Origin of the sequence: Inquilinus ginsengisoli (assembly GCF_031453975.1) — a bacterium.
Classification (GTDB): domain Bacteria; phylum Pseudomonadota; class Alphaproteobacteria; order DSM-16000; family Inquilinaceae; genus Inquilinus; species Inquilinus ginsengisoli_A.
Map to the genome: position 1 here is coordinate 111953 of NZ_JAVDPW010000002.1, position 451945 is coordinate 563897.

424 protein-coding genes, 4 tRNA genes, 2 other RNA genes, 1 pseudogene and 1 riboswitch (2 of these 432 cut by a window edge) are annotated in these 451945 nt (G+C 68.9%); of the genes and pseudogenes, 204 read left to right on the forward strand and 227 right to left on the reverse strand.

The window, feature by feature from the left end:
• Positions 1–398, forward strand: the 3' portion of a protein-coding gene (locus E9232_RS04335) for a GFA family protein (protein ID WP_309792360.1). It extends 103 nt beyond the left edge of the window; the window shows 398 of its 501 coding nt (coding positions 104–501); its start codon lies off the left edge, out of view; it ends in the stop codon at positions 396–398.
• An 18-nt stretch (positions 399–416) separates the two neighbouring features.
• Here E9232_RS04335 and E9232_RS04340 read toward each other — a convergent pair whose 3' ends face one another.
• Positions 417–1307, reverse strand: a complete 891-nt coding sequence (locus tag E9232_RS04340) for a polysaccharide deacetylase family protein (RefSeq protein WP_309792362.1) — start codon at positions 1305–1307, stop codon at positions 417–419.
• A gap of 152 nt (positions 1308–1459) precedes the next feature.
• On the opposite strand from E9232_RS04340, the gene E9232_RS04345 reads away from it, so the two are divergent.
• Positions 1460–2341 (forward strand): LysR family transcriptional regulator, encoded by an 882-nt coding sequence (locus E9232_RS04345; RefSeq protein ID WP_309792363.1) that lies wholly within the window; start codon positions 1460–1462, stop codon positions 2339–2341.
• A gap of 9 nt (positions 2342–2350) precedes the next feature.
• Here the strand turns inward: E9232_RS04345 and E9232_RS04350 are convergent, their stop codons facing one another.
• A complete protein-coding gene (locus tag E9232_RS04350) occupies positions 2351–3382 on the reverse strand; it encodes a hypothetical protein (protein ID WP_309792364.1) in 1032 nt (343 codons plus the stop codon).
• A gap of 157 nt (positions 3383–3539) precedes the next feature.
• Entirely contained in the window at positions 3540–4409 is an 870-nt protein-coding gene (locus E9232_RS04355; RefSeq protein ID WP_309792365.1) for a LysR substrate-binding domain-containing protein, read from the reverse strand.
• Between the two features lie 96 nt (positions 4410–4505).
• Between E9232_RS04355 and E9232_RS04360 the strand changes: the two genes are divergently transcribed.
• The gene (locus tag E9232_RS04360; RefSeq protein ID WP_309792366.1) at positions 4506–5477 is read left to right on the forward strand and encodes a quinone oxidoreductase family protein; all 972 of its coding nucleotides are present in this window, start codon (positions 4506–4508) and stop codon (positions 5475–5477) included.
• Between the two features lie 57 nt (positions 5478–5534).
• On the opposite strand, the gene E9232_RS04365 is transcribed toward E9232_RS04360, so the two are convergent.
• Complete coding sequence (locus tag E9232_RS04365) at positions 5535–6545, reverse strand: 2-hydroxyacid dehydrogenase (protein ID WP_309792367.1); 1011 nt, start codon at positions 6543–6545, stop codon at positions 5535–5537.
• A gap of 64 nt (positions 6546–6609) precedes the next feature.
• On the reverse strand, positions 6610–7530 hold the full coding sequence (locus tag E9232_RS04370) for an alpha/beta fold hydrolase (protein ID WP_309792368.1): 921 nt from the start codon (positions 7528–7530) through the stop codon (positions 6610–6612).
• A gap of 97 nt (positions 7531–7627) precedes the next feature.
• On the opposite strand from E9232_RS04370, the gene E9232_RS04375 reads away from it, so the two are divergent.
• On the forward strand, positions 7628–8179 hold the full coding sequence (locus E9232_RS04375) for a winged helix-turn-helix transcriptional regulator (RefSeq protein WP_309792369.1): 552 nt from the start codon (positions 7628–7630) through the stop codon (positions 8177–8179).
• An 18-nt stretch (positions 8180–8197) separates the two neighbouring features.
• Here E9232_RS04375 and E9232_RS04380 read toward each other — a convergent pair whose 3' ends face one another.
• The 4 genes from E9232_RS04380 to E9232_RS04395 form a co-directional block, all read right to left on the reverse strand.
• On the reverse strand, positions 8198–8614 hold the full coding sequence (locus E9232_RS04380) for a GFA family protein (protein ID WP_309792371.1): 417 nt from the start codon (positions 8612–8614) through the stop codon (positions 8198–8200).
• Positions 8611–9132, reverse strand: a complete 522-nt coding sequence (locus tag E9232_RS04385) for an SRPBCC family protein (protein WP_309792372.1) — start codon at positions 9130–9132, stop codon at positions 8611–8613. Before E9232_RS04385 ends, E9232_RS04380 begins: the two co-directional genes overlap by 4 nt.
• A 41-nt stretch (positions 9133–9173) precedes the next feature.
• Positions 9174–9959: a DUF899 domain-containing protein gene (locus E9232_RS04390; RefSeq protein ID WP_309792373.1), complete on the reverse strand. Its 786-nt coding sequence runs from the start codon at positions 9957–9959 to the stop codon at positions 9174–9176.
• A gap of 97 nt (positions 9960–10056) precedes the next feature.
• Positions 10057–10329: a hypothetical protein gene (locus E9232_RS04395; RefSeq protein ID WP_309792375.1), complete on the reverse strand. Its 273-nt coding sequence runs from the start codon at positions 10327–10329 to the stop codon at positions 10057–10059.
• Between the two features lie 106 nt (positions 10330–10435).
• On the opposite strand from E9232_RS04395, the gene E9232_RS04400 reads away from it, so the two are divergent.
• Together E9232_RS04400 and E9232_RS04405 are read left to right on the forward strand one after the other, a co-directional pair.
• Positions 10436–11656, forward strand: coding sequence for a helix-turn-helix domain-containing protein (locus tag E9232_RS04400; protein ID WP_309792376.1), 1221 nt, complete (start codon positions 10436–10438; stop codon positions 11654–11656).
• Between the two features lie 31 nt (positions 11657–11687).
• Positions 11688–12320 carry a Vgb family protein gene (locus E9232_RS04405; protein ID WP_309792377.1) on the forward strand — a complete coding sequence of 211 codons (633 nt, stop codon included), beginning with the start codon at positions 11688–11690 and terminating at the stop codon, positions 12318–12320.
• A gap of 100 nt (positions 12321–12420) precedes the next feature.
• Here E9232_RS04405 and E9232_RS04410 read toward each other — a convergent pair whose 3' ends face one another.
• The 18 genes from E9232_RS04410 to E9232_RS04495 form a co-directional block, all read right to left on the reverse strand.
• Positions 12421–13224 carry an ABC transporter permease gene (locus E9232_RS04410; RefSeq protein ID WP_309792378.1) on the reverse strand — a complete coding sequence of 268 codons (804 nt, stop codon included), beginning with the start codon at positions 13222–13224 and terminating at the stop codon, positions 12421–12423.
• A gap of 4 nt (positions 13225–13228) precedes the next feature.
• The gene (locus E9232_RS04415; RefSeq protein WP_309792379.1) at positions 13229–13987 is read right to left on the reverse strand and encodes an ABC transporter permease; all 759 of its coding nucleotides are present in this window, start codon (positions 13985–13987) and stop codon (positions 13229–13231) included.
• Between the two features lie 78 nt (positions 13988–14065).
• The gene (locus E9232_RS04420; RefSeq protein ID WP_309792380.1) at positions 14066–15058 is read right to left on the reverse strand and encodes an ABC transporter ATP-binding protein; all 993 of its coding nucleotides are present in this window, start codon (positions 15056–15058) and stop codon (positions 14066–14068) included.
• Positions 15059–15199: 141 nt separating this feature from the next.
• On the reverse strand, positions 15200–15664 hold the full coding sequence (locus tag E9232_RS04425; RefSeq protein WP_309792381.1) for a carboxymuconolactone decarboxylase family protein: 465 nt from the start codon (positions 15662–15664) through the stop codon (positions 15200–15202).
• Positions 15661–16086, reverse strand: a complete 426-nt coding sequence (locus E9232_RS04430) for a hypothetical protein (protein ID WP_309792382.1) — start codon at positions 16084–16086, stop codon at positions 15661–15663. Before E9232_RS04430 ends, E9232_RS04425 begins: the two co-directional genes overlap by 4 nt.
• A gap of 31 nt (positions 16087–16117) precedes the next feature.
• On the reverse strand, positions 16118–16882 hold the full coding sequence (locus E9232_RS04435; protein WP_309792383.1) for an SDR family oxidoreductase: 765 nt from the start codon (positions 16880–16882) through the stop codon (positions 16118–16120).
• Positions 16883–17067: 185 nt separating this feature from the next.
• Positions 17068–18774 (reverse strand): PAS domain-containing sensor histidine kinase, encoded by a 1707-nt coding sequence (locus E9232_RS04440; protein ID WP_309792384.1) that lies wholly within the window; start codon positions 18772–18774, stop codon positions 17068–17070.
• A gap of 1 nt (position 18775) precedes the next feature.
• The gene (locus E9232_RS04445) at positions 18776–19207 is read right to left on the reverse strand and encodes a response regulator transcription factor (RefSeq protein WP_309792386.1); all 432 of its coding nucleotides are present in this window, start codon (positions 19205–19207) and stop codon (positions 18776–18778) included.
• 59 nt (positions 19208–19266) lie between these two features.
• On the reverse strand, positions 19267–19914 hold the full coding sequence (locus tag E9232_RS04450; RefSeq protein ID WP_309792387.1) for a response regulator transcription factor: 648 nt from the start codon (positions 19912–19914) through the stop codon (positions 19267–19269).
• Between the two features lie 134 nt (positions 19915–20048).
• Entirely contained in the window at positions 20049–21551 is a 1503-nt protein-coding gene (locus E9232_RS04455) for a cyclic nucleotide-binding domain-containing protein (protein ID WP_309792388.1), read from the reverse strand.
• Between the two features lie 221 nt (positions 21552–21772).
• Positions 21773–23062, reverse strand: a complete 1290-nt coding sequence (locus tag E9232_RS04460) for an ABC transporter substrate-binding protein (RefSeq protein WP_309792389.1) — start codon at positions 23060–23062, stop codon at positions 21773–21775.
• Positions 23063–23090: 28 nt separating this feature from the next.
• Positions 23091–23924 (reverse strand): carbohydrate ABC transporter permease, encoded by an 834-nt coding sequence (locus E9232_RS04465; protein ID WP_309792390.1) that lies wholly within the window; start codon positions 23922–23924, stop codon positions 23091–23093.
• Positions 23914–24807 (reverse strand): carbohydrate ABC transporter permease, encoded by an 894-nt coding sequence (locus tag E9232_RS04470; RefSeq protein ID WP_309792391.1) that lies wholly within the window; start codon positions 24805–24807, stop codon positions 23914–23916. Before E9232_RS04470 ends, E9232_RS04465 begins: the two co-directional genes overlap by 11 nt.
• 106 nt (positions 24808–24913) lie before the next feature.
• On the reverse strand, positions 24914–25774 hold the full coding sequence (locus tag E9232_RS04475) for a TauD/TfdA dioxygenase family protein (protein WP_309792392.1): 861 nt from the start codon (positions 25772–25774) through the stop codon (positions 24914–24916).
• A gap of 110 nt (positions 25775–25884) precedes the next feature.
• A complete protein-coding gene (locus tag E9232_RS04480; protein ID WP_309792393.1) occupies positions 25885–26550 on the reverse strand; it encodes a TetR/AcrR family transcriptional regulator in 666 nt (221 codons plus the stop codon).
• A gap of 102 nt (positions 26551–26652) precedes the next feature.
• Positions 26653–26946 carry an RraA family protein gene (locus tag E9232_RS04485; RefSeq protein ID WP_309792394.1) on the reverse strand — a complete coding sequence of 98 codons (294 nt, stop codon included), beginning with the start codon at positions 26944–26946 and terminating at the stop codon, positions 26653–26655.
• Positions 26947–27199: 253 nt separating this feature from the next.
• The gene (locus tag E9232_RS04490; protein WP_309792395.1) at positions 27200–27460 is read right to left on the reverse strand and encodes a hypothetical protein; all 261 of its coding nucleotides are present in this window, start codon (positions 27458–27460) and stop codon (positions 27200–27202) included.
• Complete coding sequence (locus E9232_RS04495; RefSeq protein WP_309793148.1) at positions 27453–27896, reverse strand: amidohydrolase family protein; 444 nt, start codon at positions 27894–27896, stop codon at positions 27453–27455. Before E9232_RS04495 ends, E9232_RS04490 begins: the two co-directional genes overlap by 8 nt.
• 67 nt (positions 27897–27963) lie before the next feature.
• On the opposite strand from E9232_RS04495, the gene E9232_RS04500 reads away from it, so the two are divergent.
• The 5 genes from E9232_RS04500 (at position 27964) to E9232_RS04520 (ending at position 33551) form a co-directional block, all read left to right on the forward strand.
• A complete protein-coding gene (locus tag E9232_RS04500) occupies positions 27964–29175 on the forward strand; it encodes a LysR family transcriptional regulator (protein ID WP_309792397.1) in 1212 nt (403 codons plus the stop codon).
• A gap of 166 nt (positions 29176–29341) precedes the next feature.
• The gene (locus tag E9232_RS04505) at positions 29342–30283 is read left to right on the forward strand and encodes an ABC transporter permease (protein WP_309792398.1); all 942 of its coding nucleotides are present in this window, start codon (positions 29342–29344) and stop codon (positions 30281–30283) included.
• Complete coding sequence (locus E9232_RS04510; protein ID WP_309792399.1) at positions 30280–31152, forward strand: ABC transporter permease; 873 nt, start codon at positions 30280–30282, stop codon at positions 31150–31152. The genes E9232_RS04505 and E9232_RS04510 overlap by 4 nt, the downstream gene beginning before the upstream one ends.
• Before the next feature lie 4 nt (positions 31153–31156).
• Positions 31157–31924 carry a glycerophosphodiester phosphodiesterase gene (locus E9232_RS04515; protein ID WP_309792400.1) on the forward strand — a complete coding sequence of 256 codons (768 nt, stop codon included), beginning with the start codon at positions 31157–31159 and terminating at the stop codon, positions 31922–31924.
• A 106-nt stretch (positions 31925–32030) separates the two neighbouring features.
• Complete coding sequence (locus E9232_RS04520) at positions 32031–33551, forward strand: ABC transporter substrate-binding protein (RefSeq protein ID WP_309792401.1); 1521 nt, start codon at positions 32031–32033, stop codon at positions 33549–33551.
• 200 nt (positions 33552–33751) lie between these two features.
• Here the strand turns inward: E9232_RS04520 and E9232_RS04525 are convergent, their stop codons facing one another.
• From E9232_RS04525 to E9232_RS04575, 11 genes are all read right to left on the reverse strand, one after another.
• On the reverse strand, positions 33752–35215 hold the full coding sequence (locus tag E9232_RS04525; protein ID WP_309792402.1) for an alkaline phosphatase family protein: 1464 nt from the start codon (positions 35213–35215) through the stop codon (positions 33752–33754).
• A gap of 44 nt (positions 35216–35259) precedes the next feature.
• Positions 35260–36240, reverse strand: coding sequence for an ABC transporter ATP-binding protein (locus E9232_RS04530; protein ID WP_309792403.1), 981 nt, complete (start codon positions 36238–36240; stop codon positions 35260–35262).
• Entirely contained in the window at positions 36237–37334 is a 1098-nt protein-coding gene (locus E9232_RS04535) for an ABC transporter ATP-binding protein (RefSeq protein WP_309792404.1), read from the reverse strand. Before E9232_RS04535 ends, E9232_RS04530 begins: the two co-directional genes overlap by 4 nt.
• A 113-nt stretch (positions 37335–37447) precedes the next feature.
• Positions 37448–39106 carry a serine hydrolase domain-containing protein gene (locus E9232_RS04540; RefSeq protein WP_309792405.1) on the reverse strand — a complete coding sequence of 553 codons (1659 nt, stop codon included), beginning with the start codon at positions 39104–39106 and terminating at the stop codon, positions 37448–37450.
• A 14-nt stretch (positions 39107–39120) separates the two neighbouring features.
• The gene (locus E9232_RS04545) at positions 39121–39993 is read right to left on the reverse strand and encodes an ABC transporter permease (RefSeq protein ID WP_309792406.1); all 873 of its coding nucleotides are present in this window, start codon (positions 39991–39993) and stop codon (positions 39121–39123) included.
• A complete protein-coding gene (locus tag E9232_RS04550; protein WP_309792407.1) occupies positions 39990–41027 on the reverse strand; it encodes an ABC transporter permease in 1038 nt (345 codons plus the stop codon). The genes E9232_RS04545 and E9232_RS04550 overlap by 4 nt, the downstream gene beginning before the upstream one ends.
• 72 nt (positions 41028–41099) lie before the next feature.
• The gene (locus E9232_RS04555) at positions 41100–43031 is read right to left on the reverse strand and encodes an ABC transporter substrate-binding protein (RefSeq protein ID WP_309792408.1); all 1932 of its coding nucleotides are present in this window, start codon (positions 43029–43031) and stop codon (positions 41100–41102) included.
• Positions 43032–43201: 170 nt separating this feature from the next.
• Positions 43202–44128, reverse strand: coding sequence for an ABC transporter ATP-binding protein (locus E9232_RS04560; RefSeq protein WP_309792409.1), 927 nt, complete (start codon positions 44126–44128; stop codon positions 43202–43204).
• On the reverse strand, positions 44125–45048 hold the full coding sequence (locus E9232_RS04565) for an ABC transporter ATP-binding protein (protein ID WP_309792410.1): 924 nt from the start codon (positions 45046–45048) through the stop codon (positions 44125–44127). The genes E9232_RS04560 and E9232_RS04565 overlap by 4 nt, the downstream gene beginning before the upstream one ends.
• Positions 45049–45473: 425 nt before the next feature.
• Positions 45474–46394, reverse strand: a complete 921-nt coding sequence (locus tag E9232_RS04570; RefSeq protein ID WP_309792411.1) for a hypothetical protein — start codon at positions 46392–46394, stop codon at positions 45474–45476.
• A 392-nt stretch (positions 46395–46786) separates the two neighbouring features.
• Positions 46787–47488, reverse strand: a complete 702-nt coding sequence (locus E9232_RS04575; RefSeq protein WP_309792413.1) for an alpha/beta fold hydrolase — start codon at positions 47486–47488, stop codon at positions 46787–46789.
• Positions 47489–47696: 208 nt separating this feature from the next.
• On the opposite strand from E9232_RS04575, the gene E9232_RS04580 reads away from it, so the two are divergent.
• Entirely contained in the window at positions 47697–48611 is a 915-nt protein-coding gene (locus E9232_RS04580; RefSeq protein WP_309792414.1) for a LysR family transcriptional regulator, read from the forward strand.
• Positions 48612–48680: 69 nt separating this feature from the next.
• On the forward strand, positions 48681–49241 hold the full coding sequence (locus E9232_RS04585; RefSeq protein ID WP_309792416.1) for a YdeI/OmpD-associated family protein: 561 nt from the start codon (positions 48681–48683) through the stop codon (positions 49239–49241).
• Between the two features lie 154 nt (positions 49242–49395).
• On the opposite strand, the gene E9232_RS04590 is transcribed toward E9232_RS04585, so the two are convergent.
• From E9232_RS04590 to E9232_RS04605, 4 genes are all read right to left on the reverse strand, one after another.
• On the reverse strand, positions 49396–50220 hold the full coding sequence (locus E9232_RS04590) for an ABC transporter substrate-binding protein (protein ID WP_309792417.1): 825 nt from the start codon (positions 50218–50220) through the stop codon (positions 49396–49398).
• Positions 50221–50291: 71 nt separating this feature from the next.
• The gene (locus E9232_RS04595) at positions 50292–51002 is read right to left on the reverse strand and encodes an ATP-binding cassette domain-containing protein (protein WP_309792418.1); all 711 of its coding nucleotides are present in this window, start codon (positions 51000–51002) and stop codon (positions 50292–50294) included.
• Entirely contained in the window at positions 50999–51712 is a 714-nt protein-coding gene (locus E9232_RS04600; RefSeq protein ID WP_309792419.1) for an ABC transporter permease, read from the reverse strand. The genes E9232_RS04595 and E9232_RS04600 overlap by 4 nt, the downstream gene beginning before the upstream one ends.
• A gap of 128 nt (positions 51713–51840) precedes the next feature.
• Complete coding sequence (locus tag E9232_RS04605; protein WP_309792420.1) at positions 51841–52731, reverse strand: LysR family transcriptional regulator; 891 nt, start codon at positions 52729–52731, stop codon at positions 51841–51843.
• A 320-nt stretch (positions 52732–53051) separates the two neighbouring features.
• On the opposite strand from E9232_RS04605, the gene leuC reads away from it, so the two are divergent.
• The 7 genes from leuC to E9232_RS04640 all read left to right on the forward strand — a co-directional run bounded on the left by leuC (position 53052) and on the right by E9232_RS04640 (position 59791).
• A complete protein-coding gene (leuC, locus tag E9232_RS04610) occupies positions 53052–54449 on the forward strand; it encodes a 3-isopropylmalate dehydratase large subunit (RefSeq protein ID WP_309793149.1) in 1398 nt (465 codons plus the stop codon).
• A gap of 2 nt (positions 54450–54451) precedes the next feature.
• Entirely contained in the window at positions 54452–55051 is a 600-nt protein-coding gene (leuD, locus tag E9232_RS04615) for a 3-isopropylmalate dehydratase small subunit (protein WP_309792421.1), read from the forward strand.
• A 74-nt stretch (positions 55052–55125) separates the two neighbouring features.
• Positions 55126–56178 (forward strand): 3-isopropylmalate dehydrogenase, encoded by a 1053-nt coding sequence (gene leuB, locus E9232_RS04620; RefSeq protein ID WP_309793150.1) that lies wholly within the window; start codon positions 55126–55128, stop codon positions 56176–56178.
• Positions 56179–56288: 110 nt separating this feature from the next.
• Complete coding sequence (locus tag E9232_RS04625; protein WP_309792422.1) at positions 56289–57311, forward strand: ABC transporter substrate-binding protein; 1023 nt, start codon at positions 56289–56291, stop codon at positions 57309–57311.
• Positions 57308–58162: an ABC transporter ATP-binding protein gene (locus E9232_RS04630; RefSeq protein ID WP_309792423.1), complete on the forward strand. Its 855-nt coding sequence runs from the start codon at positions 57308–57310 to the stop codon at positions 58160–58162. The genes E9232_RS04625 and E9232_RS04630 overlap by 4 nt, the downstream gene beginning before the upstream one ends.
• Positions 58143–58949: an ABC transporter permease gene (locus E9232_RS04635; RefSeq protein ID WP_309792424.1), complete on the forward strand. Its 807-nt coding sequence runs from the start codon at positions 58143–58145 to the stop codon at positions 58947–58949. The genes E9232_RS04630 and E9232_RS04635 overlap by 20 nt, the downstream gene beginning before the upstream one ends.
• 74 nt (positions 58950–59023) lie before the next feature.
• The gene (locus tag E9232_RS04640) at positions 59024–59791 is read left to right on the forward strand and encodes an SDR family NAD(P)-dependent oxidoreductase (protein ID WP_309792425.1); all 768 of its coding nucleotides are present in this window, start codon (positions 59024–59026) and stop codon (positions 59789–59791) included.
• 66 nt (positions 59792–59857) lie between these two features.
• Here E9232_RS04640 and E9232_RS04645 read toward each other — a convergent pair whose 3' ends face one another.
• The 5 genes from E9232_RS04645 to E9232_RS04665 form a co-directional block, all read right to left on the reverse strand.
• On the reverse strand, positions 59858–61240 hold the full coding sequence (locus tag E9232_RS04645; RefSeq protein WP_309792426.1) for a DHA2 family efflux MFS transporter permease subunit: 1383 nt from the start codon (positions 61238–61240) through the stop codon (positions 59858–59860).
• Between the two features lie 145 nt (positions 61241–61385).
• Positions 61386–62543: a galactonate dehydratase gene (gene dgoD, locus E9232_RS04650; RefSeq protein WP_309792427.1), complete on the reverse strand. Its 1158-nt coding sequence runs from the start codon at positions 62541–62543 to the stop codon at positions 61386–61388.
• 33 nt (positions 62544–62576) lie between these two features.
• Positions 62577–63662, reverse strand: a complete 1086-nt coding sequence (locus E9232_RS04655; protein ID WP_309792428.1) for an ABC transporter ATP-binding protein — start codon at positions 63660–63662, stop codon at positions 62577–62579.
• A 29-nt stretch (positions 63663–63691) separates the two neighbouring features.
• Positions 63692–65437 carry an ABC transporter permease gene (locus tag E9232_RS04660; protein WP_309792429.1) on the reverse strand — a complete coding sequence of 582 codons (1746 nt, stop codon included), beginning with the start codon at positions 65435–65437 and terminating at the stop codon, positions 63692–63694.
• 8 nt (positions 65438–65445) lie between these two features.
• Positions 65446–66597, reverse strand: a complete 1152-nt coding sequence (locus E9232_RS04665) for an ABC transporter substrate-binding protein (RefSeq protein ID WP_309792430.1) — start codon at positions 66595–66597, stop codon at positions 65446–65448.
• 170 nt (positions 66598–66767) lie between these two features.
• On the opposite strand from E9232_RS04665, the gene E9232_RS04670 reads away from it, so the two are divergent.
• Positions 66768–67469: a GntR family transcriptional regulator gene (locus tag E9232_RS04670; RefSeq protein ID WP_309792431.1), complete on the forward strand. Its 702-nt coding sequence runs from the start codon at positions 66768–66770 to the stop codon at positions 67467–67469.
• A gap of 5 nt (positions 67470–67474) precedes the next feature.
• On the opposite strand, the gene E9232_RS04675 is transcribed toward E9232_RS04670, so the two are convergent.
• On the reverse strand, positions 67475–68644 hold the full coding sequence (locus E9232_RS04675) for a mandelate racemase/muconate lactonizing enzyme family protein (protein ID WP_309792432.1): 1170 nt from the start codon (positions 68642–68644) through the stop codon (positions 67475–67477).
• Positions 68645–68768: 124 nt separating this feature from the next.
• Here E9232_RS04675 and E9232_RS04680 point away from each other — a divergent pair, with 124 nt between their 5' ends.
• Positions 68769–69686: a LysR family transcriptional regulator gene (locus E9232_RS04680; RefSeq protein WP_309792433.1), complete on the forward strand. Its 918-nt coding sequence runs from the start codon at positions 68769–68771 to the stop codon at positions 69684–69686.
• Positions 69687–70119: 433 nt separating this feature from the next.
• On the opposite strand, the gene E9232_RS04685 is transcribed toward E9232_RS04680, so the two are convergent.
• The 6 genes from E9232_RS04685 to E9232_RS04710 form a co-directional block, all read right to left on the reverse strand.
• The gene (locus tag E9232_RS04685) at positions 70120–71247 is read right to left on the reverse strand and encodes a mandelate racemase/muconate lactonizing enzyme family protein (protein WP_309792434.1); all 1128 of its coding nucleotides are present in this window, start codon (positions 71245–71247) and stop codon (positions 70120–70122) included.
• Between the two features lie 24 nt (positions 71248–71271).
• Complete coding sequence (locus tag E9232_RS04690; protein ID WP_309792435.1) at positions 71272–72435, reverse strand: mandelate racemase/muconate lactonizing enzyme family protein; 1164 nt, start codon at positions 72433–72435, stop codon at positions 71272–71274.
• A 9-nt stretch (positions 72436–72444) separates the two neighbouring features.
• A complete protein-coding gene (locus tag E9232_RS04695) occupies positions 72445–73536 on the reverse strand; it encodes an ABC transporter ATP-binding protein (RefSeq protein ID WP_309792436.1) in 1092 nt (363 codons plus the stop codon).
• Positions 73537–73549: 13 nt separating this feature from the next.
• Positions 73550–75304, reverse strand: a complete 1755-nt coding sequence (locus E9232_RS04700; RefSeq protein WP_309792437.1) for an ABC transporter permease — start codon at positions 75302–75304, stop codon at positions 73550–73552.
• A gap of 19 nt (positions 75305–75323) precedes the next feature.
• Positions 75324–76454, reverse strand: a complete 1131-nt coding sequence (locus E9232_RS04705) for an ABC transporter substrate-binding protein (RefSeq protein ID WP_309792439.1) — start codon at positions 76452–76454, stop codon at positions 75324–75326.
• A gap of 290 nt (positions 76455–76744) precedes the next feature.
• The gene (locus E9232_RS04710; RefSeq protein ID WP_309792440.1) at positions 76745–77641 is read right to left on the reverse strand and encodes a LysR family transcriptional regulator; all 897 of its coding nucleotides are present in this window, start codon (positions 77639–77641) and stop codon (positions 76745–76747) included.
• A 271-nt stretch (positions 77642–77912) separates the two neighbouring features.
• On the opposite strand from E9232_RS04710, the gene E9232_RS04715 reads away from it, so the two are divergent.
• From E9232_RS04715 to E9232_RS04735, 5 genes are all read left to right on the forward strand, one after another.
• Complete coding sequence (locus E9232_RS04715) at positions 77913–78647, forward strand: SDR family NAD(P)-dependent oxidoreductase (protein WP_309792441.1); 735 nt, start codon at positions 77913–77915, stop codon at positions 78645–78647.
• A gap of 48 nt (positions 78648–78695) precedes the next feature.
• Positions 78696–79448 (forward strand): SDR family NAD(P)-dependent oxidoreductase, encoded by a 753-nt coding sequence (locus E9232_RS04720; protein ID WP_309792442.1) that lies wholly within the window; start codon positions 78696–78698, stop codon positions 79446–79448.
• A gap of 31 nt (positions 79449–79479) precedes the next feature.
• Positions 79480–80079 carry an NADPH-dependent F420 reductase gene (locus E9232_RS04725; RefSeq protein WP_309792443.1) on the forward strand — a complete coding sequence of 200 codons (600 nt, stop codon included), beginning with the start codon at positions 79480–79482 and terminating at the stop codon, positions 80077–80079.
• 84 nt (positions 80080–80163) lie between these two features.
• Positions 80164–80577 (forward strand): nuclear transport factor 2 family protein, encoded by a 414-nt coding sequence (locus tag E9232_RS04730; protein WP_309792444.1) that lies wholly within the window; start codon positions 80164–80166, stop codon positions 80575–80577.
• 108 nt (positions 80578–80685) lie between these two features.
• Complete coding sequence (locus E9232_RS04735) at positions 80686–81318, forward strand: class I SAM-dependent methyltransferase (protein ID WP_309792445.1); 633 nt, start codon at positions 80686–80688, stop codon at positions 81316–81318.
• A 218-nt stretch (positions 81319–81536) separates the two neighbouring features.
• Here E9232_RS04735 and E9232_RS04740 read toward each other — a convergent pair whose 3' ends face one another.
• Both E9232_RS04740 and E9232_RS04745 read right to left on the reverse strand, forming a co-directional pair.
• Positions 81537–82409 (reverse strand): NmrA family NAD(P)-binding protein, encoded by an 873-nt coding sequence (locus E9232_RS04740; protein ID WP_309792446.1) that lies wholly within the window; start codon positions 82407–82409, stop codon positions 81537–81539.
• Positions 82410–82454: 45 nt separating this feature from the next.
• The gene (locus tag E9232_RS04745) at positions 82455–82877 is read right to left on the reverse strand and encodes a DoxX family protein (protein WP_309792447.1); all 423 of its coding nucleotides are present in this window, start codon (positions 82875–82877) and stop codon (positions 82455–82457) included.
• A 123-nt stretch (positions 82878–83000) separates the two neighbouring features.
• Between E9232_RS04745 and E9232_RS04750 the strand changes: the two genes are divergently transcribed.
• Positions 83001–83906, forward strand: coding sequence for a LysR substrate-binding domain-containing protein (locus E9232_RS04750; RefSeq protein ID WP_309792448.1), 906 nt, complete (start codon positions 83001–83003; stop codon positions 83904–83906).
• Positions 83907–84224: 318 nt separating this feature from the next.
• Here the strand turns inward: E9232_RS04750 and E9232_RS04755 are convergent.
• Positions 84225–84320 (reverse strand): annotated as a pseudogene (locus tag E9232_RS04755) (GMP synthase (glutamine-hydrolyzing)); the annotation flags it as partial.
• 109 nt (positions 84321–84429) lie between these two features.
• On the opposite strand from E9232_RS04755, the gene E9232_RS04760 reads away from it, so the two are divergent.
• Positions 84430–85092, forward strand: coding sequence for a hypothetical protein (locus tag E9232_RS04760; RefSeq protein ID WP_309792450.1), 663 nt, complete (start codon positions 84430–84432; stop codon positions 85090–85092).
• Here the strand turns inward: E9232_RS04760 and E9232_RS35780 are convergent.
• The 6 genes from E9232_RS35780 to E9232_RS04785 form a co-directional block, all read right to left on the reverse strand.
• A complete protein-coding gene (locus E9232_RS35780) occupies positions 85009–85467 on the reverse strand; it encodes a transglycosylase domain-containing protein (RefSeq protein ID WP_374710602.1) in 459 nt (152 codons plus the stop codon). The two genes, E9232_RS04760 and E9232_RS35780, sit on opposite strands and share 84 nt — an antisense overlap.
• A 186-nt stretch (positions 85468–85653) precedes the next feature.
• Entirely contained in the window at positions 85654–87228 is a 1575-nt protein-coding gene (gene guaA / locus E9232_RS04765; protein WP_309792451.1) for a glutamine-hydrolyzing GMP synthase, read from the reverse strand.
• 115 nt (positions 87229–87343) lie between these two features.
• The gene (locus E9232_RS04770) at positions 87344–87640 is read right to left on the reverse strand and encodes a DUF1294 domain-containing protein (protein ID WP_309792452.1); all 297 of its coding nucleotides are present in this window, start codon (positions 87638–87640) and stop codon (positions 87344–87346) included.
• A 6-nt stretch (positions 87641–87646) separates the two neighbouring features.
• A complete protein-coding gene (locus tag E9232_RS04775) occupies positions 87647–88168 on the reverse strand; it encodes a GNAT family N-acetyltransferase (RefSeq protein ID WP_309792453.1) in 522 nt (173 codons plus the stop codon).
• Positions 88165–89511 carry an RsmB/NOP family class I SAM-dependent RNA methyltransferase gene (locus E9232_RS04780; RefSeq protein ID WP_309792455.1) on the reverse strand — a complete coding sequence of 449 codons (1347 nt, stop codon included), beginning with the start codon at positions 89509–89511 and terminating at the stop codon, positions 88165–88167. Before E9232_RS04780 ends, E9232_RS04775 begins: the two co-directional genes overlap by 4 nt.
• Positions 89512–89702: 191 nt before the next feature.
• Positions 89703–90026 carry a hypothetical protein gene (locus E9232_RS04785; RefSeq protein WP_309792456.1) on the reverse strand — a complete coding sequence of 108 codons (324 nt, stop codon included), beginning with the start codon at positions 90024–90026 and terminating at the stop codon, positions 89703–89705.
• 376 nt (positions 90027–90402) lie between these two features.
• On the opposite strand from E9232_RS04785, the gene E9232_RS04790 reads away from it, so the two are divergent.
• From E9232_RS04790 to E9232_RS04810, 5 genes are all read left to right on the forward strand, one after another.
• Positions 90403–90478 (forward strand) — tRNA-Thr (locus E9232_RS04790).
• 312 nt (positions 90479–90790) lie between these two features.
• The gene (locus E9232_RS04795) at positions 90791–91135 is read left to right on the forward strand and encodes a hypothetical protein (protein ID WP_309792457.1); all 345 of its coding nucleotides are present in this window, start codon (positions 90791–90793) and stop codon (positions 91133–91135) included.
• 14 nt (positions 91136–91149) lie between these two features.
• Positions 91150–91389 carry a hypothetical protein gene (locus E9232_RS04800; RefSeq protein ID WP_309792458.1) on the forward strand — a complete coding sequence of 80 codons (240 nt, stop codon included), beginning with the start codon at positions 91150–91152 and terminating at the stop codon, positions 91387–91389.
• Positions 91386–92519 carry a radical SAM/SPASM domain-containing protein gene (locus tag E9232_RS04805; protein ID WP_309792459.1) on the forward strand — a complete coding sequence of 378 codons (1134 nt, stop codon included), beginning with the start codon at positions 91386–91388 and terminating at the stop codon, positions 92517–92519. The genes E9232_RS04800 and E9232_RS04805 overlap by 4 nt, the downstream gene beginning before the upstream one ends.
• A 7-nt stretch (positions 92520–92526) precedes the next feature.
• A complete protein-coding gene (locus tag E9232_RS04810) occupies positions 92527–93783 on the forward strand; it encodes a glycosyltransferase (protein WP_309792460.1) in 1257 nt (418 codons plus the stop codon).
• Positions 93784–93826: 43 nt separating this feature from the next.
• On the opposite strand, the gene E9232_RS04815 is transcribed toward E9232_RS04810, so the two are convergent.
• On the reverse strand, positions 93827–94018 hold the full coding sequence (locus tag E9232_RS04815) for a hypothetical protein (RefSeq protein WP_309792461.1): 192 nt from the start codon (positions 94016–94018) through the stop codon (positions 93827–93829).
• Between the two features lie 173 nt (positions 94019–94191).
• On the opposite strand from E9232_RS04815, the gene E9232_RS04820 reads away from it, so the two are divergent.
• Complete coding sequence (locus tag E9232_RS04820) at positions 94192–94524, forward strand: hypothetical protein (protein ID WP_309792462.1); 333 nt, start codon at positions 94192–94194, stop codon at positions 94522–94524.
• A gap of 3 nt (positions 94525–94527) precedes the next feature.
• Here E9232_RS04820 and E9232_RS04825 read toward each other — a convergent pair whose 3' ends face one another.
• From E9232_RS04825 to E9232_RS04835, 3 genes are all read right to left on the reverse strand, one after another.
• On the reverse strand, positions 94528–96045 hold the full coding sequence (locus E9232_RS04825; protein WP_309792463.1) for a malonate--CoA ligase: 1518 nt from the start codon (positions 96043–96045) through the stop codon (positions 94528–94530).
• A gap of 13 nt (positions 96046–96058) precedes the next feature.
• On the reverse strand, positions 96059–97375 hold the full coding sequence (locus E9232_RS04830) for a malonyl-CoA decarboxylase (protein ID WP_309792464.1): 1317 nt from the start codon (positions 97373–97375) through the stop codon (positions 96059–96061).
• Positions 97376–97458: 83 nt separating this feature from the next.
• Complete coding sequence (locus E9232_RS04835) at positions 97459–98388, reverse strand: esterase-like activity of phytase family protein (protein WP_309792465.1); 930 nt, start codon at positions 98386–98388, stop codon at positions 97459–97461.
• A gap of 167 nt (positions 98389–98555) precedes the next feature.
• Here E9232_RS04835 and E9232_RS04840 point away from each other — a divergent pair, with 167 nt between their 5' ends.
• The 3 genes from E9232_RS04840 (at position 98556) to E9232_RS04850 (ending at position 103194) form a co-directional block, all read left to right on the forward strand.
• Positions 98556–99254, forward strand: coding sequence for a DUF6134 family protein (locus E9232_RS04840; RefSeq protein ID WP_309792466.1), 699 nt, complete (start codon positions 98556–98558; stop codon positions 99252–99254).
• Positions 99255–99260: 6 nt separating this feature from the next.
• A complete protein-coding gene (locus E9232_RS04845) occupies positions 99261–100022 on the forward strand; it encodes an SDR family NAD(P)-dependent oxidoreductase (RefSeq protein ID WP_309792467.1) in 762 nt (253 codons plus the stop codon).
• Positions 100023–100134: 112 nt separating this feature from the next.
• The gene (locus E9232_RS04850) at positions 100135–103194 is read left to right on the forward strand and encodes a beta strand repeat-containing protein (protein ID WP_309792468.1); all 3060 of its coding nucleotides are present in this window, start codon (positions 100135–100137) and stop codon (positions 103192–103194) included.
• Between the two features lie 31 nt (positions 103195–103225).
• On the opposite strand, the gene E9232_RS04855 is transcribed toward E9232_RS04850, so the two are convergent.
• The 7 genes from E9232_RS04855 to hutI form a co-directional block, all read right to left on the reverse strand.
• Positions 103226–104560, reverse strand: coding sequence for an MFS transporter (locus E9232_RS04855; RefSeq protein WP_309792469.1), 1335 nt, complete (start codon positions 104558–104560; stop codon positions 103226–103228).
• A 12-nt stretch (positions 104561–104572) separates the two neighbouring features.
• Positions 104573–105808: a class I SAM-dependent methyltransferase gene (locus E9232_RS04860; RefSeq protein ID WP_309792470.1), complete on the reverse strand. Its 1236-nt coding sequence runs from the start codon at positions 105806–105808 to the stop codon at positions 104573–104575.
• Positions 105809–105820: 12 nt separating this feature from the next.
• Entirely contained in the window at positions 105821–106603 is a 783-nt protein-coding gene (locus E9232_RS04865; RefSeq protein WP_309792471.1) for a DUF1365 domain-containing protein, read from the reverse strand.
• Positions 106600–107913, reverse strand: coding sequence for an NAD(P)/FAD-dependent oxidoreductase (locus E9232_RS04870; protein WP_309792472.1), 1314 nt, complete (start codon positions 107911–107913; stop codon positions 106600–106602). Before E9232_RS04870 ends, E9232_RS04865 begins: the two co-directional genes overlap by 4 nt.
• Before the next feature lie 170 nt (positions 107914–108083).
• Complete coding sequence (locus E9232_RS04875; protein WP_309792473.1) at positions 108084–110849, reverse strand: SLBB domain-containing protein; 2766 nt, start codon at positions 110847–110849, stop codon at positions 108084–108086.
• 118 nt (positions 110850–110967) lie between these two features.
• A complete protein-coding gene (locus tag E9232_RS04880) occupies positions 110968–111531 on the reverse strand; it encodes a lytic transglycosylase domain-containing protein (RefSeq protein WP_309792474.1) in 564 nt (187 codons plus the stop codon).
• 81 nt (positions 111532–111612) lie between these two features.
• Positions 111613–112824, reverse strand: a complete 1212-nt coding sequence (hutI, locus tag E9232_RS04885; RefSeq protein ID WP_309792475.1) for an imidazolonepropionase — start codon at positions 112822–112824, stop codon at positions 111613–111615.
• A 120-nt stretch (positions 112825–112944) separates the two neighbouring features.
• Here hutI and E9232_RS04890 point away from each other — a divergent pair, with 120 nt between their 5' ends.
• Complete coding sequence (locus E9232_RS04890; protein WP_309792476.1) at positions 112945–114234, forward strand: Fic family protein; 1290 nt, start codon at positions 112945–112947, stop codon at positions 114232–114234.
• Complete coding sequence (locus tag E9232_RS04895; protein WP_309792477.1) at positions 114231–115607, forward strand: formimidoylglutamate deiminase; 1377 nt, start codon at positions 114231–114233, stop codon at positions 115605–115607. The genes E9232_RS04890 and E9232_RS04895 overlap by 4 nt, the downstream gene beginning before the upstream one ends.
• Before the next feature lie 151 nt (positions 115608–115758).
• Here E9232_RS04895 and E9232_RS04900 read toward each other — a convergent pair whose 3' ends face one another.
• A complete protein-coding gene (locus E9232_RS04900) occupies positions 115759–116739 on the reverse strand; it encodes a LysM peptidoglycan-binding domain-containing protein (protein WP_309792478.1) in 981 nt (326 codons plus the stop codon).
• A gap of 589 nt (positions 116740–117328) precedes the next feature.
• Here E9232_RS04900 and E9232_RS04905 point away from each other — a divergent pair.
• Positions 117329–117913, forward strand: a complete 585-nt coding sequence (locus tag E9232_RS04905) for an LOG family protein (protein ID WP_309792479.1) — start codon at positions 117329–117331, stop codon at positions 117911–117913.
• Between the two features lie 75 nt (positions 117914–117988).
• Positions 117989–119203: an NADP-dependent isocitrate dehydrogenase gene (locus E9232_RS04910; RefSeq protein ID WP_309792480.1), complete on the forward strand. Its 1215-nt coding sequence runs from the start codon at positions 117989–117991 to the stop codon at positions 119201–119203.
• A gap of 73 nt (positions 119204–119276) precedes the next feature.
• Here E9232_RS04910 and E9232_RS04915 read toward each other — a convergent pair whose 3' ends face one another.
• The 6 genes from E9232_RS04915 to E9232_RS04940 all read right to left on the reverse strand — a co-directional run bounded on the left by E9232_RS04915 (position 119277) and on the right by E9232_RS04940 (position 127695).
• The gene (locus E9232_RS04915; RefSeq protein ID WP_309792481.1) at positions 119277–119813 is read right to left on the reverse strand and encodes a hypothetical protein; all 537 of its coding nucleotides are present in this window, start codon (positions 119811–119813) and stop codon (positions 119277–119279) included.
• Positions 119814–119893: 80 nt separating this feature from the next.
• Positions 119894–120346, reverse strand: a complete 453-nt coding sequence (locus E9232_RS04920) for a GcrA family cell cycle regulator (RefSeq protein ID WP_309792482.1) — start codon at positions 120344–120346, stop codon at positions 119894–119896.
• A 115-nt stretch (positions 120347–120461) separates the two neighbouring features.
• Positions 120462–123113, reverse strand: coding sequence for an alanine--tRNA ligase (gene alaS, locus E9232_RS04925; RefSeq protein ID WP_309792484.1), 2652 nt, complete (start codon positions 123111–123113; stop codon positions 120462–120464).
• Positions 123114–123510: 397 nt separating this feature from the next.
• The gene (locus tag E9232_RS04930; RefSeq protein ID WP_309792485.1) at positions 123511–124386 is read right to left on the reverse strand and encodes a hypothetical protein; all 876 of its coding nucleotides are present in this window, start codon (positions 124384–124386) and stop codon (positions 123511–123513) included.
• 414 nt (positions 124387–124800) lie between these two features.
• Positions 124801–125832: a cupin domain-containing protein gene (locus E9232_RS04935; protein ID WP_309792486.1), complete on the reverse strand. Its 1032-nt coding sequence runs from the start codon at positions 125830–125832 to the stop codon at positions 124801–124803.
• 201 nt (positions 125833–126033) lie between these two features.
• A complete protein-coding gene (locus E9232_RS04940; protein ID WP_309792487.1) occupies positions 126034–127695 on the reverse strand; it encodes an NAD+ synthase in 1662 nt (553 codons plus the stop codon).
• A 335-nt stretch (positions 127696–128030) separates the two neighbouring features.
• Between E9232_RS04940 and E9232_RS04945 the strand changes: the two genes are divergently transcribed.
• Positions 128031–130691, forward strand: a complete 2661-nt coding sequence (locus tag E9232_RS04945; protein WP_309792488.1) for an ATP-binding protein — start codon at positions 128031–128033, stop codon at positions 130689–130691.
• Positions 130692–130809: 118 nt separating this feature from the next.
• The gene (locus E9232_RS04950; RefSeq protein ID WP_309792489.1) at positions 130810–131559 is read left to right on the forward strand and encodes a helix-turn-helix transcriptional regulator; all 750 of its coding nucleotides are present in this window, start codon (positions 130810–130812) and stop codon (positions 131557–131559) included.
• On the opposite strand, the gene E9232_RS04955 is transcribed toward E9232_RS04950, so the two are convergent.
• The gene (locus tag E9232_RS04955; protein WP_309792490.1) at positions 131549–132382 is read right to left on the reverse strand and encodes an AraC family transcriptional regulator; all 834 of its coding nucleotides are present in this window, start codon (positions 132380–132382) and stop codon (positions 131549–131551) included. The genes E9232_RS04950 and E9232_RS04955 overlap by 11 nt on opposite strands.
• Positions 132383–132580: 198 nt before the next feature.
• On the opposite strand from E9232_RS04955, the gene E9232_RS04960 reads away from it, so the two are divergent.
• Entirely contained in the window at positions 132581–133282 is a 702-nt protein-coding gene (locus E9232_RS04960; protein WP_309792491.1) for a haloacid dehalogenase type II, read from the forward strand.
• Between the two features lie 34 nt (positions 133283–133316).
• A complete protein-coding gene (locus E9232_RS04965; protein ID WP_309792492.1) occupies positions 133317–134105 on the forward strand; it encodes an aldolase in 789 nt (262 codons plus the stop codon).
• Positions 134106–134150: 45 nt separating this feature from the next.
• Here E9232_RS04965 and E9232_RS04970 read toward each other — a convergent pair whose 3' ends face one another.
• Positions 134151–134957 (reverse strand): hypothetical protein, encoded by an 807-nt coding sequence (locus E9232_RS04970; RefSeq protein WP_309792493.1) that lies wholly within the window; start codon positions 134955–134957, stop codon positions 134151–134153.
• A gap of 190 nt (positions 134958–135147) precedes the next feature.
• On the opposite strand from E9232_RS04970, the gene E9232_RS04975 reads away from it, so the two are divergent.
• Entirely contained in the window at positions 135148–135696 is a 549-nt protein-coding gene (locus tag E9232_RS04975; protein WP_309792494.1) for an RNA polymerase sigma factor, read from the forward strand.
• Positions 135693–136358: an RT0821/Lpp0805 family surface protein gene (locus E9232_RS04980; protein ID WP_309792495.1), complete on the forward strand. Its 666-nt coding sequence runs from the start codon at positions 135693–135695 to the stop codon at positions 136356–136358. Before E9232_RS04975 ends, E9232_RS04980 begins: the two co-directional genes overlap by 4 nt.
• Before the next feature lie 95 nt (positions 136359–136453).
• Here the strand turns inward: E9232_RS04980 and E9232_RS04985 are convergent, their stop codons facing one another.
• Entirely contained in the window at positions 136454–137233 is a 780-nt protein-coding gene (locus E9232_RS04985; RefSeq protein WP_309792496.1) for a GNAT family N-acetyltransferase, read from the reverse strand.
• A 58-nt stretch (positions 137234–137291) separates the two neighbouring features.
• Entirely contained in the window at positions 137292–138908 is a 1617-nt protein-coding gene (locus tag E9232_RS04990) for an OpgD/OpgG family glucan biosynthesis protein (protein WP_309792497.1), read from the reverse strand.
• A 265-nt stretch (positions 138909–139173) separates the two neighbouring features.
• Between E9232_RS04990 and E9232_RS04995 the strand changes: the two genes are divergently transcribed.
• The 3 genes from E9232_RS04995 to E9232_RS05005 all read left to right on the forward strand — a co-directional run bounded on the left by E9232_RS04995 (position 139174) and on the right by E9232_RS05005 (position 141652).
• Positions 139174–139662 (forward strand): class I SAM-dependent methyltransferase, encoded by a 489-nt coding sequence (locus E9232_RS04995; RefSeq protein ID WP_309792498.1) that lies wholly within the window; start codon positions 139174–139176, stop codon positions 139660–139662.
• A 146-nt stretch (positions 139663–139808) separates the two neighbouring features.
• Positions 139809–140855, forward strand: coding sequence for a bile acid:sodium symporter family protein (locus tag E9232_RS05000; protein WP_309792499.1), 1047 nt, complete (start codon positions 139809–139811; stop codon positions 140853–140855).
• Positions 140856–140932: 77 nt separating this feature from the next.
• Positions 140933–141652 carry a nicotinamidase gene (locus tag E9232_RS05005; RefSeq protein WP_309792500.1) on the forward strand — a complete coding sequence of 240 codons (720 nt, stop codon included), beginning with the start codon at positions 140933–140935 and terminating at the stop codon, positions 141650–141652.
• Positions 141653–141784: 132 nt separating this feature from the next.
• Here E9232_RS05005 and E9232_RS05010 read toward each other — a convergent pair whose 3' ends face one another.
• Entirely contained in the window at positions 141785–142492 is a 708-nt protein-coding gene (locus E9232_RS05010) for an SDR family oxidoreductase (protein ID WP_309792501.1), read from the reverse strand.
• Between the two features lie 93 nt (positions 142493–142585).
• Between E9232_RS05010 and gcvA (E9232_RS05015) the strand changes: the two genes are divergently transcribed.
• Positions 142586–143473 (forward strand): transcriptional regulator GcvA, encoded by an 888-nt coding sequence (gene gcvA / locus E9232_RS05015; protein WP_309792502.1) that lies wholly within the window; start codon positions 142586–142588, stop codon positions 143471–143473.
• A 32-nt stretch (positions 143474–143505) separates the two neighbouring features.
• On the opposite strand, the gene E9232_RS05020 is transcribed toward gcvA (E9232_RS05015), so the two are convergent.
• From E9232_RS05020 to E9232_RS05035, 4 genes are all read right to left on the reverse strand, one after another.
• Positions 143506–148074 carry a hypothetical protein gene (locus tag E9232_RS05020; RefSeq protein ID WP_309792503.1) on the reverse strand — a complete coding sequence of 1523 codons (4569 nt, stop codon included), beginning with the start codon at positions 148072–148074 and terminating at the stop codon, positions 143506–143508.
• 372 nt (positions 148075–148446) lie between these two features.
• Positions 148447–149022, reverse strand: a complete 576-nt coding sequence (locus E9232_RS05025; RefSeq protein ID WP_309792504.1) for a flavin reductase family protein — start codon at positions 149020–149022, stop codon at positions 148447–148449.
• 66 nt (positions 149023–149088) lie between these two features.
• The gene (gene mtgA, locus E9232_RS05030) at positions 149089–149859 is read right to left on the reverse strand and encodes a monofunctional biosynthetic peptidoglycan transglycosylase (RefSeq protein ID WP_309792505.1); all 771 of its coding nucleotides are present in this window, start codon (positions 149857–149859) and stop codon (positions 149089–149091) included.
• Position 149860: 1 nt separating this feature from the next.
• A complete protein-coding gene (locus tag E9232_RS05035) occupies positions 149861–151003 on the reverse strand; it encodes a pyridoxal phosphate-dependent aminotransferase (protein WP_309792506.1) in 1143 nt (380 codons plus the stop codon).
• 111 nt (positions 151004–151114) lie between these two features.
• Between E9232_RS05035 and E9232_RS05040 the strand changes: the two genes are divergently transcribed.
• Complete coding sequence (locus E9232_RS05040; RefSeq protein ID WP_309792507.1) at positions 151115–152452, forward strand: M48 family metalloprotease; 1338 nt, start codon at positions 151115–151117, stop codon at positions 152450–152452.
• Positions 152453–152568: 116 nt separating this feature from the next.
• Positions 152569–153339 (forward strand): DsbA family protein, encoded by a 771-nt coding sequence (locus E9232_RS05045; protein ID WP_309792508.1) that lies wholly within the window; start codon positions 152569–152571, stop codon positions 153337–153339.
• 25 nt (positions 153340–153364) lie between these two features.
• On the opposite strand, the gene E9232_RS05050 is transcribed toward E9232_RS05045, so the two are convergent.
• The 3 genes from E9232_RS05050 to E9232_RS05060 form a co-directional block, all read right to left on the reverse strand.
• A complete protein-coding gene (locus E9232_RS05050; RefSeq protein ID WP_309792511.1) occupies positions 153365–153541 on the reverse strand; it encodes a hypothetical protein in 177 nt (58 codons plus the stop codon).
• Between the two features lie 68 nt (positions 153542–153609).
• Positions 153610–154188 carry a TetR/AcrR family transcriptional regulator gene (locus E9232_RS05055; RefSeq protein ID WP_309792512.1) on the reverse strand — a complete coding sequence of 193 codons (579 nt, stop codon included), beginning with the start codon at positions 154186–154188 and terminating at the stop codon, positions 153610–153612.
• A gap of 86 nt (positions 154189–154274) precedes the next feature.
• Entirely contained in the window at positions 154275–155333 is a 1059-nt protein-coding gene (locus E9232_RS05060) for an ABC transporter ATP-binding protein (protein WP_309792513.1), read from the reverse strand.
• A gap of 284 nt (positions 155334–155617) precedes the next feature.
• Here E9232_RS05060 and E9232_RS05065 point away from each other — a divergent pair, with 284 nt between their 5' ends.
• A complete protein-coding gene (locus tag E9232_RS05065) occupies positions 155618–156421 on the forward strand; it encodes an alpha/beta hydrolase (protein WP_309792514.1) in 804 nt (267 codons plus the stop codon).
• Between the two features lie 103 nt (positions 156422–156524).
• On the opposite strand, the gene denD is transcribed toward E9232_RS05065, so the two are convergent.
• Together denD and E9232_RS05075 are read right to left on the reverse strand one after the other, a co-directional pair.
• Complete coding sequence (denD, locus tag E9232_RS05070; protein ID WP_309792515.1) at positions 156525–157523, reverse strand: D-erythronate dehydrogenase; 999 nt, start codon at positions 157521–157523, stop codon at positions 156525–156527.
• Positions 157524–157660: 137 nt separating this feature from the next.
• On the reverse strand, positions 157661–159220 hold the full coding sequence (locus E9232_RS05075) for an amino acid permease (protein WP_309792516.1): 1560 nt from the start codon (positions 159218–159220) through the stop codon (positions 157661–157663).
• Between the two features lie 276 nt (positions 159221–159496).
• Here E9232_RS05075 and E9232_RS05080 point away from each other — a divergent pair, with 276 nt between their 5' ends.
• The 6 genes from E9232_RS05080 to E9232_RS05105 all read left to right on the forward strand — a co-directional run bounded on the left by E9232_RS05080 (position 159497) and on the right by E9232_RS05105 (position 165423).
• Positions 159497–160879, forward strand: a complete 1383-nt coding sequence (locus E9232_RS05080; RefSeq protein ID WP_309792517.1) for a glutamine synthetase family protein — start codon at positions 159497–159499, stop codon at positions 160877–160879.
• Positions 160880–161008: 129 nt separating this feature from the next.
• Complete coding sequence (locus tag E9232_RS05085; protein WP_309792518.1) at positions 161009–161785, forward strand: SDR family oxidoreductase; 777 nt, start codon at positions 161009–161011, stop codon at positions 161783–161785.
• Positions 161785–162690 (forward strand): DMT family transporter, encoded by a 906-nt coding sequence (locus E9232_RS05090; RefSeq protein WP_309792519.1) that lies wholly within the window; start codon positions 161785–161787, stop codon positions 162688–162690. Before E9232_RS05085 ends, E9232_RS05090 begins: the two co-directional genes overlap by 1 nt.
• Before the next feature lie 89 nt (positions 162691–162779).
• Positions 162780–163298 (forward strand): redox-sensitive transcriptional activator SoxR, encoded by a 519-nt coding sequence (gene soxR / locus E9232_RS05095; protein WP_309792520.1) that lies wholly within the window; start codon positions 162780–162782, stop codon positions 163296–163298.
• A gap of 110 nt (positions 163299–163408) precedes the next feature.
• Positions 163409–164743 (forward strand): epoxide hydrolase family protein, encoded by a 1335-nt coding sequence (locus E9232_RS05100; RefSeq protein ID WP_309792521.1) that lies wholly within the window; start codon positions 163409–163411, stop codon positions 164741–164743.
• A 68-nt stretch (positions 164744–164811) separates the two neighbouring features.
• Positions 164812–165423 (forward strand): VOC family protein, encoded by a 612-nt coding sequence (locus tag E9232_RS05105; RefSeq protein ID WP_309792523.1) that lies wholly within the window; start codon positions 164812–164814, stop codon positions 165421–165423.
• 102 nt (positions 165424–165525) lie between these two features.
• Here E9232_RS05105 and E9232_RS05110 read toward each other — a convergent pair whose 3' ends face one another.
• Positions 165526–167970 (reverse strand): GcvT family protein, encoded by a 2445-nt coding sequence (locus E9232_RS05110; RefSeq protein WP_309792524.1) that lies wholly within the window; start codon positions 167968–167970, stop codon positions 165526–165528.
• A 4-nt stretch (positions 167971–167974) separates the two neighbouring features.
• Positions 167975–168838, reverse strand: a complete 864-nt coding sequence (locus E9232_RS05115; RefSeq protein ID WP_309792525.1) for a phosphotransferase — start codon at positions 168836–168838, stop codon at positions 167975–167977.
• 237 nt (positions 168839–169075) lie between these two features.
• Between E9232_RS05115 and E9232_RS05120 the strand changes: the two genes are divergently transcribed.
• Positions 169076–169846, forward strand: coding sequence for a DeoR/GlpR family DNA-binding transcription regulator (locus tag E9232_RS05120; RefSeq protein ID WP_309792526.1), 771 nt, complete (start codon positions 169076–169078; stop codon positions 169844–169846).
• On the opposite strand, the gene E9232_RS05125 is transcribed toward E9232_RS05120, so the two are convergent.
• A complete protein-coding gene (locus E9232_RS05125) occupies positions 169843–170445 on the reverse strand; it encodes a TetR/AcrR family transcriptional regulator (RefSeq protein WP_309792527.1) in 603 nt (200 codons plus the stop codon). The two genes, E9232_RS05120 and E9232_RS05125, sit on opposite strands and share 4 nt — an antisense overlap.
• Before the next feature lie 80 nt (positions 170446–170525).
• On the opposite strand from E9232_RS05125, the gene E9232_RS05130 reads away from it, so the two are divergent.
• The 3 genes from E9232_RS05130 to E9232_RS05140 all read left to right on the forward strand — a co-directional run bounded on the left by E9232_RS05130 (position 170526) and on the right by E9232_RS05140 (position 172197).
• The gene (locus E9232_RS05130; protein ID WP_309792528.1) at positions 170526–171443 is read left to right on the forward strand and encodes an alpha/beta fold hydrolase; all 918 of its coding nucleotides are present in this window, start codon (positions 170526–170528) and stop codon (positions 171441–171443) included.
• Between the two features lie 108 nt (positions 171444–171551).
• Positions 171552–172040 (forward strand): AAA family ATPase, encoded by a 489-nt coding sequence (locus E9232_RS05135; RefSeq protein WP_309792529.1) that lies wholly within the window; start codon positions 171552–171554, stop codon positions 172038–172040.
• A 13-nt stretch (positions 172041–172053) separates the two neighbouring features.
• Complete coding sequence (locus tag E9232_RS05140; RefSeq protein WP_309792530.1) at positions 172054–172197, forward strand: hypothetical protein; 144 nt, start codon at positions 172054–172056, stop codon at positions 172195–172197.
• A 6-nt stretch (positions 172198–172203) separates the two neighbouring features.
• Here E9232_RS05140 and hisN read toward each other — a convergent pair whose 3' ends face one another.
• A complete protein-coding gene (hisN, locus tag E9232_RS05145) occupies positions 172204–172980 on the reverse strand; it encodes a histidinol-phosphatase (protein WP_309792531.1) in 777 nt (258 codons plus the stop codon).
• 220 nt (positions 172981–173200) lie between these two features.
• On the opposite strand from hisN, the gene E9232_RS05150 reads away from it, so the two are divergent.
• The 4 genes from E9232_RS05150 to E9232_RS05165 all read left to right on the forward strand — a co-directional run bounded on the left by E9232_RS05150 (position 173201) and on the right by E9232_RS05165 (position 180630).
• Positions 173201–174583, forward strand: coding sequence for an aldehyde dehydrogenase family protein (locus tag E9232_RS05150; RefSeq protein ID WP_309792532.1), 1383 nt, complete (start codon positions 173201–173203; stop codon positions 174581–174583).
• Positions 174584–174733: 150 nt separating this feature from the next.
• Entirely contained in the window at positions 174734–175891 is a 1158-nt protein-coding gene (locus E9232_RS05155; protein ID WP_309792533.1) for an iron-containing alcohol dehydrogenase, read from the forward strand.
• Between the two features lie 310 nt (positions 175892–176201).
• Positions 176202–177461 (forward strand): efflux RND transporter periplasmic adaptor subunit, encoded by a 1260-nt coding sequence (locus E9232_RS05160; protein WP_309792534.1) that lies wholly within the window; start codon positions 176202–176204, stop codon positions 177459–177461.
• Positions 177462–177483: 22 nt separating this feature from the next.
• Positions 177484–180630: an efflux RND transporter permease subunit gene (locus E9232_RS05165; protein WP_309792535.1), complete on the forward strand. Its 3147-nt coding sequence runs from the start codon at positions 177484–177486 to the stop codon at positions 180628–180630.
• 3 nt (positions 180631–180633) lie between these two features.
• On the opposite strand, the gene E9232_RS05170 is transcribed toward E9232_RS05165, so the two are convergent.
• On the reverse strand, positions 180634–182136 hold the full coding sequence (locus tag E9232_RS05170; RefSeq protein ID WP_309792536.1) for a M81 family metallopeptidase: 1503 nt from the start codon (positions 182134–182136) through the stop codon (positions 180634–180636).
• A gap of 111 nt (positions 182137–182247) precedes the next feature.
• On the opposite strand from E9232_RS05170, the gene E9232_RS05175 reads away from it, so the two are divergent.
• The 6 genes from E9232_RS05175 to E9232_RS05200 all read left to right on the forward strand — a co-directional run bounded on the left by E9232_RS05175 (position 182248) and on the right by E9232_RS05200 (position 188616).
• Positions 182248–183576: a YbiU family protein gene (locus E9232_RS05175; protein ID WP_309792537.1), complete on the forward strand. Its 1329-nt coding sequence runs from the start codon at positions 182248–182250 to the stop codon at positions 183574–183576.
• A gap of 49 nt (positions 183577–183625) precedes the next feature.
• Positions 183626–184213: a methyltransferase domain-containing protein gene (locus E9232_RS05180; protein WP_309792538.1), complete on the forward strand. Its 588-nt coding sequence runs from the start codon at positions 183626–183628 to the stop codon at positions 184211–184213.
• A gap of 254 nt (positions 184214–184467) precedes the next feature.
• Positions 184468–184644 carry a hypothetical protein gene (locus tag E9232_RS05185; protein WP_309792539.1) on the forward strand — a complete coding sequence of 59 codons (177 nt, stop codon included), beginning with the start codon at positions 184468–184470 and terminating at the stop codon, positions 184642–184644.
• A gap of 130 nt (positions 184645–184774) precedes the next feature.
• Complete coding sequence (locus E9232_RS05190) at positions 184775–186040, forward strand: efflux RND transporter periplasmic adaptor subunit (RefSeq protein WP_309792540.1); 1266 nt, start codon at positions 184775–184777, stop codon at positions 186038–186040.
• Positions 186041–186045: 5 nt separating this feature from the next.
• Positions 186046–188004, forward strand: a complete 1959-nt coding sequence (locus E9232_RS05195; RefSeq protein ID WP_309792541.1) for a MacB family efflux pump subunit — start codon at positions 186046–186048, stop codon at positions 188002–188004.
• A 99-nt stretch (positions 188005–188103) separates the two neighbouring features.
• The gene (locus E9232_RS05200) at positions 188104–188616 is read left to right on the forward strand and encodes a DUF1643 domain-containing protein (RefSeq protein WP_309792542.1); all 513 of its coding nucleotides are present in this window, start codon (positions 188104–188106) and stop codon (positions 188614–188616) included.
• Here the strand turns inward: E9232_RS05200 and E9232_RS05205 are convergent.
• Positions 188606–189586, reverse strand: coding sequence for a quinone oxidoreductase family protein (locus E9232_RS05205; RefSeq protein ID WP_309792543.1), 981 nt, complete (start codon positions 189584–189586; stop codon positions 188606–188608). The two genes, E9232_RS05200 and E9232_RS05205, sit on opposite strands and share 11 nt — an antisense overlap.
• Positions 189587–189615: 29 nt before the next feature.
• Positions 189616–190530, reverse strand: coding sequence for an alpha/beta fold hydrolase (locus E9232_RS05210; protein ID WP_309792544.1), 915 nt, complete (start codon positions 190528–190530; stop codon positions 189616–189618).
• A gap of 134 nt (positions 190531–190664) precedes the next feature.
• On the opposite strand from E9232_RS05210, the gene E9232_RS05215 reads away from it, so the two are divergent.
• Both E9232_RS05215 and E9232_RS05220 read left to right on the forward strand, forming a co-directional pair.
• A complete protein-coding gene (locus E9232_RS05215) occupies positions 190665–191633 on the forward strand; it encodes a GlxA family transcriptional regulator (RefSeq protein ID WP_309792545.1) in 969 nt (322 codons plus the stop codon).
• A gap of 132 nt (positions 191634–191765) precedes the next feature.
• Positions 191766–192188, forward strand: a complete 423-nt coding sequence (locus E9232_RS05220; protein ID WP_309792546.1) for a hypothetical protein — start codon at positions 191766–191768, stop codon at positions 192186–192188.
• Positions 192189–192383: 195 nt separating this feature from the next.
• Here E9232_RS05220 and E9232_RS05225 read toward each other — a convergent pair.
• From E9232_RS05225 to E9232_RS05250, 6 genes are all read right to left on the reverse strand, one after another.
• Positions 192384–192459 (reverse strand) — tRNA-Lys (locus E9232_RS05225).
• 67 nt (positions 192460–192526) lie between these two features.
• Entirely contained in the window at positions 192527–194386 is a 1860-nt protein-coding gene (gene mrdA, locus E9232_RS05230) for a penicillin-binding protein 2 (RefSeq protein WP_309792547.1), read from the reverse strand.
• A 3-nt stretch (positions 194387–194389) separates the two neighbouring features.
• Positions 194390–194908, reverse strand: a complete 519-nt coding sequence (mreD, locus tag E9232_RS05235) for a rod shape-determining protein MreD (protein ID WP_309792548.1) — start codon at positions 194906–194908, stop codon at positions 194390–194392.
• On the reverse strand, positions 194905–195774 hold the full coding sequence (gene mreC, locus E9232_RS05240) for a rod shape-determining protein MreC (RefSeq protein WP_309792549.1): 870 nt from the start codon (positions 195772–195774) through the stop codon (positions 194905–194907). Before mreC ends, mreD begins: the two co-directional genes overlap by 4 nt.
• Before the next feature lie 85 nt (positions 195775–195859).
• Complete coding sequence (locus tag E9232_RS05245; RefSeq protein WP_309792550.1) at positions 195860–196897, reverse strand: rod shape-determining protein; 1038 nt, start codon at positions 196895–196897, stop codon at positions 195860–195862.
• 150 nt (positions 196898–197047) lie between these two features.
• Positions 197048–198616 (reverse strand): glycosyltransferase family protein, encoded by a 1569-nt coding sequence (locus E9232_RS05250; protein WP_309792551.1) that lies wholly within the window; start codon positions 198614–198616, stop codon positions 197048–197050.
• Positions 198617–198813: 197 nt separating this feature from the next.
• Between E9232_RS05250 and E9232_RS05255 the strand changes: the two genes are divergently transcribed.
• The 6 genes from E9232_RS05255 to E9232_RS05280 all read left to right on the forward strand — a co-directional run bounded on the left by E9232_RS05255 (position 198814) and on the right by E9232_RS05280 (position 202507).
• Positions 198814–199377 (forward strand): sigma-70 family RNA polymerase sigma factor, encoded by a 564-nt coding sequence (locus E9232_RS05255; RefSeq protein ID WP_309792553.1) that lies wholly within the window; start codon positions 198814–198816, stop codon positions 199375–199377.
• Positions 199378–199382: 5 nt separating this feature from the next.
• Positions 199383–200138 carry an anti-sigma factor family protein gene (locus tag E9232_RS05260; RefSeq protein ID WP_309792554.1) on the forward strand — a complete coding sequence of 252 codons (756 nt, stop codon included), beginning with the start codon at positions 199383–199385 and terminating at the stop codon, positions 200136–200138.
• A gap of 46 nt (positions 200139–200184) precedes the next feature.
• Positions 200185–200901, forward strand: coding sequence for a Bax inhibitor-1/YccA family protein (locus tag E9232_RS05265; protein WP_374710594.1), 717 nt, complete (start codon positions 200185–200187; stop codon positions 200899–200901).
• A 3-nt stretch (positions 200902–200904) separates the two neighbouring features.
• Positions 200905–201501 carry a DUF2076 domain-containing protein gene (locus tag E9232_RS05270; protein ID WP_309792555.1) on the forward strand — a complete coding sequence of 199 codons (597 nt, stop codon included), beginning with the start codon at positions 200905–200907 and terminating at the stop codon, positions 201499–201501.
• A gap of 63 nt (positions 201502–201564) precedes the next feature.
• On the forward strand, positions 201565–202233 hold the full coding sequence (locus E9232_RS05275; protein ID WP_309792556.1) for a DedA family protein: 669 nt from the start codon (positions 201565–201567) through the stop codon (positions 202231–202233).
• Positions 202234–202249: 16 nt separating this feature from the next.
• The gene (locus tag E9232_RS05280) at positions 202250–202507 is read left to right on the forward strand and encodes a hypothetical protein (protein WP_309792557.1); all 258 of its coding nucleotides are present in this window, start codon (positions 202250–202252) and stop codon (positions 202505–202507) included.
• 39 nt (positions 202508–202546) lie between these two features.
• On the opposite strand, the gene E9232_RS05285 is transcribed toward E9232_RS05280, so the two are convergent.
• The 11 genes from E9232_RS05285 to miaA all read right to left on the reverse strand — a co-directional run bounded on the left by E9232_RS05285 (position 202547) and on the right by miaA (position 211408).
• Entirely contained in the window at positions 202547–202804 is a 258-nt protein-coding gene (locus E9232_RS05285; protein WP_309792558.1) for a hypothetical protein, read from the reverse strand.
• Positions 202805–202879: 75 nt separating this feature from the next.
• Complete coding sequence (locus E9232_RS05290; RefSeq protein ID WP_309792559.1) at positions 202880–203347, reverse strand: GNAT family N-acetyltransferase; 468 nt, start codon at positions 203345–203347, stop codon at positions 202880–202882.
• On the reverse strand, positions 203344–204321 hold the full coding sequence (locus E9232_RS05295) for a DUF4189 domain-containing protein (RefSeq protein ID WP_309792560.1): 978 nt from the start codon (positions 204319–204321) through the stop codon (positions 203344–203346). The genes E9232_RS05290 and E9232_RS05295 overlap by 4 nt, the downstream gene beginning before the upstream one ends.
• A 196-nt stretch (positions 204322–204517) precedes the next feature.
• Complete coding sequence (locus tag E9232_RS05300; RefSeq protein WP_309792561.1) at positions 204518–204721, reverse strand: DUF1127 domain-containing protein; 204 nt, start codon at positions 204719–204721, stop codon at positions 204518–204520.
• A gap of 10 nt (positions 204722–204731) precedes the next feature.
• A complete protein-coding gene (locus E9232_RS05305; protein ID WP_309792562.1) occupies positions 204732–205595 on the reverse strand; it encodes an alpha/beta fold hydrolase in 864 nt (287 codons plus the stop codon).
• A 4-nt stretch (positions 205596–205599) separates the two neighbouring features.
• The gene (locus E9232_RS05310) at positions 205600–205749 is read right to left on the reverse strand and encodes a hypothetical protein (protein WP_309792563.1); all 150 of its coding nucleotides are present in this window, start codon (positions 205747–205749) and stop codon (positions 205600–205602) included.
• A gap of 97 nt (positions 205750–205846) precedes the next feature.
• Positions 205847–206692 carry a helix-turn-helix domain-containing protein gene (locus tag E9232_RS05315; protein WP_309792564.1) on the reverse strand — a complete coding sequence of 282 codons (846 nt, stop codon included), beginning with the start codon at positions 206690–206692 and terminating at the stop codon, positions 205847–205849.
• A gap of 137 nt (positions 206693–206829) precedes the next feature.
• A complete protein-coding gene (gene ilvC, locus E9232_RS05320; RefSeq protein WP_309792565.1) occupies positions 206830–207849 on the reverse strand; it encodes a ketol-acid reductoisomerase in 1020 nt (339 codons plus the stop codon).
• 89 nt (positions 207850–207938) lie between these two features.
• Complete coding sequence (ilvN, locus tag E9232_RS05325; protein ID WP_309792566.1) at positions 207939–208463, reverse strand: acetolactate synthase small subunit; 525 nt, start codon at positions 208461–208463, stop codon at positions 207939–207941.
• Between the two features lie 90 nt (positions 208464–208553).
• Positions 208554–210326 (reverse strand): acetolactate synthase 3 large subunit, encoded by a 1773-nt coding sequence (locus E9232_RS05330; protein WP_309792567.1) that lies wholly within the window; start codon positions 210324–210326, stop codon positions 208554–208556.
• Between the two features lie 116 nt (positions 210327–210442).
• A complete protein-coding gene (miaA, locus tag E9232_RS05335; RefSeq protein WP_309792568.1) occupies positions 210443–211408 on the reverse strand; it encodes a tRNA (adenosine(37)-N6)-dimethylallyltransferase MiaA in 966 nt (321 codons plus the stop codon).
• Between the two features lie 87 nt (positions 211409–211495).
• Between miaA and serB the strand changes: the two genes are divergently transcribed.
• A complete protein-coding gene (serB, locus tag E9232_RS05340) occupies positions 211496–212395 on the forward strand; it encodes a phosphoserine phosphatase SerB (protein WP_309792569.1) in 900 nt (299 codons plus the stop codon).
• 2 nt (positions 212396–212397) lie between these two features.
• Positions 212398–213936 carry a murein biosynthesis integral membrane protein MurJ gene (murJ, locus tag E9232_RS05345; RefSeq protein ID WP_309792570.1) on the forward strand — a complete coding sequence of 513 codons (1539 nt, stop codon included), beginning with the start codon at positions 212398–212400 and terminating at the stop codon, positions 213934–213936.
• Between the two features lie 206 nt (positions 213937–214142).
• Here murJ and E9232_RS05350 read toward each other — a convergent pair whose 3' ends face one another.
• The 3 genes from E9232_RS05350 to hflK form a co-directional block, all read right to left on the reverse strand.
• Positions 214143–215675, reverse strand: a complete 1533-nt coding sequence (locus tag E9232_RS05350) for a DegQ family serine endoprotease (RefSeq protein WP_374710603.1) — start codon at positions 215673–215675, stop codon at positions 214143–214145.
• Between the two features lie 105 nt (positions 215676–215780).
• A complete protein-coding gene (hflC, locus tag E9232_RS05355) occupies positions 215781–216782 on the reverse strand; it encodes a protease modulator HflC (RefSeq protein WP_309792573.1) in 1002 nt (333 codons plus the stop codon).
• Position 216783: 1 nt separating this feature from the next.
• Positions 216784–217929, reverse strand: coding sequence for an FtsH protease activity modulator HflK (hflK, locus tag E9232_RS05360; RefSeq protein WP_309792574.1), 1146 nt, complete (start codon positions 217927–217929; stop codon positions 216784–216786).
• Between the two features lie 114 nt (positions 217930–218043).
• On the opposite strand from hflK, the gene apbC reads away from it, so the two are divergent.
• The 5 genes from apbC to E9232_RS05385 all read left to right on the forward strand — a co-directional run bounded on the left by apbC (position 218044) and on the right by E9232_RS05385 (position 223385).
• Positions 218044–219204 (forward strand): iron-sulfur cluster carrier protein ApbC, encoded by a 1161-nt coding sequence (gene apbC, locus E9232_RS05365; protein WP_309792575.1) that lies wholly within the window; start codon positions 218044–218046, stop codon positions 219202–219204.
• 102 nt (positions 219205–219306) lie between these two features.
• On the forward strand, positions 219307–219639 hold the full coding sequence (locus tag E9232_RS05370) for a hypothetical protein (protein WP_309792576.1): 333 nt from the start codon (positions 219307–219309) through the stop codon (positions 219637–219639).
• 103 nt (positions 219640–219742) lie between these two features.
• The gene (locus E9232_RS05375) at positions 219743–222370 is read left to right on the forward strand and encodes a S8 family serine peptidase (protein ID WP_309792578.1); all 2628 of its coding nucleotides are present in this window, start codon (positions 219743–219745) and stop codon (positions 222368–222370) included.
• A 9-nt stretch (positions 222371–222379) separates the two neighbouring features.
• Positions 222380–222731: a transfer-messenger RNA gene (gene ssrA / locus E9232_RS05380) on the forward strand.
• Positions 222732–222863: 132 nt separating this feature from the next.
• Positions 222864–223385 carry an SspB family protein gene (locus E9232_RS05385; RefSeq protein WP_309792579.1) on the forward strand — a complete coding sequence of 174 codons (522 nt, stop codon included), beginning with the start codon at positions 222864–222866 and terminating at the stop codon, positions 223383–223385.
• A gap of 112 nt (positions 223386–223497) precedes the next feature.
• On the opposite strand, the gene E9232_RS05390 is transcribed toward E9232_RS05385, so the two are convergent.
• Positions 223498–224190, reverse strand: coding sequence for a COQ9 family protein (locus tag E9232_RS05390; protein ID WP_309792580.1), 693 nt, complete (start codon positions 224188–224190; stop codon positions 223498–223500).
• A 9-nt stretch (positions 224191–224199) separates the two neighbouring features.
• Positions 224200–224733, reverse strand: a complete 534-nt coding sequence (def, locus tag E9232_RS05395) for a peptide deformylase (protein ID WP_309792581.1) — start codon at positions 224731–224733, stop codon at positions 224200–224202.
• Positions 224734–225050: 317 nt separating this feature from the next.
• Here def and ald point away from each other — a divergent pair, with 317 nt between their 5' ends.
• On the forward strand, positions 225051–226172 hold the full coding sequence (gene ald / locus E9232_RS05400) for an alanine dehydrogenase (protein WP_309792582.1): 1122 nt from the start codon (positions 225051–225053) through the stop codon (positions 226170–226172).
• 61 nt (positions 226173–226233) lie between these two features.
• Here ald and E9232_RS05405 read toward each other — a convergent pair whose 3' ends face one another.
• The 8 genes from E9232_RS05405 to E9232_RS05440 all read right to left on the reverse strand — a co-directional run bounded on the left by E9232_RS05405 (position 226234) and on the right by E9232_RS05440 (position 234541).
• Positions 226234–227445: an aminotransferase class V-fold PLP-dependent enzyme gene (locus E9232_RS05405; RefSeq protein WP_309792585.1), complete on the reverse strand. Its 1212-nt coding sequence runs from the start codon at positions 227443–227445 to the stop codon at positions 226234–226236.
• Between the two features lie 12 nt (positions 227446–227457).
• Positions 227458–227925, reverse strand: a complete 468-nt coding sequence (locus E9232_RS05410; protein WP_309792586.1) for a RidA family protein — start codon at positions 227923–227925, stop codon at positions 227458–227460.
• A gap of 2 nt (positions 227926–227927) precedes the next feature.
• Positions 227928–228935 (reverse strand): ABC transporter ATP-binding protein, encoded by a 1008-nt coding sequence (locus E9232_RS05415; RefSeq protein WP_309792587.1) that lies wholly within the window; start codon positions 228933–228935, stop codon positions 227928–227930.
• Positions 228932–229945 carry an ABC transporter ATP-binding protein gene (locus E9232_RS05420; protein ID WP_309792588.1) on the reverse strand — a complete coding sequence of 338 codons (1014 nt, stop codon included), beginning with the start codon at positions 229943–229945 and terminating at the stop codon, positions 228932–228934. The genes E9232_RS05415 and E9232_RS05420 overlap by 4 nt, the downstream gene beginning before the upstream one ends.
• Entirely contained in the window at positions 229942–231102 is a 1161-nt protein-coding gene (locus E9232_RS05425; protein WP_309792589.1) for an amidohydrolase/deacetylase family metallohydrolase, read from the reverse strand. The genes E9232_RS05420 and E9232_RS05425 overlap by 4 nt, the downstream gene beginning before the upstream one ends.
• Complete coding sequence (locus E9232_RS05430) at positions 231102–231971, reverse strand: ABC transporter permease (RefSeq protein ID WP_309792590.1); 870 nt, start codon at positions 231969–231971, stop codon at positions 231102–231104. Before E9232_RS05430 ends, E9232_RS05425 begins: the two co-directional genes overlap by 1 nt.
• On the reverse strand, positions 231971–232912 hold the full coding sequence (locus tag E9232_RS05435) for an ABC transporter permease (RefSeq protein ID WP_309792591.1): 942 nt from the start codon (positions 232910–232912) through the stop codon (positions 231971–231973). The genes E9232_RS05430 and E9232_RS05435 overlap by 1 nt, the downstream gene beginning before the upstream one ends.
• A 105-nt stretch (positions 232913–233017) precedes the next feature.
• Positions 233018–234541, reverse strand: a complete 1524-nt coding sequence (locus E9232_RS05440) for an ABC transporter substrate-binding protein (RefSeq protein ID WP_309792592.1) — start codon at positions 234539–234541, stop codon at positions 233018–233020.
• Positions 234542–234769: 228 nt separating this feature from the next.
• On the opposite strand from E9232_RS05440, the gene E9232_RS05445 reads away from it, so the two are divergent.
• On the forward strand, positions 234770–235567 hold the full coding sequence (locus E9232_RS05445) for an IclR family transcriptional regulator (RefSeq protein WP_309792593.1): 798 nt from the start codon (positions 234770–234772) through the stop codon (positions 235565–235567).
• A 9-nt stretch (positions 235568–235576) separates the two neighbouring features.
• Here the strand turns inward: E9232_RS05445 and E9232_RS05450 are convergent, their stop codons facing one another.
• Positions 235577–235813: a hypothetical protein gene (locus E9232_RS05450; RefSeq protein ID WP_309792594.1), complete on the reverse strand. Its 237-nt coding sequence runs from the start codon at positions 235811–235813 to the stop codon at positions 235577–235579.
• A 502-nt stretch (positions 235814–236315) separates the two neighbouring features.
• Here E9232_RS05450 and E9232_RS05455 point away from each other — a divergent pair.
• A complete protein-coding gene (locus tag E9232_RS05455) occupies positions 236316–238355 on the forward strand; it encodes a calcium-binding protein (RefSeq protein ID WP_309792596.1) in 2040 nt (679 codons plus the stop codon).
• Positions 238356–238515: 160 nt separating this feature from the next.
• Entirely contained in the window at positions 238516–239247 is a 732-nt protein-coding gene (locus tag E9232_RS05460) for a trypsin-like serine peptidase (protein WP_309792597.1), read from the forward strand.
• A 40-nt stretch (positions 239248–239287) separates the two neighbouring features.
• On the opposite strand, the gene E9232_RS05465 is transcribed toward E9232_RS05460, so the two are convergent.
• The 3 genes from E9232_RS05465 to E9232_RS05475 form a co-directional block, all read right to left on the reverse strand.
• The gene (locus E9232_RS05465; RefSeq protein ID WP_309792598.1) at positions 239288–239530 is read right to left on the reverse strand and encodes a hypothetical protein; all 243 of its coding nucleotides are present in this window, start codon (positions 239528–239530) and stop codon (positions 239288–239290) included.
• A gap of 299 nt (positions 239531–239829) precedes the next feature.
• Positions 239830–240684 (reverse strand): NAD-dependent epimerase/dehydratase family protein, encoded by an 855-nt coding sequence (locus tag E9232_RS05470; RefSeq protein ID WP_309792599.1) that lies wholly within the window; start codon positions 240682–240684, stop codon positions 239830–239832.
• Positions 240685–240728: 44 nt separating this feature from the next.
• Positions 240729–241448 carry a glutathione S-transferase gene (locus E9232_RS05475; protein WP_309792600.1) on the reverse strand — a complete coding sequence of 240 codons (720 nt, stop codon included), beginning with the start codon at positions 241446–241448 and terminating at the stop codon, positions 240729–240731.
• 293 nt (positions 241449–241741) lie between these two features.
• Here E9232_RS05475 and E9232_RS05480 point away from each other — a divergent pair, with 293 nt between their 5' ends.
• Together E9232_RS05480 and E9232_RS05485 are read left to right on the forward strand one after the other, a co-directional pair.
• Positions 241742–243469 (forward strand): peroxidase family protein, encoded by a 1728-nt coding sequence (locus E9232_RS05480; RefSeq protein ID WP_309792601.1) that lies wholly within the window; start codon positions 241742–241744, stop codon positions 243467–243469.
• Between the two features lie 59 nt (positions 243470–243528).
• Positions 243529–243924: a hypothetical protein gene (locus tag E9232_RS05485; protein WP_309792602.1), complete on the forward strand. Its 396-nt coding sequence runs from the start codon at positions 243529–243531 to the stop codon at positions 243922–243924.
• On the opposite strand, the gene E9232_RS05490 is transcribed toward E9232_RS05485, so the two are convergent.
• A complete protein-coding gene (locus E9232_RS05490; RefSeq protein WP_309792603.1) occupies positions 243886–245970 on the reverse strand; it encodes an AfsR/SARP family transcriptional regulator in 2085 nt (694 codons plus the stop codon). The genes E9232_RS05485 and E9232_RS05490 overlap by 39 nt on opposite strands.
• A gap of 225 nt (positions 245971–246195) precedes the next feature.
• Positions 246196–247134 carry a DMT family transporter gene (locus tag E9232_RS05495; RefSeq protein ID WP_309792604.1) on the reverse strand — a complete coding sequence of 313 codons (939 nt, stop codon included), beginning with the start codon at positions 247132–247134 and terminating at the stop codon, positions 246196–246198.
• Between the two features lie 153 nt (positions 247135–247287).
• Between E9232_RS05495 and E9232_RS05500 the strand changes: the two genes are divergently transcribed.
• The gene (locus E9232_RS05500) at positions 247288–248628 is read left to right on the forward strand and encodes a YcaO-like family protein (RefSeq protein ID WP_309792605.1); all 1341 of its coding nucleotides are present in this window, start codon (positions 247288–247290) and stop codon (positions 248626–248628) included.
• Between the two features lie 43 nt (positions 248629–248671).
• Here the strand turns inward: E9232_RS05500 and E9232_RS05505 are convergent, their stop codons facing one another.
• Complete coding sequence (locus E9232_RS05505; protein WP_309792606.1) at positions 248672–251851, reverse strand: UvrD-helicase domain-containing protein; 3180 nt, start codon at positions 251849–251851, stop codon at positions 248672–248674.
• A 106-nt stretch (positions 251852–251957) separates the two neighbouring features.
• Positions 251958–252830: a sigma-70 family RNA polymerase sigma factor gene (locus E9232_RS05510; RefSeq protein WP_309792607.1), complete on the reverse strand. Its 873-nt coding sequence runs from the start codon at positions 252828–252830 to the stop codon at positions 251958–251960.
• A gap of 136 nt (positions 252831–252966) precedes the next feature.
• On the opposite strand from E9232_RS05510, the gene E9232_RS05515 reads away from it, so the two are divergent.
• Complete coding sequence (locus E9232_RS05515) at positions 252967–253320, forward strand: hypothetical protein (protein ID WP_309792609.1); 354 nt, start codon at positions 252967–252969, stop codon at positions 253318–253320.
• 7 nt (positions 253321–253327) lie between these two features.
• Here the strand turns inward: E9232_RS05515 and E9232_RS05520 are convergent, their stop codons facing one another.
• Entirely contained in the window at positions 253328–254122 is a 795-nt protein-coding gene (locus tag E9232_RS05520; RefSeq protein ID WP_309792610.1) for a helix-turn-helix domain-containing protein, read from the reverse strand.
• A gap of 183 nt (positions 254123–254305) precedes the next feature.
• Here E9232_RS05520 and E9232_RS05525 point away from each other — a divergent pair, with 183 nt between their 5' ends.
• The gene (locus tag E9232_RS05525) at positions 254306–256564 is read left to right on the forward strand and encodes a marine proteobacterial sortase target protein (protein ID WP_309792611.1); all 2259 of its coding nucleotides are present in this window, start codon (positions 254306–254308) and stop codon (positions 256562–256564) included.
• A complete protein-coding gene (locus E9232_RS05530) occupies positions 256561–257250 on the forward strand; it encodes a class GN sortase (RefSeq protein ID WP_309792612.1) in 690 nt (229 codons plus the stop codon). The genes E9232_RS05525 and E9232_RS05530 overlap by 4 nt, the downstream gene beginning before the upstream one ends.
• Here E9232_RS05530 and E9232_RS05535 read toward each other — a convergent pair.
• From E9232_RS05535 to E9232_RS05560, 6 genes are all read right to left on the reverse strand, one after another.
• On the reverse strand, positions 257231–257956 hold the full coding sequence (locus tag E9232_RS05535) for a DUF72 domain-containing protein (RefSeq protein ID WP_309792613.1): 726 nt from the start codon (positions 257954–257956) through the stop codon (positions 257231–257233). The genes E9232_RS05530 and E9232_RS05535 overlap by 20 nt on opposite strands.
• Positions 257957–257994: 38 nt before the next feature.
• Entirely contained in the window at positions 257995–258513 is a 519-nt protein-coding gene (locus E9232_RS05540; RefSeq protein ID WP_309792614.1) for a MarR family winged helix-turn-helix transcriptional regulator, read from the reverse strand.
• Positions 258510–260108 (reverse strand): indolepyruvate oxidoreductase subunit beta family protein, encoded by a 1599-nt coding sequence (locus E9232_RS05545; protein WP_309792615.1) that lies wholly within the window; start codon positions 260106–260108, stop codon positions 258510–258512. Before E9232_RS05545 ends, E9232_RS05540 begins: the two co-directional genes overlap by 4 nt.
• Complete coding sequence (locus E9232_RS05550) at positions 260105–262258, reverse strand: thiamine pyrophosphate-dependent enzyme (RefSeq protein ID WP_309792616.1); 2154 nt, start codon at positions 262256–262258, stop codon at positions 260105–260107. Before E9232_RS05550 ends, E9232_RS05545 begins: the two co-directional genes overlap by 4 nt.
• 320 nt (positions 262259–262578) lie before the next feature.
• Entirely contained in the window at positions 262579–264933 is a 2355-nt protein-coding gene (locus tag E9232_RS05555) for an oxidoreductase (protein ID WP_309792617.1), read from the reverse strand.
• A 127-nt stretch (positions 264934–265060) separates the two neighbouring features.
• Positions 265061–265687 carry a glutathione S-transferase family protein gene (locus E9232_RS05560; protein ID WP_309792618.1) on the reverse strand — a complete coding sequence of 209 codons (627 nt, stop codon included), beginning with the start codon at positions 265685–265687 and terminating at the stop codon, positions 265061–265063.
• On the opposite strand from E9232_RS05560, the gene E9232_RS05565 reads away from it, so the two are divergent.
• The 15 genes from E9232_RS05565 to E9232_RS05630 all read left to right on the forward strand — a co-directional run bounded on the left by E9232_RS05565 (position 265686) and on the right by E9232_RS05630 (position 277069).
• On the forward strand, positions 265686–266075 hold the full coding sequence (locus E9232_RS05565) for a YciI family protein (RefSeq protein WP_309792619.1): 390 nt from the start codon (positions 265686–265688) through the stop codon (positions 266073–266075). The genes E9232_RS05560 and E9232_RS05565 overlap by 2 nt on opposite strands.
• Positions 266076–266394: 319 nt before the next feature.
• Positions 266395–267669, forward strand: coding sequence for a tyrosine-type recombinase/integrase (locus E9232_RS05570; protein WP_309792620.1), 1275 nt, complete (start codon positions 266395–266397; stop codon positions 267667–267669).
• Between the two features lie 22 nt (positions 267670–267691).
• Positions 267692–267865: a helix-turn-helix transcriptional regulator gene (locus E9232_RS35785; protein ID WP_374710595.1), complete on the forward strand. Its 174-nt coding sequence runs from the start codon at positions 267692–267694 to the stop codon at positions 267863–267865.
• A gap of 282 nt (positions 267866–268147) precedes the next feature.
• Positions 268148–268402: a hypothetical protein gene (locus tag E9232_RS05575; RefSeq protein WP_309792621.1), complete on the forward strand. Its 255-nt coding sequence runs from the start codon at positions 268148–268150 to the stop codon at positions 268400–268402.
• A complete protein-coding gene (locus E9232_RS05580) occupies positions 268383–268796 on the forward strand; it encodes a hypothetical protein (RefSeq protein WP_309792622.1) in 414 nt (137 codons plus the stop codon). Before E9232_RS05575 ends, E9232_RS05580 begins: the two co-directional genes overlap by 20 nt.
• Positions 268793–269017 carry a hypothetical protein gene (locus tag E9232_RS05585; protein ID WP_309792623.1) on the forward strand — a complete coding sequence of 75 codons (225 nt, stop codon included), beginning with the start codon at positions 268793–268795 and terminating at the stop codon, positions 269015–269017. The genes E9232_RS05580 and E9232_RS05585 overlap by 4 nt, the downstream gene beginning before the upstream one ends.
• Positions 269014–269211, forward strand: a complete 198-nt coding sequence (locus E9232_RS05590) for a hypothetical protein (protein WP_309792624.1) — start codon at positions 269014–269016, stop codon at positions 269209–269211. The genes E9232_RS05585 and E9232_RS05590 overlap by 4 nt, the downstream gene beginning before the upstream one ends.
• Positions 269208–269402 carry a hypothetical protein gene (locus E9232_RS05595; RefSeq protein ID WP_309792625.1) on the forward strand — a complete coding sequence of 65 codons (195 nt, stop codon included), beginning with the start codon at positions 269208–269210 and terminating at the stop codon, positions 269400–269402. Before E9232_RS05590 ends, E9232_RS05595 begins: the two co-directional genes overlap by 4 nt.
• A complete protein-coding gene (locus E9232_RS05600; protein ID WP_309792626.1) occupies positions 269399–269734 on the forward strand; it encodes a hypothetical protein in 336 nt (111 codons plus the stop codon). The genes E9232_RS05595 and E9232_RS05600 overlap by 4 nt, the downstream gene beginning before the upstream one ends.
• 85 nt (positions 269735–269819) lie before the next feature.
• A complete protein-coding gene (locus E9232_RS05605; protein WP_309792628.1) occupies positions 269820–270389 on the forward strand; it encodes a hypothetical protein in 570 nt (189 codons plus the stop codon).
• On the forward strand, positions 270386–271573 hold the full coding sequence (locus tag E9232_RS05610) for a helicase RepA family protein (RefSeq protein WP_309792629.1): 1188 nt from the start codon (positions 270386–270388) through the stop codon (positions 271571–271573). The genes E9232_RS05605 and E9232_RS05610 overlap by 4 nt, the downstream gene beginning before the upstream one ends.
• 328 nt (positions 271574–271901) lie before the next feature.
• Positions 271902–272027 (forward strand): hypothetical protein, encoded by a 126-nt coding sequence (locus E9232_RS05615; RefSeq protein WP_309792630.1) that lies wholly within the window; start codon positions 271902–271904, stop codon positions 272025–272027.
• A 9-nt stretch (positions 272028–272036) separates the two neighbouring features.
• A complete protein-coding gene (locus E9232_RS05620) occupies positions 272037–272801 on the forward strand; it encodes a hypothetical protein (protein ID WP_309792632.1) in 765 nt (254 codons plus the stop codon).
• A gap of 890 nt (positions 272802–273691) precedes the next feature.
• On the forward strand, positions 273692–276556 hold the full coding sequence (locus E9232_RS05625) for a hypothetical protein (RefSeq protein WP_309792633.1): 2865 nt from the start codon (positions 273692–273694) through the stop codon (positions 276554–276556).
• 66 nt (positions 276557–276622) lie between these two features.
• Positions 276623–277069, forward strand: coding sequence for a hypothetical protein (locus E9232_RS05630; RefSeq protein WP_309792634.1), 447 nt, complete (start codon positions 276623–276625; stop codon positions 277067–277069).
• Between the two features lie 178 nt (positions 277070–277247).
• Here the strand turns inward: E9232_RS05630 and E9232_RS05635 are convergent, their stop codons facing one another.
• On the reverse strand, positions 277248–277844 hold the full coding sequence (locus E9232_RS05635; RefSeq protein ID WP_309792635.1) for a hypothetical protein: 597 nt from the start codon (positions 277842–277844) through the stop codon (positions 277248–277250).
• A 1467-nt stretch (positions 277845–279311) separates the two neighbouring features.
• Here E9232_RS05635 and E9232_RS05640 point away from each other — a divergent pair.
• Entirely contained in the window at positions 279312–279998 is a 687-nt protein-coding gene (locus E9232_RS05640) for a recombinase RecT (RefSeq protein ID WP_309792636.1), read from the forward strand.
• 114 nt (positions 279999–280112) lie between these two features.
• On the opposite strand, the gene E9232_RS05645 is transcribed toward E9232_RS05640, so the two are convergent.
• The 3 genes from E9232_RS05645 to E9232_RS05655 all read right to left on the reverse strand — a co-directional run bounded on the left by E9232_RS05645 (position 280113) and on the right by E9232_RS05655 (position 281423).
• Positions 280113–280694, reverse strand: a complete 582-nt coding sequence (locus E9232_RS05645; RefSeq protein WP_309792637.1) for a hypothetical protein — start codon at positions 280692–280694, stop codon at positions 280113–280115.
• 33 nt (positions 280695–280727) lie between these two features.
• Complete coding sequence (locus E9232_RS05650) at positions 280728–281237, reverse strand: hypothetical protein (protein ID WP_309792638.1); 510 nt, start codon at positions 281235–281237, stop codon at positions 280728–280730.
• A gap of 109 nt (positions 281238–281346) precedes the next feature.
• A tRNA-Arg gene (locus E9232_RS05655) sits at positions 281347–281423 on the reverse strand.
• 212 nt (positions 281424–281635) lie between these two features.
• Between E9232_RS05655 and E9232_RS05660 the strand changes: the two genes are divergently transcribed.
• The 4 genes from E9232_RS05660 (at position 281636) to E9232_RS05675 (ending at position 284968) form a co-directional block, all read left to right on the forward strand.
• Positions 281636–282073, forward strand: coding sequence for a DUF4864 domain-containing protein (locus E9232_RS05660; RefSeq protein WP_309792639.1), 438 nt, complete (start codon positions 281636–281638; stop codon positions 282071–282073).
• Between the two features lie 86 nt (positions 282074–282159).
• Positions 282160–283002, forward strand: coding sequence for a 2,3,4,5-tetrahydropyridine-2,6-dicarboxylate N-succinyltransferase (gene dapD, locus E9232_RS05665; protein WP_309792640.1), 843 nt, complete (start codon positions 282160–282162; stop codon positions 283000–283002).
• A 202-nt stretch (positions 283003–283204) separates the two neighbouring features.
• Positions 283205–284383: a succinyl-diaminopimelate desuccinylase gene (gene dapE, locus E9232_RS05670; RefSeq protein ID WP_309792641.1), complete on the forward strand. Its 1179-nt coding sequence runs from the start codon at positions 283205–283207 to the stop codon at positions 284381–284383.
• 3 nt (positions 284384–284386) lie between these two features.
• Entirely contained in the window at positions 284387–284968 is a 582-nt protein-coding gene (locus tag E9232_RS05675) for a hypothetical protein (protein WP_309792643.1), read from the forward strand.
• On the opposite strand, the gene truA is transcribed toward E9232_RS05675, so the two are convergent.
• From truA to E9232_RS05720, 9 genes are all read right to left on the reverse strand, one after another.
• Positions 284953–285699, reverse strand: a complete 747-nt coding sequence (truA, locus tag E9232_RS05680; RefSeq protein WP_309792644.1) for a tRNA pseudouridine(38-40) synthase TruA — start codon at positions 285697–285699, stop codon at positions 284953–284955. The genes E9232_RS05675 and truA overlap by 16 nt on opposite strands.
• A gap of 8 nt (positions 285700–285707) precedes the next feature.
• Positions 285708–286631, reverse strand: a complete 924-nt coding sequence (gene fmt, locus E9232_RS05685) for a methionyl-tRNA formyltransferase (RefSeq protein ID WP_374710596.1) — start codon at positions 286629–286631, stop codon at positions 285708–285710.
• A 139-nt stretch (positions 286632–286770) separates the two neighbouring features.
• Positions 286771–287094: a YbaB/EbfC family nucleoid-associated protein gene (locus E9232_RS05690; RefSeq protein WP_309792645.1), complete on the reverse strand. Its 324-nt coding sequence runs from the start codon at positions 287092–287094 to the stop codon at positions 286771–286773.
• Positions 287091–288926: a DNA polymerase III subunit gamma/tau gene (locus E9232_RS05695; RefSeq protein ID WP_309792646.1), complete on the reverse strand. Its 1836-nt coding sequence runs from the start codon at positions 288924–288926 to the stop codon at positions 287091–287093. Before E9232_RS05695 ends, E9232_RS05690 begins: the two co-directional genes overlap by 4 nt.
• Before the next feature lie 88 nt (positions 288927–289014).
• Positions 289015–289107, reverse strand: an RNA gene (gene ffs / locus E9232_RS05700) — signal recognition particle sRNA small type.
• A 68-nt stretch (positions 289108–289175) separates the two neighbouring features.
• A complete protein-coding gene (locus tag E9232_RS05705) occupies positions 289176–289961 on the reverse strand; it encodes an IclR family transcriptional regulator (RefSeq protein ID WP_309792647.1) in 786 nt (261 codons plus the stop codon).
• Between the two features lie 23 nt (positions 289962–289984).
• On the reverse strand, positions 289985–290707 hold the full coding sequence (locus tag E9232_RS05710) for an SDR family NAD(P)-dependent oxidoreductase (protein WP_309792649.1): 723 nt from the start codon (positions 290705–290707) through the stop codon (positions 289985–289987).
• The gene (locus tag E9232_RS05715; RefSeq protein ID WP_309792650.1) at positions 290704–292005 is read right to left on the reverse strand and encodes an MFS transporter; all 1302 of its coding nucleotides are present in this window, start codon (positions 292003–292005) and stop codon (positions 290704–290706) included. The genes E9232_RS05710 and E9232_RS05715 overlap by 4 nt, the downstream gene beginning before the upstream one ends.
• Positions 292006–292054: 49 nt before the next feature.
• A complete protein-coding gene (locus E9232_RS05720) occupies positions 292055–292576 on the reverse strand; it encodes a 2,4'-dihydroxyacetophenone dioxygenase family protein (RefSeq protein ID WP_309792651.1) in 522 nt (173 codons plus the stop codon).
• 261 nt (positions 292577–292837) lie between these two features.
• Between E9232_RS05720 and E9232_RS05725 the strand changes: the two genes are divergently transcribed.
• The 9 genes from E9232_RS05725 to E9232_RS05765 all read left to right on the forward strand — a co-directional run bounded on the left by E9232_RS05725 (position 292838) and on the right by E9232_RS05765 (position 301337).
• Positions 292838–293551: a GntR family transcriptional regulator gene (locus tag E9232_RS05725; RefSeq protein WP_309792652.1), complete on the forward strand. Its 714-nt coding sequence runs from the start codon at positions 292838–292840 to the stop codon at positions 293549–293551.
• Positions 293551–294414, forward strand: a complete 864-nt coding sequence (locus tag E9232_RS05730) for an ABC transporter permease (RefSeq protein WP_309792653.1) — start codon at positions 293551–293553, stop codon at positions 294412–294414. Before E9232_RS05725 ends, E9232_RS05730 begins: the two co-directional genes overlap by 1 nt.
• Positions 294411–295253, forward strand: coding sequence for an ABC transporter permease (locus E9232_RS05735; protein WP_309792654.1), 843 nt, complete (start codon positions 294411–294413; stop codon positions 295251–295253). Before E9232_RS05730 ends, E9232_RS05735 begins: the two co-directional genes overlap by 4 nt.
• Before the next feature lie 52 nt (positions 295254–295305).
• Positions 295306–296352: an ABC transporter substrate-binding protein gene (locus E9232_RS05740; protein ID WP_309792655.1), complete on the forward strand. Its 1047-nt coding sequence runs from the start codon at positions 295306–295308 to the stop codon at positions 296350–296352.
• A 2-nt stretch (positions 296353–296354) separates the two neighbouring features.
• On the forward strand, positions 296355–297464 hold the full coding sequence (locus tag E9232_RS05745) for an ABC transporter ATP-binding protein (protein ID WP_309793153.1): 1110 nt from the start codon (positions 296355–296357) through the stop codon (positions 297462–297464).
• A gap of 38 nt (positions 297465–297502) precedes the next feature.
• Positions 297503–298198 (forward strand): RraA family protein, encoded by a 696-nt coding sequence (locus E9232_RS05750; RefSeq protein WP_309792656.1) that lies wholly within the window; start codon positions 297503–297505, stop codon positions 298196–298198.
• The gene (locus tag E9232_RS05755) at positions 298191–298919 is read left to right on the forward strand and encodes an HpcH/HpaI aldolase family protein (RefSeq protein ID WP_309792657.1); all 729 of its coding nucleotides are present in this window, start codon (positions 298191–298193) and stop codon (positions 298917–298919) included. Before E9232_RS05750 ends, E9232_RS05755 begins: the two co-directional genes overlap by 8 nt.
• Positions 298920–298933: 14 nt before the next feature.
• Complete coding sequence (locus E9232_RS05760) at positions 298934–300541, forward strand: 5-guanidino-2-oxopentanoate decarboxylase (RefSeq protein ID WP_309792658.1); 1608 nt, start codon at positions 298934–298936, stop codon at positions 300539–300541.
• A 196-nt stretch (positions 300542–300737) separates the two neighbouring features.
• Positions 300738–301337: a cation efflux transmembrane domain-containing protein gene (locus E9232_RS05765; protein WP_309792659.1), complete on the forward strand. Its 600-nt coding sequence runs from the start codon at positions 300738–300740 to the stop codon at positions 301335–301337.
• 102 nt (positions 301338–301439) lie between these two features.
• On the opposite strand, the gene E9232_RS05770 is transcribed toward E9232_RS05765, so the two are convergent.
• The 4 genes from E9232_RS05770 to E9232_RS05785 all read right to left on the reverse strand — a co-directional run bounded on the left by E9232_RS05770 (position 301440) and on the right by E9232_RS05785 (position 307346).
• Positions 301440–304571: an efflux RND transporter permease subunit gene (locus E9232_RS05770; protein ID WP_309792660.1), complete on the reverse strand. Its 3132-nt coding sequence runs from the start codon at positions 304569–304571 to the stop codon at positions 301440–301442.
• The gene (locus E9232_RS05775) at positions 304568–305686 is read right to left on the reverse strand and encodes an efflux RND transporter periplasmic adaptor subunit (protein WP_309792661.1); all 1119 of its coding nucleotides are present in this window, start codon (positions 305684–305686) and stop codon (positions 304568–304570) included. The genes E9232_RS05770 and E9232_RS05775 overlap by 4 nt, the downstream gene beginning before the upstream one ends.
• Before the next feature lie 113 nt (positions 305687–305799).
• Positions 305800–306327, reverse strand: a complete 528-nt coding sequence (locus E9232_RS05780; RefSeq protein WP_309792662.1) for a MarR family winged helix-turn-helix transcriptional regulator — start codon at positions 306325–306327, stop codon at positions 305800–305802.
• Between the two features lie 161 nt (positions 306328–306488).
• Complete coding sequence (locus E9232_RS05785; protein ID WP_309792663.1) at positions 306489–307346, reverse strand: response regulator transcription factor; 858 nt, start codon at positions 307344–307346, stop codon at positions 306489–306491.
• 816 nt (positions 307347–308162) lie between these two features.
• On the opposite strand from E9232_RS05785, the gene E9232_RS05790 reads away from it, so the two are divergent.
• Positions 308163–309116, forward strand: a complete 954-nt coding sequence (locus tag E9232_RS05790) for an alpha/beta hydrolase (protein WP_309792664.1) — start codon at positions 308163–308165, stop codon at positions 309114–309116.
• Between the two features lie 201 nt (positions 309117–309317).
• Complete coding sequence (locus E9232_RS05795; RefSeq protein ID WP_309792666.1) at positions 309318–310016, forward strand: response regulator transcription factor; 699 nt, start codon at positions 309318–309320, stop codon at positions 310014–310016.
• 89 nt (positions 310017–310105) lie between these two features.
• Here E9232_RS05795 and E9232_RS05800 read toward each other — a convergent pair whose 3' ends face one another.
• The 3 genes from E9232_RS05800 to E9232_RS05810 form a co-directional block, all read right to left on the reverse strand.
• Positions 310106–311011 (reverse strand): carbohydrate ABC transporter permease, encoded by a 906-nt coding sequence (locus tag E9232_RS05800; RefSeq protein ID WP_309792667.1) that lies wholly within the window; start codon positions 311009–311011, stop codon positions 310106–310108.
• 19 nt (positions 311012–311030) lie between these two features.
• Positions 311031–312017, reverse strand: coding sequence for a carbohydrate ABC transporter permease (locus tag E9232_RS05805; protein ID WP_309792668.1), 987 nt, complete (start codon positions 312015–312017; stop codon positions 311031–311033).
• A 100-nt stretch (positions 312018–312117) separates the two neighbouring features.
• Positions 312118–313407 carry an ABC transporter substrate-binding protein gene (locus tag E9232_RS05810; RefSeq protein WP_309792669.1) on the reverse strand — a complete coding sequence of 430 codons (1290 nt, stop codon included), beginning with the start codon at positions 313405–313407 and terminating at the stop codon, positions 312118–312120.
• Between the two features lie 303 nt (positions 313408–313710).
• Between E9232_RS05810 and E9232_RS05815 the strand changes: the two genes are divergently transcribed.
• Positions 313711–316581 (forward strand): ATP-binding protein, encoded by a 2871-nt coding sequence (locus E9232_RS05815; RefSeq protein ID WP_309792670.1) that lies wholly within the window; start codon positions 313711–313713, stop codon positions 316579–316581.
• A gap of 23 nt (positions 316582–316604) precedes the next feature.
• On the opposite strand, the gene E9232_RS05820 is transcribed toward E9232_RS05815, so the two are convergent.
• The 4 genes from E9232_RS05820 to E9232_RS05835 all read right to left on the reverse strand — a co-directional run bounded on the left by E9232_RS05820 (position 316605) and on the right by E9232_RS05835 (position 319360).
• Positions 316605–317327, reverse strand: a complete 723-nt coding sequence (locus E9232_RS05820; RefSeq protein WP_309792672.1) for an SDR family NAD(P)-dependent oxidoreductase — start codon at positions 317325–317327, stop codon at positions 316605–316607.
• A 1-nt stretch (position 317328) separates the two neighbouring features.
• Complete coding sequence (locus tag E9232_RS05825) at positions 317329–317835, reverse strand: VOC family protein (RefSeq protein ID WP_309792673.1); 507 nt, start codon at positions 317833–317835, stop codon at positions 317329–317331.
• Between the two features lie 111 nt (positions 317836–317946).
• Positions 317947–318411, reverse strand: a complete 465-nt coding sequence (locus tag E9232_RS05830; RefSeq protein ID WP_309792674.1) for a hypothetical protein — start codon at positions 318409–318411, stop codon at positions 317947–317949.
• A 109-nt stretch (positions 318412–318520) separates the two neighbouring features.
• The gene (locus E9232_RS05835) at positions 318521–319360 is read right to left on the reverse strand and encodes an enoyl-CoA hydratase/isomerase family protein (RefSeq protein WP_309792675.1); all 840 of its coding nucleotides are present in this window, start codon (positions 319358–319360) and stop codon (positions 318521–318523) included.
• A 355-nt stretch (positions 319361–319715) separates the two neighbouring features.
• Here E9232_RS05835 and E9232_RS05840 point away from each other — a divergent pair, with 355 nt between their 5' ends.
• The 5 genes from E9232_RS05840 to tehA all read left to right on the forward strand — a co-directional run bounded on the left by E9232_RS05840 (position 319716) and on the right by tehA (position 324363).
• Entirely contained in the window at positions 319716–320945 is a 1230-nt protein-coding gene (locus E9232_RS05840) for an epoxide hydrolase family protein (RefSeq protein WP_309792676.1), read from the forward strand.
• Positions 320946–320983: 38 nt separating this feature from the next.
• Positions 320984–321709, forward strand: a complete 726-nt coding sequence (locus E9232_RS05845) for an SDR family NAD(P)-dependent oxidoreductase (protein WP_309792677.1) — start codon at positions 320984–320986, stop codon at positions 321707–321709.
• 11 nt (positions 321710–321720) lie between these two features.
• Entirely contained in the window at positions 321721–322191 is a 471-nt protein-coding gene (locus E9232_RS05850; RefSeq protein ID WP_309792678.1) for a RidA family protein, read from the forward strand.
• Positions 322192–322217: 26 nt separating this feature from the next.
• A complete protein-coding gene (locus E9232_RS05855; protein ID WP_309792679.1) occupies positions 322218–323120 on the forward strand; it encodes an alpha/beta fold hydrolase in 903 nt (300 codons plus the stop codon).
• A gap of 241 nt (positions 323121–323361) precedes the next feature.
• Positions 323362–324363 (forward strand): dicarboxylate transporter/tellurite-resistance protein TehA, encoded by a 1002-nt coding sequence (tehA, locus tag E9232_RS05860; RefSeq protein ID WP_309792680.1) that lies wholly within the window; start codon positions 323362–323364, stop codon positions 324361–324363.
• A 26-nt stretch (positions 324364–324389) separates the two neighbouring features.
• Here tehA and E9232_RS05865 read toward each other — a convergent pair whose 3' ends face one another.
• Together E9232_RS05865 and E9232_RS05870 are read right to left on the reverse strand one after the other, a co-directional pair.
• Complete coding sequence (locus tag E9232_RS05865) at positions 324390–325526, reverse strand: MFS transporter (protein WP_309792681.1); 1137 nt, start codon at positions 325524–325526, stop codon at positions 324390–324392.
• A gap of 123 nt (positions 325527–325649) precedes the next feature.
• Positions 325650–325877, reverse strand: a complete 228-nt coding sequence (locus E9232_RS05870; protein ID WP_309792682.1) for a DUF1127 domain-containing protein — start codon at positions 325875–325877, stop codon at positions 325650–325652.
• A gap of 137 nt (positions 325878–326014) precedes the next feature.
• Here E9232_RS05870 and E9232_RS05875 point away from each other — a divergent pair, with 137 nt between their 5' ends.
• Complete coding sequence (locus E9232_RS05875) at positions 326015–327523, forward strand: winged helix-turn-helix domain-containing tetratricopeptide repeat protein (protein WP_309792684.1); 1509 nt, start codon at positions 326015–326017, stop codon at positions 327521–327523.
• A gap of 15 nt (positions 327524–327538) precedes the next feature.
• Here E9232_RS05875 and E9232_RS05880 read toward each other — a convergent pair whose 3' ends face one another.
• The 6 genes from E9232_RS05880 to E9232_RS05905 form a co-directional block, all read right to left on the reverse strand.
• On the reverse strand, positions 327539–328924 hold the full coding sequence (locus tag E9232_RS05880) for an amidase (RefSeq protein ID WP_309792685.1): 1386 nt from the start codon (positions 328922–328924) through the stop codon (positions 327539–327541).
• Between the two features lie 159 nt (positions 328925–329083).
• On the reverse strand, positions 329084–331639 hold the full coding sequence (locus tag E9232_RS05885) for a hypothetical protein (RefSeq protein WP_309792686.1): 2556 nt from the start codon (positions 331637–331639) through the stop codon (positions 329084–329086).
• Between the two features lie 29 nt (positions 331640–331668).
• Positions 331669–333735 (reverse strand): calcium-binding protein, encoded by a 2067-nt coding sequence (locus tag E9232_RS05890; RefSeq protein WP_309792687.1) that lies wholly within the window; start codon positions 333733–333735, stop codon positions 331669–331671.
• A gap of 198 nt (positions 333736–333933) precedes the next feature.
• The gene (locus tag E9232_RS05895) at positions 333934–335442 is read right to left on the reverse strand and encodes a tripartite tricarboxylate transporter permease (RefSeq protein WP_309792688.1); all 1509 of its coding nucleotides are present in this window, start codon (positions 335440–335442) and stop codon (positions 333934–333936) included.
• Positions 335443–335445: 3 nt separating this feature from the next.
• On the reverse strand, positions 335446–335907 hold the full coding sequence (locus E9232_RS05900; RefSeq protein WP_309792689.1) for a tripartite tricarboxylate transporter TctB family protein: 462 nt from the start codon (positions 335905–335907) through the stop codon (positions 335446–335448).
• 57 nt (positions 335908–335964) lie between these two features.
• Positions 335965–336939: a tripartite tricarboxylate transporter substrate binding protein BugD gene (locus E9232_RS05905; RefSeq protein ID WP_309792690.1), complete on the reverse strand. Its 975-nt coding sequence runs from the start codon at positions 336937–336939 to the stop codon at positions 335965–335967.
• 91 nt (positions 336940–337030) lie between these two features.
• Between E9232_RS05905 and nudC the strand changes: the two genes are divergently transcribed.
• Positions 337031–337996 carry an NAD(+) diphosphatase gene (nudC, locus tag E9232_RS05910; RefSeq protein WP_309792691.1) on the forward strand — a complete coding sequence of 322 codons (966 nt, stop codon included), beginning with the start codon at positions 337031–337033 and terminating at the stop codon, positions 337994–337996.
• Positions 337997–338011: 15 nt separating this feature from the next.
• On the opposite strand, the gene E9232_RS05915 is transcribed toward nudC, so the two are convergent.
• From E9232_RS05915 to E9232_RS05925, 3 genes are read right to left on the reverse strand one after another with little or no spacing between them, the layout of a single operon-like run.
• Positions 338012–338371 carry a hypothetical protein gene (locus E9232_RS05915; RefSeq protein WP_309792692.1) on the reverse strand — a complete coding sequence of 120 codons (360 nt, stop codon included), beginning with the start codon at positions 338369–338371 and terminating at the stop codon, positions 338012–338014.
• Complete coding sequence (locus E9232_RS05920) at positions 338364–339230, reverse strand: prephenate dehydratase (RefSeq protein ID WP_309792694.1); 867 nt, start codon at positions 339228–339230, stop codon at positions 338364–338366. The genes E9232_RS05915 and E9232_RS05920 overlap by 8 nt, the downstream gene beginning before the upstream one ends.
• A complete protein-coding gene (locus E9232_RS05925; RefSeq protein ID WP_309792695.1) occupies positions 339227–339994 on the reverse strand; it encodes a 3-deoxy-manno-octulosonate cytidylyltransferase in 768 nt (255 codons plus the stop codon). The genes E9232_RS05920 and E9232_RS05925 overlap by 4 nt, the downstream gene beginning before the upstream one ends.
• Before the next feature lie 193 nt (positions 339995–340187).
• On the opposite strand from E9232_RS05925, the gene E9232_RS05930 reads away from it, so the two are divergent.
• The 6 genes from E9232_RS05930 (at position 340188) to E9232_RS05955 (ending at position 348630) form a co-directional block, all read left to right on the forward strand.
• Positions 340188–340793 (forward strand): c-type cytochrome, encoded by a 606-nt coding sequence (locus tag E9232_RS05930; RefSeq protein ID WP_309792696.1) that lies wholly within the window; start codon positions 340188–340190, stop codon positions 340791–340793.
• A 148-nt stretch (positions 340794–340941) separates the two neighbouring features.
• The gene (locus E9232_RS05935) at positions 340942–342798 is read left to right on the forward strand and encodes an extracellular solute-binding protein (protein WP_309792697.1); all 1857 of its coding nucleotides are present in this window, start codon (positions 340942–340944) and stop codon (positions 342796–342798) included.
• Positions 342799–342932: 134 nt separating this feature from the next.
• Positions 342933–344669, forward strand: coding sequence for an extracellular solute-binding protein (locus tag E9232_RS05940; protein WP_309793154.1), 1737 nt, complete (start codon positions 342933–342935; stop codon positions 344667–344669).
• A gap of 58 nt (positions 344670–344727) precedes the next feature.
• Complete coding sequence (locus E9232_RS05945) at positions 344728–345837, forward strand: microcin C ABC transporter permease YejB (RefSeq protein WP_309792698.1); 1110 nt, start codon at positions 344728–344730, stop codon at positions 345835–345837.
• Positions 345830–346972, forward strand: a complete 1143-nt coding sequence (locus E9232_RS05950; RefSeq protein WP_374710597.1) for an ABC transporter permease — start codon at positions 345830–345832, stop codon at positions 346970–346972. The genes E9232_RS05945 and E9232_RS05950 overlap by 8 nt, the downstream gene beginning before the upstream one ends.
• The gene (locus E9232_RS05955; RefSeq protein ID WP_309792700.1) at positions 346969–348630 is read left to right on the forward strand and encodes an ABC transporter ATP-binding protein; all 1662 of its coding nucleotides are present in this window, start codon (positions 346969–346971) and stop codon (positions 348628–348630) included. Before E9232_RS05950 ends, E9232_RS05955 begins: the two co-directional genes overlap by 4 nt.
• Positions 348631–348669: 39 nt before the next feature.
• Here the strand turns inward: E9232_RS05955 and E9232_RS05960 are convergent, their stop codons facing one another.
• Together E9232_RS05960 and E9232_RS05965 are read right to left on the reverse strand one after the other, a co-directional pair.
• The gene (locus E9232_RS05960; RefSeq protein WP_309792701.1) at positions 348670–349251 is read right to left on the reverse strand and encodes a biotin transporter BioY; all 582 of its coding nucleotides are present in this window, start codon (positions 349249–349251) and stop codon (positions 348670–348672) included.
• An 81-nt stretch (positions 349252–349332) separates the two neighbouring features.
• Positions 349333–351108 (reverse strand): B12-binding domain-containing radical SAM protein, encoded by a 1776-nt coding sequence (locus E9232_RS05965; protein WP_309792703.1) that lies wholly within the window; start codon positions 351106–351108, stop codon positions 349333–349335.
• A 150-nt stretch (positions 351109–351258) separates the two neighbouring features.
• On the opposite strand from E9232_RS05965, the gene E9232_RS05970 reads away from it, so the two are divergent.
• Together E9232_RS05970 and E9232_RS05975 are read left to right on the forward strand one after the other, a co-directional pair.
• Entirely contained in the window at positions 351259–352032 is a 774-nt protein-coding gene (locus tag E9232_RS05970) for a LamB/YcsF family protein (protein WP_445351980.1), read from the forward strand.
• 186 nt (positions 352033–352218) lie between these two features.
• A complete protein-coding gene (locus tag E9232_RS05975) occupies positions 352219–353247 on the forward strand; it encodes a BMP family lipoprotein (protein ID WP_309792705.1) in 1029 nt (342 codons plus the stop codon).
• Between the two features lie 45 nt (positions 353248–353292).
• Here the strand turns inward: E9232_RS05975 and E9232_RS05980 are convergent, their stop codons facing one another.
• Both E9232_RS05980 and E9232_RS05985 read right to left on the reverse strand, forming a co-directional pair.
• Positions 353293–354555 (reverse strand): RNA polymerase sigma factor, encoded by a 1263-nt coding sequence (locus tag E9232_RS05980; protein ID WP_309792706.1) that lies wholly within the window; start codon positions 354553–354555, stop codon positions 353293–353295.
• On the reverse strand, positions 354552–354911 hold the full coding sequence (locus E9232_RS05985; RefSeq protein ID WP_309792707.1) for a YciI family protein: 360 nt from the start codon (positions 354909–354911) through the stop codon (positions 354552–354554). The genes E9232_RS05980 and E9232_RS05985 overlap by 4 nt, the downstream gene beginning before the upstream one ends.
• Before the next feature lie 131 nt (positions 354912–355042).
• Between E9232_RS05985 and dusB the strand changes: the two genes are divergently transcribed.
• The 13 genes from dusB (at position 355043) to E9232_RS06050 (ending at position 367744) form a co-directional block, all read left to right on the forward strand.
• Positions 355043–356053, forward strand: a complete 1011-nt coding sequence (dusB, locus tag E9232_RS05990) for a tRNA dihydrouridine synthase DusB (protein ID WP_309792708.1) — start codon at positions 355043–355045, stop codon at positions 356051–356053.
• A 70-nt stretch (positions 356054–356123) separates the two neighbouring features.
• A complete protein-coding gene (locus E9232_RS05995; protein ID WP_309792709.1) occupies positions 356124–356507 on the forward strand; it encodes a cupin domain-containing protein in 384 nt (127 codons plus the stop codon).
• A gap of 85 nt (positions 356508–356592) precedes the next feature.
• Positions 356593–357048: a MarR family winged helix-turn-helix transcriptional regulator gene (locus E9232_RS06000; protein WP_309792710.1), complete on the forward strand. Its 456-nt coding sequence runs from the start codon at positions 356593–356595 to the stop codon at positions 357046–357048.
• 52 nt (positions 357049–357100) lie between these two features.
• Positions 357101–357502, forward strand: a complete 402-nt coding sequence (locus E9232_RS06005; RefSeq protein ID WP_309792712.1) for a hypothetical protein — start codon at positions 357101–357103, stop codon at positions 357500–357502.
• A 93-nt stretch (positions 357503–357595) separates the two neighbouring features.
• Entirely contained in the window at positions 357596–359842 is a 2247-nt protein-coding gene (gene uvrB / locus E9232_RS06010; protein ID WP_309792713.1) for an excinuclease ABC subunit UvrB, read from the forward strand.
• 549 nt (positions 359843–360391) lie between these two features.
• On the forward strand, positions 360392–362308 hold the full coding sequence (gene uvrC / locus E9232_RS06015; protein ID WP_374710604.1) for an excinuclease ABC subunit UvrC: 1917 nt from the start codon (positions 360392–360394) through the stop codon (positions 362306–362308).
• Between the two features lie 48 nt (positions 362309–362356).
• Entirely contained in the window at positions 362357–362977 is a 621-nt protein-coding gene (gene pgsA / locus E9232_RS06020) for a CDP-diacylglycerol--glycerol-3-phosphate 3-phosphatidyltransferase (RefSeq protein WP_309792717.1), read from the forward strand.
• A gap of 12 nt (positions 362978–362989) precedes the next feature.
• On the forward strand, positions 362990–363493 hold the full coding sequence (gene mobB, locus E9232_RS06025; protein WP_309792718.1) for a molybdopterin-guanine dinucleotide biosynthesis protein B: 504 nt from the start codon (positions 362990–362992) through the stop codon (positions 363491–363493).
• A 3-nt stretch (positions 363494–363496) separates the two neighbouring features.
• Positions 363497–364768 (forward strand): molybdopterin molybdotransferase MoeA, encoded by a 1272-nt coding sequence (locus E9232_RS06030; protein ID WP_309792719.1) that lies wholly within the window; start codon positions 363497–363499, stop codon positions 364766–364768.
• Positions 364769–364923: 155 nt separating this feature from the next.
• Positions 364924–365523, forward strand: a complete 600-nt coding sequence (locus E9232_RS06035) for a hypothetical protein (protein WP_309792720.1) — start codon at positions 364924–364926, stop codon at positions 365521–365523.
• A complete protein-coding gene (locus E9232_RS06040; RefSeq protein WP_309792722.1) occupies positions 365520–365771 on the forward strand; it encodes a MoaD/ThiS family protein in 252 nt (83 codons plus the stop codon). Before E9232_RS06035 ends, E9232_RS06040 begins: the two co-directional genes overlap by 4 nt.
• A gap of 1 nt (position 365772) precedes the next feature.
• Positions 365773–366222 carry a molybdopterin synthase catalytic subunit MoaE gene (moaE, locus tag E9232_RS06045; protein ID WP_309792723.1) on the forward strand — a complete coding sequence of 150 codons (450 nt, stop codon included), beginning with the start codon at positions 365773–365775 and terminating at the stop codon, positions 366220–366222.
• Between the two features lie 109 nt (positions 366223–366331).
• Positions 366332–367744: an MFS transporter gene (locus E9232_RS06050; RefSeq protein WP_309792725.1), complete on the forward strand. Its 1413-nt coding sequence runs from the start codon at positions 366332–366334 to the stop codon at positions 367742–367744.
• Between the two features lies 1 nt (position 367745).
• Here the strand turns inward: E9232_RS06050 and E9232_RS06055 are convergent, their stop codons facing one another.
• Positions 367746–368639, reverse strand: a complete 894-nt coding sequence (locus E9232_RS06055; RefSeq protein ID WP_309792726.1) for a branched-chain amino acid aminotransferase — start codon at positions 368637–368639, stop codon at positions 367746–367748.
• A gap of 79 nt (positions 368640–368718) precedes the next feature.
• Between E9232_RS06055 and E9232_RS06060 the strand changes: the two genes are divergently transcribed.
• The 4 genes from E9232_RS06060 to E9232_RS06075 are packed head-to-tail and all read left to right on the forward strand — an operon-like array spanning position 368719 to position 371711.
• Positions 368719–369243 carry a MarR family winged helix-turn-helix transcriptional regulator gene (locus E9232_RS06060; RefSeq protein WP_309792727.1) on the forward strand — a complete coding sequence of 175 codons (525 nt, stop codon included), beginning with the start codon at positions 368719–368721 and terminating at the stop codon, positions 369241–369243.
• Positions 369244–369253: 10 nt separating this feature from the next.
• Positions 369254–369946, forward strand: coding sequence for a response regulator (locus E9232_RS06065; protein WP_309793155.1), 693 nt, complete (start codon positions 369254–369256; stop codon positions 369944–369946).
• Positions 369943–371301, forward strand: a complete 1359-nt coding sequence (locus tag E9232_RS06070; protein ID WP_309792729.1) for an ATP-binding protein — start codon at positions 369943–369945, stop codon at positions 371299–371301. The genes E9232_RS06065 and E9232_RS06070 overlap by 4 nt, the downstream gene beginning before the upstream one ends.
• Positions 371302–371327: 26 nt before the next feature.
• The gene (locus E9232_RS06075; protein WP_309792731.1) at positions 371328–371711 is read left to right on the forward strand and encodes a VOC family protein; all 384 of its coding nucleotides are present in this window, start codon (positions 371328–371330) and stop codon (positions 371709–371711) included.
• Here E9232_RS06075 and E9232_RS06080 read toward each other — a convergent pair.
• Entirely contained in the window at positions 371648–372616 is a 969-nt protein-coding gene (locus E9232_RS06080; RefSeq protein WP_309792732.1) for a LysR substrate-binding domain-containing protein, read from the reverse strand. The two genes, E9232_RS06075 and E9232_RS06080, sit on opposite strands and share 64 nt — an antisense overlap.
• 147 nt (positions 372617–372763) lie before the next feature.
• Between E9232_RS06080 and E9232_RS06085 the strand changes: the two genes are divergently transcribed.
• Positions 372764–374188 carry an MFS transporter gene (locus tag E9232_RS06085; protein ID WP_309792733.1) on the forward strand — a complete coding sequence of 475 codons (1425 nt, stop codon included), beginning with the start codon at positions 372764–372766 and terminating at the stop codon, positions 374186–374188.
• Positions 374189–374448: 260 nt separating this feature from the next.
• Complete coding sequence (gene dapA, locus E9232_RS06090; RefSeq protein WP_309792734.1) at positions 374449–375378, forward strand: 4-hydroxy-tetrahydrodipicolinate synthase; 930 nt, start codon at positions 374449–374451, stop codon at positions 375376–375378.
• A gap of 9 nt (positions 375379–375387) precedes the next feature.
• On the opposite strand, the gene E9232_RS06095 is transcribed toward dapA, so the two are convergent.
• Complete coding sequence (locus tag E9232_RS06095) at positions 375388–376590, reverse strand: ROK family transcriptional regulator (protein WP_309792735.1); 1203 nt, start codon at positions 376588–376590, stop codon at positions 375388–375390.
• A gap of 192 nt (positions 376591–376782) precedes the next feature.
• Here E9232_RS06095 and E9232_RS06100 point away from each other — a divergent pair, with 192 nt between their 5' ends.
• The 5 genes from E9232_RS06100 (at position 376783) to E9232_RS06120 (ending at position 381732) form a co-directional block, all read left to right on the forward strand.
• Complete coding sequence (locus E9232_RS06100; protein WP_309792736.1) at positions 376783–377802, forward strand: substrate-binding domain-containing protein; 1020 nt, start codon at positions 376783–376785, stop codon at positions 377800–377802.
• A gap of 69 nt (positions 377803–377871) precedes the next feature.
• A complete protein-coding gene (locus tag E9232_RS06105) occupies positions 377872–378849 on the forward strand; it encodes an ABC transporter permease (RefSeq protein ID WP_309792737.1) in 978 nt (325 codons plus the stop codon).
• Entirely contained in the window at positions 378846–379649 is an 804-nt protein-coding gene (locus tag E9232_RS06110; protein WP_309792738.1) for an ATP-binding cassette domain-containing protein, read from the forward strand. The genes E9232_RS06105 and E9232_RS06110 overlap by 4 nt, the downstream gene beginning before the upstream one ends.
• Positions 379650–379689: 40 nt before the next feature.
• A complete protein-coding gene (locus tag E9232_RS06115; RefSeq protein ID WP_309792739.1) occupies positions 379690–380712 on the forward strand; it encodes a hypothetical protein in 1023 nt (340 codons plus the stop codon).
• A gap of 3 nt (positions 380713–380715) precedes the next feature.
• The gene (locus tag E9232_RS06120) at positions 380716–381732 is read left to right on the forward strand and encodes a carbohydrate kinase family protein (protein WP_309792740.1); all 1017 of its coding nucleotides are present in this window, start codon (positions 380716–380718) and stop codon (positions 381730–381732) included.
• Positions 381733–381887: 155 nt separating this feature from the next.
• Here E9232_RS06120 and glyA read toward each other — a convergent pair whose 3' ends face one another.
• The 13 genes from glyA to E9232_RS06185 all read right to left on the reverse strand — a co-directional run bounded on the left by glyA (position 381888) and on the right by E9232_RS06185 (position 393235).
• On the reverse strand, positions 381888–383153 hold the full coding sequence (gene glyA, locus E9232_RS06125) for a serine hydroxymethyltransferase (protein WP_309792741.1): 1266 nt from the start codon (positions 383151–383153) through the stop codon (positions 381888–381890).
• A 55-nt stretch (positions 383154–383208) separates the two neighbouring features.
• Positions 383209–383292: riboswitch (ZMP/ZTP riboswitch) on the reverse strand.
• Positions 383293–383351: 59 nt separating this feature from the next.
• Complete coding sequence (locus E9232_RS06130; protein WP_309792742.1) at positions 383352–383873, reverse strand: hypothetical protein; 522 nt, start codon at positions 383871–383873, stop codon at positions 383352–383354.
• 76 nt (positions 383874–383949) lie between these two features.
• Complete coding sequence (locus tag E9232_RS06135; protein ID WP_309792743.1) at positions 383950–384285, reverse strand: tRNA-binding protein; 336 nt, start codon at positions 384283–384285, stop codon at positions 383950–383952.
• 107 nt (positions 384286–384392) lie between these two features.
• Positions 384393–384821 (reverse strand): phasin family protein, encoded by a 429-nt coding sequence (locus tag E9232_RS06140; RefSeq protein WP_309792744.1) that lies wholly within the window; start codon positions 384819–384821, stop codon positions 384393–384395.
• 92 nt (positions 384822–384913) lie between these two features.
• Positions 384914–385555, reverse strand: coding sequence for a TetR/AcrR family transcriptional regulator (locus tag E9232_RS06145; RefSeq protein ID WP_309792745.1), 642 nt, complete (start codon positions 385553–385555; stop codon positions 384914–384916).
• Between the two features lie 81 nt (positions 385556–385636).
• Positions 385637–386008, reverse strand: a complete 372-nt coding sequence (locus E9232_RS06150) for a VOC family protein (protein WP_309792746.1) — start codon at positions 386006–386008, stop codon at positions 385637–385639.
• A gap of 7 nt (positions 386009–386015) precedes the next feature.
• On the reverse strand, positions 386016–386510 hold the full coding sequence (locus tag E9232_RS06155; protein ID WP_309792747.1) for a YbaK/EbsC family protein: 495 nt from the start codon (positions 386508–386510) through the stop codon (positions 386016–386018).
• Positions 386510–387304, reverse strand: a complete 795-nt coding sequence (gene proC / locus E9232_RS06160; protein WP_309792748.1) for a pyrroline-5-carboxylate reductase — start codon at positions 387302–387304, stop codon at positions 386510–386512. The genes E9232_RS06155 and proC overlap by 1 nt, the downstream gene beginning before the upstream one ends.
• A 255-nt stretch (positions 387305–387559) precedes the next feature.
• The gene (locus E9232_RS06165; protein ID WP_309792749.1) at positions 387560–388222 is read right to left on the reverse strand and encodes a hypothetical protein; all 663 of its coding nucleotides are present in this window, start codon (positions 388220–388222) and stop codon (positions 387560–387562) included.
• 398 nt (positions 388223–388620) lie between these two features.
• Positions 388621–389964 carry an alpha-glucosidase/alpha-galactosidase gene (locus E9232_RS06170; RefSeq protein ID WP_309792751.1) on the reverse strand — a complete coding sequence of 448 codons (1344 nt, stop codon included), beginning with the start codon at positions 389962–389964 and terminating at the stop codon, positions 388621–388623.
• A gap of 62 nt (positions 389965–390026) precedes the next feature.
• Positions 390027–391349, reverse strand: coding sequence for an ABC transporter substrate-binding protein (locus tag E9232_RS06175; protein ID WP_309792752.1), 1323 nt, complete (start codon positions 391347–391349; stop codon positions 390027–390029).
• Positions 391350–391386: 37 nt separating this feature from the next.
• A complete protein-coding gene (locus E9232_RS06180; protein WP_309792753.1) occupies positions 391387–392286 on the reverse strand; it encodes a carbohydrate ABC transporter permease in 900 nt (299 codons plus the stop codon).
• Positions 392287–392296: 10 nt separating this feature from the next.
• The gene (locus E9232_RS06185) at positions 392297–393235 is read right to left on the reverse strand and encodes a carbohydrate ABC transporter permease (RefSeq protein ID WP_309792754.1); all 939 of its coding nucleotides are present in this window, start codon (positions 393233–393235) and stop codon (positions 392297–392299) included.
• Between the two features lie 206 nt (positions 393236–393441).
• Between E9232_RS06185 and E9232_RS06190 the strand changes: the two genes are divergently transcribed.
• Both E9232_RS06190 and E9232_RS06195 read left to right on the forward strand, forming a co-directional pair.
• Positions 393442–394485: a LacI family DNA-binding transcriptional regulator gene (locus E9232_RS06190; RefSeq protein ID WP_309792755.1), complete on the forward strand. Its 1044-nt coding sequence runs from the start codon at positions 393442–393444 to the stop codon at positions 394483–394485.
• An 85-nt stretch (positions 394486–394570) separates the two neighbouring features.
• A complete protein-coding gene (locus E9232_RS06195; protein WP_309792756.1) occupies positions 394571–394909 on the forward strand; it encodes a hypothetical protein in 339 nt (112 codons plus the stop codon).
• A 44-nt stretch (positions 394910–394953) separates the two neighbouring features.
• Here the strand turns inward: E9232_RS06195 and E9232_RS06200 are convergent, their stop codons facing one another.
• Positions 394954–396015: a hypothetical protein gene (locus tag E9232_RS06200; RefSeq protein WP_309792757.1), complete on the reverse strand. Its 1062-nt coding sequence runs from the start codon at positions 396013–396015 to the stop codon at positions 394954–394956.
• A gap of 76 nt (positions 396016–396091) precedes the next feature.
• Complete coding sequence (locus tag E9232_RS06205; RefSeq protein ID WP_309792759.1) at positions 396092–397423, reverse strand: dicarboxylate/amino acid:cation symporter; 1332 nt, start codon at positions 397421–397423, stop codon at positions 396092–396094.
• Positions 397424–397746: 323 nt separating this feature from the next.
• Here E9232_RS06205 and E9232_RS06210 point away from each other — a divergent pair, with 323 nt between their 5' ends.
• A complete protein-coding gene (locus tag E9232_RS06210; RefSeq protein WP_309792760.1) occupies positions 397747–399636 on the forward strand; it encodes a sensor histidine kinase in 1890 nt (629 codons plus the stop codon).
• The gene (locus tag E9232_RS06215) at positions 399633–400988 is read left to right on the forward strand and encodes a sigma-54-dependent transcriptional regulator (protein WP_309792761.1); all 1356 of its coding nucleotides are present in this window, start codon (positions 399633–399635) and stop codon (positions 400986–400988) included. The genes E9232_RS06210 and E9232_RS06215 overlap by 4 nt, the downstream gene beginning before the upstream one ends.
• On the opposite strand, the gene E9232_RS06220 is transcribed toward E9232_RS06215, so the two are convergent.
• The 4 genes from E9232_RS06220 to dxs all read right to left on the reverse strand — a co-directional run bounded on the left by E9232_RS06220 (position 400985) and on the right by dxs (position 404322).
• Positions 400985–401287: a type II toxin-antitoxin system RelE/ParE family toxin gene (locus E9232_RS06220; RefSeq protein WP_309792762.1), complete on the reverse strand. Its 303-nt coding sequence runs from the start codon at positions 401285–401287 to the stop codon at positions 400985–400987. The genes E9232_RS06215 and E9232_RS06220 overlap by 4 nt on opposite strands.
• Positions 401284–401523 (reverse strand): type II toxin-antitoxin system ParD family antitoxin, encoded by a 240-nt coding sequence (locus E9232_RS06225; protein WP_309792763.1) that lies wholly within the window; start codon positions 401521–401523, stop codon positions 401284–401286. Before E9232_RS06225 ends, E9232_RS06220 begins: the two co-directional genes overlap by 4 nt.
• Positions 401524–401621: 98 nt before the next feature.
• Positions 401622–402200 (reverse strand): hypothetical protein, encoded by a 579-nt coding sequence (locus E9232_RS06230; RefSeq protein WP_309792764.1) that lies wholly within the window; start codon positions 402198–402200, stop codon positions 401622–401624.
• Between the two features lie 205 nt (positions 402201–402405).
• Complete coding sequence (dxs, locus tag E9232_RS06235; protein ID WP_309792765.1) at positions 402406–404322, reverse strand: 1-deoxy-D-xylulose-5-phosphate synthase; 1917 nt, start codon at positions 404320–404322, stop codon at positions 402406–402408.
• Between the two features lie 284 nt (positions 404323–404606).
• Between dxs and E9232_RS06240 the strand changes: the two genes are divergently transcribed.
• A tRNA-Ser gene (locus tag E9232_RS06240) sits at positions 404607–404698 on the forward strand.
• 136 nt (positions 404699–404834) lie between these two features.
• Entirely contained in the window at positions 404835–405644 is an 810-nt protein-coding gene (locus E9232_RS06245; protein WP_309792766.1) for an endonuclease/exonuclease/phosphatase family protein, read from the forward strand.
• A 27-nt stretch (positions 405645–405671) separates the two neighbouring features.
• On the opposite strand, the gene E9232_RS06250 is transcribed toward E9232_RS06245, so the two are convergent.
• The 10 genes from E9232_RS06250 to E9232_RS06295 all read right to left on the reverse strand — a co-directional run bounded on the left by E9232_RS06250 (position 405672) and on the right by E9232_RS06295 (position 416587).
• A complete protein-coding gene (locus tag E9232_RS06250) occupies positions 405672–405938 on the reverse strand; it encodes a DUF1127 domain-containing protein (protein WP_309792767.1) in 267 nt (88 codons plus the stop codon).
• Between the two features lie 173 nt (positions 405939–406111).
• A complete protein-coding gene (locus E9232_RS06255) occupies positions 406112–406963 on the reverse strand; it encodes an alpha/beta hydrolase (protein WP_309792768.1) in 852 nt (283 codons plus the stop codon).
• Entirely contained in the window at positions 406960–409038 is a 2079-nt protein-coding gene (locus E9232_RS06260) for a substrate-binding domain-containing protein (protein ID WP_309792769.1), read from the reverse strand. The genes E9232_RS06255 and E9232_RS06260 overlap by 4 nt, the downstream gene beginning before the upstream one ends.
• A gap of 13 nt (positions 409039–409051) precedes the next feature.
• On the reverse strand, positions 409052–410329 hold the full coding sequence (locus E9232_RS06265; protein WP_309792770.1) for an amidohydrolase family protein: 1278 nt from the start codon (positions 410327–410329) through the stop codon (positions 409052–409054).
• A gap of 53 nt (positions 410330–410382) precedes the next feature.
• The gene (locus E9232_RS06270; protein ID WP_309792771.1) at positions 410383–411516 is read right to left on the reverse strand and encodes an ABC transporter substrate-binding protein; all 1134 of its coding nucleotides are present in this window, start codon (positions 411514–411516) and stop codon (positions 410383–410385) included.
• 45 nt (positions 411517–411561) lie between these two features.
• Positions 411562–412599 carry an ABC transporter permease gene (locus tag E9232_RS06275; RefSeq protein WP_309792772.1) on the reverse strand — a complete coding sequence of 346 codons (1038 nt, stop codon included), beginning with the start codon at positions 412597–412599 and terminating at the stop codon, positions 411562–411564.
• Entirely contained in the window at positions 412596–413573 is a 978-nt protein-coding gene (locus E9232_RS06280; RefSeq protein ID WP_309792773.1) for an ABC transporter permease, read from the reverse strand. The genes E9232_RS06275 and E9232_RS06280 overlap by 4 nt, the downstream gene beginning before the upstream one ends.
• Complete coding sequence (locus E9232_RS06285) at positions 413570–415096, reverse strand: sugar ABC transporter ATP-binding protein (RefSeq protein ID WP_309792774.1); 1527 nt, start codon at positions 415094–415096, stop codon at positions 413570–413572. The genes E9232_RS06280 and E9232_RS06285 overlap by 4 nt, the downstream gene beginning before the upstream one ends.
• Positions 415093–415944 (reverse strand): sugar phosphate isomerase/epimerase family protein, encoded by an 852-nt coding sequence (locus E9232_RS06290; RefSeq protein ID WP_309792775.1) that lies wholly within the window; start codon positions 415942–415944, stop codon positions 415093–415095. Before E9232_RS06290 ends, E9232_RS06285 begins: the two co-directional genes overlap by 4 nt.
• Before the next feature lie 169 nt (positions 415945–416113).
• Positions 416114–416587 carry a YaiI/YqxD family protein gene (locus tag E9232_RS06295; protein WP_445351982.1) on the reverse strand — a complete coding sequence of 158 codons (474 nt, stop codon included), beginning with the start codon at positions 416585–416587 and terminating at the stop codon, positions 416114–416116.
• Positions 416588–416702: 115 nt separating this feature from the next.
• Between E9232_RS06295 and E9232_RS06300 the strand changes: the two genes are divergently transcribed.
• From E9232_RS06300 to E9232_RS06310, 3 genes are all read left to right on the forward strand, one after another.
• Positions 416703–417761: a DNA topoisomerase IB gene (locus E9232_RS06300; protein WP_309792777.1), complete on the forward strand. Its 1059-nt coding sequence runs from the start codon at positions 416703–416705 to the stop codon at positions 417759–417761.
• A gap of 403 nt (positions 417762–418164) precedes the next feature.
• Positions 418165–419907, forward strand: coding sequence for an ABC transporter permease (locus E9232_RS06305; RefSeq protein WP_309792778.1), 1743 nt, complete (start codon positions 418165–418167; stop codon positions 419905–419907).
• 9 nt (positions 419908–419916) lie between these two features.
• Complete coding sequence (locus E9232_RS06310; protein ID WP_309792779.1) at positions 419917–421251, forward strand: ABC transporter ATP-binding protein; 1335 nt, start codon at positions 419917–419919, stop codon at positions 421249–421251.
• 32 nt (positions 421252–421283) lie between these two features.
• Here E9232_RS06310 and E9232_RS06315 read toward each other — a convergent pair whose 3' ends face one another.
• The 5 genes from E9232_RS06315 to E9232_RS06335 all read right to left on the reverse strand — a co-directional run bounded on the left by E9232_RS06315 (position 421284) and on the right by E9232_RS06335 (position 425575).
• Complete coding sequence (locus E9232_RS06315) at positions 421284–422555, reverse strand: hydroxyacid-oxoacid transhydrogenase (protein WP_309792781.1); 1272 nt, start codon at positions 422553–422555, stop codon at positions 421284–421286.
• A 99-nt stretch (positions 422556–422654) separates the two neighbouring features.
• A complete protein-coding gene (locus E9232_RS06320; protein ID WP_309792783.1) occupies positions 422655–423614 on the reverse strand; it encodes a nucleoside hydrolase in 960 nt (319 codons plus the stop codon).
• 77 nt (positions 423615–423691) lie between these two features.
• Complete coding sequence (locus E9232_RS06325; protein ID WP_309792784.1) at positions 423692–423892, reverse strand: (2Fe-2S)-binding protein; 201 nt, start codon at positions 423890–423892, stop codon at positions 423692–423694.
• 67 nt (positions 423893–423959) lie between these two features.
• Positions 423960–424574 (reverse strand): CDP-alcohol phosphatidyltransferase family protein, encoded by a 615-nt coding sequence (locus E9232_RS06330; RefSeq protein ID WP_309792785.1) that lies wholly within the window; start codon positions 424572–424574, stop codon positions 423960–423962.
• Positions 424571–425575, reverse strand: coding sequence for a lysylphosphatidylglycerol synthase domain-containing protein (locus E9232_RS06335; protein ID WP_309792786.1), 1005 nt, complete (start codon positions 425573–425575; stop codon positions 424571–424573). The genes E9232_RS06330 and E9232_RS06335 overlap by 4 nt, the downstream gene beginning before the upstream one ends.
• Before the next feature lie 332 nt (positions 425576–425907).
• On the opposite strand from E9232_RS06335, the gene E9232_RS06340 reads away from it, so the two are divergent.
• The 9 genes from E9232_RS06340 to E9232_RS06380 all read left to right on the forward strand — a co-directional run bounded on the left by E9232_RS06340 (position 425908) and on the right by E9232_RS06380 (position 434336).
• Positions 425908–427050 carry an ABC transporter ATP-binding protein gene (locus tag E9232_RS06340; RefSeq protein ID WP_309792787.1) on the forward strand — a complete coding sequence of 381 codons (1143 nt, stop codon included), beginning with the start codon at positions 425908–425910 and terminating at the stop codon, positions 427048–427050.
• A gap of 1 nt (position 427051) precedes the next feature.
• Entirely contained in the window at positions 427052–427558 is a 507-nt protein-coding gene (locus tag E9232_RS06345; protein WP_309792788.1) for a DUF2165 family protein, read from the forward strand.
• A gap of 184 nt (positions 427559–427742) precedes the next feature.
• Positions 427743–428321 carry a GNAT family N-acetyltransferase gene (locus tag E9232_RS06350; protein WP_309792789.1) on the forward strand — a complete coding sequence of 193 codons (579 nt, stop codon included), beginning with the start codon at positions 427743–427745 and terminating at the stop codon, positions 428319–428321.
• An 18-nt stretch (positions 428322–428339) separates the two neighbouring features.
• Complete coding sequence (locus E9232_RS06355) at positions 428340–429269, forward strand: glutaminase (RefSeq protein WP_309792790.1); 930 nt, start codon at positions 428340–428342, stop codon at positions 429267–429269.
• Positions 429266–430171: a transcriptional regulator GcvA gene (gene gcvA / locus E9232_RS06360; protein WP_309792791.1), complete on the forward strand. Its 906-nt coding sequence runs from the start codon at positions 429266–429268 to the stop codon at positions 430169–430171. Before E9232_RS06355 ends, gcvA (E9232_RS06360) begins: the two co-directional genes overlap by 4 nt.
• A 72-nt stretch (positions 430172–430243) precedes the next feature.
• Complete coding sequence (locus E9232_RS06365; RefSeq protein ID WP_309792793.1) at positions 430244–430615, forward strand: nuclear transport factor 2 family protein; 372 nt, start codon at positions 430244–430246, stop codon at positions 430613–430615.
• A gap of 138 nt (positions 430616–430753) precedes the next feature.
• Positions 430754–431224, forward strand: coding sequence for a RidA family protein (locus E9232_RS06370; protein ID WP_309792794.1), 471 nt, complete (start codon positions 430754–430756; stop codon positions 431222–431224).
• 2 nt (positions 431225–431226) lie between these two features.
• Entirely contained in the window at positions 431227–432408 is a 1182-nt protein-coding gene (locus E9232_RS06375) for an aminotransferase class V-fold PLP-dependent enzyme (RefSeq protein ID WP_309792795.1), read from the forward strand.
• A gap of 74 nt (positions 432409–432482) precedes the next feature.
• The gene (locus tag E9232_RS06380; RefSeq protein WP_309792796.1) at positions 432483–434336 is read left to right on the forward strand and encodes an adenylate/guanylate cyclase domain-containing protein; all 1854 of its coding nucleotides are present in this window, start codon (positions 432483–432485) and stop codon (positions 434334–434336) included.
• A gap of 12 nt (positions 434337–434348) precedes the next feature.
• Here the strand turns inward: E9232_RS06380 and E9232_RS06385 are convergent, their stop codons facing one another.
• Positions 434349–435221 (reverse strand): sigma-70 family RNA polymerase sigma factor, encoded by an 873-nt coding sequence (locus E9232_RS06385; protein WP_309792797.1) that lies wholly within the window; start codon positions 435219–435221, stop codon positions 434349–434351.
• Between the two features lie 153 nt (positions 435222–435374).
• Between E9232_RS06385 and E9232_RS06390 the strand changes: the two genes are divergently transcribed.
• Positions 435375–435833, forward strand: a complete 459-nt coding sequence (locus E9232_RS06390; protein WP_309792798.1) for a carboxymuconolactone decarboxylase family protein — start codon at positions 435375–435377, stop codon at positions 435831–435833.
• 120 nt (positions 435834–435953) lie between these two features.
• Entirely contained in the window at positions 435954–437042 is a 1089-nt protein-coding gene (locus E9232_RS06395) for a nucleoside hydrolase (RefSeq protein WP_309792799.1), read from the forward strand.
• Positions 437043–437132: 90 nt separating this feature from the next.
• Here the strand turns inward: E9232_RS06395 and E9232_RS06400 are convergent, their stop codons facing one another.
• Together E9232_RS06400 and E9232_RS06405 are read right to left on the reverse strand one after the other, a co-directional pair.
• Entirely contained in the window at positions 437133–439634 is a 2502-nt protein-coding gene (locus E9232_RS06400) for an RICIN domain-containing protein (protein ID WP_309792800.1), read from the reverse strand.
• 161 nt (positions 439635–439795) lie between these two features.
• Positions 439796–440572 (reverse strand): IclR family transcriptional regulator, encoded by a 777-nt coding sequence (locus E9232_RS06405; protein ID WP_309792801.1) that lies wholly within the window; start codon positions 440570–440572, stop codon positions 439796–439798.
• A gap of 164 nt (positions 440573–440736) precedes the next feature.
• Between E9232_RS06405 and E9232_RS06410 the strand changes: the two genes are divergently transcribed.
• The 10 genes from E9232_RS06410 to E9232_RS06455 all read left to right on the forward strand — a co-directional run bounded on the left by E9232_RS06410 (position 440737) and on the right by E9232_RS06455 (position 448330).
• Positions 440737–441579 (forward strand): transporter substrate-binding protein, encoded by an 843-nt coding sequence (locus tag E9232_RS06410; RefSeq protein ID WP_309792802.1) that lies wholly within the window; start codon positions 440737–440739, stop codon positions 441577–441579.
• A 184-nt stretch (positions 441580–441763) separates the two neighbouring features.
• Positions 441764–442423, forward strand: coding sequence for an amino acid ABC transporter permease (locus tag E9232_RS06415; protein WP_309792803.1), 660 nt, complete (start codon positions 441764–441766; stop codon positions 442421–442423).
• A gap of 10 nt (positions 442424–442433) precedes the next feature.
• On the forward strand, positions 442434–443087 hold the full coding sequence (locus E9232_RS06420; protein ID WP_309792804.1) for an amino acid ABC transporter permease: 654 nt from the start codon (positions 442434–442436) through the stop codon (positions 443085–443087).
• Positions 443088–443097: 10 nt separating this feature from the next.
• The gene (locus E9232_RS06425) at positions 443098–443877 is read left to right on the forward strand and encodes an amino acid ABC transporter ATP-binding protein (protein ID WP_309792805.1); all 780 of its coding nucleotides are present in this window, start codon (positions 443098–443100) and stop codon (positions 443875–443877) included.
• Positions 443878–444505: 628 nt separating this feature from the next.
• Positions 444506–445819, forward strand: a complete 1314-nt coding sequence (locus E9232_RS06430; RefSeq protein WP_309792806.1) for a calcium-binding protein — start codon at positions 444506–444508, stop codon at positions 445817–445819.
• Between the two features lie 186 nt (positions 445820–446005).
• The gene (locus E9232_RS06435; RefSeq protein ID WP_309792807.1) at positions 446006–446242 is read left to right on the forward strand and encodes a YMGG-like glycine zipper-containing protein; all 237 of its coding nucleotides are present in this window, start codon (positions 446006–446008) and stop codon (positions 446240–446242) included.
• Between the two features lie 138 nt (positions 446243–446380).
• Positions 446381–446740 carry a hypothetical protein gene (locus tag E9232_RS06440; protein WP_309792808.1) on the forward strand — a complete coding sequence of 120 codons (360 nt, stop codon included), beginning with the start codon at positions 446381–446383 and terminating at the stop codon, positions 446738–446740.
• Positions 446741–446752: 12 nt separating this feature from the next.
• Positions 446753–446977 carry a YMGG-like glycine zipper-containing protein gene (locus E9232_RS06445; RefSeq protein ID WP_309792810.1) on the forward strand — a complete coding sequence of 75 codons (225 nt, stop codon included), beginning with the start codon at positions 446753–446755 and terminating at the stop codon, positions 446975–446977.
• 275 nt (positions 446978–447252) lie between these two features.
• Positions 447253–447987 (forward strand): class I SAM-dependent methyltransferase, encoded by a 735-nt coding sequence (locus tag E9232_RS06450; RefSeq protein WP_309792811.1) that lies wholly within the window; start codon positions 447253–447255, stop codon positions 447985–447987.
• 10 nt (positions 447988–447997) lie between these two features.
• Complete coding sequence (locus E9232_RS06455) at positions 447998–448330, forward strand: DHCW motif cupin fold protein (RefSeq protein WP_309792812.1); 333 nt, start codon at positions 447998–448000, stop codon at positions 448328–448330.
• A 200-nt stretch (positions 448331–448530) separates the two neighbouring features.
• On the opposite strand, the gene E9232_RS06460 is transcribed toward E9232_RS06455, so the two are convergent.
• Positions 448531–448914, reverse strand: coding sequence for an acyl-CoA thioesterase (locus tag E9232_RS06460; RefSeq protein WP_441717835.1), 384 nt, complete (start codon positions 448912–448914; stop codon positions 448531–448533).
• Positions 448915–449008: 94 nt separating this feature from the next.
• Here E9232_RS06460 and parE point away from each other — a divergent pair, with 94 nt between their 5' ends.
• From parE to E9232_RS06475, 3 genes are all read left to right on the forward strand, one after another.
• Positions 449009–450988 carry a DNA topoisomerase IV subunit B gene (gene parE, locus E9232_RS06465; protein ID WP_309792813.1) on the forward strand — a complete coding sequence of 660 codons (1980 nt, stop codon included), beginning with the start codon at positions 449009–449011 and terminating at the stop codon, positions 450986–450988.
• Between the two features lie 159 nt (positions 450989–451147).
• Complete coding sequence (locus E9232_RS06470) at positions 451148–451690, forward strand: hypothetical protein (protein WP_309792814.1); 543 nt, start codon at positions 451148–451150, stop codon at positions 451688–451690.
• 71 nt (positions 451691–451761) lie between these two features.
• On the forward strand, positions 451762–451945 hold the start of the coding sequence (locus E9232_RS06475; RefSeq protein ID WP_309792815.1) for a hypothetical protein. 374 nt of this gene lie beyond the right edge of the window; only the first 184 of its 558 coding nucleotides appear in the window; its start codon is at positions 451762–451764; its stop codon lies beyond the right edge, outside the window.

Genomic DNA, 451945 nt, shown 5'->3' on the forward strand with positions numbered 1-451945 from the left:
GCTGGGCCTGGCACGACCATTCCCAGGCCAGCCGGCACGCCCACGGCGCCGCCTACGCCACCTATGTCGGCAGCTGGCGCAGCCGCTTCCGCATCACCAAGGGCGCCGCCGGCATCACCCGCTTCGAGGACGAGGCGACGGGAACCGCGCGGAGCTTCTGCACCCGGTGCGGGACGCCGCTGTTCTACGAACGGCCGCGCGCGCCGCAGATGGTGAACCTGCCGCGCGCGCTGTTCGAGACCCGCACCGGCCGGGAGCCGCTGTACCACATCGCCATCGAACAGGCGCCGGAATGGACCTACCGGGGCGAGCCGCTGCGCCCCCTGAAGGGCTTCCCCGGCGTCGTGTGGGAAGGCCCGCGACGGAAGAAGCGATCCCAGCCCGACGGCATGTTCTGAGCCATCGTCCCCGTCCGGTCAGCTGTTCCCATACGTCTTGCCGTACCAGTCGGCGATCTCATCGCCGGTCGCCATCCAGACATCCGGATGCGAGGTGATGTGGGCGAGCGCCTTGGCGAAGTGCCGGCTGCGATGGGGGTGGCCGACCAGGAACGGGTGCAGGCAGATCGCCATCACCCGCCCCGACCGGGCACCGTCCTCGTAGAGGCCGTCGAACTGGTCGCAGATCATCCGGCCGAAGGCCTCGCCGGTCAGCCCCTGTTCAAGGAAGGTGGTGTAGTCGTTGATCTCGACCGAGTATGGCAGCGACAGCATCGAGCCGGTCTTCACCCGCATCGGATAGGGCTGCTCATCATTGACCCAATCGGCGACGTATCGGATGCCGGCCGCGGCCAGCAGGTCGAGCGTGTCGTGCGATTCACTCAGCGCCGGGCTGAGCCAGCCGCGCGGCCGCCGGCCGGTGCCCTGCTCGATGGCGTCGACCACCGCATTCACCAGCCGCCCCTCCTCCGCCTGCCCGTTCATCAGGGTGGAGTTGTTGGGGCCGTGGCCCATCCATTCCCAGCCGAGCGCGTTGCCGGCCTCGATGATGCGGGGATAGTGCCGGCAGACATCGGCGTTGAGCGCCACGGTGCCCTTGACCCCGTATCTCTCCATCACCTCCATCATCCGCCAGACGCCGACGCGGACGCCGTAGTCGCGCCAGGAATAGTTCAGCACGTCGGGCACCAGCTCTTTGGTCGCCGCGATGATGGAGCTGGAGGGGCGATCGAACAGGAAGTGCTCGATGTTCGGGATGACCCAGACCGCCACGCGCGCCCCGTTCGGCCAGCGCAGCGGCGGACGGTCGACGATGGCGGAATAGGGAAAGCGGTCGTGCATCTGCGGTGCGGCTGAGGCTTGCGACATGGCGTCTTCTCTCTTGCTGGGAAGCGAGGGCGTGGACGAGGCAGATCCGGCCATCGCCCCGGCAAGCAAGATAAATTCATCCGGCACTGCGGAGAATAACGCTATAGTTCCGAGGACATCGGACATATCCGTCCGAAATCGGGATGCGATGGATGGACAGTCTCGGCCCGCTCAACGCCTTCGTTCAGGCCGCCGAGACCCGCAGCTTCACGGCCGCGGGGCGGCAGCTGAGAGTCTCATCCTCGGCGATCGGCAAGGCGGTCACGCGGCTGGAGGAACGGCTGGGCGTGCGGCTGTTTCACCGCTCCACCCGCACCATCACGCTGACGCCGGAGGGCGCCCGCTTCCTGGAGCGCTGCCGGCGCATCTTCTCCGAGATCGAGGCGGCCGAGCTGGAGATCGCCCAGACGCAGGGCGCGCCGCGCGGCAAGCTGCGCCTCAGCCTGCCGCTCGCCGGCATGCTGATGATGCCGGCGCTGAGCGCGTTCATGCGCGCCTATCCGGAAATCGAGCTGGACCTCGATTTCACCGACCGGCTGGTCGACGTGATCGATGAGGGCTTCGATGCCGTGGTGCGCGCCGGCGAGGTCAGCGATTCCAGGCTGATGACCCGGGTGCTGGGCACCTTCCGGCTCATCCTCGTCGCCTCGCCCGGCTATGTCGCGCTGCGGGGCATGCCGCAAACTCCAGGCGACCTCGCCGCCCACGCCTGCCTGCACCATCGCTACGCGACCAACGGCAAGCTCGAGCCCTGGCCGCTGCGCCGCGGGCGCCGGGATGTCGAGCTGCCGACCACGGCGGTGGTGAACACCATCGAGCCCCTGATCGCGATGGCCGAGCAGGGCTTCGGCATCGCCTGCCTGCCGGACTTCGCCCTTCGTCGCCAGCTCGACGCCGGCACGCTCGTCACCGTGCTCGACGCCCACACCGATCACTCCGGCACGTTCCGGATGCTGTGGCCATCGAGCCGCCACCTGTCGCCGAAGCTCAGGGTCTTCGTCGACTTCATGGCGCAGAGCCTGTTCACAGCCTGAGCCGGCCGTTCAGCGAAAGGTCACGGTCTCGAAATCCGCCGACGTGCCCGCCGCCTGCCGCGCGAGATCGGCGATCGCGATGGTCCGGGTCGTCGCTTCGTTCCAGGGGTTGGTGTAGGTCAGCATCCCCGCGGCGGGGTCGATGCGGATGACGGCGAAGGCGTGACCGTCGCCCTTGGTCCACTCGCCATTGCGGCCCGGCTTGCCGCCGAACACCATGGCGACGCCCCTACCGACGTTGTCAGCATTGCGGGCCAGGAACTCGGTGATCTCCTGCGGCGTCATCTCGGCATCGGCCCGCCGGGCGTGGTCGCCGAGGGTACCGGCGAGCAGTTCCATCACCTTGTTGGTCGGCAGCGCCCCCTGTTTGGGGTCGCGGTGGAAGTAGCGGAACATGGCGCCGACCAGGGCCGCCGCCGCCGGGTCGCCCTTGCCGAACTGGTCGAGATCGTCCGGGCCGAGGTGGTAGACGGTCGTGGCATCGCCGGGGAAGCTGATGTTGAAGCTGCCATCGGCGTTGGCGGTGACGGCCTTGTGCAGGATCGCAGTGCCGGCCGGCGTGTCCGAGAACGCCTTGATCACCGAAATGCCGACGCAATCGCCTTCGCCGGTCTGGTTCAGGGCGATGCCGATGGCGCCCGGAATCGGATCCCCACCCGGCGACGGGATCCACGGCTCGGCCGTGATGACGCTGCCCCTGGCGTCGCGCCGCAGCGCGGCGATGCTGCCATCGGCGCTGAACGTCCCATCCCCGAGGGAAACGACGATGTTCCTGGCGTCGGTTGCGAGTTCCGGCCGCGCGCCGCCGTCGCGCTTGAGCGCATCCTGGAAATCCCGGGCCGCCGCCGCGATTCTCTGGCTCGCCGCACTGTCGGGCCGGGCACCGTGGCTCTGCTCCAGCTCATGGACAAGCTGGCGATAGGCGCCCCCGATGGCGCGCATGCCGGTGGCGTCGCTGGCCGCGCCGGCGCCCGTGGCTGCGGCCGTCGCCAGGACGCAGGCGAGGACGGGCAGCAGCCGATGGCTGATCTGACGAGACACGCTGGGCACTCTCCTGATGGCGCTGAGGGAACCTCCAATCCTGATGTCCCTCCCTGCCCGCAGAATTCCCATCCGGCGTTACGAATTGACGTCGGGGCCCGACAAACCGGTTACGACCGCAACACCGCGTTGCATGGCATGGTTCTAGCCGGGCCGATCACGGTCCGGGCGTCGCCGGCATGCCCTCCAGCAAGATGGCGATCACGGCATCCAGGAGGGGCGTCCGCCGATCCCGGGCGTAGAGGCCATACTGGACGGTCAGCGGCCCCGGCACCCCGGCCGACGGCTTCAACGCCCGCATCGCCCCCGCGCGGACGGATTCGGGCGGCAGCAGCCCGATGCCCAGCCCGTTCTCGACCGCGGCCTGCAGGGCCATGACGCTCCGGCTGGTGAACATCACCCGATGCTCGCGCCCGTCGGCGGCCAGCGCGTCGATCATGCGCCGGCGCCACAGACAGGGCGCGGCGAAGACGACGAGATCGAGCGGCCGGTCCGGATCCGGGACATAGTCCAGGGCGCAGGCCCATTGCAGCTCAACATTCCAGGTGGTCAGGGCGTCGGCCACCACCACGGAGGTCGGGGCGATCATGACATCCAGCCCCTCCTCGGCCCAAAGCCGCCCCAGCGCGACGCTATGCTCGACCGTCACCTCGGGGCGGATGTCGGGATAGGCGCGATGCAGCCGCCCCAGCGCGGCGGGAAGCGTGGCCGTCGCCACCTCCTCGGCCAGGCCGATGCGCACGCCGCCGCTGATTTCGGTCTGCTGCAGCCGGGCCACCGCCTCGTCGCCCAGCGCCAGGATGCGGGTCGCGTAGCCCAGCAGCAGTTCCCCCTCCGCGGTCGGCACCACGCCGCGGCCGGTGCGCTGGAACAGCTGCCGGTCGAGCAGGCCCTCCAGCCGGCGCATCTGCATGCTCAGCGCCGATTGGGTGCGGCCGGTCTGCGCCGCGACCCGGCTCAGGCTGCCCTGCCGGCAGACCGCGACATAGCTGCGGAGAAGGTCGAGGCCGATCTGTTCGGATATCATGTCCGTTGAACTCTGATCTCACCGACATCAGTCTACAAACATATCTCGCGGCCCGCTATCTCCCAGACACGGCACAGCGCAACGCGAGAGGGACCCATGAAAGCGATCCGAGTTCACCGCCATGGCGGGCCGGAGGTGCTGGCCTATGAGGACATCGACATCGGCCAGCCCGGCCCCGGCGAGGTCCGTGTCCGCAACCGGGCGATCGGCCTCAACTTCGTCGACATCTACTTCCGCAGCGGCGCCTATGCCCCGCCCGCTTTGCCCTTCACGCCGGGCAACGAGGGGGCCGGCGAGGTGGTGTCGGTCGGCCCGGGCGTCGACGGCTTCGCCCCGGGCGACCGGGTGGCCTATGTCGAGACCCTCGGCTCCTATGCCGAGGAGCGCATCGTGCCGGCCCATTTCCTGGTCCCCCTGCCCGACGCCATCGACTTCGAGACCGGCGCCGCGATGATGCTGAAGGGCCTGACCGCGCAATACCTGCTGCGCCGGACCTTTCGCGTCGAGGCGGGGCACACTGTCCTGGTGCATGCGGCGGCGGGCGGGGTCGGCCTGATCCTGACGCTATGGGCGAAGCATCTCGGCGCGACCGTCATCGGCACCGTCGGCTCACCCGAGAAGGCCGCACTGGCGCGCCGGAACGGCTGCGACCATGTCATCGAGTACGGCCACGAGGATTTTGTCGCGCGGGTGCGGGAGATCACCGGCGGCCGCGGCTGCGACGTGGTCTATGACGGCGTCGGCAAGGCGACCTTCGCGGGGTCGCTCGACTGCCTCAGGCGCTTCGGCACCGTCGTCAGCTTCGGCGCGGCATCGGGACCGGCCGAGCCCTTCGACATCGGGCTGCTGATGCGGAAGGGCTCGATCTTCGCCACGTCGCAGCTGCTGTTCGACCATCTGGTGCGGCGCGAGGACGTTCTCGCCATGAGCGCGGACCTGTTCCGCGTGGTTGCGAGCGGCGCGGTGACGGTCCCGGTCCATGCCCGCCTGCCGCTCGCCGAGGCGGCCGAGGCGCACCGCCGGCTCGAAGCGCGGCTGACCACCGGCGCGACGGTCCTGCTGCCATAGGCCTCGGTGCCGGCCTCCTCGTCCTTGATGCTTGAATGATCTTCAGCGGCGCCTTGGTCAGCCGAAGACGATGCCTGCCCTCTGTGCCCGCAGCCGCGGATCGTGCGACCGCACCGTCACCGGACGGCCGTCGAGGATCTCGTGGCAGCGCGCCAGCGTGTCCTCCTCGAGCCGGCGCATCGCCTCGGCGGTGAAGAAGGTCAGGTGCGGAAACAGGATCACGTTGTCGCGATCGAACAGCGCGCTCATCGGATGCCCCGATTTGGTCAGCGGCTCCACCGAATAGACGTCGAGGCCGACGCCGCCGATGCGCCCCGCGACGACCGCCTCGACCAGGGCCGCCTCGTCGATCAGCGCGCCGCGCGAGACGTTGACGACGATCGCGGAGGGTTTCAGGCAAGCCAGCTCGGCCCGGCCGACAAGGCCGCGGGTGCTGTCGCTCAGCGCGCAGTGCACGGACACGAAATCGCAGGCGCGCAGCATGGCCTGCAGGTCGTCGACCTTCTCGATCCCGGCGGCCTGCAGCGTCGCGGCATCGACATGGGGGTCGTAGCCGAGGATTCGGGCGCGGAACCCCTGGCCCGCCATGCGCGCCATGCTCCGCCCGATCCGGCCGCAGCCGACGAGGCCGAGCGTCGCCCCCGAGATGTCGCGGCCCAGCCAGCGTTGCGCCGGCCAGATCCAGCCGTCGCGCGACATCGCCTGCGTGATCTCGGGCAGGCGCTTGGCCAGCGCGATCATCAGGGTGAACGCACCCTCCGCCACCGTTTCCTCGGCGTATTCCGGCACATTGACGACGGGAATGCCGCGCCGCATCGCCGCCGCCATATCGATGGCATCGATGCCGACGCCGTATTTGACGATGCCCTTGAGCCTGCGGGCCGCGTCGATCACCCGCGCGGTGACCGGCGTGTAGCACATCAGCAGCAGGTCGGCGTCGGCGACCGCGCCGATGAGATCGGCTTCGGAAACGCCGTCCGGCAGGGTGACCAGATCGACGCCGCGCGCGCGCAGGGCGGCGTCGATGCCTGGGCAATCGATCTCCCGGTCGGTCCGCACGGCCTTCATCGACTGTCTCCCATGAGCCGCATCCGCCTACCCAAGCCAGCTCCCGGAGCTGTAGACCGCCGGTCTAGGTCTGTCGAATGAAGTCCGCGACGAGAGCTGCGACCACATCCGGCGCATCCTCGAGGCAGTAATGGCCGACCCCGGCCAGGCGACGGACCGGCGCGGCCGGGAAGAGCTGGATGAACAGCGGCAGGAAATGCCCGGGGAGGAGCGTGCGGTCCGCCTCTCCCCAGATGGCCAGGGCCGGCCTGGCGCGGATCGCGCGGTCGGCCGCGGCGTCGGGCGTCTCGAATCGGTGCGCGCCCGTGGCGAAGCCCTTGGCCCAGCCGATCGCGCCGAGGCAGTCGGCCGGGCACGCGAAGGGTGCGCCATAGGCCGCGAGCCAGGTGTCGGTGATCAGCGCATTGTTCTCGAAGCCGTTGAGCTTGAGTGTGCTGAGGATGTTGAAGCCGAGCTGGCCCAGCACCGCTTCGAGGCTGCCATCCGCCTCGGCCTTCGCGATCCATTGGAACCATGGTGAGACGCCGGCATTCGCCACCAGCCGATCGAGCAGATCGGACTGGCCGAACGGGGTCGGCCCGTTGGTCGAGATCACGCGACGGATGCGGTCAGGGTGGCGGGCGGCGAGCCCCATGCCGACCGGGCCGCCGAAATCATGCATGACCAGGGTGATGCGGTCGAGATCGAGCGCAAGGACGAAGCGCTCCAGATTGTCGATGTGGTCCTGCAGCCAATAGCTGCGGTCCTGCGGCGTCTCGCTCTTGCCGAAGCCCATATGGTCGGGAACCACCACGCGGCAGTTGCCGCTCAGCGCGGGGATCAGATGGCGGAACAGATAGCCCCAGCTCGGCTCGCCATGGAGGCACAGCACGACCTCCGCGTCGCGCGGCCCCTCGTCGACATAGTGCATCCGGAAGCCGGGAGCGCCGGTGACATGCGGCACGAACGGGAAGGTGCCGCCGAAGCTGGCGTCGGATGGGACCACAGACGTCTCCTCTTCCGGATTTGCGCCGTCGGCGCTTAAGTTTCAAATTAAAACCTCCCACCTCATATCGCTTGAGGTTTTAAACTGCAACTACTATATGGTGGACAAGGTGAACCGCGATCTGCCCGGCGAAGCCGGGCGACGGCATGCTGGAGATCGAGCGCGGGGTGACGTCGCGATGGTCAAGAGAACCAGCCACAGGGAGTCGCGCTGTGGCGTTGCCAGGCCGCTGGATGCGATCGGCGACGGATGGACGCTGCTGATCGTCCGCGATGCCTTCGACGGCCTGAGCCGGTTCGGGGAGTTCCAGAAGAGCCTGGGGCTCGCGAAGAACATCCTTGCGGCCCGGCTGCGCAGCCTCGTCGCCCACGGCATCATGGACACCGTCCCGGCATCCGACGGCAGCCCCTATCAGGACTACGTGCTGACGGAGAAGGGACGCGGCCTGTTTCCCGTGCTGGTCGCGCTCCGGCAGTGGGGCGAGGACTATTTCTTCGAGCCCGACGAGGCCCATGTCGTTCTGGTCGACCGGAAGCGGGGCCTTCCCGTGCGAAAGCTGGAGCTCCGCTCCCAGGACGGCCGCGCGCTGGAACCGGAGGACACCGTCGTGCGCCCCCTCCCCGATCCGGCAGCCGACGGGCGGGGATAGAGCATTCCCGGCCGCAGGTCACATCGGCGGCATCCTGTCGAATTTCGGCAGGGCCGGATCGAGGCAGTCCCAGGCGTAGCCGCGCATGGCGTAGGTCACCACCTGCGGCTGGTATCGGCCGGGGTCGTCGAGGCTCGCGGCGTGGATGGTGAACAGGTCCGGCATGGCCGCGAAGGTCAGATAGACCGGTGACCCGCAGATGGGGCAGAACGCGCGCGTTTTGACGTTGCCGCTGTCGCCGACGATGTCCCAATGCGTCGCTTCGCCTTCGAGCTTCACATGCCCCCTGTCGGGGAAGGTCAGGTAGGACCCGTGCCCGGTGCCGCTCTTCCGCTGGCAGTCGCGGCACTGGCAGTCGTTCATGAACATCGGTTCCGCGGAAATCTCGTAGCGGATCGCGCCGCAGGCGCATCCGCCGGTGTAAGCCACGCTCATGCCGTCTCTCCCTTTATGGTCATGCCCGGCTGGCAGCAATCGTGCCGGTCGGGCCGGTCCTGTTCGCCGGCGACGTCGCCCAGCGTCTCGACGACCTTGTTCCAGCCATCGCCCAGGCTCGTGAGCGCCGTCTGGTTCCGCGGCACGAGAAAGCCGGAATGGACCAGGCGAAGGTGGGTTCCGCCCTCGATCCTGGTCAGGATGAAGGTGACGACGGTGTCCAGCCGCGAGCCGTACCCGACATTTGCCTCGTGCCCGCCCTTCCAGGCATAGGCGAGGCGCTCGTTCGGCTTCACCTCCAGCACCTGGCAATGGATGACGCCGTCCCAGGCGCCGGCCGGCGTCGTCTGGAAGGTGAAGCGGTTGCCCACCACGGGCTCGAACCCGACCGGCTCCTTGATCCAGCGGGCGATCATCCCGGCAGTCGTGAGTGCCTTCCAGACCGCCTCTGGGGGTTGCGGAATATCCTTATCCACCACGATGTCCCGGGTGTCCGACTGCAACGCGGCGTCGCTCATGGTTCGCTCTCCTTCGGGTGGGGATGGCAGGTGAGTTGGACTCAGCGCTTGCCGTACTCGTCGTGGCGGCGCCACCAGATGCCGGTCTCGTTGCGCCCCCTGGGGGCGCGGTCGAGCCAATGGAACATGCCCCACAGCCCGTCCAGCCCGCGGGCATAAGTGGAATAGCTGTGGTAGACGACGCCGTCCTCGAGCACGAAGGCGCTCAGGCCGGGCCGCTCGCGCACATAGGTGGCCACGTCGGTCCCGGTCATGCCCGCCATCTTGGCCACGGGCCCCTCGCCGCCTTTCGTCAGCGAGTCGCCGATCCCGCGCCCCACCCAGGCCGGCTCGCGCCGGTAGTTGTATTCGGCGGTGCCTTCGCGCTGCTGCTGCTCGGTGAGCGAGACGTTGAAGTCGAAGTTGAAATCCGCGCCGAGCGAGGATGCCCAGGGGAAGCTCCACCCCATCCGCCGCTGGTACGCCTGCAGCGTGGCGAGCGGCGCCCGCGACACCGCCGACAACGTGACGTCGTGGTTCGCCAGATGGACGGCGATGCCCTCGAACCCGTCCGCGATCGCCGAGCAGGACGGGCACCCCGCGGTGTAGTCGGGCCCGAACATGAAGTGGTAGATCAGGAGCTGCGAGCGCCCACGGAACAGGTCCGGCAGCGCGGCAGCCCCGTTCTCGGTCTCGAACCGATAGCCCTTGTCGACCCGGACCCAGGGCAGGTCCTGACGCCACTGCGCCAGCTCGTCGCTGCGCCGCGTCAGCTCCTTCTCCGCCTCGAGCAGATCCAGGCGGGCGGCCATCCACTCTTCGCGTGTGCCAGTCGGGTGCGTGGTCATCGTCCTTCTCCTTTGGGGCTTAGGGTCGTGAAAGAGATTGGCGCCGGGGCATCGGATGCCGGGAGTGACAAGTGTGGCGGGAGTCCGGCTGCGCGGATCAGGACCGGCGGGCCCCGCTGCGCCGCCGGGAGGCCAGCTTCAGCCACGGCGCCAGATGGAAGGCGGCCATGAGCCAGTACATCGGCACCATTCCACTCAGCGGGGATGCGTTCGGGGCGACCGAGCAGATATCTGGCATTCCGCCAAGACCAGGCGTCAGCAGCGCCATGACGGCGAAGGTCGGGGCGGCGGCAAGGGACAACCAGTCCGCGGCGCCGAGGCCGGCCGTGACCGGAGATCCCTGATGCGTCCCGGTGATGTGCGTCGCCATTTTCGCGCCTCCATCCGTTCGCGATGCTGTCCGCGGCCGTCAGCCGCGGGATAGACTTGGCCCCGGATGGCGGAACGGGGGGAGTGACAAGTGTGGCGGGATTCCAGTGGACTCGCTGATCACGGCCGCGGCCCGCGCGCTCGCGGCGGGTGATCCTCTCGGCGCCCTGAAGCGGGTCGCCCTGCGCGACGACGCCCCGGCGCTGGCGTTGCGGGGCATCGCCATGGCGCAGCTCGGCGATCTGGTTCGGGCCAAGGCTCTCATGCGGCGGGCGGCGCGCGCCTTCGGCCCGAGAGAGTCGGTGGCCCGCGCGCGCTGCGTCGTCGCCGAGGCCGAAATCGCCCTCGCTTCGCGCGACCTGGGCTGGCCGGCGAAGACGCTCGACGCCGCGCGGGCGACGCTCGAGGCGCATGGCGACCGGGTCAATGCCGCGCATGCCCGGTATCTCGCGGTCCGCCGCCTGCTCCTGATCGGCCGCCTCGACGAGGCCGAGCGCACCCTCGCCGATCTCGACCCCGCGCCCCTGCCGCCCGCGCTGGAGGCCGCCCATGAGCTGGTGGTCGCGGGGATCGCGATGCGGCGCTTGCAGACCCAGGCCGCGCGCGCGGCGCTCGTCCGGGCCGGGAGTGCCGCGCGCGCCGCCGGCATTCCCGCGCTGACGGCGGAGGTCGAAAGCGCATCCCTGGTCCTGAATACGCCCGCGGCACGCCTGCTGGCGCGTGGCGAGGAACGCCCGCTCCTGCTCGAGGAGGTCGAGGCGCTGCTGGCGTCGGAGGCGCTCGTGGTGGATGCGTGCCGCCATGCCGTGCGGGACGCCGGCACCGTGGTCTCGCTCGCGACGCGCCCGGTGCTGTTCGCGCTGGCCCGCGCGCTGGGCGAGGCCTGGCCCGGGGACGTGCCGAGAGGCACGCTCCTCGCGCGGGCCTTCGGCGCAAAGCACGCCGATGAATCGCATCGCGCGCGGCTGCGGGTCGAGATCGGCCGGCTTCGCACGATGCTGCGGCCGCTGGCCGGCGTGAGCGCGACCCAGCGCGGGTTCGCGCTGGTGCCGCGCCGCGCCGCCGAGGTCGTGGTGTTGGCGCGGCCCGTCGAGGAGCAGCATGCCGCGGTGCTGGCCTTCCTCGCCGACGGTGAATCCTGGTCGAGCTCGGCCCTGGCGCTGGCGCTCGGCGCCAGCCAGCGCACCGTGCAGCGGGGCCTCGACGCGCTGGCGGCGGCCGGCAAGGTGCAATCGTTCGGGCGCGGGCGGGCGCTTCGCTGGATGACCCCGCCCGTGCCGGGATTCACGACCACCTTGTTACTCCCGGCGCCGCTGCCGGGGGATTAGGGTGGTGGCATCGAGTGATGAGGACGGACCCATGAAACGATCAGCAGCCGAAATCGTCCGCGAATACGGCCCCTTCCCGGGCGTCGACCAGGTGGCCGGGGTCACCTATGACGGCCAGCACGTCTGGTTTGCCGCCGGGGACACGTTGAAGTCCCTCGATCCCGCGACCGGGGAGACGGTGCGCTCGATCGAGGTCGCCGCGCATGCCGGCACCGCCTTCGACGGCCGGCACCTGTTCCAGATCGCCGAGGAGCACATCCAGAAGATCGATCCGAAGACCGGCCGCGTGCTCGCCACCATCCCGGCGCCCGGCGGCGGCGGCGACTCCGGGCTGGCCTGGGCCGAAGGGACGCTTTGGGTGGGGCAGTACCGGGACCGCAAGATCCACCAGATCGACCCCGAGACCGGGGCGGTTCTCCGCACCATCGAATCCAACCGCTTCGTCACCGGGGTCAGCTGGGTCGACGGCGAGCTCTGGCACGGCACCTGGGAGGGCGACGAGAGCGACGTGAGGCGGATCGACCCCCAGACCGGGGAGGCCCTGGAGATTCTCGAAATGCCGCCGGGAACCGCCGTGTCGGGGCTGGAATCCGACGGCGGCGACCAGTTCTTCTGTGGCGGCGGCCCCACCGGCAAGCTCAGGGCCGTCCGCCGGCCCCGGTGAGGCGACCGGCAGTGGCTCCGGCCCCCGTCGACTCCACGAGCACTGTGTCCACGCAGCCTGCGGATGGGGTTCGTCGGTTGATCACCTCGTACCGGGTGAGTCAGCTGCCGGTCGACATGTACTTCGACACTCCGATCCGCCATGCCAGAAACGAGAGGGCCAGGAGGCCGAATCCCGCCGCCGGCGCCATCGGCAGAAACCAATCGGGGGCGCCCAGGGGATCGGATCGCCCCAGGATGGCGAGCACCGGATAATACGCCACGCAGGCCAGCGGCACGATGAAGGTCAGGAAGGTGCGGAACCAGCGGGCATAGAGGCCGAGTGGGAACTGGCCCGCATAGACGCCGCCGTAGGTGAGGGCGTTGACGGCTTCCAGGCTTTCGATGGTCCAGAAGGCCATGGCGGCCTGAAAGATGAAGAGGGCGACGAAGAAGGCCGTGCCGCCGGCGATCGTCCAGAGGGCCAGGACGACGGTCTCCGGGGTCCACATGAACTGCAGGGATTCGGTGGCTGCCACCAGGATGACGGCCGCCTGCACGAACCGCCCGAACCGGCTGATACGGAAGTCATGGCCCACCAGCTGCAGCGCCGCCGACCGGGGCCTGAGCAGCAGGCGGTCGAAATCGCCCGTGCGCACGAAATCGGTGCCGAAGACGTCGAATCCGCGGGTCACGAAATCGGCGATGGAAAAGCTGATGCCGATCAGGGCGTAGAAGAACATCACCTCCCCGAAGCTCCAGCCCTTCACGGCCCCGAACCGGTCGAACAAGGCCCAGATCGAGACGATCTCGATGGCCGTCGAAGCCAGCTGCCCGAAGGTCAGCATCATCGCCGATGCCGGGTATTGCATCTGGCTGCGGATCGAGGCCGTGAAATACCGGACGAGCAGGGTGATGCCGTTCACCGCCCTACCCTCCCTGGACTTCGAGGCGGCGCACGACACGGCGCAGCCACAGCCGGCCGGCGACGATCAGGGCGAAGGTCCAGAACGCCTGCAGCCCGATTCCCGCCCAGGCCATGAAGCCCGCCAGCGCGCCGGAATAGATCCGATTGGGGATGTCGAGGACGCCGGCCAGGGGCTGGATGAAGAGCGCCGCGCGGATCGCGTCGGGATAGAGCGGCAAGGGCAGCAGGGAGCCGGAGAAGACGATGACCACCGGCATGGCCAGGGAGTTGACACCCCGGGCATTGAGCGTCGCCACCACGACGATGTTGATCAGCATGACGACAGCGCAGGAGAGCGCCGCCGCCAAAGACAGCGAGAGGATGAAAAGCAGGGCGGCGGAAGCATTCGGCGGCGGCTTCCAGGCCCATTCCGCCTGGCCGAGCAGGGGCAGGGCGACCCCGGCCGCGAGAGCCATCAGACCCAGTCTGGGAGCGACGCGGGCCGTCATCCAGCCGGCCGTGCGGGCATACCAGAGGGCATAGGCATCCACCGGTCGCAGCCGATCGTAGCCGATCGCGCCTGTGCGCACCGCCGCGGCGATATCGGGATCTGCGGCCCAGGGCAGCAGGGCCAGGAGGCCTTGGGCCAGCCAAGTGTATGTGACGGCCTGGGAGAGGTCGAAGGATGTGCCGGCGGCGGCCTCCGGCGCGCCAAGGTAGAAAGCGGCCAGCACCATGACGCGCACCGCGCCGAACCAGCATTGGGTGGCGAAGCCGGCCACGGCCGCGGCCCGATACTGCATCATCAGCAGGAATCGCGAGGAAAAGGCCGCGATGTAGGGACGGAGGGCCTCCATGGGTCAGGCCTCGCCGGCGCCGTGCAGGTCGTAGAACCGGGCGATTACCTCCTCGATGGCCGGCTGCTCGACATGGATGTCGTCGACCGCGTGCCCTGCCGTGATGGCCGCGATGAGCGCCGGGGCGTTGGTCATGCGGGGATCGAAGGCAAGCTCCATGGACCGTCCGCTGCGACCCCGGATCTCGACGCCGGGCAAGGCGAGATCAGGCGCATCCTGGGCGAAATCCACGAACAGCCGGCGCTCGGTGAGCACGGTGGCGCGCAGGGCTTCGAAGGGGCTGTCCGCTAGGACCCGGCCATGGCCGATGACGATGACCCGCTCCGCCAGGGCCTCGATGTCATGCATGTCGTGGGTGGTGAGCAGGACGGTGACGCCGCGCTCGCGGTTCAGTGTCTTGATGAATTCCCGCACCGCCAGTTTCGAAGGCGCATCGAGGCCTATGGTCGGCTCGTCGAGAAAGAGGATCGACGGCTCGTGCAGCAGGGCCGCGGCAAGTTCCGCCCGCATGCGCTGGCCGAGCGAGAGCTGTCGCACCGGCTGGTCGAGAAGACGCTCCAGCCGGAGCATCCCGACCAGCTCGTCGCGGGTCGTCCGGTAGCGTCGCGGATCCACCCGATAGATGTCGCGCAGCAGGTCGAAGCCGTCGATGACCGGCAGGTCCCACCACAGCTGCGTCCTCTGGCCGAACACGACGCCGATGCGGGCAACGTGGCTGATGCGGTCGAGATGGGGAACCAGACCGTCGATCTCGACCCGGCCGGAATCGGGCCGCAGGATCCCCGAGAGAATCTTGATGGTGGTCGATTTACCCGCGCCGTTGGGGCCGATGAAGCCCAGGAGTTCCCCTCGCTCCAAGGCGAAGCTGACGTCCTTCAGCGCCTCCACCGTGCGCCAGCGTCGGCGGACGAGTCCGCGCACGGCGCCCAGCACGCCGGGATCGCGTTCGGCCACGCGATAGGTCTTCGCCAGGCCCTGAACCAGGATCTGGGCCATGGCGGCCCCCGGAATGTCAAAGAAGGGGCCGACAGTATTGGCCCGCTTCAGCGAGGTCAACGGCGGGTCGATTATCGGGATGGAACGTCTTGCTTGGGGTGACGGGACTGCGCCGCCGGGGCGGCGCAGTCTCCGGATCGATCAGGCGGCGTCCTTGGCCGGCACGTCGACCTTGGGGATGGCGCGGAGGCCGACCTGCACCCGGTTCCACAGGTTGATCGTTCCGATCAGCAGGGTGAGGTTGCCGATCTCGGTGTCGCCGAAGCGGCCCTTCAGCACCGCATAGTCGGCATCGGGGGCGCCCGTCTCGGCGACCTTGGTCAGGCTCTCGGTCCAGGCCAGCGCGGCGCGCTCGCGGTCGGTGAACACAGGGGATTCCCGCCAGGCATCGAGCAGGTGGATCCGCATCGGGCTCTCGCCATGCTTCACCGCGTCGGTGGCGTGCATGTGGATGCAGAAGGCGCAGCCGTTGATCTGCGACGCGCGCAGCTTCACCAGTTGGATCAGGCTGTGCTCGAGGCCGCTGTTCTCCACAGCGGTGCCGACGGCCATCATCGCCTTGGTCCCTTCGGGGGCGACCTGGAAGATGTTCAGGCGCGGGGTCATGAGTATCTCTCTCTGAGGGAATGGGTCGAGCGGGCGTCCGAAATCGCCCAGAGGGTCAGGAGCACCCCGATCGCGGCCGGGAGCGTCACCGCCGGAAAGTCGCGGATCAGCACCGACGGCCCGCAGATGCCAACGGCGACCTCCCAGTAGTGGAACAGGGCGTGGCCGCCCAGCCACAGGGTGGGCGCGGCCCAGAAGATGATCCGGTGCCGCGGCTGCGCGGCGCCGAACAGGTAGGACGTGCCGACGAACAGGAAGATCAGTCCGATATCGCGGATGAAGTGCTGGTTGAACGGGCCGGTCGTGGTGACGCCGGGCACGGCGAAGTACCAGCTGTCCGGCGACAACAGCATAAACACGCCGTTCGCCTCGGCCAGAAGCCCCATGAGCACGGCCACGCCGACGCAGATCTGCTTCAGCATCGCTGAGTCCTTTCTTGATGGACGTCGCCGGTCACTTCTTCTTCGGCGGCGGCGGGACGTTGGCCAGCCACCAGTCGATGGTGGTGGAGCCGAGGCGGGCATCCGGGCCGGGCATCAGCGACCGGTCGTCCACCTTGATGCCGTAATACGGCGCCTGCGGGTCCGTGATCACCTGGCGCGGATCCTTGTCGTAGGCGAGGACCTTGGCGATCATGTCGTCGAGATGGACCGGGACGGGTCCGCCGACCTCCCGCATGCCGTTCGCCGGTGCGGCCAGCGCCGCCTCGGCCATCGCGGCCGCGACGTCCTGCGCCGCCATCGGCTGGAACAGGGTGTGCGGCAGGCGCACGGCGCCGTCCACCATGGAGATGTCCGCGATGGTGCGGATGAACTCGAAGAACTGGCAGGCGCGGAGCAAGGTGTAGGGGATCGGCGAGGCCTTGATCAGGCGCTCCTGCGCCAGCTTGGCGCGGAAATAGCCGCTTTCCAGCAGCCGCTCGGTGCCGACGACCGACAGGGCGACATGGTGCCGGACCCCGGCCTTCACCTCCGCCGCGGTGATGTTGCGGCCGGCGGTCTGGAAGAACTCCATCGCCGCCTGCTCCTCGAAGGACGGGGAGTTGGCGAGGTCGACGACGACGTCGGCCCCCGTCAGCGCCTCGGCCAGCCCCTGGCCGGTGACGGTGTCGACGCCCGTGCTCGGGGCGGCGGCCAGGGCGTGGTGGCCCTTCTGGCTCAGCATGGCCACGACCTTGGACCCGATCAGGCCGGTCCCGCCGATGACGACGATTTTCATGGGTTCACCTCTCACGGTCTGGCCATCGGCGGCCGCCCCGGTCGAGGGTCCCTCCCCTTCATCCCGCGGCCGGCGCCTGGCAACGAGCGGAAGGATCGCGGATCGCCCCCTCCCCGACCATTGTGCCGACCGCCAATCCCGCACATCAAAGGATGGACGAACCTCGACCTTGGCACAGGTCGGGCCTACAGCGGCCGCGTCTCCCAGCCCTGCGCCGCGATGGGCTCCGCCGGAAGCCACAGCCGGAAGCACGCGCCGCCCTCGGGACGGTTCGAGGCGACGATGCCGCCGCCATGCGCCGTCATGATCGACTGGCAGATGGCGAGGCCCAGCCCCATTCCTTCGTCCTTGGTGGTGAAGAAGCCCTCGAAGATGCGGTCGAGGTCTTCAGCCGGGATGCCGGGCCCGTTGTCCCGGATCACGAAGACGACCTCGCCGGCTTCGCTGAGCCCGGTGCTCAGTTCGACCAGCCCGCCCTTCGCGCCGGCCTGGCCGATGGCCTGGGCGCTGTTGACCAGCAGGTTGACGATCACCTGCTGCAGCTGGACCCGGTCTCCGATCACGCGGGGCAGGCCGAGCCCGAGCCTTGCCGACAATCGGATCGAGCGGGTTTCGATGTCATGGCGAAGGAACAGCAGCGCCTCGTCGACCACCTCGTTCAGCTCCAGGGGCCGGCGCTCCGGCGCATGTTTCGCCGTCATCGCCCGGATGCGCTGGACGATCTCGGTCGCATGGCGGGCACTCGCCGCGATCCGGGTCGTTAGTTGCACGACCTTCGCCAGGTTCGGCTCGTCGCGCGCGAGCCACCGCAGGCTGGTCTCCGCATTGGTGAAAATCGCGGCGAGCGGCTGGTTCACCTCATGCGCGATCGAGGTGGCGAGCTCGCCGAGGGTCGAGATGCGGGCGGCCCGCGTGAAATCGGCCTGAAGCTGGCGAAGCTGCGCCTCGGTGCGAAGCCGGTCGGTGAGGTCGTCCAGGCTGATGACCGTCACATCCAGCTGTTCCGGCGGCGTCGGAAAGGTCACCGCCAGTTGAACGTCGAGCAGCCGGCCATCGAGCGTGCACAGCTTCATCACCTCGGCATGGCTGCGGCGCCCGTCGAATTGCGCGACCATGACCCTCCGGGTGGTCTCGGGGGACGCCTGGAGCAGGCATTTCACCGGGCCGACAAGATCCGTCGCGCTCGTCGCGCCGAACAACAGCGCCGCGGCCCGGTTGATCTCCGTGATGCGCACGCTCTGCTCCGCGAAGGCGAGCAGCTCCGGATGGGCATCGAGATAGGAATCGAGGTCGTTGACGCCCTCTGCCTTCAGCCGCGCGAACACCCGGCCCATCGCCCTCGCGTCGACCCGGAGGAGAGGGTTGGGTATGTGGTGGATGAGCTTGCGGTAGCGTTCCTCGCTCGCACGCAGCGACCAGTAGGAACGGCGGTCGTTCACCGCGCCCCTCACGGCCACGAACACCGTGTCGGCGCCCGTCTCATGCGAGCGCCACACCGTCAGCACGGGATCCTGCAGCAGCAACGAGCCGATGTCGCGTGTCCGGATCACGCGAGGGGACCGGTCGGTCGCGACATCAGCGATCAGTTCGGCAAGATCATCCTGGCTGTCCGGCGGCCAGAAATCCGCGATGGGCCGGCCGATCATCTCCTCGCGGCCCGCAGGAGCCCCCACCAGATGCGCGGCGCGCTCGTTGAGGCCCACGACGCGGGAGCGCCCCAGCACCTCCCCAACCCAATCCGCCTGGGGCTCGCGGCCTGACGGACCGGCGCCGACGAACATCCGGGCGTCTGCCGTGTCGAGCTCCCAATAGGGCGACCCGCGATACAGCGCATCGAACTCCGGGACGAACCCGGCGTGAAGCTCGCTGGTCGAAGAACGCATCTCGGACATATCAGCCTCCGGGTAAGTCTTCTTCGTCGAGCTGTTCGTCGCGTCCGTCGTCGTGGCCCAGCACCGACCTGAGGTGGTCGAGAAGCGCGCTGTCGTCCACCGGTTTGGCCAGGTAGGCGCAGGCGCCGCCGTCCAGCGCCCGCGCCCGCGTTGCCGGATCGGGCGCGGAGGTGATGATGACCACGGGCAGGGTCGAACCGAGGGCGCGCAGCCGGCGATGCAGATCGATCCCGTCCATCCCCGGCATCCGCACGTCGGTGATGAGGCAGTCGAACCGTCCGGGTGCGTGGTGCGCGAGGAAGGCCGCCGCACCGTCGAAGGCGCTGCAGGAAAACCCCATCACCTGGAGAAGCTCCGACAACGCGTCGCGCATGGCTTCGTCATCGTCGACGATCGCGATCACGGGCACCTTGGACAAGCGGATGGCCTTCATTGATGCGGCTGTGCCCCCATGTCGCGCCATCCGCGGCCCACCCGTAACTATCCCGTGGTTTAGGTCGGCTCCTCCTCGCGAAGGTCCGGCGGAAGGGCCTCCCACGCGCGAATGAGCTCACCGACGGATGTGGCGTTCATCTTCCTCATCGTATTGCTGCGATGAAGCTTGACGGTGACCTCGCTGATGCCGAGGTCAAACGCGACCTGCTTGTTGAAGCGCCCCAGCGCCACGGCGCACATCACCTGCCGCTCACGCCGGGTCAGGGTCTTGTAGCGGTCGCCATGCAGCCGGGCGACCCGGGCCTTGGCACGCTGGGCGACATCGCGCTCGATGCCGATCGTGACGGCGTCCAGCAAGGTCTGGTCGCGCACCGGCTTGGTCAGGAAATCGATGGCGCCGGCCTTCATCGCCTGGACCGTCATCGGGATATCGCCGTGGCCGGTCAGGAAGACGATCGGCTTGTCCTTGCCGTTGGATGCGAGATGCTGCTGCAGATCGAGCCCGCTCGTCCCGGGCAGGCGCACGTCGAGGACCAGGCATCCCGAACGGTCCGGCAGCGTCGCGTCCAGCAGCTCGCGCGCCGATGCGAACCCGGCGGCATCGAGCCCGACCGAAAGCATGAGCTCCTGCAGTGCGAAGCGCACGGCTTCGTCGTCATCGACGATCAGCACCAGGGGGCGCTCGGTTGCGACGACCGTGTTCATGGCCAATCCCGGTTCGGTGAGGCGATTGCGGTCAGGTGAACCATAATTCGGACCCTAACAGTCCTTAATAGGGATCGCAACGATAATTGAGGATATTATTTATCCTTAATCAAACGACGGTTCGGCCATCCCTGTCAGCCCACCGGCCGTCTCCGGAACACGGTCTGGATGGCCCCCAGGAAGAAGTGCGGGCTGCGGTCATGCTTCGGCCCGTGGGCCGCCTTCGCCTGGGCTTTCAGCGCCCGCGCGGAGAGGCTCAGGGCCAGATCCTCGGCCAGGGCCGGGCGGTTGTGGATCAGGGGCTCGAATGCGCCCTGATCGACCTCGTAGACCACGACGCGCGTCATGGCCTCCAGCGTGCAGACCTCTCCCATGCCCGCCAGCAGCCCGGTCTCGCCGAAGAAGTCGCCGGGAGCCAGCCGGCCGGCCTCTTCCCCGCCGCGATGCATGACGACGACGCCGGCGCGGAGGATCATCAGCGCGGACAGCGTGCCGCCCTCGCGGACGATGACATCGCCCCTGCGATACTCCCGCGTGGAGGTCGCGTCGGCGAGGGCCTGCTTCTCCTCGGGCGTCAGGGCCGCGAAGATCGGCATCGCCTCGATCAGGGCCATGGGGGACACATGGGGCGGACGCGCCGTCTCCTCGGTGGGCAGGTCCGTGGCGGCAATCAAGGCGTCCGGCGGCAGCGCCAGCAGCAGCCCCGCCGCCTTGCAATGGCGGTAGACGAGATCGAAGACCTCGTTCCGAGCCTGCGTCCGCTTCGCCGGGCTGGCGACCCGGAACTGCAGCTCCATCTCCAGCGCCGCCGCATCCAGGCCCCTCAAGGCGACCGACGGCGGCGGGTCCTTGACGGTGGCATCGGCGCTGAGGAGGGCGAGATGCATCACCTCCATGATGGATGCCGGCATCCGCGTCGGGGCGAGACGCACGGTCAGCGACACCAGATGCGACTCGTCGGGCCGGCTGACATTGGTCACACCCAGCCGGGCCAGAAGGCTGTTCGGCAGCACGACCATGTTGCTCGAGCCGCTCAAGAGATGGGTCGCGCGCCAGGTGCTCTCGACCACCCTCCCCTCGGTCCCGTCGGTGAGAACGATCCAATCGCCGATCGCGAAAGCCCGGCCAAGCGTCATGGCGACGCCCGAAAACACGTCGCTGAGCGTGTTCTGAAGGGCAAGGCCGAGAATGATGGCGATGACGCCCGACGTCGCGACCAGAGTGCCGATCGGAATGCCGAAGACAAAGGCGAGGACCGACAGGGCCACGCCGAGATAGACGGTTCCAACGACAAGATCCTGGAGCAGGCGCGCCTCGTGAGGGCGGCTCTCGAGGACGAGGTAGATGCGCACGAATCCGATGAGGGCCCAGGCCAGATGCGTCCACCACAGGAGCCGCGCGGAGACGACGAGCAAGGCACCGTCATACTCGGTGGGGCGCCCCTCGGAGATCGATGGAGACAGGTTGCTGCGGACGAGAATCGCGGTCATCACCGCGAAAAACGCGATCTGCACCACGAGCCGGGTGTTCGATCGCTGTCCCGGGATCAGGTGCCACACGATGATCCCGGCGACGCCGACCAGGTTCAGGTGCGCGAGCGGGGACTCCAAGAGCATCGAGGTGGGAAGCCGATCCATTCTGCCGCATGTCCTGTTCCGGCCGGGCAGCGACGGGAAGCGGACCTCACGTCGGTCGACCGACACCCACGTCATTCGTGAGCCTTGCAGACAAGCCTATCGTGCGAGTGCGGCTTTGGGGATCGGCCCGAGGGAGAGATCGACCAATACCGCGGCACAGGTCGACCGAGCCGATGCTGCGGGGTCTGGCGCTCTGCTCGAGCCGTCGGCGCCGGGCTCGATCAGGCCGGCATCAGTGGCGTGACTCTCTCCACGATCGCCGCAACCGCCTCCTGCGGTGTCTTGCGGCCGAGCACCGCAAGCTGGACCTCCTCGAGGAACGTCGCCTGCGCCCGCACCGCCTCGGGGAAGGCCGGAAAGGCCGGGCGCGCCTTGGCCAGCGCGGCGGATTCGATCCTGGCCAGCGGCTGCGCCGCCGCGAAATCGGCGTCGGCATAGGTCGAGACGCGGACCGGGCCGTTGCCGTTGCGCGCCGCACCCAGCGTGACCGCCTTGCTGGAGACGGCCTTGATGAAGCTCCAGGACAGGTCCTTGTCGGCCGAATTGGCCGGGATCACCATGGCCCAGGATTCCACCACCGCGGCCATGGTGCTGCCGGCGGGAAGTGTCGCCGAGCCGGGAAACTCAACCGCCTTGATCTTGCCCGGGACCGAGGACTGCTCGGGGTTGTTCAGCTGCGCGAACCGGGCGAAGGGCAGCACGCCGAACGCGGCCCGGCCCTGCTGCAGCCAGGTCACCATGTCGTCGTTGCGGGTGTTGGCGTAGCTGCGGGGCAGCGCGCGGGCCTGGAACAGGTCGGCCAGCACGCTCAGGCCCTTTTCCATCGCCTCCCGGTTCGGGACCACCCTGAAGTCCGCACCGATGAAGTCGCCGCCGAAAGCCCGGGCGAACATCACCGGAAAGACGGCGAGGTCGCTGGCCAGGATCATCCCGGTCACCGGCGTCCCGGCGGCGGAGGTGAAGGTCAGTTTCTTCGCCTGCTCGACCAGTTCCTCGACCGTCGTGGGCGGCGCGGCGATGCCGGCCTCCTCCAGCAGGGCCTCGTTGTAGAACAGCGCCTGGGTGGCGTGGCGCACCGGAATGCCGACGGTCTTGCCGCCGACAGTCATGGCGCGGCGCAGGCCCGGGGCGATGTCGTCGATATCCTCGATCGGGTCGGACGCCTGGTAGCCGTCGAGGGGTTCGAACAGCCCGGCGATCTGCGGCGTCATGCGGTTGTCGACGACGAAGCCGACATTGAAGGTGGTCCGGCCGAGGCTCGCCTCCCGGAACAGCCGGTCCTGCAGCGGATTGCTGTCCAACGTGGTCCAGGTGATCTCCGCCCCCGCGGCCTTGCACCACGGGGCGATCACGTCGCCCGCGCTGCCCTTGGTCAGCACATTCTGGTGCACCAGGTGCGACAGCGCGTTCAGCGTCCTGGTCTGTCCCAGGGCGGCGCGGCCCAGCGCCATCGTCGCGGCGCCGGCCATCGTGCTGGCGAGTAGTCCCCGCCTTGTCAGATTGATTGTCACGCTTGTCCTCCCCTGTGGTGGGTGTCGATCACCCCTTGGTTGCGCCGGCCGTCAGGCCGGCGACCAGGAACCGGTTCATGACCATCACGAACACCAGAACCGGCAGCAGTTGAACCGTCGCGGCGGCGAACAGCACGCCCCAGTCGACCCCGTCGACCGAACTGATCATCTCCGACAGCACGAAGGGCGCGGTCTTGGCCTTGGTCGCGGTGAAGATGAAGGCGAACAGGAACTCGTTCCAGGCGAACACCACGACGAAGACGGCGACCGCCAGCATGCCGGGCGCGGCCAGCGGCAGGATGATCCGGCGCAGGACCGTGAGCCGGCTGGCCCCGTCGATGATGGCGGCTTCGTCGAGTTCGCGCGGGATCTGGTCGATGAAGGTGCGCATCAGGATCGTGCCCAGCGACACGAAGAAGCTGGTGTAGAGCAGGATCAGCACCAGATGCGTGTCGTTCAGCCCGAGCCAGTTGACGATCGGGAACAGCGGCAGGGTGACGACGATCGGTGGGATCAGCCGCACCCCGATCAGGAAGAAGATCGAGCCGGTGAGCAGCCGGCTCTTCTGCCGCGAATACACGAAGCCGGCCAGTGAGCTGATGGCGACGGCCAGCACGGCCGAACCCGCCGTCACGATCAGGCTGTTGACCAGTCCGTCGAAGAAGCTGCCCCAGCGCTCCCACAGGTTGGCGTAGTGAACCAGCGTCGGCTGGAACAGGAGCTTCGGCGGCACCGCGAAGATGTCGCGGCCCGGCTTGAACGACGACAGGACGATGAAGGCGATCGGGAAGATCGACCACAGGACGATCGCCGCGACCGCGACCGCCTTGCCGATGCCGATGAGGCGGCGGTCAGCGCGCATCGGCCGCCATCCCCCGCTTCAGCCGCAGGATGTAGACCGTCGCCAGCAGCAGCGAGACCAGCACCATGATCCAGGCGGTGGCGGCGGCGGTCCCGAAGGAGTTGTAGCGGAAGGCCTCGAGATAGAGGTAGACGGCCACCGCCTCGGTGGTGCGCGCCGGCCCGCCCTGCGTCATCAGCCAGATCTCGGAAAACAGCCGGAAGGCGAAGATATAGCGGAACAGCATCGCGATCAGGATGGCGGGCGCCAGCAGCGGCAGGGTGACGTTGCGAAACAGCTGGAACGACGACGCGCCATCGGTCCGGCCGGCCTCATACAGGTCCTTCGGGATCGCCAGCCGGGCGGCGTAGAGGATGATGAAGGTGAAGGGCAGGTGCAGCCAGATGGTCAGCAGCCCGACCAGCGTCAGCCCGTGTATCGGGATGAAGGTCCAGTCGAGCGACGGCAGCCCCAGCGCCTGGATGGCGAGGGTCACCGGGCCGACATCCGGGTCGAACAGGAAGCGCCACATCGCCGCCGCCGTCACCTCGCTGATGGCATAGGGGGCAAGCACCACGACCAGCAGGATGCGACGCGCCGGCAGACCGCTGGCGAACAGCAGGGCGATGCCGAGGCCGGCCAGCAGTTCGACATGCACCGCGACCGCCACGACGATCACGGTGTTCAGCAGCGACCGCCAGAAATAGGCGTCACCCAGGATGCGGGCATAGTTGTCGAAGCCGACGAAGGTCGGCGCCTGACCAAAGGTCGAGGCCTGGAAGCTGAGCCAGACGACGAACAGCGAGGGCAGCACGATGACGCCCAGCACCAGGACGTGCACGGGCGCGACGAACGGCAACGTTCCCGTCAGACCTTGTCGCAGACGCTTGAACCGCGTTTGCATTTTGCCTCCCGGGTCATGGTCTTCAGGCTTGGGGGCCGACGCTTCATGACCCCGAACGGCGGCTGCCCTGGCAATGCGCGGCGGTCGTCCGGCGCCGCGGTCCGTCTCAGGCCACGGCGGCCGCCGGCACCGCGCCCTCGACCGTCGTGCGATACATCACGCGGCGGTATCCCGGATAGTCGTTGATCGCCGTGTGCAGCACGAACGGGTTGTTCCACATGCCGAGCGTCCGCGGCTCCCACCGCAGCCGGCAGTTGAACTCCGGCCGCGTCGCCCGGGCCAACAGGAAGTCGATCAGCGGCCGGCTTTCCTCCTCGGTCATGCCCTTGAAGTGGGTCAGGACGCTGCTGACGAAGACATAGCGCCGCCCCGTCACCGGGTGGGTGCAGATCACCGGGTGCTCCACCGCGGCGTTCTCGATCGCCTCGATGTCCTTGGTCACGCCCAGCCGCTTCTGCAGCGCGTTGATCGCGAAGACGCCGCGGCCGCTGTGGATGCCGGTCAGGCCTTCGAGGATCGAGACCAGCCGCGGCGTCAACGACTGATAGGCGCGTTCGAGACTGGTGAAGCAGGTGTCGCCCCCGACCGGCGGGATCTCTTCGCCATAGAGCATGGTGACGCCCGGCGGCCGCGCCAGCCAGGCCAGGTCCATGTGCCAGTCCTCGCCGATCACCTTGCCGGTGTCGTCGGGTTCGCGCACGAACTTGACGATGTCGTCGAAGCCCGGCATCGGGGTGTGCACCGGGTTGCCGCTGAACGGGCCGAAGCGGCGGGCGACCTGCTGGAATGTCGCCGGCACCAGGTCCTGATCGCGGACGGCCAGCACATGGTATTCGTGCAGCGCGCGGAGGACGTCCTGGAAGATGTCGTCGGCGACTGTCCTCAGGTCGACGCCGATGATCTCGGCGCCCAGCGAGCCGGTGAACGGCCGGACCTCGAATTCCGCGAAGCTTTGATCCCGCAACACTTGCCTTGCCTCCCCAGACCGGCCTCGCGCGCCTCTTGAACAATCAGCGCTGACTTACCTGTAAGTAAGTATCCGAGGCCGCGAAAGCTGTCAACGGGCTCTTGCATCGACTACTCGCCTCGGGACGATCGGCCCTGCCGCTGTGCGCCGGCACCGATCATGCGGCCAAGGGCCTGGAACAGCAGGTCGATCTCCTCGAACCTGCCGGCATCCTGGGTCATCGGCGGACAGGACAAGAGGGTGACGCGAAGCACCCTCACGATGTCGTCCGCATCGGCGTCCGGGCGCAGCTGCCCCGCCTTGACCGCCTGGTCGACGGCGTGCCGCAGGCAGGTCTCGTAGGTCCGGTTGACGCGTTCCAGCGCCGCCACCGCCTTGTCGCCGAGGGTCGGCAGGTCATGGCGCAGCCGCGACAGCGGGCTCCAGACATTGCGGTCCTGGTCGCCCTTGTTGAACCGCTCGTAGTAGCGGCGGAGGTCGTCCAGTTGCATCGACAGCCGTTCGGCAAACGCCGCGTCCCCCGCCATCCAGTACCGCTCGATGCGGGCTTCGGCATTCGACGCGATGTCCTCGATCAACTCCCCCATCAGCTGCTGCTTGCTGCCGAAATGGTGATGGATGTTCGCCCGCGTCGTCCCGATCGACGCAGCGATGTCGCCGAAGCTGAAGCCTTCGTGCCCTCTCAGGACATAGAGTTCGGCGGCGACCGACTTGATCCGGTCGCGCGTGTTTCCGGCGGCATCGGGTTCGGACGGTCCGCTGTCCTGGCGTGCCATGTCGTGCGCTCACTCTTCGAATGGACTGAAGCCTTGTGAGCCAAACACGCGCGCCCTGTATAGCCCGCTGATCGGGATCCCGAGGTCAAAGCCCCGCCGCGGTCAGGGCATGGCGTCCCCGGCCTCGACATAGACCAGCCCCTTGGCGCGGAGCCGGTCGCGCATGCCGTAGAGGTCGAGGCCGAGCTCGCCGGCCTTCAGCCGGGCCCGCGTCTCCGCCTCCTTGCGCTCGCGCGCCTCGCTCAGCCGCAGCACCGCCTCGGCCCGCAGCCGTGGCACCACCACGATGCCGTCATCATCGGCCACGACCAGGTCGCCGGGCAGGACCAGCTGGCCGGCGCAGACCAGCGGCAGGTTGACCGAGCCCAGCGTCTCCTTGACCGTGCCCTGGGCCAAGATCGCCCGCCATCGCGCAGCATGTCGGGTAGGCTCCGCTCGCCCGAGACATGCTCGACGATCGGCGGGTCGGCGTACTCCTCGACATGGGCGGGGTCGCTGGTGACCCAGCGCATCCGCTCGATCGGCAGGCCGTAATCCTCGGCCAGATGGGCCCGCACCCACAGCCCCGTGGTCTGGGTGTAGGCGCGCACGCCGATCCGGGCATCGACCAGGTCCTGCGGCGCCACCACGCCATGGGCCCGGTGATAGATCAGGCAGCCGCGCTGCAGGCGCGCACCGCCGGCAGCAGCACTACCGGCCGGCCATAGGCCTTGGCCTGCAGCGCCGTGGCGATGGCGAGCTCGCTGAGATCGTATTCCGCCCGGCGCACCATCGGCGCGAAGGCCTTGTGCACCGGCTCGACCTCGACGAAGTCCAGTGCCACCTCATCGCTGCACAGGGCGCCGGACTTCAGCGCCGCGGTGTGCGGATAGGTGCCGAGCACCGTCTTCAGCCGAACCGGATCAGCCATGGCGCGGTGCCCCGAGCCCGGGATAGAGCCGGCGCGCCGACCCCGCCAGGATCGCCGCGCGATCGGCCTCGGGCAGCACGGCCAGGCCGGCCTTGGCCTCGTCCAGCAGGACGGCCAGGTCCCCTTCGGCGGCCGGGAAGTTCGACCCCCACAGGATGCGGTCGGCCCCGAACCGCTCGACCACAAGCGGGATGAAGGCGGTGGCGGTCGAGGCCCCCTGCCGGCCTCGTCCATCGCCGCCACCAGGCCATGATGGTCGACCGGACGGGCCTGGGACCAGTCGGACTGATGCCCGCCGAGCGGGGCGTGCGGATACCGCTCCACATCGCGCGAAATCACATGGGTATGGCTGTCGGCGACGTCCAAGCTCGTCCTCCCATAGCGACGCTCTCTCGGCCCCTGGAGTGAACGCTAGCCCCGAACCGCCCGGCCGGATTCATAGAAACGACGACGTGAGGCATAGATTATGGCTAAGTCTCTGGGAGAGAATTCCGGGACCTGCAATGTCGATCCAGCCCACCCTGAGACCGCTGACGATCTTCGATGCCGTGGTCCGCGCCGGTTCGGCCGGCGGGGCGGCGCAGGAGACCGGCCTGTCGCAGCCCGCCGTGACCCATGCCCTGCACAGACTGGAGGACGTGGTCGGCGTCCGCCTGCTCGACCGCGGTCCCGGCGGCAGCCAGCCGACCCGCGCCGGCCGGTTGCTGCACCGGCGGGTGGAACGGATGCTGCGGCGGATCGAGCTCGGCGTGCAGGAGCTGGGCGCCGAGACGGCGCGGTCCTATGCCCGGCTGGTCTCGCGCAACCTCTCGACGCCGCAGGTGCGCGCCCATCTCGCCATCGTCCGCCGCGGGTCGTTCCGGGCGGCGGCCCAGGATCTGGGCCTGGCCGAGCCGAGCCTGCACCGCGCGGCGCGCGACCTGGAGAAGACGGTGGGGACACCGCTGTATCGCCGCACGCCGCAGGGGTTTTCGGCCACGCCGGCCGGCGCCCTGTTCGCCGGCCGCCTTCGCCTGGCGCTGTACGAGATCGACCAGGCGCTGGACGAGCTGGAGGCCGAGCGCGACGCCACCGGCGGCCGGGTGTCGGCCGGCTGCCTGCCGCTGATACCCAAGCCCGTCCTGGCCCGCACCGTCGCCCTGCTGTTGCGCGACTATCCCGCGGTGCGGGTGGAGCTCGATGAGGCCCCGCACGAGACGCTGGTGGCCAGGCTACGCGGCGGGGAGCTGGACATTCTGGTTGGCGCCCTGCGCGACCCGCGCCTGGGCGACGACGTGGTGGAACGGCCCCTGTTCGCCGATCCGCATGTGGTCGCTGCCCGCGCTGGGCACCCGCTCGCGAAGGAAACCGTGCTGAGCGAGGCCGACCTGGCCCGCTTTCCCTGGGTGGCGCCCGCCCGCGACACGCCCCGCCGGGCCTTCGTCGAGGAGCTGTTCGCGCGCCTGCCCGTGCGGCCGCGGATCGTGGCCGAAACCAGTTCCCTGACGATGATGACCGCGATCCTGGCAGAGAGCGACTGCCTGACCCTGCTAGCGCACTCGCAGGCCCGCCACGAGGTCAAGGGCGCCGTCCTGGTGATGCTGCCGATCCGCCTCGGGTCGCCGCAGCGGATGGTCGGAACCACCATCCGGTCAGGCTGGCTGCCGACCCGGGTACAGCGCCGCTTCCTGACCCTGCTGCGCCAGGAATGCCGTCGCGTGGCAGAGGGGCCCTGAGCCCCACGAGCCGTCGGGGCAAGGCGTCGGGCTCGGCGTCATCAAGCGCGCTGGAACAGCCGGCGCGATCCGCGTCGGGAATTCGAGTCTTCCGCCCTGTCATCAACCCTTCATCAACGACCTGTAGATCTCCCGTCTCCATCACCGGGCAGAGGCGGATCGACGGGTGTTGCGTTTCCTGGCCGTGCGCGCGGCACGGGCTGTTCTGACGTTGTTTCTATGCGTCTCCGGCGTCTTCCTGGCCTTGCGGCTGGCCGGCGATCCGGCCGACATCATGCTGTCGATCGACACGCCGCCGGATGTCCGCGCCTATTACCGCGAGCTGTGGGGCCTCGACCGGCCGCTGGTCGAGCAATACGGGCTGTATCTCGCCAGCGCGGCGCGGGGCGATTTCGGGATCTCCTTCGCCGATGACCGCTCGGCCTTCACCGCCGTGGTCGACGCCCTGCCGAAGACGGCGCTGCTGGGCCTGTCGGCCCTGATCCTGGCGCTGCTGGTGGGGCTGCCGCTCGGCATCGTCGCGGCGCTGAAACACAACAGCGCGGTAGACCGCATCGCCATGGCATCCGCCGTGTTCGGCTACGCCATCCCGATCTTCTTCCTGGGCATCCTGCTGATCCTGCTGTTCGCGCTGAAGCTGCGCGTCCTGCCCTCGGCCGGCTCCGAGACGCCGCTGCACCTGCTGCTGCCGATGGTGACCCTCGGCCTGCCGCTGGCCGGGCGGCTGGCCCGCTTCGCCCGCACCTCGACGCTGGAGGTCCTGGGCAAGCCCTTCATCCGGGCGGCGAAGGGGCGCGGTGTGCGGCCGTTCGGCCTGGTCGTCCGTCATGCGCTGCCGAACGCGGCGGTGCCGCTGCTCATGTTCCTCGGCATCGAGATCGGCGGCATCCTGGCCGGCGGCGCGGTGACCGAGACGATCTTCGCCTGGCCCGGGCTCGGCCGGCTTCTGGTCGATGCGGTGGCGACGCGCGACCTGCCGGTGGTGCAGGCCTGCATCCTGACCATCACCCTGATCATGGTCTCCGCCAACCTGCTGGTTGATGTGGTCCACATCCTGATCGACCCGCGCCTCGGCGGCTTCCGGTCGGCCCGCGGAGCCGCGGCATGACCGCGAGCATCGACCCCGCGGTGCCGCAGCGGCGTGCTGGCCTCGCCATGTCGCCGGTGATCATGGCCTCGGCCGGCTTCCTTGTGCTGATGATCCTGGTCGCGGTCTTCGCCGACCAGCTGGCGCCGCTGCACTACACCACCCAGAACCTCGTCGCGCGCTTCCGGCCGCCGCTGTCGGCCGATGGCGGCATGACCCATCTCCTCGGCACCGACCATCTCGGCCGGGACGTCTTCAGCCGGCTGATCTACGCCACCCGCAGCTCGATCCTGATCGCCGTCCTGGGCACGCTGATCGGGGCGGTGGTCGGCACCCTGCTGGGCTTCGTCGCGGCCCGGTTCCGCGGGCTGGCCGACCAGCTGATCATGATGCTGGTCGACGCCCAGGCCGCCGTCCCTGCCCTGCTGCTCGCCCTCACCATGCTGGCCTTCTTCGGCAACAGCCTCGTGCTGTTCGTCATCCTGGTCAGCATCGACGGCTGGGACCGCTACACCCGCCTGGCGCGCGGCCTGGTCGTGTCGGAGCAGAAGAGCGACTACATCAATGCGGTCGAGGCGCTGGGGGCCCGGTCGGGCCGGGTGATCCTGCGCCATCTCCTGCCCAACATCGCCGCCTCGCTGGTGGTGCAGGCGACGCTGAACTTCCCCGGCACCATCCTGCTCGAGACCTCGCTCTCCTTCCTCGGGCTCGGCGTGCAGCCCCCCGGCACCTCGCTCGGGCTGATGCTGGGCGAAGGGCGGCGCTATCTTCTGAACGCCTGGTGGATCGCCGTCTTCCCCGGCATCGCCATCTTCCTCACCACCCTGGCCATCAGCCTGTTCGGCGACTGGCTGCGGGACCGGTTCGACCCCACCCTCGGCAGGAGGTGACGCCGTGATTTTCTCATGGTCGCCGGCCCGCGACCGGCCCCTCGCCATCGCCCATCGCGGCGGCGCCCTGCTGGCGCCGGAGAACACCGCGCAGGCGTTCCGCGCCGCCGCCGCGGCCGGCGCCGATGCGGTCGAGACCGATCTCCGCCTGACGCGGGACGGCGCCCTGGTCTGCGTCCACGACGCCGACCTGCGGCGCCTGTGCGGCGATCCCCGGACCGTCGCCGGGCTCGACCTGGCGACGCTGCGCCGGCTGCTGCCGGGGGTGATGACGCTGGCGGAAGCGATCGCCGCCTCCGACCCGCTCGGCCTGCTGCTCGACGTCAAGCTGCCGGACCCGGCCGTCCTGCCGCCGATCCTGGGCACCGTGGCGGCGGCCGGCGCCGGGGCGCGGGTGCTGCTCGGCCTGCGCGATCTCGGCCTGGTGACCGCGGCCCGGGCCCTGGCGCCCGACATCGCCATCCTCGCCTTCGCTGCCGATCCCGACTCCGCGCCCGCCGCCCGCACCGCCGGCGCGGACTGGTTCCGGCTGTGGCAGGGGGCCGCCACCGTCGAGCGGTCCGCCGGCGTGCGCGCCCAGGGCCTGCGCCTCACCATCATGGTCGGCCAGCCGCGCGCCGAGCCGCTGCCCGAGTATCCCCCCTTCCCCGTCGGCGTCGTCGACCGCGACGGGCTGGACCGGCTGCGGATCCTCGCGCCCGACGCGATCCTGCTCGACGACCCCCGCCTTCTCGCCCGCGGGGCCGAGCCGCCCGCCGCACCGCCGCCCTGAGGCGGATCGTTCCCGCTTTCTTGCCTGGACCTGTCCGGGTCGATCTTGAAGGAGACCAGAGTTGATCACGATCTCCCGCCGTCGCGTCCTGGAAGGAGCGGCCGCCATGCCCTTCCTGATCGGCGCAGCCTCGTCCGGCTTCGCCGCCGCTGGCACCCGCCCGAACTTCACGGTCGCCGTGGCCGACCTGCCGCCGACGCTGGAGCCGGCGCGCGAGCTGTCGAATGTCGGCACGCGCGTCACCTATTCGATCTTCGACACGCTGATCCGCCGCGACTTCCTGGGCGCGCCCGACGGCGGCGGCGCGGCCCTCAAGCCGCATCTCGCCACGAAATGGGAGCGGGTGTCGCCGTCCGAGCTGATCGTGACCCTGCGGCAGGGCGTGAAGTTCCACAATGGCGACGAGCTGACCTCGGACGACGTCGCCTACACCTTCCGCGACGGCCGGATGTGGGGCGAGAAGGCCCAGATCCCCGGCGGCCGGCCGTATTTCGGCATCCTCGCCGGGGTGGAGCCGATCGACCGCTACACCGTGCGGTTCCGCACCAAGGCGCCCGACGTGCTGCTGGAGCAGCGCCTGGCCTCCTGGTGCGCCTGGATCGTCAACAAGCGCGCTTATGAGGAGATGGGCTTCGATGCCTATTCCCGGAAGCCGGTGGCGACCGGCCCCTACAAGGTGGTGTCGCACAACGCCACCGACGCGACCGTGCTGGAGGCCTTCGACGACTATTTCCTGGCCCGGCCCACCGCCGCGCGCGTGACCTTCAAGCGGGTGCCGGAGCTGGCGGCCCGCGTCGCCGGCCTGGTCGCCGGCGACTACGACCTGATCACCAACATCCCGCCCGACCAGATGAGCGTCGTCGGCGACTATCCGGACATCGACGTGCGGTCGGTGGTGCTGGCCAATGTCCATGTGCTGTGCTTCAACGAGAAGGACAAGGTGCTGTCGGACAAGCGCATCCGCCAGGCGCTGACCTGTTCGATCAACCGGCAGCAGCTGGTCGACGCCCTGTGGCAGGGCACGGCGGTGGTGCCGGCCAGCCACAACTTCCCGGAATACGGCCCGATGTATCTCGAAGGCCGCAAGCTGCCCTTCGACCCGGACCGGGCCAAGGCGCTGCTGGCCGAGGCCGGCTACAAGGGCGAGCCGATCGTCTACCGCACCCGGGCCAACTACTACACCAACGCGGTCGAGGCGGCGCAGATCCTGATCGAGCAGTGGAAGGCGGTCGGCATCAACGCCTCGCTGCAGGTGGTCGAGAACGACACCGGCATGCGCGGCCCCGACGCGCAGATCTTCAACTGGTCGAACTCGACCCGCCTGCCCGATCCGCTCGGCGCCCTGTGGATCGCCTGGGGGCCGGGCGGCGAGATCCAGGTGTCGGGCTTCTGGAACACCGCCGACGCCTTCAACAAGGCCGGCCGGGCGCTCGAGGCCGAGACCGATCCGGCCAAGCGCAAGGCGCTGTTCGGCGAGATGCTCGACATCTGGGAGGACGAGGCGCCAGCCACGATCCTGTACCAGCCGAGCGAGGCCTACGCGATCAAGAAGTCGATCGCCTGGCGGCCGACGACCTTCTACTTCATGGATCTGCGGCCGGACAATCTGTCGTTCGGCCAGGTGTGACATCAAGGAGCCGATGAAGGAGCAACTCCTTCATCGCTCTCTCTTTTCCCATCGTCATTCCCGCGAAAGCGGGAATCTCTGTCCGGTCATAGTGCAGCGAGATCCCCGCTTTCGCGGGGATGACGATACCTTCAAAGGCGCGGGGCCGTGGCACTGGTTGCGGATTGGCGTGAGTCCAATCCGCAACCGTCTGCCCGCTCTTATTCGCCGCCCAGGATGAAGCGGCGGCCATCCTGCTCCACGACATCGACGGTCTGACGGAACCCGCCCGCGCCGGCCTCGTGCCGGAGGATCCGGGGCGCTTCCCGCGCCGGCCGGGTCAGGTCGCGGCCCTGCATGGTGCCGGCCGGGTCCACCCCGAGCAGGCCGAGCACGGTCGGCGCGATGTCGATGATCCCGGCAGGTGCTGCGGACTGCCCGCCTTCCCCGGCCTCGGACCCTACGATGAGCACGGTGTTGAGCTCGTGCCGGTTGATGCCGCCATGCATGCCGCCGCCCAGCGGCACGTCGCCCGGCGTCATGATCCCCTGCCCCGGCAGGCCGTAGGCGTCGACCGACAGGTCCGAGCGCAGGATGAACATCAGCTCCGGCTGGCGGTCATGGCCGTTGCCCAGCAGGGACAGCGACAGGGTGCCCGCGATCCCGCCTTCGATCCCGTTGCCGCCGCGCGAGAAGACATGGCCGACCGTGGGCTGGTCCATCAGCCATGCGGCGATGCGGTCGATGGCGGCACGATCGCCGCGGAGCCCGCGGATCTCGCCGCTGCGGCCGCCAGTGGCGACGAAGGCGGCGTCGCCCAGCTGGTCCTTGAGGCCGATGTCGAAGCCGACCCGGCGGGCCTCCTCGAACAGCGGGTGGATCGCGCTGGTCGTGATCTGGCCATGGTCGGAGGCGGCGATGACGGCGATGCGCCCGGCATCGGGCTGGGCGTCGACCCAGTCGAGGATGGCGCCGAAGGCGGCATCCGCCTCGCGCAGCCCGGCCTTCGCCTCGGGGGAGCCGAGGCCCTTGTAGTGGTAGGTGGTGTCGGGTTCGTTGAACCAGACCAGCGCCACGTCGGGTCTCAGCACCGGCAGCACATGCTCCGCCATCACCCGGCCGGCGTAACGCAGCTCGTCGAGGCGCGGCAGGCCGCGCCCCGGCAGCGGCCCGAGGCGCTGCACCACCTCGGCCACCGCCTCCGGCGTCTGGGTGCTCTCGGCCCCGGAGATCGAGAAGGTCCAGTGCCCGTTGCGGCGGGCGCGCGGATTGATGAAGTAGGACGAGCCGGCCGATCCGGTGTGCACCACCGCCAGCCGACGCCCGGCCCGGGCCAGGCGGTCGCCGAAGGTGTCGACATCGACCAGCCGGCCGTCGTGATGGGCGTCGACGCGCCGGATCAGCTCGCCGCTGCCGGTGTCGAACACCCGCTCCGGCAGGGCGGCCGGATGATGGAAGGCGTTGCCGACGATGCCGTGCACCGTCGGCGGGGCGCCAGTCGCGATCGAGGTGGTGGCGACGCGCGTCACCGACGGGAAGACGCTGCGCGCCTCGCGGAACCACGTGCCCCGGGCGGCGAGCCGCAGCAGGTTGGGAGTCAGGTCGGGAGTCACCATGTCGGGCCGTAGCCCGTCGAACACCGCCACGATCGCCTGGTCGGCGGTCGGCCTCTCGTCACGCGTCATGAGCATCACTCTCGCAAGAAACTGGGGCGCAGGAAAACCGGGTGTCAGGCGGCCGCGGCCCGGGCATCGGCCGGGACCAGGTGGCAGGCGACCAGCCTGCCGTCCGGCGCGGGGCGCAGGGCCGGCGCCTCCGCCCGGCATCGCGGCAGGGCGCGCGGGCAGCGGGGATGGAAGGCGCAGCCGGCCGGCCGGTCCACCGGGTTCGGCGGATCGCCGGCCAGGACGATGCGTTCGCGCCGGCGCGGCCCCGGCGTCGGCACGGCGGAGACCAGGGCCTCGGTGTAGGGATGGGCCGGCGCGTGGAACAGCTGGTCCGGCCGGCCCTGTTCGACGATGCGGCCGAGATACATCACCGCGACCTCGTCGGCGATCTGGCGCACCACCTTGAGGTCGTGGCTGATGAACAGATAGGCCATGCCGAAGCGGCCCTGCAGGTCCTGCAGCAGGTTGATCACCTGGGCCGCCACCGACACGTCGAGCGCCGAGACCGGCTCGTCGCAGACCACCAGCTTCGGGTCGAGGATCAGCGCCCGCGCCAGGACGACGCGCTGGCGCTGGCCGCCCGACAGCTCGTGCGGGTAGCGGTGGAACAGGTCGCCGCGCAGGCCCACGGCCTCCAGCAGCGCCAGGGCGCGGTCCCGCCGCGCGGCGTCGCCGGCCTCCAGGCCATGGATCGCCAGCGGCTCGACCACCTGGTCGCCGACGGTCAGGCGCCGGTCCAGGGCGGCCATCGGGTCCTGGTAGACCATCTGCATCGACCGGCGCAGGGCGCGCCACCGGGCGTCGCGCACCGCGGTCACCGGCGCGCCGGCGAAGGCGATGCGGCCGGCGGTGGCGGGCAGCAGCCCCAGCACCAGCTTGGCCGTGGTCGACTTGCCGCAGCCGGATTCGCCGACGATGCCCAGGGTGCGGCCGGCCTCCAGCGTGAAGCTGACACCGTCCACGGCGTGCAGCATGCGGCCGGCGCGATCCCCGGCCACCGGGTAGTGCTTGGCCAGCCGGTCGACCGACAGCAGCGCGGTCATGCCGGAATTCCTTCGAGCACGGGCAAGCTGTGGGCCGTCGTGTCGGCAGCCGGGGCGTCCAGCCGCAGGCAGGCGGCGCTGTGCAGCGGGCCGTCGGCCGCGGTGAGCGGCGGCACGATCGCGCGGCACAGCGCCGTGGCGGAAGCGCAGCGCGGCGCGAAGGCGCAGCCGGACGGCATCGCCTGCGGCGACGGCACCGTGCCGGGCACCGGCGTCAGCCGCGTGCGCGGGCCTTCCAGGTCCGGCAGCGCCGCCAGCAGCCCGCGCGTGTAGGGATGGCGCGGATGGGCGAGCAGCGCATCGGTCGGCCCGGTCTCGACCACGCGGCCGGCATACATGACGGCGATGCGGTCGCACAGCTCGGCGACGACGCCGAGATCGTGGGAGATCAGCACCAGCCCCATGCCGGTGTCGCGGCGGATGTCCTGGATGAGGTCGAGGATCTGCGCCTGGATGGTCGCGTCCAGCGCCGTCGTCGGCTCGTCCGCCACCAGCACATCCGGCTCGCCGGCCAGGGCGATCGCGATCATCACCCGCTGGTTCATGCCGCCCGACAGCTCGTGCGGATACTGCCGCAGCCGCCGCCCGGCATCGGCGATGCCGACCCGGTCGAGCAGCCGTAGCGCCTCGGCCCGGGCGGCGGCGCCGCGCAGGCCGCGATGCAGGCGCAGCGCCTCGCAGATCTGGCCGCCGATGCGGTAGACCGGGTTGAGCGAACTGGTGGGATCCTGGAACACGAGGCCGATCCGGCCGCCGCGGACGGCCGACATCTCGCGCTCGGAGAGTCGCGTCAGGTCGCGGCCGTCCAGCAGGACCTGGCCCGAGACGGCGACATCCTTGCCGAGCAGCCGGAGGGCCGCGAGCCAGGTGACGCTCTTGCCGCAGCCCGACTCGCCGACGATGCCCAGCGCCTCGCCCCGCGCGATGGCGAGATCGATGCCATGCACCACCGGCACCCGGTCGCCGCCGTGCGAGAAGGAGACCGAATAGGAGTCCAGCGCCAGCAGCGGCGCGGCGGCTGTGCGTCCCCGGCCCCGATCGGCCGGCTGCACGGGCGCCGGCGGGGCGGCGCTGTCGATCCTGGGGTCATGCATCCCAGGGGTTTAGTACGGCGGTCATGACCGGATGATGACATCGCCCGCTCAACCGGCCGGATCGCCGCATCAGGAAACACCGCAGCCGCGTCCCGGGAACCGATGGACGGTCGCTATGCCGGTCCGTCCGCATGGCGCACCAGGAACATCGGCCCGACGCGGATGCCGGTGCGGCCGTCCTCGTCCCGGGCCGCCAGTTCCAGCGCCTCGCCCTCGTACAGGATTCCGTGCATGCGCCAGCTGCCGTCGGGCAGCTGCTCGCAGTCATGGGTGCAGAAATACTCGATCAGGCATTTCAGCTTTCCGTCGGCGTAGAGCAGATAGGTCGGGTTGAAGTCCGGGCCGTAGACCCCGAGATGCGGCGCCAGCTCGGCCGGCGCGTCGGAAGCCATGGTGTTGCGCCGGCTCCAGTCCTGGCCCTTCCAGCCCAGCACCCCATCGGCCCGGAGGGTCAGGTCGAGATGCGGATAATCCGCCCCCTCCGCGTAGATGCGGCCGTCGATGGTGAAGGCGTCGCCGCCGCGCCATTTCAGCTCCAGCGGCACGCCCTCGCCCATCAGGTACAGGCGGCCGTCCTTCTGCCGCAGTTCCACGCTCTCGCTGCCGTCGGCCGCCTGGTAGACGCCCGGCATCGCCGTCAGGTGCGCCGCGGTCAGCGGCGGATGCTTCGCCGGCGGCGCCGGCGGCCGGCCCATCCGGCGCGACGCCAAAGCGAGCTGCAGCGCCCGCTTCGCGATCCTGTCGCCGATCTGGTTGCTGAAATCGAGGGTGGAGAAGACCAGCGCCGCCAGCCCGGCATGGGGCAGCGCCGCCATCTGGGTGGCATAGCCATAGACCGCGCCGCCATGGCCGACCGACAGCCAGCCATCGACCTCGCCGACGCCGAAGCACAGGCCGTAGCCCTTCTGGCTGCTGCTGTGGCCGGCCGGGCGCCGGCCGACCACCGTCCACATCTGCCGCAGGCTGGCGGGCGAAATGACGGAGCGGCCATCCGGGGCGAAGCCGCCGCGCAGCATGCAGCTGGCGAACTTCGCCATGTCGGGCGCGGTGGAGAAGATGGCGCCTGCCGGGGACCCGCCGAGGTCGAAGACCGGCGCGGGGAAGTCGTGGTCGAAATCCCACATCCAGGCCGGGGCCAGCCGGTCCCGCATCTCCGGCGCCAGGACGGCGCTGCTCTCGGCCATGCCCAGCGGCGCGAAGATGTGGCGGGCGACGTAATCGGCGTAGCGCAGGCCGCTGACCTGCTCCAGCACCCAGCCGACCACGGCGATGCCGGCGTTCGAGTAGTGCATGATCCCGGCGCTGGGATCCTCCTTCAGCACCGAGGTCTTCAGCCCCTCGACCGTCACCTGCAGCCCCGGCCGCCGGTCGTCGAGGTAGTGGCCGTCCTTCGGCTCGCGCACCAGGCCGGCGGTGTGGCTCATCAGCTTGCGCAGCGACACCTGCGGGCCGTGCGGGCCGCTTTCGCGCCCGGCGAAGGGGTTCGCCGGATGGAAGCCGGGGATATAGGCCGAGACGTCGGCGTCGATGTCGAGCAACCCCTTCTCGGCCAGCTGCATGATGCCGATCGCGGTGAACATCTTGGTCAGGGAGCCGATGCGGAACAACGAGCTTCCGTCCAGCCGGTGGCCGAGATCCGGCCGCACCACATGGCCGGTGGCGAGGAGCGCGTCGCGGTCGACCACGGCGTAGGAGATCGAGGGGATCGCCTTGTCGCCGACCTCATGCGCGATGAATTCCTCCAGGCCGGCGGCCAGGGCACGGGCGTCCATTCGGTCGTCTCCTCTCAGGTCCGGAGGCGCGGGTCGAGGATGTCGCGCAGCGCGTCGCCCAGCAGGCTCCAGGACAGCACGAACAGGAAGATCGCGGCGCCGGGGAAGGCCAGCGTGTACCAGTAGCGGAACGGGCTGTCGCCGCGGCCGACGATCCAGTTGCGGGAATAGCTGATCAGCTGGCCCCAATCGGCGTAGCCCGGCTCGACCCCGACACCAAGGAAGCTGAGGGCGGAGGCGGTCAGCACCATCGACCCCGTCATCATCGTGGCCAGCACCAGCACCGGGAAGAACGCGTTCGGCAGGATGTGCCGCAGCAGCAGCCGGATGTCGCGCGTGCCGTAGGACCGCGCGGCCTTGACGTAGTCCAGCTCCTTCACCCGCAGGATTTCGCTGCGGATGACCCGGGCGTAGTTCATCCAGCCGAAGGTGGTCAGCGCGATCGTCATCGGCCCGATGCCCTTGCCCAGCAGCGTGGTCAGCACCATCGCCGCGATCAGGAACGGCACGGCCAGGAAGACGTCGACGATGCGCATCAGCACCTCGTCCACCATGCCGCCGTAGAAGGCCGACACCGCCCCCACCAGCACGCCGATCAGGGTCGAGATCAGGACGACGCCGAGGCCGATCTTGAAGGCGGTGCGAGTGCCCCAGACCAGACCGTAATAGATGTCGAACTGCCCCTCGGTGGTGCCCAGCAGGGCCCGGGCCGAGGGCGGCTGCGGCGTGGCGCGGAAGCCGCTGCGCGGGATCTCGTAGGGCGAGGACTGGTACGGCTCCGGCGGCGCGATCACCGGGGCCAGCGCGGCGACGACGACGAAGCCCACCAGGGCCAGGACGCCCAGCAGCGACAGCGGGTTGCGCAGCAGATACGCGACGATCTTCATGCCAGCCTCACCCGCGGGTCCAACAAGGGGTACAGCAGGTCCACCACCAGGTTGAGGACCACCAGCACCAGCGCGAAATAGAGGGCGAAGCCCAGCACCGCCGGGAAGTCCAGGTTGGCGGCCGCGTTCGCGGCGAACTGGCCGATGCCGTGATAGTCGAAGATTGTCTCGGTGATGACGACGCCGCCCAGCATCGCCGCCACCTCCATCCCCGCGACGGTGACCACCGGCAGCAGGGCGTTGCGCCGGGCGTGCCGGTTCTGCACCACCCGCTCGCTGAGGCCCTTGGCGCGGGCGGTGCGGACATAGTCCTGGCGCAGCGATTCCAGCATCGAGGTGCGCATGATCCGCGTCATCGATGCCAGGTTGACGTAGCTGAGGGTCACCACCGGCAGGATCAGGTGGCGCAGCGCGTCCAGGAAGACCGGCCAGTCGCCGTTCAGCAGCGCGTCGACCGTGTTCAGCCCGGTCCAGCGCCGGAAGCCGTCGCCCCCGACCTCGATCAGCGCCCACTGGCTCAGCCGCCCCGGCGGGAACCAGCCGAGCGAGCCGTAGAACACCATCAGCATCAGGAGGCCGAAGACGAAGACCGGGAACGACCAGCCGAGCACGGTGAACAGGCGGATGCCGTGATCGATTGGCCGGTTCAGGTGCACACCGGCCCGGCTGCCCAGCCAGATCGCGCCGAGGATGCCCGGCACGAAGGCGAAGATCACCAGCTCCAGCGTCGCCGGGAACAGCGAGACCAGCGCCTCGGCCACCGGCATCCGCGCCGTCTCCGACCAGCCGAGGTTGCCCTGCAGGATGTTGCCGATCCAGCGGCCGTACTGCAGGTGGAACGGGTCGTTCAGACCGTATTTCTCGATCAGCGCCGCGACCTGGGCCGCACCGCCCTTCAGCGCGTCGGGCCCGGGCACATAGGTCAGCATGCGCTGGGTCGGGGTCAGCATCATCTGCATCGCGAAGATCATCAGCGTCAGCGCGAAGAAGACGATCGGGATGAAGGACAGCCGTCGGATGGTGTAAGCCAGCATTGAAGGTCCCGGGCGGAAGGAATCATGCGCCGGGCGGGGACGCCGGCCTGGCGCCCCTGCCCGGCCCGGCGGCTACTGCTTTTCCTTCTTGGTGATGGGATAGAAGTCCCAGGCCCCGTAGACGATCATGTTGTTGACGTAGCCGTCGATCCAGTCGCGGGTGACGATGAAGCCGTACTCCTCCCACAGGAACTGGGTGGTGGCGTACTCGTAGCTCATGTCCTGAAGCTTGGCGTAGATCTTCTCCCGCTCCGCCGGATCCACCGTGGTCCACGCCTGCTTCAGGAGCGGGTCGAACTTCTCCCGCATCAGCTCCTGGTAGCCCTTGCCGCTCATCCCGGCCACCAGGCCGGTGCTGGCCAGGTAGTAGGTGGCGGCGCCCAGCGGCCCGCCCGGATCGGAATAGTCCGGCCCCCAGCCCATGTAGGCCATCGGCGCGCTGGGGTCGGCCCCGCCATAGATCTTGTCGGCGAAGGTGGCCGACTGCAGCTCCTGGATCTTCAGCTTGAACTTGGGGTTGATGCGAGCCAGGTTCTGCTGCAGCACCGACAGCGCCGCATGGGCCTCGGTCCGCCCCTGCGTCATGTAGGCGGTCATCTCGAAGCCGTTCTCCCAGAGCTGGCCGCCCCAGGCCTTCTTGAAATGCTCCGCCGCCTTGTCCGGGTCGAAGGTGTAGACCGGGCTGTCGGCGCGGTAGCCCATGATGCCGCGCACGGTGGGCCCGCGCAGCTGCACGGTCTTGCCGAGATGCACGTCGTCCAGCAGCAGCTGGTAGTCCTGGGCGTAGTTGAAGCCCTGCCGCACATCGATGTCGCTGAAGAAGTCCGGCGGGATGCCCTTGCCGTCCAGCTTGCCGCTGCCGATCGCCGGATTGTCCACGGCGCTGACCGGCCACATGTAGAACAGCGACCGGCCGAACACCTTGGGCAGCCCTTCGGTCACCTTGATGCCGGGCTTGGACCCCACCTCCTCCAGGAACTCGACCGGGGTGGTGACCACGTCGGCGTCGCCGGCCTCGAGCTGCAGCAGCCGGGTGGTCCATTCCGGCACCGAGCGCAGCACCACACGCTCCAGCGACGCCGGCCCCTGCCAGTAGCCGTTGAACCGCTTCATGGTGATCTTCTTCTGCGACCGGTCCCAGTCCTCGACCATGAAGGGGCCGCTGCCGTTCTCGACCGAAAACAGCTTGTCCGCGCCCATCTCGGGCTTGTGGAACGGCTTCCAGGTGGCGGCGCCGCCGTCCCAGTCGCCCTGGTCGCGCGCCCATTCGCGGTCGATCACCGAGGTGGCGAAGGGCAGCGCCATGATGCCGAGCGTGGCCGGGAACGGCGCGTCCAGCACCAGCACCAGCTTGTCGCCCTCGACCTTGATCTTCTGCGCCAGCGCGTCGTGCACCTTGGCCAGGCCGGCCTGGTCGACCTCGGCGAAGGTCTTCACCCCGGCCAGGTCGGTGGCCCAGGCCTCGATGTTCGGGTACTTGCCGGCGGTGATCATCTCGGTCACCGCATTGGCCATGAAGCTGTCGCCCTGCAGCACCGCGCGCATCAGCGAATACTGCACGTCCTCGGCGGTCAGCTCGCCATAGCCGGGGGCGATCGCCGCCTTCTCCTGGTCGGTCAGCTCGTCATAGGGTTTCCAGGCGATGGTGCCGTCCGCGCCCTTGACCCCGACCTTGTGGGTGTAGACGCCCTTGCGGATCGGGAAGGTGTAGCTGATCGACCCGTCCGCGCCGGACTTGATCAGCCCGTTCTCCAGCGACGGCACCTCGGTCGACAGGGCCGGCACGAATTCGGAGATCTCGCTGCCCTTGTAGTTCAGGAGCCGCATGTAGGTGTTGATCGACACGTAGGTGTTGGCGGTGTCCGCCATATAGGCCGGGTCCAGCGTGCGGATGTCGTCGGTCCACAGATAGACCAGGGTGCCGGGATTCTTCAGCTCGGCTTGCGCCGTGCCGGACAGGGCCAGCAAGGCGATGCCAAGGCTGGGGCCGATCCAACTCTTCATCGAGAAGCCTCCTGCTGATGGGCGTTGTTTGCCCTTATGGGGTCGCCTGGAACGGCGATCTGCCAGCAGTGTGTCTGAGGCCCGGCGAGAAGACCATACCCAATACGCCCAAATTTCCCCTTTCTGAAAATCCTTTAGCGTATTGGAATATAACCCCAGCTCATGGCCCGTCAGGCTTCCGCGCGCACAAAATGCCGGTCCGACACCTGCTGCATCGGCAGGAACACCGGCTGGAAGTCGGCGGGCCGCACCGCGCTGGGGATCTCGTCCGCCAGCAGCAGGCGGTTTTCCGGCCGCTCCCGCGGGTTGGCGACCGGGACGGAGGCCAGCAGCTTGCGGGTGTAGCTGTGCCGCGGGTTGCCGAAGACCTCGCGCCGGCTGCCGATCTCGACGATCTGGCCGAGATACATCACCGCCACGCGATGGGCCATCCGCTCCACCACCGCCATGTCGTGCGAGATGAACAGGACGGAAATCCCGGTTTCCGCCTGCAGGTCCATCAGCAGGTTGATGACCTGGGCCTGGATGGTGACGTCGAGCGAGGCCACGGCCTCGTCCGCGATCACCAGCTTCGGCCGGGTGCTCAGCGCACGGGCGATGCAGATGCGCTGGCGCTGGCCGCCGGAGAAGGCGTGCGGGTGGCGCCGCGCATGCTCGGGCGTCAGCCCCACCCGCTGCAGCAGTTCGGCGACCCGCGCCTGGACCTCGGCGCGCGACAGGCCGCCATGGACCCGCATCGGGTCGGCGATCGCCTGCCCCACGGTCATGCGGGGGTTGAGCGAGCTGAACGGGTCCTGGAACACCATCTGCACCTGGCGGCGCAGCGCCTGGATCTCGCGCGCCGGCTGCCCCAGCGTCTCCCGCCCCTCGAACCGGATCGAGCCGGAGACCGGCCGGTCCAGCTGCAGGATGCTGCGGCCGATGGTGGATTTGCCGCAGCCGCTTTCCCCCACCAGGGCCAGCGTCTCGCCCGGGAAGATCTCGAACGACACGTTCTCGACCGCATGGACGCGGCCCGTCACCTTGCCGAAGACGCCGGACCGCAGGTCGAAGCGGGTCGTCAGCTTCTCGACCGCCAGCACGGGCGCGCGGGTCATGCCGGCACCGCCTCGACGCGCACGGCGTCGCGTGTCCCGGCCAGGCCGGGATCGTCGCGCAGCTCGACCAGCGGGAACCGCTCCGGCTCGTCCTTGTCGGCCATGCTGCCCAGGCGCGGCACCGCGGCCAGCAGCGATCGGGTGTAGGCGTGAAGCGGCGTCTCGAACACCTCGTAGACCGTTCCGGTTTCCACGATCTCTCCCTTCAGCATGACGCAGATGCGGTCCGCCATCTCGGCCACCACGCCCATGTCGTGGGTGATGAACAGCACCGACATCCCGATCTCGCGCTGCAGCGCCCGCACCAGGTCCAGGATCTGGGCCTGGATGGTGACGTCCAGCGCCGTGGTGGGTTCGTCCAGGATCATCAGCGACGGGCGGCAGCACAGCGCCATGGCGATCATCACCCGCTGGCGCATGCCGCCGGACAGGTGGTGGGGATACTGGTCCAGCCGCTTCTCCGCCTCCGGCACCCGCACCAGCTTCAGCGCGTTCAGCGCGATGGTGCGCGCCTCCGCCGCGCTCTTGCCCTGGTGCCGCATGATCGCCTCGCCGATCTGGAAGCCGATGCTGAACACCGGGTTCAGGCTGGCCATCGGGTCCTGGAACACCATCGAGATGTCGGATCCCCGCACACTCTGCATCCGCTTCTGCGGCAGCCGGGCCAGGTCGACCACCTCTCCCCCCGCCAGGCGCATGCGGATCGATCCGCCGGCCAGCCGGGCACCGTCGTATTCGGCCAGCCGCATGATGGTCATCGCGGTGACCGACTTGCCGCTGCCCGATTCGCCGACCAGGGCCAGCGTCTCGCCCCGTCCGATATGGAACGATACGCCCTTCACGGCGCGCAGCGTCTGGCCCCCGCCCAGGGAGAACGAGACCTGGAGATTGTCGACCTCGAGCACGCGATCATCGTTCATGGGGGCTCCGATGCTGGCGATCCGGGAGAGCGGGACCGCGATATGCCGGTCCGATCGATCGAAGAACGACGCCAGCCGACAATCTCCGCTGCCGGCCTGTCAACCAAAATGCATCCGACCTTCGGAACTGGTCCCCTCCGGCCGGGGTCGGCTCCTGCATTTTCTCCGCCCCGGCGGCCGGTTCGGCCGGGCGCCGGCGCGCCGGCCGTCCTCGGCAAAACGCCGATCCATGCAGGCCTGCCGGAAGGGCGCGGCCACTCATCCCGGAGGCGCAAGCGCCTTCGGCCTCTCCCATGATCCCCGGGTCAAGCCCGGGGGCGGGAAAGGCAAAACCATCCTCGTAGGTTAGGTTCGCGGCTCGCGAACCCAACACATTGCAGGCGGTGGAATGTTGGGTTCGCCCAACGCGAACCCAACCTACGCGCTCACCCCGTGTCCGGCGGCTTGCGTCTTTCGACGCCGGTCGAGCCCGGCTCCCGCCGATCGTCCTCCACCGGCGGCAGGTCCATCTCCGCCAGGGACCGGTCCCCCTCCGCGACCCAGCGCTCCGCCTGCTCCGGCGGCAGCCCGAAGGTCGGGCAGATCAGGGCGACGGCCTCCGCCGCCGGGCGGGTCTCCGCGATCGCCATCAGCTCCGGCCGGTCCATCTGCCTGGTCATCTCGGCGAAGCGGCGCTCCCACTCGGCCGCGTCCTTCGCCCCGGCCTTGATCGCGGCGCTCAGCGCCATGATCACCCGCAGCCGGCGCCGGATCGCGACGGGGTCCAGCAGCCCGGCGGGGTCCGGGGCCGCCTCCTCCGGCGGCGCGAAACCCAGCTCCTCCAGGGTCATGTCCCCGACCGCGAGCCAGTTCCGGGTGTCCTCCGGCAGCCCGAGCCCCCGGCACAGCCGGGCCACGACCGCCGGCGCCGGGCAGGTCTCGACCATCTCCACCACGTCGGGCCGCTCGAACAGGTCGCGGATGTCGCCGAAGCGCGAGCGGGCCTTCATCTCCTGGGCTTCGGTCTCGACGCCGTGATAGTTCGCGGCGGCCACGGCCATGAGCGCCCGCAGCCTGGGCGACGCCCCGCCGGCCGGCTCGGCCGATCGGGTCTTGCCCTCCTCGGGCGGGCGGGAGAGCTTGTCCTCCAGCAGCAGGGTCAGCCGCAGCGAGCGGGTGACAGTGGCGATGCGCTGGCAATAGTCGACGCCGGGCTGCGGCGTCTTCACCGCCTCGGCGCGGGTCGCCTCCATCACCTCCATCTGGATCTCGGCCGCCCGGGCCAGCAGCCGCAGATGCCGCGCCGCCCGCTCCTCCTGGGGAGCGGCCGGGGCCTCCGGTGCCTGGGCGGTCTGCGGCTTGTTCATGGAACACATCATGAACAAAGATCGGAGTTAACGCAACGGCACAGGCCGAAACGAGTTCGGCTCCAGTCACTTCGGGATCTGATGCCGAGCGCCTTCGCGACCCCTCGTTGCCTCGGTGCGATCAGATGATCCGATCTAAACCATTCCGCTCAACCAACGCGAACTGCAGCGGACTGATCTGCGGTTCGGCGAGGTCCCGAGAAGCTTGGAGATGCCAGCCGGGACGGATGTGTGGGGTCTGGATTCCGATGGCACCGACCAGTTCCTCTGCGACGGCAGCAGCACCGAGAAGGCCGGCTAAATGTGCACTGTCACCATAATCCGTCACCGTACTCTGCGAGAGACCGCTTCGCGACGGCCTCCCACTTCCACTCCGCGGGTATCGGCAGTCGTCAGCCGTTTTGAACAGCGGCCGCGGCCTTGCGGATTACGCTGACAACAACGTTCGGGTGCGAAAGCATGGGAACATGGCTGCTCGCCACCTCGGTGACGGTCGCTCCCATGCGCTCCGAGACCCAGCGCTGCAAATCGGGATGCACAGTGTGGTCTTGCGTAGCCAGAACGTACCAGCTCGGCTTCGACTTCCACGCGATGTTGTCGGCGCTGAGCTTCTGTTGGTGGAACAGATCGAAGACAGGAGCATAATGGGTAGCCCACACGAGCTTCTGGTCTTCCTCGGAGAGATCTCCGGCAAAGAACTCGGTGCCGTTCGGAAGCATCCACGCACGCCCATCCGCGACCTCGACGCGAGTGAAAATATCCGATGGATATTTGTCGAGTTGGTTCTGTACGGTCTCGCCCGCATCGGGGGCGACCGCTGCGATATAGACGAGGCCCGCCACACGCTCATCGACTCCCGCGGCCGTGATGGTGGCTCCGCCATAGGAATGACCGACGAGCAGGACGGGGCTGCCGACGCGGTTGAGCGTGCGCTTCACCGTCGCCACGTCCTCTTCGAACGAGTCCAGGCCATATTGAACCGCGATCACCTCGTGCCCGTCGGCCTGCAAGGGCGGGATCACCTTGCTGAAGCACGAGCCATCAGCCCAGATGCCGTGGCAGAAAACGATGGTTGGTTTGGCTTGCGTAGACACATTGCACTCCTTGCTTGTACGAAATGAGACTGAAAATCTAATTCTGGCTATCCGCTCGGGCCTTGCTCGATTGGGTCGGCGACGACCGCCCCGGCACCAGGCGGTGAGAGGCAAAGCGCCCCGGTTCCCTGCGCTGGTTACAATCATTCGATCATCGATCGCCGAATAGATGATAGCCTTTCCGTTCTTTCGAGAATGGATGTCCCGAATGGCGACGATTCTGGAAAAGACGGCCGGTCTGCTCGCCTTCGTGCGGACCGTTGATGCCGGGTCTTTCGCTGGCGCAGCCCGGCTGATCGGCGCCAGCCCTTCGGCGGTATCGAAAAGCGTCGCGCGCTTGGAACAACGTCTTGGCGTGCGCCTTCTGCAGCGGTCGACGCGCACGCTCAGCCCGACTTCCGAAGGCGCCGCGTACTATGAGCAGGTGGCCGCCCATCTGCGTGCCATCGAGGAAGCCGAGGACATCGTGCAGGTGCCGGGTAATGTGCGCGGCGTGCTCCGGGTCACCGTGCCAACGACGTTTGGCCGCCCCCTGATCTCGGCATGGGCCGGCTCGTTCCTGGATCGCTATCCAGACATCAAGCTCGACCTCAGTGTCACGGACCGCCGTATCGATCTGATCCGCGAAGGCTTCGACATCGCGGTGCGGATCGGGGAACTGGAAGATACGACTTTGATCGGCCGCTCGTTGGGTGTCCTGCACTATGTCCTGGGCGCATCGCCAAAGTACCTGCAGCGACGGGGCATCCCGCAGGCAGTCGATGATCTCAAGCGGCACGCCTGCCTTCGCCACCTGCTCGGGGGCCGGCCGCAACCATTCACTTTTGCCGACGGCACGCGGATCGTACCCGATGGGCCTTTCGATTCAGACGATGCTCAGTCGTTGATCGAGGCGGCCGTAAGGGGGGTCGGCATCACGCAGTTCATGCGCCTCGCGATCGAGGACGATCTTGCCGCCAGCCGCTTAAGTATAGTGCTGCCAGAGATACCGATGTTCACAACGCCAGTCCACGTCTTACATCCGTTCGGACGCCAACTCCCGCTGCGAGTACGCCTGTTCATTGATTTTCTAGTCGAGGCGCTCGGCGTCGACGGCAATTCGAACTTGGGATCGCAGAGCTGATAGATTCATCATCGGCAACCTTCGAACGACCATCAGCGTCACGCCGACTTGCAACAACGGAGCTGCAGCATGGAGATGGCGTATCAGGAGCGGTGGCAGGCCGAGATTGCCGAGCTGCAGATGATCTTGTCTGGGTTCGACTTAAGAGAGGAGTGCAAGTGGGGAAAGCCCTGCTACACAGTGGATGGAAAAAACGTCGTCATCATTCAGGGCTTCAAAGAATACTGCGCGTTGGGCTTCTTTCAGGGTGCGCTGCTGAAGGACCCGAAGAAGCTGCTGGTGCAGCTCGGGCAGGTTCAGGCAGCGCGGGTGATGAAGTTCAGCAGCGCCAAAGAGATTGCGACGAAGGCGGCCACCATCGAGGCCTACGTGCGCGAGGCCGTGACGGCCGAGAAGGCCGGTTTGAAGGTCCAGACGAAGCCCCCGGAGTTTCCCGTGCCCGAGGAGTTGAAGGAGAAGTTCCGCAACGATCCGCAGTTCAAGCGCGCGTTCGAGGCGCTGACGCCGGGTCGGCAAAGGGGATACCTGTTTCACTTCGCCGGCGCGAAGCAGTCTGGAACGCGGACCGCGCGGATCGAGAAGGTGATGCCTGCGATCTTCGAAGGACGAGGGCTTCTGGAGCGGCGATAGATGGTGAAACTGTGGATGCGTACCGAGAGATGATCAGCGACTATCGAAAACGTTCGGTTGATCTCGCTCTGCAATCCTATCCCGCACTACCCGAAATTAGCCCATTCTACGGCCGAACGCCGCTTGGACGCCCGCGACAGCCGTGGCGCGGACGCTATCCAGTCGGCCGCGCATTCGGGAAGAACAGCTGCAGCCCGTCGATCCGATACCCGGCAATGGCCGCCTGACCTTTGCCGGACAACAACCAGTCGATAAAGGCCTGGCCGTCTGCCGCTTTCACCGTGGGATGTTTCGTCGGGCTCACCAGGATCACGCCGTACTGGTTGAACAGTGCCGGGTCGCCCTCGACCAGGACGACGAGGTCGCCCTTGGACTTGAAGCTGGCCCAAGTGGCACGGTCGGTCAACACGTAGGCCTGCATCTCGCGGCCCGTGTTCAGGGTCGCGCCCATGCCCGACCCGGCCTCGCGGTACCAGCCGCCGCTCGCCGCCTTGACGTCGATACCGGCCGCCTTCCACAGCGCCAACTCGGCCAGATGAGTGCCGCTGTCGTCGCCCCGCGACAGGAACGGAGCCCGCGCCGCCGCGATCTTCGCCAGCGCGGCGGCGGCATCCCTCGTGTGGCCGATGCCTGCGGGATCAGCGGTCGGTCCGACCAGGACGAAATCGTTGTACATCACGTCAAAGCGGGCGACGCCATCGCCCGCGGCCACGAACTTCTCCTCCGAAGGCTTGTGGTGCACAAACAGCACATCGGCGTCTCCCCGCCGCGCCGTTTCTATCGCCTGGCCGGTGCCCTGGGCCACCACCCGAACCTCGATCCCGGTCTCCCTGGTGAATATCGGCAATAGATAGGGGAATAGCCCGGAATTCTCAGTCGAGGTGGTGGACGCCACGGTAATGAAGCGGTCGGCGGCCTCGGCCGGAATGACGAGGCCGAGCAGAAGTCCGACCATCAGAACGAGACGCTTGGCGATCATGGCGCCCTCCCTGGTTGTTACGATCACGGTCGGCCGCCGAGAGCATAGCGCAAGAAGCATTCGCGCTATCCTCAGATGAGCTGACCCGCAAGGAATCTGGCGGCGGTATCGGTCTCGGGCTGGGCGAAGAATGCAGCTGCCTGCCCCTGCTCTAGCATCCTGCCGCGATGCAGGAAGATGATCTCAGCCGCGATTCGCCGCGCCTGGCCCATGTCATGGGTTGTCATGACGATCTTCGTACCCCCGGCGGCGATGCGGCTGATCAGCGCTTCCACCGCCAGCGTGGCGCCCGGATCCAGGCTGGCGGTCGGCTCGTCCAGGAAAAGAACCTCGGGTTCCACGGCCCACGCCCGGGCGAGGGCCAGCTTCTGCTGCTCGCCGCCCGACAGCAGCGGCGCCAACCGCCCGGCCAACCCGGACAGGCCCGCCTCGGCCAGCAATGTGGCAATGCGCTCGGACCGCCGGGATCTCTTCAGCCCGCGCAGAGTGAGCACGTAGTCGAGATTGGCGGCGACTGTCCGACGCAGCAGAACCGGCCGCTGGAACACCATCGCCTGTCGCCTCGGCGCATCCTGGGCGTCGGGCCCGAGCCAGCACACCGTCCCCGCGGCCGGGGCCAACAGGCCGTGGCACAGCCGCAGAAGCAGGCTCTTTCCGGCCCCATTCGGGCCCAGGATCACCGTCGGGGCCCCGGCTCCTATCGCCAGGTCGACAGCATCGATCAGCGCCCGCCCGCCTGCCACATAGGACAGGCCCGAAAGCCGCAGCGGCAGGATGGTCACGACGCAGCACCCGCCCCCCGCCGCGCGGCCTGGCCCAAGGCCAGCGCCCCAGCATTGATGGCCAGCGACAGGCACAGCACGATCAGGCCCAATCCGAGCGCCAGGGCGAGGTCGCCGCGGCTGGTCTCGAGTGCGATCGCCGTGGTCATTACCCGCGTGACCTTGTCGATGTTGCCGCCGACGATGATGACGGCGCCGACCTCGGCCGATGCCCGGCCGAACCCGGCGAGGAGCGCGGTGGCCAGGCTGAGCCGCCCGTCCCACAGCAGTGTCGCCACGGCGCGCAGGCGGCCGACGCGGAGTGAGCGGAACAGCTCGTCATAATTCGCGTGGAGATCCTCGACCGTCTGCCGCGCCAGGGCCGCGATGATCGGGGTGATCAGGCAGGCCTGGGCTATGACCATTGCGGCAGGCGTGAACAGGAGCCCGAGCGACCCCAGCGGCCCGGCCCGGGACAGCAGCAGGTAGACCACCAGACCAACCACCACCGGCGGCAACCCCATCAATGCGTTCAGCACGATCACCACCGCCGACCGCCCGGGGAAGCGGGACACGGCCACCAGGGCGCCGAACGGCAGCCCGACCAGCCCCGCCAAGGCTGTCGCCGACAGGCTGATTGCCAGCGACCGCAGCACGATGGCGACCAGCTCGGGGTCGCCGCCCAGGATCAGATGCAGGGCGGCGGCGAAGGCATCCATGAAATCCGTCATCTCGCGGCTCCTGCGTCCAGCAGCCCATGATAGAGGTCAACAGTGCCGCGGTGCCAGCCGGCGGGGGAAGAAAACGGCGCAGAACTGCGCGACCATCGCCGATGGCGATGACGGAAGGGGCGTTCGGTCTATGCCTCGCGGGAGGTGAGATGCTGGACCAGGAGGTGGACCGGCGGCGGCAGCGAGGCCGCGTCGCGGGTGCAGATCTTCCAGTGCCGCACGGCCCAGGGCTCATCGAGCCTGACGGCGACCACCTGGCCGTTCTCCACATATCGCGCGGCATGGAGTTCGGGCACGAGGGCGATGCCGAGCCCGGCCTCGACCATGCCTCGGGCCGGCTCGAATCCGTTCACCCTGAGGCGCAGGCGCAGCGGCTGGTTGAGCTCCGCGGCGGCGCGCGTGACCAGGGAATCGAGATAGCTGCCCAGCTGGGGCCCGACCAGATCGTGCCTGGCGATGTCGGCGAAGGTCACCCCGTCCGCCCCGCTCAAAGGATGGTCCGGCGGCATGATCACCGTGAGACGGTCGCTGCGATAGGGGAAGACGCGAAGATCGGAGAACGGCATGGGGCCGCCGAAGATGCCGATATCGGCCGCGTTCTCCGATACGGCGCGGCTCACCTCGCGGCTCAGCCCCTCTTCCAGGTCGATGCGGATGGCGGGGTGGAGGGCCAGGAAATCGCGGAGGTCGGTCGACAGGTACTGCACGATGGTCGAAACGCTCGCATGGATGCGGATCTGGCCGCGCATCCCCGTCGCGTGGTCGACGAGTTCCCGCTCCATCTGCATCAGGTCCCGCATGATGGTGTGGGCGTGGCGCAGCAGGGCGTGGGCGGCGGAGGTCAGCTCGATCCCGCGGTTGCTCCTGTGGAACAGCGGGGTCCCCAGTCTCTTTTCCATATCGGACATGCGCTTGCTGACCGCCGATGCGGCGATGTGCTCGACCTCCGAGGCGCGGGAGATGCTCCGGTGCTCGCAGATGGAGACGAAGAGCTTCAGGGACACCAGGTCGATCTGCATTCCGCGCTCCAAACCGATCTCGCAGTCGCCGGAGCCTGATGCTCCCGCGCCGAGGCTTGCACTCTGACAGATCGGGCCGGGCCTGCCATCGCCGATCGCGATGGCAGGGTCCCCAATCACGATTCCGGGCGGCGCATGAACTGTTGCAGCATGGTGAAAATCGAACCGCAACGCCCTGAAGCGAGGCCGGCCGAGATGGCCCGGCGTCCCGCTCCACGATGTCGCCGCGGGCGGGTTTTCGGGGTGATCGCCGCCCCTGCCCCGCCGCGCGGCATGGGAAGGAAACCGTGAGCCCGGAAGCGAGCACCGCGCCGCAGACCATGTTCGACAAGATCTGGGACCGGCACCGGATCATGACGCGGGAGGATGGCCAGGACCTGCTGTTCATCGATCGCCACTTCATCCATGACGTCACCGCGACGGCGTTCGACATGCTGCGCCAGCGCGGCCTGAAGCCACGGGCGCCGGAACGCATCTTCGGCACGCCCGACCACTACGTCCCCACCCACGGGCGGGACATGGCATCGATCAACCACCCGGAACGCCGCGCCATGATCGAGGCGCTGAAGCGCGACGCCGCGGAGTCCGGCATCACCCTGTTCGGCCTGGAAGACCCGCGCCAGGGCATCGTCCATGTGGTGGGGCCCGAGCAGGGGCTGAGCCTGCCGGGCATGACCATCGTCTGCGCCGACAGCCACACCTCCACCCATGGGGCGCTTGGTGCGCTGGCCTTCGGCATCGGCGCCACCGAGGTCGGGCATGTGCTGGCGACCCAGTCGCTGTGGCAGCGCCGGCCGCGCCGCATGCGCATCAGCGTCGATGGCACGCTCGGGCCGGCGGTGACCGCCAAGGACATCATCCTCGCGATCATCGCCGAGATCGGGGTCGCCGGCGCGGCGGGGCACGTCCTGGAATATGCCGGCAGCACCATCCGGGCGCTGTCGATGGAAGGCCGGCTGACGGTCTGCAACATGTCGATCGAGGCCGGCGGCCGCGCGGGGATGATCGCCCCGGACGACACCACCTTCGCCTATCTCGCGGGCCGTCCCTACGCTCCGAAGGGCGCCGACTGGGACCGGGCGGTGGCGCAATGGCGCGGCCTGCCGTCGGACGAGGATGCGGTGTTCGACCGGGAGATCGCGCTGGACGCCGCGGCGATCGCGCCGATGGTGACCTGGGGCACCACGCCCGAGGATGCCGCCGCGATCACCGCGCGGGTTCCGGACCCGGCCGATGTGGCGGATCCCGACCGGCGCGACGGCATGGAGCGGGCGCTGGCCTATATGGGTCTGGTGCCCGGCACGGCGCTGGAGGAGGTCGGCATCGACCGGGTGTTCATCGGCTCCTGCACCAACAGCCGGATCGAGGATCTGCGCAGCGCGGCCGCGGTGGTCGAGGGCCGGAAAGTGGCCGGCGGGGTCGAGGCCTGGGTGGTGCCGGGATCGCAGCAGGTCAAGGCGCAGGCGGAGTCCGAGGGGCTGGACCGGATCTTCAAGGCCGCCGGCTTCGACTGGCGGTTCGCCGGCTGCTCGATGTGCCTGGCCACCAATGGCGACATGGTCGCGCCGGGCCAGCGCTGCGCCTCGACCTCCAACCGGAACTTCGTCGGCCGTCAGGGGCCGGGGGCACGCACCCATCTGATGAGCCCGGCGATGGCGGCGGCGGCGGCCGTGACCGGCCGGCTGACCGATGTCCGCCGGCTGATGGCGGGAGGCTGACCATGGACCGTCTCGACCGCCTGGAGGCCGTGGCCCTGCCGATCGCCCGGGTCAACTGCGACACCGACCAGATCATCCCGGCGCAGTATCTGCAGAAGATGCGGTCCGACGATTTCGGGCGGTATCTGTTCGCCGAATTCCGCTTCCGCCAGGATGGATCGGAGGTCGAGGATTTCATCCTGAACCGGCCACCCTACCGCCCCGCCCGCATCGTCGTCGCCAACCGCAACTTCGGCTGCGGCTCCTCCCGTGAGCATGCGGTCTGGGCACTGTACGATTACGGGATCCGGGCGGCCATCGCCCCCAGCTTCGGCGACATCTTCTTCACCAACTGCCTGAAGAACGGCCTGCTGCCGATCGTGCTGCCGCAGGAGGTGGTGACGCCGCTGCTGGCGCATCTCGAGGCGGTGCCGGGCGCGACGGTTGCGGTCGACCTGCCGGCGCAGCAGGTGGTCCTGCCGGACGGCACGCACCATCCCTTCGAGATCGAGGCCTTCGCCAAGACCTGCCTCGTCAACGGCATCGACGAACTCGGCTACACCCTGGCGCAGTCCGCCCGGATCGACGCGTTCGAGCGCAGCCACGAGGGCCGGGACGCCTAGCCCTCGCCGTTTCAGACATTCGTGTTCGCCCAGAGATTCGAGTTCAAGGAGAGACGTTCGTGAAGATCGCGATCATGGCCGGCGACGGCATCGGCCCCGAGGTCGTCGGCCAGGCGCTGAAGGTGCTGCGGCTGGTGGCGCCCCAGGCCGAAACCGAGGAGGCCCCGGTCGGCCAGGCCGGCATCGATGCGCGCGGCAAGCCGCTGCCCGACGAGACCCTGGCCCTGGCGCGGCGCGTCGATGCCATCCTGTTCGGCTCGGTCGGGGTGGCCGACGAGGCGAGCATCCCGCGCGAACGCCGCCCCGGCACCGGGTTGCTGCAGCTGCGCGAGGCGCTGACGCTGTACGCCAATTTCCGCCCCGCCTTCATGTTCCCCGAACTGATCGGCGCCTCGACGCTGAAGCCGGAGGTCGTCGACGGGCTCGACCTCGTGATCCTGCGGGAACTCAACGGCGACGTCTATTTCGGCAAGCCGCGCGGCTTCGAGACCAATGAGAAGGGCGAGCGCGTCGGCTTCAACACCATGCGCTATTCCGAATCCGAGGTCGAACGCATCGCCCATGCCGCCTTCCGGGCCGCCCGCAAGCGGCGGCGCAAGGTCTGCTCGGTCGACAAGGCCAATGTGCTGGAAACCATGCAGCTCTGGCGCGAAGTGATGACCCGCGTCGGCCGCGAATACCCCGATGTCGAACTGAGCCATCTGTTCATCGATGCCGCTTCCATGTCGCTGATGCGGAACCCGAAGCAGTTCGACGTGATCGTCACCGGCAACATGTTCGGCGACATCCTGTCGGATGCGGCGGCGATGCTGACCGGGTCGATCGGCATGCTGCCCTCGGCCTCGCTCGGGGTCGACCGCAAAGGCCTGTACGAGCCGGTCCACGGCTCGGCCCCTGACATCGCCGGCCAGGATGTGGCCAACCCGCTGGCCGCGATCCTGTCGCTGGCGATGATGCTGCGCGAGAGCTTCGAGCTGGAGGACAAGGCGCGGCAGGTGGAAAACGCGGTCCGCACCGTGCTCGCCCAGGGCTATCGCACCGGCGACATCTATCAGCCCGGCACCCGGCGGGTGGGCACCACGGAGATGGGCGACGCGGTGGTCCAGGCGCTGCGGGCGGCAGCCTAGGGATTGTCGGCCGGGCCGGAGCCGCCCGCTTCGCCCGGCCGTCCCCGGAACGTTCGGCCCACCTGCCTCGGACTCACAACCAACAAGACGAAGCAAACGGAGGAGACATCATGAAGCTCGGAACAACGCTGGCGCTGTGTGCGGCCACGATCCTGTCGGTGACCGCGGCGGCGAGCGCCCAGGACCGGCCGGAGAAGACGGAGGTCCATATCGGCGCCGCCTCGACCGGCGTGACCTACCTGCCCCTTCTGGTGGCGAAGCAGCTCGGCTACTTCAACGATGAGGGGCTCGACGTCACCATCGCTGCCTTCTCCGGCGGGTCGAAGGCGCTGGAGGCGCTGATGGGCGGCAGCACGGACGTCGTCGCCGGCGCCTATTCCAACACCATCACCATGGCCGCCAAGGGACAGAGCCTGGTCACCTTCGCCGCCCAGGTGAACTGCCCCGCCTGGATCTTCGGCATCGCCAAGAAGAACGAGGGCAAGGTGCACACGGCCGCCGACCTGAAGGGCATGCGGGTCGGCGTCAGCGCGCCGGGGTCGAGCACCCACATGGCGCTCAACTACATCCTGCACCAGGCTGGGCTGCAGCCGGAGGACGTGTCGATCATCGGCGTGGGCCAGGCCGCCGGCGCCGTGGCGGCGATCCGGGCCGGGCAGATCGACGCGCTGATCGTCAACGATCCCTCGGCCACCATCCTGACGGACAGCGGCGACATGATCCCGCTCGCCGAGATGCGGACGGCGGAGGGCAACAAGGCGGTCTTCGGCTCCGACTATCCCGAATCGAGCCTGTACTCGACGAAGGCCTTCATCGACGAGAACCCGAAGACCGTGCAGGCCGTGACCAACGCCATCGTCCGTGCCGAGCACTGGATCGCCCAGGCGACGCCGCAGCAGGTGGCCGACAGCGTCCCGCCGGAATATGTCGGCGACGACAAGGTGCTCTACGCCAAGGCGTTCGAGAACAGCCGCCGCTGCATCTCGCAGACCGGCGTGCTGTCGGACCAGGGCGCGCAGACCGTGCGCAACGTCCTGACCGCCTTCGACCCCAGCATCGGTTCGGCGCCGATCGATCTCGGCGCCACCTATGACAACAGCTTTGCCACCAAGGCGGCGGGGGCAGTCCGGTGAGCGTCGCCGTCCGCAGGATCAGCGAGCAGGCCATGCCGCAGGACGCAGCGCATGCCCTGCGGTTCGACGGGGTGACCTGCACCTTCGCCAGCAATGAAGGGGCCGGCAAGACCTACACCGCCGTGCGGGACGTGAACCTGACGGTGCGGGAGGGCGAGTTCCTGTCCGTGGTCGGGCCGACCGGCTGCGGCAAGTCCACCCTGCTCAACGTGGCGGCCGGACTGATGCGCCCCTCCTCCGGCACGCTGAGCGTGTTCGGCCAGCCCCTGAGCCAGGGGCTGAACAAGGACGCATCCTACCTGTTCCAGGTGGATGCGCTGATGCCATGGAAGACGGCGGAGGACAATGTCGCCGCCGGCCTGCTGTTCCACGGCAAACCGAAGGCGGAGGCGCTGCGGATCGCGCGCGAATGGCTGGTGCGGGTCGGGCTCGACGGGCACGGCCGGAAATATCCGCACCAGATGTCGGGCGGCATGCGCAAGCGGGCCGGCCTGGCCCAGGCGCTCGCGCTCAACCCCCGCATCCTGCTGATGGACGAGCCGTTCAGCGCGCTCGACATCCAGACCCGGCAGCTGATGGAGGACGAACTGCTGCAGATCTGGTCGGCCGACCGCAAGTCGGTGGTGTTCGTGACCCATGACCTGGAGGAAGCCATCTCGCTGTCGGACCGCGTCCTGGTCCTGTCCGCAGGTCCCGGCACACGGCCGATCGCGGAATTCGAGATCGACCTGGAGCGCCCGCGCCAGGTCGCGGAGATCCGGATGACGCAGCGGTTCCTGCAACTGCACGCCGCGATCTGGGACGTGCTGAAGGGAGAGGTGCTGAAAAGCTATGCCCGCAACCGCTCGTGACCCGCGCAACCACGGCCTGGTCCTGGCCTGCCGCCTGGTCCTGCTGTTCGGCGGCCTGTTCCTGTGGTGGCTGTTGACCACGACGGGGCTGCTGTCGACCTTCTTCTTCGGCGATCCGGTCGGCGTCGCCCGGCGCCTGTGGATCTGGTTCGCCACCGGGTCGGTCTTCATCCATCTCTACACCACCCTGCTGGAAACCCTCCTGGCGTTCGCCATCGGCACCGTCCTGGGGCTGGGGATCGGCCTGTGGCTGGCGCTCAACCCGTTCCTCGCCGCCGTGACCGACCCGTTCATCAAGGCGTTCAACTCGATGCCGCGCCTGATCTTCGCGCCGGTCTTCGCGCTCTGGTTCGGGCTCGGCATCTGGTCGAAGGTCGCGCTGGGCGTGACCCTGGTCTTCTTCGTGGTGTTCTTCAACGTCTACCAGGGCGTGCGCGAGGTCAGCCCGGTGGTGTTGTCCAACACCCGGATGATGGGCGCGAATTCACGTGAGTTGCTGCGCCATGTCTATGTGCCGTCGGCGATGAGCTGGGTGTTCTCCAGCCTGCACAACGCGGTGGGCATCGCCTTCGTCGGCAGCGTGGTGGGCGAGTATCTCGGCTCGGAAAAAGGGATCGGCTACCTGATCCTGCTCGCCGAGGGGGTGTTCGACATCAATTCGGTGATCGCCGGCATCCTGCTGCTGACCGTGTTCGCGCTCGTGCTCGACACCGCGGTGTCGATGTTCGAGGAGCGGTTCATGCGGTGGCGCCCGGTCGCCGGGCAACCGGTCGGCGCCAACGTCTGACAGACCCTACAGGGGATCGGGGTGGGCCGGCATCCCCTGCCCGTCCGACCCATTTTTCATCAGAGGCAACGATCTTGCAGCTCAACACCATCAATCTCGACGGGCGGGTCGCCGTGGTGACCGGCGGCGCGCAGGGCATCGGCTACGAGGTGGCCGACCGCTTCCTCCGCTCCGGCGCGCGGCTGGTCATCTGGGACATCAACCAGGACAGTCTGCAGACCGCCAAGGGCACGCTGGCCGCCGCCACCGGGCGGGACGACATCCACACCATGCGGGTCGACATCGCCGACAATGCCGGCGTCGAGGCAGCGGTGGCCGGAACGGTCGAGGCGCTGGGGCGCATCGACATCCTGGTGAACAATGCCGCGATCGTCGGCCCGAACGCGCCTTTGGCGGACTATCCGCTGGACGCCTGGCGCAGCGTGCTGGACGTCGACGTCAACGGCACCTTCTACTGCTGCCGGGCCGTCGCGCCGGTGATGACGGCGCAGAATTACGGCCGCATCGTCAATGTCGCGTCGATCGCCGGCAAGGAGGGCAACCCCAACGCCGCCGCCTACAGCGCGGCCAAGGCCGCGGTCATCGCCATGACCAAGTCGTTGGGCAAGGAACTGGCCGGCCACGACATCGCGGTCAATTGCGTCACCCCGGCCGTCGCCCGCACGCCGGGCGCGATGGAGCAGGCACCGGAGCACATCAAATACATGCTCAGCCGGATTCCGCGCGGGCGATTCCTGGAGCTGGCGGAGGCCGCCGCCATGATCGCCTGGCTGGCCAGCGCCGAGAATTCCTTCACGACCGGCGCCGTCTTCGACCTCTCGGGCGGCCGCGCGACCTACTGATCGAAAGGACCGTCTTCACGCTGTTCCAATCCCTGCGCGACGGCCGCCTCAGCTCACCCAGGAGCATCAGGCCGGTTCGCGCACCCGCCCGGCGAGCACATCGCCAGCAGTCCCCGGCAGCGCCAGGAACGACAGGAACGACAGCGAGGACACCAGCGCCACCACCAGGAACGCCAGCTCGAAGGCATGGCCAGTCGGATGGGCTGCCCCGCCGCTGAACAGGTGCAGCAGGGTGGCGGCGAAGGCCACGCCGACGCTTTGCGAGATCCGCTGCGCCATCTGGGACAAGGCCGTGGCGTGGCTCATCTCGGTCGCGGAGGGTTCGGCGAAGGCCAGAGTGTTGATGCTGGTGAACTGGAGCGCGCGGAACACGCCGCCCAAGAAGATCACGATCATCATGACATAGGGGGCCATGCCCGCCGTGAAGGTGGCGCAGAGCGCCATGGAGGCGCTGGCGATCAGGGCATTCCAAAGCAGCACGCGGCGGAACCCGAACCGGTGCAGGATCCGTCGCGCCACCGTCCGCATGCCGAAGGCGCCGATGGCGGACACGAAGGTGATTCCGCCCGATTCCAGCGGCGTGTATCCGAACACCTCCTGCATCAGCAGCGGCAGCATGAAGGGCAAGGCGCCGAAGCCGATCCGGAACAGCGACCCGCCCAGCATGCTGGACCGGAACGCGGGCAAGCGGAACAGGCGGAGGTCGAGGATCGGGTGCCGGGCGCGGCGCGCATGCAGCCCATAGATCGCGAGGGCGGCCGCACCGGCAATCGCGAGCCCGATGGCTTCGAGGTCGCCGCCCCGCGCCATCGTGTCGAGGCTGAAGATCAGCGCACCGATGCCGAGGCCGGTGAGGATGAAGCCGGGCCAGTCGAACGGCTTGGGCTCGGAGGGCGGGATGGGCTCGATGAACAGCGTGGTCAGCACGATCCCGAGCAGGCCCACCGGCAGGTTGATCCAGAAGATCCACCGCCAGGAGGCGAAGGTGGTGATGAAGCCGCCGAGGAGCGGCCCGACGGCGGGGCCGATCACCGCCGGCAGGCCCATCAGGATCATCGCCGACACCAGCTCCGCCGGCGAGACCGAGCGCACCAGGATCAGCCGCCCGACCGGAAGCATCAGGGCGCCGCCGAAGCCCTGCAGGATGCGGGCCAGGATGAGGGCGGTCAGGCTGGTCGACGCCGCGCACAGCAGGGAGGCGACGGTGAAGATGCCGATCGCCCAGCGGAACACGGTGTGGGCGCCGAAGCGGTCCGCCACCCAGCCGCTGATCGGCAGGAAGACGCCCAGCGACAGCAGGTAGATCGTGATCGCGGAATGCAGGCTGAGGGCGGGAACGCCGAAGGAGTCGGCCATCGAGGGCAGCGCGGTCGCCAGCGCCGTGGAATCGATCTGCTGCATGATGATGGCCGAGGCCACGATCAGCGGCACGCTCTTGCGTTTTTCCATTCTCACCTCAGGCCCGACGCCGCACCGCCGGTCATCCCCGCGAAGTCGTCGCCCCACGCCGGGGAGGTCTATGACAATCGGGCCGCAAAGGCGACCACGACGGAACGGCCCGGGCCTGTCCCGACCGTTCCGTCGTCGCCCCGCCTTACTGGTCGACGACGGAGCCGTCCTTGTGCAGCCGGGTGTGCATCTTCCGGGCCCGGTACGGAAACTTCTCGGCGGCATCGGGGCGAAGCGAGATGCCGATCCCCGGCTCGTCGCTGATCGTCAGGAAGCCCTCGCCGTCGTGCCGCGCGGCGCCGATGAGGAAGCTGTCGGAATCCGGCCGCTTGTCGGTGACGTCCCAGGTGTCGTTCGGGAATTCCTGGAGCACGAAGTTCGGGGCGGTCGCCGCGATCTGCAGGCACGCCGCCGTCGAGACCGCGCTGAGCGGATTGTGCGGCACCACCCCCGCATGCGACGCCTCGGCCAGCGCCGCGATCTTGCGGGCGCCCGAGATGCCCCCGACGATGCAGACATCCGGCCGCACCAGCTGGACCGCGTTGCGGGCCAGCAGCATCTGGAATTCCCACAGCGAGGTCATGCGCTCGCCCGTGGCGATCGGGATGGAGATCTTGTCCGCCACATAGGCCATCTCGTCCAGGTTGTCGGGCGTGATCGGATCCTCGATGAACAGGGGATGGAACGGCTCGATCGCCCGCCCGAGCTGGACCGCCTCATAGGGGGTCATCCGGCGATGGATCTCGATGCAGAGATCCATGCCCCGCCCGGCGATCTCGCGATACTGCCGGACCGTGTCGACGGCATCGCCGATCTTCTCGGCATGGGTCTGGAAATACGGCACCTCGCGGCGGCTGTCGAGGAAGGGGGTCAGGTGGCCGACCGCCGTGAACCCCATCTTCTTGGCGTCCTCGATGCCGGAGAACAGCTCCTCCTTGGTCTCGCCGAACACGTGGTAGTAGGCCCGCGCCTTGTCCCTGACCTTGCCGCCGAGCAGCGCGTGCACCGGGGCGTCGAAATGCTTGCCGGTGATGTCCCACAGCGCGATGTCGATGGCGCTGATCGCCGCCATCACCGCCGAACCGCGGAAATGCGCCCAGCGGTACATGTACTGCCAGTGGTGTTCGATCCGCAGCGGATCCTGCCCGAGCAGGTAGTCCTTGAAGCGGAGGACGGCGCCGGCCGTCGCCTCGTGGAAGCCCCACGCCCCGCCTTCGCCGAGCCCCACGAGACCGTTGTCCGTCCGGATCTCGACGAACAGGTACTTGTCCACCAGGATGGTCTCGATGCTGTCGATGCGCATGTCTCTGTCCTTCAGGAAAGATTGAACGGCCGTTCAGCCATTCGGAATCAGGGTGACGGCGTCCGGCTCGATCCGGACGCGGATGGTCTCTCCCGCGGCGGGCGCGGTGCGGGCCGGCAGCTCGGCGCGGAGGGTGAGCCCGCCGATGCGCAGGAGGCAGGTGACCACCGGCCCGAGGAAGCTGGCGGACGTGACCTCGGCATCGAAGGCGTTGGGGCCGTCCTCCGCGTCGCGCATCCGTTGGATGCTCTCGGCCCGGATGCAGACCAGGATGGCGCCCGACACCCTGACGGCCTCCGGCCGCGAGAACAGCCCCTCGATCGTCAGCCCGTCCGCCAGGGAGACCAGCGCGCGGCCATCGCTCGCGGCGCGGACGATGTCGCCCTGCAGGATGTTGGCGTTGCCGATGAACTCGGCGGCGAAGCGGCTGGCGGGCCGGTCGTAGAGATCTCGCGGGCTGCCGGACTGGATCATCTCGCCATCCTTCATCAGGATGATCCGGTCGCTCATCAGCATCGCTTCGGACTGGTCGTGCGTGACGTAGAGCGAGGTCTGCCCCAGCCGCCGCTGCAGCGCGACCAGCTCGAACCGCATCCGGTCGCGCAGGCCGGCATCCAGGTTGCTGAGCGGTTCGTCGAACAGCAGCAGGCGCGGCGAGGTGACGATGGCGCGCGCCAGGGCCACCCGCTGCTGCTGGCCGCCGCTGAGCTCGGTGCCGTAGCGCGCCGCGAACCCGTCGAGACCGACCATCTTCAGGGCCTCGCCGACCTTGGCGTCGACGGTGGCGGCGGGCTCGCGGCGGGTCCGCAGGCCGTAGGCGACATTCTCGAAGACGGTCATGTGGGGCCAGACGGCATAGGACTGGAACACCATGTTGATGCCGCGCTTCTCGGGCGGCACGTCCCGGCCGTCCGCCGCCACGACCTCGCCGCCGATGCGGATGGTTCCCGCCGAGGAGCCTTCGAGGCCGGCGATGCAGCGCAGCGTCGTGGTCTTGCCGCAGCCGCTCGGCCCCAGAAGCGAGACGAACTCCCCGTCCTCGACGGTGAAGGAGACGTTGCGCACCGCCGTGACGCTGCCATAGGCCACGACGAGATCTTCCACGCTGAGCTTGGCCATGATGCTCCTTCGAGAATTCCGGTCGCCGGTCACACCGCCTGGGACAGCCGGACGCGCAGCACATACCGGCCGACGACGATCCCCGCGACCAGGATGGCCGTCTGCAGCAGGCCGATGATCGCGGCGTTCTGCACGTTTCCGAATTCGAGATAGTCCCAGGACATCACCGACAGGACCTTGTTGCTCGGCGACGCCAGGAGGATCGCCGCGCTGATCTCGCGGATCGAGAAGATGAAGACCAGGATCCAGGCCGAAAGGACGCCGGGCCGGATCAGCTTGAACGTCACCTGCCGCGCCGTCCGCCAATGCGAAGCGCCGCAGACCGCGGAGGCCTCCTCCAGCGACTTGTCGATCTGGATGATCGAGGTGTCGATCATGCGGTAGGCGAAGGGGATGTAGGAGGCGACGAAGGCGATCACCAGGATCCAGATCGTCCCGTAGGCCGGCGTCATCAGGTAGGTCCAGAAGATGCCGGTGCCGAAGACGATGCCGGGGACGGCGATCGGGAACATGGCGATGTAGTCCAGGATGCCGCTGCCGCGCACATGCAGGCGCCGCACCGCATAGGCGATGACGATGCCGAGCAGGACGCAGAGCGTCGGCGCGAGGAGCCCGACGAGCAGCGTGTTGCCGATCGATTGCCGCACCGCCACCGAGCCGGCCACCGACCAGAAATTCGCCAGGGTGAAGGTCGCGTCGAGGATGGAGGAGGAGGTGAAGCTGGTGAAGGCGACGTACAGCAGCGCGAGATAGGGCAGGATGATCGCGAGCGTGACATAGACCAGGATCATCAGGATCGCCGGCAGCCGCCAGCCGCGCAGCTTGACCATGCGGGTGCGATAGCCGCGGGCGGTCACCGTGACGAAGCGCGTCGCGACCCTCGACGCGAAACGGTAGAAGAACACGCCGATCAGCGAGATCCAGAACAGCAGCGTGCCGATCGCGGCCGCCCGGGAATAGTCGAGCGGGAAGGTCGCGACCGCCCGGTAGATGTCGACGGCCAGGAACGGCATCGCCTGCGTGCCGCCGAGGGCGGCGGGGATCGAGAAGGTGCCGCAGGTCAGCACGAAGACGAAGAAGAAGGCCGAGATGATCGACGGGCGGACCACCGGAAAGGTCACCTTCCAGGCGGTCGCGAGCGTGCCAGCCCCGTTGAGATAGGACGCCTCCTCCATCGACGGGTCCATGCCCTTCAGCGCGGCCGAAACGGTCATGTAGGCGTAGGGCACGTTGTACAGCGCCATGACCAGGATCACCCCGCTGGCCGTCATGACGTTGATCATGGATCCGGTGACGCCGAGCAGATCGCGGGCGAGCACGTTCAGCAGGCCGGCATTCGGCGACGCCAGGATGAGCCACGCCAGCGCCCCGACGAATGGCGACAGGTAGAGGGGGGCGATGACCGCGTTCTCCATCACCCCCTTGGCGGGCAGATCTGTCCTGGCGAGCAGCCAGGCCAGGGCGATGCCGATGACGCAGGCGACCAGGGACACCAGAAGCGATGCCCCGACGGTGACCGCGAGGGTCTTGAGGTAGGGCAGCGTCGTGTAGACCGCGGCGAGGCTGCGCAGCGAGAACTGCGCCCGCGGATCCACGAAGGTCCCGGTTCTGACCGCGCCGACGAACATCAGCGCGATCGGAACCAGGACCAGCACCGTGAGGAGGAGCCCGAGAGCGAGCGGAAGCATCAGGCCGCGCCGGCGGCGGCGCATCGCAGCGTAGCCGGCCGGATGGTCCTCGGTCTTCAGCACGGGCGCGGTCGCGGAGACGGTCATCGCGCGCCTCAGCGGCCGAAGATCTGGTTCCACTCGGCGATGATCGGCTTCGCGGGATCGACGTAGCCGGGGTCGTTCAGATAGTCGATGTAGAGGTCCTTGGGATCCGCGTACCAGTCTTCCTTGTACCAGTCGGCCTTCGCCGCCTTGCGGGGATCGACGGTGTCCGCCCGGGCCGAAGCGACGCCTGCGACCTTGAACCAGGCCGCCTGCCCCTCGGCGCTCGTGGCCCAGTCCTGGAACAGCCGGGCCGCGTTCGGGTGCGGGGCCTTGGCCGAAATCGTCTGGACCGTCAGATTGGCGGGGGTCGGGTCCGGGAACACCCAGCGGATCGGCGCGCCCTTGAGGTAGAAGCCGCCCATGTCGCTCTGCGACGCCTGGTCGACGATGGCGTGCTCGCCCGCGGCGAGGCGATCATACATCGGTGATTTGCTCTCGTAGACCTGCGGCTTCAAGGCGGCCATCTTCGCCAAGAAGTCCGGCCCGAACTGCTGCCGCTTCCCGCCCAGGAACATGTAGACGTAGGAGTAGCTGCTGCCGCCCGAGGCCGGGGTGCCGGTGGCGATACGGCCCGCCCAGCGCGGGTCGGTCAGGACGTTCCAGCCGCCCTCGCGGATCAGCTTGTCCTCCTCCGGCGTGACCTTGCTGGAGTTCCAGGCGATCCCCATGGCGTTGACGAAGATCGTGTACCAGACGCCGTCCTTCTTCATCTCCGGCCGGATGCCCGCCGCCGAAGCCGGGACGTAGTCCGCCACCAGCCCTTCGCCATGGGCGGATTCGATCAGGACGGTGTCGGTGATCTGCACCAGATCGGCGATGTGCTGCCCGACGCGCTCCTCCGTCAGCCAGCGCTCGAACAGGGGATAGCTGGGGCCGCGGACGTTCTGCGTCGTGATCCCGTATTTGTCGGTGAAGGCCTTGGTCCACACCGCCGTCGGGTCGATCGCGGTGGTGTGATAGTAGGTCAAGGTGCCTTCGGCCTTGGCCGCGGCGACCAGCCCGGCATCCGGCTCCGGCGACGCCGCCAGGGCGAGGCCCGATCTCCCGGTGAGGGACAGGCCGAGGGCGCCCAGCCCGGCCAGCGCGCCCCCCTGCAGCAGCTTGCGGCGCGACCAGGCGCCTTGTGAACCGAAGAACGAGCGATCGTCGGAATGAGCCATGACGTTCCTCCCAGACTTTCTTTGGCCAGACTTCTTTGGCCAGGCTTCGCTGGCAACGGCGCCTCCCGGACGCCTCGTTTTGTCGGATCATACATTTGCGCAAATATATTTGCGCGTCAACGCCGGACTGCGATAATCTGGCGAGGCCAGATGATGTCAGGAGAAGACTTGTGGACCCTTGGGCGAGCCCGGCTCTCGAAGCGCCGCTCAACGAGCCGACCTATCTCAGGGTCAAGCGCGCCATCATCGGAGACCTGGTGTCGGGGCAGTTCGTCCCGGGGACGCATCTGACGATCGAGGCCCTGACGTCGCGCTATGCCGTCAGCCACATGCCGATCCGCGAGGCGCTTCGCCAGCTGGAAGGCGAAGGCATCCTGATCTCGCTGGCCCATCGCGGCTTCCGGATCGAGGCCATCACCGAGGAGTACATCCGGAACATCTACGACATCCGGGTCGGGATCGAGTCGATGCTGGCCCACCGGGCGGTCGAGCGGGCCACGGACGCCGAGGTCGCCACCCTCCGCCGGCTGCACGAGGATCTGAGTGTCCTGATCCGATCCGGAAAGCCGATGGTGGCGTCGCGGGAGAACATCGTCTTCCACAAGCGGATCTACGAGATCGCGAAGAACCCCGAAGCCGAGCTGATCCTGGAGGGGCGCACCCGGGTGGTGCGGACGGTCGCGGACAGTCTCGGCGGCTACACCCCGGATGTGTATGACGCGGTCATCGCCGAGCATGAGAAGATGATCCTGGCCTTCGAGGCCCATGATCCGACGGCGGTGGGCGAGGCTGTCTTCGACCACGTCACGGCGGCCAGGGACCGCCTGCTCGCCCGCATTTCCGAGAGAGGCGCGTTCTCGGCAAAACCATGAGACGGCTACGCGTCGAGCACCCCCTTCATCACCTTGTACAGGGCAGGCTTGGCCTCGAAGCCGATCCCGGGCAGGTCGGGCAGGCCGACGAAGCCGTCCTCCACCGCGATCCCGTCGGCGAAGCCGCCGAAGGGCTGGAACACGTCGGGGTAGGATTCATTGCCGCCGAGATGCAGGCCGGCCGCGATGTTCAGCGACATCTGGTGCCCGCCATGCGGCACCACCCGGCGGGTGGACCAGCCCGCCGCGGCGAGCACGTCCAGCGTGCGCAGATATTCGACGAGGCCGTAGGACAGGGCACAGTCGAACTGCAGCACATCCTGCTCCGGATTCATGCCGCCATAGCGCAAGAGGTTGCGGGCGTCCTGGTGCGAGAACAGGTTCTCCCCCGTCGCCATCCGACCGGGATAGACGGCCGAAAGCTCCTTCTGCAGGGCATAGTCGAGGGGGTCGCCCGCCTCCTCGTACCAGTAGAGCCCGTAGGGCTCGAGCGCCCGGGCATAGGCGACGGCGGTGGCAAGATCGAAGCGGCCATTGGCGTCGACCGCCAGGCACCCGCCCTCCCCCACCACCCCGAGCACCGCCTCGATGCGGCGCAGATCCTCGGCCAGGGGGGCGCCGCCGATCTTCATCTTGACCACCCGGTAGCCGCGGTCGCGGTAGCTGCGCATCTCGTCCTTGAGCTGCGTCAGATCCTTGCCGGGGTAGTAGTAGCCGCCGGCCGCGTAGACCCACACCTTGTCGTCGGCCTGCCCGCCGCGGTAACGGTCCGCCAGCAGGCGCCACAGCGGCTGCCCCGCAATCTTGGCGACGGCGTCCCACACCGCCATGTCGACGGTGCCGACCGCGACCGAGCGCTCGCCGTGGCCGCCGGGCTTCTCGTTCGCCATCATCGTGGCCCAGATGGCGAAGGGGTCCAGGTTGTCCGCCCCCTCGTCCACCAGCGCCGCCGGGTCCGCCTCGCGCAGGCGGGGCACCATCCGCTCGCGGATCAGCGCCCCCTGCCCGTATCGCCCGTTCGAGTTGAAGCCGAACCCGACCACCGGCTTCCCGTCCCGCACCACATCGGTCACGACGGCCACCACGGAGCACGTCATCTTGGAGAAATCGATGTAGGCATTGGCGATGGAAGAGGCGATCGACACGGTCTTCTCGCGGATATCGACGATCCTCATACCTGCAATCCTCTCTTCCGTTTGGCGTCGGCCGCTGCCGGCTGCCTGCGGATACCAACCCTTCGGACGGCACCGTAGCGAAGAGACCCGGCCGAGGGCCAATGCCGTTGGAGCGTCAAACCATGTGCGTTCGGCATCATCGATGGAGCTGACCTGGCTCGAGGACTTCGTCGCCCTGGCCGAAACCGGGAACTTCTCCCGGGCGGCCCGGGCGCGCCATGTCACCCAGCCGGCCTTCAGCCGCCGCATCCGGTCGCTGGAGGATTGGGTCGGGACGCCGCTGTTCGACCGGGCCACGCACCGCGTCGGGCTGACCGAGGCCGGCCGCCAGTTCCGGCCGGCCGCGACCGAGACGCTGCGCCGGCTGCACCAGGGCCGAGAGGCGGCGCGCGAGGCCGGCAGCAGCGAGGCCACGGCGCTGCGCTTCGCCGCCACCCATTCGCTGTCCTTCGCCTTCTTCCCGGACTGGCTGGGTTCGCTGGCGCCCAGCGCCGCGGTCGGCAGCGTGCGGCTGATCTCGGACAGCATGCAGGGCTGTGAGCAGGTGCTGGCCAACGGCCAGGCGCATTTCCTGATCTGCCACCATCACCACGCCGTGCCGAACCGGCTCGACGCCTCCCTGTTCAAGGCCCTGCCCATCGGTCACGACGCCCTGCAGCTGGTGGTCGCGCCGGACCTTGCCGCCCAGGACCCGGCGACCCTTCCCTACCTGGCCTACAGCGCCGAATCCGGGCTCGGCCGCATCGTCTCCGGCGTTTACGGGCGCCAGATCAGCCAGCAGCCGGTCTTCACCTCGCATTTGGCCGCGGTCCTGCACAGCATGGTGCGGAACGGCCGCGGCGCCGCCTGGCTGCCGCGCAGCATCTCCGGCGACGACCTGGCGGCGGGCCGGCTGGCCGCCATCGGCCCGGCCACGCCGCCGATCCCGATCGAGATCCGCCTGTTCCGGCCGCGGGCGCGCCAGAGCGCCCAGGCCGAGGCCTTCTGGCTGCTGGCCCGCGACTGGGCCGCCGGCCAGGGCTTCGACCCCGAGGCGGAGTAGAGCCGGACGAATTTGGATCAGATCGCGCTGGGAGGGACCGCACCAATGCGTTGCCTCTCCCGCTTGCGAGACCTTTTCAGAATAGACCGAGCCCGCCCCTTTCTTGTCCCCCCTCCCCTTGCGGGAGGGGGTCAGGGGGAGGGGTCTGCGCGCGTCCGCGCGCGAATGGGCAAACGACAGGCTTCGCCATCGGGGCCAGATTGCCAGAATCCTGGCCGGTTCTGGACATCGAGAACCCCCTCCCCCTACCCCCTCCCGCAAGGGGAGGGGGGACTCATTTTTGAGTGCGGCCGATGTCGTTGCGAGCCGCCGAGAAGATCCAGGGGATTTCTGACAAGGTCTCGCTTGCGGGAGAGGCAAGGTGAAGACGCTCGACATCCTGCCAGCCCCTGCCCCGATGCACTGACGTGACCCGACCTCAGTTCATTCCGGTCTAGCCGATGCGGTGGGGCGCCAGCGCCTCCTCGTTCGGGTCGAGGCCGATGCCCGGCAGGTCGGACACCGTGACCGTGCCGTCGTCGTTCAGCGCCGGCGGGTGCAGGTAGACCTCGCCCGCCATGGCGTTGACCTTCTTCGGATAGAATTCCAGCAGCCGGGCGTTCGGGATCGCCGCCAGCAGGTGCAGATGGGCCTGCTGGTCGCCATGCGGGCAGATGTCCAGGCCATGCGCCTGGGCCATGGCAGCGACCTTCATGAACTCCGTCACCCCGCCCATGTAGCGCGCATCGGGGTTGAGGATGGCGACCGCCTGGGTGGCGATCAGGTCGCGGAAGCCGTGCTTGGTGTATTCGTTCTCGCCGGTCGCAATCGGGATCGACGTCGCCGCCGCGATCTTGCGGAAGCCGTCATAGTCGTCCGGCTGCACCGGCTCCTCGAACCAGAACGGCTCGTACTCCTCGGCCCGCTGCGCGAGCTGGATCGCGTCGTAGTAGCGGTAGGCGCAGTTCGCGTCCATCAGCAGCTTGACGTCCGGGCCGATCGCCTCGCGCACCGCCTTGATGCGGGCGATGTCCTCCTTGATCGGCACCGCGCCGATCTTCATCTTCACCGCCTTGGCGCCGAGCGCCACATAGGACTCGACCTCCTGCTGCAGCTCCTTGAAGCCCTTGCCCTCGGAGTAGTAGCCGCCGGCGATGTAGAACGGGATCCGGGTGCGATAGCCGCCCAGCAGCTTGTAGAGGGGCATGTTGGCCAGCTTGGCCTTGATGTCCCACAGCGCCAGGTCGATCGACGACAGCGCCCGCGTCTCGTAGCCGCGCCGCCCGGACAGCTTCGGGCTCCACAGGCTGGCCCAGATGGCCTCGGTCATCGTCGGATCGCGGCCGACCAGCGTCGCGAGGAAGCTGGCCCGCAGTTCGCGCTCGCCCGGGCGCGGACGGCCGACGCCGTAGCCGGTCACCCCCACATCGGTCTCGATCTTGACCACGGTCATGTCGGAGGTGGTGTAGGTGTGCAGGCCGTTGGTGATCGGCCGCGCCCGCTTCCACTGGTAGTCCGCCGTCGACACGCGGGTGATCTTGGCCGCCCCGCGGCCGGGCGCGGCGTCTTCTGTGGCTGACATCGGATGGTCCTCGGATGGTTGACGCTACTGGTCGACGACACCGCCGTCGACATGGGGACGCATTTGGATGGGCCGCGGCCGCACGGGCTCGCGATGCTCGACCCCCGGCACCAGCTCGATGCCCAGGCCGGGGCCGTCGGGGATGCGGATGAAGCCGTCCTGCGGCTGGTCCAGCCCCGTCACCACGTCATGCGCCGGCAGCAGGGCCGAGCCGTCCGCGCCGGGCGAGGCCGACGGGTATTCCTGGATCGCCAGGTTGGGGATCGCCGCGCCGAGCTGCAGGCACGCGGCCAGGCTGACCGGCGACAGCGGGTTGTGCGGCACGATCTGGACGTCGTGCGCCTCCGCCAGCGCCGCGATCTTGCGGCCGCCGGTGATGCCGCCGCACAGGCAGATGCAGGGCCGCAGGAACTGCGCCCCGCGCCGGGCCAGCAGGGTCTGGAACTGGTGCAGGCCGGTGTAGCGCTCGCCCGTCGCGATCGGGATCGGGATGTGGTCGGCCACCCAGGCCATCGCGTCCGGATTGGCCGGCGGCAGCGGGTCTTCGAAGAACATCGGGTGGTAGGGCTCGATGCCCCGCGCCAGCGTCACCGCCTCCGGCACCGTCAGCCGGCGGTGGATCTCGATGCAGAGATCCATGTCCTCCCCCGCCGCCTCGCGCAGCCGGGCGACATTGCGGATCGCGTCCCGCATCTTGCGGGCATGGGCGCGGAAATACGGATCCTCGATGTTCTCGTCGAGCAGCGGGTTGAGATGCCCGACCGCGGTGAAGCCGGCCTTGCGCAGGGTGGAGACATGCGCCGCCTGCTCGTCGATGGTGCGGCCCTTCACATGGGCGTAGAGCCGGGCCTTCCGGCGCATGGCGCCGCCCAGCAGCTCATGGACCGGCACGCCGAGCTGCTTGCCCTTGAGGTCCCACAGCGCGATGTCGATCGCCGAGATCGCGCCGGTGATCGCCGCGCCGGTGAAGTGGTGCGAGCGGTGCATCACGTTCCAGTGATGCTCGATCGGCCGCGCATCCCGGCCGACCAGGTAGGCGCCGAATTTGGCGATGGCCGCGGCGCTGGCCTCCAGATGCCCCCAGGCCCCGGATTCGCCGATCCCGACCAGGCCGGATTCGGTGGTGATCCGGACATAGAGGTAGCGGCCGATCGGCAGCGGTTCGACGGTGGCGATCTTCATCATCATGCTCGCCCCTCAGGGGTTGACGCAGAGGCAGTCTTCCGCCGGCAGCAGGACTCGGGCGTCCTGGGCCGGCGGCGCGCGGTCGGCCAGCACCCGCAGGTCGCCCAGCGGCGTGGACCCGGTGATCTCGAAGCTGGAACCCTGGTACAGCACCGTCCCGGGCGTGAAGGGCAGCACCGTCCCCGCCCCCTCCGCCGCGTCGCCGGGCGCCAGCAGCCGGATCTTCTGCGGCCGGATGGCGACGCAGATCGGCGTGCCCTCGGCCAGGGCCGAGGTCGTGCGGGCGGCCACGGTGATGCCGGCCTCGGTCATCACTTCGGTGCCGGAGGCGCCGATGCGGCCGGGGATCAGGTTGGCGCCGCCGACGAATTCCGCGACATGCGCGGTGCGGGGCCGCTCATAGACCTCGGCGGCGGTGCCGACCTGCTCGACCGAGCCGCGGCTGAGCAGGACCACCTGGTCGCTCATCGACAGCGCCTCGCTCTGGTCGTGGGTCACCAGGATCGTGGTCAGGCCGAAGCTGTCATGCACCGAGCGCAGCCAGGCCCGCGCGCGCTCCCGCAGCTGGGCGTCGAGGTTGGACAGCGGCTCGTCCAGCAGCAGCAGGCGCGGGCGGTAGACCAGGGACCGGGCGATGGCGACGCGCTGCTGCTGGCCGCCGGACAGCTGGAAGGGATAGCGGTCGGCGAGTGCGCCGAGCTCCAGCTTCTCCAGCATCTCGCGCGACCGCTGCTGGCGCTCGGCGGCCGGCGCCCGTCGGATCTTCAGGGCGTAGCCGACATTCTGCAGCACGGTCATGTGCGGCCACAGCGCATAGCTCTGGAACACGTAGCCGATGTTGCGGCGCTCGGTCGGGACGTTGATGCCCTGCCGGTCGGAATAGATCGGGTCGCTGCCGAACCGGATCTCGCCGGCGGTCGGCCGGTCGAGGCCGCCGATGATGTTGAGCAGCGTGGTCTTGCCGCAGCCGCTGGGGCCGAGCAGCGAGGTGAACGAGCCTTCGGCGACCGTCAGGGTGACGTCGTCCAGCACCGTCAGGCTGCCGAACGACTTGCTGATGCCGGAAAGGCCGACGGCGATGTCCATCCGGGTGATCGCGTTCAATCCCTGGCCCCCTTCAATCCTTGGCATAGACCAGCACCGCGATCGGCAGCGTCAGGGCCAGGACGATGACCGACAGCGCGGCGACGGGGCCGAGATTGCCCATCAGGTCGAGCTGCAGCATCGTGGTGCCGACCACCGCCGTGTCGGGCCCGAACAGGAAGGATGCGGCCGCGTATTCCTTGAAGAACTGCACGAAGTACAGCAGGAAGCAGCCGACCAGCGCCGGGCGCAGCAGCGGGATGGTGACCGCCCAGATCGAGCGCATCTCGCCGCCGCCCGCCACCCGGACCGCGCGTTCGAGATCCTGGCCGATCTGGTGGAAGGACGGCCCCAGCACGGCGAAGCCGCCCGAGAAGTAGCGGATGGTGAAGGCGATCATCAGGATCGCCAGGCTGCCGCGCAGGTAGCCGCCGCCGGGCAGGATCACCGCCGCGTAGAAGATGCCGATGCCGACCACCATGCCGGGGATGGCGCGCGGGATGAAGGCCGTCTGCTCGACCACCCGGCGCAGCAGCGGCGGCGAGCGGTAGGCGACGACGCTGGAGGCGAAGGTCAGGACCAGGGCGCCGAAGCCGCCGACCGTGGCGATGATGATGGTGTTGATGATGCTGCGGACATAGGCGTCGTAGCCCAGCACCAGCCGGAAATTGTCCAGCGTCAGCACCTGGCTGATCGGGATCAGCGGCGACATGAAGGAGCAGAAGGAGCGCAGGATCAGGAAGGCGCTGGGGATGCCGGTGGTCAGCAGCGTGTAGGCCAGCAGCGCGCCGGAGACGGCCCAGCCGGCGGCGCCCAGCCGGATCATGCCGCGCTTCATGCTGCGGCCGCCGATCGTGGTGTAGCGCCGGACGTCGCCCAGCGCATATTTCTGCAGCGCGATCACGACCTGGACCACGACCAGCATCACCACCGCGGTGGCGCTGACGATGCCGTAGTCGGACTGAGTCTGCAGCCCCTTCTCGTAGAGATAGGTCGCCAGCACCTTGATCCGCGCAGGCTCGCCCACCACCAGCGGCACGGCGAGCTGGTCGAACTTCATGACGAGGTTGAGCAGGATGCAGTAGATCAGCGACGGCCGCATCAGCGGCAGGACGACGCCGAGCACCGCCCGCAGCGGTGTGGCGCCGGCGGTCCGCGCCGCGTCCTCCAGCGTCGGCGGGATGTTCCGCATCGCCGAGGCGAAGAACAGGTAGCTGATCGGCGCCGCGGACACCCCGGCCAGCACGCTCATCCCGACCAGCGAGTTGAGGTTCGGCAGGCTGACCCCGAGCGACGCCTTGAGCAGGATCGCGGCATAGCCGCTGGGCCCGTACAGCATCGACCAGGAGAAGGCGAGGATCAGCGCCGAGATGAAGATCGGCGACAGGAACAGGATCTTCAGCGTGCGGCGGAACGGCAGGTCGAACCGTTCCAGCGCCAGGGCCACGATGAAGCCGGTGGTGGTCGAGATCGCGGTGCCGAGAATCGCGAACCACAGCGTGTTGACGCAGGCCGACTGGAAGTTGGGGTCGGAGACGAGCTCCCGGAAGTTCTGCAGCGTCCAGACCTGGCCGTCCTCGTAGAGCGGACGGTCGATGAAGGCCTGGTACAGCAGCGGCAGCATCGGGGAGATCAGCAGCGCCAGCAGGAACAGGGCGATGGCCCAGCGCACCACCAGCGGCAGCCGGTTGCGCCAGAAGCGCCAGAGCCGGGCCACCGGGGTGTCGCGATGCGTGCCGAAGCCTGGCGCCCCGCTATAGCCGGCGCCTGCCGGTCGAGCCTGTGCCATGACGACCGGGCCCCGCCGCTCAGCCCTGGACCTTGTAGGCGGCGTTCACCTTGTCGACCAGCTCCTGCGGCGGGCGCAGCAGCCGGGGCTCGAAGGTGGTGCGGATGATGTTCTTCTCGCCTATCTGCTGGGCGATCTTCTGGTAGGTGTAGCCGTTCGGCCCGTCCGGCAGGCTGACATCGCTGCGGTAGGGCATCAGCCCGCCGGAGGCCAGGGCCACCTGCCCGTCCCGCGACAGGACGAAATCGATCAGCAGCCGGGTCGAATTGCGGTTCTTGACCGTCTTCGCCATGGCGATGTGGCGCATCAGCATGAGCGTGCCGTCGGCCGGGAACGCCCAGCCGAGCACGCTGGCCCGCGTCGGGTCGGCGATCAGCGGGAACAGCTGGATGCCCGACAGGCGGTAGCCGATCAGGTACTCGCCGGTGGTGATCTTCTCCATGATCGGGCCGGCCGAGCGGTACAGGTCGGAGATCGGGCCGAGGGCCGAGAATTCCGCCAGCGCGCGCTCTTCGCCGACCGCGTTGACGTAGTGGGCCATCATGTTCTGGCTGGCCGCGCTGGCCATCGGCTGGCCGGTGGCGATCTTGCGGTCGAACTGGCCCGGATTGTCCTTCACCAGCTTGACGATGTCGCCGATCGACTTCGGCCACTGCGCTTCCGGCAGCAGCAGCTTGTTGTAGGCAATGACGTAGGGATCGACCGAGATGGTGTAGATGTTCGGCGCCGGCCGGGACCAGTCCGGCAGATGGCTGTCCTCGGCAGACTGGAAGGGTTCGGCATTGCCCTTGTCGACGAAGTCGAGCCAGGTCGCGGCGCTGTGCGACACGACCATGTCGACCGCGCTCTTGCCGGTCGCCTGCTCGGCGTAATAGCGCTCGAAGACCTCGTTGCTGCTGAGGTCGAGCGTCTGCACCTTGATCCAGGGATACAGCGCACTGAACTGCTGCAGCACCGGGCGCCAGTTCATCTCGCCGACATTGGAGTAGACCAGGATGCCGCTCTCGGCCTTGGAGGCTTCGATCACGCCGGAATAATCGGCAGGATAGTAATCCGGCAGCGCGGCGGCCGCGGCCGGCCTCCATTTCACAGTCAACAGCGGGGTTGCCAGGGCAAGCGAAATCGCCGAACGCCGACTCAGCGTCTCCATCAAGCGTCTCCCCATTTGATTTATATCGGCCGACAGGAGTTTATCCTGTCGGTCTTCTCTTTTCGGGCAGTTTGCCGAGATTGCTTGTCACGATAGACAGCAGGATCAGGCGAGGCCAATGCCGATACGGCGTGAATTGATGCCGAAGTGGCATCGTCTTACCGATGCCAGTTGCCGCAGCCGAGCTTTGCGCCAGAAGTCGAGCCGCGCACGTGTCCTGATGATGCCCTATCAGGATGGCAGCGAGAAAGGCCCCGCGGGGTACTCCGCCATCGGCTCCCTGCCGCGCATCAATCGCGCGATATGGACAGCCCCGTGAGAAGCGGCGCGTACACGGCGAGCCTGCGGGATACGAACTCGGTGAAGAGCCGCACGCGCTTCGTCTTGCGTGTCTCCCCCTGCGTGAGAAGCCAGAGCGTTCCATGCATGTACAGGCCGGTGCCCGGCACCCTCACCAGCAGGGGGTCGGCATCTCCGACGAAGCACGGCAGTATCGTCATCCCGAGCCCTTGCCGGGCTGCCACGATCTGCGCCTCGCCGTCCGTGGTCCTGAACGGAACCCCTGTGGTGCGAACCTCGCCCTCGCGGGCCCAGTCCGGGATGCCATGCATGCTTATGACGATCCACCGGATGGGATCCGGCGCACCCGCACGCCACGCGGCCAGCCGAGCGCGGGACATGTAGACACCGCCGAACAGCTCCGGTCCCTTCAGGCCGTGAAGATTGAGCGGCAGGGTTTTGCGGTCGTAGACGACGCGGATCGCGACGTCGGCCTCTCGGTTGGTCAGGTTTGCCAGCTCGCCGGACGACAGGATTTCCATCTCGATGTCCGGATGCAGACGCGCGAAATCGGCGAAGTCCGGCATGAGCAGGTGTGTCGCGAGGGGCGGCGCCAGCGTCACCCGCAGAAGCCCGCGCACGCTCTGGTCGCGCCCGAAGACCCGCGTCTCCAGCTGGAGCGACGACGCTTCCATCTGGTTCGCGAGCTCGAGGACCTCCTCGCCCGCAGCCGTCAGGCGGTAGCCCGAAGGCAGCTTCTCGAACATCTGCGCCCCGAGGCGCTCCTCGAGCTGGGCGACGCGCCGCAGCACGGTCGAGTGATTCACCCCGAGGCGCTGGGCGGCGGCCCGCACCGAGCCTCCGCGCGCGACGGCAAGAAAGTAGCGAACGTCATCCCAGTCGATCATGGTGCAACCTTGCACCGCGCGGCGCGTTCTCCAAGCCTTAACTCATCGTGCAGCCGTACGGACGGTCATCGTGGCACAGGTCGACCAGCACGGCCCAATTCCGAACGGCGGGCACTTATCGTCGCGGCTGGTGTTAGCAGACTACCGGATCGATTTCGCACCACCGATGTGCGCGCTTCCGCGCTCAACGCCTGACCTCAGCGTACCCACGTTGAGGTGCTCGGGGGCGTCCCCCCAATGATCAAGGCGAAAGCCTGGAAGGATGCACGTCATGACCAGATTGAATGGAAAGACCGCCGTAATCACCGGCGGCGCTACCGGCATCGGCCTCGCCGCGGCAAAGCGCTTCATCGAGGAGGGCGCCTTCGTCTTCATCTTCGGCCGCCGGCAGGAAGCGCTCGACGCCGCCGTGGCCGACCTCGGGCCCAGTGCCCGCGCGGTGAAGGGCTCGGTCTCCGACGAGGCCGACCTCGACCGGCTTTACGCGGCGGTGAAGGCCGAGCGTGGAACCCTCGACATCGTCTTCGCCAATGCCGGGGCGGGAAGCCCGCTTCGGCTCGGCGAGATCACCGCCGAGCACATTGACGAAACCTTCGACACCAATGTGAAGGGTACGATCTTCACGGTCCAGAAGGCGCTGCCGCTGATGGGCCAGGGCGGCTCGATCATCCTGACCGGATCGAGCGCCGGCACCACGGGCGCCCCGGCATTCACCGCCTACAGCGCGAGCAAGGCGGCAGTGCGCAACCTCGCGCGGACCTGGGCGGAGGACCTCAAGGGCACCGGCATCCGGGTGAATGTGCTGTCGCCCGGGGCGACGGCGACCGAACTCGCGAAGGAAGCGCTGGGCGAGGAGGGCCAGAAGGCCTTCGCCTCGATGACTCCGCTCCAGCGCATGGCCGATCCGGCGGAGATCGGGGCCGTGGCGGCCTTTCTCGCATCGTCGGACAGCAGCTTCATGACCGCCAGCGAAGTCGCCGTCGACGGCGGCCTGGCGCAGCTCTGACCCCGGCGCGGTCCCGCGTCTGGGCCACACAACGAAGGATAGAACATCATGAAAAAACTTGAAGGCAAAGTCGCTGTCATCACCGGCGGAAGCAGCGGGATCGGGTTGGCCACAGCCAAGCGCTTCGTGGCAGAAGGCGCGCACGTCGTGATCACCGGCCGACGAGAGAAGGAGCTGAAAGAGGCCGCAGCCTCCATTGCGGGAAACGTTACGACGGTCGTGGGCGACGTGTCGCGCTTGGAGGATCTGGACCGGCTCTATGCCGTCGTGAAGGAGAAACATGGTCACATCGACATTCTCTTCGCGAACGCAGGCGCGGGGACGATCGCACCGCTCGCGGCGGCGACTGAGGCCCATTTCGACCAGACCTTCGATGTGAATGTGAAGGGGCTGTTCTTTACGGTCCAGAAGGCGCTTCCGCTCTTCAAAGACGGCGGTTCGATCATCCTGACCTCCTCGGTCTCCAACGTGTTGGGGCTGCCAGGATTCAGCACCTACGCCGCGAGTAAGGCCGCGGTGCGAAGCTTCGCGCGCGCTTGGACACTGGAGCTGAAGGATCGCAAAATCCGCGTGAATTCAATGAGCCCCGGACCCACCGAGACCCCGGCGTTGGAGACGACGACGGGCCTTACCCCCGAGCAAGCTGAACAGGCGGCCGCCCAATTTGCTTCGCAGGTCCCGATGGGTCGCAGAGGTAAGCCAGAAGAAATCGCGAATGCCGTCACGTTCCTTGCTTCTGACGAAAGCTCTTACATCACCGGCGTGGATCTCGCCGTCGATGGAGGCATGGCCCAGGTCTGACCCCGGCGTCACAAGAGATCGGATAACCATTATGAGCTGCGCAATCATCGGCTTCGGCAAGATTGGCCGAGCCCTCGCCAAGGCATTTGCCCGCAAGGGCATCGAGGTGTCCGTGGCCACCACGCGCGACCCGGAAAGCTTTGCAGCCGACGCGGCCGCGATCGGACCCACGATCATTCCCAAAACACTGGCCGAAGCCGTCAAGGCGGACGTCATCTTTTTGGCCGTCCGTTTCGAGGCGCACCCGGACGTCGCGAAGGCGCTCCCCACCTGGCAGGGGAAGACGATCGTCGATGTGACCAATGCCTACGGCGTGTCACCCGACGAGCTGGTGGACCAATCCTCCGCCAAGAACGTGGCGCGGGCCTTCACGGGCGCCAAGCTGGTCAAGGGCTTCAACCATTTGGGTGCTGCCACACTTGACCAAGATCCGGCGGTACATGGGGGCAGGAGAGTCGTGTTCCTGGCGAGCGACGATGACGGCGCGGCAGATGAGATTGGCGCACTTGCGGAAAATCTCGGTTTCTCGCCGATCAAACTTGGCGGGCTTTCGGAAGGCGGGCTGCTGGTCCAGGCGCGCGGAAATAGCTGGGGTCGGCTGATCTTCAAGGACTTGGTCAAGTTCGACTGATGAATACGATGGGCTCACCGGCAGGGCCACGATGCACGGATCGGGTCGAGGGCGATCCGATCCGTGCGAGATGGAGAAATTCCCATGAGCATTGAGAAGAACATCCAGACCGTGAAGGACTTCTTCGCCGCGATCGGCCGAGGCGACAGGGAGGCTCTGCTGGCGCTGGTCGCCGAAGACATCGAGTGGATCATTCCGGGCGAAGACTGGCCGCTGGCCGGAACGCGTCACGGACACGCCGGGCTGGCGGATTTGCTTGAGACGGCATCCAAGTCGATAGAGACGTCCACGGAACCCCGGGAGTTCGTGGCGCAAGGAGACCGGGTCCTCGTCGTCGGCTTCGCGAGGGGAAAGATCAAAGCCACGAACAAGACGTTCGAGGACGACTGGATCTTCGCCATCACGGTCCGGGACGGCAGACTGACCAACATCCGGGAGTATGTCGACACGCAAGCACTGGCCCGGGCCTCCCAGATAGACGCGTCCGAGCCTGGGTAGCGCCGGCCCTCTATAGCCATCGGGTCGGGGTAGACGGTGGATCAGACGTGGATTGCCCTCCTCGCACGCCGCCCGCTCGCCGCATGCCCAACCGCAAGGGAGATTTCGATGTACGACCAATCCAAGCTATCCGAATTGATCCGGTTCGCACGCGTCGATGCGGGCTCCACCGTCATCGACGTTTACCCGGGCGACGGCGACTGGACCCGTCTCTTCTCCGACATCGTGGGCCCCGAAGGACGGGTCTACAGCTTCGTGCCGGCCGAAGTCGCCCACTTCAAGAACGATCCGGTCGGCCGCATGCGGACGCTTGCGAAGGAGCCGGGCCGAGCCAACGTCGAAGCCGTCTCGGCGGACCTCGTGGCGATGCCGGAGGCCACGCAACCAGCGGATGTCCTGTGGCTGCACCTGTTCTACCACGATCTCCACACCGCGCTGATCCAGGACAAGGGCGCGACGGCGGCCGACTTCAATCGAGCCGTCTACGAGCGGCTGAAGCCGGGTGGGTTCTACGTCATCGTCGACCACGCCGCCGCCGCTGGGTCGGGCACGGGCGACACCCAGTCGCTGCATCGGATCGACCCTGCCTCCGTCCGCGAGGAGGTGGAGGCGGCCGGCTTCGTGCTGGACGCGGAAAGCACCATGCTCGCGAACGAGGACGATCCGCACGCGATCAAGGTGTTCGATCCGTCGATCAAGGGCGAGACCGATCGCTTCGCCTATCGGTTCGTGAAGCCCTGACAGGTCCCGGCGCCGACTTCGCGCGACCGGATATCTGAAGGCCACAGCGTCGCGAAGGTTGGGGTGGGCCTGACGGCGCATGGGCGCCGTTCGAAGAGCGGGGAGACGCCCGACGGAGCGGTGCGCCTTCACGATCGGCCCCGTCGGCAAAAAAGAACCGTCACGGCTCGCAAGAGTCTGCGCGATGCGCCGCACGCGGTTCCTCTCGTGCCCGAGCCCTACACCTTGGCGGCGTTCTGTGCAGCCTCGAATACATCGCGTGCGGACGTCGTACCCGCTACGTGCTCCGTGTCCCTGACGCCAAGGTCCATCCAGCCCGCGTTGACGGCCTCGAACATCGCTTCGGCCGGTCCGGTCTGGCCCTTCGGAATGCCGAGTTGCTCCAACGCTGCTGGCCACCCGGCCCGTGGGACGGCAAACGCCTTGACGTCGCGCTGCACGACTTCGCCCAACTGAGCCGCGACTTCATCCGCGCTGACCATCGAGCCTAGCTCGACGATGCGGCTCCCCGACCACGCCGGCCCGATCAGCAGCGTCGCCACTTCAGCGCCGATGTCGTTGGTTGCGACCATCGTCGATTTCCGGTTGGTCGGAGTGTAGTAGACGGGCAGCGTGCCGCCCTGGGCGACGTGCAGGCCGTAAAGGAAGTTCTCGAAGAACCCGCCGGCGCGCACGAAGGCGATTGGCGATGCCAGGTCGCGAAAGCCCTGCTCCAGCAGCGACAGCGCCGTGATCATCCCCAATCCGCTGGTCCTGTTTGCCCCCATCGACGAGAGCGCGACCACCCGCGGCGGCGCGGCCCTGGTGAGCGCCTCGACATAGCTTGCAATCACACCCTTTGCTTCTTTGAAATCGGGCGACGGCGCCCAGACAGCGGGCAACATGACGAACGCGCCGTCGACGCCCTTGAGCGCCCGCTCGATGGCGGCCGCATCGTTCCAATCGCCGTCGACCAGTTCCACGCCCTGGTCCGTCCAGCTTGCCCCCTTCGCGCGGTCGCGGACCAGCGCACGGACCTTTTTGCCTTGCGCCAGCAAATGCCGTGCCGTCGAGCCGCCGACTTTTCCCGTGATTCCCATTACTAGAAACATGTGTTTTCACCTGATCTTGAGGGACAGCGCACTGCCCCAGTTGGTTCAACGGTTGAGCGGCAGAAGAGCCCGGATACGGGGATCGCGCGCGTAGAGGCCGCCCCATGTCAGCGCCCCCAGAAGCAGGGAAACGATTTCCGGCGGAGACCCCAACTCACCGATGCGGACATGGGCGCAGATGGCGCCTCCCAGAAAGCCCGTCACCAGGATCGCGCCGAGGACGGCGGTGGCCGGGATCGCGTAAAGGATGGCGCAGGCGAGGATGATCGGACCCACGACATGGGTCAGGTCCATCGCGAACCCGGTTTCCTGCAACATGCTGGCGATCTGCGCCGGCGCAAAAAGCTGAATAGTGCCGTCTGCCACCAGAGCGATGACGACAAACGCGCTCATGATTCGGCCGGCCCACAGGGCGCGATGCAAGGTCATGGCGTCAGGCGCCTGATGTGGGTTCATCGTTTCAGACATTTGTGGTTCTCCGAAGGGTTACTGCCTTCGAGGCGCACTGCTTACTGTGCCTATGGAATATGATAAACACCGAAGAAGTGAACTCACTGTTCTCTCTACGGTGAACAATGCCGAGGCCCGAAAATGCAGAATCTCGAACCCATCCTCATTTTCGTAACGGTCGCGGAAATGGGGAGCTTCACCCGTGCAGCCGATAGCCTGGGCATTCGGAAGGGACGGGCCTCGACGGCGGTCCGGAAGCTGGAAGAAGACGTCGGTGTCAGACTCCTGCACCGGACGACGCGCAGCGTGCAGTTGACGGAGGACGGACGGGTCTTCCATGCCCGCGCTCGCGATCTGCTTGCCGAAGTCGATGACCTGCATTCGATGTTCGCAGGCGATCGCGTGGCGCTCCGCGGGCGTTTACGGGTCGATCTTCCGACCGAGGTGGCGCGCTCAACGGTCGTGCCGGCCTTGCCGGATTTCATGGCGGCTCACCCGGAGTTGGAGCTGGAGGTGTCGAGCACGGATCGGCAAGTCGATCTGGTTCAAGAGGGCTTCGACTGTGTATTGCGGCTGGGACCTATCAGGGACGAGACGCTGATTGCCCGCCCGCTGGGCAAGTTGCGCATGGTCAACGCTGCCAGTCCCACCTATCTGGCGCGCTATGGCGTCCCTCGATCGCTGGAAGATCTCGAGCGTCAGGAACATCGGACAATTCATTTTTCGGCGGTGCTGGGCGCAAGACCCTATGGATGGGAATATCCGGACGGCGACAGCTACGCGACGCTTCGGTTGCCAGGGGCGCTACACGTCAACAGCGCGCAGACCTACGAAGCCGCTGCCCTCGCCGGCCTTGGCCTGATTCAGGCGCCGCTCCTAGGGATTGGCCGATACTTGGAGAGTGGAGCGCTTGTGGAGATCATACCCGATTCTCGTCGCCGGGCGCTCGACGTGTCCCTCGTCGTAGCCCATCGGAGTAATCTGTCGCGCCGAGTCCGCGCATTCATGAAATGGATCGAAGATGTGCTGACGCCGTATCTGGAATAGCGAGACGAACATCTTCGTCCGGCCCTCGAAATCAACATTCTGAAGTTATGTCTGTCGGTTTGGGAACGGCTCACTTTGCCCGGGAACGGCGAGGATGGGCGCAAACCAGATCCGCCAATTTGCACGCCATTCTACGCCATATCCCTCCCACCGAAGGCACTTTGCATACTCCGAGGATTGCGCGCAGATCGGTTCTGCAAGCGACCCGAGAACGCGGACATAGAAGAGCTTCCGAGCCAGTGACGAAGGGATCGACAGAGCAGCAGCACGGCAGCGAAATTCGCCGCCCCAACTATGCTGTCGCCGTCGGTTGCCCCCTCACTCCCAATCGATCGTCCCGGGCGGCTTCAAGGTGATGTCGTAGACTACGCGGTTGATGTCGCGAACCTCGTTGACGATGCGGGTCGAGACCCGCGTGATCCTAACCGATAAGGCATTGGCATTAAACGAAATCGGCATTCAACACTGACTATTTGCGCGGGGTCAGCTATCCTCAACCCGCACCTAGTTCGGATAACTGAAGATGGCTGCTATCTGGCCCATACTTGTAGGCGCAATCGTTACCGGCATCGTCGGAAACTTCCTGGTGCAGCGATGGCAGCTCGGGGTGTGGCGCGCGCAGCAACGCCAACTCGGGTACCAAGCAGAACTGGAAGAGCTGAAAAAGCTTTTGGAGGAAATTTCAACCAAGTCGGCAGATCGGCACAACGCCATGCGCCGCCTCATCGGCTCGTTGGCGCCAAACTCCAGCCAGGACAGCAACGAAGCGCTGACAACCTATCGAGAGCAGCTTTTCATATGGAATGGAGCACTCAATTCAATCTATCTACGGATCAGGCTGGCTGTCGATTACAGCCGCACTCTTCGCTTCGAGCGGGAAGTTCACCAGCGCTTTTATCATGCTGGCCAATCAATCGAACAGGTGCTGCGGGAGCGGGCGAGCGGCGCGTCTCCTAACTGGTCCGATTTGATCGAGCCGAAAGCCCGGCTCAACAGCGTACAGGCCGCAACGTATGCATTTTTGCGCGATCTGACCGACATCGTCGAACATCGACGCGAGGAAATTTACTTCGGTCGGCGACTTCCCTACTCGGAATCAAGTCTAGGAGAATATTCTTTCCTCGATCTTGTCAAAGCGCTCTTTGTATCGCGCGTAGACCGCTTTTATGTAATTCGCCCTTCGTAAATGCTTGCGCGTCCAACCCTCGCCAGGATCGCGAGGACGCGGAAAAACCAGCATCGCGGCGACGCTCGCGGCCTGATCAACGTTCAATTGTGTCGGATGCATATTGTAAAGTCGATAGGCAGCCGCCTCGCTACCTTTCATGCCAGTTCCGAAATAAGCGATTCGCAAATATGATCGGAGTATTTCGAGCTTCGAATATCGATGCTGGATAATGTAGGCGAGAAGCGCTTCGTGTAATTTCCGCCGGATTTTCCGGTCCCGATAGCCTGTCGCAGTTCGCACGAGCTGCATGTCGATTGTGCTTGCGCCGCCGTGCTTTTGGAAAGCGACTGCTCTGCACCCTTCGCGGACAAGTCGCCGCCAATCGATCCCCATATGTTTGAAGAATCGACGATCCTCCAGGGTCAGAACGAGGCGCTCAAAGGTACTCAACTCGGCTGGATAAGCGGCGGCAAACGGATCGATGACGCCATCTATCGTTAGCAGGTCGACATGGAGCTTAAGCAACCATCGCCGTAGAGATGGATATTGCCTTCTCGGCCGGGACACATCGATTCCCCTTCACTCCCATTCGATCGTCCCGGGCGGCTTCGAGGTGATGTCGTAGACGACGCGGTTGATGCCGCGGACCTCGTTGACGATGCGGGTCGAGACCCGGCCCAGGAATTCGTGGTCGAACGGGTAGTAGTCGGCGGTCATGCCGTCGGTCGAGGTCACGGCCCGGAGCGCGCAGACGAAGTCGTAGGTGCGGCCGTCGCCCATCACGCCCACCGTGCGCACCGGCAGCAGCACGGCGAAGGCCTGCCAGATCGCGTCGTACAGGCCGGCGCGGCGGATCTCCTCGAGATAGATCACATCGGCCTTGCGCAGGATCTCCAGCATGTCGCGGCGGATCTCGCCGGGGATGCGGATGCCCAGCCCCGGCCCCGGGAAGGGGTGGCGGCCCACGAAATCCTCGGGCAGGCCGAGCTCGCGCCCCAGCACCCGGACCTCGTCCTTGAACAGCTCGCGCAGCGGCTCGACCAGCGCCAGCTTCATCCGGTCCGGCAGGCCGCCGACATTGTGATGGCTCTTGATCGTCACCGACGGGCCGCCGGTGAAGGACACGCTCTCGATCACGTCGGGGTAGAGGGTGCCCTGGGCCAGGAAGCGGGCGCCGTCGATCTTCTCCGCCTCGGCGTCGAACACCTCGACGAAGGCGGCGCCGATGGTCTTGCGCTTCTGCTCGGGGTCGCTGACGCCCTCGAGCCGGCCGAGGAACATTTCCGACGCATCGACATGGATCAGCGGGATGTTGAAATGGCCGCGGAACAGCGACACCACCTGCTCCGCCTCGCCGGTGCGCATCAGCCCGGTGTCGACGAAGATGCAGGTCAGCTGCTCGCCGATCGCCTCATGGATCAGCACCGCCGCCACCGCGCTGTCGACGCCGCCGGACAGGCCGCAGATGACTTTTCCGGTGCCGACCTGGGCGCGGATCTTGGCGATCTCCTGGTCGCGGAAGGCGGCCATGGTCCACAGGCCGGTGCAGCCGCAGACATGGTGGGTGAAGTTGCGCAGCAGCGCCGCGCCATGCGGCGTGTGCACCACCTCGGGGTGGAACTGCACGCCGTAGAAGCGCCTGGTGTCGTCGGCGATGGCGGCGAAGGGCGCGTTCTCGCTGGTGGCGACGATGCGGAAGCCGTCCGGCAGCCGGGTGACCCGGTCGCCATGGCTCATCCACACCTGCTCGCGCGCGCCGAGCGCCCAGGCGCCGTCGAACAGGGTGCAGTTCTCGCGCACATCCAGCCAGGCGCGGCCGAACTCGCGATGGTGTCCCGCCTCGACCGCGCCGCCGAGTTGCTCGCACATGGTCTGCTGGCCGTAGCAGATGCCGAGCACCGGAATGCCGAGCTCGAACACCAGCTGCGGCGCGCGGGGCGAGGCCGCCTCGGTGACCGAGGCCGGGCTGCCCGACAGGATGATGCCGCGCGGGTCGAAGGCCTTGATGCGGTCGTCGCCGGCCTGGTTGAACGGCCAGATCTCGCAGTAGACGCCGGATTCACGCACCCGGCGGGCGATCAGCTGGGTGACCTGGCTGCCGAAATCGAGAATGAGAACGCGGTCCGGCGACGGCTTGGCGGTCGGGGCGGTCATGGCAACTCCGGGGTCGGGCGGTGAGACGGAGATTTATACGTCCGCCGCCCGTACGACAAGCGATGGCGCCCGCGCCCGGCGCGAGGCGTCCATGCGCGAAGATGGAGGCAGGGCGCTAAAGTATGGCCAGCGCGCATAGCGCCACGACCAGCAGCGCCTGGGCGATGGCGATCCACCTGAGGCGCGAGCGGAACGGCTGCTTCTGCGTCTTGTGGCGCAGCAGCCGCTGGCCGGCGACGGCGCCGGGCGTGCCGCCGGCCAGCGCCAGGGTCAGCAGCGTCCGCTCCGGAATCCGGCGCCGGCCGGCCCTGGCGCAGCTTTTGTCCCAGGCGAAGGCGGCAAAGGCGACGACGCTGATCGCCAGCAGATACAGCGCCAGGATGGCCCAGACACTCGGCCAGACACTCGGCATCGGCCCTCAGCCGTCCAGCGCGCCCGGGATCCGGCCGTCGAAGCGGAAGCCGCTCTCGGCCAGGGTGGAGCCGCCGAAGCGTTCCATCTTCTCGGCGAAGACGGCGCCGCCGAGATGGCGGTAGAAGCCGAAGGCGCGGAAATTCGCGGTGAGGACCCACAGCAGGAAGGGCGTCCACCCCTGCTCCGCCAGATGGTCGGCCGCGGCCACCATCAGGGCGCGGCCATGGCCCAGGCCCTTGGCCTCCTCGAGCAGGTAGAGGGCGTAGACCTCGCCCCAGCCGGGATGCGGCGCGCCGCGGGCCGGACCGCACTGGACGAAGCCGACCGGGCGGCGGCCGTCGAGCGCCAGGAAGCTCGCCCCCCGCCCCTCCTTCTCCAGCCAGCGCGCATGGCTGCGGGTGCGTTCGGCGACGCCGAGCCGGTTCAGGTAGTCGTCGGGGATCAGCCCGCGATAGCTCTCCTGCCAGGCCTGGACGTGGATCGCGGCGATCGCGGCCGCATCCGCGACCCCGGCCCGTCGGATCATTCCGGGTCGACGGGCGCCGATATGTCGGCCGCCGCTCCGGCGCTGGTGCCGCGCTCCATCACCGCGACGAAGAAGCCGTCGGTGCCGTTGGCCGCGGGCGACAGCCGCAGCATGCCGGTGGTCGGCGCCGGGCCGGTGCCCACCACCTCGTCCCAGATCGTCTCGATCGGCAGCAGATGGTAGTCGGGATGGGTCGCCAGGAAGCCTTCGACCTGGGCCTCGTTCTCCTCGCGCAGCAGCGAGCAGGTGGCGTAGATCACGCGGCCGCCATCCGGCTTGGCCAGGCGGGCGGCGCTGTCCAGGATCTCGCGCTGGACGCCGAGCAGGCGCTCCAGGTCCATCGGCCGCCAGCGCGCATCCGGGTTGCGGCGCCAAGCGCCGGTGCCGGTGCACGGCACGTCGACCAGCACGCGGTCGAACTTGCCGCGCTGCTTCTTCACCCAGCGGTCACGCTCGTTCTCCAACAGGCGCGGCTCGACATTGTCGATGCCGGCGCGGCGCAGCCGTTCCTTGCCGCGGTCGAGCCGGCCCTTGGACACGTCGCAGGCGACGACCCGGCCCTTGCCGCGCATCCGCGCCGCCAGGGCCAGCGCCTTGCCGCCGGCGCCGGAGCAGAAATCCACCACCTGCTGGCCCGGCCGGGCGTCGACCAGGAGCGCGATCAGCTGCGAGCCTTCGTCCTGCACCTCGATCAGCCCGGACTGGAAGGCCGGGTGGCGGCCGAGCTGGGGCCGGCCCTTGACCCGGATGCCGACCGGCGACAGCGGCGTCGGCACGACGTCCAGCTTGCCGGCCAGCAGGGTCTTCAGCACCTCGTCGCGGTCGGCGCGCAGCTCGTTGACCCGGAGGTCGAGCGGCGCCTGGTCGAGCAGCGCGTTGACCTCGACCTCGAAGCGGTCGCCGAACATGGCCTCCAGCGAAGGCGAGGCCCAGTCCGGGATCTCGGACCGCACCGGCTTCGGCATCGCCTCGTCGTCCAGCGCCTGGCCGGAGGTGGCCTTGACCAGCCTGTCCTCGGGGCCGTCCAGGGGAATCGGCGCATAGGTCTCGCCGGAGAACAGCCGGCCCATGTCCTTCACCGCCACGCCCTCGGACAGGGTCAGCTCGGCGATGACGCGGTTGCGTGGCGTGTCCTCGGCCTCGACCCGGGCCAGCCACCAGCCCAGCCGGGCGTGGTGGCGCAGCACCGCATAGACCCGGGCGGCGACCTCGCTGCGGTCCTTCGAGCCGATGAAGCGGCGGGTGCGGAAATAGGCCGAGACCAAGGCATCGGCCGGGCGGTTTTCGATGGCGAGACGCTCGAGGATATCGATCGTGGCCTGGATGCGGGCGGAGGGGGTCATGGACTCGAGCGTAACAGGAAAACGCGCCTTCTACCGCGCTTCCGCCGCCAGGGCCAGCTTTGCCCGCCCGCCTGGGGCACAGGCCAGCCGCGCGCCTCGTCCCGGAGGCCGTCAATGCAGGGGCCCCACGTCACCTCTCCCGCGTCCGGCGGGAGAGGTGACGCCCAACCTGCAACCGGAGAGACACGCCGTCAGGCGCTGCGGCGGTCGGTCCAGACGAAGCGCGAGCGGTAGCGCGGCGCCCGGCGGGCGCGGTGCTCCGCCAGGTCGTCGACCGGCGCGGCCGGGGCCGTCGGCTCGGTCGGGCGCTCGGACCATTGGGCGGCGAGCTTGCCGGTGCCCGGGTCGCGGGCCCAGCGCTGCACCACCGTCTCGTGGTCCGGGACGGGATCGTGCCGCAGGTCACGGTTGCGGAACCGCGGCAGGGCGGCCAGCGCCTCGGCACGGGGGGACACGACGGCACCCGGCGTGACGCGCAGGCGACGATCGAAAAAGGCGAGAAAAGCGAGGTTCATCGTTCGCTCCGTATCCGCACGCGGCGCGGATGGGGCGAACGGCGTCCCGACCCTAGGTCCGGCTCACGCCATCCACCCGGCCGGAGCCGAGCGCGATTCTGTGATGTTCCGGTGACGTCACCGCGGCCCGATCGGCCTTGGCGACGCCACGACTAGGGTGGTCGTCCATCTGTCTCTCGTTGTGCGATAGGCGCCGGCGGGCTGGGCTCGTTCGGCGTCACAGGCCATGTATGCCCGCCCCCGGGCGGAGTCAAGGTCAAAGCGGCGGGCCCGCGGGCGCCTGGAGAACGGGGCCCGGAACGGCCGCAGATTCGGCCGGCGGAGCACCGCTCCCGGCTGGACAGGACCCGCCGGAGTCGTTAGGGAATGGGCCGACGCCGGATTAGCTCAGTCGGTAGAGCAGCGGTTTTGTAAACCGAAGGTCGCGGGTTCGACCCCTGCATCCGGCACCACCCCCCTGCCCTTCGGTTTCGGTTTTGGGGGCTGTGGTCCCCACGACGGCGAAGCGCTGGCTCCGGGCCGGGCCCGCAGCGCCCGATCCAGGCTCCGCCCTACACCAATTTCAGGACGGGCAACTCCCTCAGATGGGGGATGCGGGGCGCCCCTGTTCCATGGTCCGATGAAAGCCGCCCACACCCAGGCCGTTTGTCATCGAGTGCAAAACGTCGCTTGCGTCCCCGGGCAACGGCCGAGATCGGAATAAAATTGCCGTAACCATGAAATAATCACACACCCCGAAATTGTCGACGGACCAGGAGTTCGTTATGGCCAAACCGGAAAAGGGATCTGCACCCGCCTCGCAGAAAGACATCCAAGCCTTCACCGCCAAGTTGACGGAATGGTCGAAAGACCTTCCGGCCGAGCAGCGGTCCATCGCCCAGCTTCTGGTCGAGATGGCCCGGGACCTGCACCCCGAGACGATCGCCATCTCGCGGATCACGGCGGACCTCCGGACATCCGCCCGCGCCATCATCAGCGCCTTGAACCTGCCCGCCGGCGGCCCGCAGGGATGGGTCCGGATCGATCCGGTCTGGGAGCGCAAGGACAAGATCGAGTTCGGCGAGGATATCGAGATCCTCCAGCGCCTGTTCGTCAGCGTGAAGCGTTAGCGCGTGGTGCAGCCATGCTCAAATCCCCCTCCGAGCGGCTGACGATCGACCCGACCACGACCGAAGCCTTCGCCGAAAGCATCCAGAGGTTCGGCGACAGTCTTCCGGACTCTGAACGCGCCATCCTCGACGCCTTGCTCCGGGCCGCGATGGACCCCTGGTCGCGATCGCTGCTGCAACCGCCGGACGGCGTGACCGCGGAACAGGCCGCCGCCCTCGACCGGATCGTCGCGGCCCGGGGGGACGGAACGTGAGCGGCGCCTATGTGGCGCTGATCGTCAAGGCCACGCGGCTGTGCAACCTGCGCTGCGACTACTGCAACGACTGGCGCGCCGGCCACGATCAGATCATGACCTTCCCGGTGCTCGCCGCGATGACCGAGAGGGTGCTGGCCGATCCGCTGCACCAGACCATCGAGTTCATCTGGCATGGCGGCGAACCGACCCTGCTCGGCCAGGCCTTCTTCGAACGGGCCATCTACACCCAGGCGCGGCTGCGGCGCCCGGGTCAGACCATCGTCAATTCGCTGCAGACCAACGCCACCCGGATCGACGACGACTGGGCCCGCTTCCTCGGGTCGAACCGCTTTTCCGTCAGCGTCAGCCTCGACGGCCCTGCCGTCGTGCATGACCGGCAAAGGCGCGACGTCGCCGGCCGGGGATCCTATGACGGGGTCCGCCGCGGGATCGACATCCTGAAGCGTCACGGCATCCCGGTCAGCGTCCTGATGGTCGTCGATCGCCAGACCCTCGACCTCGGGCCCGACTTCGTGTTCGATTTCTGCCTCGACCAGGGCATCACGAGCTTCGGCCTGCTGGCCGCCAAGCCCCGGAATGCGCCGGACGCCCGTCCCGGCGAAAGCGCACGGCACTACGTCACGCCCGGCGAGATGGGCGCGTTCCTGTCCCGCCTCTTCGACCGATGGCTGGAGCATGGCGACCCCACCATCCGGATCCGCGAGTTCAGTTCCCTGCTGAAGCGGCTGACGGGCCGGCCCAGCGCCACCTGCGTGCTGGCGGGCAATTGCTTCGGATCCTATTTCCTGGTCGAACCCGATGGCGAGATCGCCCATTGCGATCTGTTCAACGGCGATCCGGCCTACACCTTCGGCAACATCGTCGCCGACAGCTTTGCCGCGCTGCGGTCGGGGCCGGCGATGCAGGAATTGCGTCTGCGCCGGCAAGAGGCCGTGGACGCGATGCGGGCCTGCCCGAATTTCGCGATCTGCAACGGATGGTGCCCGCATGAGCAATACACCGCGTCGCGGCACGACATCGGCCACACGCCGGAATGCTGCGGCCTTGGCGGCCTGATCGGTCACATGCGCAGCCGGGTCGCGCCCGCCACGGCCGGCCGGGCCGCAGCGCTGCTTCCAGCCCAATAGGTCGGCCATGCGCGTCCTTCTCGGTCCCTCCCACGAACTGCACGACGGCATCCACGGTGCCCTGACCGACAATCCCGCGCCGGATATCGAATATTGCGAAGGTGCGTACGGCACCTGCTTTCAATACGAGGCAGCGTCGAGCGATCCGTTCTCGCCGATCCATGATCACAGCGAATGCGAATGGGTGCGGTTCGACGATGAGCATCGGGTGGACCTGATCCATTCCGCCCGCTTCCCGGTCGATACCGCCCTGCCCTGGGTGGTGGACGCCGACTGCCTGCTGCTGCCGTTGCAGATCGGCGCGTTCTTTGCGCTCGGGATCCATGAAGGGTCGCGTCGCCCCGGCGAAGCGCAGGTCCAGCGCCGAGAAGCCGCGATGGCGGTGCGCTATGCCGACCCGGGCTGCACGCGGATCATGCTTCGCAGCGAACGCGCCCACCGGCAGTTCTTCAGTGAAATCCTGGGCAATCCGCTGATCGACCCTGCCATCGTCGCCGCGCTCGCCGCCAAGACCGAGGTGGTCTACCCGGCGGTGCCGGCGTCCCCGCCGCGGGCCGGATCATCCGAGATCCCCACCATCCTGTTCATGGGCCGCACCTTCGAGGACAAGGGCGGTCGCCTCGCCGTCGCGGTCCTGGAACGGCTCCATGCCCAGCTGGGAAACAGCTTTCGAGCGACGGTGGTGTCCGGCTGTCCCCCGGATGCCGCGGAGCGCCTGGAAGCAATCGGGGTCGAGGTCCATGCGACGATGCCGCGGGCGACCTATCTCGACCGCCTCGCCCAGGTCGATATCTTCTTTTCCCCGACCCTGTTCGAGAGCTTCGGCATGGGCCTGGTCGAAGCGGCCGCCGCAGGTGCGGCGATCGTGACATCGAGCGGGCCGGGCATGGAGCACATCGGCGAGTTGTTCCAGGACGGGGTGGATGCGCGGCTCGTGTCCAATGCCATGACGGAGGACCGCCGGGTCCAGGCCTATGTCGAGGCGCTGTCCGGATTGATCCGGGACCCACCGGCACGCAGAGCCCTCGCCGCAAGCGCGCACCGTCTCGCCGACACCGGCCGGCTGTCGCTCGACCGGCACAACCAGACGATGTCCTCGATCTATGCGGCCGCGGTTCAGGCATCGGCCCCCGAGGGCATGGGACGGATGGCGGCGGAGCCGGGACAGACGGGCCCGAGCCGGACCCTCGTCTGGAGCGAGCGCGTCTGCCATTGGGCCAAGCGCCGGCACACCCCGCCCGGCGGCTTGAGGATCTGCCTCTAGCGCGCCGACCGATCGCGGATTCTCATCCTCCAATGGGTGGCCGTCACTGGACCCGGACAGCCTGCAGCAGTTCCACGCAGCGGGTGGCGATCTGGCGCCACGTCTCGGCGGCGGAGGATGCACCGATCTTCTCCAGCCACTCGGCCCGCACCCGCGCCTTCCGCGGCGCCTCCCCGCCATGGTCGTGGACCATCCGCCCCGCGGATCGCCGCAATTCCAGTTCTGAATAATTCATCGCAATTCCAACAGACCTGAATCCGATCAACCCGAACCACCGTGCCTGCTCGCAGAAACTAGGTCATCTTCCGCCAAGCCACATCCCCCAGATGAGGGATAGCGGCCCGGTTCCTCCGCACCGGTTGGCGGTGACGGCCATCTGCGGCACTCTTCGCCCCGGGGGAACCATCGATGACCGTTCGATTCTTCAGTGACAGGTTTCGGCGCAGGACCGCGGCCGGAGGCGCCGCCGCCATCCTGCTCGTGGCCGCGATGGCCGGGGCCCAGGCCGCGCTGCCGCCCTATTGGCAGCGGGCGGCCGAAATCCAGGCGATCCTGGACAACGGCGACGTGGCCCGGAAGCTGGACGAAGCCCCGATCGACCGGATCGAGCGGGTGGGCGACGACATCTACCGCATCCAGGCCGGGACCTGCGCGCTGGACATCCGCATCGTCGGCGAATCGCGGTCGGACCCAGGGCCGCGCAAGTTCCACCTCGAGATCGGCAATCCCGCCTGCAAGTGACCGTCAGGCGGTAAATGTGTTCTGGTACTGCGCCCGCAGCGCCGCCTTCTGCACCTTGCCCATGGCGTTGCGCGGGATCTCCGCCACGACGAACACCGCCTTGGGCTGCTTGAACCGGGCGAGCTGGTCCTGCAGCGCCGCCTGGACCGCGGCGGGGTCGAGCGGCGCGGCGCCCGGATGCATCTTCACCACCGCCGCCACCGCCTCGCCGAAATCCGGATGCGGCAAGCCGATCACCGCCGATTCCTCGACGCCCGGAATGGCGTCGATCAGGCTCTCGACCTCTTTCGGATAGATGTTGAAGCCGCCGGAGATGATCAGATCCTTGGCCCGGCCGACGATCGAGACATAGCCGCGGTCGTCGACCACGCCGACATCGCCGGTGATGAAGAAGCCATCGGCGCGGAACTCCGCCGCCGTCTTCTCCAGCATCCGCCAATAGCCCTTGAACACGTTGGGCCCCTTGACCTCGAGCACGCCGATCTGGCCCGGCGGCAGGGACTTCGCATTGTCGTCGACCACCCGCAGCGACACACCCGGCAGGGGGAAGCCGACCGTCCCCGCCCGCCGCTCGCCGTCGAGCGGGTTCGAGGTGTTCATGTTGGTCTCGGTCATGCCGTAGCGTTCGAGGATGGTGTGGCCGGTGCGCTGCCGGAACTGCTCGAAGGTGTCGACCAGCAGCGGCGCCGAGCCGGAGATGAACAGGCGCATGCCGCGGCACAGCTCTTCCGTCAGGCCCTCCTGCTCCAGCAGCCGGACGTAGAAGGTCGGCACTCCCATCATCACCGTGGCGCGCGGCAGCAGGCGCAGCGCCTCGGCGGCGTCGAACTTGGGCTGGAACAGCATGGTGGCGCCGGCCAGCAGCGCGCAGTTGGTGGCGACGAACAGGCCATGGGTGTGGAAGATCGGCAAAGCGTGCAGCAGCACGTCGTCCGGCCGGAAGCCCCAGTAATCATGCAGGGTCAGCGCATTCGACAGCAGGTTGTCGTGGCTGAGCATCGCCCCCTTGGAGCGGCCGGTGGTGCCGGAGGTGTAGAGGATCGCCGCCAGGTCATCCGGCCCGCGCGGCAGCGTCTCGAAGCTGTCGCTCTCGGCGGCCACGGCCTCGGGCAGGGTCCCCTCCCCGGCCGCGCCGAGGGTCAGCACCGCCCTGGCGCCGACGGGCTGCGCCACCGCCTCGATCTCTACCAGCCGGGCCGGCTGGCAGATCACCAGCGCCGGCTCGGAATCCCCGGCGAAATAGGCAACCTCGCCGCGGGTGTAGGCGGTGTTGATCGGCAGGTAGACCGCCCCGGCCCGCAGACAGCCGAGATAGAGCGACACCACCTCCGGCGACTTGTCGACCTGCACCATCACCCGGTCGCCCGGCGCCACGCCCAGCCGCCGCAGCAGGTTGGCAATGCGGGCGCTCGCCGCCTCCAGCCCGCCATAGCTGATGCGGCGGCCGTCGGCGAGGTCGAGCGCCGTCTTGCTGCGGTCTTCGGGAAAGCGGGCGGAGAGGGCGTCGTAGAGATTGGTCATGCGGCTCGGCGAGTCAGAGATAGGGCTTCAGCTGGCGGGCGACCGCGCGGCTCGTCGCCACCCGGCCGGCATTGACGAAGGCTTCGTGGTTCTGCTCCAGCTCGGCCGGATCATAGAGGTAATTGACCAGAAGACCCCAGCCCTGCTCCAGCCCTTTCGGCGAAGTGTCGCCGGCCCAGTTCAGCCGCTCCAGCCGGGCGCCGTTGCCGAGGTGGAAGCGGGCCACCGGGTCGATCAGCCGGCCGTTCGGCCGCAGCTCGGCGCCGAGGTAGCGGGCGCACAGGCCGAACAGCGAGGCCTTGAGCGCCTTGTCCGCGCCGACCGCCTCCAGCCCACCCTCCCCGGCCAGCACCGGCAGCAGCGCCTCGGCCGCGGCGCGGATCGCGGGCCGGTCGTGCTGTGGCGCCACCGTCTCCAGCCAATGGCGGAAGCCGGGGATCGGCGACAGGGTGGAGAAGGTGGTGAGGTTCGGCAGGGTCTGCTGCAGGTCGGCCACCACATGCTTCAGCAGAAAGCTGCCGAAGGAGATGCCGCGCAGGCCCTTCAAGGTGTTGGTGATCGAATAGAAGATCGCGGTGTCGGCGGCCGCCGGGTCGCCGACCGGCGCGTCGGGGTCGAGCAGCGGCCCGACCTTGCCGGCCAGCCCGCGCACCAGCGCCACCTGGACGAAGATCACCGGCTCGTTCGGCAGCGCCGGGTGGAAGAAGGCATAGCAGCGCCGGTCCTCGGCCAGGCGCCGGCGCAGGAACTCCCAGCCCGGGATGGCGTGCACCGCCTCGTATTGGATCAGCTTCTCCAGGATGATCGCCGGCGTCTCCCAGGTGATGCGGCACAGCTCCAGGAACCCGCCGGAGAACCAGGAAGTCAGGACGTGCTTCAGGTCGGCATCCACGATTCGCAGCTCCGGCTTCCCGTCGACGAGGTCGAGCGCGTCGGCGCGCAGGTCGATCACGAACTCCGTGCCCTCGGGCAGCATGTTGATCCGGCGCAGCAGCTCGCGGCGCGGCGGCTCGGCCGCCTCGGCCAGGGCCAGGGCCCCGTCGGCGCTGGGTTCGGCGACGAAGGCCCGGGCGGCGGTGGCGATCGCATCGTGGTCGGGGCCGAATTCGCGCGCCAGCAGGGTGAAGAACGCCTCGCGCCCGGCCGCATCCAGCCGGCCGTAGAGCGCGACCAGTTCGCGCGCCAAAGCGATGCCCGAGGCCTCGCCGCGCTCGGACAGCAGCGCCCGGCAGATGCCGGGCAGATCCTCCGGCAGGGCCCGGCCGCGGCCGAAGGCGAAGAGCTCGAGGCCGCGGTCGGCGATCGAGTTGATGAGGTCGGTGATCTGCATGACGCCCGTGTTTTCGCTTCCGACAGGTCGGTCAGGCTAGGCCGGTTCGAGGCCGGCGGACAACCGCCGCGGGCGCTGCCCTGCTACCCCGGATCGAGGGTGAACTCGGCCAGCACGGTGCGCAGCAGCACCAGGAAGTTGTTGTCAGAAATGATCGCGATCCGGGTCGCGCCATCGGCATCCCGCCAGGCGGCGATGCCTTCGAAATTCTCGCCAAGATCGGGACCGTTCAGCCGCGCCAGCTCCTCGCCAGCCAGCACCGCGCCGGGCCGGATGTCGTCGGCGCGCAGCCGGACGATGCGGCCGCCCATAGTCAGCAGGATCGGGTCGCGCCGCTCCAGCACCAGGATGTCCCCATCCGGCAGCCGGGTAGCGTCGACCGGCTTGAAGCCGGCCTCGGCGCGGTAGGACAGCCGGTCCCAGCCCGCGGCGCCGCCGAGCCAGGCCTGGTGCAGCGTCGGGTCGGGCGTGCCGTCGGCCTCGACCACCAGCAGCAGCCGGCCATCCGCCAGCGTCGCCATGGTCTCCAGCCCCTGGTTCGGCTCGACCTCGATGCCCTCCGGCAGCGGCAGTTCGGCCTGCGGAGGGGCGAAACCGGAGTCGTAGAGCCCGATGCGGGCGCGGTGCTCGAAGCCGACGGCGAAGCGGCCGTCCGGCAGCGGCGCTAGGCTCTCCGCATCGCTCCATTCGCCCCGCACCGGCTTGCCGTCGGCGCCCGGCAGCGGGTCGAGCCGGTCGACGGCGAAACCGGCCAGCCGGCCCTCCGCATCGTGCCGTAGCCGCCCGCGCAGCACGGCGCCGCGATCGGAGATCGCGATCACGCCCTCGCCATCCGCATCCACATGCAGCGCCGAGAAGCCGCCGAACCGGGCGGTGCCGCCGCTGAGCACCAGTGCGCCCTGATAGGTCAGCCGGCCGATGCGACCCTGGCTGTCCAGGGTCCTGGGCGCCAGCCGCAACGGGTCGGCCTCGACCGGGCCCTGGCGCAGCGTGGCGCAGGCACTGAGGAGCAAGACGCAGCACAACGCGGATAGAGACAAGCGGTGAAGCCGGCGTATCATCGTCACCCTTGCAGCGAAGGACGGGCATGGCCGTCTGATCCGGCCGCGCCCTGCATCCGTACAGAAAACCGGTCGTGCCCGCCATGGCGCGGCCAGGACGTGGCGACGCGAGAAGGCCCATGGATCACGGAGCGACGGCACCGGCACCCCCACGTGGCGACCTGGCACGTCGGACCCTGCTGACCGGTGGGGCGGCGATGGCCGCCGGGCTGCTGCTGCCGGCCCGGTCGCTGGCGGCGCCCGGCGACCACGACATCGCCTTCCGGGTGCTGCGCGGCGGCGACGACATCGGCACCCACCGCCTCGACTTCACGTGGGTCGGCAACCGCCTGGATGTCCGCATCGCGGTCGACCTGGTCGTCACCTTCGCCGGCATCCCGGTGTTCCGCTTCACCCACCGCAACCACGAGACCTGGGAGGGCGACCGGCTGGTGGCGATCGAGACCACCACCGACGACGACGGCAAGCCCTATGTCGTCCACGGCCGACGGGTGGGCGACGCGCTGCGCATCCGCTCCACCTTCGGCGACTACGATGCGCCGGGCGGCGTCATCCCATCGAGCTACTGGACCCCACGGCTGATCGGGCAGACCCAGCTGCTCGACACCCGCAGCGGCAAGCTGCTGCCGGTCGCCAGCCGCGGCCTGGGGCAGGAGATGGTCGACACCCCGTCCGGACCGGTGCGGGCGACGCGCTACCACATCGACGGCGAGATCACCCTCGACATCTGGTACGCCGCCAACGGGAATTGGGTGAAGCTGGCCTTCACCGCCCGCGGCAGCGAGGTCACCTACCGCCTGGAAGGCCACGCAGCATGAGGCCCCATGGCCCGGCCCGCTGACGGCGTCGCCTGGATCACCGGCGCATCCTCCGGCATCGGCCGGGCGACGACCCTGCGCCTGGCCCGCGACGGCTGGCGGGTGGCCTGCACCGCACGTGGCGCCGAGGCGCTGGCAGCTCTGGCGACGGAAGGCCCCGCTGGCCGCCTGCTGCCCTACCCTGCCGACGTCACCGACGCCGAGGCGGTGCGCGGCACGGTCGCGCGCATCCAGGCCGAGCACGGCCCGATCGCGCTGGCCATCCTCGGCGCCGGCACCTACGCGCCCGATTCCGCCGATGATTTCGACCTCGCCGCCTTCCGCCGCATCGTCGAGCTCAACCTGGTCGCCACCGCCGCCTGCATCGAGGCGCTGCTGCCGGACTGGCGCGCCCGGCGGCGGGGCCATCTCGCGGTGATCGCCTCGGTCGCCGGCTATCGCGGCCTGCCCGGCGCGATCGGCTACAGCGCGACCAAGGCCGGGCTGATCGCGATGTGCGAGGCGCTGCGCTTCGACTTCCGCCGCCTCGGCCTCAAGATCCAGCTGGTCAGCCCCGGCTTCGTCAGGACGCCGCTGACCGACCGCAACCGCTTCCCGATGCCGTTCCTGATTTCGGCCGAGGAGGCCGCCGACCGCATCGTCGCCGGCCTCGCCCGGGACGGGTTCGAGATCGCCTTCCCGCGCCGCTTCGCCTTCGCTCTCAAGCTGCTGCGGGCCCTGCCCCACACGCTCTACTTCCCGCTGGTGTCGCGCTTCACCGGCAAGTGAGAGCCGCGGCCCATTCCGGACGGCGTCATCCGTTCGAATGACGACAAGGCCTGCGCGACCGCCTAGCGTGCGGAGACTTGACCGGCGATAGGGCCGGCATGGAGGACTCCTCATGCCCGATCCGTTCTTCGGCACTCCCGGGGACGACAATCTCAGTTTCGTCACCATCAACGACCCGATCGTGGTCTACGGGCTCGCCGGCAATGACACGATCAGCTCCGGCAGCAACAGCGACCTGCTGGATGGCGGCGACGGCAACGACCTCATCATCGGCGCGAGCGGCAACGACCATCTGGTCGGGGGCGACGGCAACGACATCACCAGCGGCGGGCCGGGCAATGACTGGCATGAGGGCGGCAACGGCGACGACACGCTGCAGGACGACGCGGGCTCCGACACGCTGGATGGCGGCGCCGGCAACGATGCCCTGACGGGTGGCGCCGACGACGATGCCCTCTATGCCGGCACGGGCAGCGACTACCTCAGCGGCGGCACCGGCAATGACCGGCTCGTCGCCGACGGCAGCTTCGCCGACCGCGCGGACACGCTGTCCGGCGGCGACGGCAACGATGTCTACGTCCTGGCCGGCACCAATGTCGTCCTCCTCGCCCCCGATCCCGGGCAGGACCGCATCGAGGCATCGGTCAGCTTCTCGCTCGCCGGCTTCGGCGAGATCGAGGATCTGACCCTCACCGGCGCGGCGGCGATCGACGGCGCCGGCAACGGCTTGGCCAACGACCTGTTCGGCAACGACGCGGCGAATGTGCTCGACGGCGGTGGCGGCAACGACCTGATCCGCGGCTTCGGCGGCAACGACACGCTGATCGCAGGGTTCGGCGGCGGCGTCGAATACATGTATGGCGGCACCGGCGACGACGCCTATGTGGTGGCCGACCTGCAGGACACGCCGGTCGACTTCGCCGGGGAGGGCCACGACACGGTGTATTCGCCGATCCGCTGGGTGCTGGGCAACAACCTGGAGGATCTCGTCCTGACCGGCGCGGACAGCGTCAACGGCTTCGGCAACGCCCTCGACAACCACCTGGTCGGCAATGCCGGCAACAACTATCTCCAGGGCTTCGCCGGCCGCGACACCCTCGAGGGCGGCGCCGGCAACGACTATTACGAGCTCGGCGACCGCACCGCCTTCCCCAACGGGATCGGGCATCCCTACGACATCGTCGTCGAAGGCGCGGGCGCCGGCATCGACACCATCAGCGTCACCGCGATCGACGATCCCGACACGATCTCCAATGGCTACACGCTGGTCGCCAATGTCGAGAACGGCATCATCGTGGGGACGCTGGATTTCAACCTCGCCGGCAACGCGCTGGCCAACGCCCTGACCGGCAACGCCGCCCTCAACACGCTGACCGGAAATGACGGCAACGATGCGCTCGATGGCGCCGCCGGCCTCGACACGCTCGTCGGCGGCGCCGGCAACGACACCTATGTCCTGAACGACCAGACCGTCATCGATGACCAGAGCGGATGGGAGTATGACCGCGTCGTCGAGGCGGCGAACGGCGGCATCGACACCGTGCTGGTCAGCTTCCAGGCCAACATCCGGTACTATCTCGACGCCAACATCGAGAACGTGCAGGTCACCGGTGGCTCCGGCCTCGACGTGATCGGCAACGACCTCGGCAACATCCTCACCGGCAACGGCGCGCACAATCTCTTCTACGGCCAGGGCGGCGACGACACGCTCAATGGCGGCGCCGGCATCGACCAGCTCCTCGGCGGCGACGGCAACGACACCTACATCCTGGGCGACGTCACCCTGATCAGCGGCGCGCTGCAATTCGACAGCGTGGGCGAAGCCGCAGGCGGCGGGATCGATACGGTCCAGGTGTCGAGCATCCTCGGCCGCCTCACCTATGTCCTGGACGACAATGTCGAGAACGCCATCGCCACCGGCGGGGCGAACTTCAACCTCGTCGGCAATGCCCTTGCCAACATCCTGACCGGCAACGCCGCCGCCAACGTGCTGACCGGCGATGCCGGCAACGATACCCTCGACGGCGGTGCCGGCGACGACAGCCTCATTGGCGGCGCCGGCGCCGACACGCTGTACGGGCGTGGCGGCAACGACCTCTTCTATGTCGACACGGCCGCCGACCGGGTGGTCGAGGTGGCGGGCGGCGGGTCCGACCGGGTCCTGGCTTCGGTCAGCTACGCGCTGGCCGCCGGATCCGAGGTCGAGATGCTCACCACCACCGGCGTCGCGGGCACGGCGGCGATCGCCCTCACCGGCAACGCCTTCGGCCAGACCATCGCCGGCAACGCCGGCGCCAACGTCATCGATGGCGGCGCCGGGGCCGACACGCTGTACGGATACGGCGGCAACGACCTCTATTATGTCGACGAAGCCGGCGACAAGGTCATCGAGGCGGCGGGCGGCGGGTCCGACCGGGTCCTGGCCTCGGTCAACTATGTGCTGGCCGCCGGCTCCGAGGTCGAGATGCTCTCCACCACCAGCGTGGCGGGCACGGCGGCGATCGCCCTCGCCGGCAACGCCTTAGGCCAGATCATCGCCGGCAATGCCGGCGCCAACGTCATCAATGGCGGCGCCGGGGCCGACACGCTGTACGGATACGGCGGCAACGACCTCTACTATGTCGACAACGCCGGCGACCGGGTCATCGAGGCGGCGGGCGGCGGGTCCGACCGGGTCCTGGCCTCGGTCAGCCACACGCTGACCGCCGGCTCCGAGGTCGAGGTGCTCTCCACCACCAGCGCGGCGGGCACGGCGGCGATCGCTCTCACCGGCAACGCCTTTTCCCAGACCATCGTCGGCAACGCCGGTGCCAACGTCATCGATGGCGGCGCCGGGGCCGACACGCTGTACGGAGACGGCGGCAACGACAGCTTCCGCTTCGACACGGCGCTCGGTGCCGCCAACATCGACCGCGTCCTCGACTTCAGCGTCCCCGCCGACACGATCCAGCTGGAAAACGCCGTCTTCACCGGATTGGCGGCGGGATCGCTCGCGGCCGGCGCCTTCCACGCGGGCGCCGCGGCGCAGGATGCCGACGACCGCATCATCTACAACAGCGCGACCGGCGCCCTGCTGTTCGACCATGACGGGCTGGGCGGAACCGCGGCGGTCCAGTTCGCGACCCTCTCGGCCGGGCTCGCCATGACCAGTGCCGATTTCTTCGTGACGTGAGCGCCGATGAAGCGCCGGACCGATCGCCCGGTCATGACGGGCTGCCGGCGGCCGCGGCCTCGATCCGGTCGCGGATCTCGGCCTGGTGGCGCCGGGTCAGGGGATATCGCCACATCAGCGCCACCGCCGCCAGCTTGAACGCCACCGGCACCGTGCCATAGAGCAGCGCCAGGGCGAGGTCACCGGTGCCGTCCGGTGCGGCGGCGTCGTAGCCGCCGGCCTCCAGGATCGGGAAGGCGGCGCCGACCGCGGCGGCCAGGGCCAGCTTGGTCGCCATGCTCCACAGCGCGAAGAACAGGCCGGTGCGCTGCTGGCCGCTCTCGACCCGGTCGACATCGACGACATCGGCCTGCATCGACGGCGGCAACACCAGATCCGCGCCCAGCGCCAGCCCGCTGAGCACGACGATGGCGGTGAAGACTGGCAGGTCCCCGGGGCCCAGCAGCGGCACCCACAGGAAGACCGCGCAGTTCGCCAGCATCGCGCCGCACCAGACCCGGTGCTTGTCGACATGCCGGGCGATGAGGAGCCAAAGCGGGATGGCGCAGACCCCGACCCCGAAATAGAGCAGCAGCAGCGGCCCGGCGCTGCCCGGCGCCTGCAGGATGCTGTCGACGAACAGCAGGAACACGGTCGCCGGCAGGCTGTTGGCGAAGCCGTTCAGCAGATAGGCCGCGATCAGCCGGCGGAACGGGGCGTTGCCGGCCATCAGGCGCAGGCCGCGCCGCAGCCCCGGCGCGCCGGCCGCGGGAGTCCCCGGCGGCTCCCGCACCGCCAGGACGAAGAGCAGCACGGTCAGCGGCAGCAGGACGACCAGCAGCAGCGCCAGCAGGCGCAGCGCCGCCGCCGGCTGTTCGCCCAGCCCGGCCAGCGCCGGCAGGCCGATCGCCACCACCGTGCCCAGCAGCACCGCGCCCTCGCGGAAGCCGGCGATGCGGCTGCGCTGGTGATAGTCGCCCGACAGTTCGGCGCCCAGCGCGTACATCGGCAGGATCATCAGGGTCCAGCCGAGATGCAGCGCCAGGCTCCAGGCCAGGAGATGCGCCCCGCCGGCGCCCTGGCCGGGCACGAACAGGAACCAGATCGCGGCCATGGTCAGCGGCAGCCCGGCCACCACCCAGGGCCGGCGCCGGCCCCAGCGCGTCGCCAGCCGGTCGCTGAGCACGCCGATCGCCGGATCGACCACCACGTCGAACAGCCGCGCCAGCAGCAGGATCGCCCCGACGGCGGACAGGCCGATGCCGAGGTCGCGGGCATAGAAGGTCGGCAGCAGGATGTAGACCGGCAGGGTCAGCGCCGCGAGCGGCAGGGCCGGCGACGCATAGGCGGCAAGCCGCCAGGATCGGAGCGGGCGGGCATCGCCCATGCGGTCAGGCCATCAGTCGCGGGTCAGCGAGAGCTGCTGCAGGTCGATCGTGCCCGCGGCGAAGCCGGCGGCGCAATAGGCCAGATACTGCTCCCACATCCGCTTGAAGCGGAGGTCGAAGCCCATCGGCTCGATCGCCGGCCAGGCGGATTGGAACCGGCCGTTCCACAGCCGCAGGGTGCGGGCGTAGTCGGGGCCGTAGCCGGCCATCTCGTCAAGCCGCAGCCCGGCCGCGGCGACCTGGCCGGCCAGGGCCGAGGGCGACGGCAGCATGCCGCCGGGGAAGATGTATTTCTGGATGTAGTCGGCCCCGGCGCGGTAGGTGTCGAAATAGCGGTCGGCGATGGTGATGACCTGCATCGCCGCCCGGCCGCCCGGCACCAGGCGCCGGCGCAGCGTGGCGAAGAAGGCCGGCCAATAGGCCTCGCCCACCGCCTCGAACATCTCGATCGAGGCGATGCGGTCGAAGCTTCCGCCGACGTCCCGATAGTCCTGAAGTATCACATTAATTCTATCTGATAGTGCACTCTCATATATCGATTTCTTTATGAATTCATATTGCTCGCGGCTGATCGTGACCGCCGTCACGGTGGCGCCGATCTCGGTCGCTGCGAAGCGGGCGAAGCCGCCCCAGCCGCAGCCGATCTCCAGCAGCCGGTGGCCGGGCCGGAGGTCCAGGCGCTGGGCCATCAGCGCGTATTTCCGCCGCTGCGCCGAGGGCAGGTCCTCGTCCGCCGCGGCGAAGATCGCCGCCGAATAGGTCAGGCTCGGGTCCAGCCAGGCGGCGTAGAAGTCGTTGCCGAGATCATAGTGCCGGGCGATGTTGCGCCGGGCGCCGCGCCGGTTGTTGGGGTGCAGCCCGCGCAGCAGGCGCTGCAGCCCGCGCGACCAGGACGGGCCGTTCATCGCCCGCTCGATCCCGTCCTCGTTCAGCAGGAAGTAGGTGAACAGGGCCTCGACGTCCGGGCTGGCCCAGTCGCCGTCGAGATAGGCCTCGCAGAAGCCGAGATTGCCGCCGAACAGGAAGCGCCGCGCCAGCCGGTTGCGGCGGATCTCCAACACCGCCTCCGGCCCCGGCTCGCTGCCCGGGATCACCCGGCCGCTGCCGTCGGGAAAGCGGATGGTCAGCCGGCCGACGCGGAGCCGGCCGGACAGCGACAGCATCACGCGCATCAGCGGCGACGGCCGGTAGGTGATGCCGGAGCGCTGGCCGAGCGTCGCGATCGAGGAGGAGGTGTCGTTCGTCATCGAACCGGGTCGCTATGGGTTGTCGGGGGACGCGAAGAGGGTGATCGCCTGGGCCGGTGGCGGCGGGTGACGGTGCAGCGGCACGCCCTTGCGCCACAGAAGCAGGGCCTGCCAGTGGATGGCGCCGATCACCTTCAGCGTGACCAGCGGATGGCGCAGCACCGCGCGCAGGATGCCGCCATCGGTCAGCGGCGCCCGGCGGCCGACCAGGCTGGCGACCAGCACCTCGCCCTCCGCCACCGACTGCCGGATCAGCACCGACAGCCCCTCCTCCGGCGGCGACAGCCGGAAGCGGTAATGCGCCCGCATGGCGATGAAGGGCGAGACGTAGAATTCCTTGCCGCAGCTCTGCAGCACCGGGGCGGCCGGCCGCCGCCCGGGATCGACCGGCACGGCGTAGCAATGCATCTCGCCGAAGGTGTTGCGCACCTCGTAGATGATCGCGGCCAGCCGGCCGGCGGCATCGTCGCAGTAGTAGATGCTGAGCGGGTTGAACACGTAGCCGAACAGCCGCGGGAAGCACAGCAGCCGCACCCGGCCGATCGGGCCGAGCCCGAGTGGCGCCAGCACCCGCTCGACCCAGGGCCGCAGCGGACTGCCGTCGCGCGGGCCGTGGTCGCGGTCGCGGAAGGACAGCAGCGCCCAGCGGTTGTAACCAAAAGTACGGAGCCCGGCGCCCAGCTGCGGCAGCTCGTCGAGGTCGAGCAGCAGCGAGAACACGCGGTAGGCGAAGCGGTGGCGGACCGCGCCGGTGCGGGCATGGACCACCCGGCCGTGATAGAGCGCCGAGTTCATGCCGCTTCCGCCGGACGCAGCGGCCGGCAGTGCTGCGCCGCCGGCGACATGTCCTCGACCGCCCAGGGCCGCCGGGCGCCCAGCGCCTCGGCCACGGCGATGCCGGCGGCCAGGCCGTCCTCGTGGAAGCCGTAGCCGCACCAGGCGCCGCAGAACCAGATCCCGCCGCGGCCCTGGATGGTGCCGATCGCCGCCTGCGCCGCCAGCGCCCGATGGTCGAACACCGGATGGTCGTAGCGGATCCGGGCCAGGACGCTGCCCGGCCGCGGCGCCCGGAACGGGTTGAGGCTGACGAAGACCGGCCGCAGTCCCGGCAGCGGCTGCAGCCGGTTCATCCAGTAGGTGACGCTGACCGCGCCGCCGCGCCGGTCTTCGCTGAGGTAGTTCCAGCTGGCCCAGGCCCGCTTGCGCTGCGGCATCAAGGCCGGGTCGTCGTGCAGCACGGCGTCGTTGCCCTGGAAGCGGAAGGCGCCCAGCACCTCGCGCTCCAGCGGCGTCGCCTCGGCCAGCAGCGCCAGCGCCTGGTCGGCATGGGTGGCGACCACGACCTGGTCGAACCGGTCCTCCTGCCCCGCCGCGTCGCGCACCACCACGCCGATCGCGGTGCGGTGGAGCGACGCCACCGGCGTGCCGAGCCGCAGCGACCCGGCGAAGGGGGCGGTCAGTGCCTCGACATAGCGCCGGCTGCCGCCCGGCACGCTGCGCCACACCGGCCGGTCGCGGACCGAAAGCAGTCCGTGATTGGCGAAGAAGCGGATGAAGGACCGGGCCGGGAAGCGCAGCATCTCCGCCGTCGGGCAGGACCAGATCGCCGCGCCCATCGGCAGCAGGTGGTCGTGCACGAAGCCGCTGCCATAGCCGCCGCCGGCGAGCAGGTCGCCCAGGGTCAGGTCGGCCGAACCTGCATCCAGGTGGCCTGGCGCCTCGCGGTAGAAGCGCAGGATGTCCCGCAGCATGCCGTAATGCGCCGGGCGGAAGGCGTTGCGCCGCTGCGCGAACAGCCCGCCCAGCGTGTCGCCGGCATATTCGAAGCGGCCACCGGCGGCACTGAAGGAAAACGACATGTCGGTGGGCTCGGTCGCCACGCCCAACGTCCCGAGCAGCCGCAGGAAATTCGGGTAGGTCGCCTGATTGCAGACGATAAAGCCGGTGTCGACCGGCACCTGCCGCCCGTCCTGGCCGACATCGACGGTGTTGGCATGGCCGCCGGCCCGCGCCGCGCCGTCATACAGCACGATTTCGGCCCGCGACCGCAGCAGATGCGCCGCGCCGAGGCCGCTGATGCCCGTTCCGATGACTGCGATCCGCATGCTGCCGCCGCCGTGCCCCTGCTGCCCTCAACGCTCTTACGGGGCCCTTCCGGGATCAGATCATATCACCTGGACGGCCGCCAGATCCGAGGCCGGGACAAACGAAAAGGGCGGCACCGACGGTGCCGCCCCTTCTTCCGACCGACGGGCCCGCCCGACCGGGCGGGGCGTCAGTTGTTCCGGCCGATCACCACCAGCGAGGCGGCGGCCACCGCCAGGTTGCTGAACACCTGACCGACATCCTTGGCCAGGGTGTAGAGGTTGAACGGGTTCAGGTCGCGCGGCACGATGACCACCGACCCCGGCGCCACCTTGACCGAGCTGTAGCTCCAGGACGACAGGTCCAGCGGCTGCGCCTGGCCGTTCGGCAGGACGATGAAGGCACGCCCTTCATCCGCCGCACGGGTCAGGCCGCCCGCGAGGTCGATATAGTCGTCGGCCGTATGGTTGCCGGCGTACTGCACCGTGCCGGGGTTGAGCACCTCGCCCGAGACCGTGACGAAGAGCGGCCGCTTCGGCACGGTCAGCTTGTCGCCCGACTCCAGCGTGAAATCGAGCTCGGGCCGCGCGGCCAGCACCGTCGGGTCGGCCTCGATCACGATGCGCCCGACCGCCGGGATGGTCTTCAGCTCCTGGATCAGGCCCTGGATCGCCGGCAGGGCCGCGGCCGGGTTCTTGCTGTCGTCGCTCTGGGACGCGACCAGCTGCGGCAGCCCGGCCTGGATCTCCCGGGCCGTGCGCTCGAAGCCTTCCTGCTGCTGGGCCCGCACCGCCTCGCGGGTGAACACCGCGCCATAGGTGAAGGCCTGGCTGGTGTAGCCGCCGGAGCGCTGGATCAGCTGCAGCAGCGTCTCGCCGCGACGGATGACATAACGGCCGGGATGGGTGAACTCGCCGGCCAGGGTGACCGTGCCCTCTTCGCGCAGCTGCGCGCTCTGCGGCACGCGGATGCTGTCGCCGGGGTTGAGCCGGACCGAGGCCGTCGAGGCGCCGAGGCTCTGCACCGACCGCCAGGAGCCGCTGAGGTTGGACGGCGACAGGGTCGAGAAGTAGCCGACTTCGATCGCGCCGCGGTCGGCTTCGACCGTGGCGCCGCCGGCGATGTCGATCACGGTGGCGAGCGAGGTGCCCGGGATGATCGGATAGCTGCCCGGCACCCGCACCTGGCCTTCGAGCGACACCACATGCTCGATCACGAAGGGCAGCAGGTCGGGAAGGTCGTCGAAGATCTGCGGGCAGGCCCGGTTGACCTGCAGCGCGTTCGCGTCGTTCTGCAGTGTCTGCCGCGCGTTGCGGAAGCGGCCGGTGGAGTCGTTGCGCACCGCCTCCGCCAGGGACCGCAGGCCGAGACAGCCGGCCCGGGGCGACGCCACGTCATTGGCCGGCGGCAGGATGGCGCTCAGCGTCTGGGACGCGCCCTGGGGATTCTGCGACAGGTCCGGCGCCGCGGAGCGGGCCGCGCCCGGCTGAATGCCGGCCAGCATGGTCTGGACGTCGTCCGAGCCGAGATAGCGGATGTCCTCGCGCGACAGCACGATCAGCTTGTCGCGGTCGCGCAGGCGGATGTTGCCGCCACCCCGCAGCGCCACGCCGAGATTGACCGGCACGAATTTGCGGATCCGCGTGTTCGGGTCGGTTGTCTGGATCACGCCGAACGGCATGTAGGCGTCGTCCGCCAGGATCGGCGGATCGGACAGCAGCGCGCGCAGGGTCGGCGCGCTGGTCAGCGGCCGGACCCCGGCGACGGTGACGTTGCCGGTGATCGAGACGCTGCCGACCCGCAGGTCCTGCGACAGCGTCACCTGGATGATGTCGCCGGTCTGCACCGGCACGGCGGTCTGGCCCGAGAGGTTCTGGACCTGGTCCTGGCCGTTGCGGTCGAGCCGCAGCAGGTTGAAGCGGTTGCCCGCCGGGCGGATCGGCCCACCCGCATAGTCCAGCATCTCGGCGACGCTGAGCGGGCCGGAGGCGTCGGCCGGCATCTCGAAGATGCCCGGCCGGACCACGTCGCCGGCCACCGCGACGGTGCGCCCGATGGTCGGGATGGCGATGCGGTCACCGTCCTGCAGCAGCAGGTCGTTGTCGCCGGCATTGCCGGTCAGGAAGCCGTAGAGGTCGATGACCTTGGTCTGGCCCTGCCGGATCAGCATGACCGACCGCAGCGACCCCGTCTTCTTGATGCCGCCGGCGGCGGTCAGCGCATCGACCAGGGTCGAGAAGCTGGTCAGGGTCTGGGTGCCGGGCTTGCCGATCTCACCGGTCAGCGTCACCGAGATCGCCCGGACGTCGCCCAGCGACACGAAGGCCTCGGTGCTGACGTAGTTCTCCTTGACCCGGGTCTCGATCTCGCGCCGCAGATCGCCGAAGGCGCGGCCCGCGGCCGGGATCGGCGGCAGGTCCTGCAGGATCAGCCGGCCTTCGCGGTCGACCGTCGCGTTGATGCCCTGGTTCACCTGGCCGCGCAGCGTGACCACGATCTGGTCGCCGATGCCGATGACGTAGTTCTCGCTGACGGCGCCGCTGATGACCTGGCTGGCCACCGCACCGCCGGCGAAGACATCGTAGCCGAACTGGGTGATGTCGCCGCTGAGCCGCCGCTGGTAGTCCCCCTCGATTCGCGAGCCGGGCAGAGGGGTGACGGTCGAGGGCGCCGGGCCCACCGTGGACGTCGACACCGTGGCCGGTGCGGTTGACGGAACGCGCGGGCCGCTCGGGATCGCCGAGCCGTCGGGCTGGATGCCCTGCTGCTGCAGCTGCGACGGGTTGATGCCGAGCTGCTGCAGTTGATCCACCAGCGCGTTGAGCTGGGCGCGGCCGGCGACCGGGGTCAGCGCCAGGGCGCCACCCGCCAGCAGGGCCAGGCCGACGCCGTACCGGAGGGTTCGGCGCGTTGCGCCGCGCCGATCGTGGCGCCCCTCATTCTGCTCAGGCTTCATAGTCCCCCGCTTCGCTAAAATGCTCGATCGCGGCGCTGATCGAGCCAACGCCCCCCAATGATCCCATCTTCTGACCGATCTGGTCGGCAAAGAAAAGGCGAATCAATCCCTTGTCCCCTCAACCGGATGTACAAGCTTCAATTGCCCCGCTGCCCTGGCCGCGGATCTTCTTCAGCCGCTCCAAGACCCGGCAGGCATAGGCGAACTGCCGAACCGGGTCGCTGGAATGATAATGCGCAATCGCCTGCAGCCAATTCCCGTATTGGTTGAACAACCGGCGCAAGAAGTAGGCGCCGTAGATCACATTGTATTGTGGCTGAAAGATGAGCGTGTAGTCCGGCAGCGTTTCCTTGTGATAGCGCAAGGAAATCTGCATGCAGCCGACGTCGATGTTGGGACTGTTGCCGCCGCCGTTGTCCTCGATCGCTGCCTTCATGGCTGCAAGGCTGCTTGGGAACATCGGGGTCCCGCCGATGTTCAGGGCCCAGGGATAGGGATCGCCCTTGCCACCTGATTCGGTCTGCGCGATCGCCAGCAGCAGCCCTTGGGGAATGCCGAAGGCACCCTCCATCGCCAGGATGGTGGATGTGCAGCTATCCTCCGCCTGCGCCGGCCCGGCCGCCACGGCCAGGCCGAGCAGCAATGCCGCGATCGCCGCGCCCCATCTCGTCCCGATCAACAACGCAACCGGCTTCCCCCGCCAATCGATGGCGTGCTTCTAGCACAAAGACGCCGTCGAACAGAACCCCGGCCGGCTGACCCCTCAAACCGGCTGGCCGGCCCGGATCACGGTGCGGCAGGGATTGAAGGCGATGCGGTAGGACAGTTCGGCCGGGTCGGCCACGTCCCAGAACACGAAATCGGCCGCCAGCCCGGGCGCGAGCCGCCCGCATTCCGCCGCCAGTCCCAGAGCCCGCGCCGCATTGCGGGTGACGCCGGCCAGCGCCTCCTCCGGCGTCAGGCGGAACAGGGTGCAACCCATGTTCAGCATCAGCAGCAGCGAGGTCGCCGGCGAGGTGCCGGGGTTGTTGTCGGTCGCCAGCGCGATCGGCACGCCGTGCCGCCGGAACGCCGCCACCGGCGGCAGCTGGGTCTCGCGCAGGAAATAATAGGCGCCGGGCAGCAGCACCGCGACGGTGCCGGCGCGGCCCATCGCCTGCGCCCCGGATTCGCTGGTGTATTCCAGGTGGTCGGCCGACAGCGCCTTGAACCGGGCCGCCAGCGCCGCGCCGTCCTGGTCGGACAGCTGGTCGGCATGCAGCTTGACCGGCAGGCCCAGCGCCTGCGCCGCCCGGAACACCCGTTCGACCTGCGCCGGCGAGAAGGCGATGGTCTCGCCGAAGGCGTCGACCGCATCGGCCAGGCCGTCGCGGACGATCGCCGGCAGCATCTCCTCGACCACGCGGTCGAGGTAGCGGTCGGGATGGTCGCGATCCTCCGCCGGCACCGCATGGGCGCCGAGGAAGCTGCGCCGGACCCGGATGCCGGTGTCCCGGGCCAGCCGTCCGGCCACCCGCAGCATCTTGGATTCGGTGGCGAGGTCGAGGCCGTAGCCGGATTTGATCTCGACGGTGGTGACGCCCTCGGCCGTCAGCGCATCGAGCCGGCGCCGGGCCGACTCCAGCAATTCCTCTTCCGCCGCCGCCCGCGTCGCGGTCACGGTGGAGACGATGCCGCCGCCGGCGCGGGCGATCTCCTCATAGCTGGCGCCGTACAGCCGCATCGCGAATTCGCGCGCCCGGTCGCCGCCATGCACCAGATGGGTGTGGCAGTCGATCAGCCCCGGCGTGACCCAGGCGCCGCCCGCATCCTCGACCGCGGCGGCCAGCCGGTCCGGCGCCCCGGGCAGGTCCGCCTGCCGCCCGACCCAGGCGATGCGGTCGCCCTGCGTCGCGATCGCGCCTTCGGGAATGGCGCCGTATCCGTCGCCCTCCATCGTCGCCAGCCGCGCATTGAGCCAGAGCCGGTCCCACATGAATCTCTCCGTCAAGGCAGATGTTTTATAATTTGAGTTTCGCTATAAAACATTGTCATGCGCGTTTCACCTCCCCCATCTCTCGGCGGCCCTGGTCGCCCTGACATCTTTCACGAGTATGTGAAAGTCACATTTGGCATCGGCATGGTATCATCCGACGGCCGATATCTCTCCTGGGACGAAGCCCGCGTCCGCCAACCTCCAGGAGGCCTATCCACCGAAGACTGGTGGTTCACCATGCGCCGGGCACGGGCGCTCAGCGCAACCGTGCTGCCCTTTGGAGACAAGCGCAACAAAGCCTTTTCCTTCTGCGAGCCGCCGGTCTTGCGATCGATTCTGCATTGGATCGATGCCCAGGCGAGCGGCCAAATCCTCACGGAGACGCCGGCCGCCAGCAGCGCCCAACGCGACCGCTACATCATGACCTCGTTGATCGAGGAAGCCTTCGCCAGTTCCGTCCTCGAAGGGGCGGCCACCACGCGGCAGGCGGCACGCGAAATGATCCGCGATCATCGTGAGCCGCGCAGCCTTGGCGAACAGATGGTGCTGAACAACTATCGTGCCATGGAGTTCGTTCGCGAGCATGCCAACCAGCCGCTGACCCCGGCCATCATCCTCGAGCTGCATCGCGTCGTCACCGAGGGAACCCTGGAGAAGCCGGAGATGGCCGGCCGGCTGAGGCGAGCGAAGGACGACGTCAAGGTCGTCGATCCGCGCGACGGCGAAGTTCTGCACATCCCCCCGGAGGCCGATACGCTGCCGCAGCGGCTTGACGCATTCTGCGCCTTCGCCAACGACCTGAACCCGCCGCCGGACAAGTTCATCCATCCCGTGGTCCGGGCCATCATCCTGCACTTCATGATCGGCTACGATCACCCTTTCATCGACGGCAACGGCCGGACGGCGCGAGCGTTGTTCTATTGGTCGCTGTTGCGGCAGAAATACTGGCTGATGGAGTTCATCTCCATCTCCAGCATTATCCGCCGGTCGCCGGTGCAATACGCCAAGGCCTATCTGAACAGCGAGTTGGACCATAATGACCTGACCTATTTCCTGCTCAACCAGACCAAGGTGGTGCGGCTCGCCATCGAAGGGTTGCAGAACTACCTCGCCCGCAAGGCGCGGGAAATCGAGCTGGTCGAGACCTGGCTCGATGGGACCCCTTACGAGGGCCGCTTCAACCATCGGCAGCTCGACATTCTCAAAACGGGCGCTCGCTCGCCGGGCGCGCAGGTCACCGTCGACGGACACAAGAACAAGCATCGCGTCAGCTATCATACGGCGCGAGCCGATCTGGAAGACCTGCTGGCCGCGGGCCTGCTTCGCAAGCGCCAGATCGGACGCGGCAAGGCCTATGTCGCACCCTCGGATCTCGCCGAGCGGCTGCAAGGAAAGAAGGGACGATCTTGACCACGCGCTATTTCACCGAGACCGCCCTGCTGGCCGACGGCTGGGCCGAGAACGTCCTGATCGAGATCGACGCGAACGGGAATTTCGCCCGGGTCGCGGCCGGGGCCGAGCGCGGGGATGCCGAGGCGATCGCCGGCATCGTCATCCCCGGCATGGCCAACCTGCACAGCCACGCCTTCCAGCGCGCCATGGCCGGGCTGGCCGAGACCGCCGCCGGCCCCGGCGACGATTTCTGGAGCTGGCGCGAGCAGATGTACCGCTTCGTCCGCGTGCTCGACCCCGACCAGGTCGAGGCGATCGCGGCCCAGCTCTACATCGAGATGCTGAAGGCGGGCTACACCGCGGTGGCGGAGTTCCACTACCTGCACCACCAGCCGGACGGCACGCCCTATGCCGACCGCGCCGAGCTGTCGCGCCGGGTGATCGCGGCCGCAAAGGCCACCGGCATCGGCATCGCCCATCTGCCGGTGCTGTACAACACCGGCGGCTTCGGCGGGCAGAAGGCCGGCGACGGCCAGCGCCGCTTCCTGAACGATGCCGAGGGCATCCTCGACATCGCCGCCCGGCTGCGCGCCGACCACGCCGGCGACGCCGATGTCCGCATCGGCATCGCACCGCATTCGCTACGCGCGGTGCCGCCGGAGATGCTGGCGGCGACGGTGGCCGGGATCCAGGCGATCGATCCGTCGTCGCCGATCCACATCCACATCGCCGAGCAGGTCAAGGAGGTCGAGCAGTGCGTGGCCTGGAGCGGCGCCCGCCCGGTCGAATGGCTGCTCGACCACGCCCCGGTCGACGGGCGCTGGTGCCTGGTCCACGCCACCCACCTGACCGGGACCGAGACCACGGCGCTGGCCGCCAGCGACGCGATCGCCGGGCTGTGCCCGACCACCGAGGCCAATCTCGGCGACGGCATCTTCCCGCTCGCCCCCTATCTCGTCGCCGGCGGCCGGCTGGGCATCGGGTCGGACAGCCACATCTCGGTCGGGGTGATCGAGGAGCTGCGCTGGCTTGAATACGGCCAGCGCCTGCTGCACCGGAAGCGCGGCGTCGGCGCCGGGCCGGCGCGGCCGGCGGTGGGCGCGACACTGTTCCAGGCTGCGGTCGACGGCGGCGCCCAGGCGATCGGCCGGACCTCGGGCCGGATCCAGGCGGGCGCCCGGGCCGACCTGGTGGTGCTGGATAGCGACCACCCGGCGCTGATCGGCCGCCAGGGCGACGCGCTGCTCGACAGCTTCGTCTTCGCCGGCAACGACTCCCCGATCCGCGGCGTGATGGCCGGCGGCCGCTGGCGGGTGCGCGACGGGCACCATGCCGATGAGCGGGCGGTGGCGGCGCGTTACCGCTCGGTGATGACGGCGCTGCTGGCCTGAGACGCAAAGAAAGAGGGCCCCGGCATGCCGGGGCCCACAAGGGAAACAGGGAGGCTCGCTCGGGCGAGAAACGCCGCTGAGCTGATGCAAACCTAACCCCGACCCAGCCTGTCCGCTGTGACGGCCGTCACCATCGGGCAGAATTGCACCTTCAACCGGGAACCGCGGCCGGCCGGCCGGCCGGCACCGTGAAGATCTGCCCGGGATAGATCAGATCCGGGTTGCGGATCTGCTCCTGGTTGGCCTGGTAGATCACGGTGTAGCGCGGGCCCTGCCCGTAGACCCGGCGGGCGATCCGCCACAGGCTGTTGCCGGGCTGGACCACGACCCGCCCCTCGGCCACCGCGATCTCGGCCGGCGCAGCCCGCTGGAACGGGGTCTCGGCCCGGCCGGTGACCCGGCCGCCGGCATCCAGCTGGTCGGCCCGCAGGCGGTAGACGCCCGGCGCGATCTCACCGGTTGCCTGGATCCGGAACACGCCGTTGCCGTCGGTCCGGCCTTCACCGGCCGGCCGGTTGTTCAGATACAGCCGGATGCCGGACCCGGCGGCGCCATGGCCGCTGACGATCACAGCGCCACCATCGCCATAATCGATGACGTCGATCGATAGGGACGCGCTCGCCCGGGATCCGGCCGGCGCCGATGGCCGCGGCAAGGGGCCGGCCACGACCGGCGCCTGCAGCACGGTGGACGCGCCCTGCCCCCGCTGCGGCGTCACCACCACGAGCGGGGTAGCGGCAGCGCTGTCGGTCGTCGCCCGGCCGGCGATGTCCTGGCCGCGCTTCGGCACCACCACCGTCGCGACCTCGGACGACGCGGCCTCCGCCCCGCCGCCGGCCACGCGCAGCGAGAACTGATGGTCGCCCGGCGCGATCGGCCCGTCGGAGGCGAAGACCCAGCCGCCCGACCCGTCCGCCTCGGCCGACCCGATCTCACGCCCGCCGTCGAGCAGTATGATGCGGGCGCCGGCCGGGCCGCGCCCGGCGATGGTCAGCAGGCCCTCGGCATTCACCCGGATGGCGTCGAAGCGCAGCGCGTCATCGGGGTCGCCCGCCGGATTGGGGCCGGCCTCGTGCGGGGCGGGAGGCGCCGCCGGCGAAGCCGAGGCCTGGGGCTGCGGCGCGGCCGGCAATCCTGCCTGTGCCTGGCTCGTCGCCGGGGTCGGCGCAGCCTCGGGCGCGGCCGGAGCGGCAGCGGGCGCGCTTCCGGCCCGGGGCGGTTCGTCGAACCCGCCGCCCAGGACCCGTGGCGAAGCGGGCGCGGGCGGGGCTGCGGCTGGCGGAAGCGCGGCTGGCTCGGCGGCGGCCGATGGCGCGGGAGATTGCGGGGCCGGCGCTGCCGCCCCGGTGGCGGGCGGCGCGGCGGGCGGTGCCACTGCGGCCTGCTGCGATGCGGTCGGGACAGTCGCCGCAGGTGCAGGGGCGGGTGCGGCCGGCGCGGAGCCGACCGTCGGCAGCGCTGCGTCGCGATGCGGCTTTCCGCCGAACTCACCCATGGCGAGAATAGCCGCAAGCACGGCGAGCGCGATGCCGCCGATAAGCACAAGTGTCTTCAACGCCTGAACCGCCCCGATATTATTCCTGCCAACCTATCCGCACGGTCACGGACTCGCAACAAACCGCTGGCCGGGCCGCATCGAATCTTGCCCGGCCGCCCGCCCCACCCTAATGTCGCGCCGCCGGCCCTGCCGGCTCCCTGCCCCGTCCCAGGCCCGCGCGCTCATGTCCGACATCCGCTCCCTCTGCGTCTATTGCGGCTCCGCCAGCCGGGTCGACGACCGCTACAAGACCGCCGCCGCCCGGCTCGGCGCCCTGATCGCGGCCCGCGGCCTGCAGCTGGTCTATGGCGGCGGCCGGGTCGGGCTGATGGGCATCGTCGCCGATGCGGCGCTCGGCGCGGGCGGCAAGGTGGTCGGCATCATCCCCGAGCACATCCAGGCGCTGGAGGTCGAGCACACCGGCCTGACCGAGCTGCACGTCGTCGACAGCATGCACACCCGCAAGCGCATGATGTTCGACCGCTCCGACGCCTTCATCGTGCTGCCCGGCGGCCTCGGCACCCTGGACGAGACCTTCGAGATGATGACCTGGCTGCAGCTGAAGCTGCACACCAAGCCGATCGTCTTCGTCGATGTCGACGGCTACTGGCGCCCGTTCCTGCGCCTGGTCGACCACATGATCGCCCAGGGCTTCTGCCGGCCGGAGCACCGCGACCTGTTCCAGGTGGTCGAGACGGTCGACGAGGTGTTCGGCGCCATCGCCGCGCCGGAGCCGGTCGCCGGCCCGGCCAGCGACAAATGGGTCTGATCCCGCTTCCTTCCGTCCCCGCCGGCCGGGTGCTATAAGCCCGGCCATTCCCGTCCGAAGCCGAAAGATCCCGACATGGCCAAGATCAAGGTCAAGAACCCCGTCGTCGAACTCGACGGCGACGAGATGACGCGCATCATCTGGCAGTTCATCAAGGACAAGCTGATCCTGCCGTACCTCGACATCGACCTGCACTACTACGATCTCGGGGTCGAGTACCGCGACCAGACCGATGACCAGGTGACGATCGATTCCGCCGAGGCGATCAAGAAGTACGGCGTCGGCGTGAAATGCGCCACCATCACCCCCGACGAAGCGCGGGTGGAGGAATTCAAGCTCAAGAAGATGTGGAAGTCGCCGAACGGGACGATCCGCAACATCGTCGGCGGCACCATCTTCCGCGAGCCGATCATCTGCCGCAACGTGCCCCGGCTGGTGCCGGGCTGGCGCAAGCCGATCATCGTCGGCCGCCACGCCTTCGGCGACCAGTACCGCGCCACCGACTTCAAGGTGCCGGGCCCCGGCACCCTGACCATGACCTTCACCCCCGCGGACGGCAGCCAGCCGACCGAGATGGAGGTCTTCAAGTTCCCGGGCTCCGGCGTCGCGCTCAGCATGTACAACCTGGACGAGTCGATCCGCGGCTTCGCCCAGTCGTCGCTGACCTACGGCCTGCTGCGCAACATGCCGGTCTACCTGTCGACCAAGAACACCATCCTCAAGGGCTATGACGGGCGCTTCAAGGACATCTTCCAGGAGGTGTTCGACAGCGAGTTCAAGGACCGGTTCCAGAAGGCCGGCCTGACTTACGAGCACCGCCTGATCGACGACATGGTCGCATCGGCGATGAAGTGGGAGGGCGGCTTCGTCTGGGCCTGCAAGAACTACGACGGCGACGTGCAGTCGGATTCGATCGCCCAGGGTTTCGGCTCGCTCGGCCTGATGACCTCGGTGCTGCTGACCCCCGACGGCAAGACGGTCGAGGCCGAGGCGGCGCACGGCACGGTGACCCGCCACTACCGCGAGCACCAGAAGGGCCGGGCGACCTCGACCAACCCGATCGCCTCGATCTTCGCCTGGACCCAGGGCCTGACCTACCGCGCGCGCTTTGACGAGACGCCGGAGCTGCTGCGCTTCGCCGAGACGCTGGAGAAGGTCTGCGTCGAGACGGTCGAGGCCGGCCACATGACCAAGGACCTCGCCATCCTGATCGGGCCGGACCAGCCCTGGATGACCACCGAGCAGTTCCTGGACAAGCTGGACCAGAACCTGCAGCTGGCGATGGGCTGAGGCCCGCGACCATCGGGAGAGACGAGAAAGGCCGGCGCAAGCCGGCCTTTTTCATGCCCGGACGCGACCGGCCTCAGGGTTCGAGCACGTCCTTGACCGCCAGCCCCTCGATGATCGTGCGCAGCGGGATCGTGCCCTGGCCCGGCGTGCAGGCGAAGCCGGAGATCCAGTCGTTCCGGCGGTGCAGCCCGAAGACACCGCAGCTCATCGGCCTGGTCCCGGTCAGCCGGAAGGTGCGGTACTGGCTGATGAAGCCGCCCAGCCCATCCTGCCCGCCCGTGATGCCCTCCACGCCGCTGGCCTTGAAGACGCGCTTGACCATTTCGGTCAGGTCGTCCATCTGCCCGGTGTCCCGCCAGCGGTAGCGCAGGTTGAGACGCGACCAGTCGACCCAGCCGATATAGTCCCCCGACTCGAACAATGCCTCGTCGCTGAGGCGCCGGCCGCCGGCGACCTCGAGCGCCTCCTCGTCGTGCTTGGCGTCCTGCGCCACCGCCCCGGCCAGCGGCCCGGACACGAAACTGATCGGCGACTCATCCGCCAAAGCGGGCAAAGAAAACGCCGCCAGGGCAAGAAGCCCGGCGGCGCAGGACAGAATGCCTCGAACCATGATTCCCCCTATGTTCCGGGAGGAATTAATGCCGAAGCTTTTGCTATTTAGCGAGGGAAATCGTCAACCCTTAAGCGAGTTCACGCCCGCATGATGATGGTGCGCTCCTCGTCCCGGCGCTTGCCCGGCGGCTGGTAGGCGATGGCGGCATGCTCGGCGCAATACGGCAGGTTGCCGTGGGCCGCCTTGCCGCAGAAGTGGAAGTCCTTGTCGCGCGGATCGCCAATCGGCCATTTGCACATCCGCTCGGTCAGGTTGAGGATGGTCGCGCCGCCGGACTTGCGCTCGGGCGCCGGCCTGACCGCGACCTTCGCCGCGACCGGCGCGGCCGTCTCGACGGCCACCACCGTCTCCTCTTCCTCGTCTTCCTTGCGCTTGATCGGTGACGGGCGGCCCGACAACTCCAGGCGATGGGCCTTGCCGATCACCGCGTTGCGAGAGACACCCCCCAGGATCTCGGCGATCTCGCTTGCGCTTTTCCCGTTTCCCCAAAGTTGACGCAGCTGCGTCACCCTTTCATCGGTCCAGGACATCCGCTTCTCCCAAGATCACGCGCGATCGATGCGCGTACCACATATTGCGGCTTCGGACGCAGACGCTACCACATCCGCGACAGCCGCGACACAACCTTTCAAGCCCCTCCAACAGTCAGGCGGCCAGCGCCGCCTCGACCGCCGCCAGCGCCTCGCCGGCCCGGGCCGCATCCGGCCCGCCCGCCTGCGCCATGTCCGGACGGCCCCCGCCGCCCTTGCCGCCGGCCGCCTCGGCCGCGGCGCGCACCAGCGCCACCGCGTCGAACCGCCCGGTCAGGTCCGCGGTCACGCCGATGCAGACCGACAGCTTGCCCTCGGCCCGGCCGACCAGGGCGATGACGCCGGAGCCGATCTGCTGCTTCAGCGCATCGGCCATCGGCTTCAGCTCGCGGGCCGGCAGGTCGTCGATGATCCGGCCGGTGAACTTGACCCCGCCGATCTCCTTGACCTCGGGCGCGGCCCCGCCCTCGCCCGCCGTCGCCAGCTTGCGCCGGAGGTCGGCAACCTCGCGCTCGAGCCGGCGGCGCTCCTCGACCAGGGCGGCCAGCCGCGCCGGCAGCTCCTCGGGCGTCACCTTCAGGGTGGCGGCGGCGTCGATCAGCAGCGCGTCGCGATGGGCGGCATGGGCGACGGCGCCCTCGCCGGTCACCGCCTCGATCCGGCGGATGCCGGCGGCGACGGCGCCTTCGGACACCAGCCGGAACCCGCCGATGTCGCCGGTGCGGCCGACATGGGTGCCGCCGCACAGCTCCTGCGAATAGACCTTGTTGCCGTCATGCCCCATGCCGACGACGCGCACGGTGTCGCCGTACTTCTCGCCGAACAGCGCCATGGCGCCGGCGGCAATCGCGTCCTCCGGCGTCATCAGCCGGGTGGTGACCTCGGCGTTCTCGCGGATCCGGGCGTTGACCTCGGCCTCGACCACGGCGATATCCTCGGCCGTCAGCGGGCGCGGCTGGCTGACGTCGAAGCGCAGCCGCTCCGGCGCCACCAGCGACCCCTTCTGGGTCACGTGCTCGCCCAGCCGGCGGCGCAGCGCGGCGTGCAGCAGATGGGTGGCCGAATGGTTGGCGCGGATGGCGCTGCGGCGGGCGTGGTCGACCTTCAGCTCGACCGCGTCGCCGACCTTCAGCGTGCCGCCGGAGACGGTGCCGATATGGGCCCACAGCACGCCGGCCTGCTTCTGGGTGTCGCGCACCGCGACGCTGGCGCCGCCCGCGCCACCGGCCAGGACAATGGTGCCGGCATCGCCGGTCTGGCCGCCGCTTTCGGCGTAGAACGGGGTCTGGTTGACCAGGACCACGACCTCGCTGCCCGGCGCGGCCTGGTCGACCGGCTTGCCGTCGACCACCAGGGCCGTGACCACGCCCTCCGCAGCCTCGGTGTCATATCCAAGGAATTCAGTGGGTTCGAGCTTTTCCTTCAACTCGAACCACACCGCGCCGGTGGCCGCATCGCCGGAGCCGGACCAGGCCTTGCGGGCCTCGGCGCGCTGGTGGTTCATCGCCGTCTCGAAGCCGGCGGTGTCGACGGTGCGGCCCTGGCCGCGCAGCACGTCCTGGGTCAGGTCGAGCGGGAAGCCATAGGTGTCGTACAGCTTGAACGCGACCTCGCCCGGCAGCGCCTGGCCGTCGCCGAGGCGCCCGGTCTCGTCCTCCAAGAGGCGCAGGCCGCGGTGGAGCGTCTGCTTGAAGCGGGCCTCTTCCAGCTTCAGCGCCTCGGTGATCAGCGCCTCGGCCCGCACCAGCTCGGGGTAGGCGGCGCCCATCTGGCGCACCAGCGCCGGCACCAGCTTGTACATCACCGGGTCGTGGGCGCCGATGATGTGGGCGTGGCGCATGGCGCGGCGCATGATCCGGCGCAGCACGTAGCCGCGGCCTTCGTTCGACGGCATGACGCCGTCGGCGATCAGGAAGCAGGTGGCGCGCAGATGGTCGGCGATGACGCGGTGGCTGATCTTGAACGGGCCGTCCGGGTCGCTGTTGGTGACCTCGGCCGAGGCCTCGATCAGGGCCCGCATCAGGTCGATGTCGTAATTGTCGTGCTTGCCCTGCAGCACGGCGGCGATGCGCTCCAGCCCCATGCCGGTGTCGATCGAAGGCCGCGGCAGGTCGACCCGGCTCTCCTTCGTCACCTGCTCATACTGCATGAACACGAGATTCCAGATCTCGATGAAGCGGTCGCCATCCTCGTCCGGGCTGCCCGGGGGGCCGCCGGCGATGCCGGGGCCGTGGTCGAAGAAGATCTCCGAGCACGGGCCGCACGGGCCGGTGTCGCCCATCGCCCAGAAATTGTCCGAGGTCGGGATGCGGATGATGCGCTCGTCCGGCAGCCCGGCGATCCGCCGCCACAGCGACGCCGCCTCGTCATCGGTGTGGTAGACCGTGACCAGCAGCTTGTCCTTGGGCAGGCCGTATTCCTTGGTGATCAGGCCCCAGGCCAGATCGATCGCCTGTTCCTTGAAATAGTCGCCGAACGAGAAATTCCCCAGCATCTCGAAGAAGGTGTGGTGCCGGGCGGTGTAGCCGACATTCTCGAGATCGTTGTGCTTGCCGCCGGCACGCACGCATTTCTGCGAGGTGGTGGCGCGCTTGTAGGGCCGCGTCTCCATGCCGGTGAAGACGTTCTTGAACTGCACCATGCCGGCGTTGGTGAACAGCAGAGTCGGGTCGTTCCGCGGCACCAGCGGGCTCGATGCCACGACCTCGTGGCCGTTCTCGCCGAAGAAGTCGAGGAAGGTGGAGCGGATGTCGTTGACGGTCTGCATCGCGGGGATCGTTCGGCCTCGAGCGGTGCGCCGCCGGGGTACCCGACGGCCAAGCCGTCGCTTGTAGCGCGCCGGGCGGATGCCTGTCCAGGAAGCGACGCGGATGAGTCGGTACCGATGCCACACAGCATCGCCCCGGCGCGGCGGCCGCGACGGCGGACTCCCCAGGGATTGCGCGGATGGCGCCCGGCATGGCCCTTCACCGATGATTTTTTGAGTCCCCTGTCCGGGCTCATCGGGAAGGCCGGCTCTCCTCCTCACCCTCCCCCTTTATCGTCATTGCGAGCGCAGCGAAGCAATCCATCGGGCAGTCCATGCGGCGCCATGGATTGCTTCGTCGGCTGCGCCTCCTCGCAATGACGGCATTGGGGGTGAGGGGGTGGCCCCGGGCCATCCTTCACCCGGTGTCTGGAGCGTCCGGGGCCTCCGGTTTGAAGCCGTAGATCATGAGGCTGAGCCCGAGCGACCGGCAGAGGCGCTGGGCGGCGGTGGCGATGGTCTCGGTGTCGAGCATCTCGATCACATCGGGCTCCTGCAGCCGCACCGCCAGCCCGGCCCGGAGCGCCGGGATCCAGGCGGGATCGGCGCATTGCGCAAAGTCCCGCTCGACCGCGGCGGTCACCGCCTTCCGGCGCTTGGCCCGGATCGCCCGGATCTCCGCCGGGCTGCCCGCCGGCCGGGCCGGGCGCGGCGTGCCCGGCCATTCCTCGCCGCGCCAGCGCTGCCAGGTCTCCGACAGGCCGAGGCCGCAGGCCACCCCAGCCATCACCGACCCCACCGGCCGGTCCTCGACCTGGACATCCTGGTCCTCGTAGAGCCCGTCGACCCGCTCCTCGAGATCATCCTTCAGGGCGTTGAAGCGGCCCTCATCCTCGATCTCCTCGCAGATCATGTCCCGCAGGGTGTCCTGGACCTCGTCGCGGTGGCGGTCGCGGCGGGCCTTGCGGGCGGCCAGGCGGTCGGGGGTCTCGGCCCGGTCCTGGGCGCACAGCTTGGCGGCGGTGCGGGCGCGCTGGGCCAGCGACTGATGCACCGTGCGGGTGAAGCGGGTAAAGGCCAGCCCGGCCTCCCGTGCCTCGGCTCTTGCTGCGACCGCTTCGTCGGTCCCGGGCGCCGCGGCCCTCACCTGGGCCTGGGCGTCGAGGGCGCGGGCGCCCTCGACCCTGACCAGCTGCAGGCTGATCTCGGCGATCTCGGTGAGCATCTCCATCTGCTGCAGCGCGAGGCTGCGGCAGTGGGCCTGGATGTCGAAACCTTCTGGTGCTGCTTCCATGGAACGTATCATGAACGAGTCGTTCCACTTAACACAATGCACATTGTGTTTACGCCTGGGCGAACATCTTGTTCGTCCGGCGCCGATTGCCTCTCCCGTTTACGAGAGAGGTCGGAGACGCGTAGCGGCTCCGGGTGAGGGCTCTTTGTCGAGGCCGGGGCCCGCCCTCACCCGGTCTCGCTGCGCGAGCCCGACCTCTCCCGCCAGGCGGGAGAGGCAATCTGAGCGTTTGCCTGGCTTCCCGTCCCGGCCCCTCCACCGTCATTGCGAGCGCAGCGAAGCAATCCATGCCAGGCGGCGCCATGGATTGCTTCGTCGGCTTCGCCTCCTCGCAATGACGGAGGGGGAAGCGCTCCGAAGGGCTCCCGCCCACGGCAGCGGCCAAGCGCAGGAAGCGACGCAGCGGCGGACCTCTCAGCCCGTCTGCTCGCCGTCCCAGTACCGCCGGGTCCCGGCCATGTCGAAGATGTCCTGCTCGGTGCGCAGGGCGCCGACCGCCATCTTGTTGGAATCCGGGTAGACGCAGACCTCGTTGGGGTTGCGCTCGCCGATCATGAGAGTGCGGCACGGCCCCGTGCCGCTGTTCAGGAAGGAATGCCCGACCTTGCGCCCGGCGGGGAAGCAGACATAGTCGCCCGCTTTCATGACGTGGCGCTCGTCGCCGAGGATCAGCGTCACCTCGCCCTCCAGCACCAGCGCGTGCTCCTCCTCCAGCATGTGGTAGTGGGTCGGGCACAGGCGCCGGCCCGGCGCCGGGGATTCGATCAGCACGCCGACGTGATAGCCCGCACCGACGGCGGCATAGGTCAGGTGCTTCGAGCGGCCGCCGAACCGGGCGCTGCCGGCCAGGCCGTCATCGCGCCAGTCCACGGCATCCGACGCGATCGGCGGCCTGGGCCGGACCGGCACCTCGGCATCCGCGGCGTCGGGCGGCGGCGCCTCGCCCGGCGGCAGGCCGGTCTCCTCGCCGTCCCAATAGTTACGCGTCGCCGCCAGGTCGAAGAGCGCGCGCCGCCCCAGGGGCCGCACCAGCATCTTGCCGCTGTCGGTGTAGACGCAGATCTCGTTCGGGCTGCGCTCGCCCACCACCAGGTAGCGGCAGACCGTGTCGCCGGTGTTGAGCAGGCAATGCCCGGCCTTCTGCCCGGCGGGGTAGCAGACATAGTCGCCCGCCTTCATCTCGTGGCGTTCGGCGCCGATGCGGGCGGTGAGCGTGCCTTCGAGGATGAAGACATGCTCCTCCTCGAAGATGTGGTAGTGCGCCGGCGAGCTCTGCTTCCCCGGCCCCAGCTCCTCGATCACGACGCCGACATGGTAGTCGTCGCCCACCACCGCGCGGGTCAGGTGGCGGTAGCGCGTGGTGAAGCGCGGGATGTCCACCCACTCGGTCCACGGCACGTCCTGCGACGAGATCGGCTTCGGCGACGTGTTGTTCCCGGTCGACATCGGTCGGTCCCCTCCCTGTGGCCTCACACCATATCAGCGGCACGAAACACTGACCCGTCATTGCGAGCGCAGCGAAGCAATCCATCGGGCCGCTCGTGCGGGCTCATGGATTGCTTCGTCGGCTGCGCCTCCTCGCAATGACGATGAGGTTTGGCCGCGGGCGCTCTCCCGAGCCCGGCGGGACGGCGGAGATCCGCCTCCTCAGATCAGCCGCAGCGTCGAGTTGGTGATCGGGTAGCGCCGGTCGCGGCCGAAGTTGCGGCGGGTCAGCTTGACGCCCGGCGGGGCCTGGCGGCGCTTGTATTCGGCGCGGTCGAGCAGGCGCCACACCCGCGCCACCGTGGCCCGGTCATGGCCGCGGGCGACGATCTCGTCGACGCTCTTCTCCTCCTCCACCAGGCAGTTGAGGATGTCGTCCAGCGCGTCATAGGGCGGCAGGCTGTCCTGGTCGGTCTGGTTCGGCTTCAGCTCCGCGGTCGGCGCCTTGGTGATGATCCGCTCCGGGATCACCCGCCCGGCCGGGCCCATCGCGCCCTCCGGGTGCACTTGGTTGCGCCAGCGCGACAGCTCGTAGACCGTGGTCTTGTAGACGTCCTTCAGCACGGAATAGCCGCCGCACATATCGCCGTACAACGTGGCGTAACCCACGGACATCTCGGACTTGTTGCCGGTGGTCAGCACCATCTTGCCGAACTTGTTCGACAGCGCCATCAGGGTGACGCCGCGGGCGCGGGACTGGATGTTCTCCTCGGTGATGTCAGGAGTCGTGCCCTCGAACAGCGGCCCCAGCATGGCGCCGAAGGCCTGCATCGCCGGTTCGATCGAGATGCTGTCGAGGCGGGTGCCCAGCGCCGCGGCGCATTCCGCCGCGTCGTCCAGGCTGTGCTGGCTGGTGTAGGGCGACGGCAGCATCACGCAATGCACCCGGTCGGCGCCCAGCGCATCGACCGCCACCGCGGCCGAAATCGCGGAATCGATACCGCCGGAAAGTCCAATCAGAACACCAGGGAAGCCGTTCTTGTTCACGTAATCCCTGAGGCCAAGCACCATCGCGCCATAGATCGCCTCGCCCCCCTCCGGCGGAGCGACGCGCTCGCCTTCGGCGCAGTCCCAGCCCTCCTCGCCCCGCACCCATTCGGTGATGGCGACATGCTCGCGGAAGGACGGCAGCTGGCGGCGCAGGGCTCCGTTGCGGCCGATGACGAAGGAGGCACCGTCGAACACCAGCTCGTCCTGGCCGCCGACCTGGTTGAGATAGGCCATGGCCAGGCCGCTCTCGGTCACCCGGTTCAGCACGATCTGCAGCCGCTGGTCGGCCTTGCCCGCCTCATAGGGGCTGCCGTTCGGCACCAGCAGCAGCTCGGCCCCGGTCTCCTGCAGGCACTCGACCACGTCGGGCGACCAGATGTCTTCGCAGATCGGCACGCCCAGCCGCACGCCGCGGAACGGGATCGGCCCCGGCATCGGCCCGGCGGCGAACACCCGCTTCTCGTCGAACACGCCGTAATTCGGCAGATCGTGCTTGAACCGGGTCGCCGCGACCTTGCCGCCGTCGAGCAGCAGCACCGCGTTGTGGGTGCGGTCGCCGTCGCGCCAGGGGGCGCCGACCAGCAGCGCGGTGCCGCCGTCGGCGGTCTCGGCGGCAAGCTCGCGCACCCCCTCCTCCACCGCATCCAGGAAGAAGGGCTTCAGCACCAGATCCTCGGGCGGATAGCCGCTGACCGCCAGCTCGCTGGCCAGCAGCAGATCGGCGCCGCCTTCCTGCGCCTCCTGGCGCGCCCGGCGCAGCTTTTCGATGTTGCCGCGCACGTCGCCGAGCGTCGGGTTCAACTGGGCGAGAGCGATGACGAGGCGATCGGTCATGACAATTCCAAGCGTGAGATCCAGCGCACCCTAGCAGCCGCCCGGGTCGGCTTGAAGCCGAGCGAAGGAGGCGATGACTCCCAGATTAATTCTCAGAATGAGAAAATCAAGCGCCGGCCGACAACCCCGCCCGGCAAAGTTGCATGCCTCCCCCAGCAGGACGGCAGGCCTCCCCGGCCGAGCGCGCCCATGCTCAGGACTTGGCACCGATCCCCCACCGCCGATCCCCGACGCACCCGATCAGGGGTGGTGGCCGGACGCGCCGGGCTTTGGCACTATGGGCGCGGAAACCGGGCTTGTCCGCCGAACGCCCCCCGGGGAGGCACCTTATCTCCATGCTGATCGAGCGCGACGAGCCGCTTGACCTTCTGCTCGGCCTCGCCCGGCGCGCCGCGGCCGGCCAGGGCGGCACCGCCTTGCTCGGCGGCGAGGCCGGGATCGGCAAGACCGCCCTGCTGCAGGAATTCGCCAGTCGTGTCGGCCCTGGCCAGCGTGTGCTGTGGGGCGGGTGCGAGGCGCTGTTCACGCCACGCGCCCTGGGTCCGCTGCAGGACATGGCCGAGGCGTTCGGTCCGCGCGTGGCGGCGCTGCTCGACCAGGCGGCGGCGCCGGAGCGCCTGTTCCCGGCGCTGCTGGCCGCGCTGCAGGACGCGCGCGACCCCGCCGTGCTGGTGTTCGAGGACGTGCACTGGGCCGACAATGCGACGCTGGATCTGGTGAAGTATCTCGGCCGCCGCATCTCGGTGCTGCGCGTCCTGCTGGTGCTGAGCTTCCGCACCGACGAGATCGGCGCCGACCATCCGCTGGCGCAGGTGCTGGGCGATCTGCCCTCGGCCACCGCCACCCGCGTCACCCTGCAACCGCTGTCGCCCGACGCCGTTGCAGCGCTGGCGCACCGGGCCGGCCGGCCCGACGCCGGCCTGCACCAGGCCACCGCCGGCAATCCGTTCTTCGTCACCGAGCTCCTGGCCAGCAGCGACACCGCCGCGGCGGGCATCCCGGCGTCGATCCGCGACGCGGTGTGGTCACGGCTGTCGCGCCTGGCGCCACACCAGCGCGAGGCCCTGGAGGTGATCAGCATCGCGCCCGGCAGCGTCGAGCCGTGGCTGGTGCGGGCCCTGCTGGGCGCCGGGGCCGATGCCGCGGTCGACCAGCTGATCGCCCGCGGCATGCTGCTGCGGGACGGCCAGGGCGGCGTGAGGTTCCGCCACGAGCTGGCGCGGCTGGCCACGCTCGAACGGCTGTCGCCGGCGGTGCAGCAATCCCTCCATGCCCGGGTCGAGGCCGCGATGTCCGAGGCCCCGGCGGCGCAGGCCGGCCTGCTGCTGTCGCGCCGGGTGCATCATGCCGCCGCGGCGGATGACGGCCCGCGCGTCCTGGCCCTGGCGCCGCAGGCGGCGGCGCAGGCCGCGAGCCTCGGCGCGCATCAGCAGGCCGCCGCCCATCTGGCGACCGCCCTGCGCTATGTCGACCAGATCCCGGCGGCCGTGGCGGCGCAGCTGCACGAGGACTGGGCCGAGGAGGCCGGGCTGGCGCTGTCGATCGACGACACGGTGATCGAGGCGCGGCAGCGGGCCATCGCGCTGTGGCGGGAGCTGGGGCGGATGGACAAGGTCGGCCTCAACCTGCGCCGGCTGGCGCGGCTGCTGTGGTCCCGCGGCGAGGTCCGGCAGGCGGAAACCTGCGTCGACGAGGCGGTGCGCGAGCTGGAGCGCCTGCCGCCGGGACCGGAGCTGGCCATGGCCTACAGCGTGCGGTCGCAGCTGCACCTGCAGCGCAGCCAGGTCGACGCGGCGGTTGACTGGGGTCGCCGCGCCATCGCGCTGGCCGACCGGCTGGGCGATGTCGAGACCCGGGTCCACGCCCTCAACAATGTCGCCACCGCCCTGCTGTTCGTCGGCCGACCGGGCGGCCGGGAGCCGATGGAGGAGAGCCTGGCGCTGGCCCTGGAGCACGGGTTTCACGAGCACGCCGCGCGGGCCTACATGAACTTCGCCGAGTATGCGGTGGCGTTCAAGGATTTCGCCCTGGCCGAACGGGTGCTGGCCGACGGCATCGCCTTCGAGATCCGGCACGACCTGGATTCCTGGACCCATTACCAGATTGGCTGGCAGGCGCGGCTGCGCCTGGAGCAGGGCCGGTTCCGCGAGGCCGAATCGATCGCCCAGGGCGTGGTCGGCTTCGGGCAGCTTGCGCCGGTGATCCGCCTGCCGGCGCTGATCGTGCTGGGCCGGGTGCGGATGCGGCTGGGCGAGCCGGATGCCCCGGCCCTGATGCGGCAGGCCCTGCGGGATGCGCTGGAGACCGAAGACCTGCATCTGATCGCGCCGGCGCGGCTCGCGCTGGTCGAGGCCGCGTGGCTGGCGGACGATCCGGGCGCCTGCCATGAGCAGCTGGCGGCCCTGGCGGCGATGGACCTCGACGGCTTCGACCCCTGGACGCTCGGCGAGTTCGCGGTGTGGTGGCGGCGCGGCGGGATGGCGGGGCCCCTGCCGATGGCGACGGCGCGGATCCCGGCGCCGCGGATGGCCGAGCTGTCCGGCGATCCCCTGGCCGCCGCCGCGGAATGGACGCGGCTGGGCCTGCCCTATGAGGCGGCGCTGGCCCTGGCGCAGGCTCAGGGCGCCGAGGCCGGGCCGGCCCTGGCCCGCGCCGTGGCGATGTTCGAGGCGCTGGAGGCGCGCCCCGCCGCCCTGCTGGCGCGCCGGACGGCGCAGCGCCTGGGCGTCTCCGCCCAGCTGCCGAAGCCGCGCCGCGGGCCCTACGCGACGGCCCGGCGCCACCCCCTCGGCCTCACCCGGCGCGAGCTGCAGGTGCTGGGCCTGATCGTCCAGGGCATGGGCAACCGGGACATCGCGCGGCGGCTGGTGCGGTCGCCCCGGACCGTCGAACACCACGTCTCCGCCGTACTGGGCAAGCTGAACGCCAGCAGCCGGATGGATGTGGTGCTGCGCCTGCACAGCGAACCCTGGCTGCTGGGCGCCGGCGAAAACTAGGTAGGCTTTCCCGCGAAAATTGGGCGTCCGCCCCGACGCGCGCCTGGGCCCCGCTGCCTAGGCTGGAATCCACGTCTCCGCCGACCAGCGGGACGGTCCAGCATGGAGGGATAGGACCATGGCGCGCACCGATCATGCAGTGGATCTCGACTATTCCCTGATGCTGGACACTCCACCGCTCGCTGCCCTGTCGACCCGCGAGACCGTCATGGGCGCATCGCCGGACGGCGACATCGACGATGTGCTGGACTGGCTCGACCTCGGCGTCATCCTCACCGACGCGGCAGCGCGGCCGCTTCGCCTCAACCGCCGCGCCGAGGCGATCGTCGCCCGCGCCGACGGGCTGTTCGCCCGGCCGTCCGGCGTCGCGGCGGCGCTGCCGAACGAGACCCGCAGGCTGCACCATGCCATCGACATGGCTGCCCTGGCCGGAACCCGCCTGCGCATTTCGCGCCCGTCCGGGCGGCTTCCCCTGCTGCTGACCGTGATCGCGGTCCGGGACGGCGCCGCCGGCCTGCGTGCCCAGGGGCCGCTGGCGGCGATCTTCATCATGGATCCCGACCGCGGGGACACCCCCGACCCGGCCCTGCTGCAGGAGCTGTTCGGCCTGACCGCGGCGGAGGCCGCCTTCGCCGCCGAGATCAGCCGCGGCGACGGGCTGCAGGCCGTGGCCGGCCGGCTGGCGATCGCCGACACCACCGCCCGCACCCATCTCGCCCGGGTGTTCGAGAAGACCGGCACACGCCGGCAGGCCGAGCTGGTCCGCCTGCTGGCGCAGTGCGACCGGCCCCCGATGCGCGCCGACTGGCGCATGGCGGCGGCGAGCCGGCCGGCGGCACGGCCGCCGCTCGCGCTGGTCAGCCTTTGATCGGCATCCAGATCTCGACCAGGCCGATGCCGGCCCAGGGGTCGAAATCCGCGGTGTAGAGCTCGAAGCCCGGCGCATCGGCGAAGGCATGGCCCGAGCTCGGCAGCCACCGGGTCCAGATGCTGTAATGGGTGGCGCGGATCTTCGAGATGTGGTCGCGGTGCGAGAACACGGCGTAGCGTCGGGCCGGTATCCGCACCCGGGCGAGATCCGCCGGCAGGTCGTCGAAGCTGGAGACCTCGACCCCGGCGATGTAGTCGAAATTGCCGGCCTCGTCGGCGTTGCAGCAGACCCCGTAGGCGGCGCCGCCGACCTGGTTCGGCACATGGCCGATCTGCGGCGCGAAGCGCTGCCACTGCGCCGGGATGCCTTGGTTGGTCTCGAAGGTGTAGCGGCCGCCCAGCCCGGCAACCAGCAGGGTCCGGCCGGTCTCGAAGCGGGGCGCCTCGAGATCGATGATCAGGGTCTCGTCCATTCTGATCGGCTCCACCAATGCGAGGGTGTCGACACGGCGCTGGCCGCGCACCAGCTCCGGCGTCAAGCCGAACTGGTCGCGGAACGCCCGGGTGAAGGCCTCATGGGAGCCGTAGCCGGCATCGAGCGCCACGGCCAGGATGTCCGGCGCCCCGGCGGCGAGGCTGCGCGCAGCCTCGGTCAGGCGGCGGCCGCGCACGTAGCGCATCACCGAATGGCCGGTGGCCATGCCGAAGACCCGGCACAAATGGAACCGGGACACCCCGCCGGCCTCGGCGATCGCGTCGAGCGTGATCTCCGCCGAGAACTGGTGCTCGATGAACCAGAGCGCGCGTTCGACCGGGTTCATGTCCCCTCCCATCAGCCTTCCCCGGCACTGTGGCGTGGCGCCGTGCCTCGCATTTGATCGCGGTTGCGCGGCGCGGCGATCAGTCTGCGACGCGGCCGGAGCATTTGCGTTTCCGATGAATCGCAGTCGACAATCCAATTTCCCAATCGGCAACCACTCCGCCATACCGGTCCCCACCACCAGCGGAGAATCGTCGCCATGCTGTCCGGAACCCCTCGCCCGGCCTGGGTTACCTTCGACTGCTACGGCACCCTGATCCAGTGGGATGAAGGGCTGGACCAGGCGGTGCGGACCATCCTGGCCGGCAAGGCGGCGACGGTCGATCCCGCCCGGCTGATCGCGACCTACGACCGGCACGAACATGCGCTGGAGCGCGAGCAGCCGCATCGCCGCTTCCGCGACATCGCCGGCGCGGCGCTGACCCTGGCGATGCGCGACCTCGGCCTGGCCCCGGACGAGCGCGACGCCGCGGTGCTGACCGACGCGATCGGCCGGATGCCGCCCTTCCCGGAGGTGGTGCCGACCCTGGCGGCGCTGAAGGCGGCGGGCTTCCGGCTGTGCATCATCTCCAACACCGACGACGACATCATCGCCGGCAACGTCGCCCAGCTCGGCGGCCATATCGACCGGGTGGTCACGGCCGAGCAGGCCGGCGCCTACAAGCCGTCGCACCGGATCTTCGCACACGCCCACCGGGCGCTGGGCGTCACCGGCGACGAGGTGGTCCACATCTGCGCCAGCCCGCATCTCGACCTGGTGGCGACCCGGGCGCTGGGGCTGCGCGACATCTGGATCGACCGCGGCACCGGCCGCCGCCCGGCCGACGGCTACCAGCCCGATGCGGTGCTGCCGTCGCTGGACGGCGTGCCCGCGGTGTTCAAGGATGCCGGCTGGCTCTGACCCCACTCTCCGCGACGACGCAAAGGATCCCCCAATGGCCCATGAGCTGCACCCCGCCGCCGGCCCCAGGCTGTCCAACCTGGGCGAGATCGACTGGGCGGCGCTGCGCCAGGCCCGCATCGACCTGGCGGCCTGCTTCCGCATGGCGGCGCGGCTGGGGCTGGAGGAAGGCATCTGCAACCACTTCTCGGCCCTGGTGCCGGGGCGCGACGACCTGTTCCTGGTCAACCCCTATGGCCTGGCCTTCGGCGAGATCACCGCCTCCAGCCTGCTGGTCTGCGATTTCGAGGGCAATGTCATCGACGGCGACGGCAGGCCGGAGGCGACGGCCTTCTACATCCACGCCCGGCTGCACAAGCGGCTGCCGCGCGCCCGGGCGGCGTTCCACACCCACATGCCCAACGCCACCGCGCTGAGCATGGTCGAGGGCCAGCCGCTGGCCTGGGCCGGGCAGACCGCGCTGAAGTTCTACGGCCGCACCGCGGTGGACGACGCCTATAACGGCCTGGCGCTCGACACCGCCGAGGGCGACCGCATCGCGTCGACCATGGGCGACGCCGATGTGGTGTTCCTGCGCAACCACGGCGTGATGGTGGTGGGCCCGACCATCGCCGAGGCCTGGGACGACCTCTACTACCTCGAGCGGGCGGCCGAGGTGCAGGTCAAGGCGCTGAGCACCGGCCGCCCGCTGCGCCCGGTGTCGCCCGAGATCGCCCGGCTGACCTATGAGCAGATGCGGTCGGGCGACGCCGACAGCGCCCGGCTGCATCTGGAGAGCATCAAGCGCCAGCTGATGCGGCAGGATCCGGGCTTCGCGGCCTGAGAGGCGGGCCTATTGCGGCCGACGGCGCCGGCTGACGATCGGGCGTCAATCGAACGGGTGGAAGCCCTGGCGGGCGAGCGACAGGTCGTGATCGTCGACCACCCCGTTCCCGTCGACGTCCAGATTCGTCGTTTCCCATTCGCCGGTCGGCCCGACGCCGGGCTTGACCTGCTGGATCCGGTCGGCGAGCTGCGCCTCGAGCGCGTCGATCAGGGCCGGGTCCGCAGTCGGGTCGGCCTTGAGGTCGGCGATCCGCTCCTGCAGGGCGCGGATGCCCGTCTCCTGCGGCGTGCCGAAATTGGCCTGCATGGCGCCGACGCGGGCGCCATAGCCGAGCGCCTTGGACAGGCCGACCATGGTGGAGACGCGCTGGCCGTGATTGCGGAACGCGCCGTTGCCGACGGTCGGGGACCAGCCGGAGCCGATCAGGGCGTCGGTGGTGTCGTCGTCGAGCGAGATGGTGTCGGGCTTGCCGAGGCCCTGGCCCCGGCCTTTGGTCTTGCCCCCGGCATCGGGTTCGTTGCTGTTTTCTCCGGCCTTGCCGCCAGCGTTCCCGTTGCCGTTGCCGCCAGCGTTCCCATTCCCGCCGGCGTGGCCGTTGCCGCCACCATTCCCGCCCCCATTTCCGCCACCGTTGCCACCACCGTTCCCGCCACCGTTCCCGCCACCGTTTCCGCCGCCGTTGCCACCGCCATTCCCACCACCGTTCCCGCCGCCATTGTCCTTGACGGTGATGAACTGCGGCTTCGAGAGGCCGGCGAAATCCCCGAGGACGGCCGCGCTGGCGCCGGTCGCATAGAGCAGGCCGAACGCGGCCACCAAGGGCAGTGTCGCAGCGGAACGGATACGCATGAGGACCTCCGGAACCAGTGTGTAGAACCGAGCCGCAACAGCTCGTCTCACTTCCCAGACGTCCGAAGTGCCCCTGTCATTCCCGGAAATCTCGTAAAAATATTTGCATCCGCCTTGGGCCGGGCGGCCGTTTCAAGCGTTTATGCGCCGAGACCGGACGCAGGTGACGCCGGAGCCATGGGATGAGGGAATGTCCGATCCGGCAGAACGGGTGAAAGGGGCACTGCTGACGTCGCTGCCGCGGCTGCGCGCCTTCACCCGCGCGCTCGCCGGCTCGACCCCGGAGGGCGACGACCTGCTGCAGGCCACCTGCGAACGGGCGCTGGAGCGGGCGCATCAGGCCGGCGCGACCGGCACCATGCAGGGCTGGATCTTCCGCATCGCCTACCATCTCCATCTCGACCGCCTGCGGGCGGGACGCCGCCGCGGCGAGACCGCCGATCCGGTCGATCCGGACACGCTGCCGGGCGGCGACGCCGAGGCCGAGGTCGAGGCGACCCTGATGCTGGCGTCGGTGCAGCGCGCGATCGACCGGCTGCCGGAGGAGCAGCGCAGCGTGCTTCTCCTGGTCTCGGCCGGCGGCCTCAGCCACGCCGCCGCGGCGGAGGCGCTGGAGGTGCCGGTCGGCACGGTGATGAGCCGGTTGCATCGCGGCCGCCAGGCGCTGCACCATCTGCTGTCGCGGCGCCTGGTCGGCGCCACGGCCGTGGCGGCCCCTCGGGGATGGAGGCGACCTTGACGATCGACACCGACTGGATCGCGGGGTATGCGGACGGCGTGCTGGAGCCGGAGCGCCGCCGGCTGGTCGACGCGGCGCTGGCCCGCGACCCGGCCCTGGCCTTGGCGCTGCGGCGCGAGCGCGACATGACGGCGCGGCTCGCCGCCGCCTTTCCCCCGGTGGAGGAGCCGCTCCCACCCGCCCTGGCCGGGCTGCTGGCCGGGGATGCGGCCGCCCCGGCAATCATGGCCGGGCGGCGCCGCCCGGCCCGCCTGTGGCTCGGGCCGATCGCGGCCGCAGCAGTGCTGCTGGCCGTGGCCGGCGGCGGCTGGACCGCGCTGCGCGTCATCGACGGCCTCGAAGAGCGGGTCGCCCGGATCGAGACGGCGGAGCAGATCCGCCTGGCGACCCAGACGGCGATCGACGCGAGGCGGGCCGAGGTGCTGGAGCAGGCGCCGAACGGCGTCGAGACACCGTGGCGCGACGGCGCGACCGCGGGCCGGGTCCGCCCGGTCTCGACCTTCATCGACGCTTCCGGCCGCTTCTGCCGGGAGTTCACCGAGGCGGTCGAGGGGCCGGACGGCTCCCGCACCGGCGGCGGCATCGCCTGCCGGGTCGGCCAGCACGACTGGCGCCTGTGGTGGCCCGACAACGGCGGGCCGGCCGGCGGCCAGGCGCTGTAGGCCTCATCTGATCCCGGCCTTGAGGAACATCGCTGACCCGGCAGAGGCGCTGCGGCAGGCGAACGGCGCCGGCTAACGGCGCCGGCTCGCTGTCGTCACCCGCGGCGGGCCGGGTCGTGCAGGAAGTGGGTCAGCGTCAGGAAGCGCCGCAAGCCGAGGGAGTCCGCCAGCCGGATCGAAGGCGCGTTCTCATGGTGGACCTGGTAGCGCGCAACCAGGCGGCGCGAAGCGAGTTCGGCCAACGCGGTGCGGACCACGCGGGCGGCATGGCCCTGCCGCCGGAACGCCGGAGGGGTGCAGACGCCGCCGACCTCCCAGACCGGCCCATGGTTCTCGAAGGCGAAGCAGGCGGCGAGCAATTGCCCGTCCCGCTGCAGCGCCGCGACGAAGGCCCGGCCGGACCGGAGCAGGTCGCGCAACCAGCCCCGGTCGTGGCCTTGCGTCTCGAACAGGTCGAGCATCGCATCGCCGGGTGTGACCGTCAGCTCGACCTGGTCATCCCGGCGGAATGGCGCGGCGGTGGTGAAGGACAGGTAGCGCGTCGTCGGCTCGATCGGAAACCGCGCCGCGACCGCGTCACGGTCGGCATCGCTGGACAGCTTGAACACGACTCCGACATCGCGCGGAACGAGGTCCAGCAGGGCGCCGGTCAGGTCCGGATGATCGCTTGAGATCAGGGCAGCGACCTGCGCCGCGGGATAGGCCTGCCGATCGTAGGAGTTCGCCGCGGTCGCCAGCAGCACCAACGTCGCCGCCGCCGCCCTGTCCCACAGCTGATGCACCTGCACATCGTCTGGATGCGCCACGATGTGCTTCAGCAGCACGATGTGGCGCAGAGGATCACGCGCCAGGACCACGATCGCGTCGTCCGTCATTGATCTCCCCGGCTGGTGCCGGGCGGCATCCGCACCACCCGGCGTCGGCCCGCGGGCACTACTTCCCGACCGGCCAGGCGTCCGACACGAAGGGCCGGTACTGGAACAGCCAGGTCTCCGACGCCACCTGGTCGCCGGCCTTGAGGAACAGCCGCATCTCGACCGGGTCGTCGCCGTCGACCGCCAGGTCGAACTGGACGCGCCAATGGCCCGGCACGTCGTCCGGCACCGCCTCCATCAGGGTGTAGGAGGAGAAGGTGCCGCGCGAGGCCCAGAACACCGGCTCCGGCTTCACCCCGAAGGGCAGGTTGGTCAGCGGGCCGCCGAGGAACTCGACCATGAATTTGCGCACCCCGTCCGGGCGCGGCTGGCCGGGCTGGCCGCCGCGGCCGAGCCGGGTGGCGACCACCCGGGCCAGCGACGTCGGGAACGGCTCGTCCGCCAGCCAGTGCAGGCGGTAGGCGAAGCCCAGCTCGTCGCCCGCCTTGGTCGGCGCATCCGGGTGCCAGTAGGCGACGATGTTGTCGTGGATCTCGTCGTCGGTCGGCAACTCGACCAGCTGCACCGCGCCCTTGCCCCAGTCGCCCAGCGGCTCGACCCAGGCCGAGGGCCGCAGGTGATAGCGCACCCCGTCCTCGTAATGGTCGAAGACGCGGTCGCGCTGCAGCAGGCCGAAACCCTTCGGCGTCTGGTCGGCGAAGCTGGAGATCACGATCCGGGCCGGGTTGTTCAGCGGCCGCCAGATGTGCTCGCCGCTGCCGGTCCACATCGCCAGCCCGTCGCTGTCATGCACCTCGGGCCGCCAGTCGATCGCGGTCTTCTTCACCGTCTCGGAATACCAGTACATCGAGGTCAGCGGCGCGATGCCCAGGCGCTCGACCGGCTGGCGCAGGAACAGCACGCTCTCGATGTCCATCACCACGCCGGCGGTGCGGCGCATCAGGAAGCGGTAGGCGCCGGACAGGCTGGGGCCGTCGAGCAGGGCGTAGACCGTCACCGCGTCGGCGTCGGACCCGGCCGGCTCGAACCAGTAGCCGATGAAGTCCGGAAACTCCTCCGGGCCGCCCGAGCCCGGGGTGATGGTGATGCCGCGGGCCGACAGCCCGACCTGGCCGAGTTCGCCCTTGGCGCGGAAATAGGAGGCGCCGAGGAAGGCCACCCACGGCTCCTCGGTCTTCCAGTCGCCCTTGTCCTTGGCCTCCTGGATCCAGAAGCCGGCGAAGGCCGAGGGTTCCGGCGCCAGCTTGGCGGCCGGGCTGTCCGGGCCGACGGTGAAGTATTGCGGGTCGTAGGTGATCTCGCGCGCGGTGCCGGCGGCGGGGTCGACCGCATGCATCTTCACGGTCTTGGGGAAGAACCGGCCGACATGCTGGAAGGTGACGGGATAGGCGCCCGGCTGGCCGTCGCCGTACAGCGCGTATTCCGGCTTGTACTTCAGCTTGCCGTGGGCGTCGTAGTCGATCGCCTCCACGGTCGCAGGGTCCGGCCGCGGCGGCGAGGCGTAGGGTGCTGCGGCCAGCGCCCGCGCCCGGCTCTTCAGCCAGTCGAACGAGAACGGGCTGGCGTCGCCGTAGCGCAGCCCGGCCGGCGGCGCCGCCAGGGCCGAGGCCCCTCCGAACATCCCGAACATCTGGGTGGCAGCGGCAAGCTTCAGCAAGGTGCGGCGGTCGAGCATCGTTTCCCGTCTCTTCCCCGGGTTGAGACATCGGCCGAGCCGCCCCCGTCGCGGCCGGGGCCCGCGAGTGGGGCGCCGATCGCCGCGGGGGCACTATCCGGCCGCTTCGCGAGGCCGCGACCATAGCAACCCCGCGCGCCGGATGCCAACCGTCGCGGCCACGCATGCGTCATTCGGAGGATGGGACGCGACGCGTGGCCCTTTGAGCGCCCGGCCGGTCCGTCCTACTGTGCCGGCCCACACCCGCCGCTGGAGCGCGTACCCGATGGACAGCCGCCTGGACCGCATGATCGCCCGCATGACCACCCAGCGCCGGGCGCTGGAGGTGGCTGCGGCCGAGATCGGCGCCCTGCCCGGCCCGGTGCTGGAGATCGGCCTGGGCAAGGGCCGCACCTTCAGCCATCTGCGCAAGCTGTTCCCCGACCGCACCATCATCGGCTTCGACCGCGACCTGCATGCGCCGGCGGATGCCACGCCGGCGGCGCCCGATCTGGTGCTGGGCGATTTCCGCGAGACCCTGCCGGCGCTGTCCGGCCGGACCCCGTGGGTCCCCGCGGCCCTGGCCCATGCCGATTTCGGCAGCGAGGACCGCGCCCGCGACGCCGCCCAGGCCGACTGGCTGGCCGGGCTGATCGACGGGCTGATGGCGCCCGGCGGCCTGGTGGTCAGCGACCGCCCGATGCGGGCCGGGCGCTGGACCGCCCTGCCCTTCGCGGCGCCGGAGTGGCCCTATTTCCTGTGGCGGGTCGGATAGGTCCCGGCGGCCGCACCGCTTCGCGACCGCAGCAACCATTTCCGCACTGCAACACACCCATGCCGGATCGGGGGTGGTCCGGGCGCGTCAGCTTCTATCTTGTATACAGAATGCACGGGTAACCCGTAGCAAGATGCGAGTTCGTAATGGCCAAGGCACGCCGGGCTAAGCCCGACTGGTTCATGTTCGCCCTGCCCCTGGTTGCCGTGGCCGCGTGTCTCTGGCCCACACCGGGCGTCACGGGCGGCCCCCTGCACTGGGACTGGATCTCGACCTACGGCGTCTCCGTCGTCTTCTTCCTCTACGGCCTGACCCTGGCGCCGGAGAAAATGAAGGCCGGCGCGTCGCATTGGCGGCTGCACCTGCTGGCCACCGCCGGCACCTTCATCCTGTTCCCGGCCCTGGTGCTCGGCGCCGGCGCCATCGGGCACAACTGGCTCGAACCCGGGCTGCTGCTGGGCTTCTTCTTCCTGGCCGCCCTGCCCTCGACCATCTCCTCCTCGGTGGCGATGACCTCGCTGGCGCGCGGCAACCTGCCGGCCGCGATCTTCAATGCCACCTTCTCCAGCCTGATCGGCGTCCTGATCACCCCGCTGATGATGGCCTGGTACACGCACAGCCAGGGCACGCCGATGCGGCTGGGCCCGGTGCTGCTGAACGTCGTGATGCTGGTGGTGGTGCCGATCGTGCTGGGCCAGCTGGTGCGGCCGCTGCTCAGCGGTTGGGCGACGCGGCACCACGCCCGGATCAAGATGGCCGACCGCGCCATCATCCTGGCGATCGTCTACGGCTCCTTCGCCGATTCCATGGCGTCCGGCATCTGGTCGCAGCAGGAACCCATCGTGCTGGTCGAGATCGTGGTCGGCGTGGTGCTGCTGTTCGGCGTCGCCTTCTCGGTGATGTGGGGCCTGTGCCGCCTGTTCGGCTTCGACCTGCCCGACACCATCGCCGCCACCTTCTGCGGCTCGAAGAAGTCGCTGGCCACCGGCGTGCCGATGGCCCGGCTGATGTTCGGCACCACGCCGCAGCTGGGCCTGGTGCTGGCGCCGGTCATGGTGTTCCACTTCTTCCAGCTGATGGCGGTCAGCGTCATCGCCGGCCGCCTCGCCGCCCGCCCGGTGACGGATGCGGAGGCGCACGAAGCGCACAAGGCAGAGAAGCCGGCGCGCAGCCGGACGGCGCGGGCCGCCTGACACCTCGGCTTTAGGACTTGCTGCCTGTCCCCCTCCATGCGAGCCTCTCGGCATTGCATGAAACGGAGGGGAAAATTATGTCCCGGCTCAGCCGCCGCACATTTCTGGTTTCTGCCAGTGCCGCCGCCGCGAGCGCCACATGGCTGCGGCCAAGCCTCGCCGCCGCCGCGACCATCACGCCCGGCGATGCCGACGTGCTGCTGGTCATCGACGTCCAGAACTGCTTCCTGCCCGGCGGCAGCCTGGCGGTCATCGACGGCGACAAGATCGTGCCAGTGATCAACGCGCTGGCGACGCGCTTCCACAACATCGTGGTGACCCAGGACTGGCACACGCCGGGCCACATCTCCTTCGCCTCGGCCCATCCGGGCGCCAAGCCGTTCGACACGGCCAAGCTGCCCTATGGCGACCAGGTGCTGTGGCCCGACCACTGCGTCCAGGGCACGGCGGGCGCGGACCTCTCGCCCGGCCTGAAGCTGCCGACGGCGGAGTTGGTGATCCGCAAGGGCTACCACCCGACGGTCGACAGCTACTCCGCCTTCAACGAGGCCGACGGCACGGCCACCGGCCTGGCCGGATACCTGAAGGAGCGCGGCATCCACCGGGTCTTCGCGGTCGGCGTCGCCACCGATTTCTGCGTCGGCTTCAGCGCCATCGACGCCCGCAAGGCGGGGTTCGAGGCCTTCGTCATCGACGATGCCTGCCGCGGCATCGACGCCGAGGGGTCGCTGGCCAAGGCCTGGACCGCGATGACCGCGGCCGAGGTGCAGAAGATCGTCTCGGCGGATATCGCGTGAGACGACGGCCGCCCTTCCCTGTCATTGCCCGGCTTGACCGGGCAATCCAGGGGCCACCACGAGCCGCTCTGGCCGCCCCTGGATGCCACGGTCAAGCCGTGGCATGACAGCGTTGGGTGGACGCGGTCGCGCTCAAATCCCCTTCACCAGCCCGCCATCCACCAGCAGGTTCTGGCCGGTGATGTAGCCGGCGTCGTCGGACAGCAGGAAGGCGGTGGTGGCCGCGATCTCCTCGACCGTGCCGAAGCGCCGCGACGGGATCTGGGCGATCAGCTCCGGCGTTTCGGGGTAGCTGTCGATGAAGCCGGGCAGCACGCTGTTCATGCGGATGCCGGCGGCGGCGTAGCGGTCGGCGTAGAGCTTGGTGAAGGCCGACAGCCCGGCGCGCAGCACCGAGGAGATCGGATAGGCCGCGCCGGGCTGGACCGCGCCGAAGGCCGAGATGTTGACGATCGCGCCCTTCCCCGCCTGCTCCATCGCCGGCGTCACCAGCCGCGCCAGCCGCACCACATTGACCAGGACCAGGTCGAGGCCGAGATGCCAGTCGTCATCCGGGATCGCCAGGATGTCGCCCTTGGGCGGGTGGCCGGTGTTGTTGACCACCGCGTCGATCCGGCCCCAGCGCTCCAGCGTCGCGTCGACCAGGCGCTGCAGGTCCGCCGGCTCGGTCACCGAGCCGCGCACCGCGATGCCGTCCAGCTCGCCCGCCAGGGTCTCCACCGCATCGCTGGTGGCGAACAGCGCCAGCTTGTAGCCGCGCTGCGCCAGTTCGCGGGCGATCGCGGCGCCCATGCCACGGCTGGCGGCGGTGACGATGGCCACCTTTTCGGTCGTGCTCATTGCGGGTCTCCCTCTGCGTTGTCCTTGACACATGCGCCCGCAGGCGGGAGGAGACAAACGCGAAGTTCTTCATCCTGGCTGTAGGAAAACTTCATGCTGGCCGACGGGCTGCCGCCGCTCAACGCCCTGCGCGCCTTCCGCGCCGCCGCCCGCCACCGCAGCTTTCGCGGCGCGGCCGAAGCGCTGAACGTCACGCAGAGCGCGGTGGCGCAGCAGGTGCGCGGGCTGGAGCAGGCGCTGGGCGCCCGGCTGTTCGAGCGCCAGGCCCGCGGCCTGGCCCTGACCGCGGCGGGTGAAGCCCTGCTGCAGCCGGTCGATCAGGCGTTCCGGCTGATCGCCGACGCCGCGGCGCGGATCGCCCACCAGGCCGAGGTGCTGACGCTCAGCACCACGCCCAGCTTCATCTCACGCTGGCTGGTGCCGCGGCTGGATGGATTCACCCGCGGCCATCCCGGCATCGATGTCCGCCTCTCCGCCTCCAACGACCTGGTCGATTTCCAGCGCGACGGGGTCGACCTGGCGGTGCGCTACGGCACCGGCATCGCCCCCGGCCTGGCATCGCAGCTGCTGTTCCCGGCCGACCCGGTGGCGGTGTGCAGCCCGGCGCTGTGCGACGCCGCCATCGGCCTCGACGACCTCGGCGGCCGGGTGAAGCTGCTGCACGATTCCCACTTCCTGTGGGCGGAATGGTACCGCGCCGTCGGCCGCGACGAGGCCGAGGCCCGGCGCGGCGTCCGCTTCAGCCACACCCTGCACGCCATCGAGGCGGCGCTGCTGGGCCAGGGCATCGCCCTGGTGCCGCGGCCGCTGGTCGAGCGCGAACTGCGCGCCGGCCAGCTGGTGGCGCCGCTGGACATCCGCCTGCCGGAGGCCGGGGCCCGCGGCTTCTACATCGTGGCCCCGCCCGAGACCTGGGACAGCCGCAAGGTCGCGGCGATGCGGCTGTGGTTGCTGGCGGAGGCGGCGGGCGGCGCTGCGTGACCCCGCGGCGCGCCCGCCCCGTCCCGGCCGCTTCAGCCCGGCGAACCGGCCCTGCGCGGAAGCGCCGCCGGCTCACCCTCCTGCTCAACCCCCAGGACGCCCCGCGCGACCTCCAGGACGCCCGAGCCGAAGAGGAAGGCCGCCCCCGCGACGACGCCGACGGCTTTGACCTTTGGTTCGGGAAACACCACGACGACCCGGCAGACCAGGGAAAGGCCGACGGCCAGGGCGAAGCCGAGGGCCAGGCCATCGCCTTCGGTCTTGTCGCCATTCAGGAACTGAATCGCCCCGAGGACCGCCACGGCAAAGCCGGCAACCGCACCATAGATCGCGATCGCTTCGGGCAATCCCGTCTTGGCCAGTCGGGGGGCCAGGGCGATCGCCGCCACATCGGCGACCAGGACGAGCGTGGGCACCGCCCAGATGGACCAGACCAGGGGGTCCGGCTGGCCCTGGTGGAATCCGATCGCGGCCCCGAAGGCGCCGCGCACCAGGAACACCGCCGCCAGCGTCAGGCCGAGGCGCGTCCAGTCCAGCGACGTGAGCGACGTCGGGGGAGAGAATTTCTCCGTCGCCACGACGATCAGGCCCAGGACACCCGACACCACGCTCCAGACCGTCTGCGCGCACCCGGCCACGATGGTGATCCAGCCCACCGGCAGCGGCGTGCCGACGCGCGCCGGCATGATCCGTTCGGACGGCCGCAGCGGCGAGACGCCCGAGGCATAGGCCGGCTGCCGGCTGAGGAGCTTCATGGCGAAGCCGGCGGGGATGGCGACGATCAGGGCGAACACATCGAGCAGCGACGGCTTGTTGCCGGTGGCCCATTCGTAGAGGTCGGAGACGTAGGGGATCTCGATCTCGTGGGTGACGAACTCCTTCACCGCCCCGATCAGCGCCTCGAGCAGGTCGACCAGGAGGTCGGTGACCGCCTTGCCGACGCCGATGGCCGTATCCAGCAGGCCCTGCACGATGTCGATGATCGCGGACAGCCCCCGCGCGAGAAGGCCGGGGCTGGAACGGAAATCGAGATCCTCCCGCACCCGGTCGATCGTCGCCGAGAACTCGCCCCTGAGCGTGTCGCCGAGGGCGGCCAGAAACCGCTCGAAGATGCCCGCGACCTTGTCGCCCGGATCGAAATCCGGCCAGACGATGCCCGCGACCGCCGCCGGGGCGGCCTGACGACCGGGCGCGACCGGCGCGACGACATGGGACTGCAGCTTGGCCAGCAGCCAGTTGTCCTGGCCCGAGCCGACCGCCGCGTTGGGCTGCCCCGAGGCCGCCTTCTGGGCGCCGAGCGACGTCTGGTTGCCGAGGGCGATCTTGGCCGTCCGGAAGGCCGCGTCGGCCGCCGACTTCGCCGTCTTGAACCGCTCGTCCAGCGCCGCCTTGATGCCGGCATAGGACACCCCGCCGGCACCCGTGCCCAGCGAGGTCCAGGTGGCGGTCACCTCGTCGCGGATCCGGTTGTGCAGATCGACGATCTCGGTCCAGTCGAACAGGAAGCTGACCGCCTCGACCACCCGGTGGATGGCGGAGGCGATGGTGTTGAAGATGCCTTGCACCACCAGGGTGGCCTGCTCGATCGCGCCGATCACGCCCTTGATCACGTAGTTGCCCACGCCTTTCGCGAAGTGGATCACCGCCTCGGCGCCGTCGGCGACGGCCGTGATGACGGCGCTGGTGACCTTGGCCGCCCCGGTCTTGATGTCGTCCCAGAAATCGTCCCAGCCCCCGAGGATCGCCGCCGGGGCCAGCGCGGCCGCGGCGGCGCCCGCCTCCTCATGCGACAGCAGCCGGAAATGCGCGGCGCCGAGCGTCAGGTCGAAGGAGAAGGACTGGTCGCAGACCACCCGGCAGGCCGGATCGCTGGCCGGCATGCAGCAGGCGACCGCCATGTCGCAGACGGAGTCGCAGTACATGTTGCCCGCGCTGCGCTTGCGCGGATCGGCCATCGAGGTGTGGACCATGCCGGACATCTGGTTGATCGCGCCCGTGGCGCTCGCCATGGCCTTGCCGTCGTTGCGGTACGCGTCGTTGACGACGGCCTGCTCGTCATAGCCCTTGGCGCCGTGCAGCTGGTCCTGGGTGATGGTCGCCAGCTGCTGCTGCAGTTGCCCGTGCGGGCGGATCACGAACCGCATCCTGGGATCCATGAAGGGCGAGGTCAGCAGCAGCTCCGGGGCCGTCAGCCCTTGCCGGAACGTGCCGCTGCGGTCCGCCGAACCGGCCGGGACGGCGACGCGGAGCCGCCCGGCACCGTCGACCGTGACGTCGAGGAAGTCGGTCGGCGAGATCCGGGTCGCCCGCCCGTCATGGACCACCGTGGTCGGTGCGGTCGCGGAGATGCGCACGGATTGTCCGGCGCGCGGCGACCCGTCCTTGTCGAACAGCGCGACCTCGACCTGGAAGTTCGGCGCCGAGGTGGCCGCACCCACGCCCCGGGAGAAGTCGAAGTCCCGGATCAGGCTGGTCTCGGCGTAGTACTGGTGGACCAGCTCGTCCAGCCGGACGGCGGCGGCGCTGCTGCTGTCGGCATAGAACAGCGCGCCATCCTGCCAGGCCGCGAGGAAAGGCCAGGCACCGTCGCCATAGGTCCCCAGCCCGGCCGATGCGGAGGCGGTGTCGATCACGTAGATCGGGCCGATCGAGCCGTAGAACAGCACGCCGTTCTCGTTCAGGATCGGCGTGCCCTCGGGAGCGCTGTGCAGCGGGGCGAAGCGCCGGCCCGGCCGGCCCGTCGCCACCTCGACGGCCTGCACTGCGTCGCTGAAGGCGACGTAGCAGATGCCGTCGTTGAGGATCGGCTGGATCTCCGACGCGGCGCCCAGCCCGATCGGCTTTCCCTTCGGCGTGACCGGCGACCGGGCGCCCACGTCATACACGTAGAGCGACTTGTGCTCGGTGGTGAAGCACAGCCGGGAGCCGTCGCAGAACACCGGCCCCGGCCTGCCGTCCGCGCCGATCGACCACAGGTTGGCCAGGGTCGTCGCATCCAGCGCCTCGACGCTCGAGCCGAAGGTCGAGGAATGGGTCGGCACATAGAGGACGCCGTTGGCGACCGCCGGGGCCCCGGCGAGAACCTCCCGGCCGTACGGCCCGGCGATGGCGCCGTCCGGCCCCAGCCGGGTCACGCCGCCGAAGCCCGCGACGAACACCGCCCCCTCCTGCGCCGCCGTCCAGGTGGGAATCCCGACCGAAGCCTTGAAGCCGATCTGGCCAGTGTCCGGGTCGGCGAGATAGAGGTTGCCGTCGTCGCAGATGACCGCGAGCTTGCCGCCATAGGGCTGGATGGCCCGCGGGCTGGCGTTGTTGGGGAAGGGGAACAGCTTCCGCCCGCGCGCGCCGGAGATCGCGTCGAAGGAGATGACCGCGCTGCCTTGCGCCACCCAGAACCGCCCGAAGGCGACGCAGCCGCCATCGACCTTCTGCCCGGTCGCGCCCTCCCAGTTGACGATCGGCGACCGGACCTTGCCCAGGGGCTTGCCCGCATGCCAATGGCCGTCCGCGCTCTGCCAGGCGGCGAGAAAGGCCAGGTCGTCGCCGACCTCGCCGGCGCCGAGGCCGACCACCTGCAGGTTCCCCGGATGATCCTTGCCGGCCCGGTCGCCGTTGCCCAGCACCAGGGCCCGGTAGCTCAGCGCCGGGTCGCCCAGCGGGCCGTAGGTCTTGGACGACGGCGCGTGCCAGTCGCCCGACTTGTCCTGATAGGCCGGGTGGTAGAGCTTGCCGTCCGTGCCCAGGCACAGGACCTGGAGGTTGCGGTCGGCGCCCATGCCCGCGGCCAGCGCGACATAGGGCCGGCTCTCGTTGCCGAGCGGGCCGCCATAGGTGTCCGGGAGGTGCCACTTGCCCTTCCCGTCCTGCCAGGCGGCCAGGTAGACCTTCCGGTCGGTGCCCAGGGCCAGCACCTGCAGGAAGCCGCTGTTGCCGTTCGCCGCCACCACCTCGGAATAGTGCCGCCCCGGCTTCGAAAGCAGGCGGCCGTCGCGATGCCAGTCGCCCTTCTGGTCCTGCCAGGCGACAAGGTAGACCTGCTGGTCGGTGCCCAGCCCGATCACCTGCAGATAGCCGCTGTTGCCATTGGCCGCGACCATGGCGGAGTAGCTCCGATCGCCGAGCGGCCCGTTGGTGGCCGCGGATGGCGGATGCCAGTCGCCGTTCTGGTCCTGCCAGACGACCAGATAGATCTTGCCGTCCGTGCCCAGGCCGAACACCTGGAGGAAGCCGCTGTTGCCGGGGCAGGTCGTCACCGCCGCATAGGTCCGCGCCGGATCGCCGAGCGGCCCGCTGGTGACAGCGGAAGGCGGATGCCAGTCGCCCGATCCATCCTGCCATGCGACCAGGTAGATGTGCCGGTCCGCGCCCAGCGCGAGAACCTGCAGGAAGCCGCGATTGCCGGTGCCCAGGGCCAGGGCCGAGAACGTCCCGTGCTGGAATGACAGCCGGTTGGAAGGCTGGATCGTCCAGGTCCCCGATGCGTGGGATTGCCAGGCCGGCAGACACAGGCTGCCGTCGGTCCCGAGACCGATGAGCTGGAGATTCTGGCTGTTTCCCTTGTGCAGCGCCAGGCTGGCGAAGGGCGGAAATTGGGTTTGCATAATGCCTCCTCAAATCAATGCCGCAATCAATGCCGTTGCCGTCAAAGGCCGATCGGTCGCGACGCCCCCGGACTTAATGAGCCCGTGAGAGCATGGCCTTCCGCACGCTGCGATCGTTCGGGCGGACATCCCAGCCCCGCAGGGCATGAGCGTCTGCGGCGAGATCGAAGCGGCGCGGTCCGGCGCGATGTGGCGGCCGACCGCGACGAACGCACTATCGGCAAGGCGGCCGGTCAGCGCAACAAATTGAATTTTCGACGTAATTTAAGATCATATCCACAAGCCCGACGGCGCGGTCGGCGACGGAGCGCGGTCGGCGACGGAAGAGGACGAGCGGCCCCGATGGGGCCGCCCGAACCTGGCCCCTGCCCTCTACGCCGGGGCGGCCAGGGGCTCGCCGATCGCATAGAAATGGCCGCCCGAGACATGGTGCAGGCTTCGCCATTCCGGTCCCGCGGACTCGAAGAACCAGCGACCATCCCGGAACACCCGGGTGTCGGCCCAGGCGCCGACGACCTCGGCGATGAACAGGTCGTAGGCCTGCTGGATATGCGGCTCGGGAATCACCCGACAGGCCAGCCACGCCGAGCACCCCCGGACGAAAGGGGCCTCGATGTCGGCCATCCGGAACAGCTCGACGCCGATGCGCTCCAGCTTGTCGGGTTCTTCGCCCAGGCTGCGTGTGCCCACCGCGCGCGTCAGCTCGAGCTGCGCGACGGTCGGCACCTGGATGACGAAGCTGCCGCTGGCCTCGACCAGCCCGCGCGTCGCGGCGATCTTGTCCAGCACCACGGTCAGTTTGGACGGCGCGAAGTCGAGCGCGCAGGCCCAGGCCGCGGCCATCACATTGTCCACGCCGCCGGCACGGGCGGAGACCAGCACCGTGGGGCCGTGGTTGATCAGCCTGTAGGCCTTGTCGAGGCCGACAGGAGAGACGTGTGGGTCCATGCGATCATGTCCGGCAGTCATGGGGTCCTACCCGGGAGGTTGGAGTCGGTGAAGCGGCAGCCATCATCAACCCAGGCAGTCGAGCAGGTCGCCGAGCTGGCCGATGCGGCGCTGGATGGTGGCGGCGCGGCCGGCGACGTAGCGCGACGGCTTGCCGGCCGACCAGCCGCGCGGGTTCGGCAGCACCGCGGCCAGCAGCGATGCCTCGCGCGCCGAGAGCTGCGCGGCGCTCTTGCCGAAATAGGCCTGAGACGCCGCCTCGACGCCATAGATGCCGGGGCCGAGCTCGACCACGTTGAGATAGACCTCCATGATCCGGCGCTTCGGCCACAGGGCCTCGATCATCACGGTCAGATAGGCCTCGAAGCCCTTGCGGATGAAGGTGCGACCGTCCCACAGGAAGACGTTCTTGGCGGTCTGGTTCGAGATGGTGCTGCCGCCGCGCAGCCGGCCGACGCCGGAGCGGTAGCGGTCCCAGGCCGCGCGCATCGACACCCAGTCGAAGCCGTCGTGCCGGCAGAACAGGTTGTCCTCGGCCGCCACCGCCGCCTTGCCCATCACCGGCGCGATGTCGTCCCAGGCCACCCAGTCGCGATGCCAGCCCTCGCCCTCGAACAGGCGCAGCACCATCAGGGGCGTCGCCGGCACCGGCACCACGCGGTAGACGATGGTCAGCGCCAGCGGTGCCAGCACCAGCAGGGCGAACAGGCCCCACAGGATCTTCGACCACCAGCGCCGGCGGCCCCACCAGCGGCCGAGCCCGCCCGGCAGCCGAAGGCTGGGCAGCCGCAAGCTCGGCAGGCGCGGCCGCCAGCGGGACGCGGCGCGCCGGGCCATGTCAGCGCAGCCAGCGCTGCAGCCGGTCGGCCGCCTCCGCCATCTCCTCGGTCGCGCCGGCGAAGGAGAAGCGCATGGTCGCGTGGCCGCGCACCGGGTCGAAATCGACGCCCGGCGTCGCCGCCACCCCGGTTTCGGCCAGCATGCGCCGGCAGAACTCCAGGCTGTCATTGGTGAGGTGGCCGATCTCGGCATAGAGGTAGAAGGCGCCGTCGGCCGGGGCCAGCCGGTCGAAGCCGGCGCGCGGCAGCGCCTCCAGCAGCAGGCTGCGGTTGCGGCTGTATCGGACGACGTTGCGATCCAGCTCCTCGCCGCAATCGAAGGCCGCCACCGCCGCGTATTGCGACAGGGTGGGCGGCGAGATGGCGAAGTTCTGCGCCAGGCATTCGACCGGCCGCACCAGCTCTTCCGGCAGCACCAGCCAGCCCAGCCGCCAGCCGGTCATCGAATAGTATTTCGAGAAGCTGTTGACGACGATGGCGCTGCGGCTGGTCTCCAGCGCCGTCCTGGTGCCCATTCCATAGGTGATGCCGTGGTAGATCTCGTCCGACACCAGCCGGATCGCGTTGGCGTCGCAATAGGCGGTCAGTTCGGCCAGCGCTTCGGGCGACAGCATGGTGCCGGTCGGGTTGGCCGGGCTGGCCACGATCAGCCCGGCCAGCTTGCCGCCGAACCGCTCCAGCAGCTCCGGAGTCGGCTGGTAGCGCGTCTCCGGCCCGGCCGGGATCTCCACCACCTCGATGCCCAGCGCGCCCAGGATGTTGCGGTAGGCGGGATAGCCCGGCGCCGCCAGCGCCACCCGGTCGCCGACATCGAAGGCGGCCAGGAAGGCCAGCAGGAAGGCGCCGGAGGACCCGGTGGTCACCACCACCTGCTCCGGCGTGACCGTCGTGCCGTAGGCCCGGCCGTAATGGCCGGCGATGGCCTGGCGCAGCGGCGGAATGCCCAGCGCCACGGTGTAGCCGATCCTGTCGTCGCGCAGCGCCGCCTGCGCCGCCGCCAGCACCCCGGCCGGCGCCGGGGTGCTGGGCTGGCCGACCTCGAGATGCAGCACGTCGCCATGCGTCTTCTCGCGCGCTGCGGCCACGCTCATCACATCCATGACGATGAAGGGCGGCACCTGGCCGCGGCGGGAGATCTTCATGACAGGTGGGTCTCTTCGACAGAACAGGGCATGACGCCGCCGGCTCGACACATTCCGTTTCTAGCGTGATGATCCAGGGGCGCGGATCGCCGGCACGGAGGGAGCGGAGCGTTGGGACGGGTCATTCGAATCTTGGCGCTGGCGGTGGCGGCGGTCGTCGGGCCCCTTGCGGCAGCCCAGGCGCAACGCATTCCGGTGGTCCGCGACGCCGAGATCGAAACTAGCATCCACCGGATGCTGACGCCAATCTTCCGGGCGGCCGGGCTGACCCCGGAGGCGGTGAGCATCTTCCTGGTCCAGGACGACGGAGTGAACGCCTTCGTCGCCGGCGGCCAGAACATCTTCGTCAACACCGGGCTGATCATCGAGGCGCGGAACGCCGACGAGCTGATGGGCGTGCTGGCCCACGAGACCGGGCACATCGCCGGCGGCCATCTGGTGCGCGGCCAGGAGATGATGGAGCGCAGCAAGCTGATCGCCACCATCGGCTCGCTGCTGGGCGCCGCCGCCGGGGCCGCAGCCGGCCGCGGCGACGCCGCCATGGCCGGCGCCTTCACCGCCCAGGACATGGTCCGGCAGAACATGGTCAACTTCACCAGGGGGATCGAAAGCTCGGCCGACCAGGCCGGCCTGCGCTTCCTGGCCCAGGCCGGCATCCCGGCGGACGGCATGCTGAGCTTCCTGAAGCGTATGCAGGATGCCGAGCTGGCGCATCCCCGCGGCTCCGACTACAGCCGCACCCATCCGCTGACCGCCGACCGGATCGAGGCGGTGCAGGAGGCGGTCGACAAGTCGGCGCTGCGCGGCGGCCCGGTGCCGCCGGGCTATGACGACCAGTTCGCCCGGATGCGCGCCAAGCTGATCGGATTCACCCAGCCGGAGACGGTGGGCCGCGTCTACCCCGCCAGCGACACCAGCCTTCCCGCGCAATATGCCCGAGCGATCGGCGCCTATCGCCGCAACGTCTTCGCCGACGCCCTCGGCCAGACCGACGCGCTGATCAAGGCCGAGCCGCGCAACCCGTATTTCCTGGAGCTGCGCGGCCAGATCCTGCTCGAGACCGGCCGGCTGGCCGAGGCCCGGCCCTATTACGAGCGTGCCCTGGCGCTGCTGCCGGGCGAGCCGCAGCTGCTGATCCCCCTGGCGCAGACCAAGATCGACCGCGGCTCGGATGCCGAGCTGCGCAGCGCCATCCGCGACCTGGAGCGGGCCAGCGTCGACCCGGAGACGACGCTGCCGATCGTCTGGCGCCTGCTCGGCACCGCCTATGGCAAGACCGGCGACATGGGCAAGGCATCGCTCGCTTTGGCCGAGGACAACCTGGCGCGGGGCGACCTGCCCAACGCCCGGGCCCAGGTCGCGCGGGCGCTGCAGCTGCTGCCGCGCGGATCCCCGGGCTGGCGGCGGGCCCAGGACCTGCAGCGCGAGGCCGAGGACAAGCCGGGCTGACCGAGACCACCGATTGCGGAAATTCGCGGCTGAACGACGCTGCCAGCCGCGTTACCATTGATCCCGTCGCCGCGAAAGGCGAGTAGAGAGACATGCCCCACCGAAAGGACGCACGGATGTTCCGCCCCAGCCATCGCCCCTGGTTCGCCGGCCTGGGCCTCGCCGCCCTGGCCGCCGTCGCCGCCCTGGCGGTCGCGTCGCCCGCGGTGCAGGCCCAGCAGACCATCGACCCGGCGCAGAAGGATGCGATCGAGCAGATCGTGCGCGAGTACATCCGCGCGCATCCCGAGGTGGTGGTCGAGGCGCTGGACGCCTATCAGGCCAAGAAGGACGAGGATGAGCGCAAGGCCCAGGCCACGTCGCTGACCAGCCAGGCCGACCAGATCTTCCGCAGCCCGACCTCGCCGGTGATCGGCAACCCCAAGGGCGACGTCACCCTGGTCGAGTTCTTCGACTACAATTGCGGCTACTGCAAGCGCAGCCAGCCCGACCTGGAGAAGCTGCTGAAGCAGGACACCGGGCTGCGCGTGGTGCTGAAGGAGTTCCCGATCCTCGGGCCGGCCTCGGTGACCGCGGCCCGCGCCTCGCTGGCAGCGCAGAAGCAGGACAAGTACCTCGACTTCCACACCAAGCTGATGGGCTTCAAGGGCCCGCTGACCGACGAGGTGGTCTACACCGTCGCCGGGCAGGTCGGGCTGGATCTCGACAAGCTGAAGCGGGACATGAACGACCCGTCGGTGGTGTCCGAGCTGCGCGACAACATGGACCTGGCCCAGAAGCTGGGCGTGCAGGGCACGCCGGCCTTCGTGATCAACGACCAGATCATCCCCGGCGCCGTCGGCTTCGACGCGCTGAAGAGCCAGATCGACAAGGACCGGGCGGGCTGAACCGGAGTACAGGCATCGGCGGGTCTCAGGCGGAGACTCGCCGGTTCGCGTGACGGCCCGCCGGCGGCAGGGCCGCCTCGGCATCGTCGATGTGGTCGAGCCGGGATTCCAGCTCGCGGATGGCGCTGCGTTGGGTCAGCACCTGGACGCCGAGCCAGACCATGGCGGCGATCATCAACAGGAACACGATCGGGTCGATCATGAACGTCTCCATTCGCTGAGACGGTTGGGGGATGGTGCCAGTTTGCCGTCGGTGACGGCCCGGCGGTGTCAGGCGGACCGGACGCCCAGCGCCCGCAGGATCGCGGCGGTGAGGGCCGGGGCGTAGTGCGACAGGCCGTGCTCCAGCCTGCCGTAGAGGCGGAAGATCGCCGGCTGCAGCACGCAGCCGAAGACGATGGCGGTGCCCAGCTGGGCATCGGCGATGGTGACGGCGCCCTCGCGGATGCCGTCGGCGATGACGGCGCCGATGACGTCGCCGGGATTGGGCTGGGCCGGATCGAAGGCCGGCAGCGCCCGGTGCTGCACGATCAGCAGGAAGCGGAACAGCGACGGGTCCTGGTCGTGCAGCCGGCAGCAGGCCTCGACCATCGCCCCCATCCGCGCAGCGAAGCCGGCCAGCCCCTCCTGCGCCGCGAAGACCTTCTGCCCCAGCTCGAGGTAGCGGACCGCGAACAGCTCGGCGACGAATTCGTCCTTCGAGGACAGGTGGCGGTACAGCGCCGCCTCGGTGACCCCGACTGCGGCGGCGATGTCGCGGACCGAAGTGCCCTCCACGCCGCGTTCGGCGAAGAGGCGGATCGCCTCCACCTCCATCCGCGCCCGTGTGTCCCTGCCCTTGCCGGCCATCGCCTCGACTCACGATGTAAGTGATCGTTAACTAACTTATCGCCGCAGCGGAGGACCGTCAAGCCCCTTCGCCGCGATTCCATGCCCTACAGGCGGCGTTCGGTCGCGGCGTCGAACAGGTGGATCCGGGTCACGTCAGGCTGCAGACGGATGGTGTCGCCCGGCCCGAAGGATTGGCGCTGGTTGAACAGGGCGCAGATCTCCTGCCCGGCCATGCGGCCATAGACGAAGGTGTCGTCGCCGGTCGGCTCGACCACCTCGACCAGGGTCGGCAGGCCGGCGCCGTCCGCCATCACCCGCAGATGCGCCGGCCGCACGCCGTAGCGCAGCTTCTGGCCCATCGTCACCCGCGCGTCGGGCGGCAGCGGCAGCACCGTGCCGTCGGCCGCCTGCACCCCGCCCTCGCCCACCGTGCCGTCGATCACGTTCATGGCCGGCGACCCGATGAAGCCGCCGACGAAGACATTGGCCGGCTCGTCGTAGAGGTCCAGCGGCCGTCCCGACTGCTCCACCCGCCCGTCGCGCATCACCACGATCTGGTCGGCCATGGTCATGGCCTCGACCTGGTCGTGGGTGACGTAGACCGAGGTGGTCTGCAGCCGCTGGTGCAGCAGCTTGATCTCGGTGCGCATCTGCACCCGCAGCTTGGCGTCGAGGTTGGACAGCGGCTCGTCGAACAGGAACACCTGCGGGTCGCGCACGATGGCCCGGCCCATCGCCACCCGCTGGCGCTGCCCGCCCGAGAGCTGGCGCGGATAGCGGTCGAGCAGCGCGGACAGGCCGAGAATGGCGGCGGCGTCGCCGACCAGCCGGTCGATCTCGGCCTTGTCGGTCTTGGCCAGCATCAGGGCGAAGGCCATGTTGTCCCGCACCGTCATATGCGGATACAGCGCGTAGTTCTGGAACACCATGGCGATGTCCCGCTCCTTCGGCGGGACCTCGTTGATGCGGCGGCCGGAGATGGCGATCTCGCCGCCGGTGATCCGCTCCAGCCCGGCGATCATGCGCAGCAGGGTGGACTTGCCGCAGCCGGACGGGCCGACCAGGGCGACGAATTCATGGTCGCCGATCTCGATATCGACACCGTGTATGATGGGGACCGCGCCGAACGACTTGGTGACACCGCGGATCGAGACCGAAGCCATCGCACCCTCCCTGTCATGCCGGCGGTGTCGCGGCCGCCCGATCGTTGCCGGAAGGGTAACCGATGGCCGGGGCCGGTCAAACCGGTTTCGGCTAGGTGGTCTTACAAGTTCCGGCCGGCCGGGCCGAAAAACCCCGACGCCTGAGAAATCTTACTTCGTGTTCATGTAACTCGTAATTCGGTTCATCCGAATACACATGCAGCGCTCGACCTGCCATCTCGCATACATAAACACCGAGCGTCGCCTCCGGCCGGGCCGGGGCTGCAATCATCCGGAGACGAATCATGATCAACGCAGTCGACCGTCGTGAATTCCTGATGGGGCTGGCCGCCGCCGGCGGCGCGGCCATGCTGGCGACGGGCGCCATGACAGGTCCTGCCCGCGCCGCGACCCCGGCCGCGGCCCCGCGCATCCGCAACGTGGTGCTGGTCCACGGCGCCTATGCCGACGGGTCGTGCTGGCTGGACGTGATCCCCCGGCTGCAGCAGGCCGGCCTGAATGTGGCGGCGGTGCAGAACCCGCTGCAGTCCCTGGCCGAGGATTGCGCCTTCACCCAGCGCACCCTGGACCTGCAGGACGGCCCGACCGTGCTGGTGGGCCATTCCTACGCCGGCGAGATCATCACCCAGACCGGCGTCGACCCCAAGGTCGCGGCCCTGGTCTACTGCTCCGCCCGCGGGCCGGACGCCAATGAGGACTACACGGCGCTGGCCAAGACCTATCCGACCCCGCCAGCCAGCGCGGGGCTGGTCCATGCCGGCGGCTACATCCAGCTCAGCGAGGAGGCGTTCCTGCGCGATTTCGCCGGCGATGTCGACCCGGCGAGGGCCAGGGCGCTCTACGCCGTCCAGGGCCGGGTCTCCGAGACCCTGTTCAGCGCCAAGGTCACCCAGGCGGCCTGGCGGTCGAAGCCGTCCTTCTACCAGGTCTCGACCCAGGACCGGACGATCAACCCGGACCTGGAGCGGTTCATGGCCAAGCGCATGAACGCCAAGACCATCGAGCTGCCCTCGAGCCATCTCGGCATCGTCTCGCACGCCAAGGAGATCGCGGACCTGATCATCGAAGCCGCGAACACCCCGGCCTGATAGGTCTCCGGCGGATAAGCCAGCCTGCGCAAACCCATTCCCATCTGTCATTGCCCGGCTTGACCGGGCAATGACAGCAAGGGGCAGATGACAGGTCGAGCCTTCAGTGCCTGGAGGGCAGGAAGTCCTCGATGTAGTCCTCGACCACGCGGTCGATGCTCTCGTCGATCGGCAGGCCCAGCGCCTTGGCCCGGTCCCAGCTGGCGTCGGTGGCCCAGCCGTCGACGATCGCCTGGATCACCGGGTCCGGCTTGGTGGTGATGGGCCCGAGCTTGATCTGGTACTTCTCGGCCACCCGCTTCACCGAGGCCACCATGTCCTCGACCGTGTAGGCCCGGCTGGGGAGGTTGACGGCGCGGTCATCGCCCAGCGCCGATGCCGGCGCCTCGTGCAGGCCGATGAAGCTGGCGACGCAGTTGCGGTAGCCCAGCATCGGCAGCTGCGCCCGGGTCACCGGCAGCACGCACTCCACGCCGTTCAGCGGCTCGCGGAACACGCCGGAGCAGAAGCTGGAGGCGGCGGAGTTCGCCTTGCCCGGCCGCACGAAGATGGTCGGCAGCCGCGCCGACCGGCCGTCGAAGAAGCCCTTGCGGCTGTAGTCGTTGATCAGCAGCTCGGTGATGGTCTTGGTGACGCCGTAGGTGGTCTGGCTGGTCTGCTTGGTGGAATCGGTCACCGTCTTCGGCATCACCGACCCGCCGAACACCGCGATCGAGCTGGCGGCGACCAGGCGCTGCGCCCCGCCCTTGCGCGCCCGCAGCGCCTCGAACACGTTCAGGCCGCCGTCGAGATTGACCTTCAGCGCCAGGTCGAAATCCTTCTCGCCGCCGCCGGACAGGATCGAGGCGAGGTGGAACATCGAGACGTCGTCGCGGTCGACCAGGCCGAAGACGGTGGCGCGGTCGGAGATGTCGCCGGTGACGATCGACACCCGGTCATCCAGCCCGTCCGGCCGCTCGTCGGGGGCCGCCATGTCGAACAGGGTGATGGCGTCGATCGGCTCCGGCCCACCGGAGATGCCGGTCAGCGTGCCGCGCTTCAGCAGCGCCCGCGCCAGGTTCAGCCCGACGAAACCGAGACCACCGGTGATGACGACCTTCATCCTGCGTTTCCTCTGATCCCGCTGCCTCCTGTGGAGGCAAGCGTATTGTATGACTTATAAGGTTTAGAGCGCCCCCAACCCGGCGGCAAGAAAAAGGGGCGCCCCGCGGAGCGCCCCTGTCCCGAAGTTCCGGCCGATCAGGCCTTGCCGGCCTCGCCCAGCGCCTGTTCGGCGGCGGCGATCTCGGCCTGGCGGCGACGCACCGCCTCGCCGACCGGCGGCCCCTGGAAGCGCCGGTTTTCCAGCGCGACCCAAAAGATGCCGAGCACCACGATCATCGCCACGGTGATGATCAGCACCTTGTCGTTCGGCGGCTGGATGCCGATCCAGAACAGGACGAAGGTCCCGATCACGGCCAGGAGGGCGATCGGCTTGTACGCGGCGCCCAGGCTGAACGGGCCGAAGGTGGTCCAGGTCTTGCCATGGGCCAGGATGCCGGCGGAGATCGGCATGGCGTAGGAGATGTAGAGGAACACGGCGCAGGCCGTCGCCAGGGTGGCGAAGGCCGGGGTGTAAAGCGTGACCAGCACCGACAGCACCGCCGTGGTCCAGATCGCGACCGCCGGCGTCCGGAACTTCGGGCTGACCGAGCGCAGCGCGTTCGAGAACGGCAGGCCGCCGTCGCGGGCGAAGGCGTAGGTCATGCGCGAGGTCGAGGTCAGGCCGGCCAGGGCGCACAGGTAGTTCGCCAGCACGATGCCGATGAACAGCAAGGTCCGGGCCCAGCCGGGCATCACCGAATCCATCAGCCAGTAGAAGACGTTGCCGCCCTGCGCTGCGCCGGCCGTCGGGTCCGGCATGGCCAGGACGAAGGCGCAGATCATGACGTAGCCGAAGATGCCCGACCAGATCACCGACTGCAGCATGCCGCGCGGCACGTTGCGGGCGGCGTCGACCGTCTCCTCCGAGGTGTGGGCCGAGGCATCGAAGCCGGTCACCGTGTAGACCGGCAGCAGCAGGCCGAGCAGGAAGGCGACGAAGATGCTGCTGCGCACCTCCGGGATCACGCCGCCGCCGAGGTCGCCGGTGTTGTTGGTGAAGGTGAACAGCCGGCCGAATTCGAGCGGGCCCGGGGCGTAGGCCAGCATGGCGATGGTCAGCACGATGGCGACGGCGAAGATCAGGTAGCCGCTGAAATCGGTCAGCAGCGTCGTCGCCCGGATGCCGAGATGGTTGAACAGCGCCTGGGTCAGCGTGATCAGCGAGATGCCGATGACCTGGTGCGTCACCGTCAGGGTGGCCGGGTCGATGCCGAAGATCGGGCCGAGGCCGTTCACGAACAGCACATAGGTGCCGACATTGACCGAGGCCACGACGAAGAGCAGGCCCAGCAGGTTGAACCAGGCCGTCACCCAGCCCCAGAACCGCCCGCCCAGGATCGAGCCCCAATGGTAGAGGCCGCCGGCGGTCGGGTAGGCCGAGGCGATCTGCGCCATGGCCAGGGCGACGATCAGGGCGAACAGGCAGCCCACCGGCCAGCCGATGCCGATGCCGGCGCCGCCGACGCTGCTGAAGGCGAGCTGGAACGACGTGATGCCGCCGGCCAGGATGCAGATGATCGAGAAGGAGATGGCGAAGTTCGAGAAGCCGCTCATCCGCCGCAGCAATTCCTGGGCATAGCCCATGCTGTGCAGAATCTTCACGTCGTCGGAGACGTCCGGCGCGCCTCCGGCCTGACGGTGACCGTCGTGGGACATGATGAACCCCCTGTTGTCGGTTCTGATGTGCTTCTTGGGCCGCCCCCTCTCGCGGCGGAAACGGGCACGATCCCACATCGATCGGCCCATATCTGGTAGAAACTGTCTCACCGAACCACAATCTCGGCAAGAGCGTTGCGGAAATGACAGTCGTGTGACGGCCGCCGCCGCGGCCTCTCTTGCCGCCGCTTCGCCGGACGTGCTCAGAATACCGCCGCAACGACCCGGCCGGCGCGAGCGGCGGGGCGACAGGGAAACGGGAGACTTCAGCACATCATGGCGCAACCGACCGCCCGGGCCGCGGCCCCGTTCACCGCCGCCGACGCCCGCAAACTCGTGGAAGAGAGCGACTACAGCCATATCAAGGTGGCGCTGACCGATGTCGACGGCATCCTGCGCGGCAAGTACATCTCGCGGGAGAAGTTCTTCTCGGCGCTGGAGAAGGGCTTCGCCTTCTGCGATGTGATCGTCGGCTGGGACAACAACGACCAGCTCTACGACAACACCCGCTACACCGGCTGGCACACCGCCTATCCCGACGCGCCGGTGCGCATCCTGCCGGAGACGATGCGCCGGCTGCCGTTCGAGAACGACCTGCCCTTCTTCCTGTGCGAGCTGGCCGACCAGGCCGAGGCGGTGTGCCCGCGCGCCGTGCTGCGCCGCATGCTGGACAAGGCCAAGGGCATGGGCTTCAGCCTGAAGGCGGCGTTCGAATACGAGTTCTTCATGTTCGACGAGACGCCGCATTCGGTGCGCGAGAAGAACTACCGCAACCTGACCAGCCTGACGCCGGGCTTCTTCGGCTATTCCGTGCTGCGCAACTCGGTGTGGTCGGACCTGTACCACGAGCTGCTGGGCACCATGCAGGCGATGGACTGCGAGATCGAGGGGCTGCACACCGAGACCGGCCCGGGCGTGCTGGAGGCGGCGATCGCGGTCGATGACGGCCTGGCCGCCGCCGACAAGGCGACGATCTTCAAGACCTTCACCAAGGTCATCGCCCAACGCAACAACCTGATGGCCACCTTCATGTCGAAGTGGTCGAACGCTTGGCCGGGGCAGAGCGGCCACATCCACATGTCGCTGCTCGACGCCAAGGGCAAGGCGGTGTTCCACGACCCCAAGGATCCGCATGAGATGAGTGCTGTGATGCGCCATTTCGTGGCCGGCCAGGTGGCGCTGCTGCCGGAGTTCCTGGCCATGGTGGCGCAGACGGTGAACGCCTATTCCCGGCTGATCCCGGGCTATTGGGCGCCGACCTCTTCGACCTGGGGGGTGGAGAACCGCACCACCGCGCTGCGCGTGATCAAGGGCGGGCCGAAGAGCCAGCGGGTCGAGTTCCGCATCGCCGCCGCCGACGCCAACCCCTACATCATCCTGGCCGCGGCGCTGGGCGCCGGGCTGTGGGGCATCGAGCACAAGCTGGAGCCGGGGGCGCCGGTGAAGGGCAACGCCTACGACAAGACCTTCCCGCGCAAGACAGAGCTGCCGCGCACCCTGTGGGATGCGTCGCAGCGGCTGAAGACCTCGAAGACCGCGCGCAGCCTGTTCGGCGACGACTGGGTCGACCACTACGCCGCCACCCGCGAATGGGAGGAGCGCGAATTCCGCAAACACATCACCGACTGGGAACTGGCACGGTACTTCGAGATCATCTGACCCGAACCGTCATTGCGAGCGTAGCGAAGCAATCCACGGCCGCTTCCACCGGCCCGATGGATTGCTTCGTCGGCTTCGCCTCCTCGCAATGACGGTGGAGGGTCGGGTCCTGTCACAGAGGAACCACCCATGGATCTCGGCCTGAGCGGAAAGACGGTGCTGGTCACCGGCGGATCGAAGGGCATCGGCCTGGCTTGTGCCCGCGCCTTCCTGGCGGAGGGCGCGCGCGTCGCGATCACCTCGCGCGCCCAAGCCAATCTCGACCGCGCGGCGGCGGAGCTGCCCGGAATCTTCGCCATCGCCGCCGACCTGATCGACGACGCCGCCGCGCTGCGGGTGGTCGAGACCGTTGAACGCGAATTCGGCCCGATCGACGTGCTGGTCAATTCCGCCGGCGCCGCGAAGCGGACCCCGGCCGAGGAGCTGACGCCGGCGGCGTGGCGGGCCGCGCTGGACGCCAAGTTCTTCTCCTACATCAACGTCATCGACCCTGTGGTGAAGCGCATGGCCGCGCGGGGAGCCGGTGTCGTCGTCAACGTCATCGGCAATGGCGGCAAGGTGCCGTCGGCGGTCCACATCGCCGGCGGCGCCGCCAATGCGGCGCTGATGCTGGCCACGGCGGGCCTGGCCACCGCCTATGCGGCGCGGGGCGTGCGCGTGATCGGGCTGAACCCCGGCCTGACCGAGACCGAGCGGGTGGCCGAAGGGCTGCAGGCCGAGACCAGGCTGCACGGCATCTCGCTGGACGAGGCGCGGCAGCGGGCGATCTCGCGGATCCCGCTGGGCCGTGCGGCGCGGCCGGAGGAGATCGCCGACGCCGTGCTGTTCCTGGCCTCGGCCAAGGCCAGCTACATCACCGGGGTCAACATCACCATGGATGGGGCGCAGTCTCCGGTTGTGGTGTGATGAGCGATGCGGCGCAGAAGGCCGGGCCTGGGGTTTCGGTGCCGGGCCTCGGCCTGCTGCTGGTGACCAGCCTGATGTGGGGCCTGAACTGGCCCTTCGTGAAGTACCTGCTGACGGCGCTGCCGCCCTTCTCGATCCGCGCCGCCAGCGGCCTGATCGGCACCGCGCTGGTGCTGGGGATCGCCCTGGCGCGCCGCGAATCCCTGCGGCCGCCGGCCGGGCAATGGGGCCGGCTGTGCCTGGCCGCCGGCCTGAACGTCAGCGCCTGGATGGCGCTGACCACCCTGTCGCTGCTGTGGCTGCGGGCGTCGGAGACGACGATCCTGGCCTACACCCTGCCGATCTGGTCCGCGCTGTTGGCCTGGCCGCTGCTGGGCGAACGGCCGACCGCCGCCCAGGTCTTCGGCCTGCTGCTCGGGCTGGCCGGCGTCGGCCTGCTGGTGGCGCATGGCGCGCCCGGCGAGGCCGACCCCTGGGCCAAGCTGCCGGGCGTGGCCTTCGCCCTGGCCGCGGCGATGCTGTTCGCGCTGGGCACCGTGCTGGCCAAGCGCGCGCCGGTGGCAATGCCGCCGACGGCGCTCGTGGCGTGGCAGACCGGGCTGGGCCTGCTGCCGCTGCTGGTCCTGTGGATGCTGCTCGAACGGCCGGATTTCGCCGGGCTGGACACGCGCAGCTGGCTGGCCCTGATCTATGGTGGGGCGCTGGCCTTCGGACTGGCCTATGTCACCTGGTTCGCGGCGCTGCGCCGCCTGCCGGCCTCGGTCGCCACCATCGGATCGCTGCTGGCGCCGGTGGTCGGGGTGATGGCCTCGGCCATGCTGCTGGGCGAACCGCTCGGCCTGCGCGAGGTCGGCGCCCTGGCCCTGACTCTGGGCGGCGTCGCCCTCGCCGCCTTCGCCCGCTGACCGGCGACTTCACGCGCCCGCGCGCTGGTTTGCGATGACGCCGGCGGCGCGCTAGGATCTCAACCAATATTGAGGTCTGGGGATAAGTCATGGCACATCAGGATCGACCGGCCATCCGCAGGGACCTGTCGGTGGGCGAGGTCGCCGGGCGCAGCGGCGTCGCCGTCTCCGCCATCCATTTCTACGAGGCCGAGGGCCTGATCGCGGGTTGGCGCACCGGGGCGAACCACCGCCGCTATGGTCGCGACGTGCTGCGCCGCATCGCCGTGATCAAGGTGGCGCAGCGCGCCGGCATCCCGCTGCGCGAGATCGGCGAGGCGCTGGCGACGCTGCCGGACGGGCGCAATCCGACGGCGGAGGATTGGCGCCGGCTGTCGGCCGGGTGGAAGGCCAGCCTGGACGACCGCATCGACCGGCTGACCCGGCTGCGCGACCAGCTGGCCAGCTGCATCGGCTGCGGCTGCCTGTCGATCGGCGACTGCCCGCTGCGCAACCCCCAAGATCGGCTGGGCGATGAGGGCGCCGGGCCGCGGCTGCTCGACCCGGTCGAGCCGTCGCAGGACGGGCTGGACCAGCATAACGCACGGCCGGTCCGGGAGGAGAGCTAACAACGCCTCACAACGGATATCGAGCAAGATCCCGGCCGCTGGATAAAATATAGTCCCGGCCGATCGTCGCTGCAGAAAGCCCGGTGAGCCTGACGCAAGGAGACTTGTCGATGCGCGAGACCGAACGCACGGACGCCGTCAACCAGGACCGGCGCAGGCTGCTGGCCACAGCCGCGATGGGGCTCGCCACCGCAGGCGCGGCCGGTCTGTTCCCCTCGCAGTCGGCGACGGCTGCCGCGGGTCCGGCTCCGGCCGCCACGGGCGACGCCATCCGCCCGTTCCGCATCGATGTTCCTGAGGCCGACGTCGTCGACCTGCGCCGGCGCATCGCCGCGACACGCTGGCCCGACCGGGAGACGGATCCGTCGCAGGGCATCCCGCTCGCCAAGCTCCAGCCGCTCGTCGCGTATTGGGGCACCGGCTACGACTGGCGGAAGGCGGAAGCGCAGCTGAATGCCCTGCCCCAGTTCATGATCACGATCGACGGCCTCGACATTCACTTCATCCACGTCCGCTCGAAGCATCCCGGCGCCCTGCCGGTGATCATCACCCATGGCTGGCCGGGTTCGGTGTTCGAGCAGCTCAAGATCGTCGGCCCCCTCACCGATCCGACCGCCCATGGCGGAGCCGCCGCGGACGCGTTCGACGTGGTGATCCCCTCGATGCCGGGCTATGGCTTCTCCGGCCGGCCGGCGGACACAGGCTGGAATGCCGACCGGATCGCCAAGACCTGGGCGGTGCTGATGCAGCGCCTGGGCTATACCCGCTACGTCGCCCAGGGCGGCGACTGGGGCTCCCCGGTCTCCAGCGCGATGGCGCGCCTGGCGCCGGCAGGCCTGCTGGGCATCCACATCAACCTGCCGGCGACGGTGCCGCCGGAGATCATCAAGGCGCTGGCCGATGGCGGCCCCGCGCCCGCCGGCCTCTCCGACAAGGAGCGCGCGGCGTTCGACACGCTCAGCACGGCCGCCAAGCAGGGGAACCGGTCCTATGCCACGATGATGGGCACCCGGCCGCAGACGATCGGCTACGGCCTGACGGATTCCCCGGCCGGCCTGGCGGCGTTCCTGCTCGGCCATCCCGGCTTCTCGAACTGGACCTACGGCAACAGCGATCCCGAGAAGTCTCCGGACGAGGTGCTGGACGACATCACCCTGTACTGGCTGACCAACACCGCGGTCTCCGCGGCGCGGCTGTACTGGGAGGTCGGCGGCCGCAGCGTCGTCTCCGCGGCCGCGGAGCAGACCGCCGAGATCGCGCTGCCGGTGGCGATCACGGTGTTCCCGGGCGAGACCTACCAGGCCCCGGAGACATGGGCCCGGCGCGCGTACCGAAACCTGAGCTACTTCCACGAGGTCGACAAGGGCGGCCACTTCGCCGCGTGGGAGGAGCCGGAGCTGTTCTCCGCCGAGATCCGGGCCGCTTTCCGGCCCTTGCGCAGCTGATCTGCCATGAAGCGGTCGGCCGGATGTGCGCTGCCCTTCCCAAGGCAGCCAAACCAAAGGAGCAAGACATGACCAGTGCGGACAACACCCAAGGAGCCAAGCCGATCGAGCTGAAGCTCGAGGTCGTCACCATCCCGGTTTCGGACATCGATCGCGCCAAGAGCTTCTACAGCGGCCTGGGCTGGCGGGTCGACGCCGACATCTCGGGCGACAATTTCCGGGTCATCCAGGTCACGCCTCCGGGCTCGCCGGCCTCGGTCATCTTCGGCAAGGGCAACGTGGTGGCGCCCTACTTCATCGTGTCCGACATCGTGGCGACACAGGCCGCGCTCGCCGCCCGCGGCGTCGATGTCGGCGAGGTGTATCACTTCGACGAGAAGGGCGAGCGCCGCAGCGGGCCGGAGCCGACGCGGCGCAGCTACGCCTCCTGGGCCTCGTTCAAGGATCCGGACGGCAACCCCTGGCAGATCCAGGAGGTCACCAATCGCCTGCCCGGGCGCGTGGAGGCGGGCGACACGAAATTCACCTCTTCGACCGAGCTCGCGGCGGCGCTGCGCCGTGCGGCGGCGGCGCATGGCGAACACGAGAAGCGGAACGGCGGGCAGCACGATGCCAACTGGCCCGACTGGTACGCCGAGTACATCGTCCGGGAGCAGGCCGGCCAGGAGCTGCCGCTGTAGGCAACGTCGTCAGCGGCGGCGACCTGCTTCGGCTGGAGACGGGGTGATCGACATCGCGCCGACCACCCCGCCCTTGCCTGGCCTGCCTGGCCTGAGATGACCCTACGCCTTCACCCGCACCATCTTGGGGTCGTAGAGCGGATCGAGGTGCAGGGTGCAGGGCACCCGCTCGGCCGCGACCTCCAACGCGTAGGTCCCGGCCCGGACCGCGTCCGGATCCAGCCCGGCGGGGTCGCGGACATAGCCCAGGCCGATCGGCTTGCCCAGGGTGTGGCCGAAGCCGCCGCTGGACAGCCAGCCGGCCGGCTTGCCGTCGCGCAGGATGGTCTCGCGCCCCAGCAGCACCACCGAGGGATCGTCGACGGTGAAGGTGGCGAGGAGTTTCTTGAGCCGCTGGCCGCGCTGCGCCTCCAGCGCCTCCCGGCCCAGGAACGGGATGGCGGTCTTCAGCTTCACCGCCCAGCCGAGCCCGGCCTCCAGCGGCGTGTGGTCCGGCCCGATGTCGCTGCCCCAGGCGCGATAGCCCTTCTCCAGCCGCAGCGTCTCGATGGCGCGGTAGCCGGCATTGGCGATGCCGAATTCCGCCCCCGCCGCCATCACCGCCTCATAGACCCCGACGGCGAATTCGGTCGGGATGTGCAACTCCCAGCCGAGTTCGCCGACATAGGTGATGCGCAGCGCGATGACCGGGGCGCCGGCCAGCGCCAACTGCCGCACCCGGGCGAAGGGGAAGCCGGCGTTGGAGACGTCGTCGCGGGTCAGTTTCTGCAGCACGTCCCGTGCCCTGGGCCCCATCAGGCTGAGCACGGCATAGGCCGAGGTGACGTCGACCAGATGCGCGTCCGCACCCGCCGGCAGGTTGCGGTTGATCCAGTCGAAATCATGGGTGGCGAAGCCGGTGCCGGTGGTGATGTGGTAGCGGTCCGCCGCCAGCCGGGCGACGGTGAGGTCGCATTCGATGCCGCCCTTGGCGTTCAGCATCTGGGTGTAGGTCAGCGTGCCCGGCGGCCGCGACACGTCGTTGGCGCAGATCCAGGACAGCGCTGTCTCCGCGTCGCGCCCGACCAGCAGGAACTTGGCGAAGGAGGACTGGTCGAACACCGCCACCGCCTCGCGCGTCGCCCGGTGCTCGCGCCCCACCGCCTCGAACCAGTTCGGGCGGCCGAAGGTCGGGATCTCCTCCGGCGTCTCGCCGGCGGCGGCGAACCAGTTCGGCCGCTCCCAGCCCAGCTTCTCGCCGAAGCAGGCGCCTTGGGCCTTGAGGCGATCATACAGCGGCGACCGGCGCAGCGGCCGGGCGCTGGCATGCTCCTCGTTCGGCCAGGCCATGGCGTAGTGCTTGCCGTAGGATTCCAGCGTCCGCCGGCGCACCCAGTCGACATCGGCCTGGGCCCGGCCGAAGCGCCTGATGTCGACCGGCCACAGGTCGTAGGGCGGCTGGTTGCCTGCGATCCATTCCGCCAGCGCCTTGCCGGCGCCGCCGCCCGAGGCGATGCCGAAGGCGTTGAAGCCGGCGCCGACATAGAAGCCGCGCAGCTCCGGCGCCTCGCCCAGGATGAAGTTGCCGTCGGGGGTGAAGCTTTCCGGCCCGGCGATCAGTTCCTTGATCCCGGCGGTCTCCAGCGCCGGCACCCGGCCCATCGCCAGTTCGACGATCTGCTGGAAATGATCCCAGTTCGGCTGCAGCAGCTGGAAATTGAAGCCGTCCGGGATGCCGTCGACCGCCCAGGCGATCGGGTTCGGCTCATAGCCGCCCATCACCAGGCCGCCGACCTCCTCCTTCCAATAGGTCAACCGGTCGGGGTCGCGCAGCGTCGGCAGGGTGCGCGGCACGCCCGGGATCGCCTCGGTCACCATGTACTGGTGCTCGACCGACACCAGCGGCACGTTGACCCCGACCATCCGGCCGAGCTCGCGCGCCCATTGCCCGGCGCAGTTCACCGCCACCTCGCAGGCGATGCGGCCGCGGCTGGTCAGCACCGCCGTCACCCGCCCATCCCGGGTCTCGATGCCGGTGACCTCGGTGTCCTCCCGGATCGTCACGCCGCCCATGCGGGCGCCCTTGGCCAGGGACTGGGTGATGTCGGACGGGTTGGCCTGGCCGTCGGTCGGAAGGTACGCGGCACCGACCACGTCCTCGACCTGCATCAGCGGCCACAGGTCCTGCGCCTCCCTGGCCGATAGCAAATGCATTTCAAGCCCGAAGCTCTTGGCCGTGGTGGCCTGGCGCTTCAGCTCGGTCCAGCGCGCCTCGGTGCAGGCCAGGCGCAGGCCCCCGTTCATCTTCCAGCCGGTGGCCAGGCCGGTCTCGCGCTCAAGCTCAGTGTACAGCCGCACCGAATGGCCCAAGAGCTGGGTGATGTTGGCGTTGGAGCGCAGCTGGCCGACCAGGCCTGCGGCATGGAAGGTGGAGCCGGAGGTCAGCTTGTGCCGCTCGATCACCACGGTGTCGGCCCAGCCCAGCTTGGCCAGGTGGTAGGCGGTCGAGGTGCCGACGATGCCGCCGCCGATGACGACCGCGCGCGCCTGGGTGGGGAATTCGCTCATCGGCTCACAGTCCTTGGAAATCGGTCCAGGCGGCTTCGAAGCGCCGCAGGTTGGCTTCGGTGTAGGCGACGTAGTCGACCTCGAGGGTCGAATGGATCTCGGACACCATGCCCCACAGCACCTCGCGCAGCGCCGCGGCCGCCTTCATCGCGGTGTAGCGCCAGCGCAGTCCGGCCGAGGCCGGGGCGCCGAAATAGGCCTCCAGCATCACCGCTTCCTCCGCCACGGAGAAGCCGTTGTTCGAGGCCAGGCCGCCGAGGTCGAAGAGCGGGCTGTTGAAGCCGGCATAGTCCCAATCGACCAGCCACAGCCGATCACCGTCATCGATGAAGTTGGCGGCCAGCAGGTCGTTGTGGCCGAACACCAGGTCGACCGGACCCACCGCCGCCTCCAGCCGCGCCGCCTTGTCCAGCAGCGCCGCCAGCTCGGCGGCCGGCCGCCGCCCCGCCAGCCCGTGGCCGTAGTCGCGCAGCACGTGGAACACCCAGAACACCAGGGCCGGGCCGCGCAGATGGGCCGGCATTTCGCGATGCACCCGGCACACCAGGTCGAGCGCCCGCGGCAGCTCCTGCCGCACCCGCTCGGCCGTCAGGGTCTCGCCGTCGATGAAGCGGGTCACCAGGATGCCGGGCTGGGCATGCTCCACCGCCGGCGAGATGCCGGCCTCGGCTGCGGCGCGGCTGGCCGCCAGCTCGTTGAAGCGCAGGATGTGATGGTGCGGGATGTCGTCGCCCAGCCGCACGACATGGCGCCCGGCGGCATCGTCGACCCGGTAGTTGCGGTTGGTCAGGCCGCCGGCCAGTGGCGCGATGGCGATGCGCCCGCTCCAGCACCCCAGCCCGGCGATGATGTCCGACGCCTCCGGCATCCTGGTCCCCCCGCCCGGTTTCCTGGGAGTGTCGGCGGACAGGCTGCGGCCGTCAATCCAGAACCACCATAAAACCACGTATAGCCACGCGATACTGTGGCTCTGTGCTGCAAATCGCCCCTGATGTGCGACAATCAGGTCCGTTTTGGCGGCCGGATGCGATCGAAGCTGGACACCGCGGCCGGTCCCGCCGATATGCTAGGCAACCCTAGGGACCGAGGAAACGCCGCAACGCCGATGTTGTCCAACCGTTGGCAGGGCGAGATCCTGCAGGCCGTGCGCGAGACCGGCAGCTGCAGCATCACCGACCTGGCGCGTCGCTTCGACGTCTCGACCGAGACCGTGCGGCGCAGCGTCAAGCCGCTGATCGAGGCCGGCGCCGTGATCCGCTTCCATGGCGGCGTGATGCTGCCCGACGGGCTGGAGGAGCCGCCGTTCCAGCGCCGGATGCAGCGCAACCGCGAGGCCAAGCAGGCGGTGGCCGCGCTGGTCGCGGCGCGGATCGCCGACGGCGACCCCATCATCCTCGACAATGGCACCACCTCCGCCTATGTCGCCCAGGCGCTGGCGCATCATTCCCGGCTGGTGGTGGTGACCAATTCGGCGGAGATCGCCTGCCGCCTGGCGCCGCGCAACGACAACCGCGTCTTCCTGGCCGGCGGCGAGGTCAATGGCGACGACGTCGCCGCCTTCGGCCCTTCTGCCATCGCCTTCGTGCGCCAGTTCCAGGTACGCTGCGCCGTGCTGTCGGTCGGCGGCATCAACGGCCGCGGCGAGCTGGTCGATTTCCACCTGTTCGAGGCAGAGTTCTCGCATGCCGCCATGGCCCAGGCGGCGGAGACCTGGGTGATCGCCGACCACACCAAATTCGGCCGCGAGGCGCCGGTGAAGGTGTGCAACCTGGCCGATGTCGACCTGGTCGCCACCGACCGACCGCCCCCGCCCGACTTCGCCCGCCGCTGCGAGACGGCCGGGGTCAGGATCGTGCTGCCGGGGCACAGTCCCTAGCCGAAAGACCGCGCGGCGACGCCCGCGACCACATCCTCGATGATCTCCTGCAGCTCCGCCGGCGTCGCGCCGTCCCGGGCCTGGATCGAGATGCCCTGCATGACCGCCGCCAGATGCCGGGCCAGGCGGCGCCCCTCCTCCGCATCGGCGAAGGGTCGCAGGGCCTGCGCGATCCGCTCGCGCGTGGCATCGCGCCGAACGGCGAGGTCGCGGGCCAGCGCGGCGTTGTCCGGATGGCAGGCGATCATGCCGCTGGAGACCATACAGCCGCGCTCGCGATCCGGATGGGTGACGGCCGCGGCCGCCGTCTCGAGCAGCCGCCGCACCGCCTCCGCCAGCGTCGTGGCCGAACCGATCGACGTCACGTCGACCGAGCCGAGGCCATGCTCGTAGCGGTCTAGCGCCTCGCGGTAGAGGCCGGCCTTGCTGCCGAAGGCCGCGTAGAGGCTCGGCGGCGCGATGCCGATGGCCTTGGTCAGGTCGCCGACCGAGACGCCTTCATAGCCATGCCGCCAGAACAACCGCATGGCGGTCTCGACCGCGCTGTCGCGGTCGAAGCTCCACGGGCGGCCGCCGCGCGATTTTTCATCCGGTTCCATATCGACCACTAAACAACATCTTGACGGCCGGCGTCAAATAGGTTGATTAGCGATCGATAAACAACATGGATGATGTTCTCATGGTTCCCTCACGACGCAGCTTCCTGGCCGGCGCGGCCAGCCTCGCCGCCCTGGCGGTGCAGGCCAAATTCGGCATCGCGGCGACGCCGGCACGGGAGACATTCTCTGTCCGGTCATCGGACGGGACGATGCTGACAGGAGACGCGCAGGGCGACCCGCAGGCGCCGGAGATCCTGTTCATCCACGGCCTGCGCCAGAGCCGGCTGAGCTGGGACAAGCAGTTCTCCGACCCGGCCCTGTCCGGCTTCCGCCTGGTCCGCTTCGACCTGCGCGGCCACGGCGATTCGGACAAGCCGCCCTCGCCCGATGCCTATGCTGATGCCGATCGCTGGGCCGACGACGTCGCCGCCGTGATCGCCGCCGCGAAGCTGCGCCGCCCCGTCCTGGTGGGCTGGTCGCTCGGCGGCTACGTGGCCGGCGCGTATCTCAGGAAATACGGCGGCGCGGGGGTGTCGGGGATCAACCTGGTCGACGCGGTCACCAAGCTGTCGCCGGACCTGCTGACGCCGCTGGCGGGGACCTTCGCCCGCACCACCACCTCGCCCGACCTGGCGGAGCGGACGGCCGAGACCGCGCGCTTCCTCGAGGCCTGCTTCCACCAGCCGCCGACCGGCGTCGAGCTGCAGCGCATGCTTGTCGTCAACGGCATGACCGCGCGCGCCGTGGCCGAGGGCTTCGTCAAGACCACGACGCCCGATCTCGAACCGGTCTTCCAGGCCTATGCCGGCCCGATCCTGCTGACCCATGGGGCGCATGACCGGCTGGTCCGCCTAGCCATGTCGGAACGGATCCAGGCGCTCCGTCCCGGCAGCCGCCTCTCGGTCTATGCCGACAGCGGCCACAGCCCCTTCTACGAGGAGCCGGCGCGCTTCGGACGCGAGCTCGCCACCTTCGTGACGGCCTCGGCCAGGGGTTGATCGCCGGTTAACGGCCGGGTGGCGCGCCTGCGCCATCCGGCAGGGCCCTGGGGCATGAACGAGCTCCGATGGTATAGATGCCTGCCGATCGGCCGGGGGGAGGCGAACATGAAGCGCGTGCTGATCACGGGCATGTCCGGAACCGGGAAGTCCGCAGTGATCCAGGAGTTGGCCGCGCGAGGCTGTCGGGCTCTCGATCTCGACACGCCGGAATGGTCGCATTGGGTCGACGCCGCCCCCCCGGACGGGCTGACCCCGGCCGAAGGTCAGGACTGGGTGTGGCGGGAGGACCGCGTCCGCGACCTCCTCTCCACGCCGCGGGACGGGCCCCTGTTCATCAGCGGTTGCGCCGAGAACATGGGCCGGCTGTTCCCCCTGATCGAAACGGTGATCCTGCTCTCCGCCCCGGTCGACACCATCATGGCACGGCTCACGGCACGATCCGCCGACGGCTATGGCAGCACCGCGAAGGAACGGCGGAAGGTCGGCGAGCTGATCGCGATGATCGAGCCGCTGCTGAGACAGGCCGCCCATCACGAGATCGACACCACCGGGCCGGTGCCGGCGACGGTCGATGAGATCCTTCGGCTGGCGTAGCGGAAGGTCCCCCATGCTCTTCCAGTTCGCCAAGCTGCTGACGCCACTGGCCACGCCCTGGGATCTGGTGGTCGCCGGTCCGGTCCACTTCGCCGGCTACGTCCTGCCCTGGGGGCAGCTCTCGTTCTGGGCGGCCCATCTGCTGCCCGGCTCGTGACCTGGCTCAGCCGTTCAGCAGCCCCAGCGCCTCGTCCAGCAGCTCCTGCGTCGCCGCGGCGATGACGCGGGGGCCGGAGGCGATGGTCAGCGGGCGCCCCTCCCAATCCGTGATCACCCCGCCCGCACCTTCGATCACCGGCGCCAGGGCCATGAAGTCGTAGGGCTGCAGCGAGGCTTCGATCACCAGGTCGCAATGGCCGGAGGCGAGCAGCCCGTAGGGGTAGCAGTCGCCGCCGAAGCGCCGGAACGCGGCCTTGCGGCTGAGCGCGTCGTAGCGCGGCCAGGTCGCCGCATCGAAGAAGTCCGGCGAGGTGGTGTAGAGCCGCGCCTCGGCCAGGCTGCGGCAGCCGCTGGCCCGCGCCGGCGCGCCGCCGAAGCGGGTGCCGGCCGCGGTGCCCACCCAGCGCTCGCCGGTCGCCGGGGCGTCGATCACGCCCAGCACCGGGCGGCCGGCATCGGCCAGCGCGATCAGCGTGCCGAACAGCGGCAGGCCGGTGATGAAGCTCTTGGTGCCGTCGATCGGATCGATCACCCAGGTGTAGCGGCCGGAGCCTTCCTGCCCCCGCTCCTCCCCCAGGATGGCATGGTCGGGATACGCGGCGCGGATGCGGGCCCGCAACTCGTCCTCGATCGCCCGGTCGGCGATGGTGACCGGGCTTTCGTCGCCCTTGCGCTCGATGTCGAGCGGGGTGCGGAACCAGTGCAGCGCGATCGGCCGGGCGGCGTCGGCCAGCTCCGCCGCGAAGCCCGCGGCCGCGTCGAGGTCGATGGTGTCGGACATCTGCGTCTCCCGGTTTTCCCCGCGGTAGGCCCGCCGGCGCGGATCTGTCAATCCGTCTCCCGCCGGCATGAGGGATTCTGTGGCATCGCCTGTGGCTTCATCCGGCCATGCGCCGCGCGCCGTGCACGCCATGCCCGGATCGCTCTTGGGAAATCCGGGGCGATGGCCCCAAGATGCGCGCCGCGCGACCTCGTCGAGATGACCGCCCGAGAGTGACTGAATGACCATGATCCTGAAGACCATCACGCCGGTGAACGGCGGCGTCTATGTCGAACGCCCCCTGGCGACCGAAGCCGAGGCGGAAACGGCGCTGGCCCGCGCCCGCGCCGCCCAGGCCGGCTGGCGTGCCGTGCCGCTGGCCGAGCGGGCGCGCCTGCTGTCGGCCGCGGTCGACGCCTTCGTCGCCGCCGGGCCGGAGATCGCGACCGAGATCACATGGCAGATGGGCCGGCCGATCCGCTACACCCCCGGCGAGGTCCGCGGCTTCGAAGAGCGGTCGCGCTACATGATCGGCGTGGCCGAACAGGCGCTGGCCGACATCGATGTCGGGCCGAAGGAGGGCTTCCGCCGCTTCATCCGGCGCGACCCGCTGGGCACCGTCTTCGTGGTCGCGCCGTGGAACTACCCCTATCTCACCGCGGTCAACGCGGTGCTGCCGGCGCTGCTGGCCGGCAACACGGTGATCCTGAAGCATTCGCACCAGACCCCGCTCTGCGCCGAGCGCTTCGGCGAAGCTCTGGCCGGACTGCCGGCCGGCGTGTTCCAGCACATCCATGCCGACCACCAGACCACGGCCAAGATGATCGGCAGCGGCGCGGTCGACTTCGTCGCCTTCACCGGATCGGTGCCGGGCGGCCGCGCGGTCGAGGAGGCCGCGGTCGGCCGCTTCATCGGCGTCGGGCTGGAGCTCGGCGGCAAGGACCCGGGCTATGTCCGCGCCGACGCCGACCTGAGGCATGCGGTCGAGACCCTGGTCGACGGCGCCTTCTTCAACTCCGGCCAGTCCTGCTGCGGCATCGAGCGGATCTATGTCCATGAGGCGGTCTACGATGCCTTCGTCGAGGGCGCGGTCGAGCTGACCCGGCAATACGTCCTGGGCGACCCGACCGAGGAGGCGACGACGCTGGGGCCGATGGTGCGGGCCGCCGCCGCCGATTTCGTGCGCGGCCAGACCGCCGAGGCGGTGCGCCAGGGCGCCCGCGCCCTGATCGACGCCAAGGGCTTCGCCGCCGACAAGGTGGGCACACCCTACCTGGCGCCGCAGATCCTGACCGGCGTCGACCATTCGATGCGGGTGATGTCGGAGGAGAGCTTCGGCCCGGTCGTCGGCATCATGAAGGTGGCGTCGGACGACGAGGCGGTGCGGCTGATGAACGACAGCCCCTACGGCCTGACCGCGTCGGTCTTCACCCGCGACGTCGACGCCGCCATCGCCATCGGCGACCGGGTCGCCACCGGCACCTGGTTCCTGAACCGCTGCGACTATCTGGACCCGGCCCTGGCCTGGACCGGCGTCAAGGATTCCGGCCGCGGCTGCACCCTGTCGGCGCTCGGCTACGACTACCTGACCCGGCCGAAGTCGTTCCACCTGCGGCTGCCCTGAGCGGCGCCCTCCCCTCTCCTGTCATGCTCGGGCTTGACCCGAGCATCCAGGGGCGGCAAGCACCGCTCTCAATGGCCCCTGGATCACCGGGTCAAGCCCGGTGATGACGACAAAGGGGGCTTTCACAACCAAGTCCGAGCGAGTCCACCGATGCTCAAAGGCAACTGGAACTACCCGACCGCGATGAAGTTCGGCCCCGGCCGGATCAAGGAACTGCCAGATCTGTGCAAGGCCTATGGCCTGAAGAAGCCGTTGCTGGTGACCGACCCCGGCCTGGCCAAGCTGCCGATGATCATCGACGCCGTCGCCGCCAACGAGGCCGCCGGCATCCCGACAGCGGTGTTCAGCGACGTGAAGCCGAACCCGACGGGCAAGAACGTCGCCGACGGCGTCGCGGCCTACCGCGCCGGCGGGCATGACAGCGTCATCGCCTTCGGCGGCGGCAGCCCGCTGGACGCCGGCAAGGCGGTCGCCTTCCACGCCGGCCAGTCCCGCCCCCTATGGGATTTCGAAGATATCGGCGACTGGTGGACCCGCGCCGATGCGTCGAAGATCGCCCCTGTCATCGCCATCCCGACCACCGCCGGCACCGGCTCCGAGGTCGGGCGCGCCGGCGTCATCACCGATGAAGACGCGCATGTGAAGCGCATCATCTTCCACCCGAAGATGCTGCCGGTCGTGGTCATCGCCGATCCCGAGCTGACAGTCGGCCTGCCGGCCAAGGTCACCGCCGCCACCGGCATGGACGCGCTGGCGCATTGCCTGGAGGCGCTGTGCGCCCCCGGCTTCCATCCGATGGCCGACGGCATCGCGCTGGAGGGCATCCGCCTGATCCGCGACTGGCTGCCGGTGGCGGTCAAGGACGGTCGCAACATCGAGGCGCGCAGCAACATGCTGGTGGCCGCCAGCATGGGCGCCACCGCCTTTCAGAAGGGACTGGGGTCGATCCACTCCCTCGCCCACCCGCTGGGCGCGCTGTACGACGCGCATCACGGCCTGCTGAACGGCATCCTGATGCCCTATTGCATGGTGCACAACCGCGATGCCATCGAGGACAAGATGGTGCGGCTGGGCCGCTATGTCGGCATGTCCAAGCCGGGCTTCGACAGCGCCCTGATCTGGATGCTGGACCTGCGCCGCGAGATCGGCATCCCGCACACGCTGAAGGAGATCGGCATCGGCGACAACCGGGCGGAGGAGATCGGCCGCATGGCCGAGGCCGATCCGTCGACCGGCAGCAACGCCAAGCCGGTCGATGCCGAGGGCCTGCGCGCCGTGTTCGTCGACGCGGTGAACGGCCGGCTGTAAGCCCGCCCTTCACGGCGCGAACCAGCCCTCGCACCTTGTCATGCCACGGCTCGACCGTGGCATCCAGGGGCGGCCAGAACAGCTCCCCGTGGCCCCTGGATTGCCCGGTCAAGCCGGGCAATGACAGAGGGGGAACATCGGGATACGGCTGCGCCGGTATCCCTTACTCGTGCGACACTTTGCATTCCGTCGAATGTGCCGCATTGAAAATTATTAACTGCAGTGCAGTGCACAAAAGCCGTACATGTCTTGCAGGCACCGGGGTGGGACACGATCTCCTGTGGTGCGCCCGGCTGCTGGGAAACAAGCCATGAAGCGCTCGGTTGTGGGGGTCGTCGCGGTCCTCGGCATTGCCATTGCTGCCGTTGCGTGGCAGCGCTTTGGCAACGCGGACGCGATCGAGCGCAGCGGCAAGACCGCCGACGCCGGCGGCAGCGCCCAGGCCGGGTCGAAGACCGCGGCCGGCGGCCGCCCCATCCCCGTCGTCACCGTCGCCGCCGTGCAGAAGCCGGTCGCCACCAGCATCGAGGAGATCGGCACGGTCGAGCCGATCTCGACCGTCCTGGTCACCTCCCGCATCGACAGCCAGGTGATGCAGGTCCATGTCGCCGACGGCCAGACCGTCCAGTCCGGCGACCTGCTGTTCACCCTCGACGACAAGCCGGCCAAGGCGGCGGTCGCCCTGGCCCAGGCCAACCTCGCCAAGGACCAGGCTGACCGCGACCAGACCGCGGCGGATGTCGAGCGCGACCGGCCGCTGGTCAAGACCGGTGCGGTGTCGCAGCAGGCCTTCGACCTGGCCATGGCCGCGTCGAAGCGGGCCGAGGCCAGCGTCGCGGCCGACCAGGCCAATCTCGACCAGGCCCAGCTGACCCTGTCCTACACCCAGATCAAGGCGCCGATCACCGGCCGCCTGGGCGTCGTGTCGGTGACCGCGGGCAACCTGGTCAAGGCCAACACCACCAACAGCAACGCCAACAGCGGCGCGGTTACCAGCCTGGTCACCATCACCCAGATGACGCCGATCCGCATCGCCTTCACGGTGCCGGAGCGGAACCTGGACGCGGTGCGCACGGCGATCACCAGCCCGACCCCGCCCAAGGTCGATGCCTTCGACAATGACGGCAAGACCCATATCGCCAGCGGCCAGCTGACCTTCATCGACAGCACGGTCGACACCAAGTCGGGCACCATCCCGCTGAAGGGCACCTTCGCCAATGCCGGCTTCGCGCTGTGGCCGGGACAGTTCGTCCGGGTCCAGTTGCAGCTCGGCACCCAAGACGACGCCATCACCGTCCCCACCGTCGCGCTGCAGGCCGGGCAGAATGGCGCCTTCGTCTTCGTCGCCCGGGCGGACGGCACCGCCGAGGTGCGGCCGGTGACGGTGGCGCGGACGGTCGGCGACACCGCGGTGGTCGCCCAGGGGCTGAAGCCCGGCGAGAAGGTGGTGACCGAAGGCCAGCTGCGCCTGATGGAAGGCAGCCGGATCACCGAGAAGGATGCCGCGGGTGCGGCGCATCCCACCACCCCGCCCGCCAACGGCGTCGCCTCGGCTTCCAGCCCGACCTGAGCCCGGCTCCGGAGATACGGCCATGAACCTGTCCGAGCTGTGCATCCGCCGCCCGGTGATGACGACGCTGCTGACCGCGGCGATGGTGCTGGCGGGGGTGTTCGCCTTCGGCCAGCTGCCGATCGCGGCACTGCCGAACACCGACTTCCCGGTGATCAACGTCTCGGCCAGCCTGCCCGGCGCCAGCCCGGACACCATGGCGAGCTCGGTCGCCACCCCGCTGGAGAAGCAGTTCGAGACCATCTCCGGCATCCAGTCGATGAGCGCGACCTCGACCCAGGGGTCGACCACCATCACCCTGGAATTCGACCTGAACCGCGACATCGACGCGGCCGCGGCCGACGTCCAGTCGGCGATCACGGCAGTGCAGCGCAAGCTGCCGATCGAGATGACCTCGCCGCCGAGCTACCGCAAGGTCAACCCGGCCGACGCGCCGATCATGCTGCTGTCGATCAGCAGCGACACGCTGCCGCTGTCGACCCTCGACGCCTATGCCGAGCAGGTGATCTCGCCCAGCCTGTCGACCCTGACCGGCGTCGCCCAGGTGCAGATCTACGGCAGCCAGAAATACGCCGTCCGCATCCAGATCGACCCCGACGCGCTGAACCACCGCGGCATCAGCCTGGACGACATCCAGAAGGCCGTCGCCGCCGCCAACGTCAACACCCCGGTCGGCACCCTGCAGGGGCCGCATCAGCAGCTGATCCTGCAGGCCGACACCCAGATGTACGACGCCAAGGCCTTCGCCGACCTGATCGTGGCATCGCCCAACGGCATGCCGGTGCGACTGGGCGACGTCGCCAAGGTCATCGATTCCGTCGAGAACGACCAGACCGCCAGCTGGTTCGGCCAGAACCGGTCGATCGTGCTGGCGGTGCAGCGCCAGCCCGATGCGAACACCGTCGCCATCGTCGACGCGGTCAAGGACCTGCTGCCGAAGTTCACGGCCGACATGCCGCCCTCGGCCAAGATCAACGTGCTGAACGACCGGTCGACCTCGATCCGTCAGGCGGTGACCGACGTCCAGTTCACCCTCGGCCTGACCATCGCGCTGGTGGTCATGGTGATCTTCATGTTCCTGCGGCGGCTGTCGGCCACCATCATCCCAACGGTGACGGTGCCGATCTCGCTGGTGGCGACCATCGCCGGCATGTACCTGTGCGGCTTCTCGATCGACAACATCTCGCTGCTGGGCCTGACCCTGTCGGTCGGCCTTGTGGTCGACGACGCCATCGTCATGCTCGAGAACATCGTCCGCTACATCGAGGAGGGCATGAAGCCCTTCGAGGCGGCGCTGAAGGGTAGCCGCGAGATCGGCTTCACCATCCTGTCGATCACCCTGTCGCTGGTCGCCGTGTTCATCCCGGTGCTGCTGATGGGCGGCGTGGTCGGGCGCATCTTCAACGAGTTCGCCGTGGTCGTGACCATGTCGATCGCGGCGTCGGCCTTCGTCTCGCTGACGCTGACGCCGATGATGTGCTCGCGCTTCCTGCACACCCATGACGAGGAGAAGCCGGAGGGCCTGATCGGCCGGACTCTGGAGCGCGGCTTCCAGGCTATCCTCGGCGGCTATTCCCGTACCCTGCGCTGGTGCCTGGCGCACCGGCCGGTGATGCTGCTGGTGTTCTTCGGCACCATCTTCGCCACCTGGTTCCTGTTCACCAGCATCCCCAAGGGCTTCTTCCCGACCGAGGACCTCAGCCAGATCTCGGTGACCACCCAGGCGCGCCAGGACGTGTCCTTCGACGCCATGGCCGGGCTGCAGAGCCAGGTCCGCGACGTGTTCCGAAAGTCGCCCTATGTCCAGGACGTGGTATCCAGCATTGGCACCAACGGCTATGGCGGCACCATGAATTCCGGCCGGCTGTTCGTGCAGCTGAAGCCGAAGGAGCAGCGCCCGCCGCTGGATACCGTGATCTCGGACCTGCGCCGCCAGCTGGGCCAGGTCTCGGGCATCGACAGCTACATGGTGCCGGTGCAGAACCTGCGCGTCGGCGGCCGCTCTTCCTCCAGCCAGTACCAGTTCGTGATGCAGGGCCTGAACCAGCAGGAGCTGTACAACTGGGCCGGCAAGATGACGACCGAGATGCGCAAGTCCTCGGTGCTGCAGGACGTGGTCAGCGACCTGCAGCTCAGCGCCCTGCAGGCCACGCTGAACGTCGACCGCGACAAGGCGGCCCAGCTCGGCGTCACCAGCAACGCGCTGCGCTCGACCCTCTATGGCGGCTTCGGCACCGAGCAGATCTCGACCATCTTCACCGCGGTCGACAGTTATGAGGTGATCCTCGAGCTCGACCCCGCCTTCCCCTGGGCGGCCGACTCGCTCGACAAGATCTATGTCCGGTCCTCGAACGGCAGCCTGGTGCCGCTCGGCGCCTTCGCCACGGTGGCGCGCACCGCCGGGCCGCTCTCGGTCAACCAGCAGGGCCAGCTGCCGGCGGTCACCATCTCGTTCAACGTCGCCGGCGGCAAGTCGCTCAGCGACGCGACGGCGCAGATCGACCAGATCATGAGCGAGATCCGGCTGCCGGTGACCATCACCACCGCCTATGCCGGCAACGCCCAGGTGTTCCAGCAGTCGCTGCAGAACCAGGGGCTGCTGCTGCTCGGCGCGGTGCTGACGATCTACATCGTGCTCGGCATCCTGTATGAGAGCTTCACCCACCCGCTGGTGATCCTCTCCGGCCTGCCCTCGGCGGCGATGGGCGCCCTGGGCACGCTGATGCTGTTCCGCACCGACCTGTCGGTGATCGCGATCATCGGCGTGCTGATGCTGATCGGCATCGTCAAGAAGAACGCGATCATGATGATCGACTTCGCCCTGAACGCGCAGCGCACCGAGGGCATGCCCGCGCGCGACGCGATCTACCGCGCCTGCACCCTGCGCTTCCGCCCGATCATGATGACGACGATGGCGGCGCTGATGGGCGCCCTGCCGATCGCGGTCGGCCAGGGTGCCAGCGCCGAGCTGCGCCAGCCGCTGGGCCTGGCCGTGGTCGGCGGCCTGATCGTGTCGCAGATGTTGACGCTCTACATCACCCCGGTCCTGTACCTCTATGTCGAGGACCTGACCCACGGCGCCCTGTCCTTCGGCCGCTGGGTCCGCCGCGGCGGCAAGGGCAGCGCCGTCAAGGGCGGCCCGGTCCCCGGCCACGCCCCGGCGGAATAGGCCTCAGCCCCGTCGGAACACCGGCCCCAACGGCCGCAGCCGGACCCCGTCGCGCAGCCGGGTGAAGGGCTGCGCCGCCGGGTCGGCCAAGTTCGGGCCCGGTGCTTCGACCACCAGCACCGCCTCGGCGATCGGCCCGAAATCGGCGCGGAAATGGACCGAGCTCTTCAAGGCCAGGATCTTCTGCGCCGAGGGCTCCACCCCGAGATGGCGGAACATCGCCTGGTCGGCTGCCTGCTGCTTGCGGCTGGACACCACCACCCGGACGCCGTCGGGATGGCGCAGCAGCGCCATCGGGCCGAGCTGCATGCGGTTGCCGCCGTAGAACGGCCCGGTGCCGGTGAAGCGGCCGTCGCCCAGCGCCTCGACCGTCCACCGCCCCTGCAGCGGCTGCTGTCCGCCATAGGCGCTGCCGGCGCCGATGCCGCGGTCCAGCACCGCCCCGGGGCCGGCGGCATGCGCCGCGGCGGCCGTCGCGGCATCGGCCAGCACGCCCAGCACCGCCCCTTGGGCGTCGCCGCGGATCAGGGCATCCAGCAGCACCACGCCGTCGGATTCGGCGCCGCCGCCGGGATTGTCCTGGGTGTCGGCCAGCACCACCGGCCGCCTTGCGTTGGCGGCGAGCCGCCGGGCCTCCGCCACCGCCGCATCGGGCGGCAGCAGCACCGGCACGAAATCCGGCTCGGCCGCGGCGATCGCCGCCGTCAGCTCATCCGTGGCGGCAGCCAGGGCGGCGGCATCGGCGCCGTAGCCGACCAGGCTGGGCCCGCAATCCGCGAAGTCGGCGGCCGGGAAGCCCATGGAGAAGCCGAGCGAGACGCCGTGGCGGTGCTCGAGATCCGCCAGCAGCGCGTAGAGATCGCGGGCCGGCGCCGCCAGCGTGCATTGCGCCACCAGCGAGATCAGGAACTCGGCCTGGCGGAACGCCTTGCCCGGCCGCCATCCCGCCAGCATGCGGTCGAGCAGCGCCGCCGCCCGCGCCCCGGTCTCGGCCATGTCGACATGGGGATAGGTGCGGTAGGGCACCAGGATGTCGGCCAGGTCGACCATCCGCCGGGTGACGTTGGCGTGCAGGTCGAGGCTGGCCACCATCGGGAGGTCCGGCCCGACCACGGCGCGGATGCGCGCCAGGATCTCGCCCTCCCCGTCCGGGATGCTCTCGGTGACCATGGCACCGTGCAGGTCGAGATAGACCGCATCGACCGGCCCGGCGGCGCGCAGATCCGCGGCCAGCATCGTCGTGATCCGCTCGAAGGCGTCGTTGGTCACCGGGGCCGAGGGCGAGGCCGAGCACCACAGCAGCGGCGCGACGGTGTGGCCGGCGGCGATGGCCGCGTCGATGAAGCCGGCGGCCGGCAGGTTGATCCCGGCCAGCGCCGGCTCCAGCGCCGCGCCGCGCGACAGGCCGGGCCAGCCATCGGCGGTTTCGAACTGGGTGAAATCCGCCTTCACCGCGGCGAAGCTGTTGGTTTCGTGCTGGAATCCGCCGACCGCGATGCGCGCCATGATCCACCCTCCCCCGGACATGCAGCCCCCTTATAGACCGCCTCTTTACCCGGACGACAGCCGCGTGCAGGCTGCGCCGTCGATGGGACCCTCCGGCAAGGCAGTGGCAGGATGATCGAGATCGATGACGCCACCCAGATCCGCTCGGCGAAGCGGGAGATCCGGGCCGCGATCGGCGACGTTGCCGGGGTGTGGGCGCGGCTGGACGAGGCGGTGCGGCGCGAGGCCGATGCGATCCGCGAGGCCGACGCCAAGGGGCAGCCGACCATCCCCGTCGTGCGCTTTGCCGACATCGTCGAGAACCGCGTCCCGGCCGCGCAGGTGGCGGATATCCACCGCCGCGGCGCCGCGCTGATCCGCGGCACCGTCGACCGCGACCAGATCGCCCGCTGGAACGAGGCCGTCGCCAGCTACATCGACAGCAACGGCTACGCCGCCCAGAAGGACGACGGCAACCTGCAGAAATATTTCGGCGGGCTGAGCGCCAAGACACCGCAGATCTTCGCCATCTACTGGTCGCGGCCGCAGGTCGAGGCCCGGCAGCATCCGAACATGGCCGCGGCCCGGCGCTTCCTGAACCGGCTGTGGCGCTTCGCCGACACCGGCGACGAGGCGACGGCCGGCAAGCTGTTCTTCGACCCCGACCGCGAGGTCGCCTATGCCGACCGGGTGCGCCGCCGCCAGCCGGGCGACACCACGCTGGGCCTGTCGCCGCACATGGATGGCGGGTCGATCGAGCGCTGGCTCGACCCCGGCTACCGCCGCGTCTACCGCCGCATCTTCACCGGCGACTGGGAGCGGCACGACCCGTTCGACGGCGAGTTCCGGGTCGAGGCGCGCGAATTCCCGGCCCCCAACACCAGCACCTTCTTCCGGTCCTACCAGGGCTGGCTGGCGCTGACCGGCCAGGGCAAAAACGACGGCACGCTGCAGGTGGTGCCGATGATCAAGCATTCGGTCGCCTACCTGCTGCTGCGGCCGCTGCTCGACGACGTGCCGGAGGACGTGATCTGCGGTGCCGGCCGCGGCAAGGCGCAGGCGATCCTGCCGCAATGGCACCAGCCGCTGATCGACGCCCAGGTCTCGATCCCGCACGCCGAGCCGGGCGACACCGTGTGGTGGCACCCCGACTGCATCCATGCGGTCGGCGACGAGCATCGCGGCACCGACTATTCCAGCGTGATGTTCATCGGCGCCGGCCCGCTCTGCGCCAAGAACGCGGAGTATGCGGCGCGGCAGCGGGGCCGCTTCCTGGCGGGCGAGACCCCGCCCGACTTCTCGCCGGAGCATCGCGAGAAGGCCTATCGGGGCCGCGGCGGCGAGGCCGATCTGACCGATCTCGGCCGCCGCCAGCTCGGGCTGGAGCCTTGGCCGACGGATGGCGCCTCCCCCGCCCGAGCCACGCTGATCAAGGAATGCGCTGCGGCGGCGGCCGGCTGACCGCCTCGCGCCGTCCCGGACAGAAACCAGACTTGGAGGCCACGGGCCGATGGCGGATTGGGCGGAGGATCGCGATGGCGAGGAGCGGCGCCGGGCGACGATCGAGGCGGCGAAGCGGCGGGCCACGCTGATCGACCGCTGGGCGCAGGAGGATCTCGGCAAGCTCGACTCCTGGACCGAGCGGGCCCGCGCCGCCGTCGCCCATGCCCGCCCGGGCATGCGGGTGCTGGACATCGGCTGTGGCAGCATGGCCCTCGAGGCCCTGCTGCCGGAGGGCTGCGCCTACCTGCCGCTCGACTGCGTCCGCCGCGACGAGCGGACCATCGTCTGCGACATCAACAAGGAACCCTTCCCCGCCGTCGACGCCGACATGGCGTTCGGCCTCGGCGTGCTGGAGTACATCTACGACCTGCCCCGCTTCCTGCGCCGCCTGCGCCTGGCGGTGCCGCGCGCCCTGCTGACCTACCATCCGCAGGACCGCAACATCGGGCGCGACCGCTGGAAGCTGGGCTGGGTGAATTCGCTGAACTCGGTCGAGCTGGCGGCCCTGCTGCGCCATGCCGGCTTCAAGACGGTGCAGGTCATCCCCTACAAGCCCAAGCTGCTGTTCTACCTGGTCGACCGGGCCAAAGCGTAGAGTCACCGCTGGACGCCCTGACGGTCCGGCCTCGGGGTTGCGGTCCGCCCTCTCCGATCGTTCTTTCGGCAGCCCTGCCCGGCGTTCTCCGGACTCGACTCCGGCCGCCTTCTTGTATAGAACAAAGAGAGAACAAAAACCCAGCGAGAGCCCCGATGGTCGCGAGATACGCCGCGTCGATGCCGATGGATTCGCTGTGCCGAATCCCACCGCGAAGCAGCCCCCGTCCCGAAGCCAGAGGAGCCGTCCGCCCCATGCGTCCGATCCGGGACATCCGGTCCGAAGCCGACCTCGAAGATGCGGTGCGGCGCTGCGAGCTGCGCTGGCGGGCCCTGGAGCAGGGGCTGCGCGAGGAGGAGATCACCGCCCTGCTGTCGCTCGGCCTGGACCGGGCGGAGGCGCAGCTGTGGTCGCTGGGTCCGGATGAGTGAGGCGGGACGGGGCGCGGGATACATCGGGTTACAAAAATTCCGACTTCGGCAACGCTGAGACATACGCGAGCGTTCGATCCCGGATATAAGGGCCCGCCCACCGCCCGGCCTGCACGGGCCTTGTCACCGGATGCGGAGCGTACCCATCGTTACCGGCACCACCACGCCCCCGCCCCGCCCTCGCCGCAAACGAGGGCGGCTCGTCGCCATCGCCGTGGTCCTGGCCCTGCTCGCCGCCGGTGGCCTGGCGGGGCGGCACTGGCTGTCGCCGACGCCTGCGGCCCCCCAGATGACGGCGGTGGCCGCGATCGGCGACGTCGAGAATTCCGTGCTGGCCACCGGCACGCTGAAGCCGGCGCGGCTGGTCGCGGTCGGCGCCCAGGCATCCGGCCGCATCACCTCGGTCAAGGTCGCGCTGGGCCAGAAAGTGGCCAAGGGCGACCTGGTGGCCGAGATCGACAGCCTGACCCAGCAGAATGCGCTGCGCACGGCCCAGGCGTCGCTGGCCAACCTGCAGGCGCAGCGCACCGAGAAGGAGGCGACGCTGACGCTGAACCGGTTGACCCTGGCCCGGCAGAAGGCGATGACCGCGCAGCGCGCCGCGTCCCAGGCGGATCTGGAATCGGCGCAGGCGGGCGTGGATGTCACCGCGGCCCAGATCGCGCAGCTCGATGCCCAGATCGTCGAGGGCCAGGTGGCGATCGAGACCGCGCAGGTCGACCTCGGCTACACTCGCATCACCGCCCCGTCGGACGGCACCGTGCTGGCGATCGTCAGCCAGGAAGGGCAGACGGTGAATGCCGTCCAGTCGACCCCGACCATCGTCGTGCTCGGCGACCTCGACACCATGATCGTGCGGGCGGAGATCTCGGAGGCCGATGTCGTCGCCGTGCGGCCCGGCCAGCCGGTCTACTTCACCATCCTGGGCGACCGCGACCAGCGCTACGAGACGACGCTGACATCGATCGAGCCGGCGCCGGAATCGATCCGCAACGATTCCAGCTTCAGCACGACCACAACCTCTTCCTCCAGCAGCAGCTCGTCGTCCTCGACCTCCTCCGCGATCTACTACATCGGCACCTTCGACGTGCCGAATGCCGACGGCCACCTGCGCACCTACATGACCGCCGAGGTGCACATCGTGCTGGGCCGGGCCAAGGGCGTGGTGACCATCCCATCCGCCGCCCTGGGCGCCCGCGCCGCCGACGGCAGCCAGACCGTCCAGGTCGTCGGCGCCGACGGCACCACCCAGCCACGCCAGGTCCGGATCGGCCTGAACGACAAGACCATCGCCGAGGTGCGGTCGGGGCTGGCCGCGGGCGAGCGGGTGGTGACCGGCGGGCTGGAGCCGGCCGTCGCCGGCTCCTCCGGCCCTCCCGGCCCGCCCGGGGGTTGATCGCAATGGCCGAACCGCTGATCGTCCTCCGCGGCCTGTGGCGTGAGTTCCCGTCGGGCGACGGCACGATCGCGGCGCTGCGCGACATTGACCTGACCATCGAGGCGGGTGAGATGGTGGCGATCGTCGGCGCCTCGGGTTCCGGCAAATCCACCCTGATGAACATCCTCGGCTGCCTCGACCGGCCCACCGCCGGCAGCTACCGCGTCCGCGGGCGGGAGACCGCGGCGCTGGAGCCCGACGAGCTGGCCGCGCTGCGGCGCGAGCATTTCGGCTTCATCTTCCAGCGCTACCACCTGCTGGGCGAACTGACGGCGCTGGGCAATGTCGAGATTCCCGCGGTCTATGCCGGCTATCGCGTGGGGGAGCGCCACACCCGGGCGGCCGCGCTGCTGGGCCGGCTGGGCATGGCGGACCGCATCGGCCACCGGCCGGGCCAGCTGTCGGGCGGGCAGCAGCAGCGCGTGTCGATCGCCCGGGCGCTGATGAACGGCGCCGACGTGGTGCTGGCCGACGAGCCGACCGGCGCCCTGGACCGGCACAGCGGCGAGGAGGTGCTGCGCATCCTGGCCGAGCTGCAGGCCGAGGGGCGGACGGTGATCATCGTCACCCATGACATGGCGGTGGCCAGCCGGGCGCAGCGCATCATCGAGATCAGCGACGGCGCCATCGTTTCCGACAGCCGGACCCCGGCCGAGGGCACCGCCGCAGCAGCGCCCCGGCTGCGGGCGCAGGGCGCACCGATGCGCCCGTGGCGGGCCTTCCTGAACCGGCTGCGCGAGGCCTTCCGCATGGCGCTGCTGGCGATGAACGCCCACCGCCTGCGCACCGTGCTGACCATGCTGGGCATCATCATCGGCATCGCCTCGGTGGTCTGCATGGTGGCGCTGGGCCAGGGCACCCAACAGCGGGTGCTGGCCGAGATCTCCAACCTTGGCACCAACACGCTGGAGGTCTTCGCCGGCAAGGATTTCGGCGACGTCCGGTCGGCCAAGGTGACGACGCTGGTGGTGGCCGATGCCGACCAGCTGGCGCGCCAGCCCTATGTCGCCGGCGTCACCCCGACGGTGTCGACCAGCAGCACCGTGCGCTACGGCGCACGGGAATCCACCGCCCTGGTCAACGGCGTCGGCGCCCAGTACTTCACGGTCCGCGGCACCAAGCTGCTGCGCGGCCGGCTGTTCGATCCCGACGGCGCGCGGTCGCTGTCGCAGGACGTGGTGATCGACGAGGAGACGGCCCGGACGATGTTCCCGGACCCCGGCGAGGACCCGATCGGCCAGATCCTGCTGGTGGGCAAGGTGCCCTGCCGGGTGGTCGGCGTGGTCGAGACCCAGCAAGGCGGCTTCGGCGGCAGCCAGAACCTGTCGCTGTACCTGCCCTACACCACGGTCCAGGCCCGCTTCATGGGCAACACCTCGCTGCGCAGCATCACCGTCCGCGTCGCCGACGACGTGAGCACGGACCTGGCGGAGGCGGCGGTGACCCGGTTCCTGACCCAGCGGCACGGGTCCAAGGACTTCTTCATCCTCAACACCGACGACATCCGCCGGACCATCAGCGGCGCCACCCAGCTGCTGTCGCTGCTGATCGCCGGCATCGCGGTGATCTCGCTGATGGTCGGCGGCATCGGGGTGATGAACATCATGCTGGTGTCGGTGTCGGAGCGGGTGTCCGAGATCGGCGTGCGCATGGCGGTGGGTGCCCGGCAAGGGGACATCCTGCAGCAGTTCCTGATCGAGGCGGTTCTGGTGTGCCTGATCGGCGGCGTGCTGGGCATCGGCCTCGCGCTGGGCCTGGGGGCGCTGGTCAGTGCCGTCGTCCCGATCATCGGGCTGATCTACTCCCCCGCCTCGATCGTCGCCGCCTTCCTGTGCTCCAGCCTGATCGGCGTCGTGTTCGGCTACTGGCCGGCCCGCAACGCGTCGCGCCTCGACCCGGTGGTGGCGCTGGCGCGCGACTAGGCCTCGGCCGGTGCGCAACGCGCCCTCGGGCCCGACGATTAAGGCAGGACGGCACCGGATGGCTGGGCTAAGAACGGCCGACCCCGACCGGAGAGAGTCATGGCCGAGCCCGACCTGTTCATCGACCGTGGCGCCGTGTTCAGCGGTTGCGGCCGCTACCGGACGCTGCTGTGGCGGCGCTGGGACCCGTCGGTCGCACCGGCCAACTTCCTGCTGCTGAACCCGTCCACCGCCGACGAGATCAAGAACGACCCGACGGTCGAACGCTGCGAACGCCGGGCCCGGGCCATGGGCTATGGCGGGCTGATCGTCACCAACGCCTTCGCCCTGCGCTCGACCGACCCCAAGGCGCTCTATGCCGAGCCCGACCCGGTCGGCCCCGGCAACCCGGAGGCGATCGTGGAGGCCGCGCGGGCCGCGGCGCTGGTGGTCTGCGGTTGGGGCCGGCATTGCGAGGCCGTACGCCCCGGCTGGGGCCGGTCGCTGCTGCGGATGCTGACGGAGGCCGGGGTGGTGCCCCATGCCCTCGCCATCACCGCCGACGGGTCGCCCAAGCATCCGCTCTATGTCGGCTACGCCACCCAGCCGGCACCGGTGCCGGCTACATCCTGAACAGGCGCTTGCCGCGATCGGGACGGTCCCAGCTTTCGGCAATGGCCTGCCGGACATCGTCGAGCGGGTGGACGCCGCCGAGCGGGACCAGGAAGTCGGGCCGGCCGAAGACCTCCACCACCTCGCGCAGGATCGCCGCGTCGTCAGCGACCGGCGGCGAGAAGAAGTAGCGGTAGACGCTGGCCCTGATCGCCGCGCCCTTGAGCAGCAGGTCGAAATTGTGCAGCTCGAACCGCTCCGCACTCATGCCGCCATTGACCACCACCTGGCCGCCGAAGGCGAGGCTGCGGATCAGCGCGCCGGTCGCCGGGCCGCCGACATTGTCGATCACGCCATGCAGCCCGGCCCCGCCGGTGATCGCCCTCACCCGCGCCTCGAGATCCAGGGCCGGTTCCGACAGGTCGATCACCGCGGCCGCACCGAGGTCCCGCAGGTCCAGTTCCGGATGGATGCGCCGGACCACGGCGATGACGTTCGCGCCGCGCCGCCGGGCGAATTGCAGCGCCAGGGTCGAGATGGTCGAATAGCCGGCCGTGACCGCCAGCCAATCGCCGGGCCGGACGCCCGATTCCGTCACCAGGTCCCAGGCGGTGATCGGGTTCATCAGCTGGCTGGCCCGCTCGGCCGGATAGTCCGGCGGCAGCGGGATCAGCCATTCCGCGGGCACCGCCGCATACTCCGCCCAGACCTTCTCATGGCTGAATGCCACCAGGGTGCCGGGCGCCAGCGCCACGTCGCACCCTGCCGCCTCGATGATGCCGGCGCCGTGGTTGCCTGCGATCTGGCGCGGGAAGCGCGGCTTCTTCGGCTCGGGATAGAGGTTCTGGATGAACAGGAAGTCCCCGGGATTGATCGAGGCCGACACCATCCGCACCAGCGCCTCGCCGTCGCCGATCGCCGGCATGGGCACATCGGCCAGAAACAGCACCTGCTTCGGCGGCCCGATCTCGTCGAACACGATCGCCTTCATGGTCTTCTCCGCTGACGGGACGGGGGTGGTCATTCGCCGTCGATGAAGCCGCGCACCAGCGCGACGGTTGCGTCGGGGGCCTCCTCCATCAGCCAGTGGCCGGTGCCCGGCAGCACCACCGCCTTCACATCGCTGGCGACGCTGCGCATGAAGGCGGCGGGATAGGCGCCGAAGGCCTTCTCCCCGCCGACCGCCAGCACCGGCATGGCGAGCGTCCCCTGCCCCGCCATTGCGTTGTCGCGGGCGTCCTCGCCGAAGGCGGCAAACTGGGCGAAGGCGGCGCGCATGCCGCCCGGGGCCGCGTATTGCGCGGCGTAATGGTCGCGGGTGTCGTCGCCGATCTTCGCCGGGTCGGCTGCGAAGGCGTTCCAGAAATGGTCGAAGTAGATGCGCTCGCGGCCCGCCACCAGGCGCTCGGCGTCGGGCCCGCCGAAGTTCCAGTGCCACAGGGCCGGGATCGCCAGCACCTCGTCCCAGGGATCGACGCCGGGCACCGGCGCCTCCATGAACACCAGTCGGCTCACCGCATCCGGATACCGCACGGCATAGGCATAGGCGACGATGCCGCCGAGGTCGTGGCCGACCAGGACGGCGCGGTCGAAGCCGAGTGCCTGGACCACCGCACGGATATCCCCGGCCTGGGTCCGGGCGTCATAGCCGTCCGGCGGGCGCGAGGACCGGCCGAGGCCGCGGAGGTCGGGCACGATGACGGTGTGGTCCCGGGCCAGCACAGCGGCCAGCGGCCCCCACATGTCGCCGCTTTCGGGATGGCCGTGCAGCAGCACCACCGGATCGCCGGCCCCGCCGGACTGCACGAAGATCTCGGCGCCCGGGACGGCGATCATCCGGCTCTCGAACCCGGCCGGCAGCCCCGGCGGCTCGGCGGCGGCCGGCGCTGCGGCGGCCAGGGTCAGGGCGACGGCGGCAAGGGCGAATTTGGTCATGCGAACCTCGACAGGGGGATGGCCGGAGCCGGATGCCGAGACCCTAGGACGGCCGAAGACATCTCTGAATTGGCAGATCTGACAATCTCCATGCTAAACTTGCCACTCACGCGAAGACGGGACAGCGGGTTGGGATGCCGAAATCGATCCATGTCGTGATCTGGCTGCCTTCGACCTTCTATTCCGCGGTCGCGGCGACGCTGGTCGAGATGCTGGAGCTGGTGAACAGCATCCGGCGGGCGCCGGTGTTCTCGGTCGAATTCGTGGCCCGTGCACCAACCGCGACCGCCACCTCCGGCATCTCCTTCGCCACGGTGGCCGCCCCCTCGAAGCCGATCGACGTGCTGGTGCTGCTGGCGATGCCCGGGCTGGAGGTGCCGGCGCTGCTGCGCGCGCTGGCGGCGGAGAGCCCGGACGCCCAGCCCGTGATCGCCCAGGCGCGGCAGCAGGGCGCGATCATTGCCGCCCATTGCGGCGCCGGCTATTTCCTGGCCGATGCCGGCCTGCTGGACGGCCGGCGCGCCACCATCTCCTGGTGGCTGAAGACCGACGCGCTGCGGCGCTTCCCCAAGGTGCGCTGGGACCCGTCCCGGCTGCTGGTGCGGCAGGGCCGGGTCTACACCTGCGGCGGCGGCTTCTCGGGGCTGGAGCTGGCCAAGGCCCTGCTCAAGGACCTCGGCTTCGTCAAGGAGGAGCGGATCGTGCGCAAGCTGCTGGTGCTGCCGCCGTCACGTCAGTTCCAGAGCCCCTATGAGTTCCCGCTCGAGGACATCCCGCATACGGGCGAGCAGCCGTTCCGGGACCGGCTGGCCGCCTTGGCCGAGGGGAATTTGCCGACGCTCGACCTCGGTTTCCTCGCCGCCCGGCTCGGGCTGTCGCCCCGGACGCTGTCGCGCCGCTTCGTCGAGGAGCTGCAGACCACACCGGGGAAATGGATCCAGGACCGGCGGTTGGAGGCGGCCAAGGACCTGCTGGAGGGAACCAAGCTCGGCGTCGCCGAGATCTGCTACCGCGTCGGCTACCAGGACCCGGCGTCCTTCAGCCGCCTGTTCTCCCGCACCACCGGCCTGTCGCCCGGCGAATACCGGCGCCAGGGCGCCTGACCCCGCGACGCCGGCGGGCCAGCCCCCTCAAAACCCGAATGCGCGGACGGGCGGCGCACCTTACACTCCGACTGACGGCCGGGGGCTGTCGCTGGCCCGCCATCCCCTGCGGCGGGCCGATCGGGGGGATCGATGCTTCAAGCGTCCAAGGACCGGCGCCCGCTGACCAGCCGCGACCCCGCCGAGGTGCGCATGCCCGGCCTGGCCGTCGCCCTGCACGCCATCGGGGCCATGCTGTTCATCGCGGGGGCGCTGGTCGGCTACGTCTTCGCCGCCCGGCTGCTGGGCACGGCCGACATGCTCGGCCAGTTCGCCGCCCTGATCCCCGACCGGCCCGCCGACATGCTGGCGATGCCGGACGCCCGGATCACGGCCCTCGCCGACATGATCGGCGACGGGCCGGGGCTGCGCCGACATCTGGTGGTCCAGGCCTGGACCATCGCCGTCGCCGCGGTCCTGTCGGGCCTGATCCTGTGGCTGCTCTGCGCCACCCTGGCCTCCGCGCTGAGCCGTCTGCAGCGCATCGAGGCGGCCCTGCAGCGGCGCCCCGGCTGAACCATCAGCGGACGCCGATCCCAGACTGGGAGTCACGGAGATCTGCTTCATGCCAGCCCGATCGCGGTCCGGGCGCTGACCCTGGAGGAGATCGACCGCATCCGCGGATGCCGCTGCGGATCATCCGCGGCGGCACGAGACCCTGAAACGACGAAGGCCCCACAATCTGTGGGGCCCCGGTCATGTTCCGCAAGCTGGTGGGCGCAGTAGGGCTCGAACCTACGACCCGCTGATTAAGAGTCAGCTGCTCTACCAACTGAGCTATGCGCCCGCTTGCTTGGGACGGCCGGTGATATAGCTGCCGCCCGGCCGGGTTGCAACCCTTTCTTCACGAAAGCTCAGCCTTTGTCGTCGGCCTCGCCCGGCGTGCCCGAAACCAGCCGCCGTCCGGACTCCCGCTTCTGGCATTCCTGCAGGATGTCGCGGGCGATCGGCGCCGCGTATTCGCTGCCGCCGCCGCCATGTTCGACCAGCACCGAGCAGGCGTAGCGCGGCGCGCCCAGGGGAGCGTAGGCGACGAACCAGGCGTGGTGGCGCTGGGCCCAGGGCCAGTCGTCGCCGGTGGCGCCGGCGGCGCGCTCGGCCATGGTGATGCGGCGGACCTGGCTGGTGCCGCTCTTGCCGCCCATCTCCATGCCCTTCTGCTTGATCTGCGACCGCTTGCCGGTGCCGCGGCTCATCACCGCCACCGTGCCGTCGATCACCGTGTCGATATGGCCTTTGGCGAAGCCCATCGACGGGAAGTCCGGCGCCTCCGGCGTGGCGTTGGCGCCGATCCCCACGGTCAGCCGCGGCACCACCGCCTTGCCGCCATTCACCAGCCGGGCGGTCATGGTGGCGAGTTGCAGCGGCGTCGCCAGCACATAGCCCTGGCCGATGCCGGCGATCAGCGTTTCGCCCTGCTGCCAGGAGGTGCCCATGGCCCCTTCCTTCCACGCCTTGTCCGGCATCAGCCCGGGGCGTTCGTTCGGCAGGTCGATGCCGAGCCTCTCGCCGATGCCGAACTTGCGGGCGCCCTCGGCCAGCCGGTCGATCCCCAGCCGACGGGCCATCTCGTAGAAATAGACGTCGCAGGACTGGGCCAGCGCATCGACCACGGTCATGCCGCCGTGGCCGCCGCGCTTCCAGCAATGGAAGCGGTGGTCGCCGAGATCGACATAGCCGGGGCAGTTGACCCGCTGGTCGGGGCTGGTCACCCCGGCCTCCAGCGCCGCGGTGGCCACCGCGATCTTGAAGGTGGACCCCGGCGGGTACTGGCCGTTGACCACCTTGTTGCTGAGGATGCCGTAGGGGTCTTCGACCAGCCGCCGCCAATCGGTCGAGTTGATGCCGTTGGGGAACAGGTTGGCGTCGTAGGACGGGTGCGAGGCCATGGCCAGCACGTCGCCATTGTGCACGTCCATGATCACGGCGGCGGCGCTGAATTCGGTCTTCAGCCGTTCCAGCACATAGCGCTGGAGGTCGAGGTCGAGCGTCAGCCGCACCTCCTGGCCCGGCTTGCCCTCCTCGCGGTTCAGCTCGCGGATCACCCGGCCGACGGCGTTGACCTCGACCTGGCTCGACCCGGCGGCGCCGCGCAGGTCGCCCTCATACTGCCGCTCGATCCCCGACTTACCGACCCGGAAGCCCGGCAGGCCGAGCACCGGCTCGCCCGTCAGGTCCGCCTCGGCCACGGCGCCGACATAGCCGATGATGTGCGCGGTCTCGACCCCGTAAGTGTAGCGGCGGGACTCGCCGACCTCGATCGACAGGCCGGGCAGCTCCGGCCCGTTGACGTCGATCCAGGAGACCTGCTCCCAGCTCAGATTCTCCTTCACCGTCACCGGCACGAAGGCGCGGCGGCGCTTGACGTCGCGGGTGATGCGGACGAAGTCGGCGTCGGTCAGCGGCACGCTCTGCTTCAGCCGGCCGAGCACGGCCTGGAGGTCCTTCGCCTCCTCCGGCACCATCACGACGCGGAAATTCTGGTCATTGACGGCGAGCGGGGTGCCGAACCGGTCGGTGATCAGGCCGCGTGACGGCGCGATCAGCCGCATATTGATGCGGTTGGATTCCGCCAGCACCTTGTAGCGGTCGCTCTGGTTGACCTGCAGGTAGTACAGGCGCCCGCCGAGCACGCCCAGCAGGCCGAGCTTCAGCCCGCCGAGGGCGATGGCGCGGCGGGTGAACCCGCGGGAGCGATCGGCGTCGCGATCCATCGCCTAATCCCCTGCGCGCAGGAAGCCGCGATGCACCTGGATGAACAGCCAGGCCAGCGGCGGAAACAGCGCGATGGTCAGCACGGTCCGGACCAGCACCGGACGGGCCGGCGCCACCGCGAGGTCGTAGAGGCCGGTGCCGATCCATTCGACCAGGCTGACGCCGACGGCGACGGCGGCATAGCCCCCCCACAGCACCACGAAGGGCCGCCCCACCAGGAAGCGGCGCTGGCGCAGCAGCACCCATTGGCACAGCAGCAGGATCGCGGCATGCAGCCCGATCGGCGAATCGGTCAGCACGTCGTGCAGCAGCCCGATGGTGAAGATCAGCCACATCGGCATCAGGTCGGGCCGGTGGACGCCCCAGTAGTAGATCGAGGCCAGCGGCAGCATCGGCGCGATCGCGCTGTAATAGGGCAGATGCGTCGGCGTCACCCCGACCAGCACCAGGATCATCGTCACCGCACCGGGGGCGGCGTGGCGGGCGGCGAGGTCGAGCTTGTGGAGGAGGTCGCCGGTCATTGCGCGAACCCCGGGGCCGGCTGCATCGCCATCCCGGGATCGAGCGCGTGGAAGTCGACGATCTTGACGTAGTTGACCGCCTCGAGCGGCTCGATCGGCTGGACCCGGATGATGCTGTCCTGGGCGGCGGCGACGATGCCGATCGGCAGGCCGGCCGGGAACATGCCGCCGCTGCCCGAAGTCACGATGCGGTCGCCGACCCGGATCGAGGCGTCGGGCGGCAGGTACAAGAGCCGCGGCCGGTCGGTGTTGTCGCCGCCGATGATGGCGCGCTGCTGCGTCCGCTCCACCAGCACCGGGATGCGGGCGTTGAGGTCGGTGATCAGCAGCACCCGGGCGGAGTGCTCGCCGGTCTGCACGATGCGGCCGATCAGGCCGCGGCCGCCCAGCACCGCCTGGCCGTCGCGCACGCCGTTGTCGTAGCCGAGATTGATGGTCAGGCTGCGCACGAAGGCGCCGCCATTGTCGGCGACGACCCGGGCGCTGAGGAAGGAATGGGCCGAATCCGGGGTGTAGTTCAGCAGGTTGCGCAGGGTCAGGTTCTCGGCTTCGAGCCGGAAGGCGACGTCCTGGTACTGCTGCAGCGCCACCAGCTCCTGCTTCAGCCGGGCGTTCTCGCTGCGGATGTCGGACAGCGACTGGAACTCCGACACCAGCTGCGCCACGCTGGCCGCCGGGCGGGACATGGCGTCGAGGATCGGGGCCACGGCATCGACCACGCGGGCGCGGACGCCGTCGACCAGCACCGCGTCGATCTTGCCGACCATCAGCAGGCTGACGGCGGCGAACAGCAGCAGGCCGAAGGAGAATCGGTGCGCCACGGCCCTCAGCGCCGCGATGCGTACCGCCGGTCTGCTCCGTTGCATCACCCGCATGTCCCGTCCGTCGAAGACCGGATTCCCAGAGGGCGGAGAACCGCCCTTTTCGTTATCACCCCAATGCCGTAGCCGATCAATACATGTTGATCAGCACGTGCTTCAGAGTCTTCATCTCTTCGAGAGCGCGGCCGGTGCCGAGCGCGACGCAGGTCAGCGGGTCGTCGGCGATCGAGACCGGCAGGCCGGTGGCGTGGCGCAGCACCAGGTCGAGATTGCCGAGCAGCGAGCCGCCGCCGGTCAGGACGATGCCCTTGTCGACGATGTCGGCCGCCAGTTCCGGCGCGGTGTGCTCCAGCGCCACCTTGACCGCCTCGACGATCTGGCTGACCGGCTCGGCCAGGCTCTCGGCGATCTGGCGTTCGGAGATCAGCAGTTCCTTGGGCACGCCGTTCAGCAGGTCGCGGCCCTTGATCTCCATGTAGCGGCCCTCGCCATCCTCCGGCGGGGCGGCGGAGCCGATCTCCTTCTTGATCCGTTCGGACGAGCCTTCGCCAATCAGCAGGTTATGGTTGCGGCGGATGTACGCGATGATCGCCTCATCCATCTTGTCGCCGCCGACCCGGACCGAGCGCGAATAGACGATGCCGCCGAGCGACAGCACCGCGACCTCTGTGGTGCCGCCACCAATGTCGACCACCATGCTGCCGGTCGGCTCGGTCACCGGCAGCCCGGCACCGATCGCCGCCGCCATCGGCTCCTCGATCAGGTAGACCCGGCGGGCGCCGGCGCTCTCGGCCGATTCCTGGATGGCGCGGCGCTCGACCGCGGTCGACCCCGAGGGCACGCAGATGATCACCTCCGGCGCCGCGAAGCTGCGCCGGTTGTGCACCTTGCGGATGAAATGCTTGATCATCTCCTCCGCCACCTCGAAATCGGCGATGACGCCGTCGCGCAGCGGCCGGATGGCGGTGATGTTGCCGGGCGTGCGGCCCAGCATCTGCTTGGCCTCGTCGCCGACCGCCAAAACCTGTTTCTTGCCCCGGATATTGGCGATCGCCACGACCGACGGTTCGTTCAGGACGATGCCCCGTCCCTTGACGTAGACGAGCGTGTTCGCCGTGCCGAGGTCGATGGCCATATCGGCCGAAAGGAACCCGAAGAAATTGAACATGCGGCCGTGACTTCCTGTCAGCCAAGACTCGGCTGGGAGGCTCCAGAGCGAGAGGCGGAGACGACGGGCCGATCCCGCCGACGCGTTGCTTTAGACCAGCACGGTCCGAGTCTCAAGCGGAGAGTAGGCCGTCGGACGGGTCGCCCGATATCACATTCCGCGCTCGGCCATCGAGCCGCTGACGGTGATGTCGGCGGGCGGCGAGCACTGCCCCGGACGGCGGTAGAGGCAGATCTCGCTGGGGCAACTTTCCAGCCGGTACCCGGTGTTCGGCGGCATCTGCTCGGGACGGGCCATGACGTAGTTGAAGGTCCGGGCGGAGCGCCACAGCCGGCGGGTGTCGTCACCGAACCAGAACACCGGCACGTCGCGATGCAGGGTGGTGTAGCCGGGCAGGTCCCACCATGGCGTCAACAGGCCCAGGCCGCACAGCGCCTCGCGGTCGTGCAGCGCCGTGGTGGTGGCGATGCCGGGGGCGACCTGGAACCATTCCGGCCGCCAGCGGTCGCTGACCGACAGCAGGCCCGAGGCCAGCACCCAGGCGGCGCACAGCACCCCGAGCGCCGCCCAGCGCGGCCCCGGGAACAGTTCACCCAGGCGCCGGGCCAGCCGCTCGGTGCCCAGCGCCGCGAGGATCAGCAGGAAGGGCAGCGCCGGCAGGACGAAGCGGTATTCCTTATGGGCGACGAAGCTGTGCGACAGGATGATGGCGACCGGTACGGCGACCAGCATCGGCTGGCCGCGCACCCCCATCAGGATCAGCGCCCCCATCGGCAGCAGCCACCATGACCAGACCCGGGCGTATTCCTCGAAGTAGAAGCCCCACGGCATGACGCCGAAGCTGCGGCTCTTCTCCTCGACGATGTTGATCCAGAAGTTCTTCAGCACCGACTGGAACGGCCAGCCCAGCGTCGCCCAGTCGAGCAGCCCGTTGCACAGCAGGATCGGCGCCAGCCCTGCCAGCAGCATCGGCCGCAGCCGGCCGCGCCAGTCGCCCCGGCTGGCGACGACGGCGGCGGTCAGGATCGCCGGCAGCAGGTGGAAGCGGAAGACGAAGACCAGCCCAAACAGCAGTCCGGCGGCGATCAGGCGCCGGCGGTCGACCGTCTCGGCGGTCCAGGCCAGCCAGCAACCGATCAGCAGCAGGCTGGTGGCGATCGATTCGGTCAGCGCGGTCGGCGCGTAGTAGATCAGCTCGAACCACACCGTGGTGATGAAGGCGGCCGTCAGCCCCGCCGTCAGCCCCGAGGCGCGCCGGGCCCACAGGAAGGCGGTGACCGGGATGCTCAGCGACAGCGCCGACCACAGCGTCTTCGACACTCCGAGATAGGCGGCCGGGTCGTCGCTGACCCACGACACCGCCTTCATCAGCCCGGCAAGCATGCCCGGCAGCAGCCAGGAGCGGATGCCCTCGCGATACTCCCAGGGCACCATGCCCTGGCCGAAGGCCAGACGGTGCGCCTGCTCGTAGTATTGGAACAGCTCGTCGGCATGAGGAATGCGCGGGAAGGCCAGGCCGAGGGCGACCCGCAACAGCACGCCGAAGACGATCAGCGCGGCGAGTCCGATGGCCCAGCCGGGCCAGCGATCGAGGAGTCCCGGCCGGGACGGATAGGGCAGAGCGACCGAGGCTGCGGCGGCGCCGAGGGGGAGACCCGTGTAGCGATCGGACACAGACGGGTCGACCGATCGGCTTTGCTCCACAGTGTCGTCGGTCATGTCGATCCGAATCGCGGCGAGAAATAATGAAGTGTCGCTGCCTATAACACCGGCAGCGCGGCTTTCGTCTGAAAAAACCTGCCAAAAAGCATCATAACCACAATCTTGTTGAGACTTTGTCCTCATGCGCCGGAACGGTCACGTGCTTGTGCGGGAGGCCGTGGGATGAAAACCGGCATCGGCTGCGTATACTGATCATGAAACGCCGCAAAGACGATTTCGACGTCATCGCCGAGCTGCCGGGGCTGAAGCGCTATGCGCTGGTCCTGACGCGCGATGCCGCCGAGGCCGAGGACCTGCTGCAGGACACCCTGCTGAAGGCCTATGAGGGCCGGCGGAAATGGCAGCCGGACCGGGCGCTGCGCCCCTGGCTGTTCGCCATCATGCACAACGCCCATGTCTCGCGCCTCCGCGGCCGCCGCGCCGAGGACGCCCGCATCGTCCAGGCGACGCAGTTCGCGCCGCAGAGCGGGGCTCCGGTGCAGGATTCGCGCGTCCAGCTGGCCCAGGTGCAGCGGGCGATGCTGGGCCTGCCGGAGGAGCAGCGCGAGGCCCTGCTGCTCGTGGCGGTGGAGGAGTTCCGCTACCAGGAGGCGGCCACCATCCTGGACATCCCGATCGGCACGCTGATGTCGCGCCTGGGCCGCGCCCGGGCGGCGCTGCGCGAGGCCGCCGGAGCGGCCGCTGACGAGACCGCAACCGACCACACCGCACCCGGTCCCGGCGGCCCGGCCTCGCCGCGGCTGCGGCTGGTGGAGTGACGCCCATGACCCACCCTCCCCTCACCGAAGCCGAGATCCAGGCCTATATCGACGGCGAGCTGGACCTGCCTCGCCGGATCGAGGTCGAAGCCTATCTCGAGGCCAACCCGCCGGTGGCGGCGCAGGTGATGGCCGACCTGCGCATGCGCGACGCGCTGCGCCTGGCCTTCGCCGAGGATGGCGGCGTCCGCGTCGCCAGCTACGAGAACGCGAGGGCGCTGGGCCGCGCCGTGCGCTGGCGCCGCCTGACCGTGCGGCTGCGCCGGGTCGCGGCCGTGGTGCTGCTGGTCGGGCTGGGCTGGGGTGCCCAGTCGGTCCTGGGCGTGACCCGGATCGACCCCGCCGCGGCCACCATCCCGGCCTATGCCGACGAGGCCGGCGACGCCTACCGCACCGTGCTCTACCGCCACCTGGTCGACCCGGCGGAGCCCAAGGGCGGCATGCCCGCCGACGCCCTGGCCGAGGCGCCGATCTCGCTGCCCGACCTGCCGGCAGGCTGGTCGATCCGGTCGATCGAGGTGGTGCCCTGGGACGGCGGATCCGGCTTCGAGGCAACCATCGACACCGACCGGTTCGGGCTGGTGACGCTGTTCGCCGCCGCCAGCGACGGCTTCGACGTGCAGCAGCCGCAGGCCCAGCGGGCGAAGGACGTCACCGTCGCCTACTGGCAGGTCGGCCCGGCGGTCTACGCGCTGTGCGCCGAGGCGCCGGCCGCGGACCTGCTGGGCGCCGCCAACACCCTGGCCGAGACCCTCTACTGAGATTGCCTCCCCTCTTACTGACTTTGCTTCAAGGAGCGAGCAAGCCATGAACATGCAACAGTACCAGTGGCAAGGAACGGCGCGCGCCACAGCCGCCGAACTCGATGCCGGGCTGCGCCAGCACATGCTGCGCGTCTTCAACTACATGGGCCTCGGCCTGGTCCTGACCGGCGTCGTCGCCTATTTCGTTGGCAGCAGCCCGGCGATCTACATGCCGATCTTCACCACGCCCCTGAAATGGGTGGTGATGCTGGCGCCGCTGGCCTTCGTGTTCTTCCTGTCCTTCCGCATCCACGCCATCTCGTCTTCCACGGCGCAGGCGGTGTTCTGGGCCTTCTGCGGCGTGATGGGCCTGTCGATGGCGTCGATCTTCCTGGTCTTCACCGGGACCAGCATCGCCCGCACCTTCATGATCACCGCGGTCATGTTCGGCTCGATGAGCCTGTACGGCTACACCACCAAGGCCGACCTCTCGCGCTTCGGGTCGTTCCTGATGATGGGCCTGATCGGCATCATCATCGCCAGCGTGGTCAACATCTTCCTCGGCTCGACGGCGCTGCAGTTCATCGTCTCGGTCGCCGGCGTGCTGATCTTCACCGGCCTGACCGCCTGGGATACCCAGCGGATCAAGGAGGAATACGCCGAGCACTACGACAGCGAGAGCCTGAACAAGATGGCGGTGATGGGCGCGCTGTCGCTGTACCTGAACTTCATCAACATGTTCCAGCTGCTGCTGAACCTGACCGGCAGCCGGGAGGAGTAAGGCGTGTACGACACCGAAAAGAGCGCGATCGACGACCTGTTCGTCAAGCTGGCCCGGGCCGAGCGTGACGGCGGCCCGCGCGACGAGGGCGCCGAGGGCCTGATCCGCCGGCGCCTGGGTGAGCAGCCCGCCGCGCCCTACTACATGGCCCAGGTCATCCTGGTGCAGGAGCAGGCGCTGGAGGCGGCGCAGCAGAAGATCAACGAGCTGGAGCGGCGCGCCGCCCAGCCGGCGGCCGGCGGCTTCCTGGCCGGGCTGTTCGGCGGCGGCCAGCCGCTGCGGCCGCGGTCGGCGCCGCAGCCGGGCTGGGGCCAGGGCAACCCCGGCGGGCAGGGCTATGGCCGCCAGGGCTATGGTGGTCAAGGCGTCGGCGGCCAGGGCTTCGGCGGCCAGGGCGCCCCGCGCGGCGGCGGCTTCATGGCCGGCGCGATGCAGACCGCCATGGGCGTCGCCGGCGGCCTGGTCGTCGGCAACCTGCTGATGGACGCATTCTCGTCGGACATCGGCCAGGTGGCCACCGACGTCACCCAGGGCGCCACCGACGCCGCATCCGATCTGGCGGCCGACGCCGGGTTCGATATGGGCGACGAAATCCTGTAAACTCGGGCCGGGGGCGTTCGCGCCTCCGGCCTCCCCCATTCCGTGAGCCGATCGGACCGCACGTTGGAAACCTTCGTCGCCCAGGTCACGCAGTTCATCGCCGACAACCAGGCCTGGGCCGGGCCGATCCTGTTCCTGCTGGCCTTCGGCGAATCCATGGCCGTGGTCGGCCTGTTCGTCCCCTGCACCGCACTGATGCTGGCCACCGGCGCGCTGGTCGGCGGCGGCCTGCTGCATCCGGCGCCGGTCATCCTGTGGTCGATCGCCGGGGCCGTGCTGGGGGACGCCGTCTCCTACTGGCTGGGGCAGAAGCTGGGCCCGAACGCCCGCAATGTCTGGCCGTTCTCGCGCGACCGGGCGATGATCGCCAAGGGCCGGCTGTTCTTCCGGCGCTGGGGCACCGCCTCGATCTTCCTCGGCCGCTTCCTGGGGCCGCTGCGCGCCGTGGTGCCGCTGATCGCCGGCATCATGCGCATGCGCCCGGTCCGCTTCCAGGTCGCCAATGTGCTGTCGGCGATCGTCTGGGTGCCGGCGATGCTGGCGCCCGGCTGGCTGGTGGCGCAGGGCGTCGGCGAGCTCAGCGGCATCGGCGAGACCCAGTGGATCCTGTTGACCGGCGGCCCGCTGCTGGCCGGGGCCCTGACCCTGGCCGCCTTCGCCAAACTGGCGTCGCGCCGAACGGTTCCTGCCCGGGCGCGCCGCAACCGTGCTACGGTCGGGGATCACGGCTGACCGAGGACATCCCGCCATGGGTTTGAGCGGCATCAAGCTTCTGATCATCGCCGCGGTCGTCGGGATCCTGTTTCTGCCGATGCTGCTGCGCCAGGCGCGGGCGATTCCGGCGCTGCTGGACCAGGCGCGCACCGCCTTCGGCGGCGAGGACGATGCGGATCCGTCCGGCCAGCAATCCCGGCCGGCCCCCGCCCCACAGCCGGTGCCGCCCTCCAGCGTCGCCGAGCGGCTGGGCCGCGGCATCGGCCGGACGCTGCAGCGCCTTCGCCGCTGATCCCATCTCGATGGGGTAGCCGCGCCGACGTCCCGCCGCTCAGGCGTCCTGGGTCGCGTCGGGCTGGGAGCGGCGGTCGTAGAGGTCCAGCACCATGTCGCGGCCGGACGGTCCCAGCAGTTCGAACGCCGCCAGCGGGTGGCTGTAGGGCTGCGGCAGCTGGTCCAGGCGGTTCAGCAGCAGCGCCACCGCGCAGGCATCGCGGGGCGACAACAGGCGCAGGTTGTCCGGGTCGGATGTCGCCAGCTGGACCAGCCGGGCGAGGTGGGCCACGTCGTCGTCGCTGTAGGTCGGCATGTCATGTCCAGGAGCTGAGGTCGGCCGGCGCCGATCCTACGGCCAATGTCGACCTTGGACCAGGGAACCGCGGGATCAGGCGGTGAGCTCGGCCTTCATCCGCGGCAGCATGCGGCCGGGGATGGCGTCGGACGGCGCCTGGCCGACCGTCGTCGCGCCCATCGCCCGGTAGAACGGCTCGGCCCCGGGATCGGCGAGGATCCAGAGGGTGCCCGCCCCGCCGGCGCGCGCCATGGCGACGGCATGGCGATAAAGAGCGCGGCCGGCCCCCTGCCCCATCGCCGCCGGGTCGACGAACAGCAGTTCGAGCTCCGCCGCACCGTCCGCGATGCCGACGCTGCCGAGCCCCAGCGGCCTGTCGTCGCCGTCGACCGCGACGAAGACGCCCCCGGCGCGGATCGCCTCCGGCGTCACCTGCAGCACGTCCCGCACCTGTGCCATGAAGGCGGCGTCGTAGCCCCAATGCGCCTTGGACCGCAGCACCAGCGCGGACAGCGCCGCCGCCTCCTCCGGCCGTGCCGGCCGGATCGCCGGCGCCGTCACTTCCCGCCCCCCTGGTCGCCCGGAATGGGGTTCGGATAGCGCCGGCCGGAGCACCGCACCGCCCCGTCGCACGCCCCGTATTTGTCGACGCATTGCTTCGTCGCCTTGGCCCGGGCGACGGCGGGGTCCACGTTCATCGCGATCTCGTAGACCGGCCGCTTGTCGCTGGGCCACGCCATCCCGGCGCAGCTGCTCTCGAAGGTTCCAGCGATCTTGCAGCCCTGGCATTTCGACAGCGCGACCGTCTCGGCGGCCCTTCGGCTGGGGTGGCCGTAGCTGGTCTGGATCTGGTCGCCGTCGGAGGCCAGGGCGCCCCAGTACTCCCGGTCGTCGAGTTCGGCGGACAGCTGCTCGATCTCGTCGACGGTCGCAGTCTTGGCGCTCTCGTTGTCGGCGGCGCTGTATGACGGGCCGGAGCAGATCGGCGGCACCCAGAGGCGGCAGATCACATAGCTGTCGGCACCCGCCTTCTCGCAGGCCTCGAGGGCCTGCCGCGCCGCACCGCGCCAGGAGGTGTCGTATCCGGCGATCGTCTGCCCGTTCTGGGTGACGGCGATGGCCCCGCATTGGTTGCCGAACCAGCCGAGCGACTGGCAATCCTTTCCGGTCGCCTTGCCGCAGGCCTCGATCGCGCCGGCTTCGGCCGCCTCGTGGCTCTCGTAGAAGGTCGACCAGAACAGCTGCCGATACTCCGGATCGGTGGCGTAGGCCCCGTACTGATCCGGCGGCGGTGACGGCGGCGCATCGTCGGGGGCCGGCTCCTGATAGTCGGGCTGGGGATACCGGCTGCCCGGCATGCAGCTGGTCCTGAGCTGCAGGGTGCCGTTGGCGGGGTCGGTGAACTGCTCCTGATAGGGCATCATCCCGTCCGGGCAGCCATCCTCCGCATGCGCCGGATGGCCGGGACCGAACAGCCCGATCAGAAAGACCGCCGGAATGAGGAAACAGCCCGCCAGCGTCCGGTGACCCACCATCCCCACCTCCTGCGCCATCCCGATCGGCATGGCGCCATGCGACATCGGGGATTCCACCTCCACCTACCGCGGGATCGTGGCCGACGGAAGGCATGTTCGCCCAAAAGAAAAGGGCCCCTCACGGGGCCCTCTTCGTTTCGCCGGACCGATCCTGGCCGGGGTCTTCGCCTTATGGTCCGGCGGTGGAGACGAAGCGTCAGCCTTTCCAGAACGGCCTGGCCGATTCGTGGAAGGCGGCGCTGCGATCCAGCCCGAGATCCCGCAGCTCGTGGTCGCTCAGCGTGTCGAGCCGGCGTCGGGTTCGCGACCGCCGCAGCCACAGCGCCGCGGTTTGCATCAGGCCCTGGATCAGGCCGGGGCGAAGGACGGAACCAGGACGTTCCAGAACGCGTGTCGACATCACCAACCTCCTACAGGTCCAGCCAGTGCGCGCGCAGTTCGCGATTGAACTCCTCCGCACGCTCCTCAGGGAAAAACAGCCGCGCGCCCTTCAGCTCGACGCGCCGCCGGGTGCCGGGGATCGCCTCGGCCAGCCAGTGCGACCACTGCACGCCGAAGTAGATGTCATCCGTGCCCCAGACGATCAGCGTCGGCGCCGTCAGCGCCCGCAGCTGTGCTTCCACCGCCAGCGTGTGCCGGCTGTCGAAGGCGGCCAGGAAGCGCTGGAAGTCACGCGTGCGCTGCTCGGTGCTCACCAGCGGGCGCAGATAGGCCTCGATGGCGTCATCGGGCAGCTTTTCAGGATGCTCGTAGGCCGGACCCAGGGCCTGCGCCGAGCGGTAGAAGCCCTTGTCCACCAGCATGGCGTTGAGCGCGCCGCGCAGCCCGCCGGCCGCCGCCATCTCGAGGAAGGGTTTGAACGCCTCCGGCGGCCAATTGTCCTGCGCATCGCAATCGGTGAGGGTGAGGCTGCGCACCCGGGCGGGGTTCAGCGCCGCGAAGATCTGGGCGATGCCGCCGCCGCTGTCGTTGCCGACCAGGTCCACCTGGTCGATCTGCAGGGCGTCGAGGAACTCCCGCAGCATGGTGGCGTTGGCGGTCACCGACACGTCCTGGTCCGGCGCGATCTCGGTGTCGCCATGGGCCAGCAGGTCGACCGCGATGCAGCGGCGCAGATCGGACAGCTGCGCCAGCTGGTGGCGCCACAGATGCCCGTTGAGCAGGACGCCGTGCACGAACAGGGCGACCGGGCCGGCGCCCGCCTCGGTGTAGCTGATGCGGCCCGACGGCGTCACGATGCTGCGCCGGGTCACGGCCGCGTGATCGAAATCCATCCGCTCATTCCCCGCCCGAGGTCGAGGCGTCGGCTTCCCGCAGCGCTTGCGCGCAGTCGTCGCAGCACACCTCCACCGTCTGGCCGCCGATCTTCACCTTGATGGTCTCGGCATCCAGCTCGCAGTCGCAGGCCGCACAGGTTCTCTCGGTCATCGCGGACATCTCCTGATCTGCCCGACGTCCGGGCAGACACAGAAAGAGCATTTTCGCGATCGCGGCCGCTGTCGGATTCTTTAGTGACTTGAAGCCGTCAGCGCAGATGGACCGAGCGCTGGAACTCCGCCGGCGTACGGCCATAGGCCTGCCGGAAGGCGGAGCTGAAATGGCTGTGGCTGGAAAAGCCCAGATCCAGGCCCAGGGCGGTGAGGTCGCCGTATTCGCCCAGCAGGTCCAGCGCGCGCGCCAGCCGCAGCCGCAGCTGGTAGCGGTACAGCGGCATGGCCTCGACCTGCTGGAACACCTGCGTCAGATACACCGGCGAGACACCGACCTCCGCCGCGATCTCGGCCAGCGTCCAGCGCCGCGCCAGGTCGGACGACAGCACCAGTTTGGCCCGGTCCACCAGCTTCTGCCGGCCCTGGCTGGCCCCGGCGGCATGCGAGGTCCGTTCGCCCATGGCGCGCCGCACCAACGTCAGCGCCAGGGTTTCCGCCTCCAGGGTCTCGGCCGCCCCGCGAACCAGGCTGTGCCGCAGCAGCGCCACCAGCGCCTGGGTGCGGGCATCGACGCGCAGGCGCTGCCGGCGGAACGCCAGCACCCCGCCCTCGCGCAGCTGCACCTTGGGCGCCAGCTCCTGCAGAAAGGTCTCGCCGATCACCAGATCCAGGCTGGCGTCGCCGCCCTCGACGGGATGGCTGACGCGATAGGCTTCCCCCTGGTTGAAGAACAGCACCTGGTTGGCCTCAGCCACCGCATCGTCCTGGCCCTGGTGGCGCACATAGACGCCGCGATAGGGAAACACCAGGTGGGTGGAGTTCGGGCATTCCTCGGCGCTCTTGTGCCGGCACTCGCCACGGCAGGCGATGTCGCGGATCGCGACGGTCCCGGTGTCCAGAAGCTGCTGAACGGAGAATTCCGCCGTGGAGTCCGCGGCCATCCGATGTCTCTCGACCCATTCTCCAGTCGCAGGCGCCTGCGCTGGCGCCCCATCATACCCCGCCGGGCACCTCCTGCCGCACAAAAGAAAAGGGCCCCTCGCGGGGCCCTCCTCGTCTCGCCGGACGGATGTCCGGATCAGTTCTTGGCCTTGTCGACCAGCTTGTTCTTGGCGATCCACGGCATCATCGCGCGCAGCTTCTCGCCGACCTTCTCGATGTCGTGCTCGGCATGGCGGCGGCGGGTGGCCTTGAAGCTGGCCTGGCCGACCTTGTTCTCCAGCATCCAGTCGCGGGTGAAGCGGCCCGACTGGATGTCCTCCAGAACCCGCTTCATCTCCTTCTTGGTCTCTTCGGTGATGATGCGCGGGCCGGTCGAGTAGTCGCCGTATTCCGCGGTGTTGGAGATCGAGTAGCGCATGTTGGCGATGCCGCCCTCATACATCAGGTCGACGATCAGCTTGACCTCGTGCAGGCACTCGAAATAGGCCATTTCAGGCGCGTAGCCGGCCTCGACCAGGGTCTCGTAGCCGGCGACGATCAGGGCGGTCAGGCCGCCGCACAGCACCGCCTGCTCGCCGAACAGGTCGGTCTCGCACTCTTCCTTGAAGGTGGTCTCGATGATGCCGGCGCGGCCGCCGCCGATCGCCGAGGCGTAGGACAGGCCGATGTCGAGCGCGGCGCCGGTGGCGTTCTGGTCGACCGCGATCAGGCAGGGCACGCCGCCGCCCTTCTCGTATTCGGAGCGCACGGTGTGGCCCGGGCCCTTCGGCGCGACCATGAACACGTCGAGGTCCTTGCGCGCCTCGATCAGGTTGAAGTGCACGTTCAGGCCGTGCGCGAAGGCGATGGCGGCGCCTTCCTTCATGTTCGGCGCCAGGTCGCGGGCATAGATCTCGGCCTGCAGCTCGTCCGGCGTGCACATCATCAGCACGTCGCCCCACTTGGCGGCGTCGGCCGGCGACATCACCGTGAAGCCGGCAGCCTCGGCCTTCTTCACCGTGGCGCTGTCGGGACGCAGCGCGATGCGCACATCCTTGGCGCCGCTGTCGCGCAGGTTGGCGGCATGGGCATGGCCCTGGCTGCCGTAGCCGACGATGACGACCTTCTTCGACTTGATCAGGTTCACATCCGCGTCGCGGTCATAATAAACGCGCATAACTCTGTCCTCTCACACGATGCCGGGGCGGCCCGGCCTTTCCTACACGACGATGGGAGCGGCCGGTCAAGAGCCGGCCGCGATGGGAGTTAGTCGGCGTTCAGGAGCCCTTCGGGCCCCCGAGCGATGGCGACCACACCGGTCCGGCTGACATCGACCAGGCCGAGCGGGATCATCAGCTGAATGAAGGCGTTGATCTTCTGCGACGATCCGGTGACCTCGAACACGAAGCTCTCGGTCGTCGAATCCACGGCGCGGGCCCGGAACACGTCGGCGATGCGCAGGCTTTCGATGCGCTTGTCGCCGGCGCCGCGGACCTTAACCAGGGCGAGCTCACGCTCGACCGCCGGCCCGTCCAGGGTCAGGTCATGGACGCTGTGCACCAGCACCAGCCGGTCGAGCTGGGCCTTGATCTGCTCGATGATCATCGGCGTCCCTGATGTGACGACGGTGATGCGGGACAGGTTCCGCGCGGCCTCGACCTCGGCCACGGTCAGGCTTTCGATGTTGTAGCCGCGGCCGGAGAACAGGCCGATGACGCGGGCCAGCGCGCCGGGCTCGTTGTCGACCAGCACGGCGATGGTGTGGGTTTCGATATGGGTCTGCGGGGTCATGCGATGGGTCCGGGGGTCACGAGACGAGGGTCGAGGCCGGCCTCGGAAGCATAGTGCGAGCCGGCCTCGGCGAAGTGTGTCGTCCGCGACTTATACCAGCACCATCCCCTCCTCCGAGGTCGGCTTGGCGGCCTGGTCGGACGGCCCCAGCAGGATCTCGTTGTGCGCGGCGCCGCCCGGGATCATCGGGAAGCAGTTCTCCAGCTTCGAGACCTGCATGTCCACCACCACCGGCCCGTCGATCCGCAGCATCTCGCGGATGACGTCGTCGGCCTCGCCCATGCAGGTGGCGCGCAGCCCGGTCAGGCCGAAGGCCTCGGCCAGCTTGACGAAGTCCGGTAGCGCCTCGGAATAGCTCTCCGAGTAGCGCTCGCCGTGCAGCAGCTCCTGCCACTGCCGGACCATGCCCATCCAGAAGTTGTTGACGATGAAGATCTTCACCGGCAGCCGGTACTGGGCGATGGTCGACAGCTCCTGGATGTTCATCAGCGTGGAGGCCTCGCCGCCGACATCGATCACCAGCGCCTCGGGATGGGCGATCTGCACCCCGACCGCGGCCGGCAGGCCGTAGCCCATGGTGCCGAGGCCGCCGGAGGTCATCCAGCGGTTCGGCTTCTGGAACGGGATCAGCTGCGCCGCCCACATCTGGTGCTGGCCGACCTCGGTGGTGATGAACACGTCGTCGCGATCGGCGGTCAGCTCGGCCAGACGCTTGATCGCATATTGCGGCTTGATCACCGCGTCATGCGACTTGTCCTGGCTGAAGTGCAGGCAGTTGCGCGCCTGCCACTGCTTGATCTGGCTCCACCAATTGGCCAGCGCCTTTTCGCGCGGCTTCAGGCCGCGGCGCTTCCACGCCTCGACCATCGCCCGGATCACCTTGCCGGCGTCACCGATGATCGGCAGGTCGACATGTACGTTCTTGTTGATCGAGGACGGGTCAATGTCGACATGGATCTTGGTCGCACCCGGCGAGAAGGCGCTGATCTTGCCGGTCACCCGGTCGTCGAAGCGCGAGCCTAGCGCGACCATGAGGTCGGAACCATGCATCGCCAGGTTGGCCTCGTAGGTGCCGTGCATGCCGAGCATGCCCAGGAACCGCGGGTCCGAGGCCGGCAGGGCGCCAAGGCCCATCAGGGTCGAGGTGCAGGGGAAGCCGGTCAGTTCGACCAGCTCGCGCAGCGCCTCGGACGCCGCCGGGCCGGAGTTGATGATGCCGCCGCCGGTGTACAGGATCGGCCGCTCGGCCTTGACCATCAGGTCGATCGCCTGCTCGATCAGCGCCGGGTCGGGCTCGGTCCGCGGCCGGTAGGTGCGGTGCTCGACATGCTCCGGCGGGGTGTAGACGCCGTCGGCGAACTGCACGTCCTTCGGCAGGTCGATGACGACCGGGCCGGGCCGGCCGCTGCGGGCGACGTAGAACGCCTCATGCACCGTGCGGGCCAGGACGTTCGCGTCCTTCACCAGGTAGTTGTGCTTGGTGCAGGGCCGCGTGATGCCCGTGGTGTCGGCTTCCTGGAACGCGTCGTTGCCGATCAGATGCGTCGGCACCTGCCCGGTCAGGCAGACGATCGGGATCGAATCCATCAGCGCGTCGGTCAGGCCGGTCACCGCGTTGGTCGCGCCCGGGCCGGAGGTAACGAGGACGACGCCGACCTTGCCGGTCGAGCGGGCATAGCCTTCCGCCGCGTGCACCGCCGCCTGTTCGTGCCGGACCAGGATGTGGCGGATCGCGTTCTGCTTGAAGATCGCGTCGTAGATCGGAAGGACAGCCCCGCCCGGATACCCGAAGATTACCTCTACGCCCTGGTCCCGAAGGGCGCGCAGAAGGATTTCGGCTCCGGTCAGCGTTTCTGTCGACATCGCATCCTCTGGTGCGGCCTCTGGGGCCGCGTCTCTGAATGCGGCCCCCTCCGGCCGCGGCGTTCAACGTTGGGGATCAACGAGGGTCGGCAAGCTAGACGGCGGAATCCGGGAGGTCAATCGGAAAGACGAAGAAAAGAGAAGATTTCAGCCGTAATTTTTTCCGAATATTGCGCGCCGGCGACATGGCAGCGTTGCACCCTTGCGTTCGGATCCACGGCAGACGCCACGGGCTGCTGGTTGCGGAACCAGGTGCTCTGGCGCTTGGCCAGGTTGCGCGTCGCCTGCTGCGCCCTGGTGATCGCCGTCTCCAGGTCGGTCTCCCCGCGCAGATGGGCCGCCAGCTCGGGCACCCCGACCGCCTTCATCGCCGGCAGCGCCGGGTCGAGGCCCAGCGCCAGCAGCGCCCGCGCCTCCTCCACCGCCCCGGCCGCGACCATGACCCGGAAGCGGCCGTCGCAGGCGGCATAGAGCGCGTCGCGCGGCGGCGCCAGCACCACCATGTCGAACACCATGCCCGGCGGCGGGCCGGACGCGGCGTCCAGCTGCCAGTCGGCCAGCGAGCGGTTGGTCGCCACCATCACCTCCCAGGCCCGGATCAGCCGTTGGGTGTCGCCCGGGGCCAGGCGCTGGGCGATCTTGGGGTCCCAGCGCATCAGCTCGGCATGGAAGCCCTCGCCGCCCAGGGTTTCGTGCAGCTCGACCGTGGCGCGGCGGATCTCCTCCGGCACCGGTGGGATCGGGCTCAGCCCCTCGGTCAGGGCGCGGAGATAGAGGCCGGTGCCGCCGACCACGATCGGCCGCTTGCCGGCCTTCTGCGCCAGCCCGATCTCGGCCAGCGCCATGTCGCACCAGGCGGCGGCGGAGCAGCGCGTCGCCGCCGGCAGCACGCCGTACAGCCGGTGCGGCGCCCGGGCCAGCTCCGCCGGGCCGGGCCGGGCGGTGAGGATCGCAAGCTCGGCATAGACCTGCATGCTGTCGGCATTGATCACCACGCCGTCCAGCGCCGCGGCCAGATCGGTCGCCAGCGCCGATTTGCCGCTGGCCGTCGGGCCGCCGATCACGATGACGCTGGCGGTCATGGGCGCCACCCGCCCCCGTTCGCGCGTAGACAGAGGCTGCCGCACTGCGGCATAGACGGTCGCTGGGCCTCGGAGCTGCGCCGCATCATGGATCTCGTCCTCACCCTCACCACCGCCCCGGATCAGCCGATCCTCGACGATTCGCTGACCCGCCACCTGCGCAACGCGCTGGCGATCGCGGGCGGGTCGCCCGGGGCGGTCGACTGGCTGGCCCCCGGCATCGCCTGCGATATCGCATTCGCGGGCGCCGATGCCAAGGCGGCGCAGGCCGCGGCGCGGCTGGCGCTGGCCGGACAGCCGGTCGACGTCAATGTCGGGCCGGCCCTGGGCCGCCGCAAGCGGCTGCTGGTGGCGGACATGGACGCCACCATCGTCGAGGCCGAGACGCTGGACGAGCTGGCGGCGCTGGCCGGCGTCGCCGACCGGGTGGTGCCGATCACCGAGCGGGCGATGCGCGGCGAGCTGAACTTCCGCGAGGCGGCGATCGAGCGGGTGGCGCTGCTGGAGGGCCAGCCGGCCTCGATCATCGACCGTGCCCTGGCGGGGCTGCGCTACACCCCCGGCGGCAGGATCCTGGTGGCGACGATGCGGGCCAATGGCGCCTATTGCGCCCTGGTCTCCGGCGGTTTCGACGCCTTCACCGGCCCGGTGCGCGACGCGGTCGGGTTCGACCGGTCCGAGGGCAACCACCTGATCCTGGCCGACGGCAGGCTGACCGGCCGGATCCGCGAGCCGATCCTGGGCAAGGACGCCAAGCGCACCCTGCTGGAAGAGATGGCGGCCGCGCGCGGCATCGGCCTCGACGCCGCGGTCACGGTCGGGGACGGCGCCAACGACATCCCAATGCTGCAGGCCGCCGGCCTGGGCGTCGGCTTCCATCCCAAGCCGCTGGTGCGGCAGTCGGTGCCGGTGTCGGTCGACCATGGCGACCTGACCGCCCTGCTCTACCTCCAGGGCTACCGCGCCACGGAGTTCGTGACGGCCTAGGCATGTACAGAAAGATCGCCTCCGTCGGCGGGCTGACGCTCGCCAGCCGTGTGCTCGGCCTGGTGCGCGACCAGATGATCGCGGCCGTGCTCGGCGCCGGCCCGGTCGCCGACGCCTTCTTCCTGGCCAACCGGCTGCCGAACCACTTCCGGTCGCTGTTCGCCGAGGGCGCGTTCAACATCGCCTTCCTGCCCACCTTCACCACCCTGCTGCAGCGCGAGGGCAAGGCCAAGGCGCTGCGGCTGGCGGAGCAGGTGCAGTCGATCCTGATCGCCAGCCAGATCGTGGTGCTGGTCGCGGCGCTGGCGGCCATGCCCTGGCTGATCGACCTGATGGAGCCGGGCGGCACCTCGGCGGCGCAGACCGCGCTGAAGGTCGAGCTGACCCGGATCACCTTCCCCTATCTGCTGTTCATGTCGCTGGTGTCGCTGCAGGGCGGCGTGCTGAACGGGCTGGGCCGGTTCGGCGCGGCGGCGGCGGCGCCGATCCTCTTGAACCTGTTCATGATCGGCGCGCTGCTGGGCCTGACGCCGTTCCTGCCCACCGCCGGCCATGCCCTGGCCTGGGGCGTGTTCCTGTCGGGCATCGCCCAGTTCCTGTACCTCGCCTGGGACATGCGGCGGGCCGAGGCCCCGCTGCGGCTGGTGTGGCCGACCCTGTCGCCCGGCGTGCGCCGCTTCTTCCGCGCCCTGGGGCCGGCAACGCTGGGCGCCGGCATGGCCCAGATCAGCGTCTTCGCCGACACCATCATCGCCCAGGCGCTGCCGACCGGCGCGCAATCCTACCTGAACTACGCCGACCGGCTGAACCAGCTGCCGCTCGGCGTCATCGGCATCGCCGTCGGCACCGTGCTGCTGCCGGAGCTGACGCGCCGCCTGGCCGCCGACGACGCCGCCGGCGCCCAGGCCAGCCAGAACCGGGCGATCGAGCTGACCCTCGCCCTGACCCTGCCCTTCGCCGTCGCCTTCCTCGTCGCGGCCGAGCCGTTGCTGGCCGCGATGTTCGAACGCGGCCGCTTCACCGCGCTGGATTCCCACCAGTCGGCCCTGACCCTGACCGCCTACGCCTTCGGCCTGCCGGCCTTCGTGCTGGTGCGCTGCCTGCTGCCCGGCTTCTACGCCCGCGGCGACACGGCGACGCCGGTCAAGATCGCGGTGGCGACCGTGGCGCTGAACGTCGGGCTGAAGATCGCGCTGATGGACCAGCTGTCGCAGGTCGGCCTGGCCATCGGCACGTCGGCCGGGGTGTGGCTGAACATCGCCCTGCTGACCTGGGTGCTGCACCGCCGCGGCCAGTTCCGGCTCGACGCCGCGGCCCGGCGGCGGCTGCCGCGCATGGTGCTGGCCGGGGCGGTGATGGCGGCGGCGCTGTGGGGGCTGCTGGTGCTGGCCGCCCCGGCCCTGGCCGGCCGGTCGGACCTGCTGGCGGTGGTCACGATCCTGGCCGTTCTGGCGCTGGCCGGCCTGCTGTACCTCGCCGCGCTGTTCGGCCTCGGCGCCATCCGGCGCGAGGATTTGCGGCGGCTGCACCGGCGGGGATGAGGGGCGGAGTGTAGGTTGGGTTCGCGAACCCGACCTAGGCACCACTTCCATTGTCATGCCACGGTCAAGCCGTGGCATGACAATGAAGAGGGCTGCGTGGGACGTAGGTTGGGCTCGCGATCCGTGAACCCCGCATCGGGCTCAAAGAAAAGGGGCGTCACCTCCAGGTGACGCCCCGACGCCCTTTACGATGATGCCTAGCGGCCTCAGCCCTGCCCGACCGGCAGCGCGACGAAGCGCAGGTCGGCACCGCTCTGGACCAGCAGCAGCACCGATTTGCGGCCGCCGTCGCGGGCCTCCTTCACCTTCTTGGCGACATCCGCCGGGTTGGCGACCTCGGCCTGGCCGACCTCGACGATGACGTCGCCGGCCTTCAGCCCCTTCTCGCCCGCCGGCGACCCGCCGGTGACGGCGGTGACGACCACGCCCTTCTGGTCGTCGGCCAGCGAGTACTGCTTCTTCAGCGCGTCGGTGATCGCCGACAAGGTCACGCCGAGCGCGTCGAGCGATTCCGGCTTGGTGGCCTCGCCCGGGCCGTCCGGCGTGTTCGACGCCAGCAGCCCGGATTCCTCGGCCGCCTCGAGATCGCCCAGCGTCACCGGCAGCTCCTTGCGCTGGCCCTTGCGCCAGACCACGACCGGGACCTGCTTGTCGACCGGGGTGTCGGCCACCACGCGCGGCAGGCGCCGGCTCTCGCCGATCGGCTTGCCGTCGAAGGTCAGGATGACGTCGCCGGTCTCGATGCCCGACTTCGCGGCCGGGCCGCCATCGGTGATGCCGGCGACCAGCGCGCCCTCGGCCTTCTCCAGGCCCAGGCTCTCGGCGATCTCCGGCGTCACCGACTGGATCCGCACGCCGAGCCAGCCGCGCTTGGTGCGGCCGAACTGGATGATCTGGTCGACCACGCCGCTGGCCAGCGCCGAGGGGATGGCGAAGCCGATGCCGACCGATCCGCCCGAGGGCGAGTAGATCGCGGTGTTGATGCCGATGACCTGGCCGTCCATGTTGAACATGGGGCCGCCGGAATTGCCGCGGTTGATGGCGGCGTCGGTCTGCAGGAAGTCGTCATAGGGCCCGGCGTTGATCTCACGCGACCGGGCCGAGATGATGCCGGCCGTGACCGTGCCGCCGAGGCCGAACGGGTTGCCGATCGCCAGCACCCAGTCGCCGACCCGCATCTTGTCGCTGTCGCCGAAATCGACGAAGGGCAGCGGCTTCGCGCTCTCGACCTTGAGCACGGCGAGATCGGTCTTCTCGTCGCGGCCGATCAGCTTGGCGTCCAGGCTGGTGTTGTCGTGCAGGACGACGGTGATCTGCTCGGCCCCCTCGATGACGTGGTAGTTGGTCACGATGAAGCCGTTGGCCCGGACGATGAAGCCGGAGCCGAGCGCGGTGGCGTTGTGCGGCGTCGGGCGCTCGCCCTGGCCCTGGCCGCCCTGGCCACGCCGGTTGAAGAAGTCGCGAAAGAACTCCTCGAACGGCGATCCCGGCGGGAACTGCGGCATTTCCGGCAGGTCGGCGCCGTCCTCGACCTTCTGCGTGGTCGAGATGTTGACCACGGTCGGCAGCAGCTTTTCGGCAAGGTCGGCGAAGCTGTCCGGCGCCGGCGCGGCGCGGGCGGCGGCGGCGAGGCCCAGCAGCATCGCCGCGGCGATCAGCACCGTCGCGGCCCAGCGCAACAGGGCGGTCTCATCCCTGGCACGGGCCAGGGCGATCGGGCCGGAAGGACGGCGGGCCATCGGTCTGCTCACGAAAGCTCTCCTCGCTCAAAGCAGGACGCCGGCCCCGTGCGGGGGCCGGCGTCCGTCATCATACACGCGATCGCGGCGGCATTGTGGGCCGCATCAGCCCGGGCTGCCCGGCGCGGGCACGGGGGCCGGTGCGGGTGCCGGCGCCGGTTCCACCGGTGCGGGCGCGGGGGCCGCCGGAATCTCCGGCACCGCGCCTTGCGGCGTCGCCTGGGTCACCGCCGGCACCAGGCCGCGACCGGTGGCGTCGTTGAAGTACTTGAAGAAATCGCCCTTGGGCGACAGCACCAGAGTGGTGCCGGTCGACCCCAGCGCGTTCTGGTAGGCCTGCAGGCTGCGGTAGAAGGAGAAGAACTGCGGGTCGGCGCCATAGGCGGCGGCCTGCACCTTGATCGCCTCGGCGTCGCCCTGGCCGCGCAACTCCTGCGCCTTGCGCTCCGCCTCGGCCAGCAGCACGGTCACGTCGCGATCGGCGCGCGACCGGATCTGCAGCGAGTATTCCTGGCCCTGGGCGCGGTACTGCGCCGCCTCGCGCTCACGCTCCGAGGTCATGCGGTTGTAGACCGACTGCACCGTGCCTTCCGGCACGTCGGCCCGCACGATGCGGACATCGACGATTTCGATGCCGAGCGGCTTGGCGTTGGCTTCGACGCTGTCGCGGATCGCCCGCATGATCGGCCCGCGCTGTTCCGACAGCACGTCGAGCTGGGTGTAGTTGCCCAGCACGTTGCGCAGTGCGTTGTTGACGAAGCTGTTGATTCGCGTGCCGGCGATGGTTTCGTTCCGCACCGACTGGAAGAACAGCAGCGGGTCGGCGATGCGGTAGCGGGCATAGCTGCCGACATCGAGGCGGCGCTGGTCGGACAGGATGACCTGCTCGACCGGCGGATCGACGTCGAGCACGCGCTTCTCGTAGAGCTGGACGTTCTGGACCAGCGGCAGCTTGAACTTCAGTCCCGGCCCGGACTCGATCTTCACCACCTCGCCGAACTGCAGGACCAGGGCCTGCTCGTTCTGGTTGACGGTGTAAAGGGAGTCGGCCAGCACCAGGCCGATGACGACGATCGCGGCGCCGAGGGCTGCGAGCTTGGCATTCATGTCACTGGCCCCCCTTCGCCGCGGCGGCCGGGGCCGGCCGGTTCATCAGCTCGTTCAGCGGCAGGTAGGGCAGAACCCCCTGCCCGCCGATGGCGTCGTCGATCAGGATCTTGTTCGAGCCCTTCAGCACGCTCTCCAGAGTCTCGAGGTAGAAGCGCTCGGCCGTGATCTCGGGCGCCAGCCGGTAGGATTGCAGCACCGAGGTGAAGCGCGCCGCGTCACCCTGCGCCTTCGCCACCACCTGCTCGCGATAGGCTTCCGCCTGCTGCGAGATCTGCTCCGCATGACCACGGGCGGTCGGAACCACGCCGTTGCGATAGGTCTCGGCGTCGTTGCGCAGCTGGTCCTGGTTCTGGCGCGCGCTCTGCACGTCGTCGAACGCGGCGATGACCTGCTGCGGCGGCGCCACCTTCTGCAGCTGCACCTGGTCGATCACCACGCCGGCGCCGGGCTGGCCGGTCGTGCCGTAGCTGTCGAGGGTGGCCTGCAGCAGCACGCGGGCTTCCTGCTCGATCTTGCCGCGGGCCTCGTTCAGCGCCGGCTGGATCTCGGTCCGCCCGATCACCTCACGCATCGCGCTCTCGGCCGCGACCTTCACGGTGGCGTCCGGGTTCTTGATGTTGAAGAGGTAGGCGACCGGGTCGGAGATGCGCCACAGCACGACGAAATCGATGTCGATGATGTTTTCGTCGTTGGTCAGCATCTGGCTCTCGTCCGGGATGTCCCGGGGGACAGCCCGTCCCTCGCCGCTGGAGAAGCCGATCTCGATGCGGTTCTGCGTCGTCACCGACGGCTTGGTCACCGTCTCGATCGGCGCCGGCAGGTGATAGCGCAGGCCGGGCTGCTCAGTGCGGACATAGGCGCCGAATCGCTGGACCACGCCGAGCTCGTCCGGCTGGACCCGGTAGATGCCGGTCAGCAGCCACCCGATGATGATCACGACGATCGCGATCAAAATGCCCCGGCCGCCGCCGAAGCCCTTGGGCATGACCTGCCGGAAGCGGTCCTGGCCGCGCCGGATCATGTCTTCGATATCGGCTTGGCTTGGCCCCCCGCCGCGTCCCCAGGGGTTCTGCCCGCCGCCTTGCGGTGGACCGCCCCACGGGCCACCGCCGCCGCCGCCACCCCCTTGATTACTCCACGGCATCCAGATCCCTTCCCCATCGACCGCCCTGTCATCCTGGGCGCCGGATGCTATATCTCGGCGCGTCAGGCGACAAATGGAGCCTGTCATATTGGACAAAGGTCAGGAAGTTCAACCATGGCGACTGGGCGCATCACAGTGACCGAGGCCGCGGTGCTCGACGCGCTGCGCGGGGTTCGGGACGAGGAGCGCGGCGGCGACCTCGTCGCCCTCGGCATGATCACCGGCGTGACGCTGCGCGACGGCCACGTTCTGTTCTCGGTCGAGGTCGACCCCAAGCGCGGCCCGACGCTGGAGCCGCTGCGCCAGGCCGCGGAACGGGCCGTGGCGGCGCTGCCGGGCGTCCTGTCCGTCACCGCCGTGCTGACGGCGCATCGCGGCATGGGCCAGGGTGCGGCCCCGGCTGCGGCGCCTGCCTCTGGGCACGCCGGGCATGCCCATCCGCCGGCCGCGCCCGGCGGGGCGCAGAGCCGCAAGCTGCCGGTCACCGGCGTCGGCGCCATCATCGCCGTCGCCTCGGGCAAGGGCGGCGTCGGCAAGTCGACCACTGCCGTCAACCTCGCCCTCGGCCTGTCCGCCAACGGGCTGAAGGTCGGGCTGCTGGACGCCGACATCTACGGCCCGTCGGTGCCGCGGATGACCGGCATCACAGGCAAGCCGGCCTCGCCCGACGGCAAGACCATGGACCCGAAAGAGAATTTCGGGCTGAAGGTGATGTCGATCGGCTTCCTGATCGACGAGGAGACGCCGATGATCTGGCGCGGCCCGATGGTGCAGTCGGCGCTGTCGCAGATGCTGCGCGACGTCAACTGGGGCACGCTCGACGTGCTGGTGGTCGACATGCCGCCCGGCACCGGCGACGCCCAGCTGACCATGGCGCAGCAGGTGCCGCTGGCCGGCGCCGTGATCGTCTCGACGCCGCAGGACATTGCCCTGCTGGACGCCCGCAAGGGCCTGAACATGTTCCGCAAGGTCGACGTCCCGGTGCTCGGGATCATCGAGAACATGAGCTATTTCTGCTGCCCGAACTGCGGCCACCGCTCCGACATCTTCGGCCATGGCGGCGCCCGCGCCGAGGCGGAGCGGCTGGGTTGCGACTTCCTGGGCGAGATCCCGCTCGACATCGCCATCCGCGAGACTTCGGACACCGGGCACCCTATCGTGGTCTCGGCGCCGGACGGCGCCCATGCCGAGGCCTATCGCGCCATCGCCGCCCGGGTCTGGGACAAGGTCCAGGCCGGCTCCGGCCACGCCGCGCCGCGCATCGTCATCGAGTGACCGGCCACTGCGTCACCTCGTCGCCACAAATCGATCCGATAAGAAGGAAAATTGAGTGGCGCCCGGGCATGACCGGGCGCCATCCGACGGAGTCACAGATTGATGGCGCGTACCTGCCGGATCGCTGTCCTCGCCGCCCTCGCCGCGAGTTTTGCGGCCGGGGCCGCGGCGCAGGCATTGCCGGATTCGGTCCAGGTCCAGAACCGGCGGGCCAGCGCGATCGAGGATCTTCGCCTCTCGCCCGATTTCGAAAGCTCCTGGGGCTACAACCGGCTGCGGTCGACGCCGCTGCCGCCCGGCGAAACCGCCCGGATCCCGACCGACGACCTGCGCGGCGGCTGCTATTTCGACGTGAAGGTGCGTGCGCATGACGGCGCCGAGGCGGAGTATTGGAGCCTCAACCTGTGCAGCCAGCCGGTGATCGACCTGGATTGATCGGTGGCCTGGTCGCCCGCCGAATCTGCTCGACCTGACCGCAGAACAGCCTCAATTTTCCTGGTCACTAGAGGCTGCTCATTTCAGATCGGGATATTTCATCATGGCCGCACCGACCGATCCGCTCTACGCCCAGCAATGGCACCTCACCGGCCCCTGGGGGATCAATCTCGGAAATATCTGGGACGAGTTCACCGGCGACGGGGTGGTGGTGGCGGTCCATGACCAGGGCATCGATTTCAGCCATCCCGACCTGAACGACAACATCGACACCGCGCACAGCTTCAACGCCTATACCGGCGGCGCGGGCGGTGCGCCGCAGACCAGTGACGACAACCACGGCACCTCGGTCGCCGGCATCATCGCGGCCGAGCGCAACGGCGTCGGCGTGGTCGGCATCGCCTATGACGCGACGCTGCTCTCTTATTACGATCCGCTGTTCTTCGACACACTGCGGACGGCGGTGGTCGCAGCACGGAACCATGCCGCCGCGGACGCCGACGTCCTCAGCAACAGCTGGGGCTACGGCAACGCCTTCTACGACGACCCGAACTCGGCCTTCCTCGACAATTTCGCGGATGCCGGATTCGCCGCCGCCGGGACCGCGACTCTGAACGCCGCGGCCAACGGCCGCGACGGGCTGGGCACGGTCATCGTCCAGTCCGCCGGCAACACCCGGGACTACGGCGACGACACCAACCTGCACAGCTTCAGTGCCAACCGCTGGACCATCGCCGTCGGGGCGACCAACCAGGATGGCACCCTGTCCTCCTACTCCACGCCGGGCGCCAGCATCCTGGTCGGGGCACCGGGCAGCCCGATCTCGGGCACCATCGTCACCACCGACCGGGTCGGCAGCGCCGGCTACGCCGCCGGGGACTACACCACCAGCTTCAACGGCACCTCGGCCGCCGCGCCGATGATCTCGGGTGTTGCCGCCCTGATGCTGCAGGCCAATCCGCATCTCGGCTGGCGTGATGTGCAGGAGATCCTGGCCTATTCCGCCCGCACCGCCCCGGCCGCCGCCGGCGACCAGACCAACGGCGCGACCAACTGGAACGGCGGCGGCCTGACGGTCAACCACGACATCGGTTTCGGCCTGGTCGATGCCCATGCCGCGGTGCGCCTGGCCGAGAGCTGGACCGGCACCGCCCACACCAGCGCCAACGAGGTCCACGTCTCCGCCTCGGCGTCGCCAAGCCTCGCCATTCCCGACGGCAATGCGACCGGCGTGACCACCACCCTGGCGATCGGCACCGGCATCGAGATCGACCATGTCGAGGTGACGCTGAACCTCAGCCACACCTGGATCGGCGACCTGCAGATCGTGCTGACCTCGCCGGACGGGACGCACAGCACCCTGCTGAACCGTCCCGGCCTGAGCAACCAGACCGGCGCCACCGACGGGTCGAACCAGGACGACATCGCCTTCACCTTCGGCACCATCCAGGATTGGGGCGAGAGCGGCCAGGGCACCTGGTCGCTGACCATCCGCGACCTCACGGCCGGCGACACCGGTACCCTGAATTCCTGGAGCCTCCACCTGTATGGCGACGCCGCCAGCCCGAACGACACCTATGTCTACACCGATGAGTTCGCCACTATCGGGACCGCGGCCGGGCGCCAGACCCTGGCCGATTCCGGCGGCACCGACACGATCAACGGTGCCGCCCTGACCGGCATCGCCCTGTTCGACCTGTATCACAGCTTCGCCACCGTCGCCGGCCGGCAGGTGACCTTCACGGCTGGAACCGTCATCGAGCACGCCATCGGCGGCGACGCCAACGACAAGATCCTGGGCACCAACGGCGACAACCACCTCAGCGGTGGGCGCGGCGCCGACATCCTGATGGGCCGCGGCGGGGCGGACGTGCTCGATGGCGGCGCCGGGATCGACGTCGCCTACTACAACGAATCATCGGTCGGCGTGACCGTCGACCTTGGCCGGGGCACCGGGTCGGGCGGCAACGCCCAGGGTGACGTGCTGATCGCCATCGAGGCCGTCGTCGGCTCGCTGGGCAATGATTCCCTGATCGGCACGACCGGCGCCAACGCGCTGTGGGGCCAGGCCGGGAACGACCTGCTCAGCGCCGGCGCCGGCAACGATGTCGTCTCGGGCGAGGACGGCAACGACCAGGTGCGGGGCGATCCCGGCAGCGACCAGCTGTCCGGGGGCAACGGCAACGATTCCGTGCTCTATTCCAACAGCACCGTGGGCGTCTCGGTCAATCTCGCCACCAACACTGCCAGCGGCGGCGACGCCCAGGGCGACCGGCTGTCCGGCTTCGAGAACGCGGTCGGCTCCGCCTTCGCGGACACGCTGACCGGCGACGGCCAGACCAACATCTTCTATGGCGGCCAGGGGAACGACGCGCTCACGGGCGGCGGCGGGCGGGACCATCTGCAGGGTGATGCCGGGGCTGACCGCTTCGTCTATCTCGCCACGGCCGACAGCACGGTGGGTGCCGGCGCCGACAAGATCCTGGACTTCAGCCACGCCCAGGGCGACCGGATCGACGTCGCAGCCATCGACGCCAATGCCGCCGTCGCCGGTGACCAGGCCTTCGCCTTCATCGGCGCGGCCCTGTTCAGCGCCGCCGGGCAACTGCATTTCGTGGTGGCGGGGGTGCAGACCCTGGTCGAGGCGGATGTGAATGGCGACGGCCAGGCCGATCTGCAGATCGCGCTGGTCGGCGCCATCGCCCTGGTCGCCGCCGATTTCGTGCTGTGATGGGGTTCAACCCTTCCATCCGGGGCGGCTTGCCACTACATTAGAAGGGTCGGGCAACCGACTATGATGATAAACGCCTTTTGGAATAGACGCAGCGGACCCGGGGGCGGTACCCGGCGCCTCCACCAAATCTCCGGTGTTGGACGGAGCATGGGGGCGAAATAGGATCGACGCGTGTAGTAAAGGAAAGGTTTTCGTCCGGCATGGTTCCGCCGTTATCGGGCCATCGCAATAGTTGCCAACGACAACTTTGCTGAGGTTCGCGCGGCCGCGTAAGCGGCTTAGCGTCCTCTACTAAATCCCTCGGCGGTTAGCCCCGTCGAGGTGGGGCTTGGGGCACCCAGCAACAGAACGCCCCACTTTCCCTCCCCAAACGCGCCTCCTTCCGCCGAAGAATGTCGGATCGGACGGGGTTCCCGCATTCGTCTCCCTTTTCAACCCGCCGGGCCCGGTCTAGTGTGGCCGGATGGACGACGAACTTCGATACGACCGCATGGTCGAATCCGCCCTGCGGGGCGTGGTCAGGGAAGCTTTGACCCAGGCGGGCGAAACAGGCCTGCCGGGCGAGCACCATTTCTACCTGACCTTCATGACAAATCATCGCGGGGTCGCGATCCCCGAGTATCTCAGGCAGAAGTACCCGCAGGAGATGACCATCGTCCTGCAGCACCAGTTCTTCGGGCTGGAGGTGTGCGAGGACCGGTTCTCGGTCTCGCTCAGCTTCTCCAGCAAGACCGAACGGCTGGTGATTCCGCTGGCGGCGATCACCACCTTCGCCGACCCGTCGGTCAACTTCGCCCTGCAGTTCCAATCCGCCAAGGAGGATGGGGCCGAGGACGAGGCGGAGGATGGCGAGGCTGCGGCCGAGGACGGCGCCGAGACGCCGCGGGCCGAGACTCCCCGCAACGACGCCGGCGGCAACGTGGTCCAGGGCCCGACCGGCCGCGGCCAGACCGAGAGCACGCCGGCCGAGGGCGGCAAGGTCGTGACGCTGGACGCCTTCCGCAAGAAGTAGCGGTCGCTCTCACAATAGGGTCCAGCTTGCCGTAGGTTGGGTTCGCAGCTGCGAACCCAACAAAAGCATTGGCATGATGTTGGGTTCGCGACCGCGAACCCAACCTACGAAGCTAGCCGGCGGCCGTCCCCCGCCCTTCACGCAACCGGGCGGCCAGGCGGAACGGCGCTTCGGCGAGGTCGCCCAGCCGCTTCAGCCCCGAGATCTGGCGGCCGATGGCCAGGACCTCGCCGATCCGGCGCTCGAGGAAGGCCTGTGTCGTCTCCTGCCCGTCCGACCGGTCGTCCAGCCAGACCAGCAGGGTCGAGGCGTAGACCCCGGCCAGCAGCCCGCGCTTGCTGTAGAAATTGAGGTCGGTCGACCGGTCGCCCGCCGCCCGCCACATCGCGTCGACCGTGCCGTAGAGCTGGCGCAGACCCCGCCGCGACAGCGGCCGCGCCGCCCGCCGCGCCAGGTCGCGGCGGACCGCGTCGCGATAGGGCAGCAGCAGGTCGAGCCGGGTCAGCACGGCCTGCGCGATCTTCTCGCGCACCCGCAGCCCGGTGAAGGCCTCGCCCTCCGCCGCCAGCCGCTCGACCATCGCCCGGTCGGCCCAGTCGTGCAGCAGGTCCGCCAGTTCGGCGACGCCGCCCGGCAGCAGCACCGCGACCTCGTCGGCGCCGAAGCCGGCCTCCTCGGCGCCGAGGCGCAGCGCCTGGCGCGTCCAGCCGTCGAACGCCACATGCGGCAGGGTGGCGAGCAGCAGGGCGTCGCGCTCGGCGGCCCTGCCGGTTCCGGACATGTCGGTCAAGCCGCGGTCGGTCATCGGTGCTCCCTAGACTCGGTCGGTGAGATAGCGGGCCTCGCTGTCGGAGGCCAAATCGTTCAGGTCGCGCAGCCGGTCGAGATAGAGCACGCCGTCGAGATGGTCGACCTCATGCTGCACCACCCGGCCGTGCAGCCCCTCGGCCTCACGCTCGATCACCTTGCCGTCCAGCCCGAGCGCACGATAGCCGATCCGCCGCCAGCGCGGCACCAGGCCGCGGAAGCCCGGGATCGACAGGCAGCCCTCGAGCCCGACCACCGTCTCCTCGTCCAGCGGCACGATCTCCGGGTTGACCAGAACGGTCGGCCCGTCGGGCGCCGGCGGCTCGCCCTCCTCCTGCCGCGCTGCCGGCACCTCGAACACGATCAGGCGCAGCGGCCGGTAGATCTGCGGCGCGGCCAGGCCGATGCCCGGCGCGTCCCGCATCGTCTCGATCATGTCGGCGGCGAGCCGCGCGATCTCCGGATCCGTGGGATCGGCGACCGGATCCGCCAGGCGGCGCAGCACCGGATGCCCCATGCTGACGATCTTCAACAGCGTCACGTTTCCGTCTCCCGATGAATCCCTCAACCCGGCTGAAGAAGATGCAGCGCCAAGACATCTTCCGGGAGATGAAGCTTCGTCGCAACCACGAGCCCCCGGAGAAGCGGGTCCGTCAGCAGGTGAAGGCCGGACGATTCCGCAACGAGCCGATTTGCAGCCTCACCGAGGGCATGGCCCACCTGCGGTGTTCTCGCTGTGCCGGAAGCAGGACGGACCCGGCGCCGAGAGGTGGTGTCATTCCACGCGGGCTTGCGGTAGGAATCAGGGACAGGCTTCGCCCGCAGGGCGGACGCCAAGAATGAAAACCCGGGGGAACCATGCTCATCGGCGTGCCGAAGGAAATCAAAACCCACGAGTATCGCGTCGGCCTGACCCCGAGCTCGGTCCGCGAACTGGTGCATCACGGGCATAGCGTCATCGTCGAGACCCTGGCCGGCGCCGGCATCGATTTCGGCGACGACCGCTACCGCGCCGCCGGCGCCGAGATCGTCGGATCGGCCAAGGAGGTCTTCGACCGGGCCGAGATGGTGGTGAAGGTCAAGGAGCCGCAGCCCGACGAATGCCGCATGCTGCGCCGCGGCCAGGTGCTGTTCACCTATCTGCATCTGGCGCCCGACCCGCGCCAGACCGAGCTGCTGATGAAATCCGGCGCGGTCGCCATCGCCTACGAGACCGTCACCGACGCCCGCGGCGGCCTGCCGCTGCTGGCGCCGATGAGCGAGGTCGCCGGGCGGATGTCGATCCAGTGCGGCGCCCATTGCCTGGAGAAGATCCAGGGCGGGCGCGGCATGCTGCTGGGCGGCGTGCCGGGCGTGCCGGCGGCGAAGGTGGTGGTGCTGGGCGGCGGCGTGGTGGGCACCAACGCGGCGCGCATGGCGATGGGGCTGGAAGCCCATGTCACCGTGATCGACAAGTCGCTGCAGCGGCTGAAGGAGCTGGACCTGCAGTTCGGCGCCGAGCTGAACACGATCTATTCGACCGTCGACGCGATCGAGGAATACGTCACCGGGGCCGACCTGGTGATCGGCGCGGTGCTGGTCCCTGGCGCCGCGGCGCCGCGGCTGGTGACTCGGGCCATGATCGCGAAGATGAAGCCGGGTTCGGTGGTGGTGGACGTTGCCATCGACCAGGGCGGCTGCTTCGAGACCTCGAAGGCCACCACCCATGACGACCCGACCTATGTCGTCGACGGCGTGGTGCATTACTGCGTCGCCAACATGCCGGGCGGTGTGGCGCGGACCTCGACCGTGGCGCTGAACAACGCCACCCTGCCCTTCGCCCTGGCGCTGGCCGACAAGGGCTATCGCCGCGCCTGCCTCGACGACGCGCATCTGCGCGAAGGCCTGAACATCCATTCCGGCCAGGTCACCAACAAGCCGGTGGCCGATGCGCTGGGCCTCAACTACGTCCCGGCCGAAGTGGTGCTGCGCGCCGCGTAGGCGGGCCCGGACGCGCGTGTCCCTCTCCCGCCACGCGGGAGAGGGACATATTCGAAAGTCTCTACCGCGGAAACCGCAGCAACGACTCCAGCCCCTTCTGCGCTCGGGCCGCCAGCCGGGCGCGGGCGTCGCCCTTGGGCGGATCGCCGGCCGCGCCGCGCAGCACCGCCAGCAGCCGGTCCAGCACCACCTGCGCCTCGCCGTCATGCAGGTTGCACGGGTCGAGATAGATGAAGCCGTGCTCGGCCTCATGGTCGCGGATGATCACCGGCGGGTCGCCGGCGGCCAGGCGGTCGGCGACGTCCCAGGCGGCCAGGCCGCATTTGGCCGGATCGAAGGTCACCCGCAGCCGGTCGAGCGGGTTGTCGGTCGGGTCCGGCTCGATCACCGCCGTCACCCCCGGCAGGCCGGCCAAGCCCTCGTGCCACAGTTTCAGATGGCCGTCCTCGCGGGCCCGCGCCGCGGCGTGGTCGCGCCGCTCCCAGGCGTCGAGCGCGGCGATGGCGCCGACCACGCCCTCCTTGCCCACCTTCATGCCGCGGCCGATGCCCCGGTTCTGCAGATAGGCGGCCCGCACCAGGTCCTCGCGCCCGGCGACGATGCCGGCGGTCGGGCCGCCCAGGAACTTGTGGGCGCTGTAGATCACGATATCGCCGCCGCGGGCCAGGAAGCCGATCAGGTCATATTCCGACGCGGCGTCGACGATCACCGGCACGCCCTTGGCATGGCAGATCGCGGCGAACTCCTCGAGCGGGATCTGGCCGTACTGCACGACGTGATGGGAGACGACATAGAGCGCCGCCGCCGTGCGTTCGGTGATCGCGCCGCCCAGCTGATAGCCCGACGCCTGGGTGGCGGTGCCGACCGGCACCACCGTGGCGCCGGCCAGGCGCACCGCCTGGTCGACCGGGGCGCCGTAGCTGACCATGTGGCCGACCTGCAGCAGCACCTCGGTCTTCGCCATGCCAGGCGTGTCCGGCAGCCGTTCGATCGCCAGCAGGTCGGTGCCGGTCATGGCGCCGGCCACGGCCAGGCTGATCCCGGCCGAGGCCGAGGCGGTGACGAAGCCGGCTTCGGTGCCGCAGGACTTCGCGATGCGGGCGCTGGCCTTGCGCTGCAGGTCGTTGATCTCGACGAATTGCGGCAGGATCTCGGACACGGCCTGCACCGCCTCGGGCACCACGATCGAGGCGCCCAGCGAGGTCATGGTGCCGGACACGTTGATCACCGGGCGCAGGCCCAGGCGGCGGCGGATATCCTCGTTCGACTTCATCTCACAATCCTCTCAGCGCGCGAATTCGACGACGGCTTCGATCTCGACCGTGATCTGGCCGGGCAGCGACCCCATGCCGACGGCCGAGCGGGCGTGGCGCCCGATCTCCGGCCCGAACAGGTCGACGAACAGGTCGGAGCAGCCGTTGATGACAGCGGGATGATGCTCGAACTCCGGCACCGCGTTGACCATGCCCAGCAGCTTGACGATGGCGGTGACGCGGTTGAGGTCGCCCAGCGCCTCATGCATCACCGCGATCAGGTTGATCCCGGTCAACCGGGCATGGCGATAGGCGGCCTGCTGGTCGACGGCGGCGCCGACCTTGCCGCGGTGCTGGAAGCCATCCGGCTCGGACGGGCCCTGGCCGGACAGGAACAGCAGCTGGCCGGACACGCGGTGCGTCTCGAAATTCGCGACCGGCGACGGCGCCTTGGGCAGGGTGATGCCGAGCGCGGCAAGGCGGTCGTAGACGTTGGGCATGGTCAATCCGGCTTCGGTTGGTCGTTCAGTTCGGCATCGCGGATGCAGGCGACGAAGCGCCCGGGCTCGCGTTCGGTCAGCGGCGGCACCGCCTGGGCGCAGGCGTCGATCGCCAGCGGGCAGCGGGTGCGGAAGACGCAGCCCGAGGGCGGGTTGATCGGGCTGGGGATGTCGCCCTTCAAGAGGATGCGGTCGCGCTTCGCCCGCGGGTCGGGCACCGGCGCGGCCGACAGCAGGGCCTTGGTGTAGGGGTGGCGCGGCCGGTCATAGACCAGGCGGGTCGGCCCCTTCTCCATGATCCGGCCGAGATACATCACCACGATCTCGTCGCAGAGATAGTCGACCACGGCGAGGTCGTGGGCGACGAACAGCAGGGTCAGGCCGAGGTCGCGCTGGATGTCCTGGATCAGGTTCAGCACCTGGGCCTGGACCGAGACGTCGAGGGCCGAGACCGGCTCGTCCGCCACGATGAAGTCGGGCTCCACCGCCAGGGCCCGGGCGATGCCGATGCGCTGGCGCTGGCCGCCGGAGAATTCATGCGGGAAGCGACGGCGATGGTCGGCGCTGAGGCCCACGCGCTCCAGTAACTCGCCGATGCGCTCGGTGCGGCGGCCCTTGGCCAGGCCGTGAGTGTCCAGCGCCTCGCCCAGGATCTCGGCCACGCTCATGCGCGGGTTGAGGCTGGCATAGGGGTCCTGGAACACGATCTGCATCCGCCGGCGCCAGGCGCGGAACGCCTTTTCCGGCAGGGCGGTGACGTCGGTGCCGTCGAACATCACCCGGCCGCCGGTCGGCTCGATCAGCCGCAGGATGGCGCGGCCGGTGGTGGTCTTGCCGGACCCCGACTCGCCGACCAGCCCGACGATGCTGTTGCGCCGGATCGACAGGCTGACATTCTCGACCGCGCGGACCACGCGGCCATGGCCGATCGGGAAATGCACCGACAGGTTCTGCACATCCAGCAGCGGCGCGGCGGGATCGATGTCCGGGCGGAGGGCGGCGGCGGTCATAGCTGGTCCGTCCTGCGGCAACGGGAGCGATGGCCGGCCTGCACCGCGGCGAGGTCCGGCACCGCCGCCTCGCAGGGGCCCTCGGTCAGCGGGCAGCGCGGCGCGAAGGCGCAGCCGGGCGGCAGGGCCATGACGCTGGGCACCGTGCCGGGGATCGGCTGCAGCCGGGCGTCGTCGTGCCGGCCACCGGTGCGGGCGTTGGGGATGCAGGACAAGAGGCCACGGGTGTAGGGGTGGCGCGGCCGGTCGAACAGGTCGAGCACCGGCGCCTCCTCCACCACCCGGCCGGCATACATTACGGCGACGCGCTGCGCGATCTCGGCCACCACGCCCATGTTGTGGGTGACGAACAGGATCGACATGCCGATCTCGGCCTGCAGCCGGCGCAGCAGGTCCAGGATCTGGGCCTGGATGGTGACGTCGAGCGCCGTGGTCGGCTCGTCCGCGATCAGCACCGACGGGTTGCAGGACAGGGCCAGCGCGATCATCACCCGCTGGCGCATGCCGCCCGACATCTGGTGGGGGTAGTCGTTCAGCCGCGACGCCGCAGCCGGGATCTCGACCAGTTCCAGCATGCGCTGGGCGCGCTTCATCGCCTCGCCCCGGCCGACATGCTCGTGCAGCTGCACCGACTCGGCGATCTGGTCGCCGACGGTGAACAGCGGGTTCAGGCTGGTCATCGGCTCCTGGAAGATCATTGCGATCTCCCGCCCGCGCAGCTGGCGCAGCAGCGTGGGCTTGGCATGGGCCAGGTCGTGGGTGGTGCCGGCGCGGTCGCGGAAGCGGATGGTGCCGCCCATGATCCGCCCGGCCGGCTTGGGCAGCAGCCCCATGATCGACAGGCTGGTGACCGATTTGCCCGAGCCGGATTCGCCGACGATCGCCAGCGTCTCGCCCCGCGCCAGGTCGAAGGACACGCCGTCGACCGATTTGGCGATGCCGTCCCGGCTGTGGAACCAGGTCTGCAGATCCTCGACCGCGAGGACGATGTCGCGGCTGCTGGCGCTCATCCGTGGACCGTCGGGTCGAACAGGCGGGCCGCCTTGACCGACCTGGTGCCGAGGATCGCGTGGCGCGGCGCGAACAGCCGGTCGAGGGTGGCGCTGTCGCCGGAGGAATCCGGCAGCGTCACCGACGCATCCTCCAGCTCGAAGATGGTGAAGTCGGCCTCGGCCCCCGCCGCCAGCCTGCCTTCGGACGGCAGCCCGATCACCGAGCGCGGCCGGGTGCTGGCGGCGGCCACCACCTCGGCGAAGGGCATGCCGACGGCGAGCAGCTTCGACATCGTCGTCGCCATGTCCCAGACCGGGCCGTCGATCGAGCGCAGATGCAGGTCGGTCGAGATCGAGAACGGGAACAGCCCGCGTTCGATCCCGGCCCGCGCCACCTTGAAGGAGAAGGACGCGCCGCCATGGCCGACATCCAGCCGCACCCCGGCCGCCGCGACCTGCCTGGCGATGCCGAACAGCTCCTCATCCTCCAGGATGTTGCCGCCCGGCTTGCCGTGGAAGCAATGGGTCAGCACGTCGCCCGGGGTCAGGATCTCCAGCACCTCTTCCAGCAGCGGCGGCGGTTCGCCGACATGGACCATCAGCGGCAGCTTGGCGATCTTCGCCACCTTCTTGGCGATCTTGACCGGGGTGATGCCCCAGGCGCCGGTCACGGTGCTGCAGGCCCGGCACTTGATGCCGCGGATGATGTCGCGGTTGGCCTCGATCACCGCCAGCGTCCGGGTGATGTCGATCGAGCGCTGGTCGATCAGCTCGCTGACCCGGTTGCAGGCGACCAGGCCGATCGAGCCGATGTTGAGGAAGGCGACCACCCGCTCCGCCGCCGGTTCGGCGATGAACTCGCGGAAGCCGACGAAGTTGCCTTCGCCCGAGGAGCCGGCGTCGACGATGGTGGTGACGCCATGCGCCAGCCCGCCCTGGGACGGGCGGATCGAGATGTCGGTGCCGCCGTGATAGACATGGGCGTGCAGGTCGGCCCAGCCGGGCGAGATCCAGGCACCCCTGGCGTCGATCACCTCGGCGCCGGTGGGCGCGTCGATCCCCTGCCCTGCGGCCGTGACGCGGCCGTCTTCGATGCGGAGGTCGATCGGCCGGTCGTCGGCGTGATCGGGGAAGCCGACCGGGCGGGCGGCGCGGATGAGCAGCGATTGGGCCATTACAGCTCCTTGCGCAGGCGGGGGTCGAGGATGTCGCGCAGGCCGTCGCCGACCATCTGCAGCGACACCACGGACAGGACGATGGCGAGGCCGGGGAACACCATCATCCAGTCGGCCGAGCCCATGTATTGCTGGCCGGCGCTGATCATGGTGCCCCAGGTGGGGATTTCGGGCGAGACGCCGACGCCGAGGAAGGACAGCCCGGCCTCGGCCAGGATGGCGTAGGCGAAGATGAAGGTGCCCTGCACCAGGATCGGCGACCACAGGTTGCGCAGCACATGCGCGGTGACGATCCGCCAGGTCGACACGCCCAGCGCCCGCGCCGCCTCGACGAAGGGCAGCTCGCGGATCACCAGGGTCGAGGCGCGGACGATGCGGGCCAAGCGCGGGGTGTAGACGATGCCCAGCGCCAGGATGACGTTGACCAGCGAGGGTCCCAGTGCCGCGACCAGCGAGATCGCCAGCAGGATGTCGGGGAAGGCCATCATCGCGTCGATCAGCCGGGCCACCACCCGGTCGGCCGGCTTGAAGAAGCCGGCGACCAGCCCGAGGATGATGCCCAGCACCGAGGACAGGATCACCACGGAAAAGCCGACGAACAGCGACAGCCGGCCGCCATAGACGGCGCGGGTGAAGACGTCGCGGCCGAATTCGTCGGTGCCGAACCAATGGGCGCCGCTGGGCGGCTTCAGCCGGTTGACGATCGACAGCTTCTGCGGGGCGTAGCCGGTGATGTAGGGCGCGAAGGCGGCGGCCAGCACCAGCACCACCAGCACGATCAGCCCGATCAGCGCGGTCTTGCGGCGGACCAGCAGCCGGGCGAGCTTCATGCGCTCGCCGGCCACCGAGACGGAAGCGGTGGCGGCCATCAGTAGCGCACCCTCGGGTCGACGACGAGATACAGGAGATCGATGGCGAGGTTGACCAGGACGTAGAGCGCGGCGATCACCAGCAGCGCCCCCTGGATCACCGGATAGTCGCGCCGCAGCACGCCGTTGACGACCAGGTTGCCGACGCCGGGCAGGCCGAACACCGTCTCGGTCACCACCGCGCCGGAGATCAGCAGGGCCGTGGTCAGGCCGATCACGGTCAGGATCGGGATCAGCGCGTTCTTCAGCGCGTGCTTCAGCACCACCCGCCGCTCCGGCAGCCCCTTGGCGCGGGCGGTGCGGACATAGTCGTCGCCCAGCACGTCGAGCATGCTGGCCCGGGTGAAGCGGGTGATCAGGGCCGAGTTGACGATGCCGAGCACGCAGGCCGGCAGCACCAGATGGGTCATGCGGTCGAGGAAGCTGGCCCCCGGCCCGCCATAGCCCGCCACCGGGAACCAGCCGAGCTTGACCGCGAACAGCTGCATCACCAGCAGGCCCAGCCAGAAGCTGGGGATGCTGGCGGTGAACATCGAGGCGGTCAGCGTCGCCTGGTCGAGCAGCGATCCCCGCCACACCGCCGAGGCGATGCCGATCGGCAGCGCGATGGCCACCGCGATCAGCATCGACATCACGGTCAGCATCAGCGTCGGCTCGGCCCGGTCGCCGATCGCGCTCAGCACCGGCTGGTTCAGGAAGATCGACTGGCCGAGGTCGCCGATCGCGATCTGGCCCAGCCAGGTGACATATTGCACCGGCAGCGGCTGATCGAGCCCGAGCTTGGAGCGCAGCTCGACGATATCAGACGGCTGGGCGTCCGGCCCCAGCATCACCGCGGCCGGGTCGCCCGGCGTCACCCGGATGATGACGAACACGACCGTCGCCACGATGAACATCACCGCGACCATGCCGATCAGGCGATTGACGATGTAGGAGAGCATGGGCGGCCGGTCAGTAGGTTGGGTTCGCGACAGCGAACCCAACGCAGTGCGGGGCGGCGAGATGTTGGGTTCGCGAATGCGAACCCAACCTACGGGTCGCCTTTGTCACTTCTCGACGTAGGCGTTCCAGAAATACGGCCACGGGGCCGGCGTCACGCCCTGCAGCGTCTTCGACTTCGCCGACAGGGCGTTGAAGTCGCCGACCTTGATCAGCGGCACCTCGTCGGCCATCACCTGCTGCACCCCGGCCCACAGCTTCACCCGCTCGTCCTGGGTCAGCGCCTGGTTGAAGGCGCCGACCGCCTTGTCCTTGGCCGGCGTGTCCCACCAGCCGGGCGAGCCCTTGGCCAGGGCGCCGATCAGCGCCGGCTCGGGCAGGAACGGGCTGTGGCTGATGTAGATGTCCCACAGCGCGGGGTCGGCGCGGCGCTGGGTCAGCGTCGCCCAGTCGGTGACGTCGAGGGTGACCTGGAAGCCGGCGGCCTTGAGGTACTCCGCCGCCACCAGCGCCATCTTGTAGTGGAACTCGTACTGCCGGCTGGTCAGGATCCGGATCGGCTTCTGCCCGTCATAGCCGGCCTCGGTCAGCAGCTTCTGGGCGCCTTCGGCATCGCCCTTGTTGTAGACCTCGGTGCCGACATCGGAGCGCCAGGGATAGCCCTCCGGGTACATCGCGCCGTCGAGGGCGTAGAAGTCGGTGCTGCCGAAGGCGGCAGCCAGCATGTCCTCCTCGTTCAGCGCCAGTTGCACGGCCTTGCGCAGCTTGAGGTCGCTGAGCAGGCCTTCCTTGGTGTTCATGACGAAGACCGGCCAGCCGAACGGCTTCAGGATGATCGGCTCCGACGCCCCGGCCTTGACCTTGTCGAAGGCTTCGACCGGCAGGGAATCGGTGTAGTCGAACTGGCCGGCGACGGCGCCTTCGACCCGGGTGTTGGCGTTCGGGATCGGCACGAAGCGGATCTCGTCGAGATACTGCTTGCGGGCGCCGCCATAGCCGTTGGGGTCGCCCTCGCGCGGCTTGTAGCCCTCGAAGCGGACCAGCTGGATGTACTGGTCGGGCACGCGGGCCTTCAGCATGTAGGGGCCGCTGCCGACGATGTCCTTCAGCTCCGGCGCGATCTTTTCCGACGGCAGGATCACGGCGGCGCTGTTGTTGAAGGCCAGCAGCGCCAGCAGCGGCGCGAAGGGCTGCTTCAACGAGATCCGGATGGTGAAGCCGTCGACCTTCTCGATCTTGTCGATATTGGCGGCGGCGAGCTTGCCGCGCGACGCCACCTCGGTCCAGCGCTTGAGCGAGGCCACCACGTCGTCGGCGTCCAGCGCCGAGCCGTCGTGGAAGGTCAGGCCCTGGCGGATCTTGATGGTGTAGACGCGGCCGTCGGCGCTGACATCGGGCATGGCGTCGGCGACCAGCGGGGTGACGGCCCAGTTGGCATCGAAGGTGTAGAGCGTCTCGAAAATGTGCTGGGTGATGATGCCGACCAGGTCGGCGGTGCTGACCATCGGGTCCAGCGTCGGGGGCTCGCCCACCGTCGCCACCGAGATCGATCCCCCCTTGGCCGGCGCGGCCACGGCCCCGGTCGCGCCCATCACTGTCGCCAGCGCGATCAGGCACAATGTCTTCAGCATTCCCCTCTCTCCCTGTCTTGAGGTCGCCGATATTCCATTATAAGGAAGCAACGTCTTCCGTTATGGAATACGCTAGTGCGATCGTCGCGGCGGCGTCAACCCATTCGATCGACCGCGACGGCTGGAATCGGCAGAGATTGACCGGAATGTCCGGGGGAGCTTAGCTTGGCTGGAATACGGGCTATACCACTCGGCCGGAACAAGGGCCGGGCAGATCGGGACCAGGACATGACGGCAGAAGCGGCAGCGGCCAAGGCCGGACCGGCGGGCGAGCGCAGCCGGGTCAGCGGCATCGAGCGCGCGGTGCAGATCTGCGACCACCTGCTGGCGGCCGGGCGCCCCCTCACCGCCTATGACGTGTCCAAGGCGCTGGGCGCGCCGATGTCGACGATCTACGGCGTGGTCGATTCGCTGCTGCGCCAGGACCTGCTGTCGCGCGACCGCGACGGGCTGCTGTGGTTCGGGCCCCGGCTCTACCATTACGGCTTGGCCTATGGCCGCACCCTGAACCTCTTGGAGACCGCGTCGCAGGAGATGCGGGAGCTGAGCCGGCTGCTGGGCGAGACGGTGCAGGTCTGCGGCCGCGACGACGGCCACATGGTGGTGCTGGCGATGGCCGAGCCATCGGGGCATTTCCGGGTGTCGTCCAAGGTCGGCACCCGGGTGCCGCTGAACTGGACCGCCTCGGGCCGGCTGCTGATCGGCCACCTGCCCTGGGCCGAGCGCACCGAACTGATGCGCCGGGTGGCCCAGCCCTCGCCCACCGGCATGGCCGAGACCGATCCGGAGGTGCTGTGCCGGGCCGGCGAGGCGGCGCTGGCCGAGAAGCTGGCGATCCAGCTGAGCGAATCCGATTTCGCCGTGGCCTGCATCGCCGCGCCGATCTGCACCCCCAACGGCGACTGCGAGGCGACGATCAGCGTGGTGCTGCCCGAGCAGAAAGCGCGGGACCGGGAGCGGACCTACAGCGTCGCGGTGCAGGAAGCCGCCAGCCGGATCGAGCGGCTGCTGGGCTGGACGGCCTGATCAGAGCGGTCAGCGGCGCCGCGCGGCCAGGTCGCGGGCGACCGGATCGACCGCATGAGGGAAGGCTGACGCCTCCGCCACCGCGGCCTTGAGGCTGCGCCGGCGCCCCACGACATAGGTCGCGCCGGCCGTAGGCAGATGGCCCGCTTCCGCCGCGCCGTCACGGCGAATGGCTCGTTGCACCAGGCTGGCCGCCTTCGCGGCGCCCCTCGCCCGCGCCATTTGGCGCCCGAAATCCCGATCCATGGTGATCACTCCCTAGGCATTCGGGACCGGCCGACGCGACGGCCCGGTCCCTGTCTTTTTTGAACGAAGCTGGTGGACCGAACAACGTCCGCACCATGCCTGCGGTTCCCGGCCAGCCCGAAATCGGCACCGCTGCGGCGGCACCGGCCCGCTTCTGTCGTGACAGTTCCGTCGCGTTTTAGGAAAATTTACATAGGCAAATAAGCTCAGAAATGTACAATAAAATGCGCAATAACAGATAGTTAATTTTGAAAGGTGGAATCAATCTCAGACAGGACCTAAGCCGCCTTTCGGCTACCCGAAAAACATATCGATAGTATTTTATTTTTCCAGCAAATTTATCAGAATATAGTCTTTTATCGGATGATAAATGTAGGAAAATAATCTATTTATTTCCATAAATCTGCGATTACTCGACGTAAGATCTGGATATGCCTATTTTTGTTGGACATCTTCTCAGGAACTGCCCAACTATGAAGCTCTCATTCTGGGGAGGATATTGATGGCTACTTTTACTGGTACCAACGGCGCAGAAATCCTGCCGAATCTCATCATTGGCCCTGTCCAGGGCATCGGAAACGACTTCATCGATGCCCTCGGCGGCGACGACATCGCGATCGGCTGGTCCGGCGATGACGTGATCCGGGGCGGCGCCGGCGCAGACGTGATCATCGGCGGCCTGCTGAATGCCGCCGGTGTCATCACCCTGTCGGGCACCGACGCGGCGGACTACACCACCTCGGTCGACGGCGTGACCATCGATCTTTCTGTGATCCTCAGCCTCACCCTGCCGATCCTGGGCATCAACGTCCAGTTGACCGGCGCGTCCCAGGGTTTCGGCGGCGATGCTCAGGGCGACTTTCTGGTTGGTATCGTCAACCTGCTGGGCTCCGATACCGGCGCCGACAACCTCTCCGGCAGCGCCGCCGCCAACACGCTGAACGGCCAGGGTGGCGACGACCGCCTCGATGGCCAGGGCGGCAATGACATCCTCCTCGGCGGTGCCGGAGACGACACTCTGATCGGCGGCGGCGGGGCCGATTCGCTGCAGGGCGGTGCCGGCACCAACGACACCGCGGATTATTCCGGCTCTGCCGCGCCGGTCACCGTCAACCTGACCACAGGCACCGGCACCGGCGGCGACGCCCAGGGCGACACCCTGACCGGGATCGAACGCGTGATCGGGTCGACCGGTGACGATTCTCTTACAGGATCGGCCGGCAACGACACCCTCGTCGGCGGTGCCGGGGCCGACGCCCTCACGGGCGCCGGCGGCATCGACACGGCCGACTATTCCGGCTCCGGCGCCGGCGTGACCGTCGACCTGATCGCCGGCACCGGCACCGGCGGTGACGCCGAAGGCGACACGCTGACCGGCATCACCAACCTCACCGGCACGGCCTTCATCGACCACCTGTTCGGGGACGCATCGGACAACACCATCCTCGGCCTCGACGGCAACGACACGCTTCGCGGCGGTGCCGGCGCCGACATCATCGACGGCGGCAACGGCTCCGACATCGCCAACTACCAGGGCTCGGCGGCCGGCGTGAATGTCGACCTGCTGGCCCACACCGCCTCCGGCGGCGACGCCACGGGCGACGTGCTGACCAACATCGAGAACCTGTACGGATCGAGCAACAACGACGTCCTGACCGGCGACAACAACGCCAACGTCCTGGGCGGCGAACTCGGCGACGACACGCTCAACGGGAATGGCGGCAACGATGCCCTGAATGGTGAGGCCGGCAACGACATCATCGACGGCGGCGACGGCGACGACCGTCTCGTCGGTGCCGCCGGCACCGACACCATCACCGGCGGCGCCGGCAACGACTCCATCGACGGCGGTGACGACAACGACACGGTCAACGGCGGCGACGGCAACGACGTCGTCTATGGCGGTGCCGGCGACGACACCCTGAACGGCAACAACTTCAACGACGTCCTGACCGGCGGCGTCGGCGCCGACCATCTCGACGGCGGCGCCGGCATCGACACCGCGGCCTATTCCAGCAGTTCCGCGGCGGTCAACGTCAACCTGCTGACCGGCGCCGTGTCCGGCGGCGATGCCGTCGGCGACACGCTGACCGGCATCGAACAGCTCAGCGGCTCGGCCTTCAACGACGTCCTGACCGGGGACGACGGTGCGAACCGGCTGTTGGGCCGCGGCGGTGACGACGTCCTCACCGGCGGTGGCGGGGCCGACACCTTCCAGGGCGGCGCCGGCAACGACACCTTCGTCTTCAACGCCGTCAGCGACAGCACCGTGGCGGGATCCGGCCGCGATGTGATCGAGGACTTCTCCACCGGCGACAAGATCGACCTGTCGCCGATCGACGCCAACGGCGCCGGGGCCGGCGACGGCGCCTTCACCCTCGGCACCGGCGCCTTCACCGGCGTCGCCGGCGAACTCCGCGTGCTCGCGCTGCCGAACGGCTACCAGGGCGTCTTCGGCGACACCAATGGCGACAAGGTCGCCGATTTCGCCATCACCGTCCTGTCCGACCACACCCTGACCGCCAGCGACTTCGTTCTCTAACTCTCTGATACGCCAACCCCACCCTGCGATCCGCAGGGTGGGGTCTTTTTTTGCTCATCCGCAGCCGCGGCGATATGCGCCCCTTGGCCTGGGCCGGAGCGGCGTCGATACTGGCGGGCGAGAGCGGCATGGCCCGGTCTCCGGGACAGGCGGACACAGGATGCGGCTCACATCAGCCCTGGTCGCGGGCATGCTCCTCGCCGCTGCCGCGGCGCCGGCCGCTCCGCCGCCATTGCCCGGCCTCGGGCTTGCAGACCGGCGCGTTCCGGTCGACGGTACGGAGGCGCCCTGGCGCAGCCTGGCCAAGGTGCAGACCAATATCGGCACCCGCTGCACCGGCGCCCTGATCGCGCCCCGCCGGGTCCTGACCGCCGCCCATTGCCTGTTCAACCCGCGAACCCGGCATTTCCTGCAGGCATCGTCGCTGCATGTGCTGTTCGGCTATGAGCGCGGGCAATATCTTGAGCACACCCTGGTCACGGATGTGATCCGGTCCGACGCCTACGACCCGCTGCGCCCGCGGGAGGAGTTCGCGGCCGACTGGGCGGTTCTGGTGCTGGCCGAGGATGCCCCGCCCCAGGCGCCGCCGCTGGCGGTCACCGATTCGGTGCCGCCCCCCGGCACCGCGCTGGTCCTCGGCGGCTACAGCCAGGACAAGGCCCAGATCATCACCGCCGACACCGACTGCACGGTGCTGGGCACCGACCGGGTGGCGAACGGGCTGGTGCTGGTGCATGACTGCAACGGCACGCGCGGCACCAGCGGCAGCCCGCTGCTGACATTGCGGGACGGACAATGGCAGGTGGTGGGGATCGCCGTGGCCGGCTCGATCGACCGCCTGGCGCTGAACCTCGCGGTACCGGCCACGGCTTTCGCGGACGCCCTGCGTTGAGAGCCGCCACTCCACGGGCAGAAGCGCGGGCGGCACAGGCTCAGGGCAGGCGTGCCTGACTTTGGGCGCGCTGCCGGTCGATGCACAGGACCTTGAGATAGCGGCCTTCGCCCAGTTCCGGGCCGAGCGCGGTGCTCGCGAGCATCGCCTGGCCGCCGAAGCCGCAGCCGAGAGGCGAGCTTGCCGCCGGGCCGGCGACGACATCGACGGCGGTGTCCCTGTTGCAGTCCCGCTGCGGCAGCGCCGCGGCGCAGACCAGAATGACGGTGGCAAACATGTCCATCTTCCGCTCCCTGGTTGCGCACAGTCCAGGGGCCCCTCCCGCAGGCCCGGCCGGACCGGCATGGCCGGCCCGAACGAGCAGAGGCTTTTTGCGATGCACAAATTCCGGAGTGCTGGCGGCATGCCGTGGAGCCAGACCTCCTGTGCGCACCAAGACTTTGTTCTATATTGAAAAATTTAGAACGCCAAGGACCGCCTCGGATGGCAGTATAGCGCGGAATTCTGTGCAGGCATCAAAAAATTGTGCGCCGCAACATGACGCTGCGGCGCGTGGCCCCAGATCGGCCTGCCGGCCGCGCCCTACCCCGGCTGCTGGCCGCGCCAGCTGTGGCGGGGCTCGTAGCCGAGCACCCGGCGCGCCTTGTCGATCGACAGCAGGGTCTCGTTCGGGCCAAAGCCGTGCTTGCGCGGCACGCCGGGGAAGACGGCATCGAGCAGCGCGTCGTTCGGTGTCGTCATCACCGTGTCGGCATTGGCGATGACGAAGACGTCGGCCCCGGTCAGCTTGGATTCGAGCGCCAGCCGGATCGCCTGGGCCGCGTCGCGCGCGTCGATGTAGCCCCACAGGTTCCACTTCCGCTTGCGCGGGTCGTCGTCGAAGCCGGGGAATTCGGCGTAGCGCTCCGGGTCCATCACGTTGGACAGGCGCAGGCCCAGGATCTTCGCCTGCGGGTCCCAGCGGCAGAACTGCTTCGCCATCTCCTCGCCCATCAGCTTGGACAGGGAATAGGCGCTCTCCGGCCGGCCGGGATAGTCCTCGTCGACCGGGACATAGGGCGGCGGCGAGTCGAAGGGCAGGCCCAGGACGGTCTCGCTCGACGCCCAGACCACGTTGCGGATCCGCAGCTGCCGCGCCGCCTCGAACACGTTGTAGGTGCTGACCGTGTTGGTGGCGAAGGTGACGTGGTTCGGCGCCAGGCCGGGGGCGCGGATCGCCGCGAGATGGACGATGCCGGTGACCTGCGACACCCGCTCGTCGATGCCGGAGAAGGCGGCCATGGTCTGGCCGAAATCGGTCAGGTCGACCCGGCTGTGCCGCACCGCCGGGTCGGCCGGCGGCGCCAGGTCGACCGAGGTCACGTCATAGCCATGCGCGATCAGGTCCTTCAGGCAGGCGCGCCCCGCCTGCCCGCTGCCGCCCGTGACGACGATCATGTGCTGTCCCTCCCGCGATCGATCCTATTGTCCGACAATATACGTCAGGGATCGAGCTCGGGATAGCGGCGGAAGATGCCGTCCTGGTTGAACGGGATGCGCCGGGGCGAGGCGAGATAGGCCTTGATCCGCGGCAGTGCCGCCACCCGGTCGTGCAGGGCCACCAGGCCCGGATGCTGCGGCTCGATCCGTGCCATCGCCTTGGGGAAGGCATAGCGCAGCCCGGCGATCATCTGGAACATCGAGAGGTCGGCGGTGGTCACGTCCTTTCCGACCAGAAGCCCGGTCCCGGCGGGGTTGCGCGCCAGCACCCGCTCGAAATAGCCGAGGAATTTCGGCACGCGATGGGCCAGGAAATCCGCGGCCCGGCGCTGCGCTTCCGGCTTCTGGTCCTCGTAGTACAGGCCGCTGCCGATCGGGTGGTGGGTGTCGTGCGCCTCGACCAGGAAGTCGGCGACGGTCAGGTCCAGCTGGTGGGTCCACAGCCGCCCACCCTCCTCCGCCGGCGCCAGCCCGTGGCGACCGCCCAGGAACAGCAGGATGTTTGCGGTCTGGCCGATCAGCAGGTCGCCGGCCTTGAGATAGGGCGGCGCGAAGGGCGGCTCCGGGACCGACTTGTCCTTCATGAAATGCATCAGCCCGGGCAGATCCTCGCCTTCGCCGCGGGCGACGTCGACGTAGTCGGCACCGGCCTGCTCGAGCGCCAGGCGGATGAATTCGCCGCGGCCCTGGATTTCCGGCCAATAGTAGAGCTCATAGGTCATCGGTCTGCCCTCTGATGTCTGGTGCAACCGGCCGCGATCGGGCCGTCCTTCAGGCAACGGGACCATTTCACGCTGGGTTCACGTCGCCCCCATACGGTGCGGTCGCCATCCTGCCCGGGATGGTGCGACCATCGAGCCCCCGCTTCGGCCCATAGCATGATTTGCCGGACTCCATCATCTTGCATTGTCGAACAGGGATTTCCGGTCTCGGCCAAAGCCGTCGGGCCGATGGGCAATCGTCGTATTCCGGGCGCGCGGTCGGGGCATGAAGCGGTGACAAGAAGGGTCGGATAATGGCGCAACATGGGGGGTTGGACTGCCCGTTCTTCTCGGGGCAGGACCGGAAGCGGCCCGGCTCGGGCGGGATGACCGGCGTGACGATGCAGGCGGCCACGACCGAGGGCTTCCGCAATTTCGGGTCGGTCACGCCGCCATCGGCGGACGAGATCCACAGCCGGGCGGAGGAGCCGCTGGCGGCGCAGATGCTGATCGGCAAGCTGATCCGGCGGATGAACGAGCCGCACCGCTACGACGACGCCAAGGCGCATGACGAGTCGCCAGACAATCCCAGGATTCCGGCCGGCTACACCTATTTCGCCCAGCTTGCCGGCCATGACATCGTCTATGGCGCCATGACCGCCATCAACCTGGCGAACGGCAACCTGCCGCGCGTCAACCTGCGGGCCCGCCCCCTGGTGCTGGACACGGTCTATGGCCGTGGCCCGACCGACGATCCGATCAGCTACGAGATCCCGGCGGCGCCTGGTGAATGCCGCGAGAAGCTGCGCCTCGGCCATATTAGGATCACCCAGACCCACCGCCCCAACCCGGCCTGCCCGGTGCACACCGCGCGCGACATCCCGCGCGCCCGGATCGAGGGGCTGAGCGATGCGGTGAACGAAGGCGCCGCCGACACGCTGCTGACCGATCCGCGCAACGACGACAACGTGAACCTGTCCCAGGTCACCACGCTGTTCCTGATGTTCCACAACGCCGTCATCGACATCCTGCGCGACCGCAACCCGTTCCCGGCCGAGGTCAGCGCCGCGACCGAGCTGCTGAGCTTCTCGCGCTTCGGCCTGGCGCGGCAGATCACGGCGGCGGTGTTTCGCGGCATCGTGGTGCACGACCTGCTGCCGCGGCTGATCCGGCCGCAGGTCTGGGCGCTGTACAACCAGGACCGGCCGCGGCCGCTGGCTGACACCCCCGACGGCCGGCTGCCGATCGAGTTCTGCGACGCCGCCTACCGCCTGGGCCATGCCATGGTGCGCATGAGCTACCGGATGAGCCGGCAGACCGACCTCGAAGGCGTCGCCGACGTGATCGCGACCTCGTCTGCCCGCCGCCCGCGCGAGACGCCGATCCGCGACATCTGGGTCGCCGAATGGTCACGCTTCTTCTCGATCGACGGATCCCGGCCGCAGCTCAGCCGCCGCATCGGCCCGTCCTTCAACCCGATCATGCAGAAGGACACCCTGTTCCGGAACGTCTATGTGCCGGGCACCCAGGACGGCAGCTGGGACACCAACCTGTCGGGACTGCTGTACCGCGACCTCGTCCGCGGCTCGCTGAGCGGCCTGCGCACCGTCAACTCCCTGGCCGAGCTGCTGCCGGCCGCGGTGCTGGACCAGTCGCCGCTGCTGGCCGACCGCGAGCACCGCACCGCCACGCTGCGCGCCTGGCTGGACGCCGGCACCACGGTCGCGTTCACCGCCGATGAGCGCGACGCCATCGCCCAGGACCCGCCGCTGCTGTTCTACCTGCTGTTCGAGGCGGCGCACGAGACCGACGGCAAGAGCTTCGGCACGCTGGGCTCGATCATCGTTGCCGACGCCTTCGCCGGGTCGCTGGAGCAGTCGCGCGACCTGATCGAGGACGGCATCGACCCGGTGGCCGGCATCACCACCGACCAGGCGGTGAGGCACGTGTTCGGCAGCACCGTGCCGGGGACGATGAGCGGGCTGATCACCTTCATCGCCAAGGCGCTCAAGCTCGAATCCGTCGAGCCGCCTTTCATCTGATCCACCCGATCGCCGCGCCCCCGCCGGGGGCGTCCGATGACCACCAGGAGGGGACGTTCATGCCGACTAAAGACGAACTGAAGCCGATGAAGATTCTGGACTACGAAGCGGCCGGCCGGAAGGTCGTGCTGTGGGCCCAGAAGCCGGAGACGCGGCCGGCCGACATGGCGGAGTTCCGCCAGCAGCTGAAGGGGCTGGTCGACATTCCCGAGCGCTACGAGACGCTGGAGATCTGCCAGGGCGACGACCACCACTTCATCCTGCGCCTGCCGCCCAACCGCCAGGTCTCGGAATCGGAAGCGCGGGCCAAGAAGCAGGCCAAGGAAAACCCGGGCGTCGCGTCCTACGACCCGCCGCATTTCTATCTCGACATGCTGACCGGCGAGAAGCCGTTCGACAATATCGAGTTCTACTACTCACGCATCTCGGATTACACGATTCGAGGCTGCCGCTGACCGCAGCGCCGGTGTGAACGGGGCGTCCATCGCCTGCCTGGCAACCAGGCCGGCGATGGCGAGCCCGCTTCGCAAAGCCTCCCAGACCTTGCGGTCGGCGATCGGAAAGCAATGCAGCAGCCAGTTCGCGATCACCGTCTCGTCCGGCTCGGGTTCGCCGAACCAGGAGCCTTGGACCATCTCGACGAAGCGCGCGCCTTCGGTCCGGGCTGCTTCGCGGTCGCCGGCAAGCGCATGGGCGGCCGCCTTCCAGCCGCCGAGATAGTAGAGAACATCGCCGGCATTCTCCGCGGCGGCGATCGCCCCGTCATAGTCGCCGAGGATGAAGCGCACGCCGGCCTGATAGCCCCAATGCAACCGCGAGATGCCCAGGCCGAGGTCCAGCGCCATGTCGGCGGTCGCCGCAGCCTGGGCCACGTCGCCGCAATAGGCGAAGCCGAGGGACGAGGACGCCAGGGTCAGGGGGTCGTTGGGATTGAGATCCAGGGCGAGCTGGTAGCTGAGCGGCGCCTTGTCGAAATGCGAGCTCATCGCGTAGGCCCAGGCCAGGCAGAGATGCGAGCGCGTGTCGAGCGGGTCGAGCTGGACCGCCATCTTGGCGAATTGCAGCGCCTCCTGGTGCCAGGCCGCCGTCCGGAGCGTCCCGGGGAAGATCAGATGGCGCGAGTTGAGGATCTGCGACAGGCTCGTATAGGCCGGCGCGAAGCTCGGCGCCTCCTCGACCAACGACCGGAAGATCGATTCGGCGCGCGCCTCGTCCTGGGGCCGCCACTGCAGCATCATCGCGTGTCCGCGCAGCCAGCGGTCATGGTGCGCCAGCGACAGCTCCGGGCTGCCGGAAATCTGCGTCAGCCGCTCGGTCGACAGGTTGATGTCGAGGGCGCCGGCGATACGGCGGATGATGCGCTGCTGCGCCGGCCGCCAGCCATGCTCGACGATGGTGAAGCGCTCGCTCCAGATGAAGCGCCCATCCGCGGCATCCTTGAGTGTCAGGATGAAGCGGGTTCCGGACTCGTCCTCCAGGGCGGTGCCATCGATACGAAAGGCGTTCGGCACCTGGGCCAGGGCCACGGATTCGCTGCCGTCGATGATGCTCCAGCCGCGGAACCGGACTAGCGAGGCGATGAGTTCGTGCCGGAACGCCCGAGCCATGCCCTGGTGGTCCTGGGCGATGTCCGTGGTGTCGAAATCGGTGACCACGATGGCCTGGCCGCGGCTGGCCAGGGCCGCCGGCAGGGACATCGACGAGACGGGCGCAGGGACCGGCGCCGAGGTTTCGCCCGGGACGCTGACCGCCTGCGCCGCGCCCTTCGCGTCGCCGAACTCCCCGCCCTTGACCCGCAGGATCAGGTCCAGGGTCTCCTGCGACGGCTCCATGCCGAATTCCTGGTCCAGCAGGTCCCACAGCTCGCGATAGGCGCGCAGAGCCCCGCCCATGTCGCCGAGGCGGGCGCAGGCCTCGATCACGGCGCGGCAGCCGACCTCATGGGTCGGGTCCAGGTTGACGATGGCGGTGCCGATGCGCTTGACCACGCGCGGGTCGGACGTGGTCGGCAGCCGGTCTTCGAGCTCGCGCAGAAACCGCTCCTGCAGGATCTGGCGCTGCACCAGCAACCAAGCGCGGAAGGCCGGGTCGATGTCGTCGAGCCCGGCCAGGAAGCTGTCCGGCAAGCGCTTCTCCGACAGCAGCACCGCGGGAATGTTGCCGGCCTCGAGATCCCTCAGGATGGCGAGGCAGTCGACATGCAGCTGGCTGAGGTCGACATTGATGGTCAGGCGGTCAGCCGAGAAGAAGGACGAGCCGTGGGTGGCGACGGCGCGACGCAGGTCGGCGATGGTCTGGCGCAGCGAGGCGCGGGCCTTCTCCTCCTCATACTCGCTCCACAGCAGCCCCGCCGTGCGCTCACGGCTTTCGCGGCCGTGCAGGGTGGTCGCCAGATAGGCCAGGAGCGCCTGGGACTTGCGGTTCGCGATGGTGATCGGCGCGCCGTCGGCACGAAGCGAGACCTGGCCCAGCGTGGTCAGGCTCACCCGGGCGTCGCTCAAGGGTCCTATCGGCTGTATTTCCATCACCCGCCCACGGACACGCGCCAATGCGCGACTTCATGTCTCAAAATGGCACTAAACCGCAACAAACTTGATGCAGATCGATACCACGATCCTGCCGCGGATGCCGCCTGTTGTTTTCCTGTCCTTGGGCCTCCCAAGGGCGGGCAAACAGCCGCAGGCCCGATGACCGCCGCCATCGGGCCACAGGCGGTTGCCGTCTTGCTATGGTGCGGACACTCGCAGCCGCCGGACCGGGGTCCGGCGGGGCCACGCCAGCACCGCCGGCCTCCCGGATCTGCGCCACTTCCCGAATGCTCTGTAGGCGCCGCTGGCCGCGATGAGGCCGGCCCCGACCAGCCCGGCGACGGAGAGGGTCTCCTGGAAGACCAGGACGCTGAAGGCCGCGGCCCAAGCGAAGATCGTGTAGTCGATCACCGCGACCTCCGAGACCCGGCTCATCCGCAAGCCCGCGATATACAGGATGTTGGCGACGCCCCCGGCCAGCCCCATGCCCAGGATCGGCCACCAGTCGCCCGCCGTCGGCCACACCCACCCGGTCGGAATCACCAGGGCGGCCGCGACCACCAGCATGGTGGTGTTGCCCCACAGCGCGGTCACGATCGCGGGATCCGACTGTCCCAGCCTCCGCGTGGCGACGGCGGCGAGCGCATAGAATACCGCCGACGCCAGCGCCGCCACGGCATAGAGGCTCAGGCTGTCGGCATAGGGGCGGACGATCAGCAGGCCCCCGACCAGGGCGATGGCGATCGCCACATACATCTCCCTGCTCGACGGCTCGCGCAGGACGTAGACGCCGAACAGCACCATCAGAAGCGGCGCGATCAGGGAGATCGCCGTCGCATCGGCCAGCGACAGCTGCGACAGGCTGAGGAAGAAGGTCGCGGAGGCGGCCAGCATCAACCCGCCGCGCAGCAGCTGCAGCCCCGGCGCCTGCGACCGGACCGCGCGCCGGCCCCTGGTCGCGCCCAGCTGGTACTGAACCAGGATCGGCAGGTAGCCGAGCACGGCACGCAGCAGGACGATCTCGACGATCGGATAGCCCCGGCTCAGATGCCGGGCGAAGGCGTCCATGGTGGCGAAGGCGCCGACGCCGAGCGCGTAGAACAGCACGCCTCGGATCTGGCGGCGAGAGGTCGACATGGGATGACACCTCCACAGAGGCCGGAAGACCTCGCAACCACCGGCACGGGAACCCTTTTGAGGTAGCGTCCGATTGCGGTTTAATCGCGCCCGGCCGCGGACCGTCCGTGGCGAATTGCGGCATCGGCGTGGTGGTTTCGAGGGAGTGCCTGCGTGCGGAACGGATGGAACGGCCCGCCCTATCTGGAGGCAGCCGAGGCCCTGGCCGGCGGCGATGCCGGGTCGTCGCCGGAGGCTGCGCAGTTCCTGGCCTCGCTGGGCTATGCCCGGGACCAGCTTTCGCCCGCGGAGATCGACAACCGGGCCGGGCTGCTGCGTTTCGCGGCGCGGATGGGCACGCTGCTGCCCTATCGCGGCCCCGATGCGCCCGGGCTGCTGTTCTTCCTGGGGATGTTCGATGCCCGCGCCATCGACGGCCGGGATGGCGAGGCGGCCCCGGTCAGCACCATCGGGGCGGCGCTGGAACCCGGCCGCGCCTTCGAGGCCAGCGTCGGAGAGGCCGTGGAATACGCCTCGCAACTCGAGCGCGGCGACGAGGCCCTCGCCCGCCCCGACCCGGCCATGCTCGAAGGCTTCACCCCAGCCGAACGATCGGCGCTGGCGGCCTCGCTGTGCCTGGACGACGCCTCATCGCTGGCAACGCTGCCCTGGCTGCCCGCCCGCCGGCTGGGCGACGGGGCCGCGACCATCCTGCCGGCCGATCTGTGCCTGCGCCGCCCGTCCTCGCCCGATGCCGCCCGCGCCGCCGCGCCGCTCAGCATCGGCTGCGCCGCCGCCCCGACGCTGGAGGAGGCGGTGCTGCGCGGCCTGCTGGAGCTGGTCGAGCGCGACGCGGCGGCACTGTGGTGGCATGGCGGGCAACCCGCCGCCGTCCTGCCGCTGGACGGCATCGCGTCGCTGCAGGCGTCGGAGCTGCTGCGCGAGATCCGGCGCGGCTCGGACCGCCGTGCGACCTGGCTGCTCGACGTCACCACCGAGATCGGCATCCCTTGCGTCGCCGCGCTGTCGGTCAACCGCGACGGCCGGCGGATCGCCTGCGGCCTGGCCGCAGCCCTGTCGCCGGACCGGGCCGCCGGCTCCGCCATCCGGGAGATGTGCCAGTACGAGCTGGGCTATCACCTGATCGACGTGAAGCGGCACGCCAACCCGGACCATGAGCTGAGCGAGCAGGAGATCGAGCAGTTGCGGCGCGGGGCCGAGATCCTGCCGGACACGCAGCCGCTGCTGCATTCGGCCCTGGGCCCGCGGCGGCATCCCGCGACAGATGAACTCGATCCCGCCGAGGCCGTCGACTGGGTCGTGAGCCGCCTTCAGGCCGCCGGCTTCCAGGCCCGCTTCGCCGATCTGACCCGCGCCGAGTTCGGGATCCCGGTCGCCAAGGTCGTGGTCCCCGGGCTGCAGCTGGACCCGTCCGACGCGATCACGCCGCGCCTGCGGGCGGCCATGCGCCGCAGCGGCGTGGCGGAGGGCGTGCCCCGGCTGTCACTGCATTGAGTGCATCGTAGGTTGGGTTCGCCCTTGCGAACCCAACATACGCCTAGAACAGGGTCAACTGCCGGTCGGGCGCGCGTCGTGGCGCCGGATCGGTGCGGCGATGGGCCAGCAGCTCGGCCTCGATCTCGCCGAGGAAGGGCGACGGCTCGAACCGGACCATGCCGCCACGCCAGCGCCGCTCGCGGGCCCGGCACAGGAACAGCCGGTCCATCGCCCGGGTCATGCCGACATAGAACAGCCGCCGCTCCTCGGCCACCGCCGCCGGGTCGGATTCGCCGAAGCGCAGCGGCAGCACCCCGTCCTCCAGCCCCAGCACGAACACCACCGGGAATTCCAGCCCCTTGGCAGCGTGCAGGGTCAGCAGCGAGATCCGGTCGGCGCGCGGGTCCCAGAAATCCGCCTCGGTCGCCAACGCCACTGCGGCCAGGAAGCCGGCGCGGTCGGCCTCCCGCTCATCCAGCCGCGCCGCGATCAGCGCCAGCCGCTGCAGCGCGGCGGTGGCCGAGGCCGGGTCGGCGCCCTCGTGCCGCAGCCGCTCCGCCGCCCGCTGCAGCTGCTGCGGCAGGTCCGCCTCCTCCGCCTCCTGCTCCAGCGCCGCGAGCAGCGCCCGCACCGCCGGGTCCTCGGCCAGCGGGGCCAGCGAGCTGCGCTTGAACGGCATGCCGGCACGGGCCAGCGCTTCGGCCACGACATCGGCCTGGGCATCGGTGCGGTACAGCACCGCGATATCGGCGAAGCCGATCTCGCCGCGGGCCGTGCCGTCCGACCGGCCGCTGTCGATCGAGAAGAAGCTGTGGCCGCCCAGCAGCGCCTCGACCTCCGCCACCACGAACTCGGCCTCGGCCTTGTCGCTGGGCGCGGCATGGGCGGAGATGCGGTCCTGCATGGCGCGGACGATCTCGGCGGCCGGCTCGACGCGCCCGTCGGCGCCGATGAAGCGGGAGGCGGCGGTGACGATGGTGCCGGTCGACCGGTAGTTGCGCTTCAGCCGGGCCACCGCGGCTCCGGGATGGTCGTGGTGGAAGCGGTCGAAACAGGAGGCGTCGGCGCCGCGGAAGCCGTAGATCGCCTGGTCCGGATCGCCGATGACGCAGAGATTACCGCCCGGCGGCACCAGCAGCGACAGCAGCCGCACCTGGCTGTCGTCGACATCCTGGAACTCGTCGACCGAGACGTGGCGGAAGCGGTCGCGATACAGCGCGACCAGGCCGGGATCGGCCTCTAGCGCCGCGATCGGCTTGCCGATCAGGTCGTCGAAATCGATCCAGTTGCGCAGGCCCAGCGCCTCATCGTAGCGCGCCAGGGCCTCGGCGGCATCGAGATCGGTGGCCGCGCCGGTCCGCTTGGTCCGCGAGATCGCGCGCAGCAGCCGCTCTGCCTTGCGCTGCGAGAGATCCAGCACTTCGACCAGCAGCGCGGTCCGCTCGGCCTCGCCCGCCACCTTGAAGTCGCGGTGCAGCCCCGCCGCCTCGCCATGCTCGCGCAGGATGGCGAGGCCGAGCGAATGGAAGGTGTGGATCGGCATCCGCCCGGCCCGCCCGGGCAGCAGCGCCTCCAGCCGCTCCCGCATCTCCGCCGCCGCCCGGCGGGTGAAGGTGATGGCGAGGCAGGCTGCGGGCGCCACACCGTGGTCGGCGACGAGATGGGCGATGCGATGGGTCAGGGTGCGGGTCTTGCCCGAGCCCGGCCCCGCGACGATCAGCAGCGGCCCATCCACCATCGCCGCAGCGGCGCGCTGGTTGGGGTCGAGGCGGTCGAGAAGGCCGGGGGCCAAGGTCGTTGCGCTGGGGACGCTTGGAACCTCTGCTCCCTTCCCTTCATCGTCATTCCCGCGAAAGCGGGAATCTTCCTCCGATTCAGCCGCCAGGAGATCCCCGCTTTCGCGGGGATAACGGGGTATGGGTTGGGACGAGGGCGTCGCCCGCAACTGCGGCAGGTCGAACAGCAACCCTCCCGCGGTGCGGCTCTTCAGCTCCTGCGGCTCGAACAGGCGGATCACGCCGTATTCGCCGTCATAGCCGGCGTCGCGGATCACCTGGCCGCGGCGCAGCCGGGTCACCGCCTCGGCCAGCAGCTCGGACTCCGCGCGGGCGATGTCCTCGACCGGCATCTCGCCCAGGATCGACAGCTCCGACCCCAGCGTGCCGATCACGCGGTCGTAGCTGCGCTCCACCGCCTTGGTGGCCGGGCCGCTCGACAGCAGCTCGGACAGGATTTCCGGTAGCGGCACCAGGCTGGTGACCTCGCCCGCCGTGGCTGGCGGCAACGCCTCCGCTTCGGTGCGGTCGGCCAGGCGGTCGATCCGGTGCGACACGCCGATGGTCAAGGGCTGGCCGCAGACCGGGCAGCGACCGCCCAGCGCCAGCGTCTCCTGCGGGCTCAGCCGCACCTCGCATTTGCGGTGGCCGTCGGCGTGGTACTTGCCCTCCTCCGGGAAGAACTCGACCGTGCCGACATAGCCGTCGCCGGTCTCCAGCGCCCGGCGGATGGCGTGGTAGTCCGGGTCGCAGTCGAAGGCCGTCGCCTCGCGCCCCAGCTTGCCCGGCGAATGCGCGTCGGAGTTCGAGGTCAGGCGGTAGCGGTCGAGGAACGACACCCGCCAGTTCATCGCCGGGTCGGAGGACAGGCCGGTCTCGACCGCAAAGATGTGGTCGGACAGGTCGCCGTAGCAGTCGGCGATGGAATCGAAGCCGGATTGCGACCCCAGCGCCGCGAACCACGGCGTCCAGATATGGGCCGGCACCAGATAGGCATCCGGGCCGGAGGCCAGCGTGACCTCCAGCAGGTCTCGGGAATCGAGGCCCAGGATCGGCCGCCCGTCCGAGGCGATGTTGCCGATCCGCGCCAGGCTGGCCTGCAGCCGGTCGATCGTCGCGAAATCCGGCCCGTAGATCAGGTGGTGGATCTTCCGGGTGCGGTCGCCCTTCTTGTAGATGGTCGAGATCTCGGTCGACAGCATGAACCGAACCGGGGTGCGGCACGGCGCCGGCAGCGTCGCCATCACCGCGGCTTCGAGATCCGGTCGCAGGCGGAACAGGCCGGGCGTGTCCGGCACCAGCTTGTCCTTCAGCTCGGCCAGCCAGACCGGGTGGACGCAGTCGCCGGTGCCGACCACGCCAATGCCCTTGCGCGCCGCCCAATGGGCCAGGTGCTCGAGGTCGAGGTCGCGGCTGGTCGCCCGCGAATGCTTGGAATGGACGTGCAGATCGGCGTGAAAGCGCATCGGGACCCCGTCTCTCCCGCGCCCGCCGAGGCGAGACTCGGGCGCCGCTCCGACGATCATAGGACGGAGGCCGATGACCGCAAACGCCGGTGGGCGGAGGTTCGGTCTAGAGACGCGACAGGACCATGCCCTCGGTCGCATAGGCCGCATGGCGGAAGTCGCGGATCGTCGCGATCCGCCCATCGGCCCAGCCGAGCAGGATCACATAGCGGACGGCGCCCGCTGGATCGGCCGGATCGCCGACCAGCAGCGCCGGACGGCCTTCCGCCAGGCCGGGCGAGAGATGCCAGTCGGAGACCGCGGCGTAGCGGCCGAAATAGGTCGAGACCTCCCGACCAGCCAGGCGGGTTCGATTGACCAGCTCGAGCCGCACATCCTCGGCCAGCAGGTCGCGCAGGGCTTCGAAGTCGCGGGCGTTGAACCGGTCGGCGTAAGCGCGCAGCCGGGCCCGATCCGCCACCGCCAGCACAGGTGCCGGCGCCTCGGGGGCGTCGGCGAGCCCCTTCAGCCGGACACGGGCACGGTGCAGCGCCGCCTTCACCGCAGGGACGCTGAGGCCGAGGATGTCGGCCGTCTCAACCAGGGAATGGCCGAGCACGTCGATCAGCACCAAGCTCGACCGCTGCGCCACGGGCAGGTGCAGCAGGGTCGCCAGGCTGGCGGTCGCCGCCACCTGGGCATCGGCGCCGGCACCGGCTTCCGCCAGCCCGGCCAGAGCGACATCGGACCCGATCTCCGCCCGCCGTCGGCGGCGCCGCAGGGCGTCGAGCGCCGCGTTGTGGGCGATGCGGAACAGCCAGCTGTCCGGCCGTTCGATCGGCCCGGCGGCCGGGAACGCCTCCGCCGCCTTGGCCAGCGCCTCCTGCACCACATCCTCGCCGTCGATCGCCGATCCGACCATGCGGGCGCAGTAGCGATGCAGGCGCGGCCGCAGCTCCGCCATCAGCCGGCCGAAGGCCTCCGAGCTTCCATCGGGCATGCCCGCCCCTTCCCGTTCGGCTCCGCCGGGTGACGGAGCCCCGGCCCTGAGACGCCGGACATCGGCCGAAGGATGCGCCGCCGCGAAAATAGTTCCGGCGGGAATCCTTCCGGCCCGCCCGGGCGTCCTGGACCCGATGGCGCGCATCCTGCGCGCCGCCCGACGGAAGGACCAGACCATGCAGAGGCTGACTTTGGTGCGCTACACGACCAGGCCGGAGCACGCCGCCGAGAACGAGGCCCTGGCCCGGGCGGTGTTCGCCGAGCTGCGGGCCGTGCGGCCGGACGGCATCGCCTACCTGCTGTTCCGCGACGGGGACGAATGGATGCACCTGTTCGTCAACACCCGGGCCGACGACGCCGCCGCCCTGACCGAGCTGCCCAGCTTCAAGGCCTATGGCCGGGATGTGAGCGCGCGCTGCGTGGCGCCGCCGGAGCCGCAGCGGCTCGGCCTGCAGCTACTCGAATCCTATGGCCTGATCTCGGACTAGACAGCCCTCAGTCGCCCACGATCGGCAGGAACCGCGCGAACGGCTCCTCCACCGTGCGCCGGAGATAGTCGCGGTAGCGCGGATGGCAGGCGTGGCCGGCGGAGATGCGGCCGAATTCCGCCGCGCCCGCCGCTGCCATCGGCACGAACACGATCGGCGCCGCCACCGGCGTCAGCTGCGATCCCGGCCCGGCCTGCAGCGTGGTCAGGATGCCGTGCATCTCGCCGGCGATGGTCGGGCGGCCGACGATCGCCAGCCGGTACTGCCCATGGGTGTTGGTGACCAGGTAGATGTGGCCGGACTGGTTCGGGATCGAGATCGCGCCGTGCTGGGTGAAGGCGGCGTCGACCCGCTCGGATTCCCGGAACGACAGGTGCGAGGCCGCATCGTCCCAGAACACCTCGGTGCGGTAGGCGTAGATCGCGCTGCGGTCGCCGAAGGACGGCCGCAGCGTCAGGTACACGCCTTCGATCCAGGACACCGCCGGCCGCACATAATAGCCGAGATCCGCCGGCGCCACCCCGACCGGCGGGGGCGGCGGCACGGCGGCGACGGGGGCGGCCGGGCGCGGCTCGGCGTGCCGCAGCTTGACGCCCAGCGCCTCCTCCAGCCGGATCAGCGTGGCCAGGGTGAAGGGCCGGCGTCCGGACAGCGCCTTCTCCAGCGTCGAGATGCTGATCTTCGCCTGGTCGGCCAGGAACTGGCGCGAGATGCGGCGGCGCGCCAGCTCCTCCCGCACCAGGGCGGCGACGGCGTGGCTCTGCTCCTCCGACAGCTCGTGGTCCGCCGCGTGCGTCGACAAGCCGACCAAACCGCCCTCCTCCGGACAAATCCGCACCGATCCGCACAGCACGGTGCGGAGCAAGACCTATCCCGACCACGCCCTGCCGAACAAGCCGGATCATCACCGTGGCCGGACAAAGCCCGCCGGACCGACAAAAGACCACGGCCTCCGGGGAGGAGGACAGGGGTTCAGGAGGGTTTCATGGCACCAACGACGCAAGCGACGACCACAGGTCTGTGGCCGTCTTTCCAGGCCCTGTTCGGCCACGCCGCACCGCTGCTGCTGCTGTCTGTCCTGCTGGCGGTGGCGACGCTGCTGGTCGCAGGGCACCCGGCGCGGGCCGAGATCGGGCCCAGCCTGGTGACACCGGGTGAGATGCAATCCGGCTCGCTGCTGTTCCGCGCCACCGAGAAGGGCCGCTATGTCGAGGCGCCGCGCCTGGGCACCGATGTCGACCTGACGGTCAGCGGCCCGACGGCGCGGGCCCGCGTCACCCAGCTGTTCCAGAACCCGACCGATGGCTGGGTCGAGGCCGTCTACGTCTATCCGCTGCCGGAGGACGGGGCGGTCGACACGCTGAAGATGGTGGTCGGCGATCGCGTCATCACCGGCGACATCGCCGCCCGCGAGGAGGCGCGCCGGACCTATGAGGCGGCGAAGCAGGCCGGCCAGACCGCCGGCCTGGTCGAGGAGGAGCGGCCGAACCTGTTCACCACCTCGGTCGCCAATGTCGGCCCGGGCGAGACCGTGATGATCCAGATCGAGTACCAGGAGAGCGTGCACCAGTCGGGCAGCGCGTTCTCGCTGCGCGTGCCGCTGGTGGTGGCGCCGCGCTACAGCCCGGCGCCGGTGGCGCAGACGGTCGACCTTGCGCCCGGCGGCAACGGCTGGGGCCGGACCGCCGACCCGGTGCCGGACCGCGACCGCATCACCCCGCCGGTGGCGGATCCGCGCCGCAGCGCTCCGCTGAACCCGGTGACGCTGACGGTGCGGTTGCAGGCCGGCTTCCCGCTGGGCGAGGTGGTCAGCGCCAACCATGCCGTCGACATCGATGCGCCAGGCCCGGACAGCCGCGTCATCCGGATGAAGGGCCCGGTGCCCGCCAACCGCGATTTCGAGCTGAGCTGGACGCCGGCCGCCGGCACCGCGCCCTCGGTCGGGCTGTTCCGTGAGACCGTGGCCGGCGACGACTACCTGCTGGCCTTCGTCACCCCGCCGGCCCTGGCCCAGGCGGAGGACAAGCGGCCGCGCGACGTCGTCTTCGTCATCGACAATTCCGGCTCGATGGGCGGCACCTCGATGGCCCAGGCCAAGGCCAGCCTGCTCTACGCCCTCGGCCGGCTGTCCCCCGCCGACCGCTTCAACGTGGTGCGCTTCGACGACACGCTGGACGTGCTGTTCCCGGACGCGGTGCCGGCCGACGCCGAGCATATCGGCACCGCCCGCGGCTTCGTCTCGGGCCTGCAGGCGTCGGGCGGCACCGAGATGGTGCCGGCGATGCGGGCGGCCCTGGCCGATCGCAGCACCGATGGGGCGGCCCGGCTGCGCCAGGTGGTGTTCCTGACCGATGGCGCGATCGGCGACGAGCAGCAGCTGTTCGACACCATCAGCGCTCTGCGCGGCCGGTCGCGCGTGTTCATGGTCGGCATCGGCTCGGCCCCCAACTCCTACCTGATGAACCGCGCCGCCGAGCTGGGCCGCGGCACCTTCACCCAGATCGGGTCGACCGAGCAGGTCGAGGAGCGGATGCGCAGCCTGTTCGAGAAGCTGGAGAGCCCCGTCGTCACCAACCTGTCGGCCCGGGTCTCGGCCGGCGACGCGGATGTGACGCCGGAGAGCCTGCCCGACCTGTATCGCGGCGAGCCGGTGGTGCTGGCGGCGAAGCTTGCCACGCTGTCCGGCACCATCGAGATCAAGGGCATGATCGGCGACCGGCCCTGGACCGTCACCCTGCCGGTGGCGCAGGCGGCCGAAGGCGCCGGGCTGTCGAAGCTGTGGGCCCGGCGCAAGATCGCCGACGCCGAGGTGGCGCAGACCCTGCGCCAGATCACGCCGGAGCAGGCCGACGAACGCATCCTGGCCCTGGCGCTGCAGCACCGCCTGGTGACCCGGCTGACCAGCCTGGTCGCGGTCGACAAGACCCCGCGCCGGCCGGACGGGGCACCGCTGAGCCGCAGCGACATCCCGCTGAACCTGCCCTCGGGCTGGGATTTCGAAAAGGTGTTCGGCGCGGACAAGGCTTCGCCGCCCGCCGAGTTCCGCGAGGCCGCGCTGCTGCTGCCCGCCGCGGCCCGGTCCACCGAACCCGCGGCGGCCCACAAGCCGACGCCGGTCGAGGAGGTCGTGCTGCCGGTGACCGCGACCGATGCCGAACTGCGGATCCTGGCCGGCGCCCTGCTGCTGCTCGCCGGCCTGGCCGTCTTCCGGTTCAGCCGCCGGTCGACGGGAGGCCGGGCATGAGCGCGACCCTGCCGCTGTCCCACCCCCTGGCCGGGCAGCGCCAGGCCCGGCCGCAGCGCCAGCCGCGCCCGCGGGGCCGGCCCCGGCTGCGGGTCATCGCCCTGCTGCTGATCCTGGCCGGGCTGGGCCTGGCCGGCCAGGGCGTCTGGATCCACGCCAAGGCGACGCTGGCCCAGTTCCTGCTCGACCGCGCCTTCGCCGAGACCCTGGCGACCGGCGAGGCGGCCAAGCCCTGGCCCTGGGCCGACACCTGGCCGGTGGCGCGGATCGACCTACCGCGGCTGGAGAAGAGCGCCATCGCCCTGGCCGGCAGCAGCGGCCAGGCCCTGGCCTTCGGCCCCGGCCATGTCGAGGACACGCCGGAGGCCGGCGAACCCGGCACCGCCGTCTATGCCGCCCATCGCGACACCCATTTCCGCTTCCTGGCGGATGTGAAGGTCGGCGACGAGATCGATGTCACCCGCCGCGACGGCCGCCGCGTGGCCTTCCGGGTGACCGGCACGCGGGTGGCGACCTGGGACGTCTCGGGCATCGATCCCCAGGCCCCCGGCCGCAACCTGGTGCTGGCCACCTGCTGGCCGTTCAACGCCACCACCCCGGGCCCCTACCGCTACCTGGTGGAGGCGGAGGCGGTGAATCCGGCCCCGAACGCGGTAGCGGAGGCGGCTACCGGCCCGCGACCGTGAGCGCGTTGCCCAGCGCGGCGAAGGCCGCGGTGTTGTCGAAAATGCACCAGGCGGGGATGCCCGCTTGGCGATGCCCGGCCAGCCGCCGCCGCATCGTGGCAAGCAAGGTGTCGTCGTAGTCCGAGACGTAGATTTGCGGCGATCCGTGCAGCCGATAATAGACCAGCCCGCCCCAGCCGCCCGGTTGGTCCGCCCCTGCGGCACGGGGCGGGTCGGCGGCGACCCGGGCGACCTCCAACGCCGCAAGCCGCGCCTCCGCTTCCGGCACGAACCAGCTGGGGTGGCGCGGCTCGCAGGCCGTCGGCGCATCGATTCGGCGACGCAGGGCGGTGAAGAAGGCCCCGACCGCATCGGCCTTGAACGGCAGGCTGGGCGGCAGCTGGACCAGCAGGCCCCCGAGCTTCGCGCCCAGCCCTCCGACCTCGGCCGCGAAACGGTCGATCAGGTCCTCGCCATCCACCAGCCGGCGCTCATGGGTGAGGGTCCGCGGCAGCTTCACCGCGAAGCGGAAATCCTCGGGCACGCTGGCCGCCCAGCGCTCATAGGTGGTCCGGCGATGCGGGCGGTAGAAGGAGGTGTTGATCTCGACCGCGTTCAGCCGCTGCGCATAGCGCTCGAGATGCGAGCCCTCGGCCGGAAACCGGTCGGCGTAGCGCGACGGCACGCTCCACCCCGCCGTGCCGATGAAGGTTGGTGCTTCTGTCATCTCAAGGGTAACGCGCCTGGACGGATTCCGGCCCGCCCTCAGATCTGATGCTGGCGGATGTTGAGCAGAACCTTGCGCAGGGTAGCGATGAAACCCTGGTACTCGGCCTCGCCGACGCCTTCGAACATCTGGCCGAACATGTCGTGCATCGTTGGCCACAGCAGGTCGAACAGGCGCCGCCCCTCCTCGGTGATCGAGATCTCGCGCACCCGGAGGTCGCCGGCCCGCTGCTCGCGTCGGATCAGCCCCTGCCCCTCCATGGCGTCGAGGGTGCGGCTCATGGTCGAGGGCTCGGTGACCGCGAACACCGACAGCTCGTTGATGGTCAACCCGCCGGTGACGCTGAGCACCGCCAGCACCCGCATCTTTGCCGTGCTGACGTCGTGGCCCTTCAGCGCCTCGGCCAGGTTGGCGTTCCAGCGCGCGATCACCCGGTTCATCAGATAGGGCGCGAAGTGGTTCAGCCCGATCTCGCCCATGGTCGGGCGCGCCGCGCCCTTGTCCGGACCGGGATCGGGGCGGTGCAGGACGCCGGTGCTGTCGCGCGGCCCGGTCAAGCCGCCCTCCCCCCGGCGTCGCCGGCGAAGCCGGCAGGAGCCGCCTCGCCGGCGAAGCTGGCGATGGTCTTCAGCGCGCCGTCCAGGGCGGTACCCTCCTCGTCCAGCAGCGCCGCCTGCTTCAGCCGCCCCAGCCACGCCGCCGCGTCTGCCCGGCCCTGCAGCATGGGCAGGGCCGCCAGCACCCGGTCGAATTTCGAGGCGCCGCGGGCATGGGTGTCGGAATAGCCCTTCACCAGCCGTCGGCAGCCGACGATCTCGACCGCCAGCTCGTAGTCCCGGGCCAGCGCCGCCTCGGCCGTGGCCAGCCAGGCCTGGAGATGCGCCATCTCGCGGGCGTGGCGCAGGGTGGAGCGGCGGATGCGGCGCAGGCCGCCCAGCAGGTACAGCGCCAGGAACCAGCCGATCGTGCCGGTGCGCACCCGCCGGCCGCGGTCGAGCCGGGGCCCGAAGGTGCGGAACACGCCGGGATGGCGTTCGAGCCAGAGGCCGAGCCGCCGCGGCAGGGTGCCGGCCACCTCCTCGAAGCGCGGATGCATGAATTCGGTGGTGGTGACGACCTGGCCGGGCTTGAAGCCGACTTCGGCCTTCACCCGGTCGAAGCGGCTGCCGCGGGTCTTCAGGTCGGCGACGCGGATGACATCGTCATAGGCCAGGGCCACGGCGAGATACTTGGCGCAGGCCTGCAGGAAGGCGAAGTCGCGGGCCGCGCCGCCGGCAGTCTCATCAGCCGCCCGCAAGCGGCGGAGCTCGTCCAGATAGGCGGCGGCATAGGCCGGGTCCTGGAAGTCGACCAGCTGGCGGATGCCGGCGAAGGCCATGGCATGGGCCGCCGGCGGCAGCTCGTCCCGGATCCGCCCGACCAGCCGGTCGAGCTCGGCATGGCCGGTCGGCCCGGGCAGGCCCGGCAGGCGCTTCGCCGGGGCCTTGGCCACCGGTTCGTGCGGGGCCTCGACGGCGCGGGCGAAGCCGGCGGCGAAGGCACGCAGGCTGGGCTCGACGCCCTTGCCGCCGGCCCTCACCGCGGCCTCGAAGGCGGCACGGTCGAAGGGCAGCGCCTCGGCCGCCGCCAGGGCGCCGAACAGCACGGCCGAGACCACGCTGCCGGCCTTCTCGGCCACCGCCTGCATGTCGAAGGCGATGGTGCGGCGGGCGGCGAATTCGGTGGCGTCGATCACCGTGACGGGATCGCCGATGCCGTCGCCCGGGGCCTGCTTCTCCACCACCGCATAGGACCGATGGGTCGAGGCCACCAGGACCGTCTTATCCGGCGTCACCAGCCCGCGCAGCACCGACCGGCCGGCCTCCATCAGCTCGGCGGCGATGACGATGTCGACGTCGCCGGGGGTCGGCATCAGCGACAGGACGGGCGCCTGCCCGTCCTTCGCCGGCAGCAGCTCGAGATAGTAGATGGTGGCGCCGGTGCGCTGGGCCACGCCGGGGACGGAGCTGGACTGCGCCACCCAGCCCTGCTGTTCGGCGAGTGCTACGATCCAGTCGGCCAGCACGCCGCCGCCCTGCCCGCCCATCGCCAGGATCGCCACCGACAGCGGCTTGTCGGTCGACAGCCGGGCCTTGGTCTCGGCGCCGCTCATACGTCGAACGCCAGGCGATGCCGCGCCCGGCGCCGCTGCAGCGCGCCGATCACGGCGCCGCGGATTTTGGCCAGGGTGCGGTCGAACCAGGTCGGGTTCTGGATGATGTCGGCGCGGTAGAAGGACGGGCACAGCACCGCTGCCTCTGACACCTCGCCGCAATTGCCGCAGCCGACGCAGCTGTCGTCGATCGCCGCGACCGGGTCGTCCTTCAGCGGGTCGTCGGTCTGCTTGACCGACAGCGAGGGGCAGCCGGACAGGCGGATGCAGGCATGGTCGCCGGTGCAGACATCCTCGTCGACGCCGAAGCGCTGCTTCACCACCCGCTTGCCTTCCTGCACCGCCTTGGCCAGGGCCGGCTTCACCCGGCGCTGCTTGTTCAGCATGCATTCCGAGGAGGCGACGATGATCTTCGGCCCCTTGGCCGCGGTGGTCAGCGCTTCGCGCAGCGTGTCGCGCATGCGGGCGACGTCGTAGGTGCGGTCGATGTGCCGGACCCATCTGGCGCCGACGCCCTTCACCGCGTCGACGATCGAGTTCTGGGTGGCCCGGCCGGGGTTGTCGGCGCGCGAGGACAGGATGTCCTGCCCGCCGGTGGCGGCGGAGTAGTAGTTGTCGACCACCAGGATGACGCCGTCCTGCTTGTTGAACACGGCGTTGCCGACCGAGCTGGCCAGGCCGTTGTGCCAGAAGCCGCCATCGCCCATCACCGAGATCGACCGCTTGTCGGATTCGACGTTGAAGGCCGAGGCGGAGGCCGGACCCAGGCCATAGCCCATGGTGGTGGCGCCGATGTTGAACGGCGGCAGGATCGAGAACAGGTGGCAGCCGATATCGGCCGAGACGTGGTGCGGCCCCAGTTCCTTCTCCACCAGCTTCATCGCGGCGAAGATCGGCCGTTCCGGGCAGCCGGTGCAGAAGCCGGGCGGCCGCGCCGGCACCACCTCGGCCAGCGCCTTGACCTTCGGGTGGTTCAGCACCGGTGACGGGTCGGGCAGCGGCGGCCGGTTGCCCAGCAGCACCGGGTCATGCAGCTCCAGGAAGCCGGCGATGCCCTTGACCAGGACCGGCGCGGTGTATTCGCCGCCCATCGGCAGCATGTCCTTGCCGGCGATCCGGGTCTGGATGTCGCGGCGGCGCAGCAGGGTGTTCAGCGCCTGCTCGATGAACTCCGGCGCCCCCTCCTCCACCATCAGCACCGCCTTCTTGCCTTCGCAGAACTCCGCCACCTCCTCGTCGATCAGGGGATAGGTGACGTTGAGCACGTAGAGCGGCACCGCCGAGTTGCCGTAGACATCGGCCAGGCCCAGCAGTTGCAGCGCGCGCAGCACGTTGTTGAACATGCCGCCCTGCAGGATGATGCCGACATCGCCCTGCGCCGGGCCGAAGACCTCGTTCAGCTTGTGCGCCTTGATGTATTCGACCGCGGCCGGCCAGCGCCGCTCCAGCTTCTCCTTCTCATGCAGGAACGAGGCGGGCGGCAGCACGATCCGGCTGGTGTCGCGCTTCGGGTTCTCCAGCGCCTGGCGCAGCGTGGTGGCGGGCCGTCGGTTGTCCTTGGCCGCGAACTGGCCGTGGACATGGCAGGTGCGGATGCGCACCTCCAGCATCACGGGCGTGTTCGACGCCTCGGACAGCTCGAAACCCTGTTCGACCGCCCGCACGATCGACTCCAGGTTCGGCCGCGGGTCGAGCAGCCAGATCTGCGACTTCATCGCGAAGGCGTGGCTGCGCTCCTGCATGATCGAGGAGCCTTCGCCGTAATCCTCGCCGATCACGATCAGCGCGCCGCCGGTGACGCCGCCCGAGGCCAGGTTGGACAGGGCGTCCGAGGCGACATTGGTGCCGGCGGTCGACTTCCAGGTCACGGCGCCGCGCACCGGATACATCACCGAGGCCGACAGCATGGCCGCGGCCGCCGCCTCCGACGCCGAGGATTCGAAATGGACGCCGAGGTCGTCGAGCACGTCCTTGGCGTCGGCCAGCACATCCATCAGATGCGAGATCGGCGCGCCCTGGTAGCCGCCGACATAGGACACGCCGGACTGCAGCAGTGCCTTGGTGATGGCGAGGATGCCCTCGCCGCGGAACACCTGGCCCTGGCCGAGCTTGAGATCCTCGACCTCCCGCGCAAATGACCGTTCGGCCATAGTTTAGCCCCCCAGAGGACCGGCGCCGGCCGCCCCGGCTCTCCGGCCGGGTGCGGCGCGCCGTCCGCATCGAAATCAATATATCTGCAAATGCATGTTTCTCCTGAAGCGAGGCGCCGTCAAGCCCGCTGCAGGTGATGCGAGTCATGTGCAACTGCATTCATTGATCGAAGAGCATGAGCCCCTGCCCCTTTTTGTCATGCCACGGCTTGCTCCCGGATCAAGTCCGAGGGGTGGCATCCAGGGGCGGCCAGAGCGGCTCTTGGTGGCCCTGGATTGCCCGGTCAAGCCGGGCAATGACAGGTTAAGGGACTCGTCCGCTACCGAGCGTGCCGCCGCGGCCGGGCCTTCACCTGCAACTCGGCCTGCTTCTCGGCCGCCTTCGACACTTCCCGGAAGGCTTGGTCGCGGCCGGGCCAATAAGGCTTCGGCCAAGCCTGGGTCTTGGTGCCGTACCAGGCCTCGGCCTGGCGCGTGAAGGCCGGGTTCCACAGATGCGGCCGGCCGAGGGCCACCAGATCGGCGCGACGCGTGTGCAGGATGGTGTTGATCTGGCCGGCCTCGGTGATGGCGCCCACCGCCATGGTCGCGATCTTCGGCACGTTGCGGATGGCCTCGGCGAACTGGACCTGGAACATGCGGCCATAGACCGGCTCCTGGTCGGCCACGGTCTGGCCGGCCGAGACGTTGATCAGGTCGCAGCCGGCATCGCGGAAGGCCTCGGTGACGGCGAAGACGTCGGCCTCGGTGATGCCGCCCTCCTTCCAGTCGGTGGCGGAGATGCGGACCGACATCGGCCGGTCTTCCGGCCAGACCGCCCGCATCGCCCGGAACACCTCCAAGGGATAGCGCAGCCGGTTCTCGACCGACCCGCCATAGCCGTCCGTCCGCGTGTTGGTCAGCGGCGACAGGAAAGAGGCGAACAGGTAGCCATGGGCGCAGTGAAGCTCGAGATGGTCGAAGCCGGCCCGCGCCGCCCGCTGCGTCGCCCGCACGAACTCGGCGGTGATCCGGTCCATGTCGGCGCGGTCGATCTCCTTCGGCACCGGGCTGATGCCGTCGAGCCAGGGCAGCGGCGAGGCCGAGACCACCGGCCAGCCGGCCCCGGCATCCACGATCGGATGGTCGGCCTTCTCCCAGCCCAGCTGGGTCGCCCCCTTGCGCCCGGAATGGCCGAGCTGCATCGCGATCTTCGCCTCGGTGCTGCCGTGGACGAAATCGACCAGCCGGGTCCACTGCGCCTCCTGCGCGTCGGTCCACAGGCCGGGGCAGCCCAGGCTGATCCGCGCGTCGGGCGACGGGCAGGTCATCTCGACGAACATCAGCCCCATGCCGCCGACGGCGTGCGAGGCGTAGTGCACGAAATGCCAATCGGTCAGGTTGCCCTCGGCATCGGCCGAATACTGCGCCATCGGCGCCATTACCACCCGGTTGTTCAGCTCCATGCCGCGCAGGCGGAAGCGGGTGAACATCGGCGTCGGCCGGCTGCGGCGGTAATCGTCGCCGGTCTCGCGCAGCAGCCGGTCGTAGAAGGCGTCGTCGGCCCGGCGCACGAACTCCGGATCGCGGATGCGGAGGTTGTCATAGGTGATCGACTTGGCCCGGCACATCACCACCATGGCGAACTGCATCGGGTCCATGTCGAAGGACCGGTTCATGTGCTCGAACCAGGCCAGCGACACGTCGGCATTGTGCTGGGTGACCTGGCACGGGGTGCGACGGGCGCGGTCATAGGCGGCGAAGGCGTCCGGCACGCTGGTCTCGGCCTGGGCCACCACCGCATCCGACAAAGCGATGGCGCATTCCATCGCCAGCTTGGTGCCGGAGCCGATCGAGAAATGCGCCGAGGCCTTGGCGTCGCCCAGCAGCACGATGTTCCCATGCGACCAGCGCTCACAGAAGATCCGGGGGAAGCGCCGCCACATCGATCGGTTCAGCAGCAGCGGGTGGCCCTCCAGCTCTTCGGCGAAGATCGCGGCCAGCCGGTCGCGCGATCCCTCCTCGTCGGCCTCGGTGAAGCCATGGCCCTGCCAGCAGGCCTCGTCCATCTCGAACACCCAGGTCGACCGGCCGGCCCCGTCGCCGCTTTCGTACTGATAGGTGTGGGCGCAGATCACGCCGTGCTCGGTCTGGCGGAAGAAGTAGTTGAACTCGCCCATCGGCCGGGTCGAGCCCATCCAGCAGAAGCGATTGGCCTTGAGCGAGACCTCGGGCTGGAAGGCGTCGCGGAAATGCTCGCGGATCGGCGAGTTGATGCCGTCGGCGGCGACGATGACGTCGGAATCGGCGAAGCGCTCCGCCAGCGTCGCCGGGTCGATCCGCTCGGCGAAGGACAGCTCGACCCCGACCTCGCGGCAACGGCCCTGCAGGATCTGCAGCAGCGTCATCCGCGAGGTGCCGCAGAAGCCGTTGCCGCCGCAGCGGATGGTCTCGCCCCGGTAGTGGATGGCGACATCGTCCCAATAGGCAAAGCGGTCGCGGATGCGCTCGTAGGATTCGGGGTCGCGCGACAGGAACTCGTCCAGCGTGTCGTCGGAGAACACGACGCCGAAGCCGAAGGTGTCGTCGGCGCGGTTCTGCTCATGCACCGCGACCTGCCAGTCCGGCCGCGCCTTCTTGGTCAGAAGGGCGAAGTACAGACCGCCGGGGCCGCCGCCGACAACCGTGATCCGCATCAGTCCGTCTCCCTGCGAAGGCCGGAGGTCGCGGTCCCGGCCCCATGGCAGGGAGCTTAAGCCGAATTGTTTTATACTTAAAGCATTTTGTGACGAAGGAGCCGCCACGGGGAACCGCGGCGGCCCCTTATGCTGGCGGGATGAAGGGCTGCTGGATCGCCTGGAAGGCCGGCAGCAGCTCCAGCCGCGCGGCATGGGCGGCCAGGGCCGGGAAGCCCGCCATCGGCACCAGGCCGGGATGGGCCTCGGCCAGGAAGCGCAGCATCGTGGCCACGGCGATGTCGGCATGGCCGATGCGGTCGCCGAACCAGTGGTCGCCGGCCCTGCCGGCGCGATCGGCCTCGAGCACCGCCAGGGCCTCGGCGATCTGGGCGCCGCAGCGCGAGACCCAGACATCGGACACCTCGCGATGCAACCGCAGCTCATAGAACAGGCTGACCGCCTTTTCCGCCGCCCCGGTCGCCAGGGCCGCGACCTTCAGCGCCTGGCGCCGGGCCGGCTCGCCACGCGGGAACAGCGCGCGTTCGGCGGGCACCAGGCTGTCGAGATGGTCAATGATGCTGTGGCTCTCGATCAGCACTTCGCCGCCGTCCAGCACCAGCGTCGGCACCCGCAGCAGCGGGTTGTAGGGCCGGATCTTCTCCGGGTCGCCGAACACCGACCACGGCCGGTGCTCGAACGGCAGGCCGTACAGCGTCAGGGCGATGCCGACGCGGCGGACGAAGGGCGAATCATATTGGCCGATCAGGATCATGGCGAACGCCTCCGGTCAGGACGAAGCCGGCGCTCTCCGCGGGCTTGGATCTGCTCATACAACACCACCTGCCTCTGCCGATCTGGCCGAACTCGCGGCAAGCAACACGAGATCGCTGCGGGCGCAGCCCGGCGGTGAGGCGCTCATCACCGACGGGCCACACCTGGGGTCCAAGGAATACATGGGCGGTTTTCAGGCGCTGGAAGCCGCTGACCTGGACACCGCGGCGGCCCGCCGCAACGCCACCCTCCATGTCCCCGATCCCAGGCCGATCCGCGATGGCCTCATCGCCGCCACCGCGCTCGTCCACGGCCTGACCGTGGTCACCCGGAACACGGCGGATTTCGACCCCACCGGCGTCCGCACGCTCAATCCCTGGCTGCCGTGACGCGGATGGGTGGCCGGCCGACACCGGCCCCAAAAGCAAAAGCCGCTACGCGGCGGTAGCGGCTTCCCGGGGGAGACTTGCAGAGAATGGCGCGCCCGAAGAGATTCGAACTCCTAGCCTTCTGATCCGTAGTCAAAACCAAGTGGCTGAATCTCTCGGGAAGAATCCTGAAAATCGAACGCAACCAATTGTTTTTACGCCGTTTGTCATGACTCCGATTGCCAAGGATGGACACCCCTTGCCATCGGCGCGCGTTACCCCCATGTTACCCGAACGCGCTTTCTGATTTTGGGGGTAACAGGAAATGCCTAGTTTGAGATTGTCCGACAAATACCTTAAAGCCATTAAGCCGGCACCGACTGGGAAGCGCATTGAGATCCGCGACACGCACACGAATGGTCTCAGTTTGAGGGTGGGCGACGGAGACGAAGGTTCCGGAACGTGGACGGTTGTCTACCGTCATCAGGGCAAGCAGCGGCGGCTCACTCTTGGTCGCTATCCGGCAGTGTCTTTGGATGGCGCCCGTAAGGCCGCTAGTAAGGCTCTGGACGCCGTCACGTTGGGCAGCGACCCTGCGGCCGATAAGATCGTTGCCCGCACCTCCCTGCCCGTCCAGCAGCGCACGATGCGCAAGGCCGTGGAGGACTGGCTGAAGAGAGATCAGTCCGAGAATCGCCGATCGACTGAGGTCGAACGGATCTTCAACAAGGACGTGCTGCCGAAGCTAGGTGACCGCGCCCTAGCCGACATCACGCGTCCGGACATTGTGGCTGTGATCGATGCAATCTCGGATCGGGGCGCCAAGATCGCCGCGAACCGCACACAGGCCCATATGCGGCGGTTCTTTCGGTGGTGCGTAGGGGTGCGCGGGATCCTCGCCGCCGACCCGATGAACCTTATGGAGTTTCAGAACGCCGAGAAGGAACGCACCCGTGCGTTGTCGGACTCCGAGTTGGCAGAAGTTTGGCGCGCAGCCAGCGTCGAACCTGGCCCCTTCGGTTCGGCCGTCAAATTGCTGATGGTGACGGCTGCTAGGCGCGACGAAATCATTTCGGCGACCAAAGTGGAGGTTCAGGGCGACAACCTCGTCTTGTCTGCCGAAAGGACGAAGACCGACACGCCGCGCAATATCCCCCTCACTCCTCTCGCGCAGCAGATCCTCGCCGACCTCCCGAAGCATAAGGGGCCGTATCTGTTCTCGACGACGAATGGGCACAAACCCTTCTCAGGCGTCTCAGTCGCCATGACGCGGCTTCGGACAAACATCATGGGGCTTCGTGCGCGCGATGCCCAGGCGGCGGGACGCGACCTGTCAACGGTGGCGGAGATGCCGCATTTCACGCTACATGACCTTCGCAGATCGGCGGCAAGCGGGTGTCAGCCGTTCGGTGTCATGCCAGTAGTGATCGAGCAATGGCTAGGCCATGAGTCCGGATCGCGGTCCGGTATCGTTCGCATATATCAGACATATAAATATGAAAAGGAAGTCCGGGCACTGGCTGAACAGTGGTCGCGACATGTGGAGTCCATCACTGGCACGAAAGTGATTGACACGGAGTCAACTTCTAAGAATATGGAAGAGTCCTCTGAGTGATTTCGATGAGGATATCCCCGTTATGCAGATTCTAAAAATTGATGATACGGCGGCTCTAACGAGCCTGTCGCAGAGACACATTCATCGCCTCTCCAAGGACGGCAAGTTCCCTAAGCCGATCCGGTTGTCACCCGCCCGCATCGGTTGGCGACAGGCCGATGTCGTGGCGTGGCTCGAGACGCGGGGTGAGGCATGAACGCGGACGTCGCCCCCTCCCCGCCACCCGACCCGACTGCGCATCTATTCGAATAGAACAGAATTGATGACAAGCGCCGGCCTTTGCGGGCCGTTCGCCGCTTTCACCTATCCAGTCACGGCAAAGTTATCCACATTTTCGGTATTTCAAAAATGTCGATAATGTTGCTACTTGCTAGAATTTGTGCTAAGGTGCTTTGGTAATCTGAAATTTCTATATCTGAACCACCGCAAGACAATCGTCTGAGCGGCGGATTTCCTATGCCCGTGAGGGGAGTATTTCATGATCGATAAGATCGATATTTCGGCCTATCGGCTGATGACCCCCCAGATGGTCGCAAAGATTCTGGTGCTAGACGTTCGAAGTCTTCCCAAGTTGGCGCGTCGAGAAAAGACATTCCCGAGGCCGGTTACATCCGGACTGAGACCAAGCGGCGCCCCGAGGCTCATGTTTATTGAGCGGGAATTTCTCCAGTGGTGGGCGCGAAACGAACAAAATAGACAATGGATATTCAACGATGAACCAACCGAACCGTAACGGTGAACAGCGACTCCTTGATCGCGACCGACCTAACCGTCGCCGACCCCATCCCGCCATCGCAGCACGATCTATCTTCGCCGCGGTGATCACACGGCAGGACACATCCAAGTCGGTGCCGGACGCCGCCTTCGCGGAGATCGCCGGCATCGCCAAGAAGATCGCCGAAGAGGTGAACGAGTCCATCGCCGGATCCCAGGCCAATCAGGCTGCCGCCATCCTCTCTAATGCCGACCTCGAGCAAGCTCTGATCGACTTCTCTTTCGACGTCGATGCCGCTGCCGGCGAGGACATCGTGACCGGGTCGGCGACTCTGAACGCTGCCCGGACGGAATACCTCGCAACCTGGCTGGAATGGGCTGGCCGCATCGATCGCCGGAGGATGGTGGCATGACGACATTCGCCAATATCGGAGAGGCTGTCTTTGCGTACGCCAATGCCGTCGCGATTTTGCAGCAGCACGTCGCCACGGCCGACCTCTGCGCTACCGGCCGCCGTGTCGCTGCGGAGGGTTTGCGGCTAGCGGAGAAGCGGTTGGCCCATGCCCGGCTACGGCGAGAGGACGGCGCCCGGAGATTGCGCATCGAGGATGAGCCTCGGCGGAGGGCGGCATGACGCTCCGAAGCCTGACAATCGAACAACTCCACGCCGAACGCGCCGCCGTAGAGGACCAGCTGAACAAAGCGGAATTTGAGATCTGGGATTATCGGAACAAGCTGGACGACAGTTGTTTCAGCTTGAAATGGGCCGTTAGACGTTTTCGCAACGAGCTCGACAATATCGAACAGGAAATGGAAAAGAGAAAATGACACCACAGGAATATGAAATCATCGAAAACCGCGCGGACGAACAGCGCTGCATGAGCGCCTTGCTCGACCAGATTGTTGCCAGCAAGAAGGCGGCTCGACGGGCTATTAGCGGCTATTTCGATGCGTTGCTCCTAGCGCTGATTGAGGCGTCGGACAAGCACGGAACGAAGATCCCGGAGAACGCACAATGATCCCCGTTTCAAATCCCGGTCAGGCCGAAGTCTACTACAAAGGCGCCGTCGAACAGGCCGCACGATACGAGCATGCCGGCGACCTGGAAAGGCGCGCTGAAGTTCTGGGCTGGATTGCAGACTTCAAGGTGCGGTGGAGTGCGGCGGGGTATGGGCCGCTCGACGGCACCAGCGGATGGCCGATCACGCCGCAGCAGTTTGCAGCGAAGAAGCGCGATCTGGAGAGCGAAGTTACGAAGGCCCGCATGCGCGGCGGAGAATTCTGGCATGCGCCGCAGGCCGACTTGGATGCGCACGTCGAGCTCGGTACCGGCCTCGGCTACTCGGCTTAACACAAAAGAAAAACCGCCGAGTGTCGGGCTCGGCGGCTTCAATTTTAAACCCGCTTGGCGGCGGGATATGGAGTCTGTCTATAGAATGGATAATAGCAAATATTCGGATCCGGCGCAAGCCAGAAATCCGCACCTTGACGGATCCGTCAAGCAGAATGTCGCATCAACTACAGCATCGGCACCGAATTCCCGCATAGAGTCTAGAATTCCTGCGGATTTCAGCCGTCAACCTGCTGTCAACCTGGCTGGCGACGCCACCAAGCTTAGTCGTGACAAATCCTTACATTCTGCCCGTGCGGCGAGCGCCAAAACGGGCAATCAGGTTGATCTCAACCCCCCGCTTGATTCCGTCAACTCAGCCTTGGTCTGCCACTACGATCTGGAATTCATCCGCGGATGGACGTGCTCACAGCTTCGCGCCATCGCCGATTCAGTTGAGGCGCAGGATCCCGCGTATAAGGCCCCGGCCGCCGTCGAGGACATCCTCGACATTGCCAGCCGGTTGATTGCGTGGAACCTGACTAGGACCCGGCAAGGCGCTGCCGTCGACCGGTTCTCGGAAACCCAGGACACGGCGCGCAGGCATCTCGGCGAGGCCGCCTATCGTTGGATCGATGGCGGCCATTTGGATTTCCGGACGAGGTCCGCAGCATGACGCCCGATCACGATGACTCCAACGTCCGCACCAACATCAGCTCATCCGTGTCGCCTGGCCCGCTACCGTTCGTCCCCTGGGCCGAGATGGAGATCGGCAACGTCTTCAGCATCCAGTCCGGGAAGCCGATCGATCTGCCGGCCGGCAAACAGCCTCGCTCCCTGCCGGTGATCGACTGGCCGGATATCGTTCCCCAGGGCGAGGTTCTGACTCTCGTCCGCGGCCTTCTCGCGCCCAACTCCCTGGCGATGATTTACGGCCCATCCAACGTCGGCAAATCCTTCGCCGCGCTCGACCTCGCCACGTCCGTAGCCGCATCGACACCGTGGCGCGGCCTGGACGTGGACGGCGGGACCGTCATCTATGTCGGGGCCGAGGGCGCTCACGGCCTCCGGAGGCGCGTGGAGGCCATCCGCCGGCATCGGGGCATCACCGGCGCCCTACCCTTCAGCCTCGTTCCCGTGGCCCTGAATCTAACGGCAGAGGATCGGGCGGACGCCACGGCGCTGATCGGCATGACGAAGGCTGCCGTCGAGCGCTTTGGACAACCGGCCAAGCTGATCATTGTCGATACCGTCCACCGGTGTTTCGCTGGTGCGGAAGAGAACTCGGCCAGCGACATGGGCCGCTTCCTGGCCAACGTCGACTACGTCCGCGAGAAGACAGGTGCCGCCGTCCTGCTGATCCACCACAGCGGCAAAGACGAAACCCGCGGCGCCCGTGGCTCGTCCGCTCTGCGCGCCGCCGTCGATACCGAGCTCGCCGTCAGCGCTGACGAAGATGGCACAATCCGCATGACCCTCAGCAAGCAAAAGGACGGGGCATCAGAAGGCGAGTTTGCGATGACGCTGCATGACGTCGAGATCGGCGAGGATGACGACGGCGAGCAGATGTTGGCCCCGGTGGTGCAGCACGTCGACGTCCCGCCAGCGAAGAAAAAGACCGGGAAGCTGAATGATCGGCAGGCGCTGGGCCTTCGCGCCCTGCACAACCACTTCGCCGGAACCGATCGCGATACGGTCGATTTCGGCACGTTCAAGACGATCCTCGTTCAACGCGGCGTGTTGGAGGAAGGATCCAATCCGGCCCTCTTCACCCGCCTTCGTCAGCAATTGGAACGGCTCGGGAAAATCTACTACAACAGCGGACAAATCGGCCTCACGAAATCCGGCCAGAAGCTATAGCGCTTACACCCCTTACACCCCTTACACCCCCCCCTGTGGGAGGTGTAAGTGTAAGTGGGCAATTACAGGTACTTACACCCTGAGAAATGGCTGAATTGAACCATTTTTACACTCCTTACACCTTAGGCAATTACAGGTGTAAGTGACCAAATCGCTTACACCCTGCTTACACCCCTCGCAAGCCCGTCAGAACCGGGTGCCGGCCGCGCCATCAACTCTATTCCTCATAGGCCAGATCCCGGTCGCGCCGCCGGGACAGGGGCCTGAGAAGAGGGACAGGTATCGACGCCCGCACCCTATTCCAACCACTCAGAAAAACGAGAGACCCATGGAACTCCTAACAGCCACCGGCGTGCCGCTGCTGCTTTGCGACGACGGCGTGATCGTCCCCGCCGCACTCGAGCCGGACGACGTGCCGGCCGCCCCCATCGCCACCACCCCAATCAAAGAATAGGAACGCAAAATGTCCGAGAAAATTACTATCCGCGACGACGCACACCTTTCCGAAATCGGCGCCGTTGGTACCGCCCCATGGTTCAGCGTTCCCCCCTCCGGACTGGTCTCAGAACCGATGCATCAGGCGAAGGAGATGCACAGCGCGCTCACGGCCATCTACAACGAAGCAGCCGAAAAAGCTGCAAAGATCCGGGCGGATGATCTTATCAGCGAAAAGCGCCGTGCCACGCTGCTAATTGAGCACGGCGAGGCCCTACGCGACAAGGTTGAGGCCCTGCGTCCGAAGCTCGGCGTTGTCGCCTCCGGCCGCGATCGGATGGCCGCGGATCTGGAGCGGGCCGGTGTGTCGACGCCAGGCCCAATTGGTCCGCTCGGACTGATGATCTGGCAGAAATACGGTGATCTTGACGCTATGCAACTCGAGATCGTGTATCAGGACTTTTGCGAACAAATCGGCCGCCATCCGAACGCTCAAGCAATCGTCGAGGCGCTTGAGACGATGCCGAACTTTCACAGGCCGAATGCAGATGGAAATATCGCCATCAGCCTCCAGATCAACCGCCCGTGGCGTCGCCTGTCTGATGACATCGTGGCAAAGCAGCAGAAGCTCAGAGGAGAGCGCGCTAACCCCGAACTCGCCGATGTGCTGGGCCGCGTCAGGGACGCTCACAGCGATCTGACGCGGACGCACAAGCAGGTTCTCGATCATGTGGTCGAGTCGTTCGATCTGGCGCGCAACGACTTCATCGAGGTCACTGCGCGCGGGGATTAACTGATCGTCCCGACATCCCAGCCGCCCGACACGGCTGGGAATTAACATACGATAATGTGGTGCATAAAGAAATATTGCATCTCCCTGGCGTAATATAATGTACGATTATTATGTCGGATGATTGCCCGATTGTCCGGCATCCCGCGGCCCGCCGGGTTCGTCCCCCAACGGATTCGGCGGGTCGCACCACATCTCACCGCCGCGCCCGACAACGCGGCGGGAAACCTTCCTAGACGTGATCCGGACGGGCTCTGGTAGCCTTGCCGGGCGCCGGTAGCCTCCATCTCCCGGCGCAGCGGTCTCGGCGACCGTCCAGAAGCCTCCCGGTCGCCGGGCCGCACCTAAACCCCTCTCGATCCCGTCCGGCGCGTATCCAGCGCGGCCTCGCTCGCAATCGTCAACCGGACCACACTACACTCGCGCAGTGGTATCCTGGCATCGCTCTCGCCCCTGCCCTGGCCCCGCCGATGCCAAGTCGCGACGCTATTACCCCGGCGTTACCCGACAATGCGGCACCGCCAAGAAATTCCTTTTCTTTCAATGCTTTGAACGCTCACACCCTCTGCTACCTAATCAGAGATCGCGATTTCGACCATCCCATCGACGTCCGCTGATCGCGCTGGCGTGGCGCGTGGCGGCCGATCCGTCCGGCATAGCGCCTGGTGACCGACCACCGGCGCGAGGCCCTCCGTGGGCCGCGGGACCCACGGCGGCTAGCCCTCCCCGGCCCTAAGTGCTCGGTGGGGGTGTGTAGGTACCCACTTCGAATTCCCCGACAACCGTAAATAGCCGATTTCTACCCGACAGATTTCCGGCCAGACAATCCGAAATTTCTCATCAACCCAGCCCGCACGGTTCGCCGTTGCGGGCTTTTTTATTGGAAAAAATTCATGGCCGGCATCTTCGAAACTGATCTTCCTAGCGTTTCTACTATCGACAAGATCCGCGGCACTAAAGCCCGGTCGAGCTCGAATATCACCCCCACGAATCTCGCCAATCAGATGGCGCCGCTCATGTCCGTCATCGACGGCGACGGCATCGTCAAGCTGTTGCCGGACTGGATCATCGCCCTTCAGAACGCATCTGCCGGTGGCGTGCTCGGCTACAGCACGAAGGCCCAGATGGTCGCGGCGACCCCGACCGTGCCCGCCACTGGCGTGATGCGGACCGTCACGAACGACCCCGCGGATTCGGCCGGTTCGATTAACGGCACGTGGAGATACGACCCGGCCGTCGGTGGCGATCATTGGGTGAAGTCTGCGGACCAGGTGAGTGGGTTGCGGGCGGATGTCGCCACGATGCAGCCCAAAGTCGCTCAGGCGGCGGCGGCCAATGACGGGGTCTATCTGGCTACCGGGGCGCCGAGACCGATCGCATTCGCTGACACCACGAGTTACGCGCAGACCTGGGTAAATATCAGCACGCCGGCGACGCGTTTCACGATTACGGCGAGTACAGCGGGATATCAGGTTGTGGGTTTGGCTGGTCTTAGCAGCCCGTGGCCGGTCGGCATCAAGCTTCCTTATGATTTGGTGCCCGGTGACAGCTACTACATTGAGGGCAAGTATACCGCCGGGACGATGACGTCGAATTCCGGGTTCTTTATCGGAACGGATCCGACGACGACTGGAGACATCTCCACCAACGCTCGTCTCCTAGTGCGCCGCGGCACCATCCTGAATCCGTCTCTCGCGAACGGGACGAGCTCGGACGGCGCGCGCACCGTGGCCCCGGCCTTCTCTGCCCCGGCCTTCGTCAATGACACCGTTGTCGGTTTTCAGGTCGACGTCCAGTCCGACCGAAGTCTAGCAGTCAAGATTTTCCAAGACGGAGGTCAGGTATCTAGTGATGTCGCCGTTACGCCAGCCACCTCGGCTGGAGCCGTCGTCATCGGCATGATGATCGCAAACGGCCAGACAGCGATCATTACTAAGATCACCCGGAGAGCGACGTCTGGAACTACTCTGTTTGTTCACTCTGGTGTCGCTTCGTCTGGGGACGGTACCCGCAGAGCTCCGCTGAAGTCTTTGACCGACGTCAACGGAACTATTGTAAGTCAGGGTCTCGTCGGCCAGCCAATCACGATTACCAACCTGACTGACAACGTCTACGGCTACCTCGAGATGAAGGACACCCTGTCGCCGCGCTGGACCCTCAACGGCCTGCCGGGCGGCAACACGGCGCTAAATGGCTTTAATTTTGCCGAGACGCCGACCTGGACAGTTGTTGGCAGCACGGGCGGGACGGTTTGGACTACTCCGACGAAACATGGTTTGGACGTTGTATCGCATCCTAATCAAGTATTCGTCACAAACCTATCTTGGAATCCGCGGCCTTGGTACGTCTTCCCCCATAAGGCATTGGTCACGCGCAGCACCGCCAACGGCGGCGTGGACATGGCGGGCGATACGGCCGGGTCCACAGCTAGCCAGGGCGGCCAGATCTACCTCCGCCTGCCAGATGGCCTGCCCAGCGCCGATCCGAACGCCTATCCGACTGGCGGCTACGGCCTGGTGGTTTCGCGGGCGGTTAGCCTCATTAAGGTCATCGGTGCCCCTGAGGTCCACCTAAACAACCTCACCCTACGCTGGTCATCCGGGGCACTGTTCACGGGCGGCGCCGGGTTCGGCACCATCAACAACTGTGTGTTTGAGTGGAGCGGATACAATAATCCTAACATCCAGGTCGAAAACGGACAGTACACGATTGACGGCGGCCATTCCTTCTATAGTGACGGCGACGGGATCGGGCGGACTCCCCGCATCGATATGCCGTTTCAGGCCGGTTCGGTCCTGACCACCAAAGTGCGCAACTTCGAAATTGCGTATACCGGATCTCAGGCCGGGGCCAGCGGCGGCGATGGGATTTCCGATCACGTTCTCGATATTGTGTTCGATGCCTCAAACCGGTCCAATCGACTCTATCTGGAGAATGTCTACATCCATGATTGCTGGAAGTGCGGCTACGTCGGGTCGGACGACTACCTGAAGGCGCACGGCATCCGCATCGAGCGGTGCGGAACCGAGCAGTTTGCTGTCTTGGGTGTCGCGACTGCCAATGCGGTGGGGCGGACGCAGCGCGCGATTGTGAGTGATTTTAGATTCGATCCTCAGGGTCTCGGCACGACAGGTGTACGGACTCTGTACACGGACGGCATGGCGCTGTGCGAGCTCGACCTGACCAATGGTTGGATTGGCACACCAGCGGCAGGCGGTAGAGAGCTTGAAGCCCTGGCTACGACGCTGACGGTCGCGGGTGTCCCACAGACTCGAGACATTACGGACAACATCATCCGGTTCACCAACGTCCGAACCGAACGGGACGCGGGCTCCGTCGTGAAGAACGGCGACGGCCTGGCGACTGGCCTGCTGACCTTCTCCAGCAACCCGGCCAACGGCGACACGGTGACGATCGGCGCCGTGACTTACACGTTCAACACGACGCTGGGTGGGGGCAATTCGATCAAGATCGGCGGCAGCGCGCTGAAGACCCGCAACAACCTGGTCGCGGCCGTCATGGCGGACCCGCTGCAGATCGGGGACAACTTCGGCGCCAGCACGGTAGTGCATCCAACCGTCACCGCGCTCGCTGCGGCCGGGAACGTTGCGCTGAAGGCAAAAACCGCAGGAACGGGCGGCAACTCAATCGTCACCACCAAGGTGTCGACGGCTCTGTCGTTCGGTGCGAGCACGCTCACGGGTGGCGTGGCGGCGTCTGGTACGTTCGTTCCGGTCATCGGCTACGCGCTGGCCTGATCGCCTCCCCTCACCCGCCCAATCCATAGCCCGCCTCGAGCGGGCTTTTTCATTCCTGGAGCTCACATGATCACAATCGATGTCACCGGCCTTGACGCCGAATTTGCCGATTTCGAAAAACAGATGATTGCCGCCGTCGCCGATGAGGTCGAGTCCGTGGTCACCGACGTCCATGAACGAATCCTCGATCGCAGTCCCGTCGACACCGGCGAGTTTGTCGCGAGCTGGCGAGTAAGCCGCGACACGCCAGAGCTCGTTTCCAACGGCCCTGTGGGGCCTGAGACGCCAGGCGCGGCTCAGATGGCTCTCGGCACCGAACCGAACCGTGCGGCCGCGGAAGCGATCTCCAGGGCCAGCCGCGACGCGACGGACTTCTCGGATCCGTTCCGACAGTTTTGGATTTCGAACGCATCCCCCCAGGCTATCCCCATTGAATACGGCGACGCGTCGAAGCGTGCGCCGGCGGGTGTGGCGCGGCTGGCCGTGGAAGAGGTTGCGGCGGGGGTGCGCTGATGGAGTGTGTCGCGGATCGCGCCTGGGTTGACCGTGGAACCCACTGCGGTTTGGTTGCGCCCATGGAGGAAGTTGTGGTGACAGAGAAGATGGTTGACGCTGGTATATCTGAAATCAGAGAACATCAATATCTGGGGGACGCAAGATACATGGTGGAATGCTTATACCGAGCTATGTTCTACCTAAGCATAGACGCCGACTCAACCAATTCGGATAAATAACTAAGTGCAATCTTTGCTATATTTGAAGGAGAAATGTCCGTCAATATTTTTCCTTTATGATATTTTGGTGGGTCATAGAGATCCTTTCCTCGTCCGCGTACCGTAATTAGGGCAATGTGAGGGAAGGTTTGTTCGATTAGAATCGGTTTGCCATCGAGGCTGCGCATTTCTATTTTACCGACGCCTCTCTCAAGATTTGCGTTAAAAATTATAGAATCGCTATAACCTTCTTTTCTTACTCCGACCGAGAGACGTCCCGGCACTTCTTTAGATATTGGTTCAATGCCGTGTTCGTCATCGTTTCTCGCTTGATATACGTATTGAAGCAGTTCGTCATTTCGTCTTTCGGCCGACTTGGCGCCAAACCATTGACGTGATTGCGGTGATATCTTTGCGCCTTGTTCTAGAACTGTGTAGATACCTTTGGCTGATGTTAGAAACGTGAACCAGATATCGCAAAACGATTCAAAATTATTACATTCCTCTAATTCCTTTATAGCTTTTTCGGCTATCCGGAGACGGCCGCGAGCCTTTGTGATAGCTTTCTGGTCCATTTTCTAAGATTCCAAACCATAAGTTAGAACCGGAAACCCAGTGCTCCCAAGAGCATCATCACCACGAGGAAAATCGCTGCCCAATTCAAACCACGGTTAACAAATTCCATCAATAACTTTGCCACACTATACCTCGATACAATACATCCCTCAGCCGATCTTACCTATGACGGCGCGCGGACTGCATCCACATCGCTTGGCGATTGGGCGTTCCTTAACGTTATCGCGCGCCTGATTGCATCGTTTTGTTCGATGATATGCGCCAAAGCGAACCACAGAACCGATGCTACCGCCCCGGCTACTGCATACCCTACCGACCACCCGATGAGTGTGCTGCGCAATGCACCAGAGCCGCCGTACGATGAGAGACTAGAACTGTCCGGCCAAGTGGCTACGCATAGCACCACAGCCCCTACGATCTGGACGACGCCAATCATACGCAGGATGTCTGAGAAAGATTTCTCGTCGCGCGCCCTATCCGCTGTTGCAGTCACTTAACCCTCCTTCAGAACAATTTAATGACAAAAAGGGGAGCGGTGAGCTCCCCTTTCCCTATTTGCGTTATTTTGGATTGTGATCTGCGTATACAATTAATCTCCAGCGAATTGTTCCTTGCGTCCCGTTGTGTTGATGATGATTCTGCGGCGGAAATGGATCGCCCTTATTTGAAGTTACCTCTCGATTACAACCCATACAGCGGTAGATTCCAGAATTGGGAACACTTGTTCCGGGGGAATGATCCGAATCATAGGCATCACCAGAGCTCTTCTGAAGATATTTGTCATATTTATACCAAGCCACAGCGTCCTCCCAATTTACGTTTGAATATTTAGCAAAAACTACGCATAAATGCAGTTGAATGTCACGCCAGACCAAACCGTGTGCGCGACGACTAGCATCCTAGACCTCGGGCGTGAGAAGGACATCCAGCCCAATTGAGTTAAAACGCCGATAGCATTTATATAAAATTGGTTGTGCTGAAGCCACTGCCCGACTTTGAGTCCGTCCTGGCCGCCTGATCCGCCTTCCTGCCAGGCCCCTCATTCGGCCTATCCGCCGCGCCGCCGTCTGAAATCGCGCACAGGGCGCGCAGGACGACCGACGCGGCTGAGGGTCACACCGATACGGAAATCCCCGCCGTGGCCATCCACGGGCCACCGGGCGCAGTCAAATCCATCGAAATTCGCCACAGCCAAACCCGCCGATCTGAGCGTCGGCGGCGGACCAGGACGCTTGTCTTGCGTCCGCCCATACGGCGGCGCTAATCATCATTCTATCATCTGTAGTAATGTACGGAATTCGTATCTCCGTCCTCTAAGTCGATGTACGAAATTCGTACAACTCGTTGGCGGTATCGGATCAACTCTCAGAACAATGCAAGAATATATCGCTTGACTCCTTCGCGGAATCCGCAGCCAATATCCCTGTCGCCGCCGAATGGGGCGGCTGGATACAGGGAACAGGTTCATGTGCACGATAGAGGCCGAACGGCCACTCGATATTGCCAAGAAGCAAATTGCCGCGATGGAGCCCGCCCTATGCGACGCCCTTCCCGCTTACATTCCGGTCGGGAAGTTCATCCGGACGGTACAGACGGTGGTGACGCAAAACCCAAAACTGCTGGATTGTGACCGGACCAGTTTGTTTGCCGCCTGCGAGGAAGCCGCGCGGCTGGGGCTGATGACGGATGGCATTCTCGGCGAGTCCTGCCTCGTGCCGCGCCCGGATGGCACGGTCGGACTCAGGATCATGTACAAGGGCCTCTTGAAGCTGGCCCGCCATCCGGGCGAGTTGAGCACGATTTTCGCCGACATCGTCTATTCCAACGACTCGTTCACGGCCGATCCGCTCCACCACGAAGAAGCTGAAGGCGACCGGGGCCATCCTGTCGCCTACTACGCCCGCGCAAAGTGGCGTGAAAGCGGCGAGTGGGAAACGGTCGTGATGACTCATCAGGATGTCGAGCGCATTTGTGACAGCACTGATGGTTGGAAGGCGTTCAAGACCGGCAAGATCAAGGACACGCCGTGGGAGACGCACTTTGACGCGATGGCCCTGAAGGCGGTTCTGATCAAGCTGTGTAAGACGCTGCCGCAGACGGTGGCGCTGCGCCGCGCGCTGGAGATCGAGGCGGCGGGAGGACGCGCAGCATGATCACCGAAGTCATCGATTTCGCATAGAACACCATGCTGAGCGCGTCGGCGGCGGTGCCCCGCATCAATTGACCCTAAACGTGAGACAGGGCCGCCCTCTTGAGCGGCCCTTTCTCTATTTTTTGAGCCTAATGATTCCCTGTCTGTCCAACTTTTTCGGTAAGGGGACGGGCGTAGGCAAATCGCGTGGCTTGTCACCGCCTGATAGGCGACCAAGCTGCTCGGCTACAAAGCCATATACCTCTGCAGAGTAGTTGCTGCCCACGTAACAAAGCTGCTGAAGCCACTCGACATCCGCTTCAGTTATTCTCTTCCTATAATCCGTTATTCTTGGTTGTGCATCTGCAACATAGAGCTCCATGGTTCCGTTAGTAACGAGACCACTTAAATGGTTTACGTAAAAATCACGATATTCTTTTACGGAGAAAAATAAATCGCAGCAGTGAATCAGCGACCGTTGTTTATCCCCATCGCAAAACTCTATTGCGTAGGTTCTTATAGAATCGACAATGGACCTTATATCCATATTCAGGTTGATCGCGTAGTGTTTTTGATCGTTTTGGTCCTCCGACAAAATACACCACAAAATCGTTCTCATGTGCTGTTCAAACACATTGAAGTTGAAGACTATTCTTCCGAAGTCCGCCAAAACCGGGTCATATTCCGGAGGCGGCCATTTCGTAACTTTTCTAGCCATAATGTTATCCTTAAATCTGCGATGCCATCGGATCTATGTTGCGGAGCGATTATGGCGCCACGCGTGATATGCCTCCGTCATAGCCATATGCGCGACCCGGACCCGATCGGCCATCCCCGATATCTCAGTTGGTGACCAATTCGAAAATTCTGCAAACGGATCTTTTGCCTTCTGACTCACGTACCTGAAGGAGATCCGAGGCAGGTGCGCAAACTGTGGGGCCGCGTCGACTAGGGTGTTTTCCCATATCGCGCCGTGGCCAAGCACGTTCCGCATTTGCTGGGCGTCATCAAACGTCTGCAGCGCGTCGGCCGCAGCCTGTCGATCTCGCTCCGGTAGGGCCTGATTCGCGAAGAAGTCCGCGTACAGCTTCCGAAGATCCTCGGCCCTCAACTTGGCTGCCGCCTTCTCCGTGGCTGTCAGGCCCAGGCCGCGAGCTCGCCGCACCAATGACGCATGGAACTTGGCTTGGCCGACGATCAGCCGGCCGATGGGCTTGTAGTATTCCTCGAACGGGTCGACTTCAGGGTTGCTCTGGGACATGGCCTGTCCAATCGCATGTCAGGGTTACCCCAAACGCTACCCCCAAAAGACTAAGGCCGCTACCTGGGGTAACGGCCTTTCAACAACTTGTTGATTTGCTTGAGAGAAATGGCGCGCCCGAAGAGATTCGAACTCCTAGCCTTCTGATCCGTAGTCAGATGCTCTATCCAATTGAGCTACGGGCGCGTTCTGCGGGGCGTTTGCGGCGCCCCGTCTGCAAGCGGGCGGAACCTAGTCGATGCCCGCCCCCGATTGCAAGCCCCATTTTCATCGATCCGACATGTAGCGAGTCATGCGCCCCGCACATGCGCAGGGCCAGGCCGCCTGCGCCGGCTTGCCGCCACATCCGCCGGGGCCATCTCTCTCGTAGAACCGGGTACACGGCTGGGGAGGTTGTCATGCGGCTGGTGCTCGGCGCCCTCGGGCGCGTCCTTATCCTGCTTCTCCTGTTCGCCCCGCCGGCGCTGGCGCAGGCCATGCCCGGCGACGCCGACAAGCAGGCCATCGTCGGCACCATCCGGAAACAGCTGGACGCCTTCCAGGGCGACCGCGCCGCCGAGGCCTTCGGCTACGCCAGCACGAACATCCAGCACATGTTCGGCACGGCGGACAACTTCCTGGGCATGGTCCGGACCGGCTATCCCGCGGTCTACCGGCCGCGGTCGGTGGATTTCCGCGAGCTGGTGACCACCGGGGGCCGGATCGTGCAGAAGGTGCTGTTCGTCGGGCCGGACGGGGTGCCCGTCATCGCCGAATACTTCATGGAGCGGCAGCCCGACGGCAGCTGGCGAATCGACGGCTGCCGGCTGGACCGCAGCGGCGACACATCGGCATGATACCTAGTCTGAGGGCGACGTTGACAAGGCCGACGGGGGCGCCCCATCGTGCGGTCCCCGCCATGTAAGACTGCCGAACCCTTGTCATGACCGACATCGCGCTGAAGACCACCATCGAGCAGGCCTGGGCCGGCCGCGACAGCCTGACCCCCGCCACCCGGGGCCCGATCCGCGACGCCGTCGAGGCGGTGTTGGAAGGCCTCGATTCCGGCACGCTGCGCGTCGCCGAGAAGGTCGACGGCGCATGGCACGCCCATCAATGGCTGAAGATGGCGGTGCTGATGTCGTTCCGCCTGTCCGACAGCCAGATCGTCGAGGGCGGCCCGGGCGGCGCCGTGTGGTACGACAAGGTGGCGCCGAAGACCCTGGGCTGGGGCGAGAACCGCTTCCGCGAGGCCGGCTTCCGCAGCGTGCCGGGCGCGGTCGTCCGCCGCAGCGCCTACATCGCGCCGGGCGTCGTCCTGATGCCGAGCTTCGTCAATGTCGGCGCCCGGGTGGACAGCGGCACCATGGTCGACACCTGGGCCACCGTCGGATCCTGCGCCCAGATCGGCAAGAACTGCCACCTCTCGGGCGGCGTCGGCATCGGCGGCGTGCTGGAGCCGCTGCAGGCCAACCCCGTGATCATCGAGGACGACTGCTTCATCGGCGCCCGGTCCGAGGTGGTCGAGGGCGTGATCGTCGAGCGCGGCGCGGTGCTGTCGATGGGCGTGTTCCTGAGCGCCACCACCAAGATCGTCGACCGCGAGACCGGCACCGTCAGCTATGGCCGGGTGCCGTCCTATTCCGTGGTGGTACCGGGCGCCCTGCCGGGCAAGCCGCTGGCCGACGGGTTGCCGGGCCCGTCGCTGTCCTGCGCCGTCATCGTCAAGCGGGTGGACGAGCGCACCCGGGCCAAGACCTCGATCAACGAGCTGCTGCGCGACTGACGGTGGTCGAGGGAATGCAAAATTTTCAATGTCATTGCCCGGCTTGACCGGGCAATCCAGGGGCCACCAAGGCCCGCTCTGGCCGCCCCTGGATGCCACGGTCAAGCCGTGGCATGACATTGAAAATTGAGACCTGTGGGCCAAGCCCGGGCATGACAGACCGGGGGGAGCCTTTCGAGCTTCGACAGAGACGTCCAGAGCCATGCCCGTCCCCGATCCCGTCGCCCTGACCCAGGCCCTGATCCGCTGCCGCAGCGTTACCCCTGCCGATGACGGGGCGCTGGCGGCGCTGGAGGCGGCGCTGGCGCCGCTGGGCTTCCGCTGCGAGCGGATGCGGTTCGAGGCGCCGGGGACGGCGCCGATCGACAATCTCTACGCCCGGATCGGCACCGGGGGCCCGCATCTCTGCTTCGCCGGCCACACCGACGTGGTGCCGCCGGGCGACGAATCCCGCTGGCGCTTCCCGCCCTTCGAGGGCCGCATCGAAGAAGGCCGGATCTGGGGCCGCGGCGCCTGCGACATGAAGAGCGCGGTCGCTGCCTTCGCCGCCGCCGCCGGACGCTTCATCGCCGAACGCGGGTCCGCGTTCGGCGGATCGATCAGCCTGCTGATCACCGGCGACGAGGAAGCCGAGGCGATCAACGGCACGGTGAAGGTGCTGCAGGCCCTGGCGTCGCGTGGCGAGACCATCGACGCCTGCATCGTGGGCGAGCCGAGCAGCAGCGAGACGGTCGGCGACACCATGAAGATCGGCCGGCGCGGCAGCCTGACCGGCCGGCTGACCGTGCGCGGCGCCCAGGGCCATGTCGCCTATCCCCACAAGGCCGACAACCCCCTGCCCCGGCTGGTGCGGATGCTGGCGGCGTTGAGCCCGGGAGGGCCTGAGGCCCCGGGGCCGGAGATCGACGGCGGCAGCACACATTTCGACCCGTCGACCCTGGCCGTCACCACCATCGATGTCGGCAACCCCGCCACCAATGTGATCCCGGCCGAGGGCCGCGCCGTGTTCAACATCCGGTTCAACGACACCTGGACGGCGGACAGCCTGGGCGCCTGGCTGCGCGACCGCTTCGACGCGGTCGGCGGCGATTACACCCTCGACCTGCGCCACGGGGCCGACAGCTTCCTGACCGCGCCGGGCGAGCTGACCGGTCGCGTCGCCGGCGCGGTCGAGCGGGTGACCGGGCGGCGCCCGGCCTTCAGCACCTCGGGCGGCACCTCCGATGCCCGCTTCGTCAAGGATCATGCCCCGGTGGTCGAACTCGGCCTGGTCAACGCCACCATCCACAAGACCGACGAGAACGTGCCGGTCGAGGAGATCGAGACGCTGACCCGGATCTACCGGGCGGTGATCGAGGACAGCTTCCCGGAGAGGGGCTGAGCCATGGCCGTCTCTTCCGGCGACATCATCCGCGGCGTCTGGGGCGCCTGGCGCCTGGCCCGGCGCGACACCAGCGGCATGGCGATGTTCGACGTCTCGCCGGACGGCGCGGCGAAGAGCTTCGTCGCCGCGGTGCTGGCCTTCCCGCCTTACATGGTCATCCAGGCCTTCCTGCTGAGCGAGAAATGGCCGCTGCTGCTGCAGCCCGGCCCGCTGCTGATCGAAACCCTGGGCTTCATCGCCGGCTGGGCGCTGATGCCGGCCGCCATGACCTGGATCCTGCCGCAGCTCAACCGGGGCCCACGCCTGTCCCAGGCGATCGTGGCCTACAACTGGGCGCTGCTGCTGATCACCCTGGTCCAGCTCTTGCTGACGCTGCTCACCGTCGCAGGCCTGTTCCCCAGCGTGCTCGGCCTCATCGCCAGCGTCGCAGTGGCGGTCGCCTGCTATCTCTACGAGGGCTTCGTGCTGCGCACCGCGGTCGAGGTCGATGTCCCGATCGCCGCGGGACTGGTGGTGTTCGACGCGGTGCTGTCCTACCTGCTGGGCACCTGGGTCGACGTGATCGCTCAGGCCGCGATGTAGCGCACCCACAGGAAGCACAGCCCGTCGGGCGGCGCGGTGGGGCCGGCGGCGGCGCGGTCGCGCGCGGCCAGCGCCTCGGCCACCCAGCCGGGCGGGCGCTTGCCCTCGCCCACCAGCTTCAGCGTGCCGGCGATGTTGCGGATCTGGTGATGCAGGAAGGACCGCGCCTCGGCCTCGATCTCGACCGCGTCGCCGCGGCGGATCACGTCCAGCCGGTCGATCGTCTTCACCGGCGATTTGGCCTGGCATTCGGCGGCGCGGAAGCTGGTGAAGTCGTGGTGCCCGACCAGGTGCTGCGCCGCCGCGTGCATCGCCGCGGCGTCGAGCGGCCGCATCACCTGCCAGGCCCGCCCGGCCTCCAGCGCCAGGGGCGCGCGGCGGTTGACGATGCGGTAGCGATAGGCGCGCTGCACCGCCGACATCCGGGCGTTGAAGCCGTCGTCGACCAGCTCCGCCTCCAGGATCGCGATCGGCAGCGGCTTGAGGTGCTGGTTGACCGCGTCGCGCACTGTGTCGGGCAGGGTCGGCCTGGCGATGTCGACATGCGCCACCTGCCCCGCCGCATGCACCCCGGCATCGGTGCGGCCGGCAGCGGTGGTGCGGACATCCTCGCCGCAGAACTTGAAGATCGCCTCCTCCAGCGCCTGCTGCACCGACAGGCCGTTGGCTTGGCGCTGCCAGCCGACGAAGGGGCGCCCGTCATATTCGATGGTGAGCTTGAACCGCGCCATGCGCCGCCTCAGACCATCCCGAACCGGGTGCCCGGCGGGATCGGGAAGCCGTTCAGCAGGTCGCGCGCCGCGACCGGCGCCTTGCCCGGGCGCTGCAGCCGGACCAGGCGGATGGCGCCCTGGCCGCAGGCGACGGTAAGCTGGTCGTCCAGCACCGTGCCGGGCTCTCCCCGGCCCGCCACCGGCGCCGCCGCCAGCACCTTGATGCGCTCGCCCGCATGCTCGAACCAGGCGCCCGGCTTCGGCGTCAGCGCCCGCACCTGGCGGTCGACCACGGCCGCGTCGGCCCAGGCGATGCGGCCATCCTCCGGCCCGATCTTGGCGGCGTAGGTGACGCCCTGCTCCGGCTGCGGCGTCTCGACCGCCCGGCCCCCGGCCACATCGGCGATCGCCGGCACGATCAGCCGGGCCCCGAGGGCGGCGAGCGCGTCGTGCAGCTCCGGCGTCGCGGTCTGCGGCCCGATCGCCACGCGCTCGGCCAGCAGCATCGGGCCGGTGTCCAGCCCGGCCTCCATCCGCATGATGGTGACGCCGGTCTCGGCATCGCCCTCCAGGATGGCGCGGTGGATCGGCGCGGCGCCGCGCCAGCGCGGCAGCAGCGAGGCGTGGATGTTGAAGCAGCCGAGCCGCGGCGCGTCCAGCACCGGGCGGGGCAGGATCAGCCCGTAGGCGGCGACCACCGCGGCGTCGAGGCCCAGCGCCGCGAACTCCGCCTGGGTCTCCGGCGTGCGCAGGGTGACGGGATGGCGGACCGGCAGGCCCCGCTCCTCCGCCGCGCGCTGCACCGGCGAGGGCTGCAGCTTGTGGCCACGGCCGGCGGGGCGCGGCGGCTGGCTGTAGACGGCCGCGATCTCATGCCCGGCATCGATCAGGGCGAGCAGCGCGGGCACCGCGAAATCCGGCGTGCCCATATAGGCGAGGCGAAGGGGCATCAGAGCTTGGAGTGTCTTCTCAAACTGTCATTGCCCGGCTTGACCGGGCAATCCAGGGGCCACCAAGAGCTGCTCCGGCCGCCCCTGGATGCCACGGTCAAGCCGTGGCATGACGGAAAGGAAAAGCGGGCGGAACCGCTCAGAACGGCAGCTTCATCCCCGGCGGCAGCTTCAGGCCGCCCATCAGCTTCGAGGTCTCTTCCTGCACCGCGGCCTCGACCTTGCCCTTGGCGTCGCTGAAGGCGGCGACGATCAGATCCTCCAGCACCTCGACCTCGGCCGGGTCGACCAGCGCGGGATCGATCTTGAGCGAGCGCAGCTCGCCCTTGCCGTTCAGCACCACCGAAATCATCCCGGCGCCGGCCTGGCCCGGGACCTCGATCTCGCCCAGGCGCCCCTGCATCTCGGCCATCTTGGCCTGCATTTCCTGCGCCTGCTTCATCATCTGTCCGAGATTCTTCATGCCTCTCGCGGCTCCTCTTCATCGGGGGCGGAAATCGGTTCGGACCCCGGGATCGTCCCGTCATCCTGTTCCAGCGGGTTGCGCAGGTCGCGGATCACGGCGCCGGGGAAGGCCGACAGCACCGCCTTGACCATCGGGTGCTCGGCCGCCTGGGCCAGGGCGTTCTCGCGATCGGTGCGCGCCTGCTGGGTCATGGTCGGCGCGCCGTCGGAGCCCGAGATGTCGACCACCCAGCGCTCGCCGGTCCAGTCGCGCAGCGCGGTGCCGAGCCGGCTGGCGAGATCGGGCGGCGCCGATTCATGCGGCCGGAACTCCAGCCGTCCCGGCTCGAAATGCACCAGATGCACCGCGCTCATCAGCTGGCCGTGCAGCACCACGTCGCGGGCGGCGGCGATCTGCACCAGCTCGTCGAAGCTCTTCGGCGCCGCGCGCAGCACCGGCTTGGGCGCGGCCGGAACCACGACCAGGGCGGGGGCCTGGACCGGCACCGGATTCGACGCCGCCATGACCACCGGGGCCGGCTCGCTCGCCACCAGGGTCAGTCCGCCCCCCGCCGCCATCCGCGCCCCGCCGCCGGGACCGGGCGCCGGCGCCGGCGTCACGGCGCCTTGGGCCTGCAGATCGCCGAACCTGCGGATCAGCTCGCTTGGGCTGGGCAGGTCGCTCATATAGAGCAGGCGGATCAGAACCATCTCCAGCGCCGCCTGCGCATTCGGCGCGGCCTGCACCTCCCCCGCCCCCTTCAGCAGGGTCTGCCAGGCCCGGGTCAGGGCCGGCAGCGACAGCTTCTCGGCCAGGGCGCCGCCGCGCAGGCGCTCGACCTCCGGCACCGCCGGATCCTCCAGCACCGCCGGCACCATCCGGGCCCGGGTGACGAAATGGACGAAGTCGAGCAGGTCGCCCAGCACCGCCTGGGGGTCGGCCCCGGCCCGGCGCGCCGCCTCCAGCCCGTCGAGCATGCGCGGGCCGTCGCCGGCGAAGGCGGCATCCAGGATGTCGACCACGCTGGAGCGGTCGGCCAGGCCCAGCATCTCGCGCACCCGCGCCGCGGCGATGAACGGCTTGTCGCCGACCGGAGTGCCCTGGGCGATGGCCTGGTCCAGCAGCGACAGCCCGTCGCGCGCCGACCCGTCGGCGGCCCGCGCGATCATGCCCACCGCCTCCGGCTCCGCCGCCACGCCTTCCTTGTCCAGGATCTCGCCGAAATAGGCCTGCAGCTGGTCGGCGCCGATGCGGCGCAGGTCGAAGCGCTGGCAGCGCGACAGCACCGTCACCGGCACCTTGCGGATCTCGGTGGTGGCGAACACGAACTTCACATGCGGCGGCGGCTCTTCCAGCGTCTTCAACAGCGCGTTGAAGGCGTTCTTGGAGAGCATGTGCACTTCGTCGATGATGTACACCTTGTACCGCGACGACACCGGGCCGTAGCGCACGCCGTCGATGATTTCACGGATGTCGTCGACGCCGGTGCGGCTGGCGGCGTCCATCTCCATCACATCGACATTGCGGTCGGCCAGGATGGTGCGGCACGGCTCGCACACGCCGCAGGGATCCGCGGTCGGCCCGCCCTTGCCGTCCGGCCCGACGCAGTTCAGCGCCCGCGCCAGGATCCGCGCCGTGGTGGTCTTGCCCACCCCGCGCACCCCGGTCAGCACGAAGGCATGGGCCAGCCGTCCCGAAGCGATGGCGTTGGTCAGGGTGCGCACCAGCGCGTCCTGGCCGATCATGTCGGCGAAGGTGGTCGGGCGGTACTTGCGGGCGAGCACGCGATAGGCCGCCGGCTTGGCCGGCTGCGGCGTGTCGATCAGGGGCAGGGCTGCGTCATCGCTCATGGCGCGCGATCATAGGGAATGGAGCCGGCGGTCGAAAGGCCGAAGCATCGCCATGAGGCGATGAATGATCGTGGAGCGCGGGGAAGGTGGGAGACCGGCAAGCGACCCGCATCGAAACTCGTTACGGCTGCTTCCTTCCGGATCTGACCGGGTTGGCGAGGGACACGTCCACCGCCGATCTCCCGCGCCCTATATCGGAGTTCCGGGCGCAGGAGGCAAGACCAGATTTACACGCCGCGTGCATCCGCCTCAGCGTACCCCGTCCGCCACCAGGGCGGCGATGCGGCGGCAGCAGGCCAGCAGCGGCCCGGTGTAGCGGTCGGGATCGTCGGTGGCGGCACGGTATTTCGGGATGCTGACGCTGACGCAGCCGATCGCCCCGCCCCCCGGCGCCGCGATCGCCGCGCCGTAGCACCAGATGTCGGTCTCGTTCTCCTCGGCGTCGGTGGCGTAGCCGCGGGCCCGGATGCGGTCGATCTCGGCCTGCAGCGCCGGCAGCGTCGTCAGGGTGTGCGGCGTCATCGCCACCAGGTCGAGCCGCGGCAGCAGCGCCGCCGCCTCGGCGGGAGCCAGGGCGGCCATCCAGGCCTTGCCGACCGAGCTGGAATGCAGCGGCATGCGGGTGCCGATGCGCGAGGCCATGCGCACCGCCTGCGGGCTTTCCAGCTTGTCGACGACGATCATCTCGGCGCCGCTGCGGACGGCGAGATGCACGGTCTCGCCGGTGGCGTCGCGCAGCCCTGCCAGTTCGGCCGCCGCCAAGTGGCGCAGCTCGAACCGGTCCCAGGCGCGGCCGGCCAGCGCCATCAGCCGCGGGCCGAGGCCGAAGGCGCCGCCGCGCGGGGTCTCGAACACCATGCCCTCGGCCGCCAGCGCGGCGACGATGCGGTGCGCGGTCGGGCGCGGCAGGCCGGTGGCGCGGGCGATCTCCGCGACCGAGACCGGGTCGGGCGCATCGGCCACCGCCTGCAGCACCGCCATTGCCTTGCCGAAGGCGGCCGCGCCCTGCACCGATGTCGAATCGCCCTGCCCCATCGCGCCTTGCCTGCCCTGCCCGTTCAGACCGTGAGATAGCCGCCGTCGACCGGCAGCGCCACGCCGGTGATGAAGCCGGCGGCCGGGCTGCACAGGAAGGCGACCGCCCGGGCCACATCCTCCGGCTGGCCCCAGCGGCCCAGCGGGGTGCGGCCGAGAATGGCGCCGGAGCGCGCCGGGTCGTCCTGCAGCGCCTGGGTCAGCGGCGTGGCGATCCAGCCCGGGGCCACCGCGTTGACGCGGATGCCGTCCTCGGCATAGGCGATCGCCAGCGACTTGGTCAGTTGCACCACGCCGCCCTTGCTGGCGCTGTAGCCCGGCACCAGCCCGCCGCCGAAGAAGCTGAGCATCGAGGCGGTGTTGACGATGCAGCCGGCGGTCTGGCGCAGCAGCGGCCGCGCCGCGCTGCACAGCCGCATGGTGCCGGTGAGGTTGACCGCCAGCACCTGCGCGAACACCGCCGGGTCATGCTCCTCGACCCGCCGGATCACCCCGGCGCAGTTGACCAGGATGTCGAGCCGGCCGAGGCCGCCCACCAGCCGGTCGACCGAGGCCTGGTCGGTGACGTCGAGTTCGGCGACGTGGGCGCCCTGCGGCGCCTCGGCCCCCGCGGCCGGGGCCAGCCCGGCGGCGATCACGGTGGCGCCCAGCCGCGCCAGCTCGGTCGCCACCCCGGCGCCGATGCCCTGGGTGCCGCCGGAGACCAGCGCGGTGCGGCCGGCGAAGAGATCGGTCTGGAAGGTCATGCGTACTGCCTTTCACGGACCGTGGCGCCGCGGTCCGCGACCGGCTTGCGCACCAGGACGACAAGGGCCAGCGCCCCGACGCAGGCCACCGCCGCGCTGATCAGCAGCGCGTTGACGAAGGACCCGGTCTGGTCGAGCACGAAGCCGGTGATGATCGGGGCGAAGGATCCGGCGAAGTAGCCGCCGAAATTCTGGATGCTGCCCAGCGATGCCACCTGGCGCGACGGTGCCGCGACGCTGACCAGCATCCAGGCGGTGGAGCTGGCGTAGTTGATGCAGAACATCGCCAGCGAGATGTAGGTGACCGCCAGGGTCAGGTCGGGGGTGTAGGCGGCCGGCAGGGTGAAGATGGCGCCACCCACCAGGCCTGCGGCCATCGGCCATTTGCGGCTGGCGATGGCGCCGACGCCGTGGGCCAGCAGGAAATCCGCCACCCGGCCGGAGCACAGCATGCCCAGCGCGCCGAAGATGTAGGGGATGATGACGACCCAGCCCGTCTTGGCGATGCTGAGATGCCGCTCATGCTCGAGATAGCCGGGCAGCCAGGTCAGATACAGCCAGACCATGTAGACCACGCCCATGAAGCCCAGCACCATGCCCCAGGTGGTGCGGTTGCCGAACAGGCCGATCCAGTCGGCGAAGCTCTGCCGCGGCACGGTCTGGGCCGGGCGGCCTTCGTCGAGATAGGAGCGTTCGGGCTCGGTCAGCGCCACCTCGCTGCGGTTGCGGTACAGCAGGTACCAGCCGATGGCGACGATGATGCCCAGCGCGCCCATGATCAGGAACATCGGCCGCCAGCCGAAGGCCAGCATGACCACGGTCAGGATCGGCGGCGCGATCGCCGGCCCGATGCAGGAGGAGGCGACGAAGATGCCGGTCGGCAGACCGCGTTCCCGCGGGGTGAACCATTCGCTGATCACCTTGGCGCCGGCCGGGAACTGCGGCGCCTCGCCGACGCCGAGCACCGCCCGGGTGGTGACGAGCTGGGTCAGGGACTGGGCCAGGCCGCCGGCGAACTGGGCCAGCGACCAGAAGAACATGCCGGCGCCGAGCATGACCCGGGCGCCGAAGCGGTCCAGCAGCGCCCCGACCGGCAGCTGCGAGAAGGCATAGGTCCAGGAGAAGGCGGAGAGCAGCAGCCCCATCTGCAGGCCCGACAGGCCGAGCTCGCCGGCGATGTCGTGATTGGCGATCGAGAGGGTGCTGCGGTCGAGGTAGTTGACGATGCCGGCCGTGGTCAGGAAGGCGACGGCGGTCCACTGGATCCAGCGGATCCGCGGCGGCTTGCCGGATGACATGAGAAATCTTCCTCAGAACGCTGTATTTGCTATCTTTTCTGCGAAGACGTCAGCGGATGAACTGCTTGACGTAATCCTCGCCCAGCCCGACCGCGGCATAGTGCTTGCGGCACATGTCGAGCTTGGTGAAGACGTCCTCATAGCCGGTGTGCTTGCCCCAGGGGTCGACGTAGTACATGACGCCGTTGACCTGGAAATAGGTGATCATCTCCTGGACATCCTCGTCGACCACCAGGGTGTGGGTCTCGCCCGGCGGCTCGAACACGTAGCTGCCTTCGGTGGCGACCCAGTCATGCTCGAGATAGCGCCAACGCCCCTTCAGCACGAAGCCGTGGACCGGGCCGGGATGGCGGTGGCGGCTGAGCACGCCGGACTTCCGAACCCGCAGGAGGTTCATCCAGTAACCACTTGAGATGTTGAGGCAAAGTGGCCGGAACCAGACGTTCTCGGCCTGCGGCACCCAGACCCGCTCATCCACCGGGATGGCGTCGGGCACGACGATGTCCGCCAGCGCTTCGGGCGGGTTCGGATACTGGTAGGGCATCCGGGACGTATCGGCATCGGCTGGCATGGCGTCCTCTCCATTTGTCCACATTATAGACATTTATTCCATATTGTGGATAGAGTTGAACCTCTCCGCGCCGCCTGTCAATGGCCGGACAAATCAGCGCGATCTCGAAAGCGGACGCTCGCTGGGCTGACCGCACGCGGCTGAGGCCGGGCGCGGAGACCTTCCAAGCCTCCCGGGCATTTCGCCTATGCCATCGACCTTGACTCCAAGTAGCGTTTATAAAATCCTATAAATATATTTGTAAGATCCTATGAGGATGCGATGACCCTGCCGCCGGCCCGACGGATGAGCGATGTGGCCTATGAGAAGCTGCGCCAGGCGATCATCCGTGCCGAATTCGAGCCGGGTGTGCCGATCGAGGAGAAGAGGGTGATGGAGCGGCTGGAGGTCGGCCGCACCCCCTTGCGCGAGGCGCTGCAGCGCCTGTCGCAGGAGGATCTGGTCAAGAATGTGCCGCAGCGCGGCTATTTCGTCTCCACCACCTCGGCCACCGACCTGTTCCAACTGATCGAGTTCCGCCAGCACGCCGAGGTGCTGGCGGCCCGGCTGGCGGCGGCGCGGGCCAGTGCCGGCCATCTCACGGATTTCGGCCTGATCCTGGCCGAGGCGCGGGCTGGCGCCGCCGCCGGCAACCAGGACCTCGCCTGGAACATCGAGATCGACGAGCGGATGCACCGGCTGGTCGCCAAGGCCAGCGGCAACGGCTACCTCGCCCAGGCGCTCAATCGCCTCTATGCGCTCTCGGTCCGCAGCCTCTACCTGTCGCATGTGCCGATCACCCTGATCCGGGACGAGCTGGAGACGATGCAGGCGCTGCACGACGCGCTGGCGTCGCGCGACGCGGACGGCGCCGAGGCGGCGATGCGCAGGCATCTCGACTTCAACGTCGTCAATCTCGTGGCCTCGGGCACCCGCCCGGCGCCGCATCCGGTCCCGGCGGCGGTGCCCGGCGACGGCCAGGGGCCGGGACGCTGATGGACGCGATCCGGCGCCGGCCGTTCCTGGTCACGTTGCTGCTGCTGTCGCCGGCGACGGTCCTGATGGTCGCCTTCCTGATCGCGCCGATGCTGATCGTGATCGCCGACAGCCTGTCCGGCCGCGACGCCTATGGCGGCATCGTGCCCGGCTTCAGCCTGGCCAGCTATGCCGAGCTGCTGCAGCCGATCTACATCCCGATCTTCTGGAACTCGCTGCAGCTCGCCGCGGTCAACACGCTCCTCTGTCTCGCCATCGCCTATCCGGTCGCCTGTTTCATCAGCTTCCGCGCCGGCCGGTGGGCGCCGATCCTGCTGGTGCTGATGCTGGTGCCGTTCTGGATCGACTTCCTGATCCGGATCTCGGCCTGGGTGGTGCTGCTCGGCCGCAACGGGCTGATCAATGCCGGGCTGTCCTGGCTCGGGATCATCGACGAACCGCTGCGCATGCTCGGCAGCTACGGCGCCGTCCTGGTCGGCATGCTCTACGCCTTCCTGCCCGCGGCCGTGTTCCCGATCTATGCCGCGCTCAACCCGATCGACCGGACCTGGCTCGAGGCGGCACGCGATCTCGGCGCCAGCCCGACCGAGAGCTTCTGGCGCATCACCTTCCCGCTGTCGCTGCCGGGCGTGATGGCGGCGGTGCTGTTCGTCTTCGTCCCGTCGATGGGCGTCTTCGCTATCCCGGTGCTGCTCGGCGGCGGCAAGAGCATCATCATCGGCAATCTGATCGTCCAGCTGTTCCTCGACTTCCGGAACGTGCCACTGGGCTCGGCGGTCGCGGTGGTGCTGCTGGTCTTCTCCTCGATCGCGATCCTGCTCTACATGCGCTTGCTGCGCCGGGTCGAGGCGCAGCGGGCATGACCGATGCCCTGCCCTTCCCAGCGGCCCGGTCCGCCGGCCCGGTCCGCCGCGCCGCCGACGCCGCCCTGTCCCGCTTCACGCCGACGGTCACGATCGCCGCCTACCTCTTCCTGTTCGTGCCGATCGCGGTGCTGATCGTCTATTCCTTCAACGCCTCGCGCTCGACCGTTGTCTGGACCGGCTTCACCCTCGACTGGTACCGCGAGGTGCTGGCCGACCGGTCGCTGCAGCGCGCGCTGTGGGTCAGCGCGGTGGTGGCCGGGGCCTCGGCCCTGCTCAGCACCGTCATCGGCACACTCACCGCCCTCGTCCTCGCCCGCCGGACCTTCCGGGGCCGGGACGGCTTCTCGACCCTGGTGCTGGCGCCGCTGGTGCTGCCGGAGATCGTGCTGGCGGTCGGCTTCCTGGTGCTGATGGCGGCGGCCGGCATCCCGCTCGGCTACTTCACGCTGATCGCCGGGCACACGCTGATCGCGGTGCCCTTCACCACCCTGATCGTCCGCGCCGCCGCCGCCGCCCTCGACCGCAGGCTGGAGGAGGCGGCGGCCGATCTCGGCGCCGACGGCCGCCAGACCTTCTTCCGGGTCACGCTGCCGCTCCTGCTGCCCGCCATCGTCACCGCCTTCCTTCTAGCGGCGACCCTGTCCTTCGACAATTTCGTGATGTCGACCTTCACCTCGGGCGTCGGCACCACGACGCTCCCCTTGCGGATCTATTCGATGCTGAAGACGGGCATCACGCCCGAGATCAACGCGCTCGGGACGCTGCTCGTCGCCGCCAACATCCTCGTCGTCGTCGCGGTGGCCGGCCGGCATCTGAAGCTGCTGCTCAAGAGATAAGCGCCGTCCAAGGCGTGTCCGATCCAATCAACCCAAGCATTCAGGAGGCTTCATGCAACAGGATCTTCGCCGCTGCGCCCTCGCCGGATTGTCGGCGGTCGCCCTGTCCCTCTCCCTGGCCGCCCCCGCCATGGCGGAGGAGCTGCACATCTACGCCTGGTCGTCCGAGCTGCCGGACGAGGTGGTGCAGGACTTCGCCAAGGCGACCGGGATCGACGCGACGGTCGACACCTTCGACAGCAACGAATCCCTGATCGCCAAGCTGGAGGCCGGCGCGTCGGGCTACGACATCATCAACCCGTCGCAATATGCGGTGCAGATCCTGGTCAAGAAGGGGCTGGTCGAGCCGCTCGACCACACCCGGCTGCCCGGCCTCGCCAACCTGTCGGAGGTGTTCCGCACCCTCTCCTACGACAGCGGCAACCAGTACAGCCTGCCCTACATCTGGGGCACCACCGGCTTCGCCTACAACAGCGACTGCGTGACCGAGCCGGTCACCAGCTGGAAGGCGCTGTGGGATCCGAAATACAAGGACCGGATCTACATGCTGGACAACATGCTCGCGGCCTACATCGCCGCGCTGCAGATCAACGGCTACAGCGCGACGTCGGCCAACCCCGACGAGATCGCCAAGGCGACCAGGTCCCTGATCGAGCAGAAGCCGATCCTGGGCGGCTACAACAGCACCAATTTCGCCGACCTCGTCTCCTCCGGCGAGGCCTGCCTGGTCGAGGCCTGGAGCGGCAACGTGATCCAGGCGATGGCCGACAATCCGAAGGTGCACTACGTGCTGCCGGACGAAGGCGGGACGATGTGGATCGACGGTTACTCCGTGGCCAGGAACGCGCCGAACCGCGACGCCGCCTACAAGTTCCTGGACTATCTGCTGCAGCCCGAGGTCGCGGCCAAGGTCACGCGGCTGGTCAAGGTGGCCAACACCAACGCGAAGGCCAAGGCGCTGCTGCCGCCTGACATCACCGGCAACCCGGCGATCTATCCGCCGGAGGAGCGGCTGAAGAAGGCCGAATTCATCCTCGACCACGGCGAGGCGATGAAGTTCTACCAGGATGGCTGGACCCAGGTGAAGGCGGCGCAGTGACCATGGAGTTCGCGGTCGAGCTGCGCGGCATCGCCAAGCGCTTCGCCAAGGTCGGCACGGTCGAGATCAACGCGGTGCGCGACATCGACCTGTCGATCGGGTGCGGCGAGTTCTTCACCCTGCTCGGCCCGTCGGGCTGCGGTAAGACCACGACGCTGCGCCTGGTCGCCGGGTTCGAGCAGCCGACCGCGGGCGAACTGCGGATCCAGGGCCGGTCGATGGTCGCGGTGCCGGCCCATCTGCGCCCGGTCAACACCGTGTTCCAGAGCTACGCCCTGTTCCCCCATCTGACCGTCGAGGACAATGTCGGCTTCGGCCTCGCGGTCAAGCGCGTGCCGCGACGCGAACGGGCCGAGCGGGTGCGCGAGGCGCTGGCGCTGGTGCGGATGGACGGCCGGGCCGGGCGCAAGCCGTCGGAGCTGTCCGGCGGGCAGCAGCAGCGCGTGGCCCTGGCCCGGGCCCTGGTCAATCGGCCCGCCGTCCTGCTGCTCGACGAGCCGTTCGGTGCGCTCGACCTCAAGCTGCGCCGCGAGATGCAGATCGAGCTGAAGCAGATGCAGCGGCGCCTCGGCATCACCTTCGTCTTCGTCACCCATGATCAGGAGGAGGCCCTGACCATGTCCGACCGAATCGCGGTGATGCATGACGGCCGCGTGCTGCAGGTCGACGGTCCCGTCGGGATCTACGAGCGCCCGACCAGCCGCTTCAGCGCCGGCTTCATCGGCGAGATGAACTTCCTCGCCGCCACCGTGGCCGAGGCCGGACCGGACGGGGTGGCGCTGAAGGCGGCACACACGACCATCCGGCTGCCGCGGGGCGACCATGCCCTCGCCCCCGGCCAGGCGGTGACCCTGGCGATCCGGCCCGAAGCCCTGGCCTTCGCCGACGCCACGGAGGACGGCCCGGCGGAAGAGCGGGTCCGGATCGAGGGCCGGGTCCGCGACGCGATCTATATCGGTACCGACCGCCGCTACGCCGTCGACCTCGCCTCCGGCGAAACCATGCATGTGCGCCAGCAGAACTCGGCCGCCCGCCACCGGAGGGCGCCGGTCGTCGGCGATGCGGCCACCCTCTTCACCTGCGCCGGCGCGGTCCGGGTCCTTCTGGATTGACCGCGCCGGTGCCGACTTTTCAACGCAGGAGCCTTTGAATGGCCGTCCGCTCGTATCGCCTCGAGGCGATGCCGCCGCAGATCCCGGCGCCGATCCTGGATCGCTTCCGCGGCGTGGAGACCGCGACCGTCGGGCACTATCTCCATGACCGTTTCGTCGCCCCGGCGCTGCGCCCGCTGATCGACGGGCCGCGCATCGCCGGCACCGCCGTGACCGTGTCGATCCCCGGGCCGGATTCGACTCTGCTGTACCATGCGATGGACCGCGTGCGGCCGGGCGACGTCGTGGTGATCGACCGGGCCGGCGACCGGCAGCATGCCTGCTGGGGCGGCTTCATGGCCGCGGTGGCCAAACTGCGCGGCGTCGCCGGCGTGATCGTCGACGGCGCCGTGACCGACCCGGCCGCGATCCGCGAGGCTGGCGTCCCGACCTGGGCCCGCAGCATCTCGCCGATCACGACCAAGCTGCTCAATCTCGGCGGCGGCTTCAACATCCCGATCGCCTGCGGCGGCATCGCGGTCGCGCCGGGCGATGCCGTGCTGGCCGATGATTGCGGCATCCTGGTGCTGCCGCGCGACCAGGTCGAAGGGGTCAGCGACACCGCCCTCGCCGACCAGGCCGAGGAAGGGGAATGGCTGGCCAAGCTCCGCGGCGGGATGGCGCTGCAGGACATGGTCGACGTCGCCGCGATGCTGGCCGAGCGCGACCGCAAGGACGGAGGCGTCCATGGCTGAGCTGGATTTCAGCCGGCTGGCCGTGTGGCTGTCGACGCCGCACCAGGCGATGCTGGAGATCGCGCATGACGTCGGCTATCGCCGCGTGGTGCTGGATGTCGAGCACGGGCTGTTCGATCTCGACGCCACCGACAAGCTCGTGGCCCTCGCCCGGGCCCTGGGTATGGCCATCTTCGTCAAGGTGCTGGGCCCCGAGACGATCCCGATCCAGCAGGCGCTCGACATGGGCTGCGACGGCGTGATCATCCCGCATATCGAGGATGTGGCGCAGGCCGCGCGGGTGACCGCGGCGGCGAAGTACCCGCCGCTGGGCGGCCGCAGCTTCAGCGGCACCCGCCCGGCGCGTTATGGCGGGGCACCGCAGAGCTACTACGATGGCGAGAACCGCCGCACCCGCTGCTTTCCGATGATCGAATCCGCCGCGGCGCTCGCCGATGTCGAGGCGATCCTGGCCCTGCCGACGGTCGACGGCGTGTTCATGGGACCGAGCGACCTCTCGCTCAGCCGCGGCCGCGGCGCCTACCGCAATGGCCCGGAGGACCAGGCCGACCTGCGCCGCGTCGCGGCCGCCGCGACCCGCGCGGGCAAGCCGTGGATCATGCCGGCCTGGAGCGATGCGGAGCGCCGGCTGTCCGAACAGCTGGGCGTCGATTTCATGGTCGTGATCGACGAATTCGGCGCCCTCAGATGGGCGCTGACCGAAGCCGCCAAACCCGTCTGACCCGAGGCACCGCCATGACCATTGTTCCGTCCTGCGGCACCCAGCTGATGCACCTGCTGCGCGCCTATGGGGTCGACACCGTTTTCGGCATGCCGGGGGTGCACACGCTCGAGGCCTATCGCGGCATCGAGGCGGCGGGCATCCGCCACGTCGGCGTCCGGCACGAGCAGGGCGCCGGCTTCATGGCCGATGGCTATGCCCGCATCTCCGGCAAGCCCGGCGTGTGCCTGCTGATCTCCGGCCCTGGCGTGACCAATGCCGCGACGCCGATCGGCCAGGCCTATTCCGATTCCCAGCCGATGCTGGTGCTGTCGAGCGTCGCCGCGACCGAAGACCTGGGGATGGGGCGCGGCCGGCTGCACGAGATCACCGACCAGGCTCGGGTGACCGAGCCGCTGACCGCCTTCTCCGCCGTCGCCCACAGCCCGGCGCAGCTGCGCGAGCTGGTGGCCCGCGCCTTCGCCGTCTTCGCCTCGCAGCGCCCCCGCCCGGTCCACATCTCGATCCCGCTCGACGTCCTGAAGATGCCCGATCCGGCCGCTCCCCGCCGCCGGCAGGTCCCGGCCGCGGCGCGGCCCGATCCGGCGGCGGTCGAAGCGGCGGCCGGGCTTCTGCGCGATGCCCGGCGGCCCCTGATCATCGCCGGCGGCGGCAGCATCGGCGCGGCGGCGGAGATCGTCGCCCTGGCCGAGGCCATCGGCGCCGCCGTCATCCCGACCATCGCCGCCAAGGGCGTCATTCCCGACGCGCATCCTCTGGCCCTCGAGGCGACGCTGGAGCGGCCCCTGACCCAGGCCTTCGTCGAGGCCGCCGATGTCGTCCTGGCCATCGGCACCGAGCTGGCCGAGCCGGATCTGTGGCGCGACGGGCCACTCGCCCTCGGCGGCCGGCTGATCCGGATCGACCTCGACCCGGCCGCGCTGACCCGCGACTACGATGTGGACGTGCCGATCCTCGGCAATGCCCAGTCGGCGGTTGCGATGATCCGCGCCGCCCTGGGGCCGACGGGGGCCGGGCACGGCTTCCACGGCACCGCCGAGATCGCCGCCCAGCGGGCGCGCGAACGAGCGACCCTGACGCCGCTGGAGCGCAAGCACCTTGCGGTGCTGGACGCGCTGCGCCGGGCCTTGCCGCCCGAAGGCGTGGTCTTTGCCGACATGACCCAGATCACGTACACCGGGTACTGCTACTACCCCTGCCCGGCCCCCAAGCGGTGGATCTTCCCGGCCGGCTACGGCACGCTCGGCTTCGCCCTGCCGGCCGCGATCGGCGGCCAGCTCGCGGCGCCGGAGCGGCCGACAGTGGCCCTGGTCGGGGATGGCGGCTTCCTGTTCACGCTGCAGGAGCTCGGCACCGCGGTCGAACTGAAGCTGCCGCTCGCGATCGTGCTGTGGAACAACGACAGCCTGGCCCAGATCCGGGACGGCATGACGGCCCGCGGCATCCCGACGATCGGCGTCAACCAGCGCAACCCCGACTACCTCAAGCTGGCCGAGGCTTTCGGCTGCCGCACCGCGCGACCCGACGGGCTGGCCGCATTCGAACACAGCCTGGCCGAGGCCTTCGCGGCCGAAGGGCCGACGGTGATCGAGCTGCGGGAGGACGCGTCGTTCCTGCCCTGACGATCCGGCGGTCGGGGCCGCGGTCGGACTGATGGACGTTCGCCGCGTCGGGCGGCGACCGTCTTGAGCCCTCTGTCGATCAGGGCTGGAGCAGGATGAATTTAGCTGGGATCATCTTCGGGCCGGGGTGAAGAAGTTTCGGCATCGCTGCGGGGTAGCGAAGCGGCGGGCGGCCTTGCAGATGGGAAGCGGCAGAATGGATGCTGTGGCCACCGAAATTGGCTTGCGTCGGGTCGTGCGCCGGGTCGCGGCGTTCAACCTCGGCTATTTCGGCATCGAGTTTGCCGTCGCTGTGGCCATCGGCTCGGTCTCGCTCTTCGCCGACAGCATCGACTTCCTCGAAGACGCATCGGTCAACCTGCTCATCATGCTGGGGCTGGGTTGGAGCATGAGACAGCGGGCCAAACTCGGCATGGCGCTCGCCCTGATCCTGCTGATTCCGGGAATCGCCACGCTTTGGGCGGCTTGGGAGAAGTTCATGGTACCCGTGCCGCCCGCGCCAGCGGCACTGACCCTTACCGGGACGGGTGCCATGATCGTCAACTTCACCTGCGCCCTGATGCTGGCACGTTTTCGCGAACATGGCGGCAGCCTGACCCGGGCCGCCTTCCTGTCCGCACGCAATGACGTCCTGGCCAACATCGCAATCATTCTCGCCGGAGTCGTCACCGCCTATCTCTGGTCGACCGCCTGGCCTGATCTCATCGTCGGGCTTGGTATCGCCGCGATGAACGCAGATGCAGCCCGCGAGGTGTGGCAGGCCGCCCGCGAAGAACATCGCTCGGCTTCTGCCTGAGGCCGCCGCGTCGAAACCGGTGGCATCCATTCCGATGGGCGTCGTCGCAGTCGCAGCTCGCCGGCAGGCCGGCGTGCCGTCCTGATCCTGTCGGTGCGTCTGTCACTCGGCGCCGGCCGGCGCGGGGATTGCCTCACGGTGTCCGTGACCCAAGCCGGTCCTGGCTTCAGGCGAGACGGCATCCGCCGGCTTCACGCGGAACCAGGCGGCGTAGAGCGCCGGCAGGAAAAGCAGGATGAGCACGGTGCCGATGGCCGTCCCGCCGATCAGCGTGTAGGCCATGGACCCCCAGAACACCGAATGGGTGAGCGGGACGAAGGCCAGCACGGCGGCGAGCGCCGTCAGGATCACGGGACGGGCGCGCTGCACGGTCGCCTCGACCACGGCGTGGTAATCGTCGAGCCCGGCATCCTTGTTCTCCTTGATCTGCCCGATCAGGATCAGGGTGTTGCGCATCAGGATGCCGGCGAGCCCGATCAGCCCCAGAATGGCGTTGAAGCCGAAGGGCTGGTTGAAGGCGAGCAGGATCGGCACGGCGCCGACGAGGCCGAGCGGGGCGGTCAGCATCACCATGGCGGTCGCCGAGAAGGAGCGGACCTGCAGCATGATGAAGACCAGCATCAGGGCGACCATGATCGGGAACACGGCGGCGAGCGCGGCATTCGCCTTGCCCGCCTCCTCGATCGAGCCGCCCATCTCGATGCGGTAGCCCGCGGGCAGCGAGGCGATCAGCGGCTGCAGGGCCTGCATGACATGCTTCGAGACTTCGGGCGGCTGGGTGGCCTCGCCGATGTCGGAGCGGACGGCGATCGTCGGGATCCGGTCGCGCCGCTTCATGATCGGGTCTTCCATGCGCACCTCGGCATGGCCGATCTGGTCGAGCGGGATCAGCCGCCCGTCGCGGCTGGTGAGCGAAAAGTCGGTGAGGCGGGCGGGGTCGAGCCGCTCTCCACCGGCGCTGCGGGCCACCACGTCGACGGTGCGGATATTCTCGCGGACCTGGGTGACGGTGACGCCGGTGAGCAGGAACTGCAGCTGCTGCGCCGCCTCCGCCGGCGACAGGCCGATCAGGCGCAGCCGGTCCTGGTCGAGGACATAGCGCAGGGTCGGCACGCGGTTGCCCCAGTCGCGATTGGCCTGCTGCACGTCGGGCACGCCCCGCATGATGGCAAGGGCCTGCTCGGAGATCCGGCGCAGCTCGCCGGCATCCGGCCCCATGATCCGGAACTCGACCGGGAACGGCGTGTAGGGGCCGAACACCAGCTGGGTGATGCGCAGATAGGCCTCGGGCGCCAGCCCTTCGGCCACGGCCATGCGCAGCCGGTGCTTCAGGGCCTCGCGGGCCTCCGCGTCCGGCGTCAGGATGACGATCTTGGCGAAGGCAGGGTCGGGCAGTTCCGGGGACATGGCCAGGAAGAAGCGCGGCGCGCCCTGGCCGACATAGCTGGTGACGATCTGCGCCTCCGGCTGGTCCGCCAGCCAGCGCTCGACCGTCTCCACCGTCCGCTCCGTCGCCTCGATGCTCGTGCCTTCCGGCATGCGCACCTCGACCAGGACCTCGGGACGATCGGAGGTCGGGAAGAATTGCTGCTTCACCGCGCCCATGCCGATGACGGAGAGCATGAAGACAATCGCCACCGCGCCGCAGGTCAGGAATTTGTGGCGCACGGCGAAGGCGATGACCCGGCGCAGGCGCCGGTAGTTCGGCGTGTCGTAGATGGCGTGGTGCCCGCCTTCGACCGGCTTGATCTCGGGCAGCAGCTTCACGCCGAGATAGGGCGTGACGGCGACCGCCACGACCCAGGAGGCGATCAGGGCGAAGCCCACGATCCAGAAGATGTTGCCGGCATATTCGCCGGCGGTGGAGCGCGCGAAGCCGACCGGCATCAGCCCGACCACCGTCACCAGCGTGCCCGACAGCATCGGCGCCGCCGTATGGCTCCAGGCATAGGCCGCGGCCGCGATCCGGTCCATGCCTTCCTCCATCTTCACCACCATCACCTCGATGGCGATGATGGCATCGTCGACCAGCAGCCCGAGCGCGAGGATCAGGGCGCCGAGCGTGATGCGGTCGAAGAAGCGGCCGGTCTCCAGCATGACCAGGAAGACGACCGCGAGGGTGAGGGGAACCGCGGCCGCGACGACGATGCCGACCCGCCAGCCGAGGCTGAGCAGGCTGACCAGCAGCACGACCCCGAGCGCCATGAAGAACTTCAGCATGAACTCGTCGACCGACTCCGTGATGTTCACGGCCTGGTCGGTCACCTTGGTCAGGCTGAGCCCGAGCGGCAGGGCGCCGGCAACCTTCGCCGTTTCCGCCTCCAGCGCGCGGCCGAGGTCGAGGCCGTTCCAGCCGCCCTGCATCACCACGGACAGCATCAGCGCCGGCTCGCCCTGATGGCGGATGATGAAGGTCGCCGGGTCCTCGTATCCGCGCCGGACATCGGCGATGTCGGAGAGCTTGAGCGTGCGGCCGCCGGCGGCGATCGGCGTGTCGGCGATCTTCTGAAGGTCGTCGTAGGCGCCGTCGAGGCGGATGAAGACCTGCGGTCCCTCGGTGTCGATCGAGCCCGCCGGGGTCACCGCGTTCTGCCGCTGCAGGGCGACGAAGATGTCCTGCGCCGAGACGCCGAGCGTGACCAGCTTGGCATAGGAGAACTCGACAAAGATGCGTTCCGGCCGTTCGCCGAGAATGTCGATCTTCTTGATCCCGGGCACCTGGAGCAGCTGCTGGCGGATCGCTTCGCCCTGCCTGACCAGCGCGCGCATCGGCATGCCCTTGGCCTTCAGCGCGTAGAGCGCGAAGCTGACATCCGAATATTCGTCGTTGACGAACGGGCCCATGGCCCCGGCGGGCAGGTTCCGGGCCTCGTCGCCCAGCTTCTTGCGGGCCTGGTAGAACTGCTCCTGCACCTCGGCCGGCGGGGTGCTGTCCTTCAGGGTGAGCGTCATGAAGGCCAGCCCGGGCCGCACCATGGTCTCGACCCGGTCGTACCAGGCCAGCTCCTGGAGTCGCTTCTCGAGCGGCTCCGCGACGAGGTCCTGCATCTCCTGCGCCGTCGCGCCCGGCCAGGCGGTGGTAACGGTCAGCGTCTTCACGGTGAAGGCGGGATCCTCGGCGCGGCCGAGCTCGAGGAAGGCGAAGGCGCCGGCGATCGCGATCGCGATCGCGATGATGAAGAACAGCGTCACCGCGCGCTCGCGGACGGCGAGCGCCGAAAGATTGAAGCTCATGGCGATTCCGCCTTTGCCACCACAATGCGGACGGTCTCGCCGTCATGGAGAAGATGGGCGCCCAGCGCTGCGATCCGCTCGCCGGGTTCGACGCCCGACACGATCGCCGTCTCCTCGCCCAGCCGGCGTATCGTCACCGATCTGAAGCCAACCGTGGATTTGTCCTGGTCGATCACCCAGACGCCGGTCTTGCCGCCGTCGTCCAGAATGGCGCCGATCGGGACCTCGACGTCCTGGGCGGCATCGGCATCCGCGATCCACAGCGTCACCGTCGCACCCAGCGGTGCCGATGCCGCATCGCCATCCAACACGTAGCGCGCCTCATAGGTCCTGGTCTGCGGGTCGGCTGAATCCGACAATTGCCGCAGGCGCGCGGGCCAGCGCCGCTTATCGAGGCCATAGACGGTCGCCTCGGCCTGCGAGCCCAGGATCGGCCTGACCGTCTCGGGAAGTGCCACGATGGCCTCGCGCGGCCCGGCATGGGCGAGCCTCACCACCACCTGTCCGGCCGAGACGACCTGGCCGGGCTCGCCGAGCGTCTCCACGACGACGCCGTCCGCGTCGGCCTCGAGGGTGGAATAGCCGGCCTCGTTCGCGGCGACCCTGGCCTCGGCTTCGGCGGCGGCGAGCTGCGCCTCGGCGGAATCCAGCGCCGCCTTTGCCTGCTCGTGGCGCTGCTTCGTCGCCCATCCCTTGGCAACGAGATCGGCGTATCTCTTGTCGTCCGCGCGGGCCTGCACGGTGACCGCGCGGGCGGCGGCGGCCGCGTTCTGCCTGGCGGTCAGGGCCAGGCGCAGGTCGCTTTCGTCGATGCGCATGAGCGGCTGGCCGGCGGCGACCCGCTCGCCGATGTCGACCATGCGTTCGACGATCTTGCCGGGCACGCGGAAGCCGAGATTGCTCTGCACCCGCGCCGATATCGAGCCGGTGAATGCGCGCTCAACATGCCCGACCCTCTTGGCTTCGGCGATCGCGATGATCGGCGGAGCGCTGCGCGGATCGCCATCGTCCTGCGCCCTCCGCTCTTCGGCCGCTCCGGAGACCACGAGGAGGCTCACCCCGCCTGCAGCCAGCAACGGGAAAGCCACGAAGAGCAGAAGGTGCATCTTTTTCATGAGCGGATTTCCGATGGCAGGAACCGGCATTGCGGGAGGCTGGATCGGCCGCGTGCCGGCATTTCAGTGCATATGCACCTATATGCCGGACCTTCGAGGTTCGCGCCCATCGTTCAGCCCCTGCCCACAACCTGGAAGCGCTCCAGCGAGGAGGTCAGTTGCGCGAATTCTTCCGGCGGGAAGCCCGCAGTAACCGCCCGCTGAGCCTGATGCCAACCTTCTTCGGCACCAGCGAGAATCTCCTCGCCGGCCTCCGTCAGGGTGATGCGCCGCGCCCGCGCATCGTGCTCGTCGGTGTATACGCGCAGAAGCTCGCGCCGGGACAACGGCTTCAGGTTCTTGGTCAAGGTTGTGCGGTCCATCCCGAGCGCCTCCGCCAATTCGCCGATGGTCGGGGACCGGAGATGCTTGAGCGTGATGAGGACGGAGAACTGCCAGTTGTTGATCCCGAGCGACCGGAACGCTTCGTCGAAACGACGACCGATGATCCGCCCTGCCCGCTGGATGCGCCGGCACAGGCAGGTGCGGGCGATCAGGTCGGCGGTTTCGTCGTCGAGAGCTTGCGAAGGTGACATGCCGCCCAAAATAGGTGCATATGAACCTATCGTCAAGAGCGCGATCCGGCCGGCCGTACTGTCCAACCGGCCTGGCTTGGATGCAGGCCAACATGGCATGAATTGTCCGCCAGCGGTTTTGCCCCCGTGGCGTTGAAGCGGGCTACAGAGACTTGGGCACTTGACCCACACGCGGCCGCCGCGCGGCAGGAGAGCCGAGTGTCGGGAACCGGAGCGGAGGCTCGCATCTAGCTGGCGACGACGCTGTAGATCCCGCGCCGATATGCCACTCCGATTGCCTCACTTCGAGTTCCATCGACACCAGCCGGGCCAGCAGGATGGTCGGGAACAGCTGGCCATACAGCCCCCCCGGATTGGCGCGCGCTCCCGCGCATCTCGGCTGGCAGCGCTTCCCAGACGCGAACGAGTTCGGCGACGGACCTCAGCTGCATCTTGCGCATGGCGTTGCCGCGGTGGAGCTTGACGGTGACCTCGCTGATCCCGAGGTCATAGGCGGTCTGTTTGTTGACACGGCCTTGCGCCACGGCGCACATCACCTGCCGCTCGCGCAGCGTCAAGGTCTTGTAGCGGTCGACATGCAACCGGACGATCCGGGCCTTGGCGCGCTGCGCAGCATCCATCGCAACGCCCGCGATCACGGCGTCCAGCAGCGCCTGGTCCCGCACCGGCTTGGTGAGAAAATCGACGGCGCCGGCCTTCATCGCCTGAACCGTCATGGGGATGTCGCCATGGCCGGTGAGAAAGATGATCGGCTTGGCGTTGCCGTTCTGGGCGAGATGTCGCTGCAGATCGAGGCCGCTCGTCCCCGGCATCCGCACTTCCAGGATCATGCAGCCGGGGGCGTCCAGCAGATCTGCGTCGAGGAATTCACGGGCCGATGCGAAGCAGACCGGTCGGAAGCCCGCCGACAGGATCAACTCCGACAGCGCCTCTCGAACCGACGCTTGGCCATCGACGATGATGACGAGCGCTTGGTCCGCTTCGCTCCTCCGCTGGGGCGACAACGGTGCCGATCTCGCCAGGAGCAGCTGGCCGACGTGCATGATCACCTCCATGTCTCGGTTTGCTTGAAGCGTCGTCGACATCGGGGCCGGGTCCTGATCCGCAATTTCCGATCAGCGGCACGGGCGATTCCGGACGCGCCTTGCGGCGCTGAACCGGGCCGGCGGCTCCCGGACGGTGAAATGGCCGCCCTTCTCGCGCCTGTCGCCGTGGATCAGCTTCAGATGCCCTGCTCCGACGAGCTCTTGTTTGCTGTCTCGACTTTGACGCCGATCCGCAGAATTCTCCCAGTTAGAATTCGTTAAGCCAGGTTAATCGGCGTCGTCGAAGTGGCCGCCTCGCGCGAATTCGTCCGTCCCTCGGCATAACCGGCGCTGTAATGCACACCGATACCAACATATTATTTATGGACATCGAGGCATGGACTATTGTCGGTTTCGCCGCGATTTCTCCCCCCAAACGCGGCATGTGGCCTAGCCTTCATTCCCCCCCATGAAGCAGCCACAAACTCGACGCGCTGTCTTTCCCCCCAGCAGCGCTGGCGGCCCGGCCACGCGAGTTGAAGCCTCGCCCGCGGCCGGGCCGCATTTGTCTCGGGCTTGCAGCACCGCTCGCCGCTTCTCGAGGTGACAAGCGGTACAAAAACGGCCCGGGGTCATGTGGAGCCCGAGCCGCAGCGCCGATCTCCGGCGCCTGTCTCCGGCTCACCGCCAGTCCGTAGCAACCGACCGCTCGTCCGTCGGGTTGCCGCACTGCTCAGAACCCGGATTTACCAGTCTTAACTCGAACCGACGTTCGAACAGGCGCAGCATTTCTTCAGTCAGGCGCCTTCGGGAGCCCGCCGCCGATGCGCGATCCGGTCTGTCCATATCCGACACCGCGCGAGCCGAGGTTACAGAATGAATGACGCCAGTTGGATTCTCGAGCCGATAACGCAGGACTTTCTCGATACGATCGGCGGGAACCCCGACCTGTGCCGCCTGTCGCCTGAGGAAGCACGCCGCGCGCTGGTCCGGATTCAGGCCGGCGCCGTCGGACGGCCCTCCGCTCGGATCGAGGACATGTCATTTCCAGTCGGGCCGACCGGATCGGTGGCCGTCAGGATCGTCCGGCCCAGTGATACGCAAAAGATCTTGCCGGTCATCGTCTACATCCACGGTGGCGGCTGGTGTCTCGGAGACGCCGACACTCACGACCGGGTCGTGCGGGAGTTGGCCGTCGCCGCGGGCGCGGCGCTGTTCTTTGTGGACTACGACCGCTCACCCGAGGCGCGGTATCCGGTTGCCCTAGAGCAGATCTATGCGGTCACCGCTTATGTCGCCGCTCACGGGGAGAGCCTTGGTGTGGACCCCACCAGGCTTGCAGTCGTCGGGGACGGCGCGGGCGGCAACATGGCCGCCGCGGTCACGCTCCTCGCGATGCAACGCCGCGGTCCGAAGATCGATCTGCAGATCCTGTTCTATCCGATCACGGATGCCGATTTCGCGACATCCTCGTACCAGACCTTCGCAAACGGACCGTGGCTGACGAAGGCCGCCATGGAACGGTTCTGGGATGCCTATCTTCCCGACGCCGCGTTGCGAAACGAGATCACCGCGGCACCCCTGCGGGCCTCCGTCGACCAATTGCGTGGATTGCCCGATGCACTGATCATCGTCGCGGAGAACGATGTTCTTCGCGACGACGGCGAAGGCTACGCCCGCCTGCTCATCAGGGCCGGCGTGAGGGCGACCTCGGTCCGCTACAGCGGCACCATTCACGGGTTCGTCGTGCTGAATGCGTTGGCGGACACGCCGGCAACGCGAAGCGCCATTGCTCAGGCGGTCGCCGCTCTGCGCTCCGTCCTGGATTGAGGCCCGGTCCACCAGCAACAGCGACATCCGAGACGCTCCGCGCAACAAACAGTGGAGGAACAAATGATATCACATTCATATCACGTAAGATCCGCACAAATCCGTTGCAGCCCTCTCCCGGAGATCGGTCTTGCACGGAGCAGATCCACTGAGCCAGCTCGCATCGACTTCCCGGAACGCCGCAGTTTGCTTAACCCGGGCTTGGATCGCGACGCGCCGTCGAACCCTGTCGTCGCGAACGCTCCGTCGTCATCGGATGCCGGCTGCGCGCCGACCGTCTTCATCGTCGACGACGACATATCCGTCCGCGAGTCTCTCGCGGAACTCGTCCGGATTTCGGGCTGGCGCGCAGAGGCCTTCGGATCCGCATTCGAGTTCCTCGAGCGTCCCCATGCGTCGGTCCCGAGTTGCGTTGTCCTGGACCTTCGGCTTCCCGACTTGAGCGGTCTCGAGCTTCAGAGACGCATCGCGGCGGAGCGCAGCGAAATGCCGGTCATCTTCCTGACCGGCCACAGCGACGTTCCGGTCGCGGTCCAGGCCATGAAGGCCGGAGCGATCGAGTTCTTCATGAAGCCGTTTGACGACGAGGAACTCCTGACAGCGATCGATCGCGCATTGGAGGTCAGCAGGACCAGGCTGGAACATGAGGCGGGAGTGCTTGCCCTCCGCAGGCGCCACGAAACGCTCAGCGGTCGCGAGCGCGAGGTCATGGCGTTGGTCGCCACCGGGCTCCTCAACAAGCAGGTCGGCTTCGAGCTGGGCATCAGCGAAATCACCGTGAAGGCCCATCGCGGCAGGGTCATGCGGAAGATGAAGGCGTGTTCCCTGGCTGACCTGATCGCGATGGCGGCAAGGCTTAGCTTGCCAACACCGCTGGGACGCGATCGCGCCTTCATCTGAGAGCCGCCACGGCGACATCCGGCGAGGTCGGGAAGCCTGGGGGTCTGCCCCGGGCGGTAGGATCCCGCCTTCCTTTGTCGGCAACCCCGCTACAGCTTCGTCACGCCTTCAGCCAGACCCTTGAAGAACAGTTTCTGGGCGAAGGCGAAGGCGACGATGCCGGGCGTGGTCACAATGATGTACACCGCCGCGAGATTGGGCCAGGACCAATGGCCCTGCCCGCCTTGAGCCACGGCCAGGACAACTGGCATCGTGCGCCGTGCCTCGTCGTCGATCAGCGTCACGCACAGCAGATACTCACCCCACGCCGCGACGAAGTTGACGATGAAGATGACCACGAGACCGTTGCGCACCATGGGCAGGCCCACCATCCAGAGCGTCCGCCAGGGACCGGCGCCGTCCACTCGCGCGGCGTCGATGACCTCACGCGGAACGAGCTGGAACATGCTGCGCATGATCAGCACGCTGATCGCCAGCTGAAGGGTGACATAGGGCAGGATAAGGCCGGCGGTGCTGTTGATCAGCCCGAGCCAGCGCTGGGTCTCGTAGATGCTGATCAGCGACACGACGCGAACCGGGAAATAGAGCGAGACCAGCAGAATGGTGATCACCAGCCCGGTGCCGCGCGGCCTCAGATGCACGAGCGCGTATCCGGCCATGACGGAGCAGCACATGGTGATCAGCACCGTGCTGAAAGTGACGTACACGCTGTTGAACAGGTTGATCGGCAGCGTGGTGATACGCTCGAACACGTAGGAATAATGAGTGAAGTCAAGCTGCCTCGGGAAGAGATCGCCGCGCATCGCGTCCGGCAGCGTCTTCACCGACATGAACAGCACCCAGACCAGCGGCAGCAGGATGATCAGCAGAAAGAGATTGATCACCAGATGGCGGGCGACCGCGGCCCGCTTGCGCCTGGACCAGCCCGGCCTGGCTTGCCCGCCGATCGCCCGCTTTGCCGCGACCCGGCTGCGATGAATGGCTTCAAGGCTCATTGGCAGCTCGATCCCACCGTCAGTCCTTGGCCCGGAACAGCCGAAGCAGCAGCACCATGACGAGCATCATGGCGAGTGCCCCGATCATCCCGATCGCCGCGGCGTAGCCTTGCCTCCACAGGCCGAGCTTGAAGGCCTGGTCATACATGAAGATCGTCCAGGTGTAGGTCGGCGAGGCCCGGTTGAAGCCGCCGAAGATCAGATACTCGTCGATCACCGCCATCGCGGTTCCGAAGCGCAGGACGACCAGCACCATCATAATCGGCGCAAGCCGAGGCCGGGTGACATACCAGAAGATCTGCCACTCATTCGCCCCGTCGATGCGCGCGGCTTCCGGCAGATCCTTGGGGATCGCGGCGAGGCCGGCGAGAAAGAAGATGGTGTGGTAGCCCAGCCCCCACCACACTTCCATGATGGCGATCGAGGGCAGCGTCAGCGGCGTCCCGCCCAGCCACTGCGGCGCGTTCTGCAAGGTGAACAGGCCGACCGTCTCGACCAGAAAATGATTAATCGGACCCGCCTGGTAGTTATACATCCACTTCCACAGCACGAAGATGAGCGTGCTCGGGATAACCGCCGGAATCAGCAGGACGACGCGGTAGAAGGTCGCCACGCGCGCGTTCGTCACCCGATCCACGAGGATTGCCAGGAGCAGCGGCAGAATGATCGTCCCGGGCAGGAACATGATGGTGAACAGCGCGGCACGCCCGAGGCCGGCCCACAGCAGGGGATCCTGCAGGGCATCGGCATAGTTCCCGAGCCAGATCCATTTGGCGGGCTGATTGGACAGGAATTGATAGTCGGTGAAGCTGATCCAGAGGACGCGCAGGATCGGGTAGATCTGATACAGGGCGAAGAACACCAAGGCCGGCAGCAGGAACAGCCACGGACCGGCGGCCCGGCGCAGCTGGACCGCCTGGCGGCGCAAGGGAACCGCCGCTGCGGGCCGGTATAGGGTCATATCGTCCTTGCCTGAAGAATCCGCTCGAAACTCGGCGCGCATCATCCGCAAGGCCCAAGGACCCCGCGGCTTCTAACCCTTACTGACGGCCAGGCGCTACTCCGGCGGCAGGCCGCATCCGGCAAGCCTGTCCGCCGGCCGTGCGTCAGCCTTTCTTGACCTCGGCATTGACCGCTTCGGCGACCTTCTGCATGGCGACCTTCGGGTCGGCCTCCTCACCCTTCAGGTAGGCCTCCCAGATCGGCTTGCCGATGACGAACTGCTGCAATCCGAACAGGTGGTTGCTGATCGCCTTGGCCCTGTCGAGCTGGTCGCGAACCAGGGTCACGAAGTCCGGCATCCAGTCGGGCTTGTTGGCGCGCCATTCGGCATAGATGGATTTGTAGGGCGGCAGCTGCCCCGGATGGCCGCTCGGGGTCCCCACGATCGAGTCTTTCCAGATCTGCCTGTCGTAGGTCAGGGCCTTGACGTATTCCGCTGCCTTTTCCTTGTTCTGGCCGTGCTTGAACAACGCGCAGCCGGTGGTCCAGAACACGGTCGAGCCTTCGCCGTTGGCGAATTTGGGCAATGGCCCGAGGTGCAGGGCGTTGGGATCGTCCCAATTCGTTGCCATGCGCAGCGGCGCGTTGAAGTACTTGAAGTAGAGGCCGACGCGTTGAGCGGCGAAGGCGACCTCGTCCGGGGTTCCATTGACACCGGCATCCGATGCGCCTTCGAGCAGAACATCGGGATTGGCGACCGCCATGATCTGCTTCATCAGCTTCAGCGCTTCGATCGCCGGCTCGCTGGTGAAGTCGAACAGGCCCTCCGGCGTATAGACATGGGAGCTCATGCTGTGCGCGATCGGCGCCAGCGAGCGCCAGCCGTGGCTGTCGAAGGTGGCCCCCCATGGCGCCGCCTGCTTGTCCACGATCGTCTTGGCCGCGGCCAGGACATCGTCCCAGGTCGCCGGCGCGGCATCGGCCACCCCTGCCTTGCTCGTCAGGCCCGAATGCCATCCCGTGCCGATGACATCCAGAAGAAACGGCCAGCTGTAGAGCTTCCCGTCGATCGTGCATTCCTCGCGGATCGATGGAAGGAGATCATCGATCACGTCCTTCGGGATGTACTTGTCCCACGGCTCAATCACGCCGGCCTTGACCAGGGCCGACATCTCCACGAAGGGAGTCTGGCCGACATAGACGTCCCAGGTGCTTTCGTTGTTTTTCGCTTCGGCGACAAAGCGTTCGATGCCGAACCCCTCGACCGGCGCAACCTGGCTATTGATGCCGGGAAACTTGGCGTTCACCTCCGAGATCGCAGGGTGGAAGTTCTGGATCCACTGGTAGACGGTGGGTGTCAGCGGACGGTCTGCCGCATAGGCTGCGCCAATACCCATCTTCGCGACGGCTCCGACCCCGGCCAAGCTCAGCCCCGCCGTGATGCTTCGCGTCATGAGATCGCGTCTGTTAATACTTCCAAAATAAAGAGGAGTACATTCCGCTGTCTGGAGGAATTTTTGCCTCTGCCGGACGGTCATTGGACGTCTCCGGATTATGCTCTTTAATCGAACAGCAAAGTTTTCCATGATTCCGGGGGCAGAGCAATACGGACCTCGCCCCTTTGTTTGTCAGTACCGGGCGTTGACCGTGCCCGTCGATCGCGGGACGATATGCGAGGCCAGCGAGGACAGCGCCCGCATGGCTTGGATGGGGCTTCTAGCAGGCGCCATCAGATTCACGAGCCGAAGGGGCGAAGAGTGACCGGGTACGAGGCTGAGAAGCCGAGCGAGATCTCCTTTGGCGCTTTCCGACTGCTGCCCGCGCAACAGCTGCTGCTCGAAGGCGACAAGCCGGTTCACCTCGGCAGTCGTGCCCGCGACATCCTCGTCGCCCTTCTCGAGCGGCCGGGCCAGGTCCTGAGCAAGCAGGAGCTGCTCGACCGCGTATGGCCCAACACCTTCGTGGAAGAGGGCAATCTGAAGGTCCATGTCGCCGCCCTGCGCCGCGCCCTCGGCGACGGACAAGCCGGCAGGCGCTTCATCGCGAACATCCCGGGACGCGGCTACAGCTTCGTAGCACCCGTCGATCGCGGTCTCGTGCTCGGCGATGTCGACCGGCAGATCGAGGCGATTGAGGCGCGGCAGGATCTGCCGATGCCGCTCACGCGCATGGTCGGCCGTTCCGACACGGTGGCCGCCCTGTCCGCGCAAGTCACCCGGCAGCGCTTCGTCACCATCGTCGGCGCCGGCGGCATCGGCAAGACGACGGTCGCGGTTGCCGTCGCCGACACCCTGGCCGGCAGCTTCAAGGACGGTGTCCGCTTCGTCGACCTCGCCCCTCTCTCCGATCCGCTGCTGGCGCCGGGCGCGCTGGCGACCGTCCTCGGGGTCGGCGTGGGGTCGGAAAGGCCGCTGCCGAACGTGATCACCTTCCTGCGGGAAAAGCACCTGCTGATCGTGCTCGACAACTGCGAACACGTCGTCGAAGCCGCAGCAAGGATGGCGGAGGACGTGCTGAAGGGAGCCCCGCGGGTCCATATCCTGGCGACAAGCAGGGAAGCCCTCCGTTCCGAGGGCGAGCGCGTGCACCGGCTTGCGCCGCTGGCCTTTCCGCAGAGCGGCACCGAGCTTACGGCCGCCGAGGCCCTGGCGTTTCCCTCGGTTCAGCTGTTCGTCGAACGGGCCGCCGCATGCCTCGACGCCTTTGAGCTCGGCGATGCCGAGGCGCCGCTCGTCGCCGAGATATGCCGGCGCCTCGACGGAATCGCGCTGGCCATCGAGATCGTCGCGGGGCGTGTCGACACGTTCGGCATCGCCGGGCTCGCGGCGCGGCTGAACGAGCGCTTCAGCTTGCTGTTGCGTGGTCGCCGCACCGCCCTGCCCCGCCATCAGACACTGCACACGACGCTCGACTGGAGCTACGACCTGCTGCCGGAGCTGCAGCAGGTCGTGCTCCGCCGCCTGGCCGTATTTGCCGGCATGTTCACGATGGAATCGGCGAGCGCCGTTCTGGCCGACGGCGATACGCCTCCGTCCGAGATCGTCGATGCGATCGCCGATCTGATCGCCAAATCCCTGGTCACGGCCAGCCTGGATGCGGCCGTGGCGCTCTACCGCCTGCTCGACACCACCCGTGCCTATGCGCTGGTCAAGCTCGACGAATGCACCGAACACGACCGGTTCGCGCGGCGCCACGCCGAGCACTATCGGGCTTTGCTCGAACAGGCCTATGGGAAATGGGAGCGCGAGCCCGCAACCGATTGGCTCCCACGTTACCGGCACAACATCGACAATGTCAGAGCCGCGCTCGACTGGACCTTTTCGCCCATCGGCGATGTGGCCACGGGCGTCGCATTGACGGTCCTCGCCATCCCGCTCTGGTTTCATCTTTCGCTCACCAGGGAGTGCGAGGAACGGGTCGACCGCGCTCTGGCCGCGCCCGAGACCAGCCGGACTCTGGACCAGGAGATGCGCCTGCACGCGGCGCGCGCCTGGTCCTTGATGCAGACGAAGGGCCTGGGGTCGGAGACTATGGCTGCATGGCACCGGGCTCTCGAAACCTCCGAGCGGCAGGAAAATCGCGACTACCAGTTGCGGGCCCTGTGGGGCCTGTGGGCTGGCTTGCTGAACAAGGGCGAGTTCCGCGAGGCGCTGGCGCTCGCGAGGAGGTTTTCCGAGCTTGCCGCCAGCGCAGGCGACAAGCTCGGCATCCTGGTCGGAGACCGGATGGTCGGCTACATCCTGCATCTCCTGGGCGACCAGGCCGAGGCGCGCCACACCATCGAACGCATGCTGGGCAGATACGAGGTTCCGGTCATCGGCGCCCAGCTGAACCGCTTTGTCTTCGACCAACGCGCCATGGCCCGGTGCTTTCTTGCGCGGATCCTTTGGCTGCAGGGCCGGCCGAAGCAGGCCGTGCTCCTGGTCAAGAGCATTGTCGACGGCGCCGCCTCTGGGAACGATACCCTAACCCTTTGTCAGGTCCTGGTTCACGCCGCGTGCCCCGTTGCCCTGTTCGTCGGCGATCTGCCGCTGGTCGAGCACTACGTCTCGATGCTGATCGACAATGCGGCCGAAGGGCTCGGTTTCTGGCAAGGCTGGGGCCGGTGCTTCCGAGGCGTCCTGCTCATCAAACGCGGTGACCTCGATGGCGGGCTGGCCGAACTCGAGGCCGCCCTGGCGGAGTTCCGCGAGATCCAGTACGGCGTCTATTACATCGTCTTCCAGAGCGAGTTCGCCTCCGCCCTCGGGCGTGCCGGAAACATCGCCGAGGGATTGGCGGCGATCGACGAAGCCCTGGTGCGATCCGAGCAGAATGACGAGCGATGGTACTTCGCCGAGATCCTCCGGATCAAAGGCGAGCTGATCCTGTCCTACAGTGCGCCCGATGGGTCGCGTGAGGCCGAGTTGTACTATCACCGATCGCTCGAATGGGCCCGCCGGCAGCAGACGATCGCGTGGGAATTGCGAACGGCGGCGAGCCTCGCGCGGCTGTGGAAGGATCAAAATCGAGCCGGCGAGGCGCTCGCGCTCCTCGCGCCTATCTACGATCGCTTCGCCGAAGGGCAGGACACGCACGATCTCATGGTCGCGCAGGAGCTGCTGCAGGAGCTCCGGGCAAGCAGCTGACACCGCCGATGCCGGTCTCGGGACTACCATCTGTCGACGGGCGCACAATCGACGTGCAGCACCTTCCCGGTGATCTGCGGCGCCTCGGTCAGGAAAACGACAGCATCGATGATCTCCCTCGCGATCGAGGTGCTGCGCATCGCCGGCAGTGCCTCGAGCAAAGCTTCCGGGCTGGCCGTCTGAAACGACATGGCGTCGATGCCGGGCGCCACGATGTTGACGCGAATTCCATCCCGCTCATATTCCATCGCGATGGTCTTGGATGCCGCCTCGACACCGCCTGAGGTGATGATGGCGACCGAGGCGGCGACCCCGGGGGTTGCCCGGTCGGTCGGCGGCCAGGTGACGGTGACGATGCTGCCGCCGGTCCCTTGCGCCAGCATTTGCCGGACGACCAGCTGCGTGAGGTGCAGAAACCCGTCGAGGTTCGTCGACACAAGATTGCGATAGTCTTCGACGGTATAGTCGACAAACGGCTTCGTGACGAAGATCCCGGCACTGTTGATCAAGGCGTCGATCCTTCCGAAGCGCGCCATCGCGGTCTTGGTGACGATCTTGGCCGTGTCCGGATCCGCGATGTCTCCGGCCACACAGGCCAGCCGGTCCGAATGCAGGTTTCCCGAAGATCGGCCGATCTCCGAAGACGTCGCGACGACATTGTAGCCGCGATCGAGGAAGGTGCCGACGAGGCTCGCGCCGATCTCCTCCGAGGCGCCGGTGATGACGATCGTTCTATCGAGATCCATTTTACCCTCCGGTTGCGGTGTGTCGGACCGCGTTCACGACCTCGCTGGTGAATCGCGCGTCGCCCAGTTCGACATCTCCGGACAATCGCGCGGTCACTTCCTGGAAGACCCAGCCATTGCCGTCGGGATCGCTGAACGAGGCGTAGGAGGCGTAGCTTCTTCGTTGCGGATTCGGGCCGATGGCCACGCCCTTTCCGTCGGCATGGTGGAACACGCCTCCGGTGTCATGGAACGGCTCGCTGATCTCGACGCCACGACGGAGCAGGTCCTCGCGAGCGGCCTCGATGTCGGAGACGATCAGGTGCAGCCCCTGCATCGAGCCGGGTGCGGCGGCGGTGACGTTCTTGCCGAAGATGACAGAGCATGCGGAGCCAGGCGGCGTGAACTGGATCACGCGGTAGTCGTCCCTGGCCGCATGGTCGATATCGAGCCTCCAACCCAAATCGCCATAAAATCGCTTGGCGCGGTCCACGTCCGAGACAGGAATGATCACGATCTCGAGCCGCATGTCGACTTTGCCCGCCCACGAACTCTCGACCGCGGGTCTGATCCCAACTTCTGCACTTCCCATGTCTCTTTCCTTTGAAATCTTGTGGAGCGCGATCTTCGCATTCAAAAATTACTGCGGTCTTCCCAAGCCCTTGCTGCGGCGCGATAGGCAATCCGCACCGTGCCTGATCCTCTTCGCGAACCAGGAAAGCGTGTGCTGTATCTTGGCGGCGTTTCGGCCAATCGCGTCAGCCGGCAGCAGCGAAGCGCTGCGCCTCCATTCTTCCGCCGAGGCCGGGGTCCAGCTTGCGGGCGCGGGCAGATGCCCACCGCCCGGGGGCTTCGCGAGATGCCGCACTCGATCGACAACCGGGTCCTCGCCGGCCACCGGCACCAGGTCGACCGAGAATCCCCGCGTGGCCGGCACGACGTCCAGTAAGCCTGTCCTCGGCCAACAGGCGACCCGATCGCCTCGAAGGCCGGCCGACCGAAATTCGACATAGGGGTCCGATAGCCGCCGCGGTGACAGAACCGCCGGGTTGCGCGGAACGATGGCGTCGTGGAAGCCGCTGTCTTCGCCGATGCTGAATTTCATGGCTGCCACCCAAGAGCACACGCGGGAATCGAACGCCGCGTGAAAGAAATTGTCTGCCGCTGGCGCCTGACGGGACGGAACATCCTGACATGGCCGACCGAGGAGGCTGTCAGCGGCCGAGCTGCCCGACATGGTGTCCGAGGCGCGTTTCGACGTCGCCCGGCTTGTGGAAGCCGCGCTCCATCAGCGCCTTGATCCGCATCTGGGCGGCGGGGCGGGCCAGCGCCGCCATGAACGCCTCCCATTCCGGCGCGATTTCAGCGTCGGGCGGCAGGCTCGCCACGTCGACCAGGCGCTTCGTCTCCGCGATGGCCTGCTTGTCGAACGACGCAATCCTCCTTGCCAGCGCGTCGACGAAGGCGTCGAGCTCCGCATCCGGCAGTGCGCGGTTGACATAACCGTAGCGCTCCGCGAGATCGCCCGGAATGTCGTCCGCCCCGAGCAGCACCTCCAGCGCGCGGCCACGGCCCATGAGGCGGGGCAGCCTTGCCATCGGCCCGCCACCGGGCACCAGGCCGGCGCCGACCTCCCACTGCGAGAGGATCGCCTTCTCGCGGCTGGCGAAGCGCATGTCGCTGGCGAGGGCGAGTTCGCTTCCCACGCCGGTCGCGCGCCCCCGGATCGATGCGATCGATACGACGGGGGCGCGGCTCAAACGCACCAGCATGTCCGGCAGCTGCTGCAGACCGGTCGGGCCTGGCGGCAGCCCAAGCGTGTCCTCCGGGTTTGCCAGAAAGTCGTAATGGGTCAGGAAGAAGCCCTCGATGGCGCTGTCGAAGACGACGACCTTGACCTGCTCGTCACCCTCGAGCGCCGCGACGACGGCGTTCAGCTGCGACATGTTCGCCGGCCCGAAGATGTTCAGAGGCGGCAGGTCGAAGGTGACGCGCCAATAGGCCGGTGAGCGGCGATCGACGCGGATCCGGCCGACGTTTGCGATGGCGTCCATATCAATCTCCGATGGTCGCGGGGACAGTCCCGGTGTCATCGAAATGCCAGAGCTCAACGCCCCCATCTATCAAACAAAGGTATCGGCGATACCTTGGTATCGTCCGGAATTGAAAATATTCGAGCAATCAAAGCGGCGTAATCTTGTCTCGATCCCGCGGTTCGGCCGAGCTTCCGCATTCCGATACCAAGGTGTCGGCGATACCAACGTGCAATCGCGCGGCCCCAGGCCTCGTCGCAGTCTGTCGTGGCGCTTCGCTGCCACTGAGACCACCCGAGAGGATTTCGCCATGCTGGAAGGTTTTTCACCCACGCGCCGTGACCTCCTCATAACGTCAGCCCTGACGAGCGTCGCCATGATGATGCCGATGCCGCTGGGTGCGGCCACGGGCGACGCCATCCGCCCCTTCAGCATGACCTTCCCGCAGGAGCAGCTCGACGACCTGCGACGCCGCGTGGCCACCACCCGCTGGCCGGACAAGGAGACCGTCGCGGACGACACGCAGGGCGTGCAGCTCGCGACGATCCAGAAGCTCGCGAAGCATTGGGCGACGGACTACGACTGGAGCAAGATGGCGGCGCGGCTCCAGGCCCTACCGCAATTCGTCACCGAGATCGACGGGCTGGACATCCACTTCATCCACGTCCGCTCGCAACACGACAACGCCCTGCCGGTGATCGTCACCCATGGCTGGCCCGGCTCGATCATCGAGCAGCTCAAGATCATCGGGCCGCTGACCGATCCCACGGCGCATGGCGGGACCGCGTCGGATGCGTTCCATGTGGTGATCCCCTCGCTGCCGGGCTACGGCTTCTCCGGCAAGCCCACGGCGCCCGGCTGGACCCCGGTCCGGATCGCGCAGGCCTGGGCGGTGCTGATGCAGCGGCTCGGCTACACCAGATACGTCGCGCAGGGCGGTGACTGGGGCAATGCCGTGTCCGAGCAGATGGCGCTGCAGCAGCCGCCGGGACTGCTCGGCATCCACACCAACATGGCGGCCACCGTCCCGGCGGATGTCGCGAAAGCGCTGGCGGCCGGCGGCCCGCCGCCCGCCGGCCTCTCGCCGGACGAGAAGCGCGCCTGGGACCAGCTCGACGACTTCTATAAGAACGGGCTGGGCTACGCGATCGAGATGAACAACCGGCCGCAGACGCTATACGGGATCGTCGACTCTCCGGTCGGCCTCGCGGCGTGGATGCTCGACCACGACATCCGCAGCTACAGGCTCATCGCCCGCGTCTTCGACGGCGAGACCGAGGGCCTGACGCGCGACGACATCCTCGACAACGTCACGCTGTACTGGCTGACCAACACGGCGATCTCCTCGGCGCGCCTCTACTGGGACAATGCGCACTTCCCGTCGGGTGGCTTCTTCGACCCCCGGGGCATCAAGATCCCGGTCGCCGTGAGTGCCTTCCCGGACGAGATCTACCAGGCGCCCAAGAGCTGGGCGGAGCAGGCCTATCCGAAGCTGATCCACTACAACAGGCCCGACAAGGGCGGGCACTTCGCCGCCTGGGAGCAGCCGGCCCTGTTCAGCGCCGAGTTGCGCGCCGCCTTCCGGCCCCTGCGCCAGACGACCTGATCGCGTCGTCGGCTTCGCATCACAGTTCGGAGATGATCATGCACGCTGAGAAGACAGTGATCGTCACCGGTGCCTCCCAGGGCATCGGTGCAGGAATTGCCAATGCCTTCCTCGACCGCGGCTACAACGTCGTCGCGACATCCCGGCAGGTCAGCCGGTCGAGGGAGATCCCCGATTCCGATCGCGTCGCCCGCGTGGACGGCGACATCGCGAACCCGGCGACGGCCAGGAACGTCACCGAGATCGCCCTGGCACGGTTCGGCGCGATCAACGCCCTGGTCAACAATGCCGGGATTTTCTTCGCCAAGCCGTTCATAGACTACACGGTCGACGACTACCGCAAGCTCGCAGCGACGAACACCGAGGGCTTCCTTCACCTCACGCAGTTCGTGGTCCGGCAGATGCTGGCGCAGAAGTCCGGCGGCAGCATCGTCAGCATCACCACCCCGCTGGTCGGTCATCCGATCGCGGGCGTCGACGTCTCGGTCGCGATGATGACCAAAGGCGGCATCGAGGCCGCCTCGAAGAACATCGCGATGGAGTATGCTAAGGCAGGGATTCGAGTGAACACCGTGGCTCCCGGCATCGTCGACACGCCGCTCCACAAGGACGATCCGAAGGATTTCCTCAAGACGCTGTCGCCGATGGGTGTCATCTCCACCGTCCAGGATATCGTCGACGCCGTCGTCTTCCTGACCGAGGCCCCGCACATCACCGGGGAGGTGCTGCACGTCGATGGCGGCGCCCATCTGGGCAGATGGTAGCTCTCGACACAGTGCCGGCCGCCGGCGCGGAACGGCGGCTGAAGACCCTGGGCATCGAACTGCCGCCGGCGCCCATACCGCTCGGCGCCTATGTCGAAGCGGTGGAGATCGGCAACCTGCTCTTCCTCAGCGGGATGCTTCCTGTCATCGCCCGAACCCCGCAATTCATCGGGCGGCTCGGCGCGGAACTGTCGGTCGAGGAGGGGCAGGAGGCGGCACGGATCGCCTGCCTCAACGCGCTGTCCGCGGCCAAGGTGCACCTCGGCACGCTCGACAAGGTGACCGGCGTCGCAAAACTCGCCGTCTACATCGCGACCGCAGGCGATTTTCGGGACCATCCCCGGGTTGCCGACGGCGCGTCCGAGATCCTGGTCAAGGCCTTCGGGACCGGGATGCTTTCGCCGCGCATTGTCCTGGGCGTCGCCAGCCTGCCCCTTGGCATGCCGGTCGAAATCGAGATCATCCTGCAGGTCGGAGATTGAGTCCCACAGGCATACGGGAGCCCCGCATGAAACACCCGGTCCGCTACCGCACCATCGACCTGGACGGCCTGTCGATCTTCTACCGGGACGCCGGCCCGGCGGATGCGCCGGCGATCCTTCTGCTGCATGGGCTGCCGTCGTCGTCGCGGATGTTCGAGCCGCTGCTGCAGCGGCTCTCGGACCGCTACCGTCTCATCGCCCCGGACTATCCCGGCTTCGGCCACAGCGACGCGCCGAAGCCGAAGGACTTCTCGTACACCTTCGACCGTCTCGCCGACGTCGTCGCCCGCTTCACGCAGAAACTGGTGCTCTCCCGCTACAGCCTCTACATGCAGGATTACGGCGGCCCGGTCGGCTTCCGGCTCGCGCTGGCCCATCCGGACCGCGTCGAGAGCCTCATCATCCAGAACGCCGTGGCGCACAATGAAGGCCTCGGCAAACCCTGGGCGGCCAGGCGGGCCTTCTGGGCGGACCGCGCGACGCACGAAGCGGCCTTGCGGATCAACCTGCTGTCGTTCGAGACCACGCGCACCCGCCATCTCGGCAGCGACCCGAGAATCGACCGCTACGATCCGGACCTCTGGACCGATGAATTCGCCTTCCTCAACCGGGAAGGCCAAGCCGACATCCAGACCGAATTGTTCTTCGACTACCGCAACAATGTCGCCTCCTACCCTGCCTGGCAGGCATGGATGCGTGAGAACCAGCCGCCGATGCTGGTGCTGTGGGGAAAGTACGACCCGTCCTTCGACCTCTCGGAGCCGGATGCCTACAAGCGCGATGTGCCCGAAGCGGAAGTCCATATCCTGGACGGCGGCCATTTCGCGCTCGACACGTCGGCAGACGAAATCGCCGACCTGACGGATGCCTTCCTGAAGAAGAACCGCAGCTCCCGAACGCTCAAATCCGCCCTGCGCCATCTCCCGTGACGAAAAAGGGCCACGGCACACATCCCGGGCAGCTTCCTTCCGATCTCGCGGCACCCGATCCGCGCTGCGGGTCATCTCCACGCCGGCGGAAGGATCGACGGCCGGCTGCACACGATGATCGCGAGCAGATTCGAAGCGACGACCTGGAGCCGGGCTGGCCGTTCAAGAGGTCCTGAGCCAAGGTGCGGACCTATCATGGTGGGCGGGACCTTCCCGCCGGGGCTGTCGGGGGATTGCTCAAATGACCGTTCGACTGATCGTGCCGGTGATCCCGGCCTCCTTCTTCGGCATCGTGCTGGGGCTGGCCGGGCTCGGCGGCGCCTGGCGCTCGGCCCACCGGCTGTGGCAGCTGCCGGCCGTCATCGGCGAGGCCGTGATTGCCCTGGCGGTCGTGGTCTGGGCCGTTCTGGTCCTGCTCTATGGCCTGAAATGGCTGGTGGCCCGCGATGAGGCACTGGGCGAGGTGGCCCATCCGGTGGCGTGCTGCTTCATCGGGCTAGCCGGGGTCGCGACGCTGCTGGTCGCCGGCGGCGTGCTGCCTTATTCGCAGCCGATCGCGACGGTGCTGTTCGCCATCGGCGCCGCCGCCACGCTGCTGTTCGCGATTTGGCGCACCGGCGGCCTGTGGCAGGGCGGACGCGACCACGGAACCACCACGCCCGTCCTCTACCTGCCGACCGTCGCCGGCAGCTTCGTCACCGCCGCCGTGGCGGCTGCGCTGGGCCATCCCGACTGGGGGCAGATGGCCTTCGGCGCCGGGCTGTTCTCCTGGCTGGCGATCGAATCGGTGCTGATCCACCGGCTGCTGACCGCCGCCACGCTGCCGCCGGGACTGCGGCCGACGCTGGGCGTCCAGCTGGCGCCGCCGGTGGTTGGCGGGGTCGCCTATCTCGGCATCACCCAGGGGCCGCCCGACCTGGTCGCCCATGCTCTGCTCGGCTACGGCGTCCTGCAGGCGCTGGTGCTGCTGCGGCTGCTGCCCTGGATCCGGGAGGAGCCGTTCAGCCCATCCTACTGGGCCTTCACCTTCGGCGTGACCGCGCTGGCGGTGGCCCCGATGCGCATGGTCGAACGCGGCGACGCCGGTATCGTGGCGGTGCTGGCGGTGATCCTGTTCGTCGCCGCCAATGTCGTCGTCGGCCTCATCGCGGCCGGGACGGTCTGGCTTGCAGCGCGACGGCGGCTGATCGCCAAATCCGTCACCATCCCGCTCGGCCGGACAAAGCCGACAGGGGCGGCGTAGGCCCCTTGGACGAGGCAAATGCCCGGTCAGACCCGCCGTCTCTCCGCCACCAGCAGCGCCGCCAGGACACAGCACAGCAGGCCGAGGGACGATGGCAGCCCTTGATGTCCGATCAGTTGCATCGCCAGCCCTGTCGCGGGCGAGCCGACGATGCCGCCGATGCCCCAGGCGAACGCGAAGGCCGCGTTGCCGGCGATCAGGGCCTGGCCGTCGAATCGCTCGCCGAGCTGGATCAGCGACATGGTGTAGATCCCGAACGAGACGCCGCCCCAGAGGAGGACAAGCGGCCAGATGAGCCAGGAGTCGAAGATCGCCGGCAGCAGCAGGCAGCCGGCCAGCGACGCCAGGGCACAGAACAGCAGGGTCCGCGCCGAGCCGAACCGTTCGGCCAGGCGCCCGAGCAGGATCTGCAGCACGGCATTGCCCGCGATGAAGCAGGTGATGAGCGAAGCGATGCGCTCCTCGCCGCTGCCGAGCGCTGTGCCATAGACCGCGAACAAGGACAGCAGGATCTGCTCGAAGGCGGCTGCTGCGAAAACCCCGAACAGCAGGAGCGGCGCCAGAGCGAAGAAGCCGGCGACCGATGTCGCCTCGCCCTCTTGCGGCATCTTCGGCAGGCGCGGCACCACCGCGACCACGATCAGGCCGCAGATCAGGAAGGCCGCGATGCCGATCATGAAGGGCGGCCAGCCCTGCGTGCCGACCAGGCCGAGCGACAGCGGGCCGATGGCGAACCCACCCGAAACGATCGATGTATAGAGGCCCATGATGCGGCCGCGGCGTGGCGCGGGGGTGATCGTGATCAGCCAGGTTTCGCTGATCACGTAGAGCGGATTGGCAAAGAAGCCGAGGAGGAAGCGCAGCGGCATCCAGGCCATGACGTCCTGCGTCCAGGCGATCGCGATCAGGGCGAGCGCGGCCAGGATCGAACACAGGATCGCCAGCCGGGCCCCACCCAGACGCCGCACCAGCCCGGGAATGAAGGGCGCGGAGACGATGAAGCCCAGCGGCGTCATTGCCGCCGACAAGCCGATCAGGCCGGGCGTCGTCCCCTGCCGATCGAGGATGAAGCTGAGCAGCGGGTAGGTCAGTCCCTGGGCCACGGCGAACACCGTGACGGTCGCGATGATGCCCGCCATCGCGGCCCACGGGATCCGATCCACTCGCGGTGACGTCGTACATTCGGCAGTCATGCGGACCTCGAAGCAGGACCTGCAAATTCCGGCAGGTACTGAGGAAACACGACGGCACGCGGAAACGGTCGATCCGTCATGGCAGCCTTCGCCCTAATCCTGCCAGAACGGCTTGGCGATCTCCGCCTCGACCTGCCGTCTTGTCAGGCCGATATCGTCGATCAGGTAGGGATTGGCCTTCGACATCTGTGCGAGGGCCCGGCGAACGCGTATCCGCTCGCGCCAGGCCGCGATCATGGTCGGCAGGGCCGCCAGGCCGTGGGGCCGACACGACACTTCCGCCTGGCGCAGGGCCGTCCCAAGGGTGCGAGTATTGGTCATGACAGCCTCCATCGGAGCCGAGGGGCCAGAGGGCCCCTCGACCTGAAAGAGGCTGAAGTCTGCAGGATGCCGGCGGCGCCGTACTTAAGCCCTCCCAAATAGTTCTCAAAAACTTCCAAACGGACTATGGATGCCGCATGCAGGGATCGCGCTTCGCCTTTGGTCCGTTCGTGCTGGATCCCGATGCGGGAACGCTGCTTCGGGATGATGTCCCCGTCGCCGTCGGCCATCGCGGGCTGAAGCTGCTGGCGGCGCTGGTCGGACGGCCCGGCGACATCCTTGACAAGGCCGAGCTGATGGACGCGGCGTGGCCGGGCATGGCCGTCGAGGAGGGCAATCTCACCGTTCAGATCGCGTCGCTGCGGAAGCTGCTGGGGCCGGCCGCCGACGGAGGCCAGTGGATCGCCACGGTTCCGCGGGTCGGCTACCGCTTCACGGCCGCCGTCGAACCGCTCGGCGGCGCGAAGCGAGCCCCTCTGCCGCTGCCCGACAAGCCGTCGATCGCCGTGCTGCCCTTCGTCAATGTCAGCAACGATCCCGACCAGGACTCCTTCACGGACGGGCTGACCGAGGACCTGATCACCGACCTGTCCAGGATTCCGGGCCTGTTCGTCATCGCCCGCAACTCGGCCTTTGCCTACAAGGGCAAGGCGATGGACGTGCGCGGGATCGCACAGGACCTTGGCGTGCGCTACCTGCTGGAGGGCAGCGCCAGACGCGCCGCGGGGCGGGTGCGCATCAACGCCCAGCTGGTCGACGCGGTGAGCGGCGATCACCTCTGGGCGGAACGCTTCGATCGCGGCCTGGACGACATCTTTGCCGTCCAGGACGAGGTCACCGGCAAGATCATGGAGGCGCTGCTCGGCCGGCTACGCGCACCGCCGCCGCGCCATCGGCCCCAGAATTTCGAGGCCTACGATCTCTGCGTGCGGGCGCGCCGGCTGATGGATGATTCCCCGCAGGCGGCCAGGGAAGCGCATCTGATGCTCACGCGCGCGGTCTCGCTCGATCCGGGATACGCCGAACCCTATCGCTGGCTGGCCATGAACCACTGGATGGGATCGGTGCATTCCGGCGGACCGACGGACTCGTCCCGCAGCGTTGCCCTGGACCTGGCGCGCAAAGCGGTGGCGCTCGATCCCAACGATGCCGGCTGCCGCTGGGTCCTGGCCTACCTGCTGGCCTATGAGCGCAGCTTCGCCGAGGCGGATGCGGAATTCGCCAGGGCGATCGAGCTCGACCCCAACGAGGCCGATGCCTGGGCGGCCTTGTCCGACATCGCGGTCCTGGCCGGGCGGGTCGAGGACGGCCTCGAGCACGTCCGCAAGGCGTTCCGGCTGAACCCGTTTCCGGCAAGCTGGTACTATCTCACGCTCGGCCAGGCGCAATACGCGGCCGGCGACTACGAAGCCGCCGTCGAGACGCTGCGCCGGGACGAGACCTATCGCACCAGCTCACGCCGTTTCCTGGCGGCAAGCCTGGCCCAGCTGGGCCGGCTCGACGAGGCGCGCGCGGAGGTCGAGCTGTTCCTCGTCGGCAACCCGGATTTCACGACCCGCCACTGGGTGGCCAGGGAGCCGTTCCGCGACGCGGCGACGCTCCAGCACTTCGTCGATGGCTACCGCAAGGCCGGCCTTCCGGAGTGACAGGCCCTTCCTGCGTCAGAGCACAGGCCAGGGCCGTTGCGGGCCGCGGCGGTCCTCATAGGCCTGGGCCAGGCGCAGCACGCCGAGGTCGTCGAAGCGGCGGCCGACGATCTGCAGGCCGATCGGCAGCCCGGCGGCGGTGAAGCCGCAATTGATCGACACTGCCGGCTGCTCCGACATGTTCCACGGCACGGTGTAGCCGATGTGCTCGAACGGCTTCTCCGGGTCGTTCAGCGGCGACGCCCAGTCCGCCGGGAAGCCGGCGACCGGCGCCGTCGGCGACAGCACGAAATCCAGCGATGCGAACAGCGCCGCCGCCGCCTTGCGGATCTCCATGGTGCGGTTGAAACCGCGCATCACCGCCAGGCCCGACCGCTCCGCCCCCGATTCCGCCCAGGCCCGGATATAGGGCAGGATCTTCGCCCGGTCCGCCGCGGGCAGCTTCGACACGTCGTCCCAGGACCGCACCCGCCAGAAATCGTCCAGCCCATCCAGCATCTCGCGGGTCAGGATCGCCGGCACCGGCTCGACGATGCCGCCGGCTGCCTCGAGCAGCCGGGCCGCGGCCGTCACCGCGTCGCCCACCTCGGGGTCCAGCGCCATGCCGGCGCCGATGTCCATCATCAGGCCGATGCGCAGGCCCTTGGGATCGATGGCGAGGTCGGCCCAATCGATCTCGGCCGGAGGCAGGTTCATGCCGTCGCGCCCGTCGGGCCGCGACAGCACCGCCATGGCCAGGGCGGCATCGGCCACTGTCCGGGTCATCGGCCCGGCGACGCGGCCGACATAGGACGGGTCGATCGGGATCCGCCCCAGGCTGGGCTTCAGCCCGACGATGCCGCACCAGGCGGCCGGCAGGCGGACCGAACCGCCGATGTCGGTGCCGACATGGATGGGACCGTAGCCGGCGGCAGCGGCCGCCCCTGCCCCGGCGCTGGAGCCGCCCGGGTTCTTCGACAGGTCCCATGGATTGCGCGCCAGCTTGTGGAAGCTGGAGAGGCCGGAGGACAGCATGCCGTAATCCGGCATGGTGGTCTTGGCCAGGATCACGGCGCCGGATTCGCGCAGCCGCGCCGCGGGCGGGGCGTCCTCGGCGGCCGGCACCAGCGGCGTCGCCGCGGTGCCCACCGGCACCGGCACGCCCCTGGTGGCGATGTTGTCCTTGACCGTCACCGGCACGCCGTCGACCGGCCCCAGCGGCCGCCCCTCGGCCCAGCGCGCGGCCGAGGCCGCGGCGGCGGCGCGGGCGCCGGCGGCATCGAGCGCCCAGAGGGCCTGCAGCTTCGGCTCCCACGCCTCGATCCGGGCCAGCACCGCCTCGGTCACCTCGACCGGCGACAGGCTGCGGTCGCGGTAGCGGGACACCAGGTCGACGGCCGAGAGGTCAGGGAGCGAGGTCATGCGTCACCGGCTGTGTTCGGGCAAGACAACGGATGTCCTGCCGCGGCAGGACAATGGACGTCCTGCCAGGGCAGGACACGTCCTGCCGGGATAGCCGGAATTATCGGCCGCACCAAGGCGAATTGCCCGACCTTTCTGCGGATCCGCCGGGCGCCGTCGCTAGAGCAGGAAATCCGCCGCGACGAAGGCGATGGCGCCGGTGCAGCGGATCTGGAGATCGGCCACGCCGTCGCCGTCGACGTCGCCATAGAGGCTGGTGACGCCCCCCACAGTCTCGGCCCGCAGCTGGCCCGCGACATGGCCGAAGGCGGCGGCGCCGATGAAGGCGAAGGCCTGGTCGCCGGCCACGGTGGTGTTGGCGTCGATCAAGGCCAGTTCGATCCGGTCGGCCTCGGCGTGCTTGAAATCCGCGATCAGGTCGGCCCCGGCGCCGGCCGGGCTCTGGCCGATGCTGCCGTAGAGGAAGCGGTCCGACCCGGCACCACCGGCAAGCGCGTCCCTGCCACCATACCCCACCAGGACGTCATTGCCGGCATTGCCGACCAGGATGTCGTCGAGGGACGACCCCACCAGCACATCGTTGCCAGAGCCGCCATAGACGCCTTCGACCGACGTCAGGGTGTCGCCCTGCGCCGTGCCGCCGACCCCGGTGCCGGAGTCGAGCCTCACCGTCACCCCGGCGGCGCTCTCGGAGTACATCGCGATGTCGATGCCGGCGCCGCCGTCGAGATGGTCGGCCCCACTGCCGCCGCGGAGCACGTCGTTGCCGTCGCCACCCCTGAGCGTGTCGCTGCCGTCGCCGAGCAGGGACGTGATGAGGGCGCCGGCGCCGCCGCCGTTCAGGCTGTCGGCCCCGGCACCGCCATCCAGCACGTCATCGCCCTGGTAGCCTTGCAGGGTGTTGGCACCGCCATCGCCGGTCAGCGTATCCGCGAGGCGACTGCCATCGACGTTCTCGACCCCGGAATAGGTGTCGCCGAGGGCAAAGCCGCCGCCGAGTCCGGTCGCCAGGTTCACGGTGACCGCGAACTGCCGGGTGGCATAGGAGACGGTGTCCACCCCGGCGCCGCCGATCACGATGTCGCCGTGCTCGGAATCCCCGCCGATCTGAGTCGAATAGACGCCCGGCTGGAGGATGTCGTTGCCGTCGCCGCCATCCAGCGTGTCGCTGCCGGTGCCGCCATCCAGCGTGTCATTTCCACCGAGGCCGTGCAGGACATCGGCACCCGCCTGGCCCGTGAGCACATTGTCCGCGAACGAGCCGGTCAGGACATCAGCGCCGCGCCCGCCCTGGATGTTCTCAAAATCCGATCCGATGATGTCGTTCTGAGCATCGCCGCCGACGCCGACCTCGGCATCGAGCCCCACGGTCACGCCGCCGATCGACCCGGTATAGGCAAGGGTGTCGATACCGGCGCCGCCATAGAGGATGTCGCCCCCGACACCGCCCTCGACGACGTCGTTGCCGGCACCGCCGCTGAGGAAGTCGCCGCCCGCACCCCCGGTCAGCCGGTCATTGCCGTCGCCACCTTCCAGCGAATCGTTGCCGTCGCCGGCATCCAGCATGTCGTTGCCGCCCAGGCCGGCGAGGGCATCGTCACCCGCCGCGCCCACGAGGGCGTTGTCCGCGGCCGATCCGGTCAGCGTGTCGTCGCCGGCCGACCCCAGGAGGTTCTCCACATCGGCGGCGATGCTGTCGCCCTGGGCGTCGCCACCCGATCCGGAGCCGCCGATCACGGCGGTCACGCCGGCCGCGCTGGTGCTGTAGTCGGCCGTGTCGACCCCGGTGCCGCCCTGCAGGGAATCGGCCCCGGCACCGCCCCTGAGGGTGTCGTTGCCGTCGCCGCCATCCAGCGAATCGTTGCCGATGTCGCCCAGAAGAAAGTCGGTGCCGGCGCCCCCTTGCAGCACGTCGTTACCGGCCTCGCCCAAGAGCGTGTCGTCGCCGGCGCCGCCCTGCAGGGTATCGCCGCCCGAGCCGCCGTAGATGTCGTCGCGGCCGGCGCTGCCGACGACGAAATCGTTCCCCGAACCGGCGAGGAACCGAATCTCCTCGACATTCAGCACCTGCGACCCGTCGGCCGCGATACGGCCGTCAAGGTAGTAGACGAGCCCCAGCGTGGTGGTGTGGCGGTCGACGGTCATGCTGTCGTTGCCGATGCCGCCATCGACCCGGATCTGGCCGTCGCCGGGGTCGAGGACATCGTCGCCGTTGCCGCCATACAGCGCATCGTCCCCGCTGCCGCCTTCGAGGATGTCGTTCCCGTCGCCGCCGTTCAGCGTATCGGCGCCGGAATCGCCGATGAGACGATCGTTGCCGGCGAGTCCCGTGAGCACGTCGTCGCCGACAAAGCCCGAGAGCTGGTTGTCCGCCGACGACCCGGTCAGGTGGTCGGCATAGGCCGAGCCCCAGAGGTTCTCGACATCGTCGGCGATGTAGTCGCCCTGCGCGTCGCCGCCCGAGGCGTAGTCGCCGATCACGGCGGTCACCCCGGCCGTGCTGGCGAGATAATGCACCGTGTCGATGTCGGCGCCGCCGAACATGAAATCCGCACCCGCCCCGCCTTCGAGGAGGTCGTAGCCGGCATCGCCATAGAGCACATCGTTTCCTCCCTGGCCGTGCAGGCTGTCGTCGCCCTCGAGGCCTGACAGGATGTCGCTGCCGGCTCCGCCCTGCAGGTAGTCGTTGGCGGAGGTGCCGTAGATGGTCGTCATGATCGGCCTACCGGTGAAAGGGTGAAGATCTACAGCACGAGATCCGCTGCGACGAAGGCGATGGCACCAGTGCAGCGGATCTGGAAGTCGGCCGCGCCGTCGCCGTTGACGTCGCCATAGAGGCTGGTGACGCCGCCGGCGGTCACCTCTCGCAGTTGCCCCGCCACATGGCCGAAGGCGGCGGTGCCGATGAAGGCGAAGGCCTGGTTGCCCGCCAGGACGGTGTTGGCATCGATCCCGGCCACGTCGACCCGGTCGCCCTGAGCATGACTGAAATCCGTGATCAGGTCGGACGCGGCGCCGACCAGGCTCTGGCCGACGCTGCCATAGGTGAAGCGGTCCGCCCCGGCGCCGCCGGCCAGCGCGTCCTTGCCGGCCAGGCCGGCGAGGACATCGTTGCCGCCATTGCCGACCAAGGTGTTGTCGCCATTCGACCCCTGCAGCGAATCATTGCCGGCCCCGCCATACGCGCCTTCGATCGAAAGCAGCGTGTCGCCCTGTGCCGTCCCGCCGACCCCGGTGCCGGCGGCCAGGTTGATCGCCACCCCCGCCGCGCTCTCGGAATACATCGCGATGTCGAAGCCGTTGCCGCCGTCGAGGTTGTCGCCCTCGCCGCCGCCGCGGAGAACATCGTTGCCGTCGCCGCCGTGCAGATCGTCGCCGACGCCGCTGCTGTCCCCACCCGTCAGCCGGTCATTGCCGGCATTGCCCTCAAGGGAATTGTAGCCGGCGGCGCCGGTGATGGCATCGTCGCCGGAGCCGGCGTGGTAGAACATCTGGTCGAAGTTGACCGCCCGGGTGCCGTCGCTGCCCGCGGCACCGTTCACGGTGAAGGTGATGCCCAGCGTGGCGGCGGTGCGGTCGATCTCGACCATGTCCATCTCGCCGGTGCCGCCGTCCATCGTGTCCACCCCGGCGCCGGAGACGAGGTAGTCGTCGCCGACCCCACCGCGCAGCGTATCGTTGCCGGCGCCGCCCAGGAGGGCATCGTTGCCGGTGCCCCCGGTGAGCGCGTCGTTGCCCGAGCCGGCGTAGTAGCTGAGCTGCTCGATGTTGCTGACGCTGGACCCGTCGCTGCCGGTCCCGGAGGTTCCGGTCATGGTGAATGTGACCGCCGCGGTCGTGGCCGTGTGGTCGATGAACACCTGGTCGAAGGTGCCAGCACCGCCGTCGACGGTGTCGATCCCGGTGCCGGTGGCGATGTAGTCGTCGCCGCCGCCACCCTTCAGCGTGTCGCTGCCGGTGCCGCCATAAAGGATGTCGTAGGCGTCGCCGCCGGTGATCACGTCGTTGCCGGAACCGGCGAGATACTGCAACGACTCGACATTGACCGCTGTGGTCCCGTCGCTGCCGGTCCCGGTGGTGCCGCTGAGGGTGAAGGTGGCCCCGGCCGTGGCCGTGCGGTGGTCGATAATGAGTGAATCGGCGCCGGCGCCGCCGTCGACCGTGTCGGCCCCAAAGCCGGTGAACAGAAAGTCGGTGCCGTCTTCGCCGCGGAGCGTGTCGTCGCCGTCGCCGCCCTTCAGAGTGTCGTTGCTGGCGCCGCCTTCCAGCACGTCGGCGCCGGCGTCGCCGTTCAACGTGTCGCCACCGTCGCCGCCGCGGAGGGTGTCGTTGCCGTCGCCACCGAACAGCGTGTCGATGCCGATGCCGCCCTCCGCCGTGTCGTCGCCGTTGCCGCCATAGAGCTTGTCGTTGCCGTCCAGCCCGAACAGCGAGTCGTTGCCGGCGGCGCCGCTGAGCTCGTTGTCCGCCGCCGATCCGGTCAGGCTGTCGCCGAGGGTCGAGCCCCAGATGTTCTCGACATCGCTGCCGACCAGGTCCCCCTGGGCGTCCCCGCCGGCGCCGAAGGCGTTGATCTTCACCGTGACGCCGGCCTGGCTGCCCCAATAGTCGATGGTGTCGATGCCGGCGCCGCCGCTCAGCAGGTCGGCGCTGGTGCCGCCGTAGAGATAGTCGTTGCCGCCACCGCCGAGGAGCTGGTCGATGCCGTCCAGGCCGTAGAGGAAGTCATTGCCGCCGAGGCCGCTGATCGAGTCGTCGTCGGACGTGCCGACGATGGTGTTGTCGCTGTTGTCACCGGTCAGGGTCGCCATTGGGTCATCCCTCAGGGCGCCGGCGTGTCCATCACTGCCCGATTCTGAGCAATTCGGCGAAAATCCCGATCATTCGGCGAAGGAACGGGAAGCGGGCCGGCAGCCTTCAGTATCGGAGCCCGGCCGCGCCGCGACAATCCCCTCAATTTGTGGGACCTTGACAAACCATCCAAACGGTGGCGCAGGCGGAACGGCGTCCTACCCGGCCTCCTCCTGGAACGCCTCCTCGCGCTTGCGGCGGATTGCCGGGCTGATCATGACCAGCAGCACCAGGGCGGTCAGCACCAGCAGCACCGCGCTGATCGGCCGGGTGGCGAACACCGTCGGGTCGCCGCGCGACAGCAGCATGGCGCGGCGCAGGTTCTCCTCCATCATCGGCCCCAGGATGAAGCCCAGCAGCAGCGGCGCCGGCTCGCAGTCCAGCTTGATCAAGACATAACCGACCAGGCTGAACACCACGGTCAGGTAGACGTCGAACACGTTGTTGCTGAGGCTGTAGACCCCGATGCAGCAGAAGGCGAGGATCGCCGGGTACAGCAGGTGGTACGGCACCTTCAGCAGCCGGACCCAGATGCCGATCAGCGGCAGGTTCAGCACGATCAGGAAGAAGTTGCCGATCCACATCGAGGCAATCAGACCCCAGAACAGCTCCGGCTGCTCGGTCATGACAAGCGGGCCGGGCTGGATGCCCTTGATGATCATGGCGCCGACCATCAACGCCATCACCGGCGTCGGCGGGATGCCCAGCGTCAGCATCGGGATGAACGAGGTCTGCGCCCCGGCGTTGTTGGCGGATTCGGGCCCGGCGACGCCCTCGATCGCGCCCTTGCCGAAGCGCCCCGGCGTCCGCGAGATCTTCTTCTCCAGCGAATAGGCGGCGAAGGAGGACAGGATCGACCCGCCGCCCGGCAGGATGCCGAGGATCGAGCCCAGCGTGGTGCCGCGCAGGATCGGCGCCACCATGGCGCGGAGGTCGGCGCGGGTCGGCATCAGCCCGGTGACCTTGCTGACCATCACCTCGCGCTGATGCTCGTTCTCGAGGTTGCGGATGATCTCGGCGATGCCGAACAGCCCCATCGAAATGGCAACGAAGTTGATGCCCTGGGACAGTTCGGGGATGCCGAAGGTGTAGCGCGCCGTGCCGGTCTCGACATCCTGCCCGACCATGCCGAGCAGCAGGCCGAGCGCGATCATGCCCAGCGCCTTGAGCAGCGAGCCATGGGCCAGCGCCACCGAGGCGACCAGACCGAGCAGCATCAGCGAGAAGTATTCCGCCGGGCCGAACTTCAACGCGATGCCGGCCAGCGGCGGGCCGAACAGCGCGATCAGGAAGGTCGCGACCGTGCCGGCGAAGAACGAGCCGATGGCCGCGGCGGCCAGCGCCGTGCCCGCCCGCCCCTGCCGCGCCATCTGGTAGCCGTCGATCGCGGTCACCACCGAGGCCGATTCCCCCGGCAGGTTGATCAGGATCGCGGTGGTCGAGCCGCCGTATTGCGACCCATAATAGATGCCGGACAGCATGATCAGGGCCGAGATCGGCGGCAGCACGAAGGTCGCCGGCAGCAGCATGGCGATCGTCGCGGTCGGGCCCAGGCCCGGCAGCACCCCGACCAGCGTGCCCAGCAATACCCCGGCGAAGCAGTAGCTGAGATTGGTCAGCGTGAAGGCAACGCTGAAGCCGAGGATCAGGTTGTCGAACAGCTCCATCGTTCAGCTCCCGAACCAGCGGCCGAGGATCTGGATCGGCAGACCCAGGCCCAGCACGAACACGCCGACGCAGAAGGCGGCCAGGCCGACCGCCAGCGCCGCCGCGACCTGCCAGCGGAAATGGACGCTGGCGGCGGCGCTGGTCGCGACCAGGACCAGGATCGCGACCACCAGCCCGCCGCCGCGCAGCAGCAGGCCGAAGAGCACCATCGCCCCCAGCACGATGGCGATGCCGCGGAAGGTGAAGCGGCTGACCGCCTCACCTTCCAGCACGAAGGAGCGCAGGAAGGTGATCAGCCCGATCAGGGCCAGGATCCCGGCCAACACGGTCGGGAAGTAGCCGGGCCCCATCTTGACCGCCCGGCCCATGGCGTAGCCCTGGGCCATCCAGCCGAAGCCGGCGGCCAGGGCCAGGAAGATCAGCCCGGACCAGAAGTCCTTGGGGTGGCGGATAGAGAATCGCATCGCGGCTCCTGACTCCGAGGAAAGCCTGATTCCGGGGAAGACGCCGGGCCGGACCGGTCAGTCGGCGTAGATGCCGGCGGCCTGGATCACCGGCTGCCACTTGGCGATCTCGGCCTTGAGATGGGCATCGAGCGCCGCCGGCGTCGCCTGGTCGAGCGCCACCGGCTCGGTGCCGAGATCGGCGAAGCGGGCGATCACGTTCGGGTCCTGAAGCGCGCCCTGCAGCGCCGCCTGCAGCTTGTCGATGACCGGCTGGGGCGTGCCCTTCGGGGCGTAGAGCCCGTGCCAGATGCCGATCCGGAAATCGGGCAGCCCGGCCTCGGTCGTGGTCGGCACGTCGGGCAGCGACGGCACCCGCTTCTCGCTGGTGACGGCGTAGACCTTGATCTTGCCGGCCTTGATCTGGCTGGTGGTGTTGGTGGTCTGGTCGCACATGAAGTCGAAGACGCCACCCAGCAGGTCGTTCATCGCCGGCCCGGTGCCCTTGTAAGGCACCGTCGTCAGCGGCGTGCCGATCGATGACATGAACAGCATGCCGCAGAGATGCGAGGCCGAGCCGATGCCGGCATTGGCGACGGTGACGGTGTCCTTGTGAGACTTGGCGTACGCGACCAGCTCGGGCATCGACTTGGCCTCGAAGTCGCCGCGGGCCACGAAGGTCATCGGCACGTCGGTGACCAGGCCGATGCCGGCGAAATCCTCGCCCGGCTTGTAGTCGAGGCTGCGGTACAGCGTGGCGCTGGTCGCCTGGCCGATATGGTGCAGCAGCAGGGTGTAGCCGTCGGCGTCCGCCTTGGCCACGCGGCCGGCGCCGATGGTGCCGCCGGCACCGCCGACATTCTCGACGATAACCTGCTGGCCGAGCGTCTTGCTCATCGGGTCGGCGATCAGCCGCGCCACCGTGTCGGTCGGCCCGCCGGCGGCGAACGGCACGATCATGGTGATGACGCGATTCGGATAATCCTGGGCGGCGGTGGGCAGCGCAAACGCCATGGCGGCGAGAACGCCGAGGCCGAGCCGGCGACGGTTCATTGACGTGACCCCCTTCGTGTCGTCACAAGCGGCCGGCTCTTGGAGGCCGGTCCGTGGACTCAATCTAACCCGTCCTTCCGGGATGGCACAGTTGCTTTTCCGGCCCCTGGTGCCGCGGCCGGGCCCGTGCCAGTGTCGCGCCATGCTGCGCCCCAATTTCTACATCCATCCGACGCTCGACCGTGCCGGCCGCTACCGCCGCGACACCGAGTGGATCGCCCGCATCACCGCCAGCGAACAGACGCTGATCGTGCCGGTGTGGCAGGGCCGCAACCTGATCGCCGGCCCGCAGGAGGCGCCGCACGCCGCCTTCCTGCCAGCGACCGTGGAGTGGTGGCGCAGCGCCGCGGCCGAGACCGTGATGCTGGGCGTCCATGGCGACGTCACCTACCTCGCCGTCGATGTCAGCGGCCTGGCCGACCCCGCCGCCGACCCGACGCTCGCCGGCTTCGGCAGCTTCCTCGACCTGCGCGCCGTGGGGCCGCTGCTGCCGCATGACGAGGGCGCCCTGCTGGCCTATGCCCGCGGCATGATGTGGTGGCATTCGCGCCACCGCTTCTGCGGCGTCTGCGGCCATTCCACGGCCAGCAGCGACGCCGGCCATCGCCGCGACTGCACCAATCCGGAGTGCCGCACCCAGCATTTCCCGCGCACCGACCCGGCGGTGATCATGCTGGTGCATGATGGCGACCGGGCGCTGCTGGGCCGCCAGAAGGTCTGGCCGGCCGGCATGCATTCGGTGCTGGCCGGCTTCCTCGAGCCCGGCGAGAGCCTGGAGGACACGGTCAAGCGCGAGGTGCTGGAGGAGGCGGGCATCCTGGTCGACGACGTCACCTACCAGTCGAGCCAGCCCTGGCCGTTCCCGCAGTCGCTGATGGTCGGCTTCACCGCCCGTGCCGTGACCACCGATCTCAAGGTCGACGAGGACGAGCTGGAGTCGGCGGCGTGGTTCGGGCGCGACTGGCTGCGCACCCATGTCGACGACGAGGCCTTCCGCCTGCCCCGCCGCGACAGCATCGCCCGGCGGCTGCTGGAGGATTGGCTGGCGGAAGGCTGAGGCGGAGCGTCCGCGTCAGCCGATCAGGTGCTGCTGGCTGATGCCCGCCGCATCGAGGATGATCGCTACGGCGATGCCAATCGCGGCCAGCACCAGCCCGGCCAGGAACAGGTTCTTGGCGCGGTTGTAGTTCGCCAGCTGCAGCGACGCGATCGACAGCAGGTCCGCCAGGGCCTTCAGCTGCAGCATGATGCCGGCGACGATCGGCACGACCGGAAAGAGGTCGACCGCGCTCCATCCTGCCGGATTGGTGGCCCAGCGGCTGAGAAAGCTGAGGGAAAAGCCGATGATGATGCCGACCGCGGTGATCGACCCGTTGCGGAAGGCCGGGTCGATCCGGTCCTGGTCCTCGCGCCGGGGCGCGGGGTCAGGCATCCACGGCGGCCTGGCTGGGGTCGCGGCGGAAGGGGTGGGCCGGATAGACGCCGAGGAGGCGGAAGTTGCGGGTGAAGAACTGCAGCTCCTCCAACGCGAAGCGCAGCCCCGAATCATCGGGATGGCCGTCGACATCGGCGTAGAACTGGGTCTGGTTGAAGCGGCCGCCGAGCATGTAGCTCTCGAGCTTGACGATGTTCACGCCATTGGTGGCGAAGCCGCCCAGCGCCTTGTAAAGCGCGGCCGGCACCGACCGCACCTCGAACACGAAGCTGGTCATGACAGGGCCATTATCCGGCTTCGGCCGCACCGGGTCGCGCGACAGCACCACGAAGCGGGTGGTGTTGTGCTCGGCATCCTCGATGTCGGTGGCCAGGATCTCCAGCTTGTAGATCTCCGCCGCCAGCCGGCTGGAGATCGCGGCGATGCCGGGGTCGCCCAGTTCCGACACCATGCGGGCCGCGCCGGCGGTATCGGCATGCACCACCGGCTTCAGGCCATGAACCCGCAGCCACTGCCGGCACTGGCCCAGCGCCTGGACATGGCTGTGCACCTCGCGGATGCCGTCCAGGCTGGCCCCGGGCAGCGCCACCAGCTGGTGGTTGATGCGCATGAAGTGCTCACCGACGATGTGCAGGCCCGATTCCGGCAGCAGGTGATGCATGTCGGCGACCCGGCCGGCAATCGAGTTCTCGATCGGGATCATCGCCAGATCGGCCCGGCCGTCATGAACCGCCGCCAGCGCCTCCTCGAAGGACGGGCACGGCACCGTCTGCGCGTTCGGATAGACCTGGCGGGCCGCCATGTCGGAATTGGCCCCCGGCCAGCCCTGGAACGAGATCGTCGGCGCGCGGCTCATCGGGTGGCTCCCGGGTTGGGCTGGGGGGGCGAGAGCAGGCCGCGGGCCCGCTCCAGCTCGTCCTGGGTGTCGACGCCGAGCGGCACGGTGTCGACGATGGCGACGTCGATCCGCATCCCCGCGGTCAGCGCGCGCAGCTGCTCCAGCTTCTCGCGCCGCTCCAGCGCCGAGGGCGGCAGCGTCACATAGCGTTCCAGCGCCGCCCGGCGGTAGGCATAGAGGCCGATATGGTGCAGCAGCGGCCCGTCACCCCAGGGCGCGGTGGTGCGGGTGAAGTAGTAGGCGCGGCCGGTCCGGGCCCCCTCCTCCCGCTCGACGATCGCCTTGACGATCGCAGGGTTGGTCTTCTCCTCCTCGCGCACGATCACCGCGGCCAGCGTGCCGATGTCGACCGCAGGGTCGTCGAGCAGCGCCACCGCCGCCCGCGGCAGGGCCGGGTCGAGCGTCGGCAGGTCGCCCTGGATGTTGATCACGACGTCGTGGCGCCCGCCCGGGTCGATGCTGCGCAGGGCCTGGGCGATGCGGTCGGAGCCGGAGGGCAGGTCCGGGTCGGTCAGCACCGCGATGCCGCCCGCCGCCTCGATCGCCTCGGCGATCGGCCGGTCGCCGCAGGCCACGATCACCGGACCGAGATTCGCGGCCAGCGACCGGCGCCAGACATGGACGATCATCGGCTCGCCATGGATGTCGGCCAGCGGCTTGTTCGGCAGGCGGGTCGCGGCCAGGCGCGCGGGAATAACGACGACAGGATTCGAGGCACTCATGGTGTCGCGTCATCCTCTCTTGCCGCGATGACGTCAAGAGATCACGAAAAGGGTGTCGCAGGCGGACATCCACCCCTTGCCAGACCGATTGGAACGACTCTACAAGACCCCGGACCCGCCCGTCGGAATCGCCAGTTCCGGCGGTGTCGTGTGTTCGGCTGGGCTGCAGTCGCGCTTCGGAGTGAGATCCGGCATGGAATTTAATAAGATCTTCGCCGCCGTCCTTCTGGCCGGCATCATCGGAATGGCGACCGGCATCGTCGCCGATATGCTGGTTTCGCCGGAGCCCTTGAAGGAAAACACGTTCAAGGTCGACACCAGCGCGATCGCCAGTGCGGCGCCCGCCGCCGGCCCGGCCGCCGCGGCGATCCCGCCGATCGCGCCCCTGCTGGCAACCGCCGACCCGACCGCGGGCCAGGCGCTGTCCAAGGCCTGCGCCGCCTGCCACACCTTCGACAAGGGTGGCGCCAACAAGGTCGGCCCGAACCAGTGGAACCTGGTCGGCGCCCCGATGGGGCACAAGGACGACTTCAACTACTCCACCGCCATCAAGAAGAAGCACGAGGAAGGCGCCCACTGGACCTATGAGGAGCTGAACGAGTTCCTCGCCGGCCCGAAGGCGCACATCCCGGGCACGACCATGACCTATGCCGGCATGAAGAGCGAGAAGGACCGGGCCAACCTGATCGCTTGGCTGCGCACCAACGCGGACACCCCGGAGCCGCTGCCGAGCCCGGATGCTGCCGCCCCGGCGGCCCCCGCTGGCGGCGCCGAGCCGGCGCCGAAGAGCGGCGGCTGATCGCCGCAACCCACGCCGAATCGAAGCGGGACCGCCCAGTGCGGTCCCGTTTTCGTTTATGTCTGGCTTTATTCCGACCGCCGAGATTTCCTAGACTCCCGAAGTCGCCCGGCGCTGTCCGGCGCCCGTGATTCGGCAAGGGAGTTTCATGCGTCTCGTTCCCGCCCTCCTGATCGCCCTCACCCTCGCTGCGCCGGTCGCGGCCGGGGCGGAGGATCCGGCGGCGAGCCCGGCGCTGGCCCTGTTCGGACAGCCGAAATACCCGGCCGACTTCAGCCATTTCGACTATGCCGACCCGGATGCCCCCAAGGGTGGCACCCTGGTGCTGAGCACGGTCGGCAGCTTCGACACGCTGAACCTGATCCCGCTGGAGGGACAGCCGCCGCGGTCGCTGCCGCTGCTCTACGATTCGCTGATGGTCGAGAGCCAGGATGAGCTCGGGGTCTATTACGGCCAGCTGGCCCAGACCGTGACGGTGGCCGACGACGCATCCTGGGCGGTGTTCGCGCTGCATCCGGAGGCGCGCTGGCATGACGGCGTGCCGGTGACATCAGGGGATGTGGTGTGGAGCTGGGAGACGGTCCGCGACAAGGGCGAGCCGTTCCTGAAGTCCTTCTTCCGCGACGTGACCGGCGCCGAGGCTCTGGACGACCACCGGGTGCGCTTCACCTTCGCCACCCACGACACCAGGAAGCCGATCGGCCAGATCGCGACCGCGCTGCCGATCCTGCCCAAGCACTGGTGGACCGCGAACGGCCGCGACATCACCCGGGGCACGGTCGAGCCGCCGCTGGGCAGCGGCCCCTACCGCATCGCCGCGGTCGACCCCGGCCGGTCGCTGAGCTGGGAGCGCGTGCCCGACTATTGGGGCCGCGACCTGCCGGTGAATCGCGGCCTGTGGAACTTCGACCGCATCCGCTACGACTACTACCGCGACCGCGACGCCGAGTTCGAGGCGTTCAAGGGCGGCAATGCCGACTTCCGGCAGGAATTCACCTCGCTGTTCTGGGCCACCGGCTACGACATTCCGGCGGTACGCGATGGCCGCCTCCTTCGTGCCGAAATTGCCAGCGAGGATCCCCGCGGCATGCAGGGATATTTCCTCAATCTGCGCCGGGCGCCCTTCTCAGACCCCAAGGTCCGCGAGGCGCTGGCCTGGCTCTACGATTTCGAATGGGTGAACAAGACCCTGTTCTCGGGGCTGTACGACCGGCTGACCAGCTATTTCAACGCCGAGGGCTTCCGCTCCTCGGGCGTGCCGGAGGGCCTTGAGAAGGATCTGCTGGAGCCGTTCCGCGGCCAGGTGCCGGACGCGCTGTTCGACACCCCCTTCGCCCTGCCGAAGACCGACGGCAGCGGCACCATGCGCGACAACATCCGCACCGCGCTGCGCCTGTTCAAGGAGGCCGGCTGGGAACAGCGCGACGGGGTGATGGCCAACACCGCCACCGGCGCGCCGATGACGTTCGAGATCCTGTCGAACCAGCCCGTGATCGAACGCGCGACCCAGCCCTTCATCGACCGGCTGCGGCAGGTCGGTATCCAGGCGACGATGCGCACGGTGGATTCGGCGCAGTACCAGACACGGTACCAGGCCTTCGATTTCGACATCATCGCCTTCGCCTACACCTTCTTCCCGCCGCCGGGGACGGAGCTGCGCAACTATTTCGGCTCCGAAGCCGCGGGGATCGACGGCTCGGCCAACCTGATGGGCATCCGCAACCCGGTGGTCGACGCGCTGATCGAGAAGGTCGCCACCGCCCGCGACCTGTCGTCGCTGCAGGCGGCGACGCGCGCGCTGGATCGCGTTCTGCTGTGGAACAGCTACGCCATCCCGCAATGGGGAAAGACCGACGCCTGGATCGCCTACTGGAACCGGTTCGGCCTGCCGGCCAAACAGCCGTCCCACCGGTTCGGCGATGCGAATGGCATCGGCTTTCCCTCGACCTGGTGGATCGATCCGGCGAAAGATGCGGCACTGAGCCGACCAAACGGACAGAGGTAGGGATGATCACGCGGCGCCAATTCTCCATCGGTTCGATGATCACCATGGCGGGGGCCTCCCTGCCGCTGCCGCGCGCCTTCGCCCAGACGGCGGCGGGCGAAGCAGGCTATGGCGCGCCGACCTACTACCTGCCGATGCTCGACCTGAAGGCGGCCTATCCCAAGGACTTCCCGCATTGGAACTATGTCCGCCCCGACGCACCGAAGGGCGGCAAGATCATATTGGGGGTCTTCGGCACTTTCGACACGCTGAACAACCTCACCACCGACGGCACCGAGGCAGCCGGCCTCGGCGCCATCAATGACGCGCTGATCTCCACCAATCTCGATGAACTCGACACCTATTATGTCGATACCGCGGAGGCGCTGGAGGTTTCCTCCGACAAGCTGTCGATCATCCTCACCATGCGCGAGGGCCCGCGCTTCCACGACGGGCACCCGATGACCGCGGAGGATGTCGCGTTCACCCATCAGTTGCTGCGTGAGAAGGGCGCGCTGCGCCTTCGCGCCCGCTTCTACGACGATATGGACGGCATCGAGGCGCTGGACGGCCGCAGGGTCCGGTTCACGGCAAAGACGCTGAAGAATCCGCAGCTGCTCAAGGCCGTCGCCAGTTTCCCGATTCTGCCCAAGCATTGGTGGGAAAGCCGCGACTTCGGCGGCCTGACGATGGAACCGCCACTCGGCAGCGGTGCGTACAAGATCAAATCGGTCGACCCGGGCCGGGCGATCACGCTGGAGCGGGTCGCGGATTACTGGGGCAAGGATCTGCCGCAGAATATCGGCTCGGCCAATTTCGACGAGATCACCTACCAGTACTATCGCGACCAGGACGTTCTGTACGAAGCGTTCAAGTCGGGCGAGTTCGACTTCCTGGCCATCGGCAGGCCCCAGCAATGGGTGACCGGCTTCAAGTCCGTATCAGCGGTCCAGACCGGAGCGCTGAAGCTCGAAGAAATTCCGGATGCGTCGCCGCAGCCCTATCGCGGCCTGATGTTCAATCTACGCCGTCCCTATTTCTCGGATGTGCGGGTCCGGCGGGCGCTGAACTATCTCTATGATTTCGAGACGACGCAGAAGACCAGCTATTACGGGCTGTACAGCCGCATCCACAGTTATTTCCCGAACACGGACTTTTCGTTCAGCGGGCTGCCCGAGGGCCGGGAACTGGAAATCCTGGGCCAGTATCGCGGAAAGATCCCCGACGAGATCTTCACCACCGAGTTCAAGCAGCCGACGACGGATGGCAACGGCAACATCCGCGCCAATATGCGCGCGGCACTGGACCTGCTGAAGCAGGCCGGCTGGGAATCGCGCAACGGCAAGCTGACCAATGCCGCAGGCGAGGCGATGGCGTTTGAGATCGCCTATTTCACGCCGGAGATCGAGAAGACGATCCTACCCTTCGCCGAGAATCTGCGGCGGATCGGAATCCAGCCCTCGCCCCGGCTGCTCGACGTGCCGCAGTTCCGCAACCGCATCAACAATTTCGAATTCGACCTGATGCCGGCCGCCTTCACGCCGTTCTTCCCGCCGGGCGAAGCCCTGCGCGGCGGCTGGAATTCCCGCTACGCCGACCGGCCGGGCGACGAGAATTCGCAGGGGATCAAGGATCCCGTGATCGACGAACTGGTCGAGATGATCATCGCCGCCCAGACCTATGACGAGAAGGCGGCCACCTGCAAAGCCTTCGATCGCTACGCCACCTGGCAGTTCTATTCGATCGCCCTGTACGAGGACCCGGTCAACCGGGTCGGCTATTGGGATGTCTTCGGCCGCCCCGACACGCGCCCCAAAAACGATGTCGGCTTCCCCAGCACCTGGTGGTCCGATGAGAAGAACCCGAAAGCCGCGCGGGGGCAGCGCCGGTGACACGATTCCGTAGCGCACCCCCTCGCCGCCTTGCCCAGTTCCGGGCAGAAGGCTGACCATGCTGGCCTACATCATCCGGCGCCTGCTGCTGATCATCCCGACCCTGTTCGGGATCATGGTCGTCAACTTCGTCATCGTTCAGTTCGCGCCGGGCGGCCCGGTCGAGCAGATGATCGCCCAGATCCAGGGCACCGCCACCGATGCCACCAGCCGCATCAGCGGCGGCGGCAGCGACTTCAACCGCGCGCCCGATAGTTCGCAGCTGGGCGGCGGCGCCGCGGCCAGCAAATACCGCGGCGCCCAGGGGCTGGACCCGAAGTTTATCGCCGAGATCGAGAAGCAGTTCGGCTTCGACAAGCCGCCGCTCGAACGCTTCACCATGATGATGCGCGACTACCTGACCTTCGATTTCGGCCGCAGCTACTTCAAGAGCGCGCGAGTGGTCGACCTCGTCGTCTCCAAGCTGCCGGTGTCGATCTCGTTGGGAGTGTGGACCACGCTGCTGACCTATCTGATCTCGATCCCGCTGGGCATCCGCAAGGCAGTGCGCGACGGGTCGCGCTTCGACATCTGGACCTCCGGCGTGGTCGTCATCGGCTACGCCATCCCCAGCTTCCTGTTCGCCATGCTGCTGATCGTGATGTTTGCCGGCGGCCGCTACTTCGCCTGGTTCCCGCTGCGCGGCCTGGTGTCCGACGGCTGGGCCAGCCTGTCCTGGTGGCAGCTGGTGCTCGACTACCTCTGGCATATGGTGCTGCCGATTACCGCCATGGTCATCGGCGGCTTCGCCACCCTGACCATGCTGACCAAGAACTCCTTCCTCGACGAGATCGGCAAGATGTACGTGCTGACCGCCCGGGCCAAGGGGCTGACCGAGGGCCGGGTGCTGTACGGCCATGTGTTCCGCAACGCCATGCTGATCGTGATCGCCGGCTTCCCCAGCGCCTTCATCGGCGTGCTCTTCACCGGCGCCCTGTTCATCGAGGTGATCTTCTCGCTCGACGGCCTCGGCTACCTCGGCTACGAGGCCGCGATCCAGCGCGACTATCCCGTGGTCTTCGCCACGCTCTACGTCTTCACCCTGCTCGGCCTGGTGATGAAGCTGGTGCAGGACGTGACCTACACGATGATCGACCCGCGGATCGACTTCGAGGCCAGGAATGTCTGAGGCCGCGTTGTCCCACGAAAAGGATTTCGCGCATCCCCGGGTGCTGGGCATCCGGGTGCGGCCGATCACCGCCCGCCGCGTCGCCAATTTCCGCGCCAACCGCCGCGGGCTGATCGCGCTATACCTGTTCCTGGCGCTGTTCCTGGTGACCCTGTTCGCGGAGTTCCTGGCCAACGACCGGCCGCTGCTGGTGAAATATGAGGGTCACTACTTCGCCCCGATCTTCGCCACCTATCCCGAGACGGCGTTCGGCGGCGAGTTCGAGACCGAGGCCGACTATCGCGACCCCTATGTCCGCGACCTGATCAGCGCCAAGGGTTGGGCGGTGTGGCCGCTGATCCCGTTCTCGTACCGCACCATCAACTACGATCTCGGCCAGCCCGCCCCCTCCCCGCCCTCGGCCGTGAACTGGCTGGGCACCGACGACCAGGGCCGCGACGTGCTGGCCCGGCTGATCTACGGCCTGCGCATCTCGATCCTGTTCGGCCTGACCCTGACATTCTTCGCCTCGATCATCGGCATCTTCGCCGGCGCCGTGCAGGGCTATTTCGCCGGCTGGACCGACCTGATCTTCCAGCGGGTGATCGAGATCTGGTCGGGCATGCCGCAGCTGTACCTGCTGATCATCATGTCCTCGATCTTCGTGCCCGGATTCTGGACCCTGCTGATCATCTTCCTGCTGTTCGAGTGGATGAGCCTGGTCAGCGTGGTGCGGGCCGAGTTCCTGCGCGCCCGCAACCTCGACTATGTCCGCGCCGCCCGGGCGCTGGGCCAGCCGGACCGGGTGATCATGTGGAAGCACGTGCTGCCCAACGCGGTGGTGGCGACCATCACCTTCCTGCCCTTCAATCTGACCGGTGGCATCAGCCTGCTGACGGGCCTGGACTTCCTCGGCCTCGGGCTGCCGCCCGGGTCGCCGTCGCTGGGCGAGCTGGTCAGCCAGGGTAAGGCCAACCTGCAGGCGCCGTGGCTGGGCTTCACGGCCTTCTTCTCGCTCGCCATCCTGCTCAGCCTTCTCGTCTTCATCGGCGAGGCGATGCGCGACGCTTTCGATCCGCGCAAGGCGATGGCCCCCTCCGCCCCGGCCCCGGCGGCCGCCCCGCCGCCCCTCGACAGCAAGGCCCAGACGCCATGACCGACGCCATCACGTCAGGCCGGCCAATGCCCGGCGAAAGGCTGCTGGAGATCAGCGACCTGGCGGTGGAGTTCCAGGTGCCCGGCGGCGCGGTGCCGGCGGTCCGTGGCGTGTCCCTGCATCTCGACCGCGGCGAGACCCTGGCCCTGGTCGGCGAGAGCGGATCCGGCAAGTCGGTCACCGCCCTGTCGGTGCTGCAGCTGCTGCCCTATCCCAGTGCCCGCCATCCGCGCGGCAGCATCCGCTATCGCGGGCAGGAGCTGCTGGGCGCTCCGGAGAAGGTGCTGCGGACCGTCCGCGGCAACCGCATCGCCATGGTGTTCCAGGAGCCGATGACCTCCTTGAACCCGCTGCACACCATCGAGAAGCAGGTCGGCGAGGTGCTGTCGATCCACAAGGGCATGGGCAAGGCCCAGGCCCGTGCCCGGGTGCTGGAGCTGCTGTCGCTGGTCGGGCTGCCGAACCCGGAGCAGCGGCTGAACGCCTATCCGCATGAGCTGTCGGGCGGGCAAAGGCAGCGGGTGATGATCGCGATGGCGCTGGCCAACGAGCCCGACATCCTGATCGCCGACGAGCCGACCACGGCGCTGGACGTCACCATCCAGGCCCAGATCCTGGAGCTGATGAAGAGCCTGCAGGCCCGCTTCGGCATGGCGCTGCTGCTGATCACCCACGACCTCGGCGTGGTCCGCAAGATGGCGGACCGGGTCTGCGTCATGAACAAGGGCGAGATCGTCGAGCAGGGCGAGACCGAGGCGGTGTTCCGGGCGCCGCAGCACCCCTACACCCAGCGGCTGCTGGCGTCGGAGCCCAAGGGCAACCCGGCGCCGCCCCCGGCCGACGCCCGCACGGTGGTCACGGCCAGCGAGATCAAGGTCTGGTTCCCGATCAAGGCGGGGGTGATGCGCCGGGTGGTCGACCATGTGAAGGCGGTCGACGGCATCGACGTCACCGTGCGCGAGGGCCACACCGTCGGCGTGGTCGGCGAAAGCGGGTCGGGCAAGACCACGCTGGGCCTCGCCTTGCTGCGCCTGATCTCGAGCAAGGGGTCGATCCGCTACGGCGACAAGGAGCTGCAGGGCCTGCAGTTCCGCGACATGCGCCCGCTGCGGCGCGAGATGCAGATCGTGTTCCAGGATCCCTACGGCTCGCTCAGCCCCCGCATGTCGGTGGCCGAGATCATCGAGGAGGGGCTGCAGGTCCATCATATCGGCGGGTCGGCCGCGGAGCGCGAACGGATGATCGTCTCGGCGCTGGAGGAGGTCGGGCTCGACCCGGCCAGCCGGCACCGCTACCCCCATGAGTTCTCCGGCGGCCAGCGCCAGCGCGTGGCGATCGCCCGGGCCATGGTGCTGAAGCCGAAATTCGTGGTGCTGGACGAGCCGACCTCGGCGCTGGACATGTCGGTCCAGGCCCAGATCGTCGACCTGCTGCGCGGGCTGCAGGAGAAGCACCGCCTGGCCTATCTGTTCATCAGCCACGACCTGAAGGTGGTCCGCGCCCTGTCGGACGAGGTGATCGTGATGAAGGCCGGCAAGGTGGTCGAGCACGGGCCGGCGCAGCAGATCTTCGACGCGCCGCAGCACCCCTACACCCAGGCGCTGCTGAAGGCCGCCCTCGAGCTCAAGGCGGCGGACACGCCCGAAGTGGCGAACTGAACCGCTGGGTTCGCGAGAGCGAACCCAGCCTGGGATGGATCAGCCCTGCCGCCCCGCGCGGCGGTGGATGGCGGCGAGGGTGGCGACGCCCAGCGCGGTCTTCAGGGCCGTGCCGAACAGGAACGGCGTAACGCCGGAGTCCAACGCCACGTCGGAGCCGAACAGCGCCGTCAGCCAGGTCGCGCCCAGGGCCAGGATCAGCGCATGGCCGAACAGCAGCGTGGCGGTCGACCGCAGGACATCGCTGGTCCAGCCGCGTTCGGACAGCCAGCCGATGAGGCCGGCCGCGATCGGAAAGGCGAAGAGATAGCCGGCGGTCGGGCCGACGAAATGCACCGCGCCGCCGGCGCCGCCCGACAGCACCGGCAGGCCGATCGCCGCTTCGGCCAGCCAGGCAAGGACGGTGGCGGCGCCCAGGCGCCAACCGCACAGGGTGCCGACCAGCAGCACCGCGAAGGTCTGCATGTTCATCGGCACCGGGATCATCGGGATCTCGATCCAGGACGACGCGGTCAGCACCAGCGTGCCGACGGCGACCAGCACGGCCTTGGTCGCCAGCGACGCCCCGTGGAGCCGGAACGGAACCAGCGCCGAGGCCGGCAGGGTTTCACGGGAGGACATCGGAAGACTCCGCAGACTCATCATGACGAGACAGCGGCATAGCCGAACGGGGCCGGGTGCACCATCCGGCCCCGTTCGGGGTCAGACCAGCGCGTCCTGCGGCTGCGGCGCCGGCCTCGTGTGCGCCCGGGCAGCCGCCGCCTTGGCGCCCTGGGTCACCGAGAACATCTCCAGCGTGTCGAGCTCATCCTCGGTCACCGGCGTCAAAGCCAGGTCGTGATAGGCCTTGCGGTTCGGGTCGGCCTTGATCTGCCGCCGGATCCGGTTGAAGCGCCACCACAGCCGCAGCAGCGCCCAATGCTTGGCCACGGTCTCGCCGGCATAGCCGAGATAGAACGGGATGGCCGCCTCGCGCGGCAGGCCGGGGCGGCGGTCGGTGCGTGCCTTGCGGCGGAGATAGCCGCCTTCCAGCGGATGCAGCTTCTCGACCGAGATGCAGCTGTAGAACCACAGCAGCAGGAACAGGATCTTGCCGACGCTGATGCCGGTCGCCGCCGCCCGGCGCATCACCGTCTCCATATGCGCCGGCGAGTAGTAGGTGTCCCAGGCCAGCTGGTAGACCCGTTCCCACTCCGCCCGCGGCATCAGCGGATGGCCGGTGGTGGTGTGGTTCAGGTCGTAGCGGTTCATGTCGGCATCCATGGCGATGCCGGACTGGAACAGGTTCTTGTGGTCCTCCGACCCCGGCAGCGGCGTCAGGAAGAAGAATTCCAGCAGGTCGACCGGCAGCTCACGCTGGATGATGCCGATGTCGCGGACGATGGTCTCCGCCGTGTCGGTCGGGAAGCCCAGGATGTAGCCGGCATAGGTCATCGCCCCGATCGACTTCCAGGCCAGCAGCATCTTGCGGTATTCGGTGATCTTGTTCTGCCGCTTCTTGGCGCCGACCAGGCTGTCCGGGTTGATGTTCTCCAGCCCGATGAACACCCGCGTCACCCCGGCCCGCCCCGCCTTCTCGATGAAGTGCGGGATGCGATGGCACATGGTGTCGACCTGGATGATCATGCGGAACGACAGCTTCTCCCGCTCCCGCAGCTCGATCAGCCGGTCGAAGATCGGCTCCCAATCCTTGTTGCGGGCGAAGTTGTCGTCGGTGATGAAGAAACGGCTGATGCCGTTCCGCACATTCTCGCGGATGATCTGTTCGACATCGTCGGGCGACCGACGGCGCGACTTGCGGCCCTGCACGTTGATGATGGTGCAGAAGGAGCATTGGAACGGGCAGCCGCGACCGGCGTCGAAGCTGGCATGCCGGCCCGCGGTGCGACGCACCCGCGCGATCGGCAGCACCGGCATCGGCACGCCTTCGATGTTCGGCAGGTCGTCCATGAAGTTGTAGAGCGGCTGCAGCCGACCGGCGAAGGCGTCGATCAGCACCGCATCGAGCCGCCCCTCGGCCTCGCCGGCGAACAGCGAGATGCCCATCGCCTGGGCGGCCGCCACCTCCGGCTGCAGCCCGGGCAGCATGGCGATGGTGCCGGAGACGTGGAAGCCGCCGATGCCGACCTGGAGACCCGCATCCCGCAGCGGCCGGGCGATGTCGACGGCCCGGGGAAACTGGTTCGACTGGACCCCGACCAGCGCCACCATCCCGGCCCCGGCGCGCCGGATGCGGCGGATGATGGCCTGGGGCCGGACCCGGGTGTTGGTCTCGTCGATCGCGGTGATCGCGATCTCGACATCGGGGCCGAGGATGTGGCGCTCGGCGCAGTCGCGGGCGAGGCCGTACAGCACCGCCAGCGTGTTCGACGGAATCGCCGACCGCAGCCACTGGATGACATAACCGTCATCGTCGTAATGCGACGGCTTGATCAGAATCAGTTCGAAAATCCGTTTCGCGCTCGTCCCAGCCGCCATATCGGGCGTCCCCCTTTGTGGGTCGTGCTGGACCTGAATACCACGATCCGAGGCCAGAGGGCGACGGCGCGTCCACCGATTGCCGCCGCCGCCGCCGAAGTTCATATAGGGGAGAGGCACCACCGCGATGGCCGTTTCGGGATTCATATGATGGCGAGCGTCGATCTGAACTGCGACATGGGCGAAGGCTTCGGCGCCTGGGAGATGGGCGACGACGCGGCGATGCTGGAGATCGTCACCTCGGCCAATGTCGCCTGCGGCTTCCATGCCGGCGACCCGACGGTGATGCGGCGGACCCTGGTGCTGGCCCGCGACCGGGGCATCGGCGTCGGCGCCCATCCCGGCTTCCTGGACATCTTCGGCTTCGGCCGGCGCGCGATCCAGGGCCAGACGGCGGAGGAGATCGAGGCCCAGACGGTCTACCAGATCGGCGCCATCCAAGGCATGGCCAAGGCCGTCGGCCACCGGGTCACCCACGTCAAGGCGCATGGCGCGCTGAGCAACATGGCGATGGTCGACGACGCCATGGCGCTGGCCATCGGCCGGGCGATCCGGTCGATCGACCCGGCGCTGGCCTACATGGTGCTTCCCGGCACCGCGCTGGAGCGCGCGGCCGTCGAGCTCGGCCTGCCGGTGGTGCGCGAGGTCTTCGCCGACCGCACCTACGAGGACGACGCCACCCTGACCCCGCGCAGGATCGCCGGATCGATGATCCACGACCCCGACCTGGCGGCCGAGCGGGTGCTGCGCATGGTCGAGGAGCAGGCGATCACCAGCCGCGACGGCAAGCGCATCCCGGTGCCGATCGACACCGTCTGCGTCCATGGCGACACGCCGGGCGCGGTCGGCATCGCCCGCCGCATCCGCGACCGGCTGGAAGCGGCCGGCATCAGCCTGGTCGCGCTCAAGGACCGGCCGGCGTGAGGCAGACGCCGCCCGGCGGCACAAAGAATTCGGCTCGATTATTCCAGATAAATCCACATCGCGCCGGCACATGACCCTTGCCGAAAGGGCTCTTGTAACCGAACGTTCACGCGTCCATCTCCGGAACCGCAGACTGCCAGTCCTGAGGGCAAGCCCGATGCCGCCCCTGCCCGTCCGGAGACGGAAATGATCCTCGATCGACGCCGCCTACTCGCCAGCGTCAGCCTTGCCCTCGCCGGCCTCTCCGTGGCCGCGGCCGCCGACCCGGACGGCGTGATCCGCAGCGCCGAGGGCGAGGCGCCGGTGAAGCCGGGCATCGTCTATGCGCTGGGCGAGAAGCGGGATGGCGGCTTCAACGAGGGCGCCCTCCACGCGCTCGAATTCTTCCGCAACGAGACCAGCGAGCCCTTCCTCGAAGCCGAGATCCACCAGGTCGAGGAGTTCGGCCCGGCCGTGGCCGGAATGGTGCAGCAGGGCGCCAACCTGATCATCGCCGTCGGCTTCTACTACGCCGACCCGGTCGCGACCGCCGCCGCGGCGAATCCCGAGCTGCGCTTCGTCCTGGTCGACGGCGTCGCGGAGGGGCCGAACATCCGCTCGATCGTGTTCCGCGAGCAGGAGGGCGCCTATCTCGTCGGCGTGCTGGCGGCCCTGGCATCGAAGACCGGCACCATCGGCTTCGTCGGCGCCATCGACGTTCCGCTGATGCACAAATTCGTCGACGGCTTCGCCGCCGGCGCCAAGGCCACCCGGCCCGAGATCGCCACCCTGGTCGACTATATCGGCACCGACGCCACCGCCTTCCACGACAAGACCCGGGCCTCCGAGATCGCGCATGGCGAGATCGACCGGGGCGCTGACGTGATCTTCGCCGTCGCCGGCGAAGCCAATCTCGGCGTGTTCCAGGCGGCGCGGGCGGCCGAGAAGCTGGCGATCGGCGTCGACAGCAACCAGAACGGCGTGGTGCCCGGCACGATCCTGACCTCGATGCTGAAGCGCGTCGACATCGCGGTGCTGCGGGCGCTCGACGATATGCGGGCAGGCACCTGGACCCCGGGCGAGATGACGCTGGGCGTGCGCGAACATGGCGTCGGCTGGGCAATCGACCAGAACAACCGGCCGCTGGTGACCCGGTCGATGGAGGACGCGGTCGAGACCGCCCGCCGCGCCATCGCCGACGGCACCATCAAGGTGCCGGACCCGACTTCGCCCTGACACCGGGCCGACCGGTCTCGTGATCTCTCTCCGGGAAGAGCAAGGTCAGGGCTCGTCCGGCAGTTCATCCAGGCGGCGCTGCAGGAACCGGCGTTCCGGCTCCTGCAGCGCCAGGTCGAGCGCGCGCCGGTAGGCGATGCGCGCCTCGGCCGTCCGCCCCAGCCGACGGCACAGATCGGCCCGTGCTGCATGGGCCAGGTGGTAGTCGGCGAGGTCGCCCTTCGCCAGGATCGCGTCGATCAGGACGAGCCCCGCCGCCGGGCCGTCGCGCATCGCCACCGCCACGGCGCGGTTGAGCGCCACCACGGGCGATGGCTCGATCTCCGCCAGCAGGTCGTACAGCCCGGCGATCTCGGCCCAATCCGTGGCCGCGGCCTCGGGAGCGTCGGCATGCACCGCGGCGATCGCGGCCTGCAGCGCGTAGGGCCCGGGCGGGCCGGAGGACAGCGCCTGCACCACCAGTGCCGCCCCCTCGGCGATCTGGTCCCGGTTCCACAGCGACCGGTCCTGGTCCGGCAGCAGCACCAGGTCGCCCGAGGGCGAGCTGCGCGCCGCCCGCCGCGACTCCTGCAGCAGCATCAGGGCCAGCAGCCCGATCGTCTCGGGCTCCGCCGGTAGCAGTTCGACCAGCAACCGGCCCAGGCGGATCGCCTCACCCGACAGGTCGGCGCGCGTCAGCGCCGGCCCGGATGACGCCAGATATCCCTCGTTGAACACGAGGTAGATGACGCGCAGCACGCTGTCCAACCGCTCCGGCCGCTCGGCCGGCGGCGGCACCTGGTAGGGAATGCCGGCGTCGCGGATCTTCGCCTTCGCCCGCACGATGCGCTGGGCCATGGTGGACGGCGCGGTCAGGAAGGCGCGCGCGATCTCCTCGGTGGTCAGGCCGCACATCTCACGCAGCGTCAGCGCCAGCTGGGCGTCCGGCGACAAGGCGGGGTGGCAGCAGGTGAAGATCAGCCGCAGCCGGTCGTCCTCCACCTCGCCCTCCTCCCGCTCCTCCGGCTCGGCCGCCTCGCCGTCCAGCTGTTCGGCCATCGCGGCCAGCGCCGCATCGAAGCGGGCGCGGCGGCGCAGCCCGTCGATCGCCTTGAACCGCCCGGCCGAGACCAGCCACGCCCGCGGGCTGGCGGGCACGCCGGTCCGCGGCCATTGCTCCGCTGCGGCGCGGAAGGCCTCGTGCATCGCCTCCTCGGCCAGGGTGAAGTCGCCGAGCAGGCGGATCAGCGTGGCCAGCACCCGGCGCGAGTCCGTCCGGTAGACGGACTCGATCGTCTGCTGCATCGCCCGGGCGGGATTCACGGTCATCGGTCGCCACAGAACTCCCGCACCGGCCGGACTTCGATGCTGCCCATCCGCACCATCGGGATGCCGGCCGCGAGCTGCAGCGCCTGGTTCAGGTCCCGCGCCTCGATCATGATGAAGCCGGAGAGATGCTCCTTGGTCTCGGCGAAGGGCCCGTCCGTGGTGGAGAGCCGGCCGCCGCGGATCCGCAGGGTGGTGGCGGCGCTGGTCGGCTGCAGCGCCTGGGCGGCGACGTAGTGGCCGCGGCGGCGCAGCTCCTCGTCATTGGCCAGGGATTCGCTGATCAGCGCGTTGAACTCCGTGGGCGACATCGCGTCCAGGGTCCGCTGCTCCATATAGACCAGGCAGAGATACTTCATCGCCGTCTCCTCTCGGGTTCGCTGGATTGTGGACGGGAGTGGTCGTCCGGCGAAGGCCGGAATCGACATCCGGTCCTCGCCTTTTCGCCGTCGCGGTTTACGGCGCGGCGCCGTGCGCCTAGAAGAACGCCATGGCACAGACGCTCGATATCGGTTCCGTCGCGGTTCCCGGACGGGTCTGGATCGCCCCGATGACCGGGGTGTCCGACCTGCCGTTCCGCCGCGCCGCCTCGCGGCTGAGCGCGGCCTATGTCGCGACCGAGATGGTGGCCTGCGCCGAATTCGCCCGTGGCCGGCCGGATGTGCTGCGGCGCGCGGCGGTGGGCGACGGCCTGCCGTTGATGGTGGTGCAGCTGGTCGGCCATGAGGTCGCCGCCATGGCCGAGGGCGCGCGCCTGGCCGCCGCCGCCGGGGCCGAGATTATCGACCTCAATTTCGGCTGCCCGGCGCGCGAGGTGACCGGGGTGCAGTCCGGCTCCGCCCTGATGCGCGACCCGGACCTGGCCGAGCGCCTGGTGGCGGCCGCCGCCAACGCCGTGGATGTGCCGGTCACGGTCAAGATGCGCCTGGGCTGGGACGATGCCAGCCGCAACGCGCCCGACTTCGCCCGCCGGGTCGAGGCGGTCGGCGCCCGCGCCATCACCGTGCATGGCCGCACCCGCTGCCAGTTCTACAAGGGCGTGGCCGACTGGGCCGCCGTGCGCGACGTGAAAGACGCGGTGTCGGTCCCTGTCATCGTCAATGGCGACATCGTCGACGGCGCCACCGCCGGCGATGCTCTGGCGCGATCCGGCGCCGACGGGGTGATGATCGGCCGCGGCGTCACCGGCAAGCCCTGGATCGCCGCGGCGGTCGAGGCTGCCCTCGACGGCGGTGACGGATTCCGGGAGCCTGACCGCGACCAGCGGCTGGCCATCGCGCTGGAGCATCTGCGCGAGACCCTGGCCTTCTACGGCGACGGCCACGGGCTGCGCATCTTCCGCAAGCACCTGGCCGCCTATATCGAGGCCGCGCCCTGGCCGGCCACGGCGGAGGATCGCCGTGAGGCCCGCCGAGTGCTGTGCCAGGCCGATGCGCCGGGCGCGGTCGAAGCCGGCCTGACCGCCCTGTGGACCGATCCGGGACACCGTCTGGCCGCCTGACAGCAGACCGGTACAAGACGCCGGCCCCCTTGCAGCCCACAACTCCGGTCCCGAGACACGGAGTTGCCCGATGCCATCCCATCCCGCCAAGCCCTGCACCGCCATCAACTTCACCGAGAAGCTCTCCCTCTTCTCCGAACAGTGGCAGCCCAAGGTCATCGCCGAGCTGAACGACATGCAGTTCAAGATCGTGCGGATCGAGGGCGACTTCCTCTGGCACGACCATCCAGATACAGACGAGGCGTTCATCGTGCTCGACGGCGAGCTGCGGATCGACTTCCGGGACGGATGGATCACGGTGCGCCCGGGCGAGATGGCGGTGGTGCCCAAGGGCGTCGAGCACAAGCCGTTCGCCGAGAAAGAGGTCCGGATGCTGCTGATCGAGCCGCGCGGCACCCTGAACACCGGCCAGGCCGGCGGCGAGCGGACGGCGCAGAACGACGTCTGGATCTGATGCACCGAGCCTGAGCATCCGGTGCAGCGGCGAGGCATTCGCTAACATATAGATATCGAATGATTCGATATCTATATGTTTGCCCATGAGACCATCCCAGCCGCCCATCGGGCTCCTGCTCGCCCGCACCGCCAAGGCGGTCAGCCGCGCCTTCGACGACGCACTGACCGCGGCCGGCGGTTCTCTGCCGACCTGGCTGATCCTGATGTCGCTGATGCGCGACGGCCGGCTGAGCCATGGCGAGCTGGCGGAGCGCGTGGGGGTGCAGGGCCCGACCCTGACCCATCATCTCGATGCGTTGGAGCAGCGTGGCCTGGTGCGCCGCGAGCGCCTGCCCGACAACCGGCGGGTCCAGCTGGCCAGCCTGACCGAAGCAGGCGTCGCTCTGTTCCACCAGCTGCGGCAGGCGGCGCAGGCGCATGACGCCCGGCTGCGCGACGGCATCGCCGCCGACGACCTGGACCGGCTGCGCGAGGTGCTCGCCCGGCTGGCCGCCAATGCCACCCGAACCGATGAGGAGGACCCGTCCCATGACCGCTGACAACGCTGTTGCCCAGCTCTGGCGGCGCTGGCCGATCCGGACGGCGGCCTGAATGGCGGCGCTCCGTGTCAGCGACGGCCGCTCCCGCGCCATCGGCCTTGTGCGCCCGGTGCTGGCCATCGAGGCGCTGGCCTTCACCCTCGCCTCCCTGGTGCATCGTGGCTGGATCATGGCCGGCTATGCGCATGGGGCGGCGGCGACCGCCGAGACCGTCATCGCCGCGGCCCTGCTGACAGGGCTCGCGCTGAGCATGATCCGGCCGGCGCGGGCGCAGGTGGTCGGGCTCGCCGTGCAGGCCTTCGCCCTGCTCGGCACCCTGGTCGGCCTCTTCGCCGTTCTCCGCGGCTTCGGCCCGCAGACGCAGGCCGATCTGGTCTATCACGGCGTGATGGTGGCGGCCCTGGTCGCCGGCCTTGCGGCCGTTGCCCGGGCCGGCCGGCCGGCGGCGGCTTGACCCCTCGTTCCCTCTCTGTTCTTATGTCAGCTATGTTCGACCGCGCCGCCGCTGCCCCTTCCCCTCCGCCCCTGCCGGGCCGATATTGATGCCATGACCTCGGCCACCCGCCCCGCCCCCGACGCCGCCCCGTCCTCCCCCGTCGTGATCCATCGCCCGGCCCTGCCGGAGAAGGACCGCTCGACCCCGTTCAAGATCGTGTCGGACTACACGCCGGCGGGCGACCAGCCCGAGGCGATCGCCGAGCTGATGGCCGGGCTGGAGAAGGGCGAGCGCGACCAGGTGCTGCTCGGCGTCACCGGGTCGGGCAAGACCTTCACCATGGCGCATGTGATCCAGAAGCTGCAGCGCCCGACCCTGGTGCTGGCGCCGAACAAGACCCTGGCCGCCCAGCTGTACGGCGAGTTCAAAAGCTTCTTCCCGGAGAACGCGGTCGAGTTTTTCGTCAGCTACTACGACTACTACCAGCCGGAAGCCTACGTCGCCCGCACCGACACCTATATCGAGAAGGAAAGCCAGATCAACGAGCAGATCGATCGGATGCGCCACGCGGCGACCCGGGCCCTGCTCGAGCGGCACGACTGCATCATCGTCGCCTCGGTCTCCTGCATCTACGGCATCGGCGACGTCGAATCCTACAGCGAGATGACGATCCCGCTGGAGACCGGGCAGCGGCTGAACCGCCAGGCCCTGCTGAAGCATTTGGTCGACATCCAGTACCGCCGCAACGACACCGCCTTCGCCCGCGGCACCTTCCGGGTGCGCGGCGACACGGTCGAGATCTTCCCGGCCCATCTGGAGGACCGCGCCTGGCGCATCTCCTTCTTCGGCGATGAGATCGATTCGATCCACGAGTTCGACCCGCTGACCGGCGAGAAGTTCGCGGCCCTGAAGATGGTCCGCATCTACGCCAACAGCCACTACGTCACGCCCAAGCCGACGTTGCTGCAGGCGATCAAGGGCATCCGCGAGGAGCTGAAGGAGCGGTTGGCGGAGTACAACGCCACCGGCCGGCTCTTGGAGGCGCAGCGGCTGGAGCAGCGCACCCAGTTCGACCTCGAGATGATGGAGGCGACCGGCGCCTGCGCCGGAATCGAGAACTATTCCCGCTACCTGACCGGCCGGGCGCCCGGCGAGCCGCCGCCGACCCTGTTCGAATACCTGCCCGAAGACGCCCTGCTGGTGGTCGACGAGAGCCATGTGATGGTGCCGCAGATCGGCGGCATGTTCCGCGGCGACCGGGCGCGCAAGGATATCCTGGCCGAATACGGCTTCCGCCTGCCCTCCTGCCGCGACAACCGCCCGCTGAAGTTCGAGGAGTGGGAGGCGATGCGGCCGCAGAGCGTGTTCGTCTCGGCCACACCCGGCCCCTGGGAGATGGAGCGGACCGGCGGCGTCTTCGCCGAGCAGGTGGTGCGCCCGACCGGACTGATCGACCCGATCGTGCTGGTCCGCCCGATCGCGAGCCAGGTCGACGACGTCATGGCCGAATGCCGCGAGGTCATCGCCCGCGGCATGCGCATCCTGGTCACCACCCTGACCAAGAAGATGGCCGAGGCGCTGACCGAATACATGACCGAGGCCGGCATCAAGGTCCGCTACCTCCATTCCGACGTCGAGACGCTGGAGCGGATCGAGATCATCCGCGACCTCCGGCTCGGCGTGTTCGACGTGCTGGTCGGCATCAACCTGCTGCGCGAGGGGCTGGACCTGCCCGAGGTCGGGCTGGTCGCCATCCTCGACGCCGACAAGGAAGGCTTCCTCCGCAGCCGCACCTCGCTGATCCAGACCATCGGCCGCGCGGCCCGCAACATCGAGGGCCGCGCCATCCTGTATGCCGACACCATGACCGGCAGCATGACCGCGGCGCTGGAGGAGACCAATCGCCGGCGCGAGAAGCAGCAGGCCTACAACGTCGCCAACGGCATCACGCCGGAGAGCATCAAGAAGCAGATCGGCGACATCCTCGACAGCGTCTATGAGCGCGGCGACCGGGTCACGGTCTCGACCGGCGACAGCGGCGCCAAGCACCTGACCGGCAAGTCGCTGAAGGAGCATATCGGCGACCTGGAGAAGCGGATGCGCGAGGCCGCCGCCAATCTGGAATTCGAGGAGGCGGCGCGGATCCGCGACGAGCTGCGTCGGCTGGAGGCCGCCGAGATGGGACTGGGCGGCCCGGGGCAGGTGGGAGACCCCAGACATGTGGGCGGTGCCGGGCTGATCGTCCATGCCCGGGTCGGATCGCACGGCCATGCCGCGGCGCTGGAGGGCATCCCGATGTCGATCGCCAAGCCGACCGAGCGGCCCAAGAAGGGCGGCCGCCGCCGCAAGGGACCGTGATGTCCTGCCCAGGCATGCGGGCCGGTGAGATGCGCGGCGCAACCACCATCGCGGCCGGGCAGATCGTCTCAATCCTGGGAGCGATGATGCTTGACCCTGGCACCCCGGCGCGCCAGGGGGCGATATCCCCGTCCCTGCGCTTGGTCGCCGCACCAGGACGGCTCTGCGGTAGCCGCTACCGCGTTGACATTCCTGGCGTCGCCGCTTCGTTGCGACCGGCAGTTGTGCACAGGCGAAATACGAATCGGAGATGGCGGCAATTTTCTAGCGCGGACATATCGTGTGATGCTTCTGTTTCAACTTGACTTGGAATTTATCCAGTATTTTCAGAAGCTTAGATTTTTTGCCTAGTTTTTGGGCAACGATGATGACAATTAGGCGGCGCCTCGGTTACGGGACCTTCTCAGGCACTTCCCCACAATGTTATCCACAGATTCGGTGGATATCATCGAAGCGTCATGGCGCGGCGAACAGCGACTCATGGGCACTCCGACGATGTGCCTTGAAGCCGGGGCCGGACCGTCCGAAATTGCGGGGATGAGCGACACTCTGACGGACGCCCCGCCCAGTTCCCCGCCGGACAACCCGAAGCCCCCGGGCCGGGCGAAGGCGCGGGTGCGCAACGTCGCCGAGGGCGTGGCGGTGATCCAGGCGCATCTCCGCACCCTGCCGAGTTCGCCGGGCGTCTACCGCATGCTCGACGACGCCGGCAACGCCCTCTATGTCGGCAAGGCGCGCAACCTGAAGAAACGCGTCTTCGCCTACACCCAGACCGGCAAGCAGCCCGCCCGTCTGCTGCGCATGATCGCCGAGACCATCACCATGGAATTCGTGGTGACCCGGTCCGAGGTCGAGGCGCTGCTGCTCGAAGCCAACCTGATCAAGCGGCTGAAGCCCCGCTACAACGTGGTGATGCGGGACGACAAGACCTTTCCGCACATCATGATCTCGGGCGACCACGCATTCCCGCGCATCGCCAAGCATCGCGGCGCCACCGGTGCCAGCGGGCAGTTCTTCGGTCCCTTCGCCTCGGCCGGATCGGTCAACCGCACCATCACTGCGCTGCAGCGCGCCTTCCTGCTGCGCAACTGCACGGATTCGATCTTCTCCACCCGCAGCCGGCCGTGCCTGCAGTACCAGATCAAGCGCTGCACCGCCCCTTGCGTCGGCTACGTCACCGAGGCGCAGTACGCCGAGCAGGTGGCGAGCGCGGTCGACTTCCTCAGCGGCCGCAGCCAGGCGGTGCAGGGCCGCTTCGCCGAGCAGATGATGGCGGCCAGCGAGCAGCTGGACTTCGAGCAGGCGGCGCGCTGGCGCGACCGCATCCGCGCCCTGACCAATGTCCAGTCGCACCAGGACATCAATGTCGAGGGCATCGGCGACGCCGACGCGCTGGCGATCCACGAATCGGGCGGCCACAGCTGCATCCAGGTCTATTTCTTCCGCGGCGGCCGCAACTACGGCACCCGCGCCTATTTCCCCAGCCATGACAAGACCGCGGAGCGGGCGGAGATCCTGGCTGCCTTCCTGAGCCAGTTCTACGACAGCCACCCGCCGCCGCCCTTGGTTCTGCTCAGCGACGAGGTGGCGGAGACCGAACTGCTGTCTGAAGCCCTGACCCTGAAGGCCGACCGCAAGGTCGAGATCGCGGTGCCGAAGCGCGGCGACAAGCGCCGGCTGATCGAGCATGCGCTGAACAACGCGCGCGAGGCGCTGGGCCGGCGCATGGCCGAAAGCTCGAGCCAGGCGGTGCTGCTGGAGGGCGTGGCCCGGGTGTTCGGGCTGGACGCGCCGCCGCGGCGGATCGAGGTCTACGACAACAGCCATCTGGGCGGCACCAACGCGCTGGGGGCCATGATCGTGGCCGGGCCGGACGGGTTCAACAAGGCGCAGTACCGCAAGTTCAACATCAAGGGCCCGGTCACCCCCGGCGACGACTACGCGATGATGCGCGAGGTGCTGACCCGCCGCTTCGCCCGCGCCCTGAAGGAGGACCCGGACCGCGAGCAGGAGGGCTGGCCCGACCTGGTGCTGATCGACGGCGGGCAGGGCCAGCTGACCATCGTCCGCGAGGTCTTCGCCGAGCTCGGCATCACCGACGTGCCGCTGGTGTCGATCGCCAAGGGGCCGGACCGCGACGCCGGGCGCGAACGCTTCTTCATGCCCGACCGGCCGCCCTTCAGCCTGGAGCCGAAGGACCCGGTGCTGTACTTCCTGCAGCGGATGCGCGACGAGGCCCACCGCTTCGTCATCGGCGGCCAGCGCATCCGCCGCGCCGGCGACATCGCCCGGTCGCCGATCGACGAGATCGGCGGCATCGGCCCGCGGCGGAAGAAGGCGCTGCTGCTGCATTTCGGGTCCGCCCGCGCCGTCAGCCGGGCCAGCCTGCAGGACCTCGAGGCGGTCGAAGGCATCAGCGGCACCGTCGCCCGCCTGATCTACCAACATTTCCACCCCGACGCCTGAGGCGCCATGTGCTAGCGTTTCCCTGCCCCTGAAGTCAGTGTCGTCGCCATGGTCACCAGCCTCCCGAACCTCCTGACCTACTCGCGGATCGCGGCGATTCCCGTGCTGATCGCGCTGTTCTACGTGCCCGACGCCTGGGCCTCCTGGACCTGCCTGGTGATCTATGCCGCGGCGGCGATCACCGACTATCTCGACGGCAAGCTGGCGCGCGCCTGGGGCGCGACCTCGATGATCGGCCGGCTGCTGGACCCGATCGCCGACAAGATGCTGGTCACCGCGGTGCTGTTCATGCTGGCCGCCTTCGGGCGGCTGCAGGGCTGGTCGGTCCTCCCGGCGGTGATCATCCTGCTGCGCGAGGTGCTGATCTCGGGCCTGCGCGAGTTCCTGGCCGGCATGAACTCCCGCGGCCTGCCGGTGACCTCGCTGGCGAAGTGGAAGACCGCGATCCAGATGCTGGCGATCGGCTTCCTGATCGTCGGCGAGACCGGGACCCGCGCCTTCGACGGCCGGCTGCCGGTGACCGAGATCGGCATCGCCGGGATCTGGATCGCCGCGGTGCTGACCCTGGTGACCGGCTGGAGCTATCTGCGCGAGGGCGTGCGCCAGGCCATCACCGAGGACGATCCCCGTGCCCCCCCGCCGGCAAAGGCCGCGGGCACCTTCGGCTGAGGGACGCGGACCGTGCAGGTGCTGGGCATCGCCGGCTGGAGCGGCAGCGGCAAGACCACGCTTCTGGCGAAGCTGATCCCGGTGCTGATCGGGCGCGGGCTGCGCGTCTCCACCATCAAGCACGCCCATCACGAATTCGACGTCGACCAGCCGGGCAAGGACAGCTGGCGGCACCGCGAGGCCGGGGCGACCGAGGTGCTGGTGTCGTCCAGCCGGCGCTGGGCCCTGATGCATGAGCATCGCGGCGCGGCGGAGCCGTCGCTGGACATGCTGCTGGCCAAGCTGGAGCCGGTCGATCTGGTGCTGGTCGAGGGCTTCAAGCGTGATCCGCACGCCAAGCTGGAGGTGTGGCGGGCCGAGACCGGCAAGCCGCCGCTCTATCCCGAGGACTCAGCGATCATCGCCGTGGCCAGCGACCGCCCGATCAGCGATCCGGCCCGGCTGCGGCTGGCGATCGACGACATCGAGGCGATCGCGGATTTCGTCGTCGCCTTCGCGCGCCGCAAGGCGGCCTGAGCCATGGGCCGGCTGCCTGACGCCTCGTTGCCCGACGACTGCTTCGCCGTCGGCGACCGGCTGCTGTCGATCGAGGAGGCCCTGGCCGAGTTCCAGGCCCGGCTGGCCGTGGTCGCCGGCGTCGAGACCGTGCCCCTGGCCACGGCCGAAGGCCGGTTCCTGGCCGAGGACCTGGTGGCCGGCCGGTCGGTGCCGCCGCACGCCAACGCCGCGGTCGACGGCTATGCGGTGCATTTCGACGACCTGCGGCCCGACGCCCCGGTGACGCTGACGGTGACCGGCCGGGCTGCCGCGGGTCATCCGCTCGGCCGCGCCGGCGGCCGCGGCGAGGCGATCCGCATCTTCACCGGCGCGCCGATGCCCGCCGGGCCGGACACGGTGGTGATGCAGGAGGATTGCGCGGTCGCCGGCGACACGGTGACCATCCCGCCCCGCCTGCCCCGCGGTGCCAATGTCAGGCAGGCGGGCGAGGACATCCGCGCCGGCGACACGGTGCTGACCGCGGGCCGCCGGCTGGGGCCGGCGGAGATCGGCCTCGCCGCCTCGCTCGGCCGCGTCGCCCTGCCCGTGCGCCGTCCGCTGCGCATCGCCCTGTTCTCCACTGGCGACGAGGTGCGCGACCCCGGCACGCCGATCGCCGACGGCCAGATCTACGACGCCAACCGCTTCGTCCTCGCCGCCCTGTTGCGTCGCCTCGGGTGCGGCGTCGACGACCACGGCATCCTGCCGGACCGGGCGGCGGCCATCCAGTCGGCGCTGGCCACGGCGGCAGGCGCGGCCGATGCCATCGTCACCTCCGGCGGCGTGTCGGACGGCGACGAGGACCACGTCAAGGCGGCGCTGGAGGCGGCCGGCGGCCGGCTGCACCATTGGCGCCTGGCGATCAAGCCGGGCCGGCCGGTGGCGCTGGGCCAGATCGGCGGCGTGCCGCTGCTGGGCCTGCCCGGCAACCCGGTCGCGGTGATGGTCACCTTCCTGCTGGTGGCCCGGCCGATCCTGCTGCGCCTGGCCGGCGCCGAGATCCCGCCGCTGCGCCGCTTCGCCGTCGCCGCCGGCTTCACGCACAGCAAGAAGCCGGAGCGGCGCGAATTCATCCGGGCGGTGCTGGAAACCGATCCGGCGGGCACCCTCGTCGCCCGCCGCCACGGCGGCGAGGGCTCGGCCGACCTGACCTCGATGGCCGGGGCCGAAGGGCTGGTCGAACTGGGCGAAGACCTGACCCGCGTGGCACCGGGCGATGCGGTGGCCTTCATCCCGATGGCCACGCTGCTGTAACGTCCATGATCAAGCACACGGGCTCGCACTCGTCCCCCGAGACTCCGAGCCAGGAAGGGCGCCCGCTCGAGGTGGACTCAGCGGCATGGACCGGAATGCTCCCGCCCCACCCGCCGGAGCCTTCGCCCGCACCCCGGCCGCTGCCGCGGATTCCCGTGGCACCGCAGGTGAAGCGAGCCGGTTTGCTGACCCTCTCGTGCTTCGCGGCGCTGGTGGCCTACACGGCCCTGATCGGCGGCATGGATCCACCCTCCGCGCTTGCCCTTGCGGACTGGTTGGCACCGCTGACACGCCTGATGAAGCGACTCGTGCCGGCGGTCTCGATGGTCGAGACCGGCCTGCAGGATGAAGGGCTGCCGGCGCGCGCCACCATCATCGCCCACGCCTATGCCATGCAATGGTTCCTGGCCTACGCCAGCCTGCTACTTCCCCTGCCCGATCTCTGGCGCGGGCGCGGCTACCTGAAGGCGCTGGTTGCACGCGTCGGCAGCGCACCGGGCGCCCAGCGGCCCGGATTGCGCGTCTGGGCCGGCATCATTTTGGTTCTCGCCCTGTTTGCCTTCCTTCCGTTCTTTGGCCCGTCAGCGGCCGACGGGCAGTACGAGTTTGATCTTGCGCTGTCGAACGCCCATCTGTTCGAAAGGCTGCTCTTCCTCAGCCTGTGGATCATCACCGGTTTCGCGGCCTGTGTGGCCGTTATCTGCAAGCTCACCCGTCCCGACGCCATGCCCCGTCCAGAGTCATCCGCCCCATGAAGCTCCTGTATTTCGCCTGGGTCCGCAGCAAGATCGGCATGGCCGGAGAGACGGTGTCGCCGCCGGAGACGGTGCGCGACGTCGCCGGGCTGCTGGACTGGCTGAAGGGCCGCGGCCCCGGCTATGCCGACGCGCTGGCCAACCCGGCGGTGGTCCGGGTCTCTGTCAACCAGCGCTTCGCCAGGCTGGCCGACCCGATCGCGCTGAGCGACGAGATCGGGCTGTTCCCACCGGTCACGGGGGGCTGAGATGACCGTCCTGGTCCAGGAGGCCGATTTCGATCCCGGCGTGGAGATGGCGGCACTGTCCGCCGGCCGCACCGATGTCGGCGGCGTCGCCTGCTTCGTCGGACTGGTGCGCGACATCGCCGGCGGCGCCACCGTCACGGCGATGACGCTGGAGCACTATCCCGGCATGACCGAGCGCCAGCTGGAGGAGATCGAGGCCGAGGCCCGGTCGCGCTGGCCGCTGCAGGAGGTGCGCATCCTGCACCGCCATGGCCGGCTGCTGCCGGGCGACCGCATCATGTTCTGCGGCGTCGCCTCGGCCCATCGTGGCGCCGCCTTCGAGGCCTGCGCCTTTCTGATGGACTGGCTGAAGACCAAGGCCCCGTTCTGGAAGCGCGAGGAGACGCCCGAGGGCGAGCGCTGGGTCGAGGCCAAGGCCGAGGACGACGACGCCGCGGCGCGCTGGCGCTGACGGCCGTCCTTCCGACAGCAGTCCTGCTGACGGCAGTCCTGCGGACTCCGCGCTTCCCACCGTGCCGGCGGCGGTGTAGCCCCGACGGCAACGATGGGGGAAACGCGGCATGGTGCAGGCATCGGCACAACCGGCGGCTGGCTGGGCGGATCTGCTCGCCGAAGGACGGCTGCCGCAATTCGCCATGGTCTGCCTCGGCATCTGGCTGAACGCGGCCGATTCCCTGGTCACCGCCACCATCATGCCCAGCGTCGGCGCCGACCTCGGCGGCTACGCCTATTTCAGCTGGGCCACTGCCGGCTTCCTGATGGGCGCCATCCTGGCCGGTGCCAGCGCCGGGCGGCTGGCGGAGCGGTTCGGGCTGCGCTGGGCCTCGGCCATCGGCGGCCTGGCCTTCGCGCTCGGCTGCGTGCTCAGCGCCGCCGCCCCAACCATCGGCGTGTTCCTGGGCGGCCGGCTGCTGCAGGGCATCGGCAGCGGCTGGGTGGCCGGCTTCTCGATGGTCGCGATCGCCGTGCTGTTCCCCGAGCGCCACCTGGCCCGGATGTTCGCCGTGGCCTCGGGCATCTGGGGCATCGCCACCATCCTGGGGCCGCTGGTCGGCGGCCTGTTCGCCCAGGCCGGCGACTGGCGCGCCGTGTTCTGGCTGTTCACGGCGCAGGCCCTGGTCTTCGCCGCCGCCTCGCCCTGGCTGCTGAAGGGCACGGTCCGCAGCGGCGGCCAGCCGGGCGTGCCCTGGCCGCAGATCGGCGGGCTGGTGCTCGGCGTCGGCGCCATCGCCATGGCGGATGTCATCCCGAGCCCGGCCGCCGCCCTGGCGCTGGTCGCCGCCGGCCTGGGCATCCTGGTGCTGGTGATGCGGATCGATGCGCGCGCCGCGACGCGCCTGCTGCCGCGCCAGGCCGGCAATCTGCGCACGGTCTGCGGCACCGCCTATGCCGCCCTTTTCGCCCTGATGGCGACATCGATGGGGCTGAACGTCTACGGCCCCGCCATCCTGCAGACGCTGCACGGCCTGTCGCCGCTGTGGGCCGGCTATGTCGTGGCGGGGATGGCGCTGTCCTGGACCCTCGCCGCCTTCGTCGTCGCCGGCGCCACCGGCGCCGGGGAACTGCGCTGGCTGCTGCGCGGCGCCGTCTGCATCCTGGCCGGCGCGGTGCTGCTGGTGCTGGTGATGCGCGACGCCTCGCTGGCTTGGATCGTCGCCGCGTCGCTGCTGATGGGCGCGGGGTTCGGCTTCTCCTCCAGCCTGCTGAACCGGCGGCTGATCGGCACCCTGGCCGATGACGACAGGGCGATCGGCAGCTCTGCCCTGATCGCGGTGCGCCAGACCGGCGGCGCGGTGGGCGCGGCCATCGCCGGCGCCACCGCCAACCTGGTCGGCTTCGGCGCGGGCCTCACGGTCGAAACCGCCCGGGCGGCGGCGCTGTGGGTGTTCGTCACCGCCTTGCCCCTGGCCGTGTTCGGCGCCTGGGCGGCCTGGCGGCTGACCGTCGCGGCCAGCCGCCCCTCTTCTCCTTAGATCAGGCCGCCACAGCCTTCGGCGCCTTCCGCACTTCGTCGGAATACGCGTCCATCACGGTCTTGCAGATCTGCGCCGGGGCGAAACGGTGCTGCCCGATCTCGCCGACCGGTGTGATCTCGGCGGCGGTGCCGGTCAGGAACACCTCGGTCGCATTCGCCAGCTCCTCCGGCTTGATGTGGCGCTCGACCACCTCGATGCCGTTGCGGCGCGCCAGCTCGATCGCGGTCTGCCGGGTGATGCCGTTGAGGAAGCAGTCAGCGGTCGGGGTGTGCAGCTTGCCGTCGATGGCGATGAACACGTTGGCGCCCGTCGCCTCGGCGATGTAGCCACGGTAGTCGTACATCAGCGCGTCCTGGTAGCCCTCGGCCTCCGCCTTGTGCTTGGCCAGGGTGCAGATCATGTACAGCCCGGCCGCCTTGGCGTGCACCGGCGCCGATTCCGGCGACGGGCGGCGCCAATCCGACAGCGTCAGCCGGATGCCCTTCATCTTGGCTTCGGCCGAGAAGTAGCTGGGCCATTCCCACACCGCGATGGCGACATGGATGGTGTTGGCCTGGGCCGAGACGCCCATCATCTCCGACCCGCGCCACGCCACCGGGCGCAGATAGGCGTCGGTCAGCCCGTTCTTCTCCAGCGTCAGCTGCTTGGCCGCGTCGAGTTCCGCGGTGCTGTAGGGCAGCTTCATGCCGAGGGTGGTGGCCGAGAACTCCAACCGCTTGGAATGCTCGGTGCCCTTGAAGATGCGGCCGTTGTAAGCGCGCTCCCCTTCGAATACAGAACTGGCGTAGTGTAGCCCGTGAGTCAGGACGTGGATGTTGGCGCTACGCCACTCGACCAGCTTGCCGTCCATCCATATCCAGCCGTCGCGGTCATGGAAGGGAGTCGTCGACATGATGGGGCCTTTCCCGGATTGTCGTTATGTGTCGTTGTCGGACCGCGAGCGGTAACATTCGGGGCCAAATCAAGTCAACATGGCTGACATAAAATCACCCGTAAACCCGCTCTTCCTCCGCGAGGAGGAGATCCGCCAAGGCATTGAATTGCTATTCTACGCCTATCGCGGCTTCACTGCCGAGCCCGATGCGCTGCTCGCAACCCTGGGTCTCGGCCGGGCCCACCATCGTGCGGTTTATTTCATCGGACGGCACCCGGAGATCACGGTCAGTGCGCTGCTGGCGATTCTGCGCATCACCAAGCAGAGCCTGGGCCGGGTCCTGAACGACCTGGTCGAGCGCGGTTACGTCGAGCAGCGGCAGGGCCAGCGCGACCGGCGCCAGCGGCTGCTGGCCCTGACCGGCAAGGGCGCCGACCTGGAGCGCCAGCTGTTCGAGAGCCAGCGCCGGCTGATCGGCCAGGCCTACCGCAACGCCGGTGCGGATGCGGTCGACGGCTTCCGCAAGGTGCTGGACGGGCTGATCGCCCTGAGCGAGCCGGCCGACGCGGCGGAGGAGCCGGAAGCGCCGGTCCCCGCGCCCCGCGTCGCCAGCCGGAGGTAGGCCCATGGCGATGACCGCGGACGAGGCGGCCCACATACTGGTCGTCGACGACGACCGGCGGCTGCGCGAGCTCTTGCGCAAATACCTGGTCGAGAACGGCTTCCTGGTGACCGTCGCGGTCGATGCCGCGGATGCGCGGGAGAAGCTGGCGGCGATCGCGTTCGACCTGATCGTGCTGGATGTGATGATGCCGGGCGAGACCGGGCTGCAGCTGACCGGGGATCTGCGCCAGCGGCTGACCACCCCGATCCTGCTGCTGACGGCGATGAGCGAACCGGAGGACCGGATCGCCGGGCTGGAGAGCGGCGCCGACGACTATCTGCCCAAGCCGTTCGAGCCGCGCGAGCTGGTGCTGCGGATCAACAGCATCCTGCGCCGCCTCGCGCCGCCGCCGCCGCGCACCGCCGGGACCATCCGGCTGGGCAGCTTCACCTTCGATATCGAGCGCGGCGAATTGCAGCAGGAGGGCGAGCGCATCCGCCTGACCACCGGCGAGGAGAACCTGCTGCGCCTGCTGGCCCAGCATGCCGGTGAGACCGTGTCGCGCGAGGCCCTGACCGAATCCGGCATGATCGACGGCGGCGTCCGGGCGGTCGACGTGCAGGTGACACGGCTTCGGCGTAAGATCGAACCCGATCCGCGCCTGCCCCGCTACCTCCACACCGTGCGCGGCGAAGGCTATGTGCTGAGACCGGACGGATGATGCGTGCCCCTGCCCTGCCCCGGCTGTCGACCCCGTTGCGGCTGCGGGCCCGGCTGAAGCGGTTCCTGCCGCGCACCCTGTTCGGGCGGACGCTGGTCATCATCGTCACGCCGGTGATCCTGGCCCAGGCGATCGCGACCTACGTCTTCTTCGGCCGCCACATCGACGTCGTCACCTTCCGCTTCGCCCGCACCGTCGCCGGCGAGATCTCGCTGACCCTGGACGAGATCGGCGAGGGCGTGTCGCCCACCCGGCGCGAGGCGATCTTCAACCGGGCGCAGAAGAACACCGCCCTGTCCTACGTCTTCACCCCCAATGCCGAGCTGGGGTCGACCAGCACCCCCGGCCTGGACGACAGCCAGCGCGCGCTGGCCCAGGCGCTGCGCATGCGCCAGTCCTACGACTTCACCATCGCCAGCACCGAGGACGACGACAACGAGATCGTCACCATGCAGCTGCCCAACGGGGTGCTGGCCGTGACGGTGCCGTCGACCCGGCTGACCAACTACACCACCACGGTCTTCATCGTCTCGATGCTGGGGTCGACCCTGATCCTGTTCGCGGTCGCCATCGTCTTCATGCGCAACCAGATCCGGCCGATCCGGCGGCTGGCGATCGCCGCAGACCGCTTCGGCAAGGGTCGCGACCTGCCGGGATTCCGGCCGCATGGGGCGGAGGAGATCCGGCAGGCGGCCGAGGCCTTCATCGGCATGCGCGACCGCATCCGCCGCCAGATCCAGCAGCGCACCGAGATGCTGGCCGGGATCAGCCACGACCTGCGCACGCCGCTGACCCGGATGAAGCTGCAGCTGGCCATGCTGGGCGACGGCCCCGACATCGACGAACTGCGCGCTGATGTCGATGAGATGCGCCAGATGATCGATGCCTACCTCGCCTTCGCCCGCGGCGAGGGCACCGAGGAGACGGTGCCGACCGACCTGACCGCCTTCCTCGAGGAGGTGGTGGTGGCGGCGCGCCGCGAAGGCGCCGACGTGGTGTTGGACGCGCCGGAGAGCCTGGTCCTGCCGCTGCGGCGCGAGGCGATGCGACGCTGCCTGATGAACCTGCTGTCCAACGCCCGGCGCCATGCCGACCATGTCTGGCTGTCCGCGGTGCACGACGCCGACGCCGCGTCGCTGGTGGTGGATGATGACGGCCCCGGCATCCCCGCGAAGCAGCGCGAGGAGGCGATGAAGCCGTTCGTCCGGCTGGACGAGTCGCGCAACCAGGACACCGGCGGCACCGGCCTCGGCCTCGCCATCGCCCTCGACGTCGCCCGCAGCCATGGCGGCGACCTGGTCCTGTCGACCTCGCCGATGGGCGGGCTGCGCTGCACCGTGCGACTGCCGCTGTAGCCGCATCCGGCAAGGGAGAGGAGCCGATGGGGACGCTCAAGGAGATCGTGTTCGACTGCCGCGCGGCGCCGGCGCTGGCCCGGTTCTGGGCCGCGGTCCTCGACGGCTATGCGGTGCGGGACTACGACCGGGCGGAGATCGACCGGCTGGCCGCGCTGGGCCTGACGCCGGAGACCGATCCCACCGTCATGGTCGACGGCCCCGGGCCGAGCCTGTGCTTCCAGCAGGTGCCGGGCCGCAGCCGCGAGAACAACCGCGTGCACCTGGACATCGCGGCCGCCGACCGCCCGGCCGAGGTGCGGCGGCTGCTGGCCCTGGGCGCCACCGTCGAGCGCCAGGCGCCGGGCTACACGGTACTGCTGGACCCGGAAGGCAATTCGTTCTGCGTCGCCGAGGCCCCACCCGGCTGACCCGCCTGCGCCAGCATCCATTCGCGAAAGGCGAGGATGCGGGGGTCCTGGGCGAGGTTGTCGGGGTAGACCAGGTGGTAGGTGGCGCCCCGCGCCACGCCAACGCCGATGTCGAACAGCCGCACCAGCCGGCCCTGGGCCAGGTCACCGGCGATCATGGCGAGGTCGGCCAGGCCGACGGCGCCGGCCTCGGCAACCGCCTGCACCACCTGGCTGGTGTCGGAGAACGCCACGCACCGGCTGTCGTCGAAATCGTCGATTCCGGCCGCCGCCATCCACATGCGCCAGTTCGGCCAGACCATGTCTCCGGTCTTCCAGTCCCTGTAGCACAGGGTGTGGCGGACCAGGTCCCGCGGCTCCTCCAGCCGGGGGCCGCTCTCCAGCAGCCTCGGGCAGCAGACCGCGACGACGACGGTGTCGAACAGCCGGTCCGACCGCGCATGGTCGTGGCGTCCGGTGCCGAAGCGGATCGCGACATCGATATCGTCGGCCTCGAAATCCCGGATCTGGTCGGTGATGTCGAATGTCAGTTCCAGGGTTGGGTTCGCGGCCCTGAACTGCGACAGCCTGGGCAGCAGCCAGTTGGTGGCGAATCGCGCGCCCAGCGACACGCGCAGTTGCGCCGACCCCCGCACCATCCGGCGGGCGCGGCCGGCGGCGCGCTGCAGCGTGTCCAACGCCTCGGCGGTCGCCTCGAACAGCACGGCGCCGGCCGGCGTCAGCCGGATGCTGCGGCTGGTGCGGGTGAACAGCACGACGCCCAGCTGATCCTCGATGTCCTTGATCTGGTAGCTGACCGCCGCCGGCGTCAGCCCCACCTCCTCCGCCGCCCGCGTGAAGTTCAGATGCCGCCCGGCCGCCTCGAACGTCCGGAGGGCTCGCGTTCCGGGCAGCATGCGGTTCATCGATCTTCAAATCCAGCTTGATGATCCATCGAGAATTACTCGTTTTTTCAGCGGCCGGTCAACGCAGGATGATTGCCCGAATTGACAATCATGCCTGCCGGGACATGGCCATCGCCGCGTCCCGGGCCGGCCCCCTGGAGTGAAGCGATGTCGGCGAGCCTGACCCCATACGAAGAGCGACCGGAGGGAGGCGCCCTGGCGGCCCCCGCCGGCCGCAAGGATCCCCTGCGCTGGCCGGCGCGGTCTTGGGTCGCGCTGCTGATCTTCAGCGGGGTGATCCTGCTCGACGGGCTCGACATCTCGATGATCGCGGTGGCGATCCCGGAGATCCAGCGCGAGTTCGGGATCAGCGCCGCCGCCGCGCAATGGCTGGTCAGCGCCTACATCCTGGCCTTCGGCGGCTTCTTGCTGCTGGGCGGGCGGTGTGCCGACCTGTTCGGCCGGCGGCGGGTGCTGGTGACGGGGCTGGCCGTGTTCGCGCTGGTGTCGCTGATCGGCGCCTTCACCGGCGATGCGGTGCTGCTGATCGTGTCGCGCTTCGTCAAGGGCATGACCGCGGGGTTCACCGGGCCGGCCGCCATGTCGCTGCTGGCCATCACCTTTCCCGAAGGCCCGCACCGCAACAAGGCGTTCGGGATCTTCAACCTGTTCGAAGCCTCGGGATACTCCTCCGGCCTGTTGATCGGCGGCCTGCTGGCGGCGCTGGACTGGCGCTACATCTTCCTGCTGCCGGCCCCGATCGCCCTGCTGCTGCTGACCGCCGCGCTGCGCTTCCTGCCGCCGGACCCCCCGCGCAGCGAGCGGCTGCGCATCGACCTCGGCGGCGCCGCGACCCTGGTCGCCGGGATGCTGCTGCTGGTCTTCACCGTGGTCTCGGCGGCGGATGCCGGCTGGACGTCGCTGCGGACGATCGGCGGATTCGCCTTGTCCGGGCTGCTGCTCGCCGGCTTCCTGGCGATCGAGCGTAGCGTGAAGCAGCCGCTGATCCGGCTGGGCATCTTCCGCAACCGCAGCCTGGTGGCGGCCAATGTCAGCGCCGCCCTGCTGTATGGCGGTGCCATGGGCTTCCAGTTCCTGATCGCCCTGTACCTGCAGAACCTGCTGGGCTGGCAGCCGCTGCAGATGGCGCTGGTGCTGCTGCCGGCGGGGCTGATGGTGGTCGTCCTCGGGCCCAAGCTCGGGCCCCTGATCAGCCGCTTCGGGGTCACCCGGGTGCTGCTGGTCGGGCTGGTCGCCTTCGTGCCCTGCTACCTGCTGATGCTGCGCATCGGCCCGACACCGGACCTGTGGACGGTGCTGCTGCCGGCCTCGGTGCTGTGGGGCGTGGGCTTCGCCCTCAGCATCTCGGCGCTGATGGTCGCCGGCACCAGCGGGGTCGACGACCACGAGCAGGGGCTGGCCGCCGGGCTGCTCAACAGCTCGCTGCAGGTCGGCGGCGCTTGCGGCCTCGCGGTCGTCACCGCGGCGATCGTGCCCGGCACGGAGCTGGAGATGCTGACCCCCGGCGTGGTCGCCATCCTGGCCTTCGCGGTGCTGACGCTGCTGGCGCAGCTGATCCACTGGCGCCGCTGACCCGCCGGCAAAGGCGGCCGCGCCGCGTGGCCGCGCCAGGGAGGGCCCGCTTGACAATCCCGCGGGCGGCGGGCGACTGTCCGGCCATGACCTCCGGTCGCTCCCTCTTCGCGAAAGCCAAAAAAGCCCCGCTTGCGGGGACCGGAGATCACTGCCCGCGGTAACCCGCCGCGCGCTTCAGGATCCACCAGACCCCGCCGGTTCGGACGGGGTCTTGTCATTTCGGCACCATCCCCGTCTCCGGCCCCAGGAGACGAACGATGCCCCTTCTCAATCCCACCGGCCTCTGGCTGCCGCTGATCACCCCGTTCCGCGACGGCGTGCTGGACGAGACCTCGCTGCGCCGGCTGGTCCGGCACTATGCCGCCGGCCCGGTCGACGGGCTGATCCTGGCTGCCACCACCGGCGAGGGCATGACGCTCGATGCCGGGGAGACCGAGCGCGTGGTCGCGATCGCGGCGGAGGAGTCCATGCAGCCGCTCATTCTCGGCCTGTCCGGCAGCGACACGCGCAAGCTGGTCAAGGAGATCGCCCACACCGCCGACTGGCCGATCGCGGGAACCCTGATTGCCTGCCCGTATTACGTCCGCCCGTCGCAGGATGGCCTCATCCGCCACTTCTCCGCCCTGGCCGACGCGACGGACCGGCTGATCCTGATCTACAACATCCCCTACCGGACCGGCGTCAATCTGGGCAACGAGGCGATGCTGCGCCTGGCCGAACGGCCGAACATCGTCGGGGTCAAGGATTGCTGCGCCGATGCCCGGCAGTCCTTCGAGCTGCTGCGCGACCGGCCGGCCGGGTTCTCGGTGCTCACCGGCGAGGATGCGCTGTTCTACACCGCCCTGACCCAGGGCGCCGATGGCGGCATCCTGGCCTCGGCCCATGTCGAGACCGAAGCCTTCGCCGCGATCCGCAACCGGCTGCTGACCGGCGACCAGCCGGGCGCCCTCGCCGCCTGGCGGGACCTGTCCGAGCTGCCGCCCCTGCTGTTCGCCGAGCCGAGCCCGGCGCCGATCAAGCATTGGCTGTGGCGCACCGGCCTGATCGACAGCCCGGAGCTGCGCCTGCCGATGACCGGAGTCAGCGACGCCGTCGCCGCCCGGCTCGACCGCGAGATCGACCGCCGTCGACCGGCCGGCGGCGTGGCGCGAGCGGGGGACCGGCAGCCGGGCCTCGTTCCCGCCTGAACCTGCGGGTCAGCCCGGCCCGGGCCGGGCGATCAGCCGGTCGACCTCATGCGGCTGCAGCCGGGCGTCGATCACCAGCCAGGCGGCGCCGAGCAGCCCCGCCCCCTCGCCCGAGCGGGCGGCGACGATGCGCAGATCCTGCGTCGCCAGCGGCAGGCAGCGCTGGTAGACCAGCTCGCGCACCCCCGCCAGCAGGTGCTCCCCGGCACGGGACAGGGTGCCGCCGATCACGATGATGCTGGGGTTCAGCACGCTGACCACGTCGGCCGCGACCTCGCCCAGCACCCGGCCGGCCTGGCGCACCAGGCTGATCGCCTCTGGCCGGTTGCGCTCGACCAGGGCCATCACGTCGCGGGCGTCCCGGGCGTCGAAGCCGCGGGCGCGCAGGTCGCGGGCGATGGCCCAGCCGGCGGCGTAGGCTTCGACGCAGCCCAGCTTGCCGCAGCGGCACAGCGGCGCGTCGGCATCGCGCAGCTGGATGTGGCCGATATCGCCGGCGGCGCCGCGGGCGCCGCGATGCATCCGGCCGTCGGTGATGACGCCGCTGCCGATGCCGGTGCCGGCCTTGATGAACACCAGCTGGCTCTCCCCAGGCCAGAACTGGCGGTGCTCCGCCAGGGTGCGCAGGCGGACGTCGTTCTCGGCGAAGACCGGCGCCGCATACTCCCCCGCGAACCAGCCGGGCACGTCGAAATGGTCCCAGCCGGTCATCACCGAAGGCCCGACCACCTGGCCGGCGGCATGGTCGACCGGGGCCGGCAGGCTGAGCCCGATGCCCAGCACCTCGGCCGCCGGCCGGCCGATCTCCGCCAGCAGCTCGCGGAACTGCGCGGCGATCCAGGTCAGGATCGGCACCGGCCCGCTGCCGACCCCGAGCGTGCCCAGGCGTTCGGCCAGGATGGTCGGGCCCAGGTCGGTGGCCGCCACCCGGATCCGGCTTTCGCCGATATCCGCCACCAGCGCCACGCCGAAGGCCTGGTTCAGCTTCAGCACCCGCGCCGGGCGGCCGCCGCTGGCCTGGGTCTCGCTGGCCTCGTGCAGCAGCCCGGAGTCGAACAGCACGCCCAGGCGCTGGGCGATGGTGGCGCGGGAGAGGTCGGAGATCCGGGCCAGGTCGGCCCGCGACTTGGCCTGGCCGGACAGGATCAGCGACAGCACATGGCCGGCACCGGCGGTGCCCAAAGCATGGATCTCGGGGGCTGACTGTCGCATCGCGCTTCCTAGCAAGGCGCGCCGGGGAAGGCCATCGGCCATTGGCACCATAATGATTATTATTGATCAAAAGATCCATAAGATCTGATTGACTATCAGCAAAAGGCGGATTTATCGTCGGGACGTCGGACACCCGTCCGGCCAATGGTCGGCGCCGCAGAAGCGGCGACCCGCAAACAGGAGGAAACCGCGATGATCCGATCGCACACGCCCGTGGTTGCGCTTGTCCCGAAATCCCATCGCCTCGCCGGCCTGCTCGCCGCCGGCGTGGTCGCGCTCGCCCTGATGGGCGGCAGCACCGCCGCGCTGGCCCAGGAGGCCATCGTCGGCCTGGTCACCAAGACCGAGGTCAACCCGTTCTTCGTCAAGATGCGCCAGGCCGCCGAGGCCGAAGCCAAGGCGAAGGGCCTGAAGCTGATCGCCCGCGCCGGCAAATTCGACGGCGACAATGAAGGCCAGGTAGCCGCGATCGAGGACCTGATCAGCGCCGGCGCCAAGGGCATCCTGATCACCCCGAACAACTCCAGCGGCGTGCTGGGCGCGGTCAAGAAGGCGCGCGACGCCGGCATCCTGGTGATCGCGCTGGACACCGCGACCGACCCGGCCGACGCGGTCGACGCCACCTTCGCCACCGACAACTTCCAGGCCGGGGTGCAGCAGGGCCAGTACGCGCGCAAGGCCCTGGGCGACCGGGCGCCGAAGCTGGCGATGCTGGACGGCACGCCGGGCGGCACGGTCGACACCTTCCGCCATGACGGCTTTCTCAAGGGCTTCGGCATCGCCGAGGGCGACGCCGCCATCGTCGGCAAGCAGAACACCAATGGCGCCCAGGACAAGGGCCAGACGGCGATGGAGAACCTGCTGTCGGCCCATCCCGACATCAACGTCGTCTACACCATCAACGAACCCGCCGCCCAAGGCGCCTATGCCGCGGTCAAGGCGGCCGGCAAGACCGACGACGTCGTCATCACCTCGATCGACGGCGGCTGCCTGGGCGTGAAGTACGTCAAGGACGGGCGCGTCGCCGCCACGGTGATGCAGTTCCCCTTCAAGATGGCGCAGATGGGCGTCGACGCCGTGGCGGAGTACGCCAAGAGCGGCAAGAAGCCGAGCGGCTTCGTCGACACCGGGTCCTTCCTGATCACCGGCAAGGCGCTGCCGGGGCTGGAGTCGAAGGATCTCGAATTCGGAGAGAAGAACTGCTGGGGCTGATCGCCGGCGCGATCCGGGCGGGCCATCGACGGCCCGCCCATTTCCCTCCCTCCGATCCGTGAGAGAGCGATGGCCCCTCCCCCCTCGTCCTGGATCGGTCGCACGGCGCGGGTGCTGACCACCCCGCCGCTCGGCCCCCTGATCGTGCTGGTCGCCTTCGGCGCCGTGTTCACCGCGATGAGCGACCGCTTCCTGACCCCCGGCAACATCTCGCTGATCGTGCAGCAATCGGTGATCATCGGCACGCTGGCGATCGGCCAGACCCTGGTGATCCTGACCGCCGGCATCGACCTGGCCAACGGCGCCATCGCGGTGCTGGGCACCATCGTCGCCGGCAAGCTGGTCGACCAGGGCCATGACGCGCTGCCGGCGCTGATCCTGGCGATCGCGCTGTGCAGCCTGGTCGGGCTGGTCACCGGCACGCTGGTCAGCCGGCTGAAGCTGCCGCCCTTCATCGTCACGCTCGGCCTGCTCGGCATCGTCACCGCCGCGACCCGGCTGTTCTCCGGCGGCGGCGCCTTCCCTGTCATGGACGACCTGCTGGGCTGGACCGGCAACACGCTGCGCCTGGGCAGCGCCGTGGTCACCTACGGCATGGTCATCATGCTCGGGCTCTATGCCGTCGTCTGGTACATCCTGACCAAGACCGCCTGGGGCCAGCACATCTACGCCATCGGCAACAGCCCGGAGGCGGCGCGTCTGGTGGGCATCCCGGTGCGGCGGCGCATCCTGTCGGTCTACCTGTTCGCAGCCTTCCTGTACGGTATCGGCGCCTGGCTGGCGCTGGGGCGGATCCCGAACGCCGACCCGAACGCGATGCAGAACGCCAACCTGGACAGCATCACCGCGGTGGTGATCGGCGGCACCAGCCTGTTCGGCGGCCGCGGCAGCCTGATCGGCACGCTGATCGGGGTGCTGATCGTCGGCGTGCTGCGCAACGGCCTGACCCTGATCGGCATCGACCCGCTGTGGCAGGACCTGGTCACCGGCGTCCTGGTCATCACCGCGGTGGCGCTGGACCAGTTGTCGCGATGGAGGCGGGTATGAGCGATGTGGTGCTGGAGGCCCGCAACGTGGTCAAGCGCTACGGCCACGTCGTGGCGCTGGGCGGGGTCGATTTCGAACTGCGCGCCGGCGAGGTGCTGGCGGTGATCGGCGACAACGGCGCCGGCAAGTCGACCCTGATCAAGATCCTGTCCGGCGCCATCACCCCGGATGAGGGCGAGGTGCTGCTGGATGGCGCGCCGGTGCGGTTCCACGGGCCGCTCGACGCCCGCCGCCGCGGCATCGAGACGGTGTACCAGGACCTGGCGGTGGCGCCGGCGCTGGACATCGCCGCCAACCTGTTCCTGGGGCGCGAACTGCGCCGGCCCGGCCCGCTGGGAAGCTGGCTGCGGCTGTTGGACAAACCGCGGATGCGGCGCGACGCGCAGCGGCATATGGACGAGCTGCGCTTCCGCCTGCCCTCGATCGGCCATGCGGTCGAAAGCCTGTCCGGCGGCCAGCGCCAGGGCGTCGCCGTGGCCCGCGCCGCGGTGTTCGCCCGCAAGCTGGTGATCATGGACGAGCCGACGGCGGCGCTGGGCGTGCGCGAGACCGGCCAGGTGCTGGACCTGATCCGCACCATCCGCGACCGCGGCCTGCCCGTCGTCCTGATCAGCCACAACATGCCGAACGTGTTCGAGGTGGCCGACCGCATCCACGTCATGCGCCTGGGCCGCCGCGTGGCCGTGACCTCGCCGCAGCGCCACAGCATGGCCGAGGTGGTGGCGATCATGACCGGGGCGATGCCGGGCGACCAACCCGTCCCGGGTCGTGGGCCCGCCCCGAGCGAGACGACCCCATGACACTCCTTTCCTCCCCAGACCGAAAGACGAGAGACCGAGCATGACCCGCCTGGACGAGAAGCTGGCCCGCATCCGCGCCGGCCACTACAAGCGCAGCGACTTCATCATCGCCGACGCCAAGGACGGCGACATGGGGCCGAGCCTGACCTCGACCGGCCCGAAGCGCGCACCCGACGGCAGTTGGACCCGATACCGCACCCGCGACGAATTCCTGGACACCATCCGCGCCGTGGTGGAGCAGGACATCGTCGACATCATGTTGGTCTCGGCCTCGAATTTGGAGCGGCTGGTCGAAACCGGCACCTTCCGCAACAGCAAGGTCAAGCCGGCGATCCGCGCCAACGACACCACCGATATCTGGGTGGGACGCGGCTGCTGCTATCCCCAGCACGCCTCGCGCCCGTTCCGGTCGGCCCTGCTGCCGCGGGTGAAGCATGGCGGCCTGACCCCCGATCCGAAGGCGCCGATCACCGGCACCGATCTCGGCCTCTACTCCGTCACCTTCAACAACGACCTCGATGCCGACATCCGGTCGCTGGAGGCCTTCGCCGAGTTCCGGGCCGACTGCGCCGCCAACGGCTTCAAGTATTTCTTCGAGGTGTTCAACCCGAACGTCTCGAGCGGCATCGACCCGGCGCTGCAGCCGCACTACCTCAACGACTGCATCCTGCGCAGCCTGGCCGGGGTGATGAAGGTCGACCGGCCGGAGTTCCTGAAGATCCCGTTCAACGGCCCCAAGGCGCTGGAGGAGCTGGCCAGCTTCGATTCCAGCCTGATCGTCGGCGTGCTCGGCGGCGGCGCCGGCACCACCCGCGACTGCTTCGAGCTGCTGCACCAGGCCGAGAAGTACGGTGCCCGCGTCGCCCTGTTCGGCCGCAAGATCAACCTGGCGGAATCGCCGCTGGCCATGGTCGGCTTCATGCGCCAGGTGGCGGACGGCACCATCGCGCCGGAAGAGGCGGTGCGCGCCTATCACGGCGAGCTGCAGAAGCAGGGCATCACCCCGCTGCGGCCCCTGGCCGACGACGTGCAGACCACCGAAGCCGTGCTGAAGCAGGGCTGAGCCGTGGAGCAGCGTTCGGGCATCATCTGCGGCGGCACCATCTGCATCGACGTCAACAAGGTGCTCGACCGCTTCCCGCCGCAGGAGCACGTCGCCAGGATCCTGGAGGAGACGCCGGATTCGGGCGGCCCCGGCTTCAACATGGCGGTCGACCTTGCCCGGCTGGGCGCCAGCTTCCCGATCGAGGTCGTCGGCGTGATCGGCGACGACCCCTACGGCCGGCTGGCGCTCGAGGTCTGCCGCGACCACGGCATCGGCGCCGGCCGGATCGCGGTGCTGCCGGGCGGCCGCACCGCCTACACCGACGTGATGATCATGGCCGAGGGCGGGCGGCGGACCTTCTTCTACCAGGAGGGGGTCAACGCCCTGCTCTCGCCCGGGCATTTCGACCTGACCGGGTCGACCGCGAAGATCTTCCATGTCGGCTCGCCCGGCGTGCATGCCCGGATGGACGCGCCGCAGGGCAACGGCAACGGCTTCACCGAGGTGCTGGCCCGCGCCCGCGCCTCGGGCCACCGCACCAACATGGAGCTGGTCGGCGTGGCGGGGGAGCGGCTGCGCGACCTCACCGTGCCCTGCCTGCCGCTGCTCGACAGCATCATCATCAACGAGCTTGAGGCGACGGCGCTGACCGGCGTCGAGACCCACCGCGACGGCCGGCCGGACTGGGCCCTGGTCGAGGCGGCGGCGGCGGCGCTGATCCGCATGGGCGTGTCGACCCTGGCGGTGGTGCATTTCCCGGACGGCGTGGTCGCCGCCGACCGCGACGGCCGCCTGTGGCGCCAGGGCGCGGCCTGGGTGCCGGCCGAGGCGGTGAAGAGCACCAACGGCGCCGGCGACGCCCTGGCCTCCGGCGTCATGCTCGGGCTGCACGAGGGCTGGCCGGTGGAGAAAGGCCTTCGGCTGGGCGTCTGCGTCGCGGCGCTCAGCCTCGGGTCCTACAGCACGTCGCGGGCGATCCCCTCGGCGGAAGAGTGCTTCGCGTATGGCGAGAGGGCGGGGTTCAAGCCGACGAGCTGACCGGCAGGCACCGCGCCACCCCCTCACCCTCCCGGCCCAAGCGGGCCGGGCTCCTCCCTCTCCCCAAGGAGAGGGATTCGTCACCTCTCCTTGGGGAGAGGTCGAAATCGCACCGCGATTTCGGGTGAGGGGGTGGCCCGCCCTCTCCTCCCCGCTCACCCCGGGATCGGGAACCGCCGGGCGAAGTCGCGCACGGCGTTGGCCAGCGCCCCTTCCGGCCGCGCGCCGGTGACCGCGTCCACGATCAGATCCGCCAGCGTCGCCATCTGGCCTTCGCGCATGCCGCGGGTGGTGACGGCCGGCGTGCCCAGCCGCAGGCCGGACGGGCGCAGCGGCGGTCGGGTGTCGTCCGGCACGACCTGCTTGTTCGAGACCAGGCCGATGCGGTCGAGGCGCTGCTGCGCCTCGTCGCCGTCGATGCCGAAGCTGGCGGCGACGTCGACCACCATCAGGTGGTTGTCCGTGCCGCCGGTGACCAGCTGCGCGCCCCGCCCCTCCAGCGCCTCGACCAGCGCCTTGGCGTTGTCCAGCACCCGCCTGGTATAGGCCTGGAACTCCTCCTGCGCCGCCAGGTGCAGCGCGGTGGCCAGCGCCGCCACCTGGTCCATATGCGGGCCGCCCTGCAGGCCGGGGAACACCGCCTGGTCGATCGGCTTGCGGAACGGCTCGCGGCACAGGATCAGTCCGCCGCGCGGGCCGCGCAGGGTCTTGTGCGTGGTGGTGGTGACGACGTCGAAGCCGGCCGCCAGCGGGTTCGGCAGCGTCTTGCCGGCGATCAGCCCGCCGATATGCGAGACGTCGGCCATGGTGATCGCCCCGACCTCGTCGGCGATCGCCTTGAAGGCGGCGTAGTCGATGTCGCGCGGGTAGGAGGAGAAGCCGGTGATCAGCAACTTCGGCCGCTCGCGCCGCGCGGTCTCGCGGATGGCGTCGAAGTCGAAGCCGCCGCCGGCCACGGTGCCGTAGCGGATGAAGCGGAAGATCCGGCCCATGGCCGAGACCGGCGCGCCATGGGTCAGGTGTCCGCCATGCGACAGGTCCATCGCCAGGATGGTATCGCCGGGCTGCAGCAGGCCGAAATACACCGCCTGGTTCATCGGCGACCCCGACAGCGGCTGGACATTGGCGTGCTCGGCCCCGAACAGCGCCTTGGCCCGCCCCTGGGCCAGCCACTCGATCTCGTCGGCATGGGCGTTGCCGCCGTAGTAGCGGCGCCCCGGCTGGCCCTCGGCATACTTGTCGGCGAAGACCGAGCCGAGCAGCGGCCGCAGCTCGGGGAAGGCGTGGTTCTCGGAGGCGATCAGGGTCAGGCCCTGGTGCTGCCGGCGCTCCTCGCGCTCGAGGATCGCGGCGGCCTCGGGGTCGGCGGCGGCCAGCACGGCGCGGGGGTCGAGATCGGCCGATTCGGGTTGGTGCTGCATGGGAGTCTCCGTTTCGATGCCCAGAAAACAAAAATCGCCCGACCAGCTTCCAGGAGAAGGCTGCCCAGGCGAACGGCATCGAAACGGTCTTCCGCGCTCCCTCGGGGTGATCCCCGTCTCGCCAGTCACGCGGAAGGTATGGCTGATCTCGCGACCGCTGGGATGATCGGCGGGACTCGCCTTCGCGTCAACTGCCGATCAGACCGGCCCCTCGCAGCTGTCGGCGAGATAGGCCCGCCGCGCGGCGTCGTCGCGGCCGGAGCGGAGGTAGCGCCGCCACGCCTGCTGCTCGTGCCACACCGCGCCGAGCTCCCAGACGCAGAAGGTGCCGCGATGCGGCCCGGGCAGCGGGAACAGCCGGAAGTCGGGCTGCTGCCGCCCGTCCTTGGCGTAGACCGTCTCCCACAGCTCGTTCTCGTTGTGCCAGGTGCTGACCAGCAGGAAGTAGAAGTCGGCGCCGCAGCGATGCAGGATGGCGAAGCCGAGATCGCCGGAGACCTTCAGGGCACCGGCCCGGTCTTCGCGCAGCACGAAGTCACGGGCCAGGGCCCGGATCCCGGCCGGAACCGGCGCGTCGGCCAGCGCGATGTCGTACCATTTGAGCCGGGCGCCCGGCAGCGCCACCGGCGCGCCCGGCGTGATCAGCTTGTCGCGATGGATGTAGCCGGCGGCGACATTGGTGACGGCCGGCAGGTCCGCGGCGGCCGATGTGTCGGGCATCCGATCCTCCTTGCTAGGGTCGGATCAGGAGAACATAAAGCGAACATTCAGTCAAGGATCGGGACAGCCCACGGCCCTAGTACAGCCGCCCGCCATTCGGCACCGGGCGCTCGATCGCGGCCAGCACGACATTGCCGTCGGCGTCGGGGAAGCCCAGCACCAGGATCTCGGACATGAACTTGCCGATCTGCTTCGGCGGGAAGTTCACCACCGCCGCGACCTGGCGGCCCAGCAGCGCCTCCGGCGTGTATAGCGCCACCAGCTGGGCCGAGCTGCGCTTCCGCCCGATCTCGGGCCCGAAATCGACGGTCAGCTTGTAGGCCGGCCGGCGCGCCTCGGGATAGGGGTCGACCGCCACGATGGTGCCGACCCGGATGTCGACCTTGGCGAAATCGTCGTAACTGATCGTCATGCTGCCCTCTGCGCTGCCGGCGCAGACTGCCGCGCCGGATCCGGCAGGGCAAGACGCAGAAGGCCGCCCGGAGGCGGCCTTCGATCGCGACGTCGGAACAGCCGGGTTCAGCGCTTGGCCGGGGCCTTCAGCACGCCCTTGAGCTCGTCGAAGCTGGCGCTGACGCGCTTGCTGACGATCTCGGCCGCCTCGGTGTTCGACTTGGCCAGCAGCTCGGCCAGTTCCTTCATGTCGGTGATCGCCTTCTCGAAGGCGGTCTTGGCCAGCTCGGTCTGCTGCGCCAGCTTCTCTTCCGGCTTGCCCGGGGCGGCGACGGAGGAGAACTGGGCCTGCAGCTCGGTCAGGTTCTGGCGCAGGATCTCGCCCTGGCGTCGGGCGAAGGCCTGGAGCCCCTCGGCCGCGGTGCGGTTGGCGGCGGTCAGCGCCTCGATGTTCTTGCGCTGGGCCTGCAGCACCGCGTCGACATCGACGCCCGGCAGCTTGAACTCGCCCAGCACCTTGGTGAAATCGACGTCCCAGACCGGCGGCTTGCTCATGGCCCAACTCCTGATTGCACAAGAATGCAGCACCTTACACGCGCCGCCCCTGCCGCAAAAGGAAAATTGTGCACTGCAACAAAGCCGTCACTTCAATGCAGTGTCGGCTCCTGCCCTTCCACCGCCTCGGGCGCCACCCCCGCGGCAGCGCGGCGGGTGCCGCGACCGCGGCCGAAGGTGTTCTCCAGCTGCTCGGCCTGGCGCAGTCGCTGGTCCAGCGCCTTCATGGTGCGGTCCAGCTCCGGCGAATCATCCTGCTCCCACACCCGCAGCACCAGGAGGTAGACGAGCCCGAGCGCCCGCACCCGGGCCCGGCCGAACAGCCCGGCGGTGGGGATGCCGGCGGATTGCAGCGTCCAGCGCATCGACAGTTCGAGCTGGCGGGCCTGCGCCAGCGCCGACAGCGGGTCGAGCCGCAGGTCGCGCAGGATCGCCTTGACCCCGGCGCGGTGCGCCGTCAGCACGTCGAAGCGGCGCATCAGCAGGTCGAACAGCCGGTCGCGCGGGGCCTCGTCCTCGCCCGGCAGCGCCTCGGACAGCGCCGCCTGGTCGATCAGCCGGCCCAATCCGGCCAGCAGGTCGGTCTTGCTGGGATAGTGGCGGTACAGCGCCGACATCGGCACCCGCGCCGCCTGGGCGACATCCGCCAGGGTCAGGGCGCGCCAGCCCCTCTCCGCCGCCAGGTCGACCGCGGTGGTGACGATGTGGTTGGGCACGTCGGCCTTCTTCGCCATGCTTCCCGGCTCCTCGAGGATCAGGCCTTCCAGGCCGCATAGGGCCCAATCTAGCGCAATTCGGCAGCAAGGCGAGCCCGGTTACTGGCAGACCGCCTCCAGCTTGTGGCCGTCCGGGTCGAACACGAAGGCAGCGTAGTAGGCCGGCCCGTAATGCGGCCGCAGCCCGGGGGCGCCGGCGTCACGGCCGCCCTGGGCCAGGGCTGCGGCATGGAACCGGTCGACGGCCTCGCGCGTCGGGGCGTTGAAGGCGAGGTGGAAACCCGGGCCCGGCGGAACCACCGGCCCCGGCTGCCGCTTCAGCGCAAGCTTATCGTTGCCGCCGGGCGGGCCGTAGCCGGCGGCGGTGTCGTCGACCCACACCCGCACCATGCCGACCGGGGCCAGCACCGCATCGTAGAACCGGACGGCGCGGTCGAGGTCGAAGACGCCGAAGGAGAGATGGCCGATCACGGCGTCCTCACGCCCGGCGCTGGGCGATGTCCGCGACGACGCCGCCGGTCAGTGCGACCAACTGGTCGGGCGTCAGGGCGAAGACCGAGTTCGGCGTCCCGGCCGCGGCCCAGATCGCCGGCAGCGCCAGCAGGTCGCGGTCGATCACCACATGCGGCGGCGTGGCGTGGCCGACCGGGGCGACGCCGCCGATGGCGAAGCCGGTGGCATCGCGCACGAAGCCAGCATCGGCCCGTTCGATCCGGGCGCCGCCGAGGCGGTCGGCCAGGGCCGCGGCCACCGCCGCCTCGTCGACCCGGTTGACCCCGCTGGCGATCACCAGCACCGGCCGGCCGCTGCCGCGGGCGCGGAACACCAGCGACTTGGCGATCTGCGCCACGTCGCAGCCGATCGCGGCGGCGGCATCGGCCGAGGTGCGGGTCGATTCGCCGAACACCCGGATGTCGGGCTCGTGGCCCAGCGCCTGCAGCGCCGCGGCGACGCGCTCAGCACTGGTCGCCACTACGCCAGCTCGCGTCCGCGGCGGGCGGCGGCGGCGACGGCGCGGGTCATCAGCGGCTGCAGCCCGTCCGGCGCCATCAGCACGTCGAGCGCCGCCTGGGTGGTGCCCTTCGGGCTGGTCACCGCGATGCGCAGCTCGGCTGCGCTTTCGCTGGCGGCGCCGGCCAGGGCGCCGGAGCCGACCACGGTCTGCCGCGCCAGCCGCATCGCCAGGTCGGCGGGCAGCCCGGCGGCATGGCCGGCCGCTGCCAGCGTCTCGATCAGGTGGAAGACATAGGCCGGGCCGCTGCCGGACACGGCGGTGACGGCATCCATCAGCGCGTCGTCGTCGATCCAGGCGGTCTGCCCGGCGGCCTGCATCAGCGCCTCCGCGCGCTGGCGCTGCGCCGGCGTCGCCAGCGGATTCGCCACCAGCACGGAGATGCCCTGCCCGATCGCGGCCGGGGTGTTGGGCATGGCGCGGACCACCGCGGCCTCGGGCCCCAGCCCCTGCTCCAGATACGCCAGGGTGCGGCCGGCGGCGATCGACAGGAACAGGGTGCCGGGCCCGGCAAAGCGGCGATAGGCCGGCAGCGCCTCGAGCATCATCTGCGGCTTGACCGCCAGCACCACCACCTCGGGCGCCAGGTCGGCCGGCAGGCCCGCGGCGTCGCGGACATGGTGCAGGCGCGGATCGGCCAGGGCGACATCGGCCGGCTCGACCGCCCAGATGTGGTCGGCGGCCTTGCCCGCCAGCCAGCCCTGCACCAGCGCGCTTCCCATCCGGCCGCAGCCGACCAACAGAAGATCGGTCACCCCATTGCTCCCCATATCGTCAGGCCGGCCATCATGGCGCCACGGCCGGGCAGCGCAAGCGGTATCGGGAGAGATGCCGGCATGCGTCGTCTTTCCCGCCGGCCCCCGTCATTGCGAGCGCAGCGAAGCAATCCGTGGCGCCGCCTGGCATGGATTGCTTCGTCGGCTACGCCTCCTCGCAATGACAAAGAGGGGCGTGCGAGGGGCGATGCTGACAGTCTTGATGGGAATCGGAAGAACGCCCACAGCATCGGCTCAGCTGCTGTTCGGCGGCTTGCGGGCCGGTCGGCCGGCCTCTTCCGCATCTGCGGAGGGCTCGGGCGCTTCGGGGGGCGGGTCGGTGAGCGCCTCGTCGAGCGGTTCGGCCGCCTCGTCCCCGGCGATGACCTCGTCCCAGCCCTGGGGCAGCCGGCCCGGCTCGCGGCCGAGGCGGCGGCAAATGCGCCGCACGATCTCGTCGATCGGCAGGGTGTCGAGTTCGACGTCCAGCGGCTCGGTCTCGGTCAGGCTCTCGCGCGGTGCGGCGGCCGCCTTGGCACCGGCCGGCCGCTCGGGCCCCAGCGCCACGGCCACGGCGCGGGCGACCTGCGCCCGCCGCCGCTGCCGGCGCTCCTGGATCTCGGCGGCGGCTTTCTCCGCCGCGTCCTTGCGGGTCCGGTAGGCCTCGCGGATGCGCTCGGTCATGGCGATGGTCAGGCGCACCGCACGGGCGATGCGGGCCTGCGACAGCGCGAAATCGATCACCTGCGGCTCGAACCGGTTCCCGGCCACGATGTGCTGGCCCTCGAGCCGGCGGGCGGTGCGCATGTCGATGTCGACCAGCTCGCGCAGCGTGCCCAGCGCCCACACCGTCCACTCCCGGTCGGGGTCGACCGGCTGGGTCTCGGCTGGGGCGGCGTCGATCGGCGCGTTGTCCATGGAACATATCATGAACAAACTGGACCGCTTGCGCAATGAACAAGGCGTTTACGGTCCGGGCCACGCGTAGCCTCTCCCGCTTGCGAGACCTTTTCAGAATGCCTCCGAACCGTCCCGGCGGCTCGCAACGACATTGGCCTAGGTTAAAATGAGTCCCCCCTCCCCTCGCGGGAGGGGGTAGGGGGAGGGGGTTTTCGATGCCCAGAACCGGCCCTGACTCTGGCAATTTGGCTCCGACGGCGAAGCCTGTCCTTTGCGTATTCATGCGCGGACGCGCGCAGACCCCTCCCCCTACCCCCCTCCCGCAAGGGGAGGGGGAGCAAGAAAGGAGCGGGCTCGGTCTATTCCGAAAAGGTCCCGCAAGCGGGAAAGGCTACGCGTCAGCTCGATCTGACGACTTAGGCCACCCGCAGCAGCGGCGCGGCCTTGGCCGGGGTGCGGAGCGCCTCGGGGATCCACTCGCCATGGGCGGCGAGCAGCTCGTCGACCAGCCGCCAGATCTGGTCGAGATCCAGCTCCGCCGCGGTGTGCGGGTCCAGCATGGCGGCGTGGTAGATGTGGTCGCGGTTGCCGGTCAGCAGCGCCTCGACCGCCAGCGACTGGACGTTGATGTTGGTCTGCATCAGCGCCGCCAGATGCGGCGGCAGCCGGCCGAGGCCGATCGGCTGCACCCCGTTGCGGTCGACCAGGCACGGCACCTCGACCGTGCAGTCGGACGGCAGGTTGTCGATCAGCCCGTGGTTCTGCACGTTGCCGTAGATCACCGCCGGCGTTCCCGTCTCCTTGGCATGGATGATGGTCGAGCCGTATTCGACGCTGCGCTTGATCTCCAGCGGCACCGACGGGTCCTGCAGCTGCGCGCGCAGGGCGCCCCATTTGTCGATCTGGCGCTCGCAGCGGGTGATGTACTCGTCGAGCGGGATGTTGAAGCGGTCGACGATCTCGTCGCGCCCGCGCTTGATGTACCAGGGCACGTATTCGCTGAAATGCTCGCTGGATTCGGTGACGAAGTAGCCGAGGCGCAGGAACATGTCGTAGCGGACGCGGTTCCACTCCGGCACCCGGCCCTCCTCCACCACCTTGCGGATCAAGGGGGTCAGGTCTTCGCCGTTGCGTTCGAACTTCAGGTAGAACGCCATGTGGTTGATGCCGCCGCAGACATAGCTGATCTCCTCGACCGGCACGCCGATGTCCTCGGCGATCTCGGCCGCGGTGCCCTGCACGCTGTGGCACAGCCCGACGGTCTTGATCCTGGTCGCCCGGTTCAGCGCCCAGCAGTTCATCGCCATCGGGTTGGCGTATTGCAGATGGGTCACGTCGGGGCACAGCCGCTCCATGTCGCGGGCATGGTCCAGCAGCACCGGCACGGTGCGCAGCGCCCGCATGATGCCGCCGATGCCGAGCGTGTCGGCGATGGTCTGCCGCAGCCCGTAGGTCTTCGGCACCTCGAAATCGGTCACGGTGCAGGGCTTGTAGCCGCCGACCTGGATCATGGTGATGGCGTAGTCGGCGCCGTCCAGCGCCCGGGCACGGTCGGTGGTCGCCTCGATCGTCGCTGGCGCCCCCAGCGTGTCGGCGATGCGGTGCGCCACCGTTTCCGACGTCGCCAGCCGCTCGGGATCGATGTCGAACAGGGTGATGCGGGCATCCGCCAGGTCCGGATAGGACAGGATGTCGCCGATCAGGTTCTTGGCGAAGACGGTGCTGCCCGCGCCGATGAAGGTGATCTTAGGAGAGGTCATGGTCGGATCCCGGTTGGCGGAAGGGCCCGCGGCCAGGGCGGCCGCGGGCCGGGTTGGAATGGCTATTGGAACAGCGCGTTGACCTGGTCGTTCGCATCCTTGAGCAGCGGCGCGACCGGCACGTCCTCGAGGAAGATCCGGTCGAAGGCCACGTTCATGATCGACAGGATCTGCGGCGAGTAGTCGGTGATCGGGTACAGGAAGGTCTGGTCCGGCGTCGCCTCGCTGGTGAAGGCGGTGACATCCTGGCCGCGGCCGGCGAAGGCCTCCTGCGCCAGCTTGGCCGCCGACGGGATCGCCGGGAACACCACGCCGGCCTTGCCGATGATGTCCTGGCAGTCGGTCGACCCCAGGAACTTGACCCATTCCCAGGCCTCGTCGGGGTGCTTGGTGCCGGTCCAGATCGAATCGCCAAGGCCGTTGAACATGCTCTTGCGGCCCTGCGGCCCCTGCGGCAGCGGCACGAAGCCATAGGGGAAGGACACGTTCTTGGCGTACCAGGTCGAGTTCCAGGACCCGTCGGAGACCAGCGCCCCCTTGCCGGCGCCGAGCAGGGCGGTGCCGCCGAGGGCGCCGACATCCTTCTGCGGGATGGCGTAGCCCTTCTTCAGCGACAGGTCGCGCAGCCAGGTCAGGGTCTCGGCCAAGACCGGGTCGTCATAATGGTAGGCGGTGCCCCAGGGCCCGTCGGTGAACTTGAAGCCGGCGGAGACGGCGAGGTAGCTCCACTGGGTCTGGCCGTAGCCGTCGATCTTGGGAATGATCAGCCCGTACTGCACGACCTGCTTGGGGTCGAAGCCGGCCTCGTTGCCGCGCTTGCCGTTGGCGTCGAGCGACAGCCGCGCCAGGATCTTCTCGAAGCTGCCGCCGTCCTTCGGGTTCCAGGTCGCGGCGCGCAGCTCGTCGACGGTCACGCCGGCCTTGTCCAGCATCGCCTTGTTGTAGACCAGGGCGACCGTGTCCCAGTCCTTGGGCATGCCGTAGACCTTGCCGTCGCGGGTCCACAGGTCGAGCAGCCCGGGGCTGAAGATGCCGGTGTCGACCTTGTCGCGCTGGATCAGCGGCGTCAGGTCGGTGATCTGGCCGTTGGCGACGAATTCGGGGTAGGAGCGCAGATGGTCGGCGAAAACATCGGGCGCCTCGCCGGAGACGAAGCCGGTCGACAGCGTGGTCCAGTAGTCGAGCCAGCCATACTGCGTCACCTTGACGGTGATGTCGGGGTGCTTGGCGTGGAAGGCGTCGCCGCAGGCCTGGTAGTGCGGCGCCTGCAGTGCGTCCCACAGCCAGTAGTTCAGCGTGGTCTCGGCCCGGGCCGCCCCGCTGGTCGCCGCCAGCGACACGGCTGCCGCCGCCGACAACAGGAATTTCGACAGCTTCGCGTTCATCTCAGGCCTCCTCCGATGGTGTTTGTTGGCACGCGGGTCATTTCAGCCCGCTGAACTGCAGGGATTCGACGACGCGCCGGCCGAACAGCACGAGCAGGACGATCACCGGCACGATCGACAGCACGGTGCCGGCCATCATCCCGGTCCAGTCCGGGTTGCCGTTCTGCTGCTGGGTCTTGAAGGCGGACAGCGCCACCGACATCACCCGCACCTCGGCGTCGCGCCCGACCAGGAACGGCCAGAAGAAGTCGTTCCAGGCGTTGATCGACAGCAGGATCGACAGGGTGGCGATGGCGCTCTTGTGCACCGGCAGCACCACGCTCCAGAAGATCCGGAACGGCGAGGCCCCGTCCATCCGCGCCGCCTCCTCCAGCTCGCGCGGGGTCGACAGGAAGAACTGGCGCAGGAAGAACACCGCGAAGGGCGACATCAGGATGGTCGGCGCCACCATGCCCTGGAAGGTGTTCAGCCAGCCCAGCTCCTTGATCAGCACGAAGTTCGGGATGAACAGCACGATCGCCGGGATCATGGTGGCGGCGATGAACAGGTAGAAGATCACCGTCGACCCGACGAAGCGGATGCGGGCGAAGGCGTAGGCGGCGAGCGCCGAGAAGAACACCTGCCCGCCGACCGTGAGCAGGGTGAAGATCGCGCTGTTGCGCAGCGCCATGGCGAAGTTGATCGGCGAGGACGGCGTCGACGGGTCGACCGGCGCCAGCCCCAGCACCCGGCGGAAATTGTCCAGGGTGATCTCGGTGGGCACCAGCAGGGTCGCCTGGTCGAACAGCGTGGCGGTCGGCACCAGCGCCGTCTTCAGCGTGATCCACAGCGGGAACAGCGAGCAGACGATGAAGCCGGCCAGCATGGCCCAGGCGACGAGCCGGCCGGGCGAGAACCGGAAGGACGATGGGCGCGGCAGGGCGAAGGTCGCGGTCATGGCGGCGCCCCTATTCGAGGTCCGAGCTGCCGGCGCGCAGCGCCCGCATCTGCAGGATGGTGATCAGGATCAGCACGGCGAACAGCGCCACCGACATCGCCGAGGCGTAGCCCATCTTCGAGAAGCGGAAGGCGCTTTCGTAGACGTACCAGATGATCGCGCTGGTCGAATTCGCGGGCCCGCCCTGGGTGGCGACGGCGATGGTGTCGAACACCTGGAACGACCCGATCACGCTGGTCACCAGCACGAACACCAGCACCGGGCGCAGCAGCGGCAGGGTGACCCGGCGGAACACGGTCCACTCCCCCGCCCCCTCCAGCCGCGCCGCCTCCTGCAGCGACCGGGGGATCGCCTGCAGCCCGGCGTAGAACAGCAGCGCGGTCAGCCCGACATGGCGCCAGATGTTGATCGCGGCGACCGAGACGATGGCGAGGTCTGGCGATGCCAGGAAGGCCTGGCGCGGCACCCCGATCAGGCCGAGCGCGACATTGGTCATGCCGAGCAAGGGGTCGAGCAGCCACAGCCAGATCAGCGCGGCGATGACGTTGGACAGCAGGTAGGGCGCGATCACGATGGCCCGCACCGTCACGGATTTGCTCAGCCGGTCCATCAGCAGGGCCAGGCCGAGGCCCAGCACGGTCTGCAGCGGGATGTTGTAGAGCACATAGGCGATGGTGATGCGCACCGACTGCCAGAAGCGCGGGTCGTCGATCAGCTTGGCGTAGTTGTCGAGGCCGATGAACTTCGGCGCCCGCATCAGGTTCCAGTCGGTCAGGCTGATCTCGACCGCCCGCAGGGTCGGGTACAGGTAGAAGACGGCGAAGCCGATCAGCGCCGGCAGGATGAACAGCCAGCCGGTCAGGTTGCGCTGCAGCGCCGCCCGCAGCTTCGGCCGCGACCGCAGCCAGCCGATGCTGTGTGCCGGCTTGCCCCACTCCGCTGCCACCATCTGACATCCTCCCGGGATCGGACCTCTGCGTTGGCCGCAAAGTCCTCTGTCTGTCGGATGACACGTGTCACTTTCGTTACTAACACGTGTTAGCTATACTCAAGCGCCAGTCGGATCGCTTGTCAAGCGGAAGCCGGCATGGCAACAGGGCGGCGGGAACACCCTCCCCGAGGTGGGTCGGACCCGACGCGGAAGACCGGAGCGGAATGGAACGACGCAGGATCACCAGCCACGATGTCGCCCGCCGCGCCGGCGTGTCGCGCGCGACCGTGTCGATGGTGCTTAACCGGTCGGCCGCGGTGACGATCAGCGCCGAGACCCAGAAGCGCGTGTTCGAGGCGGCGGAGGCGCTGGGCTACCGGCCGAATTCGGCGGCGCGGATGCTGGTGCGCGGCGACACCGAGACCATCGGCCTCGTGGTCACCGACCCGCAGGTGCTGGCGGTCGACGGCTTCGTGCCGCAGCTGCTGTACGGCATCACCCAGGCGACGCGGGAGAGCGGCTACCGCATCCTGCTGGAGGGGGTGGAGCCCGGCGCAGGGCCGAACGCCTATGGCGAGCTGGTCGAGAGCCGGCGGATCGACGGCATGATCGTGCTGAACCCGCCGACCGAGGCACCGCAGATCCATGCCCTGATCGACCAGGGTTTTCCGCTGGTGCTGCTGGGGTCGGTGCGCCACCCGCGCGAGCATGCGTGCAACTTCTCCACCCGCCGCGCCATCCGTCGCTCGATGGACCATCTGGTCGGGCTGGGGCACCGGGCGATCGCCCATATCGGCTTCTCCCCGGCCGGCTTCGTCGCCACCGATGCGCGGCTGAACTCCTATCGCGAATCGCTGATCGCCCATGGCATCGAGCCCGACGACCGGCTGGTCGCCTATGGCGCCTTCAGCGCCGAGAGCGGCCACCGCGCCATGCGCGAGCTGCTGGACCGCGGCGGCGAATGTCCGACCGCGCTGCTGGCCGGCAACGACACCATCGCGCTGGGCGCCATGGCGGCGATCAGCGATGCCGGGCTGTCGGTGCCGGACGACATCGCCATCGTCGGCTTCGACGACCTGCCCTTCGCCGCCCAGCTGCGCCCGGCCCTGACCACGGTGCGCAACCCCGGCGTCGAACAGGGCCGCCAGGCGGCGCAGCTGCTGATCCGGCTGCTGAAGGGCGAGACCGTCGACCAGCGGCGCATCGCCCTGCCGACCGAGCTGGTCATCCGCGAATCCTGCGGGGCGAAGCGGCGCGGCGGCGTCTGATAGCGCTGCATTTTGCCACAATTTGATGTATTCTTGATGCGCGCCTCCGACCGACGGCGGCGCAATATTATGCGAAGGATACATTATGAGGAATTTTGGGAAATATTTGATCGCGCTGGCCGCAACCTGCGGCTTGGCCGCCATCACCGGCCCGGCGATGGCGGACGACCTGGAATTCACCCTGACCAATGCCACCTCGGTCAGCGCCACGGAGTTCTACGTGTCGCCGGCCAATGTCGACGATTGGGAAAGCAATCTGCTGGACGGCAAGTACCTGCCCGCCGGCAACGAGGTGACGGTGACCATCGGCGATGGCCGCCGCACCTGCACCTATGACCTGAAGACGGTGTTCGAGGATGGCCGGACGGCGCAGAACGACGGTGTCGACCTCTGCCAGACCGGCAAATACACCGTGCACGAGTGAGCGACAGCCGGGGCGGTGCCGACGCACCATCCCGGCTAGACCCGTCAGGGGGTTGAGGCCAGGCAGCCCTGCCGGTCGAACAGCGCGGCAAGGCCACAGGCCGAGGTCAGCATCCGGTCGCCGTCATGGCCGACGCCCGGAACCAGGCTGAGGCTCTGCCGCAGGCCGTCGGGGTGGCGGCCGCGCAGGTACTGGACATAGGCCTCGCCACGCGCCAGCCGATAGGAACCTTCCGCCTCGCCCATGCAGGTCTTGTCGAGCGCCGGGTGGTTCGGGTCGGTGTCGGCGGTGCCCAGCAGGTAGACCACGTCGCGGGCGACATAGGCCCGCTCCAGCGCCGCCGGGGTCGCCGCCCCGGCATAGTGCGGCAGGTCGGCCATGCCGTATTTCCAGTGATCGTATTTCGGGCAGGCGGCAGTGCCGGCGAAGGGCGCGAAGCCGCCATGGCCGTCCGGCCGGTCGGCGCTGAAATAGGCGTAGGAGGACGGGTTGGCGACGACGTAGCGCACGGCGATGCCGGCGGCCTTCAGCGTCGCCTCGCCCTTCGCCAGGATGGCGTAGCGCTGCACCACCTGGCCGCCGCCGGAGTGGCCTGCCACCACCACCGTCTTCAGGTTGGGAAACAGCTTGCGGTCGGCCAGCCTGGCCAGGATCGCGTCGAGCGCGTCGAAGGAGCTGATGGCGGCCGGGCCCTTGGCGTCGGCGCCGCCCTCCCAGCCGGTCGTGCCCCAGCGCAGCGTCCCGGCCGGCAGGTGGAACGCCGCGGCATCGATATCGGCCAGGAATTGCGGCACGACCAGGATCGCCGACTGGCCGGCCTCCCCCGCCGCCGCCTGCGCCTTCTCGGCCGAGGCATTGTAGACGTCGGCGTTGCGCAGCCGGCCGTGGATCACGATCACCGCCCGGGTGACGCCCGGCTGCGGCTTCGACCAGTCGCGCGAGACATAGAGCGCCAGCTCGCCGGTTCCGGCCGGGGTCGTCACCGTAAGGCGCTGGTCGGCCACCACCTTGACCGGGTGCGGCCTCTCATCGGCGGCCCGCAGGGGCAGGGCCGAAAGCATCAGGCAGGCCGTCGCGGCGATGCCGAGGACACGTCGAAGGACCAAGCTGGGTCTCCTTGCCGATCACGGGTCCTACACGGCGACCGGGCGGCGGACCGTCGGTCCGCCGCCTGGCTTCGTGCTATTCCGCCGGGGCGGGCGCCGTGCCGTCGTCGAGCGCCGGCAGCGGCTCGCCGGCGAGGGCGGCCCGCAGGCGGTCCTCGTCGAGCGCGCCTTCCCAGCGCGCGACCACGACGGCGGCCACGGCGTTGCCGATGAAGTTGGTCAGCGCCCGGCATTCCGACATGAAGCGGTCGACGCCGAGGATCAGCGCCATGCCGGCGACCGGCACCGTCGGCACCACCGACAGCGTCGCCGCCAGGGTGATGAAGCCCGAGCCGGTGACGCCGGCCGCGCCCTTGGAGCTGAGCATCGCCACCAGCAGCAGCAGGATCTCGTCGCCCAGCGACAGATGCGTGTTCGTCGCCTGGGCGATGAACAGCGCCGCCATGGTCATGTAGATGTTGGTGCCGTCGAGGTTGAAGGAATAGCCGGTGGGGATCACCAGGCCGACCACCGACTTGGCGCAGCCCGCCCGCTCCATCTTCTCGATCAGCGACGGCAGCGCCGCCTCCGACGAGCTGGTGCCCAGCACCAGCAGCAGCTCGGCCTTGATATAGCGGATCAGGGCCAGGACCGAGAAGCCGTTGTAGCGGGCGACGGCGCCCAGCACGACCACCACGAAGATGATCGAGGTCGCGTAGAAGGTGCCGACCAGGAAGGCCAGGTTGATCACCGACCCGATGCCGAACTTGCCGATGGTGAAGGCCATGGCGCCGAAGGCCCCGATCGGCGCCACCTTCATCAGGATGTGGACGACCTTGAACACCGCGCCCGACACCGCCTTCAGGAAGCTTAGCACCGGCGTGCCCTTCTCGCCGGTCATGGCCAGGCCGACGCCGAACAGCACCGAGACGAACAGCACCTGCAGGATGTCGCCGCCGACGAAGGCGCTGAACATCGTGGCCGGGATGATGCCCGTCAGGAAGCCGACGATCGACTGGTCATGCGCCTTGGTGGCGTAGCCTTCGATCGCCTTGGTGTCGAGCGTGGCCGGATCGATGTTCAGGCCGGCGCCCGGCTGGACCAGGTTGGCGATCACCAGGCCGACGATCAGCGCCAGGGTCGAGAACACCAGGAAGTAGCCCAGCGCCTTGGCGCCGACCCGCCCCACCTTCTCCAGGTCGTGCATCCCGGCGATGCCGGTGACGACGGTCAGGAAGATCACCGGCGAGATGATCATCTTCACCAGGCTGATGAAGCCGTCGCCGAGCGGCTTCATCGCCGCACCGAGCTCGGGGTAGAAGTGACCGAGCAGAATGCCGATCACGACGGCGATCAGGACCTGGACATAGAGATGCCGGTAGAACGGTAGGGACGGCCGCGGAGCGGCGTCGGCTTGCCGAGTGGCCATGGGGCTTGCACTCCTTGTGGCCCGCACCGTCGATGACCGAGGGCGCGGCTTCCTGGGTTTCCTGCCACCCCGGGGATGATCCCCTTCTTACGGATGGCTGGGCCATACGCAGCAATTGCCGTGCCATATTGCACCGGCACGAAATCTCGTCGCCATCGCATTGATAGCAAAGCGCTATTTCTCTCGCCGCCGATCCGATCGGCCGCGCGCATGGCTGGAATTCCGCACGGATCGCCACAGTCGCGTGCGGAGATCCGCACAACCTCCGGGGAAGGCAGCTACGCCGCAAGCTGCTAGACTGGTGCACCCCGGAACCAGGCCGCATGACCACGACCGCCAACCCTGACATCGCCACCCCTCGCCCCGCCCCGGCGGGCAGGCCGGGCATCGCCGCGCCCGTGCGGGTGCGGCGGGACTGGGCCGTTTTCGCGCTGATCGGCCTCGCCCTGTTCACGGCGGTCACCTGGCTGGCCGGGCCGGTCGGGCGCGACCGGGCGCTGGGCGACATCGCGCGCTCGGCCGAGGCGGCGCTGGGGCTGCATGTCGCCATGCTGCGCAGCGAGCTGGAGAAGCAGCGGTCCCTGCCCTTCGTGCTGGCCCAGGATCCCGATGTCCGCGCCGCGCTGGGGGCCGCCAACGACCGCCAGCGGCTGGACGGCATCAACGCCAAGTTCGAGGCCCTGAGCCAGGGCACGCGGACGGCGGTGATCTACCTGCTGGACCGCAGCGGCACGGCGATCGCCGCCAGCAACTGGCGCGAACCGATCAGCTTCGTCGGCCAGCACTACGCCTTCCGTGCCTACTACCTGCAGGCGGTCGATGCCGGCGCCGCCGAGTTCTTCGCCATGGGCACGATGAGCCGGCGCCCGGGGGTCTATCTGTCGCGCCGGATCGACGGGCCGAACGGCCTCTTGGGCGTGATCGTGGTCAAAGTCGAGTTCGACGCGATGGAGGAGGCCTGGGGGCGCTTCGCCGAGACCGCCTTCGTCACCGACGAGCGCGGCGTGGTGCTGCTGACCGACGTGCCGGAATGGCGGTTCCGCAGCCTCGGTCCGCTGCCGGAGTCCGACCGCGCGGCGGTGCGCGAGAGCCTGCAATACGGCGCGGCGCCGCTGGAGCCGCTGCCGATCGCGCCCGATGCCGACGCCGGCCGGCCCGATGCCGTGGTCGCGACCCTGCCGGACACCCGCGGTCCGGCCCCGTTCCTCGCGGTGGCCGCCGCGGTCCCGAGCACAGGCTGGACCCTGCATCTGCTGGCGCCGACCATGCCGGCGGCGGGGCGCGCCGCCTTCGACACCCGGCTGATCGCCGGGCTGGTGACACTGCTGGCCCTCGCCGGCGTGGCGGCGCTGCTGTACCGCCGGCACCGCGCCCTGGGCCATGCCGCCCGGCAGGCGGCGGCGCAGGCCGAGCTGGAACGCCGCGTCGCCGAGCGCACCCACGCGCTCAACGACGCCAACCAGCGGCTGACCGGCGAGATCGACGAGCGGCGCCGGGTCGAGCTCGTGCGGCAGCAGTTGCAGGAGGAGCTGGCCCAGGCCAACCGCTTGGCCATCCTCGGCCAGGTCGCCGCCAGCGTGGCGCATGAGATCAACCAGCCGGTCGCCGCCATCCGCTCCTATGCCGACAACGCCGCCGTCTTCCTCGACCGCGAGAAGCCGGCGGCAGTGCGCGACAACCTGGCGATCATCGCCGGGCTGACCGACCGGGTCGGCGCCATCACCCAGCATCTGCGCGCCTTCTCGCGCAAGGCGGCCAACCGGATCGAGGCGATCTCCTGCGCCGCCGCGATCGAGGGCGCCCTGATCCTGACCCGCCCGCGCCTGCGCCGGCAGTCGGTGCGGCTGGCCCAGGACCTGCCGCCGGCGGATGTGAGGGTCGTCGCCGAACGGGTGCGGCTGGAGCAGATCCTGGTCAACCTGCTGCAGAACGCGCTGGACGCCGTCGACGGGCTGCCGGAGGCGGAGATCCGCATCGCGGTGAATGTCGAGGGCGATCGGGTTAGGATCGCGGTGTCCGACACCGGCAAAGGCCTCGACCCCGCGACTATGAAGGCGCTGTTCATCCCCTTCGCCACCAGCAAGCCGGCAGGGCTCGGCCTCGGCCTGGTGATCTGCCAGGACATCGCTCGCGAGTTCGGCGGCGCCATCGCGGCCGACAACCGTGCCGAGGGCGGTGCGGTCTTCACCGTCACGCTGAAACGGGCGCCATGAGCGCCGCGGGACAGGTCGTCTTCGTCGACGACGAGGCCGAGATCCGGCACGCCAATGTGCAGAGCCTGGAGCTGGCCGGCTTCGAGGTCGCGGCGCTCGACTCGGCCCGCGCCGCGTTGGCCGCGGTCGACCGCGACTTCGCCGGCGTCGTCGTCACCGACATCCGCATGCCCGAGACCGACGGGCTGGCCCTGTTCCGGCAGCTGCGCGCGCTCGACCCCGACCTGCCGGTGATCCTGATCACCGGCCATGGCGACATCGCCATGGCGGTGGCGGCGATGCGGGACGGCGCCTACGACTTCCTGGCCAAGCCCTACCCGGCCGACCGGCTGGTCGACAGCGTCCGCCGGGCGCTGGAGAAGCGGCGGCTGGTGATCGAGAACCGCCGGCTGCGGGCGGCGCTGGAGGGCGCGGACGGCGTGGCCTTCCTCGGCGACACGCCGGAGATCGAGCGGCTGCGCCGCACCGTGCGCGACGTGGCGGATGCCGATGTCGACGTGCTGGTGCTGGGCGAGACCGGCTCGGGTAAAGAGGTCGTGGCCGAGGCGCTGCACCGCTGGAGCCGCCGCCGAACCAAGCCGCTGGTCGCGCTGAACTGCGGCGCGCTGCCGGAAAGCGTGATCGAGAGCGAGCTGTTCGGGCATGAGGCCGGCGCCTTCACCGGGGCGCAGAAGCGCCGCATCGGCCGGATCGAGCACGCCGATGGCGGCACCCTGTTCCTCGACGAGGTCGAGAGCATGCCGCCGGCACTGCAGGTGAAGCTGCTGCGGGTGCTGGAGGAGCGGGCGGTGGCGCCGCTCGGCACCAATGAGCGCCGGCCGCTGGACCTGCGCGTCGTCGCCGCCACCAAGATCGACCTGAAGCAGGCGTCGCAGGTTGGCCGGTTCCGTGCCGATCTCTACTACCGGCTCAATGTGGTGACGCTGCGGGTCCCGCCGCTGCGCGAGCGCCGGGCCGACATCCCGCTGCTGTTCGCCCATTTCCTCGGCCGCGCCGCCGAACGCTTCCGCCGCGACCCGCCGGCGCTGGGCGATGCGGTGCGGCGCCGGCTGCTGGACCATGACTGGCCGGGCAATGTCCGCGAGCTCGCGCATTTCGCCGACCGGGTCGCGCTCGGCCTCGGCGATGCCGAGGGCCTGGAGGAGCCGGAGGTATCGGCCAGCCTGCCGGAGCGGGTCGAGCGCTATGAGGCGGCGCTGCTGCGCGAGGCGCTGGCGGCGCATAGGGGTGACGTGCGCGCCACGACCGAGGCCCTCGGCCTGCCGCGCAAGACCTTCTACGACAAGCTGGCCCGCCACGGCATCGATCCGAGCGCGTACCGGGCGGAGCCGATTGGGAAAAGAGTTGGCTAGAGACCGTCCAGCAGCGCCGGCAGGTCTCGCGCACCGTGCAAGATGCGGACGACACGCGGCGGCCGACGGGTAGCATTGTAGACGAGAATATAGGGAAAATCCCTCAGGACCAGGAAGCGGTATGGCGCACTCGCCAGATGAGGACGCAATACCCCGATATTGGCCTGGCTGCCGATGCGGGCAGCGGCGTCATCGACGGACTTCCGGAATGCACGGGCCGCGCCCGGATTGTCTTGCGCAATCCATCGCGCCGCATCGGTCAGATCGCGAAGAGCCTGTCGGGAGAGTGTGGCCTTCACCGCTCGGCTTCATCGATGATGCGGTCAACCTCGGTCAAAGCATCCTCAATGGAGACATCCCCGTCCCGATCGGTCTCTTCTTCCACCTGGCGCAGCATCGCCGTGAAGGCATGGCGGCGCTCCTCGGCCTCCTGCAGCAGGCGAAGGCCGGACCGCACCACCTCGCTGACATTGTTGTAGCGGCCCTCCGCCACGCATTCCCGAGCAAACCGCTCGAGCTCCGGCGTCAGATGCACATTCGTCGCCATGGCGCAAACCTATGTCAAACCTTGACATAGAATGGCGTGTACCCAGCCTGGGCACAAGCCGTTCCCGGACCTGCTCCCATGTCGCCTCACGGCAGCTTGACGAAATCCGCGTCGATCGTGCTCTCGATCTTGCCGTTCACCGCCCGGGTGTAGTGGAGCGAAAGCTGGCCCGGCGCGGTCAGGGTGCGACGGTAGGACTGCACCTCGGTCTTGCCGCCGGTCTTCGCCGTCAGCTCGGTGACCAGCGTCGCGCCGTCCAGCTTGGCCTTGGCCCGCGCGCCGGTCTCCAGCCGCGCGGTCCAGACGCTCGGGGTCTTGGACGGCGGGAACAGCACCGTGTTCTCGCGCATGCTCTTCGGGTCGATGTCGGCCGCGCCGTCCTGGCCCTCGGCGCTGCGCCAGCGCAGCAGCAGCGCACCATCGGCCGAAGCGTCGATCATCAGGGCGGCCGCGCGCTTGGCCTCGCCCTCGCCGTCGCTGGCCCCGACCCAGGAGCCGCGGAACGCCTCGATCCCGGCCAGCGCGGTGGCGGCCGTCGGCGGCGCCTTCACCGCCGGGGCGGCAGCCACCGGAGCGGCCGGCGCCGTGGTTTCGCCCGACGCCGGAACGCAGGCGCCCAGCATCGTGATCGCGGCCATCCCCAGGACGGCGTGCCGCAGCTTCATTGTATCCCCCTTCTCGCCCCCCACGGGCCGATTCGACCGCCCATCATGGCCGATGCGGTGCGACGGCAGCACGGGAAATCGCCAGAACCCTGGGAACGGGCTGCGTCGCCCACAGGTTCCATCCTGCCCTCGGCCCCCATCAACGCGAAAGGCCATCCCGAGGGGTCGGGATGGCCTTTCGCAGAGTCGTCGAAGCCGTGATGGGCTAGGCGCGCACCACGCCCGTGATCGGCGCGTCGAGGCCGAGCGCCGCCGCGGCGGTGGCGACGATGTGCTGCGCCGACAGCGCCGCCTCGGCGTATTGCAGCTCCGGCTTCTCATGGTCCTGGAAGCGGTCCGGCAGGGTCAGCGGCCGGATCTTCAGCCCTTGGTCCAGCAGCCCGCTGCGCGCCAGATGGTGCAGCACGATGCTGCCGAAGCCGCCCTCGGCGCCCTCCTCGACGGTCAGCACCACCGCGTGGTTGCGGGCCAGCTGCTCGACCAGGTCGGTGTCGAGCGGCTTGGCGAAGCGGGCGTCGGCGACCGTGGTCGACAGGCCCATGCCGCCCAGCGTCTCGGCGGCCACCAGGCATTCCTGCAGCCGCGTGCCGTAGCTGAGGATGGCGATGGTGGTGCCTTCGCGCAGCACCCGGCCCTTGCCCAGGGCCAGCGGCACGCCGCGGGCCGGCAGCTCGACCCCGACGCCGTCGCCGCGGGGATAGCGGAAGGCCGAGGGCCGGTCGTCGAGCGCGGCGGCGGTCGCCACCATGTGCACCAGCTCGGCCTCGTCGGCCGCGGCCATCAGCACCATGCCCGGCAGGCATCCGAGATAGGCGATGTCGAAGGCGCCGGCATGGGTGGCGCCATCGGCCCCGACCAGCCCGGCCCGGTCGATCGCGAAGCGCACCGGCAGGTGCTGGATCGCGACGTCGTGCACCACCTGGTCATAGGCGCGCTGCAGGAAGGTCGAATAGATCGCGCAGAACGGCTTGAAGCCTTCCGTCGCCATCCCCGCGGCAAAGGTCACCGCATGCTGCTCGGCGATGCCGACGTCGAAGGTGCGGCTCGGGAAGCGCTGGGCGAACTTGTCCAGCCCGGTGCCGGTGGGCATGGCGGCGGTCACCGCGACGATGCGGTCGTCGGCCTCGGCCTCCTGGATCAGCGCCTGGCCGAACACGCCGGTGTAACTCGGCGCGTTGCTCTTCGGCTTGGTCTGGGTGCCGGTGATGACGTCGAATCGGGTGACGCCATGGTACTTGTCCGGCGCCGCCTCGGCCGGGCCGTAGCCCTTGCCCTTCTGGGTGACGACATGGACCAGCACCGGCCCGTCATCGGCGTCGCGGACATTCTCGAGCACCGGCAGCAGGTGGTCGAGATTGTGCCCGTCGATCGGGCCGACATAGTAGAAGCCGAGCTCCTCGAACAGCGTGCCGCCGGTGACGAAGCCGCGGGCGTATTCCTCGGCCCGCTTGGCGGCACGCGCCACCGGCTTCGGGAACACCTTGGTGACGTCACGCATCAGGTGCCGCAGCGAGCGGTAGGAGCGCGAGGAGATCAGCCGCGACAGATAGGCGCTCATGGCGCCGACCGGCGGCGCGATCGACATGTCGTTGTCGTTGAGGATGACCACCAGGCGACTCCTCAGCGCGCCGGCGTTGTTCATCGCCTCATAGGCCATCCCGGCGCTCATCGCGCCGTCGCCGATCACCGCCACGACGCGGAAGTCGTCGCCCTTGAGGTCGCGGGCCACCGCCATGCCGAGCCCGGCCGAGATCGAGGTCGAGCTGTGCGCCGCGCCGAACGGGTCGTACTCGCTCTCCGACCGCCGGGTGAAGCCCGACAGGCCGCCGCCCTGGCGCAGGGTGCGGATGCGATCACGCCGCCCGGTCAGGATCTTGTGCGGATAGGCCTGGTGGCCGACGTCCCAGATCAGCTTGTCCCGCGGGGTGTCGAACACCCGATGCAGGGCGACGGTCAGTTCGACCACGCCGAGGCCGGCGCCGAGATGGCCGCCCGTGGTCGAGACCGCATCGATGGTCTCGGCCCTGAGCTCATCGGCGACCTGCTTCACATCGGACGCCGGCAGGCGGCGGAGATCTGCGGGGGAGTGGATGGAGTCGAGCAGCGGGGTGACTGGCTTCATTCAGCTTCGCTTTCGGCAGGCTTGATCCATTCGGTTCGGCGGCTTCGTCCTGTGGCGCCATGACGGCGGACGATCGATCGAACCACCTTAATTTCCTGCCCGATATAGTCCCCAAGTATAGGGGAGCGCCGGCGCGATCAAGGAAATCCGGTGTCGCAGCCCTGGCATGGCGCGAATTCGCCGCGCCTGCGTCCCCCCGGCCACGGAGCGTGCGAGACCCGTGATTGACAAGCTTTGTCCGCCCCCTTAAGAACCGCGGACCGAGCGGCATTGCCGCCCGGGACGGAGGGGTGGCCGAGCGGCTGAAGGCAACGGTTTGCTAAACCGTCCACGGGAGAAATCCTGTGCCCGGGTTCGAATCCCGGTCCCTCCGCCATCTTTCTGCCGCGGGCGATTCCCGCTTCGGCTGCCTTGGGTCGGCCGATACATTCCGTCGCGCCGCCTTGGCAGGGCCCGGTCATCGTATTAGATAAACGGGCTCCCGGGATCCTTCCCGGCTTTCCGGAACCGAGATGGACCCTCAGCCCGCGTCTTCCGCTCCCGGTGCCCCGCCCGTCACGGCGGTGGCGGACACGTCCGCCCGGCCTGTCGTGGTCGGATCCTACAATGTGCACAAATGCGTCGGCCTGGACGGGCGCTTCGATCCGGCCCGCATCGCCGCCGTGGTGGCCGAACTCGGCGCCGACGTGGTGGCGCTGCAGGAGGTCGACCGCCGCTTCGGCCGCCGCTCCGGCCTGCTCGACGCCGAGATGCTGCGCCGCGACAGCGGGCTGCACCTGCTGCACGTCTCCGACTTGCCCGACGGCCATGGCTGGCACGGCAATGCGCTGCTGGTGCGCGACGGGTCGGTCACCCGCCTGCGCCGCCTGACCCTGCCCGGGGCCGAGCCGCGCGGCGCCATCATCACCGAACTCGCGCTGCCCGCCGGGCCGCTGCGCGTGGTCGCCGCCCATTTCGGGCTGCTGCGCCGCTGCCGCATGCGCCAATCCGCCATGATCCTCGACGCCATCGCCGAGGGCGAGACCATGCCGACCCTGCTGCTGGGCGACCTGAACGAGTGGCGCCCGGGGCGCCGGTCCTCGCTGCGGCCGCTCGATGCGCTGTTCGGCCCGATGGCCGCGAGCCCGCCGAGCTTCCCCGCCCCCCTGCCCCTGATCTCGCTGGACCGCATCCTGGGCTGGCCGCAGGGCATCCTGCGCCAGGTCCAGGTGCATCGCAGCACCCTGGCCCGGATCGCCTCCGACCACCTGCCGCTGAAGGCCTGGGTCGACCTGGATCCGGCGCGGCTCTCACTTCAGGACCGGCTGCCCGAAGCCGCCTGAGGCTCAGCCGACCCGCGGCGCGGCCGCTCAGCGCCAAAACGGTTTCGACAGCTCGTTCTGGCGGTCCGACCGGGTCCAGCCGGCGTCGATCAGCTCCCATTCGCTCAGCCCGGCCAGCTCGCGCCGCTGCCGGGCACGCTCCCAGGCATCCTCGAGCGCCAGCACCAGGCGCAGCGCGGCCGAACCCGCCGCCGGTGCGGGAGCCGGCCAGGACGCCCCCTGGACGTTGTCGTTCGCGCCCTGCCCGATCGGGGTGTCGGAGGCGCCGGGTGCGGTCGAAACGATGATGCCCATCTCAATCCTCGCGGAAACAGCAGGACCGGCTTGGTCGGCAGGCCCGGTTGTGGCCCGGGGCACAGCCCGGCCGAGCTCCGGGACCAAGCCCGCCCGCCGATCCTCCCGATGCTGAACCTCGGTGGCCAGGAGGGGAAGATCCAAGCGGGGCGCGCCGGGGAGACCAATCGGGCTCAGCCTCCCCGGCGCGATGCCGCGATGGTGCGACCGAGTCGGTCGGCCAGCGCCGTTCCCGGCGTTCCCAGGGCGGTGGCGATGCTCATGTGGTTCTCGCCCGGCAAGGTCGTGAAAGAGGCATCGACCCCCGCCGCCGCGAGATGGGCGGCAAAGGCCCGGCCCTGCCCCAGGAAGGGCGGCGTCTCGTCGGCGCCGACGACGATGTCCACCGCCCGCCCCAGCATCGGCGTCGCCGCCAGCGGCGACCATGCCGCCACCTCCGCCGCGGTCAGCGCGATCTCCGGCTGCAGGAAGCTGCGGGTGATCGGGCCGAGGTCGTAGATGCCGCTGACCAGCAGCAGCGACCGCACCGGCATGGCCGGCGCCGCATCCTCGCGCGCGCCGCGGCAGGCCAGGAAACTGGCGAGATGGGCCCCGGCCGAGGCGCCGCTGGCGCTGATCGCTTTGGGGTCGCCACCCCAGCGCCCGGCATTCGCGGCCACCCAGGCCACCGCCCGCCGCACCTGGTCGACCAGCACCGCCATCCGCGCCTTCGGCATCAGCGAATAATCGATGATCGCGGCGATCGCGCCCTGTGCCGTGACGGCATCCGCGACGAAGGCGTAGTCGGCCTTGGAGAACGCCCGCCAGTAGCCGCCATGGACGAAGACATGGACCGGATGCGACCCCTCCCCCTCCGCCGGCAGGTAGAGGTCGAGCTTTTCGTCCGGATGGTCGCCATAGGCGAGGTCGGGCACGCCGCGCAGGGTTCGGCGGGCCTGCTCGCTGGCTCGGCGGTAGGCGGCGAGATGGGTTTCGAACTCCGGCACATGGGCGCGGATCATGAAGGGGTCCAGTGGCTCGCTCATGTCAGGACAGCCTCGGTTTGGAGAAAGGGTTCGGTCTCGGGCAAAGCGAGGCCCTCCAGCGCGGCGCGGGCGGCCGGCAGGGCGCCGACCGGCACGCGCAACAGCAGCACGGCGCGAACCTGGCCGTCGAGGCCCAGCAGCGGCCGCGCGGCCTCGCCGGTGTCCGGGCAGGTCTCGCCGGCGATGCTGGCCACCTTCTGGTCGCCTTCGGCGCGGATCGCCGCCATCAGCTCGGGCAGGGTCAGCGGCTTGCCGGAGTCGCGGCGCGGCCGGGCATGGGCGGCCAGCAGCCAGCGCAGCCGCCGCTCCGGCAGCGCCGACACCAGCAGGCGCCCGGCCAGGGTCCAGTTGACCGGCGTGCGGCTGCCGACGGCGATCGGCGCGGCGCCGGGCGCGGCGCGGCTGAGGGCGATGGCGCAGCGTTCGCCCTGCAGCACCGCCAGCGCGGCGCTGCCGCCATGCGACCGCGCCAGCCCGTCCAGCGCCGGCTCGACCGCGGCGGCGAGGTCGGCGATACCGAGGGCGGCGAATCCGGCCGCCCGCACCCGCGGCCCGGCCCGGATCCGGCCGCGCTGGCCGCGCTGCAGCAGGCCATGCCCGACCAGCGGGCCCAGCAGGTCGTGCAGCGAGGAGCGCGGCATCGCCACCGCCTCCAGCAGCTCCGCGGTGCCGGCCTCGCCGCCATGGGCCTTGAGCCAGACCAGGATGTCGAGAGTGCGCAGGATCGACCGGGCCGCCCCTTCCGCCGTTGCGCCCTTGCCCACCACGAAGGTGTTGGGGTCGTAGTCCTCGCCCATGCCGTGGCCCAGCACCAGGGTCGGCGGCCGGTCCCAGCGGACATGGTCCTCGACGAAGATGTCGGCGCGGACCGACGCCGTCTCCCAGCCGCGGCTGACCACCAGCGGGGTGTGGACCTCGATCCGCCGTGGCAGGGTGCGGCCGGCCAGGATGTCGAGCCCGACCTCGACCGCGCGGATGCCCATGGCCGGCGGGAAGTCCATCGCCGCCAGCGGCACGCCATGCAGCACCGCCAGCTGGTAGACCGCGTTCTGGTCGCCGCCGGTGTGCGGCGGCACCCGGCCGTCGCGCCCGGCATCGACCCAGGCCTGGATCGACCCGGCGCCGTGCAGCCCGCTGTCGCACCACACGCCGTCGATGGCATCGCCCCAGCGCTCGATCAGCCCGGCCATGGCGCGGCGGCCGGCGGCCACCAGCATCTCGGTGTGGACGGTCTCGAGGATGCGGATGCCCGGCGCCAGCGAGAACACCTCCTGCGCCGCCCGCGCCCGCCGCAGCAGCGGCCCGATCTCGGGCGCGCCGACCATCATCACCACGCTGCCGCGGCCGCCCAGGGTCTCGACCAACCATTGTGCCGGCAGCCGGCCAATCGCGGTGTCCGGCCCGGCGACCTGGATCAGCGAATGCCCGGCATCGCCCAGCAGCCGGTCGACCATCACCACCGGCAGTCCGGCGGCGCAAGCCCGGGCCAAAGGCGGCAGCAGCGCCTCGGTCTCCAGCGGGCTGACGATCAGCGCGTCGACGCCCATGGCCCGGAAGGCGTCGATGTCCCGTGCCTGCGCCGCCGGGTCGTCGTCGGCATTGGCGATGCGCAGGGTGGCGATGCGGTCGGCATGGTCGGCGGCGGCGAACTGGACGCCGTGGATCAGCCCCTGGCGCCAGAGATTGGCCCGCGAGCCGTTGGAGAAGCCGAAGACATAGGGCGGCGGCCGGGCATGGGGGGCCGCGTCGACCAGCTCGGTGAAGTCAGGGTTCCACAGGAAGGACCGGGCCGGCGCCGTGGAGGTCTGCGGCCGCGCCCGGGCGGGCGCCGGCTGCGGGCCGGCCTCCAGCGCCACGGCGAGGTCGAACCAGGCGGCGCCGAGCCGGACGGTGCCGCGGCGCGGCGCGTCGAGCCAGCCGGCCGCCAGCATCGGGCGCAGCACCGCATAGAGGCTGGAGCGCGGCACGGCCAGGCCTTCGGCCAGGGCGGCGACCGCCGCCCCGCCCGGCGCCCCGGTCAGGCGGTCGACGATCCCGAGCAGGATGTCGACGCCCGATTGCCGCTGCCCGGTCACGGCGCCCCGGCCGTCACTCGGCAGCGGCCGCCGCCCGGGCTGCCGCGCGCGGCGACAGACGGTGCATCGCCCCGTCCTTCATCACCATGCGGATGGCGCCGTGGTTGTGGATCAGGGCGATGTCCTTCAGCGGGTCGCCGTCGACCAGGATCAGATCGGCGAGGAAGCCCTGCTTCACCTGGCCCAGCCGGTCGCCCATGCCCATCAGCTCGCCGCCGATCCGGGTGGCGCATTGCAGCGCCTCCGACTCGGTGTAGCCGAACAGCTTCACGAAATGCTCGACGTCGCGGGCGTTGGTGCCCTGCGGCGTCCAGGCGAAGCCGTAGTCGCCGCCGATCACCACGCGGATGCCCCGGCGCCGCATCTCGGCATAGGTGCGCTGGCTGGCCTCCAGGCACAGATGCATGCCGAGCTTGCGCGCCTTCTCCTCGCTGATGCCGTAGTCGCCGGCCTCGTGGATGGTGTTGTAGATCAGACCGATCGCCGGGCCGACGAAGACCTTGTCCTTCGCCGCCTCCAGCAGGTCCAGCGCCTCGGTATCGGCATGCTCGCAATGGTAGATCACGTCGACACCGGCGCGGATGGCGCGCTTCACCGCCTCGCTGGCCCGGGCGTGGCAGTTCACCCGCCGGCCGAAATCATGGGCGGTGTCGACCGCGGCCTCGACCTCGGCCTTCGACATCACCGTCATGCCGCCCTTGGCGGGGTCGACGAAATCGTCGCCGGAGATGTTGATCTTGATGTTGTCGACGCCCTCGCGGATGCAGACGCGGGTGGCGTGGCGCACCGCCTCCGGCCCGTCGCAGACCCAGCCGAAGCTGGAGCGCTGCAGGTGCAGCCGGCTCTCGTCGCCCAGGCCGCCGGTGACCGTGATCTCCGGGCTTGCCGCCTTGATCCGCGGCCCCTTCAGCCGGCCCTCATTGACCTTGTTGCGGATCACCACGTCCAGCCGGGTCTTGGCGCTGGCGGCGGAATAGGCGCTGGTGAAGCCGTGGTCGAGCAGCAGCTCGGCATTCCACATGGTCTCCAGCACATGCTCCTCGGTCGGGACGTCGCCGAGGTCGGTGTTGGTACGGGCGCCGCAGAAGGACAGGTGGGCGTGGCCCTCGACCAGCCCCGGCAGCAGCGTGGCGCCGCCGCCGTCGACGGTCTCGCAGCCCCCGGCATCCAACCGCTCGCCCGCCGGCGCCACCGCGTGGATGCGGTCGCCGCGGACCACGACCTGGCCGGGATAGGGGTCGCGGCCGGTGCCGTCCCAGATCTTCGCGCCGGTGATATGATAATCGCCCATCGGGTCCTCCGGTCAGAGCGGGGGTGGACCCGAGCCCACCCCCAGCGCGTTGGCTATTTTCCGGTCCACCGCTGCGGATAGTCCGGCATCTCCTCGCAGCCGCACATCGCGTAGTGCAGCGGCGGCATCTTCTCGTTGACGTATTTGTCGAGGTTGTCGGCCGTGATCGTCGGCTGCGGCAGCGACCAGGCCGGGCCCGGCACCGCTTCGCCCTTGAGCACGCGCAGCGCCGCGATGACGGCGGTGCGCCACTGGTAGGTCGGGTAGGTCGGCGCCACCGCCTTCATCCCCGACTGCTTCCACTTCTGCAGGAAGTCCTGCTGGTCTTCGCCGGTGACGATCGGCACCGCCATGCCCTGGTCCTCGAACGCCTCGATGGCGGCGACGCTGGTGGCGCCGGCATCCATCCACACGGCATCAAGCTTGCCGGTCCGGGTCAGGTAGTCCTCGACGATCGACTTGGTCTTGGCCCGGTCGCCATCGGTGAATTCGACGCCGACCACCTGAATACCCTTCTCGTCGAAGATGCGCTTGGCCGCGGCCCAGCGGTTCTCCAGCACGTCGACGCCGGGCAGGATGCGCAGGGCCAGCACCTTGCCGCCCTTCGGCACGTTGGCGGCGATGTAGTCGGCCGCGGCGATGCCGAAGGCGTAGCCGCCGATCGGCTTGACCACGGTGACCGGGCAGTCCGTCAGCACGCCGCGGTCGAAGATGATGACCGGCACCTGCTTGCAGGCTTCCTCCACCGCCGGGGTCAGCGCCGCGGTGGTGTTCGGCGACACGATCAGCACGTCGCATTTGCCGCTGGCCAGCATCGCCTTGATGTCGGAGATCTGCTTGTCGTCCTTGCCCTCGGCGTCGGCCACGGTGAAGGAGGCGATGTCGCTCTTGTGGATGTCGACCTCGGCCTGCATCGTCAGCCAGCCGACCACGCGCCAGGGATTGCCGACCCCGGCGTTGGAGAAGCACAGCTTGTAGGGCCCGGGCTTCTTGTACTTGGCGGTGTCGACCATGCCGCCGCCGATATGCTGCTCCCACGGCTTGTCGGCCGGGCCTTCCGCCTTCTCGGACATCATCGCCCGCTGGGCCGCGAACTCCTTGGGGTCGTCGAAGCTCTGCGCCTGCGCCGCGCCGCCGGCTGCCACGGCCAAAAGGGCAGCGGCGCCGATCATCGTCCCGATACGCATGACATTCCTCCCTCATTGTTCTGGTTCTTGGAATGGGTGCCGGAGCTACGCACCTCCCCTTCGGCGGCGCCAGACGCTCCAGCCGACGGCGCCGATCAGGATCAGCCCCTGGGCCGCGTCGCGCAGCGGCTTGGGCAGGCCGATCAGGTTGAGCAAAGTGAACAGGGCGGACAGGCTGAGCGCCCCGGCCACCGTGCCGGGCACGGTGCCGCGGCCGCCGAGCAGCTGGGCGCCGCCGATGACGATCGCGGCGATCGCCTGCAGCTCGTAGCCGTCGCCGACATTGGTCGAGACCCCGGCGAAGCCGCCGAGCAGGATGCCCGCCGTCACCGCCGACAGGGCCGAGACCACGAAGGCGATGGTGCGCACCAGGCGGACACGGATGCCCGCCAGCTCCGCCGCCCGCGGGTTGTCGCCCACCGCCAGCAGCAGCCGGCCCAGCACGGTGCCGTGCATCAGCCACCACAGGATCGCGACGGTCACGATCATGACGATGACGGCCAGCGGCAGCAGGTCGATGCCGGGGATGCCGCGCCAGGTCAGCCGGCCGAAATCGCGGAAATTGTCGGGCAGGTAGCCCTGCGGCGACCCGCCGGACCAGGCCAGGGCGATGCCCTTCAGCGACAGCAGCGCGCCGAGCGTGGCGATGATCGACGGCACCTTGAGCCAGGACACCACCAGCCCGTTGACCAGGCCGACGGCGAGGCCGATGGCGTAGAGCAGGCCGATCACCCACCAGGTCTGGGCCGGGTCGCCCTGGATCAGCAGCGACGCGGCCATCACCACCAGGGTGATCAGCGACCCGACCGAGAGGTCGAAGCCGCCGACCACGATGACGAAGAGCTGCCCGGCGGCGAGGATGACCAGCGGCGCCGCCCGGCGCAGGAAGTTCATGTAGCCGTTGGGCTCTAGGAAGGCCGGGCTGGCCACCGTGATCGCCACCAGCAGCAGGATCAGCACCCAATAGGCCGGCCGGACGGCGCCGAGGCGGCGCAGCAGCGACAGCGCGGCGGGGGGGCGGCCGGCAAGGGCTGGGGCGGCCAAGGCTTGCGCAGGGGGCCGCGGTTCGGTGGTCTCGATCATGCCACATGCCCCCGGCTGCGATAGGCGTAGACCGCGACCGCGGCGATGACGATGGCGCCGCGCAGCACCTGCTTCACGAAGGCGTCGATGCCGATCATGGTGAACACCGCATCGAGCGTGCCGAACAGGATGACGCCGGCCAGGGTACCCCAGACCCCGCCGCGGCCACCGGCCAGGATGGTGCCGCCGATCACCACCACGGCGATGGATTCGAGGTCGTAGACGCCGTCGCGCCCGACCCAGGGCGCACCCGAGCGCAGACGGCTGGCGAGGTACAGTCCGGTCAGCCCGGCGCCGAGACTGCAGATGATATGCGCGCCCAGCGTCACCCGGTGGGTGCGGATGCCGGCCAGGCGGGCGCCGTCCGGGTTGCCGCCGGTGGCGTAGAGATGCGCGCCGAACCGGGTCGAGCGCAGCACGAAGGCGGCGGCGGCGGTCAGCACGAACAGCCCGATCACCGGATAGGGCACCGGCCCGACCTGGCCATAGGCGAGCACCTGGAAGCTTTCCGGCACCGACCCGGCGAAGTTCTGGAACGAGGCGCTGAGCAGCCCCTGCAGGATCAGCCCGACGCCGAGCGTGGCGATCAGCGGGTTGATCTCGAGCCGCGTCACCAGCAGGCCGTTCACCACCCCGACCAGGGCCGAGATGGCCAGCACCGCGGCCACCGCCGGCAGCATCATCGCCGGGTCGCCCTGCATCATCCAGGACGCCATCACCGCGGCGACGCTGACCAGGTTGGCGACCGACAGGTCGATCGACCGGGCCAGGATGACGAAGGTCTGGCCCAGCGCCACGAAGCCGAGCGCCACCACCCGTTCCAGCACCGCGATGACGCCGTCGGGCGACAGCTGGGCGGTCTGGCCGGTGGCCAGCGCGGTGACGGCGAAGGCGATCGCGGACCCGGCGATCAGGATCAGCGGCACCGGCAGCTCGGCGCGCCGTGGCCGCCCGGCGGCGACGGTCGCGCTCATGCCGCACCCGCCTGGATCGGGGCGGCATCCGACCGGTGGCCGGTGGCCAGCGCCATGATCTCCTCCTCGGTCGCGCCGGCCGGCCGTTCGCCCACGATCCGCCCGCCGCGCATCACCAGGATGCGGTCGGCCAGGCCCAGCGCCTCCGGCAGGTCCGAGGTCGAGACCAGGATGCCCTTGCCGCGGCCGGTGAAGCCGCGCATCAGCCGGTAGATCGCCGCCTTGGCGGCGACGTCGACGCCGCGGGTCGGTTCGGCGAAGACCAGCAACTCCGGGTCGCAGGCCAGCCAGCGCGCCAGGATCGCCTTCTGCTGGTTGCCGCCCGACAGCAGCCGGGTCTCCTGGTCCCAGCTGCTGGCGCGGACATCGACCGCCTGCAGCAGCCCGTCGATCGCCGCGGCCCCGACCGACTTGCCCTTCGGCCAGGCCAGCAGCCCGGCCAGGCCGCGCCGGGCCAACAGGCCGTTGTCGCGCACCGACTGCATCAGCGCCAACCCGTCGCGCTTGCGGTCGTCGGGGACGAGGCCGAGCCCGTGCGCGACCCCCGCCCGGGCCGATCCCGGCCTGGTCTCCCGCTCCGCGATCCACATCCGGCCGGACAGGAACGGATCGGCCCCGACCACGGCGCGGGCCAGCGCGGTCTTGCCCGACCCTTCCAGCCCGGCGATGGCGACGATCTCGCCGCGCCGCACCGTCAGGTCGATGCCGGACACCGTGGCGTTGCCGCAGGCCTCGACCCGCAGCACGGGGTCGCCGGGCGGATCGCTGGGCCGCGGCGGGAAATAGTCGCTGAGCGGCCGCCCGACCATCAGCCGCACCACCTCGTCCGAATGCGTCTCGGCCCGCGGCCGGGTGGCGACGTGGCGGCCATCCTTCAGCACGGTGACGGTGTCGGCGATGGCGAACACCTCCGGCATCCGGTGCGAGATGTAGACCACGGCGACGCCGGTGGCCTTGAGGCCGCGGATCAGGGCCAGCAGCCGCGCCGCCTCGACGTCGTCCAGCGCCGCGGTCGGCTCGTCCATCACCAGGATGCGGGCGTCGATCGCCAGGGCCTTGGCGATCTCCACCGTCTGCTGCTCGGCGATGGTCAGGTCGCGGGCCGGCGTCTCCGGGTCGATGCCGGAGGACAGGCGGGACAGCAGGGCGCGGGCGCCGTCGCGCATCGCCGCCCGGTCCAGCCGGAAGCGCCGCACCGGCTCGATGCCGAGATGGATGTTCTCCGCCACCGTGCGGTCGGGCAGCAGACTCAGCTCCTGGTGGATGATGCTGATGCCGGCGGCGCGGGCGGCGGCGGGATGCGGAAAGCGCACCGGTGCGCCATCGATCAGGATCTCGCCGGCGTCGGGGGCGTGGACGCCACCCAACACCTTGATCAGCGTCGACTTGCCAGCGCCGTTCTCGCCGCACAGGGCGTGGATCTCGCCGGCGCGGCAGGCGAAGGCGACGCCGTCGAGCGCGACCACGCCGGGGAAGGCCTTGCAGATGCCGCGCATCTCGAAGCGGGGGGCGGTGGCGCTCATGCCGCGGCCTCCCACTCTCGCCGGATCAGGGCGATGGACTCCGCGAACAGCGTGTCGAGGTCGGGGAACATGTCGCGCCAGATCCGGGTGGCCGCGGCCAGGTCCGGCAGCGACCGGCCGAAGGCCTCGACCGTCAGCCAGCCATCATAGCCGGTGGCGCGGATGGCGCGGAGGATCGCCGGGAACGGGATGTGCCCGCGGCCCGGGATGCCGCGGTCATTCTCCGAAATGTGGATGTGGGTGATGCCCGCGGCATGGGCGCCGATGACCCCGATTGGGTCGCGCTCTTCGATGTTGGCGTGGAAGGTATCGTACATGAAGCCGAAACTCGGGTGCCCGACCCAGGCGCGCAGGGCTTCCGCCTGCGCCATGGTGTTCAGGGCGTAGCATTCGAAGCGGTTGACCGCCTCGATCGACAGATGGATCCCGGCCCCCTGGGCGCGGCCGGCGGCCCAGTGCAGTGCCTCTGCCAGATTCGCCAGTTCGTCCTCGGTCGGGCCGGAACCCGAGAACACGCCGAGCGGCGAATGGTACGGGCCGCCCATCACGGTGGCGCCGAGGGCGTGGCCGCAATCGACCGCCCAGGCCAGCCGGTCGCGCGCCCGGGCCCGGATCGCGGGGTCCGCGCTCATCGGGCTGCTGTCCGGATCGGGGATCACGGTGGTGAAGGTGCGGGCCAGGCCGAGATCGTCGAGCACCCTGCCGAGCGCGGCGCAATCGGCGGCGGTGCCACCCATGACCGGCACCTCGACGCCGTCATAGCCGTGGCGCTTGAGGGATTCGAGCACCCGATGGTCGGCGGGCCCGATGGCCCCCCCGATCACCAGGAGGTTGAAGCCGATTTGCACGCGTTCCTCCCAGGGTCCGGGCCCGTGGCTGCTGCCCGGGCCCTGGCTCTTTTGTGGAAGGATGGCGGCAGCGCCGGCCCAGCGTCAACGCGGCGGCACGATCCGATGTCCGGTATTCTGGACAAGCGCCGTTCCGCTGGACGAGCGGCCAGGGATGGCCCGGCGCCGCTCAGGCGGCCGGCGCGCCCCGGGGCGGCGGGGCGCGGCGCAGGCGGACCACGGCGGCATCGAGCGCCGAGAGGAAAGTCGATTTGTCCTTGGCCACCATCGGCTTGTTGCCGCCGCCGACTGTGCCCATGGCGCGCAGGTCGGCCATCAGCGCCCGGCTGGCCAGCGCCATGCCGATCGATTCCTTGGTGAAGGGCCGGCCGGTGTTGCCGATCACGGTCGACCCCGATTTCAGGCAGCGATCGGCCAGCTGGATGTCGGCGGTGACGACGATGTCCGCCGGCCCGCAGCGCTCGGCGATCCAGTCGTCGGCCGCGTCGAAGCCGTCGCCGACGATCACCAACTGGATGAGCGGGTCGCGCGGCACCATCACCCCGCCATTGGTGACGACGAAGACCGGCAGGCCGTAGCGCTCGGCGACGCGGTAGATCTCCGCCTTCACCGGGCAGGCGTCGGCGTCGACAAGGATGCGGATCGGGTCGGTCACGGGCTGCAGTCGGTTGCGATGGGGACCGGAACCATAGCGGCGACGGCGCCGTTGCTCCAGCGCCCTTCCCGCCCCCTTTCCGGCAAGGATCGCCCTGTCCAGCATGGCCGACGCCGCCGCATCGCCCGATCCGACCCCACCTGAGGAAGCGCAGGCGAACGGCCTGCGCTATGTCAGCGACGCCGATCCCGGCATCCGCCGCCGCCGCGCCGGCAAGGGCTTCGCCTACCGCCTGCCCGACGGCACGGTATTGCGCGACCCGAAGGTGCTGAAGCGCATCGCCAGCCTCGCCATCCCGCCGGCCTACACCGATGTCTGGATCTGCCCGGATCCGCGCGGCCACATCCAGGCCACCGGGCGCGACCAGCGCGGGCGCAAGCAGTACCGCTACCACCCGCGTTGGAAGGAGGCGCGGGCGGAGACCAAATACGGCCGCATGGTCGCCTTCGGCCGCGCCCTGCCCCGCATCCGCAAGCGCGTCGACGCCGACCTGGCCGAGCGCGGCCTGACCCGGGCCAAGGTGCTGGCGGCGATCGTGCGGCTGCTGGAGGCCACGCTGATCCGCATCGGCAACGACGAATACGCCAGGACCAACAAGAGCTTCGGCCTGACCACGCTGCGCAAGCGCCATGTCGATGTCGAGGGCGGCGCCATCCGCTTCGAGTTCAAGGCCAAGAGCGGCGTGCTGCACCGGTCGGCCTTCCACGACCGCCGCATCGCGCGCATCGTCCGGTCGTGCCAGGACCTGCCGGGCCACCGCCTGTTCCAGTACGTCGACGATGCCGGCGAGCGCCAGGCGGTCGGGTCGGACGAGGTGAACCAGTACCTGCGCGAGATCGCCGGCGAGGACTTCACCGCCAAGGATTTCCGCACCTGGGCCGGGACGCTGCTGGCCGCCCAGCTGCTGTCCGCCGACCCCGACCCGGAGGCGGCGCCGACCAAGGCCGCGGTGGTGCGCTGCATCGAGCAGGTGGCGGTGCAGCTGGGCAACACGCCGGCGGTGTGCCGGGCCTGCTATGTCCATCCCGGGGTGGTCGGCGCCTATCTCGACGGGCGCCTCGCCACCACCCTGCGCTGGCCGCCGGGCGACGATCCCGACGGCCGCCGTGGCGAGGCCGCGCTGCTGCGATTCCTCAAGCGGCTGGACGGCGCCGCGGCCTGATCGTCCTGGCCTGAACCTTACAAATTGGTCACAGGGCCAAAAGGCCTTGACCGCTTCGCTGCGCGGGTCGATATCGCCGGTGTCGGGGCCAGCCGCCGACGCAATCAAGGATCCGCCGCTCCCATGAGCACGCCCAGTCGACCTAGCGCGACTTTGCCGGCGCCGACGCTGCGAGCCTGACCCTCCGGGGATCCGGTTCCCCTCGTCGCGCGGCCAGGCCGCGCCGGTGCGAGGTGAACCATGAACCACCTGCCATTCGATCTTCGTCCCAGCTATCGGCGCGTCTCCTTGGAAGGCGACGACCGAAGGCCAGTCTGACGCCGGCTTAGAGCCGGACGTTCCGCGCCGCGCGTCCCCCTGGGAGGCGCGGTGACTGCGACTGCCTGCCCATCGGACGAAGACCATGACCCTGCACCACCCCGCCCTCGCGGCGGAGCGGCCCCGCTTCCTGCCCAACCTCTGGGACCTGGTGGCCTTTTCCCTCGTCTTCGGCGCCATCGTGCTGGTCGCCCATGGCGGCCGCGCGACCCTGGCGCCGCTGGCCAGCGTCCAGCAGACGCCGATCTCGCTCGACCCGCTGGCGCTGCCCGACTACGCCCTGCGCACCACCCTGCGCATGCTGGCGGCGATCGTCGCCTCGCTGGTCTTCACCTTCGTCTACGCCACCGCGGCGGCCAAGAGCCGGCGGGCCGAGATGGTGCTGATCCCGCTCCTGGACATCCTGCAGTCGGTGCCGGTGCTGGGCTTCCTGTCCTTCACCGTGGTCGGCTTCATGGCCCTGTTCCCGGGCCAGGTGGTGGGCGTGGAATGCGCCGCGGTGTTCGCCATCTTCACCTCCCAGGCCTGGAACATGACCTTCAGCTTCTACCAGTCGCTGAAGACCGTGCCGCGCGACCTGGACGAGGCCAGCCGCAGCTTCCGCCTGTCCGCCTGGCAGCGCTTCTGGCGGCTGGAGGTGCCCTTCGCCATGCCCGGGCTGGTGTGGAACACCATGATGTCGATGTCCGGCGGCTGGTTCTTCGTGGTGGCGTCGGAGGCGATCTCGGTCGGCGACACCACCATCACCCTGCCCGGCGTCGGCTCCTACGTCGCCCGGGCGATCGACCAGCGCGACCTGGCCGCCGTCGGCTGGGCGGTGCTGGTGATGGGCGCCGTGATCCTGGCCTATGACCAGTTTCTGTTCCGGCCGCTGGTGGCCTGGGCCGAGAAGTTCCGCTTCGAGCAGTCGGCCGGCACCACTGTGCCGCGGTCCTGGCTGCTGACCCTGGTGCAGCGCACCCGGCTGTTCCAGATCGCCCTGGCCCCGGTCGGCGCGGTGATCCGCACCGTGTCGCGGCGGCGCTTCGCCTTCATCCCGGCCGGCGACGGCCGCGGCGGCGCGGTCGCCCGGATGTGGTCCAGCCGCTGGGCCGACGGCGCCTTCGCCGCGGTGGTGCTGGCGGCGATCGCCTATGCCCTGTGGCAGATCGTCGGCTTCGTCGCCACCGAGCTGAGCTGGGCCGATGCCGGCGAGGCGGTGCTGCTGGGCTGCTTCACCCTGATCCGCGTCGTGGTGCTGATCGCGCTGGCAACGGTGGTCTGGGTGCCGATCGGGGTCTGGATCGGCCTGCGCCCGCGGGTCGCCGAGCGGGTGCAGCCGCTGGCGCAGTTCCTGGCCGCCTTCCCCGCCAACATCGCCTTCCCCTTCGCAGTGGTGGCGATCGTGCGGCTGGGCCTGAACCCCGACGTCTGGCTGGCGCCGCTGATGGTGCTGGGCACCCAGTGGTACATCCTGTTCAACGTCATCGCCGGGGCCAGCGCCTTCCCGACCGACCTGCGCGAGGCGGCGTCCAGCTTCCGCATCCGCGGCTGGAAGTGGTGGCGCAAGATCATCCTGCCCGGGATCTTCCCCTACTACGTGACCGGGGCGATCACCGCCAGCGGCGGGTCGTGGAACGCCAGCATCGTCGCCGAGGTGGCGAGCTGGGGCGACACCACCCTGACCGCGCACGGCCTCGGCGCCTACATCGCCCAGGCCACGGCGGCGGCGGACTATCCGCGCATCGTGCTCGGCATCGCCGTCATGTCGGTCTTCGTCTCGCTGTTCAACCGGCTGCTGTGGCGGCCGCTCTTCACCTTCGCCGCCCGCCGGCTGCGCCTGGACTGAGGAAAGATCATGTACGACACCACCACCCTCCCGCGCCCGGCTGCGAACGACAATCCGGTCCTGGTCGACATCGCCGGCGTCCGGCAGGCCTATCACAAGGGCGACAACGACCTGCTGGTGCTCGACGACGTGTCGATGACCATCCGCGAGGGCGAGATCGTCGGGCTGCTCGGCCGCTCCGGCTCGGGCAAGTCCTCGCTGCTGCGCATCATCGCCGGCCTGGTGCCGCCGACCGCCGGCGCCGTGACCTGGTGCGGCCGCCCCATCTCCGGCCCCTCCGAGGGCCTGTCGATGGTGTTCCAGAGCTTCGCGCTGTTCCCCTGGCTGACCGTGCTGGAGAATGTCGAGATCGGGCTGGAGGCCCAGGGCATCGCCACCGCGGAACGGCGGCGGCGGGCGCTGGAGGCGATCGACCTGATCGGCCTGGACGGATTCGAGAGCGCATATCCGAAGGAGCTGTCGGGCGGCATGCGCCAGCGCGTCGGCTTCGCCCGCGCCTTGGTGGTGCATCCCCGGCTGATGCTGATGGACGAGCCGTTCTCGGCGCTCGACGTGCTGACGGCGGAGACGCTGCGCACCGACCTGATCGAGCTGTGGATGGAGGGCCGGCTGCCGATCAAGTCGATCCTGATGGTGACCCACAACATCGAGGAGGCGATCCTGATGTGCGACCGCGTCCTGATCTTCTCCTCCAACCCCGGCCGGGTGGCGGCGGAGATCCGCATCGACCTGCCGCACCCGCGCAACCGCCTGGACCCGGTGTTCCGGCAGATGGTCGACGACATCTACGCCCGGATGACCAACCGCAGCCCCGGCGGCAAGGCCGAGCCGAAGGCGGGCTTCCCCGGCACCGGCATCGGCATGGAGCTGCCGCATGTCTCGACCAACCTGATGTCGGGGCTGATGGAGGCGCTGGCCGCGCCGCCCTATGCCGGCCGGGCCGACCTGCCGGACCTGGCGGCGACGCTGCAGATGGAGGCGGACGAGCTGTTCCCGATCGCCGAGGCGCTGCAGCTGCTGCGCTTCGCCGAGCTGGCGGACGGCGACATCCACCTGACCGAGCACGGCCGGCTGTTCGTCGAGTCCGACGTCGACCAGCGCAAGCGGCTGTTCGCCGCCCATGCGCTGGCGCATGTGCCGATCGCGGCGCTGATCCGGCGGGTGCTGGACGAGCGGCCGAGCCACCGCGCGCCGCGGCTGCGCTTCTCCGAGGAACTCGAGGATTTCATGTCCGAGGACCGGGCGGAGGAGACTCTTCGCGCCGCGATCTCCTGGGGCCGCTACGCCGAGCTGTTCGCCTATGATGGCGAGAGCGGCCAGTTCAGCCTGGAGAACCCGGCTTGACCGGCGGAGGTCCCAGTTGGTGTTGGGATGCGCTACCAGTTCGCCATCGAGGCCTGCAGGATCCGTTCCAGGTCGCCGCGGCCGACCGGCCTGGGCGCGCCGACCAGCAGGCGCTGCTGCTTCAGCGCGCCGTCGACCAGCGCCGGGATGTCCGCCTCGGCATAGCCCAGCGCGGCGATGCCGCTGGGGGCGCCGACCTGCCGCATCAGCGTGATCAGCGCTTGCGGCAGGCTGTCCGGCCCCGGATCATTGACCGATCGACCGGTCAATAGTTCAGCCGCCTGGATGTGCTTCTCCGGCGCCGCGTCATAGGTGAAGCGGAACGCCGCCGGCGAGGTCACGATCACCGAATAGCCATGCGGCACGAAGGCGTGGTCGCGGCTGTAGCCGGCGGCATGGAAGACGTGCTTCAGCCCGGCGATCGGATAGGCGCAGGCGTGCGGGATGTGCACTCCGGCGGTGCCGAAGCCGATCCCGGCCATGGTGGCGCCCAGCATCATCGTGCCGCGGGCCTCGAGATCGTCGCCGTCGGCCACGGCGCGGGCCAGGAAGCGGCCGCCGAACTCGATCGCCTTGAGCGACCAGATGTCGGCGACGGGGTTGCTGCCCTGGTAGGGCGGCCGGTCGTCGGGCGAGGCCGGCCGCGGCCGCGCGTCGAAGGGCTTCGAGATGTAGGATTCGACGGCGTGGCAGACCACGTCGAGCCCGGCCGAGGCGGTGACGCCGGCCGGCGTCGTCCGCGCCAGCTCCGGGTCGACCACGGCCAGGGTCGGCCGGATATGCCGGTGCGAGATGCCGGTCTTCAGCTTGAGGTCGGGGATGTCGAGGATGGCGACCGTCGTCGCCTCCGACCCCGAGCCGGAGGTGGTCGGCACCGCGATCAGCGGGAACAGCGGCCCCGTCGGCTTGCGGCCGCCGCCGATCGGCGCGTTGACATAATCCATGATCGCGCCGCCGTGGCGCTTGATCAGGTTGGCGACCTTGGCGGTGTCGATGGTCGACCCGCCGCCCAGCGCGACGAAGCCGTCGACATCGGCCGTGGCTGCGAAATCAGCGGCGCGCGACAGCGACTCGAGCGTCGGCTCCACCGCGATGTCCTCGAACCGGACGGTGCCGATGCCGGCGCGCTCGATGATGCCGGCGACCCGGTCGACCAGGCCGAATTCGTGCAGCGCCGGGTCGACGACCAGCAGCACCCGGGCGACGCCCAGGCGCTTCAGGTCCCAGCCCAACTCCTCGACCGCGCCGGCACCGAACTTCAGCGGCGCCGCCTCGATGGTGAAGACGCTTTCCAGGGTCGTCATGGCCGCCATTTCCTCAGACGTCATTCCCGCGAAAGCGGGAATCTCTATCCGGTCAAAGCGTCGCGAGATCCCCGCTTTCGCGGGGATGACGAAGGTGTCTTAAAGCCGCTGCAGCGCCTGGTAGATCAGCTCGAAGAAGCCGGCGGCATCGATGTCGCGCAGCACCCGGCAGTTCTTCGGCCGGTCGGTGCCACCCCATTTCCCGGCCATGCCCCACCAATCGACCACGGTCATCCCAAGCGTGTGCTCGCCCGACAGCTCGATCGCGACATGGCAGTCACGGCCGCCGAACAGCTCCGGCTTCAGCAGATAGGCGATGACGCAGGGGTCGTGCAGCGGCGCGCCGGTCATGCCGTAGCGGTCCATGTCGAAGCGCTCGAAGAAGTCCAGCATGCCGACCACGCTCTTGGCCGCCGGCGTGCCCAGCGCCGCCACCCTGTCCAGCCATGCCCTGGTCGTCAGCGCCTTGTGAGTGACGTCGAGCGGCACCATGGTCAGCTTGATGCCGCTGGTCATCACCACATGGGCGGCGTGCGGGTCGACATAGATGTTGAACTCGGCCGCCGGCGTGGTGTTGCCGCCCTCGAAGAAGCCGCCGCCCATGAACACGATCTCGCGGATCCGCGGCGCGATCCTGGGTTCGCGCACCAGGGCCGAGGCGATGTTGGTCAGGGGGCCGAGCGGGCACAGCGTGTAGGTGCCCTCTGGCGCCGCCATGATGGTGTCGATGATCCAGTCGACCGCATGGCCCGGGACCGGCCTGGTGGTCGGGTCGGGCAGGCCGGAGCCGTCCAGCCCGGTCTTGCCGTGCACCGCCTCGGCGGTGACCAGCGGCCGCACCAGCGGGCGGATCGAACCGGCGACCACCGGGATGTCGGTGCGGCCGGCCAGCTCGCACAGCTTCAGCGCGTTGGCGGTGGTGAGATCCAGCGGCACATTGCCGGCGACGGTGGTGAGGCCGGCGATCTCGAGCTCCGGCGAACCCATCGCCAGCAGGATGGCGATGGCGTCGTCCTGGCCCGGATCGGTGTCGATGATGATGCGCCTGGTCTCGGCCATTCCGCCCTCCCGTTCAAGCTGGTGTCGGGAGGCTGGCTAGCACCGCGGCGCAGTGTCGTACAGGGGGAGCCGGACGGTTATTCGGCGGCGAGCAGCACCGGCACGTCGTCCTGCTCGCGGTTGGCTTCGTTCACCATCTGGCGGATCGCGGTGATGCACTTGCCGCAGCGCGGGGCGCAGCCCAGCCCGGCATAGACCTGACCGGCGCTGCGGGCGCCGGAATCGACGGCGCAGCGGATCTGGGTGTCGTTCAGGGCGTTGCAGATGCAAATGTACATGCGCCGGCGGCTCCGAGGTCTCTCCGCTGGATGTAGATGATATTGCGAATGAGTGTCAATAGGCGCTCTATCCTGCCCGCGCGGCGCGCAGCCGCAGGGCGGTCAGGATGCCGAACACCGGCCCGCCGATGGCCGCCCCGACCAGGATATAGGGGAACAGCCCGAACCAGGCCGCAGGCGCGAACAGGTACAGCGTGTCGTCGAAGTCGAAGCCGAGGATGCCGACATAGGCCTTGGTCTCGACCGCCCCCGCGCTCTCCAGCCGTTGCGACAGGATCGACGCCGCCAGCACGCCGGCGCTGGCCAGCACGCCGAGCAGCGGCGCGACCCAGCCCAGCCCGCTGGTGCGCAGCCCGATGCCGATGCACAGGAACAAGAGCGCGTTGACCGTGATGTCGCAGTAGTAGTCGTAGATGTGGCCGAAGGGCGACGACAGGCCGCCCAGCCGCGCCAGCTCGCCATCCGCCCGGTCGAGCAGGCAGGACAGCAGCCAGATCACCCCGCCCCAGACCGTCCAGCTGGCATCGCCGACGGCGAAGGCGGCGCAGCTCGCCAGGCCGGTGACCAGCCGGCCGGTGGTCAGGTGGTTCGGCGTCACCCGGGTGCCGATCAGGGGCCGGACCATGATCCGGGTCAGCCGGTGGGTCCAGGAGGTGTGGGGCTGGGTGTAGATCGAGCTCATGCCTGTCCGCCGCGTGCGTCCTCCGGCGTCCGCAGCAGGCGCCGGCCTTCGAGGAGATACCAGATCAGCAGCGCCGGCGCATGCAGCACCAGTTCGCGGATACGCTTGACCAGCGACACCGACAGCCCGATCTCCGGCGGCAGGCCGAACATCACGCCGAGCGCCAGGAAGGCGCCGTCCTGCACGCCGAGCGCGCCGGGAATCAGGAAGGCGGCGGTGCGCACCGCCTGGCCCAGGCTTTCCATCACCAGCGCCTCGGCGAAGCCGATGTCGGCGCCCAGCACGTGCAGGGTCAGCCAGACCTCGCCGGCGCCCAGCAGCCAGGACGCCAGGTGCCCGGCCGCCGCCTCGGCCATCGCCCGCCGGTCGCGGTAGATGCTGATCACGGTGTCGTGCAGCCCGGACAGCGACCCGAGTGCCGGCCAGTCGAACTGCTGCGCGATCCGGCCCAGAAGCCGCTCGAACAGCCGGAACATCCCCCAGCGCTGCGCCAGCACGAAGGCGATCCCGGTCAGGATGGCGACGGCCAGGCCGAGCCCGCCCAGCCGCACCATGTCGCCGCCGCCGATCAGCACCAGCACCGACAGGCCGATGGCGAAGAACAGGATCTGGGTCAGGAATTCGAGGGTGAGGTCGACCAGCATCCCCGCCCCGGCCTGCACCGTGCGGGCGCCGTGCAGCGCCAGCACGCGGGCGCCCAGCACGTCGCCGCCGACCTGGGCCACGGGCAGGACCGCATTGGCGGATTCGCGGACCAGCCGGGCCCACAGGAAGGTGCCGAAGCCGGCCGACCACAGCGGCCGCATCGCCGCGCGCCAGCCCAGCGCCGAGCACATCATCGGCAGGATATGGGCGGCGACCACCAGCAGGATGCCGCCGCTGGCGCCGAGCAGTAGGTTCAGCAGCGCCGAAGCATCCTGCGACACGATCAGCCCGATGATGCCGAGCAGCCCGGCGAGGCCGACCAGCGCCGTGGCGAGCTTGATGGCCTGGCGCTTCATGCGCGGGGGCCCGTGCGCAGGCGGGCGCAATCCTTCGATGGAGACGTCACCCTGCGGCGCCGGTCGTGGCGGTCGGGTCGAAGGCTGTGGTGCAATCGCGGCTCGACATGCCTGGGCGGCTCCGTTGGGGCGGGCGGATTAACAGGATAGGCCGGGCTCGTGTCAATCGATCGCGCGGGCAGGTCTGCAGGCGGATGCGGGCCGCCGGCCGATGCGGTTTCCGGATCACAATCGTTCAAACATCATACGATTTGGCGCCGACTGTTCCAAAATGCTGGCCTCCGCCGCGATCGCTCTTTATGGTGCGGCAAAGTTTGCGCAGTGGAGGAAACATGGCTGGCGTTACGCTCCGTGGCATTCGGAAGTCGTTTGGTGACATCGAGATCATCAAAGGCGTCGATCTCGACATCCGCGACCATGAATTCGTCGTCTTCGTCGGCCCGTCCGGCTGCGGCAAGTCGACCCTGCTTCGGCTGATCGCCGGCCTGGAGGACATCTCCTCCGGCGACCTCGCGATCGACGGGCAGAAGGTCAACGACCTGCCCCCGGCCGAGCGCGGCATCGCCATGGTGTTCCAGAGCTACGCGCTCTACCCCCACATGACGGTCTACGAGAACATGGCCTTCGGCCTGAAGCTCGCCAAGACCAACAAGGCCGAGGTCGAGCGCAAGGTCGGCGATGCCGCCAAGGTGCTGCAGCTCGAGCCGCTGCTGAAGCGCAAGCCGAAGGAACTGTCGGGCGGCCAGCGCCAGCGCGTGGCCATCGGCCGCGCCATCGTGCGCAACCCGAAGGTCTTCCTGTTCGACGAGCCGCTGTCGAACCTCGACGCGGCGCTGCGCGTGCAGATGCGGATCGAGATCGCGCGGCTGCACAACGACCTGAACGCGACCATGATCTACGTCACCCATGATCAGGTCGAGGCCATGACGCTGGCCGACAAGATCGTGGTGCTGAGCGCCGGGCGGATCGAGCAGGTCGGCTCGCCGCTCGAGCTGTACCACCACCCGGACAACCTGTTCGTCGCCGGCTTCATCGGCAGCCCGAAGATGAACTTCATCGAGACCACGGTCACCGCGGCCGACGGCGCCACCGCGACGGTCAACCTGCCGGGCGGCGGGTCGGTCACCGTGCCGGTGCAGCAGGGCCGCGCCAAGTCCGGCGACAAGGTCACCCTCGGCATCCGGCCGGAGCACATGTCCGTGGCCCTCGGCGGCGCCACCGGCCCGGCCTTCCCCGGCCAGGTCTTCGTGGTCGAGCGCCTGGGCGGCGAGACCTTCCTCTACCTCAAGACCGACGCCGGCATGATGACGGTGCAGACCGAGGGCGACAGCCGGGTCAAGACCAACGACCAGGTCTCGATCACCTTCGCGGCCGAGACCTGCCACCTGTTCGATGCCCAGGGCCAGGCCCTGCAGCGGGCCGAACGCCACCCGATGGCCGATCTGGGCCGCGAACCGGCGATGGCCCAGGCCTGACGTGACAACCGCCAGGATCCTCAAGATCCTGGCGACGGCCGGGGTCGCGCTGTTCTTCACCCTGGTCGCGATCGGCAACCTGACCGATTACGGCTCCAACTTCGCCTTCGTCCAGCACGTGCTGGCGATGGACACCACCTTCCGATCGCCCGCCCTGATGTGGCGGGCGATCGACGTTTCCTGGGCCGACCACCTCGCCTACGGGCTGATCATCGCCTGGCAGGTGGCGACCGCCCTGGTCTGCTGGATCGGCGCCATCCGCATGGCCGGCCGCTGGGACGCCCCGGCCGCCGTCTTCAGCCGCGCCAAGTCGACCGCCATGGCCGGGGTCGGCATGGGCTTCGGGCTCTACGCCTTCGGCTTCATCGCGATCGGCGGCGAATGGTTCGCGATGTGGCAGTCGCACGAGTGGAACGGCCAGCCCAGCGCCCACATCTTCCTGACCATCGCCGGCATTGTCCTGGTGTTCCTGAACCAGAAGGACGAGGACCTGCCCTACGACATCTGATCTGGCGGTCAAAGGGCCCTTTGATCGCCCCGCCGCAATCGGGTACAGGTCGGGGGACCCGTTCGCAGCCCCGACAGCGATCCATGTACCTCACCCTTCCCCGCCACGGCCTGTCCGACCAGACCTGGGGCGGCCATTGCCGGGAGCGGCTCGCCGGCCTCCGCACCGCGCCCCGGTGCGCGGCATGAGCGAGGATCCCCCTCTTCCCGCGGCGGGCCCCTCCCCCGTCGCGCTCAAGCTGGCGGATGAGCGCATCGCCGATGCGCTCGACCCGTCGATCGGCTTCACCGCGCTCCGCATCGAGGACCTGCCGATCATCGCCCGCTGGCTGAAGCTGCCGCATGTCGCGCGCTGGTGGGGCGACCCCGAGGAGGGGCTGACCCGCATCGCCGCCCACATGGCCTCGGCCAATGTCGCGCCCTTCCTGGCACGCGAGGGCAGCCGGCCGATCGGCTACCTCCAGATCTACCACGCCAATTCCGACCCGTTCTGGGCCGGCCACACCCTGCCGCGCGAGACCCTGGGCCTCGACATGTTCCTGGGCGAGACCGACGTGATCGGCCGCGGCATGGGCACCCGCCTGATCCAGCTGGTGCTGCGCCGGCTGCTGGCGCTGCCGGAGACGGCGCGGGTGCAGATCGACCCGGCGCCGAACAACGCCGCCGCCATCCGTGCCTATGAGAAGGCGGGCTTCCGCCGGATCGGCCCGATCGACACGCCTGATGGGGCCGCCCTGTACATGGCGATCGACCGGACCAGCTGAGCAAGGGCACGACACCGCATGCCGGACCTGACCGAAGCCGTCAGCGAGATCGCCGATGCCATGGCGCGCGAGCAGCGGCGCGGCACCGTCGCCAGCTACATCCCGGAGCTGGCCAAGGTCGACCTCGACCAGTTCGGCATCACGGTCTCTACGCTGGATGGCGACATCTGCTGCGCCGGCGATGCCGACGTCCCGTTCTCGATCCAGAGCGTCTCCAAGGTCTTCACCCTGACCCTGGCGCTGGGGTCGATCGGCGACGCGCTGTGGCACCGGGTCGGCCGCGAGCCGTCGGGCAACTCGTTCAACTCGATCGTCCAGCTGGAGCATGAGAAGGGGCTGCCGCGAAACCCGTTCATCAACGCCGGCGCCCTGGTGGTCAGCGACGTGGTGCTGGCCGGCCACCCGCCGCGGGTGGCGATCGGGTCGATCCTGCGCTTCATCCGCTGGCTGGCCGATGACGAGGACATCGCCATCGACGAGACGGTGGCGCGGTCGGAGGCTGCGACCGGCTTCCGCAACATGGCGCTGGCCGCCTATATGAAGTCCTTCGGCAACCTGGTGCATCCGGTGGAGATGACGCTCGGCGTCTATGTCCACCAATGCGCCGTCGCCATGACCTGCCGCCAGCTGGCCACCGCCGGCCATTTCCTGGCCGATGGCGGCGGCCGCTCGTCGACCGGGCACCGGGTGGTGTCGCCGGAACGGGCGCGGCGGATCAACGCCCTGATGCTGACCTGCGGCCATTACGACGGCTCGGGCGACTTCGCCTTCCGCGTCGGCCTGCCGGGCAAGAGCGGGGTCGGCGGCGGCATCCTGGCGATCGTGCCCGGCCGGGCCTCGGTCGCGGTGTGGTCCCCCGGGCTGAACCAGCACGGCAACTCGCTGCTCGGCACCCTGGCGCTGGAGCGGCTGGCCAAGGCTATGGGCTGGTCTGTCTTCGGGCCATGAGGCGCCTGCCCTCCCTGCCCGCTTTGCGCGCCTTCGAGGCCGCCGGCCGGTACCTGAGCTTCCGCCGTGCGGCGGCGGAGCTGCTGGTGACGCCGAGCGCGATCAGCCACCAGATCCAGCGGCTGGAGCAGGACCTCGGCGCCGCCCTGTTCCTGCGCAAGACCCGCGCCATCGCCCTGACCCCGGCCGGCGAACGCTATCTCGACGGCGTGCGCCGCGCCTTCGACCTGCTGGAGGCCGAGACCCGGTCGGTCCGCGCGCCGGAGCGGGCGGTGTTGCGGGTCAGCCTGCTGGCCTCCTTCGCCACCCATTGGCTGGTGCCGCGCCTGGGCCGCTTCGCCGCGGCGCATCCGGAGATCGAGCTGCGGCTGGAGCCGTCCAACGCCCTGGCCGACGTCAAGGGCGGCGAGGCCGACCTCGCCATCCGCTACGGCACCGGCGGCTGGCCGGAGGTCGAGGCCGAGCGGCTGATGCCCGACCACATCGCCCCGGTGGTCAGCCCGGCGCTGCTGGACCGCGGCCCGCCGATCGCGCAGCCCGCCGACCTGCTGCACCACACCTTGCTGCTGTCCTATGCCCGCGAGCCGATCGAATGGCCGGCCTGGTCGGCGGCGCACGGCTTCGACCTAGCCCGTGCCCGCACCCTGATGCTGCACGACTACAACATCGTGCTGGAGGCGGCGCTGGCCGGCCAGGGCGTGGCCATGGGACGGCACAGCCTGATCGCCGAACGGCTGCGCAGCGGGGCCCTGGTCATGCCGCTGGGCGGCCCGCCCTTCGCCCCGCCCGGCCTCGGCCACTGGCTGGTCACCCGCCCGGGCCCCCTGCCCCCGCCGGCCGCCGCCTTCGCCAACTGGCTCCGGAATGAAGCGACCGCGACCGCCGGCGGAACGCCTGACTGAAGCCGTCGCCGCAAATTGCGGAACTCCGCGGCATGTCGCGCGATTGCCCCTGCAACCGCCGAGGAGGCCGAAATGACCGACGACGTCGTCGCGATCGCCCGCGCCAGCTACGCCGCCTATGTCACGAAGGATCGCACCGCGATCGAGACGTTGATCGCCGATGATTTTCACTTCACCAGCCCGCTCGACAACCGGATCGACCGCGCGACGTATTTCGAACGCTGCTGGCCGAACAGCGCATCGATCGAGGGCTTCGAGTTCGTCCATCTCGTGCCCGACGGTGACCGGGTCTTCGTCACCTATGAAGGCCGCACCAAGGACCACCGCTTCCGGAACACTGAGTTGCTGACCATCAAGGGCGGCAAGATCACCGATGCCGAGGTCTATTTCGGCTGGTCGATCCCGCACAAGGCCCGGCCTGGCGGATTCCTGGACGCCCCGTGATCGGGTAGCGAACACGCCACCCTGACAAGACAGCTCCGTCGACAGATGACTCAGAATCACCCATCGCACGAGAACTTCGCGTTCGTCGGCGGCGCCGGTCCGGGCCTAGCATCCGGCTTCCGATTCCGAGGACCGACCATGCCGAAGACCATCGCCGAAGCCGTCGCCGCCTTGGGCCATGAGCTGCCCGCCGCCCCGGCCCCCGCCGCCAACTACGTGCCCTTCGTCCAGTCCGGCAGCCTGCTCTACGTCTCCGGCCAGATCGCGCAGGACCGCAACGGGCCGGCCTGGCTCGGCCATCTCGGCGACACCGTGTCGATCGAAGACGGGCAGAAGGCCGCCCAGGCTTGTGCGCTGGCCATCCTGGCCCAGGTTGCGGCCGCGACCGGCGGCGACCTCGCCCGCATTCGCCGCGTCGTTCGGCTCGGCGTCTTCGTGGCCTCGGCCCCCGGCTTTACCCAGCAGCCGCAGGTCGGCAACGGCGCGTCGGACCTGATCGCCGCGGTGTTCGGCGACAAGGGCAAGCATGCCCGGGCCGCGGTCGGCGTCGCGGCGCTGCCGCGCGGCGTCGCGGTCGAGGTCGATGCCATCGTCGAGCTCGAGGACTGACCATGGCGCTGGACCTGGCGCGCCTGCGCGCCGAGACGCCGGGCATCGACCGGGTGCTGCACTTCAACCATGCCGGCGGCTCGCTGCCGCCGGCACCGGTGCTGGACGCCGTCATCGCGCATCTGCAGCGTGAAGCGGTGGCCGGCCCGATCGAGGCCGGGATGGCGGCGGCGCCGGCGCTGGAAGAGGCGCGTGGCGAGGCCGCCGGGCTGATCGGCGCCGTGGCGCGTGAGATCGCCTTCACCGGCAGCGCCACCCATGGCTGGGGACTGGCCCTTGCCGGGCTGTCGTTCCAGGCCGGCGACCGCATCCTGATCGGCCGGCACGAATGGGCCGGCAACATCACCACGATGCAGCGCGCCGCCGCCCGCAGTGGTGCGGTGATCGAGGTGATCCCCTGCGACGAGCCCGGCCGGGTGTCGCCCGAGGCGCTGGCCACGATGATCGACGACCGGGTCAGGCTGGTGGCGCTGACCTGGGTGCCGGCCAATGGCGGGCTGATCAACCCGGCTGCCGAGATCGGCCGGGTCGCCCGCGCCGCCGGCGTGCCGTTCTTCCTCGACGCCTCCCAGGCCATCGGCCAGCTGCCGATCGATGTCGGCGCCCTGGGCTGCGACGTGCTGGCGGCGCCGGGCCGCAAGCATCTGCGCGGGCCGCGCGGCACCGGGCTGCTGTATGTCCGCCAGGGCTTCCTCGACCGGCTCGACCCGCCCTATCACGACTTCAGGACCGCCGCCTGGCAGCCGGAGGGCGGACCGTGCCTGCAGGACAGCGCCCTGCGCTTCGAGGCGGGCGATTTCCCGATGGCGCTGCGGCTCGGCCTCGGCGCCGCGATCCGCTATGCCAGGGGCATCGGCATCGACGCCATCCGCGCCCGCATCGACGGGCTGGCCCGCGGCCTGCGCGACCGGCTGGCGGCGATTCCCGGCGTCACGGTGCACGACCTCGGCGTCGAGCGCGCCGCGCTGGTGTCCTTCGCGGTCGCGGGGGTGGAACCGGCGGCGCTGCGCCAGCGCCTGGCGGCGGACGGCATCAACATCTCGGTCAACGGCGTGATGTACACGCCGCTGGACATGACCGCGCGAGGCCTGGGCGACATCTGCCGCGCCGCCGTGTCCTACCTGCACACCGAGGCCGAGCTGGACCGGCTGGCGGAGGCGGTCACGGCTGCCGCCCGGCGCTAACGCCCGGCATCCGGGTCGCTTGCCCCCGCCCGGCCGGATACAGTGCCGGCAGGCTGCGAGGCGAGGCGGGTTTGGTGACGGAGCTGCAGAACACGGTCGATCGGCGCGACGCCTTGCCCCGGCGCCGCACCATCCCGCTGTCCGGCACCCTGGCCGTGGTGATGGCGGGGCTGGTGGCGCTGACCGCGATCGACGTGCTGGCGGTGTTCTGGTTCATGACCGCCAGCACCACCCGCGACCTGCTGGCCAAGGCGGCGCAGCTAGGGCTCTATTCGGTGCAGGCCCGGATCGCCGACCGCTTCACCCCGGTCGAGGACCAGTTGGCCTTCCTGACGCGCGAGGTCGCAGCCGGGCGGGTCGACCCAGACGACGGCGCCGCGCTGGACCGGCTGATGACCGGCGCGCTGGCCGGCGCGCCGCAGGTGCGGGTGCTGTCCTTCGTCGCGCCGGACGGCGCCATCCGAGGCGTCACCCAGGGACCCGAGGGTGTCTTCCCGTTCACCGACACGATCCACACCGACGGCGAGCGGCAGGAGATCGAGGAGGCGCGCGGCCATGACGATCCGACCTGGGGGCCGGTCTACTTCGTAGCCGACCCGGCGCTGCGCACCTCGGTGGCCAATCTGCGCCAGCCGATCCATGCCGGCGGCGCCTTCGCCGGCATCTTCACCGCGACCCTCACGGTCGATGCCCTGTCCGACCATCTCAAGGCGATCGCGGAGTCCAACCCCGGCACCACGCCGTTCATCCTGTACGGCCGCGACCGGGTGCTGGCCCATCCCGCCATGGCGGTGCAGCGTCCCGCTCTGTCACGCGAACAGCCTTTGCCCGGCCTGGACGCCCTTGGCGATCCGTTCCTGGCGGCGCTGTGGACCGAAGGCGAGCCCGAGGCGGTGGGTGACGCCGACCTCGATGCCCGGGTGGTGCGCCGGGACGGCGACGGCCGCGTCATCCTGACCCGCACCATCACCGGCTATGCCCCGGTGCCGTTGACCGTCGGGGTCGAGGTGCCCGTCTCGGCGCTCGACAAGCCGACCTCGGACCTGCTGCGCGCCGGTTTGGCCGGGCTGGCGGTGCTGGCGATCGCCATCCTGGTCGCGATCTGGGTCAGCCGCATGATCGTCCGCCCGGTCGGCGCCATGGCGCGGGAGGTCCGGGCGGTCGGCTCGCTCGACTTCGCCGCTTTGCATCCCCTGCCCGGCAGCCTGTTCTCGGAGCTGAACGACCAGGCCCGCGCCTACAACACCATGCTGACCGGGCTGCGCTGGCTGGAGACCTATGTGCCGAAAAGCCTGGTGCGGCGACTGCTGCGCAGCGGCGGCAGCGGCGAGGTCGCCTCGGCGGAGCGGATGGTGACGGTGATGTTCACCGACGTCGTCGACTTCACCGCCGTGGCCGAACCCATGCCGGCGGCCGAGGTGGCGGCGATGCTGAACGCCCATTTCGACCTGCTGGGCCGCTGCGTCGAGGCCGAGGGCGGCACCATCGACAAATTCATCGGCGACTGCGTCATGGCGTTCTGGGGCGCGCCGGACGACCAGCCCGACCATGCCGACCGGGCCCTGCGCGCCGCCCGCGCCATCGCGGCGGCGATGGCGGCGGACAATGCCGCCCGGCGCGGCCGCGGCCTGCCGGCGGTGCGGGTGCGCATCGGCATCCACAGCGGCCCAGTGGTGGCCGGCAACATCGGCATGACCGGACGGTCCGGCTACACCATCGTCGGCGACACGGTGAATCTCGGCAACCGGCTGGAGCAGCTGGGCAAGACGGTGGCCCCGGGCGACGAGGTCACCATCCTGGTCAGCGGCGCCACCGTCGCCCTGTCGTCGGCCGACAGGTCCGATCTGCAGGCCCTGGGCGCCCAGGCCGTGTCCGGCCGCCGGGCGGAGATCGAGGTCTACCGGTTGGCGGCCACGGCGAAGGCCTGACCCGCCGGCCCGTCAGTCCAGCACCGCCAGGTCGATCCGGCCGAGGCTCTCCGGGTCGGCGGTGACGCGGATCTCGACGATCCGGCCGCCGCGGATGGTGAAGCCGAGCACCAAGAGCAGCCGCCCGCCCGGGGCCACGACCGCGCCGACGGCACCGTCCACCAGCGCCGCCCGGGCCTCCTGGGCCTTGCCGGAAAAGAACTGCGCGATCGGGACGGCGCCGCGGACATCCCCCGACGCGCCGGCGCGGATGGCGGCGGCGTCGGGCCGCAGCACGACATCGGGGTCGAGCACGGCCAGCAGGCCGCCGAGATCGCCGCCGCGGGCCGCCGCCAGAAAGGCCTCGACGATGCCCCGCTGGCGGTTGCGGTCGGCCTCGGGCGCAGCACCGGTGCCGCGAACTCGGCGGCGGGCCCGGCTGGCCAGCTGCCGCGTCGCCACCGCTGAGCGGCCGACGATCGGGCCGATCTCGTCGAAGGTCAGGTCGAACATGTCGTGCAGCACGAAGGCCACCCGCTCGGCCGGCGCCAGCGTCTGCAGCACCACCAGCATCGCCAGGCCGATCGAATCGGCCAGCAGCGCCTCCTGCTCCGGGTCGGGCGGCACCCGGTGGCCGGCGGCCGGCTCCGGCTCGCCATCCTCGATCGGGTCCTCGCGCCGCGACTTGCGCGACCGCAGCATGTCCAGGCACACCCGGCCGACCACGGTGGTCAGCCACCCCCCGAGATTGTCGACCCCGTCGGCGCCGGCGCGGCTGAGCCGCAGCCAGGCCTCCTGCACCGCATCCTCCGCCTCGCTCAGCGAACCGAGCATGCGGTAGGCCACGCCCCGCAGCTGGGCGCGCTGGGCCTCGAAGCGCTGCAGCAGAATTTCCTGATCGCTCATCGTCACACTTTCTCGTCGGCGTCCGTCATGGCGATGACGGACCAGGCCCGGGCGATGTGACGGGGGCATCGACCGGGCCGCGGCGCCGTCGGGACCGGGGACCCAGCATCCCGGTCCGGCCGAGGCATCTCAACCCCCTGGAGACGACACGTCATGCAAGCCCGAATGAAGAACCCGGCGGTCATCGTTCCCGGCGCCCTGCAGGCGCTGCAGGCCTTCGGCACGGCCACCGAACAGGGCGGCGTGCCGCCGACGACCCACCAGCTGGCCCATCTGCGCGCCAGCCAGATCAACGGCTGCAGCGTCTGCGTCGACATGCATTGGCGCATGGCCCGCAAGGCCGGCGAAACCGATGAGCGGCTGTTCACCGTGGCGGCCTGGCGCGACGCGCCCTACTTCACCGATGCCGAGCGCGCCGCGCTGGCGCTGACCGAGGCCCTGACGCGGACCAGCGACCAGCCCGACCCGGTGCCCGACGCGATCTGGGCCGAGGCCGCGCGCCACTACGACGAGGCAGCACTCGGCGCCCTGGTGCTGTCGATCAGCCTGATCAATGTCTGGAACCGCCTGAACATCGCCACCCGCCAGGTCGCCGGCACGCCCTGGAACTGATTGCTCTTCGGCCATCGGCCGCCGATCCGGCGTGCGGCCGATGGCCGAACCATGCCATCCTGACGGCACCGGATCATCGGCGTGGAAGCCGGGGACTCCAAGCCATCAGGGAGGGGCAGAATGCAGCGATTGATCGCCGCCGCCGTCGCGGCATGGGTGCTGGCCGTGGCACCGGCCCAGGCCGCCGCAGAGAAGGTCATCATCGACACCGATTTCAGCACCTTCGGCGATGACGGGCAGGTCCTGGCGATGGCCGCACAGCTCGACCGTCAGGGCACGATCGAGCTGTTGGGCCTGACCATCGTGACCGGCAACAACTGGCTGAAGCAGGAGGTGGCCGACGCGCTGCGCGCAGTCGAACGCCTCGGCATCGCCGGCAAGGTCGGGGTCTATGCCGGGGCGAACCTGCCGCTGGTGCATGACCCCGAGAGCTTCGAGAGCGAGCGCGCGCTGTTCGGCTTCGGCGAAAGCTACAAGACCGCCTTCCACCGGCCGCAGCCGACCGATGCCGACCTGGTCGCGCCGGCCGACGGCTTCGCCCGGACGACCAGGCTGCGCCAGGAGGACGCGGTCGACTTCATCGTCGACACCGTCAAGGCCAATCCCCACGAGGTGTCGCTGCTGGTGATCGGCCCGTCGACCAACATCGCGCTGGCGGTGCGCAAGAACCCGGAGATCGTGCCGCTGGTCAAACGCATCGTCTACATGGCCGGCGCGGTGACGGTGAGCGGCAACACCACCCCCGCCGCCGAGATGAATGTCTGGATCGATCCGGAGGCGGCGCGCATCGTCATGCGCGAGCCGATCGACCAGGCCATGATCCCGCTCGACGTCACCGACATCACCCAGCTGACCAAGGCCGAGTACGACCGCATCGTCGCCACCGACGGCCCGGTGCAGACCCTGTTCCGCCAGAGCTGGATGGCGCAGAAATTCGCCAAGGATCCGGCGGCGACCGTCAGCGTCTACGACACGCTCGCGCTGGGCTACCTCGTCGATCCCGGCTTCGCGACCAAGGTCGACGACCTCTATGTCGACGTCGACATCGCCTTCGGCCCCGGCTACGGCCGCACCTTCGGCTATTGGCAGGAGCAGCCGACCAGGCTGCTGCAGAAGATCAAAGTGGTGAAGACCTTCGACACCCGCCGGTTCCTCGACTTCTACGTCGACCTGATGACCCGCCCTGTCCCGGCCGCGCCGGCGAACTAGACCCCGACCGGCCCGGTCTTGTGCGCCAACAGCAGCCGGCCTGAAGCGGCACAGGGGACCGGCAGACTCCTGCCGGTCCCCGCCCCATCCCTAGCTCTGCGCCAGGGCGATACCGATGTCGCACCCACCCGCGCCCGTGGTGACGCTGGAGCTGAACAGGTGGGGCATGTTGTCCGAGTTGTAGGGATAGATCGCGTAGTCGCCGGGACACTTTATGGACGTGCAATAATTCGACCCGGCGGTGGCGCTCCAGACCGTCGTGCCGTCGGGCGTCGTCACGGTCACCGCGGCGTCGGGCTTGTTACTATCCCCATTCTTGATCGAGAAGAGGACCGCACTCTGGTAGCTGTAGGGAGGCAGAGTCAGCGTCGTGCTGCCGGGACCGTTATCGCCGATCTCGGCGTCGTTCGCCTTCAGCGCGATGCTCAGCGTCGTGCTCGTGTAGTTCCGGAACATCAGGATGGTCTGGTTGTTGCCGAGCCATTTCTCCTCCGACGCGAAGCCACTCCATCCGGCCAGCCTTCGATAGAAATTGAACCACCGGACGCTGCTGCTCTTGCTCAGAAAATCCATCGTCGCCTGGCCGGGATAGCCGGTGTCGTTGCTCGCGACCGAGGCAATCCAGTAGACCGTGGATGCTTCGAGAGATGAATTGATCTCCTCATCCCAGATGCAATAGCTGGGAGCACTCATCGGGGGGATGTTGTCGAAATCCGAGTTGCTTCCAACCGAACCCTGGATCCAGGTTCCCGTGTAGATCTGATACTTGGTCGGCAGCAGCGCCTGCAGCACCCCGATCTCGTAGCCTGGCACGATGCGGGGAATCAGCGTCACCCCCTGCTCCGGCGGCCAGAATAGCGAGTTGCCGCCGCTGGGGAGCGCCGCCATCGCCGCGACGGTGCGGGTCTTGAAGCTGTCGCGCAGAATGGCCGATTCCACCGCTGCCAGGGCGTCGCCGACGGCTTCGAAGCTGTCGACCAGGAATTGCTGGACCTGGGCGACCTCTCCCTCGAAATCGTAGAAGATCTCCTCGTCCTGCTCCTTCTGGGCGTTCTGCGCCTTCGACTGCTGGTACGAGGACACCGTGTTCACGCCGGTCTGGTACAGGTTGCCGACCACCGGCAACAACATGCCGAGCCCCTTCGCGAGCTCGCCCTCCCCAGGCAGCATCGATCCCGCGGACAGGATCGTGTAGATCAGCCCCTCGAAGATCGCGGCCGAGCTCACCTTGACCGTCTGCTGGGTCTGGGTGTCGATCGCGGCGTCGGCGATGACGGCCGCCGTCGCATTCGTCGCCACGATGGCCAGTTCGGCGTGGAACATCGTCAGCTGCTGAAACAGCTGCTGGACGGCCTGGGCCGCGGTCAGCTCCTCGCCCAGCACGCCCGCCACCGTCACCATGGCGTCGCTGTCGGGCAGGTCCGCTGGCGGCGTCTTGTCCTTCGGCGAATGCTGCAGGACGACTGTGGTCGCGATCATGTTGACGCGGGACTGGTAGCCGGCCAGCGGCGCGGCGAGGTTGCCGTATTGCGACCGCAGCTCGGTCCCGAGCTTGGTGAGCCCCAGCTGGCTGTTGATGTAGGTATAGGCTGCGGCCTCGTTGCCGGTGAAGGCCGGGTAGCCCATCGCCGGCTGCGCCAGCAGCACCTCGAGAGGATAGGTGGGGCTGACGCTCCAGAGCTGGGTCTGATCGCTCGGATTGGGCGTCACCAGCTGCAGCGGGTCCGAGTTGCTGGTGCCGGAGGTGGCGAGCGCCAGCGTGCCCTGCTGATTGACGATCAGATAGGTTCCCGCCTGCGGGTCTACCGGGATGAATGACCATTGCTGGAAGCTGGCGCCGGCGGCGAGCGGCTGCTTCGGATAGGTCGCCACGCCATTCGCGCTGCCGCCCCCGACCGAGGCATTGACGTTGAGGCTGAGGGCCAGGCCGGGATTGACCGAGCTGAGCAGGTACCCGTCCAGCGTGTAGGTCCAGACGATGTTCGACGAATTGGGCTGGGCCTCATAGAGGATCGTGGTCGTGCCGGGGGTCATCGAGGCCCCCTGGATATTGACGACCATCGGCGGCGAGTCGCCGGCGGCGACGCTGCGGATGGACAGCAGCTGCCCCGTCGGCGGCGAGGGCGGCTGGATATACCACTGCATCATGCCCGTCGGCGTGCCGTCGGAGGGCATGTTCTGGGTGAAGACGGGCTGCCAGCTCCAAGGGTTGCCCCCGGTCAGGTATTGCTGGTTTCCCTTGTTGCGCAGCGTGCCCAGCATCAGGCCCTGGCTGTCCTGGACCCACTGGAACTCCCATTGCTGGCTGGCATCGCCGGGCGAGCGTTGCACCAGGACGGCGTTGGTGCCGCTGAGCCCGAGGACGTAATTGGGATTGAGCGCGCTGACGATCGAGCCGTCGCCGGCCAGTTGCCACATCTGGTACGGGCTCTGCAGCGAATACTGATTTTCACTCGTGCTGGCTTCCATCATGTAGATGGAGGCGTTATCCAGCTCGGAGCCATTCGTGCCAGGATCCGTGTTGGGGTCGACCCAGAGGGCCTGCTGGCTGCTGACGTCGTCGCCGGTAAGAATATAAAACCATTGCGTCATAAAATTATCTTTCTATAGAAATAATATACAGTCTTCATAAGATAAGCCCTGGCGTTACTGCGCTATATCAAAGAACATGTCTTGAGCAAACTAAAATGAGGCAACTATTCTAAAATGGACCCGGCCTCGCATCCGGGTACTCGCGGGTCGGATGACCCCTCCTAAAGCCCCACCGCCCCCGGCGGGGCCAGGGACAGGCGGCGGGCGGCGGCGATCAGGGTGTCGAGCAGCGTCTGCCGCCGCTCCTCCGGCGTGTCCAGGGGCGTGACCAGGCACAGGGTCGCCACCACCCGGGCGTCATGGTCGACCACCGGCGCCGCCAGGCAGCAGGTGAAGCGGTCGACCAGCTCCTTGGTCACGGCATAGCCGCGCGCTCGGGCCGCCTCGGTCTCGGCGATGAAATCCGCCGGCCCGATCCGTTCGCCCGAAGGCAGCGTGAAGTCCTCCGCCGGGATGAAGCCGGCGATCTCGGCCCCGGTCATATGCGCCACCAGCAGCCGGCCCGAGGCGGTCCAGGGGATCGGCAGCCGGATCCCGACCTCCGAGGTGATGCGGAAGGTGCGCCGCCCAGGCTCGTTCAGCATCACCACGTATTTGTCGCCGTCCAGCATGCAGCATTGCGCGGTCTCGCCGGTCTCGGTCGCCAGTCCCAGCACCTCGCGCCGGGCCCGGCTGAGCAGGTCGACGCCGGCGACATAGGTCTGGGCGTAGTAGTGGATGGCGCGGCCGAAGAACACCGCGCCGCCGTCGCCCACCGGCTCCAGGATCCGCGCCGCGGTCAGCCGGCCGACGATCTCGTACAGGGTCGAGCGCGGTGCCCCGATCGCCTTGGCCAGCTCGCCCATCCGCACCGGCCCCCGCCGCTCCCGCAGATGCTCCAGGATCGCGACCACGCGGTCGATGCCCCTCTCCCGCCCGCGTTCGCCTGCTTCCGTCATCCGCCCGTTGCCCCCTGAAAACGGCCGGAAATCCCGGCCTTCGTCACGAATGCCACCTTTCTTGCATTCGCGCGATCGCAAGCTTATCGTTCCTCTTGTCCGACATACAAGATAGTTGTCCGAAATATCGGACAGTGAACACCGATAGAAACATGGAGGCTCAGATGCGCATCGTCACCCGGACTCTGCTATCTGCCTGTGCCGCCGCCCTGTTGCTGGGCAGCGCCGGCTCCGCGTTCGCCGCGGACAAGCTTCAGGAGGTGCTCAGCCGCGGCAAGCTGATCGTCGGCACCGGCAGCACCAACCCGCCCTGGCATTTCAAGACCGAGCAGGGCGACCTCGCCGGCTTCGACATCGACATGGCCAAGATCATCGCCAAGGGCCTGTTCAACGACCCGAGCAAGGTCGAGTTCGTGGTCCAGTCCTCCGACGCCCGCATCCCGAACCTGACCACCGACAAGGTCGACATCACCTGCCAGTTCATCACCGTGACCGCCAGCCGGGCGCAGCAGGTGAACTTCACCATCCCCTACTATCGCGAAGGCGTCGGCCTGCTGCTGCTGAAGGACGGCAAGTACAAGAGCTATGACGACCTCAAGGCGGCCGGCAGCGGCGCCACCATCTCGGTGCTGCAGAACGTCTATGCCGAGGCCCTGGTGCACATGGCGCTTCCGCAGGCGGCGGTCGACCAGTACGAGAGCACCGACCTGATCTACGAGGCGCTGAACTCCGGCCGCGCCGACGCCGTCGCCACCGACGCGTCGTCGCTGCGCTGGTTCATGAAGCAGAACCCCGACCGCTACCTCGATGCCGGCTATGGCTGGAGCCCGCAGACCTATGCCTGCGCCGTGAAGAAGGGCGACCAGGATTGGCTGAACTTCGTCAACACCGCGCTGCACGAGGCGATGACCGGGGTCGAATTCGACACCTACGCCGCCTCGTTCGAGCAGTGGTTCGGCCAGCGCCCGCCGGCCCCGGCGATCGGCTTCCCGATGGAGATGCGCTGAGAGCCCATTCGATAATGCTACTGGCGTGGCCGCCTGATGGAGGTTTTTGCGCTTCCGGTGCTCACGGACGACCATGTCCGCTGCGCGCCGGTTCTCAAAACCCCCACCATGCGGCTCACGCCAGCGCATTCTCGAACGGGCTCTGTGGTCTTGGGATCAGGGGTCGGCGCGGACGGAGAATCGCGTGAACTACCAGTTCAATTTCGGGGTCGTGTGGGACAACTGGCCGCTGCTGCTGAGCGGGCTGGCGCTCGGCCTCGGCCTGGCGGTGGTGTCGATCCTGATCGGCTGCGTCATCGGCCTGGTTGGCGCCTTCGCTGCCACCTCGCGCAGTCGCATCGCGCGCGGGCTGGCCTCAGGCTACGTCACCCTGTTCCGCAACCTGCCGCTGCTGATCATCCTCTTGTTCCTGTTCTTCGCCATGCCCAAGGCCGGCATCCGCTTCGACAAGTCCACCAGCTTCGTGATCTCGCTGTCGATCTATGCTGGCGCCTATCTGGTCGAGGTGTTCCGCGCCGGGCTGCTGGCGGTGCCGAAGGGGCTGAGCGAGGCCGGCATGGCGATCGGGCTGACACCGATGCAGATCCGGCGGTCGATCACCTTCCCGCTGATGCTGCGCAACGCCCTGCCCGCCCTGGGCAACAACTTCATCTCGCTGTTCAAGGACACCTCGCTGGCCGCCGCGATCGCGGTGCCGGAGCTGACCTTCTACGCCCGCAAGATCAACACCGAGAGCTTCCGCGTGATCGAGACCTGGATGGTCACCAGCCTGCTCTACGTCGCCACCTGCTACGCCATCGCCTTCCTGCTGCGCCGGGTCGAGGCCCGGGTGCGGACGGGCTGAGGAGACGCCGATGGATGCCTTCCTCGAACAGGTCTGGGCCGTGCGCTGGGCGCTGCTGGACGGGCTGTGGCTGACGGTGCAGATCTCGGCGCTGTCGATCGTCGCCGGCACCATCCTGGGCACGCTGATCGGCCTGGCCCTGACCTACGGCCCGGCGCCGATCCGCTGGCCGGCGCGGCTGTATGTCGACTTCATCCGCGGCACCCCGGTGCTGGTGCTGATCCTGGCCGCGTTCTACATCCTGTCGGTGATCGGCATCCAGCTGACCCCGGTGCAGGCCGGGATCTTCGCCCTGACCCTGTTCTGCGGATCGCATGTCGGCGAGATCGTGCGCGGGGCGCTGCAGGCCATCCCCAAGGGCCAGACCGAGGCGGCGAAGTCGATCGGCCTGACCTTCCGCCGCACCGTCGTCTACGTCCTGATGCCGCAGGCGCTGCGCCAGATCCTGCCGACCTGGGTCAACACCGCCACCGAGATGGTGAAGACCTCCACCCTGCTCTCCGTCATCGGGGTCACCGAGCTGCTGCTGGCGACCAAGGAGATCATCAGCCGCAACTACATGAGCATGCAGTTCTACCTGCTGGCCGCGGCGATCTATTTCGTCATCAACTACGCGATCGAGCGCTTCGGCAAATCGCTGAGCCGCCGCTATGCCCTGAAGTGAGGACCCGTCCGTGAGCCATATCCTGGAGATCGAGGGCGTCCACAAGCGGTTCGGCCAGAACGAGGTGCTGAAGGGCATCGACCTCAAGGTTTCGGCCGGTGAGGTGGTGGCATTGATCGGGTCGAGCGGGTCGGGCAAGACCACGCTGCTGCGCTGCGTCAACCTGCTGGAGGAGTTCGAGGCCGGCGCCATCCGCATCGACGGCCAGGCCATCGGCTATCGCAGCGAGGGCGGCCGTCGCATCCGGTTGAGGGAGAAGGCGATCGCGGCGCAACGCGCCATGACCGGCATGGCGTTCCAGAGCTTCAACCTGTTCCCGCACCTGACCGCCGCCGGCAACGTCATGCTGGGCCTGACCAAGGTCCGGGGCATGAAGCGCGACGAGGCCCGCGCCTTGGCCGAGCAGTGGCTGGGCCGGGTCGGGCTGGCGGAGCGGCGCGACCATTACCCCAGCCAGCTGTCGGGCGGCCAGCAGCAGCGCGTCGCCATCGCCCGCGCCATCGCCATGAACCCCAAGCTGATGCTGTTTGACGAGCCGACCTCGGCTCTGGACCCAGAGCTGGTGAACGAGGTGTTGGCCGTGATCAAGGGCCTGGCCGATGACGGCATGACCATGCTGCTGGTCACCCACGAGATGCGCTTCGCCCGCGAGGTGGCGGACCGGATCATCTTCATGAACGAGGGCCGCATCGCCGAGGACGGCCCGCCGGAGAAGATCTTCACCCGGCCCGACAGCGAGCGCCTGGCCGCCTTCCTCAGCCGCGGCGGCCACCTGACCCCGGCGGGGTAGAGCCGAGGCGGCGTACGGTCAAGTTTTCAGGTTGAGGATTTGAGACGCAGGCCTCAATTTTTAATGTCATTGCCCGGCTTGACCGGGCAATCCAGGGGCCACCAAGAGCCGCTCTGACCACCCCTGGATGCCACCCCTCGGACTTGATCCGGGGGCAAGCCGTGGCATGACAAATTGGAGGGGACGCATGGGCCTTGGAGCCCCTGCACCCCCGCCACGCCGACAATTCGCTGAAGATTTTCTCAAAACTACGCGCAAGGCCAGGATCAGTCGCGCAAAGGGAAACGTTTAAAATCCAAGCCATACCCCTTTGTGCAATTTCGGATTAACAGATTTAAAATCTTAGATTCCATCTTTTGGCTACCTTGAATCCAGGATATACAGATTTCGCTCTGCCTGGAGGGAAGAGATCATTTCATTGACTCCCGCTGCGGCGCCGCGGCGCGGTTTCGGCACATCTGAACTCTTCGATCCGACGCCATAGCCGCGGCCTCGATCCTTCGGACGGCCGCTGCGGTCCCGCATGCCCCGACGGATGGCCCCGATGCGGAGCTCGGGCTGCCGGACGGCAGGGGGCGCACGGCCTTCGTCAGAGCGTGATGTCCGATTTCGCAACGGGGAAACGCACATGACCATCATCACGGGCACCGAAGGCTCCGACATCCTGATCGGCACGCGGGGCGACGACACCATCGACGCTCGCGGCGGCAGCGACGTGGCGAGCGGTGGCAATGGCGACGACATCATCGACGGCGGCGCCGGCTTCGACGTGATCACCGGCGGCAACGGTGACGACACCATCGACGGCGGCGCCGGCTTCGACGTCATCGACGGCGGCAACGGCCTCGACTGGATCCGCGGCGCCGCCGGTGACGACGTCGTCACCGGCGGCAACGGCACCGACAAGATCGCCGGCGGCGACGGCAACGATATCCTGGATGGCGGCACCGGCAACGACCTGCTGCATGGTGGCGCCGGGGCCGACGTCCTGAACGGCGGCCAGGGCATCGACACCATCACCTACACCGACAGCACCGCCGGGGTGCGCATCAACCTCCTCACCCACCAGGCCCATGGCGGGGCGGCCGAGGGCGATGTCATCGCCAACGATGTCGAGGCCATCCACGGCAGCAACTTCGCCGATGTGCTGACCGGTGATGCCGGCGGCAACACTTTGCGCGGCCAGGGCGGCGACGATTCGATCGACGGTGGCGCCGGCAGCGACCACCTCGCCGGCGGCGACGGCGTCGACCGGCTGGACGGCGGGGACGGAAACGACCTGCTGCGCGGTGGCGCCGGGGCCGACACCCTGACCGGCGGCAACGGCATCGACATTGTCAGCTACGCCGAGAGCGGCGCCGCGGTCTCGGTCAACCTGACGACGCATGAGAACCACGGCGGCAATGCCGAGGGCGACGTCTATGTCGACGCCATCGAGGTGATCCACGGCAGCCTGTTCGGCGACACGCTGACCGGGGACGACAGCGGCAACATCCTGCGCGGCCTGGCCGGCGATGACGTGCTGGCCGGTGCCGGCGGCGACGACCGGCTGGTCGGCGGCACCGGCAGCGACCGGATCGAGGGCGGGGCCGGCGCCGACATCCTGATCGGCGGCGCCGGGGCCGACAGTTTCGCCTATGCCAGCGCCGCCGACACCGGCACCACCGTCGAGACCCGCGACCTGATCGTCGACTTCTCCCAGGCGCAGGGCGACAGGATCGACCTCTCCGCCATCGATGCCGACGGCAACGGCGGCAACGGCGACACCGCCTTCAGCTTCATCGGCGACGCCGCCTTTTCCGGCCAGGCCGGCGAGGTGCGGTTCTTCACCGACGGGTCGAACACGGCGGTGAGCGCGGACATCGACGGCGACGGCCATGGCGACCTGACGATCGTGCTGCTGGGCGTCCACGACCTGGCCGCCGGAGATTTCGTGCTCTGATCCCGACGACAGGGTGCTGCGGCCAAACCGCAGCACCCGGAACCTTTGCGTCACGCGCGACTGGCCCAGGCCGGCCGCGGCATCAGGCGGGCCGGCAGGAGCAGGACGGTGCGCGGCGGGAACAAACAGGGCCGCGCCGGGTTGCCCAGCCGACCGAACTTCCCCTCGCCTGTGAGTGACCGCCCCGTGAGTGTCCGGACCCTGCCCCGCCTGCTGCCGATCGCCCTTGCCGCCGCCTTGCTGGCGTCCGGCTGCACCAATATGAGCCGCGAGGCCCAGGGCACGCTCAGCGGCGCCGGAATCGGCGCGGCCGGCGGCGTCGCGCTGACCGCCCTGACCGGCGGCAGCCTGCTGGCCGGCGGCGTGGTCGGTGGTGCCGTCGGCGCCGTGGCCGGCAACCTGAAGAGCAAGGGTTACTGGTGATCCGGCGCTGGGGCTGACGGCCCCGCCCCGGCGGGGGTTTCCAGGCCAGCCGGCCATCCTCTATTGATTATCGCCCCCGAACGTCCAAAGAATGGCTCGTGGATTCCTGTTCGGGAGCAAGTAATGGCACGACTGTCCATGAAACCCCTGCTTTTGGGGGCCGTCCTGCTCGCCGCGGTCGCGGGCACGCCGGCGCAGGCGGGGGATGTCCCGCTGGTCACCGGCGAGCATTGGACCAAGGCGTCCGATTCCGAGAAGAAGGCCTTCCTGGTCGGCGTGGCCAATGTCGTCTCGGTCGAATACGAGCTGCGCAAGGACGACCGCCGCAGCCGGCCGGGCATGATCAGCGCGCTGGTCACCAACCTGCAGCCGCTGACGCTGACCGAGATCTCCAAGGGCGTCGACGACTACTACGCCGCCCATCCGGACCAGACCGCGCGGTCGGTGATTTCGGTGATCGTCACCGATGTCGCCAAGGTCCAGCCCCGGAAGAAGTAGGGAGAGCCCGAGATGAAGACGATTCTCCTGCCGCTGACGCTGTGCGGCGCGCTGCTGGCCTCCGGCTGCAGCAACCTGACCCGCGAGGAGCAGACCACCCTGACCGGCGCCGGGATCGGCGCCGCCGGCGGTGCCGCGATCAGCGCCATCGCGGGCGGCAATGCCGGCATCGGCGCCCTGATCGGCGGCGCCGCCGGTGCCGTGGCCGGCGACCTCAAGGGCAAGGGCTACTGGTAGGCCACAAGGCGCGGCCCGCACCCCGGGCCGCGCCGGCACCGGATATGAAGCCGTCCCTTGACGCCGCACGGCCGGCCCGCGATAGATAGGACATGCCCGTGACCGACACCCACATCGTCGCCAGACCCGCCCGCATCGCCATCGGCGGGACGCCCGGAGTCTGTGCGCGCTGATCCTGGATCGCCGCTCGCAATCGGTCAGCCCCGCCGGAAACGGACGGGGCTTTTTCATGGTCTCGCGCGCCCCGTCCGATCCCCGAAATTGGAGAATCGCACGTGACCCAGAACATCTACGACAACCCTGAATTCTTTGCCGGATACAGCGGGCTGCGCCGGTCGGTCGAAGGCCTGGACGGCGCCCCGGAATGGCCGGCGCTGCGTGCCCTGGTGCCGGACCTCAGGGGCAAGCGGGTGCTCGACCTCGGCTGCGGCTTCGGCTGGTTCTGTCGCTGGGCGCGCCAGGCCGGGGCGGCCGACGTCCTCGGCCTCGACGTGTCGGAGAACATGCTGGCCCGCGCCCGGGCCACCGACCCGGACGCCGCCGTCACCTATGCCAGGGCCGACCTGGAGACACTCGACCTGCCGCCGGCCTCGGTCGACCTCGCCTACAGCTCGCTGGCACTGCACTACATCGCGGACCTGGAGGGGCTGGTGGCGCAGATCCACCGTGCCCTCGCCCCGGGCGGCCGCCTGGTGGCCTCGGTGGAGCACCCGATCTACACCGCGCCCTCCGCCCCCGGCTGGTCGCGCGACGCCGCGGGCCGCGAGGTCTGGCCGGTCGACCGCTACCTGGAGGAAGGCCCGCGCATCACCGACTGGCTGGCCGAGGGCGTGATCAAGCAGCATCGCACCATCGCCACCTATGTCGCCCTGCTGCTGCGCGCCGGCTTCACCCTCGCCCATCTCGAGGAATGGGGCCCGACCGCCGAGCAGATCGCGGACCATCCGGAATTCGCCATCGAGCGCCAGCGCCCGCCCTTCCTGCTGATCGCGGCCGACGTGCCGGCCTGAGGAGCACCCGATGAAGATTCCACCCTTCCCCTTCACCGTGACCGACTGGGACCGGCAGCCCGCGACCGAGCATCCGGGCGAGACCGGAACGGCACACTGGCGCACCCTGGCCATCGGCGACCTGCGCATCCGCATGGTGGAGTACACGCCAGGATACCTGGCCGACCATTGGTGCGACCGGGGCCATGTCCTCTATGTCCTCGAGGGCGAGCTGGAGACCGAGCTGAAGGACGGGCGCCGCTTCACCCTGACGGCCGGCATGAGCTACCAGGTCTCGGATTTCGGCGACGCCGCCCACCGCTCCTCGACCCGCACCGGCGCCAAGCTGTTCATCGTCGATTGAGCCGCTTGACCGGATGTTCCTTCTATGTTCCTATCCACAAATAGGAACACAAAGGGAACATCATGAGCGACTGGACCTTCATCCGCGAGACCGTGACCCTCACCCTGCTGTTCGGCACCTGCTACGCGCTGACCTTCATCGGCTACGGCTGGGGCCTGTAGCGGCCCGCCGCCTGCGGCGTCCCGGCCGCCCTGCCGCCACTATCCCGGCGGCAGCGGCCGCGAGCTGCCCTGCTCATCGATCGCGACATAGGTGAAGGTGCCGTCGGTGACCTTGACGATGGTGTGGTCGCTGCGGCGCTGCACGAAGGTCTCGATCTTCACCTTCATCGAGCTGCGGCCGGTGGCCGCGAGGGTGGCATAGCAGGACACGGTGTCGCCGATGCGCACCGGGGCCAGGAAGCTCATCGCATCCACCGCCACCGTCGCGGTCCGGCCGCGGGCCCGCTCATGCGCCACCACGGCGCCGGCCAGATCCATCTGCGACAGCAGCCAGCCGCCGAAGATGTCCCCGTTCGGATTGGCATCCTTCGGCATGGCGATGGTGCGGAGGGCCGGCACCCCGGCGGGCAGGAGGGTTGTCACCGATCGGATCCTAGATTTGGTTACGTTGAGGGCCGGAAAAGTCTATATGAAGGAATTGGCACGCAAATCCACAGGACGACCCCGACTCCGGATCATGACAGATTTGTTCGCCCCCAGCAGCAAGACCGACAACAGTTACACCGCGAGCGATATTGAGGTTCTCGAGGGGCTCGAACCGGTCCGGCGGCGGCCCGGCATGTATATCGGCGGCACCGACGACCGCGCCCTGCACCACCTCGTCGCCGAAGTGCTCGACAACGCCATGGACGAGGCGGTTGCCGGCCACGCCACCTTGATCGATCTGGCGCTCGATGCCGAAGGCTTCGTCACCGTCCGCGACAACGGCCGCGGTATTCCCGTCGACGAGCATCCCAAATATCCCGGCAAGTCGGCGCTCGAGGTCATCCTGACCACGCTGCATTCCGGCGGCAAGTTCTCGAACAAGGTCTACGCCACCTCGGGCGGCCTGCACGGCGTCGGCCTGTCGGTGGTGAACGCGCTGTCCGACGACCTCAGGGTCGAGGTGGCGCTCGACCGCCAGCTGTACCTCCAGCGCTATTCCCGCGGCGCGCCCCTGGGCCCGCTGGAGCGTGGCGGCACGGTGCAGAACCGGCGCGGCACCACCATCGCCTTCCATCCCGACCCGGAGATCTTCGGCGCCGAGGCGCGGCTGCAGCCCGGCCGGCTGTACCGCCTGGCGCGGTCCAAGGCCTATCTGTTCCGCGGCGTCGAGATCCGCTGGCGCTGCGACCCCGCTCTGGTCTCGGGCGACGACCGCACCCCGGCCGACGCGGTGCTGCATTTCCCCGGCGGCCTGTCCGACTATCTCAAGACCACGCTGGACGACCGGCCGACCCGCACCCCGACCGCCTTCGCCGGCACCGCCACCTTCCCCGGGGGCGGCGGCCAGATCGAATGGGCGGTGGCCTGGCCGGAGGATGACGAGGGCTTCGTCCACACCTACTGCAACACCATCCCGACGCCCCAGGGCGGCACCCATGAGCAGGGCCTGCGCAGCGGCCTGCTGCGCAGCCTGCGCGGCTTCGCCGAGCTGGCCAACCACAAGCGGGCCGGCCAGATCACCGCCGACGACGTGATGGGCGGCGTGGCGGTGCTGCTGTCGATCTTCATCCCCAACCCGCAGTTCCAGAGCCAGACCAAGGACCGCCTGTCCTCGCCCGAGGCGACCAAGCTGGTCGAGGGCGCGATCAAGGACCATTTCGACCATTGGCTGTCGGCCGACCCGAAATCGGCCGAAGGGCTGCTCGAATTCCTCACCGAGCGGGCGGAGGAGCGGCTGCGCCGCAAGCAGGCCAAGGACAATGGCCGCAAGACCCCGACCGCGCGCCTGCGCCTGCCGGGCAAGCTGGCCGATTGCAGCCGCACTGCGCCCGAGGGCACCGAGATCTTCCTGGTCGAGGGCGATTCGGCCGGCGGCTCGGCCAAGGCGGCGCGCAAGCGCGAGACCCAGGCCATCCTGCCGCTGCGCGGCAAGATCCTGAACGTGGCCAGCGCCTCGGCCGACAAGCTGGCCGGCAACCAGGAGATCTCGGACCTGGCGCTGGCGCTGGGCTGCGGCACCCGCGGCCAGTACGCCAGCGACAAGCTGCGCTACGAGCGCGTCATCATCATGACCGACGCCGATGTCGACGGCGCCCACATCGCGTCGCTGCTGATGACCTTCTTCTACAAGGAGATGCGCGGCCTGATCGCCGAGGGCCACCTGTTCCTGGCCCAGCCGCCGCTGTACCGGGTGCAGGCCGGCAACACCACGGTCTACTGCCGCGACGACGCCCACAAGGACGAGGTGCTGGCCAAGCAGTTCGCCGGCAAGAAGGTCGAGATCAGCCGCTTCAAGGGCCTCGGCGAGATGATGCCGGCACAGCTGCGCGACACCACCATGGACCCGTCGACACGCTCGCTGCTGCGGGTCGAGCTGACGGATGACGCCGAGGATGAGTTCGACGGCCGCCGCACCGCCGATCTGGTCGAACAGCTGATGGGCCGCAAGCCGGAACTGCGGCTGCGCTTCATCCAGCAGAACGCGACCAAGGCGACCGAGCTGGATATCTGAGACCAAGGGGGGTGCGACATCGGGCACGGCACAGGCTGTGACCTGGGGCACCATCCGCCCCGACGGGCCCGCCGTATAAGGGGGCGTGGCCGGATCATTGGCGATGCCTCACGGCGAGCCGTATGATGATGACCGGCCTGCCAACGGATGAGAACGAATATGACCTCCCGTCTTCGCCGCCTTCTCCCCCTCTCCGCCCTGGCCCTGGCCGGAACCGGCCTCGCCGCCTGCGCCGGCGGCGGCCTCAGCGGTGGCCGTGTCGTGGTCGACGACATCAACCCGCTCTACTCCAGTGTCGAGTTCTCCTCGGCCGCCGACGGGCGCGACCTGCGCACCACGGTGCAGGGCAATCCCTTCGGCACGCCCGGCTTCGACCAGGCGGTGGCGCAGATCATGACCGCCACCTATGTCGGCCCGAAGACGCGCTTCACCCCGACGCCGGGCCCCAGCGCCAAGCGCGACTACTTCGTCGCCCTGGCGGTCAACCCCCAGCCCGATGTCGTCTCCGGCTCGCTGTGCAACGGCCAGGCGGTGACCACGGCGCCGGCCCAGCGCCCGATCGTCATCCGCGCCGCCTTCTGCGTCGCCGGGCGCGAAGCGTCCTCGGTGTCGGCCTATCTCGACCAGGCCAGCGGGCCGACCGATCCGAAGTTCGTCGACACCATCCGCCAGCTGACGATCCAGCTGTTCCCCTACCGGTGAGGTCCGGCGGCGGATGGGCTCCCGCCCCTCCGCCGCCCCCATCGATCGACAGCCTCCGGAAGGGCCGCCCCATGACCCCGTTGCGCGCCGTCCCCGCCACCGCCCTGGCCCTGCTGCTGCTGGCCGGATGCACCGGCCCCCGCATCGTCCGCAGCGACCTCAACGCCCTCTACTCCAGCGGCGAGTTCTTCGCCGCCGCCGACGGCCGCGACCTGCGCACCATCATCCAGGGCAACCCCTACGGCAACACGCCGG

What these genes read in the sequence shown, in the direction of transcription:
- E9232_RS04340 (WP_309792362.1), bottom strand. Translation starts at nt 1,307, where the DNA reads ATGTCGCAAGCCTCAGCCGCACCGCAGATGCACGACCGCTTTCCCTAT.
- E9232_RS04345 (WP_309792363.1), top strand. Translation starts at nt 1,460, where the DNA reads ATGGACAGTCTCGGCCCGCTCAACGCCTTCGTTCAGGCCGCCGAGACC.
- E9232_RS04355 (WP_309792365.1), bottom strand. Translation starts at nt 4,409, where the DNA reads ATGATATCCGAACAGATCGGCCTCGACCTTCTCCGCAGCTATGTCGCG.
- E9232_RS04360 (WP_309792366.1), top strand. Translation starts at nt 4,506, where the DNA reads ATGAAAGCGATCCGAGTTCACCGCCATGGCGGGCCGGAGGTGCTGGCC.
- E9232_RS04365 (WP_309792367.1), bottom strand. Translation starts at nt 6,545, where the DNA reads ATGAAGGCCGTGCGGACCGACCGGGAGATCGATTGCCCAGGCATCGAC.
- E9232_RS04375 (WP_309792369.1), top strand. Translation starts at nt 7,628, where the DNA reads ATGGTGGACAAGGTGAACCGCGATCTGCCCGGCGAAGCCGGGCGACGG.
- E9232_RS04380 (WP_309792371.1), bottom strand. Translation starts at nt 8,614, where the DNA reads ATGAGCGTGGCTTACACCGGCGGATGCGCCTGCGGCGCGATCCGCTAC.
- E9232_RS04385 (WP_309792372.1), bottom strand. Translation starts at nt 9,132, where the DNA reads ATGAGCGACGCCGCGTTGCAGTCGGACACCCGGGACATCGTGGTGGAT.
- E9232_RS04390 (WP_309792373.1), bottom strand. Translation starts at nt 9,959, where the DNA reads ATGACCACGCACCCGACTGGCACACGCGAAGAGTGGATGGCCGCCCGC.
- E9232_RS04395 (WP_309792375.1), bottom strand. Translation starts at nt 10,329, where the DNA reads ATGGCGACGCACATCACCGGGACGCATCAGGGATCTCCGGTCACGGCC.
- E9232_RS04405 (WP_309792377.1), top strand. Translation starts at nt 11,688, where the DNA reads ATGAAACGATCAGCAGCCGAAATCGTCCGCGAATACGGCCCCTTCCCG.
- E9232_RS04420 (WP_309792380.1), bottom strand. Translation starts at nt 15,058, where the DNA reads ATGGCCCAGATCCTGGTTCAGGGCCTGGCGAAGACCTATCGCGTGGCC.
- E9232_RS04425 (WP_309792381.1), bottom strand. Translation starts at nt 15,664, where the DNA reads ATGACCCCGCGCCTGAACATCTTCCAGGTCGCCCCCGAAGGGACCAAG.
- E9232_RS04430 (WP_309792382.1), bottom strand. Translation starts at nt 16,086, where the DNA reads ATGCTGAAGCAGATCTGCGTCGGCGTGGCCGTGCTCATGGGGCTTCTG.
- E9232_RS04435 (WP_309792383.1), bottom strand. Translation starts at nt 16,882, where the DNA reads ATGAAAATCGTCGTCATCGGCGGGACCGGCCTGATCGGGTCCAAGGTC.
- E9232_RS04440 (WP_309792384.1), bottom strand. Translation starts at nt 18,774, where the DNA reads ATGTCCGAGATGCGTTCTTCGACCAGCGAGCTTCACGCCGGGTTCGTC.
- E9232_RS04445 (WP_309792386.1), bottom strand. Translation starts at nt 19,207, where the DNA reads ATGAAGGCCATCCGCTTGTCCAAGGTGCCCGTGATCGCGATCGTCGAC.
- E9232_RS04450 (WP_309792387.1), bottom strand. Translation starts at nt 19,914, where the DNA reads ATGAACACGGTCGTCGCAACCGAGCGCCCCCTGGTGCTGATCGTCGAT.
- E9232_RS04455 (WP_309792388.1), bottom strand. Translation starts at nt 21,551, where the DNA reads ATGGATCGGCTTCCCACCTCGATGCTCTTGGAGTCCCCGCTCGCGCAC.
- E9232_RS04465 (WP_309792390.1), bottom strand. Translation starts at nt 23,924, where the DNA reads ATGCGCGCTGACCGCCGCCTCATCGGCATCGGCAAGGCGGTCGCGGTC.
- E9232_RS04470 (WP_309792391.1), bottom strand. Translation starts at nt 24,807, where the DNA reads ATGCAAACGCGGTTCAAGCGTCTGCGACAAGGTCTGACGGGAACGTTG.
- E9232_RS04480 (WP_309792393.1), bottom strand. Translation starts at nt 26,550, where the DNA reads ATGGCACGCCAGGACAGCGGACCGTCCGAACCCGATGCCGCCGGAAAC.
- E9232_RS04490 (WP_309792395.1), bottom strand. Translation starts at nt 27,460, where the DNA reads ATGGCTGATCCGGTTCGGCTGAAGACGGTGCTCGGCACCTATCCGCAC.
- E9232_RS04500 (WP_309792397.1), top strand. Translation starts at nt 27,964, where the DNA reads ATGTCGATCCAGCCCACCCTGAGACCGCTGACGATCTTCGATGCCGTG.
- E9232_RS04510 (WP_309792399.1), top strand. Translation starts at nt 30,280, where the DNA reads ATGACCGCGAGCATCGACCCCGCGGTGCCGCAGCGGCGTGCTGGCCTC.
- E9232_RS04520 (WP_309792401.1), top strand. Translation starts at nt 32,031, where the DNA reads ATGCCCTTCCTGATCGGCGCAGCCTCGTCCGGCTTCGCCGCCGCTGGC.
- E9232_RS04525 (WP_309792402.1), bottom strand. Translation starts at nt 35,215, where the DNA reads ATGACGCGTGACGAGAGGCCGACCGCCGACCAGGCGATCGTGGCGGTG.
- E9232_RS04530 (WP_309792403.1), bottom strand. Translation starts at nt 36,240, where the DNA reads ATGACCGCGCTGCTGTCGGTCGACCGGCTGGCCAAGCACTACCCGGTG.
- E9232_RS04535 (WP_309792404.1), bottom strand. Translation starts at nt 37,334, where the DNA reads ATGCATGACCCCAGGATCGACAGCGCCGCCCCGCCGGCGCCCGTGCAG.
- E9232_RS04540 (WP_309792405.1), bottom strand. Translation starts at nt 39,106, where the DNA reads ATGGACGCCCGTGCCCTGGCCGCCGGCCTGGAGGAATTCATCGCGCAT.
- E9232_RS04545 (WP_309792406.1), bottom strand. Translation starts at nt 39,993, where the DNA reads ATGAAGATCGTCGCGTATCTGCTGCGCAACCCGCTGTCGCTGCTGGGC.
- E9232_RS04550 (WP_309792407.1), bottom strand. Translation starts at nt 41,027, where the DNA reads ATGCTGGCTTACACCATCCGACGGCTGTCCTTCATCCCGATCGTCTTC.
- E9232_RS04555 (WP_309792408.1), bottom strand. Translation starts at nt 43,031, where the DNA reads ATGAAGAGTTGGATCGGCCCCAGCCTTGGCATCGCCTTGCTGGCCCTG.
- E9232_RS04560 (WP_309792409.1), bottom strand. Translation starts at nt 44,128, where the DNA reads ATGACCCGCGCGCCCGTGCTGGCGGTCGAGAAGCTGACGACCCGCTTC.
- E9232_RS04565 (WP_309792410.1), bottom strand. Translation starts at nt 45,048, where the DNA reads ATGAACGATGATCGCGTGCTCGAGGTCGACAATCTCCAGGTCTCGTTC.
- E9232_RS04570 (WP_309792411.1), bottom strand. Translation starts at nt 46,394, where the DNA reads ATGAACAAGCCGCAGACCGCCCAGGCACCGGAGGCCCCGGCCGCTCCC.
- E9232_RS04580 (WP_309792414.1), top strand. Translation starts at nt 47,697, where the DNA reads ATGGCGACGATTCTGGAAAAGACGGCCGGTCTGCTCGCCTTCGTGCGG.
- E9232_RS04585 (WP_309792416.1), top strand. Translation starts at nt 48,681, where the DNA reads ATGGAGATGGCGTATCAGGAGCGGTGGCAGGCCGAGATTGCCGAGCTG.
- E9232_RS04590 (WP_309792417.1), bottom strand. Translation starts at nt 50,220, where the DNA reads ATGATCGCCAAGCGTCTCGTTCTGATGGTCGGACTTCTGCTCGGCCTC.
- E9232_RS04600 (WP_309792419.1), bottom strand. Translation starts at nt 51,712, where the DNA reads ATGACGGATTTCATGGATGCCTTCGCCGCCGCCCTGCATCTGATCCTG.
- E9232_RS04605 (WP_309792420.1), bottom strand. Translation starts at nt 52,731, where the DNA reads ATGCAGATCGACCTGGTGTCCCTGAAGCTCTTCGTCTCCATCTGCGAG.
- leuC (WP_309793149.1), top strand. Translation starts at nt 53,052, where the DNA reads ATGTTCGACAAGATCTGGGACCGGCACCGGATCATGACGCGGGAGGAT.
- leuD (WP_309792421.1), top strand. Translation starts at nt 54,452, where the DNA reads ATGGACCGTCTCGACCGCCTGGAGGCCGTGGCCCTGCCGATCGCCCGG.
- leuB (WP_309793150.1), top strand. Translation starts at nt 55,126, where the DNA reads ATGGCCGGCGACGGCATCGGCCCCGAGGTCGTCGGCCAGGCGCTGAAG.
- E9232_RS04625 (WP_309792422.1), top strand. Translation starts at nt 56,289, where the DNA reads ATGAAGCTCGGAACAACGCTGGCGCTGTGTGCGGCCACGATCCTGTCG.
- E9232_RS04635 (WP_309792424.1), top strand. Translation starts at nt 58,143, where the DNA reads ATGCCCGCAACCGCTCGTGACCCGCGCAACCACGGCCTGGTCCTGGCC.
- E9232_RS04645 (WP_309792426.1), bottom strand. Translation starts at nt 61,240, where the DNA reads ATGGAAAAACGCAAGAGCGTGCCGCTGATCGTGGCCTCGGCCATCATC.
- dgoD (WP_309792427.1), bottom strand. Translation starts at nt 62,543, where the DNA reads ATGCGCATCGACAGCATCGAGACCATCCTGGTGGACAAGTACCTGTTC.
- E9232_RS04655 (WP_309792428.1), bottom strand. Translation starts at nt 63,662, where the DNA reads ATGGCCAAGCTCAGCGTGGAAGATCTCGTCGTGGCCTATGGCAGCGTC.
- E9232_RS04660 (WP_309792429.1), bottom strand. Translation starts at nt 65,437, where the DNA reads ATGACCGTCTCCGCGACCGCGCCCGTGCTGAAGACCGAGGACCATCCG.
- E9232_RS04665 (WP_309792430.1), bottom strand. Translation starts at nt 66,597, where the DNA reads ATGGCTCATTCCGACGATCGCTCGTTCTTCGGTTCACAAGGCGCCTGG.
- E9232_RS04675 (WP_309792432.1), bottom strand. Translation starts at nt 68,644, where the DNA reads ATGAGGATCGTCGATATCCGCGAGAAGACCGTGTCGATCGCCTCTTCC.
- E9232_RS04685 (WP_309792434.1), bottom strand. Translation starts at nt 71,247, where the DNA reads ATGTCAGCCACAGAAGACGCCGCGCCCGGCCGCGGGGCGGCCAAGATC.
- E9232_RS04690 (WP_309792435.1), bottom strand. Translation starts at nt 72,435, where the DNA reads ATGATGATGAAGATCGCCACCGTCGAACCGCTGCCGATCGGCCGCTAC.
- E9232_RS04700 (WP_309792437.1), bottom strand. Translation starts at nt 75,304, where the DNA reads ATGGCACAGGCTCGACCGGCAGGCGCCGGCTATAGCGGGGCGCCAGGC.
- E9232_RS04705 (WP_309792439.1), bottom strand. Translation starts at nt 76,454, where the DNA reads ATGGAGACGCTGAGTCGGCGTTCGGCGATTTCGCTTGCCCTGGCAACC.
- E9232_RS04710 (WP_309792440.1), bottom strand. Translation starts at nt 77,641, where the DNA reads ATGATCGACTGGGATGACGTTCGCTACTTTCTTGCCGTCGCGCGCGGA.
- E9232_RS04715 (WP_309792441.1), top strand. Translation starts at nt 77,913, where the DNA reads ATGACCAGATTGAATGGAAAGACCGCCGTAATCACCGGCGGCGCTACC.
- E9232_RS04720 (WP_309792442.1), top strand. Translation starts at nt 78,696, where the DNA reads ATGAAAAAACTTGAAGGCAAAGTCGCTGTCATCACCGGCGGAAGCAGC.
- E9232_RS04725 (WP_309792443.1), top strand. Translation starts at nt 79,480, where the DNA reads ATGAGCTGCGCAATCATCGGCTTCGGCAAGATTGGCCGAGCCCTCGCC.
- E9232_RS04730 (WP_309792444.1), top strand. Translation starts at nt 80,164, where the DNA reads ATGAGCATTGAGAAGAACATCCAGACCGTGAAGGACTTCTTCGCCGCG.
- E9232_RS04735 (WP_309792445.1), top strand. Translation starts at nt 80,686, where the DNA reads ATGTACGACCAATCCAAGCTATCCGAATTGATCCGGTTCGCACGCGTC.
- E9232_RS04740 (WP_309792446.1), bottom strand. Translation starts at nt 82,409, where the DNA reads ATGTTTCTAGTAATGGGAATCACGGGAAAAGTCGGCGGCTCGACGGCA.
- E9232_RS04745 (WP_309792447.1), bottom strand. Translation starts at nt 82,877, where the DNA reads ATGTCTGAAACGATGAACCCACATCAGGCGCCTGACGCCATGACCTTG.
- E9232_RS04750 (WP_309792448.1), top strand. Translation starts at nt 83,001, where the DNA reads ATGCAGAATCTCGAACCCATCCTCATTTTCGTAACGGTCGCGGAAATG.
- E9232_RS04760 (WP_309792450.1), top strand. Translation starts at nt 84,430, where the DNA reads ATGGCTGCTATCTGGCCCATACTTGTAGGCGCAATCGTTACCGGCATC.
- E9232_RS35780 (WP_374710602.1), bottom strand. Translation starts at nt 85,467, where the DNA reads ATGGGGATCGATTGGCGGCGACTTGTCCGCGAAGGGTGCAGAGCAGTC.
- guaA (WP_309792451.1), bottom strand. Translation starts at nt 87,228, where the DNA reads ATGACCGCCCCGACCGCCAAGCCGTCGCCGGACCGCGTTCTCATTCTC.
- E9232_RS04770 (WP_309792452.1), bottom strand. Translation starts at nt 87,640, where the DNA reads ATGCCGAGTGTCTGGCCGAGTGTCTGGGCCATCCTGGCGCTGTATCTG.
- E9232_RS04775 (WP_309792453.1), bottom strand. Translation starts at nt 88,168, where the DNA reads ATGATCCGACGGGCCGGGGTCGCGGATGCGGCCGCGATCGCCGCGATC.
- E9232_RS04780 (WP_309792455.1), bottom strand. Translation starts at nt 89,511, where the DNA reads ATGACCCCCTCCGCCCGCATCCAGGCCACGATCGATATCCTCGAGCGT.
- E9232_RS04785 (WP_309792456.1), bottom strand. Translation starts at nt 90,026, where the DNA reads ATGAACCTCGCTTTTCTCGCCTTTTTCGATCGTCGCCTGCGCGTCACG.
- E9232_RS04795 (WP_309792457.1), top strand. Translation starts at nt 90,791, where the DNA reads ATGGCCAAACCGGAAAAGGGATCTGCACCCGCCTCGCAGAAAGACATC.
- E9232_RS04800 (WP_309792458.1), top strand. Translation starts at nt 91,150, where the DNA reads ATGCTCAAATCCCCCTCCGAGCGGCTGACGATCGACCCGACCACGACC.
- E9232_RS04810 (WP_309792460.1), top strand. Translation starts at nt 92,527, where the DNA reads ATGCGCGTCCTTCTCGGTCCCTCCCACGAACTGCACGACGGCATCCAC.
- E9232_RS04815 (WP_309792461.1), bottom strand. Translation starts at nt 94,018, where the DNA reads ATGAATTATTCAGAACTGGAATTGCGGCGATCCGCGGGGCGGATGGTC.
- E9232_RS04820 (WP_309792462.1), top strand. Translation starts at nt 94,192, where the DNA reads ATGACCGTTCGATTCTTCAGTGACAGGTTTCGGCGCAGGACCGCGGCC.
- E9232_RS04825 (WP_309792463.1), bottom strand. Translation starts at nt 96,045, where the DNA reads ATGACCAATCTCTACGACGCCCTCTCCGCCCGCTTTCCCGAAGACCGC.
- E9232_RS04830 (WP_309792464.1), bottom strand. Translation starts at nt 97,375, where the DNA reads ATGCAGATCACCGACCTCATCAACTCGATCGCCGACCGCGGCCTCGAG.
- E9232_RS04840 (WP_309792466.1), top strand. Translation starts at nt 98,556, where the DNA reads ATGGATCACGGAGCGACGGCACCGGCACCCCCACGTGGCGACCTGGCA.
- E9232_RS04845 (WP_309792467.1), top strand. Translation starts at nt 99,261, where the DNA reads ATGGCCCGGCCCGCTGACGGCGTCGCCTGGATCACCGGCGCATCCTCC.
- E9232_RS04850 (WP_309792468.1), top strand. Translation starts at nt 100,135, where the DNA reads ATGCCCGATCCGTTCTTCGGCACTCCCGGGGACGACAATCTCAGTTTC.
- E9232_RS04855 (WP_309792469.1), bottom strand. Translation starts at nt 104,560, where the DNA reads ATGGGCGATGCCCGCCCGCTCCGATCCTGGCGGCTTGCCGCCTATGCG.
- E9232_RS04860 (WP_309792470.1), bottom strand. Translation starts at nt 105,808, where the DNA reads ATGACGAACGACACCTCCTCCTCGATCGCGACGCTCGGCCAGCGCTCC.
- E9232_RS04865 (WP_309792471.1), bottom strand. Translation starts at nt 106,603, where the DNA reads ATGAACTCGGCGCTCTATCACGGCCGGGTGGTCCATGCCCGCACCGGC.
- E9232_RS04870 (WP_309792472.1), bottom strand. Translation starts at nt 107,913, where the DNA reads ATGCGGATCGCAGTCATCGGAACGGGCATCAGCGGCCTCGGCGCGGCG.
- E9232_RS04875 (WP_309792473.1), bottom strand. Translation starts at nt 110,849, where the DNA reads ATGAAGCCTGAGCAGAATGAGGGGCGCCACGATCGGCGCGGCGCAACG.
- hutI (WP_309792475.1), bottom strand. Translation starts at nt 112,824, where the DNA reads ATGTGGGACCGGCTCTGGCTCAATGCGCGGCTGGCGACGATGGAGGGC.
- E9232_RS04905 (WP_309792479.1), top strand. Translation starts at nt 117,329, where the DNA reads ATGTCCGACATCCGCTCCCTCTGCGTCTATTGCGGCTCCGCCAGCCGG.
- E9232_RS04910 (WP_309792480.1), top strand. Translation starts at nt 117,989, where the DNA reads ATGGCCAAGATCAAGGTCAAGAACCCCGTCGTCGAACTCGACGGCGAC.
- E9232_RS04915 (WP_309792481.1), bottom strand. Translation starts at nt 119,813, where the DNA reads ATGGTTCGAGGCATTCTGTCCTGCGCCGCCGGGCTTCTTGCCCTGGCG.
- E9232_RS04920 (WP_309792482.1), bottom strand. Translation starts at nt 120,346, where the DNA reads ATGTCCTGGACCGATGAAAGGGTGACGCAGCTGCGTCAACTTTGGGGA.
- alaS (WP_309792484.1), bottom strand. Translation starts at nt 123,113, where the DNA reads ATGCAGACCGTCAACGACATCCGCTCCACCTTCCTCGACTTCTTCGGC.
- E9232_RS04930 (WP_309792485.1), bottom strand. Translation starts at nt 124,386, where the DNA reads ATGGAAGCAGCACCAGAAGGTTTCGACATCCAGGCCCACTGCCGCAGC.
- E9232_RS04935 (WP_309792486.1), bottom strand. Translation starts at nt 125,832, where the DNA reads ATGTCGACCGGGAACAACACGTCGCCGAAGCCGATCTCGTCGCAGGAC.
- E9232_RS04940 (WP_309792487.1), bottom strand. Translation starts at nt 127,695, where the DNA reads ATGACCGATCGCCTCGTCATCGCTCTCGCCCAGTTGAACCCGACGCTC.
- E9232_RS04945 (WP_309792488.1), top strand. Translation starts at nt 128,031, where the DNA reads ATGCTGATCGAGCGCGACGAGCCGCTTGACCTTCTGCTCGGCCTCGCC.
- E9232_RS04950 (WP_309792489.1), top strand. Translation starts at nt 130,810, where the DNA reads ATGGCGCGCACCGATCATGCAGTGGATCTCGACTATTCCCTGATGCTG.
- E9232_RS04955 (WP_309792490.1), bottom strand. Translation starts at nt 132,382, where the DNA reads ATGAACCCGGTCGAACGCGCGCTCTGGTTCATCGAGCACCAGTTCTCG.
- E9232_RS04960 (WP_309792491.1), top strand. Translation starts at nt 132,581, where the DNA reads ATGCTGTCCGGAACCCCTCGCCCGGCCTGGGTTACCTTCGACTGCTAC.
- E9232_RS04965 (WP_309792492.1), top strand. Translation starts at nt 133,317, where the DNA reads ATGGCCCATGAGCTGCACCCCGCCGCCGGCCCCAGGCTGTCCAACCTG.
- E9232_RS04970 (WP_309792493.1), bottom strand. Translation starts at nt 134,957, where the DNA reads ATGCGTATCCGTTCCGCTGCGACACTGCCCTTGGTGGCCGCGTTCGGC.
- E9232_RS04975 (WP_309792494.1), top strand. Translation starts at nt 135,148, where the DNA reads ATGTCCGATCCGGCAGAACGGGTGAAAGGGGCACTGCTGACGTCGCTG.
- E9232_RS04985 (WP_309792496.1), bottom strand. Translation starts at nt 137,233, where the DNA reads ATGACGGACGACGCGATCGTGGTCCTGGCGCGTGATCCTCTGCGCCAC.
- E9232_RS04990 (WP_309792497.1), bottom strand. Translation starts at nt 138,908, where the DNA reads ATGCTCGACCGCCGCACCTTGCTGAAGCTTGCCGCTGCCACCCAGATG.
- E9232_RS04995 (WP_309792498.1), top strand. Translation starts at nt 139,174, where the DNA reads ATGGACAGCCGCCTGGACCGCATGATCGCCCGCATGACCACCCAGCGC.
- E9232_RS05000 (WP_309792499.1), top strand. Translation starts at nt 139,809, where the DNA reads ATGGCCAAGGCACGCCGGGCTAAGCCCGACTGGTTCATGTTCGCCCTG.
- E9232_RS05005 (WP_309792500.1), top strand. Translation starts at nt 140,933, where the DNA reads ATGTCCCGGCTCAGCCGCCGCACATTTCTGGTTTCTGCCAGTGCCGCC.
- E9232_RS05010 (WP_309792501.1), bottom strand. Translation starts at nt 142,492, where the DNA reads ATGAGCACGACCGAAAAGGTGGCCATCGTCACCGCCGCCAGCCGTGGC.
- gcvA (WP_309792502.1), top strand. Translation starts at nt 142,586, where the DNA reads ATGCTGGCCGACGGGCTGCCGCCGCTCAACGCCCTGCGCGCCTTCCGC.
- E9232_RS05020 (WP_309792503.1), bottom strand. Translation starts at nt 148,074, where the DNA reads ATGCAAACCCAATTTCCGCCCTTCGCCAGCCTGGCGCTGCACAAGGGA.
- E9232_RS05025 (WP_309792504.1), bottom strand. Translation starts at nt 149,022, where the DNA reads ATGGACCCACACGTCTCTCCTGTCGGCCTCGACAAGGCCTACAGGCTG.
- mtgA (WP_309792505.1), bottom strand. Translation starts at nt 149,859, where the DNA reads ATGGCCCGGCGCGCCGCGTCCCGCTGGCGGCCGCGCCTGCCGAGCTTG.
- E9232_RS05035 (WP_309792506.1), bottom strand. Translation starts at nt 151,003, where the DNA reads ATGAAGATCTCCCGCCGCGGCCAGGTGCCGCCCTTCATCGTCATGGAT.
- E9232_RS05045 (WP_309792508.1), top strand. Translation starts at nt 152,569, where the DNA reads ATGTTCCGCCCCAGCCATCGCCCCTGGTTCGCCGGCCTGGGCCTCGCC.
- E9232_RS05050 (WP_309792511.1), bottom strand. Translation starts at nt 153,541, where the DNA reads ATGATCGACCCGATCGTGTTCCTGTTGATGATCGCCGCCATGGTCTGG.
- E9232_RS05055 (WP_309792512.1), bottom strand. Translation starts at nt 154,188, where the DNA reads ATGGCCGGCAAGGGCAGGGACACACGGGCGCGGATGGAGGTGGAGGCG.
- E9232_RS05060 (WP_309792513.1), bottom strand. Translation starts at nt 155,333, where the DNA reads ATGGCTTCGGTCTCGATCCGCGGTGTCACCAAGTCGTTCGGCGCGGTC.
- E9232_RS05065 (WP_309792514.1), top strand. Translation starts at nt 155,618, where the DNA reads ATGATCAACGCAGTCGACCGTCGTGAATTCCTGATGGGGCTGGCCGCC.
- denD (WP_309792515.1), bottom strand. Translation starts at nt 157,523, where the DNA reads ATGAAGGTCGTCATCACCGGTGGTCTCGGTTTCGTCGGGCTGAACCTG.
- E9232_RS05075 (WP_309792516.1), bottom strand. Translation starts at nt 159,220, where the DNA reads ATGTCCCACGACGGTCACCGTCAGGCCGGAGGCGCGCCGGACGTCTCC.
- E9232_RS05080 (WP_309792517.1), top strand. Translation starts at nt 159,497, where the DNA reads ATGGCGCAACCGACCGCCCGGGCCGCGGCCCCGTTCACCGCCGCCGAC.
- E9232_RS05085 (WP_309792518.1), top strand. Translation starts at nt 161,009, where the DNA reads ATGGATCTCGGCCTGAGCGGAAAGACGGTGCTGGTCACCGGCGGATCG.
- E9232_RS05090 (WP_309792519.1), top strand. Translation starts at nt 161,785, where the DNA reads ATGAGCGATGCGGCGCAGAAGGCCGGGCCTGGGGTTTCGGTGCCGGGC.
- soxR (WP_309792520.1), top strand. Translation starts at nt 162,780, where the DNA reads ATGGCACATCAGGATCGACCGGCCATCCGCAGGGACCTGTCGGTGGGC.
- E9232_RS05100 (WP_309792521.1), top strand. Translation starts at nt 163,409, where the DNA reads ATGCGCGAGACCGAACGCACGGACGCCGTCAACCAGGACCGGCGCAGG.
- E9232_RS05105 (WP_309792523.1), top strand. Translation starts at nt 164,812, where the DNA reads ATGACCAGTGCGGACAACACCCAAGGAGCCAAGCCGATCGAGCTGAAG.
- E9232_RS05110 (WP_309792524.1), bottom strand. Translation starts at nt 167,970, where the DNA reads ATGAGCGAATTCCCCACCCAGGCGCGCGCGGTCGTCATCGGCGGCGGC.
- E9232_RS05115 (WP_309792525.1), bottom strand. Translation starts at nt 168,838, where the DNA reads ATGCCGGAGGCGTCGGACATCATCGCCGGGCTGGGGTGCTGGAGCGGG.
- E9232_RS05120 (WP_309792526.1), top strand. Translation starts at nt 169,076, where the DNA reads ATGTTGTCCAACCGTTGGCAGGGCGAGATCCTGCAGGCCGTGCGCGAG.
- E9232_RS05125 (WP_309792527.1), bottom strand. Translation starts at nt 170,445, where the DNA reads ATGGAACCGGATGAAAAATCGCGCGGCGGCCGCCCGTGGAGCTTCGAC.
- E9232_RS05130 (WP_309792528.1), top strand. Translation starts at nt 170,526, where the DNA reads ATGGTTCCCTCACGACGCAGCTTCCTGGCCGGCGCGGCCAGCCTCGCC.
- E9232_RS05135 (WP_309792529.1), top strand. Translation starts at nt 171,552, where the DNA reads ATGAAGCGCGTGCTGATCACGGGCATGTCCGGAACCGGGAAGTCCGCA.
- E9232_RS05140 (WP_309792530.1), top strand. Translation starts at nt 172,054, where the DNA reads ATGCTCTTCCAGTTCGCCAAGCTGCTGACGCCACTGGCCACGCCCTGG.
- hisN (WP_309792531.1), bottom strand. Translation starts at nt 172,980, where the DNA reads ATGTCCGACACCATCGACCTCGACGCGGCCGCGGGCTTCGCGGCGGAG.
- E9232_RS05150 (WP_309792532.1), top strand. Translation starts at nt 173,201, where the DNA reads ATGACCATGATCCTGAAGACCATCACGCCGGTGAACGGCGGCGTCTAT.
- E9232_RS05155 (WP_309792533.1), top strand. Translation starts at nt 174,734, where the DNA reads ATGCTCAAAGGCAACTGGAACTACCCGACCGCGATGAAGTTCGGCCCC.
- E9232_RS05160 (WP_309792534.1), top strand. Translation starts at nt 176,202, where the DNA reads ATGAAGCGCTCGGTTGTGGGGGTCGTCGCGGTCCTCGGCATTGCCATT.
- E9232_RS05165 (WP_309792535.1), top strand. Translation starts at nt 177,484, where the DNA reads ATGAACCTGTCCGAGCTGTGCATCCGCCGCCCGGTGATGACGACGCTG.
- E9232_RS05170 (WP_309792536.1), bottom strand. Translation starts at nt 182,136, where the DNA reads ATGGCGCGCATCGCGGTCGGCGGATTCCAGCACGAAACCAACAGCTTC.
- E9232_RS05175 (WP_309792537.1), top strand. Translation starts at nt 182,248, where the DNA reads ATGATCGAGATCGATGACGCCACCCAGATCCGCTCGGCGAAGCGGGAG.
- E9232_RS05180 (WP_309792538.1), top strand. Translation starts at nt 183,626, where the DNA reads ATGGCGGATTGGGCGGAGGATCGCGATGGCGAGGAGCGGCGCCGGGCG.
- E9232_RS05185 (WP_309792539.1), top strand. Translation starts at nt 184,468, where the DNA reads ATGCGTCCGATCCGGGACATCCGGTCCGAAGCCGACCTCGAAGATGCG.
- E9232_RS05190 (WP_309792540.1), top strand. Translation starts at nt 184,775, where the DNA reads ATGCGGAGCGTACCCATCGTTACCGGCACCACCACGCCCCCGCCCCGC.
- E9232_RS05195 (WP_309792541.1), top strand. Translation starts at nt 186,046, where the DNA reads ATGGCCGAACCGCTGATCGTCCTCCGCGGCCTGTGGCGTGAGTTCCCG.
- E9232_RS05200 (WP_309792542.1), top strand. Translation starts at nt 188,104, where the DNA reads ATGGCCGAGCCCGACCTGTTCATCGACCGTGGCGCCGTGTTCAGCGGT.
- E9232_RS05205 (WP_309792543.1), bottom strand. Translation starts at nt 189,586, where the DNA reads ATGAAGGCGATCGTGTTCGACGAGATCGGGCCGCCGAAGCAGGTGCTG.
- E9232_RS05210 (WP_309792544.1), bottom strand. Translation starts at nt 190,530, where the DNA reads ATGACCAAATTCGCCCTTGCCGCCGTCGCCCTGACCCTGGCCGCCGCA.
- E9232_RS05215 (WP_309792545.1), top strand. Translation starts at nt 190,665, where the DNA reads ATGCCGAAATCGATCCATGTCGTGATCTGGCTGCCTTCGACCTTCTAT.
- E9232_RS05220 (WP_309792546.1), top strand. Translation starts at nt 191,766, where the DNA reads ATGCTTCAAGCGTCCAAGGACCGGCGCCCGCTGACCAGCCGCGACCCC.
- mrdA (WP_309792547.1), bottom strand. Translation starts at nt 194,386, where the DNA reads ATGGATCGCGACGCCGATCGCTCCCGCGGGTTCACCCGCCGCGCCATC.
- mreD (WP_309792548.1), bottom strand. Translation starts at nt 194,908, where the DNA reads ATGACCGGCGACCTCCTCCACAAGCTCGACCTCGCCGCCCGCCACGCC.
- mreC (WP_309792549.1), bottom strand. Translation starts at nt 195,774, where the DNA reads ATGCAACGGAGCAGACCGGCGGTACGCATCGCGGCGCTGAGGGCCGTG.
- E9232_RS05245 (WP_309792550.1), bottom strand. Translation starts at nt 196,897, where the DNA reads ATGTTCAATTTCTTCGGGTTCCTTTCGGCCGATATGGCCATCGACCTC.
- E9232_RS05250 (WP_309792551.1), bottom strand. Translation starts at nt 198,616, where the DNA reads ATGACCGACGACACTGTGGAGCAAAGCCGATCGGTCGACCCGTCTGTG.
- E9232_RS05255 (WP_309792553.1), top strand. Translation starts at nt 198,814, where the DNA reads ATGAAACGCCGCAAAGACGATTTCGACGTCATCGCCGAGCTGCCGGGG.
- E9232_RS05260 (WP_309792554.1), top strand. Translation starts at nt 199,383, where the DNA reads ATGACCCACCCTCCCCTCACCGAAGCCGAGATCCAGGCCTATATCGAC.
- E9232_RS05265 (WP_374710594.1), top strand. Translation starts at nt 200,185, where the DNA reads ATGAACATGCAACAGTACCAGTGGCAAGGAACGGCGCGCGCCACAGCC.
- E9232_RS05280 (WP_309792557.1), top strand. Translation starts at nt 202,250, where the DNA reads ATGGGTTTGAGCGGCATCAAGCTTCTGATCATCGCCGCGGTCGTCGGG.
- E9232_RS05285 (WP_309792558.1), bottom strand. Translation starts at nt 202,804, where the DNA reads ATGCCGACCTACAGCGACGACGACGTGGCCCACCTCGCCCGGCTGGTC.
- E9232_RS05295 (WP_309792560.1), bottom strand. Translation starts at nt 204,321, where the DNA reads ATGGTGGGTCACCGGACGCTGGCGGGCTGTTTCCTCATTCCGGCGGTC.
- E9232_RS05300 (WP_309792561.1), bottom strand. Translation starts at nt 204,721, where the DNA reads ATGTCGACACGCGTTCTGGAACGTCCTGGTTCCGTCCTTCGCCCCGGC.
- E9232_RS05305 (WP_309792562.1), bottom strand. Translation starts at nt 205,595, where the DNA reads ATGGATTTCGATCACGCGGCCGTGACCCGGCGCAGCATCGTGACGCCG.
- E9232_RS05310 (WP_309792563.1), bottom strand. Translation starts at nt 205,749, where the DNA reads ATGACCGAGAGAACCTGTGCGGCCTGCGACTGCGAGCTGGATGCCGAG.
- E9232_RS05315 (WP_309792564.1), bottom strand. Translation starts at nt 206,692, where the DNA reads ATGGCCGCGGACTCCACGGCGGAATTCTCCGTTCAGCAGCTTCTGGAC.
- ilvC (WP_309792565.1), bottom strand. Translation starts at nt 207,849, where the DNA reads ATGCGCGTTTATTATGACCGCGACGCGGATGTGAACCTGATCAAGTCG.
- ilvN (WP_309792566.1), bottom strand. Translation starts at nt 208,463, where the DNA reads ATGACCCCGCAGACCCATATCGAAACCCACACCATCGCCGTGCTGGTC.
- E9232_RS05330 (WP_309792567.1), bottom strand. Translation starts at nt 210,326, where the DNA reads ATGTCGACAGAAACGCTGACCGGAGCCGAAATCCTTCTGCGCGCCCTT.
- miaA (WP_309792568.1), bottom strand. Translation starts at nt 211,408, where the DNA reads ATGACCGCCAGCGTCATCGTGATCGGCGGCCCGACGGCCAGCGGCAAA.
- serB (WP_309792569.1), top strand. Translation starts at nt 211,496, where the DNA reads ATGGATCTCGTCCTCACCCTCACCACCGCCCCGGATCAGCCGATCCTC.
- murJ (WP_309792570.1), top strand. Translation starts at nt 212,398, where the DNA reads ATGTACAGAAAGATCGCCTCCGTCGGCGGGCTGACGCTCGCCAGCCGT.
- E9232_RS05350 (WP_374710603.1), bottom strand. Translation starts at nt 215,675, where the DNA reads ATGGCCCGCCGTCCTTCCGGCCCGATCGCCCTGGCCCGTGCCAGGGAT.
- hflC (WP_309792573.1), bottom strand. Translation starts at nt 216,782, where the DNA reads ATGAATGCCAAGCTCGCAGCCCTCGGCGCCGCGATCGTCGTCATCGGC.
- hflK (WP_309792574.1), bottom strand. Translation starts at nt 217,929, where the DNA reads ATGCCGTGGAGTAATCAAGGGGGTGGCGGCGGCGGCGGTGGCCCGTGG.
- apbC (WP_309792575.1), top strand. Translation starts at nt 218,044, where the DNA reads ATGGCGACTGGGCGCATCACAGTGACCGAGGCCGCGGTGCTCGACGCG.
- E9232_RS05370 (WP_309792576.1), top strand. Translation starts at nt 219,307, where the DNA reads ATGGCGCGTACCTGCCGGATCGCTGTCCTCGCCGCCCTCGCCGCGAGT.
- E9232_RS05375 (WP_309792578.1), top strand. Translation starts at nt 219,743, where the DNA reads ATGGCCGCACCGACCGATCCGCTCTACGCCCAGCAATGGCACCTCACC.
- E9232_RS05385 (WP_309792579.1), top strand. Translation starts at nt 222,864, where the DNA reads ATGGTCGAATCCGCCCTGCGGGGCGTGGTCAGGGAAGCTTTGACCCAG.
- E9232_RS05390 (WP_309792580.1), bottom strand. Translation starts at nt 224,190, where the DNA reads ATGACCGACCGCGGCTTGACCGACATGTCCGGAACCGGCAGGGCCGCC.
- ald (WP_309792582.1), top strand. Translation starts at nt 225,051, where the DNA reads ATGCTCATCGGCGTGCCGAAGGAAATCAAAACCCACGAGTATCGCGTC.
- E9232_RS05405 (WP_309792585.1), bottom strand. Translation starts at nt 227,445, where the DNA reads ATGAAGTCGAACGAGGATATCCGCCGCCGCCTGGGCCTGCGCCCGGTG.
- E9232_RS05410 (WP_309792586.1), bottom strand. Translation starts at nt 227,925, where the DNA reads ATGCCCAACGTCTACGACCGCCTTGCCGCGCTCGGCATCACCCTGCCC.
- E9232_RS05415 (WP_309792587.1), bottom strand. Translation starts at nt 228,935, where the DNA reads ATGACCGCCGCCGCCCTCCGCCCGGACATCGATCCCGCCGCGCCGCTG.
- E9232_RS05420 (WP_309792588.1), bottom strand. Translation starts at nt 229,945, where the DNA reads ATGAGCGCCAGCAGCCGCGACATCGTCCTCGCGGTCGAGGATCTGCAG.
- E9232_RS05425 (WP_309792589.1), bottom strand. Translation starts at nt 231,102, where the DNA reads ATGGCCCAATCGCTGCTCATCCGCGCCGCCCGCCCGGTCGGCTTCCCC.
- E9232_RS05430 (WP_309792590.1), bottom strand. Translation starts at nt 231,971, where the DNA reads ATGGCCGCCACCGCTTCCGTCTCGGTGGCCGGCGAGCGCATGAAGCTC.
- E9232_RS05435 (WP_309792591.1), bottom strand. Translation starts at nt 232,912, where the DNA reads ATGCTCTCCTACATCGTCAATCGCCTGATCGGCATGGTCGCGGTGATG.
- E9232_RS05440 (WP_309792592.1), bottom strand. Translation starts at nt 234,541, where the DNA reads ATGCTGAAGACATTGTGCCTGATCGCGCTGGCGACAGTGATGGGCGCG.
- E9232_RS05445 (WP_309792593.1), top strand. Translation starts at nt 234,770, where the DNA reads ATGACGGCAGAAGCGGCAGCGGCCAAGGCCGGACCGGCGGGCGAGCGC.
- E9232_RS05450 (WP_309792594.1), bottom strand. Translation starts at nt 235,813, where the DNA reads ATGGATCGGGATTTCGGGCGCCAAATGGCGCGGGCGAGGGGCGCCGCG.
- E9232_RS05455 (WP_309792596.1), top strand. Translation starts at nt 236,316, where the DNA reads ATGGCTACTTTTACTGGTACCAACGGCGCAGAAATCCTGCCGAATCTC.
- E9232_RS05460 (WP_309792597.1), top strand. Translation starts at nt 238,516, where the DNA reads ATGCGGCTCACATCAGCCCTGGTCGCGGGCATGCTCCTCGCCGCTGCC.
- E9232_RS05465 (WP_309792598.1), bottom strand. Translation starts at nt 239,530, where the DNA reads ATGGACATGTTTGCCACCGTCATTCTGGTCTGCGCCGCGGCGCTGCCG.
- E9232_RS05470 (WP_309792599.1), bottom strand. Translation starts at nt 240,684, where the DNA reads ATGATCGTCGTCACGGGCGGCAGCGGGCAGGCGGGGCGCGCCTGCCTG.
- E9232_RS05475 (WP_309792600.1), bottom strand. Translation starts at nt 241,448, where the DNA reads ATGACCTATGAGCTCTACTATTGGCCGGAAATCCAGGGCCGCGGCGAA.
- E9232_RS05480 (WP_309792601.1), top strand. Translation starts at nt 241,742, where the DNA reads ATGGCGCAACATGGGGGGTTGGACTGCCCGTTCTTCTCGGGGCAGGAC.
- E9232_RS05485 (WP_309792602.1), top strand. Translation starts at nt 243,529, where the DNA reads ATGCCGACTAAAGACGAACTGAAGCCGATGAAGATTCTGGACTACGAA.
- E9232_RS05495 (WP_309792604.1), bottom strand. Translation starts at nt 247,134, where the DNA reads ATGTCGACCTCTCGCCGCCAGATCCGAGGCGTGCTGTTCTACGCGCTC.
- E9232_RS05505 (WP_309792606.1), bottom strand. Translation starts at nt 251,851, where the DNA reads ATGCGCTTTCACGCCGATCTGCACGTCCATTCCAAGCATTCGCGGGCG.
- E9232_RS05510 (WP_309792607.1), bottom strand. Translation starts at nt 252,830, where the DNA reads ATGCCCGATGGAAGCTCGGAGGCCTTCGGCCGGCTGATGGCGGAGCTG.
- E9232_RS05515 (WP_309792609.1), top strand. Translation starts at nt 252,967, where the DNA reads ATGGCGCGCATCCTGCGCGCCGCCCGACGGAAGGACCAGACCATGCAG.
- E9232_RS05525 (WP_309792611.1), top strand. Translation starts at nt 254,306, where the DNA reads ATGGCACCAACGACGCAAGCGACGACCACAGGTCTGTGGCCGTCTTTC.
- E9232_RS05530 (WP_309792612.1), top strand. Translation starts at nt 256,561, where the DNA reads ATGAGCGCGACCCTGCCGCTGTCCCACCCCCTGGCCGGGCAGCGCCAG.
- E9232_RS05535 (WP_309792613.1), bottom strand. Translation starts at nt 257,956, where the DNA reads ATGACAGAAGCACCAACCTTCATCGGCACGGCGGGGTGGAGCGTGCCG.
- E9232_RS05545 (WP_309792615.1), bottom strand. Translation starts at nt 260,108, where the DNA reads ATGAGCGGCGCCGAGACCAAGGCCCGGCTGTCGACCGACAAGCCGCTG.
- E9232_RS05550 (WP_309792616.1), bottom strand. Translation starts at nt 262,258, where the DNA reads ATGGCCGAACGGTCATTTGCGCGGGAGGTCGAGGATCTCAAGCTCGGC.
- E9232_RS05555 (WP_309792617.1), bottom strand. Translation starts at nt 264,933, where the DNA reads ATGCGGATCACGGTTGTCGGCGGCGGCCCCGGCGGTCTGTACTTCGCC.
- E9232_RS05565 (WP_309792619.1), top strand. Translation starts at nt 265,686, where the DNA reads ATGGCGAACGCCTCCGGTCAGGACGAAGCCGGCGCTCTCCGCGGGCTT.
- E9232_RS05560 (WP_309792618.1), bottom strand. Translation starts at nt 265,687, where the DNA reads ATGATCCTGATCGGCCAATATGATTCGCCCTTCGTCCGCCGCGTCGGC.
- E9232_RS35785 (WP_374710595.1), top strand. Translation starts at nt 267,692, where the DNA reads ATGCAGATTCTAAAAATTGATGATACGGCGGCTCTAACGAGCCTGTCG.
- E9232_RS05575 (WP_309792621.1), top strand. Translation starts at nt 268,148, where the DNA reads ATGATCGATAAGATCGATATTTCGGCCTATCGGCTGATGACCCCCCAG.
- E9232_RS05580 (WP_309792622.1), top strand. Translation starts at nt 268,383, where the DNA reads ATGAACCAACCGAACCGTAACGGTGAACAGCGACTCCTTGATCGCGAC.
- E9232_RS05585 (WP_309792623.1), top strand. Translation starts at nt 268,793, where the DNA reads ATGACGACATTCGCCAATATCGGAGAGGCTGTCTTTGCGTACGCCAAT.
- E9232_RS05590 (WP_309792624.1), top strand. Translation starts at nt 269,014, where the DNA reads ATGACGCTCCGAAGCCTGACAATCGAACAACTCCACGCCGAACGCGCC.
- E9232_RS05595 (WP_309792625.1), top strand. Translation starts at nt 269,208, where the DNA reads ATGACACCACAGGAATATGAAATCATCGAAAACCGCGCGGACGAACAG.
- E9232_RS05600 (WP_309792626.1), top strand. Translation starts at nt 269,399, where the DNA reads ATGATCCCCGTTTCAAATCCCGGTCAGGCCGAAGTCTACTACAAAGGC.
- E9232_RS05605 (WP_309792628.1), top strand. Translation starts at nt 269,820, where the DNA reads ATGGATAATAGCAAATATTCGGATCCGGCGCAAGCCAGAAATCCGCAC.
- E9232_RS05610 (WP_309792629.1), top strand. Translation starts at nt 270,386, where the DNA reads ATGACGCCCGATCACGATGACTCCAACGTCCGCACCAACATCAGCTCA.
- E9232_RS05615 (WP_309792630.1), top strand. Translation starts at nt 271,902, where the DNA reads ATGGAACTCCTAACAGCCACCGGCGTGCCGCTGCTGCTTTGCGACGAC.
- E9232_RS05620 (WP_309792632.1), top strand. Translation starts at nt 272,037, where the DNA reads ATGTCCGAGAAAATTACTATCCGCGACGACGCACACCTTTCCGAAATC.
- E9232_RS05625 (WP_309792633.1), top strand. Translation starts at nt 273,692, where the DNA reads ATGGCCGGCATCTTCGAAACTGATCTTCCTAGCGTTTCTACTATCGAC.
- E9232_RS05630 (WP_309792634.1), top strand. Translation starts at nt 276,623, where the DNA reads ATGATCACAATCGATGTCACCGGCCTTGACGCCGAATTTGCCGATTTC.
- E9232_RS05635 (WP_309792635.1), bottom strand. Translation starts at nt 277,844, where the DNA reads ATGGACCAGAAAGCTATCACAAAGGCTCGCGGCCGTCTCCGGATAGCC.
- E9232_RS05640 (WP_309792636.1), top strand. Translation starts at nt 279,312, where the DNA reads ATGTGCACGATAGAGGCCGAACGGCCACTCGATATTGCCAAGAAGCAA.
- E9232_RS05645 (WP_309792637.1), bottom strand. Translation starts at nt 280,694, where the DNA reads ATGGCTAGAAAAGTTACGAAATGGCCGCCTCCGGAATATGACCCGGTT.
- E9232_RS05650 (WP_309792638.1), bottom strand. Translation starts at nt 281,237, where the DNA reads ATGTCCCAGAGCAACCCTGAAGTCGACCCGTTCGAGGAATACTACAAG.
- E9232_RS05660 (WP_309792639.1), top strand. Translation starts at nt 281,636, where the DNA reads ATGCGGCTGGTGCTCGGCGCCCTCGGGCGCGTCCTTATCCTGCTTCTC.
- dapD (WP_309792640.1), top strand. Translation starts at nt 282,160, where the DNA reads ATGACCGACATCGCGCTGAAGACCACCATCGAGCAGGCCTGGGCCGGC.
- dapE (WP_309792641.1), top strand. Translation starts at nt 283,205, where the DNA reads ATGCCCGTCCCCGATCCCGTCGCCCTGACCCAGGCCCTGATCCGCTGC.
- E9232_RS05675 (WP_309792643.1), top strand. Translation starts at nt 284,387, where the DNA reads ATGGCCGTCTCTTCCGGCGACATCATCCGCGGCGTCTGGGGCGCCTGG.
- truA (WP_309792644.1), bottom strand. Translation starts at nt 285,699, where the DNA reads ATGGCGCGGTTCAAGCTCACCATCGAATATGACGGGCGCCCCTTCGTC.
- fmt (WP_374710596.1), bottom strand. Translation starts at nt 286,631, where the DNA reads ATGCCCCTTCGCCTCGCCTATATGGGCACGCCGGATTTCGCGGTGCCC.
- E9232_RS05690 (WP_309792645.1), bottom strand. Translation starts at nt 287,094, where the DNA reads ATGAAGAATCTCGGACAGATGATGAAGCAGGCGCAGGAAATGCAGGCC.
- E9232_RS05695 (WP_309792646.1), bottom strand. Translation starts at nt 288,926, where the DNA reads ATGAGCGATGACGCAGCCCTGCCCCTGATCGACACGCCGCAGCCGGCC.
- E9232_RS05705 (WP_309792647.1), bottom strand. Translation starts at nt 289,961, where the DNA reads ATGGGGCAGGGCGATTCGACATCGGTGCAGGGCGCGGCCGCCTTCGGC.
- E9232_RS05710 (WP_309792649.1), bottom strand. Translation starts at nt 290,707, where the DNA reads ATGACCTTCCAGACCGATCTCTTCGCCGGCCGCACCGCGCTGGTCTCC.
- E9232_RS05715 (WP_309792650.1), bottom strand. Translation starts at nt 292,005, where the DNA reads ATGTCATCCGGCAAGCCGCCGCGGATCCGCTGGATCCAGTGGACCGCC.
- E9232_RS05720 (WP_309792651.1), bottom strand. Translation starts at nt 292,576, where the DNA reads ATGCCAGCCGATGCCGATACGTCCCGGATGCCCTACCAGTATCCGAAC.
- E9232_RS05725 (WP_309792652.1), top strand. Translation starts at nt 292,838, where the DNA reads ATGACCCTGCCGCCGGCCCGACGGATGAGCGATGTGGCCTATGAGAAG.
- E9232_RS05730 (WP_309792653.1), top strand. Translation starts at nt 293,551, where the DNA reads ATGGACGCGATCCGGCGCCGGCCGTTCCTGGTCACGTTGCTGCTGCTG.
- E9232_RS05735 (WP_309792654.1), top strand. Translation starts at nt 294,411, where the DNA reads ATGACCGATGCCCTGCCCTTCCCAGCGGCCCGGTCCGCCGGCCCGGTC.
- E9232_RS05740 (WP_309792655.1), top strand. Translation starts at nt 295,306, where the DNA reads ATGCAACAGGATCTTCGCCGCTGCGCCCTCGCCGGATTGTCGGCGGTC.
- E9232_RS05745 (WP_309793153.1), top strand. Translation starts at nt 296,355, where the DNA reads ATGGAGTTCGCGGTCGAGCTGCGCGGCATCGCCAAGCGCTTCGCCAAG.
- E9232_RS05750 (WP_309792656.1), top strand. Translation starts at nt 297,503, where the DNA reads ATGGCCGTCCGCTCGTATCGCCTCGAGGCGATGCCGCCGCAGATCCCG.
- E9232_RS05755 (WP_309792657.1), top strand. Translation starts at nt 298,191, where the DNA reads ATGGCTGAGCTGGATTTCAGCCGGCTGGCCGTGTGGCTGTCGACGCCG.
- E9232_RS05760 (WP_309792658.1), top strand. Translation starts at nt 298,934, where the DNA reads ATGACCATTGTTCCGTCCTGCGGCACCCAGCTGATGCACCTGCTGCGC.
- E9232_RS05765 (WP_309792659.1), top strand. Translation starts at nt 300,738, where the DNA reads ATGGATGCTGTGGCCACCGAAATTGGCTTGCGTCGGGTCGTGCGCCGG.
- E9232_RS05770 (WP_309792660.1), bottom strand. Translation starts at nt 304,571, where the DNA reads ATGAGCTTCAATCTTTCGGCGCTCGCCGTCCGCGAGCGCGCGGTGACG.
- E9232_RS05775 (WP_309792661.1), bottom strand. Translation starts at nt 305,686, where the DNA reads ATGAAAAAGATGCACCTTCTGCTCTTCGTGGCTTTCCCGTTGCTGGCT.
- E9232_RS05785 (WP_309792663.1), bottom strand. Translation starts at nt 307,346, where the DNA reads ATGTCGACGACGCTTCAAGCAAACCGAGACATGGAGGTGATCATGCAC.
- E9232_RS05790 (WP_309792664.1), top strand. Translation starts at nt 308,163, where the DNA reads ATGAATGACGCCAGTTGGATTCTCGAGCCGATAACGCAGGACTTTCTC.
- E9232_RS05800 (WP_309792667.1), bottom strand. Translation starts at nt 311,011, where the DNA reads ATGAGCCTTGAAGCCATTCATCGCAGCCGGGTCGCGGCAAAGCGGGCG.
- E9232_RS05805 (WP_309792668.1), bottom strand. Translation starts at nt 312,017, where the DNA reads ATGATGCGCGCCGAGTTTCGAGCGGATTCTTCAGGCAAGGACGATATG.
- E9232_RS05810 (WP_309792669.1), bottom strand. Translation starts at nt 313,407, where the DNA reads ATGACGCGAAGCATCACGGCGGGGCTGAGCTTGGCCGGGGTCGGAGCC.
- E9232_RS05820 (WP_309792672.1), bottom strand. Translation starts at nt 317,327, where the DNA reads ATGGATCTCGATAGAACGATCGTCATCACCGGCGCCTCGGAGGAGATC.
- E9232_RS05825 (WP_309792673.1), bottom strand. Translation starts at nt 317,835, where the DNA reads ATGCGGCTCGAGATCGTGATCATTCCTGTCTCGGACGTGGACCGCGCC.
- E9232_RS05830 (WP_309792674.1), bottom strand. Translation starts at nt 318,411, where the DNA reads ATGAAATTCAGCATCGGCGAAGACAGCGGCTTCCACGACGCCATCGTT.
- E9232_RS05835 (WP_309792675.1), bottom strand. Translation starts at nt 319,360, where the DNA reads ATGGACGCCATCGCAAACGTCGGCCGGATCCGCGTCGATCGCCGCTCA.
- E9232_RS05840 (WP_309792676.1), top strand. Translation starts at nt 319,716, where the DNA reads ATGATGATGCCGATGCCGCTGGGTGCGGCCACGGGCGACGCCATCCGC.
- E9232_RS05845 (WP_309792677.1), top strand. Translation starts at nt 320,984, where the DNA reads ATGCACGCTGAGAAGACAGTGATCGTCACCGGTGCCTCCCAGGGCATC.
- E9232_RS05855 (WP_309792679.1), top strand. Translation starts at nt 322,218, where the DNA reads ATGAAACACCCGGTCCGCTACCGCACCATCGACCTGGACGGCCTGTCG.
- tehA (WP_309792680.1), top strand. Translation starts at nt 323,362, where the DNA reads ATGACCGTTCGACTGATCGTGCCGGTGATCCCGGCCTCCTTCTTCGGC.
- E9232_RS05870 (WP_309792682.1), bottom strand. Translation starts at nt 325,877, where the DNA reads ATGACCAATACTCGCACCCTTGGGACGGCCCTGCGCCAGGCGGAAGTG.
- E9232_RS05875 (WP_309792684.1), top strand. Translation starts at nt 326,015, where the DNA reads ATGCAGGGATCGCGCTTCGCCTTTGGTCCGTTCGTGCTGGATCCCGAT.
- E9232_RS05880 (WP_309792685.1), bottom strand. Translation starts at nt 328,924, where the DNA reads ATGACCTCGCTCCCTGACCTCTCGGCCGTCGACCTGGTGTCCCGCTAC.
- E9232_RS05885 (WP_309792686.1), bottom strand. Translation starts at nt 331,639, where the DNA reads ATGACGACCATCTACGGCACCTCCGCCAACGACTACCTGCAGGGCGGA.
- E9232_RS05890 (WP_309792687.1), bottom strand. Translation starts at nt 333,735, where the DNA reads ATGGCGACCCTGACCGGTGACAACAGCGACAACACCATCGTCGGCACG.
- E9232_RS05895 (WP_309792688.1), bottom strand. Translation starts at nt 335,442, where the DNA reads ATGGAGCTGTTCGACAACCTGATCCTCGGCTTCAGCGTTGCCTTCACG.
- E9232_RS05900 (WP_309792689.1), bottom strand. Translation starts at nt 335,907, where the DNA reads ATGCGATTCTCTATCCGCCACCCCAAGGACTTCTGGTCCGGGCTGATC.
- E9232_RS05905 (WP_309792690.1), bottom strand. Translation starts at nt 336,939, where the DNA reads ATGAACCGTCGCCGGCTCGGCCTCGGCGTTCTCGCCGCCATGGCGTTT.
- E9232_RS05915 (WP_309792692.1), bottom strand. Translation starts at nt 338,371, where the DNA reads ATGCCTGACCCCGCGCCCCGGCGCGAGGACCAGGACCGGATCGACCCG.
- E9232_RS05920 (WP_309792694.1), bottom strand. Translation starts at nt 339,230, where the DNA reads ATGAGCCGCGCGCCGACGATCTCGTTCCAGGGCTGGCCGGGGGCCAAT.
- E9232_RS05925 (WP_309792695.1), bottom strand. Translation starts at nt 339,994, where the DNA reads ATGAGTGCCTCGAATCCTGTCGTCGTTATTCCCGCGCGCCTGGCCGCG.
- E9232_RS05930 (WP_309792696.1), top strand. Translation starts at nt 340,188, where the DNA reads ATGGAATTTAATAAGATCTTCGCCGCCGTCCTTCTGGCCGGCATCATC.
- E9232_RS05935 (WP_309792697.1), top strand. Translation starts at nt 340,942, where the DNA reads ATGCGTCTCGTTCCCGCCCTCCTGATCGCCCTCACCCTCGCTGCGCCG.
- E9232_RS05940 (WP_309793154.1), top strand. Translation starts at nt 342,933, where the DNA reads ATGCTCGACCTGAAGGCGGCCTATCCCAAGGACTTCCCGCATTGGAAC.
- E9232_RS05945 (WP_309792698.1), top strand. Translation starts at nt 344,728, where the DNA reads ATGCTGGCCTACATCATCCGGCGCCTGCTGCTGATCATCCCGACCCTG.
- E9232_RS05950 (WP_374710597.1), top strand. Translation starts at nt 345,830, where the DNA reads ATGTCTGAGGCCGCGTTGTCCCACGAAAAGGATTTCGCGCATCCCCGG.
- E9232_RS05955 (WP_309792700.1), top strand. Translation starts at nt 346,969, where the DNA reads ATGACCGACGCCATCACGTCAGGCCGGCCAATGCCCGGCGAAAGGCTG.
- E9232_RS05960 (WP_309792701.1), bottom strand. Translation starts at nt 349,251, where the DNA reads ATGTCCTCCCGTGAAACCCTGCCGGCCTCGGCGCTGGTTCCGTTCCGG.
- E9232_RS05965 (WP_309792703.1), bottom strand. Translation starts at nt 351,108, where the DNA reads ATGGCGGCTGGGACGAGCGCGAAACGGATTTTCGAACTGATTCTGATC.
- E9232_RS05970 (WP_445351980.1), top strand. Translation starts at nt 351,259, where the DNA reads ATGGCGAGCGTCGATCTGAACTGCGACATGGGCGAAGGCTTCGGCGCC.
- E9232_RS05975 (WP_309792705.1), top strand. Translation starts at nt 352,219, where the DNA reads ATGATCCTCGATCGACGCCGCCTACTCGCCAGCGTCAGCCTTGCCCTC.
- E9232_RS05980 (WP_309792706.1), bottom strand. Translation starts at nt 354,555, where the DNA reads ATGACCGTGAATCCCGCCCGGGCGATGCAGCAGACGATCGAGTCCGTC.
- E9232_RS05985 (WP_309792707.1), bottom strand. Translation starts at nt 354,911, where the DNA reads ATGAAGTATCTCTGCCTGGTCTATATGGAGCAGCGGACCCTGGACGCG.
- dusB (WP_309792708.1), top strand. Translation starts at nt 355,043, where the DNA reads ATGGCACAGACGCTCGATATCGGTTCCGTCGCGGTTCCCGGACGGGTC.
- E9232_RS05995 (WP_309792709.1), top strand. Translation starts at nt 356,124, where the DNA reads ATGCCATCCCATCCCGCCAAGCCCTGCACCGCCATCAACTTCACCGAG.
- E9232_RS06000 (WP_309792710.1), top strand. Translation starts at nt 356,593, where the DNA reads ATGAGACCATCCCAGCCGCCCATCGGGCTCCTGCTCGCCCGCACCGCC.
- E9232_RS06005 (WP_309792712.1), top strand. Translation starts at nt 357,101, where the DNA reads ATGGCGGCGCTCCGTGTCAGCGACGGCCGCTCCCGCGCCATCGGCCTT.
- uvrB (WP_309792713.1), top strand. Translation starts at nt 357,596, where the DNA reads ATGACCTCGGCCACCCGCCCCGCCCCCGACGCCGCCCCGTCCTCCCCC.
- pgsA (WP_309792717.1), top strand. Translation starts at nt 362,357, where the DNA reads ATGGTCACCAGCCTCCCGAACCTCCTGACCTACTCGCGGATCGCGGCG.
- E9232_RS06030 (WP_309792719.1), top strand. Translation starts at nt 363,497, where the DNA reads ATGGGCCGGCTGCCTGACGCCTCGTTGCCCGACGACTGCTTCGCCGTC.
- E9232_RS06040 (WP_309792722.1), top strand. Translation starts at nt 365,520, where the DNA reads ATGAAGCTCCTGTATTTCGCCTGGGTCCGCAGCAAGATCGGCATGGCC.
- moaE (WP_309792723.1), top strand. Translation starts at nt 365,773, where the DNA reads ATGACCGTCCTGGTCCAGGAGGCCGATTTCGATCCCGGCGTGGAGATG.
- E9232_RS06050 (WP_309792725.1), top strand. Translation starts at nt 366,332, where the DNA reads ATGGTGCAGGCATCGGCACAACCGGCGGCTGGCTGGGCGGATCTGCTC.
- E9232_RS06055 (WP_309792726.1), bottom strand. Translation starts at nt 368,639, where the DNA reads ATGTCGACGACTCCCTTCCATGACCGCGACGGCTGGATATGGATGGAC.
- E9232_RS06060 (WP_309792727.1), top strand. Translation starts at nt 368,719, where the DNA reads ATGGCTGACATAAAATCACCCGTAAACCCGCTCTTCCTCCGCGAGGAG.
- E9232_RS06065 (WP_309793155.1), top strand. Translation starts at nt 369,254, where the DNA reads ATGACCGCGGACGAGGCGGCCCACATACTGGTCGTCGACGACGACCGG.
- E9232_RS06070 (WP_309792729.1), top strand. Translation starts at nt 369,943, where the DNA reads ATGATGCGTGCCCCTGCCCTGCCCCGGCTGTCGACCCCGTTGCGGCTG.
- E9232_RS06075 (WP_309792731.1), top strand. Translation starts at nt 371,328, where the DNA reads ATGGGGACGCTCAAGGAGATCGTGTTCGACTGCCGCGCGGCGCCGGCG.
- E9232_RS06080 (WP_309792732.1), bottom strand. Translation starts at nt 372,616, where the DNA reads ATGAACCGCATGCTGCCCGGAACGCGAGCCCTCCGGACGTTCGAGGCG.
- E9232_RS06085 (WP_309792733.1), top strand. Translation starts at nt 372,764, where the DNA reads ATGTCGGCGAGCCTGACCCCATACGAAGAGCGACCGGAGGGAGGCGCC.
- dapA (WP_309792734.1), top strand. Translation starts at nt 374,449, where the DNA reads ATGCCCCTTCTCAATCCCACCGGCCTCTGGCTGCCGCTGATCACCCCG.
- E9232_RS06095 (WP_309792735.1), bottom strand. Translation starts at nt 376,590, where the DNA reads ATGCGACAGTCAGCCCCCGAGATCCATGCTTTGGGCACCGCCGGTGCC.
- E9232_RS06100 (WP_309792736.1), top strand. Translation starts at nt 376,783, where the DNA reads ATGATCCGATCGCACACGCCCGTGGTTGCGCTTGTCCCGAAATCCCAT.
- E9232_RS06105 (WP_309792737.1), top strand. Translation starts at nt 377,872, where the DNA reads ATGGCCCCTCCCCCCTCGTCCTGGATCGGTCGCACGGCGCGGGTGCTG.
- E9232_RS06110 (WP_309792738.1), top strand. Translation starts at nt 378,846, where the DNA reads ATGAGCGATGTGGTGCTGGAGGCCCGCAACGTGGTCAAGCGCTACGGC.
- E9232_RS06115 (WP_309792739.1), top strand. Translation starts at nt 379,690, where the DNA reads ATGACCCGCCTGGACGAGAAGCTGGCCCGCATCCGCGCCGGCCACTAC.
- glyA (WP_309792741.1), bottom strand. Translation starts at nt 383,153, where the DNA reads ATGCAGCACCAACCCGAATCGGCCGATCTCGACCCCCGCGCCGTGCTG.
- E9232_RS06130 (WP_309792742.1), bottom strand. Translation starts at nt 383,873, where the DNA reads ATGCCCGACACATCGGCCGCCGCGGACCTGCCGGCCGTCACCAATGTC.
- E9232_RS06135 (WP_309792743.1), bottom strand. Translation starts at nt 384,285, where the DNA reads ATGACGATCAGTTACGACGATTTCGCCAAGGTCGACATCCGGGTCGGC.
- E9232_RS06140 (WP_309792744.1), bottom strand. Translation starts at nt 384,821, where the DNA reads ATGAGCAAGCCGCCGGTCTGGGACGTCGATTTCACCAAGGTGCTGGGC.
- E9232_RS06145 (WP_309792745.1), bottom strand. Translation starts at nt 385,555, where the DNA reads ATGGCGAAGAAGGCCGACGTGCCCAACCACATCGTCACCACCGCGGTC.
- E9232_RS06165 (WP_309792749.1), bottom strand. Translation starts at nt 388,222, where the DNA reads ATGGACAACGCGCCGATCGACGCCGCCCCAGCCGAGACCCAGCCGGTC.
- E9232_RS06170 (WP_309792751.1), bottom strand. Translation starts at nt 389,964, where the DNA reads ATGACCTCTCCTAAGATCACCTTCATCGGCGCGGGCAGCACCGTCTTC.
- E9232_RS06175 (WP_309792752.1), bottom strand. Translation starts at nt 391,349, where the DNA reads ATGAACGCGAAGCTGTCGAAATTCCTGTTGTCGGCGGCGGCAGCCGTG.
- E9232_RS06180 (WP_309792753.1), bottom strand. Translation starts at nt 392,286, where the DNA reads ATGACCGCGACCTTCGCCCTGCCGCGCCCATCGTCCTTCCGGTTCTCG.
- E9232_RS06185 (WP_309792754.1), bottom strand. Translation starts at nt 393,235, where the DNA reads ATGGTGGCAGCGGAGTGGGGCAAGCCGGCACACAGCATCGGCTGGCTG.
- E9232_RS06190 (WP_309792755.1), top strand. Translation starts at nt 393,442, where the DNA reads ATGGAACGACGCAGGATCACCAGCCACGATGTCGCCCGCCGCGCCGGC.
- E9232_RS06195 (WP_309792756.1), top strand. Translation starts at nt 394,571, where the DNA reads ATGAGGAATTTTGGGAAATATTTGATCGCGCTGGCCGCAACCTGCGGC.
- E9232_RS06205 (WP_309792759.1), bottom strand. Translation starts at nt 397,423, where the DNA reads ATGGCCACTCGGCAAGCCGACGCCGCTCCGCGGCCGTCCCTACCGTTC.
- E9232_RS06210 (WP_309792760.1), top strand. Translation starts at nt 397,747, where the DNA reads ATGACCACGACCGCCAACCCTGACATCGCCACCCCTCGCCCCGCCCCG.
- E9232_RS06215 (WP_309792761.1), top strand. Translation starts at nt 399,633, where the DNA reads ATGAGCGCCGCGGGACAGGTCGTCTTCGTCGACGACGAGGCCGAGATC.
- E9232_RS06230 (WP_309792764.1), bottom strand. Translation starts at nt 402,200, where the DNA reads ATGAAGCTGCGGCACGCCGTCCTGGGGATGGCCGCGATCACGATGCTG.
- dxs (WP_309792765.1), bottom strand. Translation starts at nt 404,322, where the DNA reads ATGAAGCCAGTCACCCCGCTGCTCGACTCCATCCACTCCCCCGCAGAT.
- E9232_RS06245 (WP_309792766.1), top strand. Translation starts at nt 404,835, where the DNA reads ATGGACCCTCAGCCCGCGTCTTCCGCTCCCGGTGCCCCGCCCGTCACG.
- E9232_RS06250 (WP_309792767.1), bottom strand. Translation starts at nt 405,938, where the DNA reads ATGGGCATCATCGTTTCGACCGCACCCGGCGCCTCCGACACCCCGATC.
- E9232_RS06255 (WP_309792768.1), bottom strand. Translation starts at nt 406,963, where the DNA reads ATGAGCGAGCCACTGGACCCCTTCATGATCCGCGCCCATGTGCCGGAG.
- E9232_RS06265 (WP_309792770.1), bottom strand. Translation starts at nt 410,329, where the DNA reads ATGGGCGATTATCATATCACCGGCGCGAAGATCTGGGACGGCACCGGC.
- E9232_RS06270 (WP_309792771.1), bottom strand. Translation starts at nt 411,516, where the DNA reads ATGCGTATCGGGACGATGATCGGCGCCGCTGCCCTTTTGGCCGTGGCA.
- E9232_RS06275 (WP_309792772.1), bottom strand. Translation starts at nt 412,599, where the DNA reads ATGATCGAGACCACCGAACCGCGGCCCCCTGCGCAAGCCTTGGCCGCC.
- E9232_RS06280 (WP_309792773.1), bottom strand. Translation starts at nt 413,573, where the DNA reads ATGAGCGCGACCGTCGCCGCCGGGCGGCCACGGCGCGCCGAGCTGCCG.
- E9232_RS06285 (WP_309792774.1), bottom strand. Translation starts at nt 415,096, where the DNA reads ATGAGCGCCACCGCCCCCCGCTTCGAGATGCGCGGCATCTGCAAGGCC.
- E9232_RS06300 (WP_309792777.1), top strand. Translation starts at nt 416,703, where the DNA reads ATGGCCGACGCCGCCGCATCGCCCGATCCGACCCCACCTGAGGAAGCG.
- E9232_RS06305 (WP_309792778.1), top strand. Translation starts at nt 418,165, where the DNA reads ATGACCCTGCACCACCCCGCCCTCGCGGCGGAGCGGCCCCGCTTCCTG.
- E9232_RS06310 (WP_309792779.1), top strand. Translation starts at nt 419,917, where the DNA reads ATGTACGACACCACCACCCTCCCGCGCCCGGCTGCGAACGACAATCCG.
- E9232_RS06315 (WP_309792781.1), bottom strand. Translation starts at nt 422,555, where the DNA reads ATGACGACCCTGGAAAGCGTCTTCACCATCGAGGCGGCGCCGCTGAAG.
- E9232_RS06320 (WP_309792783.1), bottom strand. Translation starts at nt 423,614, where the DNA reads ATGGCCGAGACCAGGCGCATCATCATCGACACCGATCCGGGCCAGGAC.
- E9232_RS06325 (WP_309792784.1), bottom strand. Translation starts at nt 423,892, where the DNA reads ATGTACATTTGCATCTGCAACGCCCTGAACGACACCCAGATCCGCTGC.
- E9232_RS06330 (WP_309792785.1), bottom strand. Translation starts at nt 424,574, where the DNA reads ATGAGCTCGATCTACACCCAGCCCCACACCTCCTGGACCCACCGGCTG.
- E9232_RS06335 (WP_309792786.1), bottom strand. Translation starts at nt 425,575, where the DNA reads ATGAAGCGCCAGGCCATCAAGCTCGCCACGGCGCTGGTCGGCCTCGCC.
- E9232_RS06340 (WP_309792787.1), top strand. Translation starts at nt 425,908, where the DNA reads ATGGCTGGCGTTACGCTCCGTGGCATTCGGAAGTCGTTTGGTGACATC.
- E9232_RS06350 (WP_309792789.1), top strand. Translation starts at nt 427,743, where the DNA reads ATGAGCGAGGATCCCCCTCTTCCCGCGGCGGGCCCCTCCCCCGTCGCG.
- E9232_RS06355 (WP_309792790.1), top strand. Translation starts at nt 428,340, where the DNA reads ATGCCGGACCTGACCGAAGCCGTCAGCGAGATCGCCGATGCCATGGCG.
- gcvA (WP_309792791.1), top strand. Translation starts at nt 429,266, where the DNA reads ATGAGGCGCCTGCCCTCCCTGCCCGCTTTGCGCGCCTTCGAGGCCGCC.
- E9232_RS06365 (WP_309792793.1), top strand. Translation starts at nt 430,244, where the DNA reads ATGACCGACGACGTCGTCGCGATCGCCCGCGCCAGCTACGCCGCCTAT.
- E9232_RS06370 (WP_309792794.1), top strand. Translation starts at nt 430,754, where the DNA reads ATGCCGAAGACCATCGCCGAAGCCGTCGCCGCCTTGGGCCATGAGCTG.
- E9232_RS06375 (WP_309792795.1), top strand. Translation starts at nt 431,227, where the DNA reads ATGGCGCTGGACCTGGCGCGCCTGCGCGCCGAGACGCCGGGCATCGAC.
- E9232_RS06385 (WP_309792797.1), bottom strand. Translation starts at nt 435,221, where the DNA reads ATGAGCGATCAGGAAATTCTGCTGCAGCGCTTCGAGGCCCAGCGCGCC.
- E9232_RS06390 (WP_309792798.1), top strand. Translation starts at nt 435,375, where the DNA reads ATGCAAGCCCGAATGAAGAACCCGGCGGTCATCGTTCCCGGCGCCCTG.
- E9232_RS06395 (WP_309792799.1), top strand. Translation starts at nt 435,954, where the DNA reads ATGCAGCGATTGATCGCCGCCGCCGTCGCGGCATGGGTGCTGGCCGTG.
- E9232_RS06400 (WP_309792800.1), bottom strand. Translation starts at nt 439,634, where the DNA reads ATGACGCAATGGTTTTATATTCTTACCGGCGACGACGTCAGCAGCCAG.
- E9232_RS06405 (WP_309792801.1), bottom strand. Translation starts at nt 440,572, where the DNA reads ATGACGGAAGCAGGCGAACGCGGGCGGGAGAGGGGCATCGACCGCGTG.
- E9232_RS06410 (WP_309792802.1), top strand. Translation starts at nt 440,737, where the DNA reads ATGCGCATCGTCACCCGGACTCTGCTATCTGCCTGTGCCGCCGCCCTG.
- E9232_RS06420 (WP_309792804.1), top strand. Translation starts at nt 442,434, where the DNA reads ATGGATGCCTTCCTCGAACAGGTCTGGGCCGTGCGCTGGGCGCTGCTG.
- E9232_RS06430 (WP_309792806.1), top strand. Translation starts at nt 444,506, where the DNA reads ATGACCATCATCACGGGCACCGAAGGCTCCGACATCCTGATCGGCACG.
- E9232_RS06440 (WP_309792808.1), top strand. Translation starts at nt 446,381, where the DNA reads ATGAAACCCCTGCTTTTGGGGGCCGTCCTGCTCGCCGCGGTCGCGGGC.
- E9232_RS06445 (WP_309792810.1), top strand. Translation starts at nt 446,753, where the DNA reads ATGAAGACGATTCTCCTGCCGCTGACGCTGTGCGGCGCGCTGCTGGCC.
- E9232_RS06455 (WP_309792812.1), top strand. Translation starts at nt 447,998, where the DNA reads ATGAAGATTCCACCCTTCCCCTTCACCGTGACCGACTGGGACCGGCAG.
- parE (WP_309792813.1), top strand. Translation starts at nt 449,009, where the DNA reads ATGACAGATTTGTTCGCCCCCAGCAGCAAGACCGACAACAGTTACACC.
- E9232_RS06470 (WP_309792814.1), top strand. Translation starts at nt 451,148, where the DNA reads ATGACCTCCCGTCTTCGCCGCCTTCTCCCCCTCTCCGCCCTGGCCCTG.